Raw genomic sequence first — 452,964 nt, forward strand, 5'->3', positions numbered from 1 at the left:
TCGGCCAGCAGGTCGAGAGCCTCGGCAACTTGGGGTGGGGGCGAGGCTGTCTCGACGCGCACTCTGAACTCTCAAGCTAGGGAGATGGGCATTATAGAAACGGCGTTCGCCCCTCTCGGGCCGGCGCCGACGCTGAACGACGCGACGAGGCTTGCACGACCCTGGCTCGGCGGCGCTTGCTGACGAGAATCGCTCAGGGTATACTCGCGGGCTCCTTGCATCTCGTGCGTCCTGCGTTCGGCTTGCGGAGAGAAATAAATCGACAAAAAGGCTCGACGAGAGTGGCTGGCAATGCTGGCCGCGGGAGTTGGGTGAATGCACCCTCAGGGTGCGGAAGGATGAATATGTACGCAGTCATCAAGACTGGCGGCAAGCAATACAAGGTTGCTGCCGGCGAAAAGATCAAGGTCGAGTTGCTCGACGCGGAAGTCGGCGCTGAGGTCACCATCGACCAAGTGCTGGCCATTGGCAGCGGGGATGGTCTGACGGTCGGCGCTCCGCTGGTCGCCGGCGCCACCGTCAGCGCCAAGGTCGTCAGCCACGGCAAGCATGACAAGGTCCGCATCTTCAAGCTGCGCCGTCGCAAGCACTACAAGAAGAGCCAGGGCCATCGCCAGAACTACACCGAGCTGGAAATCAGCGCGGTCAACGGCTGATCCAGTCGTCTTTCGCTAATTTCTAGGAGCTAACTCATGGCACAGAAAAAGGGCGGCGGTTCCACACGGAACGGCCGCGATTCCAAGCCCAAGATGCTGGGCGTCAAGGTCTACGGTGGTCAGGTCGTTTCGGCTGGTTCCATCATCGTGCGTCAGCGCGGCACGCGCTTCCACCCCGGCACCAATGTCGGCATCGGCAAGGACCACACGCTGTTCGCACTGATCGACGGCGAAGTGTCCTTCACGGTCAAGGGCGAGAACAACCGCTCGACCGTCGTCGTGTCCCCCCTGGCCGCTTAATCGCAGGCCATCACGGGCGATTCCATCGCCCGAACTTCCAAGCCCCGGCCAGCCGGGGCTTTGTCATTTCTGAAGTCTGGCCCGCCACACGACGGCGCGACCTGACGCAACCCAGCCATTACGATGGCAGCCCGCCATGAAATTCGTTGACGAAGCCACCATCGATGTCGCCGCCGGTAACGGTGGTGCCGGCTGCGCGAGCTTTCGCCGCGAAAAGTTCATTCCGTTCGGTGGCCCCGACGGTGGCGACGGCGGCAAGGGCGGCAGCGTCTGGGCCGAGGCCGACCGAAATCTCAACACACTGATCGATTACCGCTACGCACGGCGCCACGAGGCACGCAATGGCGAGGCCGGCCGAGGCTCGGACTGCTTCGGCGCCGCCGCCGACGACATCGTGCTGCGCATGCCGGTGGGCACCATCATCACGGACCTCGAAACCGAGTCCGTCATTGGTGAACTGCTGGAGCCGGGCGAGCGCATCCTGCTCTGCAAGGGCGGCGACGGCGGTTTCGGCAACCTGCACTTCAAGACCTCCACGAACCGCGCGCCGCGTCAGAAGACGCCGGGCTGGCCGGGCGAGATCAAGAAGGTGCGCCTGGAATTGCGCGTGCTGGCCGACGTGGGCCTGCTGGGCCAGCCCAATGCGGGCAAATCCACGCTGATCACGGCCGTTTCCAACGCCCGACCCAAGATCGCCGACTACCCGTTCACGACGCTGCACCCTAACCTGGGTGTCGTGCGCGTCGCGCCGGAGAAGAGCTTCGTCGTGGCCGACATACCCGGCCTCATCGAGGGCGCCGCGGAAGGTGCCGGCCTGGGCCACCAGTTCCTGCGTCACCTGCAACGCACGCGCCTGCTGCTGCATGTGGTCGACCTGGCACCCTTCGACCCCGAGGTCGATCCGGTCAAGGAAGCCAAGGCCATCGTCGCGGAGCTGAAGAAGTACGACCCCGAGCTGCACGCCAAGCCGCGTTGGCTGGTGCTCAACAAGCTGGACATGGTGCCCGAGGAAGAGCGCGCCACGCGCGTGAAGGACTTCGTCAAGCGCTACAAGTGGAAGGGCCCGGTCTTCGAGATCTCGGCACTGACCCGCGAGGGCTGCCAGCCGCTGATCCACGCGATTTACGACCACGTCGCCGCCGAGCAGCGCGTCATCGAAGAGCGCGACGTCCGTTTCGATACCCCCGATCCCACCGCATGAGTTTGCTGTCCAGCGCGCGCCGCATCGTTGTCAAAGTCGGTTCCAGCCTCGTCACCAACGAGGGCCGCGGCGTTGATGCCGAGGCGATTGCGAACTGGAGCCGCCAGCTGGCGGCATTGGCGAATGAGGGGCGCGAGCTGGTCATGGTCTCCAGTGGCGCCATCGCCGAGGGCATGAAGCGCCTGGGCTGGGCCACGCGGCCCAAGGAACTGCACGAACTTCAGGCCGCAGCGGCCGTCGGCCAGATGGGCCTCGCGCAGATGTACGAGAGCCAGCTCAGCGCCCACGGCCTGCACAGCGCCCAGGTGCTGCTGACGCATGCCGACCTGGCCGACCGTGAGCGCTACCTGAACGCGCGCTCCACGTTGCTGACTCTGATGGCGCACCGCGTGCTGCCAGTCATCAACGAGAACGACACGGTCGTCAACGACGAGATCAAGTTCGGCGACAACGACACACTGGGTGCGCTGGTGGCCAACCTCGTCGAAGCCGATGCGCTGGTCATCCTGACCGACCAGCGCGGCCTGTACTCCGCCGACCCGCGCAAGGATCCGTCCGCCCGCTTCATCGACACGGCCCAGGCCGGCGACCCGGAGCTGGAGCGCATGGCCGGTGGCGCCGGCTCCAGCATTGGCCGCGGCGGCATGATCACCAAGATCCTCGCCGCCAAACGCGCCGCGGGCAGCGGCGCGGGAACCATCATCGCCTGGGGGCGCGAGCCCGACGTGTTGCTGCGCCTGGCGCGCGGCGAGGCCATCGGCACGGCGCTGCTGGCCGCCACGCCCAAGCTGCAGGCGCGCAAGCAGTGGATGGTGGACCATCTGCAGATGCGCGGTGCGGTCAAGATCGACGCCGGCGCCGTCACCAAGCTGCGCGGTGAAGGCAAGAGCCTGCTGCCCATCGGCGTCACCGAGGTGCAAGGCGACTTCCACCGTGGCGACGTCATCGCCGTGCTGTCACCCGACGGCACCGAGCTGGCGCGCGGCCTGTCCAACTACTCGGGCGCCGAAGCGCGCCTGATCGCGCGCAAGCCGTCAGCGGACTTCGAGTCGCTGCTGGGCTATGCGGCAGAGCCAGAGCTTATCCACCGAGACAATCTGGTGCTCCGGTAGGAGCACCTTCACCCAGTTCAGCTCGTCGGTTCGCCGTCCGGCGGTGTCGACGTCGCTTCCAGCGGCATGGGGCCGCTGTTGCGGCCCTCACCGCGGTGGCTGGGGCGCATGCCGGCACGCAGGTAGCGGTTGTGGTGGTTGATGCGCGGCAGGTAGCGAGCCAGTTCCGTCAGCGCCATCTCGTAGACGCCGCGCTTGAACTCGATGACGGCCTCCAGCGGCACCCAGTACTCGTTCCAACGCCAGGCGTCGAACTCGGGGTGGTCGGTGGCGCGCAGGTTCATGTCGCAGTCGCGACCCATCATCTGCAGCAGGAACCAGATCTGTTTCTGGCCCTTGTAGTGGCCTCGTGCGTCGCGCCGGATGAAGTGCTCGGGCACTTCGTAGCGCAGCCAGTCACGCGTCCTGGCCAGGATGCGCACATGCTCTGGCGTGAGCCCCACTTCTTCGTGGAGCTCTCGGTACATCGCCTGCTCGGGCGTTTCGCCGTGTTTGATGCCCCCTTGCGGGAACTGCCACGAATGCGTCCGGATGCGCTTGCCCCAGAACACCTCGTTGCGCTGGTTGAGCAGGATGATGCCGACGTTGGGGCGGAAGCCTTCACGGTCGAGCATAATCAACCTCGAATCTCTAGTTGGTTCGATTATTGCATCGGGCCGCGGTTGCGGAACCGCCCTGAATAACCCCGAGAGATCGCCTCGTTTTGCCCTGACTTGGCCGGGTTTTCACCCGGCCTTCGTTTTTTGCCACGCCCATGAAAGCCTCCCAGTTCTTCGTCTCCACCCTCAAGGAAGCGCCGGCCGACGCCGAGATCGTCAGCCACAAGCTGATGATGCGCGCGGGCATGATCAAGCGGCTGGGCGCGGGGATCTACAACTACATGCCGATGGGGCTGCGGGTCATCCGCAAGGTCGAGAAGATCATCCGCGAGGAGATGGATGCAGCGGGCGCGGTGGAGTGCCTGATGCCGGTCATCCAGCCCGCCGAGCTGTGGCAGGAGACGGGCCGCTTCGACAAGATGGGCCCCGAGCTGCTGCGCGTGAAGGACCGCCATGGCCGCGACTTCATCGTGCAGCCGACGAGCGAAGAAGTCATCACCGACATCGCGCGCCAGGAGCTGCGCAGCTACCGCCAGCTGCCGAAAAATTTCTATCACATCCAGACCAAGTTCCGCGACGAGCGCCGGCCGCGCTTCGGCCTGATGCGTGGCCGCGAGTTCACGATGAAGGACGCCTACTCCTTCGACCGTGACGTGGACGCCGCTGGCCGCAGCTACGACAACATGTACGCGGCCTACTGCAAGATCTTCGACCGCTTCGGCCTGGAGTACCGCGCCGTGGCCGCGGACACCGGCGCCATCGGCGGCGACCGCTCGCACGAGTTTCAGGTCATTGCCGACACCGGCGAAGACGCCATCATCTACTGCCCCACCAGCGACTACGCCGCCAACATCGAACTGGCCGAGGCGCTTGCGCCGCAGGGCGAACGCGCGGCCGCCGCGCAGGCGCTGACCAAGACGCCCACGCCCGGCAAGGCCACATGCGCCGACGTTGCCGAGTTGCTGGGCCTGCCGCTGGCGCAGACGGTCAAGTCGCTGGTGCTGGCCACCGACGAGACGGACAAGGAAGGCAACATCGTCAAGAGCCAGGTCTGGCTGCTGCTGGTGCGTGGTGACCACGACCTGAACGAAGTCAAGGCCGGCAAGCTGGAAGGCCTGAAGGGCGGATTCCGCTTCGCGACGGTGGCCGAGATCGAGGCGCGCTTTGGCTGCAAGCCGGGCTACCTGGGCCCCATCGGCGCCAAGGACGTCAAGGTCATCGCCGACCGCACCGTGGCCCACATGGCCGACTTCGTCTGCGGTGCCAACGAGGTGGACTTCCACCTGACCGGCGTGAACTGGGGCCGCGACCTGCCCGAGCCCGATCTGGTGGCCGACATCCGCAACGTTGTCGCTGGCGATCCGTCGCCGGACGGCAAGGGCGTGCTGGCCATCCAGCGTGGCATCGAGGTGGGCCATGTGTTCTATCTCGGCACCAAGTACTCGGCCGCGATGAACGCGACCTTCCTGGACGAGACCGGCAAGCCCAAGCTGATGGAGATGGGCTGCTATGGCATCGGCGTGACGCGCATCCTGGGCGCGGCCATCGAGCAGAACCACGACGCGCGCGGCATCATCTGGCCGGATGCGATCGCGCCGTTCACGGTCGTCATCTGCCCCATCGGCGCGGACCGCAGCGAAGAGGTCAAGGCCGCCGCCGACAAGCTCTACGGCGAACTGAAGGCGCTGGACATCGACGTGCTGCTGGATGATCGTGGCGAGCGCCCGGGCGCGATGTTCGCGGACTGGGAGCTGATCGGCGTGCCGCACCGCGTGGTGCTGGGCGACCGGGGCTTGAAGGAAGGCCAGGTCGAGTACCAGGGCCGACGAGACGAGGCCGCCACCAAGGTGGCCGTGGGCGACGTGGTGGGCCACCTGAAGGGCCTGCTGAAGCTTTGAAGCGCCTGACTCGTCGGTCGGCGGTGCTGGGCCTGCTGGCCGCACCGTTGACGGCGCGGGCCGGTGCCCAGATCGAAGAACCGCTGATCGATTCGGTGCGTTCGGTGCTGAGCAGCGCCATCGCGCAGGCGGCGCCGCCGCGGCCGCGCTTCGACGACGTCGACTCCCGCATGGCCTACCTGCGCTGGCTGGGCACCATGAGCGAGCGGCTGAAGAAGCGCAAGACCGAGGCGCAGATCCGCATCGAGTTCCTCGAGACCGTCTGGTACGAGGCCAAGCGCGCGGGCCTGGAGCCCAGCCTGGTGCTGGGGTTGATCCAGGTGGAGAGCGGCTTTCGCAAGTACGCCATCAGCACGGCCGGCGCGCGCGGCTACATGCAGGTCATGCCGTTCTGGACGCGCAGCATCGGCGACGGCAACGCGGCCAGCCTGTTCCACATGCAGACCAATCTGCGCTTCGGCTGCGTGATCCTGCGCCACTACCTGGACCGCGAGAAGGGCGACCTGTTCCTCGCGCTGGGCCGCTACAACGGCAGCCGCGGCAGGGCCGAGTACCCCAACCTGGTGTTCGGCGCCCGCAGGCAGTGGCTGCTGCCCGGGCAGACGTAAAGCCGGCTTTACAAACATGGCTTCCGGCCGCGGCGGGCGCTGCGGTTAGCCTTGTCGGTTTCGTCCACAAGACAAGCCGCCCATGCCCGCTGCCAAACGCTTCGCGCCTCTGCTTCTCTCCGCGCTGCTCGCCACCGGCCTTGCCGGCGCGCAGGCCAGCGACAACCCGCTGCTGACCGTCAGCCCGCTGCCGCTGCGCTACCCGCAGTTCGACAAGCTCAGGGACGAGCACTTCGCGCCCGCGCTGGACCGCGGCATGGCCGAGCAACTGGCCGAGATCCAGGCCATTGCCGACAACCCCGCCGCGCCGACCTTCGACAACACCATCGTCGCGTGGGAGAAGAGCGGCCGCCTGCTGGCCCGTGCCAACACGCTGCTGTCCAGCCTGGGCGGCGCCGACACCAACCCGGCCCGCCAGCAGCTGCAGAGCGACTACGCCGCCAAGCTGGCCGCGCAGCGCGACGCGGTGCTGCTGAACCCCAAGCTGTTCGCCCGGGTCGAGGCGCTGTACGCCGCCCGCGACAAGGCGGCGCCGAATGCCGAAGCCAAGCGCCTCATCGAACGCTACCGCCGCGACATGGTGCGCGCCGGCGCGCAGCTGAACGACGAGCAGAAGGCGCGCATGAAGGCCATCAACGCCGAGCTGGCGACGCTGGGCGCGCGCTTCAGCCGGGCCGTGCTGGCCGAGGTCAATGACTCGGCCATCGTCGTGGACAGCGCCGAGGAACTGGCCGGCCTCAGCGCTGCGCAGATCGCCGCGGCGGCCGATGCGGCCAAGAAGCGCGGCCTGGAAGGCAAATACCTGCTGACGCTGCTGAACACCACCATCCAGCCGCTGGAGACCGAGCTGCAGAACCGCGCGCTGCGCGAGCGCCTGCACCGCGCATCGGTGGCGCGGGGCAGCCGTGGCAATGCCAACGACACGACGGCCATCGTGGCCCGCGTGATGACGCTGCGCCAGGAACGCGCCGCGCTCCTGGGCTATGCGACGCCGGCCGACTTCGTGCTGGAGGACGAGACCGCCAAGACGCCGGCCGCCGCCACCGCGCTGCTGCGCCAGCTGGCCCCGGCCGCCGTCGCCGCCGCGAAGCAGGAGGCCGCCGAGCTGCAGAAGCTCATCGACGCCGACCAGGCCGCCAAGGGCCAACCCACGTTCGCGCTGCAACCCTGGGACTGGAGCTACTACGCCGAGAAGCTGCGCGCCGCCAAGTACGGCTTCGACGAGGCCCAGCTCAAGCCCTATCTGGAGATCACCAGCGTGCTGGAGCGCGGCGTGTTCTTCGCGGCCCAGCAGCTGTACGGCATCACGTTCAAGCGCCGCGCCGACCTGCCGGTCTACCGCGACGACGTGCGCGTCTATGACGTTTTCGACACCGATGGCAAGCAGCTGTCCATCTTCATCGCCGACCTGTACGCCCGCCCCAGCAAGCGCGGCGGCGCGTGGGCCAACAGCTATGTGAGCCAGAACCCGCTGGAAGGCACGCTGCCGGTCTCGGCCAACCACCTGAACATCCCCAAGCCACCCGCCGGCCAGCCCACGCTGCTGACCTGGGACGAGGTGGAGACGCTGTTCCATGAATTCGGCCACGCGCTGCACGCCATCTTCAACAAGAGCCGCTACCCGAGCCTGGCCCGCACGCCGCGCGACTTCGTCGAGTACCCGTCGCAGGTCAACGAGGTCTGGGCCGACACGCCCAGCGTGCTGGCCAGCTACGCCCGCCATCACCAGACCGGCGAGCCCATGCCGCGCGAGCTGCTGGACAAGGTGTCGCGCGCCAAGCGCTTCAACCAGGGCTACAAGACGCTGTCCTATCTCGGCTCCGCCATCCTGGACCAGCGCCTGCATCAGCTGAAGCCGGGCGAGATGCCCGCAGCCGACGGCATGATGGCCTTCGAAGCCAAGGTGCTGAAGGAGGAGGGCGTTGACTTCGCACCGGTGCCGCCGCGCTACCGCACGCCGTACTTCAGCCACATCATGGGCGGCTACTCGGCCGGCTACTACGCGTACATCTGGAGCGAGGTGCTGGACTCGAACACCGTGGAATGGCTGAAGGCCAACGGCGACCTGAAGCGCGCCAACGGCGACCAGTTGCGCGCCAAGCTGCTGTCGCGCGGCGGCAGCGAGGACGCGATGGTGCTGTTCCGCAACCTCGTCGGCCACGAGCCCAGGATCGAGCCCTTGCTGGAGCGCCGCGGGCTGGTGGTGCAAAAGCCTTGATGAGACGCGCTGTGACGTCGTCGGGCTGAGTGCCCGATGCTGTCATTGGCGCGCTATCTCCGAACTGGGGAATCCGGCTCGGGCTCGTTGCACCAGCGGATCGTGTATTTGCCGGGAACGGAGATGCCCGCGATCTGGATCAGGCCCTTCTCGCCCGAGAAAGCGATGGTTGTCTTGTCCGTAGAGCCCGGCGTGTCGCGCGTCCAGAGGGCAATGGTGGCGCCTGGCAGCGTCTGCGTATCGACGATGGCCCGGTCGCCGAATTCAGCGGCCAGCGACTTGAGGTCAAAGACTTTGCGCTGCACTCGAGCCATGACCGCGCTGACCAGTGCTCGCTCGTCGGATGTGATGGATGGGTGCTGCAAACGACGATCGTCTAGCAGGTCGCAGCCTTTGAGCTTGCCCCATGCGCAGATCGTGAATCGGGCGTCCAGCGTGTTCAAGTCCCGTGCATAGGCCGGCGAGCCGAGCAGCGCAGCCGCTGAGCTCAGGCCGGCCAGCAGTTGTCTGTTCGCCTTCTTCCTTCTCTCTTGGGTACCAGATCGGCGGAAGCGCATTGCGCCCATCTTCCGTTGATGCAATGTTGGGTTGGATTGTCAGCGAGTGTGGCGCCACGCGAGACTCAGGCGGCGGCCTTCAGCGAACCCGGGTAGGTCAGCGAGCTGCCGCTGGCCGACAGCGAGAACACCACGCTGGTAGACGAGGTCTGCTGCATCAGCGAGGTGTAGAGCGACATCACGCCGCCGGAGGTCTTGGCCGACTTGGCGGCCTGCGAGATGGCCGCGCTCTGCTGGATGCTGGTGGACAGCTTCATCGCGTCACGCGCCTGCGTGGCGATGCGGCTGGCAAAGCTGGGCTGGCTGGTATCGGCCTTCAGGAAGGCTTGGGTCGCGGCCTTGTCGGCGTCGCTGCCCTTGATGCTGACGCTGCCGTCGGACTTCACCGAGAACTCGACGGGGCCGCTCAGCTTGACGCCGGCCTTGGCCATCGCGGCGCGTAGCTCGTTGCCCAGCGTCTTCTGGCCGCTCTCCAGCGACTGCACGGCACCGGAGGCCTTGGCCGTGCTGGCGGCGCGTTGCAGCGCCCCTTGCGACAGCGGCTGGGTCTTGGTGCTCGCGCCCGCAGTGTTGCCGCTCGTCGTCGAACCGGCCTGGCCCTGTGTGGTCAGGTAGCTGAGCAGGGAGTTGTTGAGGTTGGATAACACCGCAAGTCCACGGAGCGAGATCGGGAAGCGATCTTCCCCGTGGCGGTGCGGGTCCAAAAGCCGCAGCAGCGGCGGAATTGCCCGGCTGATGGGGCTTACAGACCCGTCCAGGACTTGGGCTGCGCCGAGGCCACGCCCGCCAGCTCCAGCACGCGCTCGACCGTCTCGGCCACCATCTCGTCAATGGTCTTGGGGTGGTGATAGAAGGCCGGCAGCGGCGGGAAGCAGATGCCGCCCATCTCGGTCACCGCGACCATGTTGCGCAGGTGGGCCAGGTTCAGCGGCGTCTCGCGCACCATCAGGATGAGACGGCGGCGTTCCTTCAGCGTCACGTCGGCGGCGCGCGTGAGCAGGTTGTCACCCAGGCCGTGGGCGATGGCCGCCAGCGACTTCATGGAGCAGGGCGCCACGACCATCGCGGCCGTCGTGAAGCTGCCGCTGGCGATGCAGGCGCCAATGTCGCCGGGCGCGTAGGCGTGGTCCGCCTCGGCCTCCAGCGTGGAGCGATCGAGACCCAGCTCGTGGTGGGCGTTCAGGATGCCGGCGGGCGTCGCGATCAGGTGGGTCTCGACGCCCAGTTCGCGGGCGCGGCGTAGCAGCCGCAAGGCATATGCCGCGCCCGTGGCGCCGGTCAGCCCGACGACGAGCCGCTGTGTCATCAAGCGGCGGCGAGTGCTTGCTGCAACTCACCCGACTCGTACATCTCCATCATGATGTCGGAGCCACCGACGAACTCGCCGCCGATGTAGAGCTGGGGGATGGTGGGCCAGTTGGCGTAGTCCTTGATGCCCTGGCGCACGGCCTCGTCTTCCAGCACGTTGAAGGTCTTGATGTCGGTGGCGCCGGCGGCCTTCAGGATCTGGATGGCACGGCCGGAGAAGCCGCACATCGGGAACTGGGCCGTGCCCTTCATGAAGAGCATGACGCGGTTGGACTTGACCAGGTCGTCAATGCGTTGCTGAACGTCGCTCATGGCTATCTCGGGTTCTCGTGGCAAAACCGCGATTATCCCGGACCGGTCGCGGCGGCCTCAGTAGCTGTAGGCCAGACCCAGTTGCAGCAAGGGCTTGAAGCGCAGGTCGCGCATCGCGTCCTCGAAACCCTGGGCGCTGCTGCGGCCCAGCCGCAGGCCCACGCTGCCGGACACCAGGCCCAGGTCGGCGCTGAAGGACAGCCCGCCGCCCGTCACGCGGCCCGTGTAGCCTATGCCCAGATAGGACAGGTTGCCGCTGGGCTCCAGCGCGTAGGCGTCGGCGCTGGTGAGCGAGACATTGCGCCGGCCCGCCGACACCGGGCCGCTGCCCAGCGCCAGACCGCCGCTGCTCTGCGAGACCGACAGCGGGCCGGTCAGCAGGCCGCCGGTGGCGCGCAGGCCGCCGCTGAGGCCGCTGAGGCCGGATCGGGTCAGGTAGTAGTCGCCCAGCAGGTTGGCGCTGAGGACGCGTGAGCCGCCCAGTTGCGGGCGTGAATCCTGGGGCGTGTCGGAGCTGGAGAGTTGCAATCGCGCCTGCCAGCGCGGATTGGCGTCGACCTCGGCCGCGAGGGCCGGCAGGCTGAACAGGGCAGAGAGGCTCAGTACTGCAGCGCTGGCGAGGCGGGTCATGGTCGTCTCCTGCGCGGTGCAAGGCAGGCACCGGGATTCGATACTACGCCGGCATTTCGTTCGCGGGAATGACGATCTGGCGGGAAAAGATCACGTAAACAGGTGACGCGACCAACCGCGCGTCGAATCCGGATTCAGCCGGCCCAGCGGCCGCCGCTGGCACGGGCGCGGCCGGCCAGGTCGCGGCGCAGTGCCTGCCGGGCGTAACCGCGTGCGCCCAGTCGCAGGGCCAGCGCATCGGCCTGGTCCCAGCCATGCTCCAGCAGCAGCCAGCCGCCGGGCGCCAGATGTTGCGGCGCCGCATCAATCAGCGTGTGCAGGTCGGCCATGCCGTCGGCGCCGGGCGTCAGGGCCGTGATCGGCTCGTGGCGCAGGGCGGGCAGGTGCGGGTCGTCGCTGGCGATGTAGGGCGGGTTGCTGACGATGAGGTCGAAGCGCTGGCCGGCCAGCGGCTCGAACCAGCTACCAAAACGCCAGTCAACGTCCAGCGCCAGGCGTTCACCATTGGCGCGGGCGACGGCGAGCGCGTCGGCGCTGAAGTCCACGGCCGTGAGCTGCGCGCGCGGGCAGGCGGCCTTGATGGCCAGCGCAATGGCGCCGCTGCCGGTGCCGAGGTCCACTACGCGGGGTTGGCCGGGCAGGTCTGCCAGCAGCTCCAGCGCCCAGTCGACCAGCGTCTCGGTGTCCGGCCGTGGGATCAGCGTGGACGGCGTGACCTGCAGCAGCAGACCATGGAAGGGCTGCCAGCCGGTCAGGTGGGCCAGCGGCTCGCCTGCCGCGAGGCGGCGCAGTGCTGCCTCGGCACCGGGAGCCGGCGCGTCGCCATGCGTGACGAGCCAGGTGCGGTTCTGGCCGGTCAGGTGGCTGAGCAGCGTTTGCGCGTCGCCGCGCTCCACGCCGAGCTGGCGGGCCAGGGCCAGCGCGTCGTCGACGGTCATGCGCGGCCGGCTTCCAGCTCGGCCAGCTGTTCCGCGGCCTGCGCGGCCAGCAGGCCTTGGATGACGTCGTTCAGGTCGCCGTCCATGATCTGCCCGAGCTTGTAGAGCGTCAGGTTGATGCGGTGGTCGGTCAGCCGACCCTGCGGGAAGTTGTAGGTACGGATGCGGTCGCTGCGGTCGCCGGTGCCGATCAGGCCCTTTCGCGTGGCGGCCTCCTTGGCGGCGCGCTCGCTGCGCTCCTTCTCCTGGATGCGCGCCTGCAGCACCTGCAGCGCCTTGGCCTTGTTGCTGTGCTGGCTGCGGCCGTCCTGGCACTCGGCCACGATGCCGGTCGGCAGGTGGACGACGCGCACGGCGGAGTCGGTCTTGTTGATGTGCTGGCCGCCGGCGCCGCTGGCGCGGAAGGTGTCGATGCGCAGGTCGGCCGGGTTCAGCGTGATGGCCTCGGCCTCGTCGGGCTCGGGCATCACGGCGATGGTGCAGGCGCTGGTGTGGATGCGGCCCTGGGTTTCGGTGGCCGGCACGCGCTGCACGCGGTGGCCGCCGGATTCGAACTTGAGGCGGCCGTAGACGCCGTCGCCTTCCACGCGAACGACCAGTTCCTTGTAGCCGCCCAGGTCCGACACGTTCTCGCTCATGATCTCGGTGCGCCAGCCCTGGTTCTCGGCAAAGCGCAGGTACATGCGCGCCAGGTCGCCGGCGAACAGCGCCGACTCGTCTCCGCCAGTGCCGGCGCGGATTTCCAGGAAGGCGTTGCGCTCATCGTCCGGGTCCTTGGGAATCAGCGCGAGCTGCAGCTCCTGGTCCAGCGTGGCCAGCGCCGCCTCGTTGGACGCGATCTCCTCGCGGGCCATCTCGGCCATTTCCGGATCGGCCAGCATGTCGCGCGCGGCGGCGAGGTCGGCTTCGTGCGCCTGATAGCGGCGGTAGCGCTCGACGAGGCCCGACACCTCGGACTGCTCACGGGTCAGCGCGCGGTAGCGCTTCATGTCCGCCGCGATGCTGCCATCGGCAAGGATGGTGTCCAGCTCGGCGAGGCGGAAGCTGAGGCGGTCGAACTGCTGGCGCAGGGAGTCTTTCATGGGGCGTGATCGGAGAAGCAGTCAGAGGCGGCGCGCGGAAGGCGCCGGGCGGCGGCGAGGGCGCCGCTAAGACTGCCTGCCGCGCAGGAACAGGCGCGAGACGGTCTGCGCCAGCTGCAGGCGCTGCTCGCCATCGCTGGCGTGCAGCTCGGCCAGCGTGCCGTGCAGCAGCTTTTGCGTGAGGCCGCGGGACAGGGCGTCCAGCACCTCGTCCACGTCCGCGCCCTTGGCCAGCAGCTTGCGGGCGCGGGCTGTTTCCACGGCGCGCCAGTCATCGGCCTGAGCGTGCAGGGCCTGGATCAGCGGCACGGTGTGGCGCTGGTCCAGCCAGTGCATGAAGCTCTGCACGCCGGTCTCGACGATGGCCTCGGCCTGGGCGACGGCGGCCTGGCGCTTCTCGCCGGCGGTCTGCACCTGCTGGGCCAGCTCGTCGACGGTGTAGAGGTAGACGTCATCCAGCTGCGCGACCTCGGGCTCGATGTCGCGCGGCACGGCCAGGTCGACCATGAACATCGGGCGGTGCTTGCGTTTCTTCAGCGCGCGTTCCACTGCGCCCAGGCCGATCAGCGGCAGGCTGGACGCGGTGCACGACACGACGATGTCGAACTCGTGCAGGCGCTCGGGCAGGTCGGACAGCCGCACGGCCTCGGCGCCGAAGCGGATGGCCAGCTTCTCGCCGCGCTCCAGCGTGCGGTTGGCAACGGCCATGCTGCGCGGCGTCTTGGCGGCGAAGTGCGTGGCGGTCAGCTCGATCATCTCGCCGGCGCCGACGAACAGCACGCGCGTCTTGGCCAGGTCTTCGAACAGCTGGCCGGCCAGGCGCACGGCGGCGGCGGCCATGCTGATGGAGTGGGCGCCGATCTCGGTGGAGCTGCGCACTTCCTTGGCCACCGAGAAGCTGCGCTGGAACAGCTGGTGCAGCGTCGTGCCCAGGGCGCCGGCGTTCTCGGCCTCCTTCACGGCCTGCTTCATCTGGCCCAGGATCTGCGGCTCGCCCAGCACCATGGAGTCCAGGCCGCTGGCGACGCGGAAGGCATGGCGCGCGGCGGCGCTGCCCTGCATCACGTAAGCGTGCTCACGCAGTTCGCCGGCCTCGACACCGCCGGTCTGGGCCAGCCAGGCGATGGCGGGCTGGACCTGCGTCGTCGGGGCGGCGACATACAGCTCGGTGCGGTTGCAGGTGGACAGGATGGCGGCCTCGGGGGTGCCCGGCAACTTCTGGCGCAGGCCTGTCAGCGACGGAGCCAGCTGTTCGAGCGTGAACGCAAACCGGCCGCGCAGATCCAGCGGGGCGGTGTTGTGGTTCAGGCCGAGAGCAAAGACCGACATGGGTTGAATTGTAGGATTCGGCGCTTTTTCAGCTGCGGCCTAAGCTTTCTCAAAATGAGTCCACTCGACGCCTTTTGGCACATCGCCAACCTGTTTGCCCCGGCCTGGGGGCTGGCGGCGCTGCTGGCGGTGGCGATCAAGGGGCTGTGGCGGCGGCAGGCGAAGTCTCTGGGCTGGCGCAGGTTGTGGGCTTGGGGGTCAGCGGGCGGCACGGCTGCGGTCATCGCGGCGCTGGTCGTGCTGGGCCGCGACGGCCGCATGGCCGGCTACGCGTTGCTGGTGCTCGGCGTGGCCCTGCCACAGTGGTATTTGCTCAGTTTCAGGCGCTGAGCACGTCCTCAGTCGTGACGACCTCGCCGCGCAGCGAATGCGCGAAGGCGGTCGTGATGCGCACGTCCACCAACTGGTTCATCAGCCGCGGCGAGCCGGCGAAGTTGACGATGCGGTTGCACTCGGTGCGGCCCATCAGCTCGGACGCGTCCTTGCGGGCGTTGCCGGTGACCAGCACCTTTTCCACCTTGCCGACCATGCCTTGCGAAATCGTCAACGCGTGGGCCTCGATGGCGGCCTGCAGTTCCTGCAGGCGCTTGACCTTGGTCTCGTAGGGCGTCGTGTCCTCCAGCGCGGCGGCCGGCGTGCCGGGGCGTGGGCTGAAGATGAAGCTGAACGAGGCGTCGAAGCCGACGTCGTGCACCAGCTTCATCAGCCTGGCGTGGTCGTCGTCGGTCTCGCCGGGGAAGCCGACGATGAAGTCGCTGGCCAGGCGCAGGTCCGGGCGGATGGCGCGCAGCTTGCGGACGATGCTCTTGAACTCCAGCGCCGTGTAGCCGCGCTTCATCGCCATCAGGATGCGGTCGCTGCCGTGCTGCACGGGCAGGTGCAGGTGGTTCACCAGCTGCGGGATCTTGCCGTAGGCCTCGATGAGGCGCGGGCTGAACTCGTTGGGGTGGCTGGTGGTGAAGCGCAGACGCCGGATGCCGGGGATCTCGGCGGCGTACTCCAGCAGCAGGGCCAAGTCGGCGAACTCGGCCGTGTCGCCCATCTTGCCGCGGTAGGCATTGACGTTCTGGCCCAGCAGGTTGATCTCCATGACGCCCTGGTCGGCCAAACCGGCGATCTCGGTCAGCACGTCGTCGAAGGGGCGCGAGACTTCCTCACCGCGGGTGTAGGGCACCACGCAGTAGCTGCAGTACTTGGAGCAGCCTTCCATGATGGAGACGAAGGCCGAAGCGCCCTCGACCTTGGCCGGCGGCAGGTGGTCGAACTTCTCGATCTCGGGGAAGGAGATGTCCACCTGCGGGCGGCGTTGCTCGCGGCGGGCTTCCAGCATCTGCGGCAGGCGGTGCAGCGTCTGCGGGCCGAAGACGACGTCGACATACGGCGCGCGCTCGATGATGGCGGCGCCTTCCTGGCTGGCCACGCAGCCGCCCACGCCGATCATGACGCCCTTGGCCTTCAGATGCTTCACGCGGCCGAGGTCGCTGAACACCTTCTCCTGCGCCTTCTCGCGCACCGAGCAGGTGTTGAACAGGATGAGGTCGGCCTGCTCGGGGTCATCCGTGGGCGTGTAGCCCTTGGCGGCCTCGAGCACATCGGCCATCTTGTCCGAGTCGTACTCGTTCATCTGGCAGCCGAAGGTCTTGATATAGACCTTCTTCTGAGAGGTCTCGTTCATCGCTTGATCCAGGTCTGGTTGCCGGGGTTGAACTGCCAGGTGGCCGACTCGGCGGGCGTCGTGGGCCAGGGCTTGTTGGCCAGCTCGGCGGGATTCAGTACCCACACGTCCATGATGAGCCCGCTGCTCTCCACCGTGTAGTGCACCACCAGCTTCTGGCCCGTGAGGCCGGCCGGCGGCACCCACAGGTTGACCTCGTTCTTGATGCGCGCTCCCGGCGCCAGGCGGGCGGGCTTGCCGTTCAGGCGTGCATCCGGGAACTGCGTGATCTGCAGCTCGCCGCGCATCGCGGTGGCGGGGAAGGGGCGGTGGGTCTGCGCGTGGGCCACCAGGCAGGTGGCGGCCAGCGTCAACGAGAGTGCACAGCGGTACATGGCATGTCCAGTGGCTGCGGAGCTGCGGAAAGACAAACGGCCCGAGCAATGCTCGGGCCGTTCGGATTTTGGTGGCGCTTCAGGGATTCGAACCCCGGACCTGCGGATTATGATTCCGTCGCTCTAACCGGCTGAGCTAAAGCGCCTGAGCCCGCCATTCTAAGCGAGTTTTTTCGGAGCTGGCAACAAGATCTGAAAAATTACAAACCGGGCTCGCGCAGCCAGCCCTTGAAGGGCTGGCCGGGCAGGCGCTTGAGGCCCTCGACGAGCTGGGTGGCGTTGAACACCGCACCGGCGTCGTTGGTGTGGGTGCGGGCGTCGGAGAAGAAGCCATCCACGCGTTCGGCGCCGATGGCTCGGTAGGCCTCGGCAACGCGCAGCGTCAGGTCGATGAACTGGGCGCCGTTGGCCTTGGCGACCTGCTCGCCCCAGGCGGCGTAGTTCTCGAAGTCGCGCGGCTGCTCGGGCTTCCAGCGGTCCTTGTGCGGGATGGGCGACAGCACCACCACGTTCGCACCCTTGGCGCGCGCGTCGGTGATGTAGCGCTTCAGGTACCAGCCGAAGCTCTGCACGGCTTCCTTGCTGCCGTCGGGGCGGGTGTCTTCCACTGTCTCATCGCCGATGCCGGGCACCGAGCCGCGGTTCTTGCCGGCCGGGTCGCCGATGCGGGCGCCGTCGTTGTGGCCGAACTGGATCAGCATCCAGTCGCCGGCCTTCAGGTTCTCCAGCACCGAGGCCCAGCGGCCTTCGGTGAAGAAGGTACGGCTGCTGCGGCCACCGATGGCGTTGTTGACGACGTTGACGCGCTGTGTGTCGAAGAACGGCGCCAGGCGCTCGCCCCAGCCGAAGGCGCCGTTCTGGCCGCCGCTGCGCACGGTGGAGTCGCCGATCAGCACGAGGCTGGGCAGCTTGGCGTCGCGCGGGGCCTCGACCTTGACCTTGCGGGCGTCCACCACGGGCCGGTCGTCCGAGCCGTCCGGCGCGAAGCGCTGCTTGTAGACGTCCTCGGGCAGCACCTTGTTCTGCAGCAGGCCGGCGACGACCAGCTGCGCATTGACCGCCGCACCCAGCCAGTTGGTGTGCACCGTCTCGGGGTCCGGCGGGAACAGGGTTGCCACGACGGTCCTGCCCAGCGCCTCGTAGCGCTTGGCGCCCCATTCGTTGAGGTCGATGAAGGCGACGCCTTCCTGCCGGGCCACCTCGGCGGCCCATCCGGCGAAGTTGCCGCCGGCGCGCGTCACCGTCACGCCGTCGGCTTCCCACCGCTTGCGGATCACCGGCGACGCAATGACCGGCGTGGCGCCAGCCGCGCGGATCTCGGCGACGTAGCCGCGCAGGTAGGCGCCGTAGGTGGTGACGGTCTCGGGCTTGCCGGTCAGCTGGTTGTTGATGTCTTCCTTCTCCGGCCCCGTGCCGCGCAGCACGCCGCGCGCGCGGCTGTTGTCGTTGACCGGGCTGGCGTCGTTGTGGCCGAACTGCATGACCACCCAGTCGCCTCGTTTGATGAAGGGCTTGGTGCGCTCCCAGTGGCCGCTGCTGCGGTAGGTGCGGCTGGACAGCCCGCCCACGGCGCGGTTGACGACGTTGATCTTGTTCAGGTCGAAGTAGGCCGCGATCGGGTTGCCCCAGCCCCATTGGCCTTCCGGCCCCTTGCCCTGACCGTCGTCCCGGCCGTTGCGTACCGTGGAGTCGCCGATGAGGATCAGCGACGGCAATGCCGGCTTGGCGGGCTCGGGCAGCGTGACCTGGGCGCGCGCGGGGTCGGTGGAGGCGGTGAACTCCTGCGCCTGGGCCAACGGCAGCGCAAACAGCAGGGCCGCGAGTGCGCGGCGTAGTGGGTGGGCAGTCATGGCGCGGATGCTAGGAGCAGCTGCCCATGCATGGCTGACGGCGATGGCGCAAGTTCTTGAGCGATTGGCTGCCAGCAACATCGCGCAACAGAGCGCGGCCTAGAGTCCGGCCACACAAAAACGGAGACGCCTCATGTCGTTGCGCAAGACCTCACTGCTGCTGAGCCTGGTGCTCGCGTTGACGCCCGCCTGGGCCCAGATCGGCCAGCGCGTCCCCTCGGAGAAGCGCATCGTCAAGGACCCCGTCACCGGCACGCCGCTGACCTTCCTGACGACCAAGCCGGGCGGCGACTCCAAGATCTATCCCAGCCACCCGCAATGGACGGCGGACGGCAAGTGGCTGGTGTTCCGCTCCAACCGTGTCAAGGGCGAGGCTATCGCCGTCAACGAGGCCAGCGGCGAGATGGTGCAGGTCACCGAGGGCGGCTACGAGGGCATGCTCAACCTGTCGCAGTCGGGCGGCAACAAGCTCTACTTCCTGCGCAAGGACCCGGCGGGCGGCGACGCCAAGGTGCGACAGGCCATCGAGGTGGACCTGGACCGTGTGTTCACCGACAGCAAGGCCCGCAAGCTGAAGCCGGCGGACGCCTATCAACGCGTCATCGCGACGCTGCCGGCCGAACTGGAGGCCTTTGGCGACAACGCGCTGGATGCTGACAACCAGTGGTTCTACTTCCGCATCCAGGGCAAGGACTACGCGGGCGCCAAGCTGCCCGCCGGCACCAAGATCGAGCCGCCGTTCGGCCCGCGCGGCATGGGCGCCGGCCCGCACGCCATCGGCAAGGTCAACGTGAAGACGGGCGAGTTCCAGCACGTTGTGTCCGTGCCCTTCCAGATCGGCCACATCCAGTCCAACCTGTGGAACCCGGGCGAGCTGGTGTTCAGCTGGGAGACCGGTGGCAAGTCGCCGCAGCGCACCTGGACCGTCAAGGGCGACGGCACCGGCCTGCGCCCGATGTACCCCGAGTCTGCACACGAGTGGGTCACGCATGAGGCAATCATCGGCAAGGACGAGGTGGCGTTGGCCATCATGGGTCACCGCCCCATTCCCGGAGTGGAAGACGCGAGCCGCGCGCCCGGCACCGAGGTGGGCGGCGCCAACCCCGGTCAGGAAAAGTCCTGGGGCGACTCGGGCACGCGCGAGAAGCTGACCGGCCTCGTGATCGTCAACCTGCGCACCCGCGAGAGCCTGCTCGCCGGCCAGACGCTCAAGGGCAGCGGCCTGTGGCATGTGCACGGCTCGCCGGACGGCCGCTTCGCGGTGGGCGACGACTTCAAGCGCGACATCTGGCTCATCGACCGCAAGACGCGCGAAATGATGCTGCTCAGCGCCGGCCACAAGGACACCGCGCGGGACCACCCCCACCCGACCTTCAGCCCGGACGGCAAGAAGATCCAGATCCAGTCCGCCATGCTGGCCGCCGACGGGCGCGAAATGAGTATCTGCGTGATTCCTGTGCCAAAGGCCTGGTTGAATCGCAAACCCTGATTCGCTGCGGGTGATGAATATCCGCTGAATATGAAAATCGCGAATATCCAATATCGATCCGATGGATTCGGGAAGTGATATTCGCGCGCCACGAGCATGCGGCGCTGCAACATGGATCGGTCGCTTCGCTCATGCGCATGATTGATTGGTGCGCGCGCCAGGGTTTGCCTGATGCCAAGCAATCACGTCCTTGATTCTTTGGCTAGCGCCAAACACAGCCGGAAATCAGCCCCCTAGACTGCCGCCGGGGCAATATGAAGGCTGCGGCATAGCAGCCATCTCGCAAGTATTTCTGGAGGCAGACAAATGCTGAACATCCACCACGCGCGCACGCCGCGCTGGACGCCGCTGGCGCTCGCCATTTCCGCCGCACTGGCCGGTCAGGCCGCGCACGCACAGACGCAAACCGCCGCGCCGGCCGCCGCCGCCTCGGCCGCCAAGGCCGAGACGAATCAGCTCGATACCGTCGTCGTGACGGGTATCCGTCGCTCCATCCAGAGCGCCATCGACCGCAAGAAGAACGCCTCTACCGTCACCGACAGCATCGTGGCGGAAGACATCGACCAGTTCCCGGACAAGAACGTCGGCGAAGCGCTGTCGCGGATCACCGGTGTGCAGTTGAGCCGCGAGTTCGGTGAAGGCTCGCAGGTCTCCATTCGCGGCGTCGAGCCCGACCTGAACCGCGTCGAAATCAACGGCATGTCGGTGCTGGGCACCAATGGTGGCGCCGGCCGCGGCGCCGAGCTGCGTGAGCTGGCCTCCGAGCTGATTGCCTCCATCGACGTCGTCAAGGGCTCCACCGCTGACGTGACGGAAGGTGGCGTGGGCGGCACCGTGCGCATCAACACGCGCAAGCCGCTGGACTTCACCAAGCGCACCATTGCCGGTTCGCTGTCGGCCGAGCAGGGTAGCCTGCGCGGCGGTGTGCAGCCGCGTGGTTCGCTGCTGCTGGCTGACAAGTTCTTCGACGGCAAGTTGGGTGTCATGGCCAACCTGGTCTACGACAACATCCACACGCGCGGCGACTTCAGCCGCAACACCTCGTGGAACTTCCTGCGTGACTGGGACTTCTCGCCCGAGAAGACCATCACCAGCCTGAACGCCAATGCCGCTGCCGTGACCACGTCCGCCGGCTGTTCCGCACTCGCTGCCGCCGACCGTACGCCCTGCCTGAGTCAGTGGTTCGACTACGCGCCACGCATCGCCCGCTATGGCATCTGGGAGCGGGACCACAAGCGCAGCTCTGCGGAGGTGACGGCGCAGTACAAGTTCAGCAAGGACCTTGACGCCTACGTGAGCCACCAGGTCAACACGCAGGCGCAGCGGCTCAACGACATGAACTTCGGTACGGACCTCACCGCTGCCACGCGCTTGTCCAACGCCGGCAATGCACCCGTCTACTCGGCCACCGCTGTGCCCTCGGGCGGCACCTGCACGGGCGTCAGCGGCGCAGCCACGCCGGCCGGCATGGTGGTGGAGAACCACCACGTCACCCAGTACACCGTGGGCAACTGCCTGAACGTGGCCGGCCAGGGTGGCCAGGGCGCCTTCGGCACGTCGGCGCGCGACTTCGCGCTGGACATCGAGTCCAAGTACACCACCGCCGGCTTCAAGTACAAGAACAACAACTGGCGCATCGAAGGCCTGCTGGGCGACTCCAAGTCGGACTACAAGAGCGAGAGCAACGCCATCTCGCTCACGCAGAACGCGCCTGGCCTGGTCGTCACGCTGGATGATCAGCGCCTGCCGCATTTCACCTTCCCCGCCAACTACAGCCCCGACGACGCCTCTTCCTACGTGCAGGCGCAGCTGCAGTACCGCCCGTCGGCCACGCAGAACAAGGAGCGCCAGGGCAAGCTGGATCTGCAGTACAACTTCGACCACAGCTTCTTCCAGAGCCTGTGGTTCGGCGGCCAGGTGCGTGACTCCAGCTCGCGCCAGTACAACGGCGGCGGCTACCTGGTGCAGAACAACGGCAGCCTGACGGCGACCGACGAGGCCGTGGACATCAACGCCCGCGGCGCCAACGTCAACCAGACGATCGTCTTTGACCCGCTGTACACCGGCGCCGCACAGCGCCCCAACGACTCGCAGACCTTCATCAACAGCGGCTTCAAGACGTCCTACGTCAACGGCGCACGCATGCAGGAGATCATCAACGCGGTCCGCACCAAGTCGCCTGGCACCTTCTTTGGCGGCTACGGCGACATCTCCGGCGTGCCTGCCAACTGGACCGCCCCCAGCTACGCGGCGGCGGCGTCGTCCGGCATCTTCGACACCAGCGCCTTCAACCACGGCTACCTGTACGAGACGCCCGGCAGCGACGGCAAGACCTACCCGCAGATCCCGGCCTTCGACGTCAGCGAGAAGATCAAGGCAGCCTATGTGCGTCTGGACTGGGGCACGGAGATCCTCGGTCTGCCGCTGGACGGCAACGTGGGCGTGCGCTATGCCCGCACCGACGTGACCTCGACGGGCATCCGCACGGACCGCACCTGCAACCCGGCTACCGTGTCGAGCTGCTCGCCGGTGGTCAACAGCAACACGGTGGTGACGCTCAGCAACAGCTACAACGACGTTCTGCCCAGCCTGAACGGCACGCTGCAGCTGCTGAACGGCAAGCTGCTGGTGCGTGGCGGCTGGGCCAAGGTGATGGCCCGCCCGGCGATCAACCTGCTGGCGCCCAACGTGACCTGCACCACCGGCAGCGGCGATCCGGCCCGCGGTGGCGACGGCACGGACGACTGCTCGGCTGGCAACCCCGACCTGAAGCCCTACCGTGCCACCAAGTACGACCTGAGCCTGGAGTACTACCCCAGCCGCGACACGCAGGTCAGCCTGGCGACGTTCCGCACCGACATCAACACGTATGTCCGCACGGGCATCGTCAATCGCGGCGTGAACTTCTACGGCGACGGCCGCCTGTTCGACGTCACGCAGGCCATCAACGGCGAGGGTGCGCGCACCCAGGGCCTGGAGCTGGCAGGCCGCACGGCGCTGACCTTCCTGCCCGGCTGGGCGAGCAACTTCGGCGTGGACGCCAACGTCACCCGCATGACGTTCAGCTACGCGCAGGGCAATGAGCTGATCAGCCCGCTGGACAACTCGGTGCTGCCGTACCCGGGCCTGTCGAAGATGGCCTACAACCTGGGCCTGTGGTACGACGACGGGCAGTTCAACGCCCGCGTGGCCTACCACCACCGCGACAAGTACTACACCGGTGGCAACGACGTGTCGGGCAACCCGAACTTCCGCGACAAGACCGCTTACCTGGACGCCAAGCTGCAATGGAAGGCGACGAAGAACTTCACGTTCGCCATCGAGGCCAAGAACCTGACCGATCAGGCCGAGCTGACCTACGCGGGCGACCTGTCGCGCCCCAACGAACTGGCCTGGTCGGGCCGTCGCTACTACCTGACCATCGGCTACAAGCTGTGATCTCCGGGCCTGGTCCGAGTGGCCAATCCTGTTGCGCCTGAATTTCAGGTGCGGGCCCCGCAAGGGGCCTTTTTTTTAACCCCTCGCCCAGCCCGCCGCGCTGAACGCGGACGGTCTGAGCGGCCGCCCGAGGGGGCGGCGATGCTTGCGGCATTGAGCCGCTCGCACATCGCCAGACGGGCCGGCTTGGGAGCGGCCCGGCGCTCGGCCCGAACAGGTGCACCACGGTCGCGTGATCAAGAAATGGATAGCTGCATGACTTCCTCGATCTCCAAACTGGCCTGCGCCCTGCTGTTCGCGGTGGCCGCCGCCGCTCAAGCCGATGGCCTCCAGGTCGAGAAGCTCGACCGCGGCGTCGTCGCGCTGAGCACGCCGCAAGGCGTGTTTGTCAGCTGGCGGCTGCTGGGCAACGAGCCGGCCGGTGTGCGCTTCAATGTCTACCGCGACGGCAAGCGGCTGAACGACAAGCCGCAGGCGCTGACCAATCTCACGGACGCTGATGGCCGTGCCGACAGCCTCTACACCGTGCGCGCCGTCGTCGATGGCCGCGAGCAGGCGGCGCCGGCTGGCGTGCCGCCGTGGAGCCAGCCCTATCTGCGCATCCCGCTGCAAAAGCCCGAAGGCGGCACCACGCCCGACGGCGTGGCCTACACCTACCAGATGAACGACGGTGCGCCGGCCGACGTGGATGGCGATGGGCAGTACGAACTCATCGTCAAGTGGCAGCCCACCAACGCGAAGGACAACTCGCAGCGCGGCTATACCGGCAACACCCTCGTCGATGCCTACAGGCTCGACGGCACGCGGCTGTGGCGGATCGACCTTGGGCGCAACATCCGCGCCGGCGCGCATTACACGCAACTCGTGGCCTACGACCTGGACGGCGACGGCAAGGCCGAGGTCATGATGAAGACCGCTGACAGCACCGTCGATGGGCAGGGCAAGGTCATCGGCGATGCCGCCGCCGACCACCGCAACGCGACCGGCTACATCCTGGCCGGGCCCGAGTGGGTCACCGTCTTCAACGGCCTCACCGGCGCGGCGATGGCCAGCGCCAACTACGACCCGCCGCGCGGCGGTCAGGGCGAGGGCTGGGGCGATGGCTATGGCAACCGCGTGGACCGATTCCTGGCCGGCGTGGCGTATCTCGACGGCCAGCGACCCAGCGCGGTGTTCTCGCGCGGCTACTACACACGCGCCGTCATCGCCGCCTGGGACTGGCGCGACGGCAAGCTGAGCAAGCGCTGGGTGTTCGACAGCGCCGCCGACGACGCGAGCAAGCCCGCCGCAGGGCAGGGCGCGCACTGGTTCTCGGTGGCCGATGTGGACGGCGACGGAAAGCAGGACATCATCTACGGCGCCGCCACCATCGCCAGCACCGGCAAGCTGCTCTACAGCACCGGCCTGTGCCACGGCGACGCGCTGCATGTCAGCAACCACGATCCCGCGCGCGAAGGCCAGCAGGTCTTCATGGTGCACGAGAGCCCGCGCTGCTACGGCGAGCACGGCCTGGAGATGCACGACGCCGCCACAGGCAAGGTGCTGTGGAGCATGTCCGGCAACAACACCGACGTGGGCCGCGGCGTCTGCTTCGACATCGACCCTGCTCACCCTGGCGCCGAATGCTGGGGCAACGTCGGAGGCCTGATGAACGCCAGCGGCAAGCTCATCAGCGACAAGCACCCCAACCGCTACAACTTTGCGATCTGGTGGGACGGCGACCTGCTGCGCGAATCGCTGGACCACGTCGCCATCGACAAGTGGAACCCGGCCGCCTTCAAGTTCGAGCCCGTGCTGAACGGCAAGGACTTCCGCGCCGCGTCCAACAACGGCACCAAGGGCAACCCGGTGCTGTCGGCCGACCTGTTCGGCGACTGGCGTGAGGAGGTGGTCTGGCGCAACGAGGACAGCACCGCGCTACTGGTGTTCTCCACGGCCATCCCGACCGAGCATCGGCTGGTGACGCTGATGCACGACCCGCAATACCGCGTGCAGGTCGCCGCGCAGAACGCCGGCTACAACCAGCCGCCGCACACCAGTTTTCATTTGGGCGCCGCCATGAGGGCACCGCGCCATCTGCCGATCAAGGTCACGCCATGAAGCTCATTGCCTCGCTGACGCTGCTCGCGGCCCTGGCCGGTTGCGCCACGGTGACGCCCGAGCCCGCCCCGCGTCCGCTCTACCGCGACCCCACTCTGGACGGCGCGGCCGACGTGTCCCTGGTCTTCAACCGCGGCCTCAAGCGCTGGGAGATGTTCTATACGAACCGCCGCGCCACGGTGCGGCTGGACGACCCCAAGGACGTCACCTGGGTGCATGCCACGCCCATCGGCATCGCGACGACGCGCGACGGCAACAAATGGAGCTTCGACAGCGAAGCCAAGTTTCCCGCCGAGTGCACCGGCGTCACGCTGTGGGCGCCCGAGATCCAGGAGTTCGACGGTGTCTACCACCTGTGGCTCACCATCGTGCCGGGCGTTCACAAGAGCTGGACCGGCGAGCGCCGCATCGAGCACCTCACCAGCACCGATCTGCGCAACTGGCAATGCGCCGGCAAGGCGGACCTGGGCTCGCCCAAGGTCATCGACGCGAGCGTCATCCGCGCTCCGCAGGGCGGCTACCGCATGTGGTTCAAGGACGAAGCCGCCGGCAGCAAGCTCAAGGTGGCCGACAGCCCCGACCTGAAGACCTGGATCGTGCGTGGCCAGGTGAGCAACCTGGCGGGCGAAGGCCCCACCGTGTTCCAGTTCGCCGGCAAGTGGTGGCTGGTGGCCGACCTGTGGAAGGGCCTGCTGGTGCTGCGCTCTGACGACGCGCAGAACTGGGAGGAGCAGCCCACGCGGCTGCTGTCCGATATCGGCCAGCATCCCACCGACCGCGCCAAGGGCCAGCACCCCGGCGTTACTGTCGTGGACGGCCGGGCCTACCTCTTCTACTTCACGCACCAGAGTGGCGAGCCCGAGGCCAAGACCGATGACCACTGGCACCAGCGCACGGTCATCCAGTCGGCGGAGCTGACGGTGAAGGGCGGTTGGCTCAGCGTGGACCGCAACGCGCCGCCGCCGGATCTGCGTTCCGCCTTCAAGGCGCGTTGACCATGCGTGCGCTGCTGCTGGGCCTGATGCTGGCGTCGGGAGCGGCGCAAGCCGGGCTCGACGTCTCCACCCGCGCGACCGCCACCAGCCTGCCGCTGGACGGTGCTGTCATCGTTGCGGGCACGAACGCCGACCCGCTGGAGGCCTTCGTCGCGCAAGACCTGGCCGACGACCTCAAGCGCCTGGGCCTGCGCACCGCCGCCAAGGGCCCGGTGCAGATCTGGGTCGGCACCGTGGGCCGCCATGCGCAGATAGCTGCGGCCGGTCTGGACCTTTCCAAGCTTAAGAACTGCTGGGAGTGCTTTCACATCGAGGTGCTGCGCAATCCCGCGCCCGGCGTGAAGCAGGCATTGGTCATCGCCGGCGCCGACCGCCGCGGCACGGCTTACGGCGTCTACACGCTGAGCCAGGCGCTGGGCGTGTCGCCCTGGGGCTGGTGGGCCGACCACGCGCCCCTCAAGCGCGGCCCGCTGCATGTCAGTGGATCGCTGCAGGACGGCCCGGCGGTGAAGTACCGCGGCCTGTTCATCAACGACGAGGACTGGGGTCTGCAGCCCTGGGCCGCCAACACCTTCGAGCCCGAGGCCCGCAACATCGGGCCGCGTACCTACGAGCAGGTCTTCCGCCTGCTGCTGCGCCTGAAGGCCAACACACTGTGGCCGGCCATGCACCAGGTCTCGCGCGCCTTCAACGACAACCCGCGCAATGCCGAACTCGCGCAGCGCTACGGCATCGTCATGGGCAGCTCGCACGCCGAGCCCATGCTGCGCAACAACGTGTCGGAGTGGAAGGCGCCGCACGAGCAGTACAACTATGCGACCCATCCGCAGCAGGTGCGTGACTACTGGGTGGAGCGGCTGAAGGCCAACGGACGTTACGAGAGCCTGTTCACGCTGGGCATGCGCGGCATCCACGACAGCGGCATGCAGGGCGGCGGCTCGGTGGCCGAGAAGCAGGCGCTGATGAACCGCCTGCTGGCCGACCAGCGCGAGCTGATCCAGCAGCACGTGGGCGACCCGGCGACCGTGCCGCAGGTCTTCGTGCCCTACAAGGAAGTGCTGCCGCTGTTGCCGGGCTTGAACCTGCCCGACGACGTGACCATGGTGTGGGTGGACGACAACTTCGGCTACATCCGCCAGTTTCCCGATGCCGCTCAGTCAAAACGTTCGGGCGGCTCCGGCGTGTACTACCACCTGAGTTATCTCGGCGCACCGCTGTCCTACCTGTGGCTGGACACCACGCCGCCCGCCCTCGTCGCCGAAGAGATGGGCCGCGCTTTCGATGCCGGCGTACGCCAGTTGTGGGTGGTCAACGCGGGCGACATCAAGCCGCACGAGATCAACCTCAGCCACTGGTTTGACCTGGCCTGGAACCCGGCCGCCGTGCGTGCGCAAGGCCAGCAGGCGTACCTGCGCGGCCTGTCGCAACGCCTGTTCGGCACCGAAGAGATCGCGGCCATCTGGGACGGCTACTTCCGCGTCAACTTCGAGCGCCGCCCCGAGCACCTGCAGTACCACTTGCCCGGCGAGCGCATGAAGCGCAGCGGCATGAGCGTGGCCGCCATGCAGCAGCGCCTGAGCCGCTTCGCCGCGCTGCTGGCGGCGCTGGATGCGGTTCGCCCGCGCATCGCCGCCTCACAGCAGCACGCGTTCTTCCACATCGTCGAGTACCCGCTGCGCGCGTCGGCGCTGGCCAACGAGCGCTTCTTCGCGCTGGAGCGCTACGCGGCCACGCTGGAGCGCGACCCGCAAGGCGCGCGCGCCTTCGCCGCGCAAGCGCATCGCGCCGACCGGCGGCTGAAGGCGCTGACCGCCCGCTACAACGCCGGCCGCTGGCAGGGCATCCTGGCCGAAGAGCCCGCCGACGGCCTGTGGACCAGTTACCGCCAGCAGGCCCCGCTGCTGCCCGCGCCCGGCCTGGGTGGCAACGCGCCCGATGCGCTGAACAACCTGGTCAGCGCGATGGCCGACCTCGCCCCGCTGCCGCTCGTCGAGCCCATCGCGCCGTCGCTGCGCGTGACCGCCAACGACGCCTGGCGCCGCGTGCCCGGCCTGGGGCGTGATGAGGGTGTGCTGGCCGCCCGCCAAGCTGGCGCCACGCTGCAATTGCAAGGCCAGGCCAGCGGCCCGACCTGCCTGCGCGTACACGTGCTGCCCAGCTACGCCGCCACCCCCGGCGAAGCCTGGGCGGCCGACGTGCTGGTGGACGGCCAGACGCTGCCGCTGCGCTGGCCGCGCGGCCAGCAGGACGCGGCCTGGGCGCAGGGCGTGCTGGCCAACCGGCTGCCGGCCTCCGTCACGCTGCCGGAGCGCAGCGGGCCGCTAACCGTTCAGCTGCGCGCGCAGCAACGCGACCTGATGTTCGACGGCGCCGAGGTGACCGCCGGCACCTGCCGCTGAAAGTGAACGCCATGCCCAACGAGATCGGGGCCTTGCGCGATCAGCAACGCATACAGCTCAGCAAGGGTCTGGAGGCAGTGCTGCGCCAAGCTGAAGGTGACCCGAAGCGTCAGGCCGCCATCGAAGGCATGCTGGCTATCTTCAAACCGCCCCCTGAGGCCGACCCCGCGGAAGTGGCACGATTCTCGACCGAGATCCAGGCCGCTGCGAAGCTGCGCGATCTACACTTCCTGGTGGCGGGTGCCTGGGAATGCCCGGCTGAGGGAGCGACGTCTTGAACCCGTACGAACCCATCAACAAGCTTCCAAACAGGCCTTCGCGCACTGGGGTGCCGGCCGCTTTGCCGAAGCCGTCCAGGGCTATGCTGCGTCCATTGCGCTTGTCCGCGACAGCGGCCTGCCGGCGATAGCCGATCTGCATGCCCAACTGGCCGGTGTGCTGGATGCGCAGGGGCGGCTGATGGAGGCCGTCGCCCAGTCCGAACTCGCGCTGGCCGCAGAGCAGGCGCAGGCCGGGGCGACCGATGCCGGGCCCACGATGAAGGTCGCCCGCCACTTCCTCGCGGATCGGCTCGTGCGCAATGGCCAGCCGCAACGCGCGCTGGAGGTGCTGGCGCCGTCGCTCGCGGCCTTGCCAGACGACTGGCTGCTGAACCTCACGCGGGCCGAGGCGCTGTGGGCCGCCGGTCGTGCCGCTGACGCCAAGGCTGCGGCTGGGCGTTCGCTGGGCAATGCCTCTGCGGAGGAGACGCGGGCACAGCTGGTCGAGCGGCTGGCGGCGGTGCTGGCCTCATGAGGTCAGGCGCGCGTTGGGCCATCGCCCGACGGGTTGGCTGGGCCGCGGGCATCGCCGGTGCGGCGTTGTTGGCCTTGGTCGTCAGCGCCGGAGATGATGGCGACGTGACAGTCCCGGAAGCCTCCTCTTTGCCGACACAGCAGGCCTCTCCGATGCCATGGTTACCGACGGCGGCTGAAGACGTGGTCGAAGCGAAGGTCGTGACCGAGCCTGCCTTGGCCCTGCCAGCGCCTGTAGCCAGCGCCGCTGCGCGCTTGGAGCCGTTACAACTTCAGCGCAACGTGCAGCGGGCCTTGTCCAGCGACAGGCCGGGCCTGGCCGGCGTCGCCGCACAGAGCATCGGAGCCTGTCTGAGCCTGGAGGCGTTGGAGCCGGCGGTACGCGGCCTGTTGGAGGAGCAGCAACGCGAGAAGCCCAGTGCGTCGTATGGCGAGGCTGTGTCGCACATGAACCAGTGGCATGCCGGGTGCCAAGGCCTGGATGCCGCGGCCCGGGCTCAGTTCGAGCCGCTCATCTGGCGCAGCCTGAAGGAGGGCGACCGCGGCGCGGCGGCCGTGCTCGTCTGGCATCTCGACAAGGCCTTCGATCCAGCCCGTGACCCGGATGTCGTCGCGGCGTTGAAACGGGATGCCTGGGCCTGCGACCTGGACTCCGTGGCGGCGCTGGATTCGCTTTCCGACCGGCATCCGCATTTGCTGGCACGGTCCGAGTGGGCCGCCATCGGGCGACTGGCCCGCAGCCGGCCGATGCTGGGCTGGGCTTGGCGCCCGCTGCAGATCGCCTCGACGCCGTCAGGTGACGCTTTTGCAGCCGAAGTGGATGGCATCATCGCCGTCATCCAGGCGTCATGCGTGAAGCATGGTCAACGGCCCTGACCGCAGCCGCTGAGCGGAGGGCTCAACCCTTGCGCGCCAGCAGCAACCGCTCCGCCAGATCCGTCACAACCCATTCCTCCGCGATGAGCCCGCGCTCGAAGCGGCTGACCACCATGTCGCGCCACACCAGCGGCTTGCCGCTGGCAGGGAAGCCCTTGAACGCGCCCGACTGCGTGCCGCGGCAGGTGCGCAGCCAGGCGACGCGGTCGTCGCCTTCCACGAGGATCTCCACGTCCACGCGCAGGTCGGGCACCGCATGGCGCAGCGCATCGACGACGCTGGCCACCGCAGCGTGGCCGTTCATGGTCTGGCCAGCGACGTGCGCGACGTAGCTCTTGGCGAAGAAGTCGGCAGTGGCCTCGTGCCGGCCCTGTTCGAGCACGGCCTCATTCGCGTGGCGCAGGCGCGCCGGCCAGGTCGACGTCATGACGTCAATGTGGCCAGTCAGAACCGGTACAGCCATCCCGCAAACATGCTGGCCTGGTAGCGGCGCTCCACCAGCGGGCTGTCTTCCACGGCCTTGCCCAGCAGTCGGCCCGACACGTCGAGGAACAGCATCTCGTTGCTGCCCGTGGCGTAGGTGAGGCGCAGGCCACCCTCGGCCTGGGTGGTGGACTTGCCCAGGTAGACCGGCCGGCCGGTGATGGCCTCGGTGGGCTTCACGCCGAAGTAGTAGTCGACGTACTTGCGGTCCACGCTGCGCGCGCCCAGCCGCGGCGTGACGGCCAGGTCGCCGAAGTCGAAGCGCTTCTCGTACTCCACGGCGACCATGCGGCCCTTGCTGTTGCCCATGGCATCGCCGGTCACCTCCAGCGACAGCTCGCCCATGCCGGTGTCCCAGATGGCCGCACCGCCGACCCACAGGCTCTCCTTGCGGCGGTCCATGCCGCGCAGGTAGTCGGAGTCCTTGGCCTTGTAGCCGTCGAAGCCGAAGCGCCCGACCAGACGGTACTTCACCGGGCCGGTGCTGCCTAGCTTCAGGCCGACGCTGGGCAGCGCGACGGACACCCACTGGTTCTCGTAGATCAGCAGCGGTAGCACGCGGGCCTTGGTGTCCACGCCCCGGTAGGGTTCCAGCGTGGCGCCGCCGCCGATGCCGGCAATGGTCAGCGAGTCGGGCGGGCCGTTCTGGGCCAGGGCCGGCGAGGAGATGACCAGCGCGGCAGCGAGGCGAAGGACATGGGCTTGCATCGAAACTTCCTTGCATGAGGGGATGAAACGCCGCGCAGGCTAGGCAGGCTGAATTAGCCCTGCGTTAAAGCCTCGCTTCGTCAGGCGCGAGTCCCTTGTACGAAGGTCGTCTCATTTGGATTTAAGTCGGCGCGCTTAAATTCCGCGCATGCGCGCACTGCTGGTGGAAGACGACGAGATGATCGGCAACAGCCTGACCCAGGCCTTGGGCCGGGCCGGCTGGTCGGTGGACTGGGTGCGCGATGGCGAGCCCGCCCGCACGGCGCTGACCGACGGCGGCTATGCCTGCGTGCTGCTGGACCTGGGCCTGCCGAGGCTGGACGGCCTGTCCCTGCTGCGCCACCTGCGCGGCCGTGGCGAGCTGACGCCGGTGCTGGTGCTGACCGCCCGCGACGGGCTGGACGACCGCATCGCCGGGCTGGACCTGGGCGCCGACGACTACCTCGTGAAACCCTTCGAGCTGGGCGAGCTGCTGGCCCGCATGCGCGCGCTTCTGCGCCGCTCCAGCGGTGCGGCGCAGTCGTTGCTGGGCGCGGGCGCCGCGCTGCAACTGGACCTGAACACGCGCGAGGCCGTGCGCGGTGCCCAGCGCGAATCGCTGACGGCCCGCGAGTTCGCGCTGCTGCGTGCGCTGCTGGAGCGGCCCGGCGCCATCCTGTCGCGCGAGCAGCTGGAGCAGCGCATCTACGGCTGGGGCGAGGAGATAGGCAGCAACATGATCGACGTGCTCATCCACGGCATGCGCCGCAAGCTGGGTGCCGACGCGATACGCAATGTGCGCGGCCTGGGCTGGCGCATCGCGCTGGCGAGTACCGAATGACGGGCCGGCGCTTTCGGCCGGGCTGGCCCCGCTCGCTGCAGGGCCAGCTGGTGCTGTGGCTGCTGCCGCTGCAGCTGCTGATGACGGGCGGTCTGGCCTGGCTGTTTGCCGACAACTATGCGGTGACGGTATTCCATTTCATGGACGGGCAGATGCAGACGCTGGCCCGCTCCAACGCGGCGCGTACCTGCGCCAGCCTTGACCAGCCCGTGCCGCAGCAGGTGCCCGAGGAGGTGCACGAGGGTGGCGAGTTCGTCGTGCAGCTCTGGTGCGCGCAAGACCCGGCACGCCAGGTCAGCGGCCTGCCGTCGGCCGCGGTGCCGTTGCAGGATGAGCCAGGCTGGCACGAGGTCTGGATTGGCGACGCCCACTGGCGCGTGTTCACGGCCCCGGCGGGCACGGGCGAGGTGCGCGTGCAGGTGGCGCAGAGCCTCTTCTTCCGCAAGCTGGAGGTCGGCGGACGCACCTTTCTGGCCAGCCTGGTTGGGCTGCTGCTGCTGCCCGTGTCGGTGTTCGTGCTGGCGCGCGTGGTGGGCCGGGCGTCGCGACGGCTCGAGAACTCGGCCCAGCAGCTCGCGCAGCGCGACGAGCACAGCACCGCGCCCGCCGATCTGCAGGTGCCCTGCGAGATCGAGCCGCTGGTGCAGGCCTTCGAGAGCCTGCTGGCGCGTCTGCGCGGCGCGCTGGCGTCGCAGCGCCTGTTCGTGCAGGACGCCGCGCATGAGCTGCGCACACCGCTGACCGCGTTGAGCCTGCAGCTGGAGAACCTGCGGCCGCACATGGGCGGCGCCGCGGCCGAGTTCGAGCAGCTGCAGCAGGGCATGCGCCGCGCCCGCCACCTGGTGGACCAGATGCTGAGCCTGTCCCGCCAGGACCTCGCGCCCCACGCGACGGCAGCACCGCTGGACCTGCGCGAGCTGCTGCGCGCCAGCATCGGCCAGGCGATGGCCGAGGCCGATCGGCGCGGTGTCGAGGTGGGCTTCGTCGATGCAGTCGACGGGCCGGTGGCGCTGCAAGGCCAGGAAGGAGACCTGCGCAGCCTGTTCGACAACCTCATCACCAATGCGCTGCGGCACTCGCCACCCGGCGCCGAGGTGGAGCTGCGGCTGACGCCGCAGTGGGTGGACATCATCGACAACGGCCCGGGCCTGCCGGAGACCATGCGCGAGCGCGTGTTCGACCGCTTCTTCCGCATGCCCGACGCGCCTGCCGGCGGCAGCGGCCTGGGCCTGGCCATTGCGCGGCAGGCGGGGCTGCGGCATGGATTGCGCATTGAGCTGCGCGGCCGCGAGGATGGGCGATCAGGCTTGGTCGCGCGGGTTCATCTGCCCTAAGTCCCAACTCATTCATGCCGCCTAGATTGAGCGGCATGAACACGTCAACCCGCTCCCATGCCGCCCGCCTCGCCGCCTATGGGCTGCTGCTGGTGCTCGCCCTGCTGACCGGCGCGATGGCGCTGCGCTACGCCTGGCCCGGCCAGCCGTTCGCGCCGCCGCTGCCCAACCTGGAGTCGCAGCGGGAGATGCTGGTGCTGCACGCCGTGGCCAGCGGCATCGCGCTGATGCTGGGGCCCTGGCAGTTCGCCACGAAGCTGCGCCAGCGCCGGCCGCGCCTGCACCGGGCGCTGGGCTGGTTCTACGCAGCCAGCTTGCTGCTGGGCGGGCTGACGGCGCTGCCGCTGGCCATGCAGTCCGATGGCGGACCCATCGCGCAGGTGGGGTTTGCGTTGCTGGGCCTGCTGTGGCTGGTGACCACGTCTGTCGCGCTGGTACACATCCGCGCGCGCCGGATCGCCGAGCATCGGCGCTGGATGCTGCGCAGCTTCGTGCTGACGGCCGGCGGCATCACGCTGCGGCTGCAGATTGTTGCCGGCAATGTGCTGGGCGTGCCCATCGAGGACTACTACACGGCGCTGGCCTGGACCTCCTGGCTGCCGCAGGCGCTGCTGCTGGAGTGGTGGCTGCGGCGCCGGCCGGCGCCCGCGCGTGCGGCACAGGCGGACTGGCCGGACACGCAGCTGGAGCCGGTCAACGAATGAGGTGCGCCACCAGGCCGTTCAGATACCGCTCCAGCTGCGTGTAGCCGGTGGCGGGATCGACGCGCGCGGCATCCGCCGCGTCGCGCGGGTTCAGGCCTTGCGCCGCTTCCCACGCATCGGGCATGCCGTCGCCGTCGCTGTCCGGCGGCGCCGGCTTGCTGCTCAGCACCGGCCAGCCGCCCACCTCGGTCTGGCTGTTGATGAGCTTGCCGCGGCGCTGGCGCACGTCGTCGACGAGGCGCTGGTCCACCGCGTCGCGCACCAGTGAGGCGCCCACGCCGGCCAGCACGCGCTCCAGCGTCTTGTCGGGTGCGTCGACGGTGACCGGCGCGAAGGGCAGCGCGGCCGCCAGCTTGTAGCCCTCGGGCAGACCGCCCGGCAGGTGCTGTTTGTGCGCGCGCACCAGGCTCCACGGGTCGGCGGGCAGCTGGCCGTCCATGCTGTTGCCGGCGAAGAAGGCACGCGAGCCGGGGTTGCTTTCCTCGAATGCGAATGCCCCCTTGGAGCTGGGGCCGCGCAGGTAGACGTTGCCGACGAAGTTGTAGCTGGCGAGTTCGCCGTTGCGGTCCAGGTTGTAGCCCGATCGTTCGGTAGCCCAGTTGTAGAAGACGTTGGCGCGCAGGTCGTAGAAGCCGCCCAGCTTGTCCTTGTCGGGCGTCAGGTAGTTTCCGGGGCGGGGCATGCGGTCCTGGTGGTGGGTCCACAGGTTGTGATGCATGGACAGCCGCGTGCCGTGCGCGCCGCGCAGCAGGCTGCCAAAGCCATGGCAGGCGCCCTTCTTGGCGGCGTTGCAGTTCAGCGATTCGCCGATGAGGCTCCACTGCACGGTGACGTGCTGATAGGCCGGCCGGCCCAGGTCGGGCCGCGCGACGGAGACCGACAGCGATTCGTCGCTGGACCAGCTGGTGGACACATGGTCCAGGATGATGCGCTGGCCCGAGCCCACGCTCATCGCATCGTCATCGGCGTTGGCCGCGTCGCCCAGCCGCGAGCGGATGAAGCGCACGACGACGTCGTCGGCCTCCACCACCAGCGGCTGGTCGCGCAGCGTGATGCCGTCGCCCGGCGCGGTCTGGCCGGCGATGGTGATGCGGCCGTGGGTGATGCGCAGCGGGGTCTTCAGCGCGATGGTGCCGCTCACGGCGAACACGACCGTGCGCGGCCCCGTGGCCTCGACGGCGGCGCGCAGCGAGCCGGGGCCGGCGTCGGCCAAAGTCGTCACATAGATCGCGCGGCCACCGCGGCCGCCCAGCGAGATGGCGCCTTCTCCTTCGGCGCCTGGAAAGGCGCGCGGCAAAGGCGCTGGCGGTGCGGCGCAGGCGGTGAGCAGGACGGCGGCAAGGGGCAGGGCGATGCGCATGGTGTTCTCAGTCATCGAGGCCGGGCCGCGCGGCGGCGCCGGCGGGCGCGTCCAGCGCGGTCAGGCGCAGCGCGATGCCAGGCTTGCCCGGCAGCTTGATGGGCGTGGCGGCCACGAAGTCGTAGCGGCCCTGCGGCTTGAACTGCAGCGGCTCCTTGACCGGCGTGATCGTCATCGCCCAGGTGTCGATGATCTCGGCCTTGAAGCGCTGGCCGTCGCGCAGGCCGGTCAGGTAAAGCTTCGGCCACCACTCCGCCGGCGCGCGGTCGCCGAAGTAGACGAGGTAGTGGCGGCCGGGCTGGCCGGCGATGAACAGGTCGTCGAAGGCGTCGATGGGGTCCAGGCCTTCGGCCGGTGCGGCGTCGAGGATCTCCTTCAGGAAGGCCAGCCGCGCCGGGCTTTCGCCGCGCAAGCGACCGCCCTGGCCCAGCCAGACGGTGCCGTGGTTGTCGGCGTCGGCGATGAACTCGCTGTGGCCGCCGTAGCTGCCGGCGATGGTCACGCTCCAGAACGCGTGCGTCATCTGCCGGCCGGTCAGCTGCGCCCAGCGGCGGTCGTGCGCGCCCTCGTACTTCAGCTCGTCGAAGACCACGGGCTTGCGCCAGGCCTCGCGGAACAGCACGGCGCGGTTGGCATCCGTCGCGGCCATGCCGTGCTGCATGCTGACGTGGGTGATCCAGTCCTCGGCCTGGTTGTAGATGCGCTTGCCGTTGTGGATGGAGCGCAGGTGGCCGTAGGGGTCCAGCCGCTGGATCAGTCGACCCAGGTGCGCCCAGTCCTCGTCGGTCTTGGTGCGGATGAAGTCGAACTCGTTGGCCAGCGACCACCATACGTTGCGGAAGGCCGCGAAGCGCGCGACGACATAGCGCGCGTAGCGGTCATCCACCTCGCGGGGCTGCGTGTCGAAACCCCATTCGCGCTTGTCGTCGTAGGGGTGGTGCAGGATCAGGTCGGCCTCGATGCCCATGTTGCGCAGCTGGGCCACGCGCTGCTCCTGGTGGCGGAAGAAGACGGGGTTGAAGCGGTTGAAGTCCCAGTTCTTCGGGGGTGTTCCTGCGTAGGGCCAATGCTCCGGCGGATGCTTGTCCACGCCGTGCGACTGCGGCAGAAGCAGCATGCGCACCTTGTTGAAGGGCGAGGTGGCCAGTGTCTTCAGCGTCAGTTCTTCGAGTGCGGCGCCGCGGTGGCTCCAGCTGTACATCGTCGTGCCGACGGGCCTGTAGGGCGTCCCGTCCGCATAGCCGAAGTGATAGACATGCCGCACGCCCACCGGGCCGTGGTTGCCAGGCTGGGGCGGCGTGGCGGTGAACTCGCCCTGCTTGTTCGTCAGCGGCCAGCGGTTGCTGTGCGTCACCCAGGTCCAGCGGCCGGCGCGCGGCGGCATGAAGCGCACGCGGTAGACACCGTCGCCGTCGTAGAAGCCGTCCACCGTGACGGTCTGCGTGCCGTCGCTGAAGCGGGCACTGAGCTGCACGTCCACGAAGGGGTTCCCATCGGCCGGGCCTTTCAGCTCGACCTCGTAGACATCCCATTGCTCGACGGCCAGTGCCGCCGCGCTGCACAGCGCCAGCAGCAGGCCGGCCAGCATTCTTTTCAGCATGGGGCGCGCCCTTTCAGTGCGAGGTTCAGTGGATGGCCCAGCGGGCAACCATCACCACGATGCCGGTCCACACCAGCCACAGGTAGGCCTTGGCCTTGCGGTTGCCCTGCCTGGCGTGGCGCTGGATCTGCGAGTAACTGAGTTCGAAGTCGGGAATGGTGGCGCGCATCCAGAAGAGGCAGCCGATGGAACCGCCCATCAGGAGGAGGAACAGCGCGAAGAGGAGGTCGTTCATGGAAATCTGCATCGGCGCGATTGTGGCTAGCGGGAGGGTTCCTCGACGACCACCGGCTTCCAGCCGCCCAGCACGAACTCCGGCCGCCGGTAGTCGGCGATCAGCGCGGCGTCCTTGTCCATCGTCAGCTGGCGCGATACCTTGTGGCGGCGGCTGACGTCCACCGGCTTGCCTTGCAGGTCGCGCGAGTTGAATTCGAAGAAGCGCACCTGCGAGCTGTCAAAGCCGGGCGCTTCTTCCACCGGCCCCCAGCCCTCGGGCGAGATGCCTTGCAGCCGCGAGTCGATCAGCACCATCTCCGCATGCGGGAAGTTGGTGGCCGTGCGCGTGGCCGAGTTGTTGCGCGGCAGGCGGGCGAACACGGCCGCCGGGCGGGCCGGGTCGGGGCGCGAGGCGGCGGCCCAGGGGATGGCGACGGTCTCGGCCGGCGTGGCCCAGGGCAGCGGCGCGGTGCTGGCGATGAAGCTGCAGTCCACGAACACGTTGCCGTGCTGGCCAGCGGGCGTGCGCGTCCAGCTGAACGGGCCGATGGAGACCAGCTCCGTGCGCAGGAAGAAGGCCGCCGCGTAGCCCAGGATGGTGTCGCCGTGGCCGGTGAGCTTGCTGTCCTGCACGTACAGCGTGCCGTAGGTGGTCAGTGCGTCGCCGCTGCCGTTGAGCGTCATGTCGCTGAGCACGATGCGCTCGCCGCGCGTCATCAGCGCCTCGGCCTGGCCGATGGCGGTGTTGTTGATCGTGAAGCTGGACAGCTGGATGTCTTTCCCATCGACGATGGAAAACGCCCAGCGCGCGCGGCCGCCCGGGTTGAACGCGCTGTTGTTGGCGTAGTGCACGATGGTCTTGTCGCGGCTCTCGCCGCGCAGCGTCAGCTTGCTCTTGCCGTTGAGCGACACGATCTCTTCATAGTCGCCATTGCGGATGAAGACGGTGATGCGCTGGGTGGGCTGGTCGGGCACGAAGTCGATGGCGCCTTGCACGGTGGCGAAGTCGCCGCTGCCGTCGGCCGCGACGACCAGCCGCGTGCGCTCGGCCGGCGGCGGTGCGGCGCGGGTGGCGAAGGTCCAGCTGATGGGCGTGGCCTGCAGCACGCCGGCATCCACCGTCACGCGGTAGCGCTTGCCATAGGCCAGCAGGCCATGGTGCGGGTAGATGCGCGCCACGTTGCCGCGAGCGATGACGGGCCGGAAATGCCAGTCACGGCCGGCGATGCGGGTGCTCTGGTAGGGCTTCTGCTGTGCCGCGTCGGCCGCCACCTCGGCGGGCGTCATGCGGCGGTTGGGCGAGGCTGGGATGGCCAGGTCCAGCGTGTCGACGAGCTGGCCGCTGTCGGCGTCGTGGATGCGGATCAGGCCAGACGTGCCGACGGTGGGTGGGCTGTCGAAGCGGACGGTGATGGGCGTGTCGGGAGACACGCCCGAGCCCTGCGGCGCCGGAATCGACGCGGCCGCGGCGGCCTGCGCGACAGCGGCGGCGGGCAGCCACAGGAGGGCCAGGGCGTGCAGCCAGTTCTTCACGCGATGTCTTTCATGCCTTGTCGGGCCAGTTCGCGCCACACGGCCATGGTCCGGGCGGTCCGGCTGGGTGGCTTGGGGATGCGCTGCGGGATGAGCTGGTCCATCGCGTGGATGGTGCGGGCGAGGAAGGGCAGCGCGAAGACCAGCGGCTGCGCCATCAGCCGCAGCGCCTCGGGCGAGCCGGCCTGGAACTGCAGCAGCTGATGGACGGAGAACGGCAAGGTGTGTACATGCTGGGAGAGCTGCATGGTGATGGCCTTGTGCCAGTGGGCGTCCACGCCGCTCATCTCGCAGCGCTGGCGCCGGCCCAGGTGAAAGTCCGGCGGGTCGTTGCGGCTCAAGCGCAGCCGCAGCTCGGCCTGCGGAACGGCGGGCAGTGAAGCGAGGTACTCGTGCGATCCCAGCGTCAGCTGCAGCCGTGCGGCGTCCGCCCGGATGCTGGCGACGCCTGGATCGTTGGAGCCGATGGCGGCAAGGATCTGCAAGCGCCGGGTCGCGTCATGCAGCTCCCAGAGCCGGATGCGGAAGCTGCGCTCAGATTCGGTCACCGCGTGGCCGGCGATGTACTCGAAGGCGTCGTGGGCCTCGATGAGGCAACGCGCCACGGCCGACATGGACGGCAGGTCCCACAGCTCCCGCGGCGCCTGCTGGCCCGGGTCGGGCGCCAGCCGGCGCAGCGCCACGCCGTGGGACAGCAGCTTGACGAAGATCTGCTCGCCATAGCTGACGTGCGGTGCCGTGAGCGTCAGGCCGGACACCGCCGCCGACGCGGCCTTGCCGTGCTCCAGCACGGCGTCGAACTGGCGCACCTTCGCGCGGTAGTCATTCCATGTGTAGTTCACGTCTGCCATGCCCGACTCGCTGATAGCCAAGCGCGCAGGTTAGGTGACTTTCAGGCGCGCGAGCTGGTCGGTCATCCATCGCGCCGCCAGCACCGGCCATTGGTCCTGCGTGCCTTCCAGCCCGCGCAGCGCAAAGCCGTGCTCGGCCTGCGGGAACACATGGGCCTCCACGTTGAGCTGGTGCTGCTGCGCCGCGACGATGAGGTTCAGCGCGTGCTGCACCGGCACGATGGCGTCGTGCAGCGCGTAGGCCAGGAACACCGGGCACTTCGGCAGGCCGTGCGGTTGTGACGCGATGCCTATGGGCCAGGCGTCGTAGAAGGCTTGCTTCTCGGGCGGCGGGAAGTCGGGCTTGCCGGCCGGGAACTTGTGGTCGCGGTGGTTGGCGTTGAGCGGCGCGTAGGCGATGACGGCGCCGGCGCAGTCGCGCTGGCAGGCCATCACGCCGGCCAGATGGCCGCCGGATGACAGGCCCACGTGCAGCAGCGGCAGCGGGGGCAGCGTGTCCAGCAGGGCCAGTGCGCGCAGACCGTCATGCAGCGCGATGTCGGACGGGTGGCCGTCCTGGCCGGGCAGGCGGTGCACGAGCACGTAGGCGTCCAGCCCCAGCGTGTTCAGCCACTGCGCGACCTCCACGCCTTCCTTGTCATGCATCAGCTGCAGATAGCCGCCGCCTGCGTACACGATGGCACGGCCCCGCGCGGGCGTGGGCGACGGGAAGGCGTGCAGCTCGGCCCGCGTGGGGCGGCGGCAGACGCGGTCGGGCGACTCGCCGTCGAAGACGTTGGCCGGGCCGTCGGACAGCGGGATGACGACGCGGTTCATGGCTTGCCCGCCTCCTTCAGCGGCAGCCCGAAGTCGGGCATGCCGTCGGCCGTGAAGGCCAGCGGCTGCACGCGGGTGGCGCGGCCGGTGTCCTTCAGCGGGTCGCCCTTCACGTCGCGGTAGTTTCGGGCGTGGAAGACGTTCAGCACCGTGCCATCGGGCTCGACGAGGAAGCTGTTGTGGCCGGGGCCGAACTGGCTGTTCTCGTCGCTGGTGCTGAACACCGGGCCGGGCGACTTGCGCCAGCTCTTCGCGTCCAGCAGGTCGGCGTTCGCATCGGCCCACAGCAGGCCCAGGCAGTACTCGGCGCCGGTGCCGGCGGCCGAGTAGGTCATGAAGACGCGGCCGCCATGCACCAGCACGGCCGGCGCCTCGTTGACCTTGTGGCGCACCTTCTCCCACGCGTACTCGGGCTGCGTGAGCTTCACCTGTGGGCCCTCCAGCTCGGTGGGGCTCTTCATGCGCGAGAGGTAGATGTTGGTGCTGTGGTCCTTGGCTGAAGGGTCGTTCTGCGCCCAGGCCATGTAGCGCTTGCCACGGTGCTCGAAGACGGTAGCGTCCAGCGTGAAGCTCTCCCAGGCGGTCTTGAGCTGGCCGCGCTCGGTCCACTCGCCCTGCATGGGGTCAGGTGATGCGTTCTCCAGCGTCCAAAGGCGGATCTTCCACGGCTCCTTGGCCTCGCCGGCGCTGAAGTGGATGTACCAGCGGCCGTCGAGGAAGGCCAGCTCCGGCGCCCAGATGTGGCGGCTCATGGGGCCGCTGTCCTTCTTGCGCCAGACCACCTTGGGCTCGGCGGTCGCCAAGCCGGGGATGCTGCGCGCGCGGCGCAGTTCCAGCAGGTCGTAGGCGGGCACGGTGGCCATCAGGTAATACCAGTCGCCGTGACGCAGGATCTGCGGGTCGGCGCGCTGCGGGATCAGCGGGTTGGGCCAGGGCAGCGGCGCCGAGGCCGCCGGTGCGGCGGGCTGGGCCAGCGCCGGCAGCAGGGTGGCCAGCAGCGGTGCGGCGAGTGCCGCGCGGCGTGAGATCAGAGAGGTCAAGCGAAGTTCTCCATGCGTTGCAGTCGGCCGTTGCGGCGCTCGAAGCGCAGCGTCTGCCCGGCGGCCAGCTTCAGCGGCAGTTTGCCGCCGCGCCAGCGCAGCTCGGTGCTGGTGGCGCCGACGAGGTTGCGCAGCGCCAGCGTCTGCACCTCGCCGCCTTGCCAGCTGAAGGACAGCTCCAGGCCGCCGCGAGCGCGCAGGCCCGCCACGCTGCCTGCGGTCCACGCGGGCGGCAGGGCTGGCAGCAGCTCGATGCGGCCCCGGTGGGATTGCAGCAGCATCTCGGCGATGCCGGCCGCGCCGCCGAAGTTGCCGTCGATCTGGAACGGCGGGTGCGCGTCGAACAGATTGGGGTAGCTGCGGTTGGGGTGCAGCAGGCGGTTCAGCGTGGAGTAGGCCTGCTGGCCGTCCTTCAGCCGCGCCCACAGGTTGATGCGCCAGCCTATGCCCCAGCCGGTGGTGTCGTCGCCGCGGCGCTCCATGACCTTGCGCGCCGCGGCGGCCAGCGCCGGCGTGTCATCGGGGTTGATTTGGTCCGACGGGTACAGCGCGTACAGATGCGACACATGGCGGTGCTGCGGCTCGGGTGCCTCCAGGTCCCAGTCGTCCATCCATTCCTGCAGCTGGCCGCCCTTGCCGATGCGGTCGGGCGGCAGGCGGTCGCGCATGGCCAGGCAGTCGCGTGCGAACGGGCGGTCGGTGCGCAGCTCGCGCGCGGCCTCGGCGCAGTAGGCGAACAGGTCGCGCAGCAGCTGGCTGTCCATCGCCGGGCCGGCGCAGACGGACGAGCCGTGTGGGTGGTTGTTCTCCGGCGAGATGCTCGGGTTGGTGACCATCAGGCCGGTCTTGGGATCTTTCACCAGCGTGGCGAGCTGGAACTCGGCGGCGCCCTTCAGCAGCGGGTACAGGCGCTTCAGCAGCGCGGTATCGCGGCGGAACAGCCAGCTCTCCCACAGCGTGTTCACCAGCCAGACGCCGCCCATGGCCCACAGGCCCCACTTGGCGCCGTCGGTGGGGGCGGCCACGCGCCAGCCGTCGGTGTTGTGGTGGGCCACCCAGCCGGGCGCGCTGTACATCGCGCGGGCCACCTTGGCGCCGCTGACGGCCAGGTCTTCCACCATCGCGAACAGCGGCTCCACGGTCTCGCCGATGTTGCACAGTTCGGCGGGCCAGTAGTTCATCTCCGTGTTGATGTTGATGGTCCATTTGGACCCCCACGACGGGTTGGTCTTCTCGTTCCAGATGCCTTGCAGATTGGCCGGGAAGCGCGAGCCCGCGCGCGAGCTGGACAGCAGCAGGTAGCGGCCGTATTGCAGGTACAGCGCCGCGAGGCCGGGGTCCTGGCCCTCGGCGAAGAGGGCGATGCGCTCGTCGGTGGGCAGCTTGCCGTTGGCGCCTTGGCCCAGGTCGATGGCGACGCGCTGGAACAGCTGCTGGTAGTCGTCGCGGTGGGCCTGCCGGATCACCTCGGGGCCGCGGGCGATGGCCGCGGCCAGCGTGGCCTGGTTCAGCGCGGCGGGGTCTCCGGAGATGTCGTCGAAGCGCTTGTAGCCCGTGCTGCCGGCGATGAGGATGAACACCTCGTCGGCGCCCTGCACGAACAGGCCGCCGTTGCGCGCCGTCACTTTGCCGCCGCGCGCGATGACCTGCAGCCGGCACTCGAACGGCAGCCGGCCTTCGATGCCGCCCACGGTGGGGCTTGTGCCGGCCACCCACAGCGTGTGGTTGCCCTCACCGCCGCTGCTCTTCTGGTGCGGCGCGGTCAGTGTGAGGTCGGTGGCGATCCACTTGGGCTTGTCGGCGGACAGCCGCACGACGATGAGCTGGTCGGGTGCGGACGCGTAGACCTCGCGCGTCAGCGTCGCGCTGCCGGCGCGAAAGCGCGTGGTGGCGACGGCCTCGTCGATGTCCAGGCTGCGCTCGTAGCCGCGCACGCCGTCCAGGCCGGGGAAGACCATCAACAGGTCGGCCAGCGGCTGGTAGCTCATCTGCCGGTTGGGCACGCCCAGCAGCGTCTCGTTGGCCAGCTTCTCGGCCTCGGCATAGCGGCCGGCAAACACCAGTTCGCGCACCTTGGGCAGGCCTTCGCGGGCCCTGGGGTTGGTCGTGTCGTAGGGGCCGCCGGAGAAGAAGCTGCTCTCGTTGAGCTGCAGCCGCTCGGTGTGCGTGCCGCCGAACACCATCGCGCCCAGGCGGCCGTTGCCCACCGGCAGCGCTTCCACCCACTGGTCGGCGGGGCGGCGGTACCAGAGGCGGTGGGGGGCGGGCTTGTCGTCCTGTGCCTGGACAGGTGCGGCCAGCAGCGGCGTGAGCGGCGCGCCATAGCGAAGCATTGCTGCCTGCGCGGTCTGTTGTTGCAGCCAGTCGCGGCGGGTGGGCTGTTGTCTTTTCATGGTTTTCTGTAGAACTCAGCTTCGACGATGGAGAGCACACCGCGCCCGAGACTGGCAGCGCCGGTGTCGACGATCTTCTGGTTGGCCACTTCGGTGTTGGCCGTGGCGGCGCCGCCCTGGGCGTCGCCGGTCAACTCGATCGTGACGTTCTGGCCGCGCTGAGGCAGCAGCGGCAGCGTCACATAACCCAGGCTGCGTGGCGTCAGGCCGCGCCAGACCTCGGTGCCGTCGATGGCGATGCGCAAGGGGTACTGGCGCTCACGCCAGCCGCCCAGCTTCAGCGTGATCTCGCTGAGCGTGGCCGGTTCGGCAAGGCGCAAGCGTAGCTGGCCCTGGCCGGCCTCGCTGACCCACGACGTGCTCTCGTCGTCGTCAAAGGCCTTGGCTGCATCGCCGCTGGCCGCCTCGGCCGACGCGACCGGCACGGCGATGCGGCTGACGGCGAACGACGGCGTGGCCGGCGTGGGGCCGCGCGTGGACGTGGGTGCGACGCCGGCATCCGCCGCGCGTGGGCTCAGGCCACCGCTGACGGCGACGGCGGTCGAGCGCAGCTCCAGCACCGCCGGAGCCAGACCTTGCGCCTCGGCGCGCAGCCGGATGACGCCGGCCTCGGTGGTGCTGCGCACCAGCACTCGGTTGACGCCGCCTTCCACCGGCAGCTCGCGCGACAGCACGAAGTTGCCAGGCCCTTGCGCAATGCCGCCGCGCCATTCGGCCGGGCCGTCGAGCGAGAACTTCACCGTGTCCAGCGCGATGGGATTGCGGCGGCCCTGGGCATCGACGACCTCCACCTGTACCAGCGCCAGGTCGGCACCGTCGGCCTGCATGCCTTGCGGGTGGGTCTGGGCGCTGAGCTTCAGCGCGGCGGGGGCGCCGGCCGTGGTGCGTACGTCCTCGGCGAGCTTGCGGCCGTCCTTGTCCATCGCGATGACGCGAAGCTCGCCGGGCTCGAAAGCCACGTTGTCGAAGCGGAACACGAAAGGCTCGCTCGCCTCGGTCGTGCCCAGCGGCTTGCCGTTCAGCGTCAGCTGCACGCGCTGTGCGCTGGAGATCACCGTGACGGCCTTGACCGTGCCGGCCGCGTAGTTCCAATGCCCCAGGATGTGGGCGCGGGGCCGTTCCACGTCCACCCAGCCGTCCCACATCACCTGGTGCGCGAAGAAGCCGTCCTTCGGAATGCGCATCGCGTCCACCTCGCCGCTGCGGCGGTAGTTCTCGGCGCCGCGGTGGTGGGTGTTGCTGTCGCTGAAGATGATGTTCACGCCGCCCGACGACACGCGCGTGCCGGTGCCGGGCCGCTCGCGCCAGTAGTCCACCCAGCGGCGCACGTTCTCCAACGCGTGCGAGTCCTGGTTGTGGTTGTAGCTGGGGGCCGGCTGGCCCTTGTGCGGCGGGCCGTCGCCGTTCTTGTGGAAGGGCGGCGAGAGTTCGTCCCAGAACTTACGGGCGCCCTCGTCGCGCGAGTACTCCATCGCCCACATCGGGCGGCGCGCGCTCTTGTTGATGTAGAGCATCTCGCCGCCGTACTCGGCCACGTCCTGCAGCGCCTTGGCGAACATTTCGCGGCTGCCCGCGGCGCGGCCGCCGTGCGGGTCGAAGCGGTCGCGGATGGAGCGCACTTCGGCCATGTGCTCGGCGCTGACACCGCGGTTGCCTGCCTCGTACATGACGATGCTGGGGCTGTTGCGGAAGTAGATGACGGCGTCGCGCATGGCCTCCATGCGCTGCTCCCAGCGGCGGCCGGTCACGTCGGCCTCGGAGTCGCCGGCGGGCAGGGCCTGCAGGAAACCGATGCGGTCCAGCGAGTCCACGTCCTGCTTCCACGGGGCGGTGTGCATCCAGCGCACGAGGTTGGCGTTGCTGGCCAGCATCTGGCCGTTGCTGTAGTCGCTGAGCCAGGCCGGTACCGACAGACCGATGGCCGGCCACTCGTTGCTCGTGCGCTGCGCATAGCCCTTCAGCTGGATGACGCGGCCGTTCAGCTTGACCATACCGTTCGCGAACTCGGTCTGACGGAAGCCGGTGCGGGTGGTGACGGTGTCGGTGGGCTTGCCGTCCACGGTCAGCGTGGTCTGCACGTCGTACAGCGCGCCATGACCCCAGCTCCAGAACTGCAGGCCGGTCACCGGGGCTTGTGCTTTGACTGTGGTGGTGGCGCCGGGCAGCACCGTTTGCGTGGGCGCCTGGAAGGTGGCGGCCAGCTTGCCGGTGGCGGCGTCGCGCAGCGTCACGGTGTAGCCGAAGCGGCGGGTGCGGTGGTGTTCGTTGCGGACCTGGGACTCGGCGGTGACGGTGGCCTTGCCGGCTTTGATATCGAAGTCGGCCGCGTGGATGTAGACGCCGGTGGTGCGCAGGTTGGAGAACAGCGGCAGCGTCTGGTAGAGCTTGTCGGTGATGTGCAGCCGCAGGTTCTTGGGCAGACCGCCGTAGTTGGCGTTGAAGTTGCGGTCGGCCCACTGGTAGCGCTGGTTGGTGGCGCGCTCGCGGTAGTCCCAGCGGTTGTCGGTGCGCACGGCGATGACGTTGTCGCCGGGCTTGATCTCGGCGCTGATGTCGAAGCCGAAGGCGGTGACGCCGTTCTCGTGCAGGCCGACGCGTTGGCCGTTGATCCAGACCTCGGCGGCTTGCCTGGCACCTTCGAACTCGATGAAGACTTTGCGGTGGGCGACGTTGGCGGGGAGGGTGAAGCGCTTGCGGTACCAGGCGATGCCTGTGGAGTGGTCGACGATGTCTCTTGCGAAAGCGTCGTCTTCGTTCCAGGCGCGGGGGAGGGTGACGGGCTTCCAGGTGGCGTCGTCGAAGGCGGGGCTTTCGGCGCCTGCTGGGTCGCCGACATGGAGGCGCCAGCCGGGGTTGAAGTTGTAGGTGTCGCGGGCGGCTTGCGCCTGCGTTGTTGCCAGCAGGGTGGCGATGAGCAGGAGGTGCTTCATGGGTTGGTTTGCTTGTGGAGCGTGCTGCTCATCGAGAGATTGCCGGGATGCGCGCCCGGCAGCGCGGTAACTTTCTTCTGCGGCGCCAGAAGAAAGTCACCAAAGAAGAGGCGCTGAACCGCACACGAGTACCACGGGGCCTCGCTGCGCATCGGAACAGCCGACCGTTGAGCGGCGAGACGCGAGCCGCTGCGCTCTCGCCTACCACTTGTGACGAGCGCCAGTGATCGCCGCTTCGCACCTGTTAACGCGCGGCTGCACGCCGTGCTCATCAGAACAGCCGAATGCAGCGCCGCTGGGGCGGCGCGGCTGTTCGGTGTGTTGAGGTCGAGGCTACGGCGCAGCCGAGCCGTTGGAGTTGGCTGTTTGGGGTCTCCCCTTTTAAACCGCCTGCGATGCGTGAATTCCAGGGGGCGTGCGAAGCACGCTTCAAGAACTGACTCCGCGATGACTGTTCGAGCAGAGCGTAGCGGCGCGAGTTCAGCGCGGCCCCTGGAATTCGCGCATCGCAGGGAACCCGCCCTTGGGCGGGCGGTTTTGCAGGGGAGAGCTTTTTGCCTACTTTTTGGCGGCGCAAAAAGTAGGTCGGCCGCCGGGACGAAATCCCGGCTGGGCGGTGGCACTAACCCACCGCTGGAACTCACACCGAAACCTCGACCGCATTGCGATGGTCATGCGCCTGGCCCAGCAGCTTCTCAACCTTCACCCGCTGCACCTTCACGCCCCGCACAGGCAACTCCGCCTCGCCCCGCAACCGACTGAGGTGCTTCGCCTCAGCCACCTCAACGTCCGACACGAACAGCCCCTCGACAGGCGTCAACCGCCGCTCCAACGTCGGCATCAAACTCCGCCACTGATAAAGCACATCCGTGTCCACATCCAGCACGCTGCCCACCAGCCGATGCGCCTTCACGCGCCGCATGTGGATGTTGCGAACGAACCCACCCCGCCGTTCATTCGTCTTCACGAACAGCAGGTTGAACAGCTGCACCTTGTGCGTGCTGCCTCGGTTGTCCACCTCGCAGTCCTCCACCAGCACCTCCGAGATGCCGCCCGCCAGCTCGCTGCCTATGGCCATCAGCTGATGCCCGTTCAACACCTTGCAGCGCCGCATGACGATGTGCCGCGACGGCGTGGCCAGGCGCCAGCCGTCTCGTTCGCGGCCGGACTTGACGGAGATCGCGTCGTCGCCCTGATCGAACGTGCAGTCCTCGATCAGCACGCGCTGGCTCATCTCGGGGTCGATGCCGTCGTTGTTGTGGCCGTGGGCGCGTATGTGCACGCCACGGATCAGCACGTCTTCGCACAGGAAGGGGTGCACCGTCCAGAACGGGCTGTTGACGATGCGCACGCCCTCCAGTCGCACGCGCTTGCAACGGTTGAAGTGCAGGAAAGGCGGCCGCAGATTGGCGTTTCCATCCGTCATGCGCCGCTCACGCGCCGGCGCACCATCGACGGACATCTTGTAGAGCGCCACCAGCGCGTCCATGTGCGCCTTGGGTCGCGCGAACCACTGCTGCCAGACGTCCATGCGCGCTTCCAGCGTGCCGGCGCCGGTGACGGCGATGTCCTCGCAGTCGTGGGCGTAGACCAGCGGCGAATGCAGCATGCACTCCAGCCCCTCCCAGCTCGCCAGCACCGCCGGGAGGTAGTCGGCCGGATCGGGCGAGAAGCGCAAGGTGGCGCCCGCTTCCACATGCAGGTTGACGCGGCTCTTCAGGTGCACCGGGCCGGTGGGCCACACGCCCGCCGGCACGACGACGAGGCCGCCGCCGGCCGCATGGGCTGCGGTGATGGCCTTTGCAATGGCAGCCGAAGTTGCCGCCTGGCTGTCAGCGCGCGCCTCGAAGTCGGTGATGACGAAGCGCGGCTGGCCATCGAACACCGGCAGCCGCAGCGGCGGCATGTCGAAGGGCGTGTTCTCGACGGCGATGGTCTGCGTCGGGAATGCGGCGCCCGTCGTCGCACACGCCGCCAGCGCCGCGGCTGAGGCCAGCATCGCGCGGCGCGACAGCGTCATGGCACCAACCCCGCTGCCTTGGCCGCTTCGTCCAGCGAATCGCCCACCAGCGCCAGATGCTGCATCGCCGCCAGCCCCCATTGCGCCGCGAAATTGGTGCTGATGCTGGCCTGCTCCTGCAGCGACCTGATCGTGTCCACGCCGCCCACCGCCCGAGCCGTCGTCTTGAATGGCGCGGGCTTCAACGCACCACTCGCAAAGAACTCGCGCCAAGCCCGCAAGGCCAATGCGCGGTCACGCAACTGGAACGCCGCATAGCTCGTCATGCGCGAGTTCGTGTCGCCCATGCCGCGCCCACCGGGCACGCTGCCCAGCAGCGCCATCCACTCGTCGCGTGGCGCGTTGTAGTAGCGGCAGTACTCCAGCCAGGCGCGGCGGTAGGCGGGCGCGTCCACCAGCGTCAGCAGTTCGGAGCTGATCTCCACGACGCCGAACACGCCGTTCAGGTTGGAGATGCTGACCTTGTCGCCGGGGCCGTGGAACTTGCCGGTGCATGGGTCGTAGGGCGCGCCGCCGGCCAGCCAGCCGCGCTTGAGCGCGCCTATGCTTTCCATGCCGTTGACGATCTTGTCGCGCCAGCGCGTGTCGCCGGTGCGCTCCCACTCCGCCAGCCAGGCGGCCGCGATGGAACCCCAGCTGGTGCCGAAGGCCATGCTGACCAAACCGTCCGCCGGCGGCGCCGGTGCGCGGGCGCCGAGCTTGCGCGAGATGTCCACCTTGTCGAGGTCGCGGTCGGACTCCAGCAGCTCGCGCATCAGGTCGCCCACGCGCTCGTCGGCGGTGAGGAAGTAGTAGATGCGGCGGTAGGCGGCGTTGGAGATGCGCGGCTGTTTGGACGAGTCGGACCAGTGCTGCACGCCGTGCCGCGTGCCGAAGCCCTTGAAGCGGCCCTGGTGGTACACGTCCACCTCGCCGGTGTGGCGCGTCATCGCCTCGGCGAGCTTGAACACATCGGCCCGGCCGCTGCGCAGGAAGCCGTACCAAAGCCACAGGTCGGTGGACAGCTCCGAGTTGTCCCAGGCATAGCCGCCGATGTCGTAGCGCCACATGTGGCGGTCGGCGTCGTAGGCGTGCATCACGTCGCCGTAATGCCAGAAGCCGTACCAGCGGTGCTGCTCGACTTCCTTCAGGTATTGGTCCAGCTGGTCGGCGATGCGGGCCTCGATGAGCTGGCGCGCGGGCGAGGCGGTGGGGTCCACCGGGTCCCAGTCGCCGAACACGCCGCAGGCATGGATGCGCTGCGGCGACGGCATCAACCGCGCCGGGTTGGCGACCTGCTCGGCCATGTCGGAGAACGCCTGGTGCGAGGGCGTGGCGGGCAGGGCCCACAGCATCAGCTCCGATGTGCGCGCGATGCCGGTGGCGTCGTCCCAGCCGGCCTCGTAGTCCTCGTAGGTGATGTTGAGGCCTTCGACCTGTTCCTCGAAGGTGTCCATCTCGCCGGCCGAGCGGTAGGAGCGCATGTCCATCGCCGGCGCGGAGGGCGACCACAGCCAGGCGGTCAGCTCGGCAGTAGTGTTGGCGGCGCCGCGCACGTCCAGCCGCACGGGGGCGCGCTGCCAGAAGTCCTTGAAGCCCAGCGCCACGCCGCCGGACGCGCCGCCCGCGTAGACCAGGCCCTTGGTGCGCGTGCCGGCGTTGGAATCGATCCAGGCATGACCGGGCGCGGTGCGCTTGCGGATGGTGAAGCCGTCGGCATTGGCCTGCGACAGCGAGAAGTCGTTCCACTCGGGAACCCACTTCAGCCCGTCCGTCACGCGCTTGTCCATGCCGGCCAGCGGCGGCAGCGCGCGGCCGGCGACCTGGGCGTCCTTGTAGGCCTGGCCGGGGTCGCGGCGCAGGCCGGTGACGGGCCGCACGGCCTCACCCCACACACCCACGCCTTCGCCGGAGAGGCGGATGTGGCGGTCGTGCGTGGCGTCGCTCATGGGCACCTGCGCCGTCACGCCCAGGCCGGCGATGAAGTCCTTGGCCGCATCGCCGTCCCAGATGAAGCTGTGCACGAGGCGCACGGCGTCCGAGCCAGCGTGGAAGTAGAGGCGCACCGAGAACGGCAGCCAGTCGCGGCCGTGGCCTGTGTGCATGCCGTCGAGCTTGATGACCGCGCGCACGGGGCCGCGCTGCTCGACGGTGGCGGCGGTGATCTTGCTGGTGAAGGCCTGGCGGGCCACGCGGCCGTCCAGCTCGGGGTCGGCGCCGTCCTGGCGCAGCGCGACGAGGCGCAGGTTCTTCAGCGTCGCGCGACCGGCGCGCGAGGCCTCGGCGATCAGGTGTTCGCCGCGCGTGGGCACGGTCCAGGTGAGGTCACCGGCGCTGACGACGATCTGCGCATCGGTCTGCTTCACGCTGACATTGCCGGCGGGCGAGGTGCCGGGCTCCAGCTTCAGGACGTTGGCGGGCGTGCCGCCGGCGACGGCATGGGCCGTCCACTTCAGCGAGCCGTCGGGCCACCAGGCCAGCGGCCAGGACTGCACGGGCAGGTTGGATCCGGCGAGGCGAAACTGCAGCGGCTGCCCGGCTGCAGGCTTGCGCACCTGGCCGCGCGGCCAGGGCACCCCGAACGTGCCGCCTTCGAAGCGGGCGGGCTTGCCGTCCAGCCAGTTCAGTGCCGTGTCGGTCACCGGCGTGCCGGGCTTGCTGGACAGGTTGGCGGTGGCGGCCTGGCTCAGCTGCGGCAGCGTGCCGGCGAGCGAAACCGCCGCCGTGGTCTGCAGGAAGCCGCGGCGGGAGGATTTCATCGATTGCATGGGGGCTCCGGAAGGAGTCGCCGGCTCAGCGAGCCTGGTTTTTGTAGTGCTCGGCCATCACGTCGAACGCCTGCTTGCGCTGGCCGGTCTCGGAGATCAGGCCCTTGCGGTTCCAGCCGTTCTGGAAGACGGGGTGCTCGCGGCGCGGCGACTTGAAGTCCTTCAGCACCCAGGGCGACAGGCCGCGCAGGTTGGGAATGCCGGCCAGCATCTTCAGCGTCGCGCGGTAGTAGGCGGCCTGGAACTCCTCGCTCCACTTCTTCGGCTCGGCGCCCAGATCGTGATGGCCGGCCAACGCGTCGGCGCCGAACTCGGAGATGACCAAGGGCTTGTCGGTGGGCAGATCCCAGCGCACCTTGGCGAGGTCTTGCAGCGTGTCGTTGCCATACCAGCCCGCATAGGTGTTCACTGCCATCACGTCGAGATGAGGCAGCAGCGGGTCGGCGATCTTGACGGTGTAGCCCTCGCGCTCCACCAGCAGCGCGGCGCTGATGAGGCGGCTGGGGTCCAGCTCGCGCACGGTGGCGGCGAGCGCGGCGTGGAAGCGCGTGCGGTTGTCGGCAACGGGCGTCTCGTTGCCCACGCTCCACAGCGCGAGTGCGGCGCGGTTGCGGTCGCGGTAGATGGTCTCGGCCTGCTGGCGGCGGGCCTTCAGCAGCACGGCGGGGTTGTCCCAGTCCACGGTCCAGTAGACGGGGATCTCGCTCCAGACGATGAGCCCCAGCTCGTCGGCCACGCGCAGCATGGTCTCGTTGTGCGGGTAGTGGGACAGGCGCACGTAGTTGCCGTTCAGGCCGGTCTTCACTTCGGTCAACAGCGCTCGCGCGGCGGACTCAGTCATGCGGCGGGCCGGGTTGCTGCCCAGCTCCTCCTCGTGGATGGACACGCCGCGCAGCGTGACGAGCTTGCCGTTGAGCAGGATGTCGGCGCCCTTCACGGCCAGCGTGCGAAAACCCATACGCTCGTTCACGGCGTCAGCACCTGATGCGAAGCGCACGGCATAGAGCTGCGGCGACTCGGGCGACCAGCGCTTCAGCGCGGCCGGCGCGGCGATGTCGAAGCGGGCCTCGCCCTTGGCATCGGTCGTGGCCTGGGCCTTCAGGTTCAGGCCTTCGATCTGCACGCTGACTTGCGCATTCGCGGCCTGTGCGCCGTTGAGCTGCAGGCTGCCCGCCAGGCGGCCGGCGTCGGTGAGGCGCAGCGTGGCGTCGTCGATGAAGGTGGCGGGCGTCTGGATCAGTTTCACCGGCCGCGTGATGCCGCCGTACAAGTCCCAGTCGGTGATCTCGCCGGGGATGCTTTGTGCGTCGTGCTTGGAGTCCACGCCGACGACGAGGCGGTTGCCCTGCGCGCGCAGTGCCTCGGTCACCTCCAGCACGAAGGGCGTGAAGCCGCCTTCGTGCCGGCCGACTTCCTTGCCGTTCAGGTAGACGTAGGCGCGGTAGTTCACGCCCTCGAAGCGCAGGAAGCTGCGCGTGCCGGCTTTCGGAGCAGGCACGTCGAAGCGGCGCTGGAACCAGATCAGCCCGTTGTACCAACGCAGCTCCGGCTCGGCCGCGTTCCACGCGCCGGGGATCTGCATGCCGGGGCCGCGGTCGAGGTCGAACTCGAAGAAGCCGGGGCCGGGCTTGGCTTCCTCGGCGGCGATGTCCACATCGCGGTGGCGCTGCATGCGCGACTTGGCGACCCAGCCGTTGATGTCGGTCAGGCCGGTGCGGTAGTAGTCCTTGGAGTAGGTCCAGCGGCCGGACAGGTCTTGCACGTCGGCGCGCTGGCCGGTCAGCAGCAGGGGGGGGCGAAGGTCGTCGGCGGCGATTGCGGGCGCAGTGACGAGCGCCAGCAGCGCGAGCAGCTTGCGCATCACGGCTGCACCTCCAACACCAGCACCGACTTGGCCGGCACGTTCAGCGCGAGCACACCACCCTTGGCCTCGGCCTTGAACGGCTGGGGCTTCACGCGGTCGGGCGCGTCGTACCAGTTCTGCGCGTCCATCGTCGCTGCGGTCAGCAGCTGGCCGCTCACGGCGCGCACGCCCTTGCCGCCCACGGCCAGTTGCAGCGGCAGCGGCTGATTCGGGTTGGTGTTGGACAGGCTCAGGATGAGCTTGCCGTCGGCAGCCTTCGCCGCGCTCGCGCTGAGCGCCGGGATGCTGTACTTGCCCAGCGTGTAGTCGGGCACGCCGCTCAGCTGAACGGGCAGCGAGGTCGCGTCCATGAAGGGCAGGTGCATGGCGAACGCGTGATACGTCGGCGTGAGCACCATGCGTTCCTTGTCCGTGATGACCACGGCCTGCAGCACGTTCACCATCTGCGCGATGTTGGCCATCTTCACGCGGTCGGCGTGGCGGTGGAAGACGTGGAAGTGCAGCGCCGACAGCACGGCGTCGCGCAGGGTGTTGCGCTGGACCAGGAAGCCGGGGTCGGTGCCGGGCTCGGGGTCGTACCAGCTGCCCCATTCGTCGAAGTAGATGGCGACCTTCTTGGCCGGGTCGTTTCGGTCCAGGATCTCGCGGTGCTTGGCGAGGTAGCCGTCGATGGTCTGTGGCACGGCCAGCGTGGAGATCCATTCGCTCTCGGGGAAGTTGACGGCCGAGCCCTTCTTCTTCCAGTCGCGCGTGGGCAGCGAGTACTGGTGGTGGGTGATGGCGGCCATGCGGTCCTTGATCTCGGCGCTGAGCGTCTCGGTCCAGTGCAGCTCCAGCTCCTGGCCGCCGCTGGCGACCAGCTTGGGCCGGTTGCCGCGCGGGGCCTTGGCGAAGGTGGCCCATTGCTTGTACTGGTCGGCGTAGTAGCTCGGCTTCATGTGGCCGCCGCAGCCCCAGCTCTCGTTGCCTATGCCCCAGTACTGGATGCGCCAGGGCTTGTCGCGGCCGTTGGCGCGGCGTTCGCGGGCCAGCGCGGTGTCGCCTTCGGCGGTCAGGTACTCCAGCCACTGGGCCATCTCCGCCACCGTGCCCGAGCCGAGGTTGGCGTTGATGTAGACCTCGGTGCCGAGCTGGTCGGCCAGGTCCATGAACTCGTGCGTGCCCACGCTGTTGGGCTCGATGACGCCGCCCCAGCTGGTGTTCACGCGCGGCGGGCGCTGGGCCTGCGGGCCGATGCCGTCGCGCCAGTGGTATTCGTCGGCGAAGCAGCCGCCCGGCCAGCGCAGCACGGGCACCTTGAGGGCCTTCAGCGCCGTGACCACGTCCGTGCGCCAGCCGCGCACGTTGGGGATCTTGCTGTCCGTGCCCACCCACAGGCCTTCGTAGATGCCGGCACCGAGGTGCTCGCCGAACTGGCCGTAGATCTGCCGCGCGATGACGGGGCCGGGCTGGTCGGCCTGGATGTTGATCTTGACGGGCTCGGCGGCCTGCGCGGTGGCGGCAGCAAGGGCGAGGGTGGCGAACAGGTGCTTCATCGGCATTGGAGGATTTGGAAATCTCTGATCTGCAGTCGGCTCGCTGTTGTCCGCAGCGCGAAGTAGCCGTGCAGGCGTGGATTGGCGTCGGCGCGTGTAAAGAGTTCGTTGCTGCCGGCACGCCAGCGCAGGTGCACAGCGTTGTCAGCCGTGGGGTGGCGCGAAACAATCTCGACGGTGAGCGGTTTGCCCAATTGCAGACGGGTCTGCGGCGTCATCGGTGCCTCGTGCGGCTCGGCGATGGCGCCGTCTGCAAACCCTGCAATCAAGCGGCGTTCGCTGCCGGTGTAGTGGCGCAGCCGCGTCGTCGTGTTGGCGTTGGCGCCGAAGCCCACGTAGTAGGTCGGCAGCGTGTCGTAGCCGCCGAACTTGCCGCTGCGCGGATAGGGCTCGCTGCCGTCGGCCTCCAGCGCATTCCAGAACATGTTGAGGTCCGAGATGCGGCCGGCGTGCTCGCCGGCGCTGGCCGGCGCGGGTAGCGCCACGGCGGTGAGGCGGATGGCGTAGTCGCCGGAGAGCGGCTCGCGCCACCACAGGCTCAGGCCGGCGGGCGTGGCGATGTCCAGCACGCCCTTCTCGGCGGTGACGACGGCGCGCGCGTCTTCCGCTTCCAGCCGCCAGCGGGTGAGGCCGGCGCGGAAGTCGTCAGTCGCGATTTGTTCGAGCTTGCGTGGCGCCTCGCACCATCCAAGCGCGAGCAGCGGTGCTGAGAGGATCAGCCCGCAAAGTGGAAGACGGACGGCAGGTCCCATTGGCGCGGCTTGTTGTCGGGTTCAACTTCCATCAGCGGGGCCATGTAGTCCCACCAGCGGCGCATGACGGGCAGCGTGGGCAACTCGTCAATGGGCATGCCGGGCTTGAGCTTCAGCACAGCGAACAGGCTCAGCGTGCTTTCGTCCAGGAAGATGGAGTAGTCATAAATGCCGGCGCCGCGCAGCGCCTCGGCCAGGTCGGGCCACAGCTCGTCATGGCGCTTCTTGTACTCGGCGACCACGCCGGGTTTCAGCTGCATCTTGAAGGCGCGAATCTGGTCGCTCATGTTTCTTCCTGTCTCCTAGAGAACGTCTTGCTCGGCCATGGGCCGGTCGGACACGTCGCGCCGTTTCAGCGCCGCGTCCACATGCCAATGGATGGGGGCCAGCCCGTCGAGCTGGCAACTGGCGCCGGCCGCGATGGGCGTGCCCAACTGCAGCCGGCAGCCCTCGTCGAAATGCCAGGCCAGCGCGTCCTGAACATGGCCGCCGCGCGTGGCCTGGATGTCCAGTGCGCGGAAGTCGAAGCGGCGCAGCGGCACCTCGGCCGTGGCATCCACCTCGAACGCTGTCTGCGCGCCGCGCGCGACCAGCCGCTGGATGCGCACGCCTTCCACGCGCGTGCGGCCTTGCTCGCGCGACACGGGTTGCGCCATGGTTCGCCAGTGCGGTGGTGCGCTGTGCTGTTCGGCGTCAGGGATCTGCGCCTGGCTGTAGGCGGGGTTCCAGTTCATCGTCGCGCGCATGGCGACCGGCACGCCCCGCAGCGTCAGGTCGCTGATGGACACGTCCTCGACGAAGCCGCCGCGGGTGGGGGCGCTCTTGAACAGCAGGCCCACGGGCACCTTGGCGTGGACCTCGATGCGCTGCGCGTTGATGCGACGCAGGCCGCCCGAGGTCTCGCTGCCGAAGGTCAGGCCAGCGGCGCCCTCGCGCACGATGCAGTCGCTGATGCTGATGTCTTCGCAGGGCCGCGCCACGCGCAGGCCGTCGGCATCGCGGCCGGCCTTCAGGCACAGCGCGTCGTCGTTGACGGCGATGTCGGCGTGGCGGATGCTCACGCGGCGCGAGGAGTCGATGTCGATGCCGTCGGTGGACGGGCCGTGGGCGTCCTCGTTGTTGCGGATGGTGACGCCGTCGACGGTGATGTCCTCGCTGTAGCAGAGGTGCAGCGTCCAGAAGCCCGAGCGGCGCAGCAGCAGGCCGTCGCCAATCTTCACTCGCGAAGATTCAAACACCTGGATCAACCGTGGCCGCTGGCAGTCGTAGTCCGATGCCCAGCGCAGACCGCGCGGTTCGTAGGTGGCACGCAGCGCCCAGTAGCTGTCCCAGAAGACCTTGCCATCGCCGTCGATGCAGCCTTCGCCCACCAGCGCCACGTCGTGCTCGCCGTACACGTTGATGAGCGCCGCCGGCCAGCGCATCTCGATGCCGGCCACGCGGGTGGGCAGGAGCGGGTAGTCGGCCAGGTGGCGCGAGCCCAGCAGCGTGGCGCCGCGCTCCAGGTGCAGCGTCATGCCGCTCTTCAGGAACAGCGCGCCGGTCAGATAGATGCCGGCCGGCACGCGCAGCGTCGCTCGCTGCAGCGCCGCCGCATCGATGGCAGCCTGCAGTGCGCGGGTGTTCAGCGTGACGCCGTCACCGCGTGCGCCGAAGTCCTGGGCGTTCATTTGATGTGCTCAAGAACAAGAGGCACAGAGCCACAGAGAAAGCATTGCCCCCTCTGTGTCTCTGTGCCTCTGTGGTTGCTTTTCGGACTCTCTTAGACGATGCCAGAACCCGAAGCGCCAGCCTTGGGCGGACGCTTGACGGCCACCTGCTCGCGATAGCCGGCCGCGCGGTAGGCGCCGACCGGATCGATGGCGCCGCCCGAGCGCAGGCGGGCCATCGCGAGGATGGGGCTCACGTCGGTGCGGAAGGCCTTCTTCAGCGTCTGCGCGGCTTGCAGCACGTCGTTGCTTTCCTGGAAGCCGACGAGGGCCGTGCGGTCCACCAGCGCGGCCTGCACGAAGGCGCGCTGAACTTCGACGGCGCTGCTCATCAGGCTTTCGATGGGGTCGGTCACGTTGTGCGACTGGTCCAGCATGTACGACGGGTTGAACGCCGCGCCGTCACGGGCTTGCGAATCCGCCAGCTCGTTGAAGATCAGGAACAGCTGGAACGGATCGATGGAACCCGAGTCCAGGTCGTCGTCGCCGTACTTGCTGTCGTTGAAGTGGAAGCCACCCAGCTTGCCGAACTGCGCCAGGCGCGCCACGATCATCTCGATGTTGGTGTTGGGTGCATGGTGGCCCAGGTCCACCAGGCACTTGGCCTTGTCGCCCAGCGTCTGCGCGACGGCGAAGCTGGTGCCCCAGTCGGCGATGACGCTGCAGTAGAACGCCGGCTCGAACAGCTTGTGCTCGATGTACATCTGCCAGTCGTCCGGCAGGGCCGCGTAGATGCCGCGGGCAGAGTCGATGTAGCGCTCCAGCGCGCCGCGCAGATTGCTCTGGCCGGGGAAGTTGGCGCCGTCGCCGACCCACACCGTCAGGCCCTTGGAGCCCAGCGTCTTGCCGAGCTCGATGCAGTCGATGTTGTGCTGGACCGCCAGTTCGCGCGACGCCTTGTTCGTGGACGTCAGGCTGCCGAACTTGTAGGTGGCGGACTGGCCGGCCTGGTCCTGGAAGGTGTTGGAGTTGACGGCGTCGAAGCCCAGGCCCAGCGAGTCGGCCTGTTCACGCAGACCCTTGGGATCGGCGGGCTTGTCCCACGGGAAGTGCAGCGACACGGCCGGCGTGGCGCGCGTCAGCTGGTTGATGACGGCGCAGTCTTCCATCTTCTCGGTGACGTCGCGCGGCTCGCCCTTGCCGGGGAAGCGCGCGAAGCGCGTGCCGCCCGTGCCGGCACCCCAGGAGGGCACGGCCACGCCGAAGGTCTGGGCCTTGGCGGTCAGGGCTTCGATGTCCACGCCGCGGCGGGACAGCATGCCGCCCAGTGCGTCGTAGTCGGCCTGCAGCTCAGCGCGCTGCTTGGCGTTGTGCTGCTCGACCAGGCCGGCGTCGATGATGTTCTTGGTCATGTGATTCTCCTGAAGCGCTTGCTAGTCTGCGCTTCAGCGGGTGAAGGCGGCGGCATTGCCGGCGTCGACGTTGAGGACATTGCCCGTGCTCTTGCCGGACTTGTCGCTGGCCAGGAAGTACACCGCCTCGGCGATGTCTTCCGGCAGCACGCTGAGCTTGAGCATGCTGCGCTGGCGGTAGAACTCTTCGATGTTGTCGCTGTCGATCTTGTTGGAGGCCGCGCGCTCTTCCTTCCACTTGCCGTCCCAGATGCGCGAGCCACGGATGACGGCGTCGGGGTTGACGACGTTGACGCGCACGCCGACGGCCGCGCCTTCCAGCGCGATGCAGCGGGCCAGGTGGATCTCGGCGGCCTTGGCCGTGCAGTAGGCCGATGCGCCGGCAGAAGCAACCAAGCCGTTCTTGCTGGCGACGAACACCATGGCGCCGCCGATCTTCTGCTGCTTCATCAGGCGGAAGGCACCTCGGCCCACCAGGAAGTAGCCGGTCACCAGGATGTCCTGGTTGCGCTGCCAGATTTCCAGCGTCGTGTCTTCCAGCGGCGCGGCCGAGGCGATGCCGGCGTTGGACACCAGGATGTCCAGGCCGCCGAAGCGCAGCGCGGTGGCCGTCAGCACGGCTTCCACTTCGGATTCGGACGTGATGTTGCCCTGCACGGTGGCGATGGCGTCCTTGCCGCCGACCTTCAGCAGGTTGGCCTTGGCTTCTTCCAGTGCAGCGGCGTCGATGTCGGTCAGCATGACGCAGGCACCTTCCTGCAGCAGCTGGCGCGCAACGGCCTGGCCGATGCCACCGGCGCCGCCGGTGACCAGGGCCACGCGGCCGGCCAGGCTCTTGGGCTTGGGCATGCGCTGCAGCTTGGCTTCTTCGAGCAGCCAGTACTCGATGTCGAAGGCTTCCTGCTCGGGCAGGCCGACGTACTTGTCGACACCGTTCGCGCCGCGCATCACGTTGATGGCGTTGATGTAGAACTCACCGGCGATGCGGGCCGTGGCCTTGTCCTTGGCGAACGACAGCATGCCCACGCCGGGGATCAGGTAGATGATGGGGTTGGCATCGCGCACGGCCGGGCTGGTCGGGCGCTTGCAGCGCTCGTGATAGGCGCGGTAGTCGGCGCGGTAGGCTTCCAGCGCGGTGTCCAGGCCGGCCAGCACGGCGTCGACGTCGGGGTTGCTGGGGTCGAAGTCCAGCACCAGCGGGCGGATCTTGGTGCGCAGGAAGTGGTCGGGGCAGGAGGTGCCCAGCGCAGCCAGCTTGACCAGGTCGTTGCTGCCGACGAACTGCAGCACTTCGGCGCTGTCGTTGAAGTCGCCCAGCTTGCGCTCGTCGGCGCTGATGCGGCCGCGCAGCGCGGGCATCAGCTTGGCGGCGATGGCGGCGCGCTGCTCGGCGGGTAGCGTCACCGTCTTCACGCCGCCGAACACCGGCTGCTTGATGTTCTCGTTCAGCCACTGCTCGGCCAGGCGGATCATGTCCAGCGTGATCTCGTAGCAGCTCTTGGCGGTGTCACCCCAGGTGAACAGGCCGTGGCCTTCCAGGATGATGCCCTTCAGGTTGGGCTGCGACGTGGCCAGCGCTTCCAGCTTCAGGCCCAGGTCGTAGCCGGGGCGCTGCCAGGGCAGCCAGCCCAGCTGGCCGCCGAAGATCACTTCGGTCAGGCGCTTGCTGTCGGCACAGGCGGCGATGGCGATGATCGCGTCCGGGTGCATGTGGTCCACATGCGCCTTCGGGATATAGGCGTGCAGGGGGGTATCGATACTCGCGGCACGCGGGTTCAGATTGAACGTGCAGTGCGGCAGGTAATCCACCATCTCATCTTCATGTTCCAGGCCGCGATAACGCTTCTTCAGCGCATTCAGCTTGTCCATGTACAGCGTGGAGAAACCATCCAGCTTGATGGAGCCCAAATCACCGCCGGAACCCTTGACCCACAGGACCTGCACGTCCTCGCCGGTCAGGTGGTCACGCATCGTGACCTTGGCCGAGGTATTGCCGCCACCGAAGTTGGTCACGCGCAGGTCGGAACCCAGCAGGTTGGAGCGGTACAGCAGCAGCTCGGGCTCGCTCATCTTGGCGGCGACGGCGTCATCCCACTTGGAGGCGATCGGGGGTTGTGCGGGGGTCTGGGAATTTGCAGTCATGAGCTTGCCTGTGATCAATGCGTCGTTCGTCAGCGGGGCCGCGACATGCGGCCCGGTGCCCTGTATCTATGGGCGAAACGGGCCGCAGTGTGGACTCAAACCCGCGCTCATGCGCGACGCTCACAAGCAAAATCAAAAGGATGAGCGAATGCTGCGGTGCACAAGCAATCGCTCACGAAACGCTCACGGCCGTGAGCGTTTCTTGATTGACCCTGTCATGGGAATGACGTAATCTGCTTTCGGAACTGTGTTTCACCTGCGATCTGAGCGATCTTGATTGCAGTGCAGCATGGCGACGGCGCCCGGGAGCAGCAGCCCTCGGGCGTGACCCGAGAGAGGGCTATCGCAGGCCTGATCCGGCAAAGCGATGCCCACCCCAAGAGGTCGGGCAACTCCTCAAGAGACAACGGTCGCTCCCGACCCGGGAGGCGCCCGACAGCAAGGTGGCTTCCATGATCAATCACAAGCGACACAAGCGTCTGCTCAAACTGCTGGACGAGCGTGAGCACGCCAGCGTTCAGCAGTTGATGGAATGGTTGTCCGCATCCGCCGCAACCGTGCGCCGGGATATTTCCTGGCTGGCCGCCAAAAACCAATTGACGCGCACCCGCGGTGGCGCGCAAAGGTTGGAGCAGAAGAAAAAGTCATACGCGCTGTCCAGCGAGACTTTTCAAAACAATATTCAGCAGAATACTGCTGCCAAACGCGCCATCGCCCGTTATGCCACCTCGATGTGCAATAACGGCGAAACCATCATCGTGAATGGAGGAACCACCACATTCATGATGACGGAGTTTCTCGTCGAGAAACAGCTGAAGATTCTGACGAACTCTTTCCTGATGGCGCAGCGCCTGCTGCTGACCAGCGACAACGAGATCATCCTGCCCGGCGGCAAGGTCTACCGCGAGCAGAACGTCATCCTCAGCCCGTTCGAGAACGACGTGGCCCAGCACCACTACGCGGCCAAGATGTTCATGGGCGTCTACGGCCTGAGCATCCTGGGCCTGATGGAAGCCGACCCGCTGCTGATCCAGGCCGAGAAGCGCCTGATCGGCCAAGCCGAGGAACTCATCGTGCTGGTGGACAGCTCCAAGTTCCAGCGCAAGGCGGGCCTGGTGCTGTGCGGGTTGAACCGTGTCTCCACCGTCATCACCGACACCGGCGCGTCCGACAGTGCGGTGCAGCTGCTGGAGCACTACGGCGTGCGCGTCATCACCGTCGAACCCGAGGCGGTGGACCCGCAGGACGTGCACGCAGCCGCCCTGGGGCACGACTTTCGTGGAGTGATGGAAGCCAACGCCTACGGCCTGCACGCGGGGCTGGTCTCTTGAACCCAAGGAGTCCGTACGGCAGTGGTCGTGGCCCGCGCCGTGGCGGGTCGCGGGGCGTGACCCCTAACGAATCGGCAACGATGTATTGCCCAGCAACTCACCCCGGCCCTCCGGGTTGAGCCTGGCAAGGGCGCATGCGGCGTTGCTCGTCGTTGCGGGCGCGAGCCCGCGGCCTCCTCACGCCTTGCCTGCGCCCTTGCCAGACTCAACGCGGGCTACGCCCACTGCCGCACAGACTCCTATGACCCCAGGCACCGTCGTCCTCGACATCGGCAAGACCAACGCCAAGCTGACCCTGATCGACGCCGCCGGCAAGGCGCTGGCGGAGGTGCGCACGCCCAACACCGTGCGCCGCGTGGGGCCCTACCCCCACCACGACACCGAGCGGCTGTGGACCTGGATGTGCGCTCAGCTGACCGAGCTGGCCAGCCAGGCGGACATCCGCGCCATCGTGCCCGTCACGCATGGCGCCACCGCCGCGCTTGTGGACGACGCCGGCCTGGTGCTGCCGGTGCTGGACTACGAGCACGAGTTCGGCGATGCCGCCGATGTGCAGCGTTATGCCGCCGTGCGGCCCGGCTTCGACGAGAGCGGCTCGCCCCGCCTGCCGGCCGGCCTGAACCTGGGCCGGCAGCTGGAGTGGCTGCAGGCCCGCTTTCCCGATGAGTTCGCGCGCACCCGCCATGTGTTGATGTACCCGCAGTACTGGGCCTGGCGCTTCAGCGGCGTCGCGGCCAGCGAGGTCACGTCGCTGGGCTGCCATACCGACCTGTGGCGGCCAGCCGAACGGCGCTGGTCATCGCTGGTCGAGGCGCGTGGCTGGGAGTCGCTGTTCCCCGAACAGCGTGACGCCTGGGCGCGGCTGGGCCGCATCCAGCCCGAGCTGGCGGCGCGCACCGGCATCAGCGCCGATTGCGAGATCGTCTGCGGCGTCCACGACAGCAACGCATCGCTGCTGCGCCATCTGCTGACGCTGCAACGCAGCGGTCCCTGCACGGTGTTGTCCACCGGCACCTGGCTGATCGCCGCGGCGCTGGGCTCGGCGACCAAGCCTCTGGTCGAGGCCCAGGACATGCTCGCCAACTGCAATGTGTTCGGCGACGCCGTGCCCTGCATGCGCTTCATGGGCGGCCGCGAGTTCGGCGCCATCGCCGGCACGCAGCCCGCGCCGTTCGAGCGCGCGGACGTCGAACGCCTGATCGCGCAGGGCACGATGGCCTTGCCCTGTTTCGCCGAGACCGGTGGCCCGTTCGCCGGTCAGGTGGGCCGCTTCGTCGGGCCGCTGGCCGCGACGGCCGCCGAGCAGGCCGCGCTGGCCACGCTGTATGTCGTGCTGATGACCGACCATTGCCTGCACGCGCTGGGCGCCAGCGGCCGCGTGGTGGTGGAAGGGGCCTTCACGGCCAATGCCGAGTTCGGCCCGCTGCTGGCCGGGCTGGCCGAGGGGCGCGACGTGACGGTATCCGACGACAGCAGCGGCACGACCTGCGGCGCCTGGTTGCTGGACGCCTGGGGCCGCGAGGCCGAGGATGCCGCAGCGCCCGTGCCGGCGTGGAATCCGGCGGGCTGGCTGGCCTATCGTGATGCATGGCGGGCGCAGGCCGGCGCGCACTGACCTGACAGCCACGAACACAAAGGGCCGGCCTCGTCAGAGGCCGGCCCTTTCAGTTGGGCGCTTGAACGGTTTTCAGCGACGACGGCGACACACCGCCGCCAGGCCCAGGCCGGCCAGCGAGGCCAGCGCCAGCGAGCCCGGCTCTGGGATGGTGAAGGCGCGCACGCTGTCGATGGCCGGCGCGGAGAAGCCGGTGTTGTCGCTGGCGCTGTCGAAGGCGTAGACGCGCACCTCGTCGAAGCCCGCCAGGTCGCTGAGCCCCAGCACGCCGCCGATGGCGGACGGACCCATGGACAGCTTGCCGTTGCCGGTCAGCACGCCGTCCAGCCAGGTCTGCCACATCACGTGGATGCTGGCGAAGCCGGAGTCCACCGCGAACTCGATGCCGTTCAGGTCGGGGCCTTCGCTGCGGATGCTCAGGTAGGCGTTCAGGCCCGTGGCCGCGAAGTAGTTGCCCGAGAAGGCCTCGCTGTACGACTGGCCGGGGTCCACGCAGAACTCGCCGGCATAGCCGCAACCGCCGTTGTCGTTGCCCACCGCGTTGACGGCGGTGAAGCGCAGGCCGCCCTCGCTCCAGGGGTTGTCGAGGTTGGTGTTGGCCTCGAAGTCGGCGGCGAAGGTCAGGTGGTTCGCGGCCGGCGTGGCGCTGCCGATGCCGCTCGTCTGCACGACGGCGGCCATGGCGGGCGCCGCGAGCAGCGCGGCGAGCAGGGGAATGAGCTTGTTCTTCATGTTCAGTTCGCAGGGATGAGGTCGATGGCGTCGAAGGACAGCGCCGGGCTCAGGAAGTTGGTACCGGCCGTGCCACTGGCGACGTTCAGCGTCAGCACATTGGTGCCGACGACCAGCTGCGAGGCCGGGATGTCGAACGTGTAGGTGCGGTTGAAGCCGCGGTAGGTGCCCACGGTCAGGTTGCGCGACACCTTGGGCGGCGCGGGCGGGATGGCGGACGACCAGCTGTTGACGGTGACGATGGGGCGCGCGCTGTTGTAGTCGGCCGTGATGCCCAGACGCAGGCGCAGCGGCTGCGTGTTCTGGCCGCGCTTGAGCACGAAGCGCACCTGCAGGTTGGGGTTGTGGTCTTTCCACTGGTAGGCCGGCCATTGCGTCGCGGCGTTGGACTGGCCGATGACGAAGGGCGCCGGCTTCCACGACGCCATGCGCACGTCGCCGGGGTGCATGAAGGTCAGCTGGTCGCCGTTGATGAACTCCTGTGGCGTGCCGTCCCAGCGGCCGATGCGCCAGATGGCGGGCGTGGCCTCGGGGTCGGCCGTGATGGCCACCGGGCTCAGCGCATAGCTGGCATTGGCGGTCACCGTGACGGGCACGGTCTGCACGGCCAGCTCGCCCTTGTAGACGGTCATCGTGTAGTTGCCCGGCAGCATGCCGGTGGCCGTGAAGTGGCCGTCCACGGGATCAGCGTCCACCCAGTACTGCGCTTGCGCATTCGCGAAGCCCACCGTGTAGGGCACGCCGGCCACGCGACCGGTCAGGCCGGCCACCGTGACGGCGCCGCGGCCCATCGGCGGCACATAGCCCACCAGGCCCATCTGGCCGTACCAGCTGGTGTCGGGCCGCGCGGTCGGCGCCGCGCCGCCGTTGAAGATCATCGTGTACGTGTTCAGCACGTTCAGGCGGAAGGGTTCCGTCTGCGCCTCGCCGTAATTGACCATGTAGGTCAGCTCGTTGTGCGTGCTGGTGATCTGCTGCAGCAGGCTGCGGTAGAACGGGCCGCTGGAGCCGCCTTCGTTGTTGTCGCGCCAGAACCAGATGCCCACGCCGGGGCCGGTGCCGCCCAGGAACTCCCAGTCCTTCAGGCGGCGGTTGGCGTAGTGCTTGGAGCGGCTCTGGCCGTAGCGCGCGTCGCCGGCCGCGAAGCCGAACACGTCGCTGGCTTCGATGGCGCCGCTGGTGCCGCGCAAGTCCTCGGCCCAGTAGCTCTCGCCGCCGTAGGTGATGAGGCCGCCGGCCGCGTTGGCCGGGCCCCCGTTGGGCAGCTTGGCGATGGGCACGCGCGCGATGAAGCGCACCAGGCCGTGCACGTCGGGCTGCTCGGTGAAGTGCGTGCCCATGTGGATGTTGGACTCGCCCTTCTTCACCAGGTAGTAGTGCGTCAGCACGCCGCCCTTGGTGCTGTTGACGGTCAGCGTCACGCGGATGAAGGCATTGCCGGTGACGACGCCGCCATTGGTCGTCGCGGCCGGCACCACGCTGCCGTCGGCATTGACCAGCTCGGCCTTCACGGCCACGGCGCCCACGCCGGTGTAGAGCCAGTCGGCGCCCGAGTTCAGCTGCGTGCCGCGCGCCGGATCGGCGTACTCCACGCCCTGGTAGACCATGCTGGAGATGTCGCCGGCGGAGGTGGTGCTGGCGCCGTTGTCCCAGGCGCGCACCTTGAACACCAGGCCGGCATCGGTGTCGATGACGTACTGCGGGCGCGCGGGGTTGCCGCTGTCGTGCACCGTGGTGATGGTGAAAGCCGCCAGCGCGGCCGGAGAGGCGGATGCGGCAAGCAGGGCCGTGGCCAGCCAGCGCGCCCAGGGCGGGCGCGAGCACGTCGTGTTCATGAAGTCTCCAGTTCTGTGTGTTTGTTCACGTGACGCGGCGGGACGCTGCGTCCGTGGCGGCGGACTCTAGGGAGACATGTGCTTGCTGTGCGGTCAACCCGGTGAGCGTTTCATCGCGGTACGGCGCCGCTATATCGCGGGGTGATCGTGGGAGCGCTCAACGCGTGAAAAACGGGATCGCTTGCGGCGTTTCGTCCTGCATCCGATGGATGGAAACCCTGGGTTGCTCCCCAGTTCTGAGGGGCGCTTTGCGTGACGGCTGCCTAAGCTGAAGAGGTCACTACAGCAGCCTCAGGGAGCAAGACATGGCCACTTCATCAGGCGCCCGCCGCAACGCGGCCGACGACACGGCGCAGCCGCTGCGCTATGCCTATCACTACTGCAACGTGCGCCCCGGCCTGCCGCCCGTTACCGGGCCGCAGATGGGCGATGAGCGCGCCTCCGCCATCAACACGCTGCGCGACAAGTGGCTGAACGGCACCGAGCTGACGTACTACTTCTACGACCAACCCACAGACGGCCAGAACGTGCTGCTGGCCGACGGCAGCACGCGCTTCGTGCCCTGGGCCGGGCCTGATGCGCAGAAGCAGGCGGTGCGCAAGGCGTTCAAGGTCTGGGCCGACCTGGGCCTGGGGCTGCGCTTCAAGGAAGTGCCGGCGCGCGAGCAGGCGCTGATCCGCATCGGCTTCATGGCCGGCGACGGCAGCTGGTCGTACGTGGGCCGGGTGGTTCGCGAGATACCGGCGGGCGAGCGCACGATGAACATCGGCTGGGACGTGACGCAGGACCTCGACACCGCCATCCACGAGATCGGCCACACGCTGGGCTTCAACCACGAACACCAGAACCCGTTCTCCGGCATCGTCTGGGACGAGGAGAAGGTCTACGCGGCGCTGGCCGCGCCGCCCAACCGCTGGCCACGCGAGAAGACCCACTTCAACATCCTGCGCAAGCTGGATCCGAGCACCGTGGAAGGCACGTCCTGGGACCCGGACTCCGTCATGCACTACCCGTTCGACGCAGGCCTGATCCTGGAGCCGGCCAAGTACCGCATGGAGCCCTTGCAGCCGCCCGGCGGCCTGTCGGCGCGCGACATCGCGCAGGTGCGCAAGGTCTACCCGGCGCAGCCGCCGGTGAACGAGTTCGAGGAGCTGGCGCTGTCCGAGTCGCGCCGGTTGACCATCGCGGCCGGCCAGCAGATCGACCTGCGGCTGAAGCCGTCCCGCACGCGCAACTACCAGATCGCGACCTTCGGCGAGGCCGACACGCTGGTGGCGCTGTACGAGGACGTGGGCGGCGAGCTGAAGTTCCTGGCCGGCGACGACGACAGCGGCGAGGACCGCAACGCCCAGCTCAGGCTGAGGCTGCAGCGCACGCGCAACTACGTGCTGCGGGTGCGCATGTACTTCGCGTCTTTCGCCGGTGAGACGGCCGTCATGTGGTGGTGAGCAGGCGCTACCTGATGAGCGCCTGGTAGGTCAGGTTGCGCACGCGCAGGTTCAGCGTGGAGTTGCCCGCGGGGCGCAGCTGCGTCATCAACAGGATGACCAGGCGCTCCTTCGGGTCCACCGTGTACTGCGGGAAGTAGGCGCTGCCCCAGCCGAACGCGCCTTCGCTGCCCAGCTCCTTGAAGCCGCCGCGCTTCACGTTGACCCAGAAGCCCAGGCCGAAGCCGTCGGCATCGCCGCGGGCCTTGTCGGCGAGGTGGTCGGCGGTCATCAGCTCCACCGTCTTGGGCGCCAGCAGGCGCTGGCCGTCCAGCTCGCCCTTGTTCAGCAGCATCTGCAGGAAGCGCGTGTAGTCGCCCGCGGTCGACACCATGCCGGCGCCGCCCGAGAACAGCTTGCGCGGTCCGTTGACGAAGTCGCTCTTGGCGGATGTTTCCATCAGCTTGAGCTGGCCGCCTTCCAGGCCGTAGACATGTGCCAGGCGCCCCACCTTCTCGGGCGGCAGGTGGAAGCTGGTGTCCGGCATGCGCAACGGATCGGTGATGCGCGTCTTGATGAACTGGTCCAGCGACTGCCCCGACACGACCTCGACGAGGCGGCCCAGCACGTCGGTCGCATAGCCGTAGATGAAGGCCTCGCCCGGCTGGCTCTGCAGCGGCAGCGCGGCCATGCGGTCGGTCCAAGCGGCAAGCGTCTCGTCGTGGCCCACCAGGTACCAGTCCTTCATGCCGGCCGCGTCGTAGGCCGCCTTGGCGGGGCCGGGGCCGTAGCTCATGCCGGCCGTGTGCGTCAGCAGGTCATGGATGGTCAGCGACCGGCGCGCCTTCTCGGTGCTGCCGTCGGGCCTGGCCACCTGCAGGTTGGCGAACGCCGGCAGGTACTTGGCGACCGGGTCCTTCAGCAGGAAGCGGCCTTCCTCGTACAGCATCATCGCGGCCACCGACGTCAGCGCCTTCGTCATGGACGCGATGCGGAAGATCGTGTCCGTGCGCATGGGCTTGGCGCCCTCGATGTCCTGCTGGCCATAGGCCTTGAACACCACCGGCTTGCCGTCGCGCAGCACCACCATGACGCCGCCGGCCAGCTGCTGGCGGGCGATCTCGTCGTTGATGGCCGTGTCGAGCCGCTGCAGGCGCTCGGCCGAGAAGCCTGCGACCAGTGCGGGCTTGGGCGGGGTGGCGGTCGTGACAGGGGCGTGAAAGAGCGCGGCGCAGGCCAGCGCCACGGCAAGGGCGGTTGTTTTCATGCTGCGTGTTCTCATAGGTCCGTTCGGTGGCCTGGTGTCTTGAACTGCGGGCCGAGCGCCGGGCCGCCCCAAGCCGGCCCGCAAGCATCGCCGTCCCCTCGGGGGACCGACCAGGCTCGCCCGCGTTCAGCGGGGCGAGTCTGGGCGAGGGGCCGTCAGTCCCCGAGAGGTCTGAGTTGGGTGAAGCCGGGGCTGGTCGCAACGCGGAACTGCTCCGGTGCCGGCGGCTGTGCCGGCGAGATGGCGCCCAGATCATCGCGCAGTTGCGCGGCCACCGGCACGCGGGCTTCCCTCAATCCCTGCGCGATCAAACGGGCCAACTGCATGGCGCCGTAGTTGTTGTGGTGGGTGTTGTCCAGCTTGCCGTTGTTCATCGGATGCGCGGCCTGCGAGCGCTCCGGGCCCAGCGCCTCGTAGAACTGGATGCTCATCGCGTTGAGGTCGATGAAGGCCAGCTTCATGTCCTGCGCCACGGTGCGGGCGGCGTTGGCGTACTCGGTCAGGCTGGGGCGCAGCTTGGCGGTGGCCGGGTCGAAGTTGCGGCGCTCCATCGACGACACGATGACGGGGATGCCGCCGCGCGCCTGGATGGCTTGAGCATGCGTGCGCATCTCGGCCTTGTAGGTCTCGGCATTGCCGCTGCCGTCCTTCTGCTGCTTCTGGTCGTTGTGGCCGAACTGCAGCAGCACCGTGTCGCCGGGCTGCAGCATCGACAGGATCTTGTCGATGCGGCGCCGGTTCAGCGAATCGCGGAAGGTCTCGCCGGACTCGGCGTGGTTGGACACGGCGACCGTCGGCTTGAACAAGACCGTCAGCATCTGTCCCCAGCTGGCATAGGGCTCGCCGGACTGGTCGGCCACGGTGGAGTCACCCAGCAGGTAGACGGTGGGGGCCTTGACGGGCTCGATGGTCAGGCGTTGCAGTGCCGGTTGCTGGCCGTTGATTTCGAGCGTCAGGCGGCGGTCCCAGGCCCAGGCTTCGCTGCTGATCTCGCGGTCCTTCAGCTTCACGCGGCCGGCTTCCACGCCGTGGGTCGCGGTGATGTTGGCGGTGCGGACGTTGACGAGGAAGCTGTGGGTCTGTGTGGCGCCGGCGGGCACCTTGATGCCGTCGAGTTGCAGGCGGCGCAGCTCGGCCTTGATCGTCGTGTCGCTGGCCTCCTTGCTTCCCAAGGTCGCCGTCACGCGGTAGTTGCCGTCGGGCAGGTCCACCGAGAAGAAGTAGGGCTGGCCGGCGGCGTTGCGCTTGTCGTCGGCTTCGAAGCCGTGGCCGCGTTCGCGGCTGTAGACGGTGTCGTTGGCGATGGCGATTTCGCCCTGTGCCGGCTTGCCGTCGAAGGTGAAGCGCAGGGTTTGGGCTGACGCTGCGGTGGCGAGCAGGGTGGTGATGAGCAGGAGGTGCTTCATATGCTTGTTCGTTGGTGTGGGTTGATGGCAAGGCCCATGCCGGGATGCGCGCCCGGCAGCGCGGCAACTTTCTTCTGCGGCGCCAGAAGAAAGTCACCAAGAAAGATGCGCTGAACCGCATCCCATCGCGACGCCGCCAGGCGCATCGCGCGAAGACGACCAGCGGCTTGGCGCATAGACGCGACCCGCTGCGCTCTCGCGGCTGTTCTTGCGACGAGCAGCGCAGATCGCACCTTCACGCCGATTGACGCCGGCTGCACGCCGAGCTCATCCGTTGAATGCAACGCCGCTCGGGCGGCGTGCAAAGCAGCCCGAGGCAACAGTCAGTCCTTCAGATGCTCGCCAACGAGGGCGAGGTTCTGAATCGCCGCGAGGCCCCATTGCGCGGTGTCGTTGGTGCTGACCCAGGGCACTTCGTCCACCGGGTTCAACGCCAGCGGCCCAGACACCCGGACCGTCTTCAACGTCTTCACGCCACGCGGATCGTCCATCCAGAACTCCTTCCACGCGCGCTGCGCCAGCGCCGCATCGTTCTTCTGCGCGGCCGCATAGGCCGTCAGCCGCGAGTGGCCCACCAGCAGCGCATTGCCGCCACCGTGCGGTGCGCCCAGCGCCTTGACCTGTTCGTCGCGCGGCGCGTTGTACAGCGTGCAGTACTGCAGCCAGGCGGCGCGGAAGGCGGGTTCGTCGATCAGGTCCACCAGCTCGGCCATCATCTCCATGCCGCCGAACACGGCGCTCAGGTGGCTGGCCGACAGCTTGTTGCCGCTGACGTTGTGCAGCGCGCCTTCGTTGGGGCCCGTCGGCTCGTAGCCGCCGCTGCCGGTGAAGAAGCCGTTGGGCATGCCCGCGATGCCCTTCATGCCGCGCAGCAGCTTGTTGCGCCAGCGAGCGTCGCCGGTGCGCTCCCATTCGGTCATGAAGTTGGCGACCAGCGAACCCCAGTCCGTGCCGAAGCCGATGCGCGCGGGCCACGGGCCCTTGTCCACGCGGCCGGCGATCTTGCGCACCGGGTCCACCTCGTCGAGCTTCTGGTCGACGTCCAGCACCTCGCGCATCACGTCGCCGATGCGTTCGTCGCCGGTGAGGTAGTAGTAGAAGCGCCGGTTGGCCGACGTGGAGATACGTGCCTGCTTGGCGCTGCAGCCCCAGTGCTGCACGTTGTGGCGCGTGCCCAGGCCCTTGAAACGGCCGGCGTGGTAGATGTCGACGTCGGCCGTGTGATGCACCATGGCCTCGGCGACGCGGAAGATGTCGGCGCGGCCCGAGCGCAGGAAGGCGTACCAGAGCCAGATGTCGGGCGACAGCTCCGAGTTGTCCCAGGCGTAGCCACCCACGTCGTAGCGCCATTCGTGGCGGTCGTTGTCGTAGGTGTGGCGGAAGTCGCCGTAGTCCCAGAAGCCGTACCAGTGGCGCTGCTCGATCTGCTTCTTGTAGTAGTCGAACAGGAAGTCGAGCTTGTCCTCGATCTTCACGCGCGCCGGCGTGCTACGGTCGGGCAGGCTCCACAGCTTGCCGAACACGCCGGCCTGCAGGTAGCGCGACGGATGCGCGGCGAGCTGCGGCGGCGTCTGCACGGCGGCGGCCATCTGCACGAGGCGCTCGCGCGTCGGCGTGGCGGCCAGTGCCCACAGCGTGATCTCGCTGCTGCGCGCAATGCCCACCGGCGTGCCGAAGCCCTTCTCGTAGTCCTCGTAGGTGATCTCCAGGCCTTCGAGCTCCTGCTCGTGCGTCTCCATGCCCAGGCCATCGTGATAGAAGCGCAAGTCCATGGCCGGCGCCTCTGGCGAGTGCATCCAGACGGTGACCTGCGCGGTCTCGGTGATGGCGTTGCGGATGTCCAGCTGCGTGGGGTGGCGCTGCCAGAAGTCGCGCAGGCCGAAGGCCACGCCGCCGGTCGCGCCGCCGATGTAGCCGCTGCCCGGTGCACGCTGGCCGAAGGCGGCGGGAATCCAGCCGTGGCCGGGCTTGGTGCGCTTCCTGATCTGGAAGCTGTCGGCGCTGAGCTGGCTCAACGTGTAGTCACCCCAGGACGGGATGCGGTGGTGCAGCTTGCGCACCTGCGGGCCCCACTGCTCCAGCGGCGGCGTGGCGCGGCCGGCGAGCTGGGCCTCGCGAACGGCGGCGCCGGCGTCGCGGCGCAGGCCGGTGAGGTTGCGCACGCCCTCGGCCCACAGGCCTCCATCCTGCCCGGCGAAGCGCACGTGGCGGTCGTAGGGTTCGTCGCGCATGGGCACGTCGAAGCGCAGGCCGATGCCGCGCAGGAAGTCCTTCTGGTCGTCACCGTCGAAGACGAAGGTGTGCATCACGCGCACATGCTCGGCGCCGGCGTGAAAGTAGAAGCGCACCGAGAACGGCAGCCACTCGCGGCCAGCGGCACTGCGGTGCTGGCCATCCACCTTGACGACGGCGCGCACGGGGCCGGTCTGCTCGACGCTGAGCTTGGCGATCCGGCTCTCGAACGCCGTCTGCGTGACGGCGCCCTGCAGCGCGTCGGGCTTGTCGTCGGTCTGCGCGATCAGCGTGGCGGCGCGCAGGATGTCGCGGCCGTCGCGGGTGATGCTGCGGATGAGCTGGACGCCGCTGCGCGGCAGCGTGGCGCGGATGACGCCGGTGTCCACCTCGATGACGTCCGCGGTCTCCTTCACGCTGACCTTGGCGGCAACCACGGCCGTGCCCTTGCCGGCGCGGATGCGCGGTGCGGCGCCGGTGTCCACGCCGGCGGGGAAGGCGTGCGCTGTCCACTTCAGCGAGCCGTCGGGCCAGAAGGCGAGTGGCCAGGTCTGCAGCGGCAGCGGCTTGCCCTGCGCGTCTGCGGCGTTGAACTCCGTGCCCTTCTTGTGCTGGCCGCGCGGCCAGGGCAGGCCCAGCGTGGCGCCCAGCGGCAGGGCAGGGGCGGCGCCGTCCAGCCAGCGCAGGGCTTCGGTGTCGGCGCTCAGCGCCGGCGCGGCGGTCGTGGTGGCCGCAGCCCCGGCCGTGATGCCAGCCAGTCCGCCGATTCCGGCGACCGGCAGGGAAGCGGTTTTGAAGAAGCGGCGGCGGCTGAAGTCAGTCATGGGCGTGCAGGGTTGTTGGGAGCATGCAGCGTGGAGTCGGCCGCATGGCCGCTGCCGCGGCCCCACAGCTGGTCGTAGGACCAGCCGGTCAGGTCTTCGACGATCTTGCGGTTCTCGTCGCTCTCGGCTTCGGTCGCGCCGTTGCGCAGGCGCTCGACCTCGTGCACCAGCACCGCATGCGTGCTGGCGTTGAGGCGGAACTTCCACGAGGCCAGTGCGCCCAGCACCAGCATCAGCAGCGGGCCGCCCACCATCAGCAGCGTGACGGTCTGGATGGCCTCGGGTGTCTGCACGACGACCTCGCCTGGCTTGGTCTTGATGTAGCCGCCCCAGTCGATGATCCAGCCGCTGGCCATGATGGCGGCGCTCTGCGCGAGCTTGCGCACCAGCGTCATCACGCCGGCGAAGATGCCTTCGCGGCGCTGGCCGGTGACGGCTTCGTCGACGTCGGGCAGGTAGTTGTAGACCGACCAGGGCACGAAGTTCAGCGTGCCGCGGCCCAGGCCTGCGAGCACGATGGGCACGAACAGCCAGAACACCAGGCTGATCGAGAAGCTGTCGCCCGCCGGGTTCAGCGCGCCGAACAGGTTGGTGCCCAGCGCCTGGAAGCTCTCGGCAAAGCCTTCGGGCCGCGCCAGGTAGAAGCCCAGGTACAGCAGCAGCGCGGCGCCGAACAGCGAGCCGGCCAGCCGGTAGGCCAGTACAGGGCCGGTCTTGATGACGATCTGGATGGCCACCATCACCGAGATCAGCTGGGCCACGTACATGACCGTCATCAGCTGCGAGATGACGAGCGTGGCGCCCATCAGCACTGTGGCCACGAAGAAGGCGAACGCGCTGTTGAAGATGTCCTGCGACAGATAGCCGCCCAGGTAGATGGACAGGTGCTGGCGGAAGGCGCGGATCTTCAGCGTGGAGAACAGGTCACGGAACATCTTGACGGGGATGTTCACGACCACCGACCACTTCACGCCGCCATAGGTCTGCGACAGCACGGCCTGCTCGCGCGGGCCATAGGGCCGCTCCCAACTGGTCAGCACGACGATGGTGACGACCACCGAGAAGATGACGCCGAAGATGGCCGCCATCCAGAAGAAGGTGTCGGGCGAGTCCTTGCCGCCGAACTGGTTGATCAGCAGCGTGGGCAGGTAGGAGGCCAGGATGGCCGAGCTCTGCGCGACGATCATGCGCGCGCCGGCGAACTTGGCCTTCTCCTTGTAGTCCTTGGTCATCTCGGCCGCCAGCGTCTCCCAGGGGATGAGAAACATCGTGTACAGCAGCTCGAAGAAGATGAAGACGAGCAGGTAGTAGTAGAAGGTGTGGCCGGTGCGGAAGATCAGCGCGAAGCTGGGCAGCAGCGGGATGGTGATCAGCAGGAACAGCTTGCGCCGACCGATCTTGCGGCCCACCCAGGTGTGGCGCAGGTTGTCGGACACATAGCCGATCAGCGGGCAGGTGATGGCCTCGATCAGCCGAGGCAGGCCCAGCACCAGGCCGGCTTCGGCGGCACTGAGGCCGCAGAAGGTCGTGAAGAAATAGAACAGCCAGCCGGTGATGACGGCCTGGGCGCCGGCACCCAGCATGTCGCCCGAGCCCCAGCCCCAGTAGTTGATCCAGGTGGGTTGTCTTGCGGCGGGGTGGAGGTTCTTGGTGATCATTGCGTTAGCGCTTTGTGAGCGTGTCTCGGCTACTGTTGTTTGCTGGTTAGGCCCATGCCGGGATGCGCGCCCGGCAGCGCGGTAACTTTCTTCTGCGGCGCCAGAAGAAAGTCACCAAAGAAGAGGCGCTGAACCGCAAGCCATCGCGACGCCGCCGTCAGCGGCGCGCGAAAACGATCAGCTGCACTGCGGGCAGACGCGACCCGCTGCGCTCTCGCGGCTGTCCCTATGACGAGCCGCGCAGATAGAACCTTCAAGCCGCTTAACGCCGGGTGCACGCCGGGCTCATCCGTTGAATGCAGCGCCGCTCGGGCGGCGCGACCCAGGCTACGGCGAAGCCGAGCCGTTGGGCTTTGCAGGGACTCCCCTTCAAAACCGCTGAGAAGCGCAGGAACCCAGGGCGTGCGCGCAGCGCACTTCAAGAACTGACTCGCGACGACTGTTCGAGCAGAGCGTAGCGGCGCGAGTTCGGCGCGGCCCTGGGTTTCGAGCATCGCAAGGCAGCCCGAAGGGCCGGTTTTGTCGGGGCGGTTTGGCTTCGCCGCTCTTCGAGAACTTTGCCTACTTTCTTGTCCGTACAAGAAAGTAGGTCGCCCGCCGAGGCGAACTCCCGGCACGGCACTGGCCCGCAACCCAAAGCACCGCACAGCCAACCGATCTCAGATGAAGCGAACCAGCAGCTCGCCCATTGTCAGCAGCGCCATGGCCTGCCCAAATGGCATCGACGTCAGCGGGATGTCCTTGTATTCCTGCAGCGTGTTGAACACCGGCGTGCCGAAGCTCACCTGCGTCAGCTCGCCGGCGTCGTTGATGTGCTTGCGCACGGCCAGCGCGGCTTTCACGCCCAAGGCTTCGTAGTCCTTGGAGATGTAGCCCTTGCGGACGGCCTTCAGGATGCCGTAGGCGAAGCCCGCGGAGGCGGCGGCTTCGTCGTACGAGGTCGGATCGTCCAGCAGCGTGGGCCACAGGCCCGACGGCGACTGGAACTGCGCGAGGGCCTTGACCTGCGCCTCCAGCGTGGAGACCAGGTGCTGGCGGAAGGCATCGCCCTCCGGCAGGTTCAGCAGCTCGATGAACTCGGGGATGACGATGGTGACCCACGAGTTGCCGCGCGCCCACAGCGCATTTGCAAAGTTGTGCCGGCCATCAAACGTCCAGCCGTGGAACCACAGCCCCGTCTTGCGGTCCGCAAGGTACTTGATGTGGACGAGGAACTGGCGCTTGGCTTCCTCGACGTAGTGCGGGCGGTTCAGCAGCAGGCCGAACTTGGCCAGCGGCAGCACCGACATCATCAGCGTGTCGTCCCACAGCTGCTGGTTGTTCACGCTGTTGTAGACGATGTGCTGGAAGCCGCCTTCCTCGGTGCGCGGCATCTCGTTGTAGACCCACTCGGCCCAGCGGTCGATGTAGGGCAGGTAACGGCGGTCGCCGGTGCGGTCGAACAGATAGGCCAGCGTGAGGAAGGGCGCAACCGTATTGATGTTGCGCGAGGGCATGCCTTCCTTGAAGCGCGCCTCGAACCAGCTGGTCATGATGTCCCAGGCCTTGGGGTCGCCCGTCAGCTCCCAGACCTTGTAGACGCCGTACAGGCCCACGCCGTGCGTCCACTCGAAGCCGTGCCAGCCCTTGGTGTCCAGCACGCGGCCGTCGTCCAGGCGCAGCAGGAACTTGCCGTCCTTGTCCTCGATGTTGATCAGGTTGTGGATCAGGCGGTCGATGGCGCCGCGGATGTCGTCGCGGTCGGCACCCAGGTGGGCCGTGTGGTGGGCCAGCAGCGGGTGGATCTTGGAGGAATCGACGGGCTTGAGGATCTGGTTGGACATGGTTTGTCTCTCTCTCGGTACTGCTTGAGTGATTCGGATCAGCGCTGCAAGTTGCGCGGCTGGGGCACGGCTTCCAGCGGCACGCCGCCGCGGGCCACGGCCAGCGGCACCAGCTTGACGGCTTCCAGCGCGTTGGCCGCGTCGCCATCGGTCGTGACCGCCAGTGTCAGCGTGTTGTCGCCATTGGAGTTGAGGATGCCCGGCGGCAGCACGAACACGCGCTGCGGGCCGATGTGGGCGATGAACTGGCCCAGGTTCCAGCCGTTCACGAAGATCAGCGCGCGGTTGTCGCGCTCGGAGCGCGGCTTGCTCGTGTCGCCGAAGGCCAGGCCCAACTGCACGTCATGGCCTTGCGGCATGTCGAGCTTGAAGCTGGTGCGCAGCCAGTAGGTGCCGGGGGCGGGCGGGGCGGCGCCGGGTTGCGTGGCGTCCCAGCCTTGCTGGGGTTTGGTCGGGTCGACGGGCAGGTGCCAGCCCATGCGCTCGCCATGCAGGCCGCCGTTGTTCATCGGGCCGCGCACGAGGTCGGCGATGTCCTCGCCACCCTTGTTGCCCTGGATCTTCCACGCGATGGGTGTGCCGAAGCGCTGGCCGCCCTTGGGCGTGATGGACGCCGAGATCAGGCCGCGCGCTTCCTTGTGGACGTCGTCGGCGAACAGGTCCCAGTTGTGCGAGTTGTTGCGCACGACGACGGCGATGACGTGCTCGCCGGGCGCCAGGTCTTTCAGCGTGCGGTGGAAGGTGTCGGTCGTTTCCGGGAAGGGCCGGCCGGTGTCCAGGTCCTGCTGGCCGATGAACTTGCCGTCCACCCACACCTGGATGACGCCCGCGCCGCCGCCACCAAAGAACAGCTCCAGGTTCAGCGGCTTGGCGTCAGCGGTGTTGAAGCGGCCGCGGTACCAGACGTCGCCGTGGTGGAAGCCGTAGTCGCTCATCGCGAGCACGGGCTGGCCCTTGTCGGTGGCGGTGTAGACGTTGGCGGCAGACACCGGCGCGTCGGTCTTGCGCCAGGCGCTGTCGTCGAACTTCGGGTCGGCTTCCAGCGAGTCGAAGCGGCGGGTCCACGTGGCCTGCATCAGGTCAGGCAGCTTGACGGCGTCGGGCCCGGCCAGCGTGGCCTTGCCCACGAGGCTCGCGTCCTGCGTGCCGGCCGCCACGGCCTGACCGTTGAAGCTCAGGGCCGTGATGCCTTCGGGCACCCAGGCGCGCAGCGTGCTGGGCGCGGTGGTGTCGCCGGTCAGCGCCAGCGTCTTGCCGTTGAGGGCCGCCGTGCGGACCAGCGCCGCGCTGCGCACCAGCACCGTCTGGTCGCCGGCCTGCAGGCGCCAGAACTCCCAGCCGGTCTTCTCGTCGGCCAGCAGCAGCAACAGCGGCGCGCGGCCACCGCCGCTGACCAGCACTTCGATCAGGCCCTTGTGGGCGTAGTTCAGGCGCAGGTCGCCGGTCTTGGCGTCCCAGTTCACGGTGGCGTTGCCGCGCAGGAACTTCACCGTCGGCTTGGCGGCGTAGCGCAGCACCGTCTCGCCGTCGTCGCCATCGCGGCCGTACAGCAGCGCCACGTCGCGCAGGCCCTGCTGCAGCTGCGACTGCAGCTCGCTGGTGCTGTAGACCAGGTGCTGGCGCTCCAGCGCATAGCTGGCCAGCAGCATCTTGGCGTCCTGGTTGGTCAGCGTCAGCTTGCCGGCCTGCGGAATCGAATAGCTGCCGTCCTTGGTCGTCAGCTTGAAGCCGAACTCGGCCGTGCCCGACAGGTGGTTGTGCTGGGCCAGCAGCACATGGCTGCCCAGCGCCTTGTTGACGTTGTGATAGAGCTTGACCTTGGCATTGCCCGGATCGATGGGCTCGCCCTTGTCCTGCGCCGCGAGCACCGCGTTGGCGGACTGCACGAAGCCGCCCATCTGCTTCAGCACATAGGCCTTGTCGCGCAGCGCACGGCTCTCGTTGATGGGCGAGCCGTAGTCGTAGCTGGTGTAGACCACCGGCCCCGCCAGCCAGCCCCAGCTGGTGCCGCCAAACGCCATGTAGATGGAGTGGATGGTCAGCGAGTTGATGAGGCTGGAGCCGTAGAACACGCGCTGGTAGCCCGGGCCCTGTCGCTTGGCGGTGCACTCATAGGTGCCGTTGGAACCCCAGTAGTCGAACCAGCCCGCGCCGATCTCGGCGACGAAGCCCGGCGTGTTGGGCGAGGCCAGCGAGCCGACCTTGGGGAAATTCTTGCCGTAGATGCCCCAGTCCGGCGCCGGTGCGGGCGTGCCGGGCACGGCATGCACGTCGCACACGCCGCCGGGGTAGCCGTCGAATGCGTAGATGTCGGTCGGGCCGGGGTTGGCGAAGGGCGCGGTGGAGGTCTTGGGCGTCCAGTCCGGCAGGCGCGACGCGGCGTTGTGGAACAGCGGCACGGTGATGCCGTCGGCGCGCGCCTTGTCCGCCAGGTGCTGCATGTGGCGGATGTTCTTGGGGTTCACCGCGAACAGCTCGTTCTCCAGCTGGTAGGCGATGACGTTGCCGCCGCCGTTGGTGAGCTGGTGGCGGGCCAGGATGGCGTTGATCTGCGTCATCCACTCGTCGGTGGCGGCCTGGTATTCAGCGGCGTCGGTGCGCGCCTCGGCGCGCTGGCGCAGCAGCCAGCCGGGGAAGCCGCCGGCGCTCAGCTCGGCATTCACGTACGGGCCCATCCGGGCGATGACGTACATGCCTTCTTCCTTGGCGATCTCCAGCGCGCGTTCGATGTTGCGGATGCCGGTGAAGTCGTAGTGGCCCGGCTTGGCCGAGTGGTAGCCCCAGGCGAAGTAGAAGGCCACGGTGTTCAGGCCGGACGCCTTCATCTTCTGGATCACGTCGCGCCACAGCGCAGGCGAGGGCAGGCGGAACGGATGGAACTCGCCGCCGAAGATCATCTCGCGCCTGCCGTCGATGATCAGCGAGTGGCGGTCCCAGGCGATCTTCTTGGGCTTGGCTTTCGGCGCGGTCGCGCGCTCCAGTTGCGCGGTGTCTTCCGAGATGACGGTGAAGTGGCGCACCGTGCCCGACACGCCGCCCAGTTCCTTCCTGGGCGTCCAGGTCTGGAAGCCGTCGAAGCTGTCGGAGAACCAGTAGCGCTTGGTCGTGTAGTCGTCGAAGTAGAGGCGCCAACCCGGCTTGCCGTCCGCGCCCTTGATGGGCACCACGGCCTGGCCTTCCGCCCAGTTGCCCCAGCCGGCCCAGTCACCGGTCTTCTGCAGCGTCCACGGGCCGTCCAGCGACGGCGCCGTGGCCAGTTCGATGTGCTTGGTGGTCTCGTTCTTGATGAACGCGGTGTAGCGGCCGCCCTCCAGCACGACGAAGGTGTCGATGTAGTTGTTCTCCAGCCCCTTCATCGGCTGGGGGGCGGAGAACTTCGTGAAGCCGGCGTCCAGCGCCTTGACGTGGTACGCGGCGAACGGGCCCTTGGTGCCTCCCTTCGAGAGGCTCATCACCAGCTTCAGGCTGCCGTCGGCATCGCGGAACCACTCGGGCGCCCACACGTTGGTCACGCCCGGCAGCTTCACGCTCACGTCGCCCACGTGGGACCAGCTCTTCAGGTCGGCCGACTTCGCGATGCCGAAGGTCGAGCCGTCCCAGTTCGTCGTGTAGGCGATGTAGTAGAGGCCATCGGCCGCTCGGATGATGGACGGGTCGCGCAGCAGATCCTTGGGCGGCTGGTAGACCTCGGAGCCCAGCGACGTGAAGGTGACGCCGTCAGCCGACGAGAACAGGCTCAGCTTGTTCTGCGACGTGGCCATGAAGGCCGACATCAGGAAGGTCTTCTCGCCCTTGACGATGGGCTTGACCGGCAGCGACGGCGTGCTGACCGCGGTGGGCGGTGCCTGGCCTGGAAGATCCTGCGCGCCGGCGGCGGCACACATCAACAGCGCGGCGAACCAGACAGCGGTGCGGTTCGTCAGGGCGGGCGGCAGGACAGCAGGCATGGGCAGACCGGGAGTGCGTGGTTCCGCGGTCAGTGTCCCCTTGTTTATGGACGGCAAACGATCATGCGCTTGCGAGAAAGGGGTCGCTGCGGGGACAGGCGAAAATGCCGCCTATGTTCAGTTTCTTCAAGAAGTCGGCTCCGGCCCCCGCGCCCGCCGAAGGGCCCACGCTGCTGCCGGAGGGGTGGACCGTCAAGCCGGCGAGCACACCGGCGCCGACGCCTCAGGCACTTGCCACCCCGCCCGTGCCAGCGCCTGCGCCCGCCGTGGTGGTCGCGCCGGCCGCGCCGGTCGCGGCGCCCGCCGTGGTCGTGCCAGTACCGGTCCCCGTGCCGCCGCCTGCCGTGGCGCCCGCTGTTGCGGCGCCGGAGCCTGCGCCGGCCCCGCGCCAGAGCTGGATGGACCGCCTGCGCGCGGGCCTGCGCAAGACCGGCGGCAGCATTGCCGGCGTCTTCACCGGCACCAGGATCGATGACCAGCTCTACGAGGAGCTGGAAGAGGCGCTGCTGATGGCCGATGCCGGCGTGAAGGCCACGCAGTTCCTGCTGGACGACCTGAAGCGCCGCGTGAAGGACAGCAAGGCCACCGACCCGCAGGCCGTGCGCGCGCTGCTCGTCGACGCGCTGGCCGAGCTGTTGAAGCCGCTGGAGAAGGGCCTGGAAGTGGGGCGTTTCACGCCCACGGTGATGATGGTGGTGGGCGTCAACGGCGCCGGCAAGACGACCAGCATCGGCAAGCTGACCCGGCATCTGGCCGAGTCCGACCAAAAGGTGCTGCTGGCCGCGGCCGACACCTTCCGTGCCGCCGCCCGCGAGCAGCTGGGGGTGTGGGCCGACCGCACGCAGGTGGAGATCATCAGCCAGGAGGGCGGCGACCCGGCCGCCGTGTCCTTCGACGCCGTAAGCGCCGGCCGCGCGCGTGGAGCCGACGTGGTCATCGCCGACACGGCCGGCCGCCTGCCCACGCAGCTGCACCTGATGGAGGAGCTGAAGAAGATCAAGCGCGTCATCACCAAGGCCCAGGAGGGCGCGCCGCACGAGGTGCTGCTGGTGGTGGACGGCAACACCGGCCAGAACGCGCTGAACCAGGTCAAGGCGTTTGATGAGGCGTTGGGCCTGACCGGCCTCATCGTCACCAAGCTGGACGGCACCGCCAAGGGCGGCGTGCTGGCGGCCATCGCACGCGAGCGGGCCGTGCCGGTCTACTTCATCGGCGTCGGCGAGAAGCTGGAAGACCTGGAAACCTTCAACGCGCGCGAGTTCGCGCGGGCGCTGCTGGAGTGATGCTGCTTCAGTGGGCTTGAGGAGGGTCGGCGAAGTAGCCGGCGCCACGCGGCTTGGGGAACAGCGCAGCACGCAGCGCGCTGACGTCGTCGCCCTGCCGGTCCCGCTCCCACAGCGCCATCGGCAACCCGCTGGCCTCCAGCACGCGCAGCAGCCGATCGCGCCGGTGCGCCAGGCGCGGCTGCTCGTCCGGCAGGGGCATCAGCACGACCGATCGCACATAGCCGTGCTCGTCGCACAGCGCGAAGTCCACCGTCAGCAGGCCCGTGCGCGACAACCATTCGCGGTAGGAGTGCTGGCGCGGCACGCGCACGAGCTTGTGCAGCGGCACATGCGCCAGCAGGAAACCTTTTGGGTGCTCCAGCAGCAGCGCCTGCGCGATGGCCTTGTGGGCATGCCGCTCCGCGCTCGCCAGCACCCGCGTGGGCGTGGGCGGCCAGTGCATCACGGTGTCCGACTGTTCCGCGACGGGGCCGCTTTCCTGTCCGGTCAGCCGGTTCAGCCAGGCGCCCATGGCGCGGGGGAGGTGGAGGTTCAGCATGTGCCGCACGCTAGCGGTGGCGTCAGGTCTTGACCATGCTCGCCTGTCCCCTGAATTTGGGGGCAAATGTGTGCGCATGTGTCGCCCTCCGCAGCAACCCTTAAGGGTGTAGCCAGACCCTGACCGATGGCATGGGTCGCCGGACTGCCTATGCTGCGGTTCTTCTCCATTCGACCGAGGCTCTCATGTCCCGTTCCCCGTTCCTGCTTCCGCTGACCCTGGCGCTCGCCACCGCGCTGCCGGCCGTCGCGCATGCCGCCGATGCCCGCAAGGCCGCCATCACCGTGGCCGACACGCCGCTGATCCCGCGCGCCGCGCTGTTCGGCAACCCGGTGAAGGCGGGCGCGCAGCTGAGCCCCGACGGCAAATGGCTGTCGTGGATGGCGCCCGTGAACGGCGTCATGAACGTGTGGGTCGCGCCCGCGGACAAGCCGGACGCCGCCAAGGCCGTCACCGACTCCAAGGACCGCCCCATCCCCGGCCACTTCTGGTCGGGCAACAGCGAGCAGCTGCTGTTCGTCAAGGACAACGCCGGCGACGAGAACTTCCGCCTCTACGGCGTGGACGTGAAGACCGGCGCGCAGCGCGACTACACGCCATTCGACAAGGTGCGCGTGCGCATGATGGGCGGCTCGAAGAAGCGCCTGGACGAGGTGCTGGTGGGCATCAACAACCGCGACCCGCGCTGGCACGACGTGCACCTGCTGAACCTGAAGACTGGCGAGCTGAAGCTGGTCATGAAGGGCGACGGCTTCGCCGGCTTCCAGACCGACGACGACCTGCAGGTGCGCATGGGCGGCCGCCCGAACGCGGCCGGCGGTGTCGACTACTACCAGGTCAAGGACGGCGCGGTGGCCGACAAGCCCTTCCTGAGCACCAACCTGGAAGACAACGCGACCGCCCCCATCGGCTACACCACCGACGGCAAGACGCTGTACTGGATGGACTCGCGCGACCGCGACACCACCGCCGTGTTCGCCGAGGACACCGCCACCGGTGCACGCAAGCTGATCGCGCAGGACGCCCGCGCCGACCTCGGGCAGACGCTGCGCAACACCGTCACCGGCGAGGTGCAGGCCTATGCGGTGGACTACCTGACCACCGAATGGCATTTCGTCGACAAGGGCCTGAAGGCCGACTTCGACTGGCTGCAGCAGCAGCTCGGCAAGGGCGAAGTTTTTGTGGCCAGCCGCACGCGCGCCGACGACAAGTGGATCGTCGGCATCGACCCGGTCTCCAAGGTGTCGGCCACCTATCTGTACGACCGCAAGGCCAAGAAGCTGACCGCGTTGTATGTCGCGCGGCCCGAGCTGCAGAACGCGCCGCTGGTGCCCATGCATGCGGTCGAGATCAAGTCGCGTGACGGCCTGACGCTGCCCAGCTACCTGACGCTGCCGCAGGGCGCCGACAAGAACGGCGACGGCAAGCCCGAACAGGCCGTGCCCATGGTGCTGCTGGTGCACGGCGGCCCCTGGGCGCGCGACGGCTACGGCTACAACGGCACGCACCAGTGGCTGGCCAACCGCGGCTACGCAGTGCTGTCGGTGAACTTCCGCGCCTCCACCGGCTTCGGCAAGAAGTTCCTGAACGCCGGCAACAAGCAGTGGGGCCTGGCGATGCACGACGACCTGATCGACGCCGTGAACTGGGCCGTCAAGCAGGGCGTCACCAGCAGCGACAAGGTCGCCATCATGGGCGGCAGCTATGGCGGCTATGCGGCGTTGGCCGGCCTGACCTTCACGCCCACCACCTTCGCCTGCGCGGTGGACATCGTGGGGCCCTCCAACCTGGAGACGCTGCTGGGCACCATCCCGCCGTACTGGGAAGCCGGCAAGAAGCAGATGTACAGCCGCATGGGCGACCCGACGACCGACGAGGGCAAGGCCGTGCTGCGCGCCGCGTCGCCGCTGTACAAGGCCGACCAGATCGTGCGGCCGCTGCTGATCGGGCAGGGGGCCAACGACCCGCGCGTGAAGCAGGCTGAGAGCGACCAGATCGTCACCGCCATGCAGGCCAAGAACATCCCGGTCACCTATGTGCTGTACCCGGACGAAGGCCACGGCTTCGCGAAGCCCAACAACCGCATCGGCTTCAATGCGATCGCCGAGACCTTCCTGGGCAACTGCCTGGGTGGCCGCGTGGAGCCGCTGGGCGAGACGGTGCGCGCGTCCACTGCGCAGGTAGCGCATGGCGCCGACTTCCTGCCCGGCCTGAAGGCCGCGGCCGAGAAGAAGTAGGCATCTAACCGGATGACAGAGGCCGCAAGGCCGACTCATCCAGCAGCAGCCGTGGAACCGGCTTTGCCGGGCCACTGGCTGCGCCCCCTTGAGGGGGAGGCGCGTCAGCGCCTCGGGGGTGGGCCTACATCCCGGGCAGGCCGCCCTTCATGCCGCCCAGCTTCTTCATCATCTTCATCAGGCCGCCACCCTTCATCTTCTTCATCATCCCCTGCATCTGGTCGTACTGGTTCAGCAGGCGGTTGACGTCCTGGATCTGCACGCCCGCACCGGCGGCGATGCGCTTCTTGCGGCTGGCCTTGGTCTTGCCGTCCATCAGCAGCGCGGGCTTGGCGCGCTCCTTGGCGGTCATCGCGCGCAAGATGCCTTCCATGCGCTTCATGTCGCGCTCGGCACGGTCCATGTCGGCTTGGCCGGGCTGCTTGTTGCCCATCATGTTTTGCGGCAGCTTGTCCATCAGGCCGCCCAGGCCGCCCATCTTCTTCATCTGCGCGATCTGCTGCAGGAAGTCGTTCAGGTCGAAGCCGCCGGTCTTCAGCTTCTCGGCCATGGCCTGCGCGTCGGCCAGGTCCACGGCCTGCGTGACCTGCTCCACCAGCGCGACGATGTCGCCCATGCCCAGCACGCGGCCGGCGTGGCGGTCGGCGTCGAACACCTCCAGGCCGTCGATCTTCTCGGACACGCCGGCGAACTTGATCGGCGCGCCGGTGATCTGCCGCACCGACAGCGCCGCGCCGCCTCGCGAGTCGCCGTCCAGCTTGGTCAGGATGACGCCGGTCAGCGGCAGCGCTTCCTTGAAGGCCTTGGCGGTGTTCACCGCGTCCTGGCCCTGCATCGCGTCGACGACGAACAGCGTCTCGACCGGGTTGATGGCCGCGTGCAGCTCCTTGATCTCGGCCATCAGCGCTTCGTCGATGGCCAGGCGGCCGGCCGTGTCCACCAGCAGCACATCGAAGTAGTGGCGCTTGGCGTGGTCCAGCGCCGCCAGCGCGATGTCGCGCGGCTTCTGATTGGGCTCGGACGGGAACCACTCGCCGCCGGCCTGCTTGGTTACCGTCTTCAGCTGCTCGATGGCGGCCGGGCGGTAGACGTCGGCGGAGACCGTCAACACCTTCTTCTTGCGCTTGTCGATCAGGTGCTTGGTGAGCTTGGCGGTCGTGGTCGTCTTGCCGGCGCCCTGCAGGCCGGCCATCAGGATGACGGCGGGCGGCTGCGCGGCGAGGTTGATGTCGGCCACGCCCTCGCCCATGGTCGCGGCGAGTTCCTTGTGCACCACCGAGACCAGCACCTGACCCGGGTTCAGCGAGCCGACGACCTCCTGGCCCAGCGCCTTTTCCTTCACGCGGGCGATGAAGTCGCGCACCACCGGCAAGGCCACGTCGGCCTCCAGCAGCGCCATGCGCACTTCGCGCAGCATGTCCTGGACGTTGCTCTCGGTGATGCGGGCCTGGCCGCGCATCGTCTTGACGAGGCGACTCAGGCGGTCGGTGAGGTTGGATGCCATTGAATTGGGAGGGCGGACCGGCAGAACGCGCGGAGCCCAAAAGTACACTGCGTGCCATGAGTTTATCGCCCGCCCCCCTCGGAGACGCCGTTGCCGCTGCTGGCGGCCCTGGGCCGAGCGTGGCGCTCGCGGTGGCCAGCGTGCTGGCGCTGCTGGGCTATGTGTGGGTGGGCCTGCTGCGCGCGCGGGCTCCAGAGGGCGATGTCGTCGTGCGTCGCCCGCTGCGCTCCGTGCCGCCGATGGCGTTGGCCTGGACGGCGCAGTTCGCCGCGCTGTTCATCGACATCAGCGGCTACGGGCTGGCCACGCCGGGCGCGCGCTTCGGCTTCGCGCCGGCGCTGTCGATGACGGCCTGGCTGGTGCTGACGGTCTATCTGATCGAGAGCCGTTTCCTGCCGCTGCACAGCGTGCGCCGCGTGCTGGCCTGGCTGGCCGCGGCCGCCGTGCTGCTGGCCTGGGGCTTCCCCGGCGAGAGCCGGCCGACGGCGGCGTCGCCGTGGGCGCCGCTGCACTGGGTGCTGGGGCTGGCGTCCTACGGCCTGTTCGGCGTCGCGGTGCTGCATGCGGCGCTGATGAACCGCGCCGAGTCGCGATTGCGGCACAAGCAGGCCACGCCGGGCGCGATGTCGGGGCATATGCCGCTGCTGCAGCTGGAGCGGCTGACCTTCAACTTCATCGCCGCCGGTGTGGGCGTGCTGTCGCTGGCCATCCTGCTGGGTTGGTGGTTCACGCCGCAATGGAAGTGGGACCACAAGAACCTGCTGGCCGTGCTGGGCTGGCTGGTGCTGACCGGGCTGCTGGTGGGGCGGCGTATCTACGGCTGGCGCGGCCGGCGCGCGACGCGCTGGTTGTATGCCGGCGCCGCGCTGCTGCTGCTGTCGTACGCGGGCTCGCGCTTCGTGCTGGAGGTCGTGCTGCAACGGGGCACGGGCGCATGAAGTACCTGCTGCTTTTGGGCCTGCTGGCCCTCTTGTTCTTCGTGCTGGGCGTCAAGCGCTCGCGGCCCCGGCCGCCCGAGGCGCGCAAGCCAGCCGCCGAGCCCGCGCGGACCCAGGCCATGCTGAGCTGTGCCGAGTGCGGCATGCACCTGCCGGCCGACGAGGCGCTGCCGGGCAAGGGGGGCGTGTTCTGCAGCGCGGCGCACCGGACCAGATTCGAGGCGCGGCAGGGGCCTGCTTGAGCGCGGATTCGACGTTGCCGTCCGGCCTCGATCCGGTGTCCGTGCGTGGCAGCTGGTTCGTCGAGGCGCCACCCGCCGAGCCGGCGGAGGGCAGCGCCGCGTTCGACCGGCTGTACCGCGCCTTCCTGGCCGCGCGCGCGGCGCTGGGGCTGGCGCTGATCGCGGCGCAGTTGCTGGCGGTTGTGCTGGCCACGCCGCCGGCGCCGTCCACGCTGGCGCTGAGTGCGTCGTATGCGCTGGTGGCCATCTCGCTGTGGATGCTGCCGCAGTTGCGTCGCGGCGTGACGGCGCGCAGCCTCGCACGCATCAGCAGCCCGCAGTGGTGGGCCGCGATCGGCGTGGACCTGGTGCTGTTCGGCGCGCTGCATGCGCTGGACACCAGCGGCGTGAACTACGGCGCCTTGTTCGTCATGCCGGTGCTGATGGCGGCCGTGCTGAGCCCGCGCATGCTGGCGCTGGCAACCGCGGCCATCGCGACGCTGGCGCTGCTGGCCGCGGCGGCCTGGTCGCTGCTGCTGCTGGGCGCGGACATGAGCGTGAAGACCTCGCAGGCCGGCCTGGTGGGTGCGGGCCTGTTTGCGGTCAGCCTGTTGGCCGCCGAGCTGAGCGCGCGGCTGGCGCGCGAGGAGAAGGCGGCGCGCGGCAGCCTGGCGCTGGCGCGGCAGCAGGAGCAGCTGAACCGGCTGGTCATCGACGAGATGCATGAGGGCGTGCTGGTGGTGGACCGGCGCGGCCGCGCGCGGGCCAGCAACCCCGCCGCGCGATCACTGCTGGGCGTGACCGAGGGCGAGCTGAGCTGGCAGCTGCGCGGCCGCGCCGACTGGCAGCCGCTGGCGCTTGCGCTGGAGGAGGCCTATGTGAGCGGGCGCAGCGCCGAGCAGGACGTGACCTTGCCGCAACAGGGCGGTGTCAGCCGCAGCCTGCGCCTGCGGCTGCGCTTCACGCGCCAGCGCGAGGGCAGCGAGGAACTGTGCGTGCTGTTCCTGGAAGACAACCGCGAGTTGCTGGCCCGCTCACGCCAGGAGAAGCTGGCGGCGATGGGCCGCGTGTCGGCCGGCATCGCACACGAGATCCGCAACCCGCTGGCGGCCATTGCGCAGGCCAACGCGCTGATCGCGGAAGACGTGGCCGGCATGCGCGCCGAGCAGTTGACGCAGATGGTGGCCTCCAACGTGCAGCGCCTGAAGCGGCTGGTGGATGACGTGACCGAGGTGGCGCCCGGCGTGCAGCCCGAGACGCTGGCGCTGGACGCGAGCGAGCTGGTGCACGAGACCTGCGTGGACTGGGTGCTGGTCAACGGCCTGGAGGCCGGGCCGCAGAGCCGCTTCCGGCTGCAGGTGGCCGAGCCCGAGCTGGCGGCGCTGTTCGACGCCGAGCACCTGCGCCGCATCCTCGTCAACCTGCTGGACAACGCGTTGCGCCACGCGGAAGAGGGCGCCGACACGATAGGCGTGCGCCTGGCGCGCAGCGGCGACGGGCTGGAGCTGGTGGTGCGCAGCGCAGGCCCGCCGGTGCCGCCGGAGATCGAACGCCATCTGTTCGAGCCCTTCTTCTCGACGCGCAGCCGCGGCACGGGTCTGGGCCTCTATATTTGTAGAGAGCTGTGCGAGCGGCACGGCGCCCGCATCGACTTCCGCCGCGCCAGCGACGCGGCCGCCAACGAGTTCTGCGTGCGCCTGCGCACGCCCAGCGCCTGATCGGGCCCGATGCCATGAGCACTACCAACACCGAGCGCCTGCTGGTCATCGACGATGAGCCCGACCTGCGCACGCTCTACGAGCTGACGCTGATGCGCGAGGGCTACGAGGTCGACAGCGCGGGCTCGGTGACCGAGGCCTTGCAGCAGCTGCAGGCCATGCAGTACGCCGCCGTCATCACCGACATGAAGCTGCCCGACGGTTCCGGCCTGGGTGTGCTGCGCTGGCTGGAGCAGGCAGGGAGGCCGGAAAAGGCTATCGTCATCACGGCTTTCGGCTCGGCGGAGAACGCCGTGGAGGCGCTGAAGGCCGGCGCGTTCGACTACCTGACCAAGCCCGTGGACCTGCGCCAGTTCCGCCAGGTGGTGGGCTCGGCGCTAGGCCGGCAGCCGGTGGCCGCGAAGGCGCCCGAGCCGCAGCAGTCCGCCGAGGCCGGTGTCGCTGCGGCGACAGCGCTGCGGCTGGTGGGCGAGTCGCCCGCCATCCGCGCGGTGCGGGCCTTGATCGACAAGGTGGCGCGCAGCATGGCGCCGGTGCTGGTGAACGGCGAGTCGGGCACTGGCAAGGAGCTGGTGGCGCGCGCCATCCACGACCACGGCACGCGCGCGGGCCAGCGCTTCGTCGCGGTGAACTGCGGCGCCATCCCCGAGAACCTGCTGGAGGCCGAGTTCTTCGGCTACCGCAAGGGCGCATTCACGGGCGCCAACGAGGACCGCGAGGGCTTCTTCCAGGCGGCCGACGGCGGTACGCTGTTCCTCGACGAGATCGGCGACCTGCCGCTGGCCATGCAGAGCAAGCTGCTGCGCGTCATCCAGGAGCGCTCGGTGCGCCCGGTCGGCGCGACGGCCGAGAGCCCGGTCAACGTGCGCATCCTCAGCGCCACGCACAAGGACCTGGCCGCCGAGGTGGCCGCCGGCCGTTTCCGCCAGGACTTGTTCTACCGCTTGAACGTCATCCAGATCCGCGTGCCGCCGCTGCGCGAGCGGCTGGAGGACCTGGGCCTGATCAGCACCCGCGTGCTGGCGCGCATCGCGCAGGACGCGGGCGTGTCGCCGGCGCCGCGGCTCACGAGCGGCGCATTGCAGACGCTGTCGCGCTACGCCTTCCCCGGCAACGTGCGCGAGTTGGAGAACCTGCTGCACCGCGCGCTGGCACTGGCCGGCGGCGAGTGGATAGATGCCGAGGACCTGGGCCTGCCGGACGCGCTGCTGGACGACGGCGGCAGCGTGTCGCAGTTCGCCGCGCTGGAGACGCCGGTGGAGGCGGTGGCGGTGGCCGAAGGGCTGTCGCTGCCCGACGAGCTGCCCAGCGACCTGGCGCTCTATCTGGACGAAGTGGAGCGCGCCATCCTGCTGCGCGCCCTCGAAGCCCACCGCTTCAACCGCACCGCGGCGGCGGCCAGCCTTGGGCTGTCGCTGCGGCAGATCCGCTACCGCATGGCGCGGCTGGCGATCTCGGTCGGGGATAGTTAGCCCTTCGCCCAGTCGCGCTTGCTGAACGCAGCGCGCCTGGTCGGTCCCCGCTCGCACATCGCCGGACGGGCCGGCTTGGGGCGGCCCGGCGCTCGGCCCGCGATTTCCAAACCCTTGGTGACACCTACGGATTTGCCCTGCTTGAATCCGGCGCGGTGTGCGCCGCGATCTCGTCGAACCCAGCAACGGCGCGGCTTTGCGGCCTGCTTCGGCCCGCCAGCCCAGTGCTGATGCGGGCTTGGCGCAAAGACCCCCGATTTGATCGGGTAGAGGCGCGCATGGTGCTTTTGTCCAGGTGAATCAGTGCCCGGGTTGACACTAGGGATGTGGGCCACACGAGGCGTCAAGCACTAGATATAGTGTTCTCTCGTGATATCCTGCTGACCCAGTCGACCCCATGACCATCTTCTCGGAATCGCTGTTTGCAGTGGCTTGGCCACGGCAGCAATGCCCCCGAGAAACCAGCCGGAACGCCGGCCTGGCAATGGACCGGCAGGGCCGAAACATCTCCCCCACAGCAACGCGCGACGCGTCGATCCTTCATCGGGTCTGTGCCGCGCATTTGCCCGTCATTTCTCGCTAAAAGGATTCCCTCATGCTGCATGAAGCCGCCACGGGCCAGGCCACTCCCGCCTCGGTCACCCCGGTCGCGTTTGGATCCGACGCCGCCGCCCCCAGCGCCCCCGCGCTGTCGACCTACCAGGCCTACCAGATCATTCGCCGCAACGGCGCCGTGGTCTCGTTCGAGCCCAGCAAGATCGCCGTTGCGCTGATGAAGGCCTTCCTCGCCGTGCACGGCACCAGCGGCGCGGCGTCGGCCAGCGTGCGCGAGACGGTGGAGCAGCTGACCCAGAACGTCGTGCGCGCGCTGCTGCGTTCGCGCCCGAGCGGCGGCACCTTCCATATTGAAGACGTGCAGGACCAGGTCGAACTGGGCCTGATGCGCAGCGGCCACCACGAAGTCGCCCGCGCCTACGTGCTGTACCGCGAGCGCCGCACGCAGGAGCGTGCCGCCCAGGGCGAGGCTGCCCGCGCCGCCGAGCCGCAGTTCATGGTGATGGACGGCGGCGAGCGCCGCCCGCTGGATCTGGGCGCGCTGAAGTCGCTGATCGTGTCGGCCTGCGCCAACCTGGGCGCCGACGTGAAGCCCGAGCCCGTGCTGGCCGAGACCCAGCGCAACCTGTACGACGGCGTCGCCATCGACGAGGTCTACAAGGCCGCCATCCTGGCCGCGCGCACGCTGATCGAAAAGGACCCCGGCTACAGCCGCGCCACGGCCCGCCTGCTGCTGCACACGATCCGCCGCGAGATCCTGGGTGGCGAAGTCACGCAGGCCGAGATGCCGCAGCGCTACGCCGACTACTTCCCCGGCTATATCAAGAAGGGTGTCGCCGCCGAACTGCTGGACGAGAAGCTGGCGCAGTACGACCTGGCCAAGCTGGGTGCCGCACTGAAGGCCGAGCGCGACCTGCAGTTCGACTATCTGGGCCTGCAGACGCTGTACGACCGCTACTTCCTGCACATCGAAGACACCCGCATCGAGATGCCGCAGGCCTTCTTCATGCGCGTGGCCATGGGCCTGGCACTGGGCGAGATCGACCGCGAAGCCCGCGCAATCGAGTTCTACGAAGTGCTGTCCAGCTTCGACTTCATGTCCAGCACGCCGACGCTGTTCAACAGCGGCACGCGCCGCTCGCAGCTGTCCAGCTGCTACCTGACGACGGTGGCCGATGACCTGGACGGCATCTACGAGGCGCTGAAGGAAAACGCGCTGCTGAGCAAGTTCGCCGGCGGCCTGGGCAATGACTGGACCCCGGTGCGTGCGCTGGGCTCGCACATCAAGGGCACCAACGGCAAGTCGCAAGGCGTCGTGCCGTTCCTGAAGGTTGTCAACGACACGGCCGTCGCCGTGAACCAGGGCGGCAAGCGCAAGGGCGCCGTCTGCGCCTACCTGGAAAGCTGGCACCTGGACATCGAAGAGTTCCTGGACCTGCGCAAGAACACCGGCGACGACCGCCGCCGCACGCACGACATGAACACGGCGAACTGGATTCCCGACCTGTTCATGAAGCGCGTCATCGAAGGCGGTGACTGGACGCTGTTCAGCCCCTCCACCTGCCCGGACCTGCATGACTTGTTCGGCAAGGCCTTCGAGGAAGCCTACGTCGGCTACGAGAACAAGGTCGACCGCGGCGAGCTGAAGCTGTTCAAGCGCATGCCGGCCAAGGACCTGTGGCGCAAGATGCTGTCGATGCTGTTCGAGACGGGTCACCCCTGGATCACTTTCAAGGACGCCTGCAACGTGCGCAGTCCGCAGCAGCACGTCGGCGTTGTGCACTCGTCCAACCTGTGCACCGAGATCACGCTGAACACCAACGACAGCGAGATCGCCGTCTGCAACCTCGGCTCCGTCAATCTGGCGCAACACTTGAAGGACGGCGCCATCGACCAGGCCAAGCTGAAGAAGACGGTGCGCACGGCCATGCGCATGCTCGACAACGTCATCGACATCAACTACTACGCCGTCAAGAAGGCGCGTGACTCCAACCTGCGCCACCGTCCGGTGGGCCTGGGCATCATGGGCTTCCAGGACGCGCTGTACGCGCTGCGCACGCCGTACGCGTCGCAGGCCGCTGTCGAGTTCGCCGACCGTTCGATGGAGGCCGTCTGCTACCACGCCTACTGGGCATCGACCGAACTGGCCGAAGAGCGTGGCCGCTATTCCTCGTACAAGGGTTCGCTGTGGGACCGCGGCATCCTGCCGATCGACTCGCTGGACCTGCTGGCCGAAGCCCGCGGCGGCTATGTCGACGTGGACCGCTCGACGACGCTGGACTGGGACGCGCTGCGCGGCCGCATCGCCAACTTCGGCATGCGCAACAGCAACTGCGTCGCCATCGCACCGACCGCGACCATCTCCAACATCATCGGCGTGGACGCGTCCATCGAGCCTTGCTTCGGCAACCTGTCGGTGAAGTCCAACCTGTCCGGCGAGTTCACCGTCATCAACGAATCGCTGGTGCGTGACCTGAAGGCGCTGGGCCTGTGGGACGACGTGATGGTCATGGACCTCAAACACTTCGACGGTTCGCTGCGCCGCATCGACCGCGTGCCCGAGGACATCAAGCAGCTGTACGCGACGGCCTTCGAGGTCGACACGTCCTGGCTGATCGAAGCCGGCGCGCGCCGCCAGAAGTGGATCGACCAGGCGCAGAGCCTGAACATCTACATGGCCGGCGCATCGGGCAAGAAGCTGGACGAAACCTACAAGCTCGCGTGGCAGCGCGGCCTGAAGACGACCTACTACCTGCGCACGATCAGCGCGACGCAGGCCGAGAAGAGCACGGTCACGCGCTCGGGCCAGCTCAACGCGGTGTCGTCCGGCGCGGCGCCGGTGGCTGCTGCGCCGGCCGCTCCGGTGGCTGCCGTCGAGCCCGAACTGCCGGCGACGGACATGAAGTTCTGCTCGATCGACAATCCCGATTGCGAGGCCTGCCAGTAAATCGAACATGACCTCGAGCTTGTATAGACAAGTTCGAGGTCATCGTTTTCGATGCCCACGCGCAACAAAGTTCGCGTGATTGATGCAAATAGCAGTGGCGGGTTCTTGTTGAATCACGCAAGCACTGCCGATAATTCGAAGTGATAGGAAGCACACCATGCTGGATTGGGACGAAGACCTGAAGTCCACTGACACCTCTGCCGCGAAGCCGCTCGCGGCCATGCCTTCGGCGACGTCTGCTTCGGCGTCTCTGCGCGAAGCCGCCAGCGCCTCCGTCCCCGCTCCCCAACTGTCCGGCGAGTCCACGACCGCACGTCGTGTGAAGGCCGCCGACAAGCGCATCATCAACGGCCAGACCGACGTCAACCAGCTGGTGCCGTTCAAGTACAAGTGGGCTTGGGAGAAGTACCTCGCCACCTGCGCCAATCACTGGATGCCGCAGGAAGTGAACATGAGCCGCGACATCGCGCTCTGGAAAGATCCCAACGGCCTGACCGAAGACGAGCGCCGCATCATCAAGCGCAACCTCGGCTTCTTCGTCACCGCCGACTCGCTGGCCGCCAACAACATCGTGCTGGGCACCTACCGCCACATCACGGCGCCCGAGGCCCGCCAGTTCCTGCTGCGCCAGGCTTTTGAAGAAGCCATCCACACGCACGCCTACCAGTACATCGTGGAGTCGCTGGGTCTCGACGAGAGCGAGATCTTCAACGCCTACAACGAGGTCCAGTCGATCCGCGACAAGGACGAGTTCCTGATCCCCTTCATCGAGGCGATCATGAAGCCGGACTTCCACACCGGCACGCCCGAGACCGACCAGACGCTGCTGAAGAGCCTGATCGTGTTCGCCTGCCTGATGGAAGGCATGTTCTTCTACGTCGGCTTCACGCAGATCCTGGCCATGGGCCGCCAGAACAAGATGACGGGCGCTGCCGAGCAGTACCAGTACATCCTGCGCGACGAGTCCATGCACTGCAACTTCGGCATCGACCTGATCAACCAGATCAAGTTGGAGAACCCGCACCTGTGGACGGCCGAGTTCAAGGCCGAGATCAAGGCGCTGTTCCTGAAGGCCGTCGAGCTGGAGTATCGCTACGCCGAGGACACCATGCCGCGTGGCGTGCTAGGCCTCAACGCCTCGATGTTTAAGGGCTATCTGCGCTTCATCGCGAACCGTCGCGCGGTGCAGATCGGCCTCGAAGCGCTGTTCCCCAATGAAGAAAATCCCTTCCCGTGGATGAGCGAGATGATCGACTTGAAGAAGGAACGCAACTTCTTCGAGACCCGCGTCATCGAGTATCAATCGGGCGGGGCCCTGAGCTGGGATTGATTCCCCAGCCTTAACAAGATCAAGACCTGGCCAATGCAGTCACCGAGCGAAACCCGCATCAACACCCTTGAGGTGGCGGGGCTGCATGGCGATCCCATTCACCGTACTGAGGCGTTCCTCCTGAGCGACTCTCGGACGGTGAATAGCCGTATCTGCGCGGGGTACTCCGTGCGGGACGGTGTTTCTGTCCCTTGATCAAGGAGAAAACCATGGCAACTGCGAAGAAAGCTCCGGCCAAGAAGGCCGCTGCAACCCCGGTGAAGAAGGCCGCCGCCAAGAAGGCAGCCCCGGCGAAGAAGGCCGCTCCGGCCAAGAAGGCTGCTCCCGCCAAGAAGGCCGCTCCGGCCAAGAAGGCGGCTGCAACGCCCGTGAAGAAAGCCGCTGCCAAGAAGGCTGCTCCGGCGAAGAAGGCCGCTCCGGCCAAGAAGGCTGCAGCTCCCAAGAAGGCTGCTCCGGCGAAGAAGGCTGCTGCTCCCAAGAAGGCCGCTCCGGCCAAGAAGGCTGCAGCTCCCAAGAAGGCTGCTCCGGCGAAGAAGGCTGCTGCTCCCAAGAAGGCCGCCGCCCCCAAGAAGGCTGCTGCCAAGCCCGCCGCGAAGCCTGCTGCCAAGAAGGCCGCTGCTCCGAAGAAGGCTGCTGCAAAGCCCGCCGCCAAGCCTGCTGCGAAGCCTGCTGCCAAGAAGGCCGCTGCTCCGAAGAAGGCCGCTGCCAAGCCTGCCCCTGCGGCCAAGCCTGCTGCTGCTGCACCCGCTCCTGCCGCCAAGACGGCTCTGAGCCCGCAAGCCGCCTGGCCCTTCCCCACCGGCAACAAGCCCTAAGCGCTTGTCTGAGCGGGCGGTTCGCCGCCCGTTTTCAGCAAATGCGAAACCCGGCCCGCTCACGCGGTGCCGGGTTTTTTCTTGGTCGGTGCCGCCGCAGCGGCGGGTGTGTCAGGGGTAGAAGAGGTTGACGCTGTAGCCGCTGACGCGCTTGCCGCCGGTGCCGAAGCTGAACGACAACTCGTGCTCGGACTCGGCCGCCACTTGCTTGAGCTGCGGTTGCAGCGCCTCGGGGCCGATGACGCGGCGAGCGAACGGGGCACCGCTGGCATCGGTCAGGCTCAGCTCCACCGAGGGCGCAGCCACCTCCACGGCGGTCTTGTTGCGCAGCGACAGGTTGAGCTTGTAGCCGTTGCCGCCGCCCATCAGGCTCAGCGAATGGGACTCAAGGCTGATGGCCTCGATGCGTCGCCACGGCTGCACCTCGCAGCCGAAGGCGCTGCACAGGCCATTCAAGGCTCCACGCAACGGCGGATGCAGTGCGGCCAACGCATGGCGGAAGTGCAGCGTGACCTGCAGCAGCAGCAGCAGGGCCAGCAGCAATGACACCAGGCCCAGAGCCAGCTTCACGCCGGGGCGATTCCAGCGCGCGCTGTTCTCGGCGCGGCGCATGAACTCGGGCATGGCGGCCGCTGACGCTGCTGCCGCCACTGCCGGCTCGGTGAAGCCGGGTGCGGCCGGCTCCTCGCGGCTGGTGACGGGTTCGGGCTCCGGCGCTGGAGCCGGCGGCGCGATCAGGTCATCCACCCAGCGCGGCTCCTGCCGGCTTCCGATGGGCTCGCTGGGCCAGCCGGTCGGCAAGGCTTCCATGCGGGGCTCGGGTTCGGGTTCCGGCGGCGGTATCCACACCGGGGGCGGTGGTGGCGGGGGAGGCGGCGGTGGTGGTGGCGGAGGAGGGGGCTCCACCATCGCCTGAGGCGCATAGGCGACCGGCCATGGTGGCGGTGCGTCGCGCTCGATGTCGAACAGCAATTCGCGGGCGTCGAAGATCTCGGAGCAACGGCCGCAGCGCACCCAGCCGTCGGACACGCGCAACTGGTCCTCCACGATCCTGAAGACCGTGCCGCAAGCGGTGCAGCGCGTGGCGAGACTCATGTTGCGCGCTGTGCCGTCATCAGGATCCACCCGTCCTCTTCATCGCTGACCGACAGCTGAAGCCACGGCGCATAGGCTGCTTTCAGTTCATCGGCCTGGCGCGACAGGATGCCGGCCAGGATCAGATGACCCCCGCGCGCGACATGGGCGCTGAGCAGCGGGGCCAGCAGCTTCAGCGGCGTGGCCAGGATGTTGGCGATGACCAGCGGGTACTCGCCCTGTGCCAGTTCGGGCAGGCCGGTGTTCAGCGTCACGCTATTGGCCGTGGCGTTGTCGCGCGATGACGTGATCGCGGCGGGATCGATGTCCACCGCATCGATGCTCTTGGCGCCGTGCAGCGCCGCACCGATGGCGAGGATGCCGGAGCCGCAACCATAGTCCAGCACACGAGGCCAGGCTTGCTGGGGCTGTGTCGCGATCCAGCGCAGGCACATGCGCGTCGTCGGGTGCGTGCCGGTGCCGAAGGCCAGTCCCGGGTCCAGGCGCATGACGCGCCGGGCCTGCGGCGGCGCCTCGTGCCAGCTGGGCACGATCCAGAACTCGGGCGTGATCTCGACCGGCGCGAACTGGCTTTGCGTCAGCCGCACCCAGTCCTGCTCGGGCACAGACTGGATGGCCTGCACGTGCACGTCGGCGGCCCAGTCCTGGGCCAGGATCAGCGTGGCCGCTTCGGTGGCCTCGGGTTCGGAAGGGAACAAGGCCTTGACGACCGAGCGTTCCCAGCCGGCCGCGGGAGCGGGCATGCCGGGCTCGCCGAACAGCGCGTGCTCGGCGTCGGTGTCGGCATCGGCGTCCTCGACGGACACCGCGAGGGCATCGATCTCCATCAGCGCGTCGCTGACGATCTCGACGTCGGCTTCGCGGCAGACCAGGGCAAGTTCAAACAGATGACTCATGCGCAGTATTGTCCAGCGAGTGCAGACATCGGCGCGGGTCGAGTCATCGCTTGTGCGCCGCCATCCAGCTCTCGAGGTAGTGAATGGAGGTTCCACCCTCGATGAACTTGGCATCGGCCATCAGCTCGCGGTGCAGCGGGATGTTGGTCTGGATGCCTTCGACCACCGTCTCGCTCAGCGCGATGCGCATGCGGGCCAGGGCCTGCTCGCGCGTGTCGCCGTGCACGATGATCTTGCCGATCATGGAGTCGTAGTTGGGCGGCACGAAGTAGTTCGTGTACGCATGTGAGTCCACGCGCACGCCGGGGCCGCCGGGCGCGTGCCACATCGTGATGCGGCCGGGCGACGGTACGAACTTGACCGGGTCCTCCGCGTTGATGCGGCATTCGATCGCGTGGCCGCGCATCTCGATCTGGCGCTGCGTGAACGGCAGCTTCTCGCCGGCGGCGATCCTGATCTGCTGCTGCACGATGTCGATGCCCGTCACCAGTTCGGTGACCGGGTGCTCCACCTGCACGCGCGTGTTCATCTCGATGAAGTAGAACTCGCCGTTCTCGTACAGGAACTCGAACGTGCCGGCACCGCGGTAGCCCATCTTCTTGCAGGCGGCGGCGCAGCGGTCGCCCACCTTCTCGATGGCGCGGCGGGGAATGCCGGGCGCCGGCGCTTCCTCGATGATCTTCTGGTGGCGGCGCTGCATGGAGCAGTCGCGCTCGCCCAGCCAGACCGCGTTCTTGAACGTGTCAGCGAGGATCTGGATCTCCACGTGGCGTGGGTTCTCCAGGAACTTCTCCATGTAGACCTCGGGGTTGCCGAAGGCCGCACCGGCTTCGGCGCGCGTGGTCTGCACCGCGTGCACTAGGGCCGCCTCGGTGTGCACGACGCGCATGCCGCGCCCGCCGCCGCCGCCGGCCGCCTTGATGATGACCGGATAGCCCACCGAGCGGGCGATCTTGATGATCTCCTTCGGGTCTTCCGGCAGCGCGCCTTCCGAGCCGGGCACGCAGGGCACGCCGGCGCGGATCATGGCCTGCTTGGCCGAGACCTTGTCGCCCATCATGCGGATGGACTCGGGCGTCGGGCCGATGAAGGTGAAGCCGCTGCGCTCGACGCGCTCGGCGAAGTCGGCGTTCTCGCTGAGGAAGCCGTAGCCGGGGTGGATGGCCTCGGCGTCGGTGACCTCGGCCGTGGCGATGATGGCCGGCATGCTGAGGTAGCTCTGCGCGGACGGCGCGGGGCCGATGCAGACGGCCTCGTCGGCCAGGCGCACGTACTTGGCGTCTCGGTCGGCCTCGGAGTACACGACGACGGACTTGATGCCCATCTCGCGGCACGCCCGCTGGATGCGCAGGGCGATCTCGCCTCGATTGGCGATAAGAACCTTCTTGAACATCAGAAGTCCTTACTCGATGACGAACAGCGGCTGGCCGAACTCGACGGGCTGGCCGTTCTCGACCAGGATCTTCGTGATCGTGCCGGTCTTGTCGGCCTCGATCTCATTCATGATCTTCATGGCCTCGATGATGCAGATGGCCTCACCTTCCTTGACGGACTGGCCCACGTCGGCGAATGCCTTGGCGTTGGGGCTGGAGGCTCGGTAGAAGGTTCCCACCATGGGCGACTTGACGATATGGCCGGTTTCGGCCACCGGCGCCGGAGCTGCCGCCGTCGCAGGTGCAGCGGCCGCCACGGTCGGCGCGGCGGCATGGACCACCGGTGCCGCTGGCACGGGGGCGTAGACCGGCTGGACCGCCACGGCGGCGGCCGGGTCGGACTTGACGATGCGGACCTTGCCGTCGGCCTCGGTGATTTCCAGTTCGGAGATATTGGACTCCGAGACCAGATCGATCAGGGTTTTGAGCTTGCGCAGGTCCATGGTGGGGGCTCCAGGCGATGTAGTTGTTGTGGGTGAAGGGGCAAGTCCGGTGCCGTTCAGGCGCCGGCTTCCAACGATTCGAGGGCGTGGCGCAGCGCGAGGCGGTAGCCATTGGCGCCCAGGCCGCAGATGACGCCGACCGCCAGGTCGCTCAGATAGCTGTGGTGGCGGAAGGCCTCGCGGCGGTGGATGTTCGACAGGTGGACTTCGATGAAGGGCAGGGCCACGGCCGCCAGCGCGTCGCGGACGGCGACGCTGGTGTGCGTGTAGGCGGCCGGATTGATGACGATGAAGCGCGTGCCGTCGCTGCGCGCGGCCTGGATGCGGTCAACCAGCGCGCCTTCGTGATTGCTTTGGAAGCTGACCAGCTTGGCGCCCGCTTCGGTCGCGATCGTGCTCAGTTCAGCATCGATCTGTGCCAGGGTCTGCGCGCCGTACACCTCGGGCTCGCGGGTGCCGAGCAGGTTGAGGTTGGGGCCATGCAGGACGAGAACTTGCATCAAACACGTGGTAACGCCCTGGAACCAGAGGTCTAGAGAGTCGCCACTAAATTGAGGAAGGGCGAACTTTACGCGTTTTGAGGCCGATTTCCCGCCGGATTGGGGAAATTCTCAGGTTGCGCCCGGGCGGAGCCGGTTTGGGGTCAGGTTCGCGCCAGTTCGCGCAGGTCTTGCAGGTGCGTGACGCCCAGACGGCGCCAGCTGATCTCGCCGGTCTCGTCGAAGACGACCGAGAACGGCAACCCGCCGGCGGGGTTGCCCAGCTCCCGCACCAGGCCCAGGCCCTCGGGGCCGCCCAGCGCGATGGGGAAGTCCAGCGGCGTCTTCTTCAGGAAGGCCTTCACCGGATCGGCCTGGTCGATGGCCAGGCCCAGCACCTGCCAGCCGCGGCCCTTGGCCTCGTTGTAGAACTGGTTGATTTCCGGCAGCTCCTTCACGCAGGGCGGACACCAGGTCGCCCAGAAGTTCACGAGCAGCGGCTTGCCGCGCCAGCGGGCAACGTCCAGCTCGGCGCCGTCCAGGCCGGGGAAGCGGCGGGCCCAGAACGCCTGTGCGACGGCGGAGGCGGCCGGCGGGTTGGCGCGACGCCAGGCCAGTGAGGCGCCCAAGGCGGCGGCGCCGATGCCGGCGCCGGCGAGCAGGAGGCGGCGGGTGACGGGATTCATGGCGGGGGTGATTCTTCCAGCAAGGCCTGCAGGGCGCCCAGGTCGCCGCGCTCGGTGCGGCCGCGGGCGTCGGGTTTCAGCGCGCCGCGCAGGTCGTCGAAGTCCAGGATGCTGAGGCACAGCGTGACGCGCTCCTGCAGCGCAGGGCAGGGCACATCCAGCACCAGCATGTCGACGGCGCGGCCGCGTGGGCCGGTGGTCTCGGCGACGTCGAAGTCCAGCCCTCGGTCCAGCAACGCGATTTCGGCGGCCTTGCTGTCGTCGCAATAAAGCTGCAGGTGGATGTTGGACAGCCGCGTGGCCGTGCCGCGCCAGACGGCGCCGGCCAGGTGCGGGCGGAAGTCGGCCAGCCGGCCCATCCATTGCGCGGCCAGTTCGCGCAGCGCGCGCAGCTCGGCCGGCTGCGTGTCGGCATGGAAGATCGCGATGTGCTCGCGCACGGCGTCTTCCACCTCGTCGTTGCCGGGCAGCGTGGCGCCGCGGGCCAGACCCAGGTCGCGGACGGCGCGCTGCTTGGCAGGCCCCCAATCCATGCCTTCGTCGACGATGAGGCGGGCGGCGGCGGCGGCGATCTCTTCCGAATCACTCATGGAAGCTGAGCACTGGGCATGCGACTGACGATCAGGGCGGCGCGGCCCAATACATATGGCGAACCGGGCTGGCGCTCGAAGCGCTTGGGCGCGGGGAGCATGACGGCCAGCCGGGCGGCCTCGAAGACGCCCAGCCTTGCCGCGTCGGTGCGGAAGTAGTGCCGCGCCGCGGCCTGGGCGCCGAACAGGCCTTCGCCCCATTCCACGCTGTTCAGGTAGATCTCCAGGATTCGCTGCTTGCTCAGCAGGTTCTCCAGCATCAAGGTCAGCACCAGCTCCTGGCCCTTGCGCAGCAGCGTGCGCTCGCCGGACAGGAACAGGTTCTTGGCCAGCTGCTGGGAGATGGTGGAGCCGCCGACCACCTTGGCCGGCGCCTTGGCCTTGCGCGCCTCGGCGCGGGCCTGCGCCTTCTCGTTCTTCTTCCAGGCGCCCTTCAGCGCGTCCCAGTCCACGCCGCCGTGCTCGGCGAAGGAATCGTCCTCGCTGGCGATGACGGCGCGCTTCAGCGAGGCGGGCAACTGGTCGTTGTCCACCCACTGCTGCGACCACGCCACCCGCTGCTTCTCGGTGGCCAGGCGAATGGCCTCGCTGCGCTGGAAGCTGGTGGACTGCGGCGCCAGCACGTTCATCAGCGCGATGCGGCCGGCGAACCACAGCTGAAGGCACAGCACGGCCAGCACCAGCACGGCCAGCAGGCGGCCGACGTGTCGCATCACAGCGTGGCCCTCAGCGCTTTCAGCACCGGCGCCGTGTCGGGCCGCACGCCGCGCCAGAAGAAGAAGGCCTCGGCGGCCTGCTCCACCAGCATGCCCAGGCCGTCGCGCGGCTCGGCGCCGTGGGCGGCGGCCCAGTCCAGGAAGCCCTGGGCCTTGGGGCCGTACATCATGTCCAAGGCCAGGCTGCCGCGCTTGAGCACGCGGGCATCGACCGGCGAGGCCGCTCCGGCCAGGCTGGTACTGGTGGCGTTGATGACGATGTCCTGCGCCGCCGGCGCATCGGCCAGCGTCGCGGCCGACAGCGTCACGCCGAGGTGGGCATGGCTTGCGACCAGCGCCTGCGCCTTGTCCAGCGTGCGGTTCACGAGGGTGACGCGCGCGGGCCTGGCCGCAATCAGCGCGCCTAAAGCGCCCGCGCTGGCGCCGCCAGCGCCCACCAGCAGCACCTGCAGGCCGGCCAGCGAGCGGCCGGTGTTCTTCTGGATGTCGTTCACCAGCCCGGCGCCGTCGGTGTTGTCGCCGGTCCAGCCGTCCGCGTCGAAGCGCAGCGTGTTGACGGCGCCGCCCAGCTGCGCGCGCTCGGTGCGATTCGCGGCCAGCGCGAAGGCGTCGAACTTGAACGGCACGGTGATGTTGCAGCCCTTGGCGCCGGCGGCGACGAACGCCTTCAGCGCGGCCTCGAAGCCATCCAGTGGCGCCAGCAGGCGTTCGTAGGTCAGCGTCTGGCCGGTCTGCTCCGCAAACATCGCGTGGATGGCCGGCGAGCGGCTGTGTTCCACCGGGTTGCCGACCACGGCATATCGATCAGTCATGGTTGTCCACTCAATGTCGTTTCCAGCCCCTCGTCGCGCGTGAAGCGGAATCGCGACGTGATGACCAGCACCTCGGCGCCCTTCAGCATCTCGCTGCTGAAATTGCCGAAGGGCGAGGCAGCCTGGACGATGGCGATGGCACGGCGGTCCAGCGTGGTGTTGCCGCTGGAGGCCAGGATGTCGGTCTCGAGCACGCGGCCCTTGTGGTCGATATGGATGTTCATCGTCAGCTCGCCGTAGAGCTTCTTGCCGCGGGACTCGGGAAAGTCGCGCGTGCCCCGCTCCTCGATGCGGCGGCGCAGGCCATCGTAATACTGCGCATAGACCACCTCGCGCGTGGCGGGGCTGATGTAGCGCTTGCGAGGCCGGGCGCTTTCCTCGTTGACCCGTTTCTCGATCTCGGCCAGCAGGTCCACCAACTGTCGGCGCTTCTCAGCCTGGGCGCGTTCGCGGGCGTCGGTCTTCTCACGCTTGGGGTCGGGCGGTGGCAGCAGCGCCAGGTCGCGGCGCAGCTGCGTCAGCAGTTGCTGCTGCTGCTGTTGCAGGCTCGCGATCTGCGAACTCTGCGACTGCGCGGCATCGCCGATCTCGCTGTGCCGCGCGGGCGGCAGCGGCGAGGTGGCACGACCGGTCTCCATGTTGCCGCCGCCGGCCAGGTTGGCCTGGGCCAGCGCCGCCGCCTTGGCGGGCGGCTCGTTGGTGCGCGTGTTGACCAGCACCACCTCCAGCGGCGTGTCCTGGAAGATGCGGTTGAAGGCCGTCGGCGCGGCGAAGCGCAGGCTGAGCAACACCACATGCACGCCCAGCGAGAACGCCAGTGCGATCTGCAGCGTGCTCAGCTTGCGCATCAGCTTTGCGCGGGCTCGGGTTCGTTGATGTCGATGGCCAGCGCAATCGGCGCAGCGGCGGCTTCGAGCTCCTCGTCATCGCCTTCCGCTTCGTCGGCGGCCGCCTGCTCATCCAGTCGCTCGATCAGCGTGGCATGCACGTCCAGCGTCATCTCGTCCAGGCCGGTGATGCGCACCTTCACGTGGCTGCCGCGTGGCAGCGGCTCGCAGCCCAGCGCCTTGAACACCAGCGGCAGGTCGTCGGCGCGCACCAGCCCTTCCTTCATGACCGTGGCGGTCAGCTCGGTGGTGCCGTTCTGCTGCAGCCAGCGCAGCGTCCAGAAGCGCTCGATGCCGTTCTGGAAGCCGTTGTACGCGGCGTAGGCGGCCTCGAAGCCCGAGATGATGGAGAACAGCGCGGCGTCCTTGGGCTTGAACGGCGCGACCAGCGCGGCCGTCTTGCCGTGGCGGGCCGCCGCGATGATCTGCCACTGGTTCACCAGGTCCACATAGCGACGCAGCGGCGAGCTGGCCCAGGTGTAGCTGGCCACGCCCATGCCGGCGTGGGGCAGCGCCTTCACGCCCATGCGCACCTTGATGCCGGGCGCCAAGCTGGCCTGGCTGCGGTAGATGCCGGGCAGGCCCAGTTCGGCCAGCCAGCCGCCCCAGGCGGAGTTGGCCAGGATCATGGCCTCGGCCACGATCAGGTCCAGCGAGCTGCCGCGCGCGCGCACGCTGATCTCGACGGACTCGCTGCCGTTGGGCGGCTCCATGCGCTCGCCGGCCAGGCGGAAGTTGTAGTCGGGCCGGTTGAAGTTCTCGGGCTTGCCGCGCACCACCTCGCGCTGCGCCTTCAGCACCTTGGCCAGGCGCCAGCAGAAGGCCAGCTCCGGCGCGAAGGCGTAGTCGGCGGGGGCCTCGCCCGACAGCGTGGCGTCGGTGACGATGCCGTCCAGCTTGTCGTGGCGCAGGTTGGCGGCGATGTGCACGCGCTCCAGCTTGGTTTCCTTGGCCGTGATCGCCAGCGTGGACTCGTCCATCGTGAAGTAGATGGACACGGCGGGGCAGTCGCGGCCCTCGATCAGCGTGTACGTCTGCACGACTTCGTCGGGCAGCATGGTGATCTTCCAGCCCGGCATGTAGACGGTGGACAGGCGCTCGCGGGCGACCTTGTCGACCGCCGAATCCGGCGTGATCGCCAGGCCGGGTGCGGCGATGTGCACGCCGAAGGTGACCGTGCCCGTGCCCAGGCCCTGCACCGACAGCGCATCGTCGATTTCCGTCGTCTGCGAGTCGTCAATGGAGAAGGCCTGCACCGGGCTCAGCGCCAGCTCGTCCTTGATCTCCGGCGCCGTCAGCGCCGGGAAGCCCACGCCCTTGGCGAAGTTCTCGAACAGGAAGCGCTTCCAGTGGAACTGGTAGGGGCTGGTGATGGCGCCGGCGCCCTGCAGCAGGTCCAGCGGCGCCTTGTGCGCCAGCTTGCTCGCCTCGACGACGGCCTTGTACTCCGGGCCGTTCTTGTCGGGCTTGAACAGGATCTTGTAGATCTGGTCCTGGATGGGCTGCGGGCAGGTGCCGGCCACCAGCTCCTGCGCCCAGGCCTCGATCTGCAGCGCCTGCTGGCGCTTGCGCTCGATGCCCAGCAGCGCGGCCTTGACCGTTTCCTCGGGCGCCTTCTTGAACTGACCCTTGCCGGCGCGGCGGAAGTAGTGCGGCGCGTCGAACAGCCGCATCAGCGCGGCGGCCTGCTGCACGACGCCGGCCTTGGCGTCGAAATAGTCCTTGGCGAGATCGACAAAGCCGAACTCGCCCTCGGGCGCGAACTCCCAGGCCAGGTCCAGGTCGATGTCGTCGGCCAGCTTGCGGGCCTCGGCCAGCAGCACGGCCGGCGCCGGCTGCTCGAACTTCAGCAACACATTGGCGGCCTTGACCTTGACCCGCTTGCCCGAGTCCAGTTCCACCTGCATCGAGGCGTCGGCCTCGCTCATCACCCGGCCGGCGAGGAATTTCCCGGCGTCGTCAAACAGCGCAAACATAAGGGCGCGATTGTCGCCTCAGCGCAGCAGATGTTTTTCGAGGCCGGGCAGATGGTCTTCGAAGTCGGTCAAGCCATGGTCGCTGCCGGCTATGACCTCGCCGTCGCAGCCGGCGTAGCGGGCCAGCATCTCGCGCCAGTCCAGCAGTTCGTCGCCCTTGGCGATCAGCGCGTAGTAGCGGGCCGGCGTCGTCAGCCGGGCGGGAGGCGTGAGTGCCGCCAGCTCGGCCACATGCTGGGCCGTGAACTCGAACTTCAGCTCGGGGTCGTGCCAGGCGGTCAGCGTGCCGATGTGGCGAGCCAGGTCGCGCGCCGGGTCCACGGCCGGGTTCAGCACGGCCACGCGCCAGCCGCGGTGGGCGGGCCGCTCGGCCAGCGAGGTCGCGTAGAAGCCGCCCAGCGAGCTGCCGATGACGGCCACGCCGTCCGCCGGCCAGCCGGCGACCAGCTCGTTGGCCAGCGCCATCGCCTCGCGCGGCGACGGCGGCAGTTGCGGGCAGGCGAAGGTCAGGCCTGCCTGCTCGGAGGCCCAGGCCGCCATGCGGCGCGCCTTGGCGGAGCCCGGTGACGAGCGGAAACCGTGCAAATAGAGCAGATGGGTCAACGACATGACGGAAGTTTTTGCGTGAAGTTTTGCGCCTGCGCGACGGGGGCGGCATCGGATTGACGCAAGTGTCGCCGCGCTTAAAGTGGCCGGCTTTCGTTTCCTTCGGACACATCTCATGACCCCGATGTCGCGTTCCGTCCTGGCCTCCGCCGCGCTACTCGCGCTGGCGGCCGTGGCCCAGGCCCAGACCCCCGCCGCCCCGGCTGCTGCCGCTTCGGGCCCCGCTGCCGCCGCGCCCGCGCGCCCGCCCGCCGATCCCACCGCGCCCAAGCCCTTTGCCGACGTCATCAAGGGCGCCAAGGAGCAGCCGGGCCTGTTCCCGGTCTGGCGCAAGGACGAGAAGGTCTGGATCGAGATCCCGAAGGAGGCTTTCAACAAGCCTTTCCTGTTCAGCGTCAACGTTGCCAACTCCATCGGCGAGCGCGGCCTGTACGCCAGCCAGATGCTGGGCGACGAGATGGTGGAGTGGCGCCGCATCGGCAACCACGTGCAGCTGATCGCGCTGAACACCAAGTTCCGCAGCGCCAGTGCCGACAGCAAGCTGGTGCTGGAGCAGGCCTTCTCGCCCAGCCTGGTCACGGCCGGCCCGGTCGCGAGCGCCGATCACCCCGACCGCAAGTCGGTGCTGGTGGATGCCAGCGCGCTGCTGCTGGGCGACATCCCCGGCTATTCCACGCGCCTGGAGGCGGCCTACCGCCTGCCGTACGCGCCCGACCGCGCCAACTCCTTCATCGAGGCCAGCCGCGCCGATGCGCAGATCACGACGCTGACCTCGCGCGTGCACTTCGCGACGCCGCGCATCCCCGCGCCGCCGCTGGTGGCCGCGCCGGTGCCCGTGCCCACGCCGCCGCAGGCCACGCCGGACCCGCGCTCGATGTTCTTCAGCTTCGTCTACAGCTTCCGCGCGCTGCCCGAGAAGCCGGCCGCCATCCGCCATGCCGACCCGCGCCTGGGTCATTTCATGGAGAGCTACAGCGACCTCGGCGACGACACCAAGGCCAACACGCGCGTGCACATGGTGAACCGCTGGCGCCTGGAGAAGAAGGACCCGAACGCCGCGCTGTCCGAGCCGGTGCAGCCGGTCGTCTACTGGATGGACAAGAACATCCCCGCCAAGTACCGCGAGGCGGTCAAGGCCGGCATCCTGGAATGGAACAAGGCCTTCGAGAAGATCGGCTTCAAGGACGCCATCCAGGCCAAGCAGCAGCCCGACGATGCCGACTGGGACAACATGGACTCGACGCATGCGTCCATCCGCTGGTTCACCGGCTCCGATGTGGGCTTCGCCATCGGCCCCAGCAACAAGGACCCTCGCACCGGTGAAATCCTCGACGCCGATATCGGCATGAGCGACGTGTTCGGCCGCGGTTCGCGCCGCCTGGCCGCGGACGACGTGGCCGGCCATGGCCACAGCCACTCGCACGACCACGCGCACGCCGCCAGCTGGATGGGCGAGCGCAGCCGCGCGCTGAGCGAGCAGTTCTGCAGCTATGCCGCCGACCAGGCCTCCGAGTTCGGCTTCGCGCTGGACCTGCTGGCGCTGCGCGACGGCATGGACATGAACGGCCCCGAGGCCGAGGCGCTGGCGCAAGCCGTCGTGAAGGACGTCATCATGCATGAGGTCGGCCACACGCTGGGCTTCAAGCACAACTTCCGCTCGTCCACGACCATCACGCAGGCGCAGCTGAAGGACAAGGCCTGGACCGAGGCTAACGGCATCTCCAACTCGGTGATGGACTACAACGCCTACAACCTGCCGCTGAAGGGCGAGGCGCGCTCCACGCTGACCAACACGACGCTGGGCGCCTACGACTACTGGGCCGTCGAGTACGCCTACAAGCCCATTGCCGCGGGCCAGGAGGCCGCCGAGCTGGCCAGGATCGCCGCGCGCTCGACCGAACCGCAGCTGGCCTATGGCGACGACATGGACCAGGGCGTGGGCGGCATCTACGACGGCTTCGACCCTCGCAGCAACCAGCGCGACCTGGGCGACGACCCGCTGGCCTATGCCAAGAAGCGCCTGAAGCTGAACCAGGAGCTGTGGGAGCGCGTGCAGGCCCGCAAGCCCGAGGCTGGCGAAGACCCGCTGCGCTCGCGCCGTTCGGTGCTGGAGTCGTTCCGCCAGCTGGGCATGACGGCCAACAACGTCAGCAAGTACGTGGGCGGCCTGCAGGCCGAACGCATCGTGCCGGGCGTCACGCCGGGCCAGGCCTTCAAGCCGGTGGAGACCGCGCAGCAGCGTGAAGCGCTGCGCTTCATCGCCACGGGCCTGCTGTCCAGCGACGCGTTCAAGTTCAAGCCCGAGTTCCTGGCCGCGCAGACGCTGGACTACAACGAGTGGGAGCGCGGCCTGCCGCTGTCCATCCCCGACACCGTCGCCGCGCTGCAGGGCCGCGTGCTGGACCGCCTGATGTCGGCCGCCACCGCGCGCCGTCTGATCGACCAAGGCAGCTACCTGCCCGAGGCGCAGCGCAAGTCGGCCGTGTCGCTGAGCGAGGTGTACGCCACGCTGCAGGGCGCCATCTTCAGCGAGCTGAAGACCGGTGCCGAGATCGACCGCATGCGCCGCAGCCTGCAGCGCGAGTACATCAAGCGCCTGCAGCTGCAACTGAACCGCTCGACCAATGCCGCCACCAGCTACGCCGACGCATTCGCCATGGCACGCTGGCACGCCAGCCAGCTGGCTGGCGATCTGCGCGCGGCCTCGGCCAAGCCGGGCCTGTCGGTCGAGACGCGCGCCCACCTGGCCGAGTCGCTGGACCTGTTGAACAGCATGCTGAAGGCCACGCTGACGCGCACCTGATCGTTTGGCGCGCTAGCGCATCTCCAAAGGCCGGCAGCGATGCCGGCCTTTTCTTTTGGGTGATTACGATGCGCGCGGGAGGAGCAGTACCCATGCAAGACATCACGCAATTCAACCAGGTTGGCGCCGGCAACCTGCCGGGCCATCTGGGCATCGTCATCACCGGCGTGGAGGGCGGCGAGATCCACGCCGAGCTGGCCGTGCGGCCCGAGCTGATGGCACCCAACGGCTTTCTGCACGCGGGCAGCGTCGTCACGCTGGCCGACACCTGCGCGGGCTATGGCTGCATGGCCAACCTGCCGCGCGGTGCCAGCGGCTTCACGACCGTTGAGCTGAAGTCCAACCACATGGGCACCGCGCGCGAAGGCGTGGTCAGCTGCGTGGCCCGGCCCGTTCACCTGGGCCGCACGACGCAGGTCTGGGATGCGGTCGTCACGCACAAGGACAGCGGCAAGACGCTGGCACTGTTCCGTTGCACGCAGATGGTTCTGTACCCCAAGTGAGGGGTCAGGCACCGTGGTGTCCCTTGTTCTAGGGCCGCTGCGGTGCAGGCGGGGAGGCAGACTCGCGCCCATGAGAAATCTGCGCCTGCTGGTCGTGCCCGCCGTTGTCCTGCTGCTTGCCGCTTGCGGCAAGTCCTCCACGTCGCTGGGCGAGGGCGGCTCCGTCATCAGCGGGTCGGCCGGCCCGGCCGGTGCGCACAAGGCCAGCCGCGAATTGGTGAAGTGCGACGCGCCGGTCGCGACGCTGGCACTGGTCGAGAACCCCAACGGCTACGCCTATTCCGGCTACCAGTTGCCGTCCAGCCCGGTGCCGCTGGTGCGGCTGCTGGCGCAGCAGAGCGGCTGCTTTCGCGTCGTGGACCGCGCCGCGGGCCTGAAGGCCACCGTGCGCGAGCAGGAGCTGAAGGACGCCGGCGTGCTGCGCCAGCAGGGCAACACCGTGAGCAAGGGCAAGGGCTACGAGGCGCAATACAGCCTGACACCCAGCCTCACCTTCAGCGAGCAGGACGCCGGCCGGCAGATCGGCGGCATCCTGGCGGCCATTCCCTACCTGAACAAGCTGGTCGGCGCGGCCGAGCAGGTCAAACTCAAGCAGGCGCAGGCGGCGCTGCTGCTGACCGACAACGAGACCACCGAGCAGGTGGCGGCGTCCACCGGTTCCGTGGAGGTGGCCGACCTGGGCGTGGGCGGTGCCGTGCTGGGCAAGCTGGGCGGCGCGGCCGGCGCCGGCTGGAGCAACTCCAACGAGGGCAAGGTCATCGCCGCCGCCTTCCTGGACGCGCACAACCAACTGGTGGCGCAGGTGCGTGAACTGCAGGCCAAGGAACTGCCGCCGGAGGTCGCGCGGCGCAAGGCCCAAGGCGGCTGAGGTCGCTATGCTTTGGCCATGCAGTTGGCCAAGCCTTTCAAGATTCCCGAGTCGGTTCTCGTCGTCATCCACACGCCCGACCTGCAGGTGCTGCTGATCGAGCGCGCCGACCATCCGGGCTACTGGCAAAGCGTCACCGGCTCCAAGGACGCGCTGGACGAGCCGCCGGCCGAGACGGCCCGGCGCGAGGTCTGGGAGGAGACCGGCTTCGACATCGCGGCGGTGGGCGGCGAACTGCGCGACTGGCAGCTGGCCAACGTCTACGAGATCTATCCCCACTGGCGGCACCGTTATGCGCCGGGCGTCACGCGCAACACCGAACACGTCTTCGGCCTACAACTGCCCGAGGCGTTGACGCCCACGCTGGCGCCGCGCGAGCATCTATCGTGGCTTTGGTTGCCCTGGCATGAAGCGGCCGACCGCTGCTTCTCGCCGTCCAACGCCGAGGCGGTGCTGCAACTGCCGCGGTTCAGTCCGGTGCCGTCGTCATGAGTCCACTTCGTCCTACTCCTCACTCTCCCGGCGATGTGTTGAGAGTCGCCACCTACAACATCCACAAGGGTGTGCGTGGGCTGGGGCCGGCCAAGCGGCTGGAGATCCACAACCTGCAGATGGGCGTGCAGGCGCTGGACGCCGACCTCGTGTGCCTGCAGGAGGTGCGGCTGTTCCACCACCGCGAGGCCGCCTATTTCGACCGCACCTGGTTCGGCTGGCCCGAGAAGGGGCAGGCCGAGTTCCTGGCGCCCGACGGCTACGAGGTGGCCTACCGCACCAACGCGACCACCAAGTTCGGCGAGCACGGCAACGCGCTGCTGTCGCGCTGGCCCATCGGCGACATCGGCCACCACGACGTGTCCGACCACAAGTTCGAACAGCGCGGCCTGCTGCACGTGCCGGTGCGCTGGCAGGGCACCGAGGTGCATGTGGTGGTGGCGCACTTCGGCCTCATCCATTCCAGCCGCGTGCGGCAGGCGGAGCGGCTGGCCATCTTCGTGCGCGACCATGTGCCCGAGGGCGCACCCGTGCTGGTGGCGGGCGACTTCAACGACTGGGGCGAGCGGCTGGACACGTCCATGCGCACGCACGGCCTGCGCCGCGCGTCGGCGCCCAACCGCATGCGCGCGGCCACCTTCCCGTCACGGCTGCCGGTGTTCTCGCTGGACCGCGTCTACATGCGCGGCCTGCGCTGCACCGGCATTCAGGTGCCGCGCGGCCCGTCGTGGGCGCGCATGTCCGACCACCTGCCGCTGGTCGTGGAACTGGCGTTGGAATGACAGGCGTTAGGCCCCTCGCCCGGTCTTGCCGCGCTGAACGCGGGCAAGCCCAGTCGGTCCCCCGGGGGGACGGCGATGCTTGCGGCGTTGAGCCGCAAGCACATCGCCTGCGGGCCGGCTTGGGGCGGCCCGGCGCCGGCGCGCTGGTGGTGCAAAGCACCACGGAACGCTGATATGCGTCGCCTCGGCACCAGGCGACGCCAGCGCCACCAGTCTTCCGACACCGGTTTCGTCGGCGGCAACCACATCGAACTGCTGCGCGGCGGCGACCAGCTGTTCCCGGCCATGCATGCGGCCATCGCGCAGGCGCAGCGCGAGGTCTGGCTGGCTACCTACATCTTCCACGACGACGACACCTCGCTGGCGCTGGCCGACGCGCTGATCGCCGCCGACCGGCGCGGCGTGCGGGTGCGCGTGGTGGTGGACGGCTTCGGCAGCGGCGCCAGCCTGCACACGCTGCACAAGCGCTTCGAGGGCAGCGGCGTCGCATTCGCGGTGTTCCGGCCCATGGACCGCTGGTGGCGCTGGTTCCAGCGCGGCCAGCTGCGCCGCCTGCACCAGAAGCTGTGCGTCGTCGACAACGAGGCCGCCTTTGTCGGCGGCATCAACGTCATCGACGACCGCGTGGACCTGCACCACGGCCTCAGCGAACAACCGCGGCTGGACTATGCGGTGGAGGTTCGCGGCGGCCTGGTGGACGCCGTCGCGGTCAGCGTGCGCTCCATCTGGTCGCGCGCCTGGCTGGGCCGGGAGTTCGACGATGCGTTGCTGGACTACGTGCCGCTGCGGCGCCGCTTCAGCCTGTGGCTGACGCAGGTCTGGCGCGGGCCGCAGCGCCTGGCCGCCGCGGTGCCGCACCTGCCGCCCGTGTGCGCCGCCTTCGTGCTGCGCGACAACCTGCGCCGCCGCACGACCATAGAGCACGCCTACGCCGACGCCATCCGCGGCGCGCGCCAGAGCGTGGACGTGATCTGCCCCTACTTCTACCCGGGCCACCGCATCCGCCGCGCGCTGCGCGTCGCGGCCCAGCGCGGTGTGCGCGTGCGTCTGCTGCTGCAGGGCAAGCTGGACTACCGCATCGCCGGCTGGGCCGCCGAGGCGCTGTACGCCGACCTGATGCGCCACGGCATCGAGGTGTACGAGTACATGCCGGCCTTCCTGCACGCCAAGGTGGCCGTCGTGGACGACCACTGGGCCACGGTGGGCAGCTCCAACATCGACCCGTTGTCGCTGCTGGTCAACCTGGAGGCCAACGTGGTGGTGCTGGACCGGCGCTTCGCGACCCGGCTGGCCGGCGAGATCGACATCGCGCTCGCGGCGTCGGAGCGTGTTGGCGAGCGACGCGGCACCGGCTGGCGCGCGCTGTACCACCGTGCCGTCGTGGCCTGGTTCGCCTATGTGTTCCTGCGCGTGGCGGGGGCGGTCGGAAGGTATTGATCGCTGGTCATGGCGCGGGCCGCGCGCGCACCGCGTCGTCGAAGCGGGTCAACCACTCCGGCGGCACTTGCTGGCTGCAGGCCAGATGGCGCGTGGGCGGCGGCGGCATGCCGGGCAGCAGCACCACCTCCACCTGCTCGGCATCCGGCCCGCCCGCGGCGCGCAGGCGCGTCAGCTCGGCGGCCGTGGAGATGACGAAGTCCACGCGCCCCCGCGCCAGCATGGGCAGCAGCTGCGCGCTGGCCGCACTGGCACGTTGCGGCGGCACGGCACGCTCGGCGATCCAGCGGTCCAGAGTCTCGCCATAGGCCACGCCGTCGAACGCCAGCAGCTGGAAGCGCGTGTCGCGGATGGCCGCCTCGGCACTGCGCAACGCTCGCAGCGCCGGCGCGACGCGGCTGGCCGCCAGGAAGACCTGCTGGTTGCTCTGCAGGATGGGGAGGCTGTAGCGGGCGAACTGCCGCCGTTCCGTGGTGTCGAACGCGCCGAGCACGCAAAAAGGCGTGCGGTTGGTGCGTAGTTCCTGCAGGCTGCGCTTCAGCGGCACGGGCTTCCACGTCAGCGTCAGCCCCGCGTCGGCGGCCCAGCGCGTGGTGCGGGCGGCCATAGGGACGTCGGGCACGCCATTGCTGCGCAGTGGCATCTGAGGCAGGTAGTGCATCACCATCGGCTCGGCGTGTGCGGGCGTCGCCAGACTGGCGAGCACGAGCAGGGCGGGGAAGGTGGGGCGCATGACAACGGCGCGGGCGGCTGCGCCGATTCTGTGCCGGCCGCGCGCGGGCCGCCCCCACGCATTCCTGGGGGCTGCGTCAGCCGCCGAAGCTGGGAGCGTGCGACGCCTTCAACACGCCCGCCTGCACCAGCGCCGCCGCCCGCTCGATGTCCGGCGCCAGGTAATGGTCGGCCGGGCTGCTGGCGCAGTCCGCGCGCAGCCGCTGGTGCAGCGCCTCGACCGGCGCCGAGCTTTGCAGCGGGCGCAGGAAGTCGATGCCTTGCGCGGCGGCCAGCATCTCGATGGCGACGATGTGGGCCGTGTTGTCGATCATCGCGTGAAGGCGGCGCGCGGCGAAGGTGGCCATGGAGACATGGTCTTCCTGGTTCGCGCTGGTGGGCAGGCTGTCCACGCTGGCCGGGTGGGCCAGGCTCTTGTTCTCGCTGGCCAGGGCCGCGGCCGTCACGTGGGCGATCATGAAGCCGCTGTGCAGGCCGGCGTCGGCCGTCAAGAAGGGCGGCAGGCGCGAGATGCCCGGGTCGATCAGCATCGCGATGCGGCGCTCGGCGATGGCGCCCACCTCGGCGATGGCCAGCGCCAGGTTGTCGGCCGCGAAGGCCACCGGCTCGGCGTGGAAGTTGCCGCCCGACACCATCACGTCGTCGAACACCAGCGGGTTGTCGGTCACCGCGTTCGCCTCGCGCACCAGCACCTGCGCGGCATGGCGGGCCTGGTCCAGGCAGGCGCCCATGACCTGGGGCTGGCAGCGCAGGCAGTAAGGGTCCTGCACGCGCTCGTCGCCTTCGCGGTGCGACTGGCGGATCTCGCTGCCGGTGGCCATGGCGCGGTACACGGCGGCTACCTCGATCTGGCCGGGCTGGCCGCGCACCTCATGGATGCGCGCGTCGAACGGGCCGTCGCTGCCGCGGGCGGCGTCCAGCGTCATCGCGCCGCTGGCCAGCGCCGTCGCGAACAGGCCTTCGAAGCGCAGCAGCGCATGCAGCGCCAGCGCCGTGCTGGCCTGCGTGCCGTTGATGAGGGCCAGGCCCTCCTTGGCGGCCAGCGTCAGCGGCTGCAGTTCCAGGCGGGCCAGCTCGTCGCGGGCCGGCATGCGCTTGCCGTCGACCAGCGCCTCGCCTTCGCCCATCAGCGCCAGCGTCATGTGGGCCAATGGCGCCAGGTCGCCACTGGCGCCCACCGAGCCCTGGCAGGGCACGTAGGGGATGAAGCCGGCGTTGAAGGCGTCCAGCAGCGACTGCACCACCTCGCGGCGCACGCCGCTGAAGCCACGCGCCAGGCTGCCGGCCTTGGTGGCCAGCATCAGGCGCATGACCTCGGGCGACATCGGCGCGCCGACGCCCACCGCGTGGCTGCGGATCAGGTTCAGCTGCAGTTGTGCGAGCTGGTCTTTCGCGATGCGCGTGCTGGCCAGCTTGCCGAAGCCGGTGTTGACGCCGTAGACCGGCGCATCGCCCGCGGCGGCGGCGGCCACCATGGCGGCGCTCCTGTCGACGGCGCTCCAGTCGGCCAGTTCCAGCGCGGCGCGGCCGGCGGCGATGTCGGCGAGCTGGGCGAGGGTGAGTTGTCCGGGAATGAGTTTCATAGCGACGGGAGATTGAGTTCGTTCTTCTTCGCGCAGGCGGCGGCCGATTCGTAGCCCGCGTCGGCGTGGCGCATGACGCCGGTGGCCGGGTCGTTCCACAGCACGCGAGAGACGCGCTTCGCGGCGGCCTCGCTGCCGTCGCAGACGATGACGACGCCCGAGTGCTGCGAATAGCCCATGCCCACGCCGCCGCCGTGGTGCAGGCTCACCCAGGTGGCGCCGCCGGCGGTGTTCAGCAGCGCGTTCAGCAGCGGCCAGTCGGACACGGCATCGCTGCCGTCCTTCATGCCCTCGGTCTCACGGTTGGGCGACGCGACCGAGCCACTGTCCAGGTGGTCGCGGCCGATGACGATGGGCGCCTTCAGCTCGCCGTTTTTCACCATCTCGTTGAACGCCAGGCCGGCGATGTGGCGCTCGCCCAGACCCAGCCAGCAGATGCGCGCCGGCAGGCCCTGGAAGGCGATGCGCTCGGCGGCCATGTCCAGCCAGCGGTGCAGCGCGGCGTGCTGCGGGAACAGCTCCTTCAGCTTCGCGTCGGTCTTGCGGATGTCCTCGGGGTCGCCCGACAGCGCCACCCAGCGGAACGGGCCCTTGCCCTCGCAGAACAGCGGCCGCACGTAGGCGGGCACGAAGCCAGGGAAGTCGAACGCGTTGGCCACGCCCTGGTCCTTGGCGACCTGGCGGATGTTGTTGCCGTAGTCGACGGTGGGAATGCCCATCTGCTGGAAGGCCAGCATGCCTTTCACGTGCTCGGCGGCGCTCTTGGCGGCGGCGGCCTTCAGCTCGGCGTGCTGCGCCGGGTCGGCCGCGGCGGCCTTCCATTGCTCGACGCTCCAGCCCGAGGGCAGGTAGCCGTGGATCAGGTCGTGGGCGGAGGTCTGGTCGGTCACCAGGTCGGGCTTGATGGCCGTGCCCTGCTTGCAGCGCTCGGCCAGCAGCGGGATCAGCCGCGCCGCATTGCCCAGCAGCGCGATGGACTTGGCCTCGCCGGCGGCGGTGTACTTCGCGATGCGGGCCAGCGCGTCGTCCAGGTCGGTGGCCTGCTCGTCCACGTAGCGCGTCTTCAGGCGGAAGTCGATGCGGCTTTGCTGGCACTCGATGGTCAGCGAGCAGAAGCCCGCGAACGTGGCGGCCAGCGGCTGGGCGCCGCCCATGCCGCCCAGGCCGGCCGTCAGCACCCAGCGGCCCGTGGCGGCGCCGCCGTAGTGCTGGCGCGCCGCCTCGGCGAAGGTCTCGTAAGTGCCTTGCACGATGCCCTGGCTGCCGATGTAGATCCAGCTGCCGGCCGTCATCTGGCCGTACATCATCAGCCCCTTGCGATCCAGCTCGTGGAAGTGCTCCCAGGTGGACCAGGCCGGCACGAGGTTGGAGTTCGCCAGCAGCACGCGCGGCGCGTCGGCGTGCGTGCGGAACACGCCCACCGGCTTGCCCGACTGGATCAGCAGTGTCTCGTCGTCGCCGAGTTCGCGCAGCGCCTGGCAGATGGCGTCGAACGCGTCCCAGTTGCGCGCCGCCTTGCCGATGCCGCCGTAGACGACCAGCGCATCCGGGTTCTCGGCCACGGCCGGGTCCAGGTTGTTCTGCAGCATGCGGTAGGCGGCCTCGGTCAGCCAGCTCTTGCAGCTGAGCTGCGTGCCGGTGGGGGCTTTGACGGGACGGGGCAGGGCGGGCATGACTTCTCCTTTTGGATCGGGTGGACTCTAGTTGTCTATACAAGTCAAGTCAACTAGCATGCCGCCCATGCCTCGAACCGCCACAAGTCCCGAACCGCAGTACCTCAAGGTCAAGAACCATCTCCGCGAAGGCATCGCCAGCAGCCACTGGGTGGCCGGCGACCTGCTGCCCAGCGAGGGCGCGCTGGTGGCGCAGTTCGAGGTCAGCCGCATGACGGTGAACCGCGCGCTGCGCGAGCTGGTGCAGGAGGGGCTGATCGAGCGCGTGCAGGGCGTGGGCAGCTTCGTCGCGCAGCTGCACCGCATCTCGTCCACGCTGAACGTGCGCGACGTGCACGAGGAGATCGTCGAGCGCGGCGGCCAGCATGAGGCGCGCGTGCACGCGCTGGTGAAGGGCAAGGCCACGCCGCAGCAGGCGGCGGAGCTTGGGCTGAAGCGTGGTGCGCCGGTGTTCCTCAGCCTCATCGTGCACCTGGAGAACGGCCAACCCATCCAGTGCGAGGAGCGCGCCGTGAACCCGGCCTGCGCGCCCGACTACCTGGCCCAGGATTTCACGCGGGTTACACCGACGCACTACCTGCTGGACGTGGCGCCACTGTCGGAAGCGCGCTACATGATCGAGGCGGCGCTGCCCGGCGAGGTGGAGGCCCGCTTGCTGGGCATCAACCGGCGCGACCCCTGTCTGGTCGTGAAGCGCATCACGTACAGCCGCGGCGTGGCGGTCACCAGCGTGAAGCTCACGCACCCCGGCGTTCGTTACCAATTGCAAGGGAGCTTCTCGGCATGACTTTCGCGGCCTGGAGCTGCGGAGAATCACCGGTCCCGAGTGCGAGGTTCAGAACATGAGTTGGAGCAAGGTCAGCGCGGCAGACGTGCAGCCGCAGGCCTGGAAGAACAAGGGCGGTACGACCCGAGAGCTGCTGGCCTGGCCGCATGCGCATGATTGGGCGCTGCGCGTCAGCGTCGCGCAGGTGGCGCAGGACGGGCCGTTCTCGGCGTTTGCCGGCGTGCACCGCTGGCTGGCCGTCATCGGTGGCGCCGGCCTGCGGCTGTTCGACTGGCCGCAGAGCATTGGCGACGAGCCGCTGCGGTTCGATGGCGGCCTGGCGCCCTCGGCCGAGCTGATCAAGGGCCCGACCGACGTGCTCAACATCATGGAGAGCCGCGGCAACCTGGACGTGGAGCCGGCCAGCCATGTGCTGCTGCCGCGCACGCCGTGGGTGGGCCTGTTCACCGTCGAAGGCGGCCTGCTGGAGCACGGCGCCCGCGCGATGCCGCTGGCGCCGCTGACGCTGGCCTGGTGCGAGGAACCGGCCGCGCAGAGCTGCGTGTTCACCGGGCCTGACGCGAGCGGCAGCCATGCGTGGTGGCTGAGCTGGAGCGGCGAGTGAAGCTGTGGCGCGGAGGGCGGCTGGCCACGCTGGCGGGTGAGCAGGGCTGGGGCCTCATCGACGATGGGGCTTTGCTGGTCGACGGCGACCAGCTGCGCTGGGTGGGGCCCAGCGCCGATGCGCCCGCCGCCGACGAGGTCGTCGAACTGCACGGCGCGCTGGTCACGGCAGGCTTTGTCGACTGCCACACCCATCTGGTCTATGACGGCAACCGCGCCAACGAGTTCGAGCAGCGCTTGCTGGGCGCCAGCTATGCCGACATCGCGAAGGCGGGCGGTGGCATCCGCTCGACGGTGGCGGCCACGCGCGCGGCCAGCGAGGCCGACTTGTTGGCCAGCGCCACGCGCCGCGCGCAGGCGCTGATGCGCGAGGGCGTCACGACGCTGGAGATCAAGAGCGGCTACGGGCTGGACGCGGCCACCGAGGCACGCATGCTGCGCGTGGCGCGGCAGTTGCAGTCTCTGGGCCTGGACGTGCGAACGACCTACCTGGCAGCGCATGCGCTGCCGCCTGAGTTCACGAACGCCGATGACTACATCACCGCCGTCTGCGAGTGGCTGCCCGAACTGCGAGCCGCCGGCCTGGTCGATGCGGTGGATGCCTTCTGCGAGCACATCGCGTTCAGCCCCGCACAGACCGCGCGCGTGTTCGACGCTGCGCAGGCACTGGGCCTGCCCGTCAAGCTGCACGCCGAGCAGCTGAGCGACCAGGGCGGCGCCGCGCTGGCCGCCGGCTACCGCGCGCTGAGCTGCGACCACCTCGAGTACCTGAGTCCCGCCGGCATCCAGGCGATGGCCGCGGCCGGCACGGTGGCCGTGTTGCTGCCCGGCGCGTTCTATGCGCTGCGCGAGACCCAGCTGCCGCCGATTCAACAGCTGCGTGACGCCGGCGTGCCCATCGCCATCGCGACCGATCACAACCCGGGCAGCTCGCCCACGCTGTCGCCGCTGCTGATGTTGAACATGGCTTGCGTGCTGTTCCGGCTGACGCCCGAGGAGGCCTGGCGCGGCCTGACCGTCAACGGTGCACGCGCGCTGGGCCTGCGCGACCGTGGCCAGCTGGTGGCGGGGCAGCGTGCCGACTTTTGCGTCTGGGATGCTGGACATCCGCGCGAGCTGGCCGCATGCTTCGGACATAACCCGTTGACCGAGCGGGTACAACAAGGAATGCAGGGAGCAGTATGAGCGTGTACCGACTGCAGCAGGGGCGCGTGCCGCTGCTGATCAGCCTGCCGCACGTGGGCACCGAGATCCCGGCGGCCATCGCCGAGCGCATGGTGCCGCGGGCCTTGATCAGCGAGGACAGCGACTGGCATCTGGAGCGCTTGTACGCGCCGCTGGCCGAGGCCCTCGGCGCCAGCCTCATCGTGCCGCGTTACAGCCGCTACGTCATCGACCTGAACCGCCCGCCCGACGACGAGCCGCTGTACCCCGGCGCCTCGGGAGGCACCGGTCTGGTGCCCACGCACTTCTTCACCAGTGATCCGCTGTACCGCGACGGCGCCGAGCCCGATGCGGTCGACATCGCCGTGCGCCGTGAGGCCTACTGGCGGCCTTATCACGACGCGCTGGCCGCGGAACTCGCCCGCCTGCGCGCCGAACATGGCCGGGCGCTGCTGTTCGACGGCCACAGCATCCGGTCCGAACTGCCCTGGCTGTTCGAGGGCGAGCTGCCCGCGCTGAACCTGGGTACGGCCGACGGGGCGTCCTGCGCGCCCGCGATCACGCGGCGCCTGGGCGCGGTGCTGGCCGGCCAGAGCGCTTACAGCCAGGTCGTCAACGGCCGCTTCAAGGGCGGCTACATCACGCGCCACTACGGCCGGCCCTCGCAAGGCCAGCATGCCGTGCAGCTGGAGATGTGCCAGCGCTGCTACATGGACGAGGCGCTGGACCCGCGCACGGCCTACGACGAGGCCGGCGCCGCGGCGGTGGCGCCGCTGATTGCCAAGCTGCTGCAGGAGATGCTCGCATGGCAGCCTTGAAGCGACTCCACGCCCCGCTGGCCTGGATTGACGGCCGCTGGCAGCGCGATGTGCTGCTGACCGTCGACTCGACGGGCCACTGGTGCGAGATCACCGTCAACCTGCCGGCGCCCGACGATGCCGAGAAGCTGGCCGGCCCGGTCATTCCCAGCCTCGTCAACGCGCACAGCCACGCCTTCCAGCGCGCCTTCGTGGGCCTGGCCGAGCGCCGCGAGGTGGGGCAGGACGACTTCTGGAGCTGGCGCGAGCGCATGTATGCACTGGCGCTGCGCATCTCGCCGCGGCAGCTGCATGCCGTGGCCAGCCAGCTCTATGCCGAGCTGCTGCGTGGCGGCTACACGCAGGTCTGCGAGTTCCACTATGTGCACCACGCCGGCCACGGTCAGCAGTTCGACGACGAGCTGGACATGGCCTGGGCGCTGGCCGAGGCCGCCGAGGACGTGGGCATTGGCCTGACGCTGCTGCCGGTGGTCTACACGCGCAGCGGCTTCGGTGCCACGGGGCTGCGGCCCGAGCAGCACCGCTTCGCGGCCGATGCCGACTGGGCCTGGCGCTGCGCGCAGCGCGTCATGGCCGCCGGCCTGCCGCGCGTCAACGCGGGCGTGGCCCTGCACTCGCTGCGCGGCGCGACGCCGGCCGACATCCACCGGCTGCACGACCTGATCGGAGGTGCCGACCTGCCCATCCACATCCACGTGGCCGAGCAGATGGCCGAGGTCAACGACTGCCTGGCCGCCACCGGCATGCGGCCGTTGCAGTGGCTGGCCGAGGCGGGTCATCTCGACCCGCGCTGGCAGCTGGTGCATGCCACGCATGCCGAACCGGCTGAGATCGAGGCCGTCGCGCGCAGCGGCGCCGGCATCGTCATCTGCCCCGGTACCGAGGCCAACCTGGGCGACGGCCTGACCGACCTGCCGCGCTGGCTGGCGGCCGGCGTGCCGCTGACCGTGGGCTCGGACAGCCAGGTGACCCGCGGCTGGGTGGAGGAGCTGCGTTGGCTGGAGTACGGCCAGCGGCTGGCGGCGCGCCAGCGCAACATCGCGGCCGTGCCCGGCGTGCAGCCGTCCAGCGCGGCGCGCTTGTTCGACGCCGCCTCGCACGGCGGCGCCCGCGCGGCCGGCTTCGCGGCCTGGGGCCTGACGCCCGGCGCCCGTGCCGACGCGCTCGTGCTGAACCGCGAGGCCGACGGCCTGCGGGGCCTGCCCGACGACGCGCTGCTGGACGCAGTGGTGTTTGGCAGCAACGGCTCGCCATGGCAATCCGTCTGGGTGGCCGGTCGTGCGCGGCCCTGGCGGGCGCCGCAGCGCGTGGGCGATGCCTTCGAGGCGACGATGCACGAGTTGTGGGCAGCTGACGCCTCGTAGCAAGCCTGAGGCTTGGCGGCAGCCGGGCAAAAGGCTAGCCTCCCTCCATCGCCAGATGGCGAGCGGAGGGTGAGATGCAACTGAGCAACTACACGATCAAAGCCCGCCTTGTGGCGTTGGCGGTGCTGGCGGTGCTGGCCATGCTGGTGGTGGGCGTGCAGGGGCTGCGCAGCCTCAGCGAGTCGGGCGAGGCCTTCGTCCACTATGTCGACAACGACGTCGAGTCGCTGTCCCAACTGGCCGGCGTACGGGCCGGCGTCGGCAACCTGCGCCGCTACGAGAAAGACCTGCTGATCAACCTGGCCGACGCCAAGGCGGTGGAGCGCTATCGCAAGGACTGGGACGAGACCTACGAGAAGGTCAGCGGCAGCCTGCGCAAGATCGGCGCGCTGGACCTGCCGCCCGACATCAAGCGCATGCCGGACGAGTTGCTGACGGCGCTGCAGGGCTATCGCACCGGCTTTGCCGACATTGCCGCGCGGGTCGGCAAGGCCGAGTTCGCCGACACGGCGGCCGCCAATGCTGCGATGGAGCCGGTGAAGGCACCCGTGCGGGCGGTGGACAAGGCGCTGGCCGACATGACGGCCAAGATCGAAGGCCATTCCGCCCACCAGGTGGAGGAGTTGCAACAGCACGAGCGAGCCATCCGCCGCAACCTGGGCCTGGTGGTGGTCGCGGCGGTCCTGCTGCTGGCCGGCTACACGGCCGTCAACATCCGCTCCATCCTGGCGCCGCTGGCCCAGGCGGTGAAGGCGGCCGAGCGCATCGCCGGCCATGACCTCAGCCAGCCGGTGCGCGTGGAGGGCCGCGACGAGACGGCCGCCGTCATGCGCGGCGTGCAAGGCATGCAGGCGTCGCTGGTCAACGTCGTCTCCGGTGTTCGCGAGGGCACCGACAACATAGCCAACGCGTCGCGCGAGGTGGCCGTGGGCAGCCAGGACCTGAGCAACCGCACCGAGCAGGCGGCGTCCAACCTGCAGGAGACGGCGTCGGCGATGGAGGAACTGACGGCCAGCGTCACCCACAACGCCGAGTCGGCGCACAAGGCCAACCAGCTGGCGGCCGACGCGGCCGACGTGGCGCGGCGCGGTGGCAGCAAGGTGGACGAGGTGGTCAAGACCATGGAGCGCATCAGCGCGTCGTCGGCCAAGATCGCCGACATCATCAGCGTCATCGACGGCATCGCCTTCCAGACCAACATCCTGGCGTTGAACGCGGCGGTAGAGGCCGCGCGTGCCGGCGAGCAAGGCCGCGGCTTCGCCGTCGTGGCCGGCGAGGTGCGTACGCTGGCCCAGCGCTCGGCCGAGGCGGCCAAGGAGATCAAGGCGCTCATCATGCAGAGCGGCGAGAACGTCGACAGCGGCGCGTCGCTGGTGGCCGAAGCCGGCCGGACCATGCACGAGATCATCGATGCCATTGCGCGCGTCAGCAGCATCGTGTCCGAGATCAGCCATGCCACCGGCGAGCAGAGCACCGGCATCGGCCAGATCGGCCAGGCCATCGCGAATCTCGACGAGATGACTCAGCAGAACGCTGCGCTGGTGGAGGAGTCGGCCGCCGCCGCGGCCAGCCTGCAGCAGCAGGCGGATGAGTTGGCGCGCTCGGTGGCGGTGTTCAGGTTGGGGTGAGGGTGCTGCTGGCGTGACGGCCGCTGACGGCCAGGTGTGGCCGTTGACGACGGGCTGCTTCATGGCGCCCCGGACTTGTAGCTCGCGTTCGAGTTGTGGAGCGGGGCGTCGCCACCGCTGAAGTCGACCCGATGCGACGACCTGGAACCAGGGTTCTCCGCGTGAGCCACGTACTACCGGCAATGGCAACATCCATGCACCCGCAGGCCAGCATTTGTCCCTCGATTGATTTGCAACCGGCGCGGCATTTGCCCGAAAAATAGCGCCCGATTAGCAGCGCGGCGGAGCGGAGGAAATTCATATGCAACAAGCATTTAGCCCGGCTGGCGGGCGGCCCGTTACTGCACGGGTTGGTGTGATAGACCGCGCGGCCCTGCGGGCTACAACACGTTGAACAGCAATGACTGCCTCCACGCCTCATCGCCCGGAAAACTACCGACCGCCGGAGAGCCGCGCCGAGCTTGAGAAGCGCTATGCCGCCGGAGAGCGCTGCTTTCCGCAAACGGATCTGAGCGACACCGATTTGTCCGGTGTGCAATTAGATGGTGCCAAGTTTGGAAAGCATTCGTGGTTCCATAGCGCAGATTTTTCAGGCGCGAGCCTGCGCGGCACCAGCTTTCGAGAATGCAACGTCAAATGCGCCGACTTTTCAAACGCTGACCTCACGAACGCGGTATTCGAACTTGCTGCCATCGAGTCGATCAGGACAACAGGCGCCATAGTCAACGGCGTAAAGGCCAAAGGCGCGACTTTCTACGGCTGCGAGTTGCCCGATGGAGAAGCACTGCCGTCGTGGGAGTGGCCATGACTGCGTTGCTGTCCAACCTGTCGCTCCAGCGGACGGCTTCGCCGTCCGCTGAGCTTCGACGTTAAGGCGCAGATGAAAAGGATTGCCGCGGTCATCACTGTCCTTTTTGCCTTCGCCGCAGGCACGTTCGTGGGGTATGAACGAGGCGTCAAAAATCAACTTTGGCTCGATGCTTCATCACATGCGTGGATGCATGCAGCTTCTGCGAATTCAAAAGACCCGCGAAGCTCGGCACTGCAACTGGCCAAGGTGGAGTTGCAAATCGGGCAGGATGCAAGGGGTCAAGCGTCCCCTTGGCTTGCGGAGCTTCATCCAAGTCATTGGAATGCCTCGGCCCTTTCTGAGACGTACCGGTTGAAGACAGTCAATGCACTGGCATCCGCAGGGGCCTCTAGTTCACCAGCCGCGAAGTAGTGATGCGCCTTAACCATTCATTGCAGCGGACCTGTGCCAGCTACGCTGGCTGGTCCGATGAATTCAAACGTTGAACATCATGTTCCATCGCTTGTATTGCTCCAGCGGCAACACGCTCGAAGTCGAGGAGTACGTCTGCTACTCAGAGTTGGATGACGATGGCTATTGGATGCGCTACGTCGAGATCACGGCTGATGGCAAGGCGCTGCGCTACAGCAGAGAACATCTCGCAGACTCTCATGGGGTGCTGCCCGAAGGTACTTGGGACGACCAAGAAACGGCGGCTAGAGAGTACGGAACGATGACGCCAATAACCGATCGGCTCTTTGAAGCAGTGTGGGCGGCAACTCGGTGCGTCAATGATGTTCAACCCTTCGCTCCAGCGGGCGGCTTCGCCGTCCGCTGATCTCAAACTACAAGGGCTTCCCCGTTAGTCAAGCCAAACGACTTCCTGATGGCCCGCTTCGCGGGCCATTTCTTCATCTGCATTCCTTTCAAGACCTGCAGCCGTCGCGTCGACGTGCGCTGGCAAAGACAACAAGGTGCGGACTGGCCAAACTACAAACGGTCATTCGTGTGGCGTTCAATGCCACGGACCCTGATGAAGGACGCACGCGGGGGACCCATTCGTTAGCCGGCAAGCCGGTGGCCGCCCTTGAGCTCATCGGTCACGCCCCGCGCAGGCCCAAACCTGTTGTCATCAACTCTTGGCGTCACACGACGGTGGTCTCTGTGTTCCTTGGTTTCTGTGGTGGTGGGTTAGATGGCCGCGGTGTCAGGCTGGCAGTGCAAATGCTTCGCCCCGCCTGAGCACCGCCCAGGCCATGCGCGCGTTCTTCGCCGCGATGGCCACCACGGCGCGCCAGTAGCCGCGTCGCTCTGCCAGCGCCACGGCCCAGCGGCTGATGGTGTCCGCCTTCTTCTTGGCCGCCGCCAGCAGCGCCTTGGCGCCCAGCACCAACAGGTTGCGCAGGTAGGCGTCGCCAGCCTTGGTGATGCGGCCGAGCCGGGTCTTGCCACCCGAGCTGTACTGCCCCGGTGCCAGGCCCAGCCAAGCGGCGAACTGACGCCCGCAGTCGAAATCGTGTCCGTTGCCGATCATTGCCAGCAGACAGGTCGCCGTCGTGGGCCCGACGCCTTCCAATAGCATCAGCCGTCGAGCCCGCTCGTCGTCCTTGGCCATGGCCTGAATGTGGGCGTCGTACTGCGCGATGCGCTCGTCCAGCCGGGTGGTTTCGCTGAGCAGGTCGCCGATCACGGTGTTGGCATAGCCGGGCAGGTCCTCCAGGCACTCGCAGGCGCGTCGGCGCACGGTGGCGGCCTTGAGCGGCAGCACGATGCCGAACTCGCTGAGCAGGCCACGGATGCGGTTGAACGTGGCGGTGCGCTGCTCGACAAACCCCTGGCGGGCGCGGTGCACCATCAGGCGGGACTGCTGATCGAGGTCCTTGATCGGCACGAAGCGCATGTGCGGGCGCTGGATGGCCTCGCAGATCGCGGCGGCGTCGGCTGCGTCGTTCTTGCCACGCTTGCCCGTCATGCGGTAGGGCGTGACGAACTTCGGGGCGATGAGGCGCACGGTGTGGCCCGAGGCTTGGAACAGCCGCGCCCAGTGGTGAGCGCCCGAGCAAGCCTCCATGCCGATGACACAGGGTGGCAGGCTGGCGATGAGTTCGTGGAGCTTGTCGCGCGGCACGGCCGGGCGCACCAGTTCGGCCTTGCCGGCCTCGTTGACGCCATGCACTGCAAAAACGTTCTTGGCGAGGTCGATACCCACGGTCAGAATCGTCATGGACTTCCCCTTCCGAATGAGTTGATGAGAGAACGCACTTCCCATCGTGGCACCTGGTTGCCGTTTGCCGCAACGCGGCTGGTTCGGGACGGGGAAGTCCCTTTCATTCGTTAAGCGGCACGGCAACCACCAGCGAATCACGCCATGAGTCAACAACAGCCATCACTGTCGCTTCAGGGTTCTTGCCACTGCGGGGCAGTTCGCCTCACGCTTCCAGCCGCGCCAGAGAAGGCCACGAGCTGCAACTGTTCCTTGTGTCGTCGCTCAGGTGCGATCTTTGGCTACTACGAGTTCGGAACGGTTGCCGTGCAAGGCCATCCGGAGAACACCGAAGAGTACGTATGGGGCGATCGGTCGCTCAAGAACGTGCGCTGCAAGACCTGCGGCATCGTTACGCACTGGGAGCCCATCGACTCCAAGCCAGGAGCGCGGCATGGCGTGAACTTGCGCAATTTCGATCCAAGGCTGCTGGAGTCCGTGGCTGTCAGGCGCTTCGACGGTGCGGACACTTGGACCTTCCTGGACTGAGCGACAGTGCTGCCGCTCACGTCGAACGTTGAACCGCTCGGCGTGCGCGTGCTTGAGACGCCGAAGTTCCGGCCGTTCCCGGACCCCGACCGGCCGCGCTGGATGCATTGAGCCTGCGGGTGCAGGGTGTGCCCGTAGGCGCGCTGAGTCGCCGTCTTCAGATCGCGCTGAGCGCCTCACCCGGTCGCAGCATGCCCACCTCGGTGCCGCGCCAGTTGCGCAATTGCAGGTGGCTGTAGCCGCGCAACACCTTGTCCTCCGTCTTCAGCAGTGTCTGCGCGACCGCAGCCATCGCCGCCTCGGCGGCGCGCGCGGCACCGTCGTCTATCTTCAGCGCCACGCCCAGACCCAGTTCCGGCAGCGCCGCGCAGTAGACGCCCTCGGCGCCGATCTTGCAGAACAGCCGCTCGCCGAAGGCCTGCATGACGCGCGTGTCGAAGCGGTCCGTGCCGCCCACCATGAAAGGGGCCGCTGCGGCGGCCTGGCGCAGCCGGCGCGCGGCGCGTGCGTTCTCGGTCGACAGGCCGTGGCCCGTGCCGCAGCGTGCGAATGCCAGCGCCAGCGAGCGCAGCGGCAGCGCGAAGGTCGGGATGGAGCAGCCGTCGATGCCGCGTGGCGCGCGCTCGGCGTCGGTGCCCGTTGTGGCCGACAGCGCCGCCGTGACCTCGCGCATCACCGGGTGTTCCGCGGCCACGTAGCCGCGCGCGAACTCGGCGGGGTCGGCGCCCGCATTGCGCGCCATCAGACAGGCCACGCAGACGAAGCCGCTGTGCTTGCCCGAGCAGTTGTTGTGCAGTGGCGTGGCGACATCACCGCGCGCTGCCATCGCGCGCAGCACCGGTTCACGGCTGGGCCATTGCGTGCCGCATTCCAGCGCGTTCGCATCCAGCCCTAGCTTGGCCAGCACGCCGGCCGCGGTGGCGACGTGCTCGGGCTCGCCGCTGTGCGACGCGCAGGCCAGCGCCAGCTCGGCATCTGTCAGCGCAAACGTTTCGGCCGCGCCGCTGGCCACCAGCGGCAGCGCCTGCAGCAGCTTGACCGCCGAGCGCGGGAAGATGGGCCGGTCGATGTCGCCCAGCGCCGTGTGCACGGCGCCCGAGGCGTCGATGATGGCCAGCGCGCCGGCGTGGCGCGACTCGACGGCGCTGCCGCGCAGCACCTCTACCAGTACAGGATTCATTTTTGGGCCTGTTAACGCTACGGGAGTAGGTCGCGAAGGCCCCCGCCAAAGGCCAATCAAGGCGCATCGCGCCGCCCGCATTGATATGCGGGCCAGCGGTGCAACGCCGAGTGGCCTTTGGCGGCGGACCTTCCCTGCGGGTTGTGGTCAAAAGGCCCGCGCGCGGCGTTGCAAATGCTCGCCGGGTGCCCCAAACCCGGCTCCGCTTTGCGCCTTGCTCGCGGGCCTTTTGACCACAACGCGGCCTGCTCCCGTAGCGCTAACAGGCCTAGTCCACATGCACGCGATTGCGCCCACCCCGCTTGGCGGCGTAGAGCGCATGGTCGGCGCGATTCTGCAGCGTGCCCGCGGCCAGGGGCGGCACGCCGCCGGCAATGCCCACGCTGATGCGCACGACCAGCCCGGATGCGGTCGCCGCCCAGTCGTGCTCGGCCACGGCCAGCCGCAGCCGTTCGCAGATCTCGGCCGCCTGCTGCGGGGCAATGCCCACCAGGACGGCCAGGAACTCTTCGCCGCCGATGCGCGCCAGCAGGTCAGCGCTGCGCAGCCGGTGGCGCAGCAGCTGCGCCAGCTGCTGCAGCACGGCGTCGCCGATCGCGTGGCCGTGGGTGTCGTTGATGCGCTTGAAATGATCCACGTCCAGCGCGGCGACGCTGATGACCTGGCCGGCCACGCGTGCGCCCTCCACCAGCAGCGGCAGCGCGAATTCGGCATGGCGGCGGTTGTGAAGGCCGGTCAGCACGTCCTCATGCGCCGCGCGGTCCAGCGCCATCGCGTGTTCACGCAGGCGCTGCTGTTCGCTCTCGAGATGGGCCGCGCGGGCGCGTTCACGGCGGGCGTCGGCGGCGGCGCTGTCGGCGCGGGCCTGGGCCTGCGCCACCTGCTCGCGGATCAGGAGGACCTCGGTCTGCAGCACCAGGTTATCGCGCGTGATCTGGCGGTCCAGCGCCACCAGTTCCTCCAGCCAGCTCAGCGCCTCGCGGTGCTGGCCGCAGGCCTTGTGCGTCTCGTACAGCGAGCGCATCAGCAGCCGGCGCAGCTTGGGCGGCGGCTCGGTGGTCGCGTTCAGCAGCGCCTCCAGGATGCGCGCGGCCTGCAGCGGCTCGCCTTTGAGGCGCAGGAAGATGGCGCGCTGTGCATCGGCCTCGACGGCCAGCGTGCGGTAGCCATGGTCGTGGGCCAGGTGGCCGAACTCGTTCAGCAGCGGTAGCGCCGCGTCCAGCGCGTCGCCGGCCAGCAGCGCGTTGACGAGGTTGGACAGCGACACGGCCACCTGGAAGGGGCTGCCGGAGCGGCGTGCCAGCTCGGTGGCCTGTTGCGCCGTGCGGCGGGCGCTGCTCACGGCCTGGACGCGCGCGATCTCGTCGCCCAGCGCCACCGCCTCCTCGACACGGCGCAGCCAGAAATAGGCCAGGTTGTTGTGGCAGGAGAACAGCACCTCGGCGCTGCCGGTGCTGGAAGCGATCTCCAGCGCCTGCTCGGCCGATGCGCAGGCCTGGGCCGGGTTCTCCAGGCTGGAGTAGGCGATGGCCACGCGGTTCAGCGCCCAGGCCTCGCGCACCGAGTCGCCGGCGCGGCGCGCGACGGCCAGCGCCCGCATGCCGGACTGCAGCGCCTCGCTGCCCATCAGCAACTGGCCGTACACATAGGCCTGCGATGTCAGTGCGTCGGCGCGCAGCAGGTCGTCATCCAGCTTCTCGGCCAAGCCCAGAGCCTGCGTCGCGCTGCGGGCGCTGGCGGTCAGCCGGCCCTGACGGGGGTATTGGTGGGCCAGCAGCGTCAGCACATCGGCGCGGCGGCGAAGCTCGGTCTCCGGGCAGTTGGCCAGCAGGCGCTCCAGCGCGTCATTGGACGCGTCGTAGGCGCCGGCGGCGGCCAGCTGGCGTTGCGCCGCAAACGCAGCATCAAACGCGTCGGCGTCGAAGCCGGCGTGCGGGAGCGGTGCGGGGAGGTCAAGCAGGTTTGACATGGGCCGGGCCATTCTGCCCAGCCGCAGAATGCCGGGCATGTCCGACATCATCGTTTTCGGGATCGACTTCACGAGTGCGCCCAGCGCGCGCAAGCCCATTCGCGTCGCCGCCGGCGTTCGTCAAGGGGCGGTCACGCGCCTGAACGGGCTGATGGCGCTACCAAGCCTGGACGCCTTTTCCGACTGGCTGGCCCAGCCGGGCCCTTGGGTGGCCGGCTTCGACCTGCCGTTCGGGCTGCCGCGCGAGCTGGTCGAGCACCTGGGCTGGCCCACCGACTATGCGGCGCTGATGGCGCATTACGCGGCACTGAGCCGGGCCGAGATCCGCGACCTGTTTGCGGCCTTCTGCGACGCGCGGCCGGCCGGCGGCAAGTTCGCGCACCGCGCCTGTGATGGCCCGGCTGGGGCCAGCCCCAGCATGAAATGGGTCAACCCGCCGGTGGCCTGGATGCTGCATGCCGGCGTGCCGCGGCTGATCGCGGCGGGTGTGCACCTGGCCAGCCTGCTGCCCGGGGATGAAAGCCGCGTCGCGCTGGAGGCCTACCCGGGGCTGCTGGCGCGCGAGCTGATCGCCCGGCGCTCGTACAAGAGCGACACCAAGGCCGCGCAGACGCCCGAACGGCTGATTGCCCGCAAGGACATCGTCGACGCGCTGGAGCAGGGCCGCACCCGGCTGGGCCTGCGGCTCAAGCTCAGCCATGCGCAGCGCGACGAGCTGGTGGCCGACGCCAGCGGCGACAGCCTGGACGCCGTGCTGGCGATGCTGCAGGCGGCCTGGGCGGCCAGCCGGCCGCGCTATGGCTGGCCGGATGCGGTGGACCCGCTGGAAGGCTGGATCGCCAGCGCCTGATCCGTGGGATGCCACGACGCCAGCCGGCCGGCGTCCATCGCGCCCATGAAGTCGGCGAAGCGGGCGCCCTCGTCCGCGTTGTGCGTGACCAGCAGCGCGGTCTGTTGAGCAGCGCGCAGCATGTCGCGCACTTCCAGCGTGAGGCGCTCGCGCGACGCGCCGTCCAGGCTGGAGAAGGGTTCGTCCAGCAGCAGCAGCGCCGGTCGCGTGGCCAGCGCGCGTGCCAGCGCGATGCGCTGCTGCTGGCCGCCCGACAGCTCGTGCGGATGCCGGTGCCCCAGGTCGGCCAGGCCCACCAGCGCCAGCATCTCGGCGACGCGGGCCTCGCGCTCGGCCGCGGGCAGGCGGCGCAGGCCGAAGCCCACGTTCTGCGCGGCGCTGAGGTGGGGGAACAGCGCATAGTCCTGGAACATCAGGCCCACGTGCCGGCGCTCTGGCGGCGTGTGCTGCCGGGGCGAAGACACGACGTCGTTGCCGATGCGGATCTGCCCGCGCCGCGCATGCTCGAAGCCGGCGATGGCGCGCAGCAGCGTGGACTTGCCGCAGCCCGATGGGCCCAGCAGGCAGCCGATCTGGCCGGCCGCCAACTCCAGCGACAAGCCGTCGACGACGGTCTTGAACCCCTCCCGACCGTCATAGCCCAGGGCCAGGTTTTCAATGTGCAGCGCAGCGCTCATGTGTCCTTTGCGGTGATCGATGCCAGCGAGCTGCGCGACAGCACCACCACCGGCACCAACCCGGCGGCGACGATGGCGAACGCCGCCAGCGCGCCTTCCTCGTAGGTGCCGCGCGCGGCCTCGGCGTACAGCAGCGTGGCCAGCGTCTCGAAGTTGGCGGGGCGCAGCAGCAGCGTGGCGGGCAGCTCCTTCATCGCGTCGACGAACACCAGCAGCGCGCCGCTCAGCAATGCCGGCCGCAGCAGCGGCAGGTGCACGCGGCGCAGCGTGCCGGTGACGGTTTCGCCGAGCGCGCGGGCGCTGTGCTCCAGCGATGGCGGAATGCGCGCCAGGCCTGCGTCGAGGCTGCCCACGGGCATGGCCAGGAAGCGGATCGCGCAGGCCACCACCAGCACGACACCGCTGCTCATCAGCGGCAGCCAGCGCAGGCCCAGCAGGTCGGCCAGCGCGTGGTCCGCCGCCAGCGCGGGCGTCAGCAGGCCGATGGCCAGCACGGTGCCGGGCAGCGCATAGCCCATGGAGGCCAGCCGCGCCTGCCAGTGGTCGCGGTTGGCGACGCTGCCCTGGTGGCGGCCGACCCAGGCCACCACCAGCCCGGCGGCCAGCGTGACCGCGGTGACGCCCAGCGCCAGCAGCAGCGTGTTGGCGAGGCCGGCCAGCAGGCCCTCGGAGATGCCCGTGCCCTGCAGCAGCCGCTCGGCCGTCTCCCAGGCCAGGTAGGACGCGGGCGCCGCAAAGCCCAGCAGCACGGGCAGTGCCATCGCGGCGGTCGCGGCCCAGGCGGTGGTGCCGGTCAGCCGGCGCGGGCGTATGCCGGCCATGCGCCGCGTCGAGCCATAGCGCTGGTGGCGCCGTCCCTGGCGCTCCAGCCAGATCAGCGCGAACACGGCCAGCAGCGCGGCGCAGGCCAGCTGGGCGGCGCCGGCCAGATCGGAGCGCGTGATCCAGGTCGTGTAGATGCTGACGGTCAGCGTGCGCACGCCGAGGAACTCCGACGCACCGATGTCGTTCAGCGTCTCCAGCAGCGCGAGGCTGACGCCCACGGCCAGCGCCGGCCGCGTCAGCGGCAGCGCGACGCGGCGGAACGCGCCCCAGCGCGTCTCGCCCAGCGACTGCGCGGCCTCCAGCAGGTGGGCCGGCAGTGTCGCGAAGAGAGCGCGCGCGGTCAGGTAGACATAGGGGTAGAGCACCAGCCCCAGCAGCACGATGGCGCCGGCCATGGAGCGCAGGTCGGGCAGCCGGAACTCGCGCGGGCTGTCAAAGCCCAGCGCCCAGCGGATCGCGCCCTGCACGGGGCCTATGGGGTGCAGCAAGTCCAGGTAGGCGAACGCGACGATGTACGTGGGCATGGCCAGCGGCAGCAGCAGCGCCCACTGCAGCAGGCCGCGGCCGGGGAAGTCATAGGCCGTGACGACCCAGGCGCAGGCCGTGCCGATCAGCAGCACCATCAGGCCCACGCCGGCCATCAGCTGCGCGGTCGTCCAGGCCGCGTCGGGCAGCACATGGGCGGCCAGGTGCAGCCAGTGCTGCATGTCGCCGCCCAGCGCGAGCCAGGCGAGGTTCAGCACGGGCGCCGCGACGCCCAGCGCGATGGCGATGGCGGCCGCTCGCCACAGCGGCCCGACGGACCGCAGCTGCTTCACGCGCGGCTCAACGGTCGAAGCCGACCTTGTCGATCAGCGCGCTGGCGGCCTTGCGGTGCTTGGCGATCTCGGTCAGCTGCAGCGTGTCGGGCTTGATCGGGCCGATGGCGGCGGCGATGACCGGGTCCAGCGTGACGCCGGGGCGCACCGGGTACTCGTAATTGGCCTGCGCATACAGCTCCTGCGCGGAGGGCGAGGTCAGGAACTCCAGCAGCTTCACCGCGTTGGCGCGCTGCGGCGCATGCTTGGCCACGGCCGCGCCGCTGATGTTGACGTGCGTGCCGCCGCCTTTGCCGAACGCGGGCTTCACGACCTTGATCGCATCGCCCCATTTGCGCCCGTCGCTGCCTTCCTTGGACGTCTTCATCTGACCCACGTAATAGGAGTTGGCGATGCCGATGTCGCAGATGCCGCCCAGGATGTCGCGCGCCACGTCGCGGTCGCCGCCGGCGGGCTTGCGGCCCAGGTTGGCCTTGAAGCCCTGCAGCCACTTCTCGGTGGCGGCCTCGCCGTTGTGGGCCAGCATCGCGGCGACCAGCGCCGTGTTGTACGGGTGCTGGCCGGGGCGGGTGCAGACCTTGCCCTTCCACTTCGGGTCGGCCAGGTCCTCGTAGCGGATAGTGGTCAGCGGCAGATCCTTGCTTGCGTACAGCACGCGGGCACGCAGCGACAGCGAGAACCACTGGCCGTCGGCGCCGCGCAGCTGGGCGGGGATGGCCGACTCCAGCGCGGCCGACTTGACCGGCTGCGTGACGCCGCCTTCCACCAGGTCCAGCAGGTTGCCCACGTCCACCGTCATCAGCACGTCGGCCGGCGAGCGCGTGCCCTCGGCCTTCACGCGCTCCAGCAGCCCGTCCTTCACGAACACGGTGTTCACCTCCACGCCGGTGCGCGCCGTGAACGCGGCCAGCAGGGGCTTGACGAGGCCGGGCTCGCGCGTCGTGTACAGCGTCAACTCCTCGGCGGCCAGGGCCGGCGCGGCCGCGCACAGGGCGGCGATGGCGAGCACGGCGCGGCGCAGGGGAGCACGGGTGGAAGCGGTCATTCAAGGTCTCCGGGTGGCGTCAATGAGAATGATTGTCACCTACGGCAATGAAAGCCTTGCGCGACGCGGGGGCACGAGACGAATGACGAAGACGGTGTTGGCACTGCTGATGGCGGCTCTGGTGGCCGGCTGCGCGACCGGAACGCGCGATGCGGGCCGCGTGCAGGTGGTGGACGTGGGCGAGGGCTGGGCCCGCAATTCCGTCAACGCGGTGGTGTTCCGCAAGAACTCGCTGGTCACGCATGCAGACCACCAGTACATCGCCTACTACGACGCCGAGGCCCGCGTGGTGCTGGGCAAGCGCCGGCTGGGCAGCGACTCATGGGAGCTGCACACCACGGCCTTCACCGGCAATGCACGCGACGCGCACAACAGCATCAGCCTGATGGTGGACGGCACCGGCTACCTGCATCTCTCGTGGGACCACCACAACAACGCGTTGCGCTACGCGCGCAGCCTGCGCCCCGGCGGGCTTGAAATGGGCGACAGGCTGCCGATGACGGGGCAGGGCGAGCGCTCGGTGTCGTATCCGGAGTTCCACCGCCAGCTGGATGGCGGCCTGCTGTTCTTCTATCGCGACGGCGGCTCCGGGCGGGGCAACCTGGTCATCAACCGCTACGACCCCGCCACGCAGGCCTGGACGCGGCTGCACGACGACCTGATCAGCGGCGAGGGCCGGCGCAACGCCTACTGGCAGGCCTTTCTCGACCACCGCGGCACGCTGCATGTGTCGTGGGTGTGGCGCGAATCGCCCGACGTGGCCAGCAACCACGACCTGGCCTATGCGCGCTCGCGCGATGGCGGCCTGACCTGGGAGCGCTCGGACGGCCGGCCCTATGCGCTGCCCATCACCGAGGCCACGGCCGAGGTCGCCGCGCGCATCCCGCAGCGCAGCGAATTGATCAACCAGACCTCCATGTCCGCCGACCGCGACGGCAACCCCTTCATCGCCAGCTACTGGCGGCGCGCCGGCAGCGCGGTGCCGCAGTACCAGCTGGTCTACCGCCGCGATGGTGCGTGGAAAGAGCTGGAGCTGGGCTTTCGCCGCGCGCCGTTCTCGCTGAGCGGTGGCGGCACCAAGGCCATTCCCATCGCGCGGCCGCAGGTCATGGTGGACCTGCAAGGCCGGCAGACCAGCGCGCTGCTGGTGTTCCGTGACGAGGAGCGCGGCAGCAAGGTGTCGGTGGTGCGCATCGACAACCTCGACTCCGCACCGCGCTGGAGCGTGCGAGACATGACCGCCGAGTCCGTCGGCGCCTGGGAGCCCAGCTTCGACACGGAGCTGTGGCGCTTGCGAGGTGAGCTGCATCTGTTCGTGCAGGCGGTCCAGCAGGTGGATGGCGAAGGCGTGGCGAACGTGCCAGCCAGCAAGGTCAGGGTTTTGCAATGGAAACACTGAAGTTCGTATAGCTCCCGCGGGCTTTTTCATACCTCCCGCATGGCGGCCAAACCTAAGCTGCCCGACCCCGTAGATCCACAGAGACAAGGACTGACGCGTGCGGACAAGACCGGTGGCCAGCGTGAGCGTGGCGTTGTCGTTGCTGATGTGTGCCGTCGTGGCCGTTGCCCAGGCGCCGCGCGTGCATCCGGTGCAGGTGGATGCCTCACGGCCCGACTGGGAGAACCCGGCCGTGTTCGCGCGCGGCAAGCTGCCCGCCGCGGCCACGCACTTCGCGTTCGAAAGCCGCGCCGCCGCGCTGGCCGGCGACAAGACGCGCTCGGCCCGCTACCAGACGCTGGATGGCCAGTGGGCTTTCCACTTCTCGCCATCGGCCGACGCCGTGCCCGCCGGCTTTGAGAAGCCGGCCTATGACGCGTCGGCCTGGAAGCCCATCAAGGTGCCGGCGATGTGGCAGGCCGAGGGCTACGACCAGCCGCGCTACAACAACATCACCTACCCACACCCGGCCAACCGGCCGCTGATCCCGCACGCGACCAATCCGGTGGGCTCCTACCGCAAGAGCTTCACGGTGCCTGCGGGCTGGGCGGGGCAGGACGTCATCCTGCACATCGGCGCGGCCGGCTCGGCCTACCGCGTGTGGGTCAATGGCGTGGAAGCCGGCTATTCGGAAGACTCGAAGCTGCCCAGCGAGTTCGACATCACGGCGCTGCTGAAGCCGGGCCAGGACAACCTCGTCGCGATGCAGATCCATCGCTGGTCCGACGGCTCCTATCTGGAAGACCAGGACTTCTGGCGCGTGTCGGGCATCGAGCGCTCGGTCTACCTGAAGGCGGTGCCCAAGGCGCGGCTGACCGACCTGTTCGTGCGCGCGGGGCTGGACAAGGCCTATCGCGACGGCACGCTGGCGATGGAAGTGGCGCTGACCGCGCGCGCCGCGCCGCAGAAGCTGCGCATGACGCTGCTGGACGGTGACAAGACCGTGCTGTCGCAGGACGCCATCGTCCCGGCCGGCGCCGCGGCGACGCAGGCGCTCTCCGCGACCGTGCCCGGCGTGCGCGCCTGGAGCGCCGAGACGCCCAACCTCTACACGCTGCTGGTGGAGCTGTTCGATGCCCACGGCCAGCTCATCCAGGCCACGCCGCAGCGCATCGGCTTTCGCACCGTGGAGATCAAGGACGGCCTGGTGGCGGTCAACGGACGGCCCATCACGATACGCGGCATCAACCGCCACGAGCACGACCCCGAGACCTTCCATGTGATCTCCGAGGCCTCCATGCGCCGCGACATGGAGCTGATGAAGCGCAACAACTTCAACGCGGTGCGCACCTCGCACTACCCCAACGCCGAGCTCTGGTACGCGCTCGCCGATGAGTACGGCCTCTACGTGATGGACGAGGCCAACATCGAGAGCCACGCCTACATGGACGAGGGCAACCGCCATCCTCAGCGGCGCCAGGAGCTGCAGCTGGGCTTTGACCCTGCCTGGGAGGCCGCGCATGTCAGTCGTGTGCTGAACATGGTGGAGCGCGACAAGAACCACCCGTCGGTCATCTTCTGGTCGCTGGGCAACGAGGCCGGCATAGGCCCCACGTTCGAGAAGGCGGCTGCGGCAGCGCGCAAGCGCGACCCGTCGCGGCTGGTCTCCTACCTGGGCTGGGGCACGGTGGACTGGACCCACGAGCCCAATGCCTACGTGGACATCTACGCGCCCATGTACGACGACATCGAGAAGATGGTGGACTGGGCGCTGGACCCGACGCGCAAGCAGCCCATGATCCAGTGCGAGTACGCCCACATGCAGGGCAACTCGGGCGGCAACTTCAAGGACTACTGGGACACCATCTACCGCTATCCGAACAAACTGCAGGGTGGCTTCATCTGGGACTGGGTGGACCAGTCCATGTACCGCACCACCAAGGACGGCAGGCGCTACTGGGGTGATGGCGGCGAGTACGGCCCCAACTCGGGCGGCGACATCGAGTTCGGCGACGGGCTGATCCAGCCCGACCGCACGCCCAATCCGCATCTGTACGAGGTCCAGAAGGTGCAGTCGCCGATCCAGTTCGAGGACTTTGACGCCAAGGCATCGACGGTGACCGTGCGCAACCGGCACGACTTCCGCGACCTGTCGGGCTTCGCGTTCGACTGGGCCGTGCAGGCCGATGGCGTGACCGTCGCGTCGGGCTCGCTGCCGGCGCTGGCAACGAAGGCGCGCGACGAGCAGACGGTGAAGCTGCCGCTGGCGGGCCTGAAGCGCCAGCCCGGTGTGGAGTACCTCGTCACCGTGCGCGCCAAGGCCCGCGCGGGTGCGGTGCCGCTGGTGCCCGAGGGGCACGTGATCGGCTGGGAGCAGTTCGCGCTGGCGCCGCATGCGATCGCGCTGGCCGCGCCGGCCCAGGGTGCCGTCGAATTGAAGGAGGCCGCCGACACGACGACGCTGAGCGCCGCCGGCATCACGCTGGTGCTGGACCGCCAGACCGGCCTGCTGAGTCGCTATGGCCGGGCCGGCGACGCGTTGCTCAGCGGCGGCAAGCCCAACTTCTTCCGCGCCGAGACCGACAACGACACGCTGACCGGCACCGTGCGCCAGCAAGGCGTGTGGAAGCTGATGACCGAGCAGCGCCAGCTGCGCTCGCTCGCCACCCGGCGCCTGGCCGGCGGGGCGGTGCAGGCGGTCGTGGAGCATGCGCTGGGCGCGGGCGCGGCGCGCTTCGTCACCACGTACATCATGCATGGCGACGGCGCGGTCGACGTCGAGGGCAAGTTGACGCCGCTGAAAAGCGACCTGCCGCCGCCCGTGCGCATGGGGCTGTGGTTCGACACGCCGGCGTCGCTGACGACCGTGGCCTGGTATGGCCGTGGCCCGCACGAGAGCTATGTGGACCGCAAGACCGGCGCCGCCGTGGGCCTGTGGCGCGGCGCGATTGCCGACCAGCACCACGACTACATGCGCCCGCAGGACACCGGCAACAAGGTGGACGTGCGCTGGCTGGAGCTGTCCGGCGGCGGCCGCGGCCTGCGCGTGCAGGGCAAGAGCCTGCTGATGGCCAATGCGCTGGCCTTCCCCTACACCGACCTCTACCGCCGCCCGCCGGGCACATGGAAGAGCAGCGACATCCAGCCCCGCGAGCGCGGCACGCTGCTGATCGACGGTGCGCAATGGGGCGTGGGCGGCGACAACACGTGGAGCTTCGTCGGCCAGCCGCACATGAAGTACCGCACGACGCTGGAACCCACCACAGTGGCCTTCCGCCTGCAGCCCTTTGACGGCGAAGGCACCGCGGCCGACAAGGCCCAACCCGCCCGGGCAACGACACCGCGATGACGATGAAGCCGACCACTTTCTTCAGCGCACTGCTGCTGAGCCTGGGCCTGGCCGGCTGCGCCGCGCCGCCTGCCAACACGGCCGCCCGCGCCGACGTCGTCGCCGCCATCGATAAGGCCAACAGCTACTGGATGGCCCGCACGCCGGCCAACGAGTGGGCGTTCTGGAATGTCGCGGCGTACCACACGGGCAACCTGGAGGCGTGGCGCGCTACCGGCAACGACAAGTACCTGCGCTACACGCAGGCCTGGGCCGAGCAGAACCAGTGGCAGGGCGCGAAGTCCACCGACAAGGCCGCCTGGAAGTACAGCTACGGCGAGACCGACGACTACGTGCTGTTCGGTGACTGGCAGATCTGCTTCCAGGTCTATGCCGACCTCTACCAGCTGGACGGCAAAGACCCGCGCAAGATCGCCCGCGCCCGCGAGGTCATGGAGTACCAGATGGCCACCGCGCGCAACGACTACTGGTGGTGGGCCGACGGCCTCTACATGGTCATGCCGGTGATGACCAAGCTCTACAAGGCCACCGGCAACCGCCAGTACCTGGACAAGCTGAACGAGTACTACCGCTACGCGAACAGCATCATGTACGACGAGGCTGAAGGCCTGTACTACCGCGACGCGAAGTACGTCTACCCCAAGCACAAGAGCGTCAACGGCAAGAAGGATTTCTGGGCGCGCGGCGACGGCTGGGTGTTTGCGGGCCTGGCCCGCGTACTGGCCGAACTGCCAGCCCACGACCCGCACCGCGCCGAGTACGTGCAGCGCTTCCAGACCATGGCCAAGGCGCTGTTGCCGCTGCAGCAGGCCGACGGCTACTGGACGCGCAGCCTGATGGACCCCGCCCACGCGCCCGGCCCCGAGACCAGCGGCACGGCGTTCTTCACCTACGGCCTGCTGTGGGGCGTCAACAGCGGCCTGCTGCCGCGCGAGACCTATCTGGCGGCGGCGCGGCGCGGCTGGCGCTACCTGACGACGGTGGCGCTGCAGCCCGACGGCAAGCTGGGCTATGTGCAGCCCATCGGCGAGCGCGCCATTCCGGGCCAGGTGGTGGACGTGAACTCGACGACGCACTTCGGCGTCGGCGCCTTCCTGCTGGCGGGGGCCGAGATGGTCCGCCTGCTCGACAAGTAAGGGTCTGCTCATGGAACGACGCCACTTCATGCGGGCCGCCGCGGCCGGGCCTGCCCTTCTCGCCGCCGGGCAGGCGGTTGCCGCCACGGGCCACGAGCGCGCCTACCTGCTGAAGCTTCTGCAGCAGATGGCCGAGCCGGTGCTGGAGCCCATGTCCAGGGGCCGGCTGAAGCAGACCTTCGCGCTGGAGCTCAGCCCCACCTGGGACGGCCGCGACCGCGCGGTGGCCTATCTGGAAGCCTTCGGCCGGCTGATCTCCGGCATCGCGCCGTGGCTGGCGCTGCCCGCCGACGACACGCCCGAAGGCCGGCTGCGCTACCGGCTGCAGCAACAGGCGCTGCAGAGCTATGTGCACTCGGTGGACCCGAAGAGCCCCGACTACCTGAAGTGGCAGGGCCACGGCCAGGCGCTGGTGGATTCGGCCTACTTCACCAACGCGCTGATGCGCGCCCCCAAGGTCTTGTGGGAGCCGCTGGACGCGGCCACCAAGGCGCGTATCGTCACCGAGATCAAGGGACTGCGCCGCGAGGAGGTGCCCAGCATCAACTGGTTGCTGTTCGCTGCGATGAACGAGGCCTGGCTGCTGTCCGTCGGCGAGGAGCACGACCCGATGCGGCTGAACGGCGCGGTGCGCAAGATCAACGAGTGGTATGTGGGCGACGGCTGGATCAAGGACGGCGCCGAGTTCCACTTCGACTACTACGGCTCCTACGTCATGCACCCCATGCTGATCGAGGTGCTGGACGTGGTGGCGGAGAAAAAGGCCTATTTCTGGGGCGCCAAGCCGGCCGAACTGCGCGCGCAGGCCGTCAGGCGCGCGCAGCGCTATTGCGAGCACCTGGAGCGCTTCATCGGCCCCGAGGGCAGCTACCCGCCCATCGGCCGGTCGCTGACCTACCGCACGGCGGTGTTCCAGCCGCTGGCGCTGTTGGCCTGGCGCAAGCAGCTGCCGGCCTCGCTGCCGGAGGGGCAGGTGCGCGCGGCGCTGCATGCGGCGCATGTGGCGATCTGGGACGGCCCCAGCAACTTCAACAAGAGCGGCACCCTGAACATCGGCTTTCGCGGCCCGCAGCCGGAGCTGGGCGACTGGTACTCCAACAACGGCAGCATGTACATCGCCGCCGCCGGCCTGCTGGCGCTGGGGCTGCCCGCCGGCGACAGCTACTGGACCGCGCCGGCCCAGGACTGGACGCAGAAGAAGGCCTTCGCCAGCGCCCGGTTTCCCAAGGACTACCCGGTCAGCTACTGAGCATCAGCGCAGGCCCACCTGGCCCTTCCACGCGTTCAGGATCCTGGCGCGGTCCCAGGCGCGGCCGGCCTTCATCGTCCAGGCGACGTCGGGCAGCGCCGGCTTGGCGGCATCCAGCGGTGCGGCGAATGCGATCAGGTCAGCGCGCAGCCCCGGCGCGATGCGGCCCACGTCGGCGCTGCGGCCCAGGTATTGCGCGCCATTCGCCGTCATGACCTTGACGGTCGCGGCCGCGTCGAAGCCGGCCTCGCGCAGCAGCTCGAACTGGCGCAGCGACGAGAAGCCCGGAATGACGCCGCCATAGCCGGTCGGGTCGGTGCCGGCCACCAGCAGCCCCCCGGCGTCCGCAAAGCGCTTCTCCCAGGCCATCGCCTTGGGCAGCACGCGGCCATAGGTGTTGGGGCCACCGCGCTGTATGGCCGTGTAGCGCAACACGTACTGCTCGCGCAACTGCGGCATCAGCAGGTCCAGCGCGCCGGCCGGTGCCATGGGCCGGCCGTGCGAGAAGGTCTCGAACACGGTCAGCGTGGACGTCAGCGCGACCTTGCGGGCGATGAGCTGCTGCTGCAGCGCGGCCATGCGCGGGTCGTCCGCCGCCAGAGCGTCCAGCGAGCGCGGCACGGCGTCGCCGGTCGGGCAGGCGTCGGGCTGCTTGCCATCGACGAAATCGCTGGCCGCGAAGAAGCCATGCTCCAGGTTGTCTATGCCCATGGCCGCCGCCTCGGTATAGGTCACGGCGCACAGGTGGGCGGTGACCTTGGCCTGGCGCTCATGCGCGGCCTTGACGATGGCGGCCAACTGCTCGCGCGACAGATGCATATAGCCCTTGTACGAGGTCGCGCCGATGTCCGCCCAATAGCGCACCTGGTGCACCGCGTCGTCGGGCGACGCGAGCCGCGGCACCTGCGCGACGAAGGCCTGGATGCCGTTCAGGAAGGGGGCGGTCACGTCGATGTCGGGCCCCGGCGCGGTGCCGGCCTTGATGTCCTTCCAGGTGTTCAGGTCGGCATAGGGGCTCATGCTGCCGGCCGTGCGCATCGTCGTCACACCGCCGGCCAGGTACAGCAGCGGAAAGCTCTGGAAGAACGCGCCGTAGCTGCCCTTCTCGGTCGGGTAGAACAGGTGCTCGTGCAGCAGCACGAAGCCGGGCATCAGCGCGCCGCCGGCCAGGTCTTTCACCAGCGCGCCGGCCGGGGCCTTCAGTTCGGCGTCGGGCTTCACGTCGGCGATGCGGCCGTCGCGGATCAGCACGCTCATGCCGGCGCGCGGTGCGCTGCCCGTACCGTCGAACAGCTGCGCGTTGCGCAGCAGCGTGACGGGGGCGTGGAAGAGGGTGTAGCGCTCGGTGTCGCTCGGTTGGGGCGTCTGGGCGACGGCCTGGGCAGCGAACGCGAGGGTCAGGGTGGCGAGCGGCATCTTCATGTGCCGCATCGTCGCAGACCGGGCCGGCCCTAGAGGTCGGTGATGACCTCGGGCGCGCCCGCCAGCGACAGGTGGGTCACCAGCGGCAGGCCCGGTCCCCAGGCGTGGATCAGCCAACCGGCCGGTTCCAGCGCCAGCGACAGCGGTGCGCCGGGGCGCAGGTCCAGCTGCAGCTGATGGGCGGTGGACGGTGCGCTGACGACCGTGGCGTGGGCGATGCGGCCCAGCGTCATGCGGTGCAGGTGACCGCAGACGACGCGCTCGACCTGCGGGTGGGCCTGGATCAGCGCCTCGAAACCGGCCAGGCCTTGGCGCAGGCTCATGCCGTCCATGACCTCCAGGCCGCTCGCATGCGGCGGGTGGTGCAGCGCGACGATGGTGGGCACATCCGGGCGCGCGGCCAGCAGCGCGTGGGCCTGAGCCAGCTTGGCGTCGTCCAGCCCGCCGGCACTCTGGCCGTCGACCAGGCTGTCCAGCACCACCAGCCGCAGCGGGCCCGGCAGGTCCAGCGCGTACTGGATGGCGGCGGCATCCGGCTCTCCGCAGTGCACGCCGCCTGAGCCCGTGAAGGTCTCCTGCAGCGCGCGGCGCGAATCGTGGTTGCCGGGCAGCAGGGCCAGTGGCAGGCCGTCGCGCACCAGTGGCATCAGCAGCTCGCGCAGCTGCGCGTACTCGGCGGGGTGGCCGGCGTCCACCAGGTCGCCGCTGACCAGCACGGCCACCGGCCGCGGCTGCAGGCGCAGCACGCGGTCCACCGCATGGCGCAATGCAGCGGCGGTGTCGATGCGGCCGGAAATCAGCCGGCCCGGGTGGGTGATGTGGGGGTCGCTGAGCTGGACCAGCAGGTAGGGCGTGGCGTCCATGCCCGCCACTCTACTTGGGCATTAGCGCCGGACTGTCAGCAGCAGAAGGGGAAAACTTACTTCCGCATCAAGGTGCTTTTGCCGAATAGCGACTCGATCAGGTCCACCGCCACCAGCGCCGTCTTGTTGCGCTCGTCCAGCGCCGGGTTCAGTTCCATGATGTCCATGGACGCCATGCGGCCGGTGTCGTGGATCATCTCCATGCACAGATGGGCTTCGCGGTAGGTGGGGCCGCCGCCGACCGTGGTGCCCACGCCGGGAGCCATCACGGGGTCGAGGAAGTCCACGTCGAAGCTGACGTGCAGGTGGGTGTTGTCGTCCAGTGTGGCCAGCGCCAGCTCCATCGTGTGGCGCATGCCCATCTCGTCGATGAAGCGCATGTCGAACACTTCCAGGTCGTGCTCGTGCACGAAAGCGCGCTCGCCCTCGTCGACGCTGCGGATGCCGATCTGGCGCACCCACTTCGGGCTGATGGCCGGCACATGGCCACCGATCTCGATCAGTTCCTTGGGGCCGAAGCCGCACAGGCAGGCCACCGGCATGCCGTGGATGTTGCCGCTGGGCGTGAGTTCGCTGGTGTTGAAGTCGGCATGCGCGTCCAGCCACAGCACGCGCAGCTTCTTGCCCACGTCGCGGCAGTGGTGGGCCACGGCGGCGATGGAGCCCAGGCCCAGGCAGTGGTCGCCGCCCAGAAGGATGGGCATGCGGCCGGTCTTCAGCTCGTTGTAGACCGCGTCGTGCACCGTGCGGTTCCAGGCCACGACCTCGTCCAGGTGCCGGTAGCCGGCCACGGGCGGCTGCCAGGGGTTGGTCGGGCCGGTCAGGTTGCCGCGGTCGATGACGTCGACGCCACGCGCGCTCAGCGCCTCGCGCAGGCCGGCCACGCGAATGGCTTCGGGCCCCATGCTGGCACCACGGGCGCCGGCGCCGATGTCGGTGGGGGCGCCGATGAGGGAGACGTTTCTGAGCTTGGTCATGATGTGGTGAGGGTCAGATCACGCGGCCGCAGGCGCTGCGAGTTCGGGCTGGGCCTGCAACACGGCCCAGGCCTCCTCGGCCGTCTCGACGTAGTGGAAGAGCTTCTCGTCGCCGGGGCTGATCATGCCGGTCTCGAGCAGCAGGTCGATGTTGATGAGCCGGCTCCAGAACTCGCGCCCGAACAGCAGGATGGGGCGCGGCCGGCTCTTCTTGGTCTGGATCAGCGTGAGGCTTTCGAACAGCTCGTCCAGCGTGCCGAAGCCGCCGGGGAAGCACACCAGCGCGATCGCGCGCATCAGGAAGTGCATCTTGCGCAGGCCGAAGTAGTGGAAGCGGAAGCACAGCTCCGGCGTGATGTAGGGGTTGGGGTACTGCTCGTGCGGCAGCACGATGTTCAGCCCCACGCTCTTGCCGCCCACCTCGTAGGCGCCGCGGTTGCCGGCCTCCATGATGCCGGGGCCGCCGCCGGTGGCGATGACCACGGGCCGGGCGCGGTCGGCGCAGGTGGTCGTGGCGATCTGTGCGAAGCGGCGTGCCTCTTCGTAGTAGCGGCTCATGGCCAGCTTGCTGCGCGCCTGGCGGATGGCGGCCTCGTCGCCGCTCTGCTCGGCGGCCGCCAGCAGCGCCTTGGCCGACTCCTCCGGCAGGATGCGCGCGCTGCCGAAGATGACGATGGTGGACTTCACGCCCTGTTCGTTCTGCAGCAGCTCGGGCTTCATCAGCTCCAGCTGCATGCGGATGGCGCGCATGTCCTGGCGCAGCAGGAACTGGTCGTCGTTGAAGGCCAGCTGATAGGCGCTGCCCGGCCCGTCGTAGTCGGGGTGCGGCTGCAGGGCGCGGGTCTCTTCCTTGGCGGTGGGGAAGTTGCGCGTGGGGGCTTCGGTGGGCTTCATCGACGGGAAAAGATTGTGGGCGGGTGTTCGCTGGATTTTCTGCCCCAATCCGGGGGCTCAGCCGGATTTCATTCGCCGCAGACCGAGCATTGCGAGTCGCGTTGCATCGCGATCTCGCTCCACTGCATGCGGCGACCGTCCAGCATCAGCAGCCGCCCGGCGATGGGTTCGCCGATGCCGGCCAGCAGCTTCAAGGCCTCGGCCGCCTGCAGGCTGCCGACGATGCCCACCAGCGGCGCGAACACGCCCATGGTGGCGCAGGCCACGTCCTCGAAGCCGGACTCGGGCGGGAACAGGCAGGCGTAGCAGGGCTGGTCGCGGTTGCGGCTGTCGTAGACGCTGATCTGGCCGTCGAAGCCGATCGCCGCGCCGGACACGAGCGGCCGGCCATGGCGTACGCAGGCCGCGTTGACCAGATGGCGCGTGGCGAAGTTGTCGCTGCAGTCGATGACCACGTCCACGCGCGGCACCTCCTCGTCAAGCAGCGCGGCGTCGGCCTTGACGCCCAGCGCACGCACCCGCACGCCGGGATTCAGCGCGGCCATGCGCGCTGCGGCGGATTCGACCTTGGGCCGGTCCAGGCTGCTCATGTCGTGCGCGATCTGGCGCTGCAGATTGGTCAGCGACACATGGTCGTGGTCCACCAGCGTGATGCGGCCCACGCCGGCCGATGCGAGGTACAGCGCCACCGGCGAGCCCAGCCCCCCGGCGCCTATGACCAGCGCGCTGCCATCCAGCAGCCGCTGCTGGCCCTCGATGCCGATCTCGTCGAGCATCAGGTGGCGGGAGTAGCGCAGCAGGTCGTCGTCCGTCATGGCGGCAGGATAGCGCCGGAGACCCGCGGGCCTGCAAGGGCTTGTTGCCTGCGGTGACACTGCCGGCCCCATGCAGTACACACCGCCGAATCCAACGCTAGGCCCCGCGCTGACGTTGTTGCTCGCCACGGCCACCGGCCTGGCGGTCGCGTCCATCTACTACGTCCAGCCGCTGCTGGGCCTGCTGTCCGCGCAGTTCGGCGTGGGCAGCGCCGCCATCGGGTTGCTGCCCACGCTGACGCAGCTGGGCTATGGCGCGGCCATCCTGCTGCTGTCGCCGCTGGGCGATCGCTACGACCGGCGCCGCATCATCGTCGTGAAGGCCGCGGCGCTGGTGGTCGCGCTGGCGTTCACCGCGGCCGCGCCCAGCTTCGCGGCGCTGTGCGTGGCCAGCGTGGCCATCGGTCTGGCGGCCACGCTGGCGCAGGATCTGGTGCCCGCTGTCGCGACGCTGGCACCCGAAGCGCAGCGCGGCAAGCGCGTGGGCCAGGTCATGACGGGGCTGCTGCTGGGCATTCTGCTGTCGCGCGTGGCCAGCGGCTCGCTCGCGGCACTGGCCGGCTGGCGCGCGGTGTACGGCGGTGCGGCGCTGGTCGTGGCGCTGTTGATGCCGCTGTTGTGGCGCGGTCTGCCGCGCTTCCAGCCGGCCACGCAGGCCGGCTATGGCGAGCTGCTGTGGTCCATGGCGCGGCTGTGGACGCAGCACGCGCCGCTGCGCCGCGCGGCGTTGGCGCAGGGGCTGCTGAGCGTGGCCTTCAGCGCGTTCTGGTCCACGCTGGCGCTGGTGCTGGCGGGGCCCGAGTTCGGCCAGGGCAGCGCCGTGGCGGGGGCCTTCGGCCTGGCGGGCGCGGCGGGGGCGTTGATTGCGCCGCTGGCAGGCGGCCTGGCCGACCGGCGCGGCCCGCAGGCCGTCATCCGCGTGGGCGCGCTGCTGGTGTTCGCCGCGTTCGCCGTGCAGGCCGTGGCGCCGGCCTCGCTGTGGCTGCTGGTGGCCGTGGCCGTCGTGTTCGATCTGGGCGTGCAGGCGGCGCTGGTGTCGCACCAGAGCGTGGTCTACAGCCTGGACCCGGCCTCACGCAGCCGGCTGAATGCAGTGCTGGTCGGCGTCATGTTCGCCGGCATGGCCAGCGGTGCGGCACTGGGTTCGGCGCTGCTGGGAGCTTTCGGCTGGCGCGCGGTGCCGGTGCTGGGTGCCGTGGCGGCGCTGGGCGCGCTGGTCATCGCGCGGCGGCGCTGATCTCGGGACTCAGGCGCCAAAAAAAGCGGGCCTCTTGCGAGGCCCGGTGTGCTTGAAAAAGAAGTCAGGTATTTGTCGTTATGGAGTCGAGGTCGTCTTGGCCTCGGCTTTCTGTTCCAGGGGCGCCTTGGACGCGATGACCGGCTGGCCCTTGAGCTTGTTCAGCGCCTGCACCAGCGGGAAGTCCTCGGCCGAGCCGAACTCGGGCAGCGGCTTGGGCGGCTCGTTGCGCTTGGCCATCTCGGCTTCCAGCTTGACGCGGGCTTCCTCACGGGCCTTCTGGCGCGCCTCGTTGTCCTCGGGGCCGTTGGCCAGGTGCTTTTCCAGGTCGGCCTCGCGCATGCGCAGCGCGGCGAAGACGTTGCCCTCGGCGGTCTCGTCCAGCATGACGTCGGGCGTGATGCCCTTGGCCTGGATGGCGCGGCCGGCCGGCGTGTAGTAGCGCGCGGTGGTGATCTTCAGCGCCGTTTCCGGGCCCAACTGGCGCACGGTCTGCACCGAGCCCTTGCCGAAGGTCTGCGCGCCCATGATGGTGGCACGCTTGTGGTCTTGCAGCGCGCCGGCCACGATCTCGCTGGCACTGGCCGAGCCCTCGTTGACCAGCACCACCAGCGGCACGTTCTTCAACGCGGCGGGCAGGCGCTTGATCGGGTCGTCGTTGCCGCGGCGGCGGTAATCTTCCGGCGAGGCCTTGTAGCTGAACTTGGACTCGGCGATCTGGCCGTTGGTGGAGACCACCTCGACGTCGCGCGGCAGGAAGGCGGCCGACACGGCGATGGACGCATCCAGCAGGCCGCCCGGGTCGTTGCGCAGGTCCAGCACCAGGCCCTTGAGGTTGGGCTCCTGCTTGTAGATCTCTTCGAGCTTCTTGGCGAAGTCGTCGACCGTGCGGTCCTGGAACTGGCTGATGCGCAGCCAGGCGTAGCCGGGCTCGACCACCTTGGCGCGCACGCTCTGCACCTTGATCTCTTCCCGCGTGATGGTGACGGGGAAGCTGCGGTTCTCGGCCTTGCGGTAGATGGTGAGGCTGACCTTGGTGGCCGGGTCGCCGCGCATCTTCTTGACGGCCTGGTCGATGGACAGGCCGCGCACGGCGGTGTCGTCGATGCGGCTGATCAGGTCGCCGCTCTTCAGGCCGGCGCGGAAGGCGGGCGAGCCTTCGATGGGGGAGACGATCTTGACCAGGCCGTCTTCCATGCCGATCTCGATGCCCACGCCGACGAACTTTCCGGACGTGCCCTCACGGAATTCCTTGAAGGTCTTCTTGTCGAAGAACTGGGAGTGCGGATCCAGTCCGGCAACCATGCCGCCGATGGCGTCGTTGATCAGCTTCTTCTCGTCGACTGCCTCGACGTATTCGGCCTTGACCAGCCCGAAGACGGCAGCGAGTTGCTGCATTTCTTCCAGCGGCAGCGGCGACAGGCTGCTGCGGGCGTTGGCTTGAAGTTGCATCGTGGTGAGAGCACCTGCGACGGCCCCGAGGGCGACCCAACCAGCGACTTTGAATTTGGAGCTCATCAGCACGAGTCCTTTGATCAACGAAATCCTGTCGAAACCGCTTGACAGGTGAGGGCAGTGTAGCCCTCCCCCCCAATTTGCTGGGACGGTTTACCCGACAGAAACCCTTCAATTTGCCCTTGCAGTGATGGATTACGCGGCCGTTACTTCTGCTGTCGGCGGCCGGGCTGTGCCGGAAGTCAGGGAGCTCAACACCTGAGCATCTGGCCCGCCAGCGCGCAGCTCGCCAACGGCTGGCCCAGCGCGTTGAAAGCCTGGATCTGCCAGCCCTGGGGCGTGGCGGTCATCAGCGTGAAGCCGAACTCGGTGTGGCTCTGGAAGGTCTGCAGCCGGGCGCCGGGCAGCGGCTCGGCCTTCAGCGCTGCGCGGGCGTCGATGCGGCCCTGCGCCGAAGAGCCACCGTTGCCGATGACCAGACTGGCCGGGTGGTTGCTGGCGAAGCCCAGCAGCTGGTGGATGTGCAGGTGGCCGTGCAGCGTGGCCTGCACGCCGGCGGGGAACAGCCGGCCGGGGTTGGCGTCCTGCAGCAGCGGCGTCAGGCCCGAGCGGGCCGTGGCGGGCCGGCCCAGCAGGCTGGGGCTGAAGGCCAGGCTGGGGTGGTGGCTCAGGAACAGGCTCTGCGCGCGCTCGCCAGCCAGTTCGGCGACACGGTCCAGCTGCCGCCGCCAGCCCGTCCAGGCCTTGGAGCCGGCGGGCGGCGTGGCGCTGCCGACCTCGGCCGAATCGAACACGATGAGCTGGCTGCGCGGCGACAGCGGCACGGCGAACGGCGCCGTGAAGTCCCCCGCATTGACATCGCCCGGCGGCGTCTGGGGCTGGCAGGCACGTGCCGGGCCGGTCTCGGCGTCCAGGTAGCGCAGCCAGCCCTGGCCGGCGCGGGAGCAGGCCTCGTGGTTGCCGCGCACGAACACCCAGGGCGCGGCGGCCAGCAGCGCGCGGGCGGGGTGGAAGAAGTCGGCCTGCCAGGTGTCATCGCCATAGCCCCAGGGGCTGCCGGCGCAGCCGGGCATCTCGGGCGGGCAGGCGCTCTCGCGGTAGTGGTAGTCGCCCACGTGGACGACCAGGTCGGGCTTCAGCGCCTGGGCCCGCGCCAGCACGCGGGCGAACGGCCAGGCGGCGGCGTCGTTGCAGGCCTGGAAATCGCGCTCCGACGCCTTCAGCCGGCAGCCGGTGTCGCCAATGACGACGATGCGGCGTAGCTCGTCCGCGGGCGCCTGCAGCGTCAGACCCTCGACCTGCACACTGGCGGCGCCGGCCGGCCAGGCGGCCTCGCAGGCCCGCAGCGTGAAGCTCGTGGGCTTGTTTTCGGGCTGCTTGTTGCCGGGGGGCGGCGCCTCGTCGCCTGGGGCGCTGCGCTCCGTCATCGCCTGGCTGCCCGTGGCCCAGCTCAGCGCGGGGCATTGCGCGTCGCCGGTCAGCGCACGCACGGCCCAGCCGGGGCCGGCCACCGCCTGCACCCAGGCCTGCTGCAGGCCCTGAGCCACGGCCGGCGGCGCGGGGGATGGTGGCGGCGGTGTCGCGCAACCGCCCATCAACAGCAGGGCAGCGATCAGCAGAGGCGGGCGTTGGATCATGTATCGATCAAGCATGTGAGCGGCGCAAGATTAGCCGGGTTGGGGCGCCGGCGAGCCTCTACATTGCCGCCCACCCTGACTTCGCGACCCGTCATGCCCGTCCTCAGCCGCCTCACCGCCGCGCTCGCGCTGGCTTTTGCCGCGTCGGCCTTTGCCGCGCAGATCGGTGTCATCCCGCCGGCCGAACCGCTGACGGCCCAGCGCGTGGCGGCGCTGCCGGCGGCCCAGCGCGGTGCGTGGCAGGACTACCTGGCGCGCTCCGACGCGCAGCGCCAGGCCGACCAGGCTGCGCTGGCCGCCGAGCGCAAGGGGCTGGCCCAGCTGCCCGTCTCGCCTGCCGGCGGCAACAGCCCGGCCAGCATGCCGCTGGACAAGCCGGTCGACTGGTATGCCAGCGAACCTGCGCTGACCGTGGCGCGCAACATCCTCAGCTTCCAGACGCCGGCCGGCGGCTGGGGCAAGAACCAGGCCCGCAACGCCGCGCCGCGTCTGCCAGGTCAGACCTATGTGGCCGACGGCAACCCCAAGGCGCCCACGCCTGGCGACTTCGACAAGCCCGGCAGCTGGAGCTACGTGGGCACCATCGACAACGACGCGACGACCTGGGAGCTCCGCTTCCTGGCGCGCATGGCCGCAGCCCACCCGGGCGAGGCCGGCGCGGCGTACCGGTGGGCGGCCGAGCGCGGCCTGCGTTATCTGCTGGCGGCGCAATACCCGCACGGCGGCTGGCCGCAGGTGTGGCCGCTGCAGGGCGGCTATCACGACGCCATCACGCTGAACGACAACGCGATGGCGGACGTCATGGAGCTGCTGGGTCAGGCCTCGCGTGGCGAGGCGGACTTCGGCTTCCTGCCGGCGGCGCTGCGCAGCGACCTGGCCGCCGCCGAGGCGCGCGCGGTGCAGCTGCTGCTGGCGATGCAGATCCGCATCAACGGCAAGCCCACGCTGTGGGCGCAGCAGCACGATGTGTTGACGCTGGCGCCCACGTCGGCGCGCAACTACGAGCCGCCTGCTTTGAGCAGTGGAGAAAGTGGCCGCGTGCTGGCCTATCTGATGAGCATTCCCAAGCCGACGCCGGCCGTCGTGGACGCGGTGAAGGGCGGCGTCGCGATGTTGAGGCAGCTCGCGGTGAAGGACCGCGCCTGGGTCATGGTGGACGCGGTGCAGGGCAAGCGGCTCATCGAGCAGCCCGGTGCGGGGCCGCTGTGGTCGCGCTACTACGACGCGACGACGCTGAAGCCCGTGTTCGGCGACCGCGACAAGAGCCTGCACGACGACGTGCACGACATCAGCGCCGAGCGCCGCCGCGGCTATGCGTGGTGGGGCAGCTGGCCGCTGAAGACGCTGGAGGCGTATGACACGTGGATCGCCCGGCAAGGCGGTTGATCAGGCCTGGGTGTAGGCCGTCTTCACGGTCGTGTAGAACTCGGCGGCATGGCGGCCTTGCTCGCGCGGGCCGTAGCTGCTGCCCTTGCGGCCGCCGAAGGGCACGTGATAGTCCACGCCCGCCGTCGGCAGGTTGACCATGACCATGCCGGCCTGCGAGTGGCGCTTGAAGTGCGTGGCGTACTTCAGCGATGTGGTGGCGATGCCGGACGCGAGGCCGAACGGCGAGTCGTTGGCCAGCGCCAGCGCCTCCTCGTAGTTCTTCGCGCGCATCACGCTGACGACGGGGCCGAAGACCTCCTCGCGGTTGATGCGCATCGCGGCCGTCGTGTCGGTGATCAGCGCCGGCGTGAGGTAGAAGCCGGGCGCGCCGTCGGCGTTGTGCTCGATACGCTCGCCGCCTTGCGCCAGCCTGCCGCCTTCACCTTGCGCGATGGCTATGTAGTCGACGTCCTGGCCCAGCTGGCCGGCGTCGACGACCGGGCCGATGTCGGTACCGGACTTGCGGGCATCGTCGATCTTCAGCGTCTTCATCTTGTCGACCATGGCCGCGATGAAGCGGTCATGGATGCCATCGGTGACGATGAGGCGGGACGATGCCGTGCAGCGCTGGCCGGTGGAGAAGAAGCCGCTGTTGACGGCCGCGTTGACGGCCACGCCCAGGTCGGCATCGTCCAGCACGATCATCGGGTTCTTGCCGCCCATTTCCAGCTGGAACTTGGCCATGCGGGCGACGGCGGCCGCCGCGACCTTCTGGCCGGTGGCCACCGAGCCGGTGAAACTGATGGCCGCCACGCGCGGGTCGTTCAGCAGCTTCTCGCCCACCACCGAGCCGCGGCCCATGACGAGGTTGAACACGCCGGCCGGCAGGCCCGAGCGCGACAGAATCTCGGCCAGCGCCCAGGCCGAGCCCGGCACCAGGTCGGCCGGCTTGAAGACGACGCAGTTGCCGAAGGCCAGCGCCGGCGCGATCTTCCAGGCGGGAATCGCGATCGGGAAGTTCCACGGCGTGATGAGTCCGACGACGCCGATGGGCTCTCGCGTCACGTCCACGCCGACGCCGGGGCGCACTGACGGCAGCGTCTCGCCGCCCGGGCGCAGCGCCTCGCCGGCGAAGAACTTGAAGATGTTGCCGGCGCGGACGACCTCGCCGATGGCCTCGGGCAGCGTCTTGCCTTCCTCGCGGGCCAGCAGGTCGCCCAGCTCGGCGCGGCGGGCCAGGATCTCGGTGCCGACGGCGTCGAGGATGTCGAAACGCTGCTGCGGCGTGGACAGGCTCCAGGCCGGGAAGGCGGCCGTGGCGGCGGCGATGGCCAGGTCGGCCTGCGCGGCGTCGGCCTGCGCGTACTCGCCGATGACGTCACGCGTGTCGGAGGGGTTGATGTTGCGGGAGACGGCGTGGCCGTCCTGCCACTCGCCGGCAATCAGGTTCTTGAACATCGGGTACTGCTCTCTCTTGTTCAGCGGTCAAGCGCGGGGCGCTTGGGGTTGAAGGTCCAGCCAGGGATCAGGTACTGCATCGCGATCGCGTCGTCGCGCGCGCCGAGGCCATGCTGTTTGTACAGCGCATGGGCTTTCTCGACCTCGGCCATGTCCAATTCCACACCCAGGCCGGGCTTCTTCGGCACCTGCACATGGCCGGCGACGATCTGCAGCGGTTCCTTCGTGAGCCGCTGGCCGTCCTGCCAGATCCAGTGCGTGTCGATGGCCGTGACCTTGCCCGGCGCGGCGGCGCCGACGTGCGTGAACATCGCCAGCGAGATGTCGAAGTGGTTGTTGGAGTGCGAGCCCCAGGTCAGGCCCCAGTCGCGGCAGGTCTGGGCCACGCGCACCGAGCCGGCCATGGTCCAGAAGTGCGGGTCGGCCAGCGGGATGTCGACGCTCTGCAGCGACAGCGCGTGGCTCAGCTGGCGCCAGTCGGTGGCGACCATGTTGGTGGCCGTCGGCAGGCCGGTGGCGCGGCGGAACTCGGCCATCACCTCGCGGCCGGAGAAGCCTTCCTCGGCACCGCAGGGGTCTTCGGCGTAGGCCAGCACGCCCTTCATGTCGCGCATCAGCCGGATCGCGTCCTTCAGCAGCCAGCCACCGTTGGGGTCCAGCGTCACGCGCGCATCGGGGAAGCGCTCGTGCAGCGCGCGGATGGCGACGACTTCCTCGTCGCCGCGCAGCACGCCGCCCTTCAGCTTGAAGTCGTTGAAGCCGTAGCGCTCGCGGGCGGCCTCGGCGAGCTTCACGACGGCCTCGGGCGTCATCGCTGCTTCATGGCGCAGGCGGAACCAGTCGTTGTCCGCGCCCGGCTCCGAGTGGTAGGGCAGGTCGGTCTTCTTGCGGTCGCCCACGAAGAACAGATAACCCAGCATCTCGACGGCATCGCGCTGCTGGCCTTCACCCAGCAGGGCCGCCACCGGCAGTCCCAGGTGCTGGCCCAGCAGATCCAGGAAGGCCGACTCGATGGCCGTGGCCGCATGGATGGTGGTGCGCAGGTCGAAGGTCTGCAGGCCGCGGCCACCGGCGTCGCGGTCGCCGAAGGCCTGGCTGACCTTCTGCAGCACGCTGAGGTGGGAGCCGACCGGCTGTCCGACGACCAGCTGACGCGCGTCCTCCAGCGTCTGGCGGATCTTCTCGCCGCCGGGCACCTCGCCGACGCCGGTGTTGCCGGCGCTGTCGGTCAGGATGAGGATGTTGCGGGTGAAGAAGGGCGCGTGCGCACCGCTGAGGTTGAGCAGCATGCCGTCGCGCCCGGCGACGGGGACGACACGCAGTTCCTTGATGACGGGGGTGTTACTGCTCATGGGGAATCAGTCGGCCGTGATTTTTCGTTCAGTGATGACCTGCTTCCAGCGCGCGAACTCGGCGGCCTGGAAGGCGGTGAACTGCTCGGGCGTGTTGGCGACGATTTCGAAGCCCTGTTCCAGAAGCTTGGGCTTCACGTCGGGCGCGTTCAGCGCCTTCACGATGCCGGCGTGCAGCTTGGCCTTGATGTCGGCGGGCAGGCCCTTGGGCGCGGCCACGGCTTGCCAGGAATAGACCTGCAGGCCCTTGATGTTCAGCTCCTCCAGCGTCGGCACATCGGGCAGCACCGGCGAACGCTTGGCACTCGTGATGCTCAGCGCGCGCAGCTTGCCGGCCTTGATCTGCGGCAGCGCAGTGTTGATGTTCATGAAGCTGGACTCGACCTGGTTGCCCAGCAGGTCCGTCATGACGGGGCCGCCGCCCTTGTAGGGAATGTGCAGACCGGAGGTGCCGGTCTGCTGCCAGAACAGCTCGGCGGTGATGTGGTCGCTGGAGCCGTTGCCGCTGGACGCGAAGCTCATCTTGCCGGGGTTGGCCTTCAGATAGGCCAGCACGTCCGCCATGCTCTTGTGCGCCGAGGCGGCCGGCACCACCAGCACGTTGGGCGCCTGCACGGCCACGCTGATGTAGTCCAGGTCCTTGGTGGCGTCGTAGGCGACGTTCTTCATCAGGTGCGGGCCGATGACGAACGGACCCAGCGACGAGACGGCGATGGTGTAGCCGTCCGGCGCCGCGCGCTTCACGGCGGTCATGCCGATGGTGCCGCCGGCGCCGCCCTTGTTGTCGATGACGAAGCTGCTGCCCGGGATGCCTTCCTGCAGCTTGGCGCCCAGCGTGCGGGCGATGGAGTCACTGGAGCCGCCGGGCGGGAAGGGCACCAGCAGCGTGACGGGCTTGGAGGGCCAGGCGTCGGCCAGGGTCGAGGTGGCGGCCACGGTGCCCAGAAGCAGGGCGGTCAGCAGTTTCTTCATCTCGTGTCTCCGGTAGTCGTTGTTTGCGGGATGGGGGTTTACTGCGGGCCCAGCTTGGCGATCAGTGCGCCCAGCTGATCGACCTCGGCGGGCAGCAGGTCGCTCAGCGGCGGGCGCACCGGGCCGGCGCTGTGGCCCACCAGCGTGGCACCAGCCTTCACGATGGACACCGCATAGCCTTCGGCCTTGTTGCGGATCGCGATGTAGGGCAGGAAGAAGTCGCGGATCAGGCGGTCGGTCGTGGCCGTGTCGTTGGCCGCGTGCGCGTTGTAGAACTCCATCGCCGTCTTCGGGATGAAGTTGAAGACGGCGGACGAGTAGACCGGGCAGCCCATGGCTTTGTAGGCACCGGCGAAGACCTCGGCCGTGGGCAGGCCGCCCAGGTAGGCGAAGCGGTTGCCCAGCGTCTGGCGGATGGCGACGAACTTCTCGATGTCGCCCAGGCCGTCCTTGAAGCCGATCAGGTTGGGGCAGCGGTCGGCCAGGATCTGCAGCGATTGCGGGGTCAGCTTGCAGGCGCCGCGGTTGTAGACCACCACGCCGAATTTCACGCTTTTGCAAACCGCCTCGACGTGGTTGATCAAACCTTGTTGGCTGGCTTCAGTCAGGTAGTGCGGCAGCAGCAGGATGCCCTGCGCACCCAGCCGTTCAGCCTCCTGCGCGTACTGGATGGCGACGCGCGTGCCACCGCCGGCGCCGGCCAGGATGGGCGTGCGGCCACGGCAGGTATCCAGCGCGACCTTGATGACCTCGCTGTACTCGCCCGGCTCCAGCGAGAAGAACTCGCCCGTGCCACCGGCCGCGAACAGCGCGGAGGCGCCGTAGGGCTGCAGCCACTCCAGCCGGTCGGCATAGGCCTTGGGCGCGAAGTTCAAGTCCTTGTCGAAGTCGGTCAGCGGGAAGGACAGCAGGCCGGCTTCGAGGACGGCTTTGAGTTCTTGGGGCGACATGGCGGGTCTCCGTGGAATGTCTTGGATGAAGGAATCGACAGCCGCTCGCGCAGCGCCGAGTGTTGAAGTTGTAGGTCATCGTACAACTTCATTCAAATTCGAGAATCTTGGTGGAAACCCGCGATCTGAGCTTCTTTACGCATCGGGGAGCTTGCGGGGCCGTGCGCCGGGCCGCTCCCAAGCCGGCCCGCCTTGGGCGATGTGCTTGCGTCTCAATGCAGCAAGCATCGCCTTCCCCGTGGGGGACCGACTGGGCTCGCCGGCGTTCAGCCGGGCGAGACTGGGCGAGGGGTCTCGGTCGCTCTGCGGCGGCGTTCGCGGCTGTTGGAGAGGTGGGTGCGCATGGCCGCGCGGGCCGACTCGACGTCCTGGTTGGCGATGGCATCCAGGATGTTCTCGTGCTCGGTGTTCACGCGGCGCATGTAGGCCAGACGTTCCGCGTTCATGTCGGCGGTGGGCTCCAGCCGTGCACGCGGAATGATCTGGCTGCCCAGCGTGGCCATCAGGTCGATGAAGTGGCTGTTCTGCGTGGCGCGGGCGATCTCGAGGTGGAACTGGAAGTCCGCCACGACCGAGTCCTGGCCCGCCTCGACCGCGGCGATGACGGCGTCCAGCGCCTTGCGCAGCGCCGCGAGGTTGTCGGGCGTGCGGCGCTGGGCGGCCAGGCCGGCGGCCTCGGTCTCCAGGCCGATGCGCAGCTCCAGCACGGCGATGACGTCCTGCAGCGTGCTGAACTGCTCCGGCGTGATCTTGAAGGAGGGGCCGTCGCCGGGCCCGATGACGAAGGTGCCGATGCCATGGCGCGTCTCGACCAGCCCGGCCGCCTGCAGCTTGGAGATGGCCTCGCGCACCACGGTGCGGCTGACGTCGAAGGCCTCCATGATGGCGGCCTCGGTCGGCAGCTTGTCGCCGGCCTGCAGCTGGCCCGCGCGGATGCGCTCGCCGAGCGACTCCACGACTTCCAGGGCCAGGGTGCGGGGGCGACGACGTGCGGCGAGTTGATTCAAGGGTTGACCCGTAGTTATTTGGAAGCGCCGCCGTCTAAAGTGACGTAAGTTGTACGACAACTAGACAACGTACAACGCCCAGATTCACTGTAGCAACAGATTGCCGTTCCGCCATGCCTGAAGTCGCCAGCAGCCGCCCGCCCCTGACCATCCGCATGCGCGACGAGGACAACGTCGCCATCGTCGCCAACGACGGTGGCCTGCCGGCAGGCACGCAACTCCCCGACGGCGTGCCGGGCGCCGGCCTGGTGCTGCGTGAGAAGGTGCCACAGGGCCACAAGGTCGCGCTGCGCGACATCGCCGAGGGCGAGGTGGTGCTGCGCTACGCCGTGCCCATCGGCTATGCGCTCAAGCCCATCGCGGCCGGCAGCTGGGTGCACGAGCGCCTGCTGCAGATGCCGTCGGCGCGCGCGCTGGAGGGCCTGCCCATCGCCACCGTGAAGCCGCCGGTGCACGAGCCGCTGGAAGGCTTCACCTTCGAGGGCTACCGCAACCGCGACGGTTCGGTCGGCACGCGCAACATCCTCGCCATCACGACCACCGTGCAATGCGTGGCCGGCGTCGTCGCGCAGGCCGTGGCGCGCATCAAGGCCGAGCTGCTGCCGCTGTACCCCAACGTCGACGACGTCATCGGCCTGGAGCACAGCTACGGTTGCGGTGTCGCCATCGAGGCGCCCGACGCCATCATCCCGATACGCACGCTGAAGAACATCTCGCTGAACCCCAACTTCGGTGGCGAAGTCATGGTGGTCAGCCTGGGCTGCGAGAAGCTGCAGCCCGCGCGGCTGCTGCCGCCGGGCTCGTTCCCGATCACCGACGAGCGCGGCGCCGACGCCGGCCCCGAGACCGTCTGCCTGCAGGACGACGCGCACGTGGGCTTCATGTCCATGCTGGACGACATCCTGCAGACCGCCAGGCCGCACCTGGAGCGACTCAACGCCCGCCGCCGCGAGACCGTGCCGGCCAGCGAGCTGGTCGTCGGCGTGCAGTGCGGCGGCAGCGATGCCTTCTCGGGCGTGACCGCCAACCCGGCCGTGGGCTTCTGCGCCGACCTGCTGGTGCGCGCCGGCGCCACCATCATGTTCAGCGAGAACACCGAGGTGCGCGACGCCGTGGAGCAGCTGACCAGCCGCGCGGCCACGCCCGAGGTGGCCGACGCCATCATCCACGAGCTGGGCTGGTACGACCGCTACCTGGACCGCGGCCGCGTGGATCGCGCGGCCAACACGACGCCCGGCAACAAGGCCGGTGGACTCTCCAACATCGCCGAGAAGGCGATGGGCTCCATCATCAAGAGTGGCAGCTCGGCCATCAGCCATGTGCTGTCGCCCGGCGACAAGCTGCGGCGTGACCAGCGTGGCCTGGTCTATGCCGCCACGCCGGCCAGCGACTTCATCTGCGGCACGCTGCAACTGGCCGCCGGCATGAACATGCACATCTTCACGACCGGCCGTGGCACGCCCTACGGCCTGGCCGAATGCCCGGTCGTCAAGGTGGCCACCCGCACCGACCTGGCCCGCCGCTGGCACGACCTGATGGACATCAACGCCGGCCGCATCGCCGACGGTGAGGTCAGCATCGAGGAGACCGGCTGGGAAATGTTCCGCCTGCTGCTGGACGTGGCCTCCGGCCGCAAGAAGACCTGGGCCGAGCACTGGAAGCTGCACAACGCGCTGGTGCTGTTCAATCCCGCGCCGGTTACTTGAATCGGAGCTGGCCGGCTGTTCGTTGTGACAAAGTCGCTGGCTTCGGCGAGGCATCCAGAAGACAGCTTGAGCGACGACAACCAGAACCCCAGCAAGGGCGACATCGGATTGAAGCTAGGTGCCGGCCTCATGGTTGGCTGGTTTATGGCTGCGTTGCTGACATTGCCGGCGCTGTATTGGCTGTTTGTCGCCGTCTACGAGGCGATCACGGCTGGCGCGGTGCGCGTAACCCCCACTTCTCGCGGAGAACCACGGGTTTGGGTGCCTTGGCCTCAGGCTTGGAGCTACCTGCTCGGCACGTCGTTGATCATCGCTGGTGGACTGCCTCCTATCCTTGCGTTCGTGGCTCCTCGGCTTCGCATGGGTCGGACATTCCTTCTTCTACTGACGCTTTCACCATTTGCCGGGCCACTGGGCATTGCGCTGTGGCTTTTCTCCGGTCATTTGACCAGCGTACGAGGCGCCCTGTTTCTCGCTGGCGTGTTTGCTTTCATCGCTGTGACGCTCTGGATCGGAAACCGATTTGGAAGGGCGTTCGTGGTGTTGGCGCTGTTGATACTGGTGGCGTTCGCGCTCTACCACTTCGCTCCGAGCCTTTAGGTCCGGTCACAGTCCCTCGGCTGACTTGCAGCCTATGCTTCTGATCCCGGGACCCGCAGCACAGGAGCCGCAGTGACAGCCAACCGATCCGTCGTCGCCTTCGAGGGCGTGGCACAAGTCGTCGCCGAACCCCTGCGCTTCAAGGCCAAGCTCGCCATCGGCGAGAACGCCTACGCGTCGCTGCGCATGATCAACCGCACACGCGAGATCTGGGACGTGCTGGGCGCGGCCGGTGCCGGCGCGGCGCTGACGAAGGCCGGCCTGCTGGGGCTGGGTGCGGCGGCGACGCCCATCGGCTGGATCGCCCTGGGCGCGCTTGCATCGGGCGGCGCCTGCTACGGCCTGTACCGCTGGATGGGCAACACCAAGGGCGATCGCGTCATCGAGATCCCCAAGTTCCTGAACACGCCGCTGGACACGCTGGGCCTGGCGCTGTTCGACCTGATCGCGCCGCTGGCGCTGCGGCTGGCGGCGGTGGACGGCGCGATCGAGCCGGCCGAGCGCGCCGCGCTCGTCGCGCACCTGGTGGACGACTGGGGCCTGGACGCCGGCTTCGTCACCCAGGCCATCGCGCGCATCGAGCCCGGCGTGCTGCAAGGCTCGGTCGAGGAGATGGCGACGGAGCTGTCGGCCTTCCTGCATGCCAACCCCGACTGCAACCACCAGGCCATCGCGACGGACCTGGGCCGCTTCCTGCGCACGCTGCTGGAGGCCGGTGGGCCGTTGTCCGCGGCCGAGGAGGCGGCGCTGGCCACCGTGCTGGAGCTGTTGCTTCACGAACCGGACGGCGCGCTGGCCAAGGTCTGGCAGGAAGCCAAATCGGGCGCCGGGCAACTGGGCACGACGGCGAAGGATGCGGTCGAGTGGACGCGCGAGCGCCTGCCGTCCCCCGATGACGTGCAGGCCGCGGCCGGCAAAGCCTGGGAGGGCGCCAAGGCAGGCGCGGGGCAGCTGGGCACGACGGCCAAGGACGCCGCCGACTGGACCCGTGAACGCCTGCCCACGCCGCAGGAGCTGCAAGCCGCGGCGGGCACGGCGGCGGCGCAGCTGGAGCAGAGCGTGCGCCAGGCCGCGACCTGGGCGCAGGACAAGGTGCCCGAGGCCGCCGACCAGCTGCAGGATGCGGCCCGGCGATCTTTGGATCTCGCGCGGACCGGCGTGGCGCGGCTGCGCAAGCGAACGGGGCGTTAGCCCAGCATCGCGGCGGGCATGAGGCTTGCAAGTGCTTGTCGTCCGGCCATCACGGTGCGGACCCGGGCCGCGGAATCGGCATCCCCAACTGCAGCATTGACCGAATGAGCGACGCCCCCCACCCCCTCGCCGGCCAGCCGGCCCCGCCCGACGTGCTGATTGACGTGGAGGCGCTGCAGGAGGCCTACCACTCGCGCCGGCCCGACTCCAGCAGCGCGGAGCAGCAGGTCAGCTTCGGCACCTCGGGCCATCGCGGCTCGGCGCTGGACGGCTCCTTCAACGAATGGCATGTGCTGGCCATCACGCAGGCGATCTGCGACCACCGCAAGGCGCGGGGCATCGCCGGCCCGCTGTTCCTCGGGGCCGACACGCATGCGCTGTCCGCGCCGGCCGTCAGCAGCGCGCTGGAGGTGCTGGCCGCCAACGGCGTCGACGTGATGCTGGCGCCGGCCGGACAGTACACGCCGACGCCGGCCGTGTCGCTGGCCATCCTGGAACACAACGCGGGCCGCGACGGCAGCGCGCTGGCCGACGGCGTCGTCGTGACGCCGTCGCACAACCCGCCGCGCGACGGCGGCTTCAAGTACAACCCGCCGCATGGCGGCCCGGCGGACAGCGACATCACGTCGGCCATCCAGGCGGCTGCCAACGCGTATCTGAAGCACGAGCTGGCCGGCGTGCAGCGCATGGACGCCGAGCGCGCGCTGGCCGCGCCGACGACTCACGAGCACGACTTCTGCGCGCAGTACGTGGCGGCGCTGGCGCAGGTCATCGACTTCGACGCCATCCGCGGCTCCGGCATCCGGCTGGGCGTGGACCCGCTGGGCGGCGCCGGCGTGGCCTACTGGCGGGCCATCGCCGAGCGCTACCGGCTGCCGCTGACCGTCGTCAGCGACCTCGTGGACCCGAGCTTCGCATTCATGACGCTGGACTGGGACGGCAAGATCCGCATGGACCCGTCGTCGCCGAACGCGATGCGGCGCCTGACCGCGCTGCGCGACCGCTTCGACATCGCGTTCGCCTGCGACCCCGACCACGACCGCCACGGCATCGTCACGCCCAGCAGCGGGCTGATGCCGCCCAACCACTACCTCAGCGTCGCGGCCGACTACCTGTTCAGCCACCGCCCCGGCTGGGGCGCGGACGCGGCACTGGGCAAGACCGTCGTCACGACCGCGCTGCTGGACCGCGTCGCCGCGCGGCGCGGCCGACGGCTGTTCGATGCGCCGGTGGGTTTCAAGTGGTTCGCGCCGGGCCTGGTGGACGGCAGCCTGGGCCTGGGCTGCGAGGAGAGCGCGGGTGCCTCCTTCCTGCGCCGCGACGGCCGCGTGTGGACCACCGACAAGGACGGCATCGCCGCCGCGCTGCTGGCCGCCGAGATCACCGCCCGCACCGGCCGCGATCCGGGCGACGGCTACCGGGCGCTGACGGCCGAACTGGGCGCACCTCACGCCGACCGCGTGGAGGGCGCCGCCACGCGCGAGCAGAAGCGCCGCCTGGCCGCGCTGACGGCCGCCGACGTGAAGGCCACGTCGCTGGCCGGCGAGCCCATCACCGCCGTGCTGACGGCGGCGCCCGGCAACGGCGCTGCCATTGGCGGCGTCAAGGTTGTCACGGCCAGCGGCTGGTTCGCCGCGCGGCCGTCGGGCACCGAGGACATCTACAAGGTCTATGCCGAGAGCTTCCGCGACGCAGTCCACCTGCAGACGCTGCTGGCCGAGGCGCGTGGCCTGGTCGATGAAGCGCTGAACCGCGTGTGATACTGCTCCGGCATCCGCGGGGGTGCATCTCGCGGACAGGCTGACGATGACACACAGCGGTATGAAGGCCGGCGCGGCCGGGATGGCGCCGGACGGTCTGTCCCTCTTCCGGGGCGCCACGCCCACCGATGCGCTGCTGCGCGGCCACGACTGGGCTCACTCCCCGCTGGGCCTGCCGCAGCGCTGGCCCGCCGCGCTGCGCATGAGCGTGTCGCTGGTGCTGGACTCGCCGGTGCCCATGTGGCTGGCCTGGGGGCCGGAACTCACGCTGATCTACAACGACGCCTACGCGCCCATGCTGGGCAGCAAGCACCCGGGCGCCCAGGGCGCGCCGCTGCAGCGGGTGTGGAGCGAGATCTGGAGCGACGTCGCGCCGCTGCTGGCCACCGCGATGGCCGGCGAGGGCGTGCACCGCGAGGACATGCCGCTGCTGGTGGACCGCTTCGGCGCGCCGCGCCCCGCGTGGTTCACGTTCTCCTACCTGCCGGTGCGCGACGAGTCGGGCGTGGTGTGCGGCCTGGTTTGCACCGTGTGGGACACGACCGAGAAGGTCACCACGCAGCGCCGCCTGGCCGACCATGAGGTGGCAGTGGCCGAGGGGCGGCTGGAACAGGCCGAGATGGCCGAGCGCTACCGCCTGGTTGCGCTGGCAACCAACGACGCGATCTGGGACTGGCGTCTGGCCGACGGCCATGTGGTCTGGAACGCCGCGCTGGGCGCGCTGTTCGGCCATCCGCAGGCCGAGACCAGCGCGCAGTGGTGGCTGGACCACATCCACCCCGACGACCGTGCGCGCATCGACGCCGACATCCACGCCGTCATCGCCGGCACCGGCACGGCCTGGACCGGCAGCTACCGCTTCCGCCGGCTGGACGGCAGCCATGCCGACATCTTCGACCGCGGCTATGTGCTGCGCGACGACGAGGGCCGCGCCGTGCGCATGATCGGCGCGATGCTGGACCTCAGCGACCGCAAGGCCACGGAGGCCGCGCTGCGCGCCAGCGAGCAGCAGTTCCAGACGCTGTTCGAGCGCATGGACGAGGGCTTCTGCGTCATCGAGTTCCTGGACGGCCCGCATGGGCCCATGAGCGACTACATCCACGTGTCCGCCAACCCGGCCTACCTGGCCAATGCGGGCATCCCCAACGTCGTCGGCCAGAAGGTGCGCGAGATGGTGCCCGACGAGGCCGAGGGCTGGGTAGAGATCTACCGCCGCGTGCTGCTGACCGGCGAGCCGGTGCGCTTCGAGCGCGAGCTGGTGGCGACGGGGCGCTATCTGGAGCTGGCCGCCTTCCGTGTCGAGCCGCTGGAGCGCCGCCAGGTGGCCGTGCTGTTCCAGGACGTGACCAGCCGCCACCGCGCGGAGGTCGCACTGCGCGAGCTGAACGACACGCTGGAGCGCCGCGTGACGGCCGAGGTGGCCGAGCGGCTGAAGGCCGAGGACGCGCTGCGCCAGGCGCAGAAGATGGAGGCCGTGGGCCAGCTGACCGGCGGCATCGCGCACGACTTCAACAACATGCTGGCGGTCGTCATCAGCTCGCTGGACCTGCTGGACCGCAAGTTCCTGTCGCACGATGCGCGCGCGATGCGCTTCGTCGATGCGGCCCGCAACGGCGCCCGCCGCGCCGCGCAGCTGACGCAGCGGCTGCTCGCGTTCTCGCGCCAGCAGCCGCTCAAGCCCGAGACGCTGGACGTCAACAAGCTGGTGGCCGGCATGTCGGACCTGCTGCGCCACTCGCTGGGCGGCAGCCTGAAGCTGGAGACGGTACTGGCCGGCGGCCTGTGGCGCGCCAACGCCGACCCCAACCAGTTGGAGAACGCCATCCTCAACCTCGCGGTCAACGGCCGCGATGCGATGGACGACCTGGACGGCGACGGCCGGCTGACCATCGAGACCGCCAACTGCCATCTCGACGAGCGCTACGCGGCCGACCACCTCGGGCTGCAGCCGGGCCAGTACGTGATGATTGCCGTGACCGACACCGGCAGCGGCATGTCGCCCGAGGTCATGGCCAAGGCCTTCGACCCCTTCTTCACGACCAAGGAAGTGGGCCGCGGCACGGGTCTGGGGCTCAGCCAGGTCTATGGCTTCGTCAAACAGTCGGGCGGCCATGTGCGCATCTACTCTGAGCCGGGGCAGGGCACGACCGTCAAGCTCTACATGCCGCGTCAACTGGGCGCCGCCGCGGAGGACGAACAGGCGCAAGGTGCCGCGGCGGCGCTGCACGGCGACGGCCGCGAGCTGGTGCTGGTCGTCGAGGACGAGCAGGCCGTGCGGCTGATGTCCGTGGAGGCGCTGGAGGAGCTGGGCTACCGCGTGCTGGAGACCGATGGCGCCGAAGGCGCGCTGAAGCTCATCGATGCGCACCCCGACATCGACCTGATGTTCACTGACGTGGTCATGCCCGGCATGAACGGCCGCAAGCTGGCCGACGAGGCGCGCCGCCGCCGGCCCGACCTGAAGGTGTTGTTCACGACCGGCTACACGCGCAACGCCGTCGTGCACAACGGCGTGCTGGACCCCGGCGTGCACCTGATCGGCAAGCCCTTCACGCTGGACGAGCTGGCCGCGCGGCTGCGCGAAGTGCTGGACGCCCCAGATTGAACGTCAGCCCAGCGTCGGCTGCGTGAGCCGGTAGCCCGCCAGCGCGGCGGCGCCCACGGCGATGGCGTCGGCGCCGAAGCGGGCCACGCGCAGCGTGGGTTCGGGCATGCGCGCCGCCTGGGCGTAGTCCTGCAGCGTGGCGCGCACGGGCGCCAGCAGCGCGTCGCCCAGTTCAACGGCCGGGCCGCCCAGCACGATGCAGGCCGGGTCGTAGGCGACGGCCAGGTTCTGCAGCAGCACGCCGAGGTATTGCCCGGCGCGGGCCAGGTCCGGTGCATCGCCGTCCTGCCGCATCAGCGCCCGGTTGCCGATCAGCGCCTCCGCGCAGCCGCGGCGGCCGCAGGAGCAGCGCGGGCCGTCGATCTGCAGCACCATGTGGCCCACTTCGCCGGCCAGGCCGCGCGCGCCGGTCAGCAGCCGGCCGCCCACCACGAGGCCCGCGCCCACGCCTTCGCCAACCAGCACCAGCAGCAGCGGGTCGGCCGTGGGCGACGGGTTGAACTCGGTCTCGCCCAGGGCGGCGACGTCGGCATCGTTCTGCATGAACACGGGCACGCCGGCCAGTGGCGTGCCGTGCAGCGCCTCGCGCAGCAGCGCGCCGAACGGCACCTGATGCCAGTGCACATGGGGTGAGAAGACGAGCTGGTCGCGGGCCTGGTCCACGCCGCCGGGCAGGCCCACGCCGATGCCGATGATGCGTTGCGCGTCGCCGCGCCGGGCCGCCACGGCCAGCATGTTGCGGGTCAGCTCCGCGATGCAGGCCTCGACCTCCAGCTCGGTGTCGTAGCCGGCGCTGCGGGCTGCCAGCACTTCGCCCGTCAGCGAGGTCAGTACCACGCGCACGTGGCCTATGCCCACCTGCGTGCCCAGCAGCAGCAGCCGCGCCGGGTCGACGAACAGCGGCGTGGGGCGGCGGCCGATGTCGCCGGTGACGACCACCTCGCGCTCCAGCAGCCAGCCGTTGTCGATGAGTTCGCGCACCAGGGCGCTGACGGTGGACTTGGTCAGGTCCAGCGCATTCGCCAGATCCACGCGCGACTGGCCCGGGTGCAAGCGCAGCTGGCGAAAGATCGCCATCAGGTTGCCGCGCTTGAGCTGGGCCTGGCCGCTGTGGCTCTCGGCTTTCATCAGCATCAACGTCCCTTGGCGGTGCGCCAGGCGGCGAACAGGCCGGCGACATCGGGGTCGGTGGGCGGGTAGAGGCCCAGCACGCTGCGGCCGGCCATCACGGTCTCTTGCACGAAGTCCTCGAACACGGTCATCTCGACCGCTTCGTTGGCGATCTCGTCGGCCAGGTGGGCCGGGATGACGATGACGCCCTCCGCATCGCCCACGATGACGTCGCCCGGGAACACCGGCGCGTCGCCGCAGCCTATGGGCTCGTTGATCGCGATGGCCTGGTGCAGCGTCAGGTTGGTGGGCGCGCTGGGGCGCGAGTGGTAGGCCGGCATCGTGTACTTGGCGATGTCGGGGCTGTCGCGGAAACCGCCATCCGTGACGACACCGGCACAGCCACGCACCATCAGCCTCGCGACGAGGATGCCGCCGGCCGAGGCCGCGCGCGCGTCCTTGCGGCTGTCGATGACCAGCACCGCGCCCTCCGGGCATTCCTCGACGGCGACGCGCTGGGGGTGGGCGCGGTTCTTGAAGACCTCGATGCCGTTCAGGTCCTCGCGCGCCGGCATGTAGCGCAGTGTGTAGGCCGGGCCTACCATGTTGGGCAGGCCGGGGTTCAGCGGCAGCACGCCCTGGATGAACTGGTTCTTCAGGCCGCGCTTGAACAGCGCGGTGCACAGCGTGGCGGTGCTGACGCCCATCAGCTTTTTGCGGGTATCGGGATTCATGAGGTGGGTCCGGAAATGCAACCACAGAGGCACAGAGGCACAGAGAAATTCATGAGTCTTCTCCGTGTCTCTGTGCCTCTGTGGTCGCCTTTGAATTGAATGTCAGTAGATGACCGGTTCCGGCACCGGGGCACCGAACTGGGTTTCAAGGAAATCGAAGTCGCAGCCCTCATGGGCTTGCAGGATGTGGCGGCCGAACATCCAGCCGTAGCCGCGCTCGTAGCGGGGCGGCGGTGGCGTCCAGGCGGCCTTGCGGGCGGCCAGTTCCTCATCGCTGACTTCGAGGTGGATGGTCCGGCCCGGCACGTCCACGGTGATGCGGTCGCCCGTCTTCACCAGCGCCAGCGGGCCGCCGATGAAGGCCTCGGGTGAGCAGTGCAGCAGGCAGCCGCCGTAGCTGGTGCCGCTCATGCGCGCGTCCGACAGGCGCAGCATGTCGGTCACGCCTGCCTTCAGCAGCTTGGTCGGGATGGGCAGCATGCCCCACTCGGGCATGCCGGCGCCCTTGGGGCCGGCGTTGCGCAGCACGAGGATGTCGTCGCCGGTCACGTCGAGGTCCGGATCGTCCACCGCAGCCTTCAGGCTTGGGTAGTCGTCGAACACCAGCGCGCGGCCCGTGTGCTTGAGCAGGTGGGGTGCGACGGCGCTGGGCTTGATGACGACGCCGTCTGGGGCCAGGTTGCCGCGCAGCACGGCCAGCGCGCCTTCGGCGTAGATGGGGTTGGAGAGAGGCCGGATCACGTCGTCGTTGAAGACCTCGGCGCCCTCGATGTTCTCGGCGACGGTCTTGCCGTTGACGGTCAAGGCCGTCAGATCCAGCTTGTCCCTCATGACGTTCATCATGGCCGGCAGGCCGCCGGCGTAGAAGAAGTCTTCCATCAGGTAGTGGTCGCCGCTGGGCCGGATGTTGGCGATGACGCCCACGTGCCGGCTGGCCGCGTCGAAGTCGTCCAGCGTGACGGAGAGGTTCGCGCGGCGGCTGATCGCTACGAGGTGGATGATGGCGTTGGTGGAGCAGCCCATCGCCATCGCCACGGCGATCGCGTTCTGGAAGCTGCCCTTGCTGAACAGCTTGGCGGGCGTCAGGTCGTCCCACACCATCTGCACGATGCGGCGGCCGCATTCGGCGGACATGCGGGTGTGGTTGGCGTCAGGCGCGGGGATGCTGGAAGCACCGGGCAGCGTGACGCCCAGCGCCTCGGCGATGCCCATCATGGTCGCCGCCGTGCCCATGGTCATGCAGGTGCCGTGGCTGCGGGCGATGCCGGCTTCCATCTCGGCCCAGGCCTGGTCACTCAAACGGCCGGCGCGGCGCTCGTCCCAGTACTTGAAGGCGTCGCTGCCACTGCCCAGTACCTGGCCGCGCCAGTTGCCGCGCAGCATGGGGCCGGCGGGCAGATAGATGAGCGGCAGGCCCATGCTGATGGCGCCCATCAGCAGGCCCGGCGTGGTCTTGTCGCAGCCACCCATCAGCACGGCGCCGTCCACGGGGTGGCTGCGCAGCAGCTCCTCCGTCTCCATCGCGAGGAAGTTGCGGTACAGCATGGACGTAGGCTTGACCATGCTCTCGCTCAGCGAGATCGCCGGCAGCTCCAGCGGCCAGCCACCCGCCTGCAGGATGCCGCGCTTCACGTCCTCCACCCGCTGCTTGAAGTGGGTGTGGCACTGGTTGGCGTCGCTCCAGGTGTTGACGATGGCGATGACCGGCTTGCCGATGAAGTCCTCGGCGCCGTAGCCCATCTGCAGCACGCGGCTGCGGTGGCCGAAGGAACGGAAGTCGTCCTTGGCGAACCAGCGGGCGCTGCGCAGGTCTTCGACCTTCTTGACCGTGCTCATGCCTGGCCTCGCGCTTCGATCAGCCAGGCCGGCGCGTCCTGCAGCGCGACCGGGCGTAGGAAGCGCTCCATCGCCGCATAGCCCACGCTGGTGCTGAACGCGTTGGTGGACGAAGGCCACGGGCCGCCGTGCTGCTGTGCGGCCGTCACGGCCACGCCGGTCGGCACGCCGGCAAACAGCACGCGGCCGGCGATGGCTTGCGCGCCGGCGATGAGGCGGCGGTTGTCGGGCGTGTCGGCGTCGGCGCCCCACAGCGTGACGGTCAGCGTGCCTTGCACGGCCTGCAGCACGCGCAGCGTCTCGTCGAGGTCGCGCACGGTGACGACGATGCAGCTGGGGCCGAATACTTCCTCGTGCAGCACCTCGTCGGCGAGGAAGCTCGCCGCATCGGTGGCAAAGAGATGCGCGCCCGGTGCCGCCTCGCGCGCGGGTAGGGCCAGCAGCGACTTCACGCCGGTGCGGCCGTGCAGCCGCGCCACGCCGGCATTGAAGCCGGCCCGGATGCCGGCGTTCAGCATCGCGTGCGGGTTGGCCGCGGCGAGACCCTCGGCCAGTTGCTTGACGAAGGCCTGGCTGGCCTCGTCGTCACGCACGATGACGATGCCGGGGCTGGTGCAGAACTGGCCGCAGCCCAGCGTGATGCTGCCGGCCAGTTGCGTGGCCAGCGCCGCGCCGTTGGCGGCCAGCGCCTCGGGCAGCGCGACCACCGGGTTGACGGAGCCCAGCTCGCCGTAGAACGGGATGGGCCGCGGGCGGGCATTGGCTTCCTTCCACAGCGCCACGCCGCCGCGCACGCTGCCGGTGAAGGTGGCGGCGGCAATCGCCTCGTCGCGGACCAGGCTCACGCCCACGTCGATGCCTGCGCCTTGCACCATCTGCAGCACGCCCGCCGGCAGCAGGCCGGTGCCCAGTTCGAACACGGCGCGCGACAGCTGCGGGTGGCCCGGGTGGGCCTTCACGACCACCGTGCAGCCGGCGGCCAGCGCCGCGGCGGTGTCGCCGCCCAGCACGCTGAACGCGAACGGGAAGTTGCTGGCCGCGAAGTTGGCGACCGGGCCTAGGGGCGTGGCCACGCGCGTCAGGCGCGGGCGACCGGCGGGCGGGGCGCCGGGCACGGCCGCGTCGTCCTGCACCGGCTGGGCGCGGCCGGCGAGCAGTTGTTCGGCGAAGCCGCGCAGCTGGAAGGCGGTGCGGTCCAGCTCGCCGTTCAGGCGCGCGGCGCCCAGGCCGGTTTCCTCGTCGGCCAGCGGCACCAGCGTGTCGCGGGCGGCCTGCAGCGCGTCGGCCAGCGTCGTCAGGTGCGCGGCGCGCTGGGTGATGGGCAGGGCGGCCCAGGCGGGGCCGGCGTGCGCGGCGGCGTCGCAGGCGGTACGGATCTGCGCAGGGGTGCTGTCAATCAGGGTCATGGAAAAGATCGGCGGTGAGGTCAGCGTGCCGGCATTGCGCGCAGCGCATCGGCAATCGCGGTGCGCAGCGGTTTGGCGCGCAGTTGGTCGTCGTAGGGCAGGGGGCGCTTGGGCAGCTTGTCCTCGCGCGGGTCGAAATCATGCAGCCAGCTGTACTTGTCGCCCAGGCCCCAGCACAGGAAGCGGTTCAGGCGCGGCACGGCCAGCGTCACGTCCAGCCAGTCGCGCGCGGCGGCGGCCACGATGGCGTCGCGCTGGGAGAAGTCGGCGGGCAGGCCCTTGTCGTTGACGTCGAACTCGGTGATGAGGAGGTCCAGGTCCAGCGCCATCACGTCGTCCAGCCAGCGGCGCCACTCGGCGGTGCGCTGGGCGGGTGCTTCGCTGGGGTTGGCGCCGATGTGGCCCTGGATGCCCAGCGCCTGCACGGGCGTGCCGCGGCGCTTCAGCTCGGTCAGCAGCTTCAGCACGCCGGTGCGATGGCGGGCGTTGTTGCCGCCGCCCCAGCTCATGTAGTCGTTGTAGACCAGCTGGGCCTTGGGCGCGTGCTGGCGTGCGAGGCGGAAGGCCAGGTCGATCTGCTCCACGCCACCGATGGGGGCCGAGAACACATTGCGGCGCAGCTCGCCGGTCTCGGGTGCGATGGCCTCGTTGACGACGTCCCAGCTCTCGATGCTGTCGCCGAAATGGCTGCAGGTGGTGCGAATGTGGTCGTCCAGCATGCGGCGGGCGGCCTCGCCATCCCCACTGCCGTAGTTCAGCGCATTGAGCCAGCCCGGCAGCCACTTGGCCTCCAGCCACAGCAGCGTGTGGCCGCGCAGCGCCATGCCGCGGCTCTTGGCCCACGCGAACATCTCGTCCGCCGCGCGAAAGTCGTAGGGCTTGTTCGGGTCGGGCCGCATCTGCGGCCACTTGGTCTCGTTCTCGGCCACCAGCACGCTGCATTCGCGGCCGGTGAGCTCACGGTAGGCCGTGTCGTGGAAGCGCGAGGCGCGGCCCAGGCTGCCCAGCGTGCTGCCAAAGCGCAGGCCCTTCATGCGCGCCAGCGCATCCAGCGATGGCCCGCGCGCGAGTTGGTCCAGCGTCGGCTCGCTGCCGGCGGGGTTCGCGAAGCCGGGCAGCGCCACGCCGCCAGCGGCCAGGGCCAGCGCCTGGAGGGCGGTGCGTCGTGACGGCGACATCTTCATTTGAGGATGGACAAGCATTCTGTTATCGCTATCATATGAATTGGTCCATTCCCCGAACTTAGTGGTTTCCCAGGGGAATTCATCAGACTATAACTCTGTAGACTTCAAATGATCGCGCAACCATTTGAAGTCATGACGTTCAATTCACAAGCCGGGACCCGGCCCTTGCTGTCCCGGTTCAAGCGGCTCGTGCTGGGCCTGGGGCTGATGTCTGCCGGCGCGGCCGCGTTGGCCTGCAACACGCCGGCTTCGATCTGCGCACGTGATGCCGGGCAGGGCTTCGGGCTGGTGCGTGCCGGCCAGCCGGCCGCGGTGCTGGTCGATGCCGGTGCCGATCCGGCGCTGCAGCATGTCAGCCGCAGCTTCGCGGCCGATTTGCAGCGCGTGTCGGGCCGCGAGGCTGCACTGCTGAAGGGTGCCGCCGGCGCGCCTCGCGAGCTGGTGCTGATCGCCGAGCAGGGCCGCAGCCCGCTGCTGGACGACCTGGCCAGGCGCGGCAAGCTGAAGGCTGCCGACCTGAAGGACTTCAAGGGCCAGTGGGAGGCCTTCCGCCAGATCGTCGTCGACAAGCCCTTCCCGGGTGTGGAGCGTGCGCTGGTCATCGTCGGTTCGGACCGCCGCGGCGCGGTGTTCGGCGCCTACGACCTGTCGGCCCGCATCGGCGTCAGCCCCTGGCACTTCTGGGCGGACGTGCCTGTCGAGAAGAAGGCGGACCTCTTCGTCACCGCCGGCACGCGCGAAGACAAGCCGGCCGTGAAGTACCGCGGCATCTTCATCAACGACGAGGCGCCCGCGCTCAGCACCTGGGCCGAGAAGAAGTTCGGCGGCGCGAACGCCAAGATGTACGCGCACGTGTTCGAGCTGCTGCTGCGCCTGAAGGGCAACTACCTGTGGCCGGCCATGTGGCCGCCGCGCGCCTTCTATGCCGACGACCCGCGCAACGGCGTGCTGGCCGACGAGATGGGCGTCGTCATGGGCGCGTCCCACCACGAGCCCATGACCCGCGCGCACGACGAGTGGCAGCGCTTCAAGGGCGGCCACTGGGACTACGCGAAGAACGCGCCGCACCTGCGCGAGTTCTGGCGCGGCGGCATCCAGCGCATGATGGGCCGGCCGGACGGCAGCGCCTTCGACACGCTGGTGACCGTGGGCATGCGCGGCGACGGCGACGAGCCGATGAGCGAGGAAACCGCGACGACGCTGTTGGAGACCATCGTCAAGGACCAGCGCCAGATCATTGCCGACGTGACCAAGCAGCCCACCGAGAAGACGCCGCAGATGTGGGCGCTCTACAAGGAGGTGCAGGACTACTACGACAAGGGCATGAAGGTGCCCGACGACGTGCTGCTGCTGTTCGCCGACGACAACTGGGGCCAGATCCGCCGTCTCCCCGAGCCCGGCGCCAAGCGCCCTGGCGGCTACGGCGTGTACTACCACTTCGACTACGTGGGCGGCCCGCGCAACTACAAGTGGCTGAACACCAACCAGATCGAGAAGACCTGGCAGCAGATGGACCTGGCCCGCGAGCACGGCGCCGATGCGCTGTGGATCGTCAACGTCGGCGACATCAAGCCGGTGGAGTTCCCCATCCACTTCTTCCTCGACATGGCCTGGGCGCCCAAGGCCATGACGGCCGATGCGCTGAAGGCCTACCCCAAGGATTGGGCGGCCACCACATTCGGCGCGGCGCATGCGGCCGAGATCGGCGAGCTGGTCACGCGCTACAGCCAGTACGCCGCGCGCCGCAAGCCGGAGCTGGTGGATGCGAACAGCTTCCGCCTCGGTCTGGTGACGGCCAACTCGCTGGCCGGCGGCGACTTCGGCGACCGCATCGCCGAGTGGGACGCGCTGGAGGCGCGCGTCGCGAAGGTCAAGGCAGCGCTGCGCCCGGATCAACTCGACGCCTATTTCCAGCTCGTCGAGCACCCCGTCATCGCGCTGGCCAACCTCTACCGCCTTTATTACGCGGTGGCGTGGAACCGCACGCTGGCGGCGAAGAACGACCCGCGCGCCAACGTCTTCGCGGACCAGGCCGAAGCCGCCTTCAAGCGTGACCAGGCCATCAGCGACCAGTACCACGCCATCGCGGGCGGCAAGTGGGACGGCATGATGCTGCAGGTCCACATCGGCTACACGACCTGGCAGCAGCCGGCGAAGAACATCATGCCGGCCGTGACGCGCGTGACTGGCACGGCCGATGCGGCCGCGGTGCTGGCGCAGCTGAAGCCCTTCAGGCACACCGGCCCGAACGAGCCCCGCGTCATCGAGGCCACGCAGTTCGTCCGCACCCACAACGCCAAGGGCCTGGCGTGGACCGCCATTCCCAACCTCGGCCAGAGCGCCGGTGCCGTCATGGCCTTGCCGCAGGGCCGCGGCGCGACGACGGTCGCCGATGACGTGCGCGTGGAGTACGAGGTGGAAACGCAGGGAGCCAACAGCTGGACGCTGCAGCTGCACATGGTGCCCACCATCGATGTGCGCAAGGCCGGCTGCATCCGCATCGCCGTCGCCATCGGCGATCAGCAGCCGCAGACGCTGACGCTCAACCTCATCCCCACCGCCGGCGCCGCCAACACCCAGGCGGAGAAGGACTGGTCGCGCGCCGTCATCAACAACGAGTTCGTGCTGCGTGGGCCGGCGGTCACGCTGCCGGCCGGCAAGCACCGCATCCGCGTCTGGCGCCTGGACGACAACGCGGTGGTGCAGAAGCTGGTGCTGCAGTCCGGCATCGTCAGCAGTGCGCCCGTCGTCAAGGCGGCCGCCCAGACCGGCCAATACCGCAACCTGCTGCGCGAGCTGCGCTCCGACATCACCGAAGCCGACATCGACAAGAAGCTCGCCACCTACTGGAAGTCTCTGTTCGAAGGCGGCAAGGACCAGCGCATCGTCTTCCCCGCCGCGGCCACGCCCGACGGCCCGGCGTCCTATGTGCTGGACGTGGGCAACAACGACGTGCGCAGCGAAGGCATGTCCTACGGAATGATGCTGGCCGTGCAGATGGGCCGCAAAGCCGAGTTCAACGCGATCTGGAACTGGACCTGGACGCACATGCGCTACCGCTCGGGCCCGCGCCAGAGCTACTTCCGCTGGCAGTGCAAGCCCGAGGGCTGCCAGGGTTTCGGCAAGGACGCCGTGCCCGCCTCCGACGGCGAGGAGTACTTCGCCACCGCGCTGCTGATGGCGGCGAGCCGCTGGGGCAACGGCCAGGGCGTGTACGACTACAACGCCCAGGCGCAGGAGATCCTCACCGCCATGCTGCACAAGGAGACGATGAACGGCGGCATCAAGGACGGCGCCCGCTCCATGTTCTCGCCCAAGCACGGCCAGGTCGTCTTCGTGCCGGTGGGCGACGCGGCCGAGTTCAGCGACCCGTCCTACCACCTGCCCGCCTTCTACGAGATCTGGGCCCGCCGCGCCGCCAAGCCGGAGGACCGCAAGCGCTGGAGCGAGATTGCCGACATCAGCCGCGCCTACTTCAACAAGGCCGCCCACCCGCACACCGGCCTCACGCCCGACTACGCGCACTTCGACGGCCGCCCCAAGGTGCTGGAAGGCCACGAGGACTTCCGCTACGACGCCTTCCGCACCGCGGTGAACTGGAGCGTGGACCAGGCCTGGTGGGGCAAGAACCCTTCGGCCATCGGTTTGAGCCACAAGCTCTTGAACTTCTTCGCCGGCCAGAAGCAGCAGCCCTACGTCCACCTGTTCACGCTGGACGGCAAGCCGCTGCACGACGAACCGTCCAAGGGCCTGATCTCCTGCAATGCCGTCGCCGCGCTGCTGGTGGACGAGGCCCAGGCCGCGCCCTTCGTCAACGCCTTCTGGGCGCTGGACCCGCCCACCGGCCAATGGCGCTACTACGACGGCCTGCTGCAGTTCATGAACCTGCTGCACATCACCGGGCGCTTCAAAGCCTGGTGAGGGGAAAAATCTCAGCGCCGTGAGGCGTTGAGGGGCCGAGTCATCCCTAACATCCAGGCAGCGCACCGAGTGGCGCGCTCAACCAGGGATGCGATGACAAACAAGACCTTGGGCCGAACCGGGCTCGCGCTGCTGACCCTCACGCTGGCCGCCGGCCAGGCCATGGCGCAGGCGCTGCCGCCGGGGCCCACCACGCCGCCGGCGCCCAGCGCCACGGCGGCGTCCGCCCCCACCGCGCCGGCCCGGCCGCCGGTGACGCTGCCCGACCCCGGCGAGCCCAAGCCCTATGACCGCGTCATCACGGCCGAGGCCAAGACGCAGCAGGGGCTGTTCGTCGTCCACAACCTGAAGAACAAGCTGTACTTCGAGATCCCCAAGGATTTGCTGGAGCAGCCGCTGCTGATGGTGGCCAACGCGACGGCCGTGCCGGCGGGGCAGGAGCATGTGGGCCGCACGCTCAACCAGGACGTGCTGCGCTTCGTGCTGCACCAGAACCGCGTGCTGCTGCAGCTGGTGTCGCACAGCGCCGTGACCGCGCCGGGCAACGTGCTGGCCGACGCCGTGCGCCTGTCCCAGCGCGACGCCATACTGGCCGTCTTCCCGGTGGAGGCCTTTGCCAAGAGCGGCGCGCCGGTCATCGAGGTCACGCGGCTGTTCAACACGGAGGTGGGCGACTTCAGCGCCCGCACCATGGTGCGGGGCAACCTGGACGGCAGCCGCAGCTACGTCGAGAAGACCAAGGCCTTCCCCGGCAGCGTGCGCGTGGACGCCGTGCAGACCTACAACGTCTCGCCGACGCCCATGCCCACGCTGCCGGGTGTGGCGGTCGTGCCGGCCATGCAGCCCGCGCGCAGCGTGTCGCTGAACCTGGCCTACAGCATCGTGCAGCTGCCGCAGAAACCCATGATGCCGCGCCTGCTGGACGACCGCGTCGGCTTCTTCAGCGTGCAGCGGCTGGACTACGGCGACGGCCTGCAGGAAGCCCGCCGCGAGCGCCTCATCACGCGCTGGCGGCTGGAGAAGAAGGACCCCGGCGCCCCTATCAGCGAGCCGGTCAAGCCGCTGGTCTGGTACATCGACAAGGCCACCCCCACCGCGCTGGTGCCCTATGTGAAGAAGGGCATCGAGGCCTGGAACAGCGCCTTCGAGGCCGCCGGCTTCAAGAACGCCGTGCAGGCGCGACCCTACCCCTCGGCCGAGGAAGACCCCGAGTTCGATCCCGAGGACGTGCGCTACAGCGTCGTCCGCTGGGTGCCCGTCGCCCATCCCCAATGCCTACGGCCCGCACCTGGCCGATCCGCGCAGCGGCGAGATCCTGAACGCCAACATCGTGATGTTCCACAACATCATGCAGATCCAGCAGGACTGGTACGTCACCCAGGTCGGCCCGCTGGACCCGCGTGCGCGCAAGCTGCCGCTGCCCGACGACCTGATGGGCGAGCTGGTGGCCTTCGTCGTCATGCACGAGATCGGGCATGGGCTGGGCTTCCCGCACAACATGAAGAGCAGCTCGCTGTACCCCGTGGCCAAGCTGCGCGATGCGCAATGGCTCAAGACGATGGGCCACACGCCGTCGCTGATGGACTACAGCCGCTTCAACTACGTGGCCCAGCCCGAGGACAAGCTCGACCCGGCGCTGCTCATCCCCAAGATCGGGCCCTACGACGTGTTCGCCACGCGCTGGGGCTACACGCCCATTCCCAGCGCCAAGACGCCCGAGGAGGAGCGCCAGCAGCTCAACCTGTGGGCGCGCGAGCAGGCCGCCACGCCCTGGCTGCGCTTTGACGCGCCCAAGGCCGAGGGCGGCGACTTCGGCGAGAACGGCGAAGCCGTGGGCGATGCCGACGCAGTGACCGCCACGGATCTCGGCGTGCGCAACCTGAAGCGCGTCATGAACATGCTGCCCGCCGTCGTGCCGCAGGACGGCAAGGACGACCAGCTGCTGGAGCGGCTGTACTTCGGCGTGTGGCAGCAGTGGGCGCGCGAGATGGGGCATGTGGTGGCCCTCGTCGGCAGCTACGAGGTACAGAACAAGCACAACGACCAGCCCGGCGCCATCGCCACGCCGGTGTCGCGCGACCGCCAGCAGCGGGCGATGAAGTTCCTCGCCGAACAGGCGCTGACCACGCCGCAGTGGCTGCTGGACGCCACCGTCGTCGAACGCCTGCGGGCGTCCGACGCCTCGCGGCCGTTGAGCCAGATCCAGCGCAGCCTGCTGCGCCAGCTGTTGGCGCCGGCCCGCACGCAGCGCCTGATGGCGCAGGAAGCCCAGCTCGGCGCCAAGGCCTACCGGCTGGAGGACCTGTTTGCCGACCTGCGCCGCAATGTGTTTGCCGAGCTGGGCGGCGGCGCGGCCATTCCCGCCGCGCGCCGCACCTTGCAGCGCAGCTACGTCGACACGCTGGCCGCGCGCATTGCGATCGCGGGTCTCATGCAGGACGACGGCGAGGCCAGCGTCAGGGCTGAGCTGGTTGAGCTCAAGGGCGCCATCGGCGCCGGCGCCACGCGTGGCGATCGTGCGCGCCGCATCCACCTGCAGGGGCTGAACGACGTCATCGCCAAGGCGCTGGACCCGCGCGGCGCGACGCAAGCCAACCCGGTGGCGGCGCTGCTGCGCGTCATGGGCCACAACGCCCAAGACGGCGCGGCAGCTCACGCCTGCTGGCCCGGGCATGAGCACCCGCTGGGCCGCGAGCTGCACTGACGGCACCCGCCATTGAGGGGGCCGTCGCGCCCGGCTCGCCGCGGCCGGGCGCTGACAATCGCGCCGATGAGCAGCTGGCACATGGATTCGTGGCGAGGGAAGGTGGAGGCGTGGATCTGACCGCCGACGCCACCGTCGACTGGCCGCGCCAGGGCCGCCGCTGGCCGCTGCCGCCGGCGCTGCTGGCGTCGCTGGTGGCGCACGGGCTGCTGCTCAGCCTCAGCTTCGGCCAGGGCACCGGCCTGCCGGGCCTGGAATTCCCGTGGCAGAAGCGCCGCACCGAGGTGCCCGAGCTGCGCGTCTCGCTGCAGCCCGTGCCTGCGGCTCAGCAGCCCGCCGCGATGGCGGATGCGCCACCGCCCGCGCCACCCGCCGCCGCGGGAGACCCGCAGCCTGACACGGCGGCGGAAGCGCCGCCGCCCAAACCGGCCGAGACCACGGCCGACCTGCGGCTGATGGCGCCCGATGACGCCCCGACGCCCGCACCGCCGGCCCGCGAACTGCTGGCCGTGCATCGCCATCCGCTGCCGGTCTGGGATGTGCAGGCCGCCTCCGCCGTGCCCAGCGCCGTCATCGCGGCCATGTCGGCGGCGTCCGCCCCTGCGCTGCAGCCGCTGGCCCGCGCGCGCGAGACCTTGACCGCCCGGCGTGACCATGCCGCCGAGCTGACCCAGCTGGCAGCGCCGCGGCCCGATGCCGCCATCGCGGCGCTGCAGGCCGCTTCCGCCCCGGCCATCGAGTCGCTGCGGCGCACGGGCGACGGCCTGCGGCTGCGCAACGAACGCGCCGCCGACCTGGCCGGACTGGACGGCGCCCGCGCACTGCCCACCGCGACGGTGTCGACGCTGTCCGGCGCGGCCGGCAGCGGCGTGGAATCGCTGCGCCGCGCCAGCGACGGCCTGCGCCCGAGCGCCGATGGCAGCCGTGCGACGGAGCTGGCCCAGCTGGATGCCGCTCGCCAGCAGGCCCAGCAGGGCGCACAGCGCCTGGAGGCGGCGCGGCTGGAGGCCTTGCGCCAGGAGGCCGCACGTGCCGAGGCAGCCCGGCAGGAAGCGGCGCGCGCGGAAGCGGCACAGGCCGAAGCGGTGCGACAGGAGGCCGCCCGCATCGAGGCCGCGCGTGCGGAAGCGGCGCGGCTGGAGGCGGCGAAGCTGGCCGCCGCCAAGGCGCAGGCCCAGGCCGAGGAGGAGCAGCGCGAAGCCCGCAAGCGCGCCATCGGCCGCCAACTGGACGAGGAGACCGCCAAACGCGATGCCGAGCGTCAGCGCCCCGACTGGGCACCCGCGCGCCGCGGCCGCCTGTTCGGCCGCGTGGACAGCAACGCGGCGCTGGTGAGCTACGGCGAGAGCTGGGCACGCAAGATCGAGAACAACGTGACGCCCGAAGCCGCGCGCGAGGTGGCGCGCCAGCCGCACACGCAGGCCGTGGTGACGGTAGCGGTGCGCAGCAACGGCTCGGTCGAGAGCGTCACCTTCGTGCGCTCAAGCGGCGTGCCGGCGGTGGACGAGGCCATACGCCGCATCGTGCAGAGCCAGGAGAACTATCCGGCGTTCCCGCCGGCGCTGCTGCGCGACTACGACGTCATCGAGATCCGGCGCACCTGGCAGTTCGACAGCGCGGTACGCCTGAACTAGCCGACACCTGTGAATCCTCACCTGCGGCGCCGTGCTGCCGTGGCTACCATCGCGCGCCCGTGATTTCTCCTGCTGCGCGCTTCATGCCTCAACTCCCTGTCTTGACGGTTCTTTGCGTCGCCTTGCTCCTTGCAATGCCGGCGCTGGCGCAGGAGCCCCAGACCCCCGCCAAGAAGGCCGACGAGAAGGCGCAGGTCAAGCCGAACGAGAAGCCCGACGCCAAGACCGAGAAGCTCGACCGCGTCGACATCTCCGGCAATGCCAGCGACGACGAGGCGCGGCGCGCCTCCACGGCGGCCAAGATGGTCATCGGGCGCGAGGAGCTGATGCGCTACGGCGACAGCTCGGTCAGCGAGCTGATGAAGCGCCTGCCCGGCGTGACCACCGGCGGCGTGGCCGGCCGAGGCGGCGACATCCGCATGCGCGGCCTGGCCGGCGGCTACACGCAGATTCTCGTCAACGGCGAGCGCATGCCGCCGGGCATGTCGCTGGAGACGCTGCCGCCCGAGCAGGTCGAGCGCATCGAGGTGCTGCGCGCGCCGACAGCGGAGTTCGGCGCCCGCGCCATCGCCGGCACGGTCAACATCGTGCTGCGCCAGGCGCCGCCCAAGCTCGTCAACGAGCTGCGCCTGGGCCTGGCCACCGAGAACGGCAATGTGCGGCCCAGCTTCAACTGGAGCCGCAACGACAAGCTCGATGACAAGGGGACCACCACCTACAACCTCACCGTCAACGCGCAGCAGTCCGATTTCAGCAACGAGGGCCGCGGCCGCAGCGAGATCCACGACCTGCGCAACGGCCTGGACAGCGTCATCGAGACGCGCAGCAGCAACGAGAACAAGAACCGCTCGCTGAACATCAGCGGGCGGTTGCAGTGGAAGCCGTCCAACCGCGAGCTGCTGGCGATCTCGCCCTTCCTCAGCGCCGGCCGCGGCGACGGGCAGGGCAGCTACGAGCGCACCATCACGCCGGCACCGCTGCCCGGCGACCCGCTGAGCCGCTTCGATCGCTCCAGCAACCGCTTCACGAACCGCTTCTCCGGCGGCGGCCTCAACGGCCAATGGAACACCGGCATCGGCAAGGAGGGCAAGCTGGAGTCCAGCGCGATGCTGGGCCGCTTCAGCAACGTGTTCGGCAACAGCACGCAGGAGTTCAAGGGCGCGCAGCCCGTGCACTCGCGCCAGGACAACGGCGACATGCGCAACGGCAACTGGAGTCTGCGCAGCAAGTTCTCGCAGCCGCTGATGGACGAGCACAGCTTCGTTGCCGGCGTGGAGACCGAGGGCCGGCGCATGCGCCAGCAGCGCAGCTGCATGGAGGACGGCCAGTCCTGCGACTACCTGCTGGACTTCGGCGACCAGCTCGACGCCGGCAGCCGCCGCGTCGCCGTCTACGCGCAGGACGACTGGAGCGTGGGCAAGCAATGGTCCTTCTACGCCGGCCTGCGCTGGGAGGCGATCACGACCGAGAGTACGGCCAAGAACTACGTCGTCAGCAACACCTCGCGCGTGCTGACGCCGCTGTTCCACGCGCTCTACAAGTTCAGCAACGACCCGAAGAAGAGCCGCGACCAGATCCGCCTGAGCCTGACGCGCAGCTACCGCTCTCCCGAGCTGAACGACGTCATCGCGCGCCCCTATGTGAACTCGCTTTACCCCTGCCCGACGGGCCAGCGCTGCCAGGCGACGAACGAGTTCATCTACTCGGACTTCGCCGGCAACCCGCAATTGCAGCCCGAGCTGGCCACCGGGCTGGATCTGGCCTACGAGCAGTACCTCAGCAAGGGCGGCGTGCTCAGCGCCAACCTGTTCGTGCGCCGCATCAGCAACCTCGTGCGCCGCCTGACCGTGCTGGAGACCGGCGTTGAATGGTCGGACGCGCCGCGCTGGGTCTCGCGGCCGCGCAACATCGGCACGGCGATCAGCAGCGGCCTGGAGCTGGAGGCCAAGTTCCGCCTCGACCAGTTCGTGGACGGCGCGCTGCCCATCAACGTGCGCAGCAACCTCAGCCTCTACAAGTCATCGGTGGACGACATCCCAGGCCCGCACAACCGCCTGGCCCAGCAGCCCCGCTTCACCGCCAACCTGGGCGGCGACTACCGTCTGAAGAGCCTGCCGCTGAGCCTGGGCGCCAGTCTCAACTACACGCCCGTCAACACGCTGCAGAGCACCCGCGAGGCGGCCACGCGCTCGTCGAAGAAGCAGGTGCTGGACGGCTACGCCAGCTGGAACTTCGACATCAACACGGCGCTGCGCCTGTCCGCCACCAATGCGGCGCCGCAGGACTTCAGCAACGACACGTTCACCGCGGCGCCCGAGAAGACCGTGGCCACGCGGAACTGGGGGAAGACGTACACGGTGTGGACGTTGAGGTTGGAAATGAAGCTTTGATGGGCGCCATCATCAGCCGCTGAACGGGACCACACTCGCCGTGCGTCAAGGACGCGGGCCCAGCAGCGCCACCGGCCTTGGGACCAAACAGGCTCCCGTGTAGGGGAGGGTGTCGCATCGTGACGCCACATCCCCCTTTTGGGGGAGATCGGGGGATATGCGCAAGGGCATCCCCCTCCGTTCCCCCCTCGGGGTGATATCCCCACGGCTTGCCAACTTGGAGACTGCTGCCATCGCAACAGGAGCCGTGCCATGAAGACCCCATCCACCCTCACCGACCTGGCCGCCATCGACTGGACCCGTCCCGAGGTTCGACAGCTCACCCTCGGTGACCTGTATGCCTGGGACCGGCTGGCGTTGCGGCAGCCGGTGCTTCAGCCCCTCTCGGACGAGGCCGCGTGGGAAGGCACCGAGATCGACGTGAACCGGGTGGTGCTGTGAGCGCACGGACCCGCCCGGCAACGCGCACCCGGCTGGCCAGCATGGCGAACGCATCCGTGCAGCAGCTGCGTGACACCGTCCGTCGAGTGACCACCGCGCATGCGACCGCCGCAGACCCGTTCGACAAGGCCGAGTGCCCGTCCGCTGTCGAGCCAGGCGAACCGACGCGGGGCGAGTGGGAGGACACCACATTCGACGTGAGGCAGCGCCATGCTTGAGATCGGCCAGCACTCCATAGCGCCAGCGGCCGTGAATCATTGGGCCTTTGACAACGCCACAGGCCGGCTCAGTGCCCGCGACCGCTACGGCAACCTGGTGATGGCCGTGACGACCGGGCCTCTGTTCGCCGAGCGCCTGGTGGCCGCGTTCAGCTCGTCGTCGATGCGGGCTCCTGAGAGCAGGCCAGCGCCTTGACCGGCTCGGCGTGGCGGCAACTCCACGCCGTCGCCGAGAACTTCCCCTTGGGGCGGGTGTAGCGGTACTTCCTGAAGGTCAGCCGCACGCGACCGAGCCAGCCCGCATCCACCTCCACGCGAATCTCTTCATCGGCCACCAGCGCCGCGTCGGGCAGCGAGGCCTGCGCCAGGCCGACGTATTGGCCGGGAACCCGGGCCAGGATGCCGTTGTCGGCAAGAGTGCTGGTAGGCGGGGAGGGGCGTCGAGGGGCTTGCATCATGCTGCCATGCTGCAGGCACGCCGGCTCAAGGGATGAGCCAGCGGATTCAGCCGCGGATCATTGCCCGCCGCATGTAACCGGCACGAAGTCCTACGCATGCGCTCCAGCGCGAGTCGCAAGGTGACGGCATCGCAGTTCCAGGAGCCCGCCATGCCCCGCGGTGACAAGTCGTCCTATACGGACAAGCAGAAGCGTCAGGCCCAGCACATCGAGGAGGGCTACGAAGCCCGCGGTGTGCCGGAGAAAGAAGCTGAGGCCCGCGCCTGGGCCACGGTCAACAAGGAGACCGGCGGCGGCAAGAAGTCCGGTTCGGGGCGCGGCCAGCCGGTGGACCGGGTGTCGGCGCGCAAGGGCGGGCGCCTGGGCGGCGCCGCGTCGGCCAGCCGCACCGCGGCCCAGCGCTCTGCCTCAGCGAAGAAGGCAGCCGCCACGCGCAAGCGCAACGCGGCCGCGCGGGCCGCGTCGCACTGAAGCTCAGTTCGGGTAAAGCTTGCCGGCCGTCTGAAGCGGCCAGGCGTCGCTGCGCAGCGGCGCGGCGGGCAGTCCGTCGGCGCCGGTGAGGTTGGACTCGCTGGGGTTGTCCACCCACGCGTAGCGCGCGGCCTGTGGCGACTTCACGTCCGCGCTGCTGAGGACGACCGCATCGCCCACGATGCGCGCGGTGGCGGGCACGAAGCGGCGGTCGGCGCCGGCCAGCAGGAAGCCGCGAAGCGGCTCGCCAGCCTTGGCGGTGCGCAGGCCGCCGGCGGTGTGCTTGAAATGCAGCCAGACCTCGGCGCCGCGCAGCTCCGTCTTCGCCAGCTGCGGGCCGGTGGCCGGCGCAGCGCGCAGGCCCAGTTCGTGCAGCGCCAGCTGCGACAGGCGGTGGCCCAGCGCGCGCTTGTTGCGCGGGTGGATGTCCACCGCGTCGCCCACGTCGATGGCCACGGCCATGCCGGTGTGAGGCAGCTTCAACGCCTGGCTCTGCGCGTCGCGCAGCTCCGCCCAGCCGCCCTGGCCCGGGCGGTTGTTCTGCAGCGGCAGGAAGGACGCCAGCTGCACGAAGAAGAACGGCAGCTTGGGGTTGTGGAACTGCGCACGCCAGTCGGCGATGAGCTTCTGGAAGTCGCCGGCATAGGCCGCCGCGCGGCCGGTGTTGCTCTCGCCCTGGTACCACAGCACGCCACGGAAGCTCAGGCCTTGCAGCGGCGCGATGAGGCCGTTGTGGGCCAGCGTGGGCGCGTCGTTGGCGGTGGGCGCGGTGGCCACGCGCGGCTGTTCCACGCGGGCGCGCCAGGTGCCGGCCAGGCTCACGGCGCCGGCGGCGGTGTCCAGCCGCAGCGCAGCGGCGTCGCCGTCGAAGCCGCCGCCGCCGCCCGTGTCGGTCACGCGCACGGCGATCCAGTTGGCGCCTGCGCGCAGCACGCCGGCCGGCAGCGCGTAGGCGCGCGCCTGGTCGTAGCCGCACTGGCCGCCGACCTTCTGGCCGTTGACCCAGACCTCGTCGCAGTCGTCCACCTTGGCCAGCAGCAGCTGGGCCGCGCCGGCGGCCTGCGCGGCGCTCAGCTCGATCTTGCGGCGCAGCCAGACGATGCCGTCCACGTCCGGCAGCCCCTGGCCTTCCCAGACGCCCGGCGCCTTCAGCGTGGGCCAGTCTGTGTCGATGTCGCCGGTGGCGCTCCAGGCGCTGGCGTCCACGCCCCAGGCCAGGCCCGGCTGCCAGGCCTTCACGCGGCCTTCGATCAGGTCGCGGCGCTGGCGCACGAAGTCGTCGCCGGTGGCGGGCAAGGCCTTCACGGCGGCGGCGAGTGCCGGGTCTTGTGCGGTCAGCTCGCGGCGCATCCAGGTCTCCAGATGCGAGCCACCCCAGGCGGTGTTGAGCAGGCCGATGGGCACGCCTTGCACGGCCTGCATCTGGCGCGCGAAGTGGTAGCCCACGGCGCTGAAGTCGGCCACGCTGCCGGCCTCGGCCACCACCCAGGACGCGGGCGCGATGTTGGCCTCGGGCTGCAGGCTGGCGCGCAGCGGCACGCGCAGGTGGCGCAGCTGCGCGTTCTGCGGCGACGCGATCTCCTGCGCGCCGGTGTCGGTCTGGGCCAGCGGCCATTCCATGTTGGACTGGCCGCCCAGAAGCCAGACGTCGCCGATCAGCACGTCCTTCAGCTCGATGCTGCCGTCACCGCTGACGCTCAGACGGTGCGGGCCACCGGCCTTCAGCGCGGGCAGCGTGGCGGCCCAGCGGCCGTCGGCGCCAGCGGTGGCGCTGGCCTTCTTGCCGGCCAGCTCCACGGCCAGCGTCTTGCCCGGCGCGGCCCAGCCCCACAGGCGTATGGGCTGCTCGCGCTGCAGCACCATGTGCTCGCCGAACACGGTGGCCAAGCGCACATCGGCCTGGGCGCTGGCGGCGGCCAGGGCGAGCAGCAGCAGGGGCAGGCGGAACTTGCTTGTCGTCATCGTGGGTGTCTCCATGTCGGTTCTGAGTGTTTCGGGCCGAGCGCCGGGCCGCTCCCAAGCCGGCCCGCGTTGGCGATGTGCGAGCGGCTCAATGCCGCAAGCATCGCCGTCCCCTCGGGGGCTGAGGCCGGACACATCGAGCCCGGTGGGCTCAATGTGCCTGCCGAAGCGCAGCGGCCGCTGGCCGCTGCGTGGTCCCGGCCAGGCCTGACCGCGTTCAGCGGGGCAGGGCTGGGCGAGGGGCTGACGGATACAGCGCGAACGCGAAGTCTGCCGGACGACCCTGCTTGTCGCGCAGCGGCCTGTCGTCGAGGCTGGCTTCGCCGTTGGCAAAGGCATCGCCGCGGCTGGCGCGCAGATAGATCGTCAGCGCGCCCCTCTCGCCCTGCAGCGCCAGCGCGTAGCGGCGGCCGGCCTTCAGTGTGACGGGCGGATGGTCGGCGAGGTCGAACGTCAGCAGGCCGGCACCCTGCGGCCGGTAGGCAACGGCCAGGCCGTCGTCGGCCAGCAGCTCGGTGCCGGCGTCCACGTCGCGCAGCGACAGCCGCAGCGTGCGCGACTCGCCCGTGCCGTGGCCGTCGCCCGCGTACAGCGCGATGCGGCCCAGCGCGATGTCGGTCGGTGGCGTGAAGCTCTGCACCAGCCTGCTGGCACCGCCGTCGCGGTTGAAGCCGATGGCCTCGGGCGCCTGGTCGAAGGGGTTGGCCACCGAGGCCAGCGCTGGCTGCCCCGGCCAGGCTTCGAGGTAGCCCTGCGCGAGCTGCTGCACCCTCACGCGTGGATCCGAGCGACCGGGGTCGGGCAGCGGAGGCACCTTGCCGCTGGGCGGCTTGGGTGGCTGGCTGATACCGGCCTCGGTCTGCGTGACGGGCCAGATGCGGCCGTCGGCGTCGTAGTGCAGGTAGTCGAGGGTGACGGAGCGCCGGCCCAGCGCACCGCTCTGTCCATCCGGCAGCGTCAGCGCGGCGTTGTGGGCGAACAGATAGCTCTGGCCCTTGAAGTCGTCGACGAGGCCGGCGTGGATGGTATAGCTCTTGTGCGCCGGGCCGGCGATCAGGCCCTGGTAGGTCCACGGCCCGCGCATGGTGGGCGCGGTGGCGTAGGCCAGCTGCTCCCAAAGGCCCTGGTGGGCCATGGCCGCATAGGTCATGTAGTACAGCCCATTGCGCTTGGAGATCCACGGCCCCTCGGTGTAGTTGGGCAGCGCGACCTTCTCGATGGCGCCGTCCAGCTCGGTCATGTTGGGCTTGAGCCGGGCCAGGTAGAGCACCGGGTTGCCCCAGGCCAGCCAGGCGGTGCCGTCATCGTCGACAAACGCGGTGGGGTCGATGTCGTTCCAGCCGTAGGGGCTGGGGGTCGTGTCCTCGGCCACCAGCGCCGAGCCGCGCGCATCCTTGAACGGGCCCAGCGGGTGGTCGGCCACGGCCACGCCGATGGCCTTGCCGGGGCGGGTGTCGTCGTGCTGGACCGTCGTGTAGAAGAAGAACCTGCCGTCGCGCTGCACCACCTGCGCGGCCCAGGCGTCGCGCACGGCCCACTTGAAGTCGGTGGGTTTCAGGACGGTGCCGTGGGCGGTCCAGTGGCGCAGGTCCTTGGACGAGTAGGCCAGCCACTCGTTCATGCGGAACATGTCGCTGCCTTTGGCCTCGTCGTGGCCCACGTAGAGGTAGACCGTGTCGCCCACCACCAGCGGTGCGGGGTCGGCGGTGAAGCGGTCGCGCAGCAGCGGGTTGCTGCCGGGCGCGGGACCCGCGGCATGGGCCAGCGCGGGCAGGGCCAGTGCGAGGGCAGCGAGGCGCGTGAGCAGAGGCTTCATCGGTACTCCAGGTTGACCAGCGTCGTGAGGCTGCGGGCCGGCAGTGTCAGGCTGAGGCTGCCGGCGGAGGGGTTGAGCGGCGCGAGGCGCTCGAAGCTGGCCTGGGCGGTGCTGCGGTAGGGCGTCCAGCCGGTGCTGCTGCCGTTGACGGCCAGCGTCAGCGAGCGCTCGGCGGTGGCCTCGTTGCTGAGCACGATGACGGCCTGGCCTTGCGCACCGCCGTAGGCCGACACGCGCACGCCGTCCATCGGCTGGGCGGTGGCCTCCACGCGCACGAAGCCGGGCCGCACGAAATAGCTGTAGTGCTTGAGGCCGATGCCGAAGTGGTTGGGCTTGTTGTTGGCGTCGATCAGGCCGGTGGGCTTGGCGTCGCTGCTGTTGACCAGCCACCAGTGCACGTACGCGTTGTACTGGCCATGGGCCAGGCTCTCGTGCACCTCGTGGGCGATGGCCAGCGCGTCGTCGATGCTGGTGGCCCAGGACGTCTTGGCGTCGGACTTGTTGACCGAGTCCAGGAAGTGCTCGGTCATCCACACCGGCACGCCGCGCGCCAGCACGGCGGGTGACAGCTGGGGCACGCCGCCGTACAGGTGGCCGCCCAGCACGCCGATGCGGGCGGCGGCCTGCGGGTCGGCCAGCAGCGCCTCGGTGGTGGCGGGCGAGAAATTCAGCGACTCGGGCGCCATCAGCAGCGTGCTGCTGCCGGCCGTGGCCGCGGCGCCGTGGTTGGCGATCCAGCTGCGCAGCTCGTCGGCGTTCCAAAGGCAGGACTCGTAGTCGGTAGGGTCCCAATCGGGCTCGTTCTGCGGCGAGATGGAGTGCAGCGTGACGCCGCGCGCGGCGGCGTAGCGGATGTAGGCGTTCAGGTACTTGGCATAGGCACCGTACTGGGCTGGGTCCAGCCGGCCGCTCCACAGCGGGTCGCGGCGCTCGGGGTGGACGATCTTCAGGCTGGCCGGCGGCGACCAGCTTGACGCGAACACCTTGGCGCCGCGAGCCTGCGCCGCGACCGCATTGCCCATCTCGGCCGCCCAGGCGCCGGTGTCGGCGGTCTCGGCCGTGGCATTCCAGGCGGCCGGCGCGATGCGCAGCCGCAGGATGTTCAACCCCAACGCATCGGCGCCCTGGGTGCCGAACAGCACGTCGGCGCGGGCGCCGTTCATGGGCGTGTAGTACCAGGCCGCCGAACCGCCGAAGCCGTCGATCGCCTGGCGCCTGGCGCCGAAGTCCACGCGGGCGGTGGCTGGGGCCGGCACCACGCTCAGCAGCGTGCTGACCCAGGCGGCCTCGTAGCGGTCGCCGTTGGTCGGCACGAAGCGGGCACGCAGCGCCACGCTGCCGGCGGCCGCCGTGGCGCTGGCCAGCGGCTGGCCGTCGGCACGGGCGTAGGAGCTGGCGTCCACCGCACCCTGCACGCCGTACAGCGCCCGCGGCTGCGTGGGCAGCTTGCTCGCGTCCAGCGTGCTGCCCTGGGCCAGCGCGGGCGGCGCGTCCCAGCGCAGCTGGGGCACGGCCTTGTCCACGCGCAGCGTACGCGTGGTGCTGACGGCGGCGTAGCGGGTCGCGTCCTGCGGCGTGAAGCGCACGGTCAGCGTCTGCGCGCCCACCTCGGGCTGGCTGCCCGCCGCGGGTGTGTAGGCCAAGCTGCCGGCCACGCTGGCCGTGGCGTTCAGCTGGGCCGCGCTGAGGGGCGTGCCCCAGCGGATGGCGGCGGGCTCGGGCCAGGTGAGGGTGGGCGTCTGCAGTGCCGCCGGCGGGGGCGTCGGAGCGGCGGTGTCGCCACCGCCACCACCGCCGCAGCCGGCGATGCCGAGTGGCAGGAGGAGTGCGCTCAGGCGCAGTCGAGGGCTCATGCTTGTCTCCTTGGCCTGCCGCGTGGGTGGCGGCTCTTGTTGATTCGTGCCGGCCTCTTGGGGCGCGGCCTAGCGCAGCACGGCCAAGGCCGCGTCGACGACCGCCTGCACCGTGATGCCGAAGTGCGCATACAGCGCGGGCGCGGGCGCGGACTCGCCGAAGGTGTCGATGCCCACGACGGCGCCCTCCAGCCCCACGTACTGGCGCCAGCCGGCCGTGACGCCGGCTTCCACGGCCACGCGCGGCACGCCGGGCGGCAGCACGGCACGTTTCCAGGCGGCATCCTGCTGCTCGAACACATGGCAGGACGGCAGCGACACGACGCGGGCGTTGACGCCCTGACCGGCCAGCTCGGCCTGCGCCTTGACGGCCAGGTCCAGCTCCGAGCCGGTGGCGATCAGCACCAACTGCAGGGGCCGGGTCTTGTCCTCGCGCACCAGCACATAGCCGCCGCGCTTGATCGCATCCACAGTCTCCATGTCGCGCTCCTGGTGGGGCAGGTTCTGACGGGACAGCACGAGGCAGGTCGGCGTGTGCCGGTGGGCCACGGCGGTCTGCCAGGCGACCAGCGTCTCGACCGCATCGCCGGGGCGCCACACATCGAGATTGGGCACCAGACGCAGCGTGGCGAGCTGCTCCACCGGCTGGTGCGTGGGGCCATCCTCGCCCAGGCCGATGGAGTCGTGCGTGAACACGTAGATGGGGTTGCTGCGCATCAGCGCCGCCATGCGGATGCCGTTGCGCGCGTACTCCGAGAACATCAGGAAGGTGCCGGCAAACGGCCGGAAGCCGCCGTGCAGCGCGATGCCGGTCTGGATGGCGACCATCGCGAACTCGCGCACGCCGTAGTGCAGGTAGTTGCCGCCGGCCGCTGCCTTCTCGACGGAGCGGCAGCCGGTCCACTGCGTCAGGTTGGACGGCGCCAGGTCGGCCGAGCCGCCCAGCAGCTCGGGCAGCGCGGGCGCCAGCCGGTTGATGCTGTTCTGCGAGGCCTTGCGGGACGCGATGGTCTCGGCCTTGGCGACGGTGGCGGCCAGGTCGGCGGCACTGCGGGTTGCGAAATCGGCCGGCAGCTCGCCGCGCAGGCGGCGCTTGAACTCGGCGGCGCGCTCGGCGGGCAGGCCGGCGACGACGGCCTCCCACTCGCGCTGCGCGGCGGCGCCGCGTGCACGGGCGTCCAGCGGCGCGCGGGCGGTGTCGGGCACGACGAAGGGCGCATGCGGCCAGTTCAGCGCCTCGCGCACGGCCGCCACCTCCGCCGCGCCCAGCGGCGCGCCGTGCACGTCGTGGCCGCCGGCCTTGTTGGGCGAGCCCTTGCCGATGACGGTGCGGGCGCAGATCAGCGTGGGCTTGCCGACGTCTTGGGTGGCCGTGTCCAGTGCTGCGGCTATGGCCGCGAAGTCATGGCCGTCCACATCGCGGATGACGCGCCAGCCATAGGCCTCGAAGCGGGCCGGCGTGTCGTCGTTGAACCAGCCTTCCACATGGCCGTCGATGGAGATGCCGTTGTCGTCGTAGATGACGACGAGCTTGCCCAGGCCCCAGGTGCCGGCCAGCGAGCAGGCCTCGTGCGAGATGCCTTCCATCAGGCAGCCGTCGCCGCAGAAGACGAAGGTGCGGTGATCGACGACGCGGTGCTCGGGCGTGTTGAACTCGGAGGCCAGCAGCTGCTCGGCCAGCGCCATGCCCACCGCATTGGCCAGGCCCTGGCCCAGCGGGCCGGTGGTCGTCTCGACGCCGGGCGTCAGGCCCACCTCGGGATGGCCGGGCGTTTTGCTGTGCAGCTGGCGGAAGGCCTTCAGTTCTTCGATGGGCAGGTCGTAGCCGCTGAGGTGCAGCAGCCCGTACAGCAGCATGGAGCCGTGGCCGTTGGACAGCACGAAGCGGTCGCGGCTGGGCCAGGTCGGGTCGGCCGGGTTGTGGCGCAGATGGCGGCTCCACAGCACGGCGGCGAGGTCGGCCATGCCCATGGGCATGCCAGGGTGGCCGGAGTTGGCCTGCTGCACGGCGTCGATCGCCAGCATGCGCAGCGCGTTGGCGGCGAGGGTCAGATCGTGTTGCATGTCAGCCTTGCAGGGAGCGGATCAGCTGCTCCAGGGTTTCGGTGTCGGCGATGAACTGCTTGATGCCGTCGCCCAGCTTCTCGCTCGCCATCGCGTCGGCGGCCAGTGCGGCGTTGAATTCGGACTCGGTCAGCGCCGCCGGTGAGGCTTCAATGCGGCCGTCGTGCGACAGGCGGCGCTCGACCGGCGTGCTTGCTGCGGCCAGCTCGGCCAGCAGATTGGGGCTGATGGTCATCAGGTCGCAGCCGGCCAGCGCAATGATCTGGCCGCTGTTGCGAAAGCTGGCGGCCATCACCTCGGTCTTGATGCCGTGGCGCTTGTAGTGCCTGTAGATCTCGACGACGGAGCGCACGCCGGGATCGTTGGGGCCGGCCATCGCGGCCTCGTCCCAGCTCGTGCCGGCGGTCTTCTTGAACCAGTCGTAGATGCGGCCGACGAATGGCGAGATCAGCTGCACGCCGGCATCGGCGCAGGCCCTGGCCTGGGCCAGGCAGAACAGCAGCGTCAGGTTGGTGCGGATGCCCTGCCGCTCCAGCTCGCGGGCGGCCTGGATGCCTGCCCACGTGGAGGCCAGCTTGATGAGCACGCGCTCGCGCGGGATGTTGGCGGCGGCATAGAGCTGGATGAGGCGGCGGGCCGTGGTGACGGAGCCTGCCGTGTCGTGCGACAGGCGTGGGTCGATCTCGGTGGAGACCCGGCCCGGCACGACCTTCAGGATCTCCACGCCGAAGGCGACGAGCAGGTGCTCGGCCACGGCGGTGACGCTGGCGCCCGGGTGGGCGGCCACCGCCTGCTCCAGCAGCGCGCGGTAGCGGGGCTGCTGCACGGCCTTGAGCACGAGGGAGGGGTTGGTCGTTGCGTCCTGCGGCGTGAATTGCGCGAGCTGGTCGAAGTCGCCGGTATCGGCGACGACGGTGGTGTGTTGGCGGAGCTGGTCGAGGCTGTTCATGTTTCGGGCAAAGCGCGGCCCTGCCGTCCGAGGACAGCATGAGCCGGTAGGGCTGAAGAGCGGGGTTAGCTGAACTCGCTGCGCAGCGCTTGGTAGAGGCGCTGGAAGCGTTCGAAGCGAGGCTGCAGTGCGGCAGCCAGTGCGAGATCAGGTTCGGCGACGCGGGCGATGTCGGGCGTGCGGCAGACCTCGTCCACCGTACCGCCGGTGGCCAGCCAGGCCAGGCGCGCGGCGCCCAGGGCGCCACCGGCCTCGGCGCCCACGCCGTTGACCAGGCGCACGTTCAGCAGCGACGCGAGCAGCTTCGCCCACCATTCGCTGCGCGCACCGCCGCCGACGAGCCAGAGTTGTTCGGCGTTGCCGCCGCCGGCCTGCAGCGCCTGCCAGCCGTCCAGCAGCGCAAAGCCGACGCCTTCCAGCACGGCATAGCCCATCTCGGCGGCGCCATGCTCATGCGTGAGGCCAAAGAACACGCCCTTGGCGTTGGCATTGTTGTGCGGCGTGCGTTCGCCGCTGAGGTAGGGCAGGAAGATCGGTGCCTGGTCGCGCTGCGTGGGTGGGAGCGCAGCCGCCTTGGCGATGAGGTCGGCCTCGCCGCCGGGCATGCCCAGCATCAGCGTGGCCCAGCGCAGCGCGCTGGCGGCGCTGAGGATGACGCTCATCTGGTGCCAGGTGTCGGGCAGCGCATGGCAGAAGGCATGCACCGCGCGGGCCGGGTTGGGGCTGAACGCCTCGTTGCACAGGAAGATGACGCCGCTGGTGCCCAGCGACAGGAAGCCGTCGCCGGGCTTCACGACGCCCATGCCGACGGCGCTGGCGGCGTTGTCGCCACCGCCACCGGCGATGGGGATGCCGGCGGGTACGCCCCAGCGCTGGGCCAGCTCGGGCTTCAGCGTGGCGCTGGCTGCGCTGCCCTCGACGAGGCGGGGCATGTGGGATTCGTTGAGGCCGCTCAGTTCCAGCGCGACGGGCGACCAGCAGCGCTGGGCGACGTCCAGCCACAGCGTGCCGGCGGCGTCGCTCATCTCGCTGAAGAACTCGCCGCTCAGCTCGAAGCGCAGCCAGTCCTTGGGCAGCAGCACCTTCGCCACCTTGGCGAAGAGCTCGGGTTCGTGCTGGCGCATCCACGCCAGCTTGGGTGCCGTGAAGCCCGGCATCGCGAGGTTGCCGGTGATGGCCGGCAGCTCGGGGCAGGCGGCCATCATCTGCTCGCACTGCGGGCCGCTGCGGCCGTCGTTCCACAGGATGGCCGGGCGCAACACCTGGTTGGCTGCGTCCAGCGTCACGGCGCCGTGCATCTGGCCCGACAGGCCGATGCCGCGCACCTGCGCCAGCGCAGCGCCGTGTTGAGCCTTCAGCGTGGCCATGCCCTGGTCGAGAGCTGCCCACCACGCGGCGGGGTCTTGCTCACTCCACAGCGGCTGCGGCCGCTGCACAGTGAGCGCCACGCCGGTGGTGGCAACGATGGTGTGCTGCTCGTCGAGCAGCAGCAGCTTGATCTCGGAAGTGCCGAGGTCGATACCGAGGAACATGGCCAGCTGGGTCCCGATCAGACGAAGTTGTTGACGATGTTCTCGAGACGCTCTTGGCGGCCGGAACGCGGCTGCGGCGAGATGTCTTGCGCGTGGACCAGGCCAGCCAGATCGTCGAGGCTCGCGCCGCCCGTGATCTTCTTGCCCAGGTCACCGTTCCAGCCGGCGTAGCGCTCGCTGACGGCCTTCTCCAGCTGACCGCTCTCGTACAGCGCGGCGGCGGCCAGGAAGGCGCGGGCCATCGTGTCCATGCCGCCGATGTGGCCTTCCAGTTGGTCGATGGGGTCGATGGACTGGCGGCGCACCTTGGCGTCGAAGTTGGTGCCGCCGGTGGTGTAGCCGCCGTGGCGGATCATCTCCAGCATCGCGGGCACCAGTTGCACGTGGTTGTTGGGGAATTGGTCGGTGTCCCAGCCCAGCTGCTCGTCGCCGCGGTTGGCGTCCAGCGAGCCGAAGATACCCAGCGCGCAGGCGGTGGCGACTTCATGCTCGAAGCTGTGGCCGGCCAGGGTGGCGTGGTTGACTTCGATGTTGACCTTGACTTCCTTCTCCAGGCCGTAGGTCTTCAGGAAACCGTAGACCGTGGCGCTGTCGTAGTCGTACTGGTGCTTGGTGGGCTCTTGCGGCTTGGGCTCGATGAGGATGGTGCCCTTGAAGCCGATCTTGTGCTTGTGCTCGACGACGGAGGTCAGGAAGCGGCCGTACTGGGCCAGCTCGCGCTTGAGGTCGGTATTCAGCAGCGTCTCGTAGCCTTCACGGCCGCCCCACAGCACGTAGTTGGCGCCGTTCAGGCGGTTGGTCCACTCCAGCACATGCTTCACCTGCGCGGCGGCGTAGGCGTAGACCTCTGGATCGGGGTTGGTGGCCGCGCCGCTCATGAAGCGGCCGTGCGAGAACAGGTTGGCCGTGCCCCACAGCAGCTGGACCTTGCCGTCCTGCATCTTCTTGGCGGCGGCTTCGAGCAGGCCGTCCAGGATGCGGTTGGACTCGGCGAGGTTGGCGCCTTCGGGGGCCACGTCGCGGTCATGGAAGCACCAGTAGGGCAGGCCCAGCTTGCCGAAGAAGTCGAACGCGGCGTCCAGCTTCATGTAGGCGGCCTTGACCGGGTCGGCCTCGTTGAACCACGAGCGCTGGAACACGGTGTTGCCCAGGCCGAAGACGTCCTCGCCCTTCCAGCAGAAGTTGTGCCAGTAGCAGACGGCCGGGCGCAGGTGCTCGGCGAGCGTCTTGCCCAGCACGACGCGGTTGGCGTCGTACCAGCGGTAGGCCAGCGGGTTGGTGGATTGCGGGCCTTCGTACTTGACGACGGGGAGATCGGAATAGGCGGTGCTCATGGCGAGGTCCTTACTGCGGGAAATGGGTTGTGAAGAAGAAAGAGAAGCTCAGGCGGTGGCGGGCACGGCGCTGGTGCCGCCCGTCGTGTCTTTGCCGTCGCCGGCGTGCGCCTTGCGGCGGCGCTGGTCGAGTTCGTCGGCCATGCGCAAGGTGGTTTCCTTGTCCAGCTTGTTGGCCAGCAGGCACACGGTGCAGGCGGCGAACAGCGCACCCACGACGAAGCTGGACGCGACGCGGTAGCCCTCGATGGCGCCCGGCGCCGTGGGGGCGTGCGTGTCGTAGCCGAAGAAGCCGGCCAGCAGCCAAAGCAGGCTGGCCGAGCCCAGCGCCAGGCCGGCCTTCAGCGAGAAGCCGATGGTGGCGAACACCATGCCGGTGAAGCGCCGGCCGGTCTGCCATTCGGAGTAGTCGGCCGCGTCGGCGTACATGGACCACATGACGGCCACGGTCGGCGCGTAGACGATGGCGCTCAGGATGTGCAGGCCCAGCATGGCCCACACGGCGTCGGGCGGCAGCAGGTACATCGCGCAGGCGGTCAGCGCGCACAGGCCGAAACACCAGATGCCGATGGCGCGCCGGCCGTAGCGGGCCGACAAGCCCATGGACAGCATGATGACGACGATGGTGGTCGCCGTGCCGGCCATGTTGATGATGCTGTTGAACACGTCGGCCACGTTGGAGCTGGCCAGCTGGTCGCGCGTGCCGTGCACGATGTAGCCCAGGCTGTCGGCCAGGCTGCCGGTGCTGGCGGCGTCCGGCGTGGTCAGGCCCAAGGCGGCGACGAAGTCGAACATCGCGGCCTTGTCGGCGTAGTGGTGGTAGTAGTTGTAGTGGGCGCCGCCGCGCAGCGCCAGCATGCCGAACTGGAACAGCGTGTACAGCACCAGCGCGATCCAGGGGCCGTTCTTCAGCAGGTCGGAGAAATCCTGCTTGGGCGAGGACTTGGTTTCGACGATGGGCTTGATGCGCTCCTTGGTCGTGAAGAAGGTGACGAGGAACAGCACCAGGCAGGCGACGGCCCAGATGCTCATCGTCATCTGCCAGCCGTGGGCGCGGTCGGCACCCTGCGCGAACTTGGCCACCAGCGGCAGCGTGAGGCCGCCCACGGCGAACTGCGCGACGTTGACGGACACGAAGCGGAACGAGTTCAGCTTGGTGCGCTCGTTCAGGTCGCCGGTCATCACGCCGCTCATCGCCGAGTAGGGCATGTTGTTCATGCTGTACAGCGTCATCAACAGCGTGTTGGTGATGCCCGCATACGCGATGACCATGCCGGTGCTCCAGCCCCACGCCGGGTCCGGCGCCGTGTAGGCCAGCACCATGACGACGGCCCAGGGCACGGACGTCCACAGCACCCAGGGGCGGAACTTGCCCCAGCGCGTGTTGGTGCGGTCGGCCAGCACGCCCATGACGGGGTCGAAGATCGCGTCCCACAGGCGCGGCCACAGCAGGATGGCCGCGGCCGTGTTGGCGCTGAGGCCGAACACGTCCGTGTAGAAGTTCAGCTGGAACAGGATCATCGACATGAAGACCAGATTGGCCGCGGCGTCGCCGCAGCTGTATCCGGCCTTCTCGATGAAGGACAGGGGCTGGTGGGTGGTCATGCTTGTCTCGTGTCGTTGTTGTTGTGGCCGGCGGTCGGTGCCGCTCAGTCCTTGACCTGATAGCTGAGGTAGTCGAAGTCGGCATGCTTGCGTGTGCCGGCCAGGTCCTGGCAGGCGATGCCGACGAAGTTGCCGGTGAAGCCGAAGCTGCTGGCAAAGCCGTTGACGAAGCGGGTCGCGAACTCGTCGCTGAGCATGGCGGTGTCCAGCGCCGGGCCCACGGCCTTCCAGGCGTCGCTGCCCTGGCGCACGTAGAAGCGGTAGTGGTCGTGGCTGAACTCCAGCGCCAGGTCCACCGGGCCGGCCTTCAGCGGCACCGGTGCGGCGACGCCGGCGATGGCCGCATCGCGGTTCACGGTCAGGCAGACGACGCGTTCGTTGCTGTCCAGGTCGCGCGTCACGTGCAGGTAGGCGTGGTTGCGGGTGTTGTAGTACGCGACCAGGCCGGCCATCTGGTGGAAGTTCTCGGGCTCGAAGTCGACGCGAGTCTCGATGCGGCAGTTGAAGTGCTGCTGGCGGCGTGCGACCAGGCTCTGGTCGAACAGGCTCATCAGCGACTCGCGGCCCACCAGGCGCAGGTGGCCGGGGCGGGCGGTCAGCGAGGCCCAGCTGTCGTCGAAGGGCTTGCGCAGCGAGTTCAGATGGCCGTTGAACACCGGCGTGTCGAAGTCGTCGCGTGCGGGCTCGGCGGGGAAGGGGTGGGGCGCCAGGTCGGGCAGGTCCACCTTGAGGCTGGGTGCCGGGCCGCCGACGACCTCGGGCCAGTCGTCATCGCGCCAGCGGATGCGCTGGATGGCGGTCTCGCGGCCCAGCGGGCAATGCAGGCCTTCGTAGCCGCCGGCCGGGTTGTTCTTGGCGGCGTTGGGGCCGGTCCATTCCAGTGGGCGGCCGCACAGATGAGCCAGGAACCATTCGCCCGACGCCGTCTCGACGAGGCTGGCGTGGCCGGCGCGTTGCAGGCCGTCGGTGGGCTTCTGCCAGGCGGTCAGCAGCGGGTTGCCGGGCAGCGTCTCGTAAGGGCCGTCGATGCTGCGCGAGCGGGCCAGCGTCACCGCGTGCTCGTAGAAGGTGCCGCCTTCGGCCGTCAGCAGGTAGTACCAGCCGTTGCGGCGATAGATGTGCGGGCCTTCGACGACGCCCAGCTCGGTGCCGGCGTAGATGTTCTTGATCGGGCCGACCAGCTTCTTCGCGGCATGGTCGTACTCCTGCAGCAGGATGCCGTTGAAGTGGTTCTTGCCGGGCACGTGCGTCCACTGCTGGTTGACGAGCCAGTGGCGACCGTCCGCGTCGTGGAACAGGCTGGGATCGAAGCCCGAGCTGTTCAGGTAGATGGGATCGCTCCACGGGCCGTCGATGCTGGGCGCTGTGATCAGGTAGTTGTGCGTGTCCTTGAACGCGCCGATGGTGGAGCGCACGTCGGTGTAGATCATCCAGAACTGGCCGCCCGAGTAGCTCAGGCAGGGCGCCCAGACGCCGGCCGAGTCGGGGTGGCCGGTCAAGTCCAGCTGGCTGGTGCGCGTGCAGGCATAGCTGTGGTGGCGCCAGTTGACGAGATCCTTGGAGTGGTGGATGCGCACGCCCGGCCACCATTCGAACGTGGACGTGGCGATGTAGTAGTCATCGCCGTCCGCACCGGGAACGCGGCAGATGGAGGGGTCGGCATGGAAGCCCGGCAGGATGGGATTGGTGATCATCGTCAGGGGGTCACAGGAAGAAGGGAAGCCGGGCCGCGGTGCGAGCGGCCGGCGTAGGTGAGCAGGGCGCCGATGAGGCCCAGGCCGATGGCGGCCGTCAGTGCCTGGGCGGCGCCGGAGAACTTGGCCGCGGCCACGCAGGCCTGCCAGTTCGCCGTGATGAGCCAGACCAGCACCAGGCCCAGCAGCGCCAGCACGCCGCCGGCCGTCAGCAGGCCGCGGTGGCGGCGCGTCAGGTCCAGGCCGCTGGCCAGGTTCACGCGCTCGAAGCGGCCGCGGAACCACAGCCAGAAGATGGCCAGGCTGGTCAGGTGCATGGCGCCGGCATAGACGAAGGCCCATTGCTGGGTGCCGGTCCATTGCACGGTCAGTGCGGTCAGCAGCGTGATGAACATGCCGCCGATGCCGCCGGCCGTCGCGCCGAGGCCGATGACGGCGCCGGACACCTGGATCGGGAACAGGTCGGTGGCCGAGGTCATCAGGTTGGCTGACCAGGCCTGGTGGCAGGCCGTGGCCAGCGTGATCAGCGCCACGCAGATCGCGAAGCTGTCGGTCCAATAGGCCAGGATGCTGGCGGGCATGCAGGCGGCGAAGATGCCCATGGTCACCATGCGGGCCTGGCCAACCGGCCAGCCGCGCTTGGTGAGGTGGCCCGACAGCCAGCCGCCGAAGATGGAACCCACGCTGGAGCCCAGGTAAATGAGGGCCACGAGGCCGGCGCTCTTCAGCGGGTTCTGGCCGCGCTCGCGTTCCAGGTAGGACGGCAGCCAGAACAGGAAGAACCACCACACCGGGTCGGTCAGCAGCTTGCCGAGCAGGAAGGGCCAGATCTGGCGATAGCGCAGCAGCGCGGTCCAGGGCAGGCGCACCGTCTCGGCCGCGGGCGGCTGGCCGGCGCGAATGTGGGACAGCTCGGCGGCGGACAGCTGCGGGTGCTGCTCCGGCGCGTGGAAGCCGCGCTGCCAGAACACCAGCCACAGCAGGCCGGCCGCGCCGATGGCGATGAAGGCCGATTGCCAGCCGAAGGTCAGCGCCAGCCACACGGTCAGCGGTGACGCGATGATGCCCAGGGCCGTGCCGCTGTTGAACAGCCCCGTGGCCAGCGCGCGCTCCTGCTGCGGGAACCACATCGCCACGGCCTTGATCGCGGCAGGGAAGTGCGCTGCCTCGGCCATGCCCAGCAGAAAGCGCACGATGACGAAGCCCAGCACCGTGGCCACCAGACCGTGCGCGGCCGAGGCCAGCGACCACAGGATGAGCGCGACGGCCAGGCTGCGCTTCACGCCGAAGCGGTCGATGGCCGTGCCGATCAGCGGCGGGAAGGCGGCGTAGGCGGCGGTGAACGCGAACGTGATCCAGCCGTAGTCGGCGTCGGTCAGCGCGAGACCGCCGGCCTCCAGCGGCTGCTGCAGGCTGGTCTTCAGCACCGACAGCGCATTGCGGTCGATGTAGTTGATCGTCGTCGCGATGAACAGCAGCGCGCAGATCCACCAGCGCTGGCGGCCCAGGGCCGCGGCGGTCGCCTGCACCATCACGCGCTCCGGCCGCTACGGCTGGTAGCGCTAGCGATCATGCTCCGGGTAAACCCAGGCCGCAGGGGCGGCGAGGCAGGGGATCCGGACGCTTTCTTGTTGAACACTTTGTCTCCGAGCGAGAGGGCGGCTTGTTGACCGCTGAATGACAGTTGCCGGATGCAAATGTAGCGCTACCATTTGGGTTCGCGCAAGCCGGGGAAATCGCGGACGCGCCCGAGCATCAAAGGAGACGAGATGAAGTTCACAGGCAAGTGGCTGATGGCCGCGCTGCTGGCCGTGCTGCCCGCCTGGGCCGTGGCCGAGGACGGCTACGAGCTGTGGCTGCGCTATCGGCCGCTGCAGGGCCCGGCGCTGGTGCAGTTGCAGGCGGGTGCGAAGAGCATCGTCCGCACCGGGGCGGACTCCCCCACGCTGCAGGCCGCCGTTGCGGAGCTGAAGCGCGGCGTGGCCGGCCTGACCGGACGTGAGCCGGCGCTGACTTCGCGTATCGCGCCGGGCGCGCTGGTGCTGGCGACGGCGGCCAGCGCGCCGGCAGGCCTCGCACTGCCTTGGGCGGAACTGGGCGCTGAAGGCTATGCGCTGCGCCGGCTGAAGCTGCAAGGCGCCGACGTCACCGTCATCGCCGCCAACAGCGACATCGGCCTGCTGTACGGCAGCTATGCGTGGCTGCGCGCCGCGCAGACCGGTGCCGACCTGGCCAGCCTGGACCAGCGCTCCGCGCCCAAGGTCAAGCTGCGCATGCTGAACCACTGGGACAACCTGGACCGCCATGTCGAGCGCGGGTACTCGGGAGCCTCGATCTGGGACTGGTGGAAGCTGCCGGAGATCCTGGACGCGCGCTACACCGACTACGCCCGCGCCAACGCGTCGCTGGGCATCAACGGCACGGTGCTGAACAACGTCAACTCCAAGGCCGATTCGCTGACCGGCCCCTGGCTGGCCAAGGCCGCTGCGCTGGCTGGCGTGTTCCGTCCGTACGGCATCAAGGTCTACCTGTCAGCGCGCTTTTCGGCGCCGGTGGAACTGGGCGGGCTGAAGAAGTCCGACCCACTGGACCCGGCCGTGCGCGCTTGGTGGAGGGCCAAGGCCGACGAGATCTACAAGACCATCCCCGACTTCGGCGGCTTCCTCGTGAAGGCCAACTCCGAAGGCCAGCCCGGCCCGCAGGACTACGGCCGCAACCATGCCGATGGCGCCAACATGCTGGCCGAAGCGCTGGCGCCACACGGCGGCGTCGTGCTGTGGCGGGCCTTCGTCTACGCACCCGAGGCCAAGGACCGCGCTGCCCAGGCCTTCGACGAATTCCAGCCGCTGGACGGCAAGTTCGCGCCCAACGTCATCGTGCAGGTGAAGAACGGCGCCATCGACTTCCAGCCGCGTGAGCCCTTCCACCCGCTGTTCGGCGCCACGCCCAAGACGCCGCTGGCGCTGGAGCTGCAGATCACGAAGGAATACCTGGGCTTCGCGACCCATCTGGTCTACATGGGGCCGCTGTTCGAGGAGGTGCTGAAGGCCGACACCGGCCGCGGCGGCACGGTCGCGCGCGTGGTGGACGGCAGCCTGGCCAGGCACCCGCTGACGGCAGTCGCCGGCGTCGCCAACATCGGCACCGATCGCAACTGGAGCGGCTCGCAGTTCGATCAGGCCAACTGGTACGCCTACGGTCGCATGGCCTGGGACCCGGATCTGACCGCCGCGGCGATCGCGCGTGACTGGGCCGCACAGACCTTCTCGACCCGGCCCGCCGCGCGCGATGCCATCGTCGACCTGATGCTGGCGTCGCGCGAGGCGGTGGTCGACTACATGACGCCGCTGGGGCTGCACCATCTGATGGGCACGGGCCACCACTACGGCCCGGCGCCCTGGGTGGACAACCTGGAACGCGCCGACTGGAACCCGACCTACTTCCATCGCGCGGCCAAGGATGGCATCGGCTTCGACCGCACCGCCAAGGGCAGCAACGCCGTGGCGCAGTACGCGCCGTCCGTCGCGCGGCTGTGGGCCGATCCGCGCAGCACGCCGCCCGAGCTGCTGCTGTGGTTCCACCGCTTGCCGTGGGATCACGCGATGCCGTCGGGCCGCACGCTGTGGGCCGAACTGGTGGCGCGCTACGACCGCGGCGTCGCGACCGTGGCCGACATGCGCCGCCGCTGGGCCGCGCTGGGGCCTCACATCGACGCCGGCCGCCACGCCGAGGTCAGCGCTTACCTGGCCCAGCAGGAGCGTGAGGCGCGCTGGTGGCGCGATGCTTGCATCGCCTATTTCCAATCGGTCTCCGGCCTGTCGCTGCCGGCCGGTGCGCGCCCGCCCGAGCGCAGCCTGGACGACTACAAGGCCCAGCGCTTTCCCTATGCCCCAGGGAAGGGCTGAAAGCTTGATGGAAAATCGCCGCTCTCCAAGAACAATGAACTCTCGAGGTGCAGATTGAAGCCAAACGCGCGCCAGGGGCGTAGCACCAAGGTCGCCACCATTGCCGACGTGGCCAGCCTCGCTGGCGTGTCGCCCATGACGGTGTCGCGTGTGGTCAACGGTGAACTGAATGTCAGGCCCGGCACGCGCGAGAAGGTGCAGGCCGCAATCGCGGCGCTGAACTACCTGCCCAACCAGGCCGCGCGCCGGCTGGCGGGGTCGGAGCCCATCCGCATCGGCATGCTGTACATCGACCCCAGCGCCGGCTACCTCAACGAGTTCCTGATCGGCCTGCTGAACAAGAGCAGTCTCAGCCATGTGCAGCTCATCGTGCAGCGCTGCGACGCCGCGCGCGAGGGCGAGGAGAAGCCGGTGGCCGAGATGATCGCCAATGGCATCGACGGCCTCATCCTGCCGCCGCCCTTCTGCGATTCCCAGCCGCTGCTGAAACTGGTCACCGAGACCGACACGCCGGCCGTGGCCGTGTCGGCCGGCCAGCCGCCCGAGGACGTCTGCGCGGTCGGCATCGACGACTTCCAGGCCGCCTACGAGATGACGCAGCATCTGCTGAACCTGGGCCACCACCGCCTGGGTTTCATCATCGGCGACCCCTACCAGCGCAGCAGCTCGCGCCGCCTCGCCGGTTTCCACGCGGCCATGACCGACGCGGGCCTGAACATCGAGGAAGAGGAAGTCGTCGCGCAGGGCATGTTCACCTACCGCTCGGGCCTGGACGCGGCGGAGCAGTTGTTGTCGCAGGAGCAGCGCCCCACGGCCATCTTCGCCAGCAACGACGACATGGCCGCGGCCACGGTGGCCATTGCCCACCGCATGGGGCTGGACGTGCCCAGCGACCTGACCGTCGTGGGTTTCGACGACGCCCCCCTGGCCACCACCATCTGGCCCGAATTGACCACCGTGCGCCAGCCCATCATGGAGATGGCCGGCGCCGCGGTGGACCTGCTGGTGCGCCACATCCGCGCGCGCCGCGCCGGCGAGCCCTTGCCCTGCGAGCATGTGCTCAAGGATTTCGAGTTGATCCGCCGCCAGTCTGACGCTGCGCCGCGGCTGCGCCCCCCCATGCGCCGCTGAGCGGCGCTCCCGTCAAGGCCCAATGTCGGGCCGGAGAACCACATGGAATCACTGACCGGCCTGCGCTTCAAGCGCCTGCTGTTGACCGGCGCCGCCGGTGCCCTGGGCCGCATGCTGCGCCCGCGCATGAAGCGCTACTGCGAGACGCTGCGCGTCTCCGACCTCGCCGCGATGGACCCCGCCGGTGACGGCGAGGAAGTCGTCGTCGCGCCGCTGGAGGACGAGGCCGCGATGTACGCGCTGCTGGACGGCGTCGACGCCGTGCTGCACTTCGGCGGCGTGTCCATCGAGAAGCCCTTCAGCACGGTGCTGCCGGCCAACATCGTGGGTGCCTACAACCTGTACGAGGCCGCGCGCCGGCGCGGCACCAAGCGCATCGTCTTCGCCAGCTCCAACCACGTGACCGGCTTCTACAGCCAGGGCGAGACCATTCCCGCCCACGTCGTGCCGCGGCCCGACAGCTTCTACGGGCTGTCCAAGGCCTTTGGCGAGAACCTGGCGCAGTTCTATTTCGACCGCCATGGGCTGGAGACGGTGACCCTGCGCATCGGTTCCTGCCTGCCCCAGCCGTCGGACCGACGCCAGCTGTCCAGCTGGCTCAGTCATGACGACATGGAGCGGCTGCTGGTGGCGGCGCTGACCGCGCCGGTGGTGGGCCACAGCATCGTCTACGGCGCCAGCGACAACCGCACGACCTGGTGGGACAACTCGCAAGGCAAGCACGTGGGCTACCGCCCGCAGGACAGCTCCGAGCCCTGGCGTGCCGAGGTCGAGGCACGGCAACCGCACGTGGACCCCAAGCGACCCGAGGCTCGCTACCAGGGCGGCATGTTCGTCCTGGAGGGGCCGTTCCCGTTCGCCGGCCAGGAGTGAGCATGAGTCATCACGAGCGCGGCCCGTCCATCCCCTTCCAGCCCGCCTCGCGCTTGCCCGATGCGGCCTTCGAGATCCTCGCGCCGGAAGGCCGCGAGCTGCGGCTGTTCTCCGCCGGTGTGGAGCAGCTGGCCACTGGCCTGCAGTGGGCCGAAGGCCCGGTGTGGTTCGGCGATGGCCGCTACCTGCTGGTATCCGACATCCCCAATGACCGCATCCTGCGCTGGGACGATTGCAGCGGCGCGGTCAGCGTGTTCCGCCAGCCGGCCGGCAACGCCAACGGCCATGCGCGTGACGCGCAGGGCCGGCTGGTCAGCTGTGAGCATCTGGGCCGGCGCATCACGCGCACGGAGTTCGACGGCCGCATCACCGTGCTGGCCGACCGTTATGACGGCAAGCCGCTGAACTCGCCCAACGACATCACCTGCGGGCCCGACGGCAGCATCTGGTTCACGGACCCCGAGTTCGGCATCGCCAGCGACTGGGAGGGCCTGCGCGCCACGCCCGAGCAGCCGCATGGCGTCTACCGCATCGATGCCATCACGGGCGAGTTGCAGCGCGTCATCGCCGACCTCGCTGGCCCCAACGGCCTGGCCTTCACGCCGGACGGCAAGCGACTGCTGGTGGTGGAGAGCCGCGCGCAGCCCAACCGGCTGATCTGGTCGTACGCCGTCGGCGGCGTGGCGGTCAGCGACAAGCGCCTGCTGATCGACGCCGAAGGCCCGGGCGCCTTCGACGGCATCGCGCTGGACACGCAGGGCCGCATCTGGTGCGGCTTCGGCGGCGGCGGTCAACCGGGCGTGGACCCGGCACTGCTGGACGGCGTGCGCGTGTACTCGCCCGAGGGCAAAGCGCTGGCGCACATCCACCTGCCCGAGCGCTGCGCGAACCTGTGCTTCGGCGGCGCCAAGAACAACCGCCTGTTCATGGCCAGCAGCCACTCGCTGTATGCGCTGTACGTGAACGCCCGCGGGTTCGTGCGCTGATGGCGGCCGGCATCACCGTGCGCGACTACGGTCGCCTGCCGGACGGCCGCGCCGTCCACGAATACCGGCTCGACAACGGCCGCGGCCTGGTGCTGACGGCGCTGGACTGGGGCGGCATCGTCACCGGCCTGTGGCTGCCAGACCTGGCCGACAGCGTCGTGCTGGGTCTGCGTGACCTGGACGCCTATCTGAGCGGCGCCGGCTCGCACCTTGGCGTCATCGCCGGGCGCTACGCCAACCGCATTGCCAAGGGCAGCTTCGAGCTGGACGGCGAGCGCTTCACGCTGACGCCCAACGACGGCGCGAACTGCCTGCACGGCGGGCCGGCCGGCTTTGGCGCGTCGTTGTGGCAAGGCCAGCCGCAGCCGGTCGCGGCCGACGGCAGCGTCAGCCTGTTGCTGGAGCGCCTGAGCCCCAACGGCGAGATGGGCTTCCCCGGCACCATGCACGTGGCCGTGCGCTACACGCTGGGCGCCGACATGAGCTGGCGCGTGGACTACGAGGCCACCACCGACCGGCCCACCGTCGTCAACCTCACGTCGCACGCCTACTTCAACCTGGGCGGCGCCGAATCGGGCTCGGCGCTGGAGCACCGGCTCACGCTGCCGGCCAGCCGCTACACGGTACCCGACTCCACCGGCATCCCGCTGGGCCATGCGAGCGTGGACGGCACGCCGTTCGACTTCCGCCGAGAGCGTGTGGTCGGCCGCGACGTGGGCTACGACCACAACTGGCTGCTGGACGGGCCGTTGAACGGCGAGCTGCGGCCGGCGGCTCAGCTGCGCGACCCGGCCTCCGGCCGCAGCATGGCGATGTGGACCACCGAGCCGGCGATCCAGTTCTACGCCGGCACGTGGATGGACGGCTCGCTGACCAGCCCGGGCGGGCGACACTATCTGCGCGGTGCCGGGCTTTGCCTGGAAACGCAGCACAGCCCGGACTCACCCAACCGCCCCGTGGGTGACGACTGGCCCAGCACGGTGTTGCGGCCGGGCGAGGTGTTCAGGTCATCGACGCTGCATCGTTTCGGCGGGTGAGCGTCAGCTGTCGAGGCGTTGCAAAGCCTCGGTGATCTCGCCCACGCTGCCGGGCCGCACCACGCGCGCCACCTCGCGCCCGTCCTGCAGCATCACCAGCGTGGGCCACAGCTTCACGCCGAAGGAGCGGCCCAGCGGCTTGCCGCGGCCATCCTCGATCTTCAGATGCTGCTGTGGCGGGCGTGCGGCCAGCGCATCCGCAATGTTCGACTGCGCGCCCTGGCAGATGCTGCACCAGTTGGCGCCGAACTCGATGACCGCGCTGCCGCGCATCGCGTCGACGTCGGTGCGGCTGGGGGCATCGTCGGAGTACGGTGTGAAGGCGTTCATGGGCTGTCCTGTGGTCTCGGATGAGGGGACGCGGCAAATGCGATGCCAGGCCGTCGCGTCAGACGATGAGGAAATCGGGGTGGCGCTTGTGGATCTCGTCCACCGACGCGAGCGTGCCGGACAGGTGATCGCGCACGGCATGCTGGGCGGCGTCCGCGTCCCGCGACGCGATGGCCGTCAGGATGGCCAGGTGCGCGGCCAGCGTCGATTCGGTCTTGCCGACGGTGGGGATGTGCAGCAGCCGCAGTCGGTCCACATGGCCGGACATGCGTACCACCACCGCCCACAGCCGCGGCAGGCCAGCCGCGACGTACATCAGCCGGTGGAACTCCTTGTCGGCGGCGATGAAGCCGATGAAGTCCTTCCTGGCCGCGAGATCCGCCTGCCGCTCGAGCTGTGTGCGCAAGTCAGCGATGAAGGTGTCGTCATGCGTGACGGCCAGTTGGCGGGCGATCTCGATCTCGATGGAGCGGCGCAGGTAGTGCGCTTCGCGGGCGGCCGGCACGTCGATGCGGCTGACCTGCGTCGTGTACTGCGCCCGTATGATGACCAGGCCCTCTTCGCTGAGGCGGATGAGCGCGTCGCGCACGGGCGTCTGGCTGACGCCAAACTGCTGTGCGAGTTCGGCGCGGTCCAGCGCGATGCCGGGTGCCAGTTCCATCGAGATGATGGCGGCGCGAAGGGCCTCGACGACCTGGGGCGCTGCGTGACGGGTGGGATCTAGCGTGAAGTTCATTTGACGTGACTCGGCATCCACTGACGCCCTAATGCACTAGCACTTTATCGCTCGCGGATTCAAAAAAACGGCGGCTCCGCACGAGGCGGGCCGCCGCAACAGACGGGACGCCCACCAGCCCGGGCGTCCGACCAGAGACTCAGGGCGGCAGGCGTTGCCTGCCGAGATGCCGGAGCAGCGCGCCGACGCCATACGTCCACGGCGGGATGGCATCGCTGCGCTGCACGGTGTTGACGAGGGCGCCGAGCGCGGGGCTGGCGATGGTGACGACGTCGCCCAGGTGGTGCGTGAAGCCGGCCCCCGGCGCGCCGCGGTCCTGGATGGGCGAGAACATCGTGCCCAGGAACAGCATGAAGCCGTCGGGGTACTGGTGATGCGGCCCGCAGGCCTGGCGCACCAGGTCCAGCGGGTCGCGGCTGATCTCCTGCATGCGGCTGACGCCGTCCAGCACGAAGCCGTCGTCCGCGCCTGCTATGCGCAGGCTAACGGTGGCGGCGCGCACGGTGTCCAGCGTGAACTCGCCGTCGAACAGGCGGATGAAGGGGCCGATGGCGCAGGAGCCGTTGTTGTCCTTGGCCTTGCCCAGCAGCAGCGCGCTGCGGCCCTCGATGTCGCGCAGATTCACGTCGTTGCCCAGCGTGGCACCGACGACTTCCGCGCGGCCGTTCACGGCCAGCACGACCTCGGGTTCCGGATTGTTCCACTGCGAGTCGCGGTGCAGGCCCACGGCATCGCCGAAGCCCACCGCCGACATCGGCTGCGCCTTCGTGAAGACCTCGGCATCCGGCCCCAGGCCGACCTCCAGATAGGGCGACCAGGCGCCGCGCGCGATGAATTCGGCCTTGAGCCGCTGCGCTGTCGCCGAGCCGGGACGGATGCTGGCCAGGTCGGTGCCCAGCGTGGCGGTCAAGGATTGGCGCAGATCATGAGCGCGCGCGGCATTGCCGCCGGCCTGCGCTTCGATGACGCGCTCCAGCAGGCTGACCGCGAAGGTCACGCCGCAGGCCTTGATGGCCTGCAGGTCGCAGGGGGCCAGCAGGCGGGGCAGGGCGGGGTCGGGTGATGCGGCGAGGGCATTGGCGAGCACGGCCCGCACCGGTGCCAGCGGGGCTGCCAGCGCGTGGCGGGCGACGTCCACCACATCGGGCCGGTCCAGCAGTTCGGCCAGCGTTGCCGCATGGGCGGAGAGGTCGACAAGCTCGTAACCCCGCACGGCCACCAGCGCCGGGCCGGCGAGATCGGTCCGCCACGCGCGGCCCACCAGGACTGCGCTGTCCGAGTCGGTCGGCAGGCCCAGCGGCGCGGATGAGTTGCGGTGTTGCATCTTTCAGGTGCGGGTGGATGAGCAACATTGTGAGCGCTACCTGAGTGAATGCCAAGTCGTTGCTTGCCCTAGGGAATTGCCACAATTTGCACTAATACATTAGTACACACCCTTGTTGACTCCGTGAGTCTGGTCGCCGTAAATTGAAAATGTGCGCGCTACCATTTGCGAATCAAGGCTTGTTAAGCCCGTGCACACGGGCTCAGAACCAAAGAGGAGACAGAGATGAACACGACCCCTTCACGACCGAACCGCCGCGTTCGATCCACGCGCCTGGCGCTGGGCACCGCGCTGCTGGCCGGTCTGATCGCCCAGGCCTATGCGCAGACCCCCGCGCAACCGGCCAACCCGCAGCAGCTGGACACCGTGGTCGTCACCGGCATCCGCGCGTCGCTGGAAAGCTCGGCCAACGCCAAGAAGAACGCGGTCGGCTTCATCGACGCGATCACGGCCGAGGACATGGGCAAGTTCCCGGACAGCAACATCGCCGAGTCCATCGCCCGCATCCCCGGCGTCACGATGACGCGTGAAATCACCGGCGAGGGCCTGCAGATCCAGATCCGCGGCCTGGGCACCAACTTCACCCGCATCCTGCTGAACGGCGCGCCGGTCGCGTCCGCCTCCACGGGCCGCACGGACACCGGCAGCGCCAACCGCGAAGTCGACATGGACTTCCTGCCGGGCGAGCTGTTCAGCCGCGTCAGCGTCATCAAGAGCCCGACCGCATCCATCCTGGAAGGCGGCGCCGCCGGTGTCGTGGACATGCGCAGCGCGCGCCCCTTCGACCGCAAGGGCTTCCGCACCGCCTTCACGCTGACCGGCACGAAGAACGAGCAGGCCGACAAGTACGGCAACCGCGGCTCGGCGCTCATCAGCAACACCTGGGACAACACCTTCGGCGTGCTGGCCGGCGTGGCCTGGTCCAGCAACAAGGTCAAGACCACGGGATTCGAATCCATCGGCTGGACCAACGCCAACCTGTCCGCCACGCAGGGCGCCAGCCTGGGCGCGGCGCGCAACAGCACCGGCGGCGGCAACTGGACCATCCCGGGCACCGTGCCCACCGGCGCCGGCAACGGCCTGAACGCCGGCGACACCATCAATGAAGCCTTCCTGCTGGCCAAGAACCCAGGCCTGACCACGCAGCAACTCGACAACGCCATCATCCCGCGCCTGGGCCGCGCGATGGTGGCCGAGGGCAGCCGCGATCGCCAGAACGCCATCCTGTCGCTGGAGGCGCGCCCCAACGCGTCGACCAAATACTTCCTGGACCTGATCTACGGCCACAAGAAGAACGAGTTCGAGCGCGTCGACATGAACTGGGTGGGCCGCAACGGCTCGTCCATCCCGCTGAACATGACGGTCGACAAGACCGACTGCGCCAACGGCTGCACGGTCACCAAGGGCACGTTCGCGAACTCGCAGTACTTCCTGGAGTACCGCCCGTACACCGAGGAGACGAAGTTCCACAGCGTCAACCCCGGCATCAACCTGAAGCTCAGCGACACGGTCAGCCTGGACGTGCAGGCCAACTTCACGAAGAGCAACTTCCACCGCCAGTCGCCCACGGTGCTGTTCCAGACCGTGCTGGGCTCGGGCCTGACGACTGAGTACGACAACACCAGCGGCGTGCCCAAGCTGACCGCCGTCAGCGCGGACGGCAACAAGAACCTGCTGAACACGCCCAGCGCCTTCGGCTGGAACGGCGGCCGCCTCAACCAGCAGGACGAGCTGCGCGAGATCCGCACCAGCGGCCTGCGCGCCAGCATGGATGTCGATACCGGCATCTTCGACGTCAAGTTCGGTGGCGCGCATGACAGCGTTGCCCGCCGCATCCGCACGCTGGACAACAGCGGCTACTGGGAAAACATTGCCTGCCGCCGCAACGTCAACGTCTTCCTGCCCGGCCCCAACACCGTCAACCCCGGCGCCTGCAACGGCGCCGGCGCCGCCGGTGCTGCCGCAAGCACCTATCCGGGCTATGGCACGGGCTTCACCGCCGGCGCCAACCCGGCCGCGCTGCAGTTCCTCGGCTCCACGATCCCGAACTCGGCCGTGCCGGGCTATCTGCGCCCCACGTCCAACGGCTTCGTCACGCTGGACTGGGCCCGCTTCGCGAAGGACTCCGGCTACCAGCAGGCGCGTGACGCGGCGCTGTACGGCACGGCCAACTCCAACAACAACGTGGCGCCCGGCTTCTTCCAGGAGAAGGTGACGTCGGTGTTCGCCGAGGTCAACGGCGACACCACGGTGTTCGGCAACCAGCTGCGCTACAACGCCGGCGCTCGCTACGCGACGACGGAACAGACCTTCGCGTCGCTGACGCTGCCGGCCGACCCGCGCAACGCCTCGCAGAACCTGGCCGACGGTGGCCGCTACCCGGCGGTGCTGACGGAGAGCCTGACCACAACCAGCTACGGCAATTTCCTGCCGTCGGCCAGCGTGGCTTACAACCTGCGCTCCAACCTGCTGGCCCGCGCGTCGATGTCCAAGACCATCACGCGTGCCGATCCCACGCAGCTGCGCGCGCTGGCGCTGAGCTTCACCGACCCCGCGGCGCAGAACGGCCAGCTGACCAACCCCGACCTCAAGCCCTACAAGTCCGACAACATGGACCTGGGCCTGGAGTGGTACACCGGTCGTGAGGGCTACATCGCGCTGGCCTGGTTCCAGAAGGGCATCCAGGGATTCACGGCCAACCGCACGCTGAACCTGACCTTCGCCGACCTGAACACGTACGGCGTCAACTGGACCCAGGGCGGTCTGACCGACACGCAGAAGCAAGGCCTGTACACACGCGCCGGCCTGCCGGTGCCGACCGACCTCGCCGCGCTGCCGACGGCGTCGCAGCTCGCCGCGATCAATGCGCTGGGCGTCACGCTGACGCAGACGCAGAACACGTCCGACGAACTGAAGATCAAGGGCCTGGAGTTCACGGTGCAGCAGCCGCTGGACCAGCTGACGTCCTATCTGAAGGGCTTCGGCGTCAGCGCCAACTACACCAAGGTCAAGCAGTCCGGCGCCAACGTCGCCACCGGCGTGCCGCCCTACACCTACAACCTGGCGGCCTACTACGAAGGCCGGTTCGGCGGCTTCCGCGTGACCAAGACCTTCACCAAGGGTTCGCAGTCCACCGGCACCGGCCAGAACGGCATCACGGCGGCGGCCTTCTTCGGCCTGGACTATGACCAGGTGGACTTCACGTCGCGCGTGAACCTGGGCGAGATCCTGGGCTCCACGCTGGGCTGGAAGAAGGATCTGCAGATGACCTTCGACGTGTTCAACGTGACCCGCTCCAGCCAGCGCACGAACTTCCAGTTCGCCAACGCGCCGTATGCGATCTACGAGCCGGGCCGCACCTACCAGGTGGGTCTGCGCGCCAGTTTCTGAAGCCCCTCGTCTGGCCTCGCCGCTGAACGCGCGCGAGTCCAGCCGGTCCCCCGAGGGGACGGCGATGCTTGCGGCATTGAGCCGCAAGCACATCGCCTTCGCGGGCCGGCTTGGGGCGGCCCTGCGCTCGGCCCGATTACCCCGAGACGATACAAAAGGGGGCTCCCTTGCGGGAGCCCCCTTTTTCGTTCGTGGTGCAGGATCAGAGCGCGGGGCAGCGCCGCTGCAACAGGTCCAGCGGGAAGGCGTCGGCCATGGCCTGATAGCCTGTCATCGACGGATGCAGGCCGTCGTTGTCCAGCTCCTTGCGCAGGTGCGATGGCCGCGCCGGGTCGCGTGTGATGGCGTCGAAGTCCACCACCGCGTCGAAGCCGGCGTCGCGGCGGATCCAGTCGTTCAGCGCCTGCCGGTCGGCCTCGTTCTCGGGCTGGGGCTGGTAGTAGCCGCTGCCGCCGTACGGCATCACGGTGCTGACGAACAGGCACACGCCGCGTGCGCGAGCCTGCGCTTGCAAGGTGCTGAAGCCGGCCTTCATCTCGGCCAGCAAGGCCGCGCGTGACTCGGGTGTCGTCGGGCGTTGGCGGTGGCTGCCGCCCAGGTCGTTCACGCCCACCAACAGCACCGCGTGCGTGGCGCCGCTGCGCGCCAGCGCGTCGCGCTCGAAACGCTCCAGCACGCGTGGGCCCAGGCCGTCGCGCAGCAGCCGGTTGCCGCCGATGCCGGTGTTCACGACCGAGGCCGCCTGGCCCTGCGTGATGAGGCGACGCGACAGCGCATCGGTCCAGCGCTGGTAGCTGCCGGGCTGCACGCCGTAGCCGTCGGTGATGGAGTCGCCGATGGCCACCAGCACCGGCTGCGGCTGGGCGGCCTGCACGTCGACGGCAGCCAGGTGCCACCAGCCCACCTGCGAACTGGCGGCTGGCCAGTCGCTGCGATCAACCTGGTTGCCGGTCACGGCCCAGCTGTTGATGCGCGAGCCCAGGTGCACGGTGGCGCGAGCCGGCGATTGCAGCAGATGCATCTGCACCGCCACGTCGGCCAGCCGCGGCACGGCCAGCGGCACCGGGTCGCTCCAGGCCTCGGCGCCAGGCGCCAGGCGCAGGTCGCGGCGGCCGCCAAAGCTGAGCGGCCTGAGGCTGCCGTCCTGCAGCGTGGGCCGGCCGGACTCCGTGCCCGGCGCCACCAGCGCCACGCTGGCGGCACCCAGCCGCAGTTCCTGCTGGCCGAACAGGTTGCTCACGCGCACGCGCACGGCCGAGCCGGCGGCCGTGGTGCGCAGCACCTGGCGCAGGCTCACGTCGTTCAGCGGCGCCTGCCAGGGCGCGGGCGGCGGCGCGCTGCCCGGGGCGGCGGGCTGCTGGTCCAGCTGGGCGCTACCCCAGGCGGCCAGCCAGCCCGTTGGGACGGCCTCGCGCGGCGGCGTGGCGCAGCCGGCCAGCAGTAGCGCGGCGACGAGCAGGGTGGTGCGGCGGGGCAGCTTGTGCATGTCGTAGAGGCGTTGTTTGTGTTGATGGTATCGCTATCAATCATCAATCCGCATCAGGCAAAGCCCGGCCGTGGCCGCGACGGGGTTGTCACGGTTTTCACATGGCATGGCATCTGCGTGCGGTAGGCTAACTTCGCCATCACGGGAACAGCGCATGAGCCGGAACCCACCTGCCTGCGAGCACACCGTGCCCTTCTTCTGGCCCTGGGCCGCCGCGATGTCGCTGGGCGGCCAGGCGCTGCAGTTGATGAAGCGCAATGCCAACTTCATGGTTGAGGCCGACCACATCGACCACCCGCCGCAGCCCGAATGGGCCACGCCCAACACGGTGCGGCTGGACCTGAAGACGATGCGGCTGCGCGACTTCGGTGCGACGGGCAGCGGCACGCCGGTGCTGGTGGACGCGCCCTACGCCGGTCACAGTTCCACCATCGCCGACTACGCGCCGGGCCAGAGCCTGGTGCAGACGCTGCGCGCGCATGGCCTGCCACACGTGCTGGCCACCGACTGGAAGACCGCCACGCCGCGCATGCGCTGGTTCGACATCGACACCTACCTGTCCGACCTCAACGTTGCTGTCGACGACCTGGGCGGCCAGGTGCACCTGGTGGGCCTTTGCCAGGGCGGCTGGCTCAGCACCACGTTCGCGGCGCGGTTTCCCGGTAAGGTCAAGAGCCTGGTGCTGGCCGGCTCGCCCATCGACACCAATGCCGGCCACGGCCCCATCCGCAAGCTGGCGCATGAGATGCCGCTGCCCGAGTACGAGGCCATGGTGGACGCCGGCCACGGCCTGATGCCCGGCGCCTTCATGCTGGCCGGCTGGAAGAACACGCATCCTGCGGAGCAGTTCTACGGCAAGTACGTCGACCTGTACGAGCACATCACCGACCGCAACTACCTGGAGCGCACCGAGACCTTTGAGCGCTGGTACGAGAACCCGGTGGACCTGCCGGGCGCCCGCTACGTGCAAGCCATTGACCAGCTGTTCAAGCGCAACCTGCTGGCCGGCGGCGGGTTCGTCGCGCTGGGCCGCGCCGGCAGCAGCATTCGCGCCTGACGGGCGCCAAGGAGAGAAGGAATTTCCGAGAAGCCCGGCGCCCAATGGCGCACCCCGGATGAGCGGGCCGAGCAGCTGGAGGCGTTGGACCTGGAGATCGCCAATCTGGCGCTGCTGTGCCGCGTGCGGCTGCTGGAATTGCCCGAGCTGAAGCGCGTGCTGGACAACGACGCCAGCGTCTGCGGCCATGCCGACGCCGCGGCCTTCGCCAAGCTGTGCGGCCTGGTGTTCCTGCACTACGACCTGGAACAGCGCCTGGCCGACGGCCTGGGTGCCGAGCGGGCGCAGGCGGTCATCGCGCAGGTGCACCAGCACCTGACCGCCCGGCTGGGTGGGCGGCTTCAGGAGCTGTGCTAGTAGGGCCCGCTCAGGACGGCTGCCCCTGCGGCGCCTGCTGCGCGTGCGCGAACGGCGAGGTTTCAAACTCCTGCCGCAGCCTTTGCAGCAGGTCTTGCCGGTCGGGCTGGGGCGCGCCGCAGGAAGTGCGCGACGCGATGGCGCGGTCCAGCGCGCCTTCCAGGCCGTTGTTCTGCACCGAGTACGACGTGTGGTGCGGCTGGCCGTCGCGGTCGGTCCAGGTCGCCACCACGCGCAGCACCGGGCCCGAGGAGCGCTGCGCCCACTCGAAGCGGATGCCGGCGGTGCGCGTGCGGCTGCGCCACATCAGCCGGCCGGCGCGGCTGCCGCCGAAACGCCGCTGCGGCGAGGATTCATGCGGCGGCTCGGCATGCAGGCTGAACAGGTCCGGCGGCAAGGGCTGCTGCAGCTGTTCGTGGGCGGCAAGGGACTGGGGGTCTTGGTCGGCCATGGGTGCTCCGGGTCGATGGAAACGATGTGCGCACCGTCAGGCAAACGGCGCGCCCGGTCATAGCAGCGGTTCAATTAGGCGGGCAAAGTGCTCCATCAGCCGCTGGCCGATGCCGCGCTTCGACCAGGCCGTGGCCTCGATGGCGGTGGACGCCGCCACGTCGCGCTGGAACAGCGCCTGCATCTGCTCGCCGAAGTCCTCGCCGAGCACGATGAGGTCCATCTCGTTGTTGCCGACGATGCTGCGCCAGTCCAGGTTGCTGGAGCCGACGCTGGAGAACACGCCGTCGATGACGGCCGTCTTGGCGTGCATGACGGCCTGCTTCATCTCGTGGATCTGCACGCCGGCTTCCAGCAACTGCTTGTAACGCGAGCGCGCCGCATGCATGACCAGTTTGACGTCGCTGCGGCCTGGCAGCACCAACGACACGGCTACGCCGCGCCTGGCTGCGTCGCACAGCGCCTGGATCAGCTCGTCGCCGGGCGCGAAGTAGGCCATGGTCAGCTGGATGCTGCGCTGTGACGCGTCGATGGCGCGCAGCAGCGCGGAGTAGGTCGGGTTGATGCCCTTCTCGGGGTTGCCCGCCACCAGCTTGATGACACGCTGGCCGGGGGCCGCCACCTCGGGCGCCGGCGCGGGCGGCAGCGCGCCCTCGCAGCCCTGGCTGGCCCACGATTCGCGGAACTCCGCCGCCAGCGCGTTCACCACCGGCCCGCGCACCTCCACCTGCGTGTCGCGCCAGCCGCGCTTCTCGGCGTCGGTCGGTTCCTTCTTCAGGCGACGCCCGCTGCCGAAGGACCCCTCGGCGTAGACGTTGCTGAGGTTGATGCCGCCGGTGAAGGCCACGTCGCTGTCGGCCGCCAGCATCTTGCGATGGTTGCGCGTCACCAGGCCCCAGTGGCCGGGCCGCTCCAGCGGGTTGATGGGGTTGAACGCGCAGACCGCCACGCCGCCGTCGCGCAGCCTGTCGAAGAACGCCCGGTCGGTGCCCAGCGAGCCCACCGCGTCGTACATGAAGGCCACGTGCACGCCCTCGCGCGCCTTTTTCATCAGCATCTCGGCCACCTCGGCGGCGATGCCCTCGTCCTCGACGATGTAGAACTCCACCAGCAGCCGGTGGCGCGCGGCGGCGATGGCGGTCTTCATCGCGGCGAAGGTCTGCGGGCCGTCGATCAGCAGCTTGGCCGTGTTGCCGCGCAGCAGCTGTGTGTCGCCCTTCACCGCCAGCGCGCTCAGGTGCCGTTCGACCAGCGCGCCGCTGCCCTCGGCACGGATGCGCGCCAGCTCGCGGGCCTCCGTGCTTGCGCTGACGGGGCCGCCGCGGTCCATCACGGTGATGCGTTCGGCCGCCTGGCTGCGCGGCAGCGGCTGCAGTGAACGGTCGCGCTCCGGCAAGCTGCTGCAGGCCGAGGCGCCCGCCAGCATCCAGAGTGTTGCCAGCGTCCATGCGAAGCCGATTCGTCGCCTGCCGAGGGGGTGCGTCATGAGTGCAACGACGCAAGCCCCATGCCTGGGCAGGCGCGGTCGCTCAGGAGCCTGCGGGCGTCGCTGGCGGCCGTGGCGGCAGCGGACGTGGCGGTGCGGACGGCGGCATCTCTTCCAGCGCGGCGCCAGGGTCTTCCTCACCCGCGACGGAATCGTCATCGGGATGCGCACCGGGCACGGGTGGCGGCAGGGGTGTGGGCGGTTTGTTCATGCCGGTGGTCTGGCAAGCGCAGTGCCCGAAGCCGCTCGGTTTGCCCGCCGGCTCGGTTGATACTGCTGTAAATCTTGCCGATTCACGACGAGATTGGCGCCTGCAGGGCTGCAATTCGCTGCGCCCACTTCTTGCATGTCCCTGCTGATTGTTGGGGATAGGGTCGTTCCGCGCCGTTCGGATGTGATCTGATGCCGGACCGTTTCAAGACGATTGGAAGGACAAGAGTTCGATGCCGCATGCCCTGGTGGTGGATGATGACCATGACTCGGCCGAGTCGTTGCGCGCGCTGATCGCGGGCGAGCGCTTCACCGTGGCGGTGGCGCACAACCTGCGGGACGCCAAGCGTCAGATCGCGCTGCAGCAGCCCGACATCCTGCTGCTGGACCTGCGCCTGCCCGACGGCAACGGCATGGACCTGCTGGCCGACCCCAAGCTGGTGGCCGACTCCGAGGTCGTGCTGTGCACCGGCCACGCCAACCTCGAGACCTCCATCCAGGCGCTGCGCCTGGGCGCGGCCGATTACCTCGTCAAGCCCGTCAACCTGACGCAGCTGCAGGGCGTGCTGTCGCGCATCATGAAGCCCGCCGCGCTACAGGCCGAGGTGAAGGACCTGACGGCCAACCTGGCCGAGTCAGGTCATTTCGGCCATCTGTGGGGCCGCAGCGCGCCCATGAAGCGCATCTACGAGCAGATCTCGCGCGTGGCGGTCACCAGCGTGTCGGTGTTCATCACCGGCGAATCGGGCACCGGCAAGGAGGTGGTGGCGCAGACCGTGCACGACCTCAGCCGTCGCCGCAAGCTGCCCTTCCTGGCGGTGAACTGCGGCGCCATCAGCCCCAACCTCATCGAGAGCGAGATCTTCGGCCACGAGAAGGGCAGCTTCACCGGCGCCGAGCGCCAGCACCAGGGCTTCTTCGAGCGCGCCAGCGGCGGCACGTTGTTCCTGGACGAGATCACCGAGATGCCGCTGGAGCTGCAGGTCAAGCTGCTGCGCGTGCTGGAGACCGGGCGCTTCATGCGCGTGGGCTCCACCACCAGCCAGGAGACCGACGTGCGCATCATCGCGGCCACCAACCGCTCGCCCTACCAGGCGGTGGCCCAGGGCAAGCTGCGCGAAGACCTGCTGTACCGCCTCAACATCTTCCCCATCGAGCTGCCGCCACTGCGCGAGCGCGCGTCCGACATCCCGCTGCTGGCCAATCACTTCCTCGCCGCCATCAGCGAGCAGGAAGGGCAGCAGCGCCGCTTCACGCCGGAGGCCATTGCCGCGCTGATCGACTACCCCTGGCCCGGCAACGTGCGCGAGTTGCGCAACGCCGTGCAGCGCGCCTACGTGATGGCGGCCGGCGACACCATCGACGACAGCTGGTTGCCCAGCACCAGCGAGGCCGGCCCGCTGTCCGGCTGGAGCGGCCTGGCGGCCGCGGCCGCCGAAGCACCCGTGCGTGCTGCCGCGCCGGCCCCGGTCGCCGGTGCCGACGCCATGCCCACCATCACGCTGCCGGTGGGTTCCAGCGTGGCCGAGGCCGAGCGCGCGTTGATGCTGGCCACGCTGCGCCACTTCAACCACCACAAGGAGCGCACCGCCGCCGCCTTGGGCATCAGCCTGAAGACGCTCTACAACCGGCTGAAGGAATACGCCGCCGAAGGCGGCACGGACGCCGACAAGCCCTGAGCCGGCGCGCCGAAGTGCCCGGCCAGTTGGCCGGCCTCGCCCAGGCGCAGCGGCACCCGCGCGCGCAGCGCGTCGTCCAGCAGCTGCGTCCAGCCCTGCAGCAGCTCGGGGTCGTCGGCGTCGCCCGGCCGCAGCTCCAGCCGCAGCAGCCGCGCGTCCTGCGCGCTGCTGGCCAGGTGCCGGTTGCGGGCGATGGACAGCTGGCGCCGCCCGGCCCGCCCGTCCAGCATCAGGCGTGGGGCCGCCAGCACGCGCCGCTGCGGCAGCGACAGGATCTCGCCCGGCGTGCAGGTGTGCGTGAAGCCCGCGGCGGCCACCGCCTGCAGGCTGGCCGGGCTCAGGCGCCATGCCGGCGCGGCGAAGCCGTCCATCGTGAAGCCCAGCGCGCGCGCCCAGGAGCGGCCCTCGGCGAGCCGCTGCTGCGCCTCTTCCAGCTGCAGCGCCGCGAACTCGCCGCCGCCCACCGCCGGCAGCCCGCGCAGCCAGTCGTGCAGCCGGCGCGGCGCACCGCGGTCGTCGCGGTGCGTCAGCCCGTGCAGGCACAGCTCGTGGCCCGCGCCCGCCATCGCGTGCAGCCAGCGCAGATAGCGCGCCGGCAGCGTGTCGTCGCCGCGCTGGCGCGGCACCACCAGCAGCGTCAGCGGCAGCGCCACGCCGGCCCGGTCCGCACAGCCACGCAGTTCGGTCACCACACGCTGACAGCCTTCCCAGTTCGCGGGTGACACGTCGTGCAGCAGCACGCACAGGTCGCGCGCACTGCACGCCTCCACGCGCCGCGGCGCCGTGGCGGTGGGCAATGGAAGCAGCGCGAGCGGCGCGCGCAGCGTCAGGCCGGTCAGGGTGTTCATGGCAGCGCTCGTGGAGTGGAGCGCCTCGAAGGCAAGCGGCGTGCCCGCCGGGTCCGCGGCTTGCCATTGGTTTGCATGACCTCATCCCTTGCCGCCCCGCTGCGCTGGAGCAGCGACGCCCAGCCTGGCCTCGCGCGCCGCCCGCGCCGCGCCGGCGGCTTCGACTATGTGGACGCGCGCGGCCGCCGGCTGCGCGACGCCGCGCAGCTGGCGCGCATCCAGAAGCTGGCCGTGCCACCGGCCTGGACGGACGTGTGGATCAGCCCCTGGGCCGACAGCCACCTGCAGGCCACCGGCCGCGACGCGCGCGGGCGCAAGCAATACCGCTATCACGCCGACTGGCAGGCGCAGCGCGGCCAGCGCAAGTTCGACGGCCTGCGCCGTTTCGGCCGTGTGCTGCCGCGGCTGCGCCGGCGCGTCCAGCAGGTGCTGGCCGGGCCGGCCGAGCCCACGCGGGAGCGCGTGCTGGCGACGCTGGTGCGGCTGCTGGACACCACCTGGCTGCGCATCGGCAACGCGAGCTACGCGCGCGAGAACGGCTCCTACGGCCTGTCCACGCTGCGCAACCGGCACGCCGGCGTGAAGGGCGACGCCATCCAGCTGAGCTTCGTCGGCAAGAGCGGCGTGCGCCACAGCGTGACGCTGACCGACCGCCGCGTGGCACGCATCGTGCGCCGCTGCCGCGAGCTGCCGGGCCAGGAGCTGTTCCGTTATGTCGATGAGAACGGTGACAGCCGCACGGTCGATTCCGCCGACGTGAACGCATGGCTGGCCGAGGCCGCGGGCGAGCGCGTCACGGCCAAGGATTTCCGCACCTGGCATGGCAGCGTGCTGGCCTTGCAGCTGACGCTGCAGGCCTGTTCATCGAGCGACCCACCCTGCCGGCCCGCACAGGTCGTCGCGCAGGTCGCGCAACGGCTGGGCAACACCGTCGCCGTTTGCCGCAAGGCTTACATCCATCCGCGCGTATTGGCGGCCAGCGAGTTCCTGCAGGATGCCGCCGCCCGCGAGGCTCTCAGCGGCCAGCGCTGGGCACGCGCGCCGGCGGCGCGCGGTGGCCTCAGCGGGGCCGAGCACCAGCTGCTGGCGCTGCTGCGCTCGCGCAGCGCGGCGGGGCAGGCATTGCGCTTGCCATGAAGGCCGGATGCATCTGCTGCGAGGACTGACACCGTGCGCATAGGCTACGTGGCCGAGACCCTGCCGCCCGACGTGCTGGGCGATTCACCCAGCGCCGATCAACGGCTGCGCCATCTGCGCAGCGCCGGCCATGCGGTCCAGCTGATACGACCGCGCCGACCCGGCGAGCCGCCGCGGCGCGACGCCGACGAATGGTGCTGCGGCCTGACCACGCCCGGCGCGCTGCGCTCGCTGTGGCGCGACGCCCGCATGCGGCCCGACATCGTGCACGTCGCCACGCCCGGCCCGCTGGGCTGGGCGGCGCTGCGCGCGGCGCATGCTGAGGGTATTCCGGCCAGCGCCGACTTTCGCATCCGCGCCAGCGGCCCCGGCTGGCTGCGTGCCGCGCTGCTGAGCTATCTGCGGCGGCTGCACGCGATGGCGGCCGGCAGCTTCGTGGCCACCGCCGAGCTCGCGCGCGAGCTGGACGCGCGCGGCTTCGAGCGCCTGTTCGTGCTGGGCCGCGGCGTGGACACGCGGCTGTTCTCGCCCACGCGGCGCGACGCGGCGCTGCGCGAGCACTGGCGCGCCAGCGCGGCCGAACGCGTGCTGCTGTACGTCGGGCCGCTCACCGAGGAGCACAACGCCGGGGTGGCGCTGCAGATGTTCGCGCGGCTGGGCGCGCGCCGGCCCGGCCTGCGCCGCGTCGTCGTGGGCGACGGACCGCTGCGCGCGCGGCTGGAGCGCGAGCACCCGGGCGTGCGTTTCGCCGGCTCGCTGGCCGGGCACGCGCTGGCGCGCCACTACGCCAGTGCGGACGTGCTGCTGTTCCCCAGCCTCGACGACGGCTGCAGCCATGTCGTCCTGGAGGCGCAGGCCAGCGGCCTGGCCGTCGCGGCGTTCGACCGCGGCGCCGCGGCCCGCCATGTGCGCGACGGCGTCAACGGCTGCCTGGCCGCGACCTGCGACGGCCTGGCCGGGCTGGAGGCCTTCTTCGATGCGGCGACGCGTGCGCTGGAGGCCAGCGCGCCCGACGGCCCGCTGCGCACGCAGGCGCGGCTGGCTGGCTGCCAGGCCGACTGGGGCGACGTGTTGCGCCGTTTCGAACAGCAGCTTGAACAGCTGGCACACGCTCGACCTGCGGCGGCATGATGCCGCCCATGCTGCCCGTTGCCGCCTTGCCCCGCCAGCTGCCGCCGCCCACCACGGCGCGCGCCTTCAGCTGCGCCTGCGGGCGCCCGGTGTTCTTCCGCAACAGCCAGTGCCTGGCCTGCCACCGCGCGCTGGGCTATGCCGCCACGCGCGGCACGCTCCTGGCGCTGGAACCGCTGCGCGGCGGCCGCTGGCGCGAGGCCGGCGCGCCGGTGCGCGGCTCGGCGCGCTGGCGGCGCTGCGCCAACCTCGACACCGCGGCCGCTTGCAACTGGCTGCTGGAACCCGATGAACAGTTGGCTGGCCACACGCTGTGCCGCTGCTGCCGGCTCACGCGCACCGTGCCGGACCTGGCGCAGCCGAACGCGCCACTGTGGTGGTGCCGCATCGAGCAGGCCAAGCGCCGGCTGGTGTCGTCGTTGATCGGCCTCAGGCTGCCGGTGCAGGCCAAGACCGATGGCTTCGCGGACGGCCTCGCCTTCGATCTGCTGCTGGCGCCGCCCGAGGGGCCGGGTGTCATCACGGGCCATGCCGATGGCGTCATCACGCTGGACGCGGCCGAGGCCGACGACGCCCGCCGCGAGCAGCGCCGCAGCGATTTGCACGAGCCCTACCGGACGCTGCTGGGCCATCTGCGCCACGAGTGCGGCCACTACTACTGGCAGCGACTGGTGCAGCCCACGCCGTGGCTGGAGCCGTGCCGCGCGCTGTTCGGCGACGACCGCGAGGACTACGCCGCCGCGCTGCAGCGCCACTACGAGCAGGGCGCACCCGCTGACTGGGGGCAGCGCTTCGTCAGCGCCTATGCCAGTGCCCACCCGTGGGAAGACTGGGCCGAGACCTGGGCGCACTACCTGCATCTGGTCGACACGCTGGACACCGCGCGCAGCTTCGGCCTGGACGGCGAGCGCGTGGAGCTGAGCTATGAGCGCTTCGGCGCGGAGCTGCTGGCCGACACGGGCGATGCGCAGGCCTTGGATTTCCTGCAGCTGATCAACAGCTGGATGGAGCTGACCGGCGTGCTCAACGAGCTGTCGCGCGCGATGGGCGTGGCCGACTTCTACCCCTTTGTGCTGTCGGCGCCGGCGGTGCGCAAGCTGCATCTGGTGCACCGGGTGGTGCGCAGCGCCGGCGGTTGAAGAACAGTTGTCAATTGCGGTCTGCGCGCTCGGCCAGCGTGCTGTCGGCGTTGAGGTTGCTGCCCGGCGTGGCGACGGTGGGCGTGCTGCTGTTCATGTCGGTGGTCGCCGGACTGTCGGAGGCGCTGCTGGACGTGGTGCTGCTGGGGCCGGCGCTGCCGCTGCCGTAGTTGTCGGTGGTCTGGGCATAGGCCAGGCCAGCGGCTGCGGTCGCGATGACGGCGGCCGCGCCGGCCAGTCGGGAAGAGATCTTGGTCATGACGTACTCCTGGGTTGTGGACTGCGATCCGCCGCGAGGCGGACCCTGCCAGGCCGGCAAGCGCGATGCCACCTCGGCCAGCGCACCGGGCATCCCGCTTGCCGTGTGGGGCCGTGTCCACTCCAACCGGGAAAGCCATGTCCAACGAACAAAACCGCAGCTTCGGCGTCTTCAAGCCCGTGGGCCATGTGGTCATCTCGTTCCCCGATGCGGCGGCCGCCGCGCGGGCCGAGACCGCGTTGGCCACGCTGGGCCTACCGCCGGGCGCCGTGCGCCGCTACAGCGACCACGAGATGCTGGCGCAGATCGATGCCGACATCGCCAAGGCCAGCCCCATTGCCGCCATCGGCCAGGAGATGAACCTGATCCTGGCGCACCGCGAACTGGCCAAGCGCGGCTACCACTGGCTGGTGGTGGGCGCGGGCAGCGACGAGCAGGCGCGCGCCATCGCCGACACGTCGCGCGCGCATGGCGCCGAGCGTGCGCAGCATTACGGCCACTTCATCATCGAGGAGTTGATCGAGCGCGCCGACGACGAGGCCCAGGTCGCCGAATCGCCCGACCGCGGCCTGGATGCGCAGACGCCGTCCGGCAAGGAGGCCGAGCGCGCCGCATGAAAGAAGCCCCTCGTCCAGTCGCACGCGGCTGAACGCCGGTGCGCCTGGCCGATCCCCCGAGGGGATGGCGATGCTTGCGGCATTGAGCCGCAAGCACATCGCCTGAAGGGCCGGCATGGGAGCGGCCCGGCGCCCGGCCCTGAAATCAGGAGTAGCAGCCGATGAGCGATACCGACAACCCGGCCGTGCAGGCCGGCGCGCGCGAGCAGCCGGTGCAGTTGCCGACGCAGCATCTGGACGATGACGCGCAGGAGTCCGACCTCGAACTGGCGCCACGCTTCATGGCGCCGGACTACCGTGGCAGCGCCAAGCTGAAGGACTTCGTCGCGCTGATCACGGGCGGCGACTCGGGCATAGGCCGGGCCGTGGCCGTGCTGTTCGCGCGCGAGGGCGCGGATGTGGCGGTGGCCTACCACTCGTCCGACGATGACGCGCGCGAGACCTGTCGCCATGTCGAGGCCGAGGGCCGGCAATGCCTGCTGCTGCGCGGCGACGTGCGCAACAGCGCTTGGTGCGACAGCGCGGTGGCGCAGGTCATTGCGCGCTTCGGGCACCTCGACGTGCTGGTCAACAACGCCGCCTTCCAGGAGCATGTGGCGAACATCGAGGAGCTGGATGACGCGCACATCCACGCGACGCTTGATACCAATGTCGGCGGTTATCTGCGCATGGCGCGCGCGGCGGTGCCGCACCTGAAGCGCGGCGGCTCCATCATCAACACCGGCTCGGTGACGGGCTTGCGCGGCAGCGCGGCGCTGCTGGACTACTCGGCCACCAAGGGCGCCATCCATGCGCTGACCAAGTCGCTGGCCAGCAGCCTCATCGGGCGCGGCATCCGCGTCAACGCGGTGGCACCGGGGCCGGTGTGGACGCCGCTGAACCCGGCCGACGTGCCCGCCGACAAGGTCGCCAAGTTTGGTCGCGACACCGACATGGGCCGTGCCGCGCAGCCGGAGGAGCTGTCACCCGCGTACGTGTTCCTGGCCTCGCCCGTCTGTTCCGGCTACATCACCGGCATCGTGCTTCCGATCACTGGCAGCGTAGGCGCCATCTGATGCCCCTCGTCCAATCGCACGGCTCAACGCCGGCGCGCTTGGCCGGTCTTGCAGAGCGCGCTTCGGCATGCGCCTCAGCTCTTCGCCAGGCACGTCGAGCCCACTGGGCTCAACGTGTCCGAGCTCAGCCCCCGAGGGGACGGCGATGCTCGCGGCATCGAGCCGCGAGCACATCGCCAGATGGGCCGGCTTGGGAGCGGCCCGGCGCTTGGCCCAGTTAGTGCACTACGGCCGCGCATAGCGCGCGGCCGCTCAACGCGTCAGCTTGCAGCGGCGCGGGCCGCGTCGCGCAATGTGCGGATCTGCAGATGGTTGCGCTTCACGCCTTCGTACTGGCGCTCCACGACCAGGCGCACCTCGGGCGGCAGCGGTTCGTCCAGCGCCTTGCGGTAGGACGCCAGCGCGCTGTCCTCGCCACGCTCGGTTTCCTCGAGGATGGCCTTGTCGGTGTAGCCCGCCAGCGTGCCCTTTACCGCAACCCAGCCGCGGTGCATGGCGCCGGCGGCGGTGCCGCTGTCCTCGGCCTTGCCGCCCAGGCGGCCCACCAAACTCTGCAGTTCAACGGCGGCGCGGCGGCAATCTTCGGCCCGGGTCAGGAAGCTCTGCTTCAGCGCCGGATCGCCGATGTAGTCCGCCGAGGTGCGGAAGCCGTACTCGCCGTCCTTGCTGGTCTCGATGAGGTCGTTGAGGGTGTCGATGATGTCGTCGTTGCTCATGGCGTGCCTTTCACGAAGTGGGGGAGGGCGCCGCGCGGCCAAGCCGCGCTGGCGGGGCCACTCACAAGGGCATGCGGCGTGCCCGGGCCAGCGTGATCTGCAGCGCGGCCAGCAGCTCGGCGGGCGGGCAGGGCTTGCGCAGCACGACGAACTCGCCCTCGGTCATCACGGCATTGCTGTAGCCGGTGATCAGCACCACCGGCAGGCCCGGCCGCTGTTCGCGCAACCGGCGCGCCAGCGCCACGCCGTCCAGCGCGCCGGGCATGACGATGTCGCTGAGCACGATGTCGGGAATGGCGCCAGCGTCCAGCAACCGCAGTGCGGCCTCGGCGCGGCTGGCGCGCAGCACGCGGGCGCCCTGGCCGGCCAGCAGCGCGGCGGTCACGTCGCCCAGGCCCTCGTCGTCCTCCACCAGCATCACGGTCGCGCCGGCGATGCTTGACGGCGGCTCGCCGCTGGTGGGGCGGGCCGTGGCCGGTGTGTCTTGCGCCACCGGCAGCAGCAGCGACACCGTGGTGCCGACGCCCGGCGTGCTGGCCAGTGTGGCGGTGCCGCCGGCCTGCGTCGCGAAGCCGTGCACCTGGCTCAGGCCCAGGCCGCTGCCCTGGCCCACGGCCTTGGTCGTGAAGAAGGGCTCGAAGGCATGCTCCACCAGCTCCGGCGCCAGGCCCACGCCCTCGTCGCAGACGGCCAGCAGCACGTAGTCGCCCGGTGACAATTGCGGCAGGCCTTGCCGGTCCGCCTCGGTCGCGTTGCGGGCGCTCAGGCGCAGCTCACCCCCCTCAGGCATCGCATCGTGCGCGTTCAGCGCCAGGTTGACGAGTGCCAGTTCCAGCTCGCCGCTGTTCACGAGCACGGGACGCACATCGGGCGCCACGTCCAGCCGGATCTCGATGCCCCGACCCAGCACGCTGCGCATCAGCGCCTGCACCTCGGGCAGATAGTGCGCGAACGACAGCACCTGCACGCGCACCGGCCGCCGGCCCGCGAAGCGCAGCAGGTGCTGGGTCAGCTGGCTGCCCTTGTCGACGGCGCGCTGTGTGGCTGCCAGCGGCGTCTGCAGGTCGGCCGCGGCCGGGTGGCGCTGCATCAGATGCACGCTGTTGCTGATGACGCCCAGCAGGTTGTTGAACTCGTGCGCGACGCCGCCGGTCAGCCGGCCCAGCGCCTCGACGCGCTGGCTCTGAGCGCCGCGCTGCTCGATGGCGCGTGTGCGCTCCACGGCCTGCGCAATGCCTTGCTCAAGCTCGCCGCGCGACTGCGCCATGCGCTGGCTGGCCGAAACCAGCGCCGCGGCCACTTCGTCGGATTCGGCCATGCCGGTGTCCTGCACCGGCAGCGTGCGGCCGGCCTGCATGTCCTCCGCGGCGGCCTTGAGCATCAGCAGCGGCTGCTCGATGCGGCGCGCCACCCACAGCGCGCCGGCCACGGCCAGCGCCAGCAGCGCCAGTGCACCGGCCACGATGCGCACCACCTCGCTGGGCAGCCGGCCGGCGAACGTCTCGCGCGGCATGGCGGCGACATAGGTCCAACCCAGCGACGAGGTCTTGAAGTAGCCGGTGGTGGGCTGGGCGTCCAGCGAGTCGGCTTCGAACAAGCCCTCGCTGGCTGCGGCCATGTGGCGCCGCAGGTCGGAGCGGACTTCGCGGCCCACGTAGCTGGCGCCGCCCGGCTGACGCGCGACGACCAAGCCAGCGCTGTCCAGCACCGAGCCGATTGCGCCCGGGTCGGTATCGGTCTGCACGATGCGCTGCAACTCTTCGGGGCGCACGGTCACGGCCACGTTGTAGGTCAGCTGGCCGTTGCGCTGCACCGGCTCCACCCAGGCCGCGTACATCTCGCGACTGGTGCTGCTGACGGTGGCCAGCGGCTGCACGGCTGACACGGCACTGAGGCCCACCGGCGCGGGACCTTCGGTCAGGCTACCCTCGGGCAGGCGGGTACTGATCAGTACCCGGCCCGGCGCGCGCAGCTCGACCCAGCCGCCCATGCCCTGCAGCAGGCGTCGGGCCTGGCGCTCGAAGGCCAGGCGGCGCTCGGGATCCAGCGGGCCGTCCAACTCGGGCAACTGGGCCAGCACCTGCGCGATGGTGCCGCGCCGGGCCAGTTCGCCGTCCACCAGCTGCGACAGCGCGCGGGTGGTGTCGCGCAGGTTGGCCTCGTGGGCGTTGCGCTCGGCCTCGTAGGTGCTGAAGATCACCCACGCCAGGCCCAGCAGTCCGGGCAGCAGTACGGACAAGACCAGCATCAACAGGCGGGAACGCAGCGTGACGGGCATGGTGAGACGGGGCAGGTGCAGGCCGGCGAGTCGGGGACGTGACGATAAGGGAAGCAGTGTGAGGCGATGTGGCACGTGAGGCCTCTAGGTATAGCGCTTGCGTGATGGGGGCGCGGGCTTGACGGGACGGCGCAGCAGCATGCGCAGCGATGGCGGTGCCTCGCGGCGGTCGCCTTCCAGGAAGCAGCGCAGCAGCCGCAGGCCACGCATGCGGCGACTGACGCTGCGCAGCGCGATCAGCACCGGCACGGCAATCAGCGCGCCGGGGATGCCCCACAGCCAGCCCCAGAACATGACGGAAAGGAACACCGCCACCGGGCTCAGCATCAGCCGTCGGCCGACGATGAGCGGGCTGACGATGTTGGACTCCACGCCGTGGATGACGGCGAAGGCCAGCATCGGCGCGAGGATCTGCGAGGCGGAGTCGAAGGCGCTGATACCGGCCAGCAGCAGCAGCGCGGCCAGCGCCATCGGGCCGATGTAGGGCACGAAGCAGAACACGGCCGTCAGCACGCCCCACATGATGGGGTTGGGCAGGCCCAGCGCCCACAGCGTGAGGCCCATGATGCAGCCCACCGTGCCGTTGACGACGCCCACCACGGCCAGCCAGTGCGCGATCTCGCGCTGCGCGGTGCGCAGGCCACCCAGCAGCAGCGCGCGCGTGCGCTGCCGCGGCACGGCCTCCACGATGCGCCGCAGCACCCAGTGCTCGGAGGCCAGCAGGAAGTACAGCAGGATGACGGTGGCCGTGGCCGACACGGCCAGCGCGAGGCTGCGCGTCAGCACGATGCCGGTCAGCGCGAAGCCTTCGGTGGCGAGCTTCTCGCGCAGCGGGTCGGGCGCTGTGACAGTGCTGCGGCCTGCGCGTGTCGGCGGGCGCATGCCGGGGATGGTCGCGCGCAGCTTGTCCAGCCGGTCCAGCAACTGGGCGGCGGTGGTGGGCGCCGCCTCCCACCACGCCGCGGCCGGCCGGGCCAGGCTCATGGCCAGCGGCACGGTGCTGCCCAGCAGCGCGACGACGATGACCAGCGCCCCCAGCATCTCCGGCACGCCGCGGCGGCGCAGCCAGCGCACGGCGGGCGCCAGCGCCAGTGTCAGCAGCACCGCGATCAGCACCGGCGCCAGCAGCGGCCGCGCCTCGCGCACGGCAAACACCAGTGCGATCAGCAGCAGCCCGCGCAAGGCCCAGTTGCGTGGTGTTGTTTGCGATGCCTGTATCGATGCCATTTCTTGTTCTTGTGTTGGTGTTGTGTTCACGGTCCGAGCGCCGGCCCGCTCCCAAGCCGGCCCGCAGGGCGACGTGCATGCGGCTCAATGCCGCATGCATCGCCATCCCCTCGGGGATCGCCTGGCGCGCCGGCGTTCCGCCCGGCGCGCCAGGCGAGGGGCTTCAGTTCGCCGGCCTGACGATGATGTTGTTGCGGACCTCCTTCACGTCCGGCGTGGCGCGCGCAATCTGCGCGGCGCGGTCCTTCTCGGCCTGCGTGGTGGCGAAGCCGGACAGCTGCACGGTGCCGTTCAGCGTCTCGACCTGGATGCGCATCGCGCTGACCTGGGCGTCTTCGGCAAAGCGGGCCTTCACGCGGGTGGCGACGGTGGCGTCGTCGACGTATTGGCCGACGGTGCTCTGGCCGCTGGTGACGGCGCAACCGGTGGTGGCGAGCGCCGCGACGGCGATCAGGGAGGCGGCGAGGATGTGTTTCATGAGGGTTCTCCGGCGATGCGAAAGGCTCGCGGAGGGCTTAGGGCAAGCGATGTGCCCGCCTGCCGCGAATCGTCACGCTCGGTTGCATCTGGCAGGGTTTACCGACCGACGCGGCCGGCCGGACGCCGGGTCGGTAAATCCTGCGGGTGCGGCTTGTCAGGCGGGTGTAGCCCAACCTGGGGGGATGGCCGGGAGGGCGCATCAACACGCGGTTCTCGCCCGCGGTTTCGCCATGCGGCACCTGCGGGCATGGACGTTGCGTAGTGCCGGGGATGAGCCGCGCGAGGGGCAACGCGGCCGTCGATACAGGAGTTGCCGTCGTGAATTCGCTAGACCTGCGGGCCGACCACCGCCAGAGCCAGACGCTGTCCCCGCGCCTGCAGCACGCCGTTCGCCTGCTGCAGATGTCGTCGCTGGACTTTGCCGCCATGCTGCGCGACACGGCGGGGCGCAATCCCTTTCTCGAAGTCGAGGACGGCGAGGTGCCGCCGGAGCCCATGTCGGGCGAGGCGCCGGCCGTGCCTGCCGCGGGCCTGGAGGCCGACACGGCCGAGGGCGCGGCCGAGCTGTCCCTGCCGGCGGGGGACCTCACCGGCCCGGCCGACGGCGGCGACCGTGATCTGTGGGCGGCCGACACCGGCGCTGGCCAGCGCCGGCCCGAGGACGGCGAACTGGAGGCCATGGCGCTGATGGCCGTCGAGACCTCGCTGACCGCCCACCTGCACGGCCAGCTGAACGTGATGCCGCTGACCGGGCGCGATCGTGCGCTGGCGGGCATGGTGGTCGAGTCGCTGGACGACGACGGCTATTTGCGCACGCCGCTGGAAGAACTGCTTGCCGTGACCGGCCTGGACCCGCTGCCGGAATTGCAGGAAATGCAGATCGCGTTGAAGCTGGTGCAGTCGCTGGACCCGGCCGGCGTGGGTGCCCGCGACGTGGGCGAATGCCTGCTGCTGCAGCTGCCGGCCATTGACTGCGAGGCGACCCGGGCGCTGGCGCGCGCCATCGTCACCGAGCACCTGCCCGCACTGGCCGCGCGCGACACGGCCGCGCTGGCGCGGGCGCTGGGCGAGAGCCCCGCGCGCGTGGAGGCTGTGTGCGACCGCATCCGCCGCCTGGACCCGCGGCCGGGCTGGCGCTTCGGCGCGTCCGACGTCGCCTACGTGGTGCCCGACGTCATCGTGAAGAAGGTGCGCGGCGAATGGAGCGTGCAGCTCAATCCGGCCATCGTGCCGCGGCTGCGGCTCAACGAGGTCTACGCCAAGCTGTTCCAGCGCCACCGGTCGACCGCCAACGTGGAGCTGGGCGAGCACCTGCAGGAGGCACGCTGGACGCTGCGCAACGTGGAGCAGCGCTTTTCCACCATCCTCGACGTGGCCGAGGCCATCGTGCGGCGCCAGCATGCTTTCCTGGACTACGGCACGATGGCGATGAAGCCACTGGGGTTGAAGGAGATCGCCGACGAGGTGGGCATCCACGAGAGCACGGTCTCGCGCGTGACCAACAACAAATACATGGCCACGCCGGTGGGTGTGCTGGAGCTGAAGTACTTCTTCAGCCGCGCGATGGTCAGCGCCAACGGCAGCGCCTGCTCCGGCACGGCGATACGCGGCCTTGTCAAGGACATCATCGAGGCCGAGAAGCCCGAGGCGCCGCTGTCGGACGCCGAGATCACCCGCCAGCTCGCCGCGCAGGGCCTGGTGGTGGCGCGGCGCACCGTCACCAAGTACCGGCAGATGCTGAAGATCGACGCGGTGGAGCGGCGCCGGCGCGTGGCCTGACGCGGGCACGGGCCTTGCCGCCGCACCACCATGATGGATAGTGACCCCACCCCTCTGCAGGGCCTGGCCACCGGCACCGGGCCCGCCACCCGCGTGGCCACGACGTTGGCGCTGGTGCTGCTGGTGCTGGGCGGCTTCAACTGGGCGCTGGTGGGCCTGTTCCACATCGACTTCATCGCCGAGCTGTTCGGTGCCATGTCGCTGATGGCCCGGCTGCTCTACATCGCGATCGGCCTGGCTGCGTTGTATGCGTTGACTTTGCTGGCGCGGCTGGGCTGGCCTTGACGCCCCGCCGCGGGGCATCATGCGGCTGGCGGATGAGATGGGCGACGTGATGGACCCGGGCGATGTCGAGAGCGTGCTGCATGAGCGCACGGCCACGCTGCAGGCGCTGCTGCACGGTGTGCGCGACTACGCCATCTACACGATCAGCGAGGAAGGGCGCATCAACTCCTGGCACCGCGGTGCCCAGCTGCTGAAGGGCTACACGGCCGAAGAGGCGGTGGGCATGCCATTCGCGGCGCTGTTCACTGCCGAGGATCAGGCCCGTGGCCAGCCCGCGCTGGAGCTGAAGGTGGCGGCCCAGACCGGCGAGTACAAGGGCGAGGGCTGGCGCGTGCGCCGGGACGGCAGCCTCTTCGAGGTGGCTGTCGTGCTGACCGCGCTGCGTGGCCCGCGCGGCGAGTTGCTGGGCTTCCTGAAGCTGACACAGGACATCACCGCACGGCGCGCTGCCGAGCGTGCCCGCGAGGATGCGCTGCGCGCATCGCAGCTGGCCCGCATCGAGGCGGAGCGCGCCAGCCAGTCCAAGGGCGAGTTCCTGGCCACGCTGTCGCATGAATTGCGCACGCCGCTGTCCGCCATCCTGGGCTGGGCGCAGGTGCTGGAGCGCGGCAGCTTCGACGCCGACACGCTGCAGCACGGCCTGGAGGCGATTTCGCGCAACGCGCGCCAGCAGGTGCGCCTCATCGAGGACCTGCTGGACATGACGCGTATCGAGTCCGGCCAGCTGCGGCTGGACCTGCAGCGCATCGAGCTGGACGGCGTCATCGCCGCCGCCATCGAGACCGCGCTGCCGACGGCCACGGCGCGGGGGCTGATGCTGCGCACCGCCTTCGGCGCAGCTGCCGTCAATGTCATGGGCGATGCCGCCCGGCTGCAGCAGGTGCTGTCCAACCTGCTGGGCAACGCGATCAAGTTCACGCCGCGCGGCGGCAGTGTGGACGTGTCACTGCAGCGCAGCGACGGCCATGCGCTCATCACGGTCAGCGACACGGGGCAGGGCATACAGCCGGAGTTCCTATCGCGGGTCTTCCAGCGTTTCCAGCAGCAGGACGGCAGCACGACCCGGCGCCATGGTGGCCTGGGCATAGGGCTGGCCATCGTGCGCCAGCTGGTGCTGCTGCATGGCGGCAGCGTGCAGGCGCACAGCGACGGGCCGGGCCTGGGGGCGAGCTTCACGCTGCGCCTGCCCGTGCTGGGCGACGCCGTCGAAGGGCTGCCGGCCCGTGCCGGGGTGGGTGCGCCCACGGCCTCCAGCCTGCAAGGGCTGCACGTGTTGCTGGTGGACGACGAGGCCGACGTGCGCGCCGTCACCGCGCTCGTGCTTCAAGGGGCCGGTGCACGCGTGACACTGGCAGCGACGGCCGAGGAGGGGCTGCAACTGCTGCGCGAGCGGCCGCCTGCGGTGCTGCTCAGCGACATTGGCATGCCCGGGCGCGATGGCTACGACCTGATCCGCGACGTGCGTGCGTTGCCGGCCGAATCCGGTGGCCGCGTGCCCGCTGCCGCCTTCACGGCGTTCGCTGGGCGCGACGACCGCGAACGGGCGCTGCACGCGGGCTACCAGCTGCACCTGGCCAAGCCCGTGGCGGCCGACGAGCTGGTGACCGCGGTGGCCCAGCTCGCCGCCGTACGTTAGGGCCTGTTAGCACTACGGGAGCAGGCCGCGTTGCGGCCAGAAGGCCCGCGAGCAAGGCGTAAACCGGAGCCGGGTTGAACACCCGGCGAGGATTTGCAACGCCGTGCGCGGGCCTTCTGGCCGCAACCCGAAGGGAAGGCCATCCGCCAGGGGCCACTCGGCGTTGCACCGCTTGCCCGCATATCAATGCGGGCGGCGCGCTGCGCCTTGATTGGCCCCTGGCGGATGGCCTTCGCGGCCTACTCCCGTAGTGTTAACAGGCCCTTAGTTGAACAGCAGGTAGACGACCAGCAGCACGATGCCGGGAACACCCAGAAGCCATGCGAGGAGGTACTTGCCCATGATGAGTCTCCTTGGAGGGTTGGCGATGGTTGAAGCATGGCCGCGCCGGCTTCGGCAGGGCAGCAGACGGCGCCCGCAACCCGCGTAGGAAGACGGCTTGCACCGGATGCCGCCGTGGCGTCGCCCGTAGGACTCGGCCCACCGGCGCGCAAGGCCTGTGCCGGTGCCGCGCGCAACGCCGCGTCGCTAACCTGCAATCAACCCGTCAGGCATCCCGCCGGGGCATCGCAAAGGAGTAGCGACGATGAACACCGACCAGATCAAGGGCAGCATCAAGGACGCGGCCGGCAAGGCGCAGCGCAAGCTGGGCGAAGCCGTGGGCAGCACCGAGCACCAGGTCAAGGGCGCGGCCCGACAGGCCGAAGGCAAGGCGCAGAAGGCCGTGGGCAACATGAAGGAGACCTTCAAGGACGTCCACGCGACGACGCGCAAGATCTGACCGACCGCCACGGTTCGCAAGCCGCCCGCCGGGCGGCTTTTTCGTTGCGGGTAGGACGGGGATGACAGCCTGCTGCGGCCGGTGACGACAGGCCCGGGTCACGCAGGCAGCGAGGATGCCGGCACTTCTTGCAAGCCAGGAGACGTCATGTCCACCCACTCCCATCTGCCCCGCCGCGCGGGCGTCGTAGCCCTCGCCGCCGCGCTGACCCTCGCCGCCGGTTGTTCTTCCATGAGTGAACGCGAGCGCGGCACCGCCCAGGGCGCGGGTATTGGCGCCGTGGCCGGTGCCGTCATCGGCTCGGCCACCGGCGGCAATGCCGGCCGCAGCGCCGCCATCGGTGGCGTCGTCGGCGCCGTGGCCGGCAACCTGTGGTCCAAGCGCATGGAAGACAAGCGCGAGGCGCTGGCGCGCGCCAGCCAGGGCACCGGCGTCGAGGTCGCGCGCACGGAAGACAACCGCCTGAAGCTCAACGTGCCCAGCGACGTGTCCTTCGACACCGGCCGAGCCGACATCAAGCCGCAGATGCGTCCGGTGCTGGACGAGATCAGCCGCAATCTGGACCCCAGCGTGCGCGTGACCATCGTGGGCCACACCGACAGCACCGGCAGTGACGCGATCAACGATCCGCTGTCGCGTGACCGTGCCGAGGCCGTGCGCGACTACCTGAGCGCGCGTGGCCTGGCGCCGTCGCGCATGTCGGTGACGGGCCGGGGCTCCCACGAGCCGGTGGCCAGCAACGACAGCGAGTCCGGCCGCGCGGCGAACCGGCGCGTGGAGATCTTCCTGTCCGAGCAGAACGCTTCGGGTTGAGTCCCGGGCACGCCGATTGCCCTTTGGTGGGTCATGAACTGGATGCAGCGCCCCGTGGATGTCAGCGTGGTCGTGCCGGCTTGCTGGCCGCCCGCGCGGCTGGCCTGCCGCCTGGCGGCGTTGCGGGCGCAGACGTTGGATCCGCGGTGCTACGAGATCCTGGTCGTGGACCCGGGCCGGGACGACACGCTGCGTCGCCTGGTCCGTGGCCTGGCCGGGCGCACGGGCCTGCCGCGCATCCGCTATCTGCGGGCCAAGGCCGCTCCGGGAAGTTCGGGCGTGCGCGAGGCAGGACTGAGGGCCGCGCAGGCGCCCGTGGTGGCCTTTGCCGACCGCGCCCCCTTGCGCGAGGACTGGCTGCGCCAGGGCCTGGCGCAGTTGCTGCTGCAACCCGGCTGCGGCATGGTGGACGCCCTGATCTGGCGCCAGGCGCTGGAGCGGCCACGCCGCGCGCCCGGCCGCCGCCGCTTCTTCGATGTGTTGCCGCCGCGGCGTGCGGCCCGCGCTGATGAAGCCGCGCCGCCGCCATGGGCGATGCAACTGGTGGTCGCGCTGGGCCTGCTGTCGGTGGGGCTGGCGCTGGCTTCGTGGCTTGAAGCCTCGCTGGTGTGCCTGCTAGCGACCTTGCTGCTGACGGTCGGGCTGGCATCGCGCCGCTGCCGGGCTGCATTCCGGGCCCTGGCCGCGCGATGGCGCCCGGCACCCGAGATGGCCAGCGACTGAGCCGGCGGACAAAGAAGAAGGGCCTGATCTTTCGATCAGGCCCTTTTTTGATTCTGGTGCCGGCAAGAGGAGTCGAACCCCCGACCTTCGCATTACGAATGCGCTGCTCTACCAACTGAGCTATGCCGGCCTCAAGGCGAAGGCTGTTGCCTGCGCGTCAAGCCCGCCATTATAGCGGGATTTTTCAGGCCGTCTCGCGATGGTAGGCCGCGATGCGTTCGACCTCGTTTTTGGAGCCCAGCGCCACGGCCACGCGCTCGTGCAGCTTGGTGGGGTGCAGGTCCATGATGCGCTCGCTGCCGTTGACGGCGGCGCCGCCGGCCTGTTCGATGAGGAAGGCCATGGGGTTGGCTTCGTACATCAGGCGTAGCTTGCCCGGCTTGTCGGGTTCGCGCTGGTCCCAGGGGTAGAGGAAAACGCCGCCGCGGGTCAGGATGCGGTGCACGTCGGCTACCATGCTGGCCACCCAGCGCATGTTGAAGTCCTTAGCCCTAGGACCGGTGGAGCCGGCCAGGCATTCGTCGATGTAGCGCGTCACCGGCGGCGCCCAGTGGCGCATGTTGGACATGTTGATCGCGAACTCCTTGGTGTCGTCCGGGATCTTGACCTCGTCCTGCGTCAGCACCCAGGAGCCGGTCTCGCGGTCCAGCGTGAACATCGCGACGCCGTCGCCCACGGTCAGCACCAGCATGCTCTGCGGGCCGTAGACGCAGTAGCCGGCGGCCGCCTGCTGCTTGCCGGGCTGCAGGAAGTCTTCCTCCGACACGCCGCGCGAATGGCCCACCTTGCGCAGCACGCTGAAGATGGTGCCGATGGACACGTTGACGTCGATGTTGGACGAGCCGTCCAGCGGATCGAACAGCAGCAGGTATTCGCCCTGAGGGTAGCGGTTGGGCACCACGTAGATGCTGTCCATCTCCTCGCTGGCCATGGCGGCGAGATGACCCCCCCATTCATTGGCCTCGATCAGCACCTCGTTGGCGATGATGTCCAGCTTCTTCTGCACTTCGCCCTGCACGTTCTCGCTGCCGGCGGTGCCCAGCACGCCGCCCAGGGCGCCCTTGTTGACGGCGATGGCGATGCGCTTGCAGGCGCGCGCGACCACCTCGATCAGCAGCCGAAGCTCCTGCGGGATGTGGCCGTGCTCGCGTTGCTGCTCGATGAGGTATTGGGTCAGGCTGGTCTGGCGGGACATACTGCTTAGGCTCCTTGGACTCCAGAGGCGAGGGCGCGTTCGACGATTTCGCGCACGTCGGTGGACAGATCGGGCTTGGCGGCCACGCGGGCCACGGCTTCACGGGCGGCCGTGCGGTAGGGCTCGGCCAGCACCGCCCAGCGGTCCATCGCGCGGGCGACGCGGCTGGCCAGTTGTGGGTTGATGGCGTCGATGGCCAGCACCTGCTCGGCCCAGAATACATAGCCGGCTGCGTCGGCACGATGAAAAGCGGCCGGGTTGAACATGCACAGCGACGCAAGCAAGCTGCGTGCGCGGTTGGGGTTCTTCAGCGTGAAGTCGGCATGCTTGGTCAGCGCCTTGGCGCGTGCGAACACGCGGCCGTCGACCTCGGGTGCACGGGCCTGCAGCGAGAACCACTTGTCGATGACCAGCGCGTCGTCCTTGAACAGCGCATGGAAGCGCTCCAGCGCCGGCGCGGCCAGCTCGGCGCCGGCGTTGACCAGCGCGGCCAGCGCGCCCAGGCGGTCCGTCATGTTGGACGCGTCCTTGAAGCGCTGGTAGGCCTTGCCCGGCCACACGGTGTCGCCCGTGGCTTGTGCGTCCAGCACCAGCATGGACAGCGCCAGGTTGGCCAGCGCACGCTTGCCGGACGAGACCGGGTCGGGCGTGTAGCCGCCGGCGATCTGGTTGGCCTCGAAGGCGGCGATCCAGTCGTCGCGCAGCGCGGCGGCCAGTTGCTGCTGGGCGGCCATCACGGCGGCGTGGATGGCCTGCGGGTCCACCACGTCCAGCTGTTCGGCGATGTAGGCCTCGCCCGGCAACGTCAGCGCCAGTTCCTTGAACGCGGGGTCCAGGTCGGCATGGTTCAGTACGCCGCGCATGGCCTCGATGAAGGCGTTGCTGAGCTGCAGCGGCTGGCCGGCACGCAGTGCGTGCAGGATGCGGTTCAGCGCCAGGCGCTGGCCGGCTTCCCAGCGGTTGAACGGGTCGCTGTCGTGGCGCATCAGCACCAGCAGCGCGGCATCCGAAAGGCCGTCGTCCAGCACCACCGGCGCCGAGAAGCCGCGCAGCAGCGACGGCACGGGTTCGCTGTCGATGTTCTCGAACACGACGGTCTGCTCGGCCTGGTCCAGTACCAGCACCTGTTCGGTGTCGCCGTTGGCGTTCAGCGGCAGGGCGACGCCATGGCGGTCCAGCAGGCCCATGACGATGGGCACGACCTGTGGCTGCTTGTCGGTCTGGCCCGGCGTGGCCGGCGTCTGCTGGCTCAGGCGCAGCGTGTAGGTGCGCGCGGCGGCATCATGCTCGCCGTGCGCCTTCACGCGCGGCGTGCCGGCCTGCGAGTACCAGCGCTTGAACGCATCCAGGCGGGTGGTCAGCGGCGAGTCCGGGTTGGCATCGGCGATGGCCTGCGCGAAGTCGTCGCAGGTCACGGCCTGGCCGTCGTGGCGCTCGAAGTACAGCTTCATGCCGGCCTCGAAGCCGGTGCGGCCCACCAGCGTCTGGTACATGCGGACGACTTCCGAGCCCTTCTCGTAGACGGTGGCCGTGTAGAAGTTGTTGATCTCGCTGTAGCTGTCGGGGCGCACCGGGTGGGCCATGGCGCCGCTGTCCTCGGGGAACTGCAGCGCGCGCAGCTGGCGCACGTCCTGGATGCGGCAGACGGCGCGGGCCGATGGCGTGCCGGCCATGTCCATGCTGAATTCCTGGTCGCGGAAGACGGTCAGGCCTTCCTTCAGCGACAGCTGGAACCAGTCGCGGCAGGTCACGCGGTTGCCGGTCCAGTTGTGGAAATACTCGTGCGCGACGATGGACTCGATGCGCGCGAAGTCGGCGTCCGTCGCCGTGGCGGGTGAGGCGAGCAGGGCGGCCGTGTTGAAGATGTTCAGGCCCTTGTTCTCCATCGCGCCCATGTTGAAGTCGGACACGCCGACCACCATGAAGCGCTCCAGGTCCAGCGGCAGGCCGAAGCGGGCCTCGTCCCAGACCATGGACGCGATGAGGCTGTTCATCGCGTGCTCGGTCTTCTCCAGGTCACCGCGGCGCACGTAGACCTGCAGCAGGTGGTCCTTGCCGGCGCGGGTGCGCACGCGCTGTTCGCGCGCGACGAGGTCGCCGGCGACGACGGCGAACAGGTAGCTGGGCTTGGGGAAGGGGTCGTTCCAGACGGCGAAGTGGCGGCCGTTGTCGAGGTCGCCGCTGTCCACCAGGTTGCCGTTGGCCAGCAGGATGGGGAAGCGGGCCTTGTCGGCGCGCAGCGTGACCGTGTAGACCGCCATCACGTCCGGGCGGTCCAGGAAATAGGTGATGCGGCGGAAGCCTTCGGCCTCGCACTGTGTGAAGAAGCTGCCGCCCGAGGTGTACAGGCCCGACAGCGCGGTGTTCTTCTCGGGGCAGGTGGTGTTGCGGATCTCGAACGCGAAGTCCTCGTCCGGCGGGTTGTCGATGACCAGCTCGGCGCCTTCCTGGCGGAAGGACACGCCCGCGCCGTTGATCAGCACGCGCAGCAGGTTCAGCTCCTCGCCGTGCAGGCGCAGCGGGCCGTGCGGCACGGCGCGGTTGCGCTCGACCTGCATCTTGCTGGTGACGATGGTCTTGGCCGGGTCGAGGTCAAAGGTCAGGTCGACCTTGCGGATCCAGAAGGGCGGCTGCTGGTAGTCCAGGCGCTGGATCAGGGGGGCGGTGCCTTCACGCATGAGGGGCTTCCTTGGGTGTCGGAAATAGAGAGGGCCGCCGCAGCGGCCCTGGATGGCTTAGATGCCCTGCTTGAGCGACTCGGTGATGAACTGGTCGAGATCCCCGTCCAGCACCTTCTGCGTCGCCGAGGTCTCGTAGTTGGTGCGCAGGTCCTTGATGCGGCTCTGGTCCAGCACGTAGGAGCGGATCTGGTGGCCCCAGCCGACATCGGTTTTGGTGTCTTCCAGCTTCTGCTGTTCTTCCATGCGCTTCTTCATCTCATGGTCATACAGCCGCGAGCGCAGGCGGCGCCAGGCGACGTCGCGGTTGCTGTGCTGGCTGCGGCCATCCTGGCACTGCACGACGATGCCGGTCGGGATGTGCGTCAGGCGCACGGCCGAGTCGGTCTTGTTGATGTGCTGGCCACCGGCGCCCGAGGCGCGGAAGGTGTCGGTGCGCACGTCGGCCGGGTTGATGTCGATCTCGATGGAGTCGTCCACCTCCGGGTAGACGAACAGCGACGCGAACGACGTGTGGCGGCCGCCGGAGCTGTCGAAAGGCGACTTGCGCACCAGGCGGTGCACGCCGGTCTCGGTGCGCAGCAGGCCGAAGGCGTACTCGCCTTCCACCTTGATGGTGGCGCTCTTGATGCCGGCGACGTCGCCGGGCGACTCGTCTTCCATCGTCGTCTTGAAGCCCTTGCGCTCGCAGTACTTCAGGTACTGGCGCAGCAGCATGCCGGCCCAGTCGTTGGCCTCGGTGCCGCCGGCGCCGGCCTGGATGTCGATGAAGCAGTTGCTCGGGTCGGCCGGGTTGTTGAACATGCGGCGGAACTCGAGTTCCTCGACCTTGGCCTGCAGCGTGGCCGCGTCGGCTTCGATGGCCAGCATGCCGGGCTCGTCGCCTTCTTCCTTGCTCATCTCGAACAGCTCGGCGTTGTCCGCCAGTGAGCTGGTGAGATGGGTAATGGTCTCGACGACCGTCTCGAGCTGGCGCTTTTCCTTGCCCAGCTCTTGCGCGCGCTTGGGGTCGTTCCAGACGTTGGGGTTCTCCAGCGCGGCGTTGACTTCGTTCAGGCGCAGTGCTTTGCGATCGAAGTCAAAGATACCCCCTTAGCGCGTCGGTGCGCGCTGAGAGGTCGGCCAGGGAATTGCCGATTTGGTTGATGTGTTCGATGTCCATGACGGATCGGGTCGTTTTGGCAAAACGGCGATTTTCTCATGGGGAGCAGGCAAACTCCGGGCCGCCGGGGTCCGGCCGCCGCGGGCGGCGCCTGGTGGGAGAAACAAGCACATGCGATCCATGCCCTCCTGGCGTGCACTGGCCCACACGGCCTTGCTGGCCGCCAGCCTGGCCAGCGCCGCCGCGCAGGCCGATACGCCCGCCGCCCCCGTCGCGGCCAAGAAGCCCAAGGACGTCAGCGTCCATGGCGACCGCCGCATCGACGACTATTTTTGGCTGCGCGACAAGGACCACGCCGAGGTGCAGGCGCACCTGAAGGCCGAGGCGGCCTACGCGGACGCCTGGTTCAAGCCGCATGCCGCGGCCGAGGCCAAGCTGTTCGAGGAAATGAAGGGCCGCGTGCAGCAGCGCGACCAGGCCGTGCCGCAGCGCCAGGGCGCCTGGTGGTACGGCAGCCGCATCGACGTGGGCCAGCAATACCCGGTGTTCTTCCGCCGCGCGGCCCAGGGCCCCGACCGTCTGGATGACCCCGAGGCACCCGAGCAGGTCATGCTGGACCTGAACGAGCTGGCCAAGACGCGCAAGTTCGTCAATCTGAACGGCATGTCGGTCAGCCCCGACGACAAGCTGCTGGCCTACGGCGTGGACGCCACCGGCGCGCGCGACTTCGAGCTGCATGTGCGCGACATCGCGAGCGGCGAGGACCGTGTCATCGCGACGACGCCGCACGCCGACATGTTCGTCTGGGCGGCCGACGGCAAGACGCTGTTCTACGTGCGCCACAACGAAGCGCGCCGTTCGCACCAGCTGTGGCGCCACCAACTGGGCAGCGACAAGGACCAGCTGGTGCACGAGGAGCCCGACGAGCTGTTTAACCTGATGTTGTCCAAATCGCTGGACGGCCGTACGCTGATGCTGGGCACGCGCTCCAAGGACACGATGGACTGGCGCGTGCTGCCGGCCAACCGGCCCGAAGCCCAATGGCGCGAGGTGTTGCCGCGCAAGGTGGGCCAGGAGTACGCCGTCACGCCGTTCGGCAACGAGCTGCTGCTGCGCGTCAACGACCGCGGCGTGAACTTCCGGCTGCTGCGGCTGCCGCTGAAGCCCGGCAAGGGGGCGCTGTATGCCACCAAGGACCTGGCGCGAGCGCGCGAGCTGATCGCGCATCGCAGCGATGCGATGGTGGAGCAGGTGGCCGCGTTCAAGACCCATGCGGTCGCGCAGATCCGCGAGGGTGGATCTGTCAAGCTGCGCATCTTCCCGCTGGCCGGTGGTGCGTCGCGCGAGGTGGCGTTCCAGGAGCTGGCCTACAACGCCGTGCTGGCCGGTCAGCGCGAGTTCGACGCACCGCGCGTGCGCTTCGCCTACAACTCGCTGACCACGCCCGCCTCCACCTACGAGGCCGACCTCGCCACCGGCAAGCTGGAGCTGCTGAAGGTGGCACCCGTGCAGGGCGGCTATGACGCCAGCCTCTATGCCAGCGAACGCCTGTGGGTGAAAGCGGCCGACGGCACGCAGGTGCCCGTCAGCCTGGTCTGGCGCAAGGACAAGCGCAAGAACGGCCCGCAGCCCCTGCTGCTGTACGGCTATGGCAGCTACGGCCATCCCAGCGACCCGCGCTTCGCCAGCCCGCGCCTGTCGCTGCTGGACCGCGGTGCGATCTACGCGATCGCCCACATCCGCGGCGGTGGCGACCTGGGCCGCCAGTGGTACCTGGACGGCAAGCTCGGCAAGAAGGTGAACACCTTCACCGACTTCGTCGCCTGCGCCGAGGCACTGGTGGCCAAGGGCTACACGCAGCCCAGCCAGCTCATCATCCACGGCGGCAGCGCCGGCGGCCTGCTGGTGGGCGCGGCCACCAACCTGCGGCCCGACCTCTACAAGGCCGTCGTCGCGCAGGTGCCGTTCGTCGACGTCATCAACACCATGCTGGACGCCACGCTGCCGCTGACCACCGAGGAATACATCGAGTGGGGCAACCCCAACAAGGCGGCCGAGTACGCGTGGATGCGCGCCTACAGCCCCTATGACAACCTGAAGCCGGTGGTCTACCCAGCCGTGCTGGCCAAGACGGCCATCAACGACAGCCAGGTGCCGTACTGGGAGGCCGCCAAGTACGTGGCCAAGCTGCGCGAGCTGAACCTGGGCAAGGCGCCGGTGCTGTTCGACATCAACATGACGGCCGGCCACGGCGGTGCGTCGGGCCGCTTCGACGCCTTGCGCGAAACCGCTCGCACCTACGCGTTCATGCTGCAGCAATGGGGTCTTTTGGAATGATCTCCCCGGCCGGCCGCAGCGATTACTGGCGCCGCGCGCGGCGCCTGACGGTGTGGTTGCTGCTGGCCTGGGGCGTCGTCGCGTTCGCGCCGGTGTGGTTTGCGCGCGAGCTCAGCGTGGAGGTGTTCGGCTGGCCGCTGGCGTTCTGGCTCGCGTCGCAGGGCGCGCTGCTGGGCTTCTGCGCCATCGTCATCGTCTACGCGCGAGCGATGGCGCGGCTGGAGGCCGAAGTGGACGTCAGCGAGCCTCCGACCTGAACAGCCGCAGCACCTCGGCCTCGCCGACATGGCGGGCGTAGGTGGCCTGCACCCAGCCCTCGCGGCGCAGTGCGTCGAGGTGGCGTTGCAGGATCTGGGAGGCCGGATAGCCCAGCTCCGAGATGCCCACGCGGTACTCGCGCGCGCACTGCGCGGCGGCCGGCAGCGCGGCCATCGCCAGCAGCAGCGCGAGCAGGCGACGCTTCATGGGGCGTCCAGGAAGCCTTCCAGCGCAGCGGCCAGCGCCTCGGGCTGGTCGTGGTGCAGCATGTGGCCGGCGTCGTTCAGCACCGTGCGGGCAAGACGTGGCACCACGGCCAGCCGCCCCTCGAAATCCTCGCGCGTGTAGCGGCCGCCCCAGAAGCGCTGCAGCTGCTCGTCGCTGCCCTCAACCCACAGCGTGGGCGCCGTGATGCGCTGCCAGCAGGCCAGCACCTCGGCCTTGCGGTACAGCACCGGGTTGGCCAGCTTGTGAGCCGGGTCGGCGTTCAGCTGGAAGCCCTCCGGCGTCTCGCGCGCCCAGTGCTGCGCCAGCCAGGCGGCCTTGTCGGCGGTCAGCCGTGGGTTGTTGCGGCGCAGCCGCTCGGCCACGTCGGCCAGCGTGGCGTAGGGGCGCAGCGAGGGCGCCTCCTTCAGCTCGTCCAGCCAGCGGGCCAGGCGCTCGGGCGCCGCGGCGGGCGCCACGTCGGGCATGCCGAAGCCCTCCAGGTTGACGAGGCGGCGGATGCGCCCGGGCCGCACGCCCGCATAGCTCATCGCGACATTGCCGCCCATGCTGTGGCCCACAAGGTCCACCGGTGCGCCGGGGCTGAGCAGGTCCAGCAGCGCGTCCAGGTCGCCCAGGTAGTCGGGGAACCAGTAGCAGTCGGCCCCTGTCGTCTCGCTGAGGCCGAAGCCGCGCCAGTCCAGCGCGATGACTTCGCGCTCGCCGCGCATCGCGTCGACGACGAACTGGAACGACGCGCCCACGTCCATCCAGCCGTGCAGCATCACCAGCGGTGGCCGGCCGGCGCAGGCTTCGCCCCAACGCAGGAGGTGATGCCGCAAGCCACGAAGGCTGACGAAATCGCTGCGATGGAGGCGATGAGGCGTGTAGACATCGGGCATATCCGCACTGTAGGACAGCGGGGTCCGCTGACAATGGGGTCATATGCCTGCCGCCCCACACGACATCCGCGCCGCCGAGCCGCGCGACCTGAACGCCCTTGTCCAGCTCATCAGCGAATTGGCCGAGTTCGAGAATCTGACGCACCTGCTGGAGGTTTCGCCCGAGCGGCTGGCGCCGCATCTGTTCGGTGACGAGCCGGCCGCCGAGTGCCTGGTGGGCGAGATCGACGGCGAGGTCGTGGCCTTCGCGCTGTTCTACAAGAACTTCTCGACCTTCCTGTCCAAGCCGGGGCTGTACCTGGAAGACCTGTACGTGCGCCCGGCCCACCGCCGCACGGGGCTGGGCAAGGCGCTGCTGATCCAGCTGGCCCAGCTGGCCTGCGAGCGCGGCTACGGCCGCTTCGACTGGACCGTGCTGGACTGGAACGAAGACGCCATCCGCTTCTACGAGAAGCTCGGCGCCGAGGTGCTGCCCGACTGGCGCATCTGCCGCCTGACCGGCGACGCGCTGGAGCGCTATGCCGACGGCGATCGCCCCAGCATGTGGTCGCCCTCGGCCTGGCTGGGCATCTGACGCCCGCGCCGCAGCCATGCGGCTCAAGCACGCGCAGTTCTACGGTCGCTTCGACACGCGGTGCGACGTTGCCGGCTTCAGCCTCGCGCGGCTGACCGCGCAGATACCGGCGCACCAGGTGGCGCCGCACGAACACCAGGACGGGCATTTCATCGTCGTGCTGGCGGGCCGCTACCGCAGCAGTGCGCGCGGCGTGGACAGCCTGATGGGCCCGGGCGACGTGCTGTGGAATCCGCCCGGCACCCACCATCAGGACCGCTTCGCCGGCGACGGCGGCCGCTTCCTGGCGCTGAGCCTGGGCGCCCAGCAGGCCGCCGCGCTGGCGCTGCAGGACGGCGGCGCCCGCCGCCTGGAGGCGGCCGCCCAGCGGATGGCGCAAGACCTGGCCCGCCAGCCGTTCGCGTTGGACCTGGGCGGCCTGCTGCTGCTGGAGGAGCGTTGCCGCCAGCTCTGCGCGCTGAGCCCCGTGCGTCCGCCGCCTGCCGACCGCGCCGCGCGCGACACGCATGAGCCCGTCTGGCTGCGCCGCTGCATGGAGCAGCTGGTGGACGAGTGCGAGCAGCCGCTGCGGCTGGCTGAACTCGCTGCGCAGGCGGGTGTGCACCCGGTATCGCTGTCGCGCGCGTTCCGCCGCCATTACGGCATCGCGCCGGGCCAGCTGCAGCGGCGCGCGCTGCTGAACCGCGCCGCGCGCCGGCTGCTGGACGGCCAGCCCGTGGCCGACGTGGCCGCCCAGCTGGGCTTTGCGGACCAGAGCCATTTCACGCGGCTGTTTCGCGCCGAGTACCGCTGCACGCCGGCCGCCTGGGCCGCCGGGTTCAAAACGTTCTAGACCCGCAACGGCTGGCGGGCGAGCATGGGGCATGAGATCCCTGCTGTCCTTGCTGACCCTGGCGCTGCTGTCCTCATCCGCAGCCGCGCTCGATGAAGACCGCGCCGCACTGGAGGCGCTGCCCGGCGCCACCAGCGTGCTGCTGCAGCGCGGCGGGCGCGTGCTGGCCGAGCACTATGCGCGCGGTGCCGATGCCACCACGCTGCATGACACGAGGTCAGTCGGCAAGTCGGTCACCTCGCTGCTGGTGGCCGCCGCGGTGCAGGACGGCCTGCTCAGCCGCGACACGCCCGTATTCGCCGCCTTCGACGCCGAGCGACCCATCGCCCACGACGGCCCGGCCAAGCAGGCGATCACGGTGGGCGACCTGCTGGGCATGTCGTCCGCGCTGGACTGCGACGACAACCAGGAAGCCAGCCCCGGCAACGAGGAGAACATGTACCCGCAGCCGCGCTGGCTGCGCTGGGCGCTGGACCTACCCACCCGCGCGCTGCCGCCGGGCGAGATCCCCTGGGCCTACTGCACCGCCGGCACCTTGCTGCTGGGCCAGCTGCTGGAGCGGCGCGTGCCCGGCGGGCTGGAGGCTTATGCGCGCCGGCGGCTGTTCGAGCCGCTGGGCATCACGGCCGTGCAATGGCACCGCTCGCCGGCCGGCGAGACCATGACGGGCGGCGGCCTGCGCCTGCGCACGCGCGACTGGGCCGCGCTGATGCGGATGCTGCAACTGCGCGGCGGCGGCGTGCTGGCACCTGCGCAGGTCGACGCGCTGCTGACCGTGCGCCGCACCACGCCCTACGGCATGGACTACGGCGAGCTGTTCTGGCGCCGCGACTACGAATTGCGCTGCGGCCGCTTCAGCGGCTGGCAGATGTCCGGCAACGGCGGCAACCTGGTCGTGCTGCTGCCGGCGCTGGACGCCGTCGTCGCGCTGACCCGCACGCACTACAACCAGCGCGGCATGCATCAGCAGAGCGCGGCCTTCATGGCGGCGCTGCTGGAGCGCCACGTTTGTGACAGCTTGCCGAAGGCCGACACCCCGGGCTAGCCCTGAGTTCAGGCGGGAGCCGGCTGGCTAGCATCAGCGCCCTTTCGTCGATTCCGAGGGCACCCCGATGGCCGCAGACCGCTACGAGGCCCTGCACGCCGCCTTCCGCTGGCAGGTGCCCGCCGATTTCAACATCGCCGAGGCCTGCTGCGGCCGCTGGGCACGTGACACGCCCAAGGCCACCGCGGTCTATTTCGACAGCGAAAGCGGCTGCCGCGCGCAGTACAGCTATGCGCAGCTGCAGCGGGCCGCCAACCGGCTGTCCAACGCGCTGCTGAACCAGGGCGTGCGCCGCGGCCACCGCGTGGCCATCGTGTTGCCGCAGCGCTTCGAGACGGCGGTGGCCCACGTCGCCATCCAGCAGATCGGCGCGGTCGCGATGCCGTTGTCGCTGCTGTTCGGCGCCGAGGCGCTGGAGTACCGGCTGCAGGACAGCGGCGCCGTGCTGGCCATCGCGGCCTGCGACGCCTTGCCCGCGCTGCGCGAGGCGCGCGGGCGCTGCCCGGCGCTGCGGCGCGTCATCGTCGTCGGCGAGTGCCCGGTGGACTGCGACGAGCTGCCGTGGATGGAGGCGCTGCAGGCCGAGGAGGCGCGCTTCCAGCGCGTGGTGACGCGCGCCGACGACCCGGCCATCCTGATCTACACCAGCGGCACCACCGGCAACCCCAAGGGCGCGCTGATCCCGCAGCGCGCGCTGGTCGGCAACCTCAGCGGCTTCATCGCCAGCCAGAACTGGTTCGGCTTCGATCCCTTCCACATCGAGCGGCCTAGCGACGCGGTGTTCTGGAGCCCCGCCGACTGGGCCTGGACCGGCGGCCTGATGGATGCGCTGCTGCCCACGCTGTACTTCGGCCGGCCCATCGTGGCCTACCAGGGCCGCTTCTCGGCGGCCAAGGCCTTCGAGCTGATGGCCGGCTATGGCGTCACGCACGCCTTCCTGTTCCCCACGGCGCTGAAGGCCATGATGAAGGCCGAACCCAACCCCAGCCGCCACGGCCTGAAGCTGCAGGCCCTGATGAGCGCGGGCGAGGCCGTCGGCGACGCGGTGTTCGGCTGGTGCCGCGACGCCTTGGGCGTGCCGGTCAACGAGATGTTCGGCCAGACCGAGATGAACTATGTGGTGGGCAACTGCCAGGCGCTGTGGCCGGCCCGGCCGGGCAGCATGGGCCGCGCCTATCCCGGCCACCGCGTGGCCGTCATTGACGACGACGGCCACGAGTGCGCGCCCGGCCAGGTCGGCGAGGTGGCCGTGCACGCGCGCGACCGCCATGGCGCGCCCGATCCGGTGTTCTTCCTGGGCTATTGGAACAACGAGGCCGCGACGCAGGCCAAGTTCACCGGCAGCCCCGCCGACAGCTGGTGCCGCACCGGCGACCTCGCGCGCATGGATGCCGACGGCACGCTCTGGTACGAGGGCCGCGCCGACGACGTGTTCAAGAGCGCCGGCTACCGCATCGGCCCCGGCGAGATCGAGAACTGCCTGCTGAAGCACGAGGCCGTGGCGAACGCCGCGGTGGTGCCCAAGCCCGACGCCGAGCGCGGCGCGCTGGTCAAGGCCTATGTGGTGCTGGCCGACGGCCATGCGGGCGACGCCGCGCTGGTGGAAGCACTGCAGGCGCATGTGAAGGCGCGGCTGGCGCCCTACGAGTACCCCAAGGAGATCGAGTTCATCGCCGCGCTGCCGATGACGACAACCGGCAAGGTGCAGCGGCGCGTGCTGCGGCTGCAGGAACAGCAGCGCGCGGCTCAGGCCGCCTGAGTCTGCCGTGGCGGCGGGCGGTCACGGCGCCGCGCGCCGGTAGTGCAGCCGCCACATCAGCGTCCAGGTCTTGCCGCCGTCAGCGCTGCCTTCCCAGTCCCACGTGAAGCTGTCCGGGCGGATGTCGTAGAAGCGCATGCGCTGGCCCTGCCGCTTGTCGCCGACCTGGCGGAACTCGGTCGCGAAGAAGCGGGCCTCTCCATCCGCGCCGCCGGTCAGCGCGAAGAAGCCGCCCTGGTTATCCGCCCAGGCCTGGCGCCAGGTGCCGGACTTGTCGCGCACCGACAGCGAGCGGCCCAGCAGCCGCGGCGTGACGGCCGTGGCGCCCTCGAAGTTTTCCTCGATGACCTGACCATCCAGGATCTTGGTGACGCGGTTGCGCGCCTGGGCGGTGCCGCCGTCGGCGGTGGTCCAGCTGACGACCCAGTCGCCAACCCAGAAGTCGAACAGGTCGGCCGGCTGGCTGGCCTGGGCGGGTTGCAGCGCGGCGGCCAGCAGCAGGGAGGCGAGGAAGTGGCGCATGGTGGGCGGCGAGGTGAGGGTGGCGCCAGCCTAGGCCGTCGGCGCCCGCCGTGGTGTTGCAGGAATTGCGCGGCCATACTCGCCGCATGATCCTGCGCGAGCTGCCCGACCTGGCGCCGCGGCCGCTGACGGCCGTGAACGCGGGCTTCCGGCAGTGGTTTGCCGAGCACTGGGGACGCGAGAACGCCATCGTCATGGGCTGGACGCGCGACGCGGAGTTCCCGCCGCACACGCAGACGCTGTCCATCAAGCGCGCCTGGGGCGGCGACGGCGAGGACTACCTGCTGCCCGCGCGGCGGCTGCGTGTCGACGCCGACCACTGCCTGATCCTGAACCAGGGCGGCCACTACGGCGCGCGCATCGCCAGCCCGGTGCCGGTGTTGAGCTTTGGCGTGTTCTTCCGGCCCGAGCTGGGTGCCGAGCTGGCGCATGCGGCCACGCAGAGCTGGGCCCGCCGGCTGGCGGACGGGGACGAGCCCGGCCGTGTGGACGCCGGCTTTGCCGAGCACCTGCGCCCGGCCGACGGCGCGCTGGGGGCGGAGCTGAGCACGCTGCGCGACGCCGTGCTGGCTGGCCGCGGCGAGTGCCTGGGCGACGCCGACGATGAGGCCTGGCTGGAGGAGCGGCTGCAGGCGCTGCTGTGGCGCATGCTGGCCACCGAGCCCGGTTGGCGCGAGCGCAGCCAGCGCCTGGCGCCGATCTCGCGCAGCCAGCATGCCGAACTGCTGGCGCGGCTGGACCGCGCGGCGGACTTCATGCTGAGCTGCCAGGCCCAACCGCTGACGCTGGACGACATCGCCGGCGTCGCGCGGCTGTCCAAGTACCACCTGGTGCGCTGCTGGCGCGCGCTGCATGGCGCCACGCCCATGGCCTGGCTCGCGCAGCGGCGCAGCGCGCATGCGCTGCGGCTGCTGCAGGACGAGACGCTGACGCTGGACGACGTGGCCGCGCGCAGCGGCCTGGGCTCGCGGCAGACGCTGTTCCGCCAGTTGAAGCGCCTGGGCGGCGCGGGCGGGCAGGCGCTGCGCGGGCGGCTCAGCGCGGCCTTGTGACCAGGCCGCTGCGATCCAAGGGCAGATTCAGACCGCGCGGTTGCGCAGCCGCAGCAGGCTCAAACCCAGCAGCACGAACAGGCCGCCGCTGATGCGGTTGAACAGCCGCATGTGGCGCGGCTGGGCCAGGTAGCGGCGCAGGCTGCGGAACAGGCCCAAGTAGAACGCATGCGAGGCCAGCGCCAGCACGGTGAAGGTGGTGGTCAGCAGCAGCGTCTGGCCCAGCAGCGAGCCACCGGGCGTCAGGAACTGCGGGAACAGCGCCGTGAAGAACAGGATGGCCTTGGGGTTGGTGACGGCCACGCCCAGGCCTTGCAGGAACAGCTTGCCGGCCGTGTGCGGTTGGCCGGGGCGGGGAGCGCCAGCGTCCAGCGGCAGCGGGGCGCTGCGCCACTGCTTGATGCCCAGATAGACCAGATAGCCCGCGCCGACGATCTTGACGACGAGGAAGGCCGAGGCCGACACGGCCAGCAGCGCGCCCATGCCGGCCATCGCGGCGCCGGACACGATGAACAGGCCCGCCGCATTGCCCAGCGAGCTGTACATGGTCTGCCGCGGCCCGACGGCCATCGCGTTGGAGATGGCCAGCAGCACGCCGGGTCCGGGCGAGAAGGAAGTCAGCAGGGCCACGCCGCAGAACAGCAGCCAGGTGGAGAGGGGCATGGTCGGGGCGTCAGGGCAGGAGGGCGGGCCAGTCTAGGCCGATGCCCGGCACCGGGGCCGACGCGGGGTTTCTCGCGTCACCTGCACTTGTAGGCCTTGCCCTGCATGGCCACCGTGCGCGGCGCGACGTTGGCGTTGAACGGGTCCGTGTCGGCGATGCGCGAGCGGAAGACCTCCACGCATGTGTTGCCCTTGCGCAGCACGGTGCGGCGGTCCCCGAGCGCGCCGACCACTTGCGAGTGGTTCTCCTTGGGTTCCTCCACCCAGGCGCCGGCACCACCGGTGGCGTCGGCGATGCGCTCTTCCAGCGTCAGCCGCGCCGTGTTGCTGCGCGGGTCGCTGAGCGCCGGGTTGCGCGCCGCGGCGGACGAGGCTGCATAGCCGGGTGGCAGCGTCAGCCGCAGCGCGGTGCGCGGGGGCTCGGCGGGCGGCGGTGCTTCGGGGGCGGGTGCGGTGATTGCGGTCGACACCGGTGCCGGTTCATCGGGCAGGTCCGGTGTGCGCGGCGCTGTCAGTGCCGGCACGCGCGCCTCGGGTTGCGGGCGCGGCGTGGCTTGCGGGGCGCGCGGCGCGGGCCGGTCCGGCGACAGCAGGCGCACCGTCGTCAGCCGGCGCTCGCTCGGCTGCTCGCGTGGTGGCCCGCGGTGCAACCACAGCGCCGTCAGCACGCCGGCATGCAGCGCGATGACGAGGCCGCGTGCCAGCCAGCGGTGGTGCATGGCCGCCAGCTTCAGAGCTTGATGGACAGCTTGGTGCCGGGCGGCGGCGCGAGCTTGGCCGAGTCGGGCCAGTTCTCCTGGCCGGTCAGCACGGTGCAGGGGCGGCTCGGCTCGCCCTTCTTCGTGTCGGGCTCGCGCTCGCCGGTGGCCTGCGGCAAGGGCAGGCCCATCAGCTGGCCGTTCTCGCGCCAGGTCAGCTCCCACGTGGGCGTGTCGCTGCAGATGCGCACGCCCTGGCCGCGCGGGAACAGCCAGCGCAGATAGAACGGCAGCAGCTCCTCGCGCAGCGTGCGGCCCACGCGCAGGATCTGGCGCACCTTGGCGAGGTCCAGTTGTTCGGGCGGCATGGTCAGCTGGATGGTGCCGCGCACGGCCATCTGGCCCTTGGCCGTGTTGGTGGCCAGGTCGGCGGTCTTGGCCTCGGCCTCGGGCAGCACGGGCAGGTCGAAACGGCCTTCGGCATCGAGCTTGATGGGGTGGTCGGCCTCGTCGCTGCGCACGGCGAGACGGATGTCGGGCAGCGGCTTCTTGGTCCTCTCGGTGTTGACCTGGAACTCCATGCGGAACAGGCCTTCGCCGTGCTGGCGCATCTTGCTCAGCAGGGTGTTGATCTGCGCGTAGGGCAGAGCGCTGCCGTCGCGCCTCAACTCGGTCAGCACGGGCGGCAGCACCGCGTTCTGGGCGTGGGCGGCACCGGCGGCCAGCAACAGGAAACAGATCAGGGGGCGCATGGATCCTCAGTCGTCTTCAGGGGGTTCGGGGCCGGGTTCCCAGGCGAGCAGGTCGCCGGGCTGGCATTGCAGGACCTCGCAGATGCGCGCCAGCGTGTCGAAGCGCACGCCGCGCACCTTGCCGCTCTTCAGCAGCGACAGATTGGCCTCGGTGATGCCCACGCGCTCGGCCAGCTCCCGCGACCGCATCTTGCGGCGCGCGAGCATGACGTCGAGGGTGACGATGATGGGCATGTCAGCAGCGCTCCTGCGCGGGGCGATCGGAGACTCGCGGACCGAGCACCGGGCTGCCAAGGGCCAGAGGCCCTTGGCCTGTCGTAGTCACAAGCAATCCGCAGGGACTGCTTGTGTCCGACTCCAGTTCACCAAGCCGGCCCGTCATGGCGATGTGCTTGCCGGTCAATCCGGCAAGCATCGCCGCCCCCTCGGGGGACCGGCTGGGCTTGCCCGCGTTCAGCGCGGCTTGACCGGACGAGGGGCTCATACAAACTCAGCGTTCTCGTCGGCGACGCGTGCGGCTTCGTGCAGGACTTGGGCGAGCGCCAGCAGCAGCAGGCCGAACAGCAGCGCGAGGTAATGGTCCGACGACAGGCCGAACCACAGCTGCCTTTCGCCCACCGGGTTGCCCCAGGTCAGCGCCAGGATGGACAGCATGCGGCCCACCGGCTGCGCCGCGGCGAGCAAGCACAGCGCCAGGCCCAGCCGGCGCAGGTGCGCGGCCGGCTGGCGGGCCAGCAGCTCGCCGCGCGCGAAGCAGCCGAACAGCGCCCACATCTGCGACAGCGCGAACACGCTGACGCCGGCCGGCAGCAGCGTGGCCAGCAGCGCGCCGATGCGCGCGCCTATGTCCAGTTGAATCTTGGGGATGCCCCATTGCTGCGTGATCACCTCGGCCACCCAGTCCGGCTGCGCCCAGAACAGGAAGGGCATGGTGCCCAGGAACAGCGCGCCGACCAGGCACAGCAGTCGCACGACCCATGCCAGGCGGCGGATGCGTCGCAGACCGTCGGCGGAGAAGGAGTCGGGCATGGCGAGCTTCGTAAGGCGAGAAAAACTTACTGTAAAACAATAAATAGTTGTTGCGGAAAGGAATCTTCACGTCCCCCCGAGAATGCGGGCATGAGCAAGAAGAGCACCCATGTCAGCGAGACCCCGGCCACGCAAATGTTGAAGCGCGCGGGCGTCGTGTTCACCGAGCACATCTACGACTACGTGGAGCACGGCGGCACGGCCGAGTCCTCCAAGCAACTGGGCGTGGAAGAGCACGCGGTGGTGAAGACGCTGGTCATGCAGGACGAGAAGGCCGAGCCGCTGATCGTGCTGATGCACGGCGACCGCACGGTCAGCCTGAAGGAGCTGGCGCGGCAGATCCCGTGCAAAAAGGTCGAGCCATGCAAGCCCGACGTCGCGCAGCGCCACAGCGGCTATCAGGTCGGCGGCACGTCGCCTTTCGGCGTGCGCAAGGCCATGCCGGTGTTCGTGGAGTCGACCATCCTGCAGCTCGACAAGATCTGCATCAACGGCGGCCGGCGCGGCTATCTGGTGGGCATCGCGCCGCAGGTGCTGACCGAGCTGCTGGGCGCCAAGCCCGTCAGCTGCGCGAACGCCGCGTGAGTACCGCCCTGGAGGCGGACCGCGAGACCACGCGCTTTGGTGCGCTGCTGCTCGAGTTCGCGCAGTTCACCTGGAAGGAGGCGCAGGCCTGCCTGTTCGCCGGGTTGTTCTTTGCGTCCGTGCTGCTCGTGCCGCGGGCCGGCGTGCTGGGCCTGCCGCGCTACGACGCGCTGCTGCTGATCGCCGTCGCCATCCAGGCCTGGATGCTGTGGACCGGCCGCGAGACCCGCGACGAGCTGAAGGCCATCTGCCTGTTCCATCTGCTGGGCTTCGCGCTGGAGGTGTTCAAGACGTCGGACGCCATCCGCTCGTGGTCCTACCCCGACCTCGCGTACACCAAGCTGTTCGGCGTGCCGCTGTTCTCGGGCTTCATGTACGCCGCCGTGGGCAGCTACATCATCCAGGCGTGGCGGCTGCTGCATCTGCGCGTGGAGCACCATCCGCCGTACTGGATGGCCGGGCTGATCGCCAGCCTGCTGTACCTGAACTTCTTCACCCATCACTTCATCGGCGACTACCGTTGGATGCTCGCCGCGGCGGCGCTGGGCCTGTATGCCCGGTCGCGCATGGTGTTCCGGCCGCACCGGGTGGACCGGCGCATGCCGCTGGCGCTCGCGCTGGTGCTGATCGGCTTCTTCATCTGGCTGGCTGAGAACCTCGGCACGTTCTTCGGGCTGTGGGCCTACCCGCACCAGCTGGGCGCCTGGGCGGTCGTGCATGTCGCAAAGTGGAGTGCCTGGTCGCTGCTGGTGCTGATGAGCTTCACCATCGTCACCAACCTCAAGCACATCAAGGCGACGGTGCAGGTGCCGCCCTGAGCCGGCGGCGGGCATGCTGTTTGCCGGGCCGCCGGCATGTGGGACACCATTCTTGAGACGCTGCGCGCCGAGTTCTCCGACGTGCCCGACGCCGAGCAGGTCACGCGTATCCTGACCCGGCTGCTGCTGGCCGCCGTGCTGGGCGGCCTGCTGGGCTATGAGCGTGAAAGCAAGGGCAAGGCGGCCGGCATCCGCACGCACATGCTGGTGGCCCTGGGTGCGGCGATGTTCGTGCTGGTGCCTGAGCTGGACGGCATGCAGGTGGCTGACATGAGCCGCGTCATCCAGGGCATCGTGACCGGCATCGGCTTCCTGGGCGCCGGCGCCATCATCAAGCGCGCTTCGGAAGAGGACGTGCAAGGCCTGACCACCGCCGCCGGCATCTGGATGACCGCCGCCATCGGCGTGGCCTGCGGCCTGGGCCGCGAGACGACGGCCGTGCTGGCCGCGCTGCTGGCGCTGGGCGTGCTGGCCGTCGTGCCGCATCTTGTCGACCGCAAACGCTGAGCGCCGCGTCCTACGCGCAGGCGTCGTGCCGCCCGATGTGGCGGCCCGCCCAAGGCGCGCAGCATCGCAGCGTGAATACCACCACCACCTCGTCGCTGAACGGCCAGGAAACGCTGGACCTGGCCTACGACCAGCTCGAAGCCGCGCTGCCGAAGCGCGCCGCGCGGGCGCTGGCCTGGCTGCGCCGCCCCGAGGCGCGCTGGGTACGCATTCCCGCGGGGCTGCTGTGCATCGCGGCGGCGTTCTTCTGGTTCATGCCCATCATCGGCATCGAATGGGCGCCGGTGGGCCTGCTGCTGCTCGCGCAGGACATCCCGTTCCTGCGCCGGCCGGTGGGGCTGCTCATCCTGGCGCTGCTTGCTGCATGGCGCCACCTGCGCCATTGGTGGCGACGCCGGCGCGCCCGCTGAGACTTCGGGCGGCTGCATGACAATGCCGCCCCATGCAAACCATCCTCCCCCTGCTCGCCGCCCTGGCGGGCTACCTGATCGGCTCGCTGTCGTTCGCCGTCATCGTCAGCCGCGCGATGGGGCTGTCGGACCCGCGCTCCTACGGCTCGGGCAACCCCGGCGCCACCAATGTGCTGCGCTCGGGCAACAAGGCCGCGGCCATCCTCACCCTGGTGTTCGATGCGCTGAAGGGCTATCTGCCCGTGCTGGCCGTGTTCATCTGGGGCCCGCGCTGGGGCCTGGGAGAAGGCACGGCCGCGCTGGTGGGCCTGGGCGCCTTCCTGGGGCATCTGTGGCCCGTGTTCTTCAAGTTCGAGGGCGGCAAGGGCGTGGCCACGGCGGCCGGCGTCATCTTTGCGCTCAATCCGATCTTGGGGGTGGCGACGCTGGCAACCTGGGCCATCATTGCCTGGTTCAGCCGCTACTCGTCCCTTGCCGCCATCGTGTCGGCCGCGTTCGCGCCGATGTATCAGTTGCTGATTTGGGAAGCCGGGCCCACGGCACTGGCCCTGATCAGCATGGGTTTGCTGCTGGTCTGGCGTCACCAGGCCAACATCAAGAAACTGCTGGCCGGCACCGAAAGCAAGCTGGGCCAGAAGGCTGGAGCCGCCGCCAAGCCTGCCGTCAAAACCTCCACCAAGTCGCGAAAGAAATCATGAGCAATTCCGCCCCCGTTGAACGCTTTGACATCGGCGCCCGCCTGTCGGAGATGGCCGTCTACAACGGCGTCGCCTACCTGGCTGGCCAGGTGCCCGAGGACGCCACGGCCGACGTGACCGGCCAGACGGCGCAAGTGCTGGCCGCCATCGACAAGCTGCTGTCCCGCGCCGGCACCGACAAGACCCGCATCCTGCGCGCGCAGATCTTCCTGACCGACCGCGCCGACTTTGCCGGCATGAACGCCGCGTGGGACGCCTGGGTCGCCGAAGGCCACGCCCCGCCGCGAGCCACCGTCATCGCCGGCCTGGCCCGTCCGGAGTGGAAGGTCGAGATCGTCGTCACGGCGGCAATCTAATGACTTTGCGGGACAGACCGATCGAGCGAAGCGAGTAGCTCTGTCCTCAACTGACTATGCCTTGCGGGACAGACCCTAGGTTTGTCGGGCGGCACGCTGCCGCCAGAAACCGGTGTCGAAGCGCTGCTCGACACCGGTTTTTTCATTGATGAGCCAGAACTCGCGGCCGTCGGCGCTGGCGCGCACGACCTCGCCCGCATGGCGGCCCGCCGTCACGCGCCGGCCCACCGCGTTGGCCGGGAAGCCCGGCTGACGCGCCAGTTCCTCCAGCGGCTGGGCCGCGCGCGAATCGGCCGCCAGCCTCAGCTTGCGCACCAGGGGCGCGAGGAAGGCGCCGGCCGCATCCGCCGGCGACACGAACAGCACCAGCTTGGCCTGCGCGCGGCTCAGCGCCACGTTCAGCAACCGCTGCGCGCCCTCGCCGTGCAGGAAGGGTTGCGAGCCATCGGCCGAGTCTAACAGCACCACCGGCGCTTCGCTGCCCTGCGCGCGGTGCACGGTGCTGACGCGCAGCGACTCGGGCAGGTCGCGGGCACGCAAGGCCTGCCGGATCAGCGCGCGCTGCGCGCGGAACGGTGTCAGCACGATCAACTCGTCGGCCTGCCAGCCTTGCTGCAAAGCCTGTTCGATCAACGCCGCGATGGCCTCGGCCGACTCGCGCCGCACCGGCCCGCGCTCGTGGGCCGACCAGCCGCCATCGCGCTGCACGGGGTGCAGGTGCACATGCACGTCGGCGCCGATGTCACCCAGCGCGCGCTGCCGTGCGGTCCGCCAGTCGGCGGACACATCCGCCGCCACGCGCAGTGCGCCGTCGTAGAACAGCTCGCTGACCAGATCGCCGATGGGCGCGGCCATGCGCGACTGCTCGTCCAGCAGCGCCACCGACGCGCCGGCGCGCGGCATGTGCGCAAACGCCGAACGCCCCAGCCAGCGCTGCGCGAGCCGGTCGTCGCTTCGCAGCACCGGCGACAGCTGCTGCGGGTCGCCCGCGAACAGCCGCGCGCGGCCCAGCGGCATCAGCGCCAGCGTGTGCGCCAGGCTCACCTGGCTGGCCTCGTCGAACACGACCAGGTCGAACGGCGGCTCATCGTCGGTCGCCAGTTCGCGCAGCGTCTTCAGCGTGAATGCGGCGCGCGTGGTGGTCATCGCGGCCAGCCGGCAGCGCTGCAGCACGCGCAGCGACGACGCACGCAGCTCGTCGCGCAGCGCGGCCACGCGGTCGGCCCAGGCCTTCAGCGCCATCGCATCCCGGCTCGACGGCCGCTGGCTTTCGGCCCGGGCCAGGCGGGCGATCAGCTCGGTGTCCTCGGTCGGGATCAGGTGCTCGCGGCCTTCGTAGGCCGCCGCATCGAAGCGCGTGCCCAGCCGTTGAACCAGCGGCCGCAGGTGTTCGCGCCGGCCCTTCTGCAAGGCCTTGTCGACGGCGATCAGCGCTAGGTCTACCGCGTGGTTGGTGGTGGACAGCAGCAGCACGCGGGCGTCGGGCCGCGTGTCCAGGTACTCGGCCAGCAGCACGCCCAGCGTGGTGGTCTTGCCGGTGCCGGGCGGGCCCCACAGGAAGGCGCTACTGTGGGCGATCAGCGCCAGCGCGTCGCGCTGCCCCTGGCGCAGCCAGCGAAAGGGCGCGCCCGTCAGCACCGGGCCGCCGTTCACCGGGCGGGGTTGCGACAGGTCGGGCAGGGCGGCCAGCGCGCGTTCGGCCCAGGCCGTGTCCCACCACGCATCGGCCACCGCGTTCAGGAAGCGCGTCGGGTACAGGCGGATCAGGTGGTCGGTGGGCGGCGGCGCGCTGCTGGCGTTCTGCAGCACCAGCTGATCGTCCTCGGGCACGACGGCCAGCACGCTGGCGCCGCCCTTCACGGGCGCGCCCCACCAGGCGGAGGCGCCGTCCAGGCTGTCGTCCAGCAGCGCGTGGGCCGAGGCCGCGCCGGGCCGCTGCCCCTCGGCGAACACATAGCCAGGCTCCAGCGTCACGCGCCACAGCGGGCCGTCGTGTTCGCTCTTCAGAACCTTGAAGTCGTAGTACTCGGGCGTGGCCGACAGCTCGGCCGCCAGCGCCGCGCGCAGGTCGGCCAGGCTCATCGCGGGGAAAGGGGCGGTTTGGGGAGGCGGGACTTTACTTGGCCGACGCGAAGAAGCTGTCCGCCGCCGCCAGTGCAGCCGCATCGGCATCGACCGCGCCCGGCGGGCCTCCCTTGCCCCACAGCGCGCCGCCGAAGCGCATGCCCAGGAAGGCGGCGCACAACTGCGCGGAGTCCAGCATGGGCTGGGCCTTGGCGCGGTCGCCGCTGGTGGTCACGACGTGCATGGTCTTCTCGGCCATGCGGGCCTTGAAGTCCACGCCCGGCACACGCATCCAGGCGCTCCAGTGGTCCAGATAGGTCTTCAGGTTGGCCGGGAAGCTGTACCAGTAGACCGGCGCCACCAGCACCAGGTCCGTGCAGGCCAGCGTGGCGTCCAGCAGCCGGGCCATGTCGCCGGTCGGCGCGGGGTAGCTGCCGGCCGTGTGGCGCAGGTCCACGAAGGGCGCGAGCGTGAAGTCGGCCAGGCGCAGCCAGGTCTGTTGCGCGTCGGCCGGCAGTTGCGCGGCGGCGCGGCGGGCCAGCGTTTCGGTGTTGCCGAGGTTGCCGGGCTCGCGCGTGGACGCGAGCAGGAAGAGGTGGTGGGAGGGCATGGGCGGCATGCTAGCCATGCCGCGCGTTGCATGCGGCTATGGGGCCATGAAGCGCACCACCACCTCGCCACCCTGCGGGCCTTGTGACACGCGCGCTTGCGCATCACTGCCGGCCCGGCTGGACAGCCATTGCGTGGTCGGCAGCGGCGCCAGCGTCTGGCGGTCACGCAGCGAGACCTCGATCTGGCGGTGCCCGTCAGGCGCCCGGCTGCCCTGCAGCGTGACATCCACGGTGCCGCCCGAGTCGCGCGCGGGCAGCTCCAGCGGCTTGTTCGTCACGAAGAAGTGCCAGGGCAGCTGAACCGTCCAGCGCGCCTGCGTGCCACCTTGCTTGTCCTGCCAGCGCACTTCCAGCGTGGCCGGGTCGTACTCGCCCGGCGCGGGGGCGTCGGCGGCCTGGGCGGCGTAGGTCAACGCGGTCACGGTGAGCAGCGCGCCGGCCAGCAGGCCGCGGCGGCGCGGTGTGGAGATGCGTGGATGCTTCAGCATGGCAATCCTTTCGACCAGCGGATGTGTGCTGCGCCAGTGGCTGGCCAGTGGCGCGGCGTGGGCGTGCAGCCCGTGTGCCAGCAGCAGCGCGCGGGTGTAGTCGGGGGTGGCCTGCGGCTGCGTGGCCAGCACGGCGGCGTCGCAGGCCAGTTCCTGGTCGGCGCGCAGCCGGCGCCAGGCCCAGTGCGCCAGCGGGTTGAACCACTGCAGCGCGAGCAGCAGGCCGGCCAGCAGGTTCCACGCGTTGTCGCCGCGGCGGCGGTGCACGTCCACGTGCTGCAGGATCAGCGTGCGCTCGACCGGCGAGAAGCGCTGTTCGAAGTCCACCGGCAGTCGCAGCCGCGGCCGGATCACGCCCACCAGCGCGGGGCTGTGGCCCGCCGGCAGCCGCGCGCCCAGCCGCTGCAGCCGCCATTGCCGGCGGCACTGCAGCGCCAGCGACAGCGCCGTGCCCGACAGCCACAGCGCCAGCCACGGCGCGCCGTGGCCGGGCGCAGCGGGCGTCGTGTCCAGCGCAGGCAGCGCAGGGGGCAGTGGCAGGCCCACCGCCTGCATCACGCGCGGCAGTGGCTCCTGCACCGGCTGCGGCCGCGGCAGCGCGGGCGTCAGCAGCAACGCGGGCACCAGCAGCCAAGCGGCGTAGGCGGCGCCCGCGCCCAGCCGCTTCAGCAGCAGCGGGCGCAGCAACGCGACCAGCACGACGGCGGCGCTGAACAGCAGTGCCAGGCGCAGCAGGCCTTCGAGCAGGTGATGTGTGGTCATGACCGCTGGCGAACAACCGTCAGGGCTGGGACTGCGCGGTCAGCAGCGTGGGCGTGACGGCCAGCGACAGATGCTCGGATCCGGTGGGGTCGTCGCGGCCCTGCTCGATGAGGCCTTTGACGCCGTTGGACGTGATCAGCCGCGGGCGCGACACCGTGGTCAGCGGGTCGCCCTTCTGCAGTTCGGTCCGCAACTCGATCTTGCCGTTGCCGATGTCCCTGGGCGTGATGGCGATGCCGACCTGCTCGGGCATCGGCTTGTCGGGGCTGCCGTTCAGCATCAGCCGGGCCTGCTTGCCGTCGTGCACGCGCAGCGTGGCTTGCGTGCTGTAGGTGTTGCGCGTGTCGCCGCGGCCGGTGCTGTAGCTCAGTGCAAGCTTCAGCTCGATAACCGGCGTGGTGTCGGCCGGTGCGGCCGGCTGCTGCGCGGCGTAGGCCAGGCCAGCAAGGCCCAGCAAGGGCGCGGCGACGAGCACGGCGCGGCGGCGCGTCAGGGGCAGGGGGCGGTTCAGCATCGCAATCCTTTCAACAAGTGGGTGGGTGCTGCCCCAGCGGCTGGCCAGCGGCGCAGCGTGGGGCCTGAGGTCGTGGGCGGCCAGCAGCGCCCGCGTGTAGTCGGCCACTGCGCCGGGCCGCGCTGCCAGCACGGCGGCATCGCAGGCCAGTTCCTGGTCGGCCTGCATGCGTCGCGCGGCCCACCAGACCAGCGGGTTCCACCAGTGCAGCGCGGTCAGCAGGCAGGCGATCAGGTTCCAGGCGTTGTCGCCGCGGCTGCGGTGCACCTGTTCGTGCGCCAGGATCAACTCGCGTTCGGTGGCGGAAAAGCGCTGCTCGAAGTCGACAGGCAGCGCGATGCGCGGCCGCAGCAGGCCCACGAGCGCGGGGCAGCTGCCGACTGGCAACTGCGGGCCCAGCCGCACCAGGCGCCATTGCCGCCATGCCTGCAGCGCCACCAACAACGCGGACACGCCCAGCCACAAGACCAGCCAGACGGTGGCATGGTCGGGCGTGGGCGCGGGCAATGCCGGCACTGCGGTGGCCGCGGGCGTTCCCGTCGCCTGCAACACCAGCCGCAGCGGCTCCTGCGCCGGCCGCGGCAGCAGCGGCGTGGCCAGCAGTGCCGGCAGCAGCAGCCATGCGGCATAGGTGGCGCCGGCCCCCAGCCGCTTCAGCAGCAGCGGCCTCAGCGCCGCGACGAGCAATACGCCCACGCTCAGCAGCAACGCCTGCTGCAACAGCATCGCCAGCAGCCGCTCACTCATGGCCCTGCTCCTTCAGCAGCGCCTTCAGGGCGGCGATGTCGTCGGCATTGAGCTTGCGTTCCGACGCGAACTGCGCCACCAGCGGCGCGAGGCGCCCGCCGAACAGGCGGTCGATCAGCGACAGGCCGGTGTCGGCGACCCAGGCGTCCTGCGGCACGGCGGGCGCATACAGGAATCGCCGACCCTCGCGCTCGGCGGTGACGGCGCCCTTGTTCAGCAGCCGGTTCAGCAGCGTCTTCACGGTGGCGAGCTGCCAGCCCTGCCGCGGGCCGAGCGTGGCGGCGATCTCGTCGGCGCCCTGCGGCGAGCGCGCCCACAGTTCGCGCATGACCTGCGCCTCGGCGTCGCTGATGGGGGGCGGTGTGTGTTTCATGATTACGCGTGTAAACGATGGCTGATGATTACGGCTGTAAACGATGCCGTCAAGTGCGGGTTTGTCACAGGCGGGCCACATCGGCGCTGCAGCATCCTGGGTTTCAGCCGGGAGCCGCCATGGGCCACAGCGAAGACGAACTGGTGAAGCGCATCCACCGCGACCTGCGCGACGACTTCGACGAGGAACTGGAGCTGGAGTTGGAGGACCGCGACTTCGGCGTGGCCGATGGCGATACGCCCGAGGCGGCGTCGGACCGCAAGCGCTATTTCCGCGAGCTGTTCCGGCTGCAGAGCGAGCTGGTCAAGCTGCAGGACTGGGTGCAGCACACGGGCCACAAGGTGGTCATCCTGTTCGAGGGCCGCGACGCGGCGGGCAAGGGCGGCGTCATCAAGCGCATCACGCAGCGGCTGAACCCGCGTGTGTGCCGCGTTGCCGCGCTGCCGGCGCCCAACGACCGCGAGCGCACGCAGTGGTACTTCCAGCGCTATGTGTCGCACCTGCCGGCGGCCGGCGAGATCGTGTTGTTCGACCGCAGTTGGTACAACCGCGCCGGCGTGGAGCGAGTGATGGGTTTTTGCACCGACGAGCAGTACGAGGAGTTCTTCCGCTCCGCGCCCGAGTTCGAGCGCATGCTGCAGCGCTCGGGCATACAGCTGATCAAGTACTGGTTCTCGATCAGCGACGACGAGCAGCGCATCCGCTTCCTGAGCCGCATCCACGACCCGCTGAAGCAGTGGAAGCTCAGCCCCATGGACCTGGAGTCGCGCCGCCGCTGGGAGGCCTATACCGTGGCCAAGGAAGTGATGCTGGAGCGCACGCACACGCCGGAGTCGCCGTGGTGGGTGGTGCGCGCCGACGACAAGAAGCGCGCGCGGCTGAACTGCATCAGCCACCTGCTGGCGCAGATGCCCTATGAAGACGTGCCGCATGCGGACATCGAGCTGCCGGCCCGCCAGCGCGCCGAGGATTACATCCGCAACCCGGTGCCCCAGAGCCTCATCGTGCCCGAGGTCTATTGAGGGGCGCTTAAGCTCGGGGCATGAACCTGCCGCCACGCTCTCTGCTCGTCATCATCGCGCTGGCCGCGGCGGCCTCCTGGGGCTGGCGCAGCCATGTGAAGTCACAGGATGGCGAACTGCTGGCGCAGCGCGTGAAGCCGGGCGACATCCGCATGATCTCGTCCGAGACCTGCGGCTGGTGCACGGCGGCGCGGCGCTGGATGCAGGACGAGGGCATAGCGTTCGACGAGTGCTTCATCGAGCGCGACTCGAAATGCCTGGCCGACTACCAGGCGCTGGGCGGGCAGGGCACGCCCACGCTGGTCGTGCGCGGCCAGAAGGTCTTGGGCTTCGACCGCAGCCGCATCGTGGAACTCATCCAATAGGCCGAGCCGAATCGGCAGCGCTGACTCAGCAACGCTGGCGGTTCGGCTCGGCGACGGTGGAAAAGGGCGTCATTCGCATGAGGTGACGGCCCTGTTCAAGCGCGCTTGGTGCTGGTCTTGGCGGCGGCCAGCGTCATCTGGCGCAGCAGCGTGGCGTCGCTGTAGCCCACCACGGTCACGCGCGGCAGCTGGGCCACTTCACGCTGGGCGTAGCCGGTGACGACGACGCGGGGCAACTGGGCGACTTCACGGACGGCCTTGCCGGTGACGACCACGCGTTCCAGCTTGACGACATCCTGCGGCGCGGCGTGGGCGGCGACGGAGAAGGTCAGGCCGGCAACAGCGGCGACGACGGCAGAGAAGAGGGTGTCTTGCAGGTTCATGATGGACTCCGTTCGGTGGGTTTCGAACCGCGTGATTGCTTGTTCGATGGAGTCAGTTTCGTCACGAGGCCTGCTTGCTTCCAGGGGCCTGCGATCAAGCGCCGGCCGCGCCGGATGAACTGCAAAAACAATGGATGAGCTGCGGGACGGCTGGCGATCAGTCGAGCTGCAGTCCCAGCCGCGCGATCTCGCCCCTCCCCTGGCGCACCAGCACGGGCTCGTCGCCCTGGCTGAGGTCCAGCACCGTCGTGGGCTGGGCCGGGCAGGCGCCGGCGTCCAGCACGAACTGCAGCTGGCGGTCCAGGCGCTCGCAGACCTCGCTGGCGTCGTTCAGCGCCTCGCTGTCGCCGGGCGGGATCAGCGTGGTGGACAGCAGCGGCTCGCCGAACAGCGCCAGCAGCTCCTGCGTGACGCGGTGCTCCGGCACGCGCAGGCCGATGGTGCGGCGGCTGGGGTGCGACAGCCGCCGCGGCACTTCCTTGGTGGCCGGCAGGATGAAGGTGTAGGCGCCGGGGGTGGCCAGCTTCAGCAGCCGGTACTGGCGGTTGTCCACCATCGCGTAGGTGGCCAGCTCCGACAGGTCGCGGCACAGCAGCGTCAGGTGGTGCTTGTCGTCCACGCCGCGCACGCGCCGCAGCGCCTCGGCGGCGGCCTTGTCGTTCAGGTGGCAGACGAAGGCGTAGCTGGAGTCCGTCGGGACGGCGCCAATGCCGCCGGCCTGCAGCATCTGCGCGCACTGGCGCAGGAAGCGGGGCTGCGGGTTGTCGGGGTGGACTTCGAACAGCTGGGCCATCAGCGGCGTATCCGGTCCGTCAACGCGGCCCACACGGGCGTCAGCCTGGCCGCCAGCGGCGGCAGATCGCCCAGGTCCACGCGGCTTTCCTCGGGGCTGTGGAAGTCCGAGCCGCGCGAGGCCAGCAGGCCGAACTCCGTGGCCGTGTCGGCGTACTGCTGGTACTCGGCCGGCGTGTGGCTGCCGGTGACCACCTCGATGCCGCGGCCGCCGTGGGCCATGAACTCGGTGATCAGCGCGTACTCCTCGATGGGCGTGAAGTCATAGCGGCCCGGGTGCGCGATGACGGCCACGCCGCCCGCGCGCGTGATCCAGCCCACGGCGTCCTTCAACGTGGCCCACTTGTGCGGCACGAAACCGGGCTTGCCTTCGGTCAGGAAGCGGCGGAACACGTCCGGCACATCCGTGCAATGGCCGGTATCGACGAGGAAGCGCGCGAAATGCGTGCGCGAGATCAGTTCGGGGTTGCCCACGTACTTCAGCGCGCCCTCGAACGCGCCGGCAATGCCGGCCTCGGCCAGGAGGCCGGCCGCCATCTCGCGGGCGCGCGCCTCGCGGCCGCCGCGCGTGGCGCGCAGGCCCTCGGCCATCTCGGCGGATTCATGGTCGAAGCCCAGGCCCACGATGTGCACCACGCGGCCGGCGAAGGTCACCGAGATCTCGGTGCCGGTCAGGTAGGCCATGCCGTGGGCCTTGGCGGCCGCGATGGCGCGGGCCTGGCCGCCAATCTCGTCATGGTCGGTCAGCGACCACAGCCGCACGCCGCGCTCGGCGGCGCGTTCCGCCAGGGCTTCGGGCGTCAGCGTGCCGTCCGAGACGACGGAGTGGCAGTGCAGGTCGGCGTTGAGCGTGGTATCGAGGTTCACGCCTGGATTGTCTCAGGCGAGGCTCACGCCGTTGGCCGACGTGGTTACAGCCTGAAGCCGTTCACCGTCTGGTCCATGCCCTGCGCCTGCATGCGCAGGTTGTCGGCCGACGCGGCGGCCTGTTCCACCAGCGCGGCGTTCTGCTGCGTCATCGCGTCTATGGCCTGCACGGCCTGGCCCACCTCGGTGGCCTGCTGCGCCTCGGCGCGGGTCTGCTGGGCCATCGTGTGGATCAGCGCGCTCATGTCGCGCACCTTGCCCAGGATGGCGTCCACCGCGCCCCCCGCTTCGGCGGCCTGCGCGGTGCCGGCCTCCACGCGCTCGACGGATTGGCCAATCAGCGTCTTGATCTCGCGTGCGGCTTCCGCGCTGCGCCGGGCCAGCGCGCGCACTTCGCCGGCCACCACGGCGAAGCCACGGCCCTGTTCGCCGGCCCGGGCCGCCTCCACGGCTGCGTTCAGCGCCAGGATGTTGGTCTGGAACGCGATGCCGTCGATGAGGCCGGTGATGTCGGCGATGCGCCGGCTTGCGTCGGCGATGCCTTGCATGGTGCCGACGACGTCGCCCACCACGCGGCCGCCCTGGGAGGCCACCTCGGCGGCGGCGCCGGCCAGGCCTTCGGCATCCAGCGCGGCCTCGCTGCTGTGGCGCACGGCCACCGCCAGCAGCTGCACATGGCCGGCGGTCTGCTGCAGCCGCGCGGCGGCGGCCTCGGTGCGGCGGGCCAGGTCCTGGTTGCCGGTGGCGATCTCGCGCGCCGCGAGGCGGATGCCGCCGGCGTCCTCGTGAATGCGCTCCACCAGCCCGCGCAGCCGCTGCTGCATGTGGTCCAGCGCGGCCAGCACGCGGCCCAGCTCGTCGCGCCGGCCCTGGGGCACGGGCTGGCTGAGGTCGCCTGCGGCGATGCGCTCGGTCACCTCCACCATCTGGCGCACCGGCACCAGCAGCTGCCGGATGGCGCGCGCCATCAGCCACAGCATGACCGCCAGCGCCACGGGCAAGAGCACCAGCAGCGCGTTGCGGCGCAGCGCCGCGCGCTCGGCGCGCTGGGCCAGCCCGGCGTCCAGCGCCTGCATGACCTGGGCGCTGAAGCTGGCCTGCAGCGCGCCGGCTTCGGCCAGCCGAGTGGCCAGCTGGTCCAGCGGGAAGTTGAGGTCGCGGGCGGCCTCGTCCAGCGTCTTGTCGACCTGCTCGCGCTGCGCCCTGGCGGCCTGCAGCAGCGGTGCGAGTCGCTGGTCGGCATCCGGTGCCTGCAGCGCGAGCTGCAACTGCAGCTGCATCTGCGCCGCATGCTCGCGGTAGCGGGTGTGCGCGGTGGCCATGCGAGCCGGGTCGTCCACGGCGGCGGCGCGGGCCAGCGCGGCCAGCTCGGACAGCGCGTCCTGAACGCGCGGCGCAGCCTGCAAGCCGGCCTCGATGGCGAAGCGCGAAGCGGCGTCGGCGTCCAGCAGCAGGCCGGCATCGGCATTCAGCCGGGCCAGCGCGTTGAACGCGATCTCGGCCAGTGCGGCCTGCGCGGCCAGCAGGCGCGGCACGTCCAGCGGGCCGTCGGCGATGGCCTTGGCAAGTGCCGCCTGCTGCTCTCGCAGCGCGGCCACGCGCTCGCGCTGCGCGGCGGCCAGCGATGCATCCAGCGCCTGGCCCAGCGCGTCGTCCAGCGCGGTCAGCGCCGCCTGCACGTCTTGCGTAGCGGCGACGGCCTGGGGCCGGCTGTCGGGCTTGGTGGACAAGGCTTCGGCGCCCAGGCCGCGCTGCTGCTGCAGGCGCGCGAGCAGGGCCTGCCACGCATGGTTGACGGGCAAGGCCTGGTGCTGGCGGGCGGCGGTCTGCTGCTGGGCGACATAGCCGCGCAGCAGCAGCGCGCCGGGCAGGGCGCCGAGAAGAAGAGACAGGCAGGCGATGACGGCGAGCCGCGTGCGCAGACTCAAAGGCTGGGTGTTTTTCATGTCGGTGAAGCGATGGTGCCGCGACGCTGCGGCCCATGGGAAGGCGAAGTCAGGCAGCGGCGAGCAAGGCGCGCTGCGGCTGACGGCGGTCGACGAAGAAGCGGCTACCACCGGCGCGGCCCTTGGCCACGCGCTTGGGTTCGGTCAGCGCGGCGGACAGCGCGCGGGCGCCGTCGAAATGACCCGGCACATGCAGCACGGCGCCGGCCGAGAAGGTGGGCAGCGGGTGGAAGCTGGGCTGGTTCTGGCGGTTCAGCGTGATGTAGCCGCCGGCGGCCAGGTGCTCGGCCGAGAAGAAGCTGCGCACGCCGGCGTCGAAGGCGGCGCAGATGCGCGCCAGCCGTGCTTCCCAGTCGGCGCTGCCCAGCACCATGACGAAGTCGTCGCCGCCGATGTGGCCCACGAAGTCCAGCTGCGGGTCAGCGGCCTGGGTCAGCACGCGGGCGGCCAGGCGGATGATGTCGTCGCCCACGCGATAGCCGTAGACGTCGTTGAAGGGCTTGAAGTGGTCGATGTCCCACACCACCGCGGCGAAGGTCTCGCCGGCCTCGATGAGGCGGTCCAGGTGGTGGTCGATGGGCACGTTGCCCGGCAGCAGCGTCAGCGGGTTGGCGTAGCGGGCCGCATGCACCTGCAGGTCGGACACGGCCTTCAGCAGGTCGGAGCTGCGGCCCGAGCCGAAGTAGGCGCCGTCGCGCGTGACGATGAAGCCGTCGATCAGCAGGCGCTCGTCCAGGCTGGCCATCGCATCGCTCATCGCGCGCAGCGGCGTGCTGACGTCGAACACCAGCGGGTGCGCGTCCATCAGCTCCACGCAGCTGCGCTTGTCGAAGATGTCCATGAAGTAGCGCTCGGTGCTGCGCTTGAGCACGTGCAGCGATCGCAGCACGCCGATGGGGCGCTGCAGCTCGTCCAGCACGGGGATGGCCAGCAGCTGGTCGTCGCGGTGGAACAGGTCGACGACGCTGCGGCAGTTGGCGGCGGCCGTGACGGTCAGGCCGCGGCGCGCCAGCTGCGCGGCGCTGGTGATGGCGCCCTGGGCCAGCGGCAGCGCGAGGTCGTTCTGCAGCAGGCGTGGCTGGGCGTCGGCGGCCAGGCGGCCGCTCCACTGCGCGCTCAAGGACGCGCGCGGCGTGGCGCTGGGGCGGGCGAACAGATAGCCCTGGCAGATGCTCAGGCCCAGCCGGCGCAGCACGTCCAGGTCGGGTTCCTGCTCCAGCCCTTCGGCCACCACCTCGCAGCCGCTGGTGGCGGCCATCTCGACGATGGAGCGGACGAACTGCTGCTTCAGCGGCTCCTGCGCGATGCCGTCGATGAAGTGGCGGTCGATCTTGACGAAGTCGGGCCGCATCTGCATCCAGCGGCGCAGGCTCGCGAAGCCCTCGCCCAGGTCGTCCAGCGCCACGCGAAAGCCCCGTTCGCGCAGCGCCTGCACCGCATCGTCCAGCTGGGCCAGGTCGTCGATGGGGCGGGTCTCGGTCAGCTCGATGACCACGCGTGACGTCGGCAGGCCCAGTTCGGCCAGCTCGGTGGCCAACAGGCCCACGTGTTCGCGCGCGCCCAGCAGCGTGTCGGCCGTGACGTTCAGGAACAGCTGGCCGGGCAGCCCCAGCGCCTTGAAGCGCTGCAGCGCGCGCTGCACGATGAGGTGCTCCAGCTCCACGAGGCGGCCCAGCCGGGCGGCGGTGTCGAACAGCACCAGCGGAGAATGCAGCGGGCCGTCGGCCGGCGCACGCGTCAGCGCCTCGAAGCCGTAGATCTCCGCGCGGTCGATCGCGACCAGCGGCTGGAAGTGGATGTCAAACGTGCGCTGCTCGATGAGGCGGTGCAGCGCGTCGGCAAGAGGATCGGGCGCGTGGTCGCGCATGGGGGGCTCCGGGTCGGCGGGCGCTGCCGAGACAGCCGGCAGCGCTTGCGACACGGATTCTTGAAAGTGCCCGTGACAGTCGAGTGACTAGGGGGTGTGGCCACCCCCGCTCCGCCAACTCCGTCACATCTGCGCGGCCTCGATCACGTACTGAACGCGCTGCTGCCCCTGCCATTCATCCAGGCTCAACCGGTAGGCCAGCGTGACGCGCTCGGGCAGCATGTCCACGTGGTTGAACCAGATGCCGTCGATGAGCCTGCCACCCTGCTTGAGCCGCAGCTTCAGGTGCTTCTCGCCCACCAGGCGCTGCGAGATCAGCTCGAAGCGGTCGCAGAACACCGGCGGCTCGAAGCCCTGGCCCCAGACCTGGCCGTCCAGCAGCCGCGCGGTCTCGGGCGTGGCGGCGTCGGCCGGCAGCGTGCCGTCGTGGCGCAGCGTGCGGGTCAGGTCTTGTTCGGTCAGCCATTCGTCGGCGACCTTGGCGAAGGCGAGGGCGAAGCGGGTCACGTCATCCACGGCCAGCGTGGCGCCCGCCGCCATCGCATGGCCGCCGAACTTGGCCAGCAGATCCGGTTCACGCTTGCTGACCAGGTCCAGCGCGTCGCGCAGATGGAAGCCCGGGATGGAGCGGCCCGAGCCCTTCAGATGACCGTCGGCGCCGCGCGCGAACACGAAGGTGGGGCGGTGCACGCGGTCCTTGATGCGCGACGCGACGATGCCCACCACGCCTTCGTGGAAGTCGGCATCGAACAGCGCGACGGCCGGCGGCAGCTCGCCTTCCAGCGCCTGCACCAGCGCGTCCAGCCGCGCCTCGGCCATTTCGCGCATGCCGGCCTCGATGTCGCGGCGCTCGCGGTTGATGGCGTCCAGCTGCGTCGCGAGTTGCAGCGCGCGCTCGGCGTCGTCGGTGGTCAGCGCCTCGATGCCCAACGTCATGTCAGAGAGCCGGCCAGCGGCGTTGATGCGCGGGCCCAGCGCAAAGCCGAGGTCGAAGCCCTGGGCCTTGGAGGCGTCGCGCTTGGCGGCGCTGAACAAGGCCATCACGCCCGGCTGCGCGCGCCCGGCGCGCATGCGCCTGAGGCCTTGCGCGACGAGGCGGCGGTTGTTGGCGTCCAGCTTCACGACGTCGGCGACGGTGCCCAGCGCGACGAGGTCCAGCAGGCCGTCCAGGCGCGGCACCTCCGTGAACGCGCCGCGTGTGCGCAGCTCGGCGCGCAGGCCCATCAGCACATAGAAGGCCACGCCCACGCCGGCCAGCGACTTGCTCGCGAATGTGCAGCCGGGCTGGTTGGGGTTGACGATGGCGTCGGCCTCGGGAACGACGGTGGCGCCATCGACGACGGCCGGCAGGTGGTGGTCGGTCACCAGCACCTTCAGCCCGCGCGCGCGGGCATGCGCCACGCCGGTCAGGCTGGCAATGCCGTTGTCCACGGTGACCAGCAGGCCGGGCTTCTGTTCCAGCGCCAGGTCCACGATGGTGGGCGTGAGGCCATAGCCATGCACGGCGCGGTCGGGCACCACATAGCCGAGCTGCTCGGGCCTCGCGCCCAGCAGGCCCAGGCCGCGCAGCATGACGGCGCAGGCGGTGGCGCCGTCGCAGTCGTAGTCGGCCACGATGACCAGGCGCTCGCCGGACTGGATGGCGTCGGCCAGCAGCCGCGCGGCGTCGGGCAGGCCCATCAGGCCGGTGGGCGGCAGCAGCTGGTTGAGGTTCTCGTCCAGCTCGCTGGCCTCGCGCACGCCGCGCGCGGCCAGCAGCCGCGCCAGCAGCGGTGCAACGCCGGCTTCCTCCAGCGCCCACGCGGTGCGCGGCGGCACTTCACGTTCGACCAGCTTCACAGTGCCTCCATCACGGCGGCGACGTCGGGCGTCTGGAAGCGGCGCTTGATCTTGTCCATGAACGACAGCGGCTGGGCCGTGAAGCGCCGCGCGAAGCGTTCGCCGCACAGCGTCAGGCTGGTGATCTGCGGATTGGCCAGCGGGCCGGCGTCCAGGCGCTGCCAGGCCTCGGCCCAGGCGGCCAGGTCGCCGTTCAGCAGCGGTGCGGCCAGGCGGTCGTCCACCTTCACGTCGGCGGGCCGGCCGTTGCTGCGGCCGATGTCGCCGATCCAGACCGAATTGACCACATGCTGGCCGCGCGCCTCGCGCGCGTTGTTCAGCGCATGGCCGTGCAACAGCATCTGCGCCTCGTTCTGCCAGCGCCGCAAGACCCGGCTCTCGGGCAGCCAGGGTTCGATGGGCCGGCCGGCGGCGCGCTCGATGCTGGCGGCGAGTAGGCCGTCCAGCGCCGTGGCGTGGCCAACGGCCCAGCGATTGGCGTCCAGGATTCGCCATTGCCAGCCCTCTTGTTCGGGCCACAGCTCGCGCAGCACGGCGGCAAAGCCGGCGGCGTCAGACTCCGACAGGTCCAGCGCGGCCGGCGGCAGCACGTCCACGCCATCGGTGCCGACGGACAGGTGCACCGGCGTCATCAGCGCCCAGGCCAGCCCGGGGCCGGCGTCCACCGCCCAGGCGGCGGCGCTGGGCTGATCCTGGCCGCGCAGAGCGGCCAGCGCGACCTGGTGGGGGGGCAGCGGCGCGAACTCGTCGCTGCCCCAGGTGTCGGTGGCCGTGAGCCGGCCCAGCAGCGCGGTCAGATGGGGCAGGGCCAGGCCCGAGAACGCATGCCGGGCGGCCTCGTCCAGCGCGCTGGCATGGGGAATCAACAGGTGCATGGGGGCCGATTATCCAAACCCGGTCATCTCACACGCTTGTCACAAAGCGTTCATACACTTTTCATCATGACTGACCCGACTCCGTTGAAGCTGCTCAACCGCGAACAGGCGATCCTGGAATTCAACCGTCGCGTGCTGGCCCAGGCGCGCCGGGAGGACGTGCCGCTGCTGGAGCGGCTGCGCTACATCTGCATCGTGTCCAGCAACCTGGACGAGTTCTTCGAGGTGCGCTTCGCCGACATGCTGGACGCCGCGCGCGACCCGCTGAGCCCGGTGTCGGGCCAGGACGTGGACCGCGTGGGCCGGGCGGCGCACACGCTGATCGACGAGCAGTACCACGTGTTCAACGAGCAGGTGATGCCGCTGCTGCAGCAGGAGCACATCGTCATCCTGAATCACGCCGACCGCGACGAGCCGCAGCGCGCCTGGGTGGCCAAGTTCTTCGAGCGCGAGGTGAAACCGCTGCTGGTGCCGGTGGGGCTGGACCCGGCGCACCCGTTCCCGCAGGTGGCCAACAAGTCGCTGCACTTCATCGCGCGGCTGTCGGGCAAGGACGCCTTCGGCCGCGACAACCGCATCGCCATCGTCAAGGTGCCGCGCGTGCTGCCGCGCGTCATCAAGCTGCCCGCCAACCTGAGCGATGGCCACCAGGCCTTCGTGCTGCTGACCAGCGTCATCCGCGCTCATCTGGAGGAATTGTTCCCGGGCCGCAAGGTGGAGGCGTTCTCGCAGTTCCGCGTCACGCGCGACTCCGACCTCGAGGTGGACGAGGAGGAGATCGCCAACCTGCGCCACGCGCTGCGTTCGGGGCTGACGACGCGCCACTTCGGCCGCGCGGTGCGGCTGGAAGTCGTCAACACCTGCCCGGCCGAGCTGTCGGAGTTCCTGCTGGAGCAGTTCGGTCTGCCCGCCGCGGCGCTGTACCGCGTCAACGGCCCCGTGAACCTGGTGCGGCTCAACGAGTTGATCGACCAGACCGATGCGCCGGCGCTGCGCTTCGCGCCCTATGAGCCGGCCTGGCCCACGGGCCGACTGCCGCGCCACAAGTCCATCTTCGAGAAGCTGAAGAAAGGCGACGTGCTGCTGCACCACCCGTTCGAGAGCTTCGACCCGGTCGTGCAACTGCTGCGCGAGGCGGTCAACGACCCTGACGTGCTGGCCATCAAGCAGACCATCTACCGCACCGGCGCCAAGTCGGAGCTGATGGACCTGCTGATCGAGGGCGCGCGGCGCGGCAAGGAGGTCATGGCCGTCGTGGAGCTGAAGGCGCGCTTCGACGAGGAGGCCAACATCAACTGGGCCGAGCGGCTGGAGGCCGTGGGCGCGCAGGTGGTGTACGGCATCGTGGGCTACAAGACGCACGCCAAGCTGCTGCTGATCACGCGGCGCGAGAACGGCCGGTTGCGCCGCTACGCCCACCTGTCCACCGGCAACTACAACCCCAAGACCGCGCGGCTCTACACCGACCTGGGCCAGCTGACGGCCGACGCCGACCTGACGGCCGATGCCGACTCGGTGTTCCGCCAGCTCGCCTCGCTGGGCAAGTTCAAGGCGCCGCGGCGCATGCTGCTGGCGCCGTTCAACATGCATGACCGCATGGTGGAGCTGCTGGGCCAGGTGGAAGCCGCGGCGCTGGCGGGCTACAAGGCCGCACGCGTGGTCGTGAAGATCAACTCGCTGACGGATGTGGACCTCATCCACGCGCTGCTGCGCACGGCGCGTGCCGGCGCCAAGGTGGACCTCATCGTGCGCGGCGCCTGCATGCTGCCGCCGGGGTTGCCGGGCGTCAGCGACAACATCATCGTGCGCTCGGTGGTGGGCCGCTTCCTGGAGCATTCGCGCGTCTGCTACTTCCGCTGGGCGGAGGGGGACGACGGCGAGGCGCTGTTCCTGAGCAGCGCCGACTGGATGAGCCGCAACATGTTCCGCCGCATCGAGGTGGCCTGGCCGGTGCTGGACCCCAAGCTGCGGCAGCGCGTCATCGACGAGGCGCTGCAGCCCTATCTGCACGATTCACTGGATGCCTGGCAGCTGGGGCCGGACGGTCGCTCCATGCGCATCAGCGACAGCGGCATCAGCGCGCAGCAGGCGTTGATGAGGCGTTTCTCTGAATGAGAATCCAGCCATGGACCTGATTCTTTGGCGCCATGCCGAGGCCGAGATCATCCAGCCCGGCCAGGACGACCTGCAGCGCGCACTGACCACCAAGGGTGAGCGCCAGGCGCGGCGCATGGCCGCCTGGCTGAACCAGCGGTTGGCGGCCACCACGCGCGTGCTGACCAGCCCCGCGCTGCGCTGCCGCCAGACGGTGGACGCGCTGGGCCGCGAGGCGCGCATCGTGCCGTCCACCGCGCCCGATGTGCCGTTTGCCAATCTCATCGAAGCCGCCCGCTGGCCCAAGGCCAGCGAGCCGGTGCTGATCTGCGGCCACCAGCCCACGCTGGGTCAGCTGGCGGCGCATCTGCTGGCCGGCGTGGAGCAGGACTGGGCCGTGAAGAAGGGCGCCGTGTGGTGGCTGCGCTGGCGCCAGCGCGATGGAGAGCCGGAGGTGACCCTGCACGCCGTGCAGGGGCCGGACTCGCTCTAGAGGTGACGGGTCTCGGCCGGCACGTTCCACCAGTTGTTGTGCAGGCCGTCGAAATACTGCACCGGGGCGTTCACCAGTTCTTCTGTTGACACGTCGTCCAGCGCATTGAGCTTCACCGACACGAAGGCGCCGCCCATCTCCTCGATGTAGCCGTGCCCGTAGGAGCGCACGCCGCAGGTCTTGCAGAACAGGTTGTGGATGCTGTTGCTGCCGAACTGGTAGTCGCTTTGCGCATCTGCGCCGGCCAGCAGCCGGAAGGCATCGGGCTTGACGCTGGCGCTCCAGTTGCGGGTCTTGAAGCAGATGGAGCAGTTGCAGCGGCCGGTACCGGCGGCGAGGTCCAGGTCGACTTCGAAGCGGACGGCTTTGCAGTGGCAGCTGCCGGTGTAGGTCTTGAGCATGGCGGTCTCCTGTGTGGGGGCCGCGGCATGTTCGCGGCCCGCACTGCCAGGTTCTGGCAGCAGGGGCCGCGCCTCCCTAGCCGACCAGCAGCTCGACCTGGCCCGTCTTGGCCCAGGCTTCGGCCTCCTCCTTCAACAGGAAGCGGGTGCGCGCCTGCTCGCCGGACCAGCTCTTGGGGCAGGTCAGCGTCAGCTGCTGGCCCGCGCGTTGCAGCTTTGGCGTGCCGGCGGCGGCCGGCGTGCGGGCATGGCACAGGATCAGCGCCAGGCGCAGCGCGATGAGCTGGTCCAGCAGCGTCGCGTCGGCCAGTTCGGCCTCCAGCTTGCGCAGGCCGCCGCGCTGCCCCAGCGCCAGCGCGCCCAGACGCTGCAGCTGGTTGGTGGAGAAGCCGGCCGCGTCCACGTGGCCGATGATGTAGGCGCTGTGGCGGTGGTGGTCGTGGTGCGACACCAGCATGCCGATCTCGTGCAGCGCCGCGGCCCAGCGCAGTTCGCGCAACAGTTCGGGCGCGGGCTTGGCCACCAGCTGGCGGTACAGCTTCTCGGCCTGGGCGGCCACACGGTCGGCTTGCGCCACATCCACGTCGAAGCGCTGTTGCAGCTCGGCGACGGAATCGCCGCGCGGGTCGCGCGCGCCGCTGGGCTGCAGCCGCTCGGCCAGGTCGAAGATGACGCCCTGGCGCAGCGCGCCCTTGGTGGGCATCAGCTCATCGATGCCGAACTGCGTCAGCAGCGTGTAGAGGATGCACAGGCCGCCGGCGACCACCGGGCGGCGGTCGTCCTTCAGGCCGGTGATCTGCAGTTGGTCCTGCGAGCCCGCGGCCAGGCATTGCGCAATGCACCAGCGCAGCGCGGCGGGCGTGATGCGGCCGTCGGTCTGGCCGGTGGCGGCCAGGATCTGCGACACCGCGCCCACGGTGCCGGACGAGCCCAGCGCCTCCTGCCACAGCTCGGGGCGGAACAGCGTCAGCGCTTCCTCCAGCTCGGCGCCGGCGGCCACCTGCGCGGCGCGGAAGGCCTCCTCGGTGTAGCGGCCGTCGGCGAAGAAGCGCAGCGACAGGCCCACGCTGCCGACGCCGAAGGACTCGGCCAGCAACGGCTTGCGGCCGCGGCCCAGGATCATCTCGGTGGAGCGGCCGCCGATGTCGATGACCAGTCGTGGCTTGTTGGAGGGCTGCAGGCGCGCCACGCCGGCATAGATGAGGCGGGCCTCCTCGCGGCCGGAGATGACCTCCACCGGATGGCCCAGCACGGCCTCGGCGCGGGCCAGGAAGGCGTTGCGGTTGCGCGCCTCGCGCAGTGTCTGCGTCGCGACGGCGCGGATGCGTTCGGGCGCGATGCCCACCAGCTGCTCGCCGAAGCCCTTCAGGCAGGTCAGCCCGCGCTGCATGGCCTCCTCCGTCAGCATGCCCTCGGCATCCAGGCCGGCGCCCAGGCGCACGCTTTCCTTGATGTAGCTGAGGCGCTGATAGCGCTCGCCGCTGAGGCGGGCCAACTCCAGCCGGAAGCTGTTGGAGCCGATGTCGATGGAGGCCCAGGGTTGGCCGCTGCGGTCGGGGCGCGTCGTCATGGCGGCGGATTGTCGCGGCAAAATTTGACGCCCCTTCGTAACTCCAGCCCCCCAGGAGCTCTCATGCTGAAAGACGAGATTGACAGCCTCGCCCCCGGCCGCGACTTCAGCCGCCGCAACTTCGTGCAGACCACCGTGGGCAGCGGCTTCGCGGCCGCCGTGCTGCCGGTGACGGCGCAGACCATCACGACCGACACCGCGGGCCTGGAGGCGGGCACGGTCAGCATCAAGGTGGGCGACTTCGCGATGCCGGCCTACCGCGCGCAGCCGGCGGGCAAGAAGAACCTGCCGGTCATCCTCGTCGCCAGCGAGATCTTCGGCGTGCACGAGCACATCGCAGACGTGTGCCGGCGCTTCGCCAAGCAGGGCTACCTGGCCATCGCGCCGGAACTGTTCGTGCGCCACGGAAATGCCGGCGCGTACACCGAGACGGCCAAGCTCATTGCCGAGGTGGTCAGCAAGGCGTCGGACGCGCAGGTCTGCGGTGACCTGGACGCGACGGTGGCCTGGGCCGCGGCCAACGGCGGCGACACGGCCAAGTTGGGCATCACCGGCTTCTGCTGGGGCGGGCGCACGACCTGGCGCTACGTGGCACACAACCCCAAGGTGGCGGCCGGCGTGGCCTGGTACGGCCCGGTGGCGCGCAGCTACCACCCCGGCGACAAGACCGCGGTCGAGCTGGCGGCCAGCATCAAGGCGCCGGTGCTGGGCCTGTACGGCGCGGCGGACGGTGGCATCCCGGTCGACACGCTGACGCAGTTGGAGAACGCGCTGAAGGCGGCCGGCAACACGAAGAGCGAGATGGTGGTCTACCCCGACACGCCGCATGCGTTCTACGCCGACTACCGCCCCAGCTACCGCAAGGCGGCGGCCGACGACGGCTGGGCGAAGTGCCTGGCCTGGTTCAAAAAGAACGGCGTGGCCTGAAAGCTTGACAGCTCTGCTAGGCTGACGGGAGTCGGGGCCGCGCAGAACGGCCCCGTTTCTTTGCTGATTCCATGACTCTCCTCTACATCGTGCTCGCCACCTTCGCGGGCGGGCTGCTGTCGGTGCTCGTCGCCGCCAGCCTGACCGTGGGCGTGCTGACCCGCCTCGTGAAAAGCCTGGTCAGCCTGTCGGCCGGCATCCTGCTGGGCACGTCGCTGCTGAACGTGCTGCCCGAGGCCTTCGAGAGCCACACCGCTCTGCCGCAGACGCTGTTCGCCGTGCTGCTGGCCGGGCTGCTGTTCTTCTGGCTGCTGGAGAAGGTGGAGCTGTACCGCCACACCCACCACCACGAAGACGACGGCCACCATCACCACCACCATTTCGACGCCGAGCAGGCCGGCCGTGGCGGCCTGACCGTGCTGGTGGGCGACAGCATCCACAACTTCTGTGACGGCGCCATCATCGCGGCCGCCTTCCTGGCTGACACGCACCTGGGCTGGGCGACGGCGCTGGCCATCGTCGCGCACGAGATCCCGCAGGAGGTGGGCGACTACATCGTGCTGCTGAACGCCGGCTTCACGCGTGCCAAGGCGCTGCTGTTCAACGCGATCTCGGGCATGGCCTCGGTGCTAGGCGGCGTGCTGGGCTATCTGCTCATCGGCCAGTTCGACGGCGTGCTGCCGTATCTGCTGGTGCTGGCGTCCAGCAGCTTCATCTACATCTCGGTGGCCGACCTGCTGCCGCAGCTGCAGCAGCGACTGGCCTGGCGCGACACGTTCGCCCAGGTGGCCTGGCTGGCCGTGGGCCTGGGTGCGGCCTTCGTCGTGTCACAGATGCTGCACCAGTCGCACGGACACGCGCATTGACGCTCAGCCGCCCGCCAGCCGCTCCAGGCCGGCGCGCACGTCCTTCAGCACCTCATCGGCCAGCGCGGCGTCGGCCTTCAGCACGCCGCGTGACAGGGCCATCGCGCCCACCAGCGCGGCCACGGCCAGCGTGGCCTGGGCGCTGTCGTCGCTGCCCAGCGCCGCCTGCACGCCGTCGCGCAGTTCCAGGAAGCCGGCCGTGTAGCTCTGGCTGACGGCCTCGCTCTGCCGACCGGTCTCGCAGGCCGACGCGACGACGGGGCAGCCGGCCGAGAAGTCGTCGCGCACACGGGCGCTCAGGTAGCGATCCAGATAGCGGGCCAGGCTGGCCGGCTCGCCACGGCTGGACCGGCTGACCTTGTCGAAGCCGCTGCGGAAGCTGTGCGCGAACGCCTGGGCGGCCAGGTCCTGCTTGTCGGTGAAGTGTTTGTACAGCGCGCCATGCGTGAGGCCGGCGGCCTTGCAGATGTCGGCCACGCCGACGCCGTCGATGCCGTGCTGCTTGAACAGCCGGGCGGCGGCGTCCAGCAGCGCCTGGCGGTTCAGTTCGGCTTGTTCCTTGGTGACCTTCATGCAACGACTCCATCCGGCGGACTGGGGTATTGTGCATTTTTGATTGCGGTTGTTATCATTCATTTTGAAATCGATCGCAATCAAAAGGTGTCTTGATGCTCGCTGCCCGACTGGCTTCCCTGCTGCAACGCCGCGGCATCCACTACGCCTGGGTCGTGGCGGGGCTGACCTTCCTGGCCATGCTGATCACGTCGGCGGCGCTGGGCCTGCCCGGTGCGCTGCTGCAGCCCTTGTCCAAGGAGTTCGGCTGGAGCACGACTGAGCTGTCCTCGGTGTTCGCGACGCGCTTTGCGCTGTACGGGCTGCTGGGCCCGTTCGCGGCCGTGGTGCTGATGCGCTACGGCGTGCGCAGCGTCGTGGCGTTGGCGTCGGCCGCCATCGGCGTGGCGCTGCTGCTGGGGCTGTTCATGCAGAACCTGGCCCATGCCTTCGTGCTGTGGGGACTGGTGCTGGGCGTGGCGACGGGCATGACGGCCATGGTGCTGGGCGCGACGGTGGTGAACCGCTGGTTCGTCGAGCGCAAGGGGCTGGTCATGGGCCTGCTGGCGGGCAGCGCGGCGACCGGGCAGTTGGTGTTCCTGCCGCTGGCGACCTGGCTCATCGAGACGCAGGGCTGGCGCAGCGCGCTGCTGCCGGTGGTCGCCGCGACGGCCGTGGTGGCCGTGCTGGTGATGGCGCTGCTGCGCAACGCGCCGGCCGACCTCGGGCTGCTGCCCTATGGCGCAACGGCCGACACGCCCCCAATGCCCGCCGGGCCGCGCCCGACCTGGACGCTGCCGTTCGAGACGCTGGCCAGCGCCGCGCGCGTGCCGGCGTTCTGGGTGCTGGCGGGCAGCTTCTTCATCTGCGGGCTGAGCACCAACGGCCTGGTGCAGACGCATTTCATCTCGCTGTGCGGCGACCGCGGCCTGGGGCCCGTGCCGGCGGCGTCGGTGCTGGCGATGATGGGCGTGTTCGACCTGATCGGCACGACGCTGTCGGGCTGGCTGTCGGACCGCTATGACAACCGCAAGCTGCTGTGCTGGTACTACGGCCTGCGCGGGCTGTCGCTGTTCTGGCTGCCGTACTCGGACTTCACGGTCGCGGGGCTGTCGGGCTTCGCGATCTTCTACGGCCTGGACTGGATCGCCACGGTGCCGCCCACCGTCAAGCTGACCGCGCAGCACTTCGGTGCGGCGCGGGCGGGGCTGGTGTTCGGCTGGATCTTCGCCTTCCACCAGCTGGGTGCGGCGGCGGCGGCCTATGGCGCCGGCTTCTCGCGCGCCGTGTTGGCGTCGTACTCGCCCGCGCTGTTCGTGGCCGGCGGCGCCTGCCTGCTGGCCGCGCTGGCGGTGCTGGGCATACGCGCCGCGCAGGCCGCGCCTGCGACGACGCGTTGAACAGCAGCCGCTACTTGACGATCAGCACCGGCAGGTCGATGTGGGTCAGCACCTTCTGAGCCTCGCTGCCCAGCAGCAGCGCGGCCAGACCCTTGCGGCCGTGTGAGGCCATCACGATGAGGTCCACCTGCTCGGTCTTGGCGTGATCCACGATGGCCTCCCAGGCATGCAGCGCCTCGGCGGTGTGCATGCGGCAGGCCAGGCCCTGAGCCGCGGCAGCGGCGCTGACGGCCTCCACGCGCTGGGTTGCGACGCGCTGCTGCGCGTCGATGAACTCCTGCGGTGGCACGGGCTGGATCTCTGAGACCGCGCTGTAGGGGAAGGGCTCCATGACGCTCAGCGTCAGCAGCTGGGCGCCATGCACCTTGGCGAGCTGGATGGCGGCATCCACCGCATGGGCGGTGATGTCGGAGCCGTCAGTGGGGACAAGGATGCGCTTGAACATTCGGTCCTCCAGTCGTCGTTGCGGAGTACCACAGTGTGGCCCATCAGGGGCCGGTGCGCTTGTCGGAGATCAACCCTTTGCGACGGGGCGCGATGAATGGTCCGACCATTCGCTCCAGGAGCCTACGTAGAGCAGGCCGTCTCCCAGGCCGGCGTGGGACATCGCCAGCAGGTTGTGACAGGCCGTGACGCCCGAGCCGCATTGATGCACGACGGCGTCCGCGCCATGCGGGGCCAGCAAGGCCTGGAACTCGGCGCGCAGCTCGGCCGCGGGCTTGAAGCGGCCGTCGGCGCCCAGGTTGTTCTTGAACAACCGGTTGCTGGCACCGGGGATGTGGCCCGCCAGCTTGTCCAGCGGCTCGACCTCGCCGCGGAAGCGCTCCGGCGCGCGCGCGTCGATGAGGCGGACGTTGCCCAGCCGCTTCTGCAGCGTGGCGGCATCGATCTGGCCCACGAGCGGCGTGCCGGGCTGCCAGTCCGTTGCCGTCGTTGATGGCACGTCGGTCGTGCGCTCGCCGTCCCAGACGCCGTCAAGCACCGCGACCTCGGCGTGCCCCAGCCAGCGCAGCATCCACCAGCAGCGCGACGCATAGGGGCCGCCCTGGTGGTCGTAGCAGACCACCTGCCGGCCCGCGCGCAGGCCCAGCCGGCGCATCAGCGCCGCGAAGGCCTCGCGCTCGGGCAGCGGATGGCGGCCACGGAAGGCGCCGTCGGGGCCGGTCTTGGGGCCGCAGAGGTCGCGGTCCAGATGCAGGTACAGCGCGCCGGTGATGTGGCCTGCCGCGTAAGCGCGTTCGCCGGCGTCGGTGTCGGCGAGGTCGAAGCTGCAATCCAGGATCAGCGGGTCGGCCAGCGTTCTTAGCTCGGCGGCGGAAATCAGGGAAGTGAATGACATGGCGAGGCTTTCCAGTGTGGTGACTTACCCAGCGACTGCCGCGGAACCGGCTTTGCCGGGCCGCTGGCAGTGCCCCCTTGAGGGGGCGCGCGAAGCGCGTAGGGGGTGGGCCAGTCCGGTCATGACTCGTTGGGGTTGAACTGGCTGTCTTTCGGCGGTGGAGCCACCTTGGCGCGTAACAACGTAGCGGCGATGCCGGCGCCGATGATGAGCAGCATGCCGATGGCGGCCAGCCAGGTCAGCGGATCCTTGAACAGCAGCATGCCGTAGATGAAGGAGAACACGATGCCCAAGTACTGCAGGCAGGCGTTCACCAGCGGCCGGCCGATGGAATAGGCCCGTGTCAGGCAGACCTGCGCAGCGGTGGCCAGCAGCCCGACGGCCAGCAGCAGCGCGGCGCCCCACGGCGTGTGGTGCTGCAGGCCGCCCTCGGTCACCGCGGTGACCAGCGCGCCGGCGATGGCGCCGCCCGCGGAGAAATAGAACACCACGCGCAGCTCGGGCTCGCCGGCGCGGCCCAGCGCCGTCACCTGCAGATAGGCCATCGCCGCCAGCATGCCGGACAGCAGACCGGCCAGGCCGTGCCACAGCTGCTGCTCGTCCACGGTGGGGCGCAGGATCAGCGCCACACCCACGAAGCCCAGCAGCACCGAGGCCATCAGCCGCCAATCCAACTTCTGCGCACCCATCAGCACGGCGCCGCCCAGCAGGAACAGCGCCATCCAGACCGAGGACATGTAGTTCAGCGTCATGGCCGTCGCCAGCGGCAGCTTGCCGATGGCGTAGAACCACAGGCACAGCGACGTGACGCCCGAGATGCTGCGCCACAGGTGCATGCCGGGCACGCGGGTCTTCAGCGTCAGGCCTTGCTGGCGGCACATCAGCGCCATGGCGGTCATGCCGACCAGGCCGCGATACATGACGATCTCGCTGGCCGCGTAGAACTCGCTGGCCAGCTTCACGCAGACGCCCATGGTGGCGAACAGCAGCGTCGCCATGACCATGAGCAGCGGGGCGGGCATCAGTCGCTGGCGCCTAGATTCATGCCCATCTGCGCCCTGAACCATTCATGAAAGTGCTGCATGCCGTCTTCCATCGGGCTCTGGTACGGCCCCACCTCGCTGTCGCCCCGCATCATCAGCGCCTTGCGGCCGGCGTCCATGCGCTCGGCGATCTCGTCGTCCTCCACGCAGGTCTCCATGTAGGCGGCCTGGTGCGCCTCGACGAAGTCGCGCTCGAAGGCGGCGATCTCCTCGGGGTAGTAGAACTCGACGAGGTTGACGGTCTTCTGCGGCGACACCGGGTGCAGCGTGGACACCACCAGCACGTGCGGGTACCACTCCACCATGATGTGCGGGTAGTAGGTCAGCCAGATCGCGCCGGCCTCGGGCGGGCGGCCTTCGCGGAACTTCAGCAACTGGTCGTGCCAGCGCTGGTAGACCGGCGAGCCCGGGCGCTCCAGCTCCTTGTGCACGCCCACCGTCTGCACCGAGTGGTGCTTGCCGAACTCCCAGGCCAGGTCGTCGCAGCTGACGAAACCGCCCAGGCCCGGGTGGAAGGGGCCGACGTGGTAGTCCTCGAGGTAGACCTCGATGAAGGTCTTCCAGTTGTAGTTGCATTCGTGGACCTGCACCTTGTCCAGCACGTAGCCGGAGAAGTCCAGCTGCGCGCGCGGGCCCAGCTTGGCCAGTTCGGCGGCGACGTCGTGGCCGTTGTCCTCGAACAGCAGGCCGTTCCATTCCTGCAACTTGTAGTTGTTCAGGTTCAGGCAGGGGTCGTGGTCGAAGTGCGGCGCGCCGATCAACTCACCCTGATGTGAATATGTCCAGCGATGCAGCGGGCAGACGATGTTGGCCTTGGTGTTGCCGCGTCCGCGCAGCATGACCGCCTGGCGGTGCCGGCAGACATTGGAGATCAGCTCTATGCCTTGTGCCGAGCGCACCAGCGCACGGCCTTCGCCCTCCTGAGGCAGCGCGTAGTGGTCGCCGATTTCAGGGACAGCCAGTGCATGGCCGACATAGCGGGGCCCTCGCTGGAAGATGCTCGCCTGCTCGCGCTGGAACAGGTCGGTATCGAAGTAGGCGCTCACCGGGAGCTGGGTCTGGCTGCGTTGCAGCGCCGAGACGGGAAGGCTCAGGTCGGACATGATCCAGGACGGTCTTTCAGGCGAAGAGCGGAGTAAGGGGTGCTGCGTCCCTCCGGCGCATCTCGGGCTTGCCGAGTCGGCCAGGTTGCTTGGGTGGATGGGAAGGCTCGCGCGCGTGCGCGCTGGCGAAAGGTCCGGGATTCTACGCATGGGCGCGCCGGACAGCAGATCGTTACGCCTGGCTACGCGGGGCGGCGGGGCACCCGCTGACTACAATTGCGCGTTTCGTGTTTTGAAATGACAGCCAAGACCTCGTCCCGCACCAAGGCCGCCGTGGCAGACGGCAGTGATCTCAGCTACGAGCAGGCGCTCGACGAGCTGGAACGCTTGGTGGCGGCGATGGAGGGGCAGCAACTGCCGCTGGATCAGCTCCTTCAAAGCTACAAGCGCGGGGCCGAACTGCTGGCCCTGTGCCGCGGCCGCCTGCAGGCGGTGGAGCAGCAGGTGAAGTTGCTGGACGGCGTGGAGCTGAAGGCCTGGGAGGGCCCCTGAGACCATGGAAGCAAAGGACTTTGGCCGTTGGGTGGACACCTCCCTGTCCGGCGTCGAAGCGGCGCTGGACAGCCTGGTGCCCGCCGGCGCGCCCGCCGGGCTGGGCGAGGCCATGCGCTATGCGGTGCTGGGTGGCGGCAAGCGGCTGCGCCCGCTGCTGGTGCTGGCCAGCTGCGCGGCCGTCAACGGCGATGAGTTCGCCGCGATGCGCGCAGCCTGCGCGGTCGAACTGATCCACGCCTATTCGCTGGTGCATGACGACATGCCCTGCATGGACAACGACGTGCTGCGCCGCGGCAAGCCCACCACGCATGTGGCCTACGGCGAGGCCCAGGCCATGCTGGCGGGCGACGCGATGCAGGCGCTGGCCTTCGAGGTGCTGACCCCCCTGGAATCGGAAGGTGGCGGCATCCCGCCCGCGCTGCAGGCGCGGCTGTGCGCGCTGCTGGCGCGCTCGTCCGGCTACGACGGCATGGCCGGCGGCCAGGCCATCGACCTGGCCAGCATCGGCAAGCCGCTTGACGAGGCCACGCTGCGCGACATGCACCGCCGCAAGACCGGCGTGCTGCTGCAGGCCAGCGTGATGATGGGTGCGGCCTGCGGGCCGGCGGCGGCGCAGGCCACGAAGTCGCTGTCCGACTATGGTGCGGCGCTGGGCCTGGCCTTCCAGGTCGTGGACGACATCCTGGACGTCACGCAGGATTCCGCCGTGCTGGGCAAGACCGCCGGCAAGGACCAGGACGCCAACAAGCCCACCTATGTCAGCGTGCTGGGCCTGGAGGCCGCGCGCGCACTGGCGCAGCAACTGCGCGCCGAGGCCAAGGCGGCGCTGGCCGCCAGCGGGCTGGCTGACGTCAGCCACCTGAGCCTGCTGGCCGACTCCGTTGTAGAGCGGGATAACTAAAGAGGCACCGGATGGACTACACGTTGCTCAACGGCATCAACAGCCCGGCTGACCTGCGCCGCCTGCCGCGCACCGAGCTCAAGAAGCTCGCCGACGAGGTGCGCGCCTATGTGTTGGAGAGCGTCTCCAAGACCGGTGGCCACCTGGGGTCCAACCTGGGCACGGTCGAGCTGACCGTGGCGCTGCACTACGTGTTCAACACGCCGGACGACCGGCTGGTGTGGGACGTGGGCCACCAGACCTATCCCCACAAGGTGCTGACGGGCCGCCGCGACCGCATGGGTTCGCTGCGCCAGCTGGGCGGCATCAGCGGCTTTCCGCGCCGCGACGAGAGCGAGTACGACACCTTCGGCACCGGCCACTCGTCCACCAGCATCTCCGCCGCGCACGGCATGGCGATGGCGTTCAAGCTCAAGGGCGAGGACCGCAAGGCCGTGGCCATCATCGGCGACGGTTCCATGACGGCCGGCATGGCTTTCGAGGCACTGAACAACGCCGGCGTGGCCCATGGCGGGCTGATGGGTGACCTGCTGGTCATCCTGAACGACAACGACATGTCCATCAGCCCGCCGGTCGGCGCGCTGAACAAGTACCTCGCGCGGCTGATGAGCGGCAGCGTCTACGCCGCTGCGCGCGAGGGTGCCAAGAGCGTGCTGAAGAACACGCCGCTGTACGAGTTCGCGCGCAAGTTCGAGGAGCACACCAAGGGCATGGTCGTGCCCGGCACGATCTTCGAGGAGTTCGGCTTCAACTACGTCGGCCCCATCGACGGCCACGACCTGGACTCGCTGATTCCCACGCTGGAGAACCTGCGCGGCAAGAAGGGCCCGCAGTTCCTGCACATCGTCACGAAGAAGGGCGCCGGCTACAAGCTGGCCGAGGCCGACCCGGTCAAGTACCACGCCGCGTCCGGCAAGTTCGACCCGGCCGTGGGCTTCGTCAAGCCCGCCACGCCGCCCAAGACGACGTTCACGCAGGTGTTCGGCGACTGGCTATGCGACATGGCTGAGGCCGATTCGCGCCTGGTGGGCATCACGCCGGCCATGCGCGAGGGCTCGGGCATGGTGGAGTTCCACAAGCGCTTCCCGCAGCGCTATCACGACGTGGGCATCGCCGAGCAGCACTCGGTGACCTTCGCGGCCGGCCTGGCCTGCGAGGGCGTGAAGCCCGTCGTTGCGATCTACTCGACCTTCCTGCAGCGCGCCTACGACCAGATGGTCCACGACGTGGCCATCCAGAACCTGCCCGTGCTGTTCGCGCTGGACCGCGCCGGCCTGGTGGGCGCCGACGGCGCGACGCATGCCGGCAACTACGACATCGCCTACACGCGCTGCATTCCCAACATGGCCGTGCTGACGCCGGCCGATGAAGACGAATGCCGCCAGGCGCTGTACACGGGCTTCATGCACAACGGCCCGGTGACGGTGCGCTACCCGCGCGGTGCCGGCGCCGGCGTCGTGCCGGTGAAGGCCATGACGGCCCAGCCCTGGGGCAAGGGCGAGGTGCGCCGCAAGGGTCAGCGCATCGCCGTGCTGGCCTTTGGCACGCTGCTGTACCCCGCACTGGAAGCCGCCGAGCGTCTGGATGCGACGGTCGCCAACATGCGCTTCGTGAAGCCGCTGGATGCCGAACTCGTCGCCGAACTGGCGCGCACGCATGACGCGCTGGTCACCGTCGAGGACGGCTGCCTGATGGGTGGCGCCGGCAGTGCCGTGACCGAGGCGCTGAACGCCGCCGGCATCAGCGTCCCGGTGCTGCAACTGGGCCTGCCCGACGAGTTCGTCGAGCACGGCGACCCTGCCAAGCTGATGAGCCTGTGCGGCCTGGACGCTGCCGGCATCGAGGCCAGCATCGTCAAGCGCTTTGGCGCGAAGCCGACGGTGGTGCGCGCCGCAACGCGCTGAGCAACTCGTTGACCAAGGGCTGCGCCGGGCGGTGCAGCGGAATCAACGCCGAGACCCGGTAGGGAATGGAAACGGCCAACGGTCGAACGACCAGGCCTGATCCGGCGCAGGCCGCCGCCGTCAGCGGATTGACGATGGCGAGCCCCAGCCCCGAACGCACCAGTTCGCAGACGGCCACGGCGCTGTGCGTCTGCACGCGCAGCCGCCGCGCCACGCCGGCTGCCGCGAAGCGGGCATCGATCTCGCGGCGGTAGGGGTCGTCCTCGGCCAGGCTGATGAAATCCTGGTCCTTGAAGTCCTTCAGCGCCAGTCGCGGGCGTGCGGCCAGCGCGTGGCCCTCGGGCAGCACGGCCACCTCGTCCGCCTCCAGCACCGGCTCCACGCGCACGCCCGGCAACGACGTGGCCTGCTCGGCCAGGCCCAGGTCGAAGCGCTGCTCGCCCATCCACGCGTCCAGCAGCGGCGGCTCTGCAGGCGTGATGGACACGCGGGCGGCCGGATGCCCGGCCAGCAGCGCGGCCAGGGCGCTCGGCAGCAGCGCGTGGCTCAATGCCGGCAGGCTCAGCACGCTGAGGGCCGTGTCCTCCGCGCGCCCCAGCGCCTCGGCCCGCTCGATGACGCGGGCCAGGCCCTGGAAGCTGCGCTCCACCTCGTCGAACAAGGCCAGCGCCCGCGCCGTGGCCCGCAGCCGGCCACGCTCGCGCTCGAACAGCGCATAGCCCAGCAACTGCTCCAGCCGCGCCAGGTCGCGGCTCAGCGTGGGCTGCGACGTGTGCAGCAGCGCGGCCGCGCCCGTGACGCTGCCGGCCGTCATGACGGCGCGGAAGACTTCGATGTGGCGGTGCTGGATATCCATATCAGTAATGGATTGTCCAACGACAAATTGCAATTTGATTGAATGGGTGCGGCCGGGCATGCTTCAGCCCATGACCAAGCCTCTGCCCATCGCCTTCACGCCCGCCCGTCTGCAATCCCTGGCCACCGAACACGGCACGCCGCTGTGGGTCTACGACGCCGCCACCATCCGCGAGCGCGCCGCGTCGCTGAAGCGTTTCGACGTCGTGCGGTTTGCGCAGAAGGCTTGCTCCAACACCCACATCCTGCGGGTGCTGCGCGAGCAGGGCGTCAAGGTCGATGCGGTGTCGCGCGGCGAGATCCTGCGTGCGCTGGCGGCCGGCTATCAGACGGGTGGCGACGAGATCGTCTTCACCGCCGACCTGCTGGATCACGCTACGCTGGCCACCGTCGTGGAGCATCGCGTGCCGGTGAATGCCGGCTCCATCGACATGCTGGGCCAGCTGGGTGCCGTATCGCCGGGCCATCCGGTGTGGTTGCGCATCAACCCCGGCTTCGGCCACGGCCACAGCCACAAGACCAATACCGGCGGCGAGCACAGCAAGCACGGCATCTGGCACACCGACCTGCCCGAAGCGCTGGCAGCCATTCGCGCGCACGGCCTGAAGCTCGTGGGTCTGCACATGCACATCGGCTCGGGTGTGGACTACGGCCACTTGGCGCAAGTGGGCCAGGCCATGGTGGGCCTGGTTCGTGTGGCCGTGAACGCCGGCCACGACCTGCACGCCATCTCGGCCGGCGGCGGCCTGTCCATTCCCTACCGCGATGGCGATGCGGGCATCGATGTGGACCACTACTTCGGCCTGTGGGACGCGTCGCGCCGCCAGGCGGAGGCGCTGGTGGGCCACAAGCTGACGCTGGAACTGGAGCCGGGCCGCTACCTGGTCGCCGAAAGCGCGGTGCTGCTGGCCGAGGTGAGGGCGGTCAAGAACTCGGGAGCCAACCGCTTCGTGCTGGTGGATGCCGGCTTCAACGAGCTGATGCGCCCGGCCATGTACGGCGCCTTCCACGGCATGAGCGTGATCGGTGCGGGCGGCGAGGCGCAGCCTGCGGTCGTCGCCGGCCCGCTGTGTGAATCGGGCGATGTGTTCACGCAAGGCCCGGGCGGCGAGGTGCTGACGCGCCAACTGCCGCCGGCCGCGGTCGGTGACCTGCTGGTCATCCACGACGCGGGCGCGTATGGCGCGTCCATGTCCAGCAACTACAACAGCCGGCCGCTGGCGGCCGAGGTGCTGGTGGATGGCGAAGCCACGCGTTTGATTCGCCGCCGCCAGACGGTGGAGGAATTGTTGGCGCTGGAGTTGTGAGGGTCAAAACCCCCTCCGTGCGGAAACGGAGTTATTTTCGAAATCCCGTCTGTCACGAGATTTGTAAGTGGTGACTGGAGGCGGGGATATTCGTGAAAATTGAAGCTGCGACAGGGGTTTCCACCCGGTAAAACTCCCGATGCAGTATCGCGATGGGGCTGGGTCCAATATTGAATGCCCAAGCCGTTGCGTGAATTCGAAACAGGTTTGGATGGGGTCTTTTCAATATCCCTGCAAACGGTTTTATGAAACAACGGTTCAAGTTTTCGCGAATGGGTGGCGATGGCATGACTCGCGGCGCGGCCGCTAGGGTCTCGTGAAGCTCGTCCCCATCCAGCAAGTCGGCAGCCATATCAAGGCCGGGGCGGCGCTGCCTTTCGGTGTGCGCGATGCCGAGGGCAAGCTGCTGCTCGCCAAGGGGCAGATGGTGCCCAGCGAGCAGATGCGCGAGGCCTTGCTGAACCGTGGTGTGTTCGTGGACCTGGACGAACTGCGCGACCCGTCGCGCCGTAGCGCCGACGATGGCGTGGGTGGCGAGGACTTTTTCGCCCGCTGGGAGGGCTTGCAGACTCGCTTGTCCGTGCTGTTGCGGGCGCCCGAAGAGGCGTTGTTCCTGCCGCGCGTGCGTGAGAGCGCGGCCCAGTTCATCTCCTGGGCAGAGCGCTTCCCCGATCAACTGCTGTTCGTCGTCGTACAGCACGACCACAGCCGTCACGAGGTCTACGGGCTGGTGCATCTGCTGCATGCCGCCGCCTTCTGCGCGCTGCTGTCGCGGCGCCTGGGCTGGACGCCGGAGCGCCAGCGCAGCCTCGTCGGCGCGGCGCTGACGATGAACCTCTCCATCATCGACCTGCAGGGACGGCTGGCCTCGCGCGGTGGAAAGCTGGCGGCACCGCAGCGGGCCGCCATCGACCGCCATCCCGACGAAGCCGTCGCTTGGCTGCGCAACGCCGGTCTGGACGACGCCGACTGGCTGGCCGCCGTGGCGCAGCACCATGAGCAGCCGGGCGGGGGCGGATACCCCCAGGGCCTGGCGGAGCCCTGCGAAGCGGCCCAGCTGCTTCGCCTGGTGGACATCTTCCTCGCCAAGCTGGCCAGCCGTGGCGGGCGCGCGGCGATGGGGGCGCCCCAGGCCGCCAAGGCGCTCTACACCGGCAGCGACGGGCACCCGTTCGCCGCGCTGCTGGTCAAGGAAGTGGGGCTGTACCCGCCGGGCACGCTGGTCAGGCTGGCCAGCGGCGAAATCGCCGTGGCCGTGCGCCGCGGGGCGACCGGGCAGACGCCGCTGGTGAGCGCGGTGATGAACCGGCACGGCGACGCACTGGGCTCGCCGGTGCGGCGGGACACGGCGCAGGCGGAGCATGCCGTCACCGCGCTGGTGGGCGTGCAGGCCCTGCGCGTCAAGCTCAGCGCCAACCAGCTCTACGACCGCCGCTACGAGGCTTGAGCAACCGACAGGCGGGTAAACCCGCCATAGGCATGCTCAATAACGCCGATTTGATAAATGTTTTCAACCGAAAGAATGTCTTCTATATAGTTCTTCCTATCCCATCAACCAGCCCCCTGGAGTACCCATGTCGCTGATCAATACGCAAGTCCAGCCCTTCAAGACCGAAGCCTTCCACAACGGCAAGTTCATCACCGTCAGCGACGAGACGCTGAAGGGCAAGTGGTCCGTGCTGATCTTCATGCCGGCCGCGTTCACGTTCAACTGCCCGACCGAAGTCGAAGACGCGGCCGACAGCTACGCCGAGTTCCAGAAGCTGGGCGCCGAGGTCTACATCGTCACGACCGACACGCACTTCTCGCACAAGGTGTGGCACGAGACCTCGCCGGCCGTCGGCAAGGCCAAGTTCCCGCTGGTGGGCGACCCGACCCACACGCTGACCAACGCCTTCGGCGTGCACATCCCTGAAGAAGGCCTGGCGCTGCGCGGCACCTTCGTCATCAACCCGGAAGGCGTCATCAAGACCGCCGAAGTGCACTCCAACGAAATCGCCCGTGACGTGTCGGAAACGCTGCGCAAGCTGAAGGCTGCCCAGTACACCGCCGCCCACCCTGGCCAGGTCTGCCCGGCCAAGTGGAAGGAAGGCGCCAAGACCATCGCTCCGTCGCTGGACCTGGTCGGCAAGATCTAAATCTCGTTTCATGACGAACCTCAGGAGCCCGGGAGGGTTCCTGCCTTCCGCAGAGCCTCACCGGTTCTGCTGAAAGGGCCTCCGGCACTGGGGACCCTTTCAGCAGTGGCCAGCCCTGCCACGCCTCACTGAAAGGAAGTACCCCATGTTGGACGCCGCACTGAAGACCCAGCTCCAGGGCTACCTGGACCACGTCAAGCTCCCCTTCGAGATCATTGCCTCGCTGGACAAGTCCGCGTCCAGCGACGAGATGCGCGAGTTGCTCGAAGAGATTTCGGGCATGAGCGACAAGATCACGCTGCGCACCGACGGCGTCGACACGCGCACGCCGTCCTTCCTGCTGCGCCGCACGGGCACCGAACAGAGCCTTCGCTTCGCCGCCATCCCGCTGGGTCACGAGTTCACGTCGCTGGTGCTCGCGCTGCTGTGGACCGGCGGCCACCCGCCCAAGGTCGAGCAAGCCCAGCAGGATGCCGTCAAGGCGCTGGATGGCGAGTACGACTTCGAGATCTACATGAGCCTGACCTGCCACAACTGCCCGGACGTGGTCCAGGCGCTGTCGCTGATGTCGGTGCTGAACCCGCGCATCCGCACGACCGTCGTCGATGGCGGCCTGTACCAGGCCGAGGTCGAGGCACGCGAGATCATGGCCGTGCCCAGCGTCTACCTGAATGGCCAGCATTTCATCTCCGGACGTGTGAGCCTGGAAGAGATCGTCGCCAAGCTGGACACCGGCGCCGCCGCCCGTGACGCCAAGAAGCTGGACGCCGAAGAACCCTACGACATGCTCATCGTCGGCGGCGGCCCCGCCGGCGCGGCCGCGGCGGTGTACGCCGCGCGCAAGGGCATCCGCACCGGCGTCGCGGCCGAGCGCTTCGGCGGTCAGGTCAACGACACGCTGGGCATCGAGAACTACATCTCCGTCTCCGTCACGGACGGCCCCAAGTTCGCCGCCGCGCTGGAAGGCCATGTGAAGGACTACAAGGTCGACATCCACAACCTGCAGCGCGCCGAGAAGCTGACGCCGGCCGCGAAGCCGGGCGGTCTCATCGAGGTGGAACTGGCCAACGGCGCCAAGCTCAAGGGCAAGACGGTCATCCTGTCCACCGGCGCGCGCTGGCGCAACGTGGGCGTGCCCGGCGAGGCCGAGTACAAGAACAAGGGCGTGGCCTACTGCCCGCACTGCGACGGCCCGCTGTTCAAGGGCAAGCCGGTGGCGGTCATCGGCGGCGGCAACTCGGGTGTCGAGGCGGCCATCGACCTCGCCGGTATCGTCAAGCATGTGACGCTGATCGAGTACGGCGACCAGTTGCGCGCCGACGCGGTGCTGGTGAACAAGGCCAGGAGCCTGCCCAACGTCACCATCATCACCAACGCGCAGACCACCGAGTTCACCGGCGCCGCCGGCAAGCTCAACGGCCTGAACTACACGGACCGCGTGACCGGTGAAGCCAAGCGCGTGGAGGTGGACGGCTGCTTCGTGCAGATCGGCCTGGTGCCCAACACCGAATGGCTGCGTGGCACGCTGGAACTCAGCAAGCACGGCGAGATCATCGTGGACGCCAAGGGCGCCACCTCACTGCCTGGCGTGTTCGCGGCAGGCGACGTGACGACCGTGCCGTTCAAGCAGATCATCATCGCGGCTGGTGATGGTGCGAAGGCGGCGCTGGGCGCCTTCGACCATCTGATGCGCAGCTGAGCGCTGCGGCTCTAACACAACGACCACCTACACTCTCCGCGCAGCGCCCGGCATGTGGCGCGGGGAGGGCTCATGGTGCAAGGGCTGCAGATCGCGCAGTTGGTGCTGTTCAGCGTGTTGCTGGGGATCTTGGTGTTGGGCTGGCGCCGTGAGCGTCGCACCAAGAAGCTCCAGGATGCGCTTTTGAATGAGTTGCTGGCGGGCCTGGGCCCCGAGCACAGGTGGTTCCGCATCAATCTGGCCAGCCAGGATTTCTTCGCTCGCCGCATGCGGATGTTCGGTTTCGAGGCGAAGGGCCTGCTCATCGACGAGGGCGATGGACTGCGCATCGTGGCCGTGCAGGCTGATGGCGGACGTATAGATAGGCGGATACCGAAGACCGCCGGCGCCGTCCGCTGGCGAGGCAACGTCGGGCTGCGTTCGGCCAATCTGCATTGGCTGGAGATGGGGGTGGATCACGACACGGTGATGGTGTCTGCCGACACGGGCATGAATGCGATCGCGTCGCGGGAGGCCACGGCAGACATCATCCGTACGCTGTTGCCGCAGCAACCGCTCGACGCTTCAGCGCTCGCGGACTTCGCATTGGAGAAGCATCCGTTGGCCTTGGCGGTTACCGTGGCTGCGCTTGGGTTGCTGGTCGCCACCCTGGTGGACTTGGCGGTCACGGAACATCTGCTGTTGCAGCCTCGAAGCCTGTACTGGCTGGCGCTGCTGGGTGTACCGGTCGGACTGTCCTTCTATCCGCTGCTGACGCGACGCAAAGTGCCGGGGCGGGAGGCCTGGGTGCTCAGCATCCTGCTCGCTGGTGCGCTGGCGATCGCCGTACCGGCGGCCACGCTGCGAACGGACCAATGGCTCTCTGGCGGCCCCGTCGCGATGTCATACAAGCTGCTCGACGACGCTCAATTGGAGCCCGTGCAACCGGGGCCTCCGCCGGTTTCGCTGCGCAATGTGCGGGAGTACTGGAAGCAGTTCGATGTGGGCTCGATTCACGAACTCGATATCGTGCGCGGCCCCCTGGGTCTGTGGCAGTTGGATCGCAGCCGGCTGAACTCGCTCACGCGTGACTGGTACCGGCGTCAAGACGAGCAGCCCAAAGCGGCCGGCAGCAGTCCGGTTGGCGGGGCTTCAGCACCGCCTCCTTAGAAACGTTCGGAGCGTCTTTCAGCGCAGCGTGTACCCGCGCCCGTCCATGCACGCCTCCACGGCGCGGTGGAACACGCTGGCGTCGGCCATCGCGGCGGGCTGCGTGGTGGCCCAGCGGTTGCAGTCGCGGCTGTCTTGTTCCAGCTGCACCTGGTGCTGCCCATGGCGCGGGTAGATGACCGGCGCGGGGCGGGCGGGCGCCGCATAGGTCGGCGCCGGTGGCGGCAGTGGTGCAGGGGGCGGCATGTAGACCACGTCGGGCGTCCGTTCCGCCTGGTTGGCCAGCGCGATCAGCGGCACCGCCACCGCCAGGCCCACCGCCAGCGCACCCAGACCGGCGCCGCGATGGTGATGATGGTGGTGGTGATAGCGATGGTGGTGACCGTAGCGCGGGCCGGCGCTCGCCAGTCCCGTGGCGACGATCAGGGCGGAGGCGATCAGCGTGCGGGCAAGGGGTCTCATGGCGGCTCACTCGGATGTCGGGTGCAGCGCTAACGCGGCGCTGCAGGCGGTGGTTTACATCCGCGGGGCGGCTCAGGTTGTAACCAGCCGTCGCCCGACGCGGCGGGCCTGCCACAGGCCTTCGGCACTGTAGACCACCAGCGCCGTCCAGATGAAGCCAAAAGCCACCAGCCGCGTCGCGTCCATGGGCTCCTTGAACAGGAACACGCCCAGCAGGAACTGCAGCGACGGCGACACGTATTGCACGATTCCCAGCGTCGCCAGCGGGATGCGCCGCGCGCCGGCCGCGAACAGCACCAGCGCGCCGGCGGTGACCGGCCCGGTGCCGATCAGCCAGGCCCAGTCCACCGCGGTCTGCCCGGCCAACTGGCCGCTCGAGGACCAGAACGCAAAGCCGGCCAGCGCCAGCGGCACGAGGATCAGCGTTTCCAGCGTCAGCCCTTCCAACGCGCCCAGCGCCGCGGTCTTGCGCATCAGCCCGTAGAAACCGAAGCTGACCGCCAGCACCAGCGCCACCCAGGGCACGCGGCCGCCGGCCACGGTCAGCCAGATGACGCCGAACGCCGCCAGACCGACGGCAAACCACTGCATCGCCCGGGGCCGTTCTTGCAGCACGGCAAAGCCCAGCGCCACATTGACCAGCGGGTTGATGAAATAGCCCAGGGCGGCATCGACCACGTGACCATTGCCCACCGCCCACACATAGGTCAGCCAGTTGATCGCGATCAGCAGCGCCGACGCCGCAAAGCGCCGCCAGGTCGCCGCGCTGACATCGCGCAGCCATTTCAGATGACCCGTCACCAGCAGCACGCCGGCGACGAACACCAGCGACCACAGCGTGCGGTGGGCCACGATCTGCAGCGACGGGATGGCCGCGATCTGGCGGAAGTACAGAGGAAACAGGCCCCAGCTCAGGTAGGCGCCCAGGGCATAGAAGACACCGGCATTCATCGGCGGCATTCTCGATGCGGGTAATCCCCGGTGCTGTCGCGGGGGCATCGCCGTCGAATCGGGCCCGCCTCATTCGTCGACACCGTATGGCCCGCATCGAATTCACCCCCCAACTCCACCGCTTTGTCGACACCCCGGTCGTCGATACCCCGGTGGCGACACTGAGGGAAGGTCTGGACGCCGCGTTCGCGGTGAACGGGCGCCTGCGCGGTTACATCCTCGACGACCAGGGCCACCTGCGGCCCAACGTCGTCGTCTTCATCGACGGCCGGCGTGCGCGCGACCTGCGTGGGCTGACCGACCCCCTCGGACCCAGCAGCCGGGTCCATGTGCTGCAAGCCTTATCTGGAGGTTGATCCATGACTCAAGACCGCGCCTGGGCCGCGACCCGCAAGGGCCTGTTCGAACTGCGCCGCCGCGCGGGCGGCTGGCAGATCGAGAACGTCAGCTTTCTGGCCGACCCGGTCAGCATGCTGCTGCCGCCGGACGCGTCCGGCCGCATGCTGGCTGCGCTGAACCTGGGCCACTTCGGCACCAAGCTGCAGGCGTCGGACGACGCCGGCAAAAGCTGGCACGAGGTGGGCGTGCCAACCTACCCGCCGCAGCCCGAAGGTGCCGAAGGCCCCGAATGGAAGCTGCTGAACATCTGGGCGCTGGAGCGCGCGGGCGACCTGATCTGGGCCGGCACCTTGCCGGGCGGCCTGTTCAGCAGCGCCGACGGCGGCACGAGCTGGCAGCTCAACGAGCCGTTGTGGAACGATCCGCTGCGGCTGGGCTGGTTTGGCGGCGGTAGCGAGTCGCCGGCACTGCATTCCATCTGCCCGCGGCCGGACCGGCCCGACGAACTGCTGCTGGGCATCTCCTGCGGCGGCGCCTGGCGCACGACGGACGGCGGCAAGAGCTGGTGCTTGAGCGCCAAGGGCATGCGCGCCGACTTCATGCCGCCCGACCAGGCCGGCGACGAGAACACGCAGGACCCGCACCTCATCGCGCGCTGCCGCGACGAGCCCGACGTGCTGTGGTGCCAGCATCACAACGGCATCTTCCGCAGCGCCGACAACGGCGCCAACTGGACCGAACTGAAGGCCCAGCCGTCCAGCTTCGGCTTCGCGGTGGCGGCTCATCCGCGCGACGGCGACACGGCCTGGTTCGTGCCCGGCGTGAAGGACGAGCGCCGCATCCCGGTGGACGCCGCGCTGTGTGTGACCCGCACGCGAGACGGCGGCAAGACCTTCGAGGCCTTGCGCGCCGGCCTGCCGCAGCAGCATTGCTATGACCTGATCTACCGCCATGGCCTGGCCGTGGACGACAGCGGCGTGCAGCTGGTGATGGGCTCCACCACCGGCGGCCTGTGGACCAGCGGCGATGCGGGCGACAGCTGGCAGGCCGTGTCGGCCCATCTGCCACCCGTGTACGCGGTCAAGTTCGGCTAGGCCTTCAGCTGCCTGCGGAAGTCCTTCAGCTCATCGGGACTCCAGGCCGGCGTCGGGTAGCTCATCTTCAACCCGGCCAACGTGTCGGTGATGACCCGCGACACGATGAGCCGTGCGTTGCGCTTGTCGTCCGCCGGCACCACGTACCACGGCGCGTGCTCGCTGCTGGTGGCCGCCAGCGCGTCGCCGTAGGCGCGCATGTATTGCGGCCAGCACTCGCGCCCGGCCAGGTCGTCGCGTGTGAACTTCCAGTTCTTGGCCGGGTCGTCCAGCCGCGCGAGGAAGCGCTCGCGCTGCTCCTCCCTGGACAGATGCAGGAAGAACTTCAACACGCGCGTGCCGTTCAGGTGCAGGTGGCGCTCCAGCGCGTTGATGGAGTCGAAGCGCTGCTGCCACAGGTGCGGCGGCCGGGCCGCCTCGCGGGGCAGGTTCTGGGCCTTCAGGATCTCCGGATGCACGCGCACGATCAGCACCTCCTCGTAGTACGAGCGGTTGAAGATGCCGATGCGGCCGCGCTCGGGCAGGCATTGCGTGGTGCGCCACAGGAAGTCGTGCTCCAGCTCCTGCGCACTGGGGTGCTTGAAGCTGAACACCTGGCAGCCCTGCGGGTTCACGCCCGACATCACATGCTTGATGACACCGTCCTTGCCGGCCGCATCCATGGCCTGGAAGATCAGCAGCAGCGCGTAGCGGTTGTGGGCATACAGCAGGCCCTGCTGTTCGGCCAGGCGCTTGACCTGCGCATCCAGTTGCTCCTCGTAATCGTCCTTGTCGCGGTACAGCGGCGCCACGCGGGTGGCCCATCGGCTCAGCTTCAGCCGGTCACCGCCGGCGGGCACGCGGAACGTTTCGGTGGCGATGGGCACGGCGCTATCCTGAAGTCTCGAACGCTCCTAGCCTATGTCGCGCCGCGTGCCATGGATGTAGGACTTTTGCCCGCCTCGGCGGGCTAGCATCCACCCATGCCGCTACGCACGCTGATCGCCTTGCTGCTGTGCGCGCCGCTGCTGGCGACCGCGGGCTGCACACGGGCGCTGCACGTGCCCTTCGAGGACTGGAGGCCCTACTCCTTCATCGACGCGAACGGTCGCCACACCGGACTGGAGACCGAGCTGCTTGCCGCCGTGGCGCAGGCTGCCGGCTGTCGTGTCAGCTATGTGCGCGGGGTGCCGCGCAACCGTCGCATGCCCATGCTGGCGGCCGGCGAGCTGGACCTGCTCATCGCCGCGACGCCCGTGCCCACCGACCAGGCCTGGTACACGCGGCCGTATCGTGAAGAAGTCTTCGGTGCCTTCATGCGCGCCAGCGAGGCGCAGCAGGAGGCCCGTTCGATGGACGACCTGTTGCGCGCGCGGCTGCGGCTGGTCACGCATCGCGGGCCGGTCAGCGTGCCCGTCATCAACGACTTCAACGCGCAGGGGCTGCTGACTTGGTTCGAGGACTACGCCAAGGGCGTGCAGCTGATGGCGCTGCGCCGCGGCGACGTGCTGCTGGGCGACAGCGTCGCAATTGCCCACGCCGCGCGCGCGGCCGGCGTGAGCCTCGTCGAGTTGCCCTTCGACGTGGTGCGTGGCCCGGTCACCTACAAGCTCAGCCGCAAGTCCATGAGCGAAGCGCAGCTGAAGGCGTTCGACCAGGCCATACAGCGGCTGGAGGCGCAGGGCGAGCTGCAACGCATCCGCAACCGCTGGCTGGCGGCATCGGCGAAACCGCGTTAGGGCCAGCCCGCGCCGGGCGCGGCCTGCAGCGCCAGCGCCATGCCGCTCACCGGATGCATCAAACGCAATTGCTCGGCGTGCAGCCACAGCCGCTGCACGCCCAGATGCGCGGCCACGGCGCGGTTCAGCGGCCCCTTGCCGTGCGTTGCATCGCCCAGGATGGGGTGGGCGATGTGCTTCAGATGGCGGCGGATCTGGTGGCGCCGGCCCTGCAGCGGTTCGGCCTCCAGCAGCGCGACGCGTGTGGTGGCGAAGCGCGGGTCTGTTGCGATGGGCCATTCCAGCCGCTTGAGCACGCGCCAGCGCGTCTGCGCGTCCAGCATGTTCTGCCCGGCCGATGGCAGTTCGGGGTCGCGCGCCAGCGGGTGGTCGATGAGGCCTTGGTCCTCGCCAGGCCAGCCGCGCACCAGCGCGAGATAGCGCTTGTCCATGAGCCCCTGCTCGAACATCGCGCCCAGCAGCGAGGCCACCTCGGCCGATAGCGCGAACAGCAGCACGCCCGACGTGCCGCGGTCCAGCCGGTGCACGGGCCACACCGTGCGGCCCAACTGGTCGCGCAGCAGCTGTAACGCGGCCTCGTCCTCGCCGGCGGCCAATTGCGTGCGGTGCACCAGCAGCCCCGGTGGCTTGTCGATGGCGACGAGGTGCTGGTCGAGGTGCAGGACGGTCAGCGTCAAGAGAGGTCGCCGTCCACGTAGAACCACTCGCCCCGCTCGCGCACGAAGCGGCTGACCTCGTGCAGCCGGTGCGCGCGGCCCGCGAGCTTGCTGCGCGCGACGAACTCGACGGTGCCGTGGTCGGCGTCCTGCAGCGCGCTGCGCTTCACGTCCAGCCCCAGCCACTTCAGCCCGGGCTCGGGCGGCTCCAGGTCGGCGGGCCGGGTGCTGGCATGCCAGCTGGCCAGCAGGTAGGGGCGCAGGTCCAGCACGAAGGCGGCATAGCGCGAGCGCATCAGCGCCTCGGGCGCGGGTGCGGCCAGCGTGCCATTCGCAGCATGCTCGGCGTGCAGGCGGCCGCAGCAGCTGCCGTAGGCCCGTGCGAGGCCGCAGGGGCAGGGGTCGGAAACATTCATAGGCGGCCCATGATGCACTAAGGCATCAGGCACCGCCGGCCAGCTTGGCCAGCTGCTTCAGCAGATCGTCGGCGCGGGTGTCGTCGGGCCGCAGCAGCCGGGCGGTGGCGATGCTGGCGCGCACCTCGGCCTCCAGCTCGGAGGTGCGCCCCTGGCGATCCATGCAGGTCAGCGCGACGGCGGCGAAGTTCAGCAGCACGCGGCCGTTGCGCGGCATCGCGGTCTTGGCGCCGCGCAGGCTGGCCAGCGCGCCGGCGAGGTCGCCCTGGCTCAGCAGGCGCACGCCGTCCTTCATCGCGTCAGTGGCCTGGCGCTTCGCGGCAGCCACCAGCTCGCCGCCGGCGGCGCCCATGCCCAGGTTGTCGAAAGCGCGCTGCGTGCGCCGCAGCAGCGCCTCGTCGTCGTAGTTGTTGCGCGTGACGTACTGCAGCAGCTGTGTGGCGCCATCGGCCTGGCCGGTTTCCATCAGCGTCTCGGCGATGCGCAGCGCGGTCTGCGCGGAGGCCGGGCTGTTGGCATCGGCGCTCATGGCGGCCAGCTCGGTGGCCAGGCGCGTGGCGCCGTCAGCATCGCCAGCGGCCTGCAGCGCGCGCACCTCCTCGGCACGGGCCAGCAGCTGCACGTCGCGGCCGTCGTAGCGCTGCGTCAGCGAGGCCATCATCTTGCGGGCCTCGTCGGGCGCGCCGGCCTCGCAGTGCAGCCGCGACATGCCCAGGAAGGGCTCGACGTTCTGGATGGCGCTGTGTTCGGTCAGCTTGATGGAGCGTGTAAACGCGCGTTCGGCCATGTCGCGCTGGCCCTGTGCCAGCGCCACCTTGCCCAGCGCCGCCTGGCGCTGCGCGGAGTTGGGCGACAGCTTGACGGCGCGGTCCAGCAGCGCGAGCTGCTGCTCGGCCTGGCCCTGGTCGGCCAGCAGGTCGGCCAGCTCGTCGTAGGCGTCCAGGTACTGCGGATGGTCGCGCACGATGTCCTGCAGCAGCGCCAGCGCGGCAGGCTGGTCGCCCGCGTGCAGCCGCACCTGCGCCAGGCCCAGCTTGGCCCAGGCCAGCGGGCCACGCTTCAGCACGCTTTCATAAACGGCCTGGGCCTTGGGCCATTCGTCCAGCTTCTGGTGCAGCAGCGCCTGCAACCGCAGGATCTCGGCGACGTTGCGGTTGCCGGCGCTCAGCTGCTCGCTGCACAGCTGCAGCGCGCGGCGCCAGTCGTGCGCCTTCATCGCGGCGGCGATGCCGGCCATGGAGGCCTTGCGCTCCACAAGCTTCAGCAGCCGGGTCTGCAGCAGGCCTTCGGTGATGGGCTTGAGCAGGTAGTCGTCGGGCGCATCCTCGGCGGCCGCCGAAACCATGATGCTGGTCTTCTCGGCGGTGATCATCAGCCACACCGACGCCGGCCCTATCCAGCCCTTGAGCCGCGCCTCCTCCAGCAGTTGCTGGCCGTTCTTGCCGGGGCCTAGGTCGTAGTCGCACATGACCACGTCGTAGCTCTTGGCGTTCAGCATGCGGCTGGCTTCGTGCCCGTCGCTGGCGGTGTCCACGCGCTGTGCGCCGCAGCGCAACAGCAGGCCCTTGAGCACGCTGCGCATGGCCTCGAAGTCTTCCACCAGCAGGAAGCTGCGGGTGCGCAGGGGATCAGCATCCATGTGGTGCTCCGTCAGGGCAGCATGACGACGAAGCAGCCGCCGCCCAGCTCGCCGCCATTCGCGATGCGGGTGCTGCCGCTGCGCTCGCCATGGCGGTGCAGGCCCGCGGCCAGCCGCGAGAAGAACAGGCCCAGCCCGGTGCTGCCGGTGCGCACGTCGATGCCTTGCCGCGACGGGAAGCCCTGTTCCAGCATGAACTCCGGGAAGCCCTCGCCGTCGTCGGCCACCTCGATCTCCAGGCAGCCGTCACGCACGCGCAGCGACAGCCGCACCGCGTGGCCGGCATAGCGAACGGCATTGAACATGGATTGCGTGACGACGCTGCCGATCAGGTCGTGGTCGAAGACCCAGGCCTCCAGCCCGTCCTCGGTCTGGCAGCTCACGTCCAGCCCCTTGAGCCGGGCCAGCGGCCGCACGCGCTCCAGCAGCTCGGCCGCGAACTCGTCCAGCGCGACCTCGGCGGGCTCGAAGGGGTACATGCCTTCCTCGAGCTTGTAGATGGCCATCAGCTGCACGAGGTTGCCGTTGACGCGCTGCGTCTCGTACAGCGCCTGGGCCGTGGACAGCGCGGCGCCGGACGACGGCGTGGCGTCCATGCGGGCCAGCTGCTGCAGCGCGTCCTCCAGATACGCGGCAATCACGCTGACCGAGTTCTTCATGTCGTGGGCCGCGGCCGCCACGAAGGTGGAGATGTTCATCGCTCGCCTTTCCACTCCCTCGGTGCTGGCGCCGGTCGGATGACCTCGTGCGTGGCACTGTACGCCCGCCGGGGCGTTAGCGGGAGCGAAGGTCAGCGCGGCCGGCCGTCGGGGAAGGCGAGCACCAGTTCGTCCAGCGGCAGCGGCCGGCCCAGCAGATAGCCCTGGCCGAAGCGGCAGCCGCAGGCCTGCAGAACGGCCAGCTGGGCGGCGTCCTCGATGCCCTCGGCAATGACCTCCAGGCGCAGGTGATGGCCCAGGTCCAGGATGGTCTCGGCGATGGCGCGGTCGCGCTCGCCGCTGGCCAGGTCGCGCACGAAGCTGCGGTCCATCTTCAGCGAGCTGATGGGCAGGCTCTTCAGCATCGCCAGTGACGAATGGCCCATGCCGAAATCGTCCAGCGAGATCTCGAAACCGATCTCGCGCAGCCGGTGCATCACGCGGCTGACCTGCTCGGGCTGGCGCATCAGCATGCTCTCGGTCAGTTCCAGCACCACCTGCGAGGTCGGCAGCGCCAGCTCGTCGGACATGAAGCGCAGCGTGTCCGGCAGCGCGCCGCTGACGAACTCGCTGGCCGCCATGTTCACGTGCACCTTCAGCCGCGCGAGTGCGCCGCCCTGCAGCGAGGCCAGGTCGCGCAGCGCCTGGCGCATGACCCAGCGGCCGATGTCGATGATGAGGTCGCTCTGCTCGGCGATGGGGATGAAGACGTCGGGCGCGATCATCTCGCCGTCGGGCTTGCGCCAGCGCACCAGCGCCTCCACGCCGTGCAGCTGGCCGGACGCGATGTCCATGATGGGCTGGTAGGCCAGCCGCAGGTGGCCGGCCAGCAAGGCCTCGCGCAGCTCGGCCTCGATGGACAGGCGCTGGGCCAGCTTGGCGCGCTGCGCGGCCAGCGTGTCGGGGCTGCTGGTGGAGAACACGCTGGCGCCGTTGCGGCCGTTCTGCTTCACGCGGTACATGGCCGCGTCGGCGCTGCGCAGCAGCTCGGGGCCGCTGAGGCCGTTCTCGGGGAAGCGCGCCACGCCGATGCTGGCCGACACGTTCAGCGCCACGTCTTCGTAAGCGAAGGGCTGGCTGGCGGCGGCCAGGATGGCATCCACCAGCGCGGCGAGGTGCGCGCTGTCGCCGCTGTCGGGCACCAGCACGGCGAACTCGTCGCCGCCCAGCCGGCCCACGCGCGCCGGCGGCGGCGCCAGCATGCGCAGCCGGCGCGCGAACTCCTGCAGCACCGCATTGCCGGCCTCGTGACCGAAGGCGTCGTTGATGGGCTTGAAGCGGTCCAGGTCGATGAACACCAGCGCGAAGTGCCCGCCCTGGCGCTGGTGCAGTGCGCAGTGGCGGTTGAGCTGGGCATAGAAGTAGCCGCGGTTGTCCAGCTCGGTCATCTCGTCGACCTCGGCGAGGCGGCGGATGACGGACTCGGTCTCCAGCCGCTGGGCCGTCTGCGCGATCAGCGCGCCGATGGTGGCCGACACCTTGGGGAGCTGCGCGTCCGGCTGGCGCGACAGGCTGCTGTAGAACTCCAGCACGCCGGGCCGGTGGCGCTCGCCGTCGTCCGACACATAGGTGACCGGGAACACATAGCCCGACCACAGCCCGCACATGTTGGCGCTGCGCCGGCGCAGGAAGCGCTTGTCGGAGGACATGTCCTCCACCCACTCGGCATTGCCGCTGGCCCACACGCGGCCCACCAGCCCGTCGCCCGGCAGCATGCCCAGGGCCGCGCTGATGGCGCTGAACTGCTCCAGGTCGCGGTCGGGCGGATGCCAGAAGTGCTTGCAGCACAGCTGGCCGTCGGCCTCGCCGCCCTCCATGCTCCAGTAGGCGCCCCATTCCCAGCCGAGGTTGCGGCAGATCAGCTGGATGACGTTGATGATGGCGTCCTGCAGCGTGTGCGTGCCGATGAGGAACTCGGTCAGCGCATAGCCCAGGCGCTCGCGCACGGCGGCGTGGGTCACGTCGGTGATGTCCTGCAGCAGGCCGTGGCGCCAGCGCGGCCGGGCCGGGTCGGCCGGCAGTGGCGTCACGCGCAGCCAGCGCATGCCGTGCGCCAGGCCGATGACGCGCACGTCCAGCGGCCGCTGGGCCTGCGCGCCGGTCCACAGGCGGATCAGCTCGGGCAGGTCTTCCTCGAAGACATGGCCAAAGCAGGCGTCCAGGCTGTCGGCGGTGTCGCCGGGCATCTCCAGGTAGTCGCGCGCGGCGGGCGACAGCAGGCTCTGGCCGGTCAGCGGGTCGTACCACCACTGGCCGAAGCCGGCGGCGCGCTCCAGGTCCGCCTGCGCGTCCGCGTGGCTGCCACCGCGCAGGGCCAATGCAGGCACCTGGGTCCCCTCTTCTCTTGTCGTCATGCGCGGGCACGCGCAATTCGCATGCCAAGGTTTTCCCCTGGGCAATCCCTTTCGGCGTGCACCGGCCGGGCGGGCCGCACAGCGCTGGTGCGGCGTGCAGCCTAGAGCGTCAGCTCCCAGCGCTCGCTGACGACCTGCTGGCCGAAGCTGCGCATGTTCTCGCTGTCCATGAGCCGGTAGCCCTCTGCCGCGTAGATCGCCCGGGCCGCGGTCAGGCCTTGCTGGGTCCACAGCACAACGCGCTTGTAGCTGGCGGCGCGTGCGAAGTCGCTGCACTGGCGCACCAGCCGCTTGCCCACGCCCAGACCCCGCGCGTGCGCTTCGAGCAGCAGCAGGCGCAGCTGGGCGGTGCCGGGACGCAGGCGGCCGCTTGCTTCATCGCGGGCCTGGACCAGCATCACGCTGCCCAGCCGCTCGGCCCCGCGCGCGGCGATCCAGCAGGCTTCGCGTTCGGGCTTCAGGTGGTCGACGAAGTCGGCGCAGATGCGCGCCACCAGCGCCTCGAAGCGCGCATCCAGCCCGTATTCGGCCGCGTAGACGGCGCCATGGCGCTGGATGATCCAGCCCAGATCGCCGGGCTGCGGCGGGCGCAGCTCCACGGGTGCGGCGGCGTCGGGCTCCAGCACGGACTGGATGCGCGACATCGCGCCCACCAGTGCCTGGCGCTGCGGTGTCGACAGCGGCGCCAGCAGCGCTTCGGTCTCGGCCTGGCTGCCACGGTCCAGCGGCGCGAAGGCGCGCTTGCCGGCGGTGCTGAGCTTCAGCAGCCGCTGGCGGCCGTCGCTGGGATGGGCCTGCTCGGCCAGCAGGCCGCGGCCCTTCAACCCGCGCAGCAGCCGGCTCAGGTAGCCCGCATCCAGCTGCAGCGTCTTGCTGAGCGCCGCGGCGCTGACCGGTGCGTGGTGGGCCAGCTCCCACAGCACGCGCGCCTCGGGCAGCGTGAACTCGCTACCCGACAACGTGGGCGCCAGCATGCCGATGCGGCGCGTGTAGAAACGGTTGAAGGCGCGGACGTCCAGGGCTTGCTCGGTACTCATGGCCGGCATTGTCTGGAAAATGGTTGCTTTTGGCAATCAATTGACTGGCCGACTACTCTCTGACCTTCAACGCGGGAGATTTCTTTTGGGCATCGTGGTCTATTGGCTGGAGGGGCAGGGTGATGAGGCGCAGCCGGCGTGCCAGTTCTTCGCCGGTACCGAGCTGACGCAGGCGCTGGCCTGGGCCGAGGACCGGCGTCGGGCCGGGCATGCGCACGTCAGCATCTCCACCGAGCTGGCGGACCACGTCGGCAAGGCCGGCGTGTCGGCCGTGGAGGGTGGGCGCACGCCGGATGGCGAGGCTTATGAATGGTCCAAGGCCGGCCGGGCGGGCAAGGTGAGACGAGGGCGGTGAGCCCCGGCGTCAAAACTTGTAGCCAAAGCCCATGGTCAAGAGGTTGTCGGTCTTTTTTGTGCCAACCGGCACGCGTTCGGCATAGCGGCTGGACAGCCCGGCATTCAGCGTCCAGCTGCCGTTGATGCGCGTGGCCAGGCCGGCGTCGAAGGTGGCGCGGTCGCCCAGCTCGCCGCCGTCGGGGTAGTAGACGAAACGTTGCTTCAGCGAAGTCGCCTCGCTGAGCTTGTGGCTGGACTCCTCGCCCAGCAGCACCTGCACGCCGTTGGCGCGGCTGCCGTCCGTGAAGCGGCTGTCGGTATAGCCGGCACCGCCAAACACGTCCCACAGGTGGGCGTCGGTCTTGACCACGTGGTAGCCGACACCGCCGCTGAGGTTGTAGCGGTCGCGCACGCCGCCGGCGCGGTTGGTCTCGCCTTCGGCGCTGCCGAACGAGAACCATTGCGTGCCGAGGTTGAAGTCGTAGCGGCCACCCAGGCGCAGCAGGTCGGCGGTGGTGGTCTTGATGCCGTCGACCTTGTTGCGGCCGTAGTTGGCGATGCCGTAGAGGCTGATCTTGTCGTCGGCCGTGGCGCGGCTGCCGTCGGCATTGGCGGCCAGTGTGTGGCTGCTGGTGTTGCCGCTGGCCAGCGCGCCGGAGACGCTGAGGCCGCCGTGCCATTGGCCGTCGGGCGTGTCCTGGGCCCAGGCGGCTTGCGAAGTGAGGGCGAGGGCGGCGAGAACGATCTTGAAGCGGGTCATCGGAGGGACGTACTGCGAGGGAGCCGGCAGTATCCCCACCCATCGCCATCAAATCGCCGCGGGTGCCGGCCGGTCTGTAACGGCAAGCACCGGGCGTGGGCACAGGCGTGTCCGGGGCGCCTCTTTAAAATGCCGGCATGAATTCCTCCCCTGTCGGCGCGATGGCCGACGCTGCTTCCAGCCCCCTCCTGCGCAACCTCAACCCCGAGCAGCTCGCCGCCGTCACGGCGGCCCCGGAACCGGCGCTGATCCTGGCCGGCGCCGGCTCCGGCAAGACCCGCGTGCTGACCACACGCATCGCCTGGCTGCTGAACACCGGCCAGGTCAGCCCCGGCGGCGTGATGGCCGTGACGTTCACGAACAAGGCCGCCAAGGAGATGCAAGCGCGGCTGTCCACGATGTTGCCGTTCAATGTGCGTGGCATGTGGATAGGCACCTTCCACGGCCTGTGCAACCGCTTCCTGCGCGCGCACTGGAAGCTGGCCCATCTGCCGCAGGCATTCCAGATCCTGGACGCGAGCGACACGACGTCGGCCGTCAAGCGCGTCATCAAGGCGATGAACCTCGACGAGGAGCGCTTCGTGCCCAAGCAGGTCGGCTGGTTCATCGCCGGCTGCAAGGAAGACGGCCAGCGCCCCGGCGACGTGATCCCGCACGATGAACAGACGCGCAAGCTGGTCGAGATCTACGCCAACTACGAAGACCAATGCCAGCGCGAGGGCGTCGTCGACTTCGCCGAACTGATGCTGCGCTCCTACGAGCTGCTGCGCGACAACGCGGCGGTGCGCGAGCACTACCAGCACCGCTTCCGCCACATCCTCGTCGACGAGTTCCAGGACACCAACAAGCTGCAGTACGCATGGCTGAAGATGTTCGCGCCGCCGGGCTCCGGCACCGGCCAGAGCCTGCTGGCGGTGGGTGACGATGACCAGAGCATCTACGCCTTCCGCGGCGCGCGCGTCGGCAACATGGCGGACTTCGAGCGCGAGTACCGCGTCAAGAAGGTCATCAAGCTGGAGCAGAACTACCGCAGCTTCGGCCACATCCTGGATGCCGCCAACGAGCTGATCAGCCGCAACAGCCAGCGGCTGGGCAAGACGCTGCGCACCGATGCCGGCCAGGGCGAGCCCATCCGCGTGCAGGAGTCGCCCAGCGACTTCGCTGAGGCGCAGTGGCTGATCGAGGAGATCCAGGGCCTGCACCGCGCCGGGCTGGACCGGCAGGAAATCGCGGTGCTGTACCGCAGCAACGCGCAGTCGCGCGTCATCGAATCGGCGCTGTTCAACTCGGGCATTCCGTACCGCGTGTACGGCGGCCTGCGCTTCTTCGAGCGTGCCGAGGTGAAGCACGCGCTGGCCTATCTGCGCCTGCTGGAGAACGCCAACGACGACACCAGCTTCCTGCGCGTCGTCAACTTCCCGACGCGCGGCATCGGTGCCAAGACGCTGGAGACATTGCAGGACGCCGCCAAGGCCTCGGGCCGCAGCCTGTACCAGAGCGTGGGCGCCATTCAGGGCAAGGGCGGCGCCAACCTGCAGGCCTTCACCAACCTCATCGACTCGACCCGCAACCTGACGCAGGGCATGACGCTGCGCGAGATCATCGAGCAGGTGCTGGAGACTTCCGGCCTGCTGGACTTCTACCGCACCGACAAGGACGGCGCCGAGCGGCTGGAGAACCTGGACGAACTGGTCAACGCGGCTGAGGCCTTCGTCATGCAGGAGGGCTTTGGCAAGAACGCTGTGGGCCTGCCGGTGGACGAGGTGGCGCAGCCGGGTGCGCCGGGCTCGGTGCCCGATGCGGAGACCGGCGAGATCATGTCGCCGCTGGTGGCCTTCCTGACGCATGCCTCGCTGGAAGCCGGCGACAACCAGGCGCAGGCCGGCCAGGATGCCGTGCAGCTGATGACCGTGCACTCGGCCAAGGGGCTGGAGTTCGACGCGGTGTTCATCACGGGCCTGGAAGAAGGCCTGTTCCCGCACGAGAACGCGATGTCCGACCACGACGGGCTGGAGGAGGAGCGCCGGCTCATGTACGTGGCCATCACGCGCGCCCGCAAGAAGCTGTCACTCAGCTTCTGCCAGACGCGCATGCTGCACGGGCAGACGCGTTATCACATCAAGAGCCGCTTCTTCGACGAGCTGCCGGAAGAGGCGCTGAAGTGGCTGACACCACGCAACCAGGGCTTCGGCTCGGGCTTTGCGCGTGAGTACCAGAACGCCTGGCAGCGCGGATCGGGCCTCAAGGGCATGGTGGGCGCGGGCAATGTTGCCAAGCCCGCCTGGGTGGAGCCTCCGGTGCCGGCCAGCATGAAGCCCAAGGTGTCGGAAGAGCACGGCGGCCTGCGCGTGGGCAAGGGCGTGTTCCACACCAAGTTCGGCGAGGGTGTGCTGCTGACGCTGGAAGGCGCGGGTGCTGATGCGCGCGCGCAGGTGAACTTCGGCCGGCATGGCACGAAGTGGCTGGCGTTGTCGGTGGCGAAATTGACGCCGATTGATTGACGGCTATCTGCCCACGATGACCACGTGGGCCTGCATGCGCGAATCGATCGCGCCCAGGCCGAAGCGTTCCGCGATGGCGCGTGCCGCAACGGCCGTCAGCTCTGGCAGCCGACCTGGCGCGCGGGCCTCCAGCTCGTGCCGCAGCAGCGTGCCCTGGCAGAAGCCCAGCGCGGGCCCGGCCGGCGATTCGGCGCAGGCGCGCAGCGGCAGCGTGACGATGTCTGCCGGATGCTCGAAGCCGGCCTCGGCCAGTTCGTCGCGCAGCGCGTGGATGTCGTGGCAGGCGTAGGGCTCCTGCGGCAGGAAGCGCGGCGGATCGGCCGGGAAGGCCTGGGCCAGCGCCTGCGTGACGGTATCGGCCAGTTCGTTGCTGTTCAGGTGGTCCCACACGTTGAACAGGAAGACACCGCCGGGCCGCAGCAAGCGGCGCACCTCGGCAAACGCGCGGTGCCGGTCGTCGAAGAACATCGCGCCGAACTGGCAGGCGACGAGATCGAAGCTCTCGTCGGTGAATGGCAGCTCCTGCGCATCGGCCAGCCGCCATTCGATCTGGCGTTGGGTACCCACCGTGGCGGCCAGGTCCAGCATGGTCGCGTTCAGCTCGCTGGCGACGATTTCGGTGGCGGCGGGCAGCTCGTTGACCAGCCAGCGCGTCAGCACGCCGGTGCCGGCGGCGATCTCCAGCACGCGCGCCGGCTGCAGTGCGGCGGCGCGGGCGGCGAGGTCCTGCGCATAGGGCTCGAACAGCAGCGGCACCAGATGGTGCTCGTAGAGCTGCGGGATGGAGCCGGTGAAGCCGCGGTCAGCGAGGTTCATGCGGCGGGTTTTAACGTCGGTGCTAGGCTGGCGGCCGCTTTCCTCGCAATTGCTTGCATCTGGTCATGGCTGAACACCGTCCCACACACGCCGAGCTGAACGCCTTCCTGAAGGCCGAGTTCCCGCAGAACGTCTGCACGCTGGAGGAGCTCGACGAGGACGGCAGCGTCGTCGTGGCCCACCCGGTGGGCGAGCGCGAGCTGCGCCCGGGCGGCACGGTGTCGGGCCCGGTCATGATGACGCTGGCCGACGTGGCGCTGTACATCGCCATCCTGGCGCAGATCGGCATCGTGCCGCTGGCGGTGACGACGAATCTTTCCATCAACTTCCTGCGCAAGCCGCGCGCGGACCGGCGCGTCGTCGCACGCTGCCGGCTGATGAAGCTCGGCAAGGCCCTTGCCGTGGGCGAGGTGTGGATCTTCTCGGAGGGCGAAGAAGAGCCGGTGGCTCACGCCACCGGCACGTACTCGATCCCCAGGGACCGCTGAGTTGGCGCCTTAGACGCCGATCTCGCCGCCGTCCTTGCGCGTGACGACCACGGTGGCCGAGCGCGGGCGCTTCTTCGCCGTCGCGTCGGTCTGGCTGGCGGGCCAGTAGCTGCCAAAGGTCTTGGCGGCCCAGTCCGGCGTGCCTTCTTCGCCCGGGTGCTGCACGTTGAAGAACAGCGTCTTGTTGTCGGGCGTCATCGCGATGCCGGTGATCTCGCACTCCTTGGGGCCCACGAGGAAGCGGCGCAGCGTGTCGGCCGTCGCGTTGGCGCCCTTGATGGTGCTGGTGCCGCCGGCCGCGTTGGCCGCACCGCCGTCACCCACCTTGCCCGGCACGGCGGCCAGCATCATGCAGTTGGTGATGTCGGTGTAGGCGCCGTCATCGGTCTGCACCCACAGCATGCCGCGCTTGTCGAAGTACAGCCCGTCGGGGCTGGAGAAGTCGTTGACGTCGGTCAGGCCGGACAGGTTCACGTCGGCCGCCGCGTCGGCCTGGGCACCGAACAGGTAGATGTCCCAGGCGAACTTGGCGACGTTGGTCGCGTCCTCGCGCCAGCGGATGATGTGGCCGTTGGGGTTGCCGCGCTGGGCCGTGGTGCCCTTCATGTCTTCGTAGTAGCGCGGGTTGGCGGCGTCGGGCTTCAGCTGGCTGCCGGTGGGCGTGGCGGTGTTGGCGACGCGGTTGCTGTTGTTCGTCAAGGTCATGTAGACCTCGCTGTTCAGCGGGTTCACCGCGCCCCATTCCGGGCGATCCATCTTGGTGGCGCCGAGCTTGTCGGCGGCAAGGCGGGCATGGGTCACCACGTCGCCCTGGTCGGCGAATGGGTAGGCCGTGTTGGTGGCGTCCAGGCCGTTCTTGCCATAGGTCAGTTCCAGCCATTCGCCGCTGCCGTCGGGGTTGAACTTGGCGACGTACAGCGTGCCTTCGTCCAGGTACTTGGCGCCAGCGGTCAGCCCCTTGCCCACGTCGGCGGCATCCCAGTTGGCCTTGGAGACGAACTTGTAGATGTACTCGTTGCGTGCGTCGTCGCCCTGGTACATGACGATGGGCTTGCCGGCCACGGCGGGCGCGGGCCAGGCGCCCTCGTGGTTGAAGCGGCCCAGCGCCGTGCGCTTGGCGGGCACGGAGTCGGGCGCGAACGGGTCGATCTCGACCACCCAGCCGAAGGTGTTGATGGTGTTGCGGTAGTCGTCCGCGGCGGCGGCGCCGACGACCGACGAGTCCCAGCGCGCGAACAGGTCGGCCGTGCCGGCGGTTTCCCACAGGTAGGGGCTCTTGCGGTTCTGCGGCAGGCCGTAGCGGTTCAGGCCCACGACCTCCTTGGCCGTGCGCTTGGCATCGTCGCCGGCGGCGCGGGAGATGACGTTGAGGAAGTTCTCCTCGCAGGTCAGGTAGGTGCCCCAGGGCGTGTAGCCGTTGGCGCAGTTGTTGTTGGTGCCGCGCGTCTGTTGGCCGGTGGTCGAGAACTTGGTGGCCAGCAGCGCGGAGCCGCGGGCAGGGCCGGTGAAGGCCATTGTCGTGGCCGACGTGACGCGGCGGTTGAAGCGCGAGCCGCGCACCATGGTCGTGCCGGCCGTTTCGCGCTTGACCTCGGCGACGCTGATGCCGTGGGCGTAGATCTCCTTCTCGACCTCGGCGGCGTTGCGTGCAGCGCCTGCCGTGCGGCCGGTGGGGTGCAGGCCGTAGGGCGCGACGACGTACTCGTGGTTCACGCACAGCAGGCCGCGGTCCGAGCGGTCGGCCTGGTAGGCGCCGGCATCGCTGAGGCCGAAGTAGTACATGCCGTCGTGGCCGTCGCCGATGCGGCGCTGGTAGGAGTCGGCGGTCTCGCTGCCGTCGTCCTTCCAGCTCTCGTCGCCCCAGTGCAGCGGGTCGCCCAGAGCGTGCAGGATGCTGACCTGGTAGCCCTCGGGCACGGTGACGAGGTCGTTCTTGTTCTTGGCCACGGCCGTGAAGCCGATCTTCAGCGGCGCGGGGGCCGGCGCGGGCGTGGGGGCCGGCGCCGGGGCGGGCGCGGGGCTGTTGTCGTCGTCGGAGCAGGCGGTCAGACCCACGCCGCCCAGCAGTGCGGCGGCCGTGACGGTCATGCCGCCGCGCAGCGTCTGGCGGCGGCTCAGGCGGGCGGCCAGCACGTCGGCCATGTGCGGATTGGCCGACGTGTTGACGATGGCGTCATCGTCGTATTCGTTGGGGGCGGGCGGGCAGGACGGGCAAGGCAGGTTCAAGAGGAGCTCCTCGATTCTGGAGCCCGCCATTCTTGAAATCCGTCATGTCAGGACGATGAAGGCGGCGGTGTTTTCGGCTCGCTGAGCACGTCCTGCGGCGCGCCGAACATGAAGCAGTCGACGAAGCTGAAGTACAGCGATGCGTAGAACACCGTGGACATGATGAGCCAGCTGGTCAGCAGCAGGATGGGCGCGAGCGTCAGCAGGCCCAGCAGGCCGGCCAGCAGCGTGATGGCGCTGTACAGGCCTAGCAGCAGGCCGGTCCATACCAGCATGTTGACGGTGAAGGCGCCCTTGTTGCGCCACAGCGCCAGCGTGCTGGAGAACAGCGCCTGCGCGACGCCCTGGCCGCCCCAGTGCACCAGCGCCGGTGCATGCCAGTAGGGCACGGCCAGCAGGCCCACCAGCCCCAGGCGCAGCACGACGCCCCAGAACAGCGCCGGGTCGGCGGCGGTCTTGCTCAGCGTCTCGGCATCGGCCTTCTCGCCGATCTGGCGCATGGCCTCGCTCATCGCGCCGCCGTCCAGCCAGTTGGCCAGCAGGCTGATGACCAGCAGCGCGCCGGCATAGCCGAAGCACAGCATCAGCTGGCTGCGGCGGCGTTCGGGCGTCAGCTTCAGCGGCGCGACGTAGACACCGGCCGTGGGCGTCTTCTGCTGCAGCACCAGGTGCGTGGCCAGCATGAAGCCCAGGGACAGCAGCGGCAGCGACGCGGTGGACAGCACCGGGCCCAGCACCGGCACCATCAGCGCGACGAAGACCGCGAACAGGTACAGGCCCAGCAGCCCGGCCAGCGCCAGCGGCTGGCGCTGGAACACCTTGAAGCCATGGCGTATCCAGAGCCGGCCGTTGCGGGCCGGCACGTCCTGAAGGTGCAGCTGCATCGTCATGCCGGGTCCTTCATTGCGTGCCAGGGTTTGGCGATGCGCTCGCGCAGCACGCGCTCGAAGTGGCGTGGGTCGTGCGCCTTCAGCAGCGATGCGTCGCGCGGCAGGTGCAGGTCGTACAGGCGCGACACCCAGAAGCGCAGCGCCGCCGCGCGCAGCAGCGCGGGCAGCAGGCGGTGTTCGGCACCGGACAGCGGCCGCACGCTTTCATAGGCGGTCACGAACACGGCGGCGCGGTCTTCAATGAGGCGGCCGTCGGTCAGGTCGATGCACCAGTCGTTCAGGCACACGGCCAGGTCGAACAGCCAGGTGTCGCAGCCGGCGAAGTAGAAGTCGAAGAAGCCGGTCAGCCGCTCGCGGCCCGGGCCCTCGCCGGGCTCGAACATGACGTTGTCGCGGAACAGGTCGGCGTGGATGGGCCCCGACGGTAGGTGGGCGTACTCGGCCGACGCGGCCAGCTGCTGCTGGTAGGCCAGCTCGCTCTTCAGCAGCTCAGCCTGCGGCGCATCCAGAAACGGCAGGATCTGCGGCACGACCTCGTTCCACCAGGCCAGGCCGCGCAGATTGGGCTGCTGCAGCGGGTAGTCGCGCCCGGCCAGGTGCATGCGGGCCAGCGTGGCGCCCACCTGGTTGCAGTGGAAGGCGTCGGGTGCCATCTGGTGGCCGCCGTGCAGGCGGTCGACGATGGCTGCGGGCTTGCCGGCGACCTCGAACAGGATCTCGCCGGTCGTGTCGGCATACGGCTCCGGCACGGGCACGCCGCGCTGGGCCAGGTGCTGCATCAGCCGCAGGTAGAACGGCAGCTGCTGGGCGGTGAGGCGCTCGAACAGCGTCAGCACATAGCGGTGCAGGTGGCCGTCGCGGGTGCAGTCGACAAAGTAGTTGGTGTTCTCGATGCCGGCGCCGATGCCGCGCAGGGAGCTGAGCTCGCCCAGCTGGAGGTGGTTCAGCAGCGCTTGCGCCTGCTCGGGGCTGACTTCGGTGAAAACGGCCATGGGGTGGGGTCAGGACTGCAGCCCCGAGGGCCGCCGGGAATCAGAATTTGAGGACGCGCCAGACCCGTGTGCCCGAGCCGCTCTTGGGCAGGCCCGTGCCGGTGCCGCCGGCCGACTCGCGGCCCGCGTCGTTGACGACGATCTCGTAGTCGGGGGCCTTGGTGAGCTTGTTCTTCACCTCGACCTTCTTGGTCTCGCCGCGCACCTTCAGCTCCTCGATGCGGACCTGGTCGTCCTCGGCCACGGTGCGCTCGACCTTGGGCTCGGGCGGCGGGTCGGCCAGGGCGCTCGTTGCCAGGGTTGCAAGCAGCAGGAGGGCGGTGGGGCGAAGCATGATGCTGCCGATTCTAGGTGGGCGTCTGTCCGAGAATATCTCGCCATGAGTAAACCCATCCTGCTGCTGGTCGACGGTTCCAGCTATCTGTACCGCGCCTTCCACGCCATGCCCGACCTGCGCGGCCCCGAGGGCCAGCCCACCGGGGCGGTGCGCGGCATGGTGGCCATGCTGAAGAAGCTGCAGAGCGACGTCGGCGCGGCGCATGCCGTCTGCGTGTTCGACGCGTCCGGCCCCACCTTCCGCGACGAGTGGTACCCCGAGTACAAGGCCCAGCGCTCGCCCATGCCGCCGGAGCTGCGCGCGCAGATCGAGCCCATCCACGAGGTCGTCAAGCTGCTGGGCTGGCCGACGTTGACGGTGCCCGGTGTGGAGGCGGACGACGTCATCGGCACGCTGTGCTGCATTGCGGCCAACGCGGGCCATCGCGTCATCGTGTCCACGGGCGACAAGGACTTGTCGCAGCTGGTCAATGCGGATGTCGAGCTCATCAACACGATGAGCAACGAGCGGCTGGACGAGGCCGGCGTGTTCGAGAAGTTCGGCGTGCCGCCCAATCGCATCATCGATTACCTGACCTTGATGGGCGACACGGTGGACAACGTGCCGGGCGTGACCGGCGTAGGCCCCAAGACGGCGGCGAAGTGGATCGCGGAGTACGGTTCGCTGGACGGTGTCATCGCCGCCGCGCCCACGGTGAAGGGCAAGGCCGGCGAGAACCTGCGCGCCGCGCTGGACTGGCTGCCCATGGGCCGCAAGCTGGTCACCGTGAAGGTGGACTGCGAACTCGCCGAGCACGTGGCCGGCTGGCCGGCGCTGGACGAATTGGCCTTCCGCGAACCCGACAAGGCGTCGCTGGCCGAGTTCTACAAGCGCAACGGCTTCAAGGCCTGGCTGGAGGAGCTGACCGGCGAGGCGCCGGCGCCCAAGGCCAAGGCACCCGCGCCGGCCAGTCCCGGGCTGTTCGACGAGCCGGAACCGCCGGCCGGCGCGGCCGACCTTGCGCGGCAGTACGACACCATCCTGACCTTCGAGCAGCTGGACGCCTGGATCGCCCGCCTGAAGGCAGCGCCCTTGTGCGCACTGGACACAGAGACCGACTCGCTGGACCCGATGGCCGCCGCCATCGTGGGCATCTCCTTCGCCGACAAGCCGGGCGAAGCGGCCTACATCCCGCTGCACCACAGCGGCCCGGATGCGCCCGAGCAGCTGCCGTTCGACGAGGTGCTGGCGCGCCTGAAGCCCTGGCTGGAGGACGAATCCGCCAAGAAGATTGGTCAGAACCTGAAGTACGACCGCCATGTGTTCCTGAACCACGGCGTCCAGCTGGCCGGCGTGCAGCACGACACGCTGCTGCAGAGCTATGTGCTGGAGGCGCACAAGACCCACAACCTCGAGGCGCTGGCCGAGCGCCACCTGGGCCGCAAGGGCCTGAGCTACGAGGACCTGTGCGGCAAGGGCGCGCATCAGATTCCGTTCGCGCAGGTGGCCGTCGACAAGGCGACGACCTATTCCGGCGAAGACAGCGAGATGTGCCTGCACCTGCACGGCGTGCTGTGGCCGCAGATCGAGGCCGACGCGGGCCTGACGCGCATCTACCGCGACATCGAGATGCCCACGGCCGACCTGCTGGCGCGCGTGGAGCGCAACGGCGTGCTGATCGACAGCGAGAGGCTCAAGCTGCAAAGCCACGAGATCGGCCAGCGCCTGGTGCTGCTGGAGCAGCAGTGCTACGACATCGCCGGCCAGCCCTTCAACATCGGCAGCCCGAAGCAGATCGGCGAGATCCTGTTCGGCAAGTTGGGCCTGCCCGTCGTCAAGAAGACCGCCACCGGCGCGCCGTCCACCGACGAAGAGGTGCTGACCGAACTGGCCGCCGACTTCCCGCTGCCGGCCAAGATCCTGGAGTACCGCGGCCTGTCCAAGCTGAAGAGCACGTACACCGACAAGCTGCCGCTGCAAGTCAACGCGCATACCGGCCGCGTGCACACCAACTACGCGCAGGCCGTGGCCGTCACGGGGCGGCTGTCCAGTAACGAACCCAACCTGCAGAACATCCCCATCCGCACCGCGGAAGGCCGCCGCGTGCGCGAGGCCTTCGTCGCGCCTGAAGGTTGCAAGATCATCAGCGCCGACTACTCGCAGATCGAGCTGCGCATCATGGCCCACATCAGCGAGGACCCGGGGCTGCTGAAGGCCTTCCAGGAAGGTCAGGACGTGCACCGCGCGACCGCTTCCGAGGTGTTCGGCGTGGCGCTGGACGAGGTGTCCAGCGAGCAGCGCCGCTACGCCAAGACCATCAACTTCGGCCTGATCTACGGCATGGGCGCCTTCGGCCTGGCCGCGGCGCTGGGCATCGAGCAGAAGGCCGCCAAGGACTACATCGAGCGCTACTTCACCCGCTTTGCCGGAGTGAAGAAGTACATGGACGAGACCAAGGCCAGCGCCGCCGAGAAGGGCTATGTGGAGACGCTGTTCGGCCGTCGCATCTATCTGCCAGAGATCCGCGGCGGCAACGGCCAGCGCCGCGCCGGCGCCGAGCGCCAGGCCATCAACGCGCCCATGCAGGGCACGGCGGCCGACCTCGTGAAGCTGGCGATGCTGGCCGTGCAGGCCGAACTGGATCGCGCCGGCAAGCAGACCAAGGTCATCATGCAGGTGCACGACGAACTGGTGTTCGAGGTGCCCGAGGCCGAGCTGGACTGGATGCGCACCGAGGTGCCGCGCCTGATGGCGGGTGTCGCCGAATTGAAGGTGCCGCTGCTGGCCGAGGTGGGCGTGGGCAGCAACTGGGAAGAAGCCCACTGATTTCCCATTTTTCCCAAAATAGGGAAAATAGGCAAATCTGACCAGGAGCCGCCATGTCCGCCGTCCTCGAACAAGCCATCGCCGACCAGCTGCCCAGCGTCTCCGCCACGCAGCTGGTGGCCGGCATCCAGAAAGTCGGCCGCGCCGTGGCGGCGCATGGTGCGGTGCTCATCACCAAACACGACCAGCCGGCGTATGTGCTGATGTCGGTGGAGCGCTACCGTGAGTTGCAGCGTGCCGCCGAGCCCGACCTGGGGACCTTGAATGCCGAGTTCGACGCGCTGCTGGAGAGCATGCAAGGCAAGGCCGACGCGATGGCCGAGGCCTTTGCGATGACACCGGAGGCTCTCGGCGCTGCTGCGGTGCATGCGGTCAAGCCCCGCCGCAAGCGGGCCTGAGCGTTGCCGATTTTCGTGTTGGCCGGCGTCAACGGCGCCGGCAAAAGCTCGGTCGGCGGACGCGCGCTGGAAGCCGCAGGCGCCCCATTCTTCAACCCTGACATCGTGGCGGCGCGCTTGCGTCAAGCCAATCCAGGCCTTTCCAACGAACAGGTCAACGGCCTGGCCTGGACGGCAGGGCGTCGCGGCCTGGAGAAGGCGCTGGCTCAAGGGTTGACCTATGCCTTCGAGACGACGCTGGGTGGCAACAGCATCGTCAAGCTGCTGCTGGAAGGCGCGCGGGCGGGTGTCGACGTGCATGTCTGGTTCGCCGGCCTGGCCACGCCCGAGATGCACTTGCAGCGCATCGCCGCGCGCGTGGCGGCCGGCGGGCACGACATTCCCGAGACGAAGGTGCGCGAGCGCTTCGATGCCAGCCGCAGCAACCTCGTCAAGCTGATGCCGCATCTGGCCAGCCTGCGTGTCTACGACAACAGCATCGAGGCCGATCCGCGCGCCGGCAAGCGGCCCCAGCCCGTGCTGCTGTTGCAGATGCAGGCCGGCCGCGTCGTGACCCATGCGCCGTTGCGCAGCGTGCCGGCGTGGGCCAAGCCGCTGCTGGCAGCGGCCCTGCGTTGACTATCATCGGCGCCCACTGAGGAGCCCCACAAATGAAGGTCTTGCTGGTCGATGCGTTTCCGATGGTGCGCGCCGCGCTCACCGGGCTGATCGAGCAGCACTTTGCCGGCGCGCAGGTGCAAGGTGTCGATACGGCCGCCGCCGCACGTGCGGCGCTGGATCAGGACATGCCTCGCCTCGTGCTGCTGGATCTGCAGGTGGATGGCGGCTTTGAACTGCTGCAGCAGATCCATCGCGAGCACCTGCTGCTGCCGGTGGTGGTCATCTCGGGCACCGATGACACGGAGGACGCGCTGCAGGCCTTGGGTGCCGGCGCGATGGGTTATGTGCCGCAGCGCAGCGACCTGAACACGATGGTGCAGGCGCTGCAACTGGTGCTGGCCGGCGGCACCTACGTGCCGCCGCTGAAGCCGTTGGCCCAGGCGCAAGCACCGGTCGCGCCGGCCGCTTCGCAGGCCTGGGCCGAGTTGCCGCTGACGCCACGCCAGAAGGGCGTGCTGGACCTGCTGGCGCGCGGCCTGTCCAACAAGGAGATCGCGCGCGAGCTGAACATCGGCGTCGACACGGTGAAAGACCATGTCGCCGCGGTGTTGAAGGCGCTCGGTGCGAACTCGCGCACGCAGGCCGTGCTGATCGCGACGCAGAAGGCCCGTGGCTAGAGCTTCTTGCCCACCTCGGTCTTGAACCAGCCGGACTCCAGGTAGGCGTAAAGGTTCTTGCCCGGGCAGACGGTCTGCTTGCTGTAGTCCTTGTGGCTGGCGATGGCATCCAGCCCCAACTTGTGTTCATGCGCCAGCCAGGCGGTCAGGTCGACGGCGGCACTCAGCTGCGCGGGCGTCGGCTGCTGTTCCTCGAAATTGCCCACCAGCATGACCAGCGCATGGCCGCGCGGGTCGTACTCGGTGTTGGTGTCGCCGGCCTGCTGCAGCGGGCGCGCGGCGTAGATGCGGCCATCGGGCGCGATGACGTAGTGGTAGGGGATGTCGGCCCAGCGCTTGGTCAGGCGCGACCACTGCTGCAGCCGGCGCAGGTAGTTCTGGACGTCGGTGCCGTCCTTCCAGATCTCGCCCTGGTGGTGGATGGTGATTTTGCTGATCTGGTGCGTGGGCACCGGCGCGCTGGCCGGCGTGCCGCCCCAGGTGTCGACGCTGACGATCTGTGGCGAGGGCGGTGGGGGCTTGACGGTGGCGCAGCCCGTCACGAGAACCAGCGCTGCGATGCTGACGGCGAATTTCATCGCATGGAGTCTATGGCGCGCAGTACGGCTTCCGCGGTCGCGGGGGCTTGCAGCGGTGGATCGCAGCGCTCCGGCCCGCAGGCCGCGCAGGCATCCTTGATGGCCAGCAGCGCGGCGAAGCCGAGCAGCAGCGGCGGCTCTCCTACCGCCTTGCTGCGGTGGATGGTCTCGCTGGCGTTGGCGATGCCGAACAGCTCGGTGCGGAACTCGGTGGGGCAGTCGTTGGCGGTCGGGATCTTGTAGGTGCTGGGTGCGTGCGTGGTCAGCATCCCGGTCTTGGGGTGCCAGACCAGTTCTTCCATCGTCAGCCAGCCCATGCCCTGGATGAAGCCGCCTTCGATCTGGCCGATGTCCAGCGCCGGGTTCAGGCTGGTGCCGACGTCGTGCAGCAGGTCGGCGCGCGTGATGCGGCTCTCGCCGGTCAGCGTGTCCACCAGCGCCTCGCAAACGGCGCCGCCCCACGCGTAGTAGTAGAAAGGGTGACCGTGCAGCTTGGCCTTGTCCCAGTGCAGGCCGGGCGTCGCGTAGAAGCCGTCGCTCCACAGCTGGATGCGCTTCAGATAGGCCCCGGCCACCAGCTCGCTGAACGGCAGGCTGTGCCCGCCGCCGCTGACCTGGCCGTCGGCGAACGCGACCAGCTCGGGTGTGCAGCCGAAGCGCTCGGCCGCGAAGGCGGCGAGCCGTACCTTGATCTTGCGCGCGGCATCCTGCGCGGCCTTGCCGTTCAGGTCGCTGCCAGTGGATGCGGCCGTGGCTGATGTGTTGGCGACCTTGCTGGTGTCGGTCGCCGAGCAGCGCACGGCAGAGAAGGGCAGGCCCAGCTCATGCGCGACGACCTGCGCGACCTTGGTGTTCAGCCCCTGGCCCATCTCCGTGCCGCCATGGTTCACCAGCACCGAGCCGTCCGTGTAGACATGCACCAGCGCGCCGGCCTGGTTCAGGTGGGCCACGTTGAACGAGATGCCGAACTTGACCGGCGTGAAGGCCAGGCCCTTCTTCAGCACGCGGCTGGAGGCATTGAACGCGGCGATCTCGGCGCGGCGCTCGGCATAGCGGCTGCTGGCCAGCAGTTGGGCCGTCAGCGGTTGCGCATGCAGCTCCTCGACCTGCTGGCCATAGGGCGTCATGTCCTGGTCAGCCGCATAGAAGTTGCGCTCCCGCACGACGGTGCCGTCCAGCCCTAGCCGGCGGGCGATGCCGTCCAGGATCATCTCGACAGCGATGGCGCCCTGCGGGCCGCCGAAGCCGCGGAAGGCGGTGTTGCTCTGCGTGTTGGTCTTCGCGCAGAAGCCGTGCATGGCGACATGCGGCAGCCAGTAGGCGTTGTCGAAGTGGCACAGCGCGCGGGCCATCACCGGCGCGGACAGGTCTGCGCTGTGGCCGGCGTTGGAGACCAGCTCGATGTCGGCGGCCAGGATGCGGCCGTCGTCGTCGAAGCCCACGTCCCAGCGGTAGTCGAAGCCGTGGCGGCGGCCGGTGATGAGGAAGTCATCATCACGGTCCACGCGCAGCTTGACGGGTTTGCCCAGTTTCAGCGCGGCGATGGCCGCGACGCAGGCGAAGAGGGCGGACTGCGACTCCTTGCCGCCGAAGCCGCCGCCCATGCGCCGGCACTGCACGGCCACGCGGTGTGCGTGCCAGCCCAGGCAGTGCGCGACGAGCTGCTGCATCTCGCTGGGGTGCTGCGTGGAGCAATGAAGGAGCAGGCCTTCGCCGCCTTCCTGCGGCACGGCCAGACTGATCTGGCCTTCCAGATAGAACTGCTCCTGACCGCCCAGGCTCCAGTTGCCCTGCAGGCGGTGGGGTGCAGAAGGCAGGTGCTTGTCGGGCTCGCCGCGCGTGAGGTGCATGGGCGGCAGCACGTACTGGCCGGCTTTGTGTGCTTCGAGCGCGGTCAGGATGGCCGGCAGCGGCTCGGCTTGGATGACCTGCTTCGCGAGTGACGCCGCACGGCGCGCCAGCTCGCGGTCCGTCGCGATGACGGCGAACACCGGCTGTCCCACATAGCGCAGCTCGTCGGCGGCCAGGATGGGATCGTCGTGCAGCAGCGGGCCGCAGTTGTTTTCAGCAGGGATGTCGGCCGCACTCAGCACGGCGACGACGCCGGGCATGCGGCGGATGCGGTCCAGGTCGATGCCGACCAGCTTGCCGTGCGCGATGGGGGACAGCCCGAGCGCCGCGTGCAGCGTGCCGGCGGGCTCGGGCAGGTCGTCGGTGTACGGCGCGGCGCCGCTGACGTGCAGGTGCGCCGACTCATGCGGCCGCGACGTGCCGACCACGGGCTCGGGCATCAGAAGCGCTTCGGGCTTGTTCATGCGGCCAACCTTGCCGAACGCCAGACCGTCACCGTACGCCTGTCCAGGCTTTCCAGCCAGAGCTTGCGCAACAGGTTATGCGCGACCTTGAGCCGGTAGGCGTCGCTGGCGCGCATGTCGGTCAGTGGCTTGAAGTCCTGCGGCAGCGCCAGCGCCGCGGCTTCGGCGGTTGACTCTATCCAGGGCTGGCCGACGACGGCCGCCTCCGCGTGCGCCGCACGCTTGACGATGGCCGCCATGCCGCCGTAGACGAAGCGCGCTTGCTGCACCGTGCCATTGCGCAGTTGCAGCGCCAGCACCGCGCAGACGGCCGAGATGTCGCTGTCGTGTCGCTTGGAGATCTTGTGGGCCGAGATGGCCCAGCTGGTGTCGGGCTTGGGCACCTGCATGGCCTCGATGAACTCGCCGGGTTGCAGGTCCTTCTTCATGTAGTCCAGGTAGAAGGCCTCCAGCGGCAGGCGGCGCTGTTGCGCGCCCTTGCGCAGGACGACCTCGGCGCCCAGCGCGATCAGCGCGGGTGCGCCGTCGCCGATGGGCGAGCCGTTGGCGATGTTGCCGCCCAGCGTGCCGGCATGGCGCACCGGCGGCGACGCGAAGCGCCGCCACAGCTCGGCCAGTGACGGTGCCAGCTCGGTCAGCGCGGCCCAGGCGTCTTCCAGCGAGGCGGCGGCGCCTATCCACAGGCCGCCGTCCTCGTTCCGGATCTCGCGCAGCGCAGCGACGCGGCCGGTGTAGATCAGGTGCGGCAGCTCGCGGAACTGCTTGTTGACCCACAGGCCGATGTCGGTGGAGCCGGCCAGCAGCGTCGCGGCCGGGTAGGTCTCGCGCAGCAAGGCCAGGTCGGGCACGGTCTGCGGAGCGTTGAAGCAGCCGCCGGCATGGGCGTAGTCCAGCGGCTCGTCGGCCTGCAAGGCCTTCAGTGCGGCCGTGATGGGTGCGCGGTCCAGGCAGCGGGCGGGCGCGTCGAACATCGCCTCGCCGGCGTCCAGGATGGGCCGGTAGCCGGTGCAGCGGCACAGGTTGCCGGCCAGGTCGTCGGCCAATTCCTGACGCGTGGGCCGCGTGCCGGCGGTCTGGTGGCGCTCGTAGCAGGCGGTCATCGACATGACGAAGCCCGGCGTGCAGAAGCCGCATTGCGAGCCGTGGCAGTCCACCATGGCCTGCTGTGCGGGGCTGAGGTTCTGCGGGCCGCCCACATCTTCCACGGTCAGCAGCGCGCGGCCGTCCAGCGTGGGCAGGAACTGCGTGCAGGCGTTGACGTTGCGCAGCTGCAGCTGGCCGGCGGCGTCCAGCTCGCCCTGGATGACGGTGCAGGCGCCGCAGTCGCCTTCGGCGCAGCCTTCCTTGGTGCCCGTGCAGGCGGCCTGCTCGCGCAGGTATTGCAGCACCGTCGTCGTCGGGGGCAGGTCGGCCACCTCGACGATCTCGCCGCGATGGAAAAAGCGCACAGGTCGAACGTTGGATCGGGTATTCATGCTGGCGTCGATTCTCCCGCCTTGCCTCAGAATTTCCATATGAGTTTTACTGACCAGGAAAAATCCAGCGACGGCCCGCGTCGCTGGGCGCTGAGTGGCGACCTGCTGGACTTCACGGCCGCACCGCGCTGGGGCGACGTGGACTCCACGGCGGTGCGTTTCGACCGCGACAATTGGCTGCTGATCGAAGACGGCCGCATCGTCGGCCGCCAGGCCGCCGAGCCGGATGACAGCTGGATGCGCAAGGACCATGCCGGGAAGCTGGTGCTGCCGGGCTTCATCGACACGCATGTGCACTGCCCGCAGCTGGATGTCATCGCCTCCTATGGCACGGAGCTGCTGGACTGGCTCAAGCGCTACACCTTCCCGGCCGAATGCGCGTTTGCCGACCCGGCCCGCTCGCGGCGCGGCGCCGAGGTCTTCCTGGATGCGCTGCTGGCCAGCGGCACGACATCGGCCGTGGTGTTCCCGACGGTGCACAAGGTGTCGGCCGAGGCACTGTTCGAGGGCGCGGCGGCGCGCGGCATGCGACTCATCACCGGCAAGGTGCTGATGGACCGCCACGCACCCGATGGGCTGCGCGACGACGTGGTGCAGGCCGAGAAGGATTGCGTCGAGCTGATCGACCGCTTCCACGGCCGCGGCCGCAACGCGTTCGCGGTGACGGTGCGGTTCGCGCCCACCAGCACGCCCGAGCAGCTGGCCATGGCCGGCGCGCTGTGCCGCGCCGATGCCAGCCTCTACATGCAGACCCATGTGGCCGAGAACCGCGCCGAGGTCGAGTGGGTGGCGCAGCTGTTCCCGGACGCGCGCAGCTATCTGGACGTCTACGCCGGCGTGGGCCTCGTGCATGAGCGCGCGGTGCTGGCCCATGGCATCTGGCTGGACGACACCGACAAGCGCCTGCTGGCCGACCGCGGCGCGCAGGTGGCGCATTGCCCGTCCAGCAACCTGTTCCTGGGCAGCGGGCTGTTCGACTGGCGCGGCGCGCCGTTCAACGTCAGCCTGGCGTCTGACGTGGGTGGCGGCACGTCTCTGAACCTGCCGCGCAACATGGCGGACGCCTACAAGGTGCAGGCGCTGCGCGGCGAGCGCCTGACCGCGTGGAGCGCGCTTCATGCGGCCACGCGCGGTGCGGCCGAGGCGCTGCGGCTGGGCGACGAGATCGGCGGCCTGTCGGTGGGGCAGGTGGCCGACCTTTGCGTGTGGGACTGGGCGAAGGGCCCGGTGGCCGAGGCGCGCGACGCCGTGGCCGGCGAGCTGCACGAGCGCGTGTTCGCGTGGATGACGCTGGCCGACGAGCGCAACCTGGCGGCCTGTTACGTCGCGGGCCAGCGCCGCGTCTGAACGGGCCGTCCCACGGGATTGCGCGTCCGTCGCAAGTTGCAAGCGCTGGAGGGCGGGAATTCCTAGAGTTCGGCCTGTCGCCCGCCGTGGGCGTTCAAGTCTGGAGTTTCGTGATGTTCGGCTTCCTGCTCTGGTGTGTGCTGTTCGTGCTGTGCTGGCCGCTCGCGCTGCTGGCGCTGGTGCTGTGGCCGCTGGTGTGGCTCATCACGCTGCCGTTCCGGCTGCTGGGCATCGCGGTCGACGGCGTGTTTGGCCTGCTGCGCGCGCTTGTGATGCTGCCGGCGCGCGTGCTGGGCGGCGGCCGCTAGCCGACGCGCTCAGGCGGCGGTGACGGGCTTGTCGACGCCCCAGCGCCGATACAGCTCGGCCGCCTCCGCGCTGCGCAGCCAGCGCTCGAAGGCCTGGTCGTAGCGCTGCGACAGCGCCTCGCCGCTGGCGCTGCGCGCGAACGCCATGTGGCCGTGCAGCACGTCCAGCGGTGGCGAGCAGCGCGTGATGGTGTCGGCCAGGTTCAGCCGCTGCAGCACCGGCTGGCAGTTGCGGTCGTTGGCCGCAAACAGCTCCACGCGGCGCCGGGCCAGCATCTGCAGGCCCGAATCCACGCTCTGCACCCAGGTCAGCTGCGCCAGTGACGTCTTCAGACGCTCGAAGCGGCTGCCGTAGGCCCAGCCGCGCATCGCGGCGACCGGCAGCTGGGCCAGCTCGCTGAACTCGCCGCTCCAGCGCGCCTCTTCGCCGCGGCGCGCGTACCAGACCATGGCGTCCGAGTAGAACGAGCGCACGCTGAACAGCATGCGCGCCTCGCGCTCCGGCGTGCGGTAGGGGCCCACGAGGATGTCCGCCTCGCCCTGCTCGATCATCAGCTGTGCGCGCGGCCAGGGCAGCCACTCGCAGCGCACGCCGTCGCCGAACAGCTGGGTCAGCAGGTCCACCGCCAGACCCTTGGGCGGCTGGCCCTCTGCGCCTTCAAACAGGCGCGCGAACTGCGAGCCCACGGCGCGCAGCGGCGCCTGACGTGCGGGCTGCGCCAGTGCTTGCGCGCCCATCCAACCCAGACCTGCACTGATGCACAGACGACGTGTCGGCATGACCGGCCTCCCTCAGGGTAGGCCTCGATGATGCCGGCACGCTCAGGGGATGTCGATGGCGTGCAACTGGAAGGCGCGGCCCTGGCGCCGGTCGTCGAAGAAGCAGCGCAGCGTCTCGCGCGTGGTCTTGAAGGCGATCTCGTCCCAGGGAATCTCGTCCTCGGCGAACAGCCGGGCCTCCAGCGATTCGGGGCCGGGATTGAACTCAGGCGAGCGCAGCCGCGCCCGGTAGAAGAGATGGATCTGGCCCACGCGCACGACGTTCAGCAGCGTGTACAGCGGCCCCATCTCCACGTCGGCACCGGCCTCTTCCTGCGTCTCGCGCAGCGCGCCTTCCGCCGTCGTTTCGCCCAGCTCCATGAAGCCGGCCGGCAACGTCCACAGCCCGTAGCGGGGCTCGATGGCGCGACGGCACAGCAGCACGCGGCCGTCGGCCTCCCACACCGGCAGCGTGCCCACCACGTTCAGCGGGTTCTGGTAGTGGATCGTGTGGCAGGCCGGGCAAACCGCGCGCTCGCGGTTGTCGTCGGCCGGCACGCGGTAGTCCACGGCGGCACCGCAGTTCGAGCAATGTTTGAAGCGGCTGGGGAAGGGCATGTGGTCGAGTTTAGAGGCGCTAAATTTCAGCCCATGAAGCTCTACAACTACTTCCGCTCCAGCGCCTCCTGGCGCGTGCGCATAGCCCTGGCGCTGAAAGGCCTGAGCGCCGACTACGTGTCCGTCCATCTGCAGAAGAACGAACAGTTCGCCGGCAGCTTTGCGCAGCAGCAGGTCTCGCACCTGGTGCCGGCGCTGGAGCTGGACGACGGCACCTGGCTGAGCCAGTCACTGGCCATCCTGGAGTACCTGGACGAGACCCATCCCGAGCCGCCGCTGCTGCCGCGCGATGCGCTGGGCCGTGCCCGCGTGCGCGCGCTCGCGATGGACATCGCCTGCGACATCCATCCCATCAACAACCTGCGCGTGCTGCGTTACCTGAAGAGCAACATGGGCCACGAGCAGGCGCAGATCGACGCCTGGTACCGCCACTGGGTCGCGACCGGCCTGGCCATCGTCGAGCAACGCCTGGCGCAGACGGCGAGCGCCTTCTGTTTCGGCGACACGCCGGGTCTGGCCGACTGCCTGCTGGTGCCGCAGGTCTACAACGCGCAGCGCTTCGAATGCCCGCTGGACGCCTATCCCACGGTCCTGCGCATCAACGCGGCCTGCCTGGCGCTGCCGGCGTTTGCCAACACCCGACCCGAGGCCTGCCCCGATGCCGGTTGACACGCAGTGGTTGCATCCCGACTGGACCGGCACGACGGCCTTCATGACCACCCGCGGCTTCAATTGCGGCCGCAAGGCCGGTGATGCCGCGGAGGTTCAGGCCAACCGGGCCGAGGTCGCGCGACGGCTGGGCGCGCGCCCCATCTTCCTGGACCAGGTGCACGGCGCCGACGTCGTGCGCCTGCGCCCCGACTGGAACGACGACAACGCGCCCCAGGCCGACGCGGCGGTGTCCACCGATCCGGAGCTGGCTGTCGCCATCCTCGTCGCCGACTGCCTGCCGGTGCTGTTCTCGGCGCCGGGCGGCGTGGCCGGCGCGCACGCGGGCTGGCGCGGCCTTGCGGCCGGTGTGCTGGAGAACACCGTCGCCGAGCTGTGCGCCGCAGCGGGTTGCGAACCTCGCGACGTGAAGGCCTGGCTGGGCGCCTGCATAGGCCCCGCGGCCTTCGAGGTGGGGCCGGAGGTCGTCGCGGCCTTTGGCCGTGAAGCCATCGAGCTAGACCAGCCCGGCTTTCTGTTCCGACCGAATCCTCAGCCTCGTTGGCGCGTGGACCTGCCCTTGCTCGCTCGCGAACGGCTGCGTGGTGCCGGTGTCACCGAAATCAGCGGCGGCACGTGGTGCACGCTGACCGATGATTCACGCTTCTTCTCGTTCCGGGGCGAGTCCCTGGGCCGGCCCCGCGGCCGCATGGCCGCCTGCATCAGCCTGCGCTGAGGCCTCCGCGGCACGTTTGCGCCGCCGGCGGCCCGGCGTACCGAGGATGTAGAGCAGCAGGCCCAGCGGCAGGATGCCGTAGAGCATCAGCGTGATGAAGGCGCCGAACAGTGTGCCCTGAGGGCTCGTCGCTTCGGCGGCGGCCATCATCAACGCAACATAGGCCCAGGCAATGGCGATGAGATACATGAGGGGCTTTTGACCGGTGTCATAGGCATGTCGGCGCATACGGTTACAACAACCGTGCTCGCCCGAATGTGGCAAGCTTATTGCAATGGTCTTCACAAGACCGTCCCGACGGAGAGTTCCTAGGAGATTCATGGCCACGCGCAAGAAGAACGACATGCCGCCCCCCACTGATGGGCAGGCCTTCTCGGACCTGATGCAGCAGATGGCCCACCTGCCGCAGATATCGCCGGCGACTCTGGCCGAACTGCAGGCCGACTACCTGAAGCAGGCCACCGCGCTGTGGAACGCGTCGCTGGGCCAGGGCGAGGCGCCCACGATCAGCGATCGCCGTTTCGCCGCGCCCGAGTGGAGGGCCAATCCGGCGGCTCATTTCATGACGCAGCTCTACCTGCTGAACGGCAGGACCCTGCAGCAGATGGCCGCTGCCGTGGAAGCCGACGACAAGACCAAGGCGCGCATCCGCTTCGCCGTGCAGCAGTTTGTCGACGCGGCCTCGCCCAGCAACTTCCTGGCGCTCAATCCTGAAGCCCAGAAGCTGGCGCTGGACAGCCAGGGCGAGACGCTGGCGCGCGGCCTGCAGCACCTGTGGGGCGATGTGCAGCGCGGCCATGTGTCGCAGACTGACGAAAGCGCCTTCGAGGTCGGCAAGAACGTGGCCACCACGGCGGGCCACATCGTGTTCGAGAACGAGCTGTTCCAGCTCATCGAGTACGAACCGCTGACGCCCGAGGTGCACCAGCGCGCCTTCCTGCTGGTGCCGCCGTGCATCAACAAGTACTACATCCTGGACCTGCAGCCGGACAACTCGCTGATCCGCTATGCGGTGTCGCAAGGCCACCGCGTGTTCGTTGTCAGCTGGCGCAACCCGGACGAGTCGGTCCGGCATCTGGGCTGGGACGACTACGTGGAGGAGGGCGCCATCCAGGCCATCCGCGTCGTGCAGGCGATCTCGGGCCAGGACAAGATCAACGCGTTGGGCTTCTGCGTGGGCGGCACCATCCTCGCCACGGCGCTGGCCGTGCTGGCCGCACGCGGCGAACAGGCCGCGGCCAGCCTCACGCTGCTGACCACGCTGCTGGACTTCGAAGACAACGGCGTGCTGGACATCTTCGTCGACGAGGCCATGGTGCGCCTGCGCGAGGCCACGCTGGGCGTCGAGTCGCCCAAGGGCCCGCAGCTGCTGCACGGCCAGGAACTGGCGACGACCTTCAGCTTCCTGCGGCCCAACGACCTGGTCTGGAACTATGTCGTCGGCAACTACCTGAAGGGCGAGGCGCCGCCGGCCTTCGACCTGCTGTACTGGAACGGCGACTCCACCAACCTGCCGGGCCCCATGTACTGCTGGTACCTGCGCCATACCTATCTGCAGAACGAGTTGAAGCAGCCGGGCAAGCTCACCGTCTGCGGCGAGAAGCTGGACCTGGGCGCCATAGCCGCGCCGGTCTACATCTATGGCTCGCGCGAAGACCACATCGTGCCCTGGACCAGCGCCTACCGCAGCACGCAGTTGCTGAAGGGCAAGAAGCGCTTCGTGCTGGGTGCGTCCGGGCACATCGCCGGCGTCATCAACCCGCCGCCCAAGCCCGGCAAGCCCGCCAAGCGCAGCCACTGGGTCGGCAAGGGCGCGACGCTGCCGGCCGACTCTGACGCCTGGTTCGCCAGCGCCACCGAGCACCCGGGCAGCTGGTGGCCGGATTGGTCCGAATGGCTGGCGTCGCACGCCGGCGAGAAGAAGCCCGCGCCCAAGACGCCGGGCAACCGCAAGTTCAAACCCATCGAGCCCGCACCGGGCCGTTACGTCAAGGTCAAGGCTTAAGGAGACCGTTATGAGCAAGGAAGACATCGTCATCGTCGCCGCCGCGCGCACCGCCATCGGCAAGTTCGGCGGCACGCTCGCCAAGACGCCCGCCAGCGAACTGGGTGCTGCCGTCATCCAGGACCTGCTGCGCCGCACGGGCCTGGCGGGCGACCAGATCAATGAGGTCATCCTCGGTCAGGTGCTGACCGCGGGCGTGGGCCAGAACCCTGCGCGCCAGGCGGTCATCAAGAGCGGCCTGCCGAATGCCGTGCCGGCCATGACCATCAACAAAGTCTGCGGCTCGGGCCTGAAGGCCGTGATGCTGGCGGCCCAGGCCATCCGCGACGGCGACAGCGACATCGTCATCGCCGGCGGTCAGGAGAGCATGAGCCTGTCCCCGCACGTGCTGCCCAACTCGCGCGACGGCCAGCGCATGGGCGACTGGAAGATGGTCGACACGATGATCACCGACGGCCTGTGGGACGTGTACAACCAGTACCACATGGGCATCACCGCCGAGAACATCGCGAAGAAGTACGGCATCACCCGCGAGCAGCAGGACGCGCTGGCGCTGGGCTCGCAGCAGAAGGCCGCCGCGGCGCAGGAGGCCGGCCGCTTCAAGGACGAGATCGTGCCGTTCACGATTCCGCAGAAGAAGGGCGACCCCATCGTCTTCGCGGCCGACGAGTTCATCAACCGCAAGTCCACCGCCGAAGCGCTGGCCGGCCTGCGCCCCGCCTTCGACAAGGCCGGCAGCGTGACGGCAGGCAATGCCTCGGGCCTGAACGACGGCGCCGCCGGCGTGGTGGTGATGACCGCCGCCAAGGCCTCAGCGCTGGGCTTGACGCCGCTGGCGCGCATCGCGTCCTATGCGTCGGCCGGCCTGGACCCGGCCTACATGGGCATGGGCCCGGTGCCCGCCGCCAAGCGCGCGCTGGAGCGTGCCGGCTGGAAGGCTGCGGACCTGGACCTGCTGGAGATCAACGAAGCCTTCGCGGCCCAGGCCTGTGCCGTGCACAACGAGATGGGCTGGGACACGAGCAAGGTCAACGTCAACGGCGGCGCCATCGCGCTGGGCCACCCCATCGGCGCCAGCGGCTGCCGCGTGCTGGTCACGCTGCTGCACGAGATGGTCAAGCGTGACGCGAAGAAGGGCATCGCATCGCTGTGCATCGGCGGCGGCATGGGCGTTGCGCTCACGGTCGAACGCTGAACAACAACTTTCCCCACTCCAACCACAAGGAGACATCAATGAGCCAGAAGATTGCCTACGTGACCGGCGGCATGGGCGGTATCGGCACCGCGATCTGCCAGCGCCTGGCCAAGGCCGGCTTCAAGGTCATCGCCGGTTGCGGCCCCAGCCGCGACTACCAGAAGTGGCTGGACGAGCAGAAGGCGCTGGGCTTCACGTTCTACGCGTCGGTCGGCAACGTGGCCGACTGGGACTCGACGGTCGAGGCCTTCCAGAAGGCCATCTCCGAGCACGGCGCCATCGATGTGCTGGTCAACAACGCCGGCATCACCAAGGACCGCATGTTCCTGAAGATGACGCCCGACGACTGGAAGGCCGTCATCGACACCAACCTGAACTCCATGTTCAACGTGACCAAGCAGGTCGTGCCGGGCATGGTGGAGAAGGGATGGGGCCGCATCATCCAGATCTCGTCGGTCAACGGCGAGAAGGGCCAGGCCGGCCAGACCAACTACTCCGCCGCCAAGGCCGGCATGCACGGCTTCACGATGGCGCTGGCGCAGGAGCTGGCGGCCAAGGGCGTGACGGTCAACACCGTGAGCCCCGGCTACATCGGCACCGACATGGTCAAGGCCATCAAGCCCGAGATCCTGGAGAAGATCGTCGCGACCATTCCGGTCAAGCGCCTGGGCACGCCCGAGGAGATCGGTTCCATCGTGTCCTGGCTGGCCGGCGACGACAGCGGCTTCACGACCGGCGCGGACTTCTCCTGCAACGGCGGTCTGCACATGGGTTGAATCCTCCGGGACAACGCCATTCGAGCCGGTCCCGCGCACGGCGAGGGGCCGGCTTTCTCATGCACGGGACAACGCCTTCCGGGTGAATTCGCGGGCGCTGGCCCCTGCAAACCTGCGGTGCCGGCGGTGCTCGCGTCTGGCACCGGCGACAGCAGGCGGATTCACTATGATCCGGCCCGTTTTTCAGCCAGGATTTTCAGGAGAGCAGCATGGCGATGGACGTAGTCGATTACGAGATCAAGGGTGCCGAGATGCAGTTCGTCGAGGTCGAACTGGACCCCGGCGAAGCGGCCATCGGTGAAGCGGGCTCCATGATGTTCATGGATGCCGGCATCAACATGGACACGGTGTTCGGCGACGGCTCGGCCAGCCAGGGTGGCGGCTTCTTCGGCAAGCTGCTGGGCGCCGGCAAGCGGCTCATCACCGGCGAATCGCTGTTCACGACGGTCTACACGAACAACGGCGGCGGCAAGCAGCGCGTGGCCTTTGCCGCGCCTTACCCCGGCAAGATCCTGCCCATGGACCTGCGCCAGCTGGGCGGCACGCTGATCTGCCAGAAGGACGCCTTCCTGTGCGCGGCGCGCGGCGTGTCGTTGGGCATCGCGCTGCAGCAGAAGCTGTCCACAGGCTTCTTCGGCGGCGAGGGCTTCATCATGCAGAAGCTGGAAGGCGACGGCCTGGCCTTCGTGCATGCCGGCGGCACGGTCGTGCGCCGCACGCTGCAGCCCGGGCAGACGCTGCTGGTGGACACCGGCTGCGTGGTGGCCTACACGCCCAACGTGAACTTCGAGATCCAGTACGTTGGCAAGATCAAGACGGCGCTGTTCGGCGGCGAGGGCCTGTTCCTGGCCAAGATGACCGGCCCCGGCGAGGTCTGGCTGCAGAGCCTGCCGTTCTCGCGCCTGGCCTCGCGCATCTTCGCGGCGGCGCCGCAGACCGGTGGCGGCGGCCGTGAGGAAGGTTCCGTGCTGGGCGGCTTTGCCGGCGCAGGCATCCTGGGCGGCATCCTGGGCGGGGATGACGAGTAGGACTCAACGCTGGGCTTGATCTGGGACAGGGGCCCGTCAGGCCCCCACGGATAAACTCGACGACAGGGCGGCAGCGTGCCGCCCTTTCCATTGGAGAGCTGGATGTTGCGCAGTTGGGCGGTCGCCTTGGGATTGATGATGGCTCTGGCAGCCCAGGCCCAGCAGGTACGTCCGCCGGTCTTCGTGCTGAATTCGCTGAGCGCCGACATCGCCGTCGTCGATCCGGCCAGCTTCACGGTCGTCAAGCGCATCCCGACTGGCAAGGAGCCGCACCACCTCTACCTGTCGCCCGACGAGAAGTCGCTGATCGTCGCCAACGCGCTGGGCGATTCGCTGACCTTCGTGGACCCGCGCACGGCCGAGGTCCAGCGTGTGCTGCGCAACATTCCCGACCCCTACCACCTGCGCTTCTCGCCGGACATGAAGTGGTTCATCACGGCCGCCAACCGGCTGGACCATGTGGACCTGTACCGCTGGCAGGGCAGTGCCGCGCTTGAGCCGCTGCAACTGGTCCAGCGCATCCGCGCACCCAAGACGCCCAGCCACCTGAACATCGACACCAAGAGCACCACGGTCTACGTCAGCCTGCAGGACAGCGACGAGATCCTGGCCATCGACCTCGCGACGCAGGCCATCAAGTGGAAGCAGGCCGTCGGCAAGATGCCGGCCGATCTGTACCTGACGCCGGACGACAAGCACCTGATGGTGGGCCTGACGGGCGACAAGTTCGTCGAGGTCTGGGATGTCAGCGGCCCGGCGCCCAAGCTGGCGCGCCGCATCCAGACGGGCGACGGCGCGCATTCCTTCCGTGCCTGGGGCGACAAGCGCCATGTGCTGGTGTCCAACCGCGCGGCCAACACCATCAGCAAGATCGACATCGGCAGCTTCACGGTGGTGGACCAATACCCCGCGCCGGCCGGTCCCGACGACATGGAGCTGCTGACCGATGGCAAGACGCTGCTGGTCACGTCGCGCTGGGCCGGCAAGGTCACGCAGATCGACACGAGCACACGCAAGGTCGTGCGCCAGGTCCGCGTGGGCAAGTCGCCGCACGGCATCTGGACGCTGGACCATCAGCCCCGGCTATGAAGGCCTTGCTTCTCGCGCTGGCGGCCACCACGGCCGCGGCGCAGCCGGCTTGCGACAAGCCGGTCTATCTGACCTTCGACACCGGCCACATGGGCGTCGCGCCGCTGGTGGCGCAGACGCTGAAGAAGCACAACGCCAAGGTCACGTTCTTCCTGGCCAGCGAACCCACGCAGACCGGCGGCACGACGCTGGACGAGACCTGGGCGCCCTGGTGGCGCGAGCGGGCGGCCGAAGGGCATGACTTCGGCTCCCACACCTGGGACCACGACATCTGGATGGCCGACCTGCCGGACGCAGATGGCAAGGTGGGCCGCTTCAAGGTGCGCACCCAGGCCGGCGTGCAGAAACCCGTCGTGCGCGAGCTGAGCGCCGAGCAGTACTGCGCCAGCCTGAAGCAGGTCGGCGAGCGCTTCCAGGCCATGACCGGCAAGCCGCTGGGGCCCATCTTCCGCGCGCCGGCCGGGCGCGCGTCGCCCGCGCTGCTGAGCGCGGCCAAGGCCTGCGGCTTCACGCATGTGGGCTGGAGCCGCGCGGGCTTCCTCGGTGACGAGCTGCCCAGCCAGGCGCACCCGAATGCGCAATTGCTGGAGAAGGCGCTGCGCGACATCAAGCCGGGCGACATCCTGCTGGCCCATCTGGGCATCTGGGAGCGGCAAGACCCGTGGGCGCCCGCGGTGCTGGATCCGCTGTTGAGCGGCCTCACGCAACGCGGACTATGCTTTGCGCCGCTGCGCGATCATCCGCGCTACGGTCCCCTGTTCAAGAAGCCGTGATCGACTGGATCTCCAACACCTTCGACAGCTTGCAGCTGCTTCTGTACGAGAACGTCGTGCAGCCGGTGGTGTTCGGCCTGGGCCTGGGCAACCTGCTGGAAGACGCCTTCGACGCCACCGGCTGGCTGCTGCTGGGCCTGATGCAGATCGTCATCATGCTGGTCGGCATCCGCGTGCTGGAACGCCGCTGGCCCGTGGAGCCCGTGACCGACCACGCCGCCATCCGCGTGGACGTGTTCTACACGCTGATCCACCGGCTGGGCTTGGTGCACTTGCTGATGTTTTTCAGCATCGAGCCGGTCTGGGACGGCATTGCCGCCGAGCTGCGGCTGGCCGGCATGCCCAGCTGGCAGCTGGATGGCCTCTGGCCCGGCGTGATCGACATCGCGTGGGTCAGCCTGTTGCTGTACCTCGTCGTGTTCGACTTCGCCGGCTACTGGTTGCACCGCTGGCAGCACGGCTGGAACTGGTGGTGGGCGCTGCACAGCCTGCACCACAGCCAGCGCCAGATGACGATGTGGAGCGACAACCGCAATCACCTGCTGGACGACGTCATCGTGGCCACCGCGATGGCGCTGCTGGCGCGGGTCATCGGCGTGGAGCCGGGGCAGTTCGTTGCCATCACCGTCATCACACAGCTGCACGAGAGCCTGCAGCACGCCAATGCGCGCATCACCTTCGGCCGCATCGGCGAGCGGCTGCTGGTGAGCCCGCGCTTCCACCGCTTGCATCACAGCATCGGCATCGGGCACGAGAGCGGAGGCCGCGGCACGCTGGGCGGCCACAACTTCGGGGTGCTGCTGCCGGTGTGGGACCTGCTGTTCCGCACGGCCAACTTCGAGAACCGCTACGACGCCACCGGCGTGCGCGACCAGTTGCCGGAAGAGGGCGGGCGCGACTACGGCGAGGGCTTCTGGCGCCAGCAGTGGCTGGGGTTGAAACGCCTGGCCGGCACGCTGCGCCGCGCGCCGTCGCCACCCCCGCTGGGCAACGCCAACAGGTCCTAGATGCAATCACTGGTCGATTCGTTCTGGCGCGCCGCCGCCTACTGCCTGCACCCGCGCGTCATCGGCCTGTCGCTGCTGCCGCTGCTCATCAGCGGCGTGCTGGTGTTCGGCTTCATGTACTTCTTCTGGGAAGGCGCCATCGCCCAGGTGCGTGCGACGCTGGAGAGCTGGCTGCTGGTGGAGAGCCTGCTGCGCTGGCTGGACTCCTTCGGCCTGCAGTCCTTCCGCAGCGTGCTGGCCAACATCGTCGTGCTCGCGGGCGTAGTGCCGGTGGTCATCCTGCTGAGCCTGCTGCTGGTGGCCTTGTGCATGACGCCGGCCATCGTGCGTCTCGTGGCCGAGCGGCGCTTCCCGCTGCTGGAGAAGAAGCGCGGCGCCACGCTGGCGCAGAGCGTCGCCGCGTCGCTGGGTGCCACGCTGCTGGCGCTGGTGCTCATAGTGCTGAGCATGCCGCTGTGGCTGATCCCGCCGCTGGTCATGGTGCTGCCGCCGCTGATCTGGGGCTGGCTGACCTACCGCGTGTTCGGCTTCGACGTGCTGGCCGACCATGCCTCGGCCGACGAGCGCCGCGCGCTGCTGAAGGCGCATCGCGCCCCCATGCTGGTCATGGGCGTGGTGTGCGGCTACCTGGGCGCGGTGCCGTCGCTGATCTGGGCCATCTCGGGCGTGGCGGCCATCATCTTTGCGCCCTTCGTCGTGCTGCTGGCCATCTGGCTGTACACGCTGGTGTTCGCGTTCTCCACCGCCTGGTTCACGCACTACGCGCTGACGGCGTTGCAGGCCTTGCGCGCGGCGGAGCCGGTGGCCGAATCGGCCGTGTTGATCGAAAGCTGAAACGATGCAAGTGGGTCTGATCATCGTGGGCGACGAGATCCTGTCCGGCAAGCGCCGCGACTCGCATCTCGCCAAGTTCATCGAACTGCTGGCCGAGCGCGGCATGCAGCTCGCGTGGGCCCAGTACCTGGGCGACGACCGCGAGCTGCTGACAGAGAAGTTGCGGGAGGCCTTCGCCAGCGGTGACCTCATCGTCAGCTGTGGCGGTATCGGCGCGACGCCCGATGACCACACGCGCCAGTCCGCCGCCGCGGCGCTGGGCCGGCCGCTCGCCTTGCACCCCGAGGCGCGCGAGCTGATCTGGCAGCGCGTGCAGCAGACCGCTGCCGAGCAGGGCCTCACGGCCGACGCCGACCACCCGGACACGCACCGCCGCTTCGAGATGGGCGTCTTCCCGGAGGGCGCGGGCCTCGTCCCCAACCCGTACAACAAGATTCCCGGTTTCTACGTCGGCAACGTGCACTTCGTGCCCGGCTTCCCGGTCATGGCCCATCCCATGATGGGCTGGGTGCTGGATCGCTACCCGCAACTGCACCGCAGCCCGGGCGTCATCGAGCGCTCGCTGATCGTGCAGGGGGCCATGGAAGCCAGCCTGACGCCGCTGATGGAGGCCGTCGAGGCCGACTTCGCCGGCGTCAAGGTGTTCAGCCTGCCCAGTGTGGATCATCCACAATGGGGGCGCTGCATCGAGCTGGGCGTCAAGGGCGACGCCGACCGGCTTGAGGCAGCCTACGATGCCCTGAAGCGGGGCGTTGTCCAATTTGGTGCAACCATAAGCACCGAAATGGTGCGATAGGTGTTTCGCTGCAAACAGCGTCCCCACATAATGCCCAGCGCCGGCCGGACACAACCCATGTCGGTGCACGTTGGCATGCAAACTGCTTAGATTTCCCCCGTGGCTGCGAGCGCGTGTGTGCTCGCGGCGGCAAACCACCCTCGAATCCGCTAGGAGCAATTGATGGCCAAGACCGTCGCCGATGTGATGAACCTGGTGAAGGAGAACGAAGTCAAGTTCGTCGACTTCCGCTTCACCGATACCCGTGGCAAGGAGCAGCACGTCTCCGTGCCCGTGTCCCACTTTGATGAAGACAAGTTCACGTCGGGTCACGCCTTCGACGGTTCCTCCATCGCTGGCTGGAAGGGCATTGAGGCTTCGGACATGCTGCTCATGCCCGATCCCAACACGGCCAACATCGACCCCTTCTTCGAAGAGCCGACGCTGATCCTGTCCTGCGACGTCATCGACCCGACCGACGGCAAGGCCTATGAGCGCGATCCCCGCTCGCTGGCCAAGCGCGCCGAGGCCTACCTGAAGTCGTCCGGCCTGGGCGACACGGCTTATTTCGGTCCGGAACCCGAGTTCTTCGTGTTCGACAGCGTGCGCTGGGGCAACGAGATGTCCGGTTCGTTCTTCAAGATCGAATCCGAAGAAGGCGCCTGGAACTCGTCCAAGGAATACGAGCACGGCAACAGCGGCTACCGTCCCACCGTCAAGGGCGGCTACTTCCCCGTGCCCCCGGTCGACAGCGGCCAGGACATGCGCTCTGAGATGTGCCTGATCCTCGAACAGATGGGCATCCCCGTCGAAGTTCACCACCACGAAGTGGCGAACGCCGGCCAGATGGAAATCGGCACCAAGTTCAGCTCGCTGGTCCAGCGCGCCGACTGGCTGCAGCTGCAGAAGTACATCATCGCCAACGTCGCTCACGCCTACGGCAAGACCGCGACCTTCATGCCCAAGCCCCTGGTGGGCGACAACGGCTCTGGCATGCACGTTCACCAGTCCGTCTGGAAGGACGGCAAGAACCTGTTCGCTGGCGACGGCTATGCCGGCCTGAGCGAGTTCGCGCTGTACTACATCGGCGGCATCATCAAGCACGCCCGCGCGCTGAATGCCATCACCAACCCCGGTACGAACTCGTACAAGCGTCTGGTGCCCGGCTTCGAAGCCCCGGTCAAGCTGGCCTACTCGGCCAAGAACCGCTCGGCCTCGATCCGCATCCCGTACGTCGGCAACCCCAAGGGCCGCCGCATCGAAGCGCGCTTCCCGGACCCCTCCGCCAACCCGTACCTGGCCTTCTCGGCCCTGCTGATGGCTGGTCTGGACGGCGTGGAAAACAAGATCCATCCGGGCGAAGCCGCCACGAAGGACCTGTACCACCTGCCGCCGGAAGAAGACGCGAAGATCCCGACCGTCTGCCACAGCCTGGACCAGGCCCTGGACTACCTGGACAAGGACCGCGCGTTCCTGACCAAGGGTGGCGTGTTCACCGACAGCTACATCGATGCCTACATCGAGCTGAAGATGCAGGAAGTGACCCGCTTCCGCATGGCGACCCACCCGGTCGAGTTCGACATGTACTACGCGCTGTGATGAACATGGGCAGCCTCAACGCTGCCTTTGCTTGTCCCCAGAAAGGGGGCCGCGGTCGCGGCCCCTTTTTCATTGATCGGGCTGAGCCACAATCCCGCCATGCTGAACCGACTGCTGGCACTTCTGTTCGCCACCGCAAGCCTGGGTGCGCAGGCACAGGGCACGGTCTACCGCTGCCCGGGGCCGCCGGTGCTGTACACCGATGCGCTGTCCGCCAAGGAAGCGAACGAGAAGGGGTGCCGCACGATAGAAGGCACGCCCATCACCGTTGTGCAGGCACCGCGGCCGCGCGCCGCCGGGTCGGCGCCCGCTGCCGCACCGGGAGCGCGAAGTGGTGACAACCGCGTCGATGCCGGCCAGCAGCGCGTGCGCGACGACGAGCGCCGCCGCGTGCTGCAGACCGAACTACGCCAGGCCGAGGAACGCCTCGCAGGTGCGCAGAGGGAATTCAACAACGGCCAGGGCGAGCGCCGCGGTGACGAGCGCAACTACCAGAAGTATCTGGATCGCATGGCCGAACTCAAGGACAGCATCGCGCGCCACGAGGCCGACGTGCAGGCCCTCAAGCGCGAGATCGCCAAACTCCCCTGAGGCGCATGGCGCCTCGGTGCGCCATGACTGATACATCCCTGCTCCCGGCCGAGTTCGCCGGCCTCGATCTGCTCGCGACCATGGTGGTCGTCGTCAGCGCCGAAGGCGAGTGCCTGTTCGCCAACACCGCCTTCGAGAACACGATGCGGCTGTCGCGCCGCGCGGTGCAGAAGGCCCAGTTGCCCGACTGGTTCGACGACCCGCAACGCCTGACCGAGACGCTGGCCGGCGTGGCCGCCAACCAGTACTCCAGCAGCCGTTTCGACGCCCAGCTGCGTCGCGGCGCCTGGGCACACGAGGATGGCCTGCCGGTGCATGTCATCGTGTCGCAGATGGATGCCGGTGACGACGGCGAGCCGCGCGTGCTGGTGGAGTTGATCGAGATCGCGCAGCAGGCGCGGCAGGACCGCGACGAGCGCACGCTGGACCAGGTGCAGGCCACCAAGGAGCTGACGCGCAACCTGGCCCACGAGATCAAGAACCCGCTGGGCGGCATCCGTGGCGCGGCGCAACTGCTGGCCATGGAGCTGCAGGACGACAACCCCGAGCTGAACGAATACACCCAGGTCATCGTGCACGAGGTGGACCGGCTGCAAAGCCTGGTCGACCGGCTGCTGGCGCCGCACCGCCGCGCGCAGGTGGTGGGCGACGTCAACATCCATGAGATCTGCGAGCGCGTGCGCTCGCTGGTGCTGATCGAGCATCCGCGAGGGCTGAGCATCCAGCGCGACTACGACACCTCGCTGCCCGACTTCCGCGGCGACCGCGAGCAGCTGATCCAGATGGTGTTGAACATCGTGCAGAACGCGGCCCAGGTGCTCAATGCGCGCATCGCGGTCGGCGACGCGCAGATCGCGCTGCGCACGCGCGTGGCCCGGCAGGTCACCATCGGCAAGCAGCGCTGGCGCTTGGCACTGGAATTGCATGTCGAGGACAACGGCCCCGGCGTCCCCGCCGAGATCCGGGATCGCATCTTCTTTCCGCTGGTATCGGGACGGGAGGGCGGTTCCGGCCTCGGACTCACGCTTGCGCAGACGATCGCCCAGCAGCATCAAGGGATGATCGATTGCGAGAGCGAGCCAGGCCTGACAAATTTCAGAATCACGCTGCCGCTCCCCTGACCCACAAGGTGATGGGCGCGGCTGAGGAAACGCATGAAATCCATCTGGGTTGTTGACGACGACCACTCGATCCGCTTCGTGCTCGAGAAGGCCCTGGCCCGCGACGGGCTGCCCGTGCGCAGCTTCAGCAATGCGCGCGACATGCTCGCGGCGCTCGACGACGACACCCCGCAGGTGCTGGTCTCCGACATCCGCATGCCGGGTGGCTCGGGGCTGGAACTGCTGGCCAAGGTCAAGGCCAGGCTGCCCGCACTGCCGGTCATCATCATGACGGCCTACTCCGACCTGGACAGCGCCGTGTCGGCCTTCCAGGGCGGCGCCTTCGAATACCTGCCCAAGCCCTTCGACCTGCCGCGCGCCGTGGAGCTGATCCGCCGCGCGCAGGAGGAAAGCCAGCGCGAGGCCGGCGAGCAGGAGGCCGCCGCGCAGGTGCCCGAAATGCTGGGCCAGGCGCCGGCGATGCAAGACGTGTTCCGCGCGATTGGCCGGTTATCCCAAAGCAACGTCACGGTGATGATCACCGGCGAGAGCGGCTCGGGCAAGGAGCTGGTGGCGCGCGCGCTGCACAAGCACAGCCCGCGTGGCGAAGGCCCGTTCGTGGCCATCAACACGGCGGCCATTCCGAAGGACCTGCTGGAGAGCGAGCTGTTCGGCCACGAGCGCGGCGCCTTCACCGGTGCGCAGGCGTCGCGTCGCGGCCGCTTCGAGCAGGCCGATGGCGGCACGTTGTTCCTGGACGAAATCGGCGACATGCCCTTCGAGCTGCAGACGCGGCTGCTGCGCGTGCTGTCCGACGGCCAGTTCTACCGCGTGGGCGGCCACAGCCCGATGCGCAGCAACGTACGCGTCATCGCCGCCACCCACCAGAACCTGGAAGAGCGCGTGCGCCAGGGCGTGTTCCGCGAGGACTTGTTCCACCGCCTCAACGTCATCCGCCTGCGCCTGCCGCCGCTGCGCGAGCGCAAGGAAGACGTGCCCGCGCTGGCCCGCCACTTCCTGCAGCGCAGCGCGACGGAACTGGGCGTGGAGCCCAAGCGCCTGAGCGATGCGGCGCTGGCCGTGCTGACCAACTTCGAGTTCCCCGGCAACGTGCGGCAGCTGGAGAACATCTGCCACTGGCTCAGCGTCATGGCGCCCAGCCAGGTCGTCGAACCCAAGGACCTGCCCGACGAACTGCAGCCCGGCTACGTGGCTGCGCCATCGGTCATGGCCGCGAACCCGCAAGCCTCGACGGCCAGCGTTGCCGCGGCCGCACCGCTGCCGGCGGCCGCGCCCGCCAGCACCAGCAGCGGCGAGGGCTGGCTGGCCGACATGGCCGCCGACGCCCGCGCCCGCCTGGCCGCCGGCGAGACCGATGTGTGGGACGCGTTGACCAAGCGCTTCGAGGCCCAACTCATCCTGACCGCGCTGGACATCACGCGCGGCCGTCGCATCGAGGCCGCGCAGAAGCTGGGCATAGGCCGCAACACCATCACGCGCAAGATCCAGGAGCTGGGCCTGGACGTCTGATCCGCCGCGGCAAAGCAAAACGGCCGGCGTTCAACACGCCGGCCGTTTTTGTTTGTCTCTCTCCAGCGCTTCTTCAGTTCAGTGCGACGAACACGCGACCGTCCTGCACCTGCACGGCATGGGCGCGCACCGATTGCTCGGGCGCCTCCAGGCATTCGCCGGTGCTGAGGTCGAAATGGTTCTTGTAGAGGGGCGACGCGACGACCGTGCGCTCGCCGAGGTTGCCGATCAGGCCGCGCGACAGCACGCTGGCGCCGGAGCGCGGGTCGATGTTGTCGATGGCGTGGAACTTGTCGCTGCCGACGCGGAACACGGCCACGTGGCGGCCGTCCACCAGCGCCGCGACGCCGGTGTTGGGCAGGATCTGGTCGACGCTGCAGATGGGGGTGAAGGTCTGGCTCATGCGTTACTCCTTGAATGGGCTCAGGCGGGTTGCTCTTCACGTTCCTCGGCGCGGGCCGGCCGGATCTGGCCACGCTCCTCGACGAAGACGATCTGCTCGTCGGCCTTGTCGCTGTTGACGAAGCTGCGGAAGCGCTGTCGCACTTCCGGCGTCGTGACGGCGGTCTTCCACTCGCATTGGTAGGTGTCGACCACCGCCTGCATCTGGGCCTCCAGCTCGGCGCCCAGGCCCAGCGTGTCGTTGATGACGACATCGCGCAGGTAGTCCAGGCCGCCCTCCATGTTGTCGCGCCAGGTGCTGGTGCGCTGCAGGCGGTCTGCCGTGCGCACGTAGAACATCAGGAAGCGGTCGATGTACTTGATCAGGTCGGTCTTGGACAGGTCGCTGGCGATCAGCTCGGCGTGGCGCGGCTTCATGCCGCCGTTGCCGCAGACGTAGAGGTTCCAGCCCTTGTCGGTGGCGATGACGCCCACGTCCTTGCCCTGCGCCTCGGCGCATTCGCGCGTGCAACCCGAGACACCGAACTTGATCTTGTGCGGCGCGCGCAGGCCCTTGTAGCGGTTCTCGATCTCGACGGCCAGGCCTACGGAATCGTCCACGCCGTAGCGGCACCAGGTGCTGCCCACGCAGCTCTTCACCGTGCGCAGCGACTTGCCGTAGGCATGGCCCGATTCAAAGCCGGCAGCGATCAGCTCCTCCCAGATGAAGGGCAGTTGCTCGACGCGGGCGCCGAACATGTCGACGCGCGCGCCGCCGGTGATCTTGGTGTACAGGCCGTACTTCTTGGCCACCTGGCCCACGGCGATGAGACCGTCGGGCGTGACCTCGCCGCCCGGCATGCGCGGCACGACCGAGTAGCTGCCGTCCTTCTGGATGTTGCCGAGGAAATAGTCGTTGCTGTCCTGCAGCGCGGCGAGGTCAGGCTTCAGCACGAAGTCGTTCCAGCACGAGGCCAGGATGCTGGCGGCGGCGGGCTTGCAGATGTCGCAGCCAAGGCCGGTGCCGTGCTTGGCCAGCAGCTCGCTGAAGCTCTTGATGCCGCCCACGCGGATCAGGTGGTACAGCTCCTGGCGCGAGTGCGGGAAGTGCTCGCAGATGTGGTTGTTGACGGCCATGCCGCGCTTGGCCATCTCGAACTTCATGACCTGCGTGACCAGCGGCACGCAGCCGCCACAGGTGGCGCCGGCCTTGGTGCAGGCCTTGATGTCGCCCATCGTCGTGCAGCCCTCGCCGACGGCCGCGCAGATCTGGCCCTTGGTGACGTTGTTGCACGAGCACAGCTGGGCGCTGTCGGGCAGCGCGTCGGGGCCGATGCCGACGGCGGCCTTGCCGTCGCTGCTGGGGAGGATCAGGAACTCGGGGTCGGCCGGCAGCTTGATGCCGTTCAGCGCCATCTGCAGCAGCGTGCCGTACTCCTCGGCGGCACCCACCAGCACGGCGCCCAGCAGGAACTGGCCGTCCTCGCTGACGACGATCTTCTTGTAGATCTGCTTGCGCTCGTCGACGAACTGGTAGCTGCGGCACTTGGGCGTCTTGCCATGCGCGTCGCCGATGCTGGCCACGTCCACGCCCATCAGCTTGAGCTTGGTGCTCATGTCGGCGCCGCCGAAGAGGGCCTCGGTGTCGCCGGTGATGTGGCGGGCGACGATGCGGGCCATGTCGTAGCCGGGCGCAACCAGGCCGAAGGTCTGTTCGCGCCATGACGCCACTTCGCCGATCGCGTAGATGTTGCGGTCGCTGGTCAGGCAGTGGTCGTCGATGACGACGCCGCCGCGCGGGCCTATGGCCAGCACGCTCTGGCGGCCGAGTTCGTCACGCGGGCGGATGCCGGCGGAGAACACCAGCATGTCGGTCTCCAGCCAGGTGCCGTCGGTGAACACCAGGCGGTGGCGGGCCGTCGCGCCGTCGACGATCTCGACGGTGTTGCGGTTGGTGTGCACCTGCACGCCCAGCGCTTCGATCTTCTCGCGCAGCACGCGGCCGCCGCCTTCGTCCACCTGCACTGCCATCAGGCGCGGGGCGAACTCGACGACATGCGTCTGCAGGCCCATGTCGCGCAGCGCCTTCGCGCACTCCAGGCCCAACAGGCCGCCGCCGATGACGACGCCGCTCTTGCAGACCTTGCCCGAGGCCTGCATGGCCTCCAGGTCTTCGATGGTGCGATAGACATGGCAGTGCGGGCGGTCACGGCCCGGCACCGAAGGCACGAAGGGGTAGGAGCCGGTGGCCAGCACCAGCTTGTCGTAGTGGACGACCTCGCCGTCGGCCAGCGTCACCGTGTTGTCGCGGCGCTCGATGGCCGTGGCCTTGGCGGCCAGGCGCAGTTGGAAGGCGGGGTACTTCTCGAAGAAGCCAGCGGGCACCAGCGACAGGTCCTCAGCCGTCTTGCCCGAGAAGAACTCGGACAGGTGCACGCGGTCATAGGCCGGCCGCGGCTCCTCGCACAGCACCGTCACCTGCACATCGGCAGCTGCGGGGCCCTCGGCGAGGGATTCGAGAAATTTCTGGCCCACCATTCCGTGGCCGATGAGGACGATATGCATGGCTTTCCTGTCAACAACAGCCGCCTCGGGCGTGGACAGCAAAGCCAGCACCTACGGCGGCACCCTTGCGGGCGCGGTTTCTAGAGACTGCCTGCGCAGCAGCGCCCTGAAGGGCTCTGGTCTGCGAGGCACTCGCCGCCGTTGGCGATGGTTTGAAGAGATCGGGAGCCCGCTCGCGCGCGGCGCCTCGCCATGTCTTTCGCAAGAGCTGTGCCTGCCCTTGGCTATGGCCTTTTCCCCGGTAGGGAGATGCCGCGCCGGATGCACGGCACTGGTGCGGTGCGACGCTCAGCCGCCGCGCACCTGAACGGGGCGAGTCGCCCGGCGCAAGTGCGGCAGCCTCAGCGTGCCGGACGCTCCAACCAGACTTCCAGGCCCTGGGCGTTCAGCTCGGCGTCCAGCGCCAGCCAGTCGGCGGCCTCGGCGCCGGCAGGATGGCCGTGCGCGCGCAGCCGCGCCAAGTAGCCGTCCAGCAGGCCGGCCTTCAGGCGCTCGTGGCGGTCGGGGGCGTCGCGCAGTGACAGGGCCAGCGCGACCATCTCGTCCACCTGGTCCAGCATCAGCGCCGCCAGCCGGCGCACTTCCTCCACCGAGCCGCCCACGCGGCCGTAGTGCGTCAGCTGCATGGCCAGGGGCTGTGCCTCCAGCAGCCGTGCCACGGTCGTCCTCAGCGCGTCGGGCTCGAACTGCACCGGCGTGCTGGTCGGCAGGATCCATGCGCGGCCGTCCACATCCAGTGCGCGGTACGACAGGCCGAAGGTGTCGCCCGTGAACCAGCTGCGGCTGCGCTCGTCCCAGATCGCGTGGTGGTGCCTGGCGTGGCCCGGCGTGTCGATGAGGCGCAGCGGCCGGCCGGCCAGCATCAGCACCTGCTCGTCATGGCTGGCCTCGGCGCGTCCGGCCGGCACCGGCACCAGCTTGCCGTAGCTGCGCTGCATCTCGGCCTCGCCATAGACGGCCAGCGCGCCCAGCCACAGCGCCTTCGGGTCCACCATGTGACGCAGGCCGCGCGGATGCACCAGCGCGCGCGCGCTCGGCAGCGCCTCCATCAGCAGGCCCACGCCGCCGGCGTGGTCCAGGTGCACGTGCGTGGGGATGACCCATTCCACCGCGTCGGGCGCCAGGCCCAGCGCGTTCAGCGCCGCCAGCAGCCGCGGCACCGCGTGGTTCGTGCCGGTGTCGATGAAGGCGGCGCGGCCGTCCTCCACCATCAGATAGGCCGCATCGAAGCGTGGGCGCTGGAAGCCCGTGTCGATGGCATAGATGCCATGGCCGAGGTCTTCGATGAAATCAAGCATGGGGTTCCTAGAATCGCGGGGCCTGTTAACCCCACGGCAACGGGTCGCGTTGCCACCAAAATGGCCGCGAGCAAGGCGCAAAGCGGAGCCGCGTTGGCCACCCGGCGAGCATTGCAACGACGCGCGCAGCCATTTTGGTGACAACCCTTCGGGAAGGCCCGTCGCAAGGGGCCACTCGGCGTTGCACCGCAAGCCCGCACACGAGTGCGGGCGGCGCGCTACGCCTTGATTGGCCCCTTGCGGCGGGCCTTCGCGACCCATTGCCGTGGGGCTAACAGACCCTAACGATAGCCCAAGGAGGCCGCGGTGGCGGTGCACGAAATTCTGAAGATGGGCGACCCGCGTCTGCTGCGCGTCGCCAAGCCGGTCACCGAGTTCGGCACACCGGCGCTGAAGGCGTTGATCGCGGACATGTTCGAGACCATGGCCGCCGCCAACGGTGCCGGCCTGGCGGCACCGCAGATCGGCGTCGACCTGCGACTGGTCATTTTCGGCTACACGAAGAACGTGCGGTACCCGGACGCGCCGCCCGTGCCGCCCACGGTGCTGATCAACCCGGTCATCGAGGTGCTGGACGGCGGCCGCACCGAGGGCTGGGAGGGCTGTCTGTCGGTGCCGGGCCTGCGCGGCGTCGTTGAACGCGACGAGCGCATCCGCTACACCGGCGTCGATGCCGACGGCAACGCCATTGACCGCATCGCCGACGGCTTCCACGCCCGCGTCGTGCAGCACGAGTGCGACCACCTGGACGGCATCCTCTACCCCATGCGCGTCACGGATTTCACGCGCTTCGGTTTCACGTCCGTGCTGTTCCCGGAACTGGACCCGATGGCCGACGACGATTGAAACGTTTGTAAGCGTCGTGCACCGCGGGTTCGCCGCATGCGTTACGTGGTCGCAAAGGAGCATCAAGCCCATGCCCGCCGATCCCAAGCTTGTTCTGACGCGCCGCCACTGGCGCATCCTGGCGCTGGCCCTGCTGGTGGCCATCGTCCCCGCGGCCAAGGCGCAGGACGCAGAGCGCGACCCGCCGTCGCGCGCCGCGCGCGTGGTGGACGTCGTCGGCGACGCCTGGCTGTTCGACCACGACACCCGCGAATGGACCCGCCTCACGCGCAACCAGACGGTGGGCGAGGGCGACCGCGTGCGCACCGACGAGCGCGGCCGCGTGTCGCTGCGCGTGGGCTCCACGACGATCTGGGTGGACGAGCGCAGCGATCTGGAACTGAGCCAGCTGGACGACGGCCAGACGCTGCTGCAGGTGGACCGCGGCGACGTGGCGCTGCGCCTGCGCAATGCCGAGAACGCGGCCGAGACGCGGCTGCGCACCCGTGAGGGCACGGCCCAGCCGGAGCGCGAGGGACTGTACCGCGTGGAGCAGCTGGACCGCGGCAGCAAGGCCTATGTGTGGCAAGGGCGCCTGCGATTCGAATGGTCTCGCAGTGCGGCACCGACGGTGCTGGGCACCGGCGAGCAGGCCGAGTTCTGGTGGCCCGACGGGCCACGTGTCGAACGCGGCCCGCTGCACGCCGACGGCTTCGGCGACTGGGTGCTGGCCGAAAGCCGCGAGGAGGGCGACCGCCCCGTCGCGCGCTATGTGTCGCCGGAGATGACCGGTGCCGAAGACCTGGACCGCTACGGCCGCTGGGAGTCGTCGTCCGAGTACGGCAATGTATGGATTCCCACCACGCTGGTCGTCGCCGACTGGGCGCCGTACCGCTATGGCCGCTGGGCCTGGTCGCGCCACTGGGGCTGGACCTGGGTGGATGACGCGCCCTGGGGCTTCGCGCCCTTCCACTATGGCCGCTGGGTCAGCTGGGGTGGCCGCTGGTGCTGGGCGCCGGGCGCCTATGTGCATCGCCCTGTCTACGCGCCGGCGCTGGTCGGCTGGGTCGGTGGCGGCAACGTCAGCGTGGGCATCAGCATCGGTGGCGGCCACCGCCCGCCGCCGCCGCGCTATGGCTGGTATCCGCTGGCGCCGCGCGAGGTCTATGTGCCCAGCTACCGCCACGGCCCGCGCTATGTGCACCGCATCAACGACCCGCGCGACGTGCGCGACCCGGTGACCGTCAAGCGCCCGCACCGCTACCGCGACGAGCCCAGGGCCGTCAGCACGCTGCCGGCGCCGGGCGCAGGCATCCAGCCGCTGCCGGTGCGCGGCCCCGACCGCAAGCCCGAGCCGGGCTGGAACCGCCCGCTGCCCACGGCCCCCGGCCGCGGCGACCTGGCGGCGCAGCTGCCCACCGTGCCGGTGGTGCGCACACCCGAGGCGGAACAGCGCCAGCGTGAACGCGAAGCCGGCATGGGCTGGCGCAGCGACAGCCAGATGCCCTGGCGCCGTGATGGCCAGCCGTCGCGCTCGCCCGATCGCCCGGTGGCGCAGCCGACCGCGCCGGCGATGGCGCAACCACAGCCGCAACCGCAGTTGCCCGCGCAGCCCCAGCCGGCACCGGTCGTCCAGCCGAGGCCGTCCTTCGAGACGCCGCGCGCCGGTGGCGACGGCAACATGCCCTGGCGTGCACAGGACCGTCGCGACGAGCGCAGGGAAGAACGTCGTGAAGAGCGTCGAGAGGAGCCGCGCCGCTGGGTGCAGCCGGTGCCGCAGGTCGAGCAACCACGCGCCGCGCCGATGCCGGAGCGTCCGCCGCAAGTCGAGCAGCCGCGCCGCGTCGAGATGCCCATGCGTCAGGCCAGCCCGGAGCCGCGCATGCAGATGCCGCAGCCACAACCTCAGCCGCAAGCCCAGCCGCAGCCCCAGCAGCGCGCCCCCTCGCGCGACGCCGGCCCGCAGCGCGGCCGCCAGGACGGCGTGCCGCAGCGCGAGCGCTGAAGCCTCAGAGCAGCGGCTTCAGCGCCGGCCAGACGTTGTCCAGCATCGTCGGATGCGCCTTGGCCAGCGGATGGATGCGGTCGGGCTGGAACCACTCCAGCGCGTCTTTGCGGTCCGCCACGCCCTTCAGCAGGAAGGGCACGAGGCCCGAGCGCGTCTGCTTGGCGACCTCGGTGAACAAGCCCTCGAAGTCGCTGGCATAGCGGGCGCCGTAGTTGGGCGGCACCTGCATGCCCACGACGACGACCTTGGCGCCGGCCTGCTGGGCCGCGCGCGCCATCGCGAGCAGGTTGTCGCGCGTGGTCGTCAGCGGCAGGCCGCGCAGCGCGTCGTTGCCGCCCAGCTCGATGATGACGATGGCCGGCTTGTTCGTGCGCAGCGCCGCGGGCAGCCGGCTGCGGCCGCCGGCCGTCGTGTCGCCGCTGATGCTGGCGTTGACGACGCGATGCGGCTTCTTCTGCTCGGCCAGGCGCTTCTGCAGCAAGGCTACCCAGCCGGTGCCCGCCGCGATGCCGTATTCAGCCGACAGGCTGTCGCCGACCACCAGCACGACAGGTGCTTCGGCGGCAGCCATGACCCCTGACGTCCAGCCGGCCAGCACCCCCAGGCTAAAGTGCGCCACCCACGTTCGCCGCCGCAGTCCCGACATGCCTGAAGTCCTCGTCCAAGTTGAGCAGATCACCAAGCGCGTCCAGGACGCCACTGGGGAGCTGACGATTCTGCATGACATCAGCTTCGCGCTGACCGCGCAGGAATCCGTCGCCATCGTGGGTGCCTCGGGCTCGGGCAAGAGCACGCTGCTGGCCATCCTCGCGGGCCTGGACAAGCCCAGCACCGGTACGGTGAAGCTGCGCGGCCAAGACTTGTTCGTGCTGGACGAGGACCAACGCGCGGCCGTGCGCGCCAAGGAGCTGGGCTTCGTGTTCCAGAGCTTTCAGCTGTTGCCGAATCTCACCGCGCTGGAAAACGTGATGCTGCCGCTGGAGCTGCGCGGCGACGCCGCGGCGCGCGACAAGGCTGCCGCCATGCTGGCGCGCGTGGGCCTGGGCGAGCGCCTGGGGCACTACCCGCGCGTGCTGTCGGGCGGCGAGCAGCAGCGCGTGGCGCTGGCGCGCGCTTTCGTGCAGCGGCCGGCGTTGTTGCTGGCGGACGAGCCCACCGGCAGCCTGGACTTCGCGACCGGCGCGTCGGTGATGGAGCTGATGTTCGAGTTGAACCGCGAAGCCGGCACGACGCTGGTGCTGGTCACGCACGACCGCGAGATCGCGGCGCGCTGCGAGCGTCAGTTGCGCATCGAGGCAGGCCGGCTCGCGGCCTGATCAGGCCAGCGCCTGATCGAAGTCGGCCATCAGGTCTTCGGCCGCTTCCAGCCCCACCGACAGCCGCACCAGCCCTTCGGCGATGCCCATCGCGGCGCGCGCCTCGGCGCCCATCTCCCAGAAGATGGTGGGCGCCACCGGGATGATCAGCGTGCGCGTGTCGGCCAAGCCGGTGGCCTTCAGCGGCAGGCGCAGGCGGTTGATGACCTCGTGGAGCTTCGCCGCGTCGCGCAGTTCGAAGGCCATCATCCACGAGCCGCTGCCGAACCAGTCGCGCGCGCGCTGGTGCTCGGGGTGGCTCTCTAGCATCGGGTAGTGCACGGCGGCGATGGCGGGGTGAGCGGCCAGGTGGCGCGCCAGCGCCAGCGCGGTGTCGCTGCTGCGCGTGAGGCGCAGCTCCAGCGTCTCCATGCCGACGAGGATGCGGTGCGCGGCCTCGCTGGACAGCGTGCCGCCCATGTCGCGCAAGCCCTTCTTGCGGATCTGCTGCAGGCCCCAGCCTTTGGCATCGCCCTTGCGGTAGGCGGCAAAGATGTTGGGGTAGCCGGCCCAGTCGAAGCAGCCGGTGTCGGTGATGGCGCCGCCCAGCGCCTCGCCGTGGCCGGCGATGGTCTTGGTCAGCGAGTTCATGACCAGGCCGGCGCCGAAGCGCTTGGGCTGGCACAGCGCGGGCGACGTGACGGTGTTGTCCACCACGTACAGCAGGCCCAGCTCGCGGCACAGCGCGCCTATGCCTTCCAGGTCGGGAATGCGGGTGCTGGGGTTGGCCATGGTCTCGACGAAGACCATGCGCGTCTGGGGCCGCACGGCCGCGCGCACGGCGGCCACGTCGCCGGCATCCACGCGGCTCACTGCCACACCGAGGTCTTCCAGCGTCTGGAAGAAGCTGTTGGTGTTGCCGAACACGCGCGAGCTGGTGACGAGGTGGTCGCCGGCCTTCAGCAGCGTCAGGAACAGTGCGCTGAGGGCGGCCATGCCGGTGGCGAAGCTGATGGAGCCCACCCCGCCTTCCAACTCGGTGACGACGCGCTCCAGCACGGCCGTCGTGGGCGTGCCCTGGCGGGCGTAGTTGAAGGCGCCCTTGTTCGTGCCCTGGAACACGCCGATCAGGTCTTCCACACGCTCGTGGGCGTACTGCACGGACGGATGGATGGTGGCGTGCACGCCGCCGAACTGGGCGTCGCCGCCGGTGGCGTGAACGAGTCGGGTGCTGAGGGCGTCGGACATGGTGTGGGCTCCAGATGGCACAAGACCCGCCGGGGCGGGTCTTTTCAGGACTGCCCGCCGGGGCGGGTCTTGTCGGTGCGACCCGCCGTGCGGGAATCAATCAGCGCGGCGTGAACTTGTAGTCCGTCTTGGCCTTGTCGACCAGGCTTTGCTGGTATTCGGCCATCTTGGTCTGTTCGATTCGCTGCTTGATCTGCGCCTTCACGTCGTCGAAGGCCGGGAAGGTCGCGGCGCGGGTGTCTTCCAGCTTGATGATGTGGAAGCCGAACTGGCTCTTCACCGGTTCCTGCGTCATCTCGCCCTTCTTCAGTGCGGTCATGGCCTTGCTGAATTCGGGCACGAAGTTGTTGGGGTTGGCGAAGTCCAGGTCGCCGCCGTTCTGGGCCGAGCCGGTGTCCTTGGAGTTGGCCTTGGCCAGTTCCTCGAAGTTGCCGCCGGCCTTGATCTTCTCGATCAGCGCCTTGGCGTCCTCTTCCTTCTCGACCAGGATGTGGCGGGCGCGGTATTCCTCGCCGCTGTTGGCGGCCTTGAACTTGTCGTACTCGGCCTGTGCGTCGGCGTCGCTGACCGGGTTCTTGGCACGATAGTCTTCCATCAGGCCGCGGATCAGCAGCATCTGGCGGGCCAGTTCCATCTGGGCCTTGTAGTCGGCCGTCTGCGGCACGCCGGCCTTCTCGGCGGCCTGCATGAAGATCTCGCGGCGCACGACCTCGTCCTTGACCTGGGCTTCCAGTTCGGGCGTGCGTTGCTGCTGGCCGCTCTTCGTGACCTGCTGCAGCAGCGTCTCGAGGCGGGCCTTGGGCACGGGCTTGCCGTTGACGGTCGCGATGTTCTGCGCAATTGCGGCGGCCGGCGACAGTGCCGAGATGGTGGCCGCAACGACGGCGGCAAGCGCAAGCTTCTTCATGGGTGGGAGATGGATCAGGCTAAAAAAATCGCGCCCGGATCGGGCGCGCGGTTCGATCAATGCTGATCTGTCAGGGTTCACCCGGTGCCTTGGCATCAATGGCCAGGGCGTGGATGCCGCGCTGCATCAGGTCAGACAGGCAATGATAGACGAGGCGGTGACGGGCCACGCGTTGCAGGCCGGTAAAGCGTTCTGACCGGACAGTCACGTGAAAGTGCCCCCCTTCGCGGGCGCCCGCGTGGCCGGCGTGATCGGCGCTGTCGTCACGCAAGACGAACTCCAGCGGCGCCAGTTCGGCGCGCAGCCGCGCCTCGATCTCGGCGGCGATGCTCACGGCTTGGAGTCCTCTTCCTGCTGCGGCAGGTGCTTGCTCATGTAGACGCCTTGCGCCAGCGTGAACAGCAGGATCAGCCCGGTCACGCCGAAGACCTTGAAGTTGGCCCAGGCGGACGTCGAGAAGTTGTAGGCCACGTACAGGTTGACCACGCCCATTGCCGCGAAGAACAGCACCCAGGCGAGGTTGAGCCGCGCCCAGACCGGGTCGGGCAATTGCAGTTCGCCGCCCAGCATGGCCTTGATGAGGTTCTTGCCGAAGGCGGCCTGGGCCAGCCACAGCGTCAGCGCCATGACCCAGTACAGGCCCGTGGGCTTCCACTTGATGAAGGTCTCGTTGTGGAACCAGACGGTGGCGCCGCCCAGCACGACCACCAGCGTCAGGCTGATCCACAACATCAGGTCCACCTTCTGGCCGCGCAGCTTCAGGATGGCGACCTGCGCCAGCGTCGCGATCATGACGACCACGGTGGCCAGCAGCACCGGTGCCTCCGAAGCGCCGACGACGCCGCCCTGCACCAGGAAGCCGAAGTGCTCGGTCGCGAACGCGGCGGCCATGTCGGGATTGCCTTCGGCGCCCTTGAACGCAACGAAGAACAGGATCAGCGGGAGGAAGTCGAGCAGCAGCTTCATGGTGGATCAGTCGAGGACGGAGCGACTCGCTCCGCTCGGGCGGTGGGCTCCCGAGTTCAAGGATTGTCTTTCACGAAATCGATGGACGCGGAGTTGATGCAGTAACGCTCGCCGGTGGGCTCGGGGCCGTCGGGGAACACATGGCCCAGGTGCGAGCCGCATTTGTTGCAGCGCACCTCCACGCGCACCATGCCGTGGCTGTGGTCCACCACGCGCTCGATGACCTCGCTGTTGACCGGCGCCCAGTAGCTGGGCCAGCCGCAGCCGGCGTCGAACTTGGTGCCGGACTCGAACAGCGGCGTGCCGCAGCCGATGCAGTTGTAGTGGCCGTCCTTGAAGTGGTCCCAGTACTTGCCGGTGAAGGCACGTTCGGTCGCCGCATGGCGGGCGACCTGGTACTGCATGGGGTCCAGCTGCTCGCGCCATTCGGCGTCGGTCTTCTGGACGGGATAGGGCTTGTCGGAATCGTGCTTCATGATGAACAGGACACTTCCAGGGTTTGGGCCCAGTCGGGCGGCAGCGCCGCGTCGCTGGGAAGAATCGGTTCGTCGAACGGGCAGCTCAGAACTTTCAGCAGCCGCTCGGTTTCGCTGAAGTCGCCTTGATCGGCGGCGCGGATGGCGCCTTCGGCCAGGTGGTTGCGCAGCACGACGGCCGGGTTCACGGCCAGCATGCGCGCCTCGGCATCCGGCGCGGTGCGGGCGTGCCAGCGGGCCAGCCAGGCGTCCAGCGCGTCGCGGTTGATGAACAGATCGCGCAGCGGCTCGGCGTCGGTCAGCGCGCGCGACAGGCGGCGGAACGTGATCGTGAAGTCGGTGCTGGACGCGGCCATCTGCCGCAGCAGGTCGTCGATGAGGGCCTGGTCGCCGTCTTCTTCGCCCTGCAGTCCCAGCTTGGCGCGCATGCGCAGCAGCATCTGCTGCGCGAAGCGCTCGCGGTAGCTCTCCACCGCTTCCAGCAGGCGCTCGCCGCCGGCTTCGGAGCCGTCGTCCACCAGCGGCAGCAGCCCTTGCGCCAGCGCGTGCAGGTTCCAGAACGCGACCGAAGGCTGGCGCGCATAGGCGTAGCGGCCGCGGTCGTCGCTGTGGTTGCAGATGTGGCCGGGGTTGAACGCGTCCATGAAGCCGAACGGGCCGTAGTCCAGCGTCAGGCCCAGCATGGACATGTTGTCGGTGTTCATGACGCCGTGGCAAAAGCCAATGGCCTGCCACTGCGCGATCAGGTCGGCCGTCTGCAGCGACACCTTGCGCAGCAGCGCGACGGCAGGCTCCGGCGCGTCGGCGCATTCGGGTGCATGGTGGGCAATGAACCAGTCGGCCAGGCGGCGCAGCGCGTCCAGCTGGCCGTGATGCGCGAAATGCTCGAAGTGGCCGAAGCGCACGAAGCTGGGCGCCACGCGCGTGACGATGGCGGCGGTCTCGACGGTCTCGCGCAGCACCGGCAGTGGCGAGCCCGTGATGCACAGCGCCCGCGTCGTCGGCACGCCCAGCGCGGCCATCGCCTCGGAGCACAGGAATTCGCGGATGGACGAGCGCAGCACCGCACGGCCGTCGCCGCGACGCGAGTAGGGCGTCAGGCCACCGCCCTTGAGCTGCAACTCCTGCGGGCCCGACGGCGTGGCGACCTCGCCCAGCCACAGCGCGCGGCCGTCGCCCAGCTGGCCGGCCCAGACGCCGAACTGGTGGCCGCTGTAGACGGTGGCCAGCGGCTGCATGCCGGGCCAGGTGGCGTTGCCGGAGAAGACGGCCAGCGCGTTGTCTCGTGTGGTCCAGTCGGCAGGCCAGCCCAGTTGCGCGGCGCAAGCGGGGCTGTGCGCCACCCAGTGAGGATCGGGCAGCCCCTGGGCCGGCAGTTCGGTGAAGAACTCGGATCCCAGCGCCGCAAAGCGATTGGTCCAGACAAGGCCGTCCAGCGGTTTCATCGCACCAGTTTAGTGAGGGGTGCTTGGGCCTTGCTGGCCTGGGTGTTTCCCCGGGGGCTGCGGGTCGCGGTTGTGACGTTACTGGCATGAAACCGCGGGCTAGACTGGGTCGATAAGACCGCCAGGAGACAACCATGGCATTGATGGGCCGGATGATGTCGGCGCCGCTGCTGATCTCGACGCTGCTGACGCACGCCGAGCGGCACGCGGGCGAGACCGAGATCGTCAGCAAGCGGGTCGAAGGCGACCTGCATCGCAGCAACTGGCGCGAGGTGGCGCTGCGCTCGCGCCAGGCCGCGCAGGCGTTCGCGCGGCTGGGCTGCCAGCCCGGCGACCGTGTCGGCACGCTGGCCTGGAACGGCCACCGCCATGTCGAGATCTACTACGGCACGTCGGGCTCGGGCCTGGTGTGCCACACCATCAACCCGCGCCTGTTCCCGGAGCAGATCGTCTGGATCGCCGGCGACGCCGAGGACCGCGTGCTGTGCTTCGACGAGACCTTCCTGCCGCTGGTCGAGAAGATCGCGCCGCTGCTGAAGACCGTGCAGCACTTCGTGCTGATGACGTCGCGCGCCCACATGCCGGCGCAGACGGCCATTCCCAACCTGCTGTGCTTCGACGACCTGCTGGCCGCTGAAGATGGCGACTACGCCTGGCCCTTGTTCGACGAGAACACCGCGTCCAGCATCTGCTACACGTCCGGCACCACGGGCAACCCGAAAGGCGCCGTCTACAGCCACCGCTCCACCGTGCTGCACGCCTACGCGGCGGCGCTGCCTGACGCGATGGACTGCTCCAGCCGCGACGTGATCCTGCCGGTCGTGCCGATGTTCCATGTCAACGCCTGGGGCCTGCCCTACAGCGCGGCGCTGGTGGGCTTCAAGCTGGTGCTGCCCGGGCCGCACCTGGACGGCAAGAGCCTGTACGAACTGTTCGAGGGCGAGAAGGTCACGTTCAGTGCCGGCGTGCCCACCGTGTGGCTGGGCCTGCTGAACTACGTGAAGGCCAACGGCCTGAAGTTCTCGACCTTCAAGCGCACCGTCATCGGCGGCGCGGCTTGCCCGCCGGCGATGATGAAGTCGCTGCAGCAGGACTACGGCATCGAGGTCATCCACGCCTGGGGCATGACGGAGATGTCGCCGCTGGGCACGCTGTCCAAGCTGACGACGCGCCAGCTGAGCCTGCCGGCGGATGCGCAGCAGCGCCTGCTGGAGAAGCAGGGCCGCGTCATCTACGGCGTCGACATGGCCATCATCGACGACGACGGCCGCTCGCTGCCCTGGGATGGCGTCAGTTCCGGCAACCTGGTCGTGCGCGGCCACTGGGTCATCAGCCAGTACTTCAAGAACGACGCGTCGCCGCTGGTCAGCGTCGACGGCGAGCCGGGCTGGTTCCCCACCGGCGACGTGGCCACCATCGATGCCGACGGCTTCATGCAGATCACCGACCGCAGCAAGGACGTCATCAAGTCCGGCGGCGAATGGATCTCGTCCATCGACCTGGAGAACATCGCGATGGCCCACCCGGCCGTGTTCGAGGCCGCCGTCATCGCGGCCCGGCATCCGAAGTGGGACGAGCGCCCGCTGCTGGTGGTCGTCAAGAAGCCGGATGTCACCGTCACGCGTGAGGAGCTGCTGAGCTTCTACGAAGGCCGCATCGCCAAGTGGCAGGTGCCCGACGACGTGGTCTTCGTCACCGAGATCCCGCATACCGCCACCGGCAAGATCCAGAAGCTGAAGCTGCGCGACCAGCTCAAGGACCACCGTCTGCCGACGGCCTGAGCGCGCCCCATCAAGTTCCCGTTCCGTCACAACCACAGGAGACAAGCATGTTCGACATCACTTCGGCCCGCTTCCCGTTGCGTGCACTGACCGCTGCGGCGGCCCTGGCGCTCGCTGCCGGCGCAGCCCAGGCGCAGAAGGGCGAGACCGTCAAGCTCGCCTACATCGACGCGCTGTCCGGCCTGATGGGCCCGGTGGGCCAGAACCAGGTCAAGACCTTCCAGTTCCTGGGCGAGAAGTTCAACAAGAGCAACCCGGCCGGCGTGAAGTTCGAGGTCGTCACCTTCGACAACAAGCTGAGCCCCGCCGAGTCGCTGAACCTGCTGAAGGCCGCGGCCGACCAGGGCATCCGCTACATCATGCAAGGCAACGGCTCCAGCGTCGCGCTGGCGCTGAGCGACGCGGTGCAAAAGCACAACGAGCGCAACCCCGGCAAGGAAATCGTCTACCTGAACTACTCGGCGGTGGACCCGGATCTGACCAACAGCAAGTGCAGCTACTGGCACTTCCGCTTCGACGCCGACACGTCCATGAAGATGGAGGCGATGTCCTCCTTCATCAAGGACCAGCCGGACGTGAAGAAGGTCTTCCTGCTGAACCAGAACTATGCCCACGGCCACCAGGTCGCCAAGTACGCCAAGGAGACGCTGGCCCGCAAGCGCCCGGACATCCAGGTCGTTGGCGAGGACCTGCACCCGCTGGCCCAGGTGCGCGACTTCGCGCCCTACGTCGCCAAGATCAAGGCCAGCGGCGCCGACACCGTCATCACCGGCAACTGGGGCTCCGACCTGGCCCTGCTGGTCAAGGCCGCCAACGAGGCCGGCTACAACGGCAAGTTCTTCACCTACTACACCGGCGTGACCGGCACGCCGACCGCGCTGGGGCAGGGCGGCGCGGGCCGCGTCTACCAGGTGGCCTACAGCCACTACAACATGGGCGGCGAGGTGCAGAAGCTGGCTGACGAGTACAACAAGAAGTTCAACGACGACATGTACACGAACAGCATCCAGCACATCTACACGATGCTGAGCCAGGCCATGGCGAATGCCAAGTCGACGGACCCGGTCAAGGTCGCCGCGGCGCTGGAAGGCCTGAGCGTGAAGAGCTTCAACGGCGAAGTGACGATGCGCAAGACCGACCATCAGCTGCAGCAGCCGCTGTTCATCTCGGTCTGGCAGAAGGCCGACGCCAAGTTCCCGTACAGCCCCGAAAAGACGGGCATGACGCTGGCGCCGGTGAAGCAGTACGACAGCTATGTGTCGTCCACGCCGACCTCGTGCCAGATGAAGCGGCCCGGCTGATCGCCTGAGTCTTTGACCCCGTCGCGCCGTCGTTCAATCGACGGCGCGTTTCCTTGACCCTGCCGGCTGCTGTCTTGGATCAACTCTTCATCAACCTGCTGAACGGCCTGTCGTCCGGCCTGCTGCTGTTCATGCTCAGCTCCGGGCTGACGCTGATCTTCAGCATGATGGGCGTGCTGAACTTCGCACACGCCAGCTTCTACATGGTGGGCGCCTACGTTGCCTACTCGCTGGTGGGCATCGTGGGCTTCTGGCTCGCGCTGCTGTTCGCGCCGCTGGCCGTAGGGGCGCTGGGCGCTGCGTTCGAGCGGCTGGCGCTGCGCCGGGTGCACAAGTTCGGCCATGTGCCCGAGCTGCTGATCACCTTCGGCCTGTCCTACGTCATCCTCGAACTGGTGCAGCTGATCTGGGGCCGCACGGCGGTGCCGTTCACGCCGCCGCCCTCGCTGCAGGGCTCGGCCTTCACCATCGTGTCGCATCCGGTGGAAGGCATGTCGCTGATGCTGGGCAAGGCGGGGCCGGAGATCTGCGCCGCGGCGGGTGTGGCCTGCTCCAACTTCCCGCTCACCAAGGTGTTCATGATGGCCGTGGCGCTGCTGATGCTGCTGGCGCTGTGGCTGCTGCTGACGCGCACCCGCGTGGGCCTGGTCATCCAGGCCTCGTTGACGCATCCCGAGATGGTCGAGGCGCTGGGCCACAACGTGCCGCGCGTGCTGATGCTGGTGTTCGGCAGCGGCTGCGCGCTGGCCGGGCTGGCCGGCGTGGTCGGCGGCATCACCTTCGTGACCGAGCCCAACATGGCCGCCTTCATCGGCGCCATCATTTTCGTGGTCGTCGTGGTGGGCGGCATCGGCTCGCTGGCCGGCGCCTTCGTGGGTTCCATCGTCGTGGGCTTGTTGCAAACGCTGCCGCTGACCATCAACGGCTCGCTGGCGACGCTGCTGAACAGCTTCGGCGCCGGCGTCACGCCCAGCACGCCGGGCTATCCGCTGCTGCGGCTGACCGTCGCCGAAGTCACCCCCATCCTGCCCTACCTGCTGATGGTGCTGATCCTGATCTTCCGGCCCAAGGGCCTCCTGGGTACGCGGGAGGACTGATGAGCAACGCCAAAGAGTTCCACTTCAAGCCGCTCAACGTCGGCCGCTGGATCGTCTGGGGCTTGTTCGCCCTGATCCTGTTCGTCGCGCCGCGCATCTGGACCAGCGGCCTCGCGCAGACCATGCTGACGCAGATGGGCATAGGCATCATTGCCTGCCTGGCCTACAACATGCTGCTGGGCCAGGGCGGCATGCTGAGCTTCGGCCACGCCGTCTACAGCGGCATGGGCGCCTTCCTGACCATCCACGCGCTGAACATGGCCGGTGCCGGCACGCTGGGCATCCCGGTCAGCCTGATCCCGCTGGTGGGTGGCCTGGCCGGCCTGCTGTGCGCGGTGTTCCTGGGCTATGTGTCGACGAAGAAGGCCGGCACGCCATTCGCGATGATCACGCTGGGCATCGGCGAGCTGGTGTTCGCGCTGGCGCTGATGCTGCCGGAGTTCTCGGGCGGCGAGGGCGGCGTGTCCAGCAACCGCGTCATCGGCAAGCCGGTGATGGGCATCTCGTTCGGGCCGCAGATCCAGGTCTACTATCTGGTCGCTGTCTACTGTTTCATCTGCACGGCGCTGATGTTCGCGCTGACGCGCACGCCGCTGGGCCGCATGCTGAACGCCGTGCGCGACAACCCGGAGCGCGTCGAGTTCGTGGGCTACGACACGCACTGGGTGCGTTTCATGATCTTCACGATCTCCGGCTTCTTCGCCGGCATCGCCGGGGGCCTGGGCGCCATCAACACCGAGATCGTCAACGGCGCCGACGTGCTGCATGCGGCGCGCTCCGGCGCCTACCTGCTGTTCACCTTCCTGGGCGGCGCGATGTTCTTCTTCGGCCCCATCATCGGCGCGGTGCTGATGGTGTTCTGCGGCGTCATGCTGGCCGAGCTGACCAAGGCCTGGCTGCTGTACCTGGGCCTGATCTTCCTGTTCATGGTCATGTATGCGCCGGGCGGCATCGCCAGCCTGATCCTGATGAACCTGCGCGTGGCGGCCTTCGGCAAGCTGGGCAAGATCTGGACGTCCTACCTGGCGCTGGCCGGCGCTGCGCTGGCCGCGCTGGTGGGTGCGGCGGCCATGATCGAGATGCTGTACCACCGCCAGCTCAATGAAGCGCTGGGGCCGGAGCTGCGCTTCATGGGCGCCACGCTGAACAGCTCGGGCATTGATGCCTGGTTCGGTGCCGGTCTCCTGATCGTCGTGGGCTGCGCGTTGTTCGAGCTGGCGCGGCGCCACTATGTGCACCAGTGGGGCGAGATCCAGGAAGACATCGAGAAGGAAATCAAACGTCGGGAGGCTCTATGAGCTACGCGCTTGAACTGCGCGATGTGCGCAAGAGCTTCGGCAAGAGCGAGATCATCCGCGGCGCCAACCTGGCCGTGCAGGCCGGCGAGCGCGTGGCCATCATCGGCCCCAACGGTGCCGGCAAGAGCACGCTGTTCAACCTGATCAGCGGCCGCTTCGCGCCCACGTCGGGCGAGATCCATCTGCACGGTCAGCGCATCCAGGGCAAGAAGCCCTTCGAGATCAACCGGCTGGGCCTGTCGCGCAGCTTCCAGGTGTCCAACCTGTTCACGCGGCTGTCGGTGTTCGAGAACATCCGCTGCGCGGTGCTGTGGAGCCTGGGCCACCGCTACGCGTTCTGGAAGTTCCTGGCCGACCTGGACGATGCCAACGACCGCGCCGAGCAGATCCTGGAGATGCTCAAGCTCGACAAGCGCCGAGACGTGCTGGCCATGAACCTCACCTATGCCGAGGCGCGTGCGCTGGAGATCGGCATCACCATCGCGGGCGGCTCCAGCGTCATCCTGCTGGACGAACCCACGGCCGGCATGAGCAAGAGCGAGACCAAGCGCTTCATCCAGCTGATCCGCGACGTGACGGTGGGCAAGACGCTGCTGACCGTGGAGCACGACATGGGCGTCGTGTTCGGGCTGGCCGACAAGATCGCGGTGCTGGTCTACGGCGAGGTCATTGCCTTCGACACGCCGGAGGCGGTGCGCGCGAATGCGAAGGTGCAGGAGGCCTATCTGGGTTCGGTGCTGGCCGAGCAGCAGGCGGCAGGAGCGGCGGCATGAGTGATCCGCGAACCCTGAAGCTGGACAACGTCCACGCGTTCTACGGCAAGAGCCATGTACTGCACGGCGTCAGCATGCAGGTCAACCCGGGCGAGATCGTCAGCCTGCTGGGCCGCAACGGCGCGGGCCGCTCCACGATGGTCAAGACCATCATGGGCCAGGTCGATGCCAAGGGCTCGGTGCTGTGGGGCGACAGGGAACTGGTGGGCCGCGAGGCCTACGAGATCGCGCATCTGGGCATCGGCTACGTGCCCGAGAACCGCGACATCTTCCCCAAGCTCACCGTGCACCAGAACCTGATGCTGGGCGAGAAGACCAAGAACAAGAGCCCGCGCTGGAGCTTCGACGACATGTACCGCATGTTCCCGCGGCTCAAGGAGCGCCAGCACACCGAGGCCGGCGTGCTGTCGGGCGGCGAGCAGCAGATGCTCACGCTGTGCCGGACGCTGATGGGCGACCCCGACCTCATCATGATCGACGAGCCCACCGAAGGCCTGGCGCCCAAGATCGTCGAGCTGGTGGCCGAGTACCTGAAGGAACTGAAGAACCGCGGCATCGCCGTGCTGCTGGTCGAGCAGAAGCTGGCCATCGCGCTGGAGATCTCCGAGCGCTGCTACGTGATGGGCCACGGTCGCATCGTGTTCGAGGGCAGCCCCGCAGACCTGCGCGCCAACGCCTACATCCGCAAGGAGTGGCTGGAGGTCTAGAACGGGGCCCCTCGTCCAAGGAGTACCTTGGCCGGTCCCCCGAGGGGACGGCGATGCTCACGGCATTGAGCCGCTCGCACATCGCCAGACGGGCCGGCTTGGGAGCGGCCCGGCGCTCGGCCCGTTGTTGGACCGATCAAGCCAGCTGCCTTCGCGCCGCCTCCGCCAGCTCGGCGCCCTGGCGCCCGTCCTCCGGGAACACCGCCGTGCCGATGCGTACGGCCATCTGCAGCCGCTGGCCGTCCATGCCGTAGGCGCCTCGCAGCGTCTGCAGCAGCCGCTGCTCCACCAGCGCCGCCTCGTCGCTGCCCGCATTCAGCAGCAGCACCGCGAAGCTGTGCTCGCCCACGCGCTGCACCTCGTCCGCGCTGCGCACGCGGTTGCGCAGGCGCTGGCTGGCCGTGTGGATCAGGCTCTCGCGCTCCTCGTCGCTGGGCAGGCGTTCGGGCGGTGCCAGCACGGCCACTTCCACCCACAGCAGCGCGAGCTGGCCGCCCTCGCGGCGGCTCTGGGCCAGCAGGCGCGACACGCGCAGGTTGTAGGCGGTCAGGGAATCGATGGCGAGCAGCGGCGGCGTCGCGCCACCACGGGGAGGTTGGGGTGGGTTGTTGGCGAACATGAGGACGGTTGGGGTCATGGGGTCACTCCGACAAGGGCGGGGTGCCTGCGCAGACGGCCTCCGGAAGAACCGGCCTCCCTGGCTGTCTTTGCTAACCACCCTCATACCTAAGGAACGCAAACCGCCTGCGAAACCCGACATCGCATCCGAAAGAATTTCTGACGCGCTGTCTTGGGGAGGGCCAAAGCCAGCGTTCCGACGCCTTCAGCCGTTAGAGTGCGGCGCGTGCAAGACATCACCCAGCTTCTGCAGGCCGCCCAGCAGGGCGACCGCGCCGCCGCCGACGAGGTGGTGGCGCAGCTCTATGCCGACCTGCAGCGCATGGCACGCCGGCAGATGCGCGAGGCGGGTCATCTGACGCTGCTGGACACGACCGCGCTGGTGCACGAGGCCTGGCTGCGCCTGTCCGGCGCCCAGGGCGCGGCCTTCCCCGACCGGCGCCACTTCCTCGCCTACGCGGCCCAGGCCATGCGCTCCGTCGTCATCGATCTGGTGCGTGCGCGCCAGGCCGAGCGCCGCGGTGGCGGCCAGCAACACCTGACGCTGAACACGGCCATCGCCGAGCTGACGCCGCAGGGCGACGACGCGATCCTTCGCGTGCACGAGGCGCTGGATGAGCTGGCCGCACTGGAGCCACGGCTGGCCCAGGTGGTGGAGATGCGCTACTTTGGTGGCCTGCTGGAGAGTGAGATCGCGCTGGCGTTGGGCGTCACCGAGCGCACCGTGCAGCGTGACTGGCAGAAGGCACGGTTGTTCCTGTCCATGGCTTTGCAGGGGTAGCGATGCATGACTTGGACAAGCAGCGCTGGCTGGCCCTGAGTCCCTTGCTCGACGAACTGCTGGACCTGGAAACGGCCGCGCGGCAGCAGCGCCTGGACGTACTGCAGGCTCAAGACCCCGACGCGGCCGCGCATCTGCGGCGCCTGCTGGCGCGGGCGCAAGACCTGGAGCAGCAAGGCTTTCTGAGCCAGCCTGTCGTCGCGCAATGGGACGAGGTGCTGGCCTCCGTGCCTGGCGACGACGCGCCGCCGCCCGACTTCTCGGGTCAGTCCATCGGCCCGTATCTGCTGGAGCGCCAGCTGGGGCAGGGCGGCATGGGCAGCGTGTGGCTGGCGCGGCGCGCCGATGGCCGCTTCGAAGGGCATGTCGCCGTCAAGTTCCTGATGTCGGGCCTGCTGGGCCGTGGCGACGCAGGTCGTTTCGCGCGCGAGGGCGAGATCCTGGCGCGCCTGTCCCACCCGCACATCGCGCGGCTGCTGGATGCCGGCGTGCACCAGGGCAGCCAGCCCTATCTGGTGCTGGAGTACGTCGACGGCCAGCCCATCGACGCCTACTGCCGCCAGCACCAGCTGGGCATCGAGGCCCGCGTGCGCCTGTTCCTGGACGTGCTGGGCGCCGTGGCCCACGCGCATGCGCGGCTGATCCTGCACCGCGACCTCAAGCCCAGCAACATCCTCGTGACGGCCGACGGCGACGTGAAGCTGCTGGACTTCGGCATCGCCAAGCTGCTGGCCGATGCCACCCAGGCGGAGCAGGGCGCCGCCGCCACCGAGCTGACGCAGCGCGCCGGCAGCGCCTTCACGCCGCAGTTCGCCGCGCCCGAGCAGGTGCAGCAGGCCGACGTGACGACGGCCACCGACGTCTACGCCTTGGGCGTGCTGCTGTACCTGCTGCTTGGTGGCCAGCATCCGACGGCCGACGACACGCAGACGCAGCTGGACCGCCTCAAGGCCGTTGTGGATCTGGTGCCCAAACGCCTGTCCGACGTGGCCGTGGGGCACTCCGACACTGCCGTCTCCAGCCATGCGCGCGAACTGCGCGGCGACCTGGACACCATCGTCGCCAAGGCGCTGAAGAAGGCGCCGACCGAGCGCTATGCGAATGCGCAAGCGCTGGCCGAGGATCTGCAACGCTGGCTGGACCACGAGCCCATCCGCGCGCGGCCGGACAGCCGGTTCTACGTGGTGGGTCGCTTCGTGCGGCGGCACCGTCTGGCGGTGGCAGCAAGCTCGCTGGCGGTGCTGGCACTGATGAGCCTGACGGCGGTCAGCGTGCTGCAGGCGCGTCGCGCCGAGCAGGCCGAGCAGCAGGCGCAGGCGCGACGGCAGCAGGCGGAGGACCTGCTGAGCTACATGCTGGGCGAGTTCGCCGACAAGCTGCGGCCCATCGGACGGCTGGAGCTGCTGGACAACGTGGGCAGCAAGTCACTCGACTTCCTTGCAGAAGACGCCCACGCAGGACCGGTCGCGCGGCTGCAGCGCGCCAAGGCGCTGACAGTCATCGGCGAGGTGCGGGTGTCCAAGCGCGAGTTAGAGGCGGCTCTCGAGCCACTGTCGGCCGCCACCGGTCTGCTGGAAGGCGACCCGCCCAGCGCCGACCTGACCGCGCCGTGGCGCAAGGCCCAAGGTGCCGCAGCGTTCTGGCGAGGCGAGGTGCATTTCCGCAAGCGCGAACTGGCGCAGGCGCAGGAGCAATGGAGCCGCTACCGCGATGTCAGTGTCAGTTGGATGCAGGCAGTCCCGCATGACGAGGAGGCGCAACTCGAACTGTCCTACGCCGAAAGCAGCCTTGGAAGCCTGCGGTTGGGGCAGGGTATGTTCGTCGAAGCGGAGGAGGCGTTCAGGCGCTCGATGGAACTCAAGGAAGCGCTGCTTGTCCGTCGCCCGGATGACCGGGCCTTGCAGAGCGAATGGAGCGACACCGTCAGCTGGTTGGGTGCTCTGCTTCAGCAGACGGGACGGCATACGAGTGCCGCGAAGACCTTCCAGCGTGCACTACCTCCGATCCAGTCGGTGCGTCAACGGTTTCCTGCAGACCTGGAATGGCTGAAGCGGGAAGCCGGCTTGCTGTTCAACCTCGGCGAAGCGCAGTCCGCCGCGGGCCAGGATGGACTCGTAACCTTGTTCCAGGCGAAGGCCGCAGCTGACCGGTTGCGAGCGGGCGACCCGACCAACGTGAGTTGGGCTTTCATGGCCCTGGAAATCGATGCCAGCCTGCTCGCGCAAAAGCAGGTCGTCACGCCGCAGTTGCGAGCCGGCGAAGCGATGACCCTGTTGAGGCGTCTGGACTCCCTGCGGCCGGACAAGCCATTGCTGGATAGCTGGCTCCCTCGCTATGTCAAGCTGCTGGAACTGGTGTCGGGCAGCTCGTGTCAGCCTCAGGACTGCGAGATGCGGGAGCACACGCTGGCCCGAGTCGGGAAGCGTCTGTCCGAAGCGACGTCGAAGCGTCCCGAGGCCGTCTCTCTCGAAGCCTTGAATTCTGCAGTGCGGCTGCAGTTGCTGAAGACGCGTTGGCTGGCTGGCGATCCGGGTGCCAGCCAAGCAGCGTGTCGCCAGGCGGACGCGCTGTTGCGGCTCCGCGGCGATTGGCGTCTCGCGCATGCGGAGCTGACCCGGCGGTGGCTGGAGGTGCAGCGTTGCCTGAATCCGCCTGCCGACACTCACCAGGACTGGCAGGCCACCCAGGCGTGGTTGCAACGCCAGCGAGACTCGTAATTCCTCCGTCGCGCGTGAATTCGCGCGAGCCTTTTCCCAACCATTCTCAGGAGTCTGATGATGTTCGTTCCCCCCTATACCGTGACTGTCACCAGTACCGCTGGCGGCATGTCGAAGTGCTCTTACGTTGACGGCAATGGCAATCCGGTGCCGGATGGCGCGGTGCTCACCACGACGACCCCAGATGGGCAAGAGGGTGAACTTGCCATCAACTTCACCGAAGCGAAAGTGCGTGGCAAGAACCTGCGTCTAGTCGGTGCGGCGGTCAAGACGGTCGGGAACGACCCGGCTATGAACCCGTACAACTTCCTGTCGGCCAGCCGTTCCCAAGCAGGCGACGCATGGGTCGACAGTGTCGTGGTGCCTTGGGGCGTGGACCACTACACCCGGCGAGGCGTCGTGCTGCTGTTCGCTCAGGTGAGCTCGTCAGGCGACATGCTGAACTTCTATCCGAGCTCTGATCCGCAGACCCAGAACGATCAGCCGCAAACCTGCGATTGAATATAGAGGCTTGCTGAAGTGCACCGCGCTTTGGCGGCTGATCACGCCCGAAGAGGGGCATGCCGACTCAGCCCAGTCCAAGCCCCGTCAAGCGCTGATAGCGCTTGCGCAAGAAATCCGCCGCCAGGCTCGCATCGCCGCCCACGCGCTCACCGATGTAGAGCTCCTGGCGGCGCTCCGCGATCTGCGTGCGCAACCGGGCTGCCATGATGTCCAGCGGGCGCATGCCGCCTGTTTCGGCGCGCTCGATGGCCACGCGCAGCTGGTGCATCTGCAGGTTCTGCAGCACCAGCGTCTGCGCCTGAACGACGCGGATGCGGCCCTGCACGAGGTGCTCGCACAGGCCCAGCCAGGCGCGCACGGCGTCGGCGGGGCCGCCGATCACCTTCTCGGGCGACTCACCAGCGGCCAGCAGCAGGCTTTCCAGCTTGCCGCGGTCGCTGCTTTCGTAGGCCTCGTTGACGGCCATCATGCGCTGTTCGCAGACCTCGCGGTCCGGGCCGGGCGGCGCCAGGTCGGGGTGGAAGCGCTTGGCCGCGCGCCGGTACAGCGTCTTCAGCGTGGGCGGCGGCAGGTCCATCGTCGGGCCGGTGGGCTCGGGCGGCAGCGGTGTGGCGTCGGGCAGCGCAGGCACATCGGGCCAGACCTTGGTGTGCGGTGCCGAGGGCATGGGGGCGTCCACACCCTGGCGCTTCAATGCGTCGGACAGCAGCGCGGTGGCCTGCTGCAGTTGCGCCTCCAGTTCGTCAAGCTCGCGCATCAGTGGGCCTAACGCCTCCAGGTAGCGCAGGCGGAAGCCCAGCAGCTTGGCACGGATGCCGTCGTGGTCGGCCTCCAGCACGGCCAGGTAGCGCTGCAGGTCCTGCAACTGCTCACGCCGTCGCGTCATTTCGTGTCGGGTGACTGCCATGCTCGCCATGGCTGGATTTTGCCGTGGCGCAGACGCGAAAAAGGCCCGCGAACGGGCCTTGGAGGGCGGTATTTACCAGGCTTTACTGAGAGGCCGCCGAGGCCTGCACCTCGGGCAGGCTGGCGGCCGGTGCTACCGTTTCGGCCACGGCGGTGACGGCCGGTGCCGCCGCCTGCGTGGGCGAGGGCGCCTGGCTGCCTGCACTCATCGGCAGGATGGGAACGATCAGCAGCGCGACGATGTTGATGATCTTGATGAGCGGGTTCACGGCCGGGCCGGCGGTGTCCTTGTAGGGGTCGCCCACGGTGTCGCCGGTCACGGCGGCCTTGTGCGCATCGCCGCCCTTGCGGTGCACCACGCCCTTGTCGTCGGTGAAGCCTTCCTCGATCAGCTTCTTGGCGTTGTCCCAGGCGCCGCCGCCGGTGCACATGGAGATGCCGACGAACAGGCCGGTGACGATGGTGCCCATCAGCAGGCCGCCCAGCGCCGCCGGGCCCAGCAGCAGGCCCACGACGATGGGCGCGACGACGGGCAGCAGCGACGGCACGATCATTTCCTTGATCGCAGCGGTGGTCAGCATGTCGACCGCGGCGCTGTAATCCGGCTTGCGCTGGCCGGCCATGATGGCGCCGTCGGCGAACTGCTTGCGCACTTCCACGACGACCGCGCCGGCCGCGCGGCCCACGGCCTCCATGGCCATCGCACCGAACAGGTAGGGGATCAGGCCGCCGATGAACAGGCCCAGGATCACGTAGTGGTCCGACAGGTCGAACTTCACGTGCAGGCCGCGCGCTTCCAGCGCATGCGTGTAGTCGGCGAACAGCACCAGCGCGGCCAGGCCGGCTGAGCCGATGGCATAGCCCTTGGTGACGGCCTTGGTGGTGTTGCCCACGGCGTCCAGCGGGTCGGTGACGTCGCGCACGGCCGGGGGCAGGTCGCTCATCTCGGCGATGCCGCCGGCGTTGTCGGTGATGGGGCCGTAGGCGTCCAGCGCGACGATGATGCCCGCCATGCTCAGCATGGACGTGGCGGCGACGGCGATGCCGTACAGGCCCGCCATCAGGTAGGCCGACCAGATGGCTGCGCAGACGAACAGCACCGGCCAAGCGGTGGACTTCATCGATACACCGAGGCCGGCGATGACGTTGGTGCCGTGGCCGGTGGTGGAGGCCTGCGCCACGTGCTGCACCGGGTGGTACTGCGTGCCGGTGTAGTACTCGGTGATCCAGACCATGGCCGCCGTCAGCACGAGGCCGACGACGCAGGCGCCGAACAGCGCCATCGCGCTGGTGGTGGCGCCGCCGGCCAGCAGCACCTCCCCGGGGAACATGGCCTTGGTGACGAAGAAGAACGCGATCAGGCTCAGAACGCCGGCCACGATCAAGCCCTTGTACAGCGCCGGCATCACGTTCTTCATGCCGTCGCTGGCCTTGACGAAGTAGCAGCCGATGATGGACGCGATGATGGACACGCCACCGAGAGCCAGCGGGTAGATGACGCCGGCCGCCGCGGAGGTGCCGGTCACCATCAGTGCGCCCAGCGCCATCGCGGCGATCAGCGTCACTGCGTAGGTCTCGAACAGGTCGGCCGCCATGCCGGCGCAGTCGCCGACGTTGTCGCCCACGTTGTCGGCGATGACGGCCGGGTTGCGCGGGTCGTCCTCGGGGATGCCGGCCTCGACCTTGCCCACCAGGTCGGCGCCCACGTCGGCGCCCTTGGTGAAGATGCCGCCGCCCAGGCGCGCGAAGATGGAGATCAGTGACGAGCCGAAGGCCAGGCCCAGCATGGGCTTGAGCGCGGCGCTGTCATGCCCGCCGCCGATGGCGAGGTAGAAGCCGCCCACGCCCAGCAGGCCCAGGCCCACGACCAGCATGCCGGTGATGGCGCCGCCCTTGAAGGCCACGTCCAGCGCCGGGCCTATGCCCTTGGTGGCGGCCTGCGCGGTGCGAACGTTGGCGCGCACCGAGATGTTCATGCCGATGAAGCCGCAGATGCCCGACAGCACCGCGCCGATCACAAAGCCCACGGCCGTCGTCAGGCCCAGGCCTGGCACCACCGCGATGGCAATGGCGAGCACGACGCCCACGATGCCAATGGTGCGGTACTGCCGGCCCAGGTAGGCGGCGGCACCCTGCTGGATCGCCGTGGCGATCTCCTGCATGCGGGCGTTGCCCGCGTCTTGACTCAGGATCCAGCTTCGTTGAATGAAGCCATAAACAACGGCCGCGAGGCCGCAGGCCAGCGCGAAATACAGCGCCATCTCCGTCGACATGTAGAAGTCTCCTCAGGTGCGTGTGTGAACCGGTTACCCCCGGGTACGGGGCAAGTGCGGCGGAGCTTAAGGGCGGGTCTTTGGCTGTAAGGGCAGCGTTTACCAGCAAAACTAGAATGCGGGTTTTCCTTGACCCCTAGAAGACGACCATGAGCCTGCACAACGTGTCCCCCGGCGCCAAGGCGCCCGACGAATTCAACGTCATCATCGAGATCCCGATGAATGCCGACCCGATCAAGTACGAGGTCGACAAGGACAGCGGCGCCCTGTTCGTCGACCGCTTCCTGACCACGCCGATGTACTACCCGTGCAACTACGGCTACATCCCCAAGACGCTGGCCGACGACGGCGACCCGGTGGACGTGCTGGTCATCACCCCGTTCGCGCTGACGCCCGGCGTCGTCGTGACCTGCCGCCCGCTGGGCGTGCTGATGATGGACGACGAAGCCGGTGGTGACGCCAAGCTGCTGGCCGTGCCGACCAACAAGATCCTGCCCATGTACAGCCACTGGGAAAAGATCGAGGACGTGAACCAGATGCGCCTGAAGGCCATCCAGCACTTCTTCGAGCACTACAAGGACCTGGAGCCCAACAAGTGGGTCAAGGTCAAGGGCTGGGAAGGCCCGGACGCCGCCAAGAAGGAAATCACCGACGGCATGGCGAACTACGCCAAGGCCCCGAAGTAATTCCAGCCTCCGGCCGGATCAGGAAGACGCCGCATCTGCGGCGTCTTTTGCTTTGTAGGGGCCGTGTTCGTTGAGTTCGCTCAGATAGCCCGTCATGGCCTCGCCCTCGCGGGCCAGGAAGTCGTTGACGGCGTCGGCGAACGCCGGGTGCGCCAGCCAGTGGCTGGACGCCGTGCGCGTGGGCATCAACCCGCGCGCCATCTTGTGCTCGCCCTGCGCGCCGCCTTCGAAGCGCTGATAGCCGTTGGCAATGCACCAGGCCAGCGGCTGGTAATAGCAGGCGTCGAAGTGCAGGTTGGGGATGTGCTCGGTGGCGCCCCAGTAGCGGCCGAAGGCGGCGCGGCGCTCGGGGTCCAGCGCGATCAGTGACGTGGCCACGCGCTCGCCACCGCGCATGGCCGTGAACATCAGCCAGTGCCCGGGCATGTCGCTCGCCATGCGCGCGAAGAAGTCGCGGCTCAGATAGGGCTTGCTGTGGTGTTCGCGGTAGGTCTGCTGGTAGCAGCGGTAGAAGTAGTCCCAGTCCTCGGGCGTGATGGCGGCGCCCAGGCGCGCCTCGAACACGACGCCGGCCTCGCGCACGCGGCGCTGCTCCTGCTGGATCTTCTTGCGCTTGTCGCGCTGCAGCCGGGCGAGGAAGGCGCTGAAGTCCGCGTCGCCCTCGGCCGTCCAGTGGAACTGCACGCCGGCCCGCGCCGTGCAGCCGGCATCCAGCAGCGCCGCCTGGTCGGCGCCGTCGCCGAACAGCACATGCAGCGACGAGGCTTCGGTCTCCTTCGCCAGTGCGCGCAGCGCCTGGGCCAGCATCGTCCGCGCATCGTCGTCGACGGCCAGCAGCCGGCTGCCCGGCACCGGCGTGAACGGCACGGCCACCAGCAGCTTGGGGTAGTAGCTCAGGCCGTGGCGGTGGTAGGCGTCGGCCCAGGCCCAGTCGAACACGTATTCGCCGTAGCTGTGAGACTTCAGCCAGGCCGGGCAGGCGGCCAGCAGGCGCGCCTCGTCCCAGAGGCCCAGGAACATCGGCGCCCAGCCGGTTGCGGCCGTGGCCGAGCCCGAGTCGTGCAACGCCTGCAGGTACTCGTGGCGCATGAACGGCGTGGGCTGGGGCGATGCCGCCAGCAGGCCGTTCCAGGCTTCGCGGGGTAGGGCGGCGGGCGAGTCGTGGACGCGAAGGGTGGGCATACGGCTATTGGAATGCACCCTCGAAAACGCAGGGCTAGACTGGGGTTTTGCTGATGCCGGCCATGCGTTTCGACAACCTTTACAGCCATGACTTTGCCCGCCTCGCCGTGGGCCTGCCCCTGTGCCGCGTGGCCGATCCGGCGTTCAATGCCGAGCAGACCATCGCGCTGCTGAAGCAGGCCGCCGCCGGAGGCGCGGCCGTGGTGGCGTTTCCGGAGCTGGGCTTGTCGGCCTACAGCTGCGACGACCTGTTCCACCAGCGTGCGCTGCTGGATGGCTGCGAGGCGGCGCTGGCGTCGGTGCTTGCGGCCACGCAGGCGCTGCCTCTCGTGGCCATCGTCGGCATGCCGCTGCGGGTGGAGCAGCGCTTGTTCAACTGCGCCGTCGTGCTGTTGCGCGGCCGCATCCTGGGTGTGGTGCCCAAGACCTATCTGCCCAACTACGGCGAGTTCTACGAGGCGCGCCAGTTCTGCTCGGGCGAGGAGGCGACGGTGGCCACCGTGACGCTGCTGGGCCAGCAGGTGCCGTTCGGCAGCCGCCAGATCTTCACGGCCGAGGACCTGCCGCTGCTGCGCCTGCACGTCGAGATCTGCGAGGACGTGTGGACGCCCATCCCGCCGTCGTCCTTCGCGGCGCTGGCCGGCGCGACGGTGCTCGTCAACCTGTCGGCGTCCAACGTCGTCATCGGCAAGGCCGGCTACCGGCGCCAGCTGGTGTCGCAGCAATCGGCGCGCTGCCTGGCGGCCTATGTCTACTCGTCAGCCGGCGCCGGCGAGTCGACGACCGACCTGGCCTGGGACGGCCAGGCCCTCATCAGCGAGAACGGCGAACTGCTGGTCGAGTCCGAGCGCTTCCAGCGCCGCTCGCAGCTGGTGACGGCCGACGTGGACCTGGAGCGCCTGGCCCGCGAGCGCATGCGGCAGACCAGCTTCGGGCAGTCCGTGCGCCTGCACGCCGCGCAGATCAGCGCCTTCCGCGATGTCGCGTTCAAGCTGGGGCTGGATTGCGACCAGCCGCTGGCGTTGCGCCGCCACGTCGAACGCTTCCCTTACGTGCCGGCCGACCACAGCCGCCGCGACGAGCGCTGCCAGGAGGTCTACAACATCCAGGTCCAGGGGCTGACGCAGCGCCTGGCGTCCAGCGGCATCAACAAGCTCGTCGTCGGCATCTCGGGTGGGCTGGACTCGACGCACGCACTGCTCGTCGCCGCGCGCACCATGGACGCGCTGGGCCTGCCGCGCACGAACATCATCGGCGTGACCATGCCCGGCTTCGCCACCGGCGAGCGCACGCGCCAGCAGGCACTGCGGCTGATGGCCACGGTCGGCTGCGAGGCGCGCGAGATCGACATCCGTCCCAGCTGCGTGCAAATGCTGCAGGACATCGGCCATCCGCACAGCGACGCCCAGCCGGTCTACGACGTCACCTTCGAGAATGTGCAGGCGGGCGAGCGCACCAGCCATCTGTTTCGGCTGGCCAACTTGACGGGAGGGCTGGTGCTGGGGACTGGCGACCTGTCCGAGCTGGCGCTGGGCTGGTGCACCTATGGCGTGGGCGACCACATGTCGCACTACAACGTCAACGCCAGCGTGCCCAAGACGCTGATCCAGCACCTGGTGCGCTGGGTGGCCGAGACCCACCAACTGGGCGCCGGCACGGACACGCAGGTGCTGCTGGACATCCTCGACACCGAGATCAGCCCCGAACTGGTGCCCGGCAGCCTGCAGAGCACGGAAGCGACCGTCGGCCCCTACGCGCTGCAGGACTTCAACCTGTTCTACACGCTGCGTCATGGCTACACGCCGACCAAGATCGCCTTCTTGGGGCGGCATGCGTGGAGCGAGGTCTATGCGCTGGCCGAAATCAAGCGCGTGCTGCGCATCTTCGTGCAACGCTTCTTCAAGGGCAGCCAGTTCAAGCGCAGCTGCGTGCCCAATGCGCCCAAGGTCGGCAGCGGCGGTTCGCTGTCGCCGCGCGGCGACTGGCGTGCGCCCAGCGATTCCGAAGCCGTGGTCTGGCTCGCCGATGTGGACCGCATCCCGGATGAACGTGCTTAAATCGACGCCAAACGAACCCAGGAGCCGCGCGCCATGAAGCAGATCACCGCCATCATCAAACCCTTCAAGCTCGACGAGGTCCGCGAGGCGCTGGCCGAGGTGGGCGCCTCGGGCCTGACGGTCACCGAGGTCAAGGGCTTTGGCCGCCAGAAGGGGCACACCGAGCTGTACCGCGGCGCCGAGTACGTCGTCGACTTCCTGCCCAAGGTCAAGGTCGAGGTCGTCGTGAAGGACGACGAGGTGGACCGCTGCATCGACGCCATCCTGAAGGCCGCCAAGACCGGCAAGATCGGCGACGGCAAGATCTTCGTGCAGACCGTCGAGCAGGTCGTGCGCATCCGCACGGGCGAGACGGACGAAGCCGCAGTGTGACGAGCCCCTCGTTGCACGCGCTAAACGCCGCGCAACTGGTCGGTCCCCCGAGGGGACGGCGATGCTCTCGGCATCGAGCCGAGAGCACATCGCCTTAGCGGGTCGGCTTGCGAGCGGCCCGGCGCTCGGCCCGAGAAAGCCTCAGCGCTGCGTCAGGGCCAGCTTCGCTCCCAATGCCACAAAAGTGGCGGCGAAGCTGCGCCGCAGCCAGGCCATCGCGGTCGGGCTGCCAAGCACGCGGTCCCGCATGCGCGCCGCAAAGGCGCCGTAGAGCGCGAACACGCCGAACGTCATCGCCATGAAGATGGCCGACAGCTGCAGCATCGTGGCGGTCGGCGCCCCGTCGTCTGGCGCGATGAACTGCGGCAGGAAGGCCAGGAAGAACATCGACAGCTTGGGGTTGAGCAGGTTCACCAGCACGGCGTGCCGGATGACCTGTCCGTCCGTGCGTTCTTTGCCATCGGGCGTGATCGCCATCGCACCGCGTTCGCGCCACGTCATCCACGCGAGGTACAGCAGATAGGCCACGCCGGCGAACTTGACCGCCTCGAAGGCCAGTGCGCTGGCGTGCAGCAGCGTGGCGAGCCCGGTCACCGCCGCCAACATGTGCGGCACGATGCCCAGCGTGCAGCCCAGCGCCGCGATGACTGCGGTGCGCGTGCCGCTCGCCAGGCCGGTGGCAATGGTCACGGCGGCACCGGTGCCGGGCGACGCGACCACCAGCAGCGATACGGTCAGGAATTCGAGGTTCATGCAAGCGCTCCGAACTGAGGAGCGCACATGCTGCGGCCGGGCGACCGGGGTCGTCTTGAACGAAATTTCAGCGCGGTGCGAACGCGCCGGGCGTCAGGCCGAAGTTGCGCGCGAAGCAGCGGGTCATGTGGCTCTGGTCCGCAAAACCGGCCGCCGCGGCGGCTTCGGCCAAGGGCAGGCCGGTGCGCACGAGGTGCCGAGCCCGTTGCACGCGGCGCTGCAGCACATAAGCGTGCGGCGGCAGCCCGGTCAGCCGCGTGAACGCACGCAGGAATTGGTAGCGGCTCAAACCGGCGTCGGCCGCCAGGCCGGCCAGCGACCGGGCCGATGCGGGGTCGTCGTCGATGCACTCCCTGGCGTGCTGCACGCCGGTGCCGACGGCCACGTCGAGCTTGGCCGGACGGAGCAACTGCGCCACCAAAGCCAACAGTGCCGTGTCGAACCGCAGGGTATCGGGATGCGCCGAACTGGCGTTGAACAGCGCGTGGAATCGCGCGGCCAACGGCGCATCACGGATGACCGGGGCCTGGAACTCGAAGGCCTTGGCAGGCGCGATGTCGGCCGCAGCCTGCATCAGCGTTTGCGGTTCGATGTAGAGCATGCGCCAGCGCCGCCCGCTGGCATCGAAGGGGGTGCCGTCGTGAACCTCGCCGGGGTTGACGGTGATCAGATCGCCCGGCCCGGCTTCCACGACGCCGCGCCCGTTGGCCGACTTCTGTGCGCCCCGCTCGATGAGGCCGATGCCGAACTGGTCGTGCGTGTGGCGGCCAAAGGCCTGGGCGGAGTCGGCCAGCACCACGTCGACGCCGTCGACAGGGCTGGGCAGCAGCGTGAATCCCCGGGGCTTCATGACCCTGACTGTCGCAGGTCAGCGCAGGTGCTGCCAGACGGCCGCGCCCCAGACCCCACCGGCCAGCAGCAGCGACAGCAGCACGGCCGCGCTTGCGATATCTTTGGAGCGCTTGGACAGGTGGTGCAGCTCGAACGACACGCGGTCCACGACGGCCTCGATGGCCGAGTTCAGCAGCTCGACGATGAGGACCAGCAGCAGCGAACCCAGCAACAAAGCGACCTGCACCCAGTCCTGGCCCAGCCAGAAGGCCAGCGGCGTCGCGATGATGACAAGCCAGGTCTCCTGCCGGAATGCGCTCTCGCCGGTGTAGGCGGCCTTGAGGCCGGCCCAGGAGTAGCCGGCGGCATGGATGATGCGGTCCAGGCCGGTGCGGCCCTTGTGCGGGTTGCTCATCGGCGTAGAGGCAGTTGGGTGACCACCCGCGATCCGGCGATCACGTCGTGCAGGAATTGGCGCTGCGGATGCAGCCGCGCGAGCAGCGTGTAGATCGCTATCCAGGCGACCAGTCCTGCCGTCAACAGACCGCCCCGCACGCCGAACAGCCACAGGCTCAGCCCGGGCAGCAGCCACAGCCAGCTCAACACATAGCGTGCAAACGCCCGCGCCATGCCCAGTGGCCGGCCGTGCATGTCGACAACGCGAAGATGCCAGGTCTTCAGCGCCAGCGTCTGACCGGTTCGGGTCCAGAAGTAGAGGAAGTAGGCCGCCGGGACGACGAACGCGAACACATAGCCCGGCGCGCCGAACAACGCGTCCTTCTGACGCGTCAGCACCACGTAGAGGAAGCAGGCGAAGAACAGCACGGCGAACAGCAGCACGCCTTCGTAGATGAAGGCGGCGAAACGCCTCGCCAGGCCCGCGGGCGGGACTGCCGTCGGGGTGGTGGCGCTCATGGACGCGGCGCGGACGCTGCGGGCGTCTTCTTCAGCGGCAGCAGTGTGCGCGGATCCACCAGCCTGGGGTCGACCAATCGGAGTTGCTCGGTCTTCAGGTGCAGAGGCTTGGCCAAGTCCCGCGTGATAAGCACCGTGGTGGCGCCAGGCTTGGCCTGCACCAGGATGCTGGTCACCAACGCCGGCGTCACCAGCGTGGGCGCGGTCGCGGGGGCGTCTGACTTGCGCTGAGCTACTTGCGGCTTGGCGGCCCGTGCCGGTGCTTCGGCCAGGGCCTGGCGGCGGGCTATGGCTTTCTCGGCGAGCGCGCGCCGTTCTTCCGCGGGCAGGGCCTGGTAGGCCTCCCATCGCGCCTGCCGCTGTTCGGGCGTCAATTGTCTGGAAACCTGGAAGCTGATGCGAGCATTCAACCGCTCTGAACCGCTGAGCATCGTCCAGTCGCGAATTCGGTCATGCACACGCTTGATCTCTTCGCCGGACATCGTCGCCAGCGTCGGCGTGGCGCTGAGCCATTTGCTGCGTTGAGTGTCTGAAATTTCGGGCCAATCGCGCTCCAGCGGTGCCAGCAGCGCCTGCTGCTTGGACGACAGTTCGCTCCAGTTGGCGGGCGGCACGCTGAGCGCGCTCGGCGTGATCGGCTTGGTCAACGGCCGGGCTCTGACCTCGATTCGTGGGGACGGCGCGGCAGGCGGGACTGCGCTGGCCGCCGAATCTGGCGGCGGCGCTTCGTCAGTGGTCTGCGCAAAAGCACAAAGCTCTGCTGCGCTGAGCAACAGGGCGAGGGTCAGATGGAAAAAGGCGGGCAGCGTGATCGCGGCTCGGGTCATGCACATCCGGTCATTCTTCCGCATCTCGCAAAAATTCGGAGAAGCCAGGGTCGGTGAACGCCGCGGGAGGCAGGCTGTCGCTTAGCAGTGCGGTGTCCACCTCGGCGGCGGCGGCAATCTGTTCGTTCTCCTGGCCCATCTCCATGAGCATCAGGCCGGCAACCAGCAGCAGCACCGGCAGTGCAGACATCAGCATCGACCAAAGGCCTGCGCCGCCAGGGCGCGACCCGGTAGGACCCATCATCGAGCCGCCATGGCCGCCGAGGGCCAGCGTCGCCCCCACTTGCGCCGTTGCGGGGCTTGCGATAGCAGTTGCCGCCGCGGCCGCGCGGGCCTGAGCCGCACGTGCGAGCGCCTGTTCTCGCCCGAAGCGCAGGCGCTCCGACACGTCATGAGGCAGGGAGGCGCTGCGTTCGGTCAGCGCTGCGCCCACGCCCCGCCCAAAGCGGGCCATGCGAGCGTCCAACTCGTCGGCAGGGGGTGAATACTTCGTTGACTTCATAGCGTGATCCCCTTGGCCTTGAGCGCTTTCGCCAATGCATGAACCGCTCGAGAGCAGTGCGTCTTGACGCTACCCTCCGAGCAACCCATCACGGCAGCGGTCTCGGCTACATCCAGTTCCTCCCAGTAACGCAGCAGGAAGGCTTCCCGTTGACGGGTGGGCAGCTCCTGCACCTGGGCATCGATCTGCTGCAAGATTTGCGCCCGGCTGACCTCGTCGGCCGCGCTCAAGGCGCCCAACGCTCCGTCCTGCGTTTCGAGGATTTCCAGCAGGTCGAAGTCCTCGTCTGCGCTGCCCTCGAAGTCCGACATGTTGGTCATGACCGCATTGCGTGTCTTCTGGCGACGGAAATAGTCCATCGTCGCGTTGGACAAGATGCGCTGGAACAACAGCGGCAACTCGGCCGCCGGGCGGTCGAAATAGTTCTCGGCCAGCTTGATCATGGCGTCCTGCACGATGTCCAGGGCGGCATCGTCGTCGCGGACGAGGTAGGCCGTGCGCTTGAAGGCTCGGCGATCCACGTTGCGCAGGAAGTCGTTGAGTTCTTTGTCTGTGGCCAAGGCTGTCGGCGGTCCGAAGGGCGGCGCGGATTATGGCATTCGCCTCATACGAAGGCTCAGCGATTTTGAGCCGGCATAATGCTGCTTCGCACAAAGAAGTATGGTCTCTCAGTGGCTGCCCGACAGGGGCTCCATCTGTTGACCGCGCAGGTTCCGAATCCGTCTCACGAGGGCGCGAAGAGGGGCACCAAAGGTTTTTCGTTAGAGAAATTCACAGAGGTTCGAAAAATGGACATGTCTGCCGCGGAATTCAAGCGCGCCGCCCTGGCGCAGCCGCAATCCTCCCCCTCCCAATCCTCCACCGCGGAGCTCAATGGCTCCGAGATCCTCGTTCGCTGCCTGCAGGCCGAAGGGGTGCGTCATCTCTGGGGCTACCCCGGTGGCGCGGTGCTCTACATCTACGACGCGCTCTACAAGCAGAACACCATCCAGCACGTGCTGGTGCGGCACGAGCAGGCCGCTGTTCATGCGGCCGACGGCTTTGCCCGCGCCAGCGGTGAAGTCGGCGTGGCGCTGGTCACTTCGGGCCCGGGTGTCACGAATGCCGTGACCGGTATCGCGACCGCCTACATGGACTCGATCCCGATGGTCATCATCACGGGTCAGGTCCCCACGCCGGCGATCGGCCTGGACGCCTTCCAGGAGTGCGACACCGTCGGCATCACGCGCCCCATCGTCAAGCACAACTTCCTCGTGAAGGACGTGCGCGACCTGGCGCTGACGCTGAAGAAGGCCTTCCACATCGCCCGCACCGGTCGCCCCGGCCCGGTCGTCGTGGACATCCCCAAGGATGTGTCGCTGGCCAAGACCACGTTCAGCTACCCGGACCGCGTCGAGATGCGGTCCTACAACCCGGCCAAGAAAGGCCACAGCGGGCAGATCCGCAAGGCTGTGCAGCTGCTGCTGCAGGCCAAGCGCCCCTACATCTACACGGGTGGCGGCGTCATCCTGGGTGAGGCGACGGCCGAGCTGCGCCAGCTGGTGGACCTGCTGGGCTTCCCCTGCACGAACACGCTGATGGGCCTGGGCGCCATGCCCGGCACGGATCCGCGCTTCCTGGGCATGCTGGGCATGCACGGCACCTACGAGGCCAACATGACCATGCAGCACTGCGACGTGCTGCTGGCCGTGGGCGCGCGCTTCGACGACCGCGTCATCGGCAATCCCAAGCACTTCGGTTCGGTGGAGCGCAAGATCATCCACGTCGACATCGACCCGTCGTCGATCTCCAAGCGCGTGCGCGTCGACATCCCCATCGTGGGCGACGTGAAGGACGTGCTGCAGGAGCTGATCGCGCAGCTGAGGGAGATCCAGGCCAAGCCGGATGCCAATGCCGTCAATGCGTGGTGGAGCCAGATCAACGAATGGCGCCGTCGCGACTGCCTCGCGTTCAAGGATTCCACCGAGGTCATCAAGCCGCAGATGGTCGTCGACAAGCTGTGGCAGCTGACCCGCGATCGTGACACCTACATCACGTCGGACGTGGGCCAGCACCAGATGTGGGCCGCGCAGTTCTACAAGTTCGACGAGCCGCGCCGCTGGATCAATTCCGGTGGCCTGGGCACGATGGGCGTGGGCCTGCCGTACGCGATGGGCATCAAGCTGGCCAAGCCGGACGCGGATGTGTTCTGCATCACCGGCGAGGGCAGCATCCAGATGTGCATCCAGGAGCTCTCGACCTGCTTCCAGTACAAGACGCCGGTCAAGATCGTCTCACTGAACAACCGCTACCTGGGCATGGTGCGCCAGTGGCAGGAACTCGACTACGAGGGCCGCTACTCGCACAGCTACATGGATGCGCTGCCGGACTTCGTGAAGCTGGCCGAGGCCTATGGCCACGTGGGTATCCTCGTCGAGAAGCCCAGCGACGTGGAACCCGCGCTGAAGGAAGCCATGCGGCTCAAGGACCGCACGGTGTTCCTGGACATCCGTACCGATCCGACCGAGAACGTCTGGCCCATGGTCAAGGCGGGCAAGGGCATTTCGGAAATGCTGCTCGGGTCGGAAGACCTGTGAGCGTCTGAAGCCGTCGGTCTTTGCGAGGGTTGCCGCCCTCGCCGAGGCCGGTGGCGGATGGCACGAACAGCCGACCTACGCACATCTTCTTTTTCAACGATTCGAACCCGCTGCCAAGGTCCGTCGGTTACCGCCGCCGGCACTGAAGAGCGCGAAGGACGAGATCCCATGAGACACATCATTGCTTTGCTCATCGAGAACGAGCCGGGGGCGCTGTCGCGCGTCGTGGCGCTGTTCTCGGCTCGTGGCTACAACATCGAGAGCCTGACGGTCGCGCCGACCGAGGACGCCTCGCTGTCGCGCATGACCATCGTGACGACGGGCAGCGACGAGATCATCGAGCAGATCACCAAGCACCTGAACCGCCTCATCGAGGTCGTCAAGGTGGTGGATCTGACCGAAGGCAACTACACCGAGCGTGAGCTGATGCTCATCAAGGTGCGTGCCGTCGGCAAGGAGCGCGAAGAGGTCAAGCGCACCGCCGACATCTTCCGTGGCCGCATCATCGATGTGACCGAGAAGACCTACACCATCGAGCTGACCGGCGACGCGGGCAAGCTGGACGCCTTCATCGACGCGATCGACCGCGCGTCCATCCTCGAAACCGTACGCACCGGCGCCAGCGGCATCGGCCGCGGTGAGCGCATCCTGCGCGTCTGATCCGTCTTCACCCCCAACACCACAGTTTTTTCCTGGAGCGACCCATCATGAACGTCTACTACGACAAGGACGCCGATCTCAGCCTCATCAAGGGCAAGAACGTCACCATCATCGGCTACGGCTCACAAGGCCACGCCCACGCGCAGAACCTGAACGACAGCGGGGTGAAGGTCACCGTGGCGCTGCGCCGCGGCGGCGCGTCGTGGTCCAAGGCCGAAGGCGCCGGCCTGAAGGTCGCCGAGATCGCCGAAGCCGTGAAGGCCGCCGACGTGGTCATGATCCTGCTGCCCGACGAACAGATCGCCGACGTCTACAAGAAGGAAGTCGAGCCCAACATCAAGCAAGGCGCCTCGCTGGTCTTCGCGCACGGCTTCAACGTTCACTACGGCCAGGTGCAGCCGCGTGAAGACCTGGACGTCTGGATGGTTGCTCCCAAGGCTCCCGGCCACACCGTGCGCGGCACCTACCGCCAGGGTGGCGGCGTGCCCCACCTGATCGCCGTCTACGCCGACAAGTCCGGCAAGGCCCGCGACCTGGCCCTGAGCTACGCCGCGGCCAACGGCGGCGGCAAGGCCGGCATCATCGAGACAAACTTCCGCGAAGAAACCGAGACCGACCTGTTCGGCGAGCAAGCGGTTCTGTGCGGCGGCGCGGTCGAGCTGATCAAGGCCGGCTTCGAGACGCTGACCGAAGCCGGTTACGCGCCCGAGATGGCCTACTTCGAGTGCCTGCACGAGCTCAAGCTCATCGTGGACCTGATCTACGAAGGCGGCATCGCGAACATGAACTACTCCATCTCGAACAACGCCGAGTACGGTGAGTACGTGACCGGCCCGCGCGTCGTCACGGAAGACACCAAGAACGCGATGCGCCAGTGCCTGAAGGACATCCAGACCGGCGAGTACGCCAAGTCCTTCATTCTGGAGAACAAGGCCGGCGCCCCGACGCTGATCAGCCGCCGCCGCCTGACCGCCGAGCACCCCATCGAGCAGGTCGGCGAGAAGCTGCGCGCGATGATGCCCTGGATCAAGGCCAACAAGCTGGTCGACAAGTCCAAGAACTAAATCGTCGCCTCGCGATGAAAGGCCGGTGCCGCAAGGTGCCGGCCTTTTGCTTTGTGAGCGCTGAGCTATCCTGCCGCCCATGACTCCCGACCCCATCGACGACGACGAGCCCAGCATCGTCGTGCGTCCCCGCCGAAAAGGCATCTACGCACTGCCGAACGCGATCACGCTCGGTGCGCTGTTCAGCGCCTTCTACGCCATCGTCATGGCCATGAACGGCCGCTTCGAGGTGGCCTGCGTGGCCATCTTCGCCGCCGCCATCCTCGACAGCCTGGATGGGCGCGTCGCGCGCATGACCAACACCCAGTCGGCGTTCGGCGAGCAGATGGACAGCCTGTCCGACATGGTAGCCTTCGGCGCCGCGCCGGCCCTGATCGTCTACATGTGGGCGCTGAAGGACATGGGCAAGCCGGGCTGGATCCCGGCCTTCGTCTACATCGCGGGCGCCGCGCTGCGGCTGGCGCGCTTCAACGTCAACATCGGCGTGGTCGACAAGCGCTACTTCCAGGGCCTGCCCAGCCCGGCCGCTGCGGCGCTGGTCATGGGGCTGATCTGGGCGGTGGTCGACCAGCCTGGATATCAGGGCCTGACGGCCGACAGCTGGGTCGCCTGGGTGGCCTACGGCGTGACCTTGTTCGCCGGGCTTTCGATGGTCACGAATGCGCCCTTCTACAGCTTCAAAGTCTTCGACCGCCGGCGCAGCGTGCCCTTCATCGTGCTGGTCGTCATCATGCTGGGCATCGGGCTGGCCGCACTCGATCCGCCCCGGGTGTTGTTCGGGCTCTTTTGCGTCTACGGGCTGTCCGGCTATGTCATCTACGGCTGGCGCAAGGCCAAGGGCAAGCCGGTCAGCGTGATCTCCACGAGCACCGACGAGCCCGATGAAAGAGGCTTGCATCAATAGCCTTACGTGTTAGATTCCCGACCCATGAGCCGCGCCACGCGAATTCGCCTGCTACTAGTCCTAGAGGAACCACGGGTTCGCTAGTCAGCCACGCCTATACGCTCATCTGACCCCAACGGCCCGTATGCAACCGCAGCGGGCCGTTCGTGTTTTCCAAGGCTGCCGGTTGCGCCCCACCCACCCCGGATGGAACAACCATGTTGAAGCAACCGCAGCAAAAGTACCGCCCCTTCGCCCCGATCGCATTGCCGGACCGCACCTGGCCCGATGCCGTGCTGATCCGTGCGCCGATCTGGCTGAGCACCGACCTGCGCGACGGCAACCAGGCGCTGATCGAGCCCATGGACATCGCCCGCAAGCTGCGCATGTTCCAGCAACTGGTGAAGATCGGCTTCAAGGAGATCGAGGTCGGCTTCCCGTCGGCATCGCAGACCGAGTTCGATTTCGTGCGCCTGCTGATCGACGGCGGCCACATCCCCGACGACGTGACCATCCAGGTGCTGACGCAGGCGCGCTCGCACCTCATCGAGCGCACCTTCGAATCGCTGGACGGCGCCAAGCGCGTCATCGTGCACGTCTACAACGCGGTCGCGCCCATCATGCGCCGCGTCGTGCTGGGGCAGGACGAGGACGGCATCGTCGAGCTGGCCGCGTCGCATGCGCGCCAGATCAAGGAGCTGGCCGCCGCGCGGCCGGGCACGGACTGGCGCTTCGAGTACTCGCCCGAGATGTTCTCCGGCACCGAGCTGGCCTTCAGCAAGCGCGTGGTCGACGCGGTGACGGCCGTGTGGGCCCCGACGCCCGAGCGCAAGTGCATCATCAACCTGCCGTCCACCGTCGAGCACAGCACGCCCAACATCTTCGCGGACATGATCGAGTGGATGCACCGCCACCTCGAGCGTCGCGAGTCCATCGTGCTGTCCGTGCACCCGCACAACGACCGCGGCACGGGCACGGCGGCCGGCGAGCTGGCGCTGATGGCGGGCGCCGACCGCGTCGAGGGCTGTCTGTTCGGCAATGGCGAGCGCACCGGGAACGTGGACCTCGTCAACATCGCGCTGAACCTCTACACGCAGGGCGTGGACCCGCAGCTGGACTTCTCCGACATCGACGACGTGCGCCGCTGCGTCGAGCACTGCACGCAGATCCCCGTGCACCCGCGCCACCCCTATGTGGGCGACCTGGTCTACACGTCCTTCTCCGGCTCGCACCAGGATGCGATCAAGAAAGCCTTCGCCGCACGCAAGGATGGCGACATCTGGGACATGCCCTACCTGCCCGTGGACCCCAAGGACCTGGGCCGCAGCTACGACGCGGTCATCCGCGTGAACAGCCAGTCCGGCAAGGGCGGCATCGCCTATCTGCTGGAGGCCGAGTACGGCCTGGAGCTGCCGCGCCGCCTGCAGATCGAGTTCAGCCAGGTCGTGCAGCGCGTCATGGATGACGCCGGCAAGGAGCTGACCGCGGCCGACATCCATGCCATCTTCGAGCGCGAGTACGGCATCGGCGACGCCGCGGCCTCCGTCGTGCAGCCGCAGATGACCGAGGTGGCGGGCGGCGCGATGCGGCTGTCGGCCGAGGTCGTGCTGGGCGGCTGGATGGGCCATGTGCAGGGCGAAGGCAACGGCCCCATCGATGCGTTCGTCAACGCGCTGTCCACCCGTCTGGGCCAGGATGTCCGCGTGCTGGACTATCACGAGCACGCCATTGGCAGCGGCGCCGATGCGCGCGCCGTCGCCTATCTGGAGATCCGCGTCGGCGACGTGACTCGCCACGGCGTGGGCATTGATGGCAGCATCGTGCGTGCGTCCATGCAGGCCATCCTGTCCGGCCTGTCGCGTGCACCGGTGGCGGTGCCGCAGGTGCGCGAGGAGAACGTCCGATGACCGACAAGCTCATCATCTTCGACACGACGCTGCGCGACGGTGAGCAATCGCCCGGCGCCTCCATGACGCGCGAAGAGAAGCTGCGCATCGCGCGCCAGCTGGAGCGCATGAAGGTGGATGTCATCGAGGCCGGCTTCGCGGCTGCCAGCAACGGCGACTTCGAGGCCGTGAAATCCATCGCGGCCGCGGTGAAGGACAGCACGGTCTGCTCGCTGGCCCGCGCCAACGACCGCGACATCGCCCGCGCCGCCGAGGCGCTGGCCGGTGCCAACAGCGCCCGCATCCACACCTTCATCGCGACCAGCGAACTCCACATGGAGAAGAAGCTGCGCATGACGCGCGAGCAGGTGCTGGAGCAGGCCACGCTGTCGGTGCGCTTCGCGCGCAATCTGTGCGGCGACATCGAGTTCTCGCCGGAAGACGGCTACCGCTCCGACATCGACTTCCTCGCCCGCGTCTGCGAGAGCGTCATCCGGGAAGGCGCCGGCACCATCAACATCCCCGACACCGTGGGCTATGCCATTCCTGAGCTGTACGGCGACTTCATCCGCCGTCTGCGCGAGAAGGTGCCCAACAGCGACAAGGCCGTCTGGAGCGTGCACTGCCACAACGACCTGGGCATGGCGGTGGCCAATTCGCTGGCCGGCGTGAAGCTGGGTGGCGCGCGGCAGATCGAATGCACGATCAACGGCCTGGGCGAGCGCGCGGGCAATTGTTCGCTCGAAGAAGTCGTCATGGCCGTGCGCACGCGGCGCGACTACTTCGGTCTGGATGTGGGCATCGACGCGTCGCAGATCGTGCCGGCCTCCAAGCTGGTGTCGCAGACCACCGGTTTCGTCGTGCAGCCCAACAAGGCCGTCGTCGGCGCCAACGCGTTCGCGCATGCCAGCGGCATCCACCAGGACGGCGTGCTGAAGGCGCGCGACACCTACGAGATCATGCGCGCCGAGGACGTGGGCTGGGCCGCCAACAAGATCGTGCTGGGCAAGCTGTCGGGCCGCAACGCGTTCAAGCAGCGCCTGCAGGAACTGGGCATCGAGCTGGAGAGCGAGGCCGAGATCAACGCCGCCTTCCAGCGCTTCAAGGACCTGGCCGACCGCAAGAACGAGATCTTCGACGAGGACATCATCGCGCTGGTCATGGACGAGTCCGTCACGGCCGAGCACGAGCACTTCCGGCTGCTGTCGCTGGCGCAGCGCAGCGAGACCGGCGAGCGGCCGCATGCGGCCATCGTGTTCGCGATGGGCCACCAGGAGCACCGGGCCGAGAGCGACGGCAACGGCCCCGTAGACGCGACGCTGCGCGCCATCGAGACGGTCGTCGAATCGGGGGCCGAGATGTTGCTGTACTCGGTCAATGCCATCACCGGCGGAAGCACCGAATCGCAGGGCGAGGTGACCGTGCGGCTGCAGCACGCCGGCCGCGTGGTCAACGGCGTGGGCGCCGATCCCGACATCGTCGTGGCGTCCGCCAAGGCCTACCTCTCCGCGCTGAACAAGCTGCAGAGCAAGGCGGAGCGCGTCGCCGCCCAGGGCTAGCACGAAGTCCGGCGCTTCCCAGGTAACGGCCGTGATGGGAATCACGGCCGTTACTTTCATGGCCCCGCCTGGCGTCAGGCAATCCCCGTCGGCGTGGAATCTGGCGCGCAAACACCCCGGTCCTCTTGCTTCGGGGCGGGGCGTCCACCCGCAGAATGCCGTCCAAGGTGACCTGCAGGCAGCGTGCGGAGTCGCCACCGCGGTTGAGGGCTGACCCTGATACCGCATGCAGTTCAGCCCAGGCCTACTTGCAAGCGTTTGTTTCCGCTGCAGAACGACAGAGCCCACTCGTGGCACCGTTCGTGTCCTCAGAGGTTTTCAGCCAAAGAGTTCACTTGAGGTATTGCGCTTAAGTTCTTATCTTGTCAGTGTTTTTGGCGTCACGTACACTGCCGCCTTGCTGTTGGGGACCCCGTTGAAGACTTCACTCGTTGCCGCACTCCTGAGCCTGGCCCTGTTGCCCGTCCTGAGCACCGCCGAGGCCGCCGCCACCCCAGCCAAATCCGTCAAGTCTGCGAAGGCCAGCAAGGCCAAGGCTGCTGCCGTCCAGACCCGCAAGGTCAAGTCCGTCGTGCTGCGCAAGCAGGCGCCGGTCGTGCGCGCGGTGCCCACTTTTGGCCAGGTCGCCGGCCTGCACGATGTCGATGACCCGCTGGCGCTGCGCTCCAGCGTGGCCTATGTGCTGGACCAGGACACCAACGAGGTGTTGTTCTCCAAGAACCCTCAGGCCGTGCTACCCATCGCCTCCATTACCAAGCTGATGACGGCGCTGGTGGTCGTCGAGTCCGGCCTGTCCATGGACGAGAAGCTGACGGTCACCGACGAGGACAAGGACACCGAGAAGAACACCGGCTCGCGCCTGGCCTTCGGCACGTCGCTGACCCGCGGCGAGATGCTGCATCTGGCGCTGATGGCCAGCGAGAACCGCGCCGCCCATGCGCTGGGCCGCCACTATCCCGGTGGCATGAACGCTTTTGTCGCCGCCATGAACGCCAAGGCACAGAGCCTGGGCATGGCCGACACGCACTATGTCGAACCCACCGGCCTGTCCAGCCGCAACCAGAGCAGCGCCAAGGACCTGGCCCTGCTGGTGAACGCCAGCAGCCAGGTGCCGCTGCTGCGTGACCTGTCCACATCGCGCGAGACCCGTGTGGCGCTGGGCAAGCGCCAGGTGCAGTTCCGCTCCACCAACGGCCTGTTGTCCAACCCGATGTGGGACATCGGCCTGCAGAAGACCGGCTTCATCAACGAAGCCGGCAAGTGCCTGGTCATGCAGGCCAGCATGGCCGGCCGCAAGCTCATCATGGTGTTCCTGGATTCCAGCGGCAAGGCGTCGCGGATCGCGGACGCCGAGCGCATGCGCAAATGGCTGGCATCCCTGCCGGGCGGTGGCGAGGCGGCGGTGGCGGCCAAGCTCTGATCCCGCACCTCTCCAAGCAAAAAGCGGCGCCTCGGCGCCGCTTTTGCGTTGTGGGGCACGCGTCAGGCGCGGTGGCCTAGCGCCGTCGAGATCTGCACGGCGGTTTCCTTCAGCCGCACGACCCAGCCTTCCTCCAGCCGGTCGGCCGGTGCCGAGATGGACAGGCCGGCCACCAGCTTGGCCTGGTCGTCGTAGATGCCGGCGGCCATGCAGCGCACGCCCAGCTCCAGCTCCTCGTCGTCGCGAGCGATGCCGCGCTGGCGCACCATGGCCAGCTCGCGCTCCAGCGCGCCGATGTCGGTCAGGCTGTTGCGCGTGTGGCCGGCCAGGCCGGTGCGGGTTGCGTAGGCACGCACGCGCGGGCTGTCGTCGCTGGCCAGGAACAGCTTGCCCACCGACGTCAGGTGCAGCGGTGCCCGGCCGCCCACGGCGCGCACGACCTGCATGCCCGAACGCTCGGAGTAGGTGCGCTCGATGTAGACGATCTCGTCGCCCTGGCGTACCGACAGGTTGACCGGCTGGTGGGTGAACTTGTGCAGTTCACGCATGGCCGGCAGTGCGGCGTCGCGCACATCCAGCCGCGCCTTGACCAGATTGCCCAGCTCCAGCAGCCGCATGCCCAGCCGGTAGCTGCCCGCTTCGGGTCTGTCCACGAAACGACCCAGGGTCAGGTCGTTCAGAATGCGGTGCGCCGTCGAGGGATGAAGGCCGGTGGTCTCGGAGAGCGCCTTCAGCGACACCGGATCCTGGTGGCTGGCCAGCACGTCCAGCAGCGCGAACATGCGCTCCAGCACCTGGATCGCCGGGGTTTGCGCCTCTTTGGATTTCATGGGCGGCATTGTGGGGGAGATTGGTGGTGTTTTGTATGGCGAAAGCGGTGTTCAGGAAGTGGCAGGCGCTGGGGCTGGTGCTGCTGGCGCTGGGGGCCAGCGCTGCGGAGCCGGTGGCCGAGGCGCGCTGGGGGCGCGGCCCCAAGCTGTATGGCCGCATCACGGCGAATGAGCTGGGCCTGGTCATCAACACCGCCGACCCCTACTCGGTGGCCGTGGGCGAGTACTACGCGAAGCGACGCGGCATCCCGGCCGCTCAGGTCGTGCGCGTGCAACTGCCGCTGCGCAGCAGCCTGACGCGTGACGAGTTCCAGGCGCTGGACCAGACCCTGCGCAGCCAGATGCCGGAGAACGTCAATGGCCTGGCGCTGGCCTGGGTGCAGCCCTATGCCGTGGATTGCAACTCGCTGACCAGCGCGCTGGGCATGGGGCTGCAGCCCAACGTCTGCAGCAACAGCTGCGCCGCGACGCGGCCCAGCCCCTACCTGAGTTATTTCGGCGCGCGGCCCTGGATCGTGCTGGGCCTGCGCCCGACCATGCAGCTGGCGGCCCGCTCGGTGCCGGCGGCCATGGCGATGATCGAGCGTGGCATCGCGTCGGACCACACGCTGGCGGCCGGTGCCGCCGAGCCCGCGCTGGCCTGGCTGGCGGCCACGCCGGACGCCAGCCGCAATGTGCGCGAGCGCCTGTTCCCGCCGGCTGGCCCCGTGCCGGGCGTGGCCGGCCTGGAGGTGCGGCGCGTGCGCAGCGAGGCCTTGCCGGTCATCCGCCGCACGCTGGTCTACCAGACCGGCCTGGCCCGCGTGCCGGCGCCGTTGGGCAACGAATGGCTGCCCGGCGCTTTGGCCGACCACCTGACCTCGTTCGGCGGCTTGCTCGACAAGCCGGTCGGCGAGGGCCAGATGAACATCCTGGACTGGATAGACGCCGGGGCGACCGCGAGCTACGGCACCGTCAGCGAGCCCTGCAACCACCTGCAGAAGTTCCCGCACCCGCAGGTGCTGATCCAGGCCTATGCGCAGGGCGTCAGCGCGCTGGAGGCTTATTGGCACAGCGTGGGCTGGCCGGCGCAGGGCGTTTTCGTCGGCGAGCCGCTGGCGGCGCCGTTCGCGGCCCTGCCTCAGCCCGCCGCGTCGGCCAGCACGCCCTGAGCGGCCGCCTGGCCCGCGCGCACGGCGCCTTCCAGCGTGGCGGGGTAGGGGCCTGCGATGTAGTCGCCCGCGGCCCACAGGCCCGGCGCGACGCGTGCCGGGGGCCGCGCGAGGCCGGGTGTGCAGGCGAAGGTGGCGCGTTTCTCGGTGAGCATGCGATCGATGACCGGCGGCGTGGCCCAGCGCAGCTCGCGGGTGGCCTGCGCCAACACGGCCTCGTCACAACCGCCGCTGGCCACCCAGGGCGCCGCGCCGCTGACGACGAAGGCGAAGCGGCCCGGCGCGCCGCCCAGTTGGCCCAGGTCGAAGACGAACTGTGCCGGCGCCTCCGGGCCGTCGCGCAGCGCCAGCATGGGGGCCGGCAGCACCGTGCCCGGGCTGTGCAGGTAGACGGTGATGATGGGTTCGAAGCGCAGCGCCTGCGCGGTGGCGCTCCAGTCCGGCGCGATGGACGCTGCCAGGCGCGTAGCCTCGACGCTGCTGCAGGCCAGCACGATGCCGTCGAAAGCTTCGCCATCAACACGCCAGCCGGCCTCCAGTTGCTGCACGCGCCGGCCCAGTCGCAGCCGCTCGCCCAGCCACGCTGCCGCGGGCGTCGCCAGCAGTTCCGACAGCGGCCGGCGCGGCAGCAGCAGGTCGGCACTGCCGGCGCCGCTGAACAGTGCGTCCTTCAGCACGCGCAGGAAGACTTGCGCGCTGGCCCGCGGCGCGGGCGTGTTCAGCGCGGCCACGCACAGCGGCTCGACCAGATCGCGCTTTACGGCATCCGGCAGGCCGGCACACAGTTCGGCGACGCTGAGCTGGGCGTCGCAGCGGAAGCCGCGTGCGAGCCAGCCACCAGCCGCCGCGAGCAGGCCCAGCCTGGCGCTCAGTGGCCAGCCACGATGCGCCAGCACGCCACACGTGAAGGCCACCAGCGGCGGCCCCGGTGGCAGGTGCAGGCCCGGCTCGCCGGGGTAGGGCAGGGCCAGCGGCAGGCGCTTCAGCGCGGCCTCCGGGTCCACGCCGAGACGGCGCATCAGCGCGAGGCTGTCGCGGTAGGCGCCGATGAGGATGTGCTGGCCGTTGTCGTACGGCGGGTCGCCAGCCACGCTGCGTGCCCGGCCGCCCGGCTGCGGCGCCATCTCGAAGACGGCGATGTCATGGCCCGCATCGGCCAGCGTGACGGCTGCAGCAATGCCAGCCCAACCGCCGCCAACAACGGCTGTTTTCACGACCGATCGACTCCCACGGAACCGGCTTTGCCGGGCCGTCGGGAGTGCCCCCTTGAGAGGGCCGGCGAAGCCGGTAGGGGGTGGGCCATTACGGGCGCCAGTTGGTCTTCATGGCAATCCAGAGCTTGCGCACCGGTGTCAATGCGATGCGCTGGTGCAGCACCTGGAAGTCCTCGCGCTCGATCTCCACCAGCAGCGCTCGGTAGATGTTGGCCATCATCAGGCCTGGCTTCTGCGGCACGCGATCGGCTTCGGGCAGCAGCGCGACGGCCTCGTCGTAGAGCCGGTGCGCGCGCTCGGCCTGGAACTTCATCAGCGCCGTGAAGCGCTCCGAGTAGCCCCAGGGCTTGCTGCGCAGCAGGATCTCGTTGGCCTTGACGCCGAACTGCTGCAGCTCGTTCACCGGCAGGTAGATGCGGCCGCGGCGCGCGTCGTCGCCGACGTCGCGAATGATGTTGGTCAGCTGCATGGCCTGGCCCAGCTTGTGGGCATATTCCACCGTCTGCGGCTGCGTGCGGCCGAAGATGGCGCTGGCCACCTCGCCCACCACGCCGGCCACCAGGTGGCAGTAGCGCTGCAGGCCGGCGAAGTCCAGATAGCGCGTCTGCTGCAGATCCATCTCGCAGCCTTCGATGACGGCGTTCAGGTGATCCAGTCGGATGTCGTAGGGGGCCGTGTGCGGCATCAGCGCCTTCATCACCGGGTGCGTCGGCTGGCCGGCGAAGGCGCTGGCGGCCTCCTTGCGCCACCAGGCCAGCTTGGTCGCGGCGACGCCGGCGTCCTGGGTCTCGTCGACGACGTCGTCCACCTCGCGGCAGAACGCGTAGAAGGCCGTGATGGCGGCGCGCCGCGGCGGCGGCAGGAACAGGAAGGCGTAATAGAAGCTCGAGCCGCTGGCAGCGGCCTTCTGCTGGACGTATTGCTCGGGGGTCATGATGTGGCGCGCATTGTCAGCGCGCGCCAGGCCAGCCGTGGGAAGTCCGGTACCCCGACCGAGGGGCGGTGCAGCAGGCTGTCGTGATGACGCGCCGCGATCTTGTCCAGGATGGCCAGTCCGCCCTGGACGACAAAGCGCAGTTCCCAGCCGGCGCGGCCCGGCAGCGTCAGTGCCAGCGGGGCGCCTTCCAGCATCAATTGACGGGCCCAGCCGCAGAGGTCGGCGATCAGCGCCCGTGCGGGCGGGCTGTCGCGGCAGGCCAGCACGTCTTCGGCCGCCACGCCGTGGCGGTCCAGGTCGGCCTGCGGCACGTAGAGCCGGCCATTGGGGCCGTCGCGGCTGAAGTCCTGCCAGAAGTTGATCAGTTGCAGCGCCGAGCAGATGGCGTCAGAGCGGCGCAGCGAGGTCGCGTCGTCCACGCCATACAGGCCCAGCAGCAAGCGCCCCACCGGGTTGGCAGAGCGGCGGCAGTAGTCCAGCAGATGGGCGCGGTCGCGGTAGCGGGGCGGGGTCAGGTCCTGCTCGAACGCATCCAGCAGGTCGTGCAGCAGCGCAGGCTGCAGCCGGTGCATCTCGCGGCCCAGCGGCGTGAACACGGCGGTCCAGCGTGGCGACGGCTGCATGCCGACAACGGCGGCTGCCAGGTCGGCGCGGTAGTCGTGCAAGGCCTGCACCCGTTGCGCGGTCGTGGCGTCGCCCTCGTCGGCGAGGTCGTCGGCCGTGCGGGCGAAGTGGTAGATCGCGACGACGGCCGGGCGCAAGGCCGGCGGGCACAGCATGGACGCAACGGGGAAGTTCTCGTAATGGTCGACGCTCAAGCTATTTCTCAAGTTCCGCTTGCAAAGGCCCGATGTTCCAGCGAAATTCAGCGAGGTTTGACAGCTGTTGCAGGGCCTGAATACATTACTGACCCGCTGGTCATTAATTCTGCGGCCAGCCGTTCCCTTTCTGCCGAGGTCTGCATGCCCCATTTCTCGCGTCTCAAGCTGCCCTTGCTGTGCACGGCACTGCTGACGGTCCTGTTGACGGCATGCGGCAAGCAGTCCGCCGCCCCCGAGCCCGAGCGCGCCGTGCGGACGCAACTCGTCAACGCTGGCACGGCCAGCGCCTCCCATGAGTATGCGGCCGAGGTGAAGGCGCGGGTCGAATCAAGGCTGTCCTTCCGCGTGCCGGGCAAGCTGCTGGTGCGTTCGGTGAACCTGGGCGATTCGGTCAAGGCAGGCCAGGCACTGGCGCGCATCGATGCCCAGGACCTGAAGCTGGCCGAAGCCGCCGCCACCGCAGGCGTGGCCGCCGCACGCACCAACCGGGACCAGGCCGGTGCCGACTACAAGCGCTTCGTGGACCTGCAGCGCCAGGGCTTCATCAGTGCGGCCGAGCTGGAGCGGCGCGATTCGGTGTTCAAGGCCGCGCAGGCGCAGTTGGAGCAGGCCAAGGCCCAGGCCGACGTGCAGGGCAACCAGGCGGGCTATGCCCAGCTCGTCGCCGATGGCGCGGGCGTGGTGACCGGCGTGGATGCCGAGCCGGGCCAGGTGCTGGCGGCCGGCACACCGGTGGTGCGCGTGGCGCTGGATGGCCCCCGCGACATCGTCTTCGCCGTGCCGGAGGACAAGATCGCTCAGGTGAAGCTCGCTGCCGCGCAGCCGGGCGCGTTGAAGGTGCGGCTGTGGGGCAGCACCGAGACGGCGCCGCTGAAGCTGCGTGAAGTGGCGGCCGCGGCAGACCCGGTCACGCGCACCTTCCTCATCAAGGCCGATGCCGGCAAGCTGGACGTGAAGCTGGGCCAGAGCGCCACCGTGGTGCTGGAGCTGCCGCCGGTGCCGGGCGTCGTGAAGCTGCCGCTGTCGGCGGTGTTGCAGCAGGCCGGTAAGACCTCCGTGTGGGTGCTGGATCCGGCATCGATGACCGTCAAGCCGGTGCCGGTGCAGGTGGGTGGCGCCGATGGCAACGAGGTCGTCATCGCCGGTGGCCTGGCGGCCGGCCAGGAGGTGGTGGTGGCCGGGGTGCATGTGCTGAACCCAGGGCAGAAGGTCAAGCGCTACGTGCCGCCGCGCACGACGGCCGCGCCCGCCGCTCCGGCAGCTCCTGCGGCCTCACGCTGAGCCGGGGCCGCGCATGAACATTCCGCCGAACAAGGCCTCGCTGGCCGAAGGCTTCAACGTCTCGCGCTGGGCGCTGGAGCACCCGGCGCTGACGCGCTATTTGATGGTCGTGCTGATGGTGATGGGCTTCGCGGCCTATTTTCAGCTGGGCCAGGACGAGGACCCGCCGTTCACCTTCCGCGCCATGGTCATCCAGGCCTTCTGGCCGGGCGCCACGGCGCAGCAGATGGCCGACCAGGTCACCGACAAGATCGAGAAGACGCTGCAGGAGGTGAACCATGCGGACAAGATCCGTTCGTACACCAAGCCCGGCGAGTCCCTGACGGTCTTCCAGCTGAAGGACAACACGCCGCCCAAGGAGGTGCCCGACCTCTGGTACCAGGTGCGCAAGAAGATCGGTGACATGCGCTCCACGCTGCCGCAAGGCGTGCTGGGGCCGGTGTTCAACGACGAGTTCGGTGACGTTTACGGTTCCATCTACGCGCTGTCTGCCGACGGCTTCACGCGCGAGGAGCTGCGCGAGCATGCCGATCGCGTGCGCCAGGCCCTGCTGCAGGTCAAGGACGTGGCCAAGGTGGAGATCTTCGGCATCCAGCCCGAGAAGCTCTTCATCGAGGTTTCGCAGAAGCGCCTGGCCCAGATGGGCCTGGACTTCAGCCAGGTGCTCAACCAGATCGGCGCGCAGAACGCGGTTGAAGGCGCCGGCCTGCTGAACGCCGGCAGCGCCAACTTCCAGGTGCGCGTGCAAGGTCAGTTCAGCTCGCCGCAGGCGCTGGCCGACGTGCCCATCCGCGCGGTGAACCCGCAAACCGGTGTGGCCAGCCAGTTCCGCCTGGGTGACATCGCCGAGATCAAGCGTGCCTACGTCGATCCGCCGGCCACGAAGGTGCGGCACCAGGGCAAGGAAGTGCTGGCACTGGGCGTGTCCATGGCCAAGGGTGGCGACATCATCGCGATGGGCAAGGCACTCGGCGTGACGTTGAAGGCCATAGAGCGCGACTTGCCGGCTGGCGTGCAGCTGGAACAGGTGCAGGACCAGCCCAAGGCCGTGTCGACGTCGGTGGGCGAGTTCGTTCGCGTGCTCATCGAGGCCGTGGTCATCGTGCTGGCGGTCAGCTTCATTTCGCTGGGCCTGCACACGCGGCCGCTGCGCATCGACGTGTGGCCGGGGCTGGTGGTGGCCATCACCATTCCGCTGGTGCTGGCGATCACGTTCGTGACGATGTTCTATTGGGGCGTGGGCCTGCACAAGATCTCGCTGGGCTCGCTGATCATCGCGCTGGGGCTGCTGGTGGACGACGCCATCATTGCCGTCGAGATGATGGTGCGCAAGCTCGAAGAGGGCTACGACAAGATGCACGCGGCCACCTACGCCTACGACGCGACGGCCATGCCCATGCTGACCGGCACGCTGATCACGGCGGTGGGCTTTCTGCCCATCGGCCTGGCCAAGTCCACCGTGGGTGAGTACACCTTCGCGATCTTTGCCGTCACGGCCGCGTCGCTGGTCATTTCCTGGGTGGTGTCGGTCTATTTCGTGCCCTACTTGGGCGCGCTGCTGCTGAAGGCCAAGCCAGCCGCCGACGGCGAGGTGCACGAGCTGTTCGACACGCCGTTCTACAACCGCTTCCGCGGCATGGTGCGCTGGTGCGTGGAGAACCGCTGGAAGACCATCGCCATCACGGGGCTGGTCTTCGTGCTGGGTCTGCTGGGCATGGGCAAGGTGCAGCAGCAGTTCTTCCCGGATTCCAGCCGGCCCGAGGTCCTGGTGGACCTGTGGCTGCCCGAGGGTTCGACGATGCAGGAGACCGAGGCGCTGGCCAAGCGCTTCGAGGCCCGCATGCTGAAGGAAGAGGGCATCGCGACGGTGACGGGCTGGGTCGGCTCCGGCGTGCCGCGCTTCTACCTGCCGCTGGACCAGATCTTTCCGCAGGTCAACGTCACGCAGTACATCCTGCTGCCCAAGGGCCTGACCGAGCGCGAAGAGCTGAGGCAGCGCCTGCCGCAGGTGTTGGCCGAAGAGTTCCCTGAGGCGCGCGGCCGCGTGAAGCTGCTGCCCAACGGCCCGCCGGTGCCTTACCCGGTGCAGTTCCGCGTGACCGGTGCCGATCCCAAGGTCGTGCGCGACTGGGCCGACAAGGCCAAGGACATCCTGCGCGCCAACGCCGACATGCGCGGCGTCAACGACAACTGGAACGAGAACGTCAAGATCCTGCGCCTGCACGTGGACCAGGACAAGGCGCGCGCGCTGGGCGTGACCAGCCAGAGCCTGGCGCAGGCGTCGCGCACGCTGCTGTCGGGCACCGTGGTCGGCCAGTACCGTGAGGCCGACAAGCTCATCGACATCGTGCTGCGCCAGCCGCTGAATGAGCGTGCCGTCATCACCGACCTGGCCAACGCCAACCTGCCGACCACGTCGGGACGCACCATCCCGATGACGCAGATCGCCAAGGTCCAGTTCGACTGGGAGCCGGGCGTCATGTGGCGCGAGGGCCGCAACTACGCGGTGACCGTGCAGGGCGATGTCGCCGAAGGTCTGCAGGGCGCCACCGTCACCAAGGCCGTCTGGCCCAAGCTGGACGAGTTGCAGAAGCAGATGCCGACCGGCTACCGCATCGAGATCGCCGGTGCCGTGGAGGAAAGCAGCAAGGGCCAGGGCTCCATCGCGGCCGGCGTGCCCATCATGCTGTTCATCACCTTCACGCTGCTGATGCTGCAGCTGCAGAGCTTCAGCCGCGCGATGCTGGTGTTCTTGACCGGTCCGCTGGGTATTGCCGGCGTTGCGATGGCGTTGCTGCTGCTGAACCGGCCGTTCGGCTTCGTCGCGCTGCTGGGCGTCATCGCGCTGATGGGCATGATCATGCGCAACTCGGTCATCCTCATCGACCAGATCGAGCAGGATCGCGCCCGCGGCGTCCCCGACTGGTCGGCCATCGTCGAATCGGCCGTGCGGCGCTTCCGCCCCATCGTGCTGACGGCCGCAGCGGCGGTGCTGGCCATGATCCCGCTGTCGCGCAGCGTGTTCTGGGGCCCGATGGCGGTGGCCATCATGGGCGGCCTCATCGTCGCCACCGTGCTGACGCTGCTGGCGCTGCCGGCGATGTACGCCGCTTGGTTCCGCGTGATGCGCCCGCAAGAGGAAGAAAACAGCCGCTTGCACAGCGAACTGCCGGCTCAGCCGTAACAGCGCGACTAGGGTTTTGCCGCCCCGTACGCGGGGGCGGCGGCCAAAGCGCGCGGCATCGCTACAATCGCCGGTTTGCCGAATCGCCTACGGGGCTGCCCTTCTTGAGCAGCCCAACCAGAACATCCCGTTGCGCGGGTGGCGAAATTGGTAGACGCACCAGGTTTAGGTCCTGACGCCTTCACGGGCGTGCCGGTTCGAGTCCGGCCCCGCGCACCACTGTCATCAACTGTTCCCGAGTCCATCATGGCCGTCACCGTCGAAACCCTCGAAAAGCTGGAACGCCGCATCACCCTGCACGTGGCGGCCGCTGACATCAACAGCGAAGTCGAAGCCCGTCTGAAGAAGCTGGCCCGTACCGTCAAGGCCGACGGCTTCCGTCCCGGCAAGGTGCCGATGAATGTCGTGGCCCAGCGCTACGGCTACTCGGTGCAGTACGAAGTCGTCAACGACAAGCTCGGCGCCGCCTTCAACACCGCCGCCAACGAAGCCCAGCTGCGCGTGGCCGGCATGCCCCGCATCGAGCAGAAGAACGAAGCGCCCGAAGGCCAGATGGCTTTCGACGCGACCTTCGAGGTCTACCCCGAGGTCAAGATCAACGATCTGGCCACTGCTGAGGTCGAGCGCGTCTCCAGCGACGTGACCGACGAAGCCATCGACAAGACCGTCGAGATCCTGCGCAAGCAGCGCCGCAGCTTCGCCCAGCGCGCCGCTGCCGATGTGGCCGCCGTGGGCGACCGCGTCACCATCGACTTCGAAGGCAAGATCGACGGCGAGCCCTTCCAGGGCGGCAAGGCCGAAGGCTTCCAGTTCCTGATCGGCGAAGGCCAGATGCTGGAGCAGTTCGACGCTGCCGTGCGTGGCATGAAGGCCGGCGAGAGCAAGACCTTCCCGCTGCAGTTCCCCGAGGACTACCACGGCAAGGACGTGGCCGGCAAGGAAGCCGACTTCCTGGTCACGGTCAAGAAGATCGAAGCCCAGCACCTGCCCGAAGTGAACGAGGCGTTCGCCAAGTCGCTGGGCATCAAGGACGCCACCGTCGAAGCCCTGCGCGCTGACATCAAGAAGAACCTCGAGCGCGAAGTGAAGTTCCGCGTGCTGGCTCGCAACAAGGGCGCTGTCATGGATGCTCTGGTTGCTGCCTCCGAGCTGGACGTGCCCAACGCCCTGGTGCAAGGCGAAGCCGAGCGCATGGTGGGGCAGGCTCGTGAAGACCTGAAGAAGCGCGGCGTCAAGGATGCCGACAAGGCCGAGATCCCCGCCGACATCTTCAAGCCGCAAGCCGAGCGCCGCGTGCGCCTGGGTCTGGTGGTGGCCGAGCTGGTGCGTGCCAACGATCTGCAGGCCAAGCCGGCCCAACTGCAGGCTCACATCGAAGAGCTGTCGCAGAGCTACGAGAAGCCCGCCGAAGTGATGCGCTGGTACCTGAGCGACCGTGAGCGCATGGCCGAAGTGGAAGCCGTCGTTGTCGAGAACAACGTCACGGACTTCGTGCTGGCCAAGGCCAAGGTCACTGACAAGGCCCTGCCGTTCGACGAGCTGATGGCTCAGGGCAACTAAGAAGCCACACGTCAGATGAGGCGCCGCGCCGCAAGGCCCGGCGCCTTCTTTCTTGCGTGGCCATAATTCGCCCCCATGTCAGCCGACAACGTCAAATTTCCAAGGATCTGAATGAGCGCGCTTGAAACCAGCAATCTGGGCATGGTGCCCATGGTCATCGAACAGTCGGGCCGCGGTGAGCGCGCCTACGACATCTACTCGCGCCTGCTGCGCGAGCGCATCATCTTCCTGGTCGGCCCGGTCAACGACGCGGTCGCGAACCTGGTCGTCGCGCAGCTGCTGTTCCTGGAGAGCGAGAACCCCGACAAGGAAATCTCGCTGTACATCAACAGCCCCGGCGGCAGCGTGTCGGCCGGGATGTCGATCTTCGACACCATGCAGTTCATCAAGCCCGAAGTCTCAACGCTGTGCATGGGCATGGCGGCCAGCATGGGCGCCTTCCTGCTGGCGGCCGGCGCCAAGGGCAAGCGCTTCTCGCTGCCCAACGCCAAGGTCATGATCCACCAGCCGCTGGGCGGCGCGCAGGGCCAGGCGACCGATATCGAGATCCATGCGCGTGAAATCCTGAAGACGCGAGAGGCTTTGAACCGCATCCTGGCCGAGCGCACCGGCCAGACGCTGGAGAAAATCCAGTCGGACACCGAGCGTGACTACTTCATGTCCGCGGCCGAGGCCAAGGATTACGGACTGATCGACCAGGTGCTGGAGCACCGCCCGTAAGTCGTGTGGGGCTGTAACAAGCCCCTGGATTCGCAGCGGAATCGGGGCCCTTATCCCCACAAGGGCCCCGAGATCGTTTGGACTATCATCATTCAGGCACCCCGCCTGATTTCTGGCATCTCCCGAGCAGACCCATGGCCGACAAAAAAGGCACCTCCAGCGAAAAAGTTCTGTACTGCTCGTTCTGCGGCAAGAGCCAGCACGAGGTCAAGAAACTGATCGCCGGTCCGTCCGTGTTCATCTGCGACGAGTGCATCGAACTCTGCAATGACATCGTCCGCGACGAGATCCCGGCGCCCGAACCTGCGGCGCGTGCGGGCAAGTCCGACCTGCCCACGCCCAGCGAAATCAAGACCAGCCTGGACAACTACGTCATCGGCCAGGACGTCGCCAAGCGCACGCTGGCCGTGGCGGTCTACAACCACTACAAGCGCCTGCGCCACATGGCGGCGACCAAGGATTCGGTCGAGCTGTCCAAGAGCAACATCCTGCTGATCGGCCCCACCGGCTCCGGCAAGACGCTGCTGGCGCAGACGCTGGCGCGCCTGCTGAACGTGCCGTTCGTGATTGCCGATGCGACGACGCTGACCGAAGCCGGTTACGTCGGCGAGGACGTCGAGAACATCATCCAGAAGCTGCTGCAGAACTGCAATTACGACGTCGAGCGCGCGCAGCGCGGCATCGTCTACATCGACGAGATCGACAAGATCTCGCGCAAGGCCGACAACCCGTCCATCACGCGTGACGTGTCGGGCGAGGGCGTGCAGCAGGCGCTGCTCAAGCTCGTCGAAGGCACGATGGCCTCGGTGCCCCCGCAGGGCGGCCGCAAGCACCCGAACCAGGACTTCCTGCAGATCGACACGACCAACATCCTGTTCATCTGCGGCGGCGCGTTCGACGGCCTGGAGAAAGTCATCCAGAACCGCAGCGAGAAGTCCGGCATCGGCTTCGGCGCGACCGTGAAGAGCAAGACCGACAAGAAGGTCGGCGAGGTCTTCCGCGAGTGCGAGCCCGAAGACATCATCAAGTTCGGCCTCATTCCTGAACTGGTCGGCCGCCTGCCCGTCGTCGCGACGCTTGGCGAACTGACTGAAGACGCGCTCGTGCAGATCCTGACCGAGCCCAAGAACGCGCTGGTCAAGCAGTACCAGCAGCTGTTCGAGATGGACGGCGTCGAGCTGGAGATCCGCAAGCCCGCGCTGGCCGCCATCGCCCGCAAGGCACTGGCGCGCAAGACCGGCGCCCGCGGTCTGCGTTCCATCATGGAACAGTCGCTGATCGACACCATGTTCGACCTGCCGACGCTGGACGGTGTCGAGAAGGTCGTGCTGGACGAACACAACATCGAGGACGCCACGGCACGTCCCTTGCTGGTTTACCGCGAACAAAAGGCCAGCGCGTAAACCGCCACCAAGCCCTCCAACTTGCAATCGCCCCCTCAGGCCGCACATCGGCCTGAGAAAGAGAGGTCTTCATGTCCGGACATCCCATCCTCCCCGCCGACCCGATCACGCTGCCGCTGCTGCCGCTGCGTGACGTGGTCGTGTTCCCGCACATGGTCATCCCGCTGTTCGTCGGGCGTCCCAAGTCCATCAAGGCGCTGGAAGCCGCGATGGAAGCCGGCCGCCAGATCATGCTGGTGGCCCAGAAGGCCGCCGGCAAGGACGAGCCCAAGCCCGAAGACATGTTCGAGGTCGGCTGCGTCTCCAGCATCCTGCAGATGCTGAAGCTGCCCGATGGCACCGTGAAGGTGCTCGTCGAAGGTCTGCAGCGCGCCACCACCAGCTCCATCACCGAGCCGGGCGAGCACTTCGTGGCCGAAGTGACACCCATCCCGCCCGAGACCGAGCACGCCCCTGAAGTCGAAGCCCTGCGTCGCGCCGTCACGCAGCAGTTCGACCAGTACGTCAAGCTCAACAAGAAGATCCCGCCCGAGATCCTCACGTCCATCGGCGGCATCGATGATCCGGGCCGCTTGGCCGACACCATCGCCGCCCACCTGCCGCTCAAGCTCGACGCCAAGCAGGCCGTGCTGGACCTGGCCGACGTGGCCAAGCGCCTGGAAAAGCTGCTCGACCTGCTCGAGCACGAGGTCGACATCCTTCAGGTCGAAAAGCGCATCCGCGGCCGCGTCAAGCGCCAGATGGAGAAGAGCCAGCGCGAGTACTACCTGAACGAGCAGGTCAAGGCCATCCAGAAGGAGCTGGGCGACGGCGAAGAAGGCGCCGACATGGAGGAGCTGGAGAAGAAGATCCTCGCCGCCAAGATGCCCAAGGAAGCGCGCAAGAAGGCCGACGCCGAGCTGAAGAAGCTCAAGCTGATGTCGCCCATGTCCGCCGAAGCCACGGTGGTGCGCAACTACATCGACACCCTGGTCAACCTGCCCTGGAGCAAGAAGACCAAGATCAAGCACGACCTCAAGAACGCCGAGGACGTGCTGAACGAAGACCACTATGGCCTCGAGAAAGTCAAGGACCGCATCCTTGAATATCTCGCGGTGCAGCAGCGCGTGGACAAGGTCAAGGCGCCCATCCTGTGCCTGGTCGGCCCTCCGGGCGTCGGCAAGACCTCGCTCGGCCAGAGCGTGGCGCGCGCGACCGGTCGCAAGTTCATCCGCATGGCGCTGGGCGGCGTTCGCGATGAAGCCGAGATCCGCGGCCACCGTCGCACCTACATCGGCTCCATGCCGGGCAAGGTGCTGCAGTCGTTGACCAAGGTCGGCACGCGCAACCCGCTGTTCCTGCTCGACGAGATCGACAAGCTGGGCATGGACTTCCGCGGCGACCCGTCGTCGGCGCTGCTGGAGGTGCTGGACCCCGAGCAGAACCACACCTTCGGTGACCACTACATCGAGGTCGACTTTGACCTGTCCGATGTGATGTTCGTCGCCACATCGAACTCGATGAACATCCCGCCGGCCCTGCTGGACCGGATGGAAGTGATCCGTCTGTCGGGCTACACCGAGGACGAGAAGGTCAACATCGCGCAGACCTACCTGCTGCCCAAGCAGCGCAAGAACAACGGCGTGCTGGACGAGGAGCTGGAAGTCACCGAGTCGGCCGTGCGTGGCGTGATCCGCTACTACACGCGGGAAGCCGGCGTGCGCTCGCTCGAGCGCGAGATGTCCAAGATATGCCGCAAGGTCGTCAAGGGCATCCAGCTCAAGACCTACGACAGCAAGGTCGTCGTCACGGAGGACAACCTCCACGACTTTCTCGGCGTGCGCAAGTACGACTTCGGTCGTGCCGAGAAGAAGAACCAGGTCGGCCAGGTCGTCGGCCTCGCGTGGACGGAGGTGGGCGGCGACCTGCTGACCATCGAAGCCACCGCGATGCCGGGCAAGGGCAACATCATCCGCACCGGCTCGCTGGGCGATGTGATGAAGGAGTCCGTCGAGGCCGCTCGCACCGTGGTGCGCTCGCGTGCTCGCCGCCTGGGCATCAAGGACGAGGTGTTCGAAAAGCGCGACGTGCACGTGCACGTGCCTGATGGCGCCACGCCCAAGGACGGCCCGAGTGCCGGTGCCGCGATGACCACTGCCTTCGTGTCTGCACTGACCGGCATCCCGGTTCGCGCGGACGTCGCGATGACCGGCGAGATCACGCTGCGTGGTGAAGTCACCGCCATCGGTGGCTTGAAGGAGAAGCTGCTCGCGGCCCACCGCGGCGGCATCAAGACCGTGATGATCCCGGAAGAGAACGTCAAGGACCTGCAGGACATTCCGGAGAACGTGAAGAACCAGCTCGAGATCGTGCCGGTGCGCTGGATCGAGCGCGTGCTCGAAGTGGCCCTGGAAGCCGCGCCGACGCCGCTGCCCGACGAGGAGGTTCCCGTTGCCGCGGCCAAGCCGGAAGAAGGTGCGGCCAAGAGCACGGTGGTGCCTCACTGAAAGAGCAGGTTGGGTTGTGCTGCACGTCAAAAATGCAGTACACTCCCAGCTTCGCTAGATCGCTAAAACGATTTGGCGGCAATTGCAGAATGATTGCGCAAGCGATCACTCAGGCAATGCGGGTGTAGCTCAGTTGGTAGAGCGCAACCTTGCCAAGGTTGAGGTCACGAGTTCGAGCCTCGTTACCCGCTCCAGTTAGTCAGAAGGGAAGCCCCGGCTTCCCTTTTTCGTCAAGGTCGCACCAACGGCTTTGATTTGGGTTTTACGGCGGCGCGATAGCAAAGCGGTTATGCCCCGGATTGCAAATCCGGTTAGTCCGGTTCGACTCCGGATCGCGCCTCCAAAACAAACACCATGCGGGTGTAGCTCAGTTGGTAGAGCGCAACCTTGCCAAGGTTGAGGTCACGAGTTCGAGCCTCGTTACCCGCTCCAGTAAAAATCGGTCGCACCGATGTTTGGCACACCAAGGCCAGGCGAAATGCGCGGGTGTAGCTCAGTTGGTAGAGCGCAACCTTGCCAAGGTTGAGGTCACGAGTTCGAGCCTCGTTACCCGCTCCAAATTCACGGGAGATTCGAGCAATCGAGTCTCCCGTTTTCTTTTGTGCGGCCCGGATAATCCGCCCGCCGCCCGGGTGGCGAAATCGGTAAACGCAGCGGACTTAAAATCCGCCGCCTCGAGAGGGGCGTACGGGTTCAAGTCCCGTCCCGGGCACCACGCATCATCGTTCGCCGGTCAAGGCGAATGCTGCATCAAGCGAAAGTGTTGATATTGCGGCCGATGTTGCCCTGTGTTGCCAGGACCGGCTGCTGCGGCAGGGCATTGAGCAGTTCGACGGCGCCTGCGGCCTGCATGTCCAGGGCCTTCCTGAGCACCAGGACGCTGGCGGCAGACTGGACGGTGCCGGGCGTGCCGTTGGAAGCGCTGTTGACGGCCGCACTGACGCCGGTGGAAATGGCGATGTTCATATCTCGCGTATCGACGATTCCCGCGCCGGCTTGAGTGCCGGATTCACATAGTTACCTGCCAGCGCCGTACGTCGGGTGCCTGCCAGCCCAGCACGCGCTCTATCCAGCTGCGCAAGGCGTCCGGGTCGCCGCTGGTCTCGATATGGAGTGCGGGCGCTTCTGAGCCTGGCCTCCACAAGTCCACGGCCCGGCGGGCCACCGCGGTTTCAATGCGCAGCAGCCTGACGTCGGCGCCCAGCGCCGCCTGCCACAGCGGCTCGATCAGCGGGTAATGCGTGCAGCCCAGCAGCGCCGTGTCAACGCCCGCGGCGCGCAGCGATGCGCAGTGCTGCTCGACGAGCGTCCGCAGCGCGGGGCTGCCCAGGTCGCCGGCCTCGATGTGATCCACGACGCCCGGGCAACCCTGCACGATGACCTCACGATCACCCACGTGCCGTCCGATCAGCGCGCGCAGTCGTTCGCTGACCGCCGTGGCCGGTGTGGCCAGCAGGCCGATCCGGCCGTTGCGGGTCGCTGCAACGGCAGGCTTGATGCCGGGCTCGGTGCCGACGAAGGGCAGGGTGGGCCAGCGCGCTCGCAGCGCTTCGATGGCGTGCGCCGTGGCGGTGTTGCAGGCGACGACGATCAGCTCGGCGCCGCGTGAGATCAGGTGTTCGGTGATCGCGAAGCTGCGCGCGCGGATCTCATCCGGACCGCGGCCGCCGTAGGGCGCATAGGCCGTGTCGGCCAGGTAGCGCAGCCGGGACATGGGCAGCAGTGCCTGCAGTTCGCGTAGCACCGTGAAGCCGCCGACGCCGGAGTCGAAAACGCCGATCTCGCGGCGTGTTGAGGGGTCAATCTGCATGGAACGCGGCAGTCTAGCTTCGCGATTCGAGAGGCCTCTCCAAAAAGTCTTTCATCGACAGCTTCGGACCTCTGGCTAGAATCGAACGATCGTGCTTTTTTAAGCGCGGCTCCGCGGCGAGCGCCCCGTAGAATCCGATTAACGTTTACGTCAATTCGAGCTGGAGTTTTCGATGAAGGTCTTGGTCCCTGTCAAACGTGTCGTGGACTACAACGTCAAGGTGCGCGTCAAGAGCGACGGCACGGGCGTGGATATCGCCAACGTGAAGATGTCGATGAACCCCTTCGACGAGATCGCCGTCGAAGAGGCCGTGCGCCTGAAGGAGAAAGGCGCCGTCACCGAGGTGATCGCCGTGTCCTGCGGCGTCACGCAATGCCAGGAAACGCTGCGCACCGCCATGGCCATCGGCGCGGACCGCGCCATCCTGGTCGAGACGGCTGAAGAGCTGCAACCGCTGGCCGTCGCCAAGCTGCTGAAGGCGCTGGTGGATAAGGAAGGCCCGAGCCTGGTCATCCTGGGCAAGCAGGCCATCGACGACGATTGCAACCAGACCGGCCAGATGCTGGCCGCGCTGACCGGCATGCCGCAGGGCACATTCGCCTCCAAGGTCGAAGTGGCCGGCGACAAGGTCAACGTGACGCGTGAAGTGGACGGTGGCCTGGAGACCGTGGCCTTGAGTCTGCCGGCCGTCGTGACGACCGACCTGCGCCTGAACGAGCCGCGCTACGTGACGCTGCCCAACATCATGAAGGCCAAGAAGAAGCAGCTCGACATCGTCAAGCCGGCCGACCTGGGCGTGGACGTGGCGCCGCGCATCAAGACACTGAAGGTCAGCGAGCCACCCAAGCGTGGTGCCGGCGTGAAGGTGGCCGACGTCGCCACGCTGGTGGCCAAGCTGAAGACCGAAGCCAAGGTCATCTAACTGAATCCCGGAGACATTGAGATGACCGCACTCGTCATTGCCGAACACGACAACGCCTCCATCAAGGGCGCCACGCTGAACACCGTCACCGCCGCCGTCGCCCTGGGTGGCGACGTGCACGTGCTGGTGGCCGGCCACAACGCCGCTGCCGCCGCGGCTGCGGCCGCGCAGATTGCCGGCGTCGCCAAGGTGCTGCACGCCGACGCCGCCGCGCTGGCCGAAGGCCTGGCCGAGAACGTCGCCGCGCAAGTCATCGCGCTGGCTTCGAGCTACAGCCACATCCTGTTCCCCGCCACCGCCTCGGGCAAGAACGTCGCGCCGCGCGTTGCGGCGCTGCTGGACGTGGGCCAGATCAGCGACATCACCAAGGTCGTCAGCGTCGACACCTTCGAGCGCCCCATCTACGCTGGCAACGCCATCGCAACGGTGCAGAGCGCCGACGCGACCAAGGTCATCACCGTGCGCACGACCGGTTTCGACCCGGCGGCTGCCACCGGTGGTTCGGCCGCCGTGGAGTCCGCCGCCGCGGCAGCCGACAGCGGCAAGAGCAGCTTTGTCGGCCGTGAGGTCACGAAGAGCGACCGCCCCGAGCTGACCGCCGCCAAGATCATCGTGTCGGGAGGCCGCGCGCTGGGCTCGAACGACAAGTTCATGGAAGTGCTGACGCCGCTGGCCGACAAGCTGGGCGCCGCGCTGGGCGCTTCGCGCGCCGCCGTCGATGCCGGCTATGCCCCGAACGACTGGCAGGTCGGCCAGACCGGCAAGATCGTCGCGCCGCAGCTGTACATCGCCGCCGGCATCTCCGGTGCCATCCAGCATCTGGCCGGCATGAAGGACTCCAAGGTCATCGTCGCGATCAACAAGGACCCGGAAGCGCCGATCTTCTCGGTGGCCGACTACGGCCTGGAAGCCGATCTGTTCACGGCCGTGCCTGAACTCGTCAACGCGCTGTAAACCGACGCCGATCACCGCCGGGCGCCCCGACCGTCGTCGCGGCGCCCTTTTTGTTTCCGCCAGGAGGAACAAATGAGTTACCAAGCTCCCGTCAAGGACATGCTTTTCAACATCCAGCACCTGGCCGGTCTGGATTCGCTAACCCAGCAAGTGCCCGCATTCGCCGACTTCGGCCTGGACACCGCCGCCGCCGTGCTGGAGGAGTGTGCCAAGCTGACACAGGACGTCATCGCGCCGCTGAACTTCGAGGGCGACAAGAACCCGTCGTCGTGGAAAGACGGCGTGGTCACGACAACGCCCGGCTTCAAGCAGGCCTTCCGCGCTTACGCCGAAGGCGGCTGGCAAGGCCTGGTGCACCCGACCGAGTTCGGTGGCCAGGGTGCGCCCAAGACCATCGCTGCGGCCTGCAACGAGATGCTGCAGTCGGCCAACATGAGCTTCGCGCTGTGCCCGCTGCTGACCGACGGCGCCGTCGAGGCGCTGCTTACCGCGGGCAGCGACGAGCAGCGCTCGGTCTACATCCCCAAGCTGCTGGACGGCTCGTGGACCGGCACGATGAACCTGACCGAGCCGCAGGCCGGCTCGGACCTGGCGCTGGTGCGCACGCGCGCCGAGCCGCAGGGCGACGGCACCTACAAGGTCTTCGGCACGAAGATCTTCATCACCTACGGTGAGCACGACATGGCCGAGAACATCGTCCACCTCGTGCTGGCCCGCGTGGCCGGCGCGCCGGAGGGCGTGAAGGGCATCAGCCTGTTCCTGGTGCCGAAGTTCCTCGTGAATGCCGACGGCTCGCTCGGCGCGCGCAACGACGCGCACTGCGTGTCCATCGAGCACAAGATGGGCATCAAGGCCAGCCCGACGGCCGTGCTGCAGTTCGGCGACCACGGCGGCGCCATCGGCCAGCTCATCGGCGAGGAGAACCGCGGCCTGGAGTACATGTTCATCATGATGAACGCGGCCCGGTATGGCGTGGGCCTGCAGGGCATCGCCATCGCCGATCGCGCCTATCAAAAGGCCGTGGCCTACGCGAAGGACCGCGTGCAGTCGCGCCCGGTGGACGGCAGCAAGCCTGGCAGTGCCACCATCATTCACCACCCCGACGTGCGCCGCATGTTGATGACGATGCGCGCGCTGACGGAAGGGTGCCGTGCGATGGCCAGCACCGCCGCCGCGGCGTTCGACGCGGCGCACCACCATCCCGACGCCGACGCGCGCAAGCAGAACCAGGCGTTCTACGACTTCATGGTGCCGCTGGTGAAGGGCTACAGCACCGAGATGAGCCTGGAGGTCACGTCGCTGGGCGTGCAGGTGCATGGTGGCATGGGCTTCATCGAGGAGACCGGTGCGGCGCAGTACTACCGCGACGCCAAGATCCTGACCATCTACGAAGGCACGACGGCCATCCAGGCCAACGACCTGGTGGGCCGCAAGACCTCGCGCGACGGCGGCCAGCTGGCGCGCGGCATCGCGGGCCAGATCGAAGTCACCGAAAGCGAACTGGCCCAGCGCGACAGCGCAGCAGCCAAGGCCGTGCTGAAGGCGCTGCGCGCCTCGCGCGAAGATTTCCTCGCCGTGGTCGACTTCATCGCTGCGTCGGCCAAGGGCAACCCCAACGCCGCCTATGCCGGCTCGGTGCCCTACCTGATGCTGGCGGGCAACCTGGTCGCCGGCTGGCAACTGGCTCGCGCGCTGCTGGCCGCGGAAGACGCGTTGGCGACTGACAAGGCCTTCATGGCCGCCAAGATCACCACCGCGCGCTTCTATGTCGAGCACATCCTGCCGCGCACCGCGTCGCTGCGGGCTGCCATCGTGGACGGTGCCGACAGCGTGACTGAGCTGAGCCTTGAAGCTTTCTGACGGAGACATCCCCTTGGCATTGCCCGACATCCTGAAGAACCTGCCGCTGCCGGTCATCGGCTCGCCGCTGTTCATCATCAGCAACCCCAAGCTCGTCATCGAGCAGTGCAAGGCCGGCATCGTCGGCTCCATGCCGGCGTTGAACGCGCGTCCGGCCGAACTGCTGGACGAGTGGCTGGCCGAGATCACCGAGACGCTGGCCGCCTACAACCGCGCCAACCCGGACAAGCCGGCGGCGCCGTTCGCGATCAACCAGATCGTGCACAAGAGCAATGAGCGGCTCGAACACGACATGCAGGTGTGCGCCAAGTACAAGGTGCCCATCGTCATCACCAGCCTGGGCGCGCGCGAGGACGTGAACGCGGCCGTGCACAGCTGGGGCGGCATCGTGCTGCACGACATCATCAACAACAAGTTCGCGAGGAAGGCCATCGAGAAGGGCGCCGACGGCCTGATCGCCGTGGCGGCCGGCGCGGGCGGCCATGCAGGCGTGAAGAGCCCGTTCGCGCTGGTCCACGAGATCCGCGAATGGTTCGACGGCCCGCTCGCGCTGTCGGGCTCCATGGGCACGGGCGACGCCATCCTGGCCGCGCAGGCCATGGGTGCGGACCTGGCCTACATCGGCTCAGCTTTCATCGCGACCGAAGAAGCGCGCGCCAGCGACGAGTACAAGCAGATGATCGTCGCCAGCAACAGCGACGACATCGTCTACAGCAACCTGTTCACCGGCGTGCACGGCAACTACCTGCGCGGCTCTGTGGTCGCGGCGGGCCTGGACCCCGAGAACCTGCCCGAGAGCGATCCGAGCAAGATGAACTTCGGCGGCGGCGCGGCCAAGGCCTGGAAGGACATCTGGGGCAGTGGGCAGGGCGTGGGTGCGGTCAAGGCGGTGGTGCCGGCGGCGGAGCTGGTGGCGCGCCTGAAGCGCGAGTACGCCGCGGCGCGCACGCGACTGGCGCTGAATTGATTCGTTAGCTCACGCAATCCGCCAAACGGCCGCCCTCGGGCGGCCGTTTGCTTTGGTGGGTTTCCTGTCCCGGATGTGGGCGACGCCATGAAAACGGCTCGCACGGGTTATCCATGAAACCGCTTTCTCGGTGCTCCCATGAGGATGCCGGCCAAAACTGAAAGCGCTTTCATGTTGCTTTTCAGTTGGCGGCCTGACCCGGCAGCGGCTGCCTGCCGGGTGCGATGTAGGCCTTCGCAGCCGGGACGCCGGCCCTGTGGACATCACGCGTTGGGGCCTCTGACTGACCCGCACCACAGCGGGCGAAGGAGACGAAGGTGAATCTTGTTTTGCGTTGCTTGCGCCTGTTCGGCGTGTGCTGGCTGATGGCCCTCGGGCTGCTCGGCACGGCGCCGGCCCTGGCCCAGGACTACACCCAGGGTGTGGAAGTCAGCGGCACCACCGCGACGATCTGGTTCAAGTCCAATGTGTCGACCAGCTGGGTTGATGCGCACTACAGCGTCAACAACGGCCCGCAGCAGAACGTGCGCATGGCGGCCGCCAACGGCCGCTACGAGCAGAAGGTGACGGTCGCCAGCGGCAACGTCATCGGCTACTGGTTCACCTACAACAACGGCACGCCGGCGTACGACACGCCGCGCTTCAGCTACACGGTCAATGGCAACACGGCCACCGGCCCGGTGTGCTTCTTCGCCGACGTGAACTACACCGGCGCCAGCACCTGCGTGAGCGCCGATTCGAGCTGGATTGGCACAGCCTGGAACGACCGCGTGTCGTCGGTCAAGGTGCAGTCCGGCTACCGCGCGACGCTGTTCAACGACATCAACTACGGCGGCACGTCGCTGGCGCTGACCGGCGATGAGCCCAACCTCGTCAACCGCGGCTTCAACGACCTGACCTCGTCCTACCGCGTGGCCACCAACGGCGGCAGCTGGAACGGCCGCACGACGTTCAACATCGTCAACCAGACCAATGGCCGCTGGGGCGACGACCAGGTCTACTGGGCCATCATCGGCCGCGACTGGTCCACCGGCCGCTTCGTGCGCGTGGATGCGGCGGGCAACCTGATCCCGATGTCCACCGCCGACAACGGCGCGCTCAGCAAGGGCGGCGTCACCTACACGAACTACTTTCACCGCCTGAGCAGCACGCGCTCGGTGACCATTCCGCCGCTGGACTCGGCGCGCATCATGCTGTCCGTCGGTTCGCCGATGTACATCCGCGTGGTCGTCGACGGCAACGGCAACATCGGCTATGCCGGCGCCAACATCGAGAACCCGACCGACCCCAACATCGACGTCTACTTCGACTTCGGCGAGATGGCCATCCTGCCGCCGGGCCATGCCAACCAGGGCATCTTCATCAACACGACGCGCGTGGACCATTTCGGCTTCCCGCTGAAGCTGCGCGTGCAGGGCCTGGGCGGCTTCGACCAGACCGTCGGCGAGGCGCTGGCCGAGACGCGCGAGCAGCTGTTCAGCCGCTTCCAGGCCGAGACGCCCGCACCGTTCCGCCCGCTGGCGCAGGCGCCCCACGCGCCGTACCGCATCATTGCGCCGGCCCATGCGACGTTCAAGCCGGGCCAGGCCAACGCCAACTACCTGCAGCCCTACATCGACGCGATGTGGGCCCGCTACCGCAACGAGGACCTGGTCTTCACGCTGCAGAACCTGGGCACCTTCCGCGGCCGCATCAGCGGTGACCGCTTCATCTTCACGGGCGGCTCGCCGGCCGGGACCTTCTACATCAACGGCAAGCCCGACACGGCCATGGTGCTGCTGGGTGCGGGCCTGTTGGCGGATGCCAGCGGCAACCCGACCAACACCGGCACGCAACTGCAGATCCAGGCGCAGATCTGCGCCGCGCTGAACCGCCATGTGATGCACACGCCGGCCAACTGGTACGTGCAGGATGCCCACCACCCGGCGGGCCAGCTCAGCAATTGGTACTCCAAGTTCTGGCACGACCACAGCATCAACCGCAAGGCCTATGGCTTCGCGTACGACGATGTGGGCGACTTCAGCCCGTCCATCCACACGTCGGCACCGACCGTGGTGACATACACCATCGGTTGGTAAGGCGCGGCAGCGCCCATGAACAAGGCCCCGCATGCGGGGCCTTTCTGTTGGGCCGTGTCCGCGCTCAGCGCTTGTGGATGCGCCAGACGGGCAGCGTCCACCCCGTCCACAGCGCCAGCGCGCGCAGCAGCACGGTGGCCGCGGCCGCCGCGCTGATGGCTGCCCATTGCGGCGCCTCCAGCCGCACCGCGGCCACGACGACCCAGCCGCCCACGAAGCTGCACAGCGCGTAGGGCCGGTGGTCGTTGAACGCGGCCGGGATCTCGTTGCAGACGATGTCGCGCAGCACACCGCCGAAGGTGGCGGTCACCACGCCCATCAGCACCGCGACGATGGCGGGCATGCCGGCCTGCAGCGCGATCCAGGCGCCGTTGGCCGTGAACAGGCCCAGGCCCAGCGCGTCGGGCCATTCAATGGCGCGCTCGGTCAGCGCCAGGTGGCGGCGGCGCAGGAACAGCATGGCGCCCAGGGCCAGCGCCATCAGCGCCCACAGCCAGTCGGCATGCTCCACCCAGAAGAAGGGGCGGCGGTCCAGCAGCACGTCGCGCAGCGTGCCGCCGCCGAAGGCCGTCAGGCCCCCGACGACGCACAGGCCCACCACGTCCAGTTGCTTGCGCGCACCGGCCAGCAGACCGGACAGCGCGAAGGCCAGCGTCGCGGAGATCTCGACGACCGACTGGATCGTCGAGAAGTTCAGCGTGGGAGGCCTCAAGTGCCCGTCTCCACGGTGCATTCGGGCCGAGCGCCGGGCCGCTCCCAAGCCGGTCTGCCCTGGCGATGTGCTCGCGGCTCAACGCCGCGAGCATTGCCGTCCCCACGGGGGACCGACCAGGCGCGCCCGCCTTCAGCGCGGCGTGACTGGGCGAGGGGCTTCACTTCACCGTGGCCCAGCGCGCCTGCGGTGCGTCGTTGGCGGAGTGCGGAATGGTCACGCCGGCCTTCATCGCCCATGGCCGCACCTGGTGGTGGATGGGGATGAACAGCAGCTCGTCGCGCGTGCGCTTGAGCGCGTCCTGCATCAGCGCCAGGCGCTTGGGCACGTCGGTCTCGACCTTCATCTGCTGCACCAGCGCATCCACCTGCGCGTCGGCGACGCGCGAGTAGTTGCCCTTGCCGTCGGCACCGCTGGTCTTGGTGTGCACGATGTCCTGCAGCGTGTACTGCGCGTCAAACGTGGTCACGCCCCAGCCGTACATGTACAGCGGGAACTCGAAGCGCTGCAGGCCGGCGGAATGCTGCGTCATCGGCTGCGTCGACAGCTTGGCCTTGATGCCGATCTTGGACCACATGACGACGACGGCCTGGCAGATCTCCTCGTCGTTCACGTAGCGGTCGTTGGGGCAGGCCAGCGGGGTCTCGAAGCCGTTGGCGTAGCCGGCATCGGTCATCAGCTGCTTGGCGCGTGCCACGTCGGGCTTGGACACGACGTCCAGCTCCTGCGACCAGCCATAGGCCACCGGTGCCACCATCAACGCGGCCGGGATGGACAGCCCGCGCATCAGCGTGCGCTTGATGGCCTCGCGGTCGATGGCCAGCGACATGGCCTCGCGCACGCGCTTGTCCTTGAACGGGTTCTTGCCCTTGATGTTGCTGCCCTTGATCTCGTCGCTGCCGAGGTCCAGCGCGAAGAAGATGGTGCGGTTCTCGGGGCCGTCGATGACCTTGAGCCGCGGGTCGGCCTTGAGCTTGGCGACGTCCTGCGGCGGCAGGTCGGTCAGCAGGTCCACGTCGCCCGACAGCAGCGCGGCCACGCGCGTGGCGTCGGACTTGATCGGCAGGTAGATGACCTCGGAGATGTTGCCCTTGGGCTTGTCCCACCAGTCCTTGTTGGCGGCCATGACGATGCGCTGATCCGGCGTCCAGCTGGTCAGCCGGTAGGGGCCGGTGCCCATCGCGTTGCGCGAGGCGAAGGTGTCTTCCTTGGCTTTGAAGTCCTGCGGGTTCTCGACCTTGTTCTTGACCGCCCAGGCCTTGCTCATGATGCGCACATAGGTCAGGTTGCGCAGCAGCACGGGGCTGGGGCCGTCGAGGATGAAGTCCACCGTGTGGCTGTCGATCTTCTTCACCTCCTTGATGCCGGAGGCGTAGATGATCGTGTTGCTGGCGGGGTGCTTGATGCGCTGCAGGCTGAACACCACATCGTCGGCCGTGAACGGCGTGCCGTCATGGAACTTGACGCCCTTGCGCAGTTCGAAGCGCACCTGAGACGGCGACACGAAGGTCCATTTGGTGGCCAGCGCGGGCTCGACGTCGAACTTCTCCGTGTAGCGGGTCAGGCTCTCGTAGATGTAGCCCGAGATCGTGGTCGTCGCGGAGTGGTTCTGCGAGTGCGGATCCAGCGTCTGGATGTCGTTCTGCGCGGCCCAGCGCAGCGGGTTGGCAAGGGCGGGGGCGGTCGCGGCGAGCGACGCGCACACCAGAAGCGCGGCGGTGGCCTGGCGCAGTTTCATCGGCGGTCCTCCTGGGTTAGGAGTCCGCATGATCGCCGAAACCGGGGTGCTATTTGATCGACGTGTAGCGCGCCTCGAAGTAGTCGTTGGATCGGTGCAGCGTTTCCACGCCCTTCTTCATCGCCCAGGGCCGGATCTGGTGGTGGATGGGCACGAACAGGAACTCGTCGCGGATGCGCAGCAGCGCCTCCTTGATCAGTGCGTTGCGCTGGGGCACGTCGGGCTCGAACTTGATCTTCTGGATCAGCTCGTCGAGCCTGGTATCGCTGACCTTGCCGAAGTTGAAGTTGCCGTCCGCGCCATTGGTGCGCGTGTGGCCCCAGGCCTGCATGCCGTACAGCGCGTCGTAGGTGGACACACCCCAGCCCAGCATGAAGAACGGCGATTCGTGGCGCTGGAAGGTCTGGCTGTGCGTGGCGAAGGGGGCGGCCACCAGCCGCGCCCTCACGCCGATCTTGGCCCACATGGACACCGCCGCCTGGCAGACCTGCTCGTCGTTGACGTAGCGGTTGTTGGGGCAGTGCAGCGGCAGCTCGAAGCCGTTGGGGTAGCCGGCGTCGGCCAGCAGCTTCTTCGCCCTGGCGGTGTCGGCCTTCAGCGGCTTGTCCAGCGCGGCGTCGTAGCCGTTGACGCCGGGCGCGATCATCAGCGCCCCCGGCACCGACAGCCCGCGCATGATGCTGCGCTTGATGGCCTCGCGGTCCAGCGCCAGGTTCATCGCCTCGCGCACGCGCTTGTCCTTGAACGGGTTCTTGCCCTTCACGCTGGACTCGCGCAACTCGTCGCTGCCCTGGTCCATGACGAAGAACACCGTGCGGATCTCGGAGCCCTCCAGCAGCTTGACCTTGCCTTCCTCCTTCAGCTTGAAGAAGTCCTGCGGCGGGATGTCGGTGACGAGGTCCACATCGCCCGACAGCAGCGCCGCCACGCGCGTGGGCGGGCTCTTGATGGGCAGATAGCTCAGCTCGGTGACATTGCTGGGGTTCTTGTCCCACCAGTCGGCGTTGGCCACCATCTTCACCACCTGGTCGGGCTGCCAGATGACGAGCTTGTACGGCCCGGTGCCGTTGGCGTTGCGCGACGCGTAGTTCTCTTCCTTGGCCTTGTAGTCCTGCGTGCTGGTCGTCTTGTTCTTCTCAGACCAGACCTTGCTCATGATGGGGAAGCTGATGATGTTCTGCAGCAGCATGGGCGTGGGCGCTTCCAGCATCACGTCCACCGTGTGGTCGTCGATCTTCCTGATCTCCTTGATGCCCGACACATAGGTCTGCTTGGTGCCCTGCGGCTGCGTGATGCGGCCGAAGCTGAACACCACGTCATCGGCCGTGAACGGCGAGCCGTCGTGGAACTTCACGCCGCGGCGCAGCTCGAAGCGCACCTGCGTCTGCGACGTGTACGTCCACTTGGTGGCCAGCGAGGGCTCGGGCCGGTAGTTCTTGCCCAGCCGCGTGAGCCCCTCGTAGATGTGGTTGCCGATGGCGTTGGACGTGTTGTGGTCCTGCGAATGCGGGTCCAGCGTCAGGATGTCGTTCTGCGCGGCCCAGCGCAGCGGCGCGGCGTGAGCGCCGATCAGGGTCAGTGCGGCCAGCAGGGGCAGCAGTCGCAGCAGCGGCTTCATTCGGCATCCTTGTGACTTGGGTGCCGAAAATCCTAGTCGTGTCCTTCGCCTTTCCCGCTAGGGCCAGCCCCAACTTCCAGTGAGCAATCGCAACCGCTGCCCGATGAGATCCAGCGCTTGACGAGCCAGCCGCCAACCTTGCCGATCAAGCCGCTGGGTTGTGCCGTCAGCGCGCCGCACACATAGCGTGCACCGTCCCATTTCACCGCGACGCAGGCGCCGCTCAGACGCCGGCTCAGCAGCACGCCCAAAGGGCAGGGTTCGGCCAGGCAGCAGACGCCGCAGCCGTTGCAGATGGCCCCGACGGCCGGCTTGGGCGGCGCGTCGGGGTGGATCTCGATGATCCGCTGGGTCAGGTCTTCACGCCCAGCTCGCGCAGGCGCTCGTTCAGATAGGCGTCCGCCGTGTAGCGATCGCTCAGCACGACGTTGTCGCGCGGATGCAGGAACAGCGGCAGCGACACGCGGCTCTTCTTCGCGCCTTCGCCGGTCGGGTTCACGACGCGGTGCTGCGTCGACGGGTAGTAGCCTTCCGAGGCTTCCTGCAGCATGTCGCCGATATTGATGGTCAGCGTGCCGAAGTCGCAGGGCACGTCATGCCAGGCGCCGTCGGTACCCAGCACCTGCAGCCCCGGCTCGTTGGCCGCAGGCAGGATGGTCAGCAGGTTGATGTCGCCATGCGCGGCGGCGCGCAGCGAGCCCTCGGGTTCCAGCCCGGTCAGCGGCGGGTAGCGCAGCACGCGCAGCAGCGTCTTGGTGCTGCCCTTGATCATGTCGGACAGCGGCTCGCGGTACTTGGCCGCAATCTCCGGCGGCGTGTACTTCTCGACCCAGCCCAGCAGCTCCTCGGCCAGCGCGTTGGCCTCGCGGTAGTAGGTGAGGGCGTCTTCCTTCAGCTGGGGCGGGATTCGGCCCCAGGGGTAGATGTGGAAGTACTCCTTGATGTCCTTCTGCTTGGAGCCCTTCGCGGTTTCGGAAATCTCGGTTGAGAACCAGCCGTCCTGCGTTTCCTTGGAGAACGCGTAGGCGTCCTTGCCGTCGCCGTTGAAGAAGGCCAGCCAGTCGGCATAGATCTTCTCCACCAGGGCCTGGCGGATGGGGTGGTTGGTCAGCACGCCGAACCCGGTTTCATGCAGGGAACGGGTGAACTTTTCGGCCGCGTCGGGCGCGCGGTAGTCGACGACCTGGACTTGCATTTGGGATCTCCTGAATGTCCCGGCGCAGCCATTCAATCGCGGGGCTGACGCGGGCGCAAGTTTACGAGGCAGTCAAACTTTCGCTGGCCTGATCGGTGAACTTTGTCGCATCCCCGCCCCCTTGTCGGGCAAACCCGCAGTGCTAGAGTTCGGGCCCTGATGGAACTCGTCTGTTACTCAGAGGGCCTGCACCGGCATGGGCTGGCCTTTCGAGCAGCGGAGGGGTTCCTGGTCCTTCCCGTCCCTTTTGCTGTTGCCATTGGTGGCAGCGAAGGTGGGTCGCAATCCGCCAACCGGTCGAGCCGTGTCGCGGAAGGTTCTTCAACCAGCCAACTCCCTGGAAACCGGGGCATGAGGTGAGCGAAAGATGATGCAGCAATACAGGTCGAACTCCTACCTGTTCGGTGGCAATGCCCCGTATGTGGAGGAGATGTACGAGGCCTACCTCGACAACCCGGGCTCCGTGCCCGACAACTGGCGCGATTACTTCGACGCCCTCCAGCACGTTCCCGCCGTCGACGGCAGCGAGTCCCGTGACGTGGCCCATGCGCCGGTCATCGAGTCCTTCGCGCAGCGTGCCAAGGCCAACGCCTTCGCCAACAAGGCCTCCAGCGCCGATCTGGCCGTCGCCCGCAAGCAGGTGCACGTGCAGTCGCTGATCGCGGCGTACCGCTTCCTCGGCAACCGCTGGGCGGAGCTGGACCCCCTAAAGCGCGCCGAGCGCCCCAAGATTCCCGAACTCGACCCCGCGTTCTACGACCTGACCGAGTCCGACATGGACATCTCGTTCAGTGCCGTGAACAGCTACTTCGGTGGCGAGACGATGACGCTGCGCCAGATCGTGCAGGCGCTGCGCGAGACCTACTGCGGCTCCATCGGCTCCGAGTTCATGCACGGCTCCGACCCGGCCGAGAAGCGCTGGTGGCAGGAGCGCCTGGAGAAGTCGCGCAGCAAGCCCGCCTTCAGCGCCGAGAAGAAGAAGGCCATCCTGGAGCGCCTGACGGCCGCCGAGGGCCTGGAGCGCTACCTGCACACCAAGTACGTCGGCCAGAAGCGTTTCTCGCTGGAAGGCGGCGAGAGCTTCATCGCCGCGATGGACGAGCTGATCAAGCGTGGCGGCGAGCGCGGCGTGCAGGAGATCGTCATCGGCATGGCCCACCGCGGCCGTCTGAACGTGCTGGTCAACACGCTGGGCAAGATGCCGGGCGACCTGTTCGCCGAGTTCGAGCACAAGGCTGCCGAGGACCTGCCCGCCGGTGACGTGAAGTACCACCAGGGCTTCAGCTCCGACGTGTCCACGCCTGGCGGCCCGGTCCACCTGTCGCTGGCCTTCAATCCGTCCCACCTGGAAATCGTCAACCCGGTCGTCGAAGGCAGCGTGCGCGCTCGTCAAGACCGCCGTGGCGACACCGAAGGCGTGCAGGTGCTGCCCGTTCTGGTGCACGGCGACGCGGCCTTTGGCGGTCAGGGCGTCGTGCAGGAAACGCTGGCGATGGCCCAGACCCGCGGCTACCGCACGGGCGGCACGGTGCACATCGTCATCAACAACCAGATCGGCTTCACCACCAGTGACCCGCGCGACCTGCGCTCGACCTGGTACTGCTCCGACGTCGTCAAGATGATCGAGGCACCGGTGCTGCACGTGAACGGCGATGACCCCGAGGCGGTCGTCTACGCCACGCAGCTGGCCATGGACTACCGCGCCGAGTTCAAGAAGGACGTGGTCCTGGACATCGTCTGCTTCCGCAAGCTGGGCCACAACGAGCAGGACACGCCCGCGCTGACGCAGCCGCTGATGTACAAGAAGATCGGCGCCCACCCCGGCACCCGCAAGGTCTACGGCGACAAGCTGGTGGCCCAGGGCGTGCTGACGGCCGAAGGCCCTGACGAGATGGTCAAGACCTATCGCGCCGCGATGGACGAAGGCCGCCACACCGTCGACCCGGTGCTGACCAACTTCAAGAGCAAGTTCGCCACCGACTGGTCGCCCTTCCTGGGCAAGAAGTGGACGGACAGCTGCGACACCGCCATCCCCGCCACCGAGTGGAAGCGCCTGGCCGAGAAGCTGACGACGCTGCCCAAGGACTTTGCCGCCCACAACCTGGTCGCCAAGCTCTACGGTGACCGCGCCGCGATGGGCCGTGGCGAGACCAACATCGACTGGGGCATGGGCGAGTCCATGGCCTTCGCGTCGCTGGTGGCCTCCGGCTACCCGGTGCGCCTGTCGGGCGAGGACAGCGGCCGTGGCACGTTCACGCACCGCCATGCCGTGCTGCACGACCAGAACCGCGCCAACTGGGACGCCGGCACCTACATCCCGCTGCAGAACGTCGCCGAAGGCCAGGCCCCGTTCGTCGTCATCGACTCGATCCTGTCGGAAGAGGCGGTGCTGGGCTTCGAGTACGGCTACGCCGCCGCCGAACCCAACACGCTGACCATCTGGGAAGCGCAGTTCGGCGACTTCGTCAACGGCGCGCAGGTCGTCATCGACCAGTTCATCGCCTCCGGCGAAGTGAAGTGGGGCCGCTCCAACGGCCTGACGATGATGCTGCCGCACGGCTACGAAGGCCAGGGCCCCGAGCACAGCTCGGCCCGCCTGGAGCGTTTCATGCAGCTGGCCGCGGACAACAACATGCAGATCGTGCAGCCCACGACGGCCTCGCAGATCTTCCACGTGCTGCGTCGCCAGATGCTGCGCATGTTCCGCAAGCCGCTGGTCATCATGACTCCCAAGAGCCTGCTGCGCGCGAAGGACGCCACGTCCCCGCTGGCCGAGTTCACGAAGGGCGAGTTCAAGACCGTCATCGGCGAGCGGGACGACAGCTTCGTGGCCGACAAGGTCAAGCGCGTCATCGTCTGCTCGGGCAAGGTCTACTACGACCTCGTCAAGGCACGTGCTGACAAGAAGGCCAATGACGTCGCCATCGTCCGCGTCGAGCAGCTCTATCCGTTCCCGCACAAGGCCTTCTCGACCGAGCTCAAGAAGTACCCGAACGCGACCGACATCGTCTGGTGCCAGGACGAGCCGCAGAACCAGGGCGCCTGGTTCTTCGTGCAGCACTATGTGCACGAGAACATGCTCGAAGGCCAGAAGCTGGGCTATGCCGGCCGTGCCGCCAGCGCCAGCCCGGCCTGCGGTTACGCCCACCTGCACCAGGAGCAGCAGAAGGCGCTGCTGGATCAGGCGTTTGCCAAGCTCAAGGGCTTCATCCTCACCAAATAAGACCGTCCCGCGCAGCGTTCCACTGATGGGCGCTGCGCGCGTTCGCGCCTGTACCTCACACCCAAATACAAGACACGGAGCCCACCATGGCCATCGTTGACGTTCAAGTTCCCCAGTTCTCCGAATCCGTTTCCGAAGGCACGCTGCTGACCTGGAAGAAGAAGCCCGGCGAAGCCGTCACGGTTGACGAAACCCTCGTCGAGATCGAGACCGACAAGGTCGTTCTGGAAGTGCCGGCACCCGCCTCCGGCGTGCTGACCGAGATCGGCGTTGCCGACGGCAGCACCGTCACCAGCCAGCAGCTGCTGGCCAAGATCGACACCGAAGGCAAGGCCGGCGCCGCTGCGCCGGCACCTGCCGCTGCTGCTCCGGCCGCCGCTGCCGCCGCACCCGCTGCCGCCGCCAACAAGGGCGACGTGGCCATGCCGGCCGCCGCCAAGATCCTGGCCGAGAAGGGCCTGTCGGCCACCGACGTTGCCGGCTCCGGCAAGGACGGCCGCGTGACCAAGGGCGACGCCCTGGCCGCCGGCGCCAAGCCCGCCGCCCCCGCGCTGGTCGTGCCCGCTGCGCCGGCCGTTGCCAAGCCGCTGCCCAGCGTGGCCGCTCCCACGCAGCAGAACCTGGGCGACCGCCCCGAGCAGCGCGTGCCCATGACCCGCCTGCGCGCCCGCATCGCCGAGCGCCTGCTGCAGTCGCAAGCCACCAACGCCATCCTGACCACGTTCAACGAAGTCAACATGGCCCCGGTGATGGAGCTGCGCAAGAAGTTCCAGGACAGCTTCACCAAGGAACACGGCACCAAGCTGGGCTTCATGAGCTTCTTCGTGAAGGCCGCCGTGCACGCGCTGAAGAAGTACCCGGTGCTGAACGCCTCGGTCGACGGCAACGACATCGTCTACCACGGCTACTTCGACATCGGCATCGCCGTCGGCTCGCCGCGCGGCCTGGTCGTGCCCATCCTGCGCAATGCCGACCAGATGAGCTTCGCCGACATCGAGAAGAAGATCGCCGAGTTCGGCAAGAAGGCCCAGGAAGGCAAGCTCGGCATCGACGAGATGAGCGGCGGCACCTTCTCCATCTCCAACGGCGGCACCTTCGGCTCCATGCTGTCCACGCCCATCATCAACCCGCCGCAGTCGGCCATCCTGGGCGTTCACGCCACCAAGGACCGCGCGGTGGTGGAGAACGGCCAGATCGTCATCCGCCCGATCAACTACCTGGCCATGTCCTATGACCACCGCATCATCGACGGCCGCGAAGCCGTGCTGGGTCTGGTCGCCATGAAGGACGCGCTGGAAGACCCGTCGCGCCTGCTGTTCGACATCTAAGCCAGGGAAGCCATCAGCATGAGCACCAAGCAATTCGACGTCGTCGTCATCGGCGGCGGCCCCGGCGGCTACATCGCGGCCATCCGTTCGGCCCAGCTGGGCTTCAACGTGGCCTGCATCGACGAGTGGAAGAACGACAAGGGCGGTCCCGCCCTGGGCGGCACCTGCACCAACGTAGGCTGCATCCCGTCCAAGGCGCTGCTGCAGTCCAGCGAGCACTACGAGCAGCTCAACCACCACTTCGCCGACCACGGCATCACGGCCGACAACGTCAAGATCGACGTCGCCAAGATGCTGGCCCGCAAGGACCAGGTCGTGAAGCAGAACAACGACGGCATCGTCTACCTGTTCAAGAAGAACAAGGTCACGTTCTTCCATGGCCGCGGCAGCTTTGTAGCCGCCAAGGATGGCGGTTATGAGCTCAAGGCCGGCGAGGAAGTCATCTTCGCCAAGCAGGTCATCATCGCCACCGGCTCCAACGCCCGCGCGCTGCCCGGCGTGCCGTTCGACGAGGAGAACATCCTGTCCAACGACGGCGCCCTGCGCGTCGGCGCCACGCCGAAGAAGCTGGGCCTGATCGGCGCCGGCGTCATCGGCCTGGAGATGGGCTCGGTCTGGCGCCGCCTGGGTGCGGAAGTCACCGTGCTGGAAGGCCTGCCGGCCTTCCTCGGCGCGGTGGACGAGTCCGTCGCCAAGGAAGCCGCCAAGGTCTTCAAGAAGCAGGGCCTGGACATCCAGCTCGGCGTGAAGGTCGGCGAGGTCAAGTCGTCCAAGAAGGGTGTCAGCGTCGCCTACACGGACAGCAAGGGCGAAGCCAAGACGCTGGAAGTCGACAAGCTCATCGTCTCCATCGGCCGCGTGCCCAACACCATCGGCTTGGCGCCGGAAGCCGTCGGCCTGAAGCTGGACGAGCGGGGCGCCATCGTCGTGGACGACGAGTGCAAGACCAACCTGCCGGGCGTCTGGGCCATCGGCGACGTCGTGCGCGGCCCCATGCTCGCGCACAAGGCCGAGGAAGAGGGCGTGGCCGTGGCCGAGCGCATCGCCGGCCAGCACGGGCATGTCAACTTCAACACCATCCCCTGGGTCATCTACACCAGCCCGGAGATCGCCTGGGTCGGCAAGACCGAGCAGCAGCTCAAGGCGGAAGGCGTGGCCTACAAGGCGGGCCAGTTCCCCTTCCTGGCCAACGGCCGCGCCCGCGCGCTGGGCGACACGACCGGCTTCGTCAAGTTCCTGGCCGATGCCAAGACCGACGAGATCCTGGGCGTGCACATCATCGGCCCGTTCGCGTCGGAGCTGATCTCGGAAGCCGTGGTCGCGATGGAGTTCAAGGCCTCGGCCGAGGACATCGCCCGCATCTGCCACGCCCACCCGTCGTTGTCCGAGGCGACCAAGGAAGCCGCGCTGGCCGTCGACAAGCGCACGTTGAACTTCTGATCGCACGCAGCGAATCGAAAGGGGCGGCCGATCAGTCGCCCCTTTTTCACGATGACCTCTCCGAATGACGTCTGTTAGCGAGCTCTACCAGCAGACCCTCGCCGAGCGCGGCTTCACCGCCGACGAGGCGCAACTGCGCGCTATTTCAGCCTTGCAGCGCTGCCAGGACGAATGGGCCGCCTACAAGGCCCGCCGCGGCAACGCGGTGACCAAGCTGCTGGTCAAGCCGCCCATCCCGCGCGGCGTCTACATGTACGGCGGCGTGGGGCGGGGCAAGAGCTTCCTGATGGACTGCTTCTTCCAGGCCGTGCCGCTGACGCGCAAGACGCGCCTGCATTTTCACGAGTTCATGCGCGAGGTGCACCGTGAGCTGCAGGAGTTGAAGGGCATCGCCGACCCGCTGGAGGAGTTGGGCAAGCGCATCGCGCGCAAGTTCCGGCTGATCTGCTTCGACGAGTTCCACGTCGCCGACGTGACCGACGCGATGATCCTGCACCGGCTGCTGGAATCGCTGTTCCGCAACCGCGTGTCCATCGTCACGACGTCCAACTTCCACCCCGACGAGCTGTATCCCAACGGCCTGCACCGCGACCGCATCCTGCCCGCCATCGAGCTCTTGAAGGCGCAGCTCGAGGTCATCAACGTCGATGCCGGCACCGACTACCGGCGCCGCACGCTGGAGGACATGAACCTCTACCTGACGCCGTTGAACGACGAGAACGAGGCCGCGCTGACGCAGGCCTTCGAGTCGCTGGCCGAGGCGCACGACGAAGACCGCAAGCTGATGATCGAACACCGTGCGCTCTATGCGCGCCGGCGCGCCGGTGGCGTCGTCTGGTTCGACTTCCAGACGCTGTGCGGCGGCCCGCGCTCGCAGAACGACTACCTGGAGCTGGCCAGCCAGTTCCACACGGTCATCCTGTCCGATGTGCCCGAGATGCCGGTGCGCCTGGCCAGCGAGGCGCGCCGCTTCACGTGGCTGGTGGACGTGCTGTATGACCGCCGCGTCAAGCTCATCATCTCGGCGGCCGTGCCGGCGGAAGACCTCTACACCGAAGGCCCGCTGGCGCACGAGTTCCCGCGCACCGTGTCGCGCTTGCAGGAAATGCGGTCCGCGGAGTACCTTGCACTGGCCCGCCGCGAGGTGGACACCTCGCTGACCTGATGAACCCGCTGCTGCCCCTGCTGCTCGCCACTGCCGCCTCCGCGCCGCAGGGGCTGTCGGCCACGCGCGCCGAACTGGCTGTGCAACGCGCCGCGATCGAGCAGCGCTTTGCCCGCGAGCAGCAGGCGTGCGAGGAGCGTTTTGCGGTCAGCCCCTGCATCGAGGCCTTGCGGCGCGAGCGGCAGCAGGCGCTCGCGCCGCTGGTTCGCCGGGAGCACGAGCTGGCCGCCCAGGAGCGCCGCGCCCGCGCGGACAGCCAAGCCTCTCGCGCCCGCGAACGTGAGCTGGCGTCGGCGCAGGACGAAGGCAAGCGACGTGAGCGCCTGGTGGTGATGCCGCCGCCCGCGGCGCCGGTCGTGCCGGCGGCTCGTGCGGCCAAGGCGCGCAGCCCCGAGGCGGCGGCACGTGTGCAGGATCGCGCGGCCAGCCAGGCTGAGGTCGCGGCCGCGGAGCGGCGCGAACGTGCCCAGGAGCGTCAGCAGCGCCTGCAGAAGCGGCTGGCCGAGCGCCAGCAGCGCGAGGCCGCGCGCACCAAGCCGCTGGCGGCACCGCTGCCCCTGCCGGGCGCATCGGCAGCGTCGGGCGTGAAGTGAGTTGCGCCTAGGCCGGCGTCAGTCGAGGTTCTCGAGCTTGACGATGGCGATGGACAGGTTGTCGCCGCCGCCCCGCGCACGCTGACGCGCCTTGCTGACCAGCAGCTCCGCCGCCTCGCGCGGCGGCAGGCTGTACAGCACGCTGCCCAGTTCCTGCGGGGTGAAGTAGTGCCACAGGCCGTCGCTGCAGCACATCAGCGTGTCGCCCACTTCCAGGCCTTCGAAGCGCTCGGACGAGGACGTCGGGTCCTGCACCGTGCCCAGGCAGGCGGTCAGCAGGTTGCTCTGCGGATGCGTGCTGGCCTCGGCCTCGGTGAGCTGGCCCTCGTCGACCAGGCGCTGCACATAGGAGTGGTCCAGCGAGCGCTTCACCAGCCGCGCGCCGCGGAACCAGTAGATGCGCGAGTCACCCGAGTGGATCCAGTAGGCGCTGCGGTCGCTGCTGACGACGAAGCTGGCGATGGTGCTGTGCGGCTCCTCCTCGGCGGAGATGGCCGTCAGCTTGATCATCAGGTGCGCCTCGGACGTGATCTGGCCCAGCAGCTCGGCGGGGGATTCGTCCTCGGGCGAATAGCGTTCGAACAGCTGGCGGGCGGTCAGGATGACCTGGTCCGCCGCCTTGCGGCCGCCGCTCTTGCCGCCCATGCCGTCGGCCACGATGCCCATCACGCAGCCGTCGATGCGGGGGTGCGCAATGACGGCCACCTGGTCCTGCTGGTAGGCCCGGTCCCCGCGATGGGTGCCGGTGGCGGCGTTGAGTCGGAATCCGACGGCGGTGGGAGGCGGCATGCCGAAAACTATACTGGGCCGTTCGCTTGCCCCCGTCGCGACTGCACTTGTAACCCCCGGAATGGATGAACAACTTCACTCGTTGACGCGGCGGCTCATCGAACTGCGCATGGAGCATGCCGACCTCGACGCCATGATCGACCGGATGGCAGAACAGGCGCCGGTGGACGAGTTGGCGCTGCAGAGGCTGAAGAAGCGGCGGCTGGCGCTGCGCGACATGATTGCGCGCCTGGAAGTCACCACCGAGCCCGATGACAGAGCCTAGGAGTGTGTTTGCGCGCCGGGCATGGCGCCCGCAAGGCAGCCCGGCGACGCAATCTAGGCGCGTGGCGCAGTGCAGGCTGACCGCCTGCACATGCTTCGCAACGACGAGTGCGTTGGCGCGCTGCCTTGCCCTTCGGGTTGCCCCGCGAAGGCAGCGTTTGCGTCGTTGCGAATCCTCGCCGGGCGGCGAGCCCGGCTCCGGTTTGCGCCTTGCAACCACTGCCTTTGCGGGGCAACGGGCGTCATGACCGGCGTGCAAACACACTCCATCGACGATTGGCTCGACGCCCTCGATCAGGCCACGCCTCCCGCCCCGCCTGCTGCCGACGAGCTGGCCCAGGCCGTCGAGGCAGCCTTCGACGCCGGCGGCCCACTGGCGCGGCTGGATCGCGGCTACAAGCCGCGCGAGCCGCAGCTGCAGATGAGCCGCGCCGTCGCCCGCGCGCTGAGCCGGCGCCAGGCGCTGGTGGTGGAGGCCGGCACCGGCGTCGGCAAGACCTTCGCGTATCTGGTGCCCACGCTGTTGTCCGGCAGCCGCGCGCTGATCAGCACCGCCACCAAGAGCCTGCAGGACCAGCTGTTCCTGCGCGACCTGCCGCGGCTGGCCGAGGCGCTGCGGACGCCGCTGCGGCTGGCGCTGCTGAAGGGGCGCGGCAGCTACCTGTGCCTGCACCGCATGAAGGAGGCGCGCGTGTCCGGCGAGTTCCCGGACCGGCGCACGGCGCTGTCGCTGGCGCGCATCGAGCGCTGGGCGCAGATCACGAAGAGCGGCGACTTCGCCGAGATCGACGGCATGGACGAGCGCTCGCCCATCATCCCCATCGTCAGCTCCAGCCGCGAGAACTGCCTGGGCCAGGAGTGCCCCGACTGGAAGGCATGCCACGTCGTCAAGGCGCGGCGCGAGGCGATGGAGGCCGATGTGGTGGTGGTCAACCACCACCTGTTCTTCGCTGACCTGACGCTGCGTGACACCGGCGTGGCCGAACTGCTGCCCAGCGTCGAGATCGCCATCTTCGACGAGGCCCACCAACTGGCCGAGGCCGGTGTGCAGTTCCTCGGCACCGTGCTGGGCACGTCGCAGCTGATCGACTTCGCGCGCGACACGCTGGCCCAGGGGCTGGCCCATGCGCGCGGCGTGCACGACTGGCAGGCGCTGCAGGCCGGCGTCGAGAAGGCCGCGCGCGAGCTACGGCTGGCCGCGGCGGGCGCGCTGGCCACGGCGGGGCGCGAGCTGCGCGGCACGCTGAAGCTGGGCTGGAAGGAGCGCGCCACCCAGCCGGCGTTTGCGACGGCACTGGCCGGGGTGGAGACGGCCTGCGCCGCCGCGCTGGAGGCCTTGACCGCCGTGCGCGACGCGGCGCCCGACTTCGCCCGGCTGTGCGAGCGTGCGCAGCAGCTGCGCGACCTCGCCAAGGTCTTCGCCGCAGACCCCGATCCGGGCGACGTGCGCTGGATAGACCTCAGCCCGCACGGCGCGCGGCTGGTGGAGTCGCCGCTGGACATCCGCGACGCGATGCAGCAGCAGCTGGAAGGACCGCCCAAGGCCTGGGTGTTCACGTCCGCCACGCTGGGCGACGACGAGGGCCTGACCTGGTTCACCGAACCCGCCGGCCTGACGGAGGCCGAGATCCTGCGCGTCGGCAGCCCGTTCGACTACCCGGCCCATGCGCGGCTGTACGTGCCGCGCGGCATGCCCAAGCCCTCCGAGTCCACCCACCCGCCCAGCGTCGCGCTGCTGGCATCGCGGCTGGCGCGCGCCTTGGGCGGCCGCACCTTCGTGCTGACGACGACGCTGCGCAACCTGCAGACCGTGGGCGATGCGCTGCGCGAGCGCTTCGAGGAAAGCGGCGACGACATCGCCGTGCTGCAACAGGGCGCGCTGCCCAAACGTGCGCTGCTGCAGCGCTTCATCGACAACCCGCGCTCGGTGCTGCTCGGTTCGGCCAGCTTCTGGGAAGGCATCGACGTGCCCGGCGATGCTCTGCAATGCGTCGTCATCGACAAGCTGCCGTTCCCGCCGCCCAACGACCCGCTCGTCGAGGCTCGCGTGAAGCGGCTGGAGGCCGAGGGGCGCAACGCGTTCGCCGAGTATTTCGTCGCCGAGGCCGCCATCGCGCTGAAGCAGGGCGCCGGGCGGCTCATCCGCACCGAGACCGACCGCGGCCTGCTGGTGGTGTGCGACCCGCGCATGGCCGGCATGAACTATGGCCGCCGGCTGCGCGCCGCGCTGCCGCCGATGACGCCGGTGGCCAACGAAGCCGAGGCGTTGGAGTGGTTGCAGCTGCTGAATTCGGGTCGAGCTTAGCGACCTGCCTTCACGGGCCGAGCGCCGGGCCGCTCCCAAGCCGGCCCGTCATGGCGATGTGCGAGCGGCTTAATGCCGCGAGCATCGCCGTCCCCTCGGGGGACCGACCAGTTCGCCCGCGTTCAGCGCGGCGAAACTGGGCGAGGGGTCACCACAATTGCCACCAGCGGCGCTTGCTTTTCACATTGCCGCTGGCGTACTGGCTTGCGGGGAAGTTCTTGTCCAGCACGCGACGCGCGTCGTCGCGCAGCTGCGCCAGGCCCAGCTTGTCGTAGCTCTCGCTCATGATGTAGAGCGCTTCCTCGATGCCCGGTGCGTATTGGAACTCGGCCACAGCCGACTGCGCGCGGTTCGCCGCGGCCACATAGGCCTTGCGGTTGAAGTAGTAGCGCGCCACGTGGACCTCGTAGGCGGCCAGCGTGTTCGTGATGAAGTTGATGCGCGTCGTCGCGTCGGCCGCGTACCTGGACTCGGGGAACTGCTCCACCAGCTGGCGGAACGCCAGCAGCGCTTCCCGCGAGGCCTGCTGGTCGCGCTCCGACGGGTCCTGGTTGGCCAGGCGCCCGAACAGGCCCAGATCTTCGTTGAAGTTGACGATGCCCTTCATGTAGAGGGCGTAGTCCATCGCCGGGCTGGACGGGTTCAGCTTGATGAAGCGGTCCAGCGTCGTCACCGCCTGGGCGCGCTCGCCGCTGCGGTGGTAGGCCCAGGCCAGGTCCAGCGTCGCCTGCTGGCCCATCGTCGTGCCGGCGGCGCGGCCTTCGATGCGCTCCAGCGTCTTGATCGCACGGTCGTAGCTGCCGGAATTCAGGTCGTCCTTGGCGTCTGAATACAATTTGTCCAGCGCCGCCTGCGAGTTCGGGTCGTCCTTGGCCGTGGAGCCACAGCCGCTCAGGCCCAGCGCAAGGGCCGTCAGCACGGCGCCGGCGACGATGCGGCCGGCCTTGAATTTCTCAACAAACATGTCTGAAGTCGACGGCGATGCTGCCGGCTGGTCACAAGGAACGATGGACGCGGAGTATAGGGCGGGGGGTCTGTCGGACCCGGAAGACGAAGCGGGCGAACTTGCCGCTGCCGATGACGCTGCCGAGCGTCGCGGTGCGGAGGTCGATGCCGCGGGTCATGGCGAGCGCCTGGACCGTTGGCTGACGGGCCTGGCGCCCGAGTTCTCGCGCAACCACCTGCAGGTCTTGATCGAGCGCGGCTGCGTGACGGCCGACGGCAAGCCGGTCACCAAGCCGGCCCATCGGCTGCGGGCCGGCCAGCGCCTCGAGATCGAGCTGCAGCCCACCGACGAGAGTCGCGCCTTCCGCGCCGAGGCGATGGCGCTGGCCGTGGTCTTCGAGGACGAGCACCTGGCGGTCATCGACAAGCCGGTCGGCCTCGTCGTGCATCCGGCGCCGGGCAACTGGTCCGGCACACTGATGAACGGCCTGCTGGCCCGCCACCCGGCGGCCGCGACGCTGCCGCGCGCCGGCATCGTGCACCGGCTGGACAAGGACACCAGCGGGCTGATGGTCGTCGGCAAGACGCTGGAGGCCGTCACCGCGCTGAGCCGCCAGATCGCGGCCCGCGAGGTGCACCGCGAGTACCTGGCGCTGGCCTGGGGGCGCGTCGAGGAGGACTTCGTCGTCGAGAAGGCGCTGCGCCGCGACCCGGTGTCGCGCGTGAAGATGGCCGTGGCGCCCGCCAACCTGGGCAAACCGGCGCGCACCGATGTCTTCCCGCTGGGCGTGGGCGAGGTGAAGGTGGGCGTGCAGGACCGGCCCGTCAGCGCGGTGCACTGCGTGCTGCACACCGGCCGCACGCACCAGATCCGCGTTCACCTGGCGCACAGCGGCCACCCGCTGGTTGCCGACGTGCTCTACGGGGGGCTGCCGGCGCTGGGGCTGGCGCGCCAGGCGCTGCATGCGGCACGGCTGTCCTTCCAGCACCCGGTCACCGGCGAGGCCCTGGCGCTGACGGCGCCGCTGCCCGCCGACCTCGCCACGGCCTGGTCGGAAATCGGTGCCGAAGGCCTGCCCGGCTGACATGGCTACAATGCGGTCCGTTGTCGTGTCAGCGTGCTGTGCCGAGAGGGTGCAGCCCCGAGCCGGATCGCTGTCCAACCCGGAAACCGACAACCGAATCGCTGGCGCGCCCGGCTGCTTGATGGCCAGGCAACGCGCCAGGCCCGCCTCAGCAGACGAATCAGCACTTGGATGAGCGCCGCTGCGGGGCCAACGCCAGAGCTCTACCCATTGAGGGTGCGAAGTTGAGTTCATGAATACGCAGGATGCCAAGCGCGTCCTTGAAACCGCGCTGATCTGTGCCTCGCAGCCGCTGACGCTGCGCGAGATGCGAAGCCTGTTCGCCGACGAACTCGGCGCCGACAGCCTGCGCAGCCTGCTCGACGAGCTGACCCGCGACTGGGACGGCAAGGGTGTCGAGCTGGTCGCGCTGGCTTCGGGCTGGCGCTTCCAGAGCCGGCCCGAGCTGCGCGAGTACCTGGACCGGCTGCACCCCGAGAAGCCGCCGCGCTACTCGCGCGCCGTGCTGGAAACTTTGGCCATCATTGCCTACCGTCAGCCGGTCACGCGCGGCGACATCGAGGACATCCGCGGCGTCGTCGTGGCCAGCCAGATCATCAAGCAACTGGAAGACCGCGGCTGGATCGACGCCATCGGCCACCGCGAGACGCCCGGCCGGCCGGCGCTGTACGCGACGACCAAGGCCTTCCTGGACGACCTGGGCCTGGCCAGCCTGGAACAGTTGCCGGCCCTGGAGGTCGGCAGCGAACCGCCGGCCTTCGAGGCGCTGCAAGGCCAGTTGCTGGCCGACGCCGACGAGGCGACCGCAGAGGCTCCGACGGCCGCCGTGGTCGAGGCGCCAGCCGCCGAGGCTCATCCCGAGGTTCAGCCTGAAGCGGCCGCCGATGCGCCTGCCGAGGTGCTCGAGCCCGCCGCCGAGGAGCCCGAAGCCGCGCCGGCCGAGGCCTCTGCCGATCTGCCTGCGCCGTCGCGAAGCCTGTTCGGCGACGACGGCACCCCCGCACTCCCCAATCCCGATCCCACCGATCCGCCCCCGCAACCCCAGCACTGACTCGCATGAACGACGCCGCTGATCAAGACAAGCCCCTGCCCACCGCCGCCGAAGGCGAGGCACCCGCCGCGCCCAAGCGCCGCCGCACGACTAAGGCCGCCGCCGAGAGCGCTCCCGAGGCGGTCGCCGCCGCGGAAGAGGCCGCCGTGCCTGTGAAGCGCACGCGCCGCAAGGCCGCCGCCGCCGAGACGGAGGCGTCCGAGGCTGCAGCGCCTGAAGCAGCGCCTGCCGAAGAGGCGGCGCCGGCCCCGGCCCGCAAGCGCGCGCCGCGCAAGACGGCGGCCGTGACCGAGGCTGCGGCCGAGCCGGCGCCGGACGTGGTGCAGGCGCCGCTGTTCACGCTGGCCGAGGAAGCGCCGGCCGTGGTGGCGGCCGAGGGCGATGGCGGTGACGAGGGCGAGGACGGCGAAGGTGGCGAGGGCGAGGACGGCGAGCGTGGTGGCCGCGGCCGCAACCGCCGGCGCAACCGCAAGGAGCGCGCCGAGCGTCAGGCAGCGGGCCAGGGTGAGGGCGGTGGTGCCGGCGGCGAGCTGCCCAGCCCGGCCGTGACGCCTGAGTTGGTGGAGGCTGCCGGTGCGCGCTTCGCCGACGTGCTGTCGGGCAATCTGGATGCCGAGTCCGAAGGCCCGATCGGCGAACCGCCGACGCTGCGCCCCGAGCCCGAAGAGGAGGTCGAGGCCGCCGACGGCGAGAACAAGCGCGTGCTGGCGCCGGACGCCGACGCGCCCAAGCTGCAGAAGGTGCTGGCCCAGGCCGGCATCGGTTCACGCCGCGACATCGAGGAATGGATCGCCGAGGGCAAGATCGAGGTCAACGGCGAGGTGGCCCACGTGGGTCAGCGCATTTCGTTCGGCGACCGCGTGAAGGTCAACGGCAAGGACGTGCGCGTGCGCATCTCGCCGCCCAACCCGCGCATCCTGGCGTATCACAAGCCCACCGGCGAGGTGTCGACGTTCAACGACCCCGAGGGTCGCCCCACGGTGTTCCGCACGCTGCCGCGAGTGCAGGGGCAGAAGTGGCAGTCCGTCGGCCGCCTGGACATCAACACCGAAGGCCTGCTGCTGTTCACGAACTCCGGCGAACTGGCCAACCAGCTGATGCACCCGCGCTTCGGCGTGGAACGCGAGTACGCGGCCCGCGTGCTGGGCTCGCTGAGCGACGAGCAGCGCGCCAAGCTGCTGGAAGGCGTCAGCGTCGACGGCCAGACGGCGGCTTTCAAGAGCGTGGAAGACGGCGGCGGCGAAGGCGCCAACCGCTGGTACCGCGTCACCATCACTGAAGGCCGCAACCGTGAGGTGCGCAAGCTGTTCGAGGCCGTGGGCTTGGTGGTCAGCCGGCTGATCCGCATCCGCTACGGCACCGTCGTGCTGCCGCGCGGTCTCAAGCGAGGCGTCTGGGTGGAACTGGGCGACGACGATGTGCGCGTCATCCGCCGGCTGGCCGGCCACGGTTCGCACAACGGCCAGCCGCAGCAGCAACAAGGCCAACAGCAGCAGGGCAACAACAAGAAGGACCGCAACAAGCGCCGCTCCGACGACCGCCACAGCGGCGTGGGCCCGCGCCCCAGCCGCCCGCCCGAGCCGCAGCAGCCGCGCATGCAGCGCGAGGAACGCGCCCCGCGCCGCGATGACGACGAGGACGAGGACGACGGCTTCATTCCGCATCACATCAATCCGCTGGAGCAGACCTTCGACCGTCGCCATGCGACGGGCGGCAAGCGCGGCATTCCGCAGGGCTTCGGCGCCGGCGGGAGCCAGCAGCGCGACAAGCCGGCCAAGGGCGGCGGCAACAAGGGCGGCGGCCCGCGCGAGCCCGATCCGATGCAGACCTCCATGGGCTACATCGGCGGCGACGCCTACCTGCGCCGTGGCGGCGGTGGCGGCGGCCGCGGCGGCAAGGGCGGGGGCGGTGGTCGCTCCGGCGGCGGCTTCGGCGGCCGTCACCGTTGACACCTTCGGGCGGATGACGGTTAGGGTCATCCCTCACGGCTACAATCGCCGGTTTTGTCCAATACGCCCCATCAGGAGAATCCCATGGCGATCGAAACCACCCTGTCCATCATCAAGCCCGATGCCGTGGCAAAGAACGTCATCGGCCAGATCTACGCCCGCTTCGAAGGCGCCGGCCTGAAGGTCGTGGCCGCCAAGATGGTGCACCTGTCGCGCGGCGAAGCCGAGCAGTTCTACGCCGTCCACAAGGCCCGCCCGTTCTTCAACGACCTGGTCAACTTCATGATCAGCGGCCCGGTGATGATCCAGGCCCTGCAAGGCGAAGGCGCCATCCTGAAGAACCGCGACCTGATGGGCGCCACCGACCCGAAGAAGGCCGAGAAGGGCACCATCCGTGCTGACTTCGCCGACAGCATCGACGCCAACGCCGTGCACGGCTCCGACGCCGCCGAAACGGCCGCCGTCGAAGTGGCGTTCTTCTTCCCCGGCATGAACGTCTACGCTGCCAAGTAAACCCCAACGGGGTCGGTGACCCCGGCCCAGGAAGTTCGTATGGACGCGGTCAACCTGCTCGGTTTCGATCTGCCAGGCTTGGCCGCCTACTGCGAGCAACTGGGCGAAAAGAAATTCCGTGCGACCCAGCTGTTCCGCTGGATCCACCAGAAAGGCGCGTCGGACTTCGAACAGATGTCCGACCTCGCCAAGTCCCTGCGCGACAAGCTCAAGGGGCGCGCTCACATCACCGCGCTGCCGGTGATCTCCGAGCATGTGTCCACCGACGGCACCATCAAATGGCTGTTCGATGTCGGTGCCGGCAATGCCGTCGAGGCGGTGTTCATCCCCGAGGACGACCGCGGCACGCTGTGCATCTCCAGCCAGGCCGGTTGCGCCGTGGGCTGCCGCTTCTGCTCCACCGGCCACCAGGGCTTCAGCCGCAACCTGACGACGGCCGAGATCACGGCCCAGCTGTGGTTCGCCGAGCATTCGCTGCGGCAGCGCCAGAACACGACCGAGCGCGTCATCTCCAACGTCGTGATGATGGGCATGGGCGAGCCGCTGCAGAACTACGACCAGCTCGTGCCGTCGCTGAAGACCATGCTGGACGACCATGGCTACGGCCTGAGCCGGCGCCGCGTGACGGTGTCGACCTCGGGCGTGGTGCCCATGATCGACCGGCTGCGCGAGGACTGCCCGGTGGCGCTGGCCGTCAGCCTGCACGCGCCTACCGATCCGCTGCGCGACCAGCTCGTGCCGCTGAACAAGAAATACCCCATCGCCGAGCTGCTGGACGCCTGCAACCGCTACCTGGAGAAGGCGCCGCGCGACTTCATCACCTTCGAGTACTGCATGCTGCAGGAGGTGAACGACGCGCCCGAGCAGGCGCGCGAGCTGGTCAAGCTGGTCAAGAACCGCGTGCCTTGCAAGCTCAACCTGATCCCGTTCAACCCCTTCCCGGCTTCGGGCCTGATCCGCAGCACCAATGCGCGCGTGCAGGCCTTTGCCGAGGTGCTGATCCAGGCTGGCCTCGTGACCACCGTGCGCAAGACGCGCGGCGATGACATCGACGCCGCCTGCGGCCAGCTGGCGGGCGAAGTGCAGGACCGCACCCGCGCGCATATCCGCATGGTCAGGGCACCCATCACGGTGGCCAAATCCAACTGAGGCGCTGATTGCCTAACCTCGAGGATTTGATGAAGCGACTGCTGACCGTTCTGACCGCCGCCCTGCTCGCAGCCTGTGCCGGTACCGGCTCCGCCCCGCCGGCGGACCGCGAGATCAAGACCGACTCCGACCAGACCGACGCCGACCGCCGTGCGGCCATCCGCATGGAGCTGGCGCAGGGCTACTTCTCGCGCGGCCAGTTCGCGACCGCGCTGGACGAGCTGAAGCTGGCGCTGCAGGCCAAGCCCGACATGCGCGAGGCGATGAACCTGCGCGGCCTCATCTACGCCGCGATGGGTGACCATCAGCTGGCCGAGGAAACCTTCCGCCGCGCGCTGGCGATCTCGCCGGGCGATGCGGACACGCTGCACAACTACGGCTGGTTCCTGTGCCAGCGCCAGCGCTGGGAGACGGCCGATTCGCTGTTCGACCAGGCGCTGGCCCAGTCCACCTACCGCGCACCTTCCCGCACGCTGCTGGCCAAGGGCGTCTGCGAGGCCCGCGCCGGCCGCCTGCTGGTGGCCGAGAAGACGCTGTCGCGCGCCTTCGAGCTGGACCCCGGCAGCCCGGCCATCGCGGTCAACCTGTCCGAGGTGCTGTTCCGCAACAACGAGCTGCAGCGGGCGCGCTTCTACGTGAAGCGGGTCAATGACCAGCCCGAGCAGGCCAATGCGCAGAGCGCCTGGCTGCTGCTGCGCATCGAGCGCAAGCTGGGCAACACCGCGGCCGTGGACGACCTGGGGCTGCAACTGCGCCGCAAGCATCCGCAGGCGCCCGAGACGCAGGCGCTGGACGCCGGCCGCTACGACTGACCCGCCCGCGCGACAACCCACAAGAACGAGACCAATGGAACCGATGACCGAGGGATCCGTCAGCCAGCCCGCCACCGCCGGCGCCTGGCTGAAGAGCGTGCGTCAGCAGCGCGGCCTGCACATCGCGGCGCTGGCCGTCACGCTCAAGGTGCCGCAGGCCAAGCTGGAGGCGCTGGAGGCCGACCGCTACAACGAACTTCCCGACGCCACGTTCGCCCGCGCGCTGGCCACGGCCATGTGCCGCGCGCTGAAGGTGGATGCGGCGCCGGTGCTGGCCTTGCTGCCGCGCACGCTGGCCAACGACTTCGACGTGCGGCCCGGGCTGAACCAGCCCTTCCGCGAGCGCGGCAGCGGCAGCATCGACGGGGGTGCGCTGGCGCTGCTGGGCCGTCCCGTGGTCTGGGGACCGGCGCTGCTGCTGCTGGCCGCCGCCGCCGTCTACTGGATGCCCGCCAGCTGGTTCGAGCGCACCGAGACCCAGGCGACGCCGGTGGCCGTGTTCCCGCCGGCGGCCAGCACGGTCGCGGCGGCCAGTGCGCCGGTCGTGGAGTTCGTGCCGGCACCGGCCGCGCAACCGGCCTCCGAGCCGGCGGCGTCGACGCCCGTGGCGGCGTCTGCAGCGGCTCCAGCACCGGCACCGCAGACCATCGCGGCCGCGCCCGTGCCGGTGACCACCGTTCCCGCCGCCGTCGCGCCCACGCCCACCGTGCCTGCCGGCCAGGCGTTGCGCGTCACGGCAACCGCCGAAACCTGGGTCGAGGTCGTGGATGCCCAGGGCCAGACGCTGCTGTCGCGCCTGCTGCGCGAAGGCGAGCAGCAACTGCTGGGCGGCTCGGCCCCGTACAAGGTGCGCGTCGGCAACGTCGCCGGCACGCGCATCGAATGGCGCGGTGCCGCGGTGGACCTGGCCGGCCGTTCCAAGGACAACGTCGCCCGTCTGGAGTTGAATTGATGAGCGTCACCCCCATCCCCGAGGCTGGCCCCGCGCCGCGCCGCAGCCGCCAGGCGCGCGTGACCTGGGGCAATCGCATCGTGACCATCGGCGGCGACGCCCCGGTGCGCGTGCAATCCATGACCAACACCGACACGGTGGACGCCATCGGCACCGCCATCCAGGTCAAGGAGCTGGCCATCGCCGGCTCCGAGTTGGTGCGCATCACGGTCAACACGCCCGAGGCCGCCGCCCAGGTGCCCTACATCCGCGAACAGCTGGACCGCATGGGCATCGACGTGCCGCTGGTGGGCGACTTCCACTACAACGGCCACCGGCTGCTGACCGAGCATCCGGACATGGCGCAGGCGCTGTCCAAGTACCGCATCAACCCCGGCAACGTGGGCAAGGGCGAGAAGAAGGACAAGCAGTTCGCGCAGATGATCGAGGCGGCGATGAAGTACGACAAGGTCGTGCGCATCGGCGTCAACTGGGGCAGCCTCGATCAGGAGCTGCTCGCGCAGTTCATGGACGAGAACGCGCGCCGCGCGACTCCCTGGGGCGCCAAGCCGGTCATGTACCAGGCGCTGGTCGAGTCGGCGCTGACGTCGGCCGCCTATGCCGCCGAGCTGGGCATGAACCCGGACAACATCATCATCAGTTGCAAGGTCAGCGGCGTGCAGGACCTGATCTCGGTTTACCGCGAGCTGGCCCGTCGCTGCGACTACGCGCTGCACCTGGGCCTGACCGAGGCCGGCATGGGCACCAAGGGCACGGTCGCGTCGTCCGTCGCGCTGGGCATCCTGGCGCAAGAAGGCATCGGCGACACCATCCGCGTCAGCCTCACACCCCAGCCAGGCGAGGCGCGCACGCAGGAAGTGGTCGTCGCGCTGGAGATCCTGCAGGCGCTGGGCCTGCGGCACTTCAACCCCAGCGTGACCGCCTGCCCGGGCTGTGGCCGCACCACCAGCACCACTTTCCAGGAACTGGCCAAGCAGATCGACGACTTCCTGCGCCTGCAAATGCCGGTCTGGCGCAACAAATACCCCGGCGTCGAGGAGATGAAGGTGGCCGTCATGGGCTGCATCGTCAACGGCCCCGGCGAGAGCAAGCATGCCGACATCGGCATCAGCCTGCCCGGCACCGGCGAGGCGCCGGCTGCGCCCGTCTTCATCGACGGCGAGAAGGCCGTGACGCTGCGCGGGGAGAACATCGCGCAGGAGTTCCACGCGCTGGTCGAGAACTACATCGAGAAGCGCTTCGGCGCGACCGTCTGAATGACCGAGAAGAAGATGCAGCCCTTGCAAGCCGTCAAGGGCATGAACGACATCCTGCCGCCGGAATCGGCGCGCTGGGAGTGGCTGGAGGCCAAGATGCGCAGCGTGCTGGCGCGCTACGGCTACAGCAATGTGCGGGTGCCCATCGTTGAACCCACCGCGCTGTTCGTGCGCGGCATCGGCGAGGTGACCGACATCGTCGAGAAGGAGATGTACGCCTTCGAGGACCGCGCCGACAAGCATGGCCAGGCCGAGCATCTGGCGCTGCGCCCCGAGGGTACGGCCGGTGTCGTGCGCGCGATGATCGAGCACAGCTTCCTGCGTGACTCGCCCCGCCGCCTGTACTACGTGGGCCCCATGTTCCGCCGCGAGAAGCCGCAGAAGGGCCGCTACCGCCAGTTCCACCAGATGGGCATCGAGGCTTTGGGCTTCGCCGGCCCGGACGTGGACGCCGAGGTCATCCTGCTGGCGCGCACGCTGTGGCGCGAGCTGGGCCTGAAGGAGGGCGAGGACGTCACGCTGGAGATCAACTGCCTGGGCCAGCCGGACGAACGCGCCGCCCACCGTGCCGCGCTGATCGCCTACCTGGAGCAGCACAAGGACGTGCTGGACGAGGAGGCCCAGCGCCGCATGTACAGCAACCCGCTGCGCGTGCTGGACACCAAGAACCCCGCCATGCAGGCCATGGCCGAAGGCGCGCCGAAGCTGCTGGACTTCCTCGGCGAAGCCTCGCTGGCCCACTTCAACGGCGTGAAGGCGCTGCTGGACGCGGTGGGCCTGGCCTACCGCATCAACCCGCGCCTGGTGCGCGGGCTGGACTACTACAACCTCACCGTCTTCGAGTGGGTCACCGACAAGCTGGGCGCCCAGGGCACCGTGTGCGCGGGCGGCCGCTACGACGGTCTCGTCGAGCAGCTGGGCGGCAAGCCAACGCCCGCCGTGGGCTTCGGCATGGGCCTGGAGCGGCTGCTGCTGCTGCTGGAGACGCTGGGCCTGCAGGCGCCGGCGTCCGCGCCCGATGTCTACGCCGTCGTGCCCGAGCCGGCCGAGCTGCCGCGCATCCTGCCCACGCTGGAGGCGCTGCGCGCGGCCGGTGTCAGCGTGCAGATGCATGCCGGTGGCGGCTCGTTCAAGTCGCAGTTCAAGAAGGCCGACGGCTCCGGCGCGCGCTTCGCGCTGGTGTTCGGCGGCGATGAGCTGGCCCGTGGTGAAGTGGCCGTCAAGCCGCTGCGCGACGGCGCAGAACAGCGCACCCTGATCCTTGCCGACGTGGCCTCCTGGGCCGCCGAACTGCGCACCGCATAATCCCGGGCCTTGCCCCGCATAGCTGTCTTTTTCCCATGGCATCCCATCTCGACCTCGAAGAACAAGAACAACTCGACCAGCTCAAGGCCTTCTGGAAGCGCTGGGGCAACCTGATCACGTGGGTGATCACGGCTGCGCTGGCCGCGTTTGCCGCCTGGCAGGGCTGGAACTGGTATCAGCGCGACCAGGCCGCCAAGGCCGGCGCCATGTACGAGGAGTTCGAGCGCGCGCTGACCGCGCAAGACGCCGACAAGGCCGCCGCCGCCGCGGGCGATCTGAAGGCGCGCTTCGCCAGCACCGGCTACGCCGCCCAGGCCGGCCTGCAGGCCGCCAAGCTGCAACTGGACAAGGGCAAGGCCGACGAAGCCAAGCAAAGCCTGGCTTGGGTCGCCGAGCATGGCTCGCAGGCCGCCTACCGCGACCTGGCCCGCCTGCGCCTGGCCGGCTTGCAGCTGGATGCCAAGGCCTATGACGAGGCCGGCAAGACGCTGGACGCCATCCAGTCCAAGGATTTCGAGGCGCTGGTGGCCGACCGCCGCGGCGACGCGCTGCTGCTGCAGGGCAAGCGCGACGAGGCCAAGGCCCAGTACCAGAAGGCGCTGGCCGGCCTGCCCAAGGAGCAGGACTACCGCCGCATCGTCGAGGCCAAGCTGTCGACGCTGGGCGTGCCCACCGTCGTCGAAGCCACCGGAGCCGCGCAATGAAGCGCCTCGTCCAGATCTCGCTGATCGCGCTGGCGGCGGCCTCGCTGTCGGGCTGCTCGACGATCAGCAACACGTGGAACCGCTGGTTCGGCGACGCGAAGAACCAACCCGCCAAGCTGGAGGCGCTGTCCGGCCCCGCGACCGGCCGCGTGGTCTGGAGCGCCAAGGGCGACAGCATCGGCTTCCCGCTCAGCATCGCGACGCTGGGTGACCGCTTCGTCGTGGCCGGCACCGATGGCTCCGTGCGCGCACTGGCCGCCGCCGACGGCCGCGAGCTGTGGCGCGGCGAGGCCGGCGCCAAGCTGGTGGCCGGCATCGGCAGCGACGGCCGCTTTGCCGCCGTCGTCAATCGCGACAACGAGCTGGTCGTGCTGGACGGCGGCAAGCAGGTCTGGAAGAAGGCTTTGCCGACGCCCGTGGTCGCCGCGCCTCTGGTCGCCGGCGAGCGTGTCTTCGCGCTGACGCTGGACCGCCAGGTCATTGCCTTCGACGCGCTGGACGGCCGCAAGATCTGGGAACTGCGCCGTCCCGGCGAGCCGCTGACGCTGGCCAAGGCCGGCGTTCTGACGTCTTACAAGGACACGCTGATCGTGGGGCAGGGCTCGCGTCTGGCGGGCATCGACCCGCTGAGGGGGCAACTGCGCTGGGAGGCCAGCGTGGCCACGCCGCGCGGTACCAATGAAGTCGAGCGCCTGGCCGATCTGGTCGGCCCCGCCGTGCGCCAGGGCGAAGCCATCTGCGCCCGCGCCTTCCAGTCCGCCGTGGGCTGCGTGAATGCCGAGCGCGGCAGCGCGCTGTGGAGCCGCACGGTGGGTGGCACCAACGGCATTGGCGCCGATGACCAGGTCGTCGTCGCCGGCGATGCGTCGGACCGCCTGTCGGCCTGGAAGCTGGCCAACGGCGACCTGGCCTGGTCCGCCGACCAGTTCCAGCTGCGCAAGCTGTCGGTGCCGGTGCTGCTGAACAAGCAGGTGCTGATCGGCGACTTCGAAGGCCAGATCCACCTGCTGGACCGCGAGACCGGCAAGACCAGCTCGCGCATCGCGACCGACGGTTCGCCCGTCGTCGCGACGGCGCTGCTGGGTGACACCGCGCTGTTCGTCACCAAGAGCGGCGGCCTGTTCGCCATCAAGGCCGAATGAAACCCGTCATCGCCCTGGTCGGCCGCCCCAACGTGGGCAAGTCGACGCTGTTCAACCGCCTGACGAAGTCGCGCGACGCCATCGTGGCCGACTTCGCCGGCCTGACGCGCGACCGCCACTACGGCGACGGCCGCCTGGGTGACCGCGAGTTCATCTGCATCGACACCGGCGGCTTCGAGCCCGACAGCAGCACCGGCATCGTCAAGGAGATGGCCAAGCAGACCAAGCAGGCCGTTGCCGAGGCCGATGCGGTCATCTTCGTCGTCGACATCCGCCTGGGGCTTTCGGCCCATGACAGCGACATCGCCCGCTACCTGCGCAGCGTCAACAAGCGCGTGCATCTGGCCGTCAACAAGGCCGAGGGCATGAGCGAGTCGCCGCTGCTGGCCGAGTTCCACGAGCTGGGCATGGGCGAGCCGCACCCGATTTCGTCGGCGCACGGCCAGGGCATCCGCAGCCTGCTGGACGCCGTGCTGGAGCCCTTCGAGGACACCAGCGAGGAGTTCGGCGCCGGCCCGCAGCAGGACGGCGTCATCCGGCTGGCCGTGGCCGGTCGCCCCAATGTCGGCAAGAGCACGCTGATCAACACCTGGCTGGGTGAAGAGCGCCTCGTCGCGTTCGACATGCCCGGCACCACGCGCGACGCCATCGCGGTGGACTTCGAGCGCAACGGCCAGAAGTTCAAGCTCATCGACACCGCCGGCCTGCGCCGCAAGGGCAAGGTGTTCGAGGCCATCGAGAAGTTCTCGGTCGTCAAGACGCTGCAGGCCATCGCGGATGCGCACGTCGTGCTGCTGCTGCTGGACGCCACGCAAGGCGTGACCGACCAGGACGCCCACATCGCCGGCTACATCCTCGACAGCGGCCGCGCCGTCGTGCTGGCCTGCAACAAGTGGGACGCCGTCGACAGCTACCAGCGCGAGACGCTGAAGCGCCAGATCGAGCAGCGCCTGGCCTTCCTGAAGTTCGCGCCCATGCACAACATCTCGGCGCTGAAGCGGCAGGGCCTGTCGGCGCTGTGGAACGCGATGGCCGATGCCTACGCGTCCGCCTACCGCAAGATGACCACGCCGGTGCTGACCCGCCTGATCCAGGAGGCCGTCGAACACCAGCAGCCCAAGCGCTCGGGCGTGTCTCGACCCAAGATGCGCTACGCCCACCAGGGCGGCCAGAACCCGCCCATCGTCGTCATCCACGGCAATGCGCTGGACGGCGTCACCGAGGTCTACAAGCGCTACCTGGAAGGCCGCATCCGCGCCCACTACAAACTGGTCGGCACGCCGCTGAAGATAGAGCTGCGTTCTTCGAAGAATCCCTTCGACGAAAAGACCTAGGGTGACGGCCGGGTGCGGCAAAACCCTGTGTTAAGGTCCAACCCGTATCCCACCCCCCGAAACTCGGAGCATACCGATGAGCAACAAAGGCCAACTTTTGCAGGATCCCTTTTTGAACCTGCTCCGCAAAGAGCACGTGCCGGTGTCCATCTATCTGGTCAACGGCATCAAGCTGCAAGGCCACATCGAATCCTTTGACCAATACGTCGTGCTGCTGCGCAACACCGTGACGCAGATGGTCTACAAGCACGCCATCTCGACCGTCGTGCCGGGTCGCGCGGTCAACTTCCATGCCGGCGACGGCAACGGCAACGCCGACGCCTGATTCCCACCCCGTCCTTGTCCGCCACTTCTTCTCCGTCCGCGACGCCGCCCTCCGAGGCGGCGCGCGCCATTCTTGTGGGCGTCGATTTCGGTCGCAACGCCGCCAAGCAGGGCTTTGACGAAAGCCTGGACGAGCTGGCGTTGCTGGCCGAATCGGCCGGCGACACGCCGGTCGCCAAGGTCATTGCCCGCCGTCCGGCGCCCGATGCGGCGCTGTTCGTGGGTTCCGGCAAGGCCGACGAGATCAAGCTGCTGGTGCAGGCCCACCAGGCCCACACCGTGCTGTTCGACCAGGCCATCTCGCCGGCGCAGCAGCGCAACCTCGAGAAGGTGCTGGGCGTGCCGGTCGCCGACCGCACGGCGCTGATCCTCGAGATCTTCGCTGCCCGCGCGCAGAGCCACGAGGGCAAGCTGCAGGTGGAGCTGGCGCGGCTGCAATACCTGGCCACGCGCCTGGTGCGGCGCTGGAGCCACCTGGAGCGGCAGAGCGGCGGCATCGGCATGCGCGGTGGCCCCGGCGAAGCGCAGATCGAGCTGGACCGTCGCATGATCGACGACCGCATCAAGAAGACCAAGGAGCGCCTGAAGCAGGTGCAGCGCCAGCGCAGCACGCAGCGGCGCTCGCGTTCGCGCAACGGCGTCTTCAAGATCTCGCTGGTCGGCTACACGAACGCGGGCAAGAGCACGCTGTTCAATGCGCTGACCAAGGCGCGTGCCTACGCGGCCAACCAGCTGTTCGCGACGCTGGACACCACCACCCGCTCGCTGTATCTCGAGCAGGCCGGCGCCAGCGTGTCGCTGTCCGACACGGTGGGCTTCATCCGCGACCTGCCGCACAAGCTGGTCGAAGCCTTTCGCGCCACGCTGCAGGAGGCGGCCGATGCCGACCTGCTGCTGCATGTCGTCGATGCGGCCAGCCCGGTGCTGGACGAGCAGATGATCGAGGTCGACAAGGTGCTGGAGGAAATCGGCGCCGCCGGCGTGCCGCAGATCCTGGTCTACAACAAGCAGGACCTGCTGCCCGACGACCAGCGCCCGCGCGCACCGGTCGATGCGCTGCTGCGCAACGATGCGGCCGGCGAGCCCACGCCGCGCGTCTTCGTCAGCGCCGTGGACGGCACCGGCCTGGCCGAGCTGCGCGAACTGATCGCGCAGGCCATGCAGGCCCAGCCCTTGAGTTCCCAAGAGTACGACCCACGTTTCGACACCGTGGCGTCCCCGTCGTCCGATGACGGCGAGCCTTCACCCTCAGACCCTTCCCAGGCATGAGCAGCACATCCAATACCCCGTCCCGCAGCCCCTGGGCCCAGCGTCTGATGACGCCGGTGGCCCGCGCCGCCGGGCGCCTGCTGAACAACGGCCGCAACGACGGCCCGCCCGACCTCGACGAACTCTGGCGCGACTTCAACCGCAAGCTGTCCGGCATGTTCGGCGGCAAGTCCGGCGGCCCGACCGGTGGCAACGGCAGCGGTGGCGGTGCACCCGACATGAAGGGCGCCGGCATCGGCCTGGGCCTGATCGCCGGCGTGGTCGTGCTGGGCTGGCTGGCCAGCGGCTTCTTCATCGTGCAGGAAGGCCAGCAGGGCGTCATCACGGCCTTCGGCAAGTACAGCAAGACCGTGGAAGCCGGCTTCCAGTGGCGCCTGCCGTATCCGCTGCAGCAGCACGAGATCGTGTCGGTCACGCAGCTGCAGCAGGTCGAAGTTGGCCGCAATTCCGTCGTCGCGGCCACCGGCCTGCGCGACTCGTCCATGCTGACGCAGGACGAGAACATCGTGGACATCCGCTTCACGGTGCAGTACACGATCAAGGATGCGCGCGATTTCCTGTACGAGAACCGCGAGCCGCGCGACGCCGTCACGCTGGCGGCCGAATCGGCCGTGCGCGAGATCGTCGGCAAGAGCAAGATGGACTCGGTGCTGTACGAGCAGCGCGATGCCATCGCGGCCGACCTGGTCAAGTCCATCCAGACGCAGCTGGACCGGCTGAAGGCCGGCATCCAGATCAAGAACGTCAACGTGCAGAGCGTGCAGGCGCCCGAACAGGTGCAGGCCGCGTTCGACGACGCGTTCAAGGCCGGGCAGAACCGCGAGCAGATCAAGAACGAGGCCGAGGCCTACGCCAACCAGATCGTGCCGCAGGCCCAGGGTGAAGCCGCCAAGCTGCGCGAGCAGGCCGAGGGCTACAAGGCGCGCGTCATCGCCGCCGCCGAGGGTGATGCGCAGCGCTTCAAGAGCGTGCTGACCGAGTACCAGAAGGCACCGCAGGTCACGCGCGACCGCCTCTACACCGACGCGATGCAGCAGGTGTACAGCAACGTCAGCAAGGTCATGGTGGACAGCAAGAGCGGCTCCAACCTGCTGTACCTGCCGCTGGACAAGCTGCTGCAGCAGGGCGGCAGCGGCACCGTGACGGTGTCGCCGCCCCAGCCCAGCGCGATGTTGCCCGAGGCGCAGACGCTGCCCAACACCAACGACCTGCGCAGCCGCGACAACCAGCGTAGCCGCGACGGCCGCTGATCGAGGATCCAAGCCATGAACCGTATTGCCGCCTTCATCGCTGGCGCCCTCGTGCTGCTGATGCTGCTGTCGTCCACGCTCTTCATCGTCGACCAGCGCCAGTTCGCCGCCGTCTACGCGCTGGGTGAGATCAAGGAAGTCATCACCGAGCCGGGCCTGAAGTTCAAGCTGCCGCCGCCGCTGCAGAACGTGGTCATGCTGGACCGCCGCGTGCAGACGCTGGACAGCCCCGAGTCGCGTCCCATCTTCACCGCCGAGAAGAAGAGCCTGGTCATCGACTGGCTCATCAAGTGGCGCATCGTCGAGCCGCGCCAGTTCATCCGCAACAGCGGTGCCGACCTCCGCAACGTCGAGAACCGCCTGGCGCCCGTCGTGCAGGCTGCGTTCAACGAGGAAGTGACCAAGCGCACCGTCATCGCCGTGCTGGCGACCGAGCGCGAGAAGGTCATGCAGGACGTGCGCGCCCGCCTGGCCGACGAAGCCAAGCAGTTCGGCATCGAGGTCGTGGACGTGCGCATCAAGCGCGTGGACTTCGCGTCCAACATCACCGACTCGGTCTATCGCCGCATGGAGTCCGAGCGCAAGCGCGTCGCCAACGAGGCGCGCTCCACCGGCGCCGCCGAGGGCGAGAAGATCCGCGCCGACGCCGATCGCCAGCGCGAAGTCATCGTGTCCGAGGCCTACCGCGACGCGCAGAAGATCAAGGGCGAAGGCGATGCCAAGGCGTCCGCGCTGTACGCCGAAGCCTTCGGCCGCGATCCGCAGTTCGCGCAGTTCTACCGCCAACTGGAAGCCTACCGCGTCACGTTCCGCAACAAGAGCGACGTGATGGTGGTGGACCCCAGCAGCGACTTCTTCAAGGCCATGCGCGGTTCGGGCGCAGCACCGGGCGCGGCACCAGCCCGCAAATGACCGAACTGCTGACGGCGGTCGCGCTGGTGCTGGTGCTGGAGGGGCTGATGCCCTTCATCAGCCCGGCCCGCTGGCGCGAAGCCTTCAGCCGCATCCTGGCGATGAGCGATGGCCAGATCCGCTTCATCGGGCTGATCAGCATCGTGATGGGATTGCTGGGACTGCTTTGGTTGCGCTGATCTGAAGGCTGGGGCGCTTCGAAGGCGGGGAGGGCATAGGTACAATGCCGTTTTTAACCGCCCCGCTTCGCGCCCATGTCCTCTGCTTGGCTGCTGCCAGAGCACATCGCCGATGTCCTGCCGTCGCAGGCTCGCCGCATCGAAGAGCTGCGTAGAGAGCTGCTCGACATGGCCCGCAGCTATGGCTGCGAACTGGTCATCCCCCCGTTGCTGGAGCACCTGGACTCCCTGCTGTCCGGCACGGGCAGCGGTTCCGAGATCAAGCTGTTCAAGCTGGTCGACCAGTTGTCCGGCCGCTCACTGGGCCTGCGCGCCGACACGACGCCGCAGGTCGCCCGCATCGATGCCCACCTGCTGAACCGCCAGGGCGTGACCCGGCTGTGCTACTGCGGCCCCGTCATGCACACGCGGCCGGACGGCCTCAACACCAGCCGCGAGCCACTCCAGTTCGGCGTCGAGATCTATGGCCACGCCGGCCTGGAGGCCGACCTGGAAGTGCAGGACCTGGCGCTGGACGCGCTGCGCCGTGCCGGCCTGCAGAACGTCATGCTGGACCTGGGCGACGCCCGTCTGCTGCAAGGGGTGCTGGATGGCGCCACACTGTCCCCCGATGCGCTGGATGCACTGACCGCCGCGCTGGCTGCCAAGGACATGGCTGTGCTGGCCACATTGACGGCCGACATGCCCGCCGCCGTGCGTGACGCGTTGCTGGCGCTGCCGAGCCTCTACGGTGGCCACGAGGTGCTCGCGGAAGCCGCGCGCCGCCTGCCCGGTCACCCGCTCATCAAGGCCGCGCTGACCGACCTGGAGTGGCTGGCCGGCCATCTGGCCGCCGTCCACCCCGAGATCAGCCTGGGCTTCGACCTGGCCGATCTGCAAGGCTATGCGTACTACACGGGCATCCGCTTCGCGGCCTATGCCCAGGGCTGCTCCGACGCCGTGTTGCGTGGCGGCCGCTACGACGAGGTCGGTGCCGTGTTCGGCCGCCGGCGCCCGGCCGTGGGCTTCAGCCTGGACCTGAAGACGCTGGTCACGCTGGTCACGCCCACGCCGCTGCGCGCCGCCGTGCGCGCCCCCTGGGGCGAGGATGCCTCGCTGCGCCAGGCCGTGCGGGCGCTGCGCGAGCAGGGCGAGACCGTGGTGTGTGTGCTGCCCGGCCATGAGCACGAGGCCGATGAATTCGACTGTGACCGCGAACTGGTTCGCGAGCACACTGGCTGGGTTGTCCGCACGCTGTAAGGCGCGGCACCCACATTCCCTTTTCAAGCAAGCAAGGCAATCAACATGAGCCAAACCGCGCGTGGACGCAATGTGGTCGTCGTCGGCACCCAGTGGGGCGACGAGGGCAAGGGCAAGGTCGTCGACTGGATGACCGATCATGCGCAAGGTGTCGTGCGCTTCCAGGGCGGCCACAACGCCGGCCACACGCTGGTCATCAAGGGCGTGAAGACGGCGCTGCAGCTGATCCCCAGCGGCATCATGCGCGACGGCGTGGCCTGCTACATCGGCAACGGCGTCGTGCTGGACCCGACCCACCTGCTGAGCGAGATCGAGCGCCTGGAGAAGGCCGGTGTCGACGTGCGTTCGCGTTTGTTCATCAGCGAGTCCTGCCCGCTGATCCTGCCCTTCCACGTCGCCGTCGACAAAGCGCGCGAGGCGCTGCGCGAGACCAGCGGCAGCGGCAAGATCGGCACCACCGGCAAGGGCATCGGCCCGGCCTATGAGGACAAGGTTGCCCGCCGGGCGCTGCGCGCCCAGGACCTGAAGCATCCCGAGCGCTTCGCGAAAAAGCTGCGCGAGCTGCTGGACCTGCACAACTTCGCGCTGGCGGGCTACCTGAAGGGCGAGACGCTGGAGTTCGAGCCCATCTTCGAGCAGGCCATGAAGATGGCCGAGCAGATCAAGCCCATGCTGGCCGACGTCGGCTACATGATCCACAAGGCCAGCAAGGCCGGCGCCAACATCCTGTTCGAAGGCGCGCAGGGCACGCTGCTGGACATCGACCACGGCACCTACCCCTACGTGACGTCGAGCAACTGCGTGGCCGGCAACGCCGCCGCCGGTGCCGGCGTGGGCCCGCAGCTGCTGCATTACATGCTGGGCATCACCAAGGCCTACACGACGCGTGTAGGCTCGGGCCCGTTCCCCACCGAGCTGGACTGGGAGGCGCCGGGCACCGTGGGCTACCACCTGTCCACCGTGGGCCAGGAGCGTGGCACCGTGACTGGCCGCGCGCGCCGCTGCGGCTGGCTGGACGCTGCCGCGCTGAAGCGCTCCATCATCATCAACGGCATCACCGGCCTGTGCCTGACCAAGCTGGACGTGCTGGACGGCCTGGCCGAGATCAAGGTGTGCGTGGGCTATGAGCTGAACGGCAAGACCACCGACATCCTGCCGCTGGATGCCGACGAGATCGAAGCCTGCACGCCCATCTTCGAGACCTTCCCGGGCTGGACCGAGACCACCTTCGGCGCCACGTCCTGGGATGCGCTGCCGGCCAACGCGCGCGCCTACCTGAAGCGCGTCGAGGAGGTCATCGGTGCACCCATCGACATGGTCTCCACCGGCCCCGACCGCGAGCACACCATTGTGCTGCGCCATCCGTATTCCGCCTGATCACCATCAAACCACGGAGACAACACCACCATGTTGACCGACGACGGCAAACACCTTTACGTTTCCTGGGACGAGTACCACCTGCTGACCGAGCGTCTGGCACTCAAGGTACACGCCTCCGGCTGGGAGTTCGACCAGATCCTGTGCCTGGCCCGCGGCGGCATGCGCCCGGGCGACGTGCTGTCGCGCGTGTTCGACAAGCCGCTGGGCATCATGTC

General features: G+C 68.8%; 391 protein-coding genes, 8 tRNA genes and 1 pseudogene (1 of these 400 running past the window's edge). 207 read left to right on the forward strand and 193 right to left on the reverse strand.

Annotation, left to right across the window (positions count from 1 at the left end; translation table 11 throughout):
- Positions 1-344 precede the first annotated feature (344 nt).
- The 4 genes from rplU to proB all read left to right on the forward strand — a co-directional run bounded on the left by rplU (position 345) and on the right by proB (position 3,269).
- Positions 345-656 carry a 50S ribosomal protein L21 gene (gene rplU, locus J2X21_RS01040; RefSeq protein WP_310325418.1) on the forward strand — a complete coding sequence of 104 codons (312 nt, stop codon included), beginning with the start codon at positions 345-347 and terminating at the stop codon, positions 654-656.
- A 36-nt stretch (positions 657-692) separates the two neighbouring features.
- On the forward strand, positions 693-956 hold the full coding sequence (rpmA, locus tag J2X21_RS01045; RefSeq protein ID WP_310323782.1) for a 50S ribosomal protein L27: 264 nt from the start codon (positions 693-695) through the stop codon (positions 954-956).
- Positions 957-1,092: 136 nt separating this feature from the next.
- Positions 1,093-2,157 carry a GTPase ObgE gene (obgE, locus tag J2X21_RS01050; RefSeq protein ID WP_310323785.1) on the forward strand — a complete coding sequence of 355 codons (1,065 nt, stop codon included), beginning with the start codon at positions 1,093-1,095 and terminating at the stop codon, positions 2,155-2,157.
- The gene (gene proB, locus J2X21_RS01055) at positions 2,154-3,269 is read left to right on the forward strand and encodes a glutamate 5-kinase (protein WP_310323787.1); all 1,116 of its coding nucleotides are present in this window, start codon (positions 2,154-2,156) and stop codon (positions 3,267-3,269) included. The genes obgE and proB overlap by 4 nt, the downstream gene beginning before the upstream one ends.
- A 17-nt stretch (positions 3,270-3,286) precedes the next feature.
- On the opposite strand, the gene J2X21_RS01060 is transcribed toward proB, so the two are convergent.
- Positions 3,287-3,883, reverse strand: a complete 597-nt coding sequence (locus J2X21_RS01060) for an RNA pyrophosphohydrolase (RefSeq protein ID WP_310323789.1) — start codon at positions 3,881-3,883, stop codon at positions 3,287-3,289.
- A gap of 140 nt (positions 3,884-4,023) precedes the next feature.
- Here J2X21_RS01060 and J2X21_RS01065 point away from each other — a divergent pair, with 140 nt between their 5' ends.
- The 3 genes from J2X21_RS01065 (at position 4,024) to J2X21_RS01075 (ending at position 8,592) form a co-directional block, all read left to right on the forward strand.
- Complete coding sequence (locus J2X21_RS01065) at positions 4,024-5,766, forward strand: proline--tRNA ligase (RefSeq protein ID WP_310323791.1); 1,743 nt, start codon at positions 4,024-4,026, stop codon at positions 5,764-5,766.
- Positions 5,763-6,374 carry a lytic transglycosylase domain-containing protein gene (locus J2X21_RS01070; protein ID WP_310323793.1) on the forward strand — a complete coding sequence of 204 codons (612 nt, stop codon included), beginning with the start codon at positions 5,763-5,765 and terminating at the stop codon, positions 6,372-6,374. Before J2X21_RS01065 ends, J2X21_RS01070 begins: the two co-directional genes overlap by 4 nt.
- A gap of 82 nt (positions 6,375-6,456) precedes the next feature.
- The gene (locus tag J2X21_RS01075; RefSeq protein ID WP_310323796.1) at positions 6,457-8,592 is read left to right on the forward strand and encodes a M3 family metallopeptidase; all 2,136 of its coding nucleotides are present in this window, start codon (positions 6,457-6,459) and stop codon (positions 8,590-8,592) included.
- A 53-nt stretch (positions 8,593-8,645) separates the two neighbouring features.
- Here the strand turns inward: J2X21_RS01075 and J2X21_RS01080 are convergent, their stop codons facing one another.
- The 8 genes from J2X21_RS01080 to hemA form a co-directional block, all read right to left on the reverse strand.
- Positions 8,646-9,149, reverse strand: a complete 504-nt coding sequence (locus J2X21_RS01080) for a hypothetical protein (RefSeq protein ID WP_310323798.1) — start codon at positions 9,147-9,149, stop codon at positions 8,646-8,648.
- Between the two features lie 65 nt (positions 9,150-9,214).
- Positions 9,215-9,796, reverse strand: a complete 582-nt coding sequence (locus tag J2X21_RS01085) for a hypothetical protein (RefSeq protein ID WP_310323800.1) — start codon at positions 9,794-9,796, stop codon at positions 9,215-9,217.
- Positions 9,797-9,891: 95 nt separating this feature from the next.
- On the reverse strand, positions 9,892-10,455 hold the full coding sequence (locus J2X21_RS01090; RefSeq protein ID WP_310323803.1) for a UbiX family flavin prenyltransferase: 564 nt from the start codon (positions 10,453-10,455) through the stop codon (positions 9,892-9,894).
- Positions 10,455-10,769: a Grx4 family monothiol glutaredoxin gene (gene grxD / locus J2X21_RS01095; protein WP_310323806.1), complete on the reverse strand. Its 315-nt coding sequence runs from the start codon at positions 10,767-10,769 to the stop codon at positions 10,455-10,457. The genes J2X21_RS01090 and grxD overlap by 1 nt, the downstream gene beginning before the upstream one ends.
- A gap of 57 nt (positions 10,770-10,826) precedes the next feature.
- On the reverse strand, positions 10,827-11,399 hold the full coding sequence (locus tag J2X21_RS01100) for a hypothetical protein (protein ID WP_310323809.1): 573 nt from the start codon (positions 11,397-11,399) through the stop codon (positions 10,827-10,829).
- Between the two features lie 134 nt (positions 11,400-11,533).
- Positions 11,534-12,337, reverse strand: a complete 804-nt coding sequence (gene prmC, locus J2X21_RS01105; protein WP_310323811.1) for a peptide chain release factor N(5)-glutamine methyltransferase — start codon at positions 12,335-12,337, stop codon at positions 11,534-11,536.
- The gene (gene prfA, locus J2X21_RS01110) at positions 12,334-13,419 is read right to left on the reverse strand and encodes a peptide chain release factor 1 (protein ID WP_310323813.1); all 1,086 of its coding nucleotides are present in this window, start codon (positions 13,417-13,419) and stop codon (positions 12,334-12,336) included. Before prfA ends, prmC begins: the two co-directional genes overlap by 4 nt.
- Positions 13,420-13,485: 66 nt before the next feature.
- Positions 13,486-14,748, reverse strand: a complete 1,263-nt coding sequence (gene hemA / locus J2X21_RS01115) for a glutamyl-tRNA reductase (protein ID WP_310323817.1) — start codon at positions 14,746-14,748, stop codon at positions 13,486-13,488.
- Between the two features lie 54 nt (positions 14,749-14,802).
- On the opposite strand from hemA, the gene J2X21_RS01120 reads away from it, so the two are divergent.
- On the forward strand, positions 14,803-15,078 hold the full coding sequence (locus J2X21_RS01120) for a hypothetical protein (RefSeq protein ID WP_310323820.1): 276 nt from the start codon (positions 14,803-14,805) through the stop codon (positions 15,076-15,078).
- On the opposite strand, the gene miaB is transcribed toward J2X21_RS01120, so the two are convergent.
- From miaB to J2X21_RS01140, 4 genes are all read right to left on the reverse strand, one after another.
- On the reverse strand, positions 15,068-16,423 hold the full coding sequence (gene miaB / locus J2X21_RS01125; protein ID WP_310323823.1) for a tRNA (N6-isopentenyl adenosine(37)-C2)-methylthiotransferase MiaB: 1,356 nt from the start codon (positions 16,421-16,423) through the stop codon (positions 15,068-15,070). The two genes, J2X21_RS01120 and miaB, sit on opposite strands and share 11 nt — an antisense overlap.
- Positions 16,420-16,797, reverse strand: coding sequence for a hypothetical protein (locus tag J2X21_RS01130; protein WP_310323825.1), 378 nt, complete (start codon positions 16,795-16,797; stop codon positions 16,420-16,422). The genes miaB and J2X21_RS01130 overlap by 4 nt, the downstream gene beginning before the upstream one ends.
- Before the next feature lie 69 nt (positions 16,798-16,866).
- A tRNA-Met gene (locus J2X21_RS01135) sits at positions 16,867-16,943 on the reverse strand.
- Positions 16,944-16,997: 54 nt separating this feature from the next.
- On the reverse strand, positions 16,998-18,647 hold the full coding sequence (locus J2X21_RS01140) for a rhamnogalacturonan acetylesterase (protein ID WP_310323827.1): 1,650 nt from the start codon (positions 18,645-18,647) through the stop codon (positions 16,998-17,000).
- Between the two features lie 133 nt (positions 18,648-18,780).
- On the opposite strand from J2X21_RS01140, the gene J2X21_RS01145 reads away from it, so the two are divergent.
- The 8 genes from J2X21_RS01145 (at position 18,781) to J2X21_RS01180 (ending at position 30,738) form a co-directional block, all read left to right on the forward strand.
- Positions 18,781-20,136, forward strand: a complete 1,356-nt coding sequence (locus J2X21_RS01145; RefSeq protein WP_310323829.1) for a TolB-like translocation protein — start codon at positions 18,781-18,783, stop codon at positions 20,134-20,136.
- A 306-nt stretch (positions 20,137-20,442) separates the two neighbouring features.
- Positions 20,443-23,574, forward strand: coding sequence for a TonB-dependent receptor (locus tag J2X21_RS01150; protein WP_310323831.1), 3,132 nt, complete (start codon positions 20,443-20,445; stop codon positions 23,572-23,574).
- Positions 23,575-23,829: 255 nt separating this feature from the next.
- The gene (locus J2X21_RS01155; RefSeq protein WP_310323832.1) at positions 23,830-25,674 is read left to right on the forward strand and encodes a rhamnogalacturonan lyase; all 1,845 of its coding nucleotides are present in this window, start codon (positions 23,830-23,832) and stop codon (positions 25,672-25,674) included.
- Positions 25,671-26,669, forward strand: a complete 999-nt coding sequence (locus tag J2X21_RS01160) for a glycoside hydrolase family protein (RefSeq protein WP_310323834.1) — start codon at positions 25,671-25,673, stop codon at positions 26,667-26,669. Before J2X21_RS01155 ends, J2X21_RS01160 begins: the two co-directional genes overlap by 4 nt.
- 2 nt (positions 26,670-26,671) lie before the next feature.
- On the forward strand, positions 26,672-29,068 hold the full coding sequence (locus J2X21_RS01165; protein WP_310323836.1) for a glycosyl hydrolase 115 family protein: 2,397 nt from the start codon (positions 26,672-26,674) through the stop codon (positions 29,066-29,068).
- Positions 29,069-29,079: 11 nt separating this feature from the next.
- Complete coding sequence (locus J2X21_RS01170) at positions 29,080-29,346, forward strand: hypothetical protein (RefSeq protein WP_310323838.1); 267 nt, start codon at positions 29,080-29,082, stop codon at positions 29,344-29,346.
- 181 nt (positions 29,347-29,527) lie between these two features.
- Complete coding sequence (locus J2X21_RS01175) at positions 29,528-29,863, forward strand: tetratricopeptide repeat protein (RefSeq protein WP_310323841.1); 336 nt, start codon at positions 29,528-29,530, stop codon at positions 29,861-29,863.
- Positions 29,864-29,931: 68 nt separating this feature from the next.
- Positions 29,932-30,738, forward strand: a complete 807-nt coding sequence (locus J2X21_RS01180) for a hypothetical protein (RefSeq protein ID WP_310323844.1) — start codon at positions 29,932-29,934, stop codon at positions 30,736-30,738.
- A 22-nt stretch (positions 30,739-30,760) separates the two neighbouring features.
- Here J2X21_RS01180 and J2X21_RS01185 read toward each other — a convergent pair whose 3' ends face one another.
- Complete coding sequence (locus tag J2X21_RS01185; protein ID WP_310323845.1) at positions 30,761-31,165, reverse strand: ester cyclase; 405 nt, start codon at positions 31,163-31,165, stop codon at positions 30,761-30,763.
- 17 nt (positions 31,166-31,182) lie between these two features.
- Entirely contained in the window at positions 31,183-31,929 is a 747-nt protein-coding gene (locus J2X21_RS01190; protein WP_310323848.1) for a MipA/OmpV family protein, read from the reverse strand.
- A gap of 148 nt (positions 31,930-32,077) precedes the next feature.
- On the opposite strand from J2X21_RS01190, the gene J2X21_RS01195 reads away from it, so the two are divergent.
- From J2X21_RS01195 to J2X21_RS01205, 3 genes are read left to right on the forward strand one after another with little or no spacing between them, the layout of a single operon-like run.
- Entirely contained in the window at positions 32,078-32,749 is a 672-nt protein-coding gene (locus J2X21_RS01195) for a response regulator (protein WP_310323850.1), read from the forward strand.
- Positions 32,746-34,083: an ATP-binding protein gene (locus J2X21_RS01200; protein WP_310323853.1), complete on the forward strand. Its 1,338-nt coding sequence runs from the start codon at positions 32,746-32,748 to the stop codon at positions 34,081-34,083. Before J2X21_RS01195 ends, J2X21_RS01200 begins: the two co-directional genes overlap by 4 nt.
- 35 nt (positions 34,084-34,118) lie before the next feature.
- Positions 34,119-34,787, forward strand: a complete 669-nt coding sequence (locus tag J2X21_RS01205) for a DUF2306 domain-containing protein (RefSeq protein WP_310323855.1) — start codon at positions 34,119-34,121, stop codon at positions 34,785-34,787.
- Here the strand turns inward: J2X21_RS01205 and J2X21_RS01210 are convergent.
- The 18 genes from J2X21_RS01210 to J2X21_RS01295 all read right to left on the reverse strand — a co-directional run bounded on the left by J2X21_RS01210 (position 34,777) and on the right by J2X21_RS01295 (position 61,647).
- Positions 34,777-36,147: a hypothetical protein gene (locus tag J2X21_RS01210; RefSeq protein WP_310323857.1), complete on the reverse strand. Its 1,371-nt coding sequence runs from the start codon at positions 36,145-36,147 to the stop codon at positions 34,777-34,779. The two genes, J2X21_RS01205 and J2X21_RS01210, sit on opposite strands and share 11 nt — an antisense overlap.
- 7 nt (positions 36,148-36,154) lie before the next feature.
- Positions 36,155-37,747: a DUF5060 domain-containing protein gene (locus J2X21_RS01215; protein WP_310323859.1), complete on the reverse strand. Its 1,593-nt coding sequence runs from the start codon at positions 37,745-37,747 to the stop codon at positions 36,155-36,157.
- A 25-nt stretch (positions 37,748-37,772) separates the two neighbouring features.
- Entirely contained in the window at positions 37,773-37,982 is a 210-nt protein-coding gene (locus J2X21_RS01220; protein WP_310323860.1) for a hypothetical protein, read from the reverse strand.
- 26 nt (positions 37,983-38,008) lie between these two features.
- On the reverse strand, positions 38,009-39,496 hold the full coding sequence (locus J2X21_RS01225) for a pectinesterase family protein (protein WP_310323862.1): 1,488 nt from the start codon (positions 39,494-39,496) through the stop codon (positions 38,009-38,011).
- Positions 39,493-40,347 carry a hypothetical protein gene (locus tag J2X21_RS01230; RefSeq protein WP_310323864.1) on the reverse strand — a complete coding sequence of 285 codons (855 nt, stop codon included), beginning with the start codon at positions 40,345-40,347 and terminating at the stop codon, positions 39,493-39,495. The genes J2X21_RS01225 and J2X21_RS01230 overlap by 4 nt, the downstream gene beginning before the upstream one ends.
- 30 nt (positions 40,348-40,377) lie before the next feature.
- Positions 40,378-41,163, reverse strand: coding sequence for an alpha/beta hydrolase family protein (locus J2X21_RS01235; RefSeq protein WP_310323866.1), 786 nt, complete (start codon positions 41,161-41,163; stop codon positions 40,378-40,380).
- The gene (locus tag J2X21_RS01240) at positions 41,160-42,203 is read right to left on the reverse strand and encodes a glycoside hydrolase family 43 protein (protein WP_310323868.1); all 1,044 of its coding nucleotides are present in this window, start codon (positions 42,201-42,203) and stop codon (positions 41,160-41,162) included. Before J2X21_RS01240 ends, J2X21_RS01235 begins: the two co-directional genes overlap by 4 nt.
- Positions 42,200-44,596 carry a glycoside hydrolase family 95 protein gene (locus tag J2X21_RS01245; RefSeq protein WP_310323870.1) on the reverse strand — a complete coding sequence of 799 codons (2,397 nt, stop codon included), beginning with the start codon at positions 44,594-44,596 and terminating at the stop codon, positions 42,200-42,202. Before J2X21_RS01245 ends, J2X21_RS01240 begins: the two co-directional genes overlap by 4 nt.
- Positions 44,593-47,526 carry a glycoside hydrolase family 2 protein gene (locus J2X21_RS01250; RefSeq protein WP_310323872.1) on the reverse strand — a complete coding sequence of 978 codons (2,934 nt, stop codon included), beginning with the start codon at positions 47,524-47,526 and terminating at the stop codon, positions 44,593-44,595. Before J2X21_RS01250 ends, J2X21_RS01245 begins: the two co-directional genes overlap by 4 nt.
- A gap of 640 nt (positions 47,527-48,166) precedes the next feature.
- Entirely contained in the window at positions 48,167-49,546 is a 1,380-nt protein-coding gene (locus J2X21_RS01255; protein ID WP_310323876.1) for a glycoside hydrolase family 28 protein, read from the reverse strand.
- Complete coding sequence (locus J2X21_RS01260; protein ID WP_310323878.1) at positions 49,543-52,284, reverse strand: exo-rhamnogalacturonan lyase family protein; 2,742 nt, start codon at positions 52,282-52,284, stop codon at positions 49,543-49,545. The genes J2X21_RS01255 and J2X21_RS01260 overlap by 4 nt, the downstream gene beginning before the upstream one ends.
- 34 nt (positions 52,285-52,318) lie before the next feature.
- Positions 52,319-54,154 (reverse strand): glycoside hydrolase family 2 protein, encoded by a 1,836-nt coding sequence (locus J2X21_RS01265; RefSeq protein ID WP_310323881.1) that lies wholly within the window; start codon positions 54,152-54,154, stop codon positions 52,319-52,321.
- Positions 54,154-55,692 carry an alpha-N-arabinofuranosidase gene (locus tag J2X21_RS01270; protein WP_310323883.1) on the reverse strand — a complete coding sequence of 513 codons (1,539 nt, stop codon included), beginning with the start codon at positions 55,690-55,692 and terminating at the stop codon, positions 54,154-54,156. Before J2X21_RS01270 ends, J2X21_RS01265 begins: the two co-directional genes overlap by 1 nt.
- Positions 55,689-56,444: a DUF6250 domain-containing protein gene (locus J2X21_RS01275; protein ID WP_310323885.1), complete on the reverse strand. Its 756-nt coding sequence runs from the start codon at positions 56,442-56,444 to the stop codon at positions 55,689-55,691. The genes J2X21_RS01270 and J2X21_RS01275 overlap by 4 nt, the downstream gene beginning before the upstream one ends.
- Positions 56,408-56,731, reverse strand: a complete 324-nt coding sequence (locus tag J2X21_RS01280; RefSeq protein WP_310323886.1) for an L-rhamnose mutarotase — start codon at positions 56,729-56,731, stop codon at positions 56,408-56,410. Before J2X21_RS01280 ends, J2X21_RS01275 begins: the two co-directional genes overlap by 37 nt.
- A gap of 15 nt (positions 56,732-56,746) precedes the next feature.
- On the reverse strand, positions 56,747-58,114 hold the full coding sequence (locus tag J2X21_RS01285; protein WP_310323887.1) for a glycoside hydrolase family 28 protein: 1,368 nt from the start codon (positions 58,112-58,114) through the stop codon (positions 56,747-56,749).
- 92 nt (positions 58,115-58,206) lie between these two features.
- Positions 58,207-59,505 (reverse strand): L-rhamnose catabolism isomerase, encoded by a 1,299-nt coding sequence (gene rhaI / locus J2X21_RS01290; protein ID WP_310323890.1) that lies wholly within the window; start codon positions 59,503-59,505, stop codon positions 58,207-58,209.
- Between the two features lie 33 nt (positions 59,506-59,538).
- Entirely contained in the window at positions 59,539-61,647 is a 2,109-nt protein-coding gene (locus J2X21_RS01295) for a bifunctional rhamnulose-1-phosphate aldolase/short-chain dehydrogenase (RefSeq protein WP_310323891.1), read from the reverse strand.
- 452 nt (positions 61,648-62,099) lie between these two features.
- On the opposite strand from J2X21_RS01295, the gene J2X21_RS01300 reads away from it, so the two are divergent.
- Together J2X21_RS01300 and J2X21_RS01305 are read left to right on the forward strand one after the other, a co-directional pair.
- The gene (locus J2X21_RS01300; RefSeq protein WP_310323893.1) at positions 62,100-62,978 is read left to right on the forward strand and encodes a DeoR/GlpR family DNA-binding transcription regulator; all 879 of its coding nucleotides are present in this window, start codon (positions 62,100-62,102) and stop codon (positions 62,976-62,978) included.
- A 241-nt stretch (positions 62,979-63,219) separates the two neighbouring features.
- On the forward strand, positions 63,220-64,593 hold the full coding sequence (locus J2X21_RS01305; RefSeq protein WP_310323895.1) for an FGGY-family carbohydrate kinase: 1,374 nt from the start codon (positions 63,220-63,222) through the stop codon (positions 64,591-64,593).
- 72 nt (positions 64,594-64,665) lie between these two features.
- Here the strand turns inward: J2X21_RS01305 and J2X21_RS01310 are convergent, their stop codons facing one another.
- Together J2X21_RS01310 and J2X21_RS01315 are read right to left on the reverse strand one after the other, a co-directional pair.
- Positions 64,666-65,325: a PEP-CTERM sorting domain-containing protein gene (locus tag J2X21_RS01310; protein ID WP_310323897.1), complete on the reverse strand. Its 660-nt coding sequence runs from the start codon at positions 65,323-65,325 to the stop codon at positions 64,666-64,668.
- A gap of 2 nt (positions 65,326-65,327) precedes the next feature.
- The gene (locus J2X21_RS01315; RefSeq protein ID WP_310323899.1) at positions 65,328-67,160 is read right to left on the reverse strand and encodes a rhamnogalacturonan lyase B N-terminal domain-containing protein; all 1,833 of its coding nucleotides are present in this window, start codon (positions 67,158-67,160) and stop codon (positions 65,328-65,330) included.
- A 305-nt stretch (positions 67,161-67,465) separates the two neighbouring features.
- Between J2X21_RS01315 and J2X21_RS01320 the strand changes: the two genes are divergently transcribed.
- A complete protein-coding gene (locus J2X21_RS01320) occupies positions 67,466-68,608 on the forward strand; it encodes a M12 family metallopeptidase (protein WP_310323901.1) in 1,143 nt (380 codons plus the stop codon).
- 7 nt (positions 68,609-68,615) lie between these two features.
- On the opposite strand, the gene J2X21_RS01325 is transcribed toward J2X21_RS01320, so the two are convergent.
- The 8 genes from J2X21_RS01325 to J2X21_RS01360 form a co-directional block, all read right to left on the reverse strand.
- The gene (locus J2X21_RS01325; RefSeq protein ID WP_310323903.1) at positions 68,616-69,854 is read right to left on the reverse strand and encodes a serine hydrolase domain-containing protein; all 1,239 of its coding nucleotides are present in this window, start codon (positions 69,852-69,854) and stop codon (positions 68,616-68,618) included.
- A 155-nt stretch (positions 69,855-70,009) separates the two neighbouring features.
- Entirely contained in the window at positions 70,010-71,260 is a 1,251-nt protein-coding gene (locus J2X21_RS01330; protein ID WP_310323905.1) for a rhamnogalacturonan acetylesterase, read from the reverse strand.
- Positions 71,257-71,436 (reverse strand): hypothetical protein, encoded by a 180-nt coding sequence (locus tag J2X21_RS01335; protein ID WP_310323907.1) that lies wholly within the window; start codon positions 71,434-71,436, stop codon positions 71,257-71,259. Before J2X21_RS01335 ends, J2X21_RS01330 begins: the two co-directional genes overlap by 4 nt.
- A 147-nt stretch (positions 71,437-71,583) precedes the next feature.
- On the reverse strand, positions 71,584-74,316 hold the full coding sequence (locus J2X21_RS01340) for an exo-rhamnogalacturonan lyase family protein (protein WP_310323908.1): 2,733 nt from the start codon (positions 74,314-74,316) through the stop codon (positions 71,584-71,586).
- Positions 74,313-75,974, reverse strand: coding sequence for an MFS transporter (locus J2X21_RS01345; RefSeq protein ID WP_310323911.1), 1,662 nt, complete (start codon positions 75,972-75,974; stop codon positions 74,313-74,315). The genes J2X21_RS01340 and J2X21_RS01345 overlap by 4 nt, the downstream gene beginning before the upstream one ends.
- Before the next feature lie 29 nt (positions 75,975-76,003).
- Positions 76,004-76,468: a hypothetical protein gene (locus J2X21_RS01350; RefSeq protein WP_310323914.1), complete on the reverse strand. Its 465-nt coding sequence runs from the start codon at positions 76,466-76,468 to the stop codon at positions 76,004-76,006.
- 165 nt (positions 76,469-76,633) lie between these two features.
- Positions 76,634-77,797, reverse strand: coding sequence for a beta-galactosidase BglB (gene bglB, locus J2X21_RS01355; RefSeq protein WP_310323917.1), 1,164 nt, complete (start codon positions 77,795-77,797; stop codon positions 76,634-76,636).
- A 38-nt stretch (positions 77,798-77,835) separates the two neighbouring features.
- Complete coding sequence (locus J2X21_RS01360; protein ID WP_310323920.1) at positions 77,836-81,744, reverse strand: beta-galactosidase; 3,909 nt, start codon at positions 81,742-81,744, stop codon at positions 77,836-77,838.
- A 113-nt stretch (positions 81,745-81,857) separates the two neighbouring features.
- Here J2X21_RS01360 and ftsY point away from each other — a divergent pair, with 113 nt between their 5' ends.
- The gene (gene ftsY / locus J2X21_RS01365) at positions 81,858-83,027 is read left to right on the forward strand and encodes a signal recognition particle-docking protein FtsY (protein ID WP_310323923.1); all 1,170 of its coding nucleotides are present in this window, start codon (positions 81,858-81,860) and stop codon (positions 83,025-83,027) included.
- A gap of 7 nt (positions 83,028-83,034) precedes the next feature.
- Here ftsY and J2X21_RS01370 read toward each other — a convergent pair whose 3' ends face one another.
- The gene (locus J2X21_RS01370; RefSeq protein ID WP_310323925.1) at positions 83,035-83,568 is read right to left on the reverse strand and encodes a DUF2726 domain-containing protein; all 534 of its coding nucleotides are present in this window, start codon (positions 83,566-83,568) and stop codon (positions 83,035-83,037) included.
- Positions 83,569-83,753: 185 nt separating this feature from the next.
- Here J2X21_RS01370 and J2X21_RS01375 point away from each other — a divergent pair, with 185 nt between their 5' ends.
- Positions 83,754-85,805: a S9 family peptidase gene (locus tag J2X21_RS01375; protein ID WP_310323927.1), complete on the forward strand. Its 2,052-nt coding sequence runs from the start codon at positions 83,754-83,756 to the stop codon at positions 85,803-85,805.
- Between the two features lie 124 nt (positions 85,806-85,929).
- On the opposite strand, the gene ffh is transcribed toward J2X21_RS01375, so the two are convergent.
- On the reverse strand, positions 85,930-87,309 hold the full coding sequence (gene ffh / locus J2X21_RS01380) for a signal recognition particle protein (protein ID WP_310323929.1): 1,380 nt from the start codon (positions 87,307-87,309) through the stop codon (positions 85,930-85,932).
- 56 nt (positions 87,310-87,365) lie between these two features.
- On the opposite strand from ffh, the gene J2X21_RS01385 reads away from it, so the two are divergent.
- The 7 genes from J2X21_RS01385 (at position 87,366) to J2X21_RS01415 (ending at position 97,305) form a co-directional block, all read left to right on the forward strand.
- Positions 87,366-88,247, forward strand: a complete 882-nt coding sequence (locus J2X21_RS01385) for a cytochrome C assembly family protein (RefSeq protein WP_310323932.1) — start codon at positions 87,366-87,368, stop codon at positions 88,245-88,247.
- A complete protein-coding gene (locus J2X21_RS01390; RefSeq protein ID WP_310323934.1) occupies positions 88,244-88,489 on the forward strand; it encodes a PP0621 family protein in 246 nt (81 codons plus the stop codon). Before J2X21_RS01385 ends, J2X21_RS01390 begins: the two co-directional genes overlap by 4 nt.
- Before the next feature lie 14 nt (positions 88,490-88,503).
- The gene (locus J2X21_RS01395; RefSeq protein ID WP_310323937.1) at positions 88,504-90,186 is read left to right on the forward strand and encodes a sensor histidine kinase; all 1,683 of its coding nucleotides are present in this window, start codon (positions 88,504-88,506) and stop codon (positions 90,184-90,186) included.
- A gap of 14 nt (positions 90,187-90,200) precedes the next feature.
- A complete protein-coding gene (locus J2X21_RS01400; RefSeq protein ID WP_310323938.1) occupies positions 90,201-91,658 on the forward strand; it encodes a sigma-54-dependent transcriptional regulator in 1,458 nt (485 codons plus the stop codon).
- 595 nt (positions 91,659-92,253) lie between these two features.
- Positions 92,254-95,160 carry a ribonucleoside-diphosphate reductase subunit alpha gene (locus tag J2X21_RS01405; protein ID WP_310323940.1) on the forward strand — a complete coding sequence of 969 codons (2,907 nt, stop codon included), beginning with the start codon at positions 92,254-92,256 and terminating at the stop codon, positions 95,158-95,160.
- Positions 95,161-95,317: 157 nt separating this feature from the next.
- Entirely contained in the window at positions 95,318-96,490 is a 1,173-nt protein-coding gene (locus tag J2X21_RS01410; RefSeq protein ID WP_310323942.1) for a ribonucleotide-diphosphate reductase subunit beta, read from the forward strand.
- Between the two features lie 209 nt (positions 96,491-96,699).
- Positions 96,700-97,305, forward strand: coding sequence for a histone (locus J2X21_RS01415; RefSeq protein ID WP_310323944.1), 606 nt, complete (start codon positions 96,700-96,702; stop codon positions 97,303-97,305).
- A gap of 111 nt (positions 97,306-97,416) precedes the next feature.
- On the opposite strand, the gene J2X21_RS01420 is transcribed toward J2X21_RS01415, so the two are convergent.
- From J2X21_RS01420 to J2X21_RS01475, 12 genes are all read right to left on the reverse strand, one after another.
- Positions 97,417-98,400, reverse strand: coding sequence for a zinc-ribbon and DUF3426 domain-containing protein (locus tag J2X21_RS01420; RefSeq protein ID WP_310323947.1), 984 nt, complete (start codon positions 98,398-98,400; stop codon positions 97,417-97,419).
- A complete protein-coding gene (prmA, locus tag J2X21_RS01425; protein WP_310325421.1) occupies positions 98,397-99,287 on the reverse strand; it encodes a 50S ribosomal protein L11 methyltransferase in 891 nt (296 codons plus the stop codon). The genes J2X21_RS01420 and prmA overlap by 4 nt, the downstream gene beginning before the upstream one ends.
- A 52-nt stretch (positions 99,288-99,339) precedes the next feature.
- Complete coding sequence (gene accC, locus J2X21_RS01430; RefSeq protein WP_310323949.1) at positions 99,340-100,689, reverse strand: acetyl-CoA carboxylase biotin carboxylase subunit; 1,350 nt, start codon at positions 100,687-100,689, stop codon at positions 99,340-99,342.
- 9 nt (positions 100,690-100,698) lie between these two features.
- Positions 100,699-101,172, reverse strand: a complete 474-nt coding sequence (gene accB, locus J2X21_RS01435) for an acetyl-CoA carboxylase biotin carboxyl carrier protein (RefSeq protein ID WP_310323951.1) — start codon at positions 101,170-101,172, stop codon at positions 100,699-100,701.
- 56 nt (positions 101,173-101,228) lie between these two features.
- A complete protein-coding gene (gene aroQ / locus J2X21_RS01440) occupies positions 101,229-101,675 on the reverse strand; it encodes a type II 3-dehydroquinate dehydratase (RefSeq protein ID WP_310323954.1) in 447 nt (148 codons plus the stop codon).
- Positions 101,676-101,815: 140 nt separating this feature from the next.
- Positions 101,816-102,337, reverse strand: a complete 522-nt coding sequence (locus J2X21_RS01445; RefSeq protein WP_310323957.1) for a TlpA disulfide reductase family protein — start codon at positions 102,335-102,337, stop codon at positions 101,816-101,818.
- Positions 102,334-102,927: a hypothetical protein gene (locus J2X21_RS01450; protein WP_310323959.1), complete on the reverse strand. Its 594-nt coding sequence runs from the start codon at positions 102,925-102,927 to the stop codon at positions 102,334-102,336. Before J2X21_RS01450 ends, J2X21_RS01445 begins: the two co-directional genes overlap by 4 nt.
- A complete protein-coding gene (gene mtgA, locus J2X21_RS01455) occupies positions 102,924-103,640 on the reverse strand; it encodes a monofunctional biosynthetic peptidoglycan transglycosylase (RefSeq protein ID WP_310325422.1) in 717 nt (238 codons plus the stop codon). The genes J2X21_RS01450 and mtgA overlap by 4 nt, the downstream gene beginning before the upstream one ends.
- Positions 103,640-104,455 carry a shikimate dehydrogenase gene (gene aroE, locus J2X21_RS01460; RefSeq protein WP_310323962.1) on the reverse strand — a complete coding sequence of 272 codons (816 nt, stop codon included), beginning with the start codon at positions 104,453-104,455 and terminating at the stop codon, positions 103,640-103,642. The genes mtgA and aroE overlap by 1 nt, the downstream gene beginning before the upstream one ends.
- A complete protein-coding gene (locus tag J2X21_RS01465; protein ID WP_310323965.1) occupies positions 104,452-105,303 on the reverse strand; it encodes a TonB family protein in 852 nt (283 codons plus the stop codon). Before J2X21_RS01465 ends, aroE begins: the two co-directional genes overlap by 4 nt.
- A complete protein-coding gene (locus J2X21_RS01470) occupies positions 105,303-107,318 on the reverse strand; it encodes a ribonuclease catalytic domain-containing protein (RefSeq protein WP_310323968.1) in 2,016 nt (671 codons plus the stop codon). The genes J2X21_RS01465 and J2X21_RS01470 overlap by 1 nt, the downstream gene beginning before the upstream one ends.
- 18 nt (positions 107,319-107,336) lie before the next feature.
- On the reverse strand, positions 107,337-107,927 hold the full coding sequence (locus J2X21_RS01475) for a YqiA/YcfP family alpha/beta fold hydrolase (RefSeq protein ID WP_310323971.1): 591 nt from the start codon (positions 107,925-107,927) through the stop codon (positions 107,337-107,339).
- Between the two features lie 121 nt (positions 107,928-108,048).
- Between J2X21_RS01475 and J2X21_RS01480 the strand changes: the two genes are divergently transcribed.
- The 6 genes from J2X21_RS01480 (at position 108,049) to clsB (ending at position 114,809) form a co-directional block, all read left to right on the forward strand.
- Complete coding sequence (locus J2X21_RS01480) at positions 108,049-110,727, forward strand: zinc-dependent metalloprotease (protein ID WP_310323974.1); 2,679 nt, start codon at positions 108,049-108,051, stop codon at positions 110,725-110,727.
- A gap of 92 nt (positions 110,728-110,819) precedes the next feature.
- Positions 110,820-111,230 carry a PaaI family thioesterase gene (locus J2X21_RS01485; RefSeq protein ID WP_310323977.1) on the forward strand — a complete coding sequence of 137 codons (411 nt, stop codon included), beginning with the start codon at positions 110,820-110,822 and terminating at the stop codon, positions 111,228-111,230.
- A gap of 70 nt (positions 111,231-111,300) precedes the next feature.
- Positions 111,301-112,098 carry a CsgG/HfaB family protein gene (locus J2X21_RS01490; RefSeq protein WP_310323982.1) on the forward strand — a complete coding sequence of 266 codons (798 nt, stop codon included), beginning with the start codon at positions 111,301-111,303 and terminating at the stop codon, positions 112,096-112,098.
- Positions 112,099-112,116: 18 nt separating this feature from the next.
- Positions 112,117-112,590: a dihydroneopterin triphosphate diphosphatase gene (gene nudB, locus J2X21_RS01495; protein WP_310323985.1), complete on the forward strand. Its 474-nt coding sequence runs from the start codon at positions 112,117-112,119 to the stop codon at positions 112,588-112,590.
- Entirely contained in the window at positions 112,587-113,372 is a 786-nt protein-coding gene (locus tag J2X21_RS01500; protein ID WP_310323988.1) for an endonuclease/exonuclease/phosphatase family protein, read from the forward strand. Before nudB ends, J2X21_RS01500 begins: the two co-directional genes overlap by 4 nt.
- A 174-nt stretch (positions 113,373-113,546) precedes the next feature.
- A complete protein-coding gene (gene clsB / locus J2X21_RS01505; protein ID WP_310323991.1) occupies positions 113,547-114,809 on the forward strand; it encodes a cardiolipin synthase ClsB in 1,263 nt (420 codons plus the stop codon).
- 7 nt (positions 114,810-114,816) lie between these two features.
- Here clsB and J2X21_RS01510 read toward each other — a convergent pair whose 3' ends face one another.
- The 3 genes from J2X21_RS01510 to hutU form a co-directional block, all read right to left on the reverse strand.
- Positions 114,817-115,542, reverse strand: a complete 726-nt coding sequence (locus tag J2X21_RS01510) for a transporter substrate-binding domain-containing protein (RefSeq protein WP_310323995.1) — start codon at positions 115,540-115,542, stop codon at positions 114,817-114,819.
- A gap of 76 nt (positions 115,543-115,618) precedes the next feature.
- Positions 115,619-117,124 (reverse strand): histidine ammonia-lyase, encoded by a 1,506-nt coding sequence (hutH, locus tag J2X21_RS01515; protein WP_310323997.1) that lies wholly within the window; start codon positions 117,122-117,124, stop codon positions 115,619-115,621.
- A complete protein-coding gene (gene hutU / locus J2X21_RS01520; RefSeq protein WP_310324000.1) occupies positions 117,121-118,797 on the reverse strand; it encodes a urocanate hydratase in 1,677 nt (558 codons plus the stop codon). The genes hutH and hutU overlap by 4 nt, the downstream gene beginning before the upstream one ends.
- Before the next feature lie 67 nt (positions 118,798-118,864).
- On the opposite strand from hutU, the gene hutC reads away from it, so the two are divergent.
- From hutC to J2X21_RS01560, 8 genes are all read left to right on the forward strand, one after another.
- Complete coding sequence (gene hutC / locus J2X21_RS01525; protein WP_310324003.1) at positions 118,865-119,584, forward strand: histidine utilization repressor; 720 nt, start codon at positions 118,865-118,867, stop codon at positions 119,582-119,584.
- A gap of 55 nt (positions 119,585-119,639) precedes the next feature.
- A complete protein-coding gene (locus J2X21_RS01530) occupies positions 119,640-120,188 on the forward strand; it encodes a HutD/Ves family protein (RefSeq protein WP_310324006.1) in 549 nt (182 codons plus the stop codon).
- Positions 120,164-121,372 (forward strand): imidazolonepropionase, encoded by a 1,209-nt coding sequence (hutI, locus tag J2X21_RS01535; protein ID WP_404666569.1) that lies wholly within the window; start codon positions 120,164-120,166, stop codon positions 121,370-121,372. Before J2X21_RS01530 ends, hutI begins: the two co-directional genes overlap by 25 nt.
- Positions 121,369-122,169 carry an N-formylglutamate deformylase gene (gene hutG / locus J2X21_RS01540; RefSeq protein ID WP_310324010.1) on the forward strand — a complete coding sequence of 267 codons (801 nt, stop codon included), beginning with the start codon at positions 121,369-121,371 and terminating at the stop codon, positions 122,167-122,169. The genes hutI and hutG overlap by 4 nt, the downstream gene beginning before the upstream one ends.
- Positions 122,157-123,533, forward strand: a complete 1,377-nt coding sequence (gene hutF, locus J2X21_RS01545; RefSeq protein ID WP_310324011.1) for a formimidoylglutamate deiminase — start codon at positions 122,157-122,159, stop codon at positions 123,531-123,533. The genes hutG and hutF overlap by 13 nt, the downstream gene beginning before the upstream one ends.
- 74 nt (positions 123,534-123,607) lie before the next feature.
- The gene (locus J2X21_RS01550) at positions 123,608-125,161 is read left to right on the forward strand and encodes a methyl-accepting chemotaxis protein (protein ID WP_310324012.1); all 1,554 of its coding nucleotides are present in this window, start codon (positions 123,608-123,610) and stop codon (positions 125,159-125,161) included.
- Positions 125,162-125,561: 400 nt separating this feature from the next.
- Entirely contained in the window at positions 125,562-125,969 is a 408-nt protein-coding gene (locus J2X21_RS01555; RefSeq protein WP_310324014.1) for a pentapeptide repeat-containing protein, read from the forward strand.
- 484 nt (positions 125,970-126,453) lie between these two features.
- On the forward strand, positions 126,454-126,789 hold the full coding sequence (locus tag J2X21_RS01560) for a hypothetical protein (protein WP_310324017.1): 336 nt from the start codon (positions 126,454-126,456) through the stop codon (positions 126,787-126,789).
- Positions 126,790-127,158: 369 nt separating this feature from the next.
- On the opposite strand, the gene J2X21_RS01565 is transcribed toward J2X21_RS01560, so the two are convergent.
- Positions 127,159-128,175, reverse strand: coding sequence for an IS110 family RNA-guided transposase (locus tag J2X21_RS01565; protein WP_310324019.1), 1,017 nt, complete (start codon positions 128,173-128,175; stop codon positions 127,159-127,161).
- A gap of 144 nt (positions 128,176-128,319) precedes the next feature.
- On the opposite strand from J2X21_RS01565, the gene J2X21_RS01570 reads away from it, so the two are divergent.
- Positions 128,320-128,703: a GFA family protein gene (locus J2X21_RS01570; RefSeq protein WP_310324021.1), complete on the forward strand. Its 384-nt coding sequence runs from the start codon at positions 128,320-128,322 to the stop codon at positions 128,701-128,703.
- Between the two features lie 157 nt (positions 128,704-128,860).
- Here J2X21_RS01570 and J2X21_RS01575 read toward each other — a convergent pair whose 3' ends face one another.
- Together J2X21_RS01575 and J2X21_RS01580 are read right to left on the reverse strand one after the other, a co-directional pair.
- Entirely contained in the window at positions 128,861-129,883 is a 1,023-nt protein-coding gene (locus J2X21_RS01575; RefSeq protein WP_310324022.1) for an asparaginase, read from the reverse strand.
- 268 nt (positions 129,884-130,151) lie between these two features.
- Positions 130,152-131,852 carry a diguanylate cyclase gene (locus J2X21_RS01580; protein WP_310324023.1) on the reverse strand — a complete coding sequence of 567 codons (1,701 nt, stop codon included), beginning with the start codon at positions 131,850-131,852 and terminating at the stop codon, positions 130,152-130,154.
- A 37-nt stretch (positions 131,853-131,889) separates the two neighbouring features.
- Between J2X21_RS01580 and J2X21_RS01585 the strand changes: the two genes are divergently transcribed.
- A complete protein-coding gene (locus J2X21_RS01585) occupies positions 131,890-132,702 on the forward strand; it encodes a DUF429 domain-containing protein (protein ID WP_310324026.1) in 813 nt (270 codons plus the stop codon).
- Here the strand turns inward: J2X21_RS01585 and J2X21_RS01590 are convergent.
- Genes J2X21_RS01590 through J2X21_RS01600 form a run of 3 tightly spaced genes read right to left on the reverse strand, consistent with a single transcriptional unit; the run spans position 132,648 to position 136,067 of the window.
- Positions 132,648-133,379 carry an ABC transporter ATP-binding protein gene (locus tag J2X21_RS01590; protein ID WP_310324028.1) on the reverse strand — a complete coding sequence of 244 codons (732 nt, stop codon included), beginning with the start codon at positions 133,377-133,379 and terminating at the stop codon, positions 132,648-132,650. The two genes, J2X21_RS01585 and J2X21_RS01590, sit on opposite strands and share 55 nt — an antisense overlap.
- Positions 133,376-135,022 (reverse strand): ABC transporter permease, encoded by a 1,647-nt coding sequence (locus tag J2X21_RS01595; RefSeq protein WP_310324030.1) that lies wholly within the window; start codon positions 135,020-135,022, stop codon positions 133,376-133,378. The genes J2X21_RS01590 and J2X21_RS01595 overlap by 4 nt, the downstream gene beginning before the upstream one ends.
- A 7-nt stretch (positions 135,023-135,029) precedes the next feature.
- Positions 135,030-136,067 carry a Fe(3+) ABC transporter substrate-binding protein gene (locus J2X21_RS01600; protein WP_310324033.1) on the reverse strand — a complete coding sequence of 346 codons (1,038 nt, stop codon included), beginning with the start codon at positions 136,065-136,067 and terminating at the stop codon, positions 135,030-135,032.
- 82 nt (positions 136,068-136,149) lie between these two features.
- Between J2X21_RS01600 and J2X21_RS01605 the strand changes: the two genes are divergently transcribed.
- From J2X21_RS01605 to J2X21_RS01620, 4 genes are all read left to right on the forward strand, one after another.
- Positions 136,150-137,466: a BNR repeat-containing protein gene (locus tag J2X21_RS01605; RefSeq protein ID WP_310324036.1), complete on the forward strand. Its 1,317-nt coding sequence runs from the start codon at positions 136,150-136,152 to the stop codon at positions 137,464-137,466.
- Positions 137,467-137,563: 97 nt separating this feature from the next.
- Positions 137,564-140,794 (forward strand): glycoside hydrolase family 2 TIM barrel-domain containing protein, encoded by a 3,231-nt coding sequence (locus J2X21_RS01610; protein ID WP_310324038.1) that lies wholly within the window; start codon positions 137,564-137,566, stop codon positions 140,792-140,794.
- 2 nt (positions 140,795-140,796) lie between these two features.
- Positions 140,797-141,930, forward strand: a complete 1,134-nt coding sequence (locus J2X21_RS01615; RefSeq protein ID WP_310324040.1) for a glycoside hydrolase family 88/105 protein — start codon at positions 140,797-140,799, stop codon at positions 141,928-141,930.
- A 10-nt stretch (positions 141,931-141,940) separates the two neighbouring features.
- Positions 141,941-143,179 (forward strand): DUF2264 domain-containing protein, encoded by a 1,239-nt coding sequence (locus tag J2X21_RS01620; protein ID WP_310324042.1) that lies wholly within the window; start codon positions 141,941-141,943, stop codon positions 143,177-143,179.
- A gap of 3 nt (positions 143,180-143,182) precedes the next feature.
- On the opposite strand, the gene J2X21_RS01625 is transcribed toward J2X21_RS01620, so the two are convergent.
- From J2X21_RS01625 to J2X21_RS01645, 5 genes are all read right to left on the reverse strand, one after another.
- Entirely contained in the window at positions 143,183-144,601 is a 1,419-nt protein-coding gene (locus J2X21_RS01625; RefSeq protein ID WP_310324044.1) for an amidohydrolase family protein, read from the reverse strand.
- 29 nt (positions 144,602-144,630) lie between these two features.
- Positions 144,631-145,464, reverse strand: a complete 834-nt coding sequence (locus J2X21_RS01630; protein WP_310324046.1) for a metallophosphoesterase — start codon at positions 145,462-145,464, stop codon at positions 144,631-144,633.
- A gap of 56 nt (positions 145,465-145,520) precedes the next feature.
- Entirely contained in the window at positions 145,521-146,441 is a 921-nt protein-coding gene (gene rocF, locus J2X21_RS01635; protein ID WP_310324049.1) for an arginase, read from the reverse strand.
- An 18-nt stretch (positions 146,442-146,459) separates the two neighbouring features.
- Positions 146,460-147,335 (reverse strand): LOG family protein, encoded by an 876-nt coding sequence (locus tag J2X21_RS01640; protein WP_310324051.1) that lies wholly within the window; start codon positions 147,333-147,335, stop codon positions 146,460-146,462.
- Positions 147,336-147,403: 68 nt separating this feature from the next.
- Positions 147,404-148,150: a HesA/MoeB/ThiF family protein gene (locus J2X21_RS01645; protein WP_310324052.1), complete on the reverse strand. Its 747-nt coding sequence runs from the start codon at positions 148,148-148,150 to the stop codon at positions 147,404-147,406.
- 70 nt (positions 148,151-148,220) lie between these two features.
- Here J2X21_RS01645 and J2X21_RS01650 point away from each other — a divergent pair, with 70 nt between their 5' ends.
- Positions 148,221-149,387, forward strand: a complete 1,167-nt coding sequence (locus J2X21_RS01650) for an MFS transporter (protein ID WP_310324054.1) — start codon at positions 148,221-148,223, stop codon at positions 149,385-149,387.
- Between the two features lie 78 nt (positions 149,388-149,465).
- Here the strand turns inward: J2X21_RS01650 and J2X21_RS01655 are convergent, their stop codons facing one another.
- Both J2X21_RS01655 and J2X21_RS01660 read right to left on the reverse strand, forming a co-directional pair.
- Positions 149,466-150,905, reverse strand: a complete 1,440-nt coding sequence (locus tag J2X21_RS01655; RefSeq protein ID WP_310324055.1) for a S41 family peptidase — start codon at positions 150,903-150,905, stop codon at positions 149,466-149,468.
- 188 nt (positions 150,906-151,093) lie between these two features.
- Positions 151,094-152,479 carry a metallophosphoesterase family protein gene (locus J2X21_RS01660; protein ID WP_310324058.1) on the reverse strand — a complete coding sequence of 462 codons (1,386 nt, stop codon included), beginning with the start codon at positions 152,477-152,479 and terminating at the stop codon, positions 151,094-151,096.
- A gap of 93 nt (positions 152,480-152,572) precedes the next feature.
- Here J2X21_RS01660 and pelA point away from each other — a divergent pair, with 93 nt between their 5' ends.
- Positions 152,573-153,865 carry a pectate lyase gene (gene pelA / locus J2X21_RS01665; RefSeq protein ID WP_310324062.1) on the forward strand — a complete coding sequence of 431 codons (1,293 nt, stop codon included), beginning with the start codon at positions 152,573-152,575 and terminating at the stop codon, positions 153,863-153,865.
- Here the strand turns inward: pelA and J2X21_RS01670 are convergent, their stop codons facing one another.
- From J2X21_RS01670 to J2X21_RS01690, 5 genes are all read right to left on the reverse strand, one after another.
- Positions 153,866-155,305, reverse strand: a complete 1,440-nt coding sequence (locus J2X21_RS01670; RefSeq protein ID WP_310324064.1) for an aldehyde dehydrogenase family protein — start codon at positions 155,303-155,305, stop codon at positions 153,866-153,868.
- Between the two features lie 20 nt (positions 155,306-155,325).
- Entirely contained in the window at positions 155,326-156,657 is a 1,332-nt protein-coding gene (gene gudD, locus J2X21_RS01675; protein ID WP_310324066.1) for a glucarate dehydratase, read from the reverse strand.
- A gap of 6 nt (positions 156,658-156,663) precedes the next feature.
- Complete coding sequence (locus tag J2X21_RS01680) at positions 156,664-157,629, reverse strand: Bug family tripartite tricarboxylate transporter substrate binding protein (RefSeq protein WP_310324068.1); 966 nt, start codon at positions 157,627-157,629, stop codon at positions 156,664-156,666.
- A 38-nt stretch (positions 157,630-157,667) separates the two neighbouring features.
- Complete coding sequence (gene kdgD, locus J2X21_RS01685; RefSeq protein ID WP_310324071.1) at positions 157,668-158,579, reverse strand: 5-dehydro-4-deoxyglucarate dehydratase; 912 nt, start codon at positions 158,577-158,579, stop codon at positions 157,668-157,670.
- Between the two features lie 266 nt (positions 158,580-158,845).
- Entirely contained in the window at positions 158,846-159,586 is a 741-nt protein-coding gene (locus tag J2X21_RS01690; protein ID WP_310324073.1) for a FadR/GntR family transcriptional regulator, read from the reverse strand.
- Between the two features lie 113 nt (positions 159,587-159,699).
- On the opposite strand from J2X21_RS01690, the gene garD reads away from it, so the two are divergent.
- The 5 genes from garD to J2X21_RS01715 all read left to right on the forward strand — a co-directional run bounded on the left by garD (position 159,700) and on the right by J2X21_RS01715 (position 167,448).
- Entirely contained in the window at positions 159,700-161,292 is a 1,593-nt protein-coding gene (gene garD, locus J2X21_RS01695) for a galactarate dehydratase (RefSeq protein ID WP_310324078.1), read from the forward strand.
- Positions 161,293-161,358: 66 nt separating this feature from the next.
- Complete coding sequence (locus J2X21_RS01700; RefSeq protein ID WP_310324079.1) at positions 161,359-161,892, forward strand: hypothetical protein; 534 nt, start codon at positions 161,359-161,361, stop codon at positions 161,890-161,892.
- A 72-nt stretch (positions 161,893-161,964) separates the two neighbouring features.
- Complete coding sequence (locus J2X21_RS01705) at positions 161,965-163,083, forward strand: hypothetical protein (protein WP_310324082.1); 1,119 nt, start codon at positions 161,965-161,967, stop codon at positions 163,081-163,083.
- Between the two features lie 104 nt (positions 163,084-163,187).
- The gene (gene pgm, locus J2X21_RS01710) at positions 163,188-164,843 is read left to right on the forward strand and encodes a phosphoglucomutase (alpha-D-glucose-1,6-bisphosphate-dependent) (RefSeq protein ID WP_310324085.1); all 1,656 of its coding nucleotides are present in this window, start codon (positions 163,188-163,190) and stop codon (positions 164,841-164,843) included.
- 46 nt (positions 164,844-164,889) lie between these two features.
- Entirely contained in the window at positions 164,890-167,448 is a 2,559-nt protein-coding gene (locus tag J2X21_RS01715) for a PAS domain-containing hybrid sensor histidine kinase/response regulator (protein WP_310324088.1), read from the forward strand.
- 3 nt (positions 167,449-167,451) lie between these two features.
- Here J2X21_RS01715 and J2X21_RS01720 read toward each other — a convergent pair whose 3' ends face one another.
- The 5 genes from J2X21_RS01720 to J2X21_RS01740 form a co-directional block, all read right to left on the reverse strand.
- Positions 167,452-168,582, reverse strand: a complete 1,131-nt coding sequence (locus J2X21_RS01720; RefSeq protein WP_310324091.1) for an ROK family transcriptional regulator — start codon at positions 168,580-168,582, stop codon at positions 167,452-167,454.
- Positions 168,582-169,292 (reverse strand): ribonuclease activity regulator RraA, encoded by a 711-nt coding sequence (locus J2X21_RS01725; RefSeq protein ID WP_310324093.1) that lies wholly within the window; start codon positions 169,290-169,292, stop codon positions 168,582-168,584. The genes J2X21_RS01720 and J2X21_RS01725 overlap by 1 nt, the downstream gene beginning before the upstream one ends.
- Positions 169,293-169,394: 102 nt before the next feature.
- Complete coding sequence (gene araD, locus J2X21_RS01730) at positions 169,395-171,128, reverse strand: L-arabinonate dehydratase (protein WP_310324096.1); 1,734 nt, start codon at positions 171,126-171,128, stop codon at positions 169,395-169,397.
- Positions 171,125-172,534 (reverse strand): aldehyde dehydrogenase (NADP(+)), encoded by a 1,410-nt coding sequence (locus tag J2X21_RS01735; RefSeq protein ID WP_310324100.1) that lies wholly within the window; start codon positions 172,532-172,534, stop codon positions 171,125-171,127. Before J2X21_RS01735 ends, araD begins: the two co-directional genes overlap by 4 nt.
- 20 nt (positions 172,535-172,554) lie before the next feature.
- On the reverse strand, positions 172,555-173,718 hold the full coding sequence (locus J2X21_RS01740) for an endo-1,4-beta-xylanase (RefSeq protein WP_310324103.1): 1,164 nt from the start codon (positions 173,716-173,718) through the stop codon (positions 172,555-172,557).
- A 165-nt stretch (positions 173,719-173,883) separates the two neighbouring features.
- Between J2X21_RS01740 and J2X21_RS01745 the strand changes: the two genes are divergently transcribed.
- From J2X21_RS01745 to J2X21_RS01770, 6 genes and pseudogenes are all read left to right on the forward strand, one after another.
- Complete coding sequence (locus J2X21_RS01745; protein WP_310324105.1) at positions 173,884-177,639, forward strand: glycosyl hydrolase family 8; 3,756 nt, start codon at positions 173,884-173,886, stop codon at positions 177,637-177,639.
- A gap of 162 nt (positions 177,640-177,801) precedes the next feature.
- Positions 177,802-178,653: pseudogene (locus J2X21_RS01750) on the forward strand (DUF5117 domain-containing protein); the annotation flags it as partial.
- A 445-nt stretch (positions 178,654-179,098) separates the two neighbouring features.
- A complete protein-coding gene (locus J2X21_RS01755; protein WP_310325427.1) occupies positions 179,099-180,343 on the forward strand; it encodes a zinc-dependent metalloprotease in 1,245 nt (414 codons plus the stop codon).
- 110 nt (positions 180,344-180,453) lie between these two features.
- Complete coding sequence (locus J2X21_RS01760) at positions 180,454-181,977, forward strand: TonB family protein (RefSeq protein ID WP_310324108.1); 1,524 nt, start codon at positions 180,454-180,456, stop codon at positions 181,975-181,977.
- A 101-nt stretch (positions 181,978-182,078) separates the two neighbouring features.
- Positions 182,079-184,367 carry a TonB-dependent receptor plug domain-containing protein gene (locus tag J2X21_RS01765; protein WP_310324111.1) on the forward strand — a complete coding sequence of 763 codons (2,289 nt, stop codon included), beginning with the start codon at positions 182,079-182,081 and terminating at the stop codon, positions 184,365-184,367.
- A 252-nt stretch (positions 184,368-184,619) separates the two neighbouring features.
- Positions 184,620-184,808, forward strand: a complete 189-nt coding sequence (locus J2X21_RS01770) for a hypothetical protein (RefSeq protein WP_310324112.1) — start codon at positions 184,620-184,622, stop codon at positions 184,806-184,808.
- Positions 184,809-185,175: 367 nt separating this feature from the next.
- Here the strand turns inward: J2X21_RS01770 and J2X21_RS01775 are convergent, their stop codons facing one another.
- Positions 185,176-185,484, reverse strand: a complete 309-nt coding sequence (locus J2X21_RS01775) for a hypothetical protein (RefSeq protein ID WP_310324115.1) — start codon at positions 185,482-185,484, stop codon at positions 185,176-185,178.
- 150 nt (positions 185,485-185,634) lie between these two features.
- Between J2X21_RS01775 and J2X21_RS01780 the strand changes: the two genes are divergently transcribed.
- Positions 185,635-185,955, forward strand: a complete 321-nt coding sequence (locus J2X21_RS01780) for a plasmid stabilization protein (protein ID WP_310324117.1) — start codon at positions 185,635-185,637, stop codon at positions 185,953-185,955.
- A 3-nt stretch (positions 185,956-185,958) separates the two neighbouring features.
- On the opposite strand, the gene J2X21_RS01785 is transcribed toward J2X21_RS01780, so the two are convergent.
- From J2X21_RS01785 to J2X21_RS01830, 10 genes are all read right to left on the reverse strand, one after another.
- Positions 185,959-187,917 (reverse strand): sialate O-acetylesterase, encoded by a 1,959-nt coding sequence (locus J2X21_RS01785; protein WP_310324119.1) that lies wholly within the window; start codon positions 187,915-187,917, stop codon positions 185,959-185,961.
- 217 nt (positions 187,918-188,134) lie between these two features.
- A complete protein-coding gene (locus J2X21_RS01790; RefSeq protein WP_310324122.1) occupies positions 188,135-189,733 on the reverse strand; it encodes a glycoside hydrolase family 43 protein in 1,599 nt (532 codons plus the stop codon).
- Complete coding sequence (locus J2X21_RS01795) at positions 189,730-191,586, reverse strand: glycoside hydrolase family 30 beta sandwich domain-containing protein (RefSeq protein WP_310324125.1); 1,857 nt, start codon at positions 191,584-191,586, stop codon at positions 189,730-189,732. Before J2X21_RS01795 ends, J2X21_RS01790 begins: the two co-directional genes overlap by 4 nt.
- Positions 191,587-191,655: 69 nt before the next feature.
- Positions 191,656-193,650 carry a transketolase gene (gene tkt / locus J2X21_RS01800; RefSeq protein WP_310324127.1) on the reverse strand — a complete coding sequence of 665 codons (1,995 nt, stop codon included), beginning with the start codon at positions 193,648-193,650 and terminating at the stop codon, positions 191,656-191,658.
- 1 nt (position 193,651) lies between these two features.
- Positions 193,652-194,599 carry a transaldolase gene (gene tal / locus J2X21_RS01805; protein WP_310324128.1) on the reverse strand — a complete coding sequence of 316 codons (948 nt, stop codon included), beginning with the start codon at positions 194,597-194,599 and terminating at the stop codon, positions 193,652-193,654.
- Between the two features lie 65 nt (positions 194,600-194,664).
- Positions 194,665-196,131, reverse strand: a complete 1,467-nt coding sequence (gene xylB, locus J2X21_RS01810; RefSeq protein ID WP_310324129.1) for a xylulokinase — start codon at positions 196,129-196,131, stop codon at positions 194,665-194,667.
- 17 nt (positions 196,132-196,148) lie between these two features.
- Positions 196,149-197,465 (reverse strand): xylose isomerase, encoded by a 1,317-nt coding sequence (gene xylA / locus J2X21_RS01815; RefSeq protein ID WP_310324131.1) that lies wholly within the window; start codon positions 197,463-197,465, stop codon positions 196,149-196,151.
- Positions 197,466-197,513: 48 nt separating this feature from the next.
- Positions 197,514-199,070 carry an MFS transporter gene (locus tag J2X21_RS01820; protein WP_310324133.1) on the reverse strand — a complete coding sequence of 519 codons (1,557 nt, stop codon included), beginning with the start codon at positions 199,068-199,070 and terminating at the stop codon, positions 197,514-197,516.
- Between the two features lie 44 nt (positions 199,071-199,114).
- Positions 199,115-200,764: a glycoside hydrolase family 43 protein gene (locus J2X21_RS01825; protein WP_310324137.1), complete on the reverse strand. Its 1,650-nt coding sequence runs from the start codon at positions 200,762-200,764 to the stop codon at positions 199,115-199,117.
- A 2-nt stretch (positions 200,765-200,766) separates the two neighbouring features.
- Positions 200,767-202,296 (reverse strand): MFS transporter, encoded by a 1,530-nt coding sequence (locus tag J2X21_RS01830; RefSeq protein WP_310324140.1) that lies wholly within the window; start codon positions 202,294-202,296, stop codon positions 200,767-200,769.
- A gap of 237 nt (positions 202,297-202,533) precedes the next feature.
- Here J2X21_RS01830 and J2X21_RS01835 point away from each other — a divergent pair, with 237 nt between their 5' ends.
- From J2X21_RS01835 to J2X21_RS01855, 5 genes are read left to right on the forward strand one after another with little or no spacing between them, the layout of a single operon-like run.
- Positions 202,534-204,669 carry an alpha-glucuronidase family glycosyl hydrolase gene (locus J2X21_RS01835; protein ID WP_310324143.1) on the forward strand — a complete coding sequence of 712 codons (2,136 nt, stop codon included), beginning with the start codon at positions 202,534-202,536 and terminating at the stop codon, positions 204,667-204,669.
- A 54-nt stretch (positions 204,670-204,723) separates the two neighbouring features.
- Complete coding sequence (locus J2X21_RS01840) at positions 204,724-205,800, forward strand: LacI family DNA-binding transcriptional regulator (RefSeq protein ID WP_310324146.1); 1,077 nt, start codon at positions 204,724-204,726, stop codon at positions 205,798-205,800.
- 42 nt (positions 205,801-205,842) lie between these two features.
- Entirely contained in the window at positions 205,843-206,673 is an 831-nt protein-coding gene (locus J2X21_RS01845) for an NAD-dependent epimerase/dehydratase family protein (protein WP_310324149.1), read from the forward strand.
- A 2-nt stretch (positions 206,674-206,675) separates the two neighbouring features.
- Positions 206,676-207,659 (forward strand): SMP-30/gluconolactonase/LRE family protein, encoded by a 984-nt coding sequence (locus J2X21_RS01850; protein WP_310324152.1) that lies wholly within the window; start codon positions 206,676-206,678, stop codon positions 207,657-207,659.
- Entirely contained in the window at positions 207,659-208,696 is a 1,038-nt protein-coding gene (locus J2X21_RS01855) for an aldose epimerase family protein (protein ID WP_310324155.1), read from the forward strand. Before J2X21_RS01850 ends, J2X21_RS01855 begins: the two co-directional genes overlap by 1 nt.
- Positions 208,697-208,699: 3 nt before the next feature.
- On the opposite strand, the gene J2X21_RS01860 is transcribed toward J2X21_RS01855, so the two are convergent.
- The 3 genes from J2X21_RS01860 to J2X21_RS01870 form a co-directional block, all read right to left on the reverse strand.
- Positions 208,700-209,026 carry a thioredoxin family protein gene (locus J2X21_RS01860; RefSeq protein ID WP_310324157.1) on the reverse strand — a complete coding sequence of 109 codons (327 nt, stop codon included), beginning with the start codon at positions 209,024-209,026 and terminating at the stop codon, positions 208,700-208,702.
- A gap of 58 nt (positions 209,027-209,084) precedes the next feature.
- A complete protein-coding gene (locus tag J2X21_RS01865; RefSeq protein WP_310324159.1) occupies positions 209,085-209,762 on the reverse strand; it encodes a GntR family transcriptional regulator in 678 nt (225 codons plus the stop codon).
- A gap of 139 nt (positions 209,763-209,901) precedes the next feature.
- Positions 209,902-211,086 carry a fumarylacetoacetate hydrolase family protein gene (locus tag J2X21_RS01870; RefSeq protein ID WP_310324161.1) on the reverse strand — a complete coding sequence of 395 codons (1,185 nt, stop codon included), beginning with the start codon at positions 211,084-211,086 and terminating at the stop codon, positions 209,902-209,904.
- A 225-nt stretch (positions 211,087-211,311) separates the two neighbouring features.
- Between J2X21_RS01870 and J2X21_RS01875 the strand changes: the two genes are divergently transcribed.
- Positions 211,312-214,476, forward strand: coding sequence for a TonB-dependent receptor (locus J2X21_RS01875; RefSeq protein WP_310324163.1), 3,165 nt, complete (start codon positions 211,312-211,314; stop codon positions 214,474-214,476).
- A 202-nt stretch (positions 214,477-214,678) separates the two neighbouring features.
- Here the strand turns inward: J2X21_RS01875 and J2X21_RS01880 are convergent, their stop codons facing one another.
- Positions 214,679-215,962, reverse strand: coding sequence for an SGNH/GDSL hydrolase family protein (locus J2X21_RS01880; RefSeq protein ID WP_310324165.1), 1,284 nt, complete (start codon positions 215,960-215,962; stop codon positions 214,679-214,681).
- 154 nt (positions 215,963-216,116) lie between these two features.
- On the opposite strand from J2X21_RS01880, the gene J2X21_RS01885 reads away from it, so the two are divergent.
- Together J2X21_RS01885 and J2X21_RS01890 are read left to right on the forward strand one after the other, a co-directional pair.
- Positions 216,117-217,019: an alpha/beta fold hydrolase gene (locus tag J2X21_RS01885; protein WP_310324168.1), complete on the forward strand. Its 903-nt coding sequence runs from the start codon at positions 216,117-216,119 to the stop codon at positions 217,017-217,019.
- Between the two features lie 84 nt (positions 217,020-217,103).
- Positions 217,104-217,376: a hypothetical protein gene (locus tag J2X21_RS01890; protein WP_310324170.1), complete on the forward strand. Its 273-nt coding sequence runs from the start codon at positions 217,104-217,106 to the stop codon at positions 217,374-217,376.
- Positions 217,377-217,386: 10 nt separating this feature from the next.
- Here J2X21_RS01890 and J2X21_RS01895 read toward each other — a convergent pair whose 3' ends face one another.
- From J2X21_RS01895 to J2X21_RS01905, 3 genes are read right to left on the reverse strand one after another with little or no spacing between them, the layout of a single operon-like run.
- A complete protein-coding gene (locus J2X21_RS01895) occupies positions 217,387-217,827 on the reverse strand; it encodes a hypothetical protein (protein WP_310324173.1) in 441 nt (146 codons plus the stop codon).
- Positions 217,828-217,884: 57 nt separating this feature from the next.
- Complete coding sequence (locus tag J2X21_RS01900; protein ID WP_310324176.1) at positions 217,885-219,312, reverse strand: phospholipase D-like domain-containing protein; 1,428 nt, start codon at positions 219,310-219,312, stop codon at positions 217,885-217,887.
- A gap of 43 nt (positions 219,313-219,355) precedes the next feature.
- Entirely contained in the window at positions 219,356-219,523 is a 168-nt protein-coding gene (locus J2X21_RS01905; protein WP_310324177.1) for a hypothetical protein, read from the reverse strand.
- A gap of 232 nt (positions 219,524-219,755) precedes the next feature.
- On the opposite strand from J2X21_RS01905, the gene J2X21_RS01910 reads away from it, so the two are divergent.
- Entirely contained in the window at positions 219,756-221,201 is a 1,446-nt protein-coding gene (locus J2X21_RS01910) for a sigma-54-dependent transcriptional regulator (RefSeq protein ID WP_310324179.1), read from the forward strand.
- Here J2X21_RS01910 and J2X21_RS01915 read toward each other — a convergent pair.
- On the reverse strand, positions 221,144-222,049 hold the full coding sequence (locus tag J2X21_RS01915; RefSeq protein ID WP_310324182.1) for a DUF2334 domain-containing protein: 906 nt from the start codon (positions 222,047-222,049) through the stop codon (positions 221,144-221,146). The genes J2X21_RS01910 and J2X21_RS01915 overlap by 58 nt on opposite strands.
- A 75-nt stretch (positions 222,050-222,124) precedes the next feature.
- On the opposite strand from J2X21_RS01915, the gene J2X21_RS01920 reads away from it, so the two are divergent.
- From J2X21_RS01920 to J2X21_RS01930, 3 genes are read left to right on the forward strand one after another with little or no spacing between them, the layout of a single operon-like run.
- On the forward strand, positions 222,125-223,186 hold the full coding sequence (locus J2X21_RS01920; RefSeq protein WP_310324185.1) for a DNA topoisomerase IB: 1,062 nt from the start codon (positions 222,125-222,127) through the stop codon (positions 223,184-223,186).
- Between the two features lie 33 nt (positions 223,187-223,219).
- The gene (locus J2X21_RS01925) at positions 223,220-224,317 is read left to right on the forward strand and encodes a glycosyltransferase (protein ID WP_310324187.1); all 1,098 of its coding nucleotides are present in this window, start codon (positions 223,220-223,222) and stop codon (positions 224,315-224,317) included.
- A gap of 8 nt (positions 224,318-224,325) precedes the next feature.
- The gene (locus tag J2X21_RS01930; protein WP_310324190.1) at positions 224,326-225,456 is read left to right on the forward strand and encodes a zinc-binding metallopeptidase family protein; all 1,131 of its coding nucleotides are present in this window, start codon (positions 224,326-224,328) and stop codon (positions 225,454-225,456) included.
- A gap of 10 nt (positions 225,457-225,466) precedes the next feature.
- Here J2X21_RS01930 and J2X21_RS01935 read toward each other — a convergent pair whose 3' ends face one another.
- Positions 225,467-225,715, reverse strand: a complete 249-nt coding sequence (locus J2X21_RS01935) for a hypothetical protein (protein ID WP_310324193.1) — start codon at positions 225,713-225,715, stop codon at positions 225,467-225,469.
- Positions 225,716-225,852: 137 nt separating this feature from the next.
- On the opposite strand from J2X21_RS01935, the gene J2X21_RS01940 reads away from it, so the two are divergent.
- Together J2X21_RS01940 and J2X21_RS01945 are read left to right on the forward strand one after the other, a co-directional pair.
- Positions 225,853-226,332, forward strand: a complete 480-nt coding sequence (locus J2X21_RS01940) for a hypothetical protein (protein WP_310324197.1) — start codon at positions 225,853-225,855, stop codon at positions 226,330-226,332.
- 161 nt (positions 226,333-226,493) lie between these two features.
- Positions 226,494-227,387, forward strand: a complete 894-nt coding sequence (locus tag J2X21_RS01945; RefSeq protein WP_310324200.1) for an SDR family oxidoreductase — start codon at positions 226,494-226,496, stop codon at positions 227,385-227,387.
- Between the two features lie 260 nt (positions 227,388-227,647).
- Here the strand turns inward: J2X21_RS01945 and J2X21_RS01950 are convergent, their stop codons facing one another.
- The 4 genes from J2X21_RS01950 to J2X21_RS01965 all read right to left on the reverse strand — a co-directional run bounded on the left by J2X21_RS01950 (position 227,648) and on the right by J2X21_RS01965 (position 232,086).
- Positions 227,648-228,103, reverse strand: coding sequence for a PA2169 family four-helix-bundle protein (locus J2X21_RS01950; RefSeq protein ID WP_310324202.1), 456 nt, complete (start codon positions 228,101-228,103; stop codon positions 227,648-227,650).
- 61 nt (positions 228,104-228,164) lie between these two features.
- On the reverse strand, positions 228,165-230,381 hold the full coding sequence (locus J2X21_RS01955) for an ATP-binding protein (RefSeq protein WP_310324204.1): 2,217 nt from the start codon (positions 230,379-230,381) through the stop codon (positions 228,165-228,167).
- A gap of 84 nt (positions 230,382-230,465) precedes the next feature.
- Positions 230,466-231,608 (reverse strand): AI-2E family transporter, encoded by a 1,143-nt coding sequence (locus tag J2X21_RS01960; protein ID WP_310324206.1) that lies wholly within the window; start codon positions 231,606-231,608, stop codon positions 230,466-230,468.
- 163 nt (positions 231,609-231,771) lie between these two features.
- Positions 231,772-232,086: a BON domain-containing protein gene (locus J2X21_RS01965; RefSeq protein ID WP_310324208.1), complete on the reverse strand. Its 315-nt coding sequence runs from the start codon at positions 232,084-232,086 to the stop codon at positions 231,772-231,774.
- Positions 232,087-232,406: 320 nt separating this feature from the next.
- Between J2X21_RS01965 and rpoN the strand changes: the two genes are divergently transcribed.
- The 6 genes from rpoN (at position 232,407) to J2X21_RS01995 (ending at position 238,105) form a co-directional block, all read left to right on the forward strand.
- Positions 232,407-233,867, forward strand: a complete 1,461-nt coding sequence (gene rpoN, locus J2X21_RS01970) for an RNA polymerase factor sigma-54 (protein ID WP_310324211.1) — start codon at positions 232,407-232,409, stop codon at positions 233,865-233,867.
- Positions 233,868-233,897: 30 nt separating this feature from the next.
- Complete coding sequence (locus tag J2X21_RS01975; RefSeq protein WP_310324214.1) at positions 233,898-234,152, forward strand: DUF378 domain-containing protein; 255 nt, start codon at positions 233,898-233,900, stop codon at positions 234,150-234,152.
- A 19-nt stretch (positions 234,153-234,171) separates the two neighbouring features.
- The gene (locus tag J2X21_RS01980; protein ID WP_310324216.1) at positions 234,172-235,788 is read left to right on the forward strand and encodes an ATP-binding response regulator; all 1,617 of its coding nucleotides are present in this window, start codon (positions 234,172-234,174) and stop codon (positions 235,786-235,788) included.
- Positions 235,789-236,374: 586 nt separating this feature from the next.
- The gene (locus tag J2X21_RS01985; RefSeq protein WP_310324219.1) at positions 236,375-236,569 is read left to right on the forward strand and encodes a CsbD family protein; all 195 of its coding nucleotides are present in this window, start codon (positions 236,375-236,377) and stop codon (positions 236,567-236,569) included.
- Between the two features lie 147 nt (positions 236,570-236,716).
- The gene (locus J2X21_RS01990) at positions 236,717-237,382 is read left to right on the forward strand and encodes a YiaD family glycine zipper/OmpA-like lipoprotein (RefSeq protein ID WP_310324221.1); all 666 of its coding nucleotides are present in this window, start codon (positions 236,717-236,719) and stop codon (positions 237,380-237,382) included.
- Between the two features lie 33 nt (positions 237,383-237,415).
- A complete protein-coding gene (locus J2X21_RS01995; protein ID WP_310324224.1) occupies positions 237,416-238,105 on the forward strand; it encodes a glycosyltransferase family 2 protein in 690 nt (229 codons plus the stop codon).
- A gap of 54 nt (positions 238,106-238,159) precedes the next feature.
- On the opposite strand, the gene J2X21_RS02000 is transcribed toward J2X21_RS01995, so the two are convergent.
- The 4 genes from J2X21_RS02000 to prfB form a co-directional block, all read right to left on the reverse strand.
- Positions 238,160-238,235: transfer RNA gene (locus J2X21_RS02000), tRNA-Thr, on the reverse strand.
- Between the two features lie 54 nt (positions 238,236-238,289).
- Positions 238,290-239,300: a class 1 fructose-bisphosphatase gene (locus J2X21_RS02005; RefSeq protein ID WP_310324227.1), complete on the reverse strand. Its 1,011-nt coding sequence runs from the start codon at positions 239,298-239,300 to the stop codon at positions 238,290-238,292.
- Positions 239,301-239,305: 5 nt separating this feature from the next.
- On the reverse strand, positions 239,306-241,978 hold the full coding sequence (pepN, locus tag J2X21_RS02010; RefSeq protein WP_310324230.1) for an aminopeptidase N: 2,673 nt from the start codon (positions 241,976-241,978) through the stop codon (positions 239,306-239,308).
- 57 nt (positions 241,979-242,035) lie between these two features.
- A protein-coding gene (gene prfB, locus J2X21_RS02015) for a peptide chain release factor 2 (RefSeq protein WP_310324232.1) occupies positions 242,036-243,140 on the reverse strand; the annotation gives its coding sequence in 2 pieces (ribosomal slippage) (positions 242,036-243,058 and positions 243,060-243,140; 1,104 coding nt in all).
- Between the two features lie 120 nt (positions 243,141-243,260).
- On the opposite strand from prfB, the gene J2X21_RS02020 reads away from it, so the two are divergent.
- Together J2X21_RS02020 and J2X21_RS02025 are read left to right on the forward strand one after the other, a co-directional pair.
- Complete coding sequence (locus J2X21_RS02020) at positions 243,261-245,417, forward strand: S9 family peptidase (protein ID WP_310324234.1); 2,157 nt, start codon at positions 243,261-243,263, stop codon at positions 245,415-245,417.
- Positions 245,414-245,674 (forward strand): DUF4212 domain-containing protein, encoded by a 261-nt coding sequence (locus J2X21_RS02025; RefSeq protein WP_310324236.1) that lies wholly within the window; start codon positions 245,414-245,416, stop codon positions 245,672-245,674. Before J2X21_RS02020 ends, J2X21_RS02025 begins: the two co-directional genes overlap by 4 nt.
- Here J2X21_RS02025 and J2X21_RS02030 read toward each other — a convergent pair.
- Positions 245,655-245,882, reverse strand: coding sequence for a hypothetical protein (locus tag J2X21_RS02030; RefSeq protein WP_310324239.1), 228 nt, complete (start codon positions 245,880-245,882; stop codon positions 245,655-245,657). The genes J2X21_RS02025 and J2X21_RS02030 overlap by 20 nt on opposite strands.
- On the reverse strand, positions 245,879-246,781 hold the full coding sequence (locus J2X21_RS02035; protein ID WP_404666554.1) for an alpha/beta fold hydrolase: 903 nt from the start codon (positions 246,779-246,781) through the stop codon (positions 245,879-245,881). Before J2X21_RS02035 ends, J2X21_RS02030 begins: the two co-directional genes overlap by 4 nt.
- A 43-nt stretch (positions 246,782-246,824) precedes the next feature.
- Here J2X21_RS02035 and J2X21_RS02040 point away from each other — a divergent pair, with 43 nt between their 5' ends.
- From J2X21_RS02040 to J2X21_RS02055, 4 genes are all read left to right on the forward strand, one after another.
- Entirely contained in the window at positions 246,825-247,355 is a 531-nt protein-coding gene (locus J2X21_RS02040) for a GNAT family N-acetyltransferase (RefSeq protein ID WP_310324243.1), read from the forward strand.
- A 16-nt stretch (positions 247,356-247,371) separates the two neighbouring features.
- Positions 247,372-248,187, forward strand: coding sequence for a helix-turn-helix transcriptional regulator (locus J2X21_RS02045; RefSeq protein WP_310324245.1), 816 nt, complete (start codon positions 247,372-247,374; stop codon positions 248,185-248,187).
- Between the two features lie 31 nt (positions 248,188-248,218).
- Positions 248,219-249,232, forward strand: coding sequence for a serine hydrolase domain-containing protein (locus tag J2X21_RS02050; protein WP_310324246.1), 1,014 nt, complete (start codon positions 248,219-248,221; stop codon positions 249,230-249,232).
- A gap of 67 nt (positions 249,233-249,299) precedes the next feature.
- Complete coding sequence (locus J2X21_RS02055) at positions 249,300-250,991, forward strand: acetate--CoA ligase (protein ID WP_310324247.1); 1,692 nt, start codon at positions 249,300-249,302, stop codon at positions 250,989-250,991.
- 21 nt (positions 250,992-251,012) lie between these two features.
- Here J2X21_RS02055 and J2X21_RS02060 read toward each other — a convergent pair whose 3' ends face one another.
- Positions 251,013-251,513 carry a hypothetical protein gene (locus J2X21_RS02060; protein WP_310324250.1) on the reverse strand — a complete coding sequence of 167 codons (501 nt, stop codon included), beginning with the start codon at positions 251,511-251,513 and terminating at the stop codon, positions 251,013-251,015.
- An 86-nt stretch (positions 251,514-251,599) separates the two neighbouring features.
- On the opposite strand from J2X21_RS02060, the gene J2X21_RS02065 reads away from it, so the two are divergent.
- Positions 251,600-252,565, forward strand: a complete 966-nt coding sequence (locus J2X21_RS02065) for a helix-turn-helix transcriptional regulator (protein WP_310324252.1) — start codon at positions 251,600-251,602, stop codon at positions 252,563-252,565.
- A gap of 27 nt (positions 252,566-252,592) precedes the next feature.
- On the opposite strand, the gene J2X21_RS02070 is transcribed toward J2X21_RS02065, so the two are convergent.
- The 5 genes from J2X21_RS02070 to J2X21_RS02090 all read right to left on the reverse strand — a co-directional run bounded on the left by J2X21_RS02070 (position 252,593) and on the right by J2X21_RS02090 (position 255,707).
- The gene (locus J2X21_RS02070) at positions 252,593-253,228 is read right to left on the reverse strand and encodes a LysE family translocator (RefSeq protein ID WP_310324254.1); all 636 of its coding nucleotides are present in this window, start codon (positions 253,226-253,228) and stop codon (positions 252,593-252,595) included.
- Positions 253,229-253,305: 77 nt separating this feature from the next.
- On the reverse strand, positions 253,306-253,947 hold the full coding sequence (locus J2X21_RS02075) for a hypothetical protein (protein WP_310324256.1): 642 nt from the start codon (positions 253,945-253,947) through the stop codon (positions 253,306-253,308).
- An 11-nt stretch (positions 253,948-253,958) separates the two neighbouring features.
- Entirely contained in the window at positions 253,959-254,678 is a 720-nt protein-coding gene (locus tag J2X21_RS02080) for a hypothetical protein (protein ID WP_310324258.1), read from the reverse strand.
- Positions 254,679-254,684: 6 nt separating this feature from the next.
- The gene (locus J2X21_RS02085) at positions 254,685-254,912 is read right to left on the reverse strand and encodes a helix-turn-helix domain-containing protein (RefSeq protein ID WP_310324261.1); all 228 of its coding nucleotides are present in this window, start codon (positions 254,910-254,912) and stop codon (positions 254,685-254,687) included.
- 246 nt (positions 254,913-255,158) lie between these two features.
- A complete protein-coding gene (locus tag J2X21_RS02090; protein WP_310324264.1) occupies positions 255,159-255,707 on the reverse strand; it encodes a DUF2975 domain-containing protein in 549 nt (182 codons plus the stop codon).
- 90 nt (positions 255,708-255,797) lie between these two features.
- Here J2X21_RS02090 and ybaK point away from each other — a divergent pair, with 90 nt between their 5' ends.
- The 6 genes from ybaK (at position 255,798) to J2X21_RS02120 (ending at position 259,081) form a co-directional block, all read left to right on the forward strand.
- Positions 255,798-256,292, forward strand: coding sequence for a Cys-tRNA(Pro) deacylase (gene ybaK, locus J2X21_RS02095; RefSeq protein WP_310324267.1), 495 nt, complete (start codon positions 255,798-255,800; stop codon positions 256,290-256,292).
- The gene (locus J2X21_RS02100; RefSeq protein ID WP_404666555.1) at positions 256,289-257,110 is read left to right on the forward strand and encodes a DUF817 domain-containing protein; all 822 of its coding nucleotides are present in this window, start codon (positions 256,289-256,291) and stop codon (positions 257,108-257,110) included. Before ybaK ends, J2X21_RS02100 begins: the two co-directional genes overlap by 4 nt.
- 36 nt (positions 257,111-257,146) lie before the next feature.
- Complete coding sequence (locus J2X21_RS02105) at positions 257,147-257,617, forward strand: MgtC/SapB family protein (RefSeq protein WP_310324270.1); 471 nt, start codon at positions 257,147-257,149, stop codon at positions 257,615-257,617.
- A 71-nt stretch (positions 257,618-257,688) separates the two neighbouring features.
- Positions 257,689-258,027 (forward strand): hypothetical protein, encoded by a 339-nt coding sequence (locus tag J2X21_RS02110; protein ID WP_310324273.1) that lies wholly within the window; start codon positions 257,689-257,691, stop codon positions 258,025-258,027.
- 32 nt (positions 258,028-258,059) lie between these two features.
- Complete coding sequence (plsY, locus tag J2X21_RS02115) at positions 258,060-258,725, forward strand: glycerol-3-phosphate 1-O-acyltransferase PlsY (protein ID WP_310324275.1); 666 nt, start codon at positions 258,060-258,062, stop codon at positions 258,723-258,725.
- A complete protein-coding gene (locus J2X21_RS02120) occupies positions 258,722-259,081 on the forward strand; it encodes a RidA family protein (protein ID WP_310324277.1) in 360 nt (119 codons plus the stop codon). Before plsY ends, J2X21_RS02120 begins: the two co-directional genes overlap by 4 nt.
- A gap of 75 nt (positions 259,082-259,156) precedes the next feature.
- Here J2X21_RS02120 and J2X21_RS02125 read toward each other — a convergent pair whose 3' ends face one another.
- From J2X21_RS02125 to J2X21_RS02145, 5 genes are read right to left on the reverse strand one after another with little or no spacing between them, the layout of a single operon-like run.
- Entirely contained in the window at positions 259,157-261,163 is a 2,007-nt protein-coding gene (locus J2X21_RS02125; protein ID WP_310324279.1) for a DEAD/DEAH box helicase, read from the reverse strand.
- Positions 261,164-261,197: 34 nt separating this feature from the next.
- Positions 261,198-261,764 (reverse strand): flavodoxin family protein, encoded by a 567-nt coding sequence (locus J2X21_RS02130; protein WP_310324281.1) that lies wholly within the window; start codon positions 261,762-261,764, stop codon positions 261,198-261,200.
- A gap of 27 nt (positions 261,765-261,791) precedes the next feature.
- Positions 261,792-263,006, reverse strand: a complete 1,215-nt coding sequence (locus J2X21_RS02135; RefSeq protein ID WP_310324283.1) for a M56 family metallopeptidase — start codon at positions 263,004-263,006, stop codon at positions 261,792-261,794.
- Between the two features lie 19 nt (positions 263,007-263,025).
- Complete coding sequence (locus J2X21_RS02140; RefSeq protein WP_310324285.1) at positions 263,026-264,267, reverse strand: M56 family metallopeptidase; 1,242 nt, start codon at positions 264,265-264,267, stop codon at positions 263,026-263,028.
- Entirely contained in the window at positions 264,260-264,640 is a 381-nt protein-coding gene (locus J2X21_RS02145; RefSeq protein WP_310324287.1) for a BlaI/MecI/CopY family transcriptional regulator, read from the reverse strand. The genes J2X21_RS02140 and J2X21_RS02145 overlap by 8 nt, the downstream gene beginning before the upstream one ends.
- A gap of 119 nt (positions 264,641-264,759) precedes the next feature.
- Between J2X21_RS02145 and ppk2 the strand changes: the two genes are divergently transcribed.
- Together ppk2 and J2X21_RS02155 are read left to right on the forward strand one after the other, a co-directional pair.
- On the forward strand, positions 264,760-265,662 hold the full coding sequence (gene ppk2 / locus J2X21_RS02150) for a polyphosphate kinase 2 (RefSeq protein WP_310324289.1): 903 nt from the start codon (positions 264,760-264,762) through the stop codon (positions 265,660-265,662).
- Positions 265,663-265,682: 20 nt separating this feature from the next.
- Positions 265,683-266,027, forward strand: a complete 345-nt coding sequence (locus J2X21_RS02155; RefSeq protein WP_310324293.1) for a glutaredoxin family protein — start codon at positions 265,683-265,685, stop codon at positions 266,025-266,027.
- A gap of 95 nt (positions 266,028-266,122) precedes the next feature.
- Here the strand turns inward: J2X21_RS02155 and J2X21_RS02160 are convergent, their stop codons facing one another.
- The 7 genes from J2X21_RS02160 to J2X21_RS02190 all read right to left on the reverse strand — a co-directional run bounded on the left by J2X21_RS02160 (position 266,123) and on the right by J2X21_RS02190 (position 274,596).
- Positions 266,123-266,410, reverse strand: a complete 288-nt coding sequence (locus tag J2X21_RS02160; protein WP_310324295.1) for a hypothetical protein — start codon at positions 266,408-266,410, stop codon at positions 266,123-266,125.
- Between the two features lie 157 nt (positions 266,411-266,567).
- A complete protein-coding gene (locus tag J2X21_RS02165) occupies positions 266,568-267,203 on the reverse strand; it encodes an L-threonylcarbamoyladenylate synthase (RefSeq protein WP_310324297.1) in 636 nt (211 codons plus the stop codon).
- Positions 267,203-268,069: a 3',5'-nucleoside bisphosphate phosphatase gene (locus tag J2X21_RS02170; protein ID WP_310324299.1), complete on the reverse strand. Its 867-nt coding sequence runs from the start codon at positions 268,067-268,069 to the stop codon at positions 267,203-267,205. Before J2X21_RS02170 ends, J2X21_RS02165 begins: the two co-directional genes overlap by 1 nt.
- Positions 268,070-268,113: 44 nt before the next feature.
- The gene (locus J2X21_RS02175) at positions 268,114-270,015 is read right to left on the reverse strand and encodes a methyl-accepting chemotaxis protein (protein WP_310324302.1); all 1,902 of its coding nucleotides are present in this window, start codon (positions 270,013-270,015) and stop codon (positions 268,114-268,116) included.
- A 49-nt stretch (positions 270,016-270,064) separates the two neighbouring features.
- The gene (locus tag J2X21_RS02180; protein WP_310324304.1) at positions 270,065-271,882 is read right to left on the reverse strand and encodes a bifunctional diguanylate cyclase/phosphodiesterase; all 1,818 of its coding nucleotides are present in this window, start codon (positions 271,880-271,882) and stop codon (positions 270,065-270,067) included.
- Between the two features lie 123 nt (positions 271,883-272,005).
- Positions 272,006-273,721: a single-stranded-DNA-specific exonuclease RecJ gene (gene recJ, locus J2X21_RS02185; protein ID WP_310324306.1), complete on the reverse strand. Its 1,716-nt coding sequence runs from the start codon at positions 273,719-273,721 to the stop codon at positions 272,006-272,008.
- Positions 273,718-274,596, reverse strand: coding sequence for a hypothetical protein (locus tag J2X21_RS02190; protein ID WP_310324308.1), 879 nt, complete (start codon positions 274,594-274,596; stop codon positions 273,718-273,720). Before J2X21_RS02190 ends, recJ begins: the two co-directional genes overlap by 4 nt.
- Before the next feature lie 66 nt (positions 274,597-274,662).
- Between J2X21_RS02190 and ppk1 the strand changes: the two genes are divergently transcribed.
- Together ppk1 and J2X21_RS02200 are read left to right on the forward strand one after the other, a co-directional pair.
- Positions 274,663-276,711 carry a polyphosphate kinase 1 gene (gene ppk1, locus J2X21_RS02195; RefSeq protein WP_310324310.1) on the forward strand — a complete coding sequence of 683 codons (2,049 nt, stop codon included), beginning with the start codon at positions 274,663-274,665 and terminating at the stop codon, positions 276,709-276,711.
- A gap of 10 nt (positions 276,712-276,721) precedes the next feature.
- Positions 276,722-277,183, forward strand: coding sequence for a SixA phosphatase family protein (locus J2X21_RS02200; RefSeq protein ID WP_310324312.1), 462 nt, complete (start codon positions 276,722-276,724; stop codon positions 277,181-277,183).
- Here the strand turns inward: J2X21_RS02200 and J2X21_RS02205 are convergent.
- Together J2X21_RS02205 and J2X21_RS02210 are read right to left on the reverse strand one after the other, a co-directional pair.
- A complete protein-coding gene (locus J2X21_RS02205) occupies positions 277,180-277,584 on the reverse strand; it encodes a GFA family protein (RefSeq protein ID WP_310324314.1) in 405 nt (134 codons plus the stop codon). The genes J2X21_RS02200 and J2X21_RS02205 overlap by 4 nt on opposite strands.
- A gap of 76 nt (positions 277,585-277,660) precedes the next feature.
- Positions 277,661-279,154 carry a Ppx/GppA phosphatase family protein gene (locus J2X21_RS02210; protein WP_310324316.1) on the reverse strand — a complete coding sequence of 498 codons (1,494 nt, stop codon included), beginning with the start codon at positions 279,152-279,154 and terminating at the stop codon, positions 277,661-277,663.
- A gap of 63 nt (positions 279,155-279,217) precedes the next feature.
- Here J2X21_RS02210 and J2X21_RS02215 point away from each other — a divergent pair, with 63 nt between their 5' ends.
- Entirely contained in the window at positions 279,218-280,081 is an 864-nt protein-coding gene (locus J2X21_RS02215; RefSeq protein WP_310324318.1) for a dienelactone hydrolase family protein, read from the forward strand.
- A gap of 71 nt (positions 280,082-280,152) precedes the next feature.
- On the forward strand, positions 280,153-280,947 hold the full coding sequence (locus J2X21_RS02220) for a ZIP family metal transporter (protein WP_310324319.1): 795 nt from the start codon (positions 280,153-280,155) through the stop codon (positions 280,945-280,947).
- Positions 280,948-280,950: 3 nt separating this feature from the next.
- On the opposite strand, the gene J2X21_RS02225 is transcribed toward J2X21_RS02220, so the two are convergent.
- Entirely contained in the window at positions 280,951-281,520 is a 570-nt protein-coding gene (locus J2X21_RS02225) for a TetR/AcrR family transcriptional regulator (RefSeq protein WP_310324321.1), read from the reverse strand.
- A 95-nt stretch (positions 281,521-281,615) separates the two neighbouring features.
- On the opposite strand from J2X21_RS02225, the gene J2X21_RS02230 reads away from it, so the two are divergent.
- The gene (locus J2X21_RS02230) at positions 281,616-282,899 is read left to right on the forward strand and encodes an MFS transporter (RefSeq protein WP_310324323.1); all 1,284 of its coding nucleotides are present in this window, start codon (positions 281,616-281,618) and stop codon (positions 282,897-282,899) included.
- Between the two features lie 10 nt (positions 282,900-282,909).
- On the opposite strand, the gene J2X21_RS02235 is transcribed toward J2X21_RS02230, so the two are convergent.
- From J2X21_RS02235 to J2X21_RS02250, 4 genes are all read right to left on the reverse strand, one after another.
- Positions 282,910-283,344 carry a universal stress protein gene (locus J2X21_RS02235; RefSeq protein WP_310324325.1) on the reverse strand — a complete coding sequence of 145 codons (435 nt, stop codon included), beginning with the start codon at positions 283,342-283,344 and terminating at the stop codon, positions 282,910-282,912.
- Positions 283,345-283,413: 69 nt separating this feature from the next.
- Entirely contained in the window at positions 283,414-284,238 is an 825-nt protein-coding gene (locus J2X21_RS02240) for a sulfurtransferase (protein WP_310324327.1), read from the reverse strand.
- Positions 284,239-284,357: 119 nt separating this feature from the next.
- Complete coding sequence (locus J2X21_RS02245; protein ID WP_310324331.1) at positions 284,358-285,260, reverse strand: DMT family transporter; 903 nt, start codon at positions 285,258-285,260, stop codon at positions 284,358-284,360.
- Complete coding sequence (locus J2X21_RS02250; protein WP_310324334.1) at positions 285,260-286,384, reverse strand: aromatic ring-hydroxylating oxygenase subunit alpha; 1,125 nt, start codon at positions 286,382-286,384, stop codon at positions 285,260-285,262. The genes J2X21_RS02245 and J2X21_RS02250 overlap by 1 nt, the downstream gene beginning before the upstream one ends.
- Before the next feature lie 237 nt (positions 286,385-286,621).
- Between J2X21_RS02250 and xseB the strand changes: the two genes are divergently transcribed.
- The 3 genes from xseB to dxs are packed head-to-tail and all read left to right on the forward strand — an operon-like array spanning position 286,622 to position 289,684.
- Positions 286,622-286,876 carry an exodeoxyribonuclease VII small subunit gene (xseB, locus tag J2X21_RS02255; RefSeq protein ID WP_310324335.1) on the forward strand — a complete coding sequence of 85 codons (255 nt, stop codon included), beginning with the start codon at positions 286,622-286,624 and terminating at the stop codon, positions 286,874-286,876.
- Between the two features lie 4 nt (positions 286,877-286,880).
- Positions 286,881-287,780 carry a polyprenyl synthetase family protein gene (locus J2X21_RS02260; protein WP_310324337.1) on the forward strand — a complete coding sequence of 300 codons (900 nt, stop codon included), beginning with the start codon at positions 286,881-286,883 and terminating at the stop codon, positions 287,778-287,780.
- An 11-nt stretch (positions 287,781-287,791) separates the two neighbouring features.
- Entirely contained in the window at positions 287,792-289,684 is a 1,893-nt protein-coding gene (gene dxs, locus J2X21_RS02265) for a 1-deoxy-D-xylulose-5-phosphate synthase (RefSeq protein WP_310324339.1), read from the forward strand.
- Here dxs and J2X21_RS02270 read toward each other — a convergent pair.
- Entirely contained in the window at positions 289,635-290,540 is a 906-nt protein-coding gene (locus tag J2X21_RS02270; RefSeq protein WP_310324341.1) for a LysR family transcriptional regulator, read from the reverse strand. The genes dxs and J2X21_RS02270 overlap by 50 nt on opposite strands.
- Positions 290,541-290,610: 70 nt before the next feature.
- On the opposite strand from J2X21_RS02270, the gene lysA reads away from it, so the two are divergent.
- The 5 genes from lysA (at position 290,611) to J2X21_RS02295 (ending at position 296,832) form a co-directional block, all read left to right on the forward strand.
- Positions 290,611-291,846 (forward strand): diaminopimelate decarboxylase, encoded by a 1,236-nt coding sequence (lysA, locus tag J2X21_RS02275; RefSeq protein ID WP_310324343.1) that lies wholly within the window; start codon positions 290,611-290,613, stop codon positions 291,844-291,846.
- A 316-nt stretch (positions 291,847-292,162) separates the two neighbouring features.
- Complete coding sequence (locus tag J2X21_RS02280) at positions 292,163-293,293, forward strand: HD-GYP domain-containing protein (protein WP_310324345.1); 1,131 nt, start codon at positions 292,163-292,165, stop codon at positions 293,291-293,293.
- A 127-nt stretch (positions 293,294-293,420) separates the two neighbouring features.
- The gene (gene ahpC, locus J2X21_RS02285; RefSeq protein WP_310324347.1) at positions 293,421-293,984 is read left to right on the forward strand and encodes an alkyl hydroperoxide reductase subunit C; all 564 of its coding nucleotides are present in this window, start codon (positions 293,421-293,423) and stop codon (positions 293,982-293,984) included.
- A gap of 145 nt (positions 293,985-294,129) precedes the next feature.
- Entirely contained in the window at positions 294,130-295,683 is a 1,554-nt protein-coding gene (ahpF, locus tag J2X21_RS02290) for an alkyl hydroperoxide reductase subunit F (RefSeq protein ID WP_310324349.1), read from the forward strand.
- Positions 295,684-295,755: 72 nt separating this feature from the next.
- A complete protein-coding gene (locus tag J2X21_RS02295; protein WP_310324352.1) occupies positions 295,756-296,832 on the forward strand; it encodes a hypothetical protein in 1,077 nt (358 codons plus the stop codon).
- Positions 296,833-296,850: 18 nt separating this feature from the next.
- Here the strand turns inward: J2X21_RS02295 and J2X21_RS02300 are convergent, their stop codons facing one another.
- Together J2X21_RS02300 and rarD are read right to left on the reverse strand one after the other, a co-directional pair.
- Entirely contained in the window at positions 296,851-297,294 is a 444-nt protein-coding gene (locus J2X21_RS02300; RefSeq protein WP_310324355.1) for a hypothetical protein, read from the reverse strand.
- A 72-nt stretch (positions 297,295-297,366) separates the two neighbouring features.
- Positions 297,367-298,245, reverse strand: a complete 879-nt coding sequence (rarD, locus tag J2X21_RS02305) for an EamA family transporter RarD (protein WP_310324358.1) — start codon at positions 298,243-298,245, stop codon at positions 297,367-297,369.
- 86 nt (positions 298,246-298,331) lie between these two features.
- Between rarD and J2X21_RS02310 the strand changes: the two genes are divergently transcribed.
- A complete protein-coding gene (locus tag J2X21_RS02310; protein WP_310324361.1) occupies positions 298,332-298,601 on the forward strand; it encodes a MoaD/ThiS family protein in 270 nt (89 codons plus the stop codon).
- 3 nt (positions 298,602-298,604) lie between these two features.
- Positions 298,605-299,678, forward strand: coding sequence for a WD40/YVTN/BNR-like repeat-containing protein (locus tag J2X21_RS02315; RefSeq protein WP_310324364.1), 1,074 nt, complete (start codon positions 298,605-298,607; stop codon positions 299,676-299,678).
- Here the strand turns inward: J2X21_RS02315 and J2X21_RS02320 are convergent.
- Complete coding sequence (locus tag J2X21_RS02320; protein WP_310324368.1) at positions 299,675-300,544, reverse strand: ADP-polyphosphate phosphotransferase; 870 nt, start codon at positions 300,542-300,544, stop codon at positions 299,675-299,677. The two genes, J2X21_RS02315 and J2X21_RS02320, sit on opposite strands and share 4 nt — an antisense overlap.
- A 96-nt stretch (positions 300,545-300,640) precedes the next feature.
- Here J2X21_RS02320 and J2X21_RS02325 point away from each other — a divergent pair, with 96 nt between their 5' ends.
- A complete protein-coding gene (locus J2X21_RS02325; RefSeq protein WP_310324371.1) occupies positions 300,641-301,396 on the forward strand; it encodes a substrate-binding periplasmic protein in 756 nt (251 codons plus the stop codon).
- On the opposite strand, the gene J2X21_RS02330 is transcribed toward J2X21_RS02325, so the two are convergent.
- From J2X21_RS02330 to J2X21_RS02355, 6 genes are all read right to left on the reverse strand, one after another.
- Positions 301,393-302,073 carry a pseudouridine synthase gene (locus J2X21_RS02330; RefSeq protein ID WP_310324373.1) on the reverse strand — a complete coding sequence of 227 codons (681 nt, stop codon included), beginning with the start codon at positions 302,071-302,073 and terminating at the stop codon, positions 301,393-301,395. The genes J2X21_RS02325 and J2X21_RS02330 overlap by 4 nt on opposite strands.
- Positions 302,070-302,468 carry a YchJ family protein gene (locus tag J2X21_RS02335; protein WP_310324376.1) on the reverse strand — a complete coding sequence of 133 codons (399 nt, stop codon included), beginning with the start codon at positions 302,466-302,468 and terminating at the stop codon, positions 302,070-302,072. The genes J2X21_RS02330 and J2X21_RS02335 overlap by 4 nt, the downstream gene beginning before the upstream one ends.
- A 25-nt stretch (positions 302,469-302,493) precedes the next feature.
- Entirely contained in the window at positions 302,494-304,107 is a 1,614-nt protein-coding gene (locus J2X21_RS02340; protein ID WP_310324378.1) for a response regulator, read from the reverse strand.
- Positions 304,108-304,118: 11 nt separating this feature from the next.
- Entirely contained in the window at positions 304,119-304,805 is a 687-nt protein-coding gene (locus tag J2X21_RS02345) for a sensor histidine kinase (RefSeq protein WP_310324380.1), read from the reverse strand.
- A 92-nt stretch (positions 304,806-304,897) separates the two neighbouring features.
- The gene (locus tag J2X21_RS02350) at positions 304,898-307,132 is read right to left on the reverse strand and encodes a putative bifunctional diguanylate cyclase/phosphodiesterase (protein ID WP_310324383.1); all 2,235 of its coding nucleotides are present in this window, start codon (positions 307,130-307,132) and stop codon (positions 304,898-304,900) included.
- Positions 307,133-307,260: 128 nt separating this feature from the next.
- On the reverse strand, positions 307,261-308,196 hold the full coding sequence (locus J2X21_RS02355; protein ID WP_310324386.1) for a bifunctional helix-turn-helix transcriptional regulator/GNAT family N-acetyltransferase: 936 nt from the start codon (positions 308,194-308,196) through the stop codon (positions 307,261-307,263).
- Between J2X21_RS02355 and J2X21_RS02360 the strand changes: the two genes are divergently transcribed.
- Positions 308,195-308,551: a hypothetical protein gene (locus J2X21_RS02360; protein WP_310324388.1), complete on the forward strand. Its 357-nt coding sequence runs from the start codon at positions 308,195-308,197 to the stop codon at positions 308,549-308,551. The two genes, J2X21_RS02355 and J2X21_RS02360, sit on opposite strands and share 2 nt — an antisense overlap.
- A gap of 9 nt (positions 308,552-308,560) precedes the next feature.
- Here J2X21_RS02360 and J2X21_RS02365 read toward each other — a convergent pair whose 3' ends face one another.
- Entirely contained in the window at positions 308,561-309,292 is a 732-nt protein-coding gene (locus J2X21_RS02365; protein ID WP_310324393.1) for a DUF481 domain-containing protein, read from the reverse strand.
- Positions 309,293-309,429: 137 nt separating this feature from the next.
- Here J2X21_RS02365 and J2X21_RS02370 point away from each other — a divergent pair, with 137 nt between their 5' ends.
- Positions 309,430-311,793 (forward strand): UvrD-helicase domain-containing protein, encoded by a 2,364-nt coding sequence (locus J2X21_RS02370; RefSeq protein ID WP_310324396.1) that lies wholly within the window; start codon positions 309,430-309,432, stop codon positions 311,791-311,793.
- Between the two features lie 3 nt (positions 311,794-311,796).
- Here J2X21_RS02370 and J2X21_RS02375 read toward each other — a convergent pair whose 3' ends face one another.
- A complete protein-coding gene (locus J2X21_RS02375; protein ID WP_310324399.1) occupies positions 311,797-312,609 on the reverse strand; it encodes a class I SAM-dependent methyltransferase in 813 nt (270 codons plus the stop codon).
- 65 nt (positions 312,610-312,674) lie between these two features.
- On the opposite strand from J2X21_RS02375, the gene J2X21_RS02380 reads away from it, so the two are divergent.
- Positions 312,675-313,097 carry a PaaI family thioesterase gene (locus J2X21_RS02380; RefSeq protein ID WP_310324401.1) on the forward strand — a complete coding sequence of 141 codons (423 nt, stop codon included), beginning with the start codon at positions 312,675-312,677 and terminating at the stop codon, positions 313,095-313,097.
- A gap of 9 nt (positions 313,098-313,106) precedes the next feature.
- On the opposite strand, the gene J2X21_RS02385 is transcribed toward J2X21_RS02380, so the two are convergent.
- From J2X21_RS02385 to J2X21_RS02400, 4 genes are all read right to left on the reverse strand, one after another.
- Positions 313,107-315,239: a PhoX family protein gene (locus tag J2X21_RS02385; protein ID WP_310325431.1), complete on the reverse strand. Its 2,133-nt coding sequence runs from the start codon at positions 315,237-315,239 to the stop codon at positions 313,107-313,109.
- 131 nt (positions 315,240-315,370) lie between these two features.
- Positions 315,371-316,213 (reverse strand): BPSS1780 family membrane protein, encoded by an 843-nt coding sequence (locus J2X21_RS02390; RefSeq protein ID WP_310324404.1) that lies wholly within the window; start codon positions 316,211-316,213, stop codon positions 315,371-315,373.
- Complete coding sequence (locus tag J2X21_RS02395) at positions 316,210-317,205, reverse strand: homoserine kinase (RefSeq protein WP_310324408.1); 996 nt, start codon at positions 317,203-317,205, stop codon at positions 316,210-316,212. Before J2X21_RS02395 ends, J2X21_RS02390 begins: the two co-directional genes overlap by 4 nt.
- Positions 317,206-317,245: 40 nt before the next feature.
- Complete coding sequence (locus J2X21_RS02400) at positions 317,246-317,539, reverse strand: hypothetical protein (protein ID WP_310324410.1); 294 nt, start codon at positions 317,537-317,539, stop codon at positions 317,246-317,248.
- A gap of 45 nt (positions 317,540-317,584) precedes the next feature.
- On the opposite strand from J2X21_RS02400, the gene polA reads away from it, so the two are divergent.
- From polA to J2X21_RS02420, 4 genes are read left to right on the forward strand one after another with little or no spacing between them, the layout of a single operon-like run.
- Positions 317,585-320,347 carry a DNA polymerase I gene (polA, locus tag J2X21_RS02405; RefSeq protein WP_310324413.1) on the forward strand — a complete coding sequence of 921 codons (2,763 nt, stop codon included), beginning with the start codon at positions 317,585-317,587 and terminating at the stop codon, positions 320,345-320,347.
- A 53-nt stretch (positions 320,348-320,400) separates the two neighbouring features.
- Positions 320,401-320,745: a type II toxin-antitoxin system prevent-host-death family antitoxin gene (locus tag J2X21_RS02410; RefSeq protein ID WP_310324417.1), complete on the forward strand. Its 345-nt coding sequence runs from the start codon at positions 320,401-320,403 to the stop codon at positions 320,743-320,745.
- 15 nt (positions 320,746-320,760) lie between these two features.
- Positions 320,761-321,363, forward strand: a complete 603-nt coding sequence (locus J2X21_RS02415; RefSeq protein ID WP_310324419.1) for an ATPase — start codon at positions 320,761-320,763, stop codon at positions 321,361-321,363.
- A gap of 32 nt (positions 321,364-321,395) precedes the next feature.
- Entirely contained in the window at positions 321,396-322,022 is a 627-nt protein-coding gene (locus tag J2X21_RS02420) for a response regulator transcription factor (protein WP_310324422.1), read from the forward strand.
- On the opposite strand, the gene J2X21_RS02425 is transcribed toward J2X21_RS02420, so the two are convergent.
- The 3 genes from J2X21_RS02425 to xdhA are packed head-to-tail and all read right to left on the reverse strand — an operon-like array spanning position 322,019 to position 326,390.
- On the reverse strand, positions 322,019-322,600 hold the full coding sequence (locus tag J2X21_RS02425; protein WP_310324425.1) for a peptidoglycan recognition protein family protein: 582 nt from the start codon (positions 322,598-322,600) through the stop codon (positions 322,019-322,021). The two genes, J2X21_RS02420 and J2X21_RS02425, sit on opposite strands and share 4 nt — an antisense overlap.
- The gene (xdhB, locus tag J2X21_RS02430) at positions 322,597-324,915 is read right to left on the reverse strand and encodes a xanthine dehydrogenase molybdopterin binding subunit (RefSeq protein WP_310324427.1); all 2,319 of its coding nucleotides are present in this window, start codon (positions 324,913-324,915) and stop codon (positions 322,597-322,599) included. Before xdhB ends, J2X21_RS02425 begins: the two co-directional genes overlap by 4 nt.
- Positions 324,912-326,390 carry a xanthine dehydrogenase small subunit gene (gene xdhA, locus J2X21_RS02435; protein WP_310324429.1) on the reverse strand — a complete coding sequence of 493 codons (1,479 nt, stop codon included), beginning with the start codon at positions 326,388-326,390 and terminating at the stop codon, positions 324,912-324,914. The genes xdhB and xdhA overlap by 4 nt, the downstream gene beginning before the upstream one ends.
- A gap of 39 nt (positions 326,391-326,429) precedes the next feature.
- Here xdhA and guaD point away from each other — a divergent pair, with 39 nt between their 5' ends.
- Both guaD and J2X21_RS02445 read left to right on the forward strand, forming a co-directional pair.
- A complete protein-coding gene (gene guaD / locus J2X21_RS02440; RefSeq protein WP_310324432.1) occupies positions 326,430-327,737 on the forward strand; it encodes a guanine deaminase in 1,308 nt (435 codons plus the stop codon).
- A gap of 113 nt (positions 327,738-327,850) precedes the next feature.
- Positions 327,851-328,045 (forward strand): hypothetical protein, encoded by a 195-nt coding sequence (locus J2X21_RS02445; protein ID WP_310324434.1) that lies wholly within the window; start codon positions 327,851-327,853, stop codon positions 328,043-328,045.
- Between the two features lie 9 nt (positions 328,046-328,054).
- On the opposite strand, the gene J2X21_RS02450 is transcribed toward J2X21_RS02445, so the two are convergent.
- Positions 328,055-328,825 (reverse strand): substrate-binding periplasmic protein, encoded by a 771-nt coding sequence (locus tag J2X21_RS02450; protein ID WP_310324436.1) that lies wholly within the window; start codon positions 328,823-328,825, stop codon positions 328,055-328,057.
- A gap of 42 nt (positions 328,826-328,867) precedes the next feature.
- Positions 328,868-329,422, reverse strand: coding sequence for an NUDIX hydrolase (locus J2X21_RS02455; protein WP_310324438.1), 555 nt, complete (start codon positions 329,420-329,422; stop codon positions 328,868-328,870).
- A gap of 33 nt (positions 329,423-329,455) precedes the next feature.
- Between J2X21_RS02455 and maiA the strand changes: the two genes are divergently transcribed.
- Positions 329,456-330,091, forward strand: coding sequence for a maleylacetoacetate isomerase (maiA, locus tag J2X21_RS02460; protein WP_310324440.1), 636 nt, complete (start codon positions 329,456-329,458; stop codon positions 330,089-330,091).
- Complete coding sequence (gene pgeF, locus J2X21_RS02465) at positions 330,081-330,806, forward strand: peptidoglycan editing factor PgeF (protein ID WP_310324442.1); 726 nt, start codon at positions 330,081-330,083, stop codon at positions 330,804-330,806. Before maiA ends, pgeF begins: the two co-directional genes overlap by 11 nt.
- Here the strand turns inward: pgeF and J2X21_RS02470 are convergent.
- Positions 330,729-330,995 (reverse strand): hypothetical protein, encoded by a 267-nt coding sequence (locus J2X21_RS02470; protein ID WP_310324444.1) that lies wholly within the window; start codon positions 330,993-330,995, stop codon positions 330,729-330,731. The genes pgeF and J2X21_RS02470 overlap by 78 nt on opposite strands.
- 154 nt (positions 330,996-331,149) lie before the next feature.
- Between J2X21_RS02470 and phaC the strand changes: the two genes are divergently transcribed.
- From phaC to ntrC, 13 genes are all read left to right on the forward strand, one after another.
- Positions 331,150-332,811, forward strand: coding sequence for a class I poly(R)-hydroxyalkanoic acid synthase (gene phaC, locus J2X21_RS02475; RefSeq protein WP_404666570.1), 1,662 nt, complete (start codon positions 331,150-331,152; stop codon positions 332,809-332,811).
- 10 nt (positions 332,812-332,821) lie between these two features.
- Positions 332,822-334,006 (forward strand): acetyl-CoA C-acetyltransferase, encoded by a 1,185-nt coding sequence (locus tag J2X21_RS02480; RefSeq protein WP_310324446.1) that lies wholly within the window; start codon positions 332,822-332,824, stop codon positions 334,004-334,006.
- Positions 334,007-334,044: 38 nt separating this feature from the next.
- Positions 334,045-334,782, forward strand: a complete 738-nt coding sequence (gene phbB / locus J2X21_RS02485; protein WP_310324448.1) for an acetoacetyl-CoA reductase — start codon at positions 334,045-334,047, stop codon at positions 334,780-334,782.
- Between the two features lie 209 nt (positions 334,783-334,991).
- The gene (locus J2X21_RS02490) at positions 334,992-335,810 is read left to right on the forward strand and encodes a TIGR00266 family protein (RefSeq protein WP_310324450.1); all 819 of its coding nucleotides are present in this window, start codon (positions 334,992-334,994) and stop codon (positions 335,808-335,810) included.
- A gap of 138 nt (positions 335,811-335,948) precedes the next feature.
- Positions 335,949-336,899 carry a YncE family protein gene (locus J2X21_RS02495; protein WP_310324451.1) on the forward strand — a complete coding sequence of 317 codons (951 nt, stop codon included), beginning with the start codon at positions 335,949-335,951 and terminating at the stop codon, positions 336,897-336,899.
- The gene (locus J2X21_RS02500) at positions 336,896-337,672 is read left to right on the forward strand and encodes a polysaccharide deacetylase family protein (protein WP_310324452.1); all 777 of its coding nucleotides are present in this window, start codon (positions 336,896-336,898) and stop codon (positions 337,670-337,672) included. Before J2X21_RS02495 ends, J2X21_RS02500 begins: the two co-directional genes overlap by 4 nt.
- Positions 337,672-338,679: a sterol desaturase family protein gene (locus tag J2X21_RS02505; protein WP_310325437.1), complete on the forward strand. Its 1,008-nt coding sequence runs from the start codon at positions 337,672-337,674 to the stop codon at positions 338,677-338,679. Before J2X21_RS02500 ends, J2X21_RS02505 begins: the two co-directional genes overlap by 1 nt.
- The gene (locus J2X21_RS02510; RefSeq protein ID WP_310324453.1) at positions 338,680-339,513 is read left to right on the forward strand and encodes an EI24 domain-containing protein; all 834 of its coding nucleotides are present in this window, start codon (positions 338,680-338,682) and stop codon (positions 339,511-339,513) included.
- 4 nt (positions 339,514-339,517) lie between these two features.
- On the forward strand, positions 339,518-340,309 hold the full coding sequence (locus J2X21_RS02515) for a competence/damage-inducible protein A (protein ID WP_310324456.1): 792 nt from the start codon (positions 339,518-339,520) through the stop codon (positions 340,307-340,309).
- 162 nt (positions 340,310-340,471) lie between these two features.
- Positions 340,472-341,887 (forward strand): type I glutamate--ammonia ligase, encoded by a 1,416-nt coding sequence (gene glnA / locus J2X21_RS02520; protein ID WP_310324458.1) that lies wholly within the window; start codon positions 340,472-340,474, stop codon positions 341,885-341,887.
- 99 nt (positions 341,888-341,986) lie between these two features.
- Positions 341,987-342,478, forward strand: coding sequence for a hypothetical protein (locus J2X21_RS02525; protein WP_310324461.1), 492 nt, complete (start codon positions 341,987-341,989; stop codon positions 342,476-342,478).
- A gap of 23 nt (positions 342,479-342,501) precedes the next feature.
- Complete coding sequence (gene glnL / locus J2X21_RS02530) at positions 342,502-343,599, forward strand: nitrogen regulation protein NR(II) (protein WP_310324463.1); 1,098 nt, start codon at positions 342,502-342,504, stop codon at positions 343,597-343,599.
- Between the two features lie 33 nt (positions 343,600-343,632).
- Positions 343,633-345,108 (forward strand): nitrogen regulation protein NR(I), encoded by a 1,476-nt coding sequence (gene ntrC / locus J2X21_RS02535; RefSeq protein WP_310324465.1) that lies wholly within the window; start codon positions 343,633-343,635, stop codon positions 345,106-345,108.
- A 73-nt stretch (positions 345,109-345,181) separates the two neighbouring features.
- Here the strand turns inward: ntrC and nirD are convergent, their stop codons facing one another.
- The 3 genes from nirD to J2X21_RS02550 all read right to left on the reverse strand — a co-directional run bounded on the left by nirD (position 345,182) and on the right by J2X21_RS02550 (position 349,352).
- Positions 345,182-345,511, reverse strand: a complete 330-nt coding sequence (nirD, locus tag J2X21_RS02540; protein ID WP_310324467.1) for a nitrite reductase small subunit NirD — start codon at positions 345,509-345,511, stop codon at positions 345,182-345,184.
- Between the two features lie 20 nt (positions 345,512-345,531).
- Positions 345,532-348,054, reverse strand: a complete 2,523-nt coding sequence (gene nirB / locus J2X21_RS02545; protein ID WP_310324468.1) for a nitrite reductase large subunit NirB — start codon at positions 348,052-348,054, stop codon at positions 345,532-345,534.
- Between the two features lie 341 nt (positions 348,055-348,395).
- On the reverse strand, positions 348,396-349,352 hold the full coding sequence (locus tag J2X21_RS02550) for an MBL fold metallo-hydrolase (RefSeq protein WP_310324471.1): 957 nt from the start codon (positions 349,350-349,352) through the stop codon (positions 348,396-348,398).
- Positions 349,353-349,658: 306 nt separating this feature from the next.
- On the opposite strand from J2X21_RS02550, the gene def reads away from it, so the two are divergent.
- Both def and J2X21_RS02560 read left to right on the forward strand, forming a co-directional pair.
- The gene (gene def / locus J2X21_RS02555; RefSeq protein ID WP_310324474.1) at positions 349,659-350,198 is read left to right on the forward strand and encodes a peptide deformylase; all 540 of its coding nucleotides are present in this window, start codon (positions 349,659-349,661) and stop codon (positions 350,196-350,198) included.
- Positions 350,199-350,268: 70 nt separating this feature from the next.
- Positions 350,269-352,182, forward strand: coding sequence for a DUF6600 domain-containing protein (locus J2X21_RS02560; RefSeq protein WP_310324476.1), 1,914 nt, complete (start codon positions 350,269-350,271; stop codon positions 352,180-352,182).
- Between the two features lie 4 nt (positions 352,183-352,186).
- Here the strand turns inward: J2X21_RS02560 and J2X21_RS02565 are convergent, their stop codons facing one another.
- A complete protein-coding gene (locus J2X21_RS02565) occupies positions 352,187-352,756 on the reverse strand; it encodes an arylesterase (protein WP_310324478.1) in 570 nt (189 codons plus the stop codon).
- A 73-nt stretch (positions 352,757-352,829) separates the two neighbouring features.
- On the opposite strand from J2X21_RS02565, the gene J2X21_RS02570 reads away from it, so the two are divergent.
- A complete protein-coding gene (locus J2X21_RS02570; RefSeq protein ID WP_310324481.1) occupies positions 352,830-353,501 on the forward strand; it encodes an ABC transporter ATP-binding protein in 672 nt (223 codons plus the stop codon).
- Here the strand turns inward: J2X21_RS02570 and J2X21_RS02575 are convergent, their stop codons facing one another.
- From J2X21_RS02575 to J2X21_RS02600, 6 genes are all read right to left on the reverse strand, one after another.
- Positions 353,502-354,728: a cystathionine gamma-synthase family protein gene (locus J2X21_RS02575; RefSeq protein ID WP_310324485.1), complete on the reverse strand. Its 1,227-nt coding sequence runs from the start codon at positions 354,726-354,728 to the stop codon at positions 353,502-353,504.
- Positions 354,729-354,828: 100 nt separating this feature from the next.
- The gene (locus J2X21_RS02580; protein ID WP_310324487.1) at positions 354,829-355,635 is read right to left on the reverse strand and encodes a peptidylprolyl isomerase; all 807 of its coding nucleotides are present in this window, start codon (positions 355,633-355,635) and stop codon (positions 354,829-354,831) included.
- 70 nt (positions 355,636-355,705) lie between these two features.
- Positions 355,706-355,969, reverse strand: a complete 264-nt coding sequence (locus J2X21_RS02585) for a BolA family protein (RefSeq protein WP_310324489.1) — start codon at positions 355,967-355,969, stop codon at positions 355,706-355,708.
- Positions 355,966-356,601: a septation protein A gene (locus tag J2X21_RS02590; protein WP_310324491.1), complete on the reverse strand. Its 636-nt coding sequence runs from the start codon at positions 356,599-356,601 to the stop codon at positions 355,966-355,968. Before J2X21_RS02590 ends, J2X21_RS02585 begins: the two co-directional genes overlap by 4 nt.
- A gap of 56 nt (positions 356,602-356,657) precedes the next feature.
- Positions 356,658-357,077: a peptide-methionine (R)-S-oxide reductase MsrB gene (gene msrB, locus J2X21_RS02595; RefSeq protein WP_310324493.1), complete on the reverse strand. Its 420-nt coding sequence runs from the start codon at positions 357,075-357,077 to the stop codon at positions 356,658-356,660.
- Positions 357,074-358,522: a protein adenylyltransferase SelO gene (locus J2X21_RS02600; RefSeq protein WP_310324495.1), complete on the reverse strand. Its 1,449-nt coding sequence runs from the start codon at positions 358,520-358,522 to the stop codon at positions 357,074-357,076. Before J2X21_RS02600 ends, msrB begins: the two co-directional genes overlap by 4 nt.
- A 134-nt stretch (positions 358,523-358,656) precedes the next feature.
- Here J2X21_RS02600 and J2X21_RS02605 point away from each other — a divergent pair, with 134 nt between their 5' ends.
- The 6 genes from J2X21_RS02605 to J2X21_RS02630 all read left to right on the forward strand — a co-directional run bounded on the left by J2X21_RS02605 (position 358,657) and on the right by J2X21_RS02630 (position 365,479).
- Positions 358,657-360,303 (forward strand): 3-(methylthio)propionyl-CoA ligase, encoded by a 1,647-nt coding sequence (locus tag J2X21_RS02605; protein ID WP_310324497.1) that lies wholly within the window; start codon positions 358,657-358,659, stop codon positions 360,301-360,303.
- Positions 360,304-360,350: 47 nt separating this feature from the next.
- Positions 360,351-361,604, forward strand: coding sequence for a branched-chain amino acid ABC transporter substrate-binding protein (locus J2X21_RS02610; RefSeq protein ID WP_310324499.1), 1,254 nt, complete (start codon positions 360,351-360,353; stop codon positions 361,602-361,604).
- Between the two features lie 131 nt (positions 361,605-361,735).
- Entirely contained in the window at positions 361,736-362,701 is a 966-nt protein-coding gene (locus J2X21_RS02615) for a branched-chain amino acid ABC transporter permease (protein WP_404666571.1), read from the forward strand.
- Positions 362,701-363,999, forward strand: coding sequence for a branched-chain amino acid ABC transporter permease (locus tag J2X21_RS02620; protein ID WP_310324503.1), 1,299 nt, complete (start codon positions 362,701-362,703; stop codon positions 363,997-363,999). Before J2X21_RS02615 ends, J2X21_RS02620 begins: the two co-directional genes overlap by 1 nt.
- Positions 363,996-364,772 carry an ABC transporter ATP-binding protein gene (locus tag J2X21_RS02625; protein ID WP_310324505.1) on the forward strand — a complete coding sequence of 259 codons (777 nt, stop codon included), beginning with the start codon at positions 363,996-363,998 and terminating at the stop codon, positions 364,770-364,772. The genes J2X21_RS02620 and J2X21_RS02625 overlap by 4 nt, the downstream gene beginning before the upstream one ends.
- Positions 364,769-365,479 carry an ABC transporter ATP-binding protein gene (locus J2X21_RS02630; RefSeq protein WP_310324508.1) on the forward strand — a complete coding sequence of 237 codons (711 nt, stop codon included), beginning with the start codon at positions 364,769-364,771 and terminating at the stop codon, positions 365,477-365,479. Before J2X21_RS02625 ends, J2X21_RS02630 begins: the two co-directional genes overlap by 4 nt.
- A 136-nt stretch (positions 365,480-365,615) precedes the next feature.
- Here J2X21_RS02630 and J2X21_RS02635 read toward each other — a convergent pair whose 3' ends face one another.
- Positions 365,616-366,116 (reverse strand): diguanylate cyclase domain-containing protein, encoded by a 501-nt coding sequence (locus J2X21_RS02635; protein WP_310324511.1) that lies wholly within the window; start codon positions 366,114-366,116, stop codon positions 365,616-365,618.
- Between the two features lie 207 nt (positions 366,117-366,323).
- Between J2X21_RS02635 and J2X21_RS02640 the strand changes: the two genes are divergently transcribed.
- The 3 genes from J2X21_RS02640 to J2X21_RS02650 are packed head-to-tail and all read left to right on the forward strand — an operon-like array spanning position 366,324 to position 370,096.
- The gene (locus J2X21_RS02640) at positions 366,324-366,878 is read left to right on the forward strand and encodes an ECF-type sigma factor (protein WP_310324513.1); all 555 of its coding nucleotides are present in this window, start codon (positions 366,324-366,326) and stop codon (positions 366,876-366,878) included.
- Between the two features lie 2 nt (positions 366,879-366,880).
- The gene (locus tag J2X21_RS02645) at positions 366,881-369,595 is read left to right on the forward strand and encodes a serine/threonine-protein kinase (protein ID WP_310324515.1); all 2,715 of its coding nucleotides are present in this window, start codon (positions 366,881-366,883) and stop codon (positions 369,593-369,595) included.
- Between the two features lie 60 nt (positions 369,596-369,655).
- Positions 369,656-370,096 carry a hypothetical protein gene (locus tag J2X21_RS02650; protein ID WP_310324517.1) on the forward strand — a complete coding sequence of 147 codons (441 nt, stop codon included), beginning with the start codon at positions 369,656-369,658 and terminating at the stop codon, positions 370,094-370,096.
- A gap of 67 nt (positions 370,097-370,163) precedes the next feature.
- Here the strand turns inward: J2X21_RS02650 and J2X21_RS02655 are convergent, their stop codons facing one another.
- Complete coding sequence (locus J2X21_RS02655) at positions 370,164-370,985, reverse strand: J domain-containing protein (RefSeq protein ID WP_310324520.1); 822 nt, start codon at positions 370,983-370,985, stop codon at positions 370,164-370,166.
- Between the two features lie 103 nt (positions 370,986-371,088).
- Positions 371,089-373,278 (reverse strand): sodium-translocating pyrophosphatase, encoded by a 2,190-nt coding sequence (locus J2X21_RS02660; RefSeq protein ID WP_310324523.1) that lies wholly within the window; start codon positions 373,276-373,278, stop codon positions 371,089-371,091.
- Between the two features lie 149 nt (positions 373,279-373,427).
- Between J2X21_RS02660 and ppa the strand changes: the two genes are divergently transcribed.
- The gene (ppa, locus tag J2X21_RS02665) at positions 373,428-373,964 is read left to right on the forward strand and encodes an inorganic diphosphatase (protein WP_310324526.1); all 537 of its coding nucleotides are present in this window, start codon (positions 373,428-373,430) and stop codon (positions 373,962-373,964) included.
- A gap of 18 nt (positions 373,965-373,982) precedes the next feature.
- Here ppa and J2X21_RS02670 read toward each other — a convergent pair whose 3' ends face one another.
- On the reverse strand, positions 373,983-375,146 hold the full coding sequence (locus J2X21_RS02670; protein WP_310324530.1) for a GNAT family N-acetyltransferase: 1,164 nt from the start codon (positions 375,144-375,146) through the stop codon (positions 373,983-373,985).
- A gap of 62 nt (positions 375,147-375,208) precedes the next feature.
- Between J2X21_RS02670 and J2X21_RS02675 the strand changes: the two genes are divergently transcribed.
- Together J2X21_RS02675 and J2X21_RS02680 are read left to right on the forward strand one after the other, a co-directional pair.
- The gene (locus J2X21_RS02675) at positions 375,209-377,203 is read left to right on the forward strand and encodes an NAD(+) synthase (RefSeq protein ID WP_310324533.1); all 1,995 of its coding nucleotides are present in this window, start codon (positions 375,209-375,211) and stop codon (positions 377,201-377,203) included.
- A gap of 33 nt (positions 377,204-377,236) precedes the next feature.
- A complete protein-coding gene (locus J2X21_RS02680; RefSeq protein ID WP_310324535.1) occupies positions 377,237-377,575 on the forward strand; it encodes a P-II family nitrogen regulator in 339 nt (112 codons plus the stop codon).
- Positions 377,576-377,716: 141 nt separating this feature from the next.
- On the opposite strand, the gene J2X21_RS02685 is transcribed toward J2X21_RS02680, so the two are convergent.
- The 7 genes from J2X21_RS02685 to J2X21_RS02715 all read right to left on the reverse strand — a co-directional run bounded on the left by J2X21_RS02685 (position 377,717) and on the right by J2X21_RS02715 (position 381,963).
- A complete protein-coding gene (locus tag J2X21_RS02685; RefSeq protein WP_310324537.1) occupies positions 377,717-378,328 on the reverse strand; it encodes a LysE family translocator in 612 nt (203 codons plus the stop codon).
- 67 nt (positions 378,329-378,395) lie between these two features.
- A complete protein-coding gene (locus J2X21_RS02690) occupies positions 378,396-379,178 on the reverse strand; it encodes an AraC family transcriptional regulator (protein WP_310324538.1) in 783 nt (260 codons plus the stop codon).
- Positions 379,179-379,196: 18 nt separating this feature from the next.
- Positions 379,197-379,574, reverse strand: coding sequence for a diacylglycerol kinase (locus J2X21_RS02695; RefSeq protein WP_310324541.1), 378 nt, complete (start codon positions 379,572-379,574; stop codon positions 379,197-379,199).
- The gene (locus J2X21_RS02700; RefSeq protein WP_310324545.1) at positions 379,571-380,074 is read right to left on the reverse strand and encodes an RDD family protein; all 504 of its coding nucleotides are present in this window, start codon (positions 380,072-380,074) and stop codon (positions 379,571-379,573) included. The genes J2X21_RS02695 and J2X21_RS02700 overlap by 4 nt, the downstream gene beginning before the upstream one ends.
- On the reverse strand, positions 380,071-380,925 hold the full coding sequence (locus J2X21_RS02705) for a DUF3106 domain-containing protein (protein ID WP_310324548.1): 855 nt from the start codon (positions 380,923-380,925) through the stop codon (positions 380,071-380,073). Before J2X21_RS02705 ends, J2X21_RS02700 begins: the two co-directional genes overlap by 4 nt.
- Complete coding sequence (locus J2X21_RS02710) at positions 380,912-381,403, reverse strand: DUF3619 family protein (RefSeq protein WP_310324551.1); 492 nt, start codon at positions 381,401-381,403, stop codon at positions 380,912-380,914. Before J2X21_RS02710 ends, J2X21_RS02705 begins: the two co-directional genes overlap by 14 nt.
- Positions 381,400-381,963, reverse strand: a complete 564-nt coding sequence (locus J2X21_RS02715) for an RNA polymerase sigma factor (RefSeq protein ID WP_310324553.1) — start codon at positions 381,961-381,963, stop codon at positions 381,400-381,402. The genes J2X21_RS02710 and J2X21_RS02715 overlap by 4 nt, the downstream gene beginning before the upstream one ends.
- Before the next feature lie 228 nt (positions 381,964-382,191).
- On the opposite strand from J2X21_RS02715, the gene J2X21_RS02720 reads away from it, so the two are divergent.
- The 7 genes from J2X21_RS02720 to pbpG all read left to right on the forward strand — a co-directional run bounded on the left by J2X21_RS02720 (position 382,192) and on the right by pbpG (position 391,451).
- Positions 382,192-383,979 carry an acetolactate synthase 3 catalytic subunit gene (locus tag J2X21_RS02720; RefSeq protein WP_310324556.1) on the forward strand — a complete coding sequence of 596 codons (1,788 nt, stop codon included), beginning with the start codon at positions 382,192-382,194 and terminating at the stop codon, positions 383,977-383,979.
- A 168-nt stretch (positions 383,980-384,147) separates the two neighbouring features.
- A complete protein-coding gene (ilvN, locus tag J2X21_RS02725; protein WP_310324558.1) occupies positions 384,148-384,639 on the forward strand; it encodes an acetolactate synthase small subunit in 492 nt (163 codons plus the stop codon).
- A gap of 47 nt (positions 384,640-384,686) precedes the next feature.
- A complete protein-coding gene (gene ilvC / locus J2X21_RS02730; protein WP_310324560.1) occupies positions 384,687-385,703 on the forward strand; it encodes a ketol-acid reductoisomerase in 1,017 nt (338 codons plus the stop codon).
- 79 nt (positions 385,704-385,782) lie between these two features.
- Entirely contained in the window at positions 385,783-386,607 is an 825-nt protein-coding gene (gene pssA, locus J2X21_RS02735) for a CDP-diacylglycerol--serine O-phosphatidyltransferase (protein WP_310324562.1), read from the forward strand.
- 197 nt (positions 386,608-386,804) lie between these two features.
- The gene (gene leuA / locus J2X21_RS02740) at positions 386,805-388,493 is read left to right on the forward strand and encodes a 2-isopropylmalate synthase (RefSeq protein WP_310324566.1); all 1,689 of its coding nucleotides are present in this window, start codon (positions 386,805-386,807) and stop codon (positions 388,491-388,493) included.
- The gene (locus tag J2X21_RS02745) at positions 388,490-390,031 is read left to right on the forward strand and encodes a 2-isopropylmalate synthase (RefSeq protein WP_310324569.1); all 1,542 of its coding nucleotides are present in this window, start codon (positions 388,490-388,492) and stop codon (positions 390,029-390,031) included. Before leuA ends, J2X21_RS02745 begins: the two co-directional genes overlap by 4 nt.
- A gap of 457 nt (positions 390,032-390,488) precedes the next feature.
- Positions 390,489-391,451: a D-alanyl-D-alanine endopeptidase gene (pbpG, locus tag J2X21_RS02750; protein WP_405048779.1), complete on the forward strand. Its 963-nt coding sequence runs from the start codon at positions 390,489-390,491 to the stop codon at positions 391,449-391,451.
- A gap of 62 nt (positions 391,452-391,513) precedes the next feature.
- On the opposite strand, the gene J2X21_RS02755 is transcribed toward pbpG, so the two are convergent.
- Entirely contained in the window at positions 391,514-392,281 is a 768-nt protein-coding gene (locus J2X21_RS02755; protein WP_310324572.1) for an IclR family transcriptional regulator, read from the reverse strand.
- A 35-nt stretch (positions 392,282-392,316) separates the two neighbouring features.
- Between J2X21_RS02755 and J2X21_RS02760 the strand changes: the two genes are divergently transcribed.
- Positions 392,317-393,432 (forward strand): TIGR03790 family protein, encoded by a 1,116-nt coding sequence (locus J2X21_RS02760; RefSeq protein WP_310324574.1) that lies wholly within the window; start codon positions 392,317-392,319, stop codon positions 393,430-393,432.
- On the opposite strand, the gene hpnE is transcribed toward J2X21_RS02760, so the two are convergent.
- The 3 genes from hpnE to hpnC all read right to left on the reverse strand — a co-directional run bounded on the left by hpnE (position 393,402) and on the right by hpnC (position 396,401).
- Positions 393,402-394,646: a hydroxysqualene dehydroxylase HpnE gene (gene hpnE, locus J2X21_RS02765; RefSeq protein ID WP_310324577.1), complete on the reverse strand. Its 1,245-nt coding sequence runs from the start codon at positions 394,644-394,646 to the stop codon at positions 393,402-393,404. The genes J2X21_RS02760 and hpnE overlap by 31 nt on opposite strands.
- An 88-nt stretch (positions 394,647-394,734) precedes the next feature.
- The gene (gene hpnD, locus J2X21_RS02770; protein ID WP_310324581.1) at positions 394,735-395,580 is read right to left on the reverse strand and encodes a presqualene diphosphate synthase HpnD; all 846 of its coding nucleotides are present in this window, start codon (positions 395,578-395,580) and stop codon (positions 394,735-394,737) included.
- On the reverse strand, positions 395,577-396,401 hold the full coding sequence (gene hpnC / locus J2X21_RS02775; RefSeq protein ID WP_310324584.1) for a squalene synthase HpnC: 825 nt from the start codon (positions 396,399-396,401) through the stop codon (positions 395,577-395,579). The genes hpnD and hpnC overlap by 4 nt, the downstream gene beginning before the upstream one ends.
- A 144-nt stretch (positions 396,402-396,545) precedes the next feature.
- On the opposite strand from hpnC, the gene J2X21_RS02780 reads away from it, so the two are divergent.
- The 12 genes from J2X21_RS02780 (at position 396,546) to J2X21_RS02835 (ending at position 407,753) form a co-directional block, all read left to right on the forward strand.
- Entirely contained in the window at positions 396,546-397,685 is a 1,140-nt protein-coding gene (locus J2X21_RS02780) for an efflux RND transporter periplasmic adaptor subunit (protein ID WP_310324586.1), read from the forward strand.
- Between the two features lie 13 nt (positions 397,686-397,698).
- Positions 397,699-400,869 carry an efflux RND transporter permease subunit gene (locus tag J2X21_RS02785; RefSeq protein ID WP_310324587.1) on the forward strand — a complete coding sequence of 1,057 codons (3,171 nt, stop codon included), beginning with the start codon at positions 397,699-397,701 and terminating at the stop codon, positions 400,867-400,869.
- 132 nt (positions 400,870-401,001) lie between these two features.
- A tRNA-Leu gene (locus J2X21_RS02790) sits at positions 401,002-401,088 on the forward strand.
- Positions 401,089-401,115: 27 nt separating this feature from the next.
- Positions 401,116-402,429, forward strand: coding sequence for a trigger factor (tig, locus tag J2X21_RS02795; protein WP_310324590.1), 1,314 nt, complete (start codon positions 401,116-401,118; stop codon positions 402,427-402,429).
- A gap of 111 nt (positions 402,430-402,540) precedes the next feature.
- Positions 402,541-403,149 carry an ATP-dependent Clp endopeptidase proteolytic subunit ClpP gene (clpP, locus tag J2X21_RS02800; protein ID WP_310324592.1) on the forward strand — a complete coding sequence of 203 codons (609 nt, stop codon included), beginning with the start codon at positions 402,541-402,543 and terminating at the stop codon, positions 403,147-403,149.
- Between the two features lie 134 nt (positions 403,150-403,283).
- Positions 403,284-404,552, forward strand: coding sequence for an ATP-dependent Clp protease ATP-binding subunit ClpX (gene clpX, locus J2X21_RS02805; protein ID WP_310324594.1), 1,269 nt, complete (start codon positions 403,284-403,286; stop codon positions 404,550-404,552).
- Positions 404,553-404,623: 71 nt separating this feature from the next.
- Complete coding sequence (lon, locus tag J2X21_RS02810; RefSeq protein ID WP_310324596.1) at positions 404,624-407,038, forward strand: endopeptidase La; 2,415 nt, start codon at positions 404,624-404,626, stop codon at positions 407,036-407,038.
- A gap of 118 nt (positions 407,039-407,156) precedes the next feature.
- Positions 407,157-407,232: transfer RNA gene (locus J2X21_RS02815), tRNA-Gly, on the forward strand.
- 75 nt (positions 407,233-407,307) lie between these two features.
- Positions 407,308-407,381 (forward strand) — tRNA-Cys (locus J2X21_RS02820).
- A gap of 13 nt (positions 407,382-407,394) precedes the next feature.
- Positions 407,395-407,470, forward strand: a tRNA-Gly gene (locus tag J2X21_RS02825).
- 50 nt (positions 407,471-407,520) lie between these two features.
- Positions 407,521-407,596 (forward strand) — tRNA-Gly (locus J2X21_RS02830).
- 68 nt (positions 407,597-407,664) lie between these two features.
- A tRNA-Leu gene (locus J2X21_RS02835) sits at positions 407,665-407,753 on the forward strand.
- Positions 407,754-407,788: 35 nt separating this feature from the next.
- On the opposite strand, the gene J2X21_RS02840 is transcribed toward J2X21_RS02835, so the two are convergent.
- Positions 407,789-408,004 (reverse strand): YjfB family protein, encoded by a 216-nt coding sequence (locus tag J2X21_RS02840; protein ID WP_310324597.1) that lies wholly within the window; start codon positions 408,002-408,004, stop codon positions 407,789-407,791.
- A gap of 43 nt (positions 408,005-408,047) precedes the next feature.
- Positions 408,048-408,848 carry a glutamate racemase gene (gene murI, locus J2X21_RS02845; RefSeq protein ID WP_310324599.1) on the reverse strand — a complete coding sequence of 267 codons (801 nt, stop codon included), beginning with the start codon at positions 408,846-408,848 and terminating at the stop codon, positions 408,048-408,050.
- A 172-nt stretch (positions 408,849-409,020) separates the two neighbouring features.
- Here murI and J2X21_RS02850 point away from each other — a divergent pair, with 172 nt between their 5' ends.
- The 5 genes from J2X21_RS02850 to J2X21_RS02870 all read left to right on the forward strand — a co-directional run bounded on the left by J2X21_RS02850 (position 409,021) and on the right by J2X21_RS02870 (position 415,629).
- A complete protein-coding gene (locus J2X21_RS02850; protein WP_310324601.1) occupies positions 409,021-409,770 on the forward strand; it encodes an electron transfer flavoprotein subunit beta/FixA family protein in 750 nt (249 codons plus the stop codon).
- 21 nt (positions 409,771-409,791) lie between these two features.
- Positions 409,792-410,724 carry an electron transfer flavoprotein subunit alpha/FixB family protein gene (locus J2X21_RS02855; protein WP_310324603.1) on the forward strand — a complete coding sequence of 311 codons (933 nt, stop codon included), beginning with the start codon at positions 409,792-409,794 and terminating at the stop codon, positions 410,722-410,724.
- Positions 410,725-410,796: 72 nt separating this feature from the next.
- Entirely contained in the window at positions 410,797-412,584 is a 1,788-nt protein-coding gene (locus J2X21_RS02860) for an acyl-CoA dehydrogenase (protein ID WP_310324605.1), read from the forward strand.
- 13 nt (positions 412,585-412,597) lie between these two features.
- Positions 412,598-413,551 carry an NAD(P)H-dependent flavin oxidoreductase gene (locus tag J2X21_RS02865; protein ID WP_310324607.1) on the forward strand — a complete coding sequence of 318 codons (954 nt, stop codon included), beginning with the start codon at positions 412,598-412,600 and terminating at the stop codon, positions 413,549-413,551.
- A gap of 317 nt (positions 413,552-413,868) precedes the next feature.
- Positions 413,869-415,629, forward strand: a complete 1,761-nt coding sequence (locus J2X21_RS02870; RefSeq protein WP_310324609.1) for a beta-1,3-glucanase family protein — start codon at positions 413,869-413,871, stop codon at positions 415,627-415,629.
- Between the two features lie 64 nt (positions 415,630-415,693).
- Here the strand turns inward: J2X21_RS02870 and J2X21_RS02875 are convergent, their stop codons facing one another.
- From J2X21_RS02875 to J2X21_RS02890, 4 genes are all read right to left on the reverse strand, one after another.
- Complete coding sequence (locus J2X21_RS02875) at positions 415,694-416,341, reverse strand: trimeric intracellular cation channel family protein (protein ID WP_310324611.1); 648 nt, start codon at positions 416,339-416,341, stop codon at positions 415,694-415,696.
- A gap of 160 nt (positions 416,342-416,501) precedes the next feature.
- On the reverse strand, positions 416,502-418,079 hold the full coding sequence (locus tag J2X21_RS02880) for an ABC transporter substrate-binding protein (protein WP_310324613.1): 1,578 nt from the start codon (positions 418,077-418,079) through the stop codon (positions 416,502-416,504).
- 49 nt (positions 418,080-418,128) lie between these two features.
- Entirely contained in the window at positions 418,129-419,697 is a 1,569-nt protein-coding gene (locus J2X21_RS02885; RefSeq protein ID WP_310324616.1) for an ABC transporter substrate-binding protein, read from the reverse strand.
- A gap of 352 nt (positions 419,698-420,049) precedes the next feature.
- Positions 420,050-420,892, reverse strand: coding sequence for an isopenicillin N synthase family dioxygenase (locus J2X21_RS02890; RefSeq protein ID WP_310324619.1), 843 nt, complete (start codon positions 420,890-420,892; stop codon positions 420,050-420,052).
- A gap of 367 nt (positions 420,893-421,259) precedes the next feature.
- On the opposite strand from J2X21_RS02890, the gene J2X21_RS02895 reads away from it, so the two are divergent.
- The 5 genes from J2X21_RS02895 (at position 421,260) to J2X21_RS02915 (ending at position 428,641) form a co-directional block, all read left to right on the forward strand.
- Positions 421,260-424,115, forward strand: a complete 2,856-nt coding sequence (locus tag J2X21_RS02895) for a 2-oxoglutarate dehydrogenase E1 component (RefSeq protein ID WP_310324621.1) — start codon at positions 421,260-421,262, stop codon at positions 424,113-424,115.
- 86 nt (positions 424,116-424,201) lie between these two features.
- Positions 424,202-425,443, forward strand: coding sequence for a 2-oxoglutarate dehydrogenase complex dihydrolipoyllysine-residue succinyltransferase (gene odhB, locus J2X21_RS02900; protein WP_310324623.1), 1,242 nt, complete (start codon positions 424,202-424,204; stop codon positions 425,441-425,443).
- Between the two features lie 18 nt (positions 425,444-425,461).
- Entirely contained in the window at positions 425,462-426,883 is a 1,422-nt protein-coding gene (lpdA, locus tag J2X21_RS02905; RefSeq protein ID WP_310324625.1) for a dihydrolipoyl dehydrogenase, read from the forward strand.
- Positions 426,884-426,947: 64 nt separating this feature from the next.
- Complete coding sequence (zapE, locus tag J2X21_RS02910) at positions 426,948-428,048, forward strand: cell division protein ZapE (RefSeq protein WP_310324627.1); 1,101 nt, start codon at positions 426,948-426,950, stop codon at positions 428,046-428,048.
- A complete protein-coding gene (locus J2X21_RS02915; RefSeq protein ID WP_310324630.1) occupies positions 428,048-428,641 on the forward strand; it encodes a hypothetical protein in 594 nt (197 codons plus the stop codon). Before zapE ends, J2X21_RS02915 begins: the two co-directional genes overlap by 1 nt.
- A gap of 18 nt (positions 428,642-428,659) precedes the next feature.
- On the opposite strand, the gene J2X21_RS02920 is transcribed toward J2X21_RS02915, so the two are convergent.
- Positions 428,660-429,430: a PP2C family protein-serine/threonine phosphatase gene (locus tag J2X21_RS02920; RefSeq protein ID WP_310324633.1), complete on the reverse strand. Its 771-nt coding sequence runs from the start codon at positions 429,428-429,430 to the stop codon at positions 428,660-428,662.
- Positions 429,431-429,491: 61 nt separating this feature from the next.
- Here J2X21_RS02920 and J2X21_RS02925 point away from each other — a divergent pair, with 61 nt between their 5' ends.
- Both J2X21_RS02925 and J2X21_RS02930 read left to right on the forward strand, forming a co-directional pair.
- Positions 429,492-429,695: a YdcH family protein gene (locus tag J2X21_RS02925; protein ID WP_310324636.1), complete on the forward strand. Its 204-nt coding sequence runs from the start codon at positions 429,492-429,494 to the stop codon at positions 429,693-429,695.
- Between the two features lie 330 nt (positions 429,696-430,025).
- Positions 430,026-431,999 (forward strand): DNA repair helicase YoaA, encoded by a 1,974-nt coding sequence (locus J2X21_RS02930; protein ID WP_472978364.1) that lies wholly within the window; start codon positions 430,026-430,028, stop codon positions 431,997-431,999.
- Positions 432,000-432,147: 148 nt separating this feature from the next.
- Here J2X21_RS02930 and J2X21_RS02935 read toward each other — a convergent pair whose 3' ends face one another.
- On the reverse strand, positions 432,148-432,963 hold the full coding sequence (locus tag J2X21_RS02935; RefSeq protein WP_310324639.1) for an outer membrane protein assembly factor BamD: 816 nt from the start codon (positions 432,961-432,963) through the stop codon (positions 432,148-432,150).
- Between the two features lie 43 nt (positions 432,964-433,006).
- On the opposite strand from J2X21_RS02935, the gene J2X21_RS02940 reads away from it, so the two are divergent.
- From J2X21_RS02940 to J2X21_RS03035, 20 genes are all read left to right on the forward strand, one after another.
- Entirely contained in the window at positions 433,007-434,029 is a 1,023-nt protein-coding gene (locus J2X21_RS02940) for an RluA family pseudouridine synthase (protein ID WP_404666572.1), read from the forward strand.
- 232 nt (positions 434,030-434,261) lie between these two features.
- Positions 434,262-435,080, forward strand: a complete 819-nt coding sequence (gene scpB, locus J2X21_RS02945; RefSeq protein WP_310324644.1) for an SMC-Scp complex subunit ScpB — start codon at positions 434,262-434,264, stop codon at positions 435,078-435,080.
- A 5-nt stretch (positions 435,081-435,085) separates the two neighbouring features.
- A complete protein-coding gene (gene rluB / locus J2X21_RS02950) occupies positions 435,086-437,029 on the forward strand; it encodes a 23S rRNA pseudouridine(2605) synthase RluB (RefSeq protein ID WP_310324646.1) in 1,944 nt (647 codons plus the stop codon).
- 84 nt (positions 437,030-437,113) lie between these two features.
- Positions 437,114-437,542, forward strand: a complete 429-nt coding sequence (gene ndk, locus J2X21_RS02955; RefSeq protein ID WP_310324648.1) for a nucleoside-diphosphate kinase — start codon at positions 437,114-437,116, stop codon at positions 437,540-437,542.
- A gap of 39 nt (positions 437,543-437,581) precedes the next feature.
- A complete protein-coding gene (rlmN, locus tag J2X21_RS02960; protein ID WP_310324650.1) occupies positions 437,582-438,691 on the forward strand; it encodes a dual-specificity RNA methyltransferase RlmN in 1,110 nt (369 codons plus the stop codon).
- A 29-nt stretch (positions 438,692-438,720) separates the two neighbouring features.
- A complete protein-coding gene (gene pilW / locus J2X21_RS02965) occupies positions 438,721-439,503 on the forward strand; it encodes a type IV pilus biogenesis/stability protein PilW (RefSeq protein WP_310324653.1) in 783 nt (260 codons plus the stop codon).
- A gap of 43 nt (positions 439,504-439,546) precedes the next feature.
- Positions 439,547-440,455, forward strand: coding sequence for a helix-turn-helix domain-containing protein (locus tag J2X21_RS02970; RefSeq protein WP_310324656.1), 909 nt, complete (start codon positions 439,547-439,549; stop codon positions 440,453-440,455).
- The gene (ispG, locus tag J2X21_RS02975; protein ID WP_310324658.1) at positions 440,455-441,711 is read left to right on the forward strand and encodes a flavodoxin-dependent (E)-4-hydroxy-3-methylbut-2-enyl-diphosphate synthase; all 1,257 of its coding nucleotides are present in this window, start codon (positions 440,455-440,457) and stop codon (positions 441,709-441,711) included. The genes J2X21_RS02970 and ispG overlap by 1 nt, the downstream gene beginning before the upstream one ends.
- A 15-nt stretch (positions 441,712-441,726) precedes the next feature.
- Positions 441,727-443,016: a histidine--tRNA ligase gene (gene hisS, locus J2X21_RS02980; protein ID WP_310325449.1), complete on the forward strand. Its 1,290-nt coding sequence runs from the start codon at positions 441,727-441,729 to the stop codon at positions 443,014-443,016.
- 35 nt (positions 443,017-443,051) lie between these two features.
- On the forward strand, positions 443,052-443,720 hold the full coding sequence (locus J2X21_RS02985; RefSeq protein ID WP_310324659.1) for a YfgM family protein: 669 nt from the start codon (positions 443,052-443,054) through the stop codon (positions 443,718-443,720).
- Complete coding sequence (gene bamB, locus J2X21_RS02990) at positions 443,717-444,862, forward strand: outer membrane protein assembly factor BamB (RefSeq protein WP_310324661.1); 1,146 nt, start codon at positions 443,717-443,719, stop codon at positions 444,860-444,862. Before J2X21_RS02985 ends, bamB begins: the two co-directional genes overlap by 4 nt.
- A complete protein-coding gene (gene der / locus J2X21_RS02995) occupies positions 444,859-446,196 on the forward strand; it encodes a ribosome biogenesis GTPase Der (RefSeq protein WP_310324662.1) in 1,338 nt (445 codons plus the stop codon). Before bamB ends, der begins: the two co-directional genes overlap by 4 nt.
- A gap of 76 nt (positions 446,197-446,272) precedes the next feature.
- Complete coding sequence (gene hfq, locus J2X21_RS03000) at positions 446,273-446,521, forward strand: RNA chaperone Hfq (RefSeq protein WP_310324663.1); 249 nt, start codon at positions 446,273-446,275, stop codon at positions 446,519-446,521.
- A 14-nt stretch (positions 446,522-446,535) separates the two neighbouring features.
- The gene (hflX, locus tag J2X21_RS03005; protein ID WP_404666558.1) at positions 446,536-447,789 is read left to right on the forward strand and encodes a GTPase HflX; all 1,254 of its coding nucleotides are present in this window, start codon (positions 446,536-446,538) and stop codon (positions 447,787-447,789) included.
- A gap of 47 nt (positions 447,790-447,836) precedes the next feature.
- Positions 447,837-449,039, forward strand: coding sequence for an FtsH protease activity modulator HflK (gene hflK / locus J2X21_RS03010; RefSeq protein ID WP_404666573.1), 1,203 nt, complete (start codon positions 447,837-447,839; stop codon positions 449,037-449,039).
- Positions 449,040-449,054: 15 nt separating this feature from the next.
- Complete coding sequence (hflC, locus tag J2X21_RS03015; RefSeq protein WP_310324667.1) at positions 449,055-449,951, forward strand: protease modulator HflC; 897 nt, start codon at positions 449,055-449,057, stop codon at positions 449,949-449,951.
- A complete protein-coding gene (locus J2X21_RS03020) occupies positions 449,948-450,130 on the forward strand; it encodes a DUF2065 domain-containing protein (RefSeq protein ID WP_310324669.1) in 183 nt (60 codons plus the stop codon). The genes hflC and J2X21_RS03020 overlap by 4 nt, the downstream gene beginning before the upstream one ends.
- A 75-nt stretch (positions 450,131-450,205) precedes the next feature.
- Positions 450,206-451,369 carry an ATP phosphoribosyltransferase regulatory subunit gene (locus tag J2X21_RS03025; protein WP_310324671.1) on the forward strand — a complete coding sequence of 388 codons (1,164 nt, stop codon included), beginning with the start codon at positions 450,206-450,208 and terminating at the stop codon, positions 451,367-451,369.
- A 45-nt stretch (positions 451,370-451,414) separates the two neighbouring features.
- Positions 451,415-452,746: an adenylosuccinate synthase gene (locus J2X21_RS03030; RefSeq protein ID WP_310324674.1), complete on the forward strand. Its 1,332-nt coding sequence runs from the start codon at positions 451,415-451,417 to the stop codon at positions 452,744-452,746.
- Positions 452,747-452,776: 30 nt separating this feature from the next.
- Positions 452,777-452,964 carry the beginning of a phosphoribosyltransferase gene (locus tag J2X21_RS03035; RefSeq protein ID WP_310324677.1) on the forward strand. Its footprint extends 334 nt past the window's final position, so the window shows 188 of its 522 coding nt (coding positions 1-188); its start codon is at positions 452,777-452,779; the stop codon falls past the right edge of the window.

Source organism: Roseateles asaccharophilus, assembly GCF_031458115.1.
Taxonomy (GTDB): Bacteria; Pseudomonadota; Gammaproteobacteria; order Burkholderiales; family Burkholderiaceae_C; genus Pelomonas; species Pelomonas asaccharophilus_A.

What these genes read in the sequence shown, in the direction of transcription:
- rplU (WP_310325418.1), top strand. Translation starts at nt 345, where the DNA reads ATGTACGCAGTCATCAAGACTGGCGGCAAGCAATACAAGGTTGCTGCC.
- rpmA (WP_310323782.1), top strand. Translation starts at nt 693, where the DNA reads ATGGCACAGAAAAAGGGCGGCGGTTCCACACGGAACGGCCGCGATTCC.
- obgE (WP_310323785.1), top strand. Translation starts at nt 1,093, where the DNA reads ATGAAATTCGTTGACGAAGCCACCATCGATGTCGCCGCCGGTAACGGT.
- proB (WP_310323787.1), top strand. Translation starts at nt 2,154, where the DNA reads ATGAGTTTGCTGTCCAGCGCGCGCCGCATCGTTGTCAAAGTCGGTTCC.
- J2X21_RS01060 (WP_310323789.1), bottom strand. Translation starts at nt 3,883, where the DNA reads ATGCTCGACCGTGAAGGCTTCCGCCCCAACGTCGGCATCATCCTGCTC.
- J2X21_RS01065 (WP_310323791.1), top strand. Translation starts at nt 4,024, where the DNA reads ATGAAAGCCTCCCAGTTCTTCGTCTCCACCCTCAAGGAAGCGCCGGCC.
- J2X21_RS01075 (WP_310323796.1), top strand. Translation starts at nt 6,457, where the DNA reads ATGCCCGCTGCCAAACGCTTCGCGCCTCTGCTTCTCTCCGCGCTGCTC.
- J2X21_RS01080 (WP_310323798.1), bottom strand. Translation starts at nt 9,149, where the DNA reads ATGCGCTTCCGCCGATCTGGTACCCAAGAGAGAAGGAAGAAGGCGAAC.
- J2X21_RS01090 (WP_310323803.1), bottom strand. Translation starts at nt 10,455, where the DNA reads ATGACACAGCGGCTCGTCGTCGGGCTGACCGGCGCCACGGGCGCGGCA.
- grxD (WP_310323806.1), bottom strand. Translation starts at nt 10,769, where the DNA reads ATGAGCGACGTTCAGCAACGCATTGACGACCTGGTCAAGTCCAACCGC.
- J2X21_RS01100 (WP_310323809.1), bottom strand. Translation starts at nt 11,399, where the DNA reads ATGACCCGCCTCGCCAGCGCTGCAGTACTGAGCCTCTCTGCCCTGTTC.
- prmC (WP_310323811.1), bottom strand. Translation starts at nt 12,337, where the DNA reads ATGACCGTCGACGACGCGCTGGCCCTGGCCCGCCAGCTCGGCGTGGAG.
- prfA (WP_310323813.1), bottom strand. Translation starts at nt 13,419, where the DNA reads ATGAAAGACTCCCTGCGCCAGCAGTTCGACCGCCTCAGCTTCCGCCTC.
- hemA (WP_310323817.1), bottom strand. Translation starts at nt 14,748, where the DNA reads ATGTCGGTCTTTGCTCTCGGCCTGAACCACAACACCGCCCCGCTGGAT.
- J2X21_RS01120 (WP_310323820.1), top strand. Translation starts at nt 14,803, where the DNA reads ATGAGTCCACTCGACGCCTTTTGGCACATCGCCAACCTGTTTGCCCCG.
- miaB (WP_310323823.1), bottom strand. Translation starts at nt 16,423, where the DNA reads ATGAACGAGACCTCTCAGAAGAAGGTCTATATCAAGACCTTCGGCTGC.
- J2X21_RS01130 (WP_310323825.1), bottom strand. Translation starts at nt 16,797, where the DNA reads ATGTACCGCTGTGCACTCTCGTTGACGCTGGCCGCCACCTGCCTGGTG.
- J2X21_RS01140 (WP_310323827.1), bottom strand. Translation starts at nt 18,647, where the DNA reads ATGACTGCCCACCCACTACGCCGCGCACTCGCGGCCCTGCTGTTTGCG.
- J2X21_RS01145 (WP_310323829.1), top strand. Translation starts at nt 18,781, where the DNA reads ATGTCGTTGCGCAAGACCTCACTGCTGCTGAGCCTGGTGCTCGCGTTG.
- J2X21_RS01150 (WP_310323831.1), top strand. Translation starts at nt 20,443, where the DNA reads ATGCTGAACATCCACCACGCGCGCACGCCGCGCTGGACGCCGCTGGCG.
- J2X21_RS01155 (WP_310323832.1), top strand. Translation starts at nt 23,830, where the DNA reads ATGACTTCCTCGATCTCCAAACTGGCCTGCGCCCTGCTGTTCGCGGTG.
- J2X21_RS01160 (WP_310323834.1), top strand. Translation starts at nt 25,671, where the DNA reads ATGAAGCTCATTGCCTCGCTGACGCTGCTCGCGGCCCTGGCCGGTTGC.
- J2X21_RS01165 (WP_310323836.1), top strand. Translation starts at nt 26,672, where the DNA reads ATGCGTGCGCTGCTGCTGGGCCTGATGCTGGCGTCGGGAGCGGCGCAA.
- J2X21_RS01170 (WP_310323838.1), top strand. Translation starts at nt 29,080, where the DNA reads ATGCCCAACGAGATCGGGGCCTTGCGCGATCAGCAACGCATACAGCTC.
- J2X21_RS01175 (WP_310323841.1), top strand. Translation starts at nt 29,528, where the DNA reads ATGGAGGCCGTCGCCCAGTCCGAACTCGCGCTGGCCGCAGAGCAGGCG.
- J2X21_RS01185 (WP_310323845.1), bottom strand. Translation starts at nt 31,165, where the DNA reads ATGACGTCGACCTGGCCGGCGCGCCTGCGCCACGCGAATGAGGCCGTG.
- J2X21_RS01190 (WP_310323848.1), bottom strand. Translation starts at nt 31,929, where the DNA reads ATGCAAGCCCATGTCCTTCGCCTCGCTGCCGCGCTGGTCATCTCCTCG.
- J2X21_RS01195 (WP_310323850.1), top strand. Translation starts at nt 32,078, where the DNA reads ATGCGCGCACTGCTGGTGGAAGACGACGAGATGATCGGCAACAGCCTG.
- J2X21_RS01200 (WP_310323853.1), top strand. Translation starts at nt 32,746, where the DNA reads ATGACGGGCCGGCGCTTTCGGCCGGGCTGGCCCCGCTCGCTGCAGGGC.
- J2X21_RS01205 (WP_310323855.1), top strand. Translation starts at nt 34,119, where the DNA reads ATGAACACGTCAACCCGCTCCCATGCCGCCCGCCTCGCCGCCTATGGG.
- J2X21_RS01210 (WP_310323857.1), bottom strand. Translation starts at nt 36,147, where the DNA reads ATGCGCATCGCCCTGCCCCTTGCCGCCGTCCTGCTCACCGCCTGCGCC.
- J2X21_RS01215 (WP_310323859.1), bottom strand. Translation starts at nt 37,747, where the DNA reads ATGCTGAAAAGAATGCTGGCCGGCCTGCTGCTGGCGCTGTGCAGCGCG.
- J2X21_RS01220 (WP_310323860.1), bottom strand. Translation starts at nt 37,982, where the DNA reads ATGAACGACCTCCTCTTCGCGCTGTTCCTCCTCCTGATGGGCGGTTCC.
- J2X21_RS01230 (WP_310323864.1), bottom strand. Translation starts at nt 40,347, where the DNA reads ATGGCAGACGTGAACTACACATGGAATGACTACCGCGCGAAGGTGCGC.
- J2X21_RS01235 (WP_310323866.1), bottom strand. Translation starts at nt 41,163, where the DNA reads ATGAACCGCGTCGTCATCCCGCTGTCCGACGGCCCGGCCAACGTCTTC.
- J2X21_RS01245 (WP_310323870.1), bottom strand. Translation starts at nt 44,596, where the DNA reads ATGAAAAGACAACAGCCCACCCGCCGCGACTGGCTGCAACAACAGACC.
- J2X21_RS01250 (WP_310323872.1), bottom strand. Translation starts at nt 47,526, where the DNA reads ATGAAGCACCTCCTGCTCATCGCCACCCTGCTGGCAACAACGCAGGCG.
- J2X21_RS01255 (WP_310323876.1), bottom strand. Translation starts at nt 49,546, where the DNA reads ATGACGCTGTCGCGCCGCGCGATGCTGGCCTCAGCCGCGGCGCTGGCG.
- J2X21_RS01260 (WP_310323878.1), bottom strand. Translation starts at nt 52,284, where the DNA reads ATGAAATCCTCCCGCCGCGGCTTCCTGCAGACCACGGCGGCGGTTTCG.
- J2X21_RS01265 (WP_310323881.1), bottom strand. Translation starts at nt 54,154, where the DNA reads ATGCGCAAGCTGCTCGCGCTGCTGGCGCTCGTCACTGCGCCCGCAATC.
- J2X21_RS01270 (WP_310323883.1), bottom strand. Translation starts at nt 55,692, where the DNA reads ATGAAGCACCTGTTCGCCACCCTCGCCCTTGCTGCCGCCACCGCGCAG.
- J2X21_RS01275 (WP_310323885.1), bottom strand. Translation starts at nt 56,444, where the DNA reads ATGGGACCTGCCGTCCGTCTTCCACTTTGCGGGCTGATCCTCTCAGCA.
- J2X21_RS01280 (WP_310323886.1), bottom strand. Translation starts at nt 56,731, where the DNA reads ATGAGCGACCAGATTCGCGCCTTCAAGATGCAGCTGAAACCCGGCGTG.
- J2X21_RS01285 (WP_310323887.1), bottom strand. Translation starts at nt 58,114, where the DNA reads ATGAACGCCCAGGACTTCGGCGCACGCGGTGACGGCGTCACGCTGAAC.
- rhaI (WP_310323890.1), bottom strand. Translation starts at nt 59,505, where the DNA reads ATGACCAAGAACATCATCGACGCCGGCCTGGTCGAGCAGCACAACGCC.
- J2X21_RS01295 (WP_310323891.1), bottom strand. Translation starts at nt 61,647, where the DNA reads ATGACTGCAAATTCCCAGACCCCCGCACAACCCCCGATCGCCTCCAAG.
- J2X21_RS01300 (WP_310323893.1), top strand. Translation starts at nt 62,100, where the DNA reads ATGATCAATCACAAGCGACACAAGCGTCTGCTCAAACTGCTGGACGAG.
- J2X21_RS01305 (WP_310323895.1), top strand. Translation starts at nt 63,220, where the DNA reads ATGACCCCAGGCACCGTCGTCCTCGACATCGGCAAGACCAACGCCAAG.
- J2X21_RS01310 (WP_310323897.1), bottom strand. Translation starts at nt 65,325, where the DNA reads ATGAAGAACAAGCTCATTCCCCTGCTCGCCGCGCTGCTCGCGGCGCCC.
- J2X21_RS01315 (WP_310323899.1), bottom strand. Translation starts at nt 67,160, where the DNA reads ATGAACACGACGTGCTCGCGCCCGCCCTGGGCGCGCTGGCTGGCCACG.
- J2X21_RS01320 (WP_310323901.1), top strand. Translation starts at nt 67,466, where the DNA reads ATGGCCACTTCATCAGGCGCCCGCCGCAACGCGGCCGACGACACGGCG.
- J2X21_RS01325 (WP_310323903.1), bottom strand. Translation starts at nt 69,854, where the DNA reads ATGAAAACAACCGCCCTTGCCGTGGCGCTGGCCTGCGCCGCGCTCTTT.
- J2X21_RS01330 (WP_310323905.1), bottom strand. Translation starts at nt 71,260, where the DNA reads ATGAAGCACCTCCTGCTCATCACCACCCTGCTCGCCACCGCAGCGTCA.
- J2X21_RS01335 (WP_310323907.1), bottom strand. Translation starts at nt 71,436, where the DNA reads ATGCGCCAAGCCGCTGGTCGTCTTCGCGCGATGCGCCTGGCGGCGTCG.
- J2X21_RS01340 (WP_310323908.1), bottom strand. Translation starts at nt 74,316, where the DNA reads ATGACTGACTTCAGCCGCCGCCGCTTCTTCAAAACCGCTTCCCTGCCG.
- J2X21_RS01345 (WP_310323911.1), bottom strand. Translation starts at nt 75,974, where the DNA reads ATGATCACCAAGAACCTCCACCCCGCCGCAAGACAACCCACCTGGATC.
- J2X21_RS01350 (WP_310323914.1), bottom strand. Translation starts at nt 76,468, where the DNA reads ATGCTCGAAACCCAGGGCCGCGCCGAACTCGCGCCGCTACGCTCTGCT.
- bglB (WP_310323917.1), bottom strand. Translation starts at nt 77,797, where the DNA reads ATGTCCAACCAGATCCTCAAGCCCGTCGATTCCTCCAAGATCCACCCG.
- J2X21_RS01360 (WP_310323920.1), bottom strand. Translation starts at nt 81,744, where the DNA reads ATGCCTGCTGTCCTGCCGCCCGCCCTGACGAACCGCACCGCTGTCTGG.
- ftsY (WP_310323923.1), top strand. Translation starts at nt 81,858, where the DNA reads ATGTTCAGTTTCTTCAAGAAGTCGGCTCCGGCCCCCGCGCCCGCCGAA.
- J2X21_RS01370 (WP_310323925.1), bottom strand. Translation starts at nt 83,568, where the DNA reads ATGCTGAACCTCCACCTCCCCCGCGCCATGGGCGCCTGGCTGAACCGG.
- J2X21_RS01375 (WP_310323927.1), top strand. Translation starts at nt 83,754, where the DNA reads ATGTCCCGTTCCCCGTTCCTGCTTCCGCTGACCCTGGCGCTCGCCACC.
- ffh (WP_310323929.1), bottom strand. Translation starts at nt 87,309, where the DNA reads ATGGCATCCAACCTCACCGACCGCCTGAGTCGCCTCGTCAAGACGATG.
- J2X21_RS01385 (WP_310323932.1), top strand. Translation starts at nt 87,366, where the DNA reads ATGAGTTTATCGCCCGCCCCCCTCGGAGACGCCGTTGCCGCTGCTGGC.
- J2X21_RS01390 (WP_310323934.1), top strand. Translation starts at nt 88,244, where the DNA reads ATGAAGTACCTGCTGCTTTTGGGCCTGCTGGCCCTCTTGTTCTTCGTG.
- J2X21_RS01400 (WP_310323938.1), top strand. Translation starts at nt 90,201, where the DNA reads ATGAGCACTACCAACACCGAGCGCCTGCTGGTCATCGACGATGAGCCC.
- J2X21_RS01405 (WP_310323940.1), top strand. Translation starts at nt 92,254, where the DNA reads ATGCTGCATGAAGCCGCCACGGGCCAGGCCACTCCCGCCTCGGTCACC.
- J2X21_RS01410 (WP_310323942.1), top strand. Translation starts at nt 95,318, where the DNA reads ATGCTGGATTGGGACGAAGACCTGAAGTCCACTGACACCTCTGCCGCG.
- J2X21_RS01415 (WP_310323944.1), top strand. Translation starts at nt 96,700, where the DNA reads ATGGCAACTGCGAAGAAAGCTCCGGCCAAGAAGGCCGCTGCAACCCCG.
- J2X21_RS01420 (WP_310323947.1), bottom strand. Translation starts at nt 98,400, where the DNA reads ATGAGTCTCGCCACGCGCTGCACCGCTTGCGGCACGGTCTTCAGGATC.
- accC (WP_310323949.1), bottom strand. Translation starts at nt 100,689, where the DNA reads ATGTTCAAGAAGGTTCTTATCGCCAATCGAGGCGAGATCGCCCTGCGC.
- accB (WP_310323951.1), bottom strand. Translation starts at nt 101,172, where the DNA reads ATGGACCTGCGCAAGCTCAAAACCCTGATCGATCTGGTCTCGGAGTCC.
- J2X21_RS01445 (WP_310323957.1), bottom strand. Translation starts at nt 102,337, where the DNA reads ATGAATCCCGTCACCCGCCGCCTCCTGCTCGCCGGCGCCGGCATCGGC.
- J2X21_RS01450 (WP_310323959.1), bottom strand. Translation starts at nt 102,927, where the DNA reads ATGAGTGATTCGGAAGAGATCGCCGCCGCCGCCGCCCGCCTCATCGTC.
- mtgA (WP_310325422.1), bottom strand. Translation starts at nt 103,640, where the DNA reads ATGCGACACGTCGGCCGCCTGCTGGCCGTGCTGGTGCTGGCCGTGCTG.
- aroE (WP_310323962.1), bottom strand. Translation starts at nt 104,455, where the DNA reads ATGACTGATCGATATGCCGTGGTCGGCAACCCGGTGGAACACAGCCGC.
- J2X21_RS01465 (WP_310323965.1), bottom strand. Translation starts at nt 105,303, where the DNA reads ATGCGCAAGCTGAGCACGCTGCAGATCGCACTGGCGTTCTCGCTGGGC.
- J2X21_RS01470 (WP_310323968.1), bottom strand. Translation starts at nt 107,318, where the DNA reads ATGTTTGCGCTGTTTGACGACGCCGGGAAATTCCTCGCCGGCCGGGTG.
- J2X21_RS01475 (WP_310323971.1), bottom strand. Translation starts at nt 107,927, where the DNA reads ATGTCGTTGACCCATCTGCTCTATTTGCACGGTTTCCGCTCGTCACCG.
- J2X21_RS01480 (WP_310323974.1), top strand. Translation starts at nt 108,049, where the DNA reads ATGTCGCGTTCCGTCCTGGCCTCCGCCGCGCTACTCGCGCTGGCGGCC.
- J2X21_RS01485 (WP_310323977.1), top strand. Translation starts at nt 110,820, where the DNA reads ATGCAAGACATCACGCAATTCAACCAGGTTGGCGCCGGCAACCTGCCG.
- J2X21_RS01490 (WP_310323982.1), top strand. Translation starts at nt 111,301, where the DNA reads ATGAGAAATCTGCGCCTGCTGGTCGTGCCCGCCGTTGTCCTGCTGCTT.
- nudB (WP_310323985.1), top strand. Translation starts at nt 112,117, where the DNA reads ATGCAGTTGGCCAAGCCTTTCAAGATTCCCGAGTCGGTTCTCGTCGTC.
- J2X21_RS01500 (WP_310323988.1), top strand. Translation starts at nt 112,587, where the DNA reads ATGAGTCCACTTCGTCCTACTCCTCACTCTCCCGGCGATGTGTTGAGA.
- clsB (WP_310323991.1), top strand. Translation starts at nt 113,547, where the DNA reads ATGCGTCGCCTCGGCACCAGGCGACGCCAGCGCCACCAGTCTTCCGAC.
- J2X21_RS01510 (WP_310323995.1), bottom strand. Translation starts at nt 115,542, where the DNA reads ATGCGCCCCACCTTCCCCGCCCTGCTCGTGCTCGCCAGTCTGGCGACG.
- hutH (WP_310323997.1), bottom strand. Translation starts at nt 117,124, where the DNA reads ATGAAACTCATTCCCGGACAACTCACCCTCGCCCAGCTCGCCGACATC.
- hutU (WP_310324000.1), bottom strand. Translation starts at nt 118,797, where the DNA reads ATGCCCGCCCTGCCCCGTCCCGTCAAAGCCCCCACCGGCACGCAGCTC.
- hutC (WP_310324003.1), top strand. Translation starts at nt 118,865, where the DNA reads ATGCCTCGAACCGCCACAAGTCCCGAACCGCAGTACCTCAAGGTCAAG.
- J2X21_RS01530 (WP_310324006.1), top strand. Translation starts at nt 119,640, where the DNA reads ATGAGTTGGAGCAAGGTCAGCGCGGCAGACGTGCAGCCGCAGGCCTGG.
- hutG (WP_310324010.1), top strand. Translation starts at nt 121,369, where the DNA reads ATGAGCGTGTACCGACTGCAGCAGGGGCGCGTGCCGCTGCTGATCAGC.
- hutF (WP_310324011.1), top strand. Translation starts at nt 122,157, where the DNA reads ATGGCAGCCTTGAAGCGACTCCACGCCCCGCTGGCCTGGATTGACGGC.
- J2X21_RS01550 (WP_310324012.1), top strand. Translation starts at nt 123,608, where the DNA reads ATGCAACTGAGCAACTACACGATCAAAGCCCGCCTTGTGGCGTTGGCG.
- J2X21_RS01555 (WP_310324014.1), top strand. Translation starts at nt 125,562, where the DNA reads ATGACTGCCTCCACGCCTCATCGCCCGGAAAACTACCGACCGCCGGAG.
- J2X21_RS01565 (WP_310324019.1), bottom strand. Translation starts at nt 128,175, where the DNA reads ATGACGATTCTGACCGTGGGTATCGACCTCGCCAAGAACGTTTTTGCA.
- J2X21_RS01570 (WP_310324021.1), top strand. Translation starts at nt 128,320, where the DNA reads ATGAGTCAACAACAGCCATCACTGTCGCTTCAGGGTTCTTGCCACTGC.
- J2X21_RS01575 (WP_310324022.1), bottom strand. Translation starts at nt 129,883, where the DNA reads ATGAATCCTGTACTGGTAGAGGTGCTGCGCGGCAGCGCCGTCGAGTCG.
- J2X21_RS01580 (WP_310324023.1), bottom strand. Translation starts at nt 131,852, where the DNA reads ATGTCAAACCTGCTTGACCTCCCCGCACCGCTCCCGCACGCCGGCTTC.
- J2X21_RS01585 (WP_310324026.1), top strand. Translation starts at nt 131,890, where the DNA reads ATGTCCGACATCATCGTTTTCGGGATCGACTTCACGAGTGCGCCCAGC.
- J2X21_RS01590 (WP_310324028.1), bottom strand. Translation starts at nt 133,379, where the DNA reads ATGAGCGCTGCGCTGCACATTGAAAACCTGGCCCTGGGCTATGACGGT.
- J2X21_RS01600 (WP_310324033.1), bottom strand. Translation starts at nt 136,067, where the DNA reads ATGACCGCTTCCACCCGTGCTCCCCTGCGCCGCGCCGTGCTCGCCATC.
- J2X21_RS01605 (WP_310324036.1), top strand. Translation starts at nt 136,150, where the DNA reads ATGACGAAGACGGTGTTGGCACTGCTGATGGCGGCTCTGGTGGCCGGC.
- J2X21_RS01615 (WP_310324040.1), top strand. Translation starts at nt 140,797, where the DNA reads ATGAAGCCGACCACTTTCTTCAGCGCACTGCTGCTGAGCCTGGGCCTG.
- J2X21_RS01620 (WP_310324042.1), top strand. Translation starts at nt 141,941, where the DNA reads ATGGAACGACGCCACTTCATGCGGGCCGCCGCGGCCGGGCCTGCCCTT.
- J2X21_RS01625 (WP_310324044.1), bottom strand. Translation starts at nt 144,601, where the DNA reads ATGAAGATGCCGCTCGCCACCCTGACCCTCGCGTTCGCTGCCCAGGCC.
- J2X21_RS01630 (WP_310324046.1), bottom strand. Translation starts at nt 145,464, where the DNA reads ATGGACGCCACGCCCTACCTGCTGGTCCAGCTCAGCGACCCCCACATC.
- rocF (WP_310324049.1), bottom strand. Translation starts at nt 146,441, where the DNA reads ATGACCAAGCTCAGAAACGTCTCCCTCATCGGCGCCCCCACCGACATC.
- J2X21_RS01640 (WP_310324051.1), bottom strand. Translation starts at nt 147,335, where the DNA reads ATGAAGCCCACCGAAGCCCCCACGCGCAACTTCCCCACCGCCAAGGAA.
- J2X21_RS01645 (WP_310324052.1), bottom strand. Translation starts at nt 148,150, where the DNA reads ATGACGGACGACGACCTGCTGCGCTACTCCCGCCACCTGATGCTCGAC.
- J2X21_RS01650 (WP_310324054.1), top strand. Translation starts at nt 148,221, where the DNA reads ATGCAGTACACACCGCCGAATCCAACGCTAGGCCCCGCGCTGACGTTG.
- J2X21_RS01655 (WP_310324055.1), bottom strand. Translation starts at nt 150,905, where the DNA reads ATGAGCTCCAAATTCAAAGTCGCTGGTTGGGTCGCCCTCGGGGCCGTC.
- J2X21_RS01660 (WP_310324058.1), bottom strand. Translation starts at nt 152,479, where the DNA reads ATGATCCAACGCCCGCCTCTGCTGATCGCTGCCCTGCTGTTGATGGGC.
- pelA (WP_310324062.1), top strand. Translation starts at nt 152,573, where the DNA reads ATGCCCGTCCTCAGCCGCCTCACCGCCGCGCTCGCGCTGGCTTTTGCC.
- J2X21_RS01670 (WP_310324064.1), bottom strand. Translation starts at nt 155,305, where the DNA reads ATGTTCAAGAACCTGATTGCCGGCGAGTGGCAGGACGGCCACGCCGTC.
- gudD (WP_310324066.1), bottom strand. Translation starts at nt 156,657, where the DNA reads ATGAGCAGTAACACCCCCGTCATCAAGGAACTGCGTGTCGTCCCCGTC.
- J2X21_RS01680 (WP_310324068.1), bottom strand. Translation starts at nt 157,629, where the DNA reads ATGAAGAAACTGCTGACCGCCCTGCTTCTGGGCACCGTGGCCGCCACC.
- kdgD (WP_310324071.1), bottom strand. Translation starts at nt 158,579, where the DNA reads ATGTCGCCCCAAGAACTCAAAGCCGTCCTCGAAGCCGGCCTGCTGTCC.
- garD (WP_310324078.1), top strand. Translation starts at nt 159,700, where the DNA reads ATGCCTGAAGTCGCCAGCAGCCGCCCGCCCCTGACCATCCGCATGCGC.
- pgm (WP_310324085.1), top strand. Translation starts at nt 163,188, where the DNA reads ATGAGCGACGCCCCCCACCCCCTCGCCGGCCAGCCGGCCCCGCCCGAC.
- J2X21_RS01715 (WP_310324088.1), top strand. Translation starts at nt 164,890, where the DNA reads ATGACACACAGCGGTATGAAGGCCGGCGCGGCCGGGATGGCGCCGGAC.
- J2X21_RS01720 (WP_310324091.1), bottom strand. Translation starts at nt 168,582, where the DNA reads ATGCTGATGAAAGCCGAGAGCCACAGCGGCCAGGCCCAGCTCAAGCGC.
- J2X21_RS01725 (WP_310324093.1), bottom strand. Translation starts at nt 169,292, where the DNA reads ATGAATCCCGATACCCGCAAAAAGCTGATGGGCGTCAGCACCGCCACG.
- araD (WP_310324096.1), bottom strand. Translation starts at nt 171,128, where the DNA reads ATGAGCACGGTCAAGAAGGTCGAAGACCTGCGCAGCGCCCGCTGGTTC.
- J2X21_RS01735 (WP_310324100.1), bottom strand. Translation starts at nt 172,534, where the DNA reads ATGACCCTGATTGACAGCACCCCTGCGCAGATCCGTACCGCCTGCGAC.
- J2X21_RS01740 (WP_310324103.1), bottom strand. Translation starts at nt 173,718, where the DNA reads ATGAAGATGTCGCCGTCACGACGCACCGCCCTCCAGGCGCTGGCCCTG.
- J2X21_RS01755 (WP_310325427.1), top strand. Translation starts at nt 179,099, where the DNA reads ATGCACGAGATCGGGCATGGGCTGGGCTTCCCGCACAACATGAAGAGC.
- J2X21_RS01770 (WP_310324112.1), top strand. Translation starts at nt 184,620, where the DNA reads ATGAAGACCCCATCCACCCTCACCGACCTGGCCGCCATCGACTGGACC.
- J2X21_RS01775 (WP_310324115.1), bottom strand. Translation starts at nt 185,484, where the DNA reads ATGATGCAAGCCCCTCGACGCCCCTCCCCGCCTACCAGCACTCTTGCC.
- J2X21_RS01780 (WP_310324117.1), top strand. Translation starts at nt 185,635, where the DNA reads ATGCCCCGCGGTGACAAGTCGTCCTATACGGACAAGCAGAAGCGTCAG.
- J2X21_RS01785 (WP_310324119.1), bottom strand. Translation starts at nt 187,917, where the DNA reads ATGACGACAAGCAAGTTCCGCCTGCCCCTGCTGCTGCTCGCCCTGGCC.
- J2X21_RS01790 (WP_310324122.1), bottom strand. Translation starts at nt 189,733, where the DNA reads ATGAAGCCTCTGCTCACGCGCCTCGCTGCCCTCGCACTGGCCCTGCCC.
- J2X21_RS01795 (WP_310324125.1), bottom strand. Translation starts at nt 191,586, where the DNA reads ATGAGCCCTCGACTGCGCCTGAGCGCACTCCTCCTGCCACTCGGCATC.
- tkt (WP_310324127.1), bottom strand. Translation starts at nt 193,650, where the DNA reads ATGCAACACGATCTGACCCTCGCCGCCAACGCGCTGCGCATGCTGGCG.
- tal (WP_310324128.1), bottom strand. Translation starts at nt 194,599, where the DNA reads ATGAACAGCCTCGACCAGCTCCGCCAACACACCACCGTCGTCGCCGAT.
- xylB (WP_310324129.1), bottom strand. Translation starts at nt 196,131, where the DNA reads ATGTTCCTCGGTATCGACCTCGGCACTTCCGAGATCAAGCTGCTGCTG.
- xylA (WP_310324131.1), bottom strand. Translation starts at nt 197,465, where the DNA reads ATGAGCACCGCCTATTCCGATCTCCCCGTCGTCAAGTACGAAGGCCCG.
- J2X21_RS01820 (WP_310324133.1), bottom strand. Translation starts at nt 199,070, where the DNA reads ATGACCACCCACCAGCCCCTGTCCTTCATCGAGAAGGCCGGATACAGC.
- J2X21_RS01825 (WP_310324137.1), bottom strand. Translation starts at nt 200,764, where the DNA reads ATGATCACCAATCCCATCCTGCCGGGCTTCCATGCCGACCCCTCCATC.
- J2X21_RS01830 (WP_310324140.1), bottom strand. Translation starts at nt 202,296, where the DNA reads ATGGTGCAGGCGACCGCCGCGGCCCTGGGCCGCCAGCGCTGGTGGATC.
- J2X21_RS01835 (WP_310324143.1), top strand. Translation starts at nt 202,534, where the DNA reads ATGAAGTTCACAGGCAAGTGGCTGATGGCCGCGCTGCTGGCCGTGCTG.
- J2X21_RS01845 (WP_310324149.1), top strand. Translation starts at nt 205,843, where the DNA reads ATGGAATCACTGACCGGCCTGCGCTTCAAGCGCCTGCTGTTGACCGGC.
- J2X21_RS01850 (WP_310324152.1), top strand. Translation starts at nt 206,676, where the DNA reads ATGAGTCATCACGAGCGCGGCCCGTCCATCCCCTTCCAGCCCGCCTCG.
- J2X21_RS01855 (WP_310324155.1), top strand. Translation starts at nt 207,659, where the DNA reads ATGGCGGCCGGCATCACCGTGCGCGACTACGGTCGCCTGCCGGACGGC.
- J2X21_RS01860 (WP_310324157.1), bottom strand. Translation starts at nt 209,026, where the DNA reads ATGAACGCCTTCACACCGTACTCCGACGATGCCCCCAGCCGCACCGAC.
- J2X21_RS01865 (WP_310324159.1), bottom strand. Translation starts at nt 209,762, where the DNA reads ATGAACTTCACGCTAGATCCCACCCGTCACGCAGCGCCCCAGGTCGTC.
- J2X21_RS01870 (WP_310324161.1), bottom strand. Translation starts at nt 211,086, where the DNA reads ATGCAACACCGCAACTCATCCGCGCCGCTGGGCCTGCCGACCGACTCG.
- J2X21_RS01875 (WP_310324163.1), top strand. Translation starts at nt 211,312, where the DNA reads ATGAACACGACCCCTTCACGACCGAACCGCCGCGTTCGATCCACGCGC.
- J2X21_RS01880 (WP_310324165.1), bottom strand. Translation starts at nt 215,962, where the DNA reads ATGCACAAGCTGCCCCGCCGCACCACCCTGCTCGTCGCCGCGCTACTG.
- J2X21_RS01885 (WP_310324168.1), top strand. Translation starts at nt 216,117, where the DNA reads ATGAGCCGGAACCCACCTGCCTGCGAGCACACCGTGCCCTTCTTCTGG.
- J2X21_RS01895 (WP_310324173.1), bottom strand. Translation starts at nt 217,827, where the DNA reads ATGGCCGACCAAGACCCCCAGTCCCTTGCCGCCCACGAACAGCTGCAG.
- J2X21_RS01900 (WP_310324176.1), bottom strand. Translation starts at nt 219,312, where the DNA reads ATGACGCACCCCCTCGGCAGGCGACGAATCGGCTTCGCATGGACGCTG.
- J2X21_RS01905 (WP_310324177.1), bottom strand. Translation starts at nt 219,523, where the DNA reads ATGAACAAACCGCCCACACCCCTGCCGCCACCCGTGCCCGGTGCGCAT.
- J2X21_RS01910 (WP_310324179.1), top strand. Translation starts at nt 219,756, where the DNA reads ATGCCGCATGCCCTGGTGGTGGATGATGACCATGACTCGGCCGAGTCG.
- J2X21_RS01915 (WP_310324182.1), bottom strand. Translation starts at nt 222,049, where the DNA reads ATGAACACCCTGACCGGCCTGACGCTGCGCGCGCCGCTCGCGCTGCTT.
- J2X21_RS01920 (WP_310324185.1), top strand. Translation starts at nt 222,125, where the DNA reads ATGACCTCATCCCTTGCCGCCCCGCTGCGCTGGAGCAGCGACGCCCAG.
- J2X21_RS01930 (WP_310324190.1), top strand. Translation starts at nt 224,326, where the DNA reads ATGCTGCCCGTTGCCGCCTTGCCCCGCCAGCTGCCGCCGCCCACCACG.
- J2X21_RS01935 (WP_310324193.1), bottom strand. Translation starts at nt 225,715, where the DNA reads ATGACCAAGATCTCTTCCCGACTGGCCGGCGCGGCCGCCGTCATCGCG.
- J2X21_RS01940 (WP_310324197.1), top strand. Translation starts at nt 225,853, where the DNA reads ATGTCCAACGAACAAAACCGCAGCTTCGGCGTCTTCAAGCCCGTGGGC.
- J2X21_RS01945 (WP_310324200.1), top strand. Translation starts at nt 226,494, where the DNA reads ATGAGCGATACCGACAACCCGGCCGTGCAGGCCGGCGCGCGCGAGCAG.
- J2X21_RS01950 (WP_310324202.1), bottom strand. Translation starts at nt 228,103, where the DNA reads ATGAGCAACGACGACATCATCGACACCCTCAACGACCTCATCGAGACC.
- J2X21_RS01955 (WP_310324204.1), bottom strand. Translation starts at nt 230,381, where the DNA reads ATGCCCGTCACGCTGCGTTCCCGCCTGTTGATGCTGGTCTTGTCCGTA.
- J2X21_RS01960 (WP_310324206.1), bottom strand. Translation starts at nt 231,608, where the DNA reads ATGGCATCGATACAGGCATCGCAAACAACACCACGCAACTGGGCCTTG.
- J2X21_RS01965 (WP_310324208.1), bottom strand. Translation starts at nt 232,086, where the DNA reads ATGAAACACATCCTCGCCGCCTCCCTGATCGCCGTCGCGGCGCTCGCC.
- J2X21_RS01975 (WP_310324214.1), top strand. Translation starts at nt 233,898, where the DNA reads ATGATGGATAGTGACCCCACCCCTCTGCAGGGCCTGGCCACCGGCACC.
- J2X21_RS01980 (WP_310324216.1), top strand. Translation starts at nt 234,172, where the DNA reads ATGCGGCTGGCGGATGAGATGGGCGACGTGATGGACCCGGGCGATGTC.
- J2X21_RS01985 (WP_310324219.1), top strand. Translation starts at nt 236,375, where the DNA reads ATGAACACCGACCAGATCAAGGGCAGCATCAAGGACGCGGCCGGCAAG.
- J2X21_RS01990 (WP_310324221.1), top strand. Translation starts at nt 236,717, where the DNA reads ATGTCCACCCACTCCCATCTGCCCCGCCGCGCGGGCGTCGTAGCCCTC.
- J2X21_RS01995 (WP_310324224.1), top strand. Translation starts at nt 237,416, where the DNA reads ATGAACTGGATGCAGCGCCCCGTGGATGTCAGCGTGGTCGTGCCGGCT.
- J2X21_RS02005 (WP_310324227.1), bottom strand. Translation starts at nt 239,300, where the DNA reads ATGTCCCGCCAGACCAGCCTGACCCAATACCTCATCGAGCAGCAACGC.
- pepN (WP_310324230.1), bottom strand. Translation starts at nt 241,978, where the DNA reads ATGCGTGAAGGCACCGCCCCCCTGATCCAGCGCCTGGACTACCAGCAG.
- J2X21_RS02020 (WP_310324234.1), top strand. Translation starts at nt 243,261, where the DNA reads ATGCCCTCCTGGCGTGCACTGGCCCACACGGCCTTGCTGGCCGCCAGC.
- J2X21_RS02025 (WP_310324236.1), top strand. Translation starts at nt 245,414, where the DNA reads ATGATCTCCCCGGCCGGCCGCAGCGATTACTGGCGCCGCGCGCGGCGC.
- J2X21_RS02030 (WP_310324239.1), bottom strand. Translation starts at nt 245,882, where the DNA reads ATGAAGCGTCGCCTGCTCGCGCTGCTGCTGGCGATGGCCGCGCTGCCG.
- J2X21_RS02035 (WP_404666554.1), bottom strand. Translation starts at nt 246,781, where the DNA reads ATGCCCGATGTCTACACGCCTCATCGCCTCCATCGCAGCGATTTCGTC.
- J2X21_RS02040 (WP_310324243.1), top strand. Translation starts at nt 246,825, where the DNA reads ATGCCTGCCGCCCCACACGACATCCGCGCCGCCGAGCCGCGCGACCTG.
- J2X21_RS02045 (WP_310324245.1), top strand. Translation starts at nt 247,372, where the DNA reads ATGCGGCTCAAGCACGCGCAGTTCTACGGTCGCTTCGACACGCGGTGC.
- J2X21_RS02050 (WP_310324246.1), top strand. Translation starts at nt 248,219, where the DNA reads ATGAGATCCCTGCTGTCCTTGCTGACCCTGGCGCTGCTGTCCTCATCC.
- J2X21_RS02055 (WP_310324247.1), top strand. Translation starts at nt 249,300, where the DNA reads ATGGCCGCAGACCGCTACGAGGCCCTGCACGCCGCCTTCCGCTGGCAG.
- J2X21_RS02060 (WP_310324250.1), bottom strand. Translation starts at nt 251,513, where the DNA reads ATGCGCCACTTCCTCGCCTCCCTGCTGCTGGCCGCCGCGCTGCAACCC.
- J2X21_RS02065 (WP_310324252.1), top strand. Translation starts at nt 251,600, where the DNA reads ATGATCCTGCGCGAGCTGCCCGACCTGGCGCCGCGGCCGCTGACGGCC.
- J2X21_RS02070 (WP_310324254.1), bottom strand. Translation starts at nt 253,228, where the DNA reads ATGCCCCTCTCCACCTGGCTGCTGTTCTGCGGCGTGGCCCTGCTGACT.
- J2X21_RS02075 (WP_310324256.1), bottom strand. Translation starts at nt 253,947, where the DNA reads ATGCACCACCGCTGGCTGGCACGCGGCCTCGTCATCGCGCTGCATGCC.
- J2X21_RS02080 (WP_310324258.1), bottom strand. Translation starts at nt 254,678, where the DNA reads ATGCGCCCCCTGATCTGTTTCCTGTTGCTGGCCGCCGGTGCCGCCCAC.
- J2X21_RS02085 (WP_310324261.1), bottom strand. Translation starts at nt 254,912, where the DNA reads ATGCCCATCATCGTCACCCTCGACGTCATGCTCGCGCGCCGCAAGATG.
- J2X21_RS02090 (WP_310324264.1), bottom strand. Translation starts at nt 255,707, where the DNA reads ATGCCCGACTCCTTCTCCGCCGACGGTCTGCGACGCATCCGCCGCCTG.
- ybaK (WP_310324267.1), top strand. Translation starts at nt 255,798, where the DNA reads ATGAGCAAGAAGAGCACCCATGTCAGCGAGACCCCGGCCACGCAAATG.
- J2X21_RS02105 (WP_310324270.1), top strand. Translation starts at nt 257,147, where the DNA reads ATGTGGGACACCATTCTTGAGACGCTGCGCGCCGAGTTCTCCGACGTG.
- plsY (WP_310324275.1), top strand. Translation starts at nt 258,060, where the DNA reads ATGCAAACCATCCTCCCCCTGCTCGCCGCCCTGGCGGGCTACCTGATC.
- J2X21_RS02120 (WP_310324277.1), top strand. Translation starts at nt 258,722, where the DNA reads ATGAGCAATTCCGCCCCCGTTGAACGCTTTGACATCGGCGCCCGCCTG.
- J2X21_RS02125 (WP_310324279.1), bottom strand. Translation starts at nt 261,163, where the DNA reads ATGAGCCTGGCCGACCTGCGCGCGGCGCTGGCGGCCGAGCTGTCGGCC.
- J2X21_RS02130 (WP_310324281.1), bottom strand. Translation starts at nt 261,764, where the DNA reads ATGCCGCCCATGCCCTCCCACCACCTCTTCCTGCTCGCGTCCACGCGC.
- J2X21_RS02135 (WP_310324283.1), bottom strand. Translation starts at nt 263,006, where the DNA reads ATGACCACACATCACCTGCTCGAAGGCCTGCTGCGCCTGGCACTGCTG.
- J2X21_RS02140 (WP_310324285.1), bottom strand. Translation starts at nt 264,267, where the DNA reads ATGAGTGAGCGGCTGCTGGCGATGCTGTTGCAGCAGGCGTTGCTGCTG.
- J2X21_RS02145 (WP_310324287.1), bottom strand. Translation starts at nt 264,640, where the DNA reads ATGAAACACACACCGCCCCCCATCAGCGACGCCGAGGCGCAGGTCATG.
- ppk2 (WP_310324289.1), top strand. Translation starts at nt 264,760, where the DNA reads ATGGGCCACAGCGAAGACGAACTGGTGAAGCGCATCCACCGCGACCTG.
- J2X21_RS02155 (WP_310324293.1), top strand. Translation starts at nt 265,683, where the DNA reads ATGAACCTGCCGCCACGCTCTCTGCTCGTCATCATCGCGCTGGCCGCG.
- J2X21_RS02160 (WP_310324295.1), bottom strand. Translation starts at nt 266,410, where the DNA reads ATGAACCTGCAAGACACCCTCTTCTCTGCCGTCGTCGCCGCTGTTGCC.
- J2X21_RS02165 (WP_310324297.1), bottom strand. Translation starts at nt 267,203, where the DNA reads ATGGCCCAGCTGTTCGAAGTCCACCCCGACAACCCGCAGCCCCGCTTC.
- J2X21_RS02175 (WP_310324302.1), bottom strand. Translation starts at nt 270,015, where the DNA reads ATGAAAAACACCCAGCCTTTGAGTCTGCGCACGCGGCTCGCCGTCATC.
- J2X21_RS02180 (WP_310324304.1), bottom strand. Translation starts at nt 271,882, where the DNA reads ATGCGCGACCACGCGCCCGATCCTCTTGCCGACGCGCTGCACCGCCTC.
- J2X21_RS02190 (WP_310324308.1), bottom strand. Translation starts at nt 274,596, where the DNA reads ATGCACCTGTTGATTCCCCATGCCAGCGCGCTGGACGAGGCCGCCCGG.
- ppk1 (WP_310324310.1), top strand. Translation starts at nt 274,663, where the DNA reads ATGACTGACCCGACTCCGTTGAAGCTGCTCAACCGCGAACAGGCGATC.
- J2X21_RS02200 (WP_310324312.1), top strand. Translation starts at nt 276,722, where the DNA reads ATGGACCTGATTCTTTGGCGCCATGCCGAGGCCGAGATCATCCAGCCC.
- J2X21_RS02205 (WP_310324314.1), bottom strand. Translation starts at nt 277,584, where the DNA reads ATGCTCAAGACCTACACCGGCAGCTGCCACTGCAAAGCCGTCCGCTTC.
- J2X21_RS02210 (WP_310324316.1), bottom strand. Translation starts at nt 279,154, where the DNA reads ATGACGACGCGCCCCGACCGCAGCGGCCAACCCTGGGCCTCCATCGAC.
- J2X21_RS02215 (WP_310324318.1), top strand. Translation starts at nt 279,218, where the DNA reads ATGCTGAAAGACGAGATTGACAGCCTCGCCCCCGGCCGCGACTTCAGC.
- J2X21_RS02220 (WP_310324319.1), top strand. Translation starts at nt 280,153, where the DNA reads ATGACTCTCCTCTACATCGTGCTCGCCACCTTCGCGGGCGGGCTGCTG.
- J2X21_RS02225 (WP_310324321.1), bottom strand. Translation starts at nt 281,520, where the DNA reads ATGAAGGTCACCAAGGAACAAGCCGAACTGAACCGCCAGGCGCTGCTG.
- J2X21_RS02230 (WP_310324323.1), top strand. Translation starts at nt 281,616, where the DNA reads ATGCTCGCTGCCCGACTGGCTTCCCTGCTGCAACGCCGCGGCATCCAC.
- J2X21_RS02235 (WP_310324325.1), bottom strand. Translation starts at nt 283,344, where the DNA reads ATGTTCAAGCGCATCCTTGTCCCCACTGACGGCTCCGACATCACCGCC.
- J2X21_RS02240 (WP_310324327.1), bottom strand. Translation starts at nt 284,238, where the DNA reads ATGTCATTCACTTCCCTGATTTCCGCCGCCGAGCTAAGAACGCTGGCC.
- J2X21_RS02245 (WP_310324331.1), bottom strand. Translation starts at nt 285,260, where the DNA reads ATGCCCGCCCCGCTGCTCATGGTCATGGCGACGCTGCTGTTCGCCACC.
- J2X21_RS02250 (WP_310324334.1), bottom strand. Translation starts at nt 286,384, where the DNA reads ATGTCCGACCTGAGCCTTCCCGTCTCGGCGCTGCAACGCAGCCAGACC.
- xseB (WP_310324335.1), top strand. Translation starts at nt 286,622, where the DNA reads ATGACAGCCAAGACCTCGTCCCGCACCAAGGCCGCCGTGGCAGACGGC.
- J2X21_RS02260 (WP_310324337.1), top strand. Translation starts at nt 286,881, where the DNA reads ATGGAAGCAAAGGACTTTGGCCGTTGGGTGGACACCTCCCTGTCCGGC.
- dxs (WP_310324339.1), top strand. Translation starts at nt 287,792, where the DNA reads ATGGACTACACGTTGCTCAACGGCATCAACAGCCCGGCTGACCTGCGC.
- J2X21_RS02270 (WP_310324341.1), bottom strand. Translation starts at nt 290,540, where the DNA reads ATGGATATCCAGCACCGCCACATCGAAGTCTTCCGCGCCGTCATGACG.
- lysA (WP_310324343.1), top strand. Translation starts at nt 290,611, where the DNA reads ATGACCAAGCCTCTGCCCATCGCCTTCACGCCCGCCCGTCTGCAATCC.
- ahpC (WP_310324347.1), top strand. Translation starts at nt 293,421, where the DNA reads ATGTCGCTGATCAATACGCAAGTCCAGCCCTTCAAGACCGAAGCCTTC.
- ahpF (WP_310324349.1), top strand. Translation starts at nt 294,130, where the DNA reads ATGTTGGACGCCGCACTGAAGACCCAGCTCCAGGGCTACCTGGACCAC.
- J2X21_RS02295 (WP_310324352.1), top strand. Translation starts at nt 295,756, where the DNA reads ATGGTGCAAGGGCTGCAGATCGCGCAGTTGGTGCTGTTCAGCGTGTTG.
- J2X21_RS02300 (WP_310324355.1), bottom strand. Translation starts at nt 297,294, where the DNA reads ATGAGACCCCTTGCCCGCACGCTGATCGCCTCCGCCCTGATCGTCGCC.
- rarD (WP_310324358.1), bottom strand. Translation starts at nt 298,245, where the DNA reads ATGAATGCCGGTGTCTTCTATGCCCTGGGCGCCTACCTGAGCTGGGGC.
- J2X21_RS02310 (WP_310324361.1), top strand. Translation starts at nt 298,332, where the DNA reads ATGGCCCGCATCGAATTCACCCCCCAACTCCACCGCTTTGTCGACACC.
- J2X21_RS02315 (WP_310324364.1), top strand. Translation starts at nt 298,605, where the DNA reads ATGACTCAAGACCGCGCCTGGGCCGCGACCCGCAAGGGCCTGTTCGAA.
- J2X21_RS02325 (WP_310324371.1), top strand. Translation starts at nt 300,641, where the DNA reads ATGCCGCTACGCACGCTGATCGCCTTGCTGCTGTGCGCGCCGCTGCTG.
- J2X21_RS02335 (WP_310324376.1), bottom strand. Translation starts at nt 302,468, where the DNA reads ATGAATGTTTCCGACCCCTGCCCCTGCGGCCTCGCACGGGCCTACGGC.
- J2X21_RS02340 (WP_310324378.1), bottom strand. Translation starts at nt 304,107, where the DNA reads ATGGATGCTGATCCCCTGCGCACCCGCAGCTTCCTGCTGGTGGAAGAC.
- J2X21_RS02345 (WP_310324380.1), bottom strand. Translation starts at nt 304,805, where the DNA reads ATGAACATCTCCACCTTCGTGGCGGCCGCGGCCCACGACATGAAGAAC.
- J2X21_RS02360 (WP_310324388.1), top strand. Translation starts at nt 308,195, where the DNA reads ATGGCCGGCATTGTCTGGAAAATGGTTGCTTTTGGCAATCAATTGACT.
- J2X21_RS02355 (WP_310324386.1), bottom strand. Translation starts at nt 308,196, where the DNA reads ATGAGTACCGAGCAAGCCCTGGACGTCCGCGCCTTCAACCGTTTCTAC.
- J2X21_RS02365 (WP_310324393.1), bottom strand. Translation starts at nt 309,292, where the DNA reads ATGACCCGCTTCAAGATCGTTCTCGCCGCCCTCGCCCTCACTTCGCAA.
- J2X21_RS02370 (WP_310324396.1), top strand. Translation starts at nt 309,430, where the DNA reads ATGAATTCCTCCCCTGTCGGCGCGATGGCCGACGCTGCTTCCAGCCCC.
- J2X21_RS02375 (WP_310324399.1), bottom strand. Translation starts at nt 312,609, where the DNA reads ATGAACCTCGCTGACCGCGGCTTCACCGGCTCCATCCCGCAGCTCTAC.
- J2X21_RS02380 (WP_310324401.1), top strand. Translation starts at nt 312,675, where the DNA reads ATGGCTGAACACCGTCCCACACACGCCGAGCTGAACGCCTTCCTGAAG.
- J2X21_RS02385 (WP_310325431.1), bottom strand. Translation starts at nt 315,239, where the DNA reads ATGGCCGACGTGCTGGCCGCCCGCCTGAGCCGCCGCCAGACGCTGCGC.
- J2X21_RS02390 (WP_310324404.1), bottom strand. Translation starts at nt 316,213, where the DNA reads ATGACGATGCAGCTGCACCTTCAGGACGTGCCGGCCCGCAACGGCCGG.
- J2X21_RS02395 (WP_310324408.1), bottom strand. Translation starts at nt 317,205, where the DNA reads ATGGCCGTTTTCACCGAAGTCAGCCCCGAGCAGGCGCAAGCGCTGCTG.
- J2X21_RS02400 (WP_310324410.1), bottom strand. Translation starts at nt 317,539, where the DNA reads ATGCTTCGCCCCACCGCCCTCCTGCTGCTTGCAACCCTGGCAACGAGC.
- polA (WP_310324413.1), top strand. Translation starts at nt 317,585, where the DNA reads ATGAGTAAACCCATCCTGCTGCTGGTCGACGGTTCCAGCTATCTGTAC.
- J2X21_RS02410 (WP_310324417.1), top strand. Translation starts at nt 320,401, where the DNA reads ATGTCCGCCGTCCTCGAACAAGCCATCGCCGACCAGCTGCCCAGCGTC.
- J2X21_RS02420 (WP_310324422.1), top strand. Translation starts at nt 321,396, where the DNA reads ATGAAGGTCTTGCTGGTCGATGCGTTTCCGATGGTGCGCGCCGCGCTC.
- J2X21_RS02425 (WP_310324425.1), bottom strand. Translation starts at nt 322,600, where the DNA reads ATGAAATTCGCCGTCAGCATCGCAGCGCTGGTTCTCGTGACGGGCTGC.
- xdhB (WP_310324427.1), bottom strand. Translation starts at nt 324,915, where the DNA reads ATGAACAAGCCCGAAGCGCTTCTGATGCCCGAGCCCGTGGTCGGCACG.
- xdhA (WP_310324429.1), bottom strand. Translation starts at nt 326,390, where the DNA reads ATGAATACCCGATCCAACGTTCGACCTGTGCGCTTTTTCCATCGCGGC.
- guaD (WP_310324432.1), top strand. Translation starts at nt 326,430, where the DNA reads ATGAGTTTTACTGACCAGGAAAAATCCAGCGACGGCCCGCGTCGCTGG.
- J2X21_RS02445 (WP_310324434.1), top strand. Translation starts at nt 327,851, where the DNA reads ATGTTCGGCTTCCTGCTCTGGTGTGTGCTGTTCGTGCTGTGCTGGCCG.
- J2X21_RS02450 (WP_310324436.1), bottom strand. Translation starts at nt 328,825, where the DNA reads ATGCCGACACGTCGTCTGTGCATCAGTGCAGGTCTGGGTTGGATGGGC.
- J2X21_RS02455 (WP_310324438.1), bottom strand. Translation starts at nt 329,422, where the DNA reads ATGCCCTTCCCCAGCCGCTTCAAACATTGCTCGAACTGCGGTGCCGCC.
- maiA (WP_310324440.1), top strand. Translation starts at nt 329,456, where the DNA reads ATGAAGCTCTACAACTACTTCCGCTCCAGCGCCTCCTGGCGCGTGCGC.
- pgeF (WP_310324442.1), top strand. Translation starts at nt 330,081, where the DNA reads ATGCCGGTTGACACGCAGTGGTTGCATCCCGACTGGACCGGCACGACG.
- J2X21_RS02470 (WP_310324444.1), bottom strand. Translation starts at nt 330,995, where the DNA reads ATGTATCTCATCGCCATTGCCTGGGCCTATGTTGCGTTGATGATGGCC.
- phaC (WP_404666570.1), top strand. Translation starts at nt 331,150, where the DNA reads ATGCCGCCCCCCACTGATGGGCAGGCCTTCTCGGACCTGATGCAGCAG.
- J2X21_RS02480 (WP_310324446.1), top strand. Translation starts at nt 332,822, where the DNA reads ATGAGCAAGGAAGACATCGTCATCGTCGCCGCCGCGCGCACCGCCATC.
- phbB (WP_310324448.1), top strand. Translation starts at nt 334,045, where the DNA reads ATGAGCCAGAAGATTGCCTACGTGACCGGCGGCATGGGCGGTATCGGC.
- J2X21_RS02490 (WP_310324450.1), top strand. Translation starts at nt 334,992, where the DNA reads ATGGCGATGGACGTAGTCGATTACGAGATCAAGGGTGCCGAGATGCAG.
- J2X21_RS02495 (WP_310324451.1), top strand. Translation starts at nt 335,949, where the DNA reads ATGGCTCTGGCAGCCCAGGCCCAGCAGGTACGTCCGCCGGTCTTCGTG.
- J2X21_RS02500 (WP_310324452.1), top strand. Translation starts at nt 336,896, where the DNA reads ATGAAGGCCTTGCTTCTCGCGCTGGCGGCCACCACGGCCGCGGCGCAG.
- J2X21_RS02510 (WP_310324453.1), top strand. Translation starts at nt 338,680, where the DNA reads ATGCAATCACTGGTCGATTCGTTCTGGCGCGCCGCCGCCTACTGCCTG.
- J2X21_RS02515 (WP_310324456.1), top strand. Translation starts at nt 339,518, where the DNA reads ATGCAAGTGGGTCTGATCATCGTGGGCGACGAGATCCTGTCCGGCAAG.
- glnA (WP_310324458.1), top strand. Translation starts at nt 340,472, where the DNA reads ATGGCCAAGACCGTCGCCGATGTGATGAACCTGGTGAAGGAGAACGAA.
- J2X21_RS02525 (WP_310324461.1), top strand. Translation starts at nt 341,987, where the DNA reads ATGCTGAACCGACTGCTGGCACTTCTGTTCGCCACCGCAAGCCTGGGT.
- glnL (WP_310324463.1), top strand. Translation starts at nt 342,502, where the DNA reads ATGACTGATACATCCCTGCTCCCGGCCGAGTTCGCCGGCCTCGATCTG.
- ntrC (WP_310324465.1), top strand. Translation starts at nt 343,633, where the DNA reads ATGAAATCCATCTGGGTTGTTGACGACGACCACTCGATCCGCTTCGTG.
- nirD (WP_310324467.1), bottom strand. Translation starts at nt 345,511, where the DNA reads ATGAGCCAGACCTTCACCCCCATCTGCAGCGTCGACCAGATCCTGCCC.
- nirB (WP_310324468.1), bottom strand. Translation starts at nt 348,054, where the DNA reads ATGCATATCGTCCTCATCGGCCACGGAATGGTGGGCCAGAAATTTCTC.
- J2X21_RS02550 (WP_310324471.1), bottom strand. Translation starts at nt 349,352, where the DNA reads ATGCTTGATTTCATCGAAGACCTCGGCCATGGCATCTATGCCATCGAC.
- J2X21_RS02560 (WP_310324476.1), top strand. Translation starts at nt 350,269, where the DNA reads ATGCCCGCCGATCCCAAGCTTGTTCTGACGCGCCGCCACTGGCGCATC.
- J2X21_RS02565 (WP_310324478.1), bottom strand. Translation starts at nt 352,756, where the DNA reads ATGGCTGCCGCCGAAGCACCTGTCGTGCTGGTGGTCGGCGACAGCCTG.
- J2X21_RS02570 (WP_310324481.1), top strand. Translation starts at nt 352,830, where the DNA reads ATGCCTGAAGTCCTCGTCCAAGTTGAGCAGATCACCAAGCGCGTCCAG.
- J2X21_RS02575 (WP_310324485.1), bottom strand. Translation starts at nt 354,728, where the DNA reads ATGTCCGACGCCCTCAGCACCCGACTCGTTCACGCCACCGGCGGCGAC.
- J2X21_RS02580 (WP_310324487.1), bottom strand. Translation starts at nt 355,635, where the DNA reads ATGAAGAAGCTTGCGCTTGCCGCCGTCGTTGCGGCCACCATCTCGGCA.
- J2X21_RS02590 (WP_310324491.1), bottom strand. Translation starts at nt 356,601, where the DNA reads ATGAAGCTGCTGCTCGACTTCCTCCCGCTGATCCTGTTCTTCGTTGCG.
- msrB (WP_310324493.1), bottom strand. Translation starts at nt 357,077, where the DNA reads ATGAAGCACGATTCCGACAAGCCCTATCCCGTCCAGAAGACCGACGCC.
- J2X21_RS02600 (WP_310324495.1), bottom strand. Translation starts at nt 358,522, where the DNA reads ATGAAACCGCTGGACGGCCTTGTCTGGACCAATCGCTTTGCGGCGCTG.
- J2X21_RS02605 (WP_310324497.1), top strand. Translation starts at nt 358,657, where the DNA reads ATGGCATTGATGGGCCGGATGATGTCGGCGCCGCTGCTGATCTCGACG.
- J2X21_RS02610 (WP_310324499.1), top strand. Translation starts at nt 360,351, where the DNA reads ATGTTCGACATCACTTCGGCCCGCTTCCCGTTGCGTGCACTGACCGCT.
- J2X21_RS02615 (WP_404666571.1), top strand. Translation starts at nt 361,736, where the DNA reads ATGCTCAGCTCCGGGCTGACGCTGATCTTCAGCATGATGGGCGTGCTG.
- J2X21_RS02620 (WP_310324503.1), top strand. Translation starts at nt 362,701, where the DNA reads ATGAGCAACGCCAAAGAGTTCCACTTCAAGCCGCTCAACGTCGGCCGC.
- J2X21_RS02625 (WP_310324505.1), top strand. Translation starts at nt 363,996, where the DNA reads ATGAGCTACGCGCTTGAACTGCGCGATGTGCGCAAGAGCTTCGGCAAG.
- J2X21_RS02630 (WP_310324508.1), top strand. Translation starts at nt 364,769, where the DNA reads ATGAGTGATCCGCGAACCCTGAAGCTGGACAACGTCCACGCGTTCTAC.
- J2X21_RS02635 (WP_310324511.1), bottom strand. Translation starts at nt 366,116, where the DNA reads ATGACCCCAACCGTCCTCATGTTCGCCAACAACCCACCCCAACCTCCC.
- J2X21_RS02645 (WP_310324515.1), top strand. Translation starts at nt 366,881, where the DNA reads ATGCATGACTTGGACAAGCAGCGCTGGCTGGCCCTGAGTCCCTTGCTC.
- J2X21_RS02650 (WP_310324517.1), top strand. Translation starts at nt 369,656, where the DNA reads ATGTTCGTTCCCCCCTATACCGTGACTGTCACCAGTACCGCTGGCGGC.
- J2X21_RS02655 (WP_310324520.1), bottom strand. Translation starts at nt 370,985, where the DNA reads ATGACGCGACGGCGTGAGCAGTTGCAGGACCTGCAGCGCTACCTGGCC.
- J2X21_RS02660 (WP_310324523.1), bottom strand. Translation starts at nt 373,278, where the DNA reads ATGTCGACGGAGATGGCGCTGTATTTCGCGCTGGCCTGCGGCCTCGCG.
- ppa (WP_310324526.1), top strand. Translation starts at nt 373,428, where the DNA reads ATGAGCCTGCACAACGTGTCCCCCGGCGCCAAGGCGCCCGACGAATTC.
- J2X21_RS02670 (WP_310324530.1), bottom strand. Translation starts at nt 375,146, where the DNA reads ATGCCCACCCTTCGCGTCCACGACTCGCCCGCCGCCCTACCCCGCGAA.
- J2X21_RS02675 (WP_310324533.1), top strand. Translation starts at nt 375,209, where the DNA reads ATGCGTTTCGACAACCTTTACAGCCATGACTTTGCCCGCCTCGCCGTG.
- J2X21_RS02680 (WP_310324535.1), top strand. Translation starts at nt 377,237, where the DNA reads ATGAAGCAGATCACCGCCATCATCAAACCCTTCAAGCTCGACGAGGTC.
- J2X21_RS02685 (WP_310324537.1), bottom strand. Translation starts at nt 378,328, where the DNA reads ATGAACCTCGAATTCCTGACCGTATCGCTGCTGGTGGTCGCGTCGCCC.
- J2X21_RS02690 (WP_310324538.1), bottom strand. Translation starts at nt 379,178, where the DNA reads ATGAAGCCCCGGGGATTCACGCTGCTGCCCAGCCCTGTCGACGGCGTC.
- J2X21_RS02695 (WP_310324541.1), bottom strand. Translation starts at nt 379,574, where the DNA reads ATGAGCAACCCGCACAAGGGCCGCACCGGCCTGGACCGCATCATCCAT.
- J2X21_RS02700 (WP_310324545.1), bottom strand. Translation starts at nt 380,074, where the DNA reads ATGAGCGCCACCACCCCGACGGCAGTCCCGCCCGCGGGCCTGGCGAGG.
- J2X21_RS02705 (WP_310324548.1), bottom strand. Translation starts at nt 380,925, where the DNA reads ATGCGGAAGAATGACCGGATGTGCATGACCCGAGCCGCGATCACGCTG.
- J2X21_RS02710 (WP_310324551.1), bottom strand. Translation starts at nt 381,403, where the DNA reads ATGAAGTCAACGAAGTATTCACCCCCTGCCGACGAGTTGGACGCTCGC.
- J2X21_RS02720 (WP_310324556.1), top strand. Translation starts at nt 382,192, where the DNA reads ATGGACATGTCTGCCGCGGAATTCAAGCGCGCCGCCCTGGCGCAGCCG.
- ilvN (WP_310324558.1), top strand. Translation starts at nt 384,148, where the DNA reads ATGAGACACATCATTGCTTTGCTCATCGAGAACGAGCCGGGGGCGCTG.
- ilvC (WP_310324560.1), top strand. Translation starts at nt 384,687, where the DNA reads ATGAACGTCTACTACGACAAGGACGCCGATCTCAGCCTCATCAAGGGC.
- pssA (WP_310324562.1), top strand. Translation starts at nt 385,783, where the DNA reads ATGACTCCCGACCCCATCGACGACGACGAGCCCAGCATCGTCGTGCGT.
- leuA (WP_310324566.1), top strand. Translation starts at nt 386,805, where the DNA reads ATGTTGAAGCAACCGCAGCAAAAGTACCGCCCCTTCGCCCCGATCGCA.
- J2X21_RS02745 (WP_310324569.1), top strand. Translation starts at nt 388,490, where the DNA reads ATGACCGACAAGCTCATCATCTTCGACACGACGCTGCGCGACGGTGAG.
- J2X21_RS02755 (WP_310324572.1), bottom strand. Translation starts at nt 392,281, where the DNA reads ATGAAATCCAAAGAGGCGCAAACCCCGGCGATCCAGGTGCTGGAGCGC.
- J2X21_RS02760 (WP_310324574.1), top strand. Translation starts at nt 392,317, where the DNA reads ATGGCGAAAGCGGTGTTCAGGAAGTGGCAGGCGCTGGGGCTGGTGCTG.
- hpnD (WP_310324581.1), bottom strand. Translation starts at nt 395,580, where the DNA reads ATGACCCCCGAGCAATACGTCCAGCAGAAGGCCGCTGCCAGCGGCTCG.
- J2X21_RS02780 (WP_310324586.1), top strand. Translation starts at nt 396,546, where the DNA reads ATGCCCCATTTCTCGCGTCTCAAGCTGCCCTTGCTGTGCACGGCACTG.
- J2X21_RS02785 (WP_310324587.1), top strand. Translation starts at nt 397,699, where the DNA reads ATGAACATTCCGCCGAACAAGGCCTCGCTGGCCGAAGGCTTCAACGTC.
- tig (WP_310324590.1), top strand. Translation starts at nt 401,116, where the DNA reads ATGGCCGTCACCGTCGAAACCCTCGAAAAGCTGGAACGCCGCATCACC.
- clpP (WP_310324592.1), top strand. Translation starts at nt 402,541, where the DNA reads ATGAGCGCGCTTGAAACCAGCAATCTGGGCATGGTGCCCATGGTCATC.
- clpX (WP_310324594.1), top strand. Translation starts at nt 403,284, where the DNA reads ATGGCCGACAAAAAAGGCACCTCCAGCGAAAAAGTTCTGTACTGCTCG.
- lon (WP_310324596.1), top strand. Translation starts at nt 404,624, where the DNA reads ATGTCCGGACATCCCATCCTCCCCGCCGACCCGATCACGCTGCCGCTG.
- J2X21_RS02840 (WP_310324597.1), bottom strand. Translation starts at nt 408,004, where the DNA reads ATGAACATCGCCATTTCCACCGGCGTCAGTGCGGCCGTCAACAGCGCT.
- murI (WP_310324599.1), bottom strand. Translation starts at nt 408,848, where the DNA reads ATGCAGATTGACCCCTCAACACGCCGCGAGATCGGCGTTTTCGACTCC.
- J2X21_RS02850 (WP_310324601.1), top strand. Translation starts at nt 409,021, where the DNA reads ATGAAGGTCTTGGTCCCTGTCAAACGTGTCGTGGACTACAACGTCAAG.
- J2X21_RS02855 (WP_310324603.1), top strand. Translation starts at nt 409,792, where the DNA reads ATGACCGCACTCGTCATTGCCGAACACGACAACGCCTCCATCAAGGGC.
- J2X21_RS02860 (WP_310324605.1), top strand. Translation starts at nt 410,797, where the DNA reads ATGAGTTACCAAGCTCCCGTCAAGGACATGCTTTTCAACATCCAGCAC.
- J2X21_RS02880 (WP_310324613.1), bottom strand. Translation starts at nt 418,079, where the DNA reads ATGAAACTGCGCCAGGCCACCGCCGCGCTTCTGGTGTGCGCGTCGCTC.
- J2X21_RS02885 (WP_310324616.1), bottom strand. Translation starts at nt 419,697, where the DNA reads ATGAAGCCGCTGCTGCGACTGCTGCCCCTGCTGGCCGCACTGACCCTG.
- J2X21_RS02890 (WP_310324619.1), bottom strand. Translation starts at nt 420,892, where the DNA reads ATGCAAGTCCAGGTCGTCGACTACCGCGCGCCCGACGCGGCCGAAAAG.
- J2X21_RS02895 (WP_310324621.1), top strand. Translation starts at nt 421,260, where the DNA reads ATGATGCAGCAATACAGGTCGAACTCCTACCTGTTCGGTGGCAATGCC.
- odhB (WP_310324623.1), top strand. Translation starts at nt 424,202, where the DNA reads ATGGCCATCGTTGACGTTCAAGTTCCCCAGTTCTCCGAATCCGTTTCC.
- lpdA (WP_310324625.1), top strand. Translation starts at nt 425,462, where the DNA reads ATGAGCACCAAGCAATTCGACGTCGTCGTCATCGGCGGCGGCCCCGGC.
- zapE (WP_310324627.1), top strand. Translation starts at nt 426,948, where the DNA reads ATGACGTCTGTTAGCGAGCTCTACCAGCAGACCCTCGCCGAGCGCGGC.
- J2X21_RS02915 (WP_310324630.1), top strand. Translation starts at nt 428,048, where the DNA reads ATGAACCCGCTGCTGCCCCTGCTGCTCGCCACTGCCGCCTCCGCGCCG.
- J2X21_RS02920 (WP_310324633.1), bottom strand. Translation starts at nt 429,430, where the DNA reads ATGCCGCCTCCCACCGCCGTCGGATTCCGACTCAACGCCGCCACCGGC.
- J2X21_RS02925 (WP_310324636.1), top strand. Translation starts at nt 429,492, where the DNA reads ATGGATGAACAACTTCACTCGTTGACGCGGCGGCTCATCGAACTGCGC.
- J2X21_RS02935 (WP_310324639.1), bottom strand. Translation starts at nt 432,963, where the DNA reads ATGTTTGTTGAGAAATTCAAGGCCGGCCGCATCGTCGCCGGCGCCGTG.
- J2X21_RS02940 (WP_404666572.1), top strand. Translation starts at nt 433,007, where the DNA reads ATGGACGCGGAGTATAGGGCGGGGGGTCTGTCGGACCCGGAAGACGAA.
- scpB (WP_310324644.1), top strand. Translation starts at nt 434,262, where the DNA reads ATGAATACGCAGGATGCCAAGCGCGTCCTTGAAACCGCGCTGATCTGT.
- rluB (WP_310324646.1), top strand. Translation starts at nt 435,086, where the DNA reads ATGAACGACGCCGCTGATCAAGACAAGCCCCTGCCCACCGCCGCCGAA.
- ndk (WP_310324648.1), top strand. Translation starts at nt 437,114, where the DNA reads ATGGCGATCGAAACCACCCTGTCCATCATCAAGCCCGATGCCGTGGCA.
- rlmN (WP_310324650.1), top strand. Translation starts at nt 437,582, where the DNA reads ATGGACGCGGTCAACCTGCTCGGTTTCGATCTGCCAGGCTTGGCCGCC.
- pilW (WP_310324653.1), top strand. Translation starts at nt 438,721, where the DNA reads ATGAAGCGACTGCTGACCGTTCTGACCGCCGCCCTGCTCGCAGCCTGT.
- J2X21_RS02970 (WP_310324656.1), top strand. Translation starts at nt 439,547, where the DNA reads ATGACCGAGGGATCCGTCAGCCAGCCCGCCACCGCCGGCGCCTGGCTG.
- ispG (WP_310324658.1), top strand. Translation starts at nt 440,455, where the DNA reads ATGAGCGTCACCCCCATCCCCGAGGCTGGCCCCGCGCCGCGCCGCAGC.
- hisS (WP_310325449.1), top strand. Translation starts at nt 441,727, where the DNA reads ATGCAGCCCTTGCAAGCCGTCAAGGGCATGAACGACATCCTGCCGCCG.
- J2X21_RS02985 (WP_310324659.1), top strand. Translation starts at nt 443,052, where the DNA reads ATGGCATCCCATCTCGACCTCGAAGAACAAGAACAACTCGACCAGCTC.
- bamB (WP_310324661.1), top strand. Translation starts at nt 443,717, where the DNA reads ATGAAGCGCCTCGTCCAGATCTCGCTGATCGCGCTGGCGGCGGCCTCG.
- der (WP_310324662.1), top strand. Translation starts at nt 444,859, where the DNA reads ATGAAACCCGTCATCGCCCTGGTCGGCCGCCCCAACGTGGGCAAGTCG.
- hfq (WP_310324663.1), top strand. Translation starts at nt 446,273, where the DNA reads ATGAGCAACAAAGGCCAACTTTTGCAGGATCCCTTTTTGAACCTGCTC.
- hflK (WP_404666573.1), top strand. Translation starts at nt 447,837, where the DNA reads ATGACGCCGGTGGCCCGCGCCGCCGGGCGCCTGCTGAACAACGGCCGC.
- hflC (WP_310324667.1), top strand. Translation starts at nt 449,055, where the DNA reads ATGAACCGTATTGCCGCCTTCATCGCTGGCGCCCTCGTGCTGCTGATG.
- J2X21_RS03020 (WP_310324669.1), top strand. Translation starts at nt 449,948, where the DNA reads ATGACCGAACTGCTGACGGCGGTCGCGCTGGTGCTGGTGCTGGAGGGG.
- J2X21_RS03025 (WP_310324671.1), top strand. Translation starts at nt 450,206, where the DNA reads ATGTCCTCTGCTTGGCTGCTGCCAGAGCACATCGCCGATGTCCTGCCG.
- J2X21_RS03030 (WP_310324674.1), top strand. Translation starts at nt 451,415, where the DNA reads ATGAGCCAAACCGCGCGTGGACGCAATGTGGTCGTCGTCGGCACCCAG.